Origin of the sequence: Thermopolyspora sp. NPDC052614 (genome assembly GCF_040678635.1) — a bacterium.
GTDB lineage: Bacteria > Actinomycetota > Actinomycetes > Streptosporangiales > Streptosporangiaceae > Thermopolyspora.
In genome coordinates this window covers 1-461,373 of record NZ_JBFATZ010000002.1, presented here as the reverse complement: position 1 = coordinate 461,373, position 461,373 = coordinate 1, and the positions used below count along the sequence as shown (strand labels likewise).

Annotated in this window: 395 protein-coding genes, 1 tRNA gene, 1 other RNA gene and 1 pseudogene (1 of these 398 only partly in view); 166 read left to right on the top strand and 232 right to left on the bottom strand. The window is 71.0% G+C overall.

Features of this window, described 5'->3' with window-relative positions:
- Positions 1-232, bottom strand: the 5' end (the start) of a protein-coding gene (gene thrC, locus AB0K60_RS05540; protein ID WP_364048918.1) for a threonine synthase. It extends 827 nt beyond the left edge of the window; only the first 232 of its 1,059 coding nucleotides appear in the window; the start codon lies at positions 230-232; its stop codon lies beyond the left edge, outside the window.
- 353 nt (positions 233-585) lie between these two features.
- Here thrC and AB0K60_RS05535 point away from each other — a divergent pair, with 353 nt between their 5' ends.
- Positions 586-2,163 (top strand): glycosyltransferase, encoded by a 1,578-nt coding sequence (locus AB0K60_RS05535; RefSeq protein WP_364048916.1) that lies wholly within the window; start codon positions 586-588, stop codon positions 2,161-2,163.
- A 201-nt stretch (positions 2,164-2,364) separates the two neighbouring features.
- Here the strand turns inward: AB0K60_RS05535 and AB0K60_RS05530 are convergent, their stop codons facing one another.
- The 7 genes from AB0K60_RS05530 to AB0K60_RS05500 all read right to left on the bottom strand — a co-directional run bounded on the left by AB0K60_RS05530 (position 2,365) and on the right by AB0K60_RS05500 (position 9,731).
- On the bottom strand, positions 2,365-4,158 hold the full coding sequence (locus tag AB0K60_RS05530; protein ID WP_364048914.1) for a glycosyltransferase: 1,794 nt from the start codon (positions 4,156-4,158) through the stop codon (positions 2,365-2,367).
- Positions 4,155-4,283: a hypothetical protein gene (locus tag AB0K60_RS05525; RefSeq protein WP_364048912.1), complete on the bottom strand. Its 129-nt coding sequence runs from the start codon at positions 4,281-4,283 to the stop codon at positions 4,155-4,157. The genes AB0K60_RS05530 and AB0K60_RS05525 overlap by 4 nt, the downstream gene beginning before the upstream one ends.
- The gene (locus AB0K60_RS05520; protein WP_364048910.1) at positions 4,280-5,428 is read right to left on the bottom strand and encodes a family 2 glycosyl transferase; all 1,149 of its coding nucleotides are present in this window, start codon (positions 5,426-5,428) and stop codon (positions 4,280-4,282) included. Before AB0K60_RS05520 ends, AB0K60_RS05525 begins: the two co-directional genes overlap by 4 nt.
- Positions 5,429-5,763: 335 nt before the next feature.
- On the bottom strand, positions 5,764-7,095 hold the full coding sequence (locus AB0K60_RS05515) for a homoserine dehydrogenase (protein WP_364048908.1): 1,332 nt from the start codon (positions 7,093-7,095) through the stop codon (positions 5,764-5,766).
- Positions 7,092-8,570 (bottom strand): diaminopimelate decarboxylase, encoded by a 1,479-nt coding sequence (gene lysA / locus AB0K60_RS05510; protein ID WP_364048906.1) that lies wholly within the window; start codon positions 8,568-8,570, stop codon positions 7,092-7,094. The genes AB0K60_RS05515 and lysA overlap by 4 nt, the downstream gene beginning before the upstream one ends.
- 167 nt (positions 8,571-8,737) lie before the next feature.
- Positions 8,738-9,316: a hypothetical protein gene (locus AB0K60_RS05505; protein ID WP_364048904.1), complete on the bottom strand. Its 579-nt coding sequence runs from the start codon at positions 9,314-9,316 to the stop codon at positions 8,738-8,740.
- A 67-nt stretch (positions 9,317-9,383) separates the two neighbouring features.
- Positions 9,384-9,731 (bottom strand): hypothetical protein, encoded by a 348-nt coding sequence (locus AB0K60_RS05500; protein ID WP_364048902.1) that lies wholly within the window; start codon positions 9,729-9,731, stop codon positions 9,384-9,386.
- A gap of 373 nt (positions 9,732-10,104) precedes the next feature.
- On the opposite strand from AB0K60_RS05500, the gene AB0K60_RS05495 reads away from it, so the two are divergent.
- A complete protein-coding gene (locus AB0K60_RS05495; RefSeq protein ID WP_364048900.1) occupies positions 10,105-10,620 on the top strand; it encodes a QsdR family transcriptional regulator in 516 nt (171 codons plus the stop codon).
- A gap of 83 nt (positions 10,621-10,703) precedes the next feature.
- Here the strand turns inward: AB0K60_RS05495 and AB0K60_RS05490 are convergent, their stop codons facing one another.
- Positions 10,704-11,471 (bottom strand): alpha/beta hydrolase, encoded by a 768-nt coding sequence (locus tag AB0K60_RS05490; RefSeq protein ID WP_364048898.1) that lies wholly within the window; start codon positions 11,469-11,471, stop codon positions 10,704-10,706.
- Between the two features lie 129 nt (positions 11,472-11,600).
- Positions 11,601-13,142, bottom strand: a complete 1,542-nt coding sequence (locus tag AB0K60_RS05485) for a long-chain fatty acid--CoA ligase (RefSeq protein WP_364048896.1) — start codon at positions 13,140-13,142, stop codon at positions 11,601-11,603.
- 187 nt (positions 13,143-13,329) lie between these two features.
- Between AB0K60_RS05485 and AB0K60_RS05480 the strand changes: the two genes are divergently transcribed.
- Positions 13,330-14,229, top strand: a complete 900-nt coding sequence (locus AB0K60_RS05480) for an alpha/beta hydrolase (RefSeq protein WP_364048894.1) — start codon at positions 13,330-13,332, stop codon at positions 14,227-14,229.
- Between the two features lie 143 nt (positions 14,230-14,372).
- On the opposite strand, the gene treS is transcribed toward AB0K60_RS05480, so the two are convergent.
- Both treS and AB0K60_RS05470 read right to left on the bottom strand, forming a co-directional pair.
- Positions 14,373-16,073, bottom strand: coding sequence for a maltose alpha-D-glucosyltransferase (gene treS / locus AB0K60_RS05475; RefSeq protein ID WP_364048892.1), 1,701 nt, complete (start codon positions 16,071-16,073; stop codon positions 14,373-14,375).
- Positions 16,074-16,341: 268 nt separating this feature from the next.
- A complete protein-coding gene (locus tag AB0K60_RS05470) occupies positions 16,342-17,997 on the bottom strand; it encodes an asparagine synthase C-terminal domain-containing protein (RefSeq protein WP_364048890.1) in 1,656 nt (551 codons plus the stop codon).
- Between the two features lie 131 nt (positions 17,998-18,128).
- Here AB0K60_RS05470 and AB0K60_RS05465 point away from each other — a divergent pair, with 131 nt between their 5' ends.
- Positions 18,129-20,225, top strand: coding sequence for a hypothetical protein (locus AB0K60_RS05465; protein ID WP_364048888.1), 2,097 nt, complete (start codon positions 18,129-18,131; stop codon positions 20,223-20,225).
- A 5-nt stretch (positions 20,226-20,230) separates the two neighbouring features.
- Here the strand turns inward: AB0K60_RS05465 and AB0K60_RS05460 are convergent, their stop codons facing one another.
- Positions 20,231-20,641: a helix-turn-helix transcriptional regulator gene (locus AB0K60_RS05460; protein ID WP_364048887.1), complete on the bottom strand. Its 411-nt coding sequence runs from the start codon at positions 20,639-20,641 to the stop codon at positions 20,231-20,233.
- 67 nt (positions 20,642-20,708) lie between these two features.
- Between AB0K60_RS05460 and AB0K60_RS05455 the strand changes: the two genes are divergently transcribed.
- Entirely contained in the window at positions 20,709-21,410 is a 702-nt protein-coding gene (locus AB0K60_RS05455; protein ID WP_364048885.1) for a DALR anticodon-binding domain-containing protein, read from the top strand.
- Between the two features lie 157 nt (positions 21,411-21,567).
- Here AB0K60_RS05455 and AB0K60_RS05450 read toward each other — a convergent pair whose 3' ends face one another.
- The 5 genes from AB0K60_RS05450 to AB0K60_RS05430 form a co-directional block, all read right to left on the bottom strand.
- Complete coding sequence (locus tag AB0K60_RS05450) at positions 21,568-21,813, bottom strand: hypothetical protein (protein ID WP_364048883.1); 246 nt, start codon at positions 21,811-21,813, stop codon at positions 21,568-21,570.
- The gene (locus AB0K60_RS05445) at positions 21,814-22,146 is read right to left on the bottom strand and encodes a DUF6247 family protein (protein WP_364048881.1); all 333 of its coding nucleotides are present in this window, start codon (positions 22,144-22,146) and stop codon (positions 21,814-21,816) included.
- Between the two features lie 81 nt (positions 22,147-22,227).
- On the bottom strand, positions 22,228-24,489 hold the full coding sequence (locus AB0K60_RS05440; RefSeq protein ID WP_364048879.1) for an FtsX-like permease family protein: 2,262 nt from the start codon (positions 24,487-24,489) through the stop codon (positions 22,228-22,230).
- A gap of 208 nt (positions 24,490-24,697) precedes the next feature.
- Positions 24,698-25,453 (bottom strand): ABC transporter ATP-binding protein, encoded by a 756-nt coding sequence (locus AB0K60_RS05435; protein ID WP_364048877.1) that lies wholly within the window; start codon positions 25,451-25,453, stop codon positions 24,698-24,700.
- A 54-nt stretch (positions 25,454-25,507) separates the two neighbouring features.
- Positions 25,508-26,014: a PadR family transcriptional regulator gene (locus AB0K60_RS05430; RefSeq protein ID WP_364048875.1), complete on the bottom strand. Its 507-nt coding sequence runs from the start codon at positions 26,012-26,014 to the stop codon at positions 25,508-25,510.
- Between the two features lie 132 nt (positions 26,015-26,146).
- Between AB0K60_RS05430 and AB0K60_RS05425 the strand changes: the two genes are divergently transcribed.
- From AB0K60_RS05425 to AB0K60_RS05400, 6 genes are all read left to right on the top strand, one after another.
- Positions 26,147-27,406: an ABC transporter substrate-binding protein gene (locus AB0K60_RS05425; protein ID WP_364048873.1), complete on the top strand. Its 1,260-nt coding sequence runs from the start codon at positions 26,147-26,149 to the stop codon at positions 27,404-27,406.
- 78 nt (positions 27,407-27,484) lie between these two features.
- Positions 27,485-28,819, top strand: coding sequence for an ABC transporter substrate-binding protein (locus AB0K60_RS05420; RefSeq protein WP_364048871.1), 1,335 nt, complete (start codon positions 27,485-27,487; stop codon positions 28,817-28,819).
- Positions 28,820-29,086: 267 nt separating this feature from the next.
- A complete protein-coding gene (locus AB0K60_RS05415; protein ID WP_364049289.1) occupies positions 29,087-30,349 on the top strand; it encodes an ABC transporter permease subunit in 1,263 nt (420 codons plus the stop codon).
- Positions 30,350-30,377: 28 nt separating this feature from the next.
- The gene (locus AB0K60_RS05410) at positions 30,378-31,280 is read left to right on the top strand and encodes a carbohydrate ABC transporter permease (RefSeq protein WP_364048869.1); all 903 of its coding nucleotides are present in this window, start codon (positions 30,378-30,380) and stop codon (positions 31,278-31,280) included.
- Positions 31,281-31,528: 248 nt separating this feature from the next.
- The gene (locus AB0K60_RS05405) at positions 31,529-32,206 is read left to right on the top strand and encodes a uracil-DNA glycosylase (RefSeq protein ID WP_364048867.1); all 678 of its coding nucleotides are present in this window, start codon (positions 31,529-31,531) and stop codon (positions 32,204-32,206) included.
- 34 nt (positions 32,207-32,240) lie between these two features.
- Positions 32,241-32,531 (top strand): MTH1187 family thiamine-binding protein, encoded by a 291-nt coding sequence (locus AB0K60_RS05400; RefSeq protein ID WP_364048865.1) that lies wholly within the window; start codon positions 32,241-32,243, stop codon positions 32,529-32,531.
- A 235-nt stretch (positions 32,532-32,766) separates the two neighbouring features.
- Here the strand turns inward: AB0K60_RS05400 and AB0K60_RS05395 are convergent, their stop codons facing one another.
- The 8 genes from AB0K60_RS05395 to glgX form a co-directional block, all read right to left on the bottom strand.
- The gene (locus AB0K60_RS05395) at positions 32,767-33,744 is read right to left on the bottom strand and encodes a hypothetical protein (RefSeq protein ID WP_364048863.1); all 978 of its coding nucleotides are present in this window, start codon (positions 33,742-33,744) and stop codon (positions 32,767-32,769) included.
- A 38-nt stretch (positions 33,745-33,782) separates the two neighbouring features.
- Positions 33,783-34,553 (bottom strand): SAM-dependent methyltransferase, encoded by a 771-nt coding sequence (locus AB0K60_RS05390; protein WP_364048861.1) that lies wholly within the window; start codon positions 34,551-34,553, stop codon positions 33,783-33,785.
- Positions 34,554-34,721: 168 nt separating this feature from the next.
- Positions 34,722-35,744 (bottom strand): hypothetical protein, encoded by a 1,023-nt coding sequence (locus AB0K60_RS05385; RefSeq protein ID WP_364048860.1) that lies wholly within the window; start codon positions 35,742-35,744, stop codon positions 34,722-34,724.
- A gap of 315 nt (positions 35,745-36,059) precedes the next feature.
- Positions 36,060-37,367: a deoxyribodipyrimidine photo-lyase gene (locus AB0K60_RS05380; protein WP_364048858.1), complete on the bottom strand. Its 1,308-nt coding sequence runs from the start codon at positions 37,365-37,367 to the stop codon at positions 36,060-36,062.
- 354 nt (positions 37,368-37,721) lie between these two features.
- The gene (locus AB0K60_RS05375) at positions 37,722-38,135 is read right to left on the bottom strand and encodes a VOC family protein (protein WP_364048856.1); all 414 of its coding nucleotides are present in this window, start codon (positions 38,133-38,135) and stop codon (positions 37,722-37,724) included.
- Positions 38,136-38,300: 165 nt separating this feature from the next.
- Positions 38,301-40,103: a malto-oligosyltrehalose trehalohydrolase gene (gene treZ, locus AB0K60_RS05370; protein WP_364048854.1), complete on the bottom strand. Its 1,803-nt coding sequence runs from the start codon at positions 40,101-40,103 to the stop codon at positions 38,301-38,303.
- Entirely contained in the window at positions 40,084-42,459 is a 2,376-nt protein-coding gene (treY, locus tag AB0K60_RS05365) for a malto-oligosyltrehalose synthase (protein WP_364048852.1), read from the bottom strand. Before treY ends, treZ begins: the two co-directional genes overlap by 20 nt.
- A 148-nt stretch (positions 42,460-42,607) precedes the next feature.
- A complete protein-coding gene (gene glgX, locus AB0K60_RS05360) occupies positions 42,608-44,713 on the bottom strand; it encodes a glycogen debranching protein GlgX (RefSeq protein WP_364048850.1) in 2,106 nt (701 codons plus the stop codon).
- Positions 44,714-44,929: 216 nt separating this feature from the next.
- Here glgX and AB0K60_RS05355 point away from each other — a divergent pair, with 216 nt between their 5' ends.
- The gene (locus AB0K60_RS05355; protein WP_364048848.1) at positions 44,930-45,859 is read left to right on the top strand and encodes an alpha/beta hydrolase; all 930 of its coding nucleotides are present in this window, start codon (positions 44,930-44,932) and stop codon (positions 45,857-45,859) included.
- 273 nt (positions 45,860-46,132) lie between these two features.
- Here the strand turns inward: AB0K60_RS05355 and AB0K60_RS05350 are convergent, their stop codons facing one another.
- On the bottom strand, positions 46,133-46,429 hold the full coding sequence (locus AB0K60_RS05350) for a hypothetical protein (protein ID WP_364048846.1): 297 nt from the start codon (positions 46,427-46,429) through the stop codon (positions 46,133-46,135).
- A gap of 471 nt (positions 46,430-46,900) precedes the next feature.
- Here AB0K60_RS05350 and AB0K60_RS05345 point away from each other — a divergent pair, with 471 nt between their 5' ends.
- The 5 genes from AB0K60_RS05345 (at position 46,901) to AB0K60_RS05325 (ending at position 49,541) form a co-directional block, all read left to right on the top strand.
- Positions 46,901-47,755, top strand: a complete 855-nt coding sequence (locus AB0K60_RS05345; protein ID WP_364048844.1) for a helix-turn-helix transcriptional regulator — start codon at positions 46,901-46,903, stop codon at positions 47,753-47,755.
- Between the two features lie 49 nt (positions 47,756-47,804).
- The gene (locus AB0K60_RS05340; protein ID WP_364048842.1) at positions 47,805-48,002 is read left to right on the top strand and encodes a DUF397 domain-containing protein; all 198 of its coding nucleotides are present in this window, start codon (positions 47,805-47,807) and stop codon (positions 48,000-48,002) included.
- Positions 48,003-48,218: 216 nt separating this feature from the next.
- Positions 48,219-48,422, top strand: coding sequence for a DUF397 domain-containing protein (locus AB0K60_RS05335; protein WP_364048840.1), 204 nt, complete (start codon positions 48,219-48,221; stop codon positions 48,420-48,422).
- A gap of 244 nt (positions 48,423-48,666) precedes the next feature.
- Positions 48,667-48,915, top strand: coding sequence for an MscL family protein (locus AB0K60_RS05330; protein ID WP_364049288.1), 249 nt, complete (start codon positions 48,667-48,669; stop codon positions 48,913-48,915).
- A 161-nt stretch (positions 48,916-49,076) separates the two neighbouring features.
- Positions 49,077-49,541, top strand: a complete 465-nt coding sequence (locus AB0K60_RS05325; RefSeq protein ID WP_364048838.1) for a hypothetical protein — start codon at positions 49,077-49,079, stop codon at positions 49,539-49,541.
- Positions 49,542-49,861: 320 nt separating this feature from the next.
- Here AB0K60_RS05325 and AB0K60_RS05320 read toward each other — a convergent pair whose 3' ends face one another.
- The 3 genes from AB0K60_RS05320 to AB0K60_RS05310 are packed head-to-tail and all read right to left on the bottom strand — an operon-like array spanning position 49,862 to position 50,539.
- A complete protein-coding gene (locus AB0K60_RS05320) occupies positions 49,862-50,110 on the bottom strand; it encodes a hypothetical protein (protein ID WP_364048836.1) in 249 nt (82 codons plus the stop codon).
- Positions 50,103-50,327 (bottom strand): DUF6158 family protein, encoded by a 225-nt coding sequence (locus tag AB0K60_RS05315; protein ID WP_364048834.1) that lies wholly within the window; start codon positions 50,325-50,327, stop codon positions 50,103-50,105. The genes AB0K60_RS05320 and AB0K60_RS05315 overlap by 8 nt, the downstream gene beginning before the upstream one ends.
- 29 nt (positions 50,328-50,356) lie before the next feature.
- Positions 50,357-50,539, bottom strand: a complete 183-nt coding sequence (locus AB0K60_RS05310) for a hypothetical protein (protein ID WP_364048832.1) — start codon at positions 50,537-50,539, stop codon at positions 50,357-50,359.
- A gap of 254 nt (positions 50,540-50,793) precedes the next feature.
- Between AB0K60_RS05310 and AB0K60_RS05305 the strand changes: the two genes are divergently transcribed.
- Positions 50,794-51,849, top strand: coding sequence for an LLM class flavin-dependent oxidoreductase (locus AB0K60_RS05305; protein ID WP_364048830.1), 1,056 nt, complete (start codon positions 50,794-50,796; stop codon positions 51,847-51,849).
- A gap of 81 nt (positions 51,850-51,930) precedes the next feature.
- Here the strand turns inward: AB0K60_RS05305 and AB0K60_RS05300 are convergent, their stop codons facing one another.
- Both AB0K60_RS05300 and AB0K60_RS05295 read right to left on the bottom strand, forming a co-directional pair.
- The gene (locus tag AB0K60_RS05300; protein ID WP_364048828.1) at positions 51,931-52,080 is read right to left on the bottom strand and encodes a hypothetical protein; all 150 of its coding nucleotides are present in this window, start codon (positions 52,078-52,080) and stop codon (positions 51,931-51,933) included.
- A gap of 103 nt (positions 52,081-52,183) precedes the next feature.
- Positions 52,184-52,615 carry an ATP-binding protein gene (locus AB0K60_RS05295; RefSeq protein ID WP_364048826.1) on the bottom strand — a complete coding sequence of 144 codons (432 nt, stop codon included), beginning with the start codon at positions 52,613-52,615 and terminating at the stop codon, positions 52,184-52,186.
- 225 nt (positions 52,616-52,840) lie between these two features.
- Between AB0K60_RS05295 and AB0K60_RS05290 the strand changes: the two genes are divergently transcribed.
- A complete protein-coding gene (locus AB0K60_RS05290) occupies positions 52,841-53,746 on the top strand; it encodes a helix-turn-helix transcriptional regulator (RefSeq protein WP_364048824.1) in 906 nt (301 codons plus the stop codon).
- A 268-nt stretch (positions 53,747-54,014) separates the two neighbouring features.
- Entirely contained in the window at positions 54,015-54,251 is a 237-nt protein-coding gene (locus AB0K60_RS05285; protein ID WP_364048822.1) for a DUF397 domain-containing protein, read from the top strand.
- A 102-nt stretch (positions 54,252-54,353) separates the two neighbouring features.
- Here AB0K60_RS05285 and AB0K60_RS05280 read toward each other — a convergent pair whose 3' ends face one another.
- The 5 genes from AB0K60_RS05280 to AB0K60_RS05260 form a co-directional block, all read right to left on the bottom strand.
- Positions 54,354-55,313, bottom strand: a complete 960-nt coding sequence (locus AB0K60_RS05280) for an NlpC/P60 family protein (RefSeq protein WP_364048820.1) — start codon at positions 55,311-55,313, stop codon at positions 54,354-54,356.
- 259 nt (positions 55,314-55,572) lie between these two features.
- Positions 55,573-56,667, bottom strand: coding sequence for a PP2C family protein-serine/threonine phosphatase (locus AB0K60_RS05275; RefSeq protein WP_364048818.1), 1,095 nt, complete (start codon positions 56,665-56,667; stop codon positions 55,573-55,575).
- A 350-nt stretch (positions 56,668-57,017) separates the two neighbouring features.
- A complete protein-coding gene (locus AB0K60_RS05270) occupies positions 57,018-57,500 on the bottom strand; it encodes an STAS domain-containing protein (RefSeq protein WP_364048816.1) in 483 nt (160 codons plus the stop codon).
- A gap of 385 nt (positions 57,501-57,885) precedes the next feature.
- A complete protein-coding gene (locus AB0K60_RS05265) occupies positions 57,886-58,950 on the bottom strand; it encodes a glucosyl-3-phosphoglycerate synthase (RefSeq protein WP_364048814.1) in 1,065 nt (354 codons plus the stop codon).
- A 129-nt stretch (positions 58,951-59,079) separates the two neighbouring features.
- The gene (locus AB0K60_RS05260) at positions 59,080-60,402 is read right to left on the bottom strand and encodes a hypothetical protein (protein ID WP_364048812.1); all 1,323 of its coding nucleotides are present in this window, start codon (positions 60,400-60,402) and stop codon (positions 59,080-59,082) included.
- Between the two features lie 695 nt (positions 60,403-61,097).
- On the opposite strand from AB0K60_RS05260, the gene AB0K60_RS05255 reads away from it, so the two are divergent.
- The gene (locus AB0K60_RS05255; protein WP_364048810.1) at positions 61,098-62,066 is read left to right on the top strand and encodes a magnesium transporter CorA family protein; all 969 of its coding nucleotides are present in this window, start codon (positions 61,098-61,100) and stop codon (positions 62,064-62,066) included.
- Between the two features lie 122 nt (positions 62,067-62,188).
- On the opposite strand, the gene AB0K60_RS05250 is transcribed toward AB0K60_RS05255, so the two are convergent.
- The 3 genes from AB0K60_RS05250 to AB0K60_RS05240 all read right to left on the bottom strand — a co-directional run bounded on the left by AB0K60_RS05250 (position 62,189) and on the right by AB0K60_RS05240 (position 64,418).
- Positions 62,189-62,386: a hypothetical protein gene (locus AB0K60_RS05250; protein ID WP_364048808.1), complete on the bottom strand. Its 198-nt coding sequence runs from the start codon at positions 62,384-62,386 to the stop codon at positions 62,189-62,191.
- Positions 62,387-62,901: 515 nt separating this feature from the next.
- On the bottom strand, positions 62,902-63,669 hold the full coding sequence (locus AB0K60_RS05245; RefSeq protein ID WP_364048806.1) for a hypothetical protein: 768 nt from the start codon (positions 63,667-63,669) through the stop codon (positions 62,902-62,904).
- 299 nt (positions 63,670-63,968) lie between these two features.
- Positions 63,969-64,418: a type II toxin-antitoxin system PemK/MazF family toxin gene (locus tag AB0K60_RS05240; RefSeq protein ID WP_364048804.1), complete on the bottom strand. Its 450-nt coding sequence runs from the start codon at positions 64,416-64,418 to the stop codon at positions 63,969-63,971.
- 146 nt (positions 64,419-64,564) lie between these two features.
- Between AB0K60_RS05240 and lpdA the strand changes: the two genes are divergently transcribed.
- On the top strand, positions 64,565-65,965 hold the full coding sequence (gene lpdA / locus AB0K60_RS05235; protein ID WP_364048802.1) for a dihydrolipoyl dehydrogenase: 1,401 nt from the start codon (positions 64,565-64,567) through the stop codon (positions 65,963-65,965).
- A 22-nt stretch (positions 65,966-65,987) separates the two neighbouring features.
- Here lpdA and AB0K60_RS05230 read toward each other — a convergent pair whose 3' ends face one another.
- Positions 65,988-66,653 carry a dienelactone hydrolase family protein gene (locus tag AB0K60_RS05230; protein ID WP_364048801.1) on the bottom strand — a complete coding sequence of 222 codons (666 nt, stop codon included), beginning with the start codon at positions 66,651-66,653 and terminating at the stop codon, positions 65,988-65,990.
- Between the two features lie 45 nt (positions 66,654-66,698).
- The gene (locus tag AB0K60_RS05225) at positions 66,699-67,214 is read right to left on the bottom strand and encodes a nitroreductase family protein (RefSeq protein ID WP_364048799.1); all 516 of its coding nucleotides are present in this window, start codon (positions 67,212-67,214) and stop codon (positions 66,699-66,701) included.
- 370 nt (positions 67,215-67,584) lie between these two features.
- Here AB0K60_RS05225 and AB0K60_RS05220 point away from each other — a divergent pair, with 370 nt between their 5' ends.
- On the top strand, positions 67,585-69,216 hold the full coding sequence (locus AB0K60_RS05220; protein WP_364049286.1) for a CocE/NonD family hydrolase: 1,632 nt from the start codon (positions 67,585-67,587) through the stop codon (positions 69,214-69,216).
- Between the two features lie 71 nt (positions 69,217-69,287).
- Here AB0K60_RS05220 and AB0K60_RS05215 read toward each other — a convergent pair whose 3' ends face one another.
- A complete protein-coding gene (locus AB0K60_RS05215; RefSeq protein WP_364048797.1) occupies positions 69,288-70,172 on the bottom strand; it encodes a MerR family transcriptional regulator in 885 nt (294 codons plus the stop codon).
- 38 nt (positions 70,173-70,210) lie between these two features.
- Here AB0K60_RS05215 and rplK point away from each other — a divergent pair, with 38 nt between their 5' ends.
- Positions 70,211-70,636: a 50S ribosomal protein L11 gene (gene rplK, locus AB0K60_RS05210; protein WP_364048795.1), complete on the top strand. Its 426-nt coding sequence runs from the start codon at positions 70,211-70,213 to the stop codon at positions 70,634-70,636.
- A gap of 18 nt (positions 70,637-70,654) precedes the next feature.
- Here rplK and AB0K60_RS05205 read toward each other — a convergent pair whose 3' ends face one another.
- The 7 genes from AB0K60_RS05205 to AB0K60_RS05175 all read right to left on the bottom strand — a co-directional run bounded on the left by AB0K60_RS05205 (position 70,655) and on the right by AB0K60_RS05175 (position 78,274).
- Positions 70,655-71,395, bottom strand: coding sequence for a cytochrome d ubiquinol oxidase subunit II (locus tag AB0K60_RS05205; RefSeq protein WP_364048793.1), 741 nt, complete (start codon positions 71,393-71,395; stop codon positions 70,655-70,657).
- Positions 71,396-71,405: 10 nt separating this feature from the next.
- Positions 71,406-72,668: a cytochrome ubiquinol oxidase subunit I gene (locus AB0K60_RS05200; RefSeq protein WP_364048791.1), complete on the bottom strand. Its 1,263-nt coding sequence runs from the start codon at positions 72,666-72,668 to the stop codon at positions 71,406-71,408.
- 266 nt (positions 72,669-72,934) lie between these two features.
- A complete protein-coding gene (locus AB0K60_RS05195; protein WP_364048789.1) occupies positions 72,935-73,603 on the bottom strand; it encodes a response regulator transcription factor in 669 nt (222 codons plus the stop codon).
- Positions 73,600-74,700, bottom strand: a complete 1,101-nt coding sequence (locus tag AB0K60_RS05190) for a sensor histidine kinase (RefSeq protein WP_364048787.1) — start codon at positions 74,698-74,700, stop codon at positions 73,600-73,602. The genes AB0K60_RS05195 and AB0K60_RS05190 overlap by 4 nt, the downstream gene beginning before the upstream one ends.
- 138 nt (positions 74,701-74,838) lie before the next feature.
- Positions 74,839-76,047 carry a type II toxin-antitoxin system HipA family toxin gene (locus AB0K60_RS05185; RefSeq protein ID WP_364048785.1) on the bottom strand — a complete coding sequence of 403 codons (1,209 nt, stop codon included), beginning with the start codon at positions 76,045-76,047 and terminating at the stop codon, positions 74,839-74,841.
- Positions 76,031-77,635 carry a DUF262 domain-containing protein gene (locus AB0K60_RS05180; RefSeq protein ID WP_364048783.1) on the bottom strand — a complete coding sequence of 535 codons (1,605 nt, stop codon included), beginning with the start codon at positions 77,633-77,635 and terminating at the stop codon, positions 76,031-76,033. The genes AB0K60_RS05185 and AB0K60_RS05180 overlap by 17 nt, the downstream gene beginning before the upstream one ends.
- A gap of 417 nt (positions 77,636-78,052) precedes the next feature.
- Positions 78,053-78,274 carry a DUF397 domain-containing protein gene (locus AB0K60_RS05175; RefSeq protein ID WP_364048781.1) on the bottom strand — a complete coding sequence of 74 codons (222 nt, stop codon included), beginning with the start codon at positions 78,272-78,274 and terminating at the stop codon, positions 78,053-78,055.
- 168 nt (positions 78,275-78,442) lie between these two features.
- Between AB0K60_RS05175 and AB0K60_RS05170 the strand changes: the two genes are divergently transcribed.
- Positions 78,443-80,344 carry an amidohydrolase family protein gene (locus AB0K60_RS05170; protein ID WP_364048779.1) on the top strand — a complete coding sequence of 634 codons (1,902 nt, stop codon included), beginning with the start codon at positions 78,443-78,445 and terminating at the stop codon, positions 80,342-80,344.
- A 159-nt stretch (positions 80,345-80,503) separates the two neighbouring features.
- Here AB0K60_RS05170 and AB0K60_RS05165 read toward each other — a convergent pair whose 3' ends face one another.
- From AB0K60_RS05165 to AB0K60_RS05150, 4 genes are all read right to left on the bottom strand, one after another.
- Positions 80,504-80,893, bottom strand: a complete 390-nt coding sequence (locus tag AB0K60_RS05165; RefSeq protein ID WP_364048777.1) for a PIN domain-containing protein — start codon at positions 80,891-80,893, stop codon at positions 80,504-80,506.
- Positions 80,890-81,156 (bottom strand): hypothetical protein, encoded by a 267-nt coding sequence (locus AB0K60_RS05160; protein ID WP_364048775.1) that lies wholly within the window; start codon positions 81,154-81,156, stop codon positions 80,890-80,892. The genes AB0K60_RS05165 and AB0K60_RS05160 overlap by 4 nt, the downstream gene beginning before the upstream one ends.
- Before the next feature lie 163 nt (positions 81,157-81,319).
- Positions 81,320-82,213 carry a serine/threonine-protein kinase gene (locus AB0K60_RS05155; protein WP_364048773.1) on the bottom strand — a complete coding sequence of 298 codons (894 nt, stop codon included), beginning with the start codon at positions 82,211-82,213 and terminating at the stop codon, positions 81,320-81,322.
- Positions 82,214-82,251: 38 nt separating this feature from the next.
- Positions 82,252-84,198 carry an N-6 DNA methylase gene (locus tag AB0K60_RS05150; protein WP_364048771.1) on the bottom strand — a complete coding sequence of 649 codons (1,947 nt, stop codon included), beginning with the start codon at positions 84,196-84,198 and terminating at the stop codon, positions 82,252-82,254.
- 222 nt (positions 84,199-84,420) lie between these two features.
- Here AB0K60_RS05150 and AB0K60_RS05145 point away from each other — a divergent pair, with 222 nt between their 5' ends.
- Entirely contained in the window at positions 84,421-85,251 is an 831-nt protein-coding gene (locus AB0K60_RS05145; RefSeq protein WP_364048769.1) for a protein phosphatase 2C domain-containing protein, read from the top strand.
- Positions 85,252-85,640: 389 nt separating this feature from the next.
- Here the strand turns inward: AB0K60_RS05145 and AB0K60_RS05140 are convergent, their stop codons facing one another.
- Positions 85,641-86,084: an ATP-binding protein gene (locus tag AB0K60_RS05140; RefSeq protein ID WP_364048767.1), complete on the bottom strand. Its 444-nt coding sequence runs from the start codon at positions 86,082-86,084 to the stop codon at positions 85,641-85,643.
- A 980-nt stretch (positions 86,085-87,064) separates the two neighbouring features.
- Entirely contained in the window at positions 87,065-87,595 is a 531-nt protein-coding gene (locus AB0K60_RS05135) for a PadR family transcriptional regulator (RefSeq protein WP_364048765.1), read from the bottom strand.
- A 94-nt stretch (positions 87,596-87,689) separates the two neighbouring features.
- Between AB0K60_RS05135 and AB0K60_RS05130 the strand changes: the two genes are divergently transcribed.
- Both AB0K60_RS05130 and AB0K60_RS05125 read left to right on the top strand, forming a co-directional pair.
- A complete protein-coding gene (locus AB0K60_RS05130; RefSeq protein WP_364048763.1) occupies positions 87,690-88,979 on the top strand; it encodes a serine hydrolase domain-containing protein in 1,290 nt (429 codons plus the stop codon).
- Between the two features lie 162 nt (positions 88,980-89,141).
- Positions 89,142-90,311, top strand: coding sequence for an MFS transporter (locus AB0K60_RS05125; RefSeq protein WP_364048761.1), 1,170 nt, complete (start codon positions 89,142-89,144; stop codon positions 90,309-90,311).
- 11 nt (positions 90,312-90,322) lie between these two features.
- Here AB0K60_RS05125 and AB0K60_RS05120 read toward each other — a convergent pair whose 3' ends face one another.
- Positions 90,323-90,571: a hypothetical protein gene (locus AB0K60_RS05120; protein WP_364048759.1), complete on the bottom strand. Its 249-nt coding sequence runs from the start codon at positions 90,569-90,571 to the stop codon at positions 90,323-90,325.
- Positions 90,572-91,001: 430 nt separating this feature from the next.
- Here AB0K60_RS05120 and AB0K60_RS05115 point away from each other — a divergent pair, with 430 nt between their 5' ends.
- Together AB0K60_RS05115 and AB0K60_RS05110 are read left to right on the top strand one after the other, a co-directional pair.
- Positions 91,002-91,919, top strand: a complete 918-nt coding sequence (locus AB0K60_RS05115) for an EamA family transporter (protein WP_364048757.1) — start codon at positions 91,002-91,004, stop codon at positions 91,917-91,919.
- A gap of 211 nt (positions 91,920-92,130) precedes the next feature.
- Entirely contained in the window at positions 92,131-93,909 is a 1,779-nt protein-coding gene (locus AB0K60_RS05110) for a sulfatase-like hydrolase/transferase (RefSeq protein ID WP_364048755.1), read from the top strand.
- Here the strand turns inward: AB0K60_RS05110 and AB0K60_RS05105 are convergent.
- Positions 93,897-96,374: a SpoIIE family protein phosphatase gene (locus AB0K60_RS05105; protein WP_364048753.1), complete on the bottom strand. Its 2,478-nt coding sequence runs from the start codon at positions 96,372-96,374 to the stop codon at positions 93,897-93,899. The two genes, AB0K60_RS05110 and AB0K60_RS05105, sit on opposite strands and share 13 nt — an antisense overlap.
- Before the next feature lie 442 nt (positions 96,375-96,816).
- Between AB0K60_RS05105 and AB0K60_RS05100 the strand changes: the two genes are divergently transcribed.
- Positions 96,817-96,957: a hypothetical protein gene (locus AB0K60_RS05100; protein WP_364048751.1), complete on the top strand. Its 141-nt coding sequence runs from the start codon at positions 96,817-96,819 to the stop codon at positions 96,955-96,957.
- 37 nt (positions 96,958-96,994) lie between these two features.
- Here the strand turns inward: AB0K60_RS05100 and AB0K60_RS05095 are convergent, their stop codons facing one another.
- The 4 genes from AB0K60_RS05095 to AB0K60_RS05080 form a co-directional block, all read right to left on the bottom strand.
- Positions 96,995-97,939 (bottom strand): SDR family NAD(P)-dependent oxidoreductase, encoded by a 945-nt coding sequence (locus AB0K60_RS05095; protein ID WP_364048749.1) that lies wholly within the window; start codon positions 97,937-97,939, stop codon positions 96,995-96,997.
- Positions 97,936-99,036, bottom strand: a complete 1,101-nt coding sequence (locus AB0K60_RS05090; protein WP_364048747.1) for a hypothetical protein — start codon at positions 99,034-99,036, stop codon at positions 97,936-97,938. Before AB0K60_RS05090 ends, AB0K60_RS05095 begins: the two co-directional genes overlap by 4 nt.
- The gene (locus AB0K60_RS05085) at positions 99,036-99,572 is read right to left on the bottom strand and encodes a UGSC family (seleno)protein (RefSeq protein WP_364048745.1); all 537 of its coding nucleotides are present in this window, start codon (positions 99,570-99,572) and stop codon (positions 99,036-99,038) included. The genes AB0K60_RS05090 and AB0K60_RS05085 overlap by 1 nt, the downstream gene beginning before the upstream one ends.
- A gap of 88 nt (positions 99,573-99,660) precedes the next feature.
- Complete coding sequence (locus tag AB0K60_RS05080; protein WP_364048743.1) at positions 99,661-99,891, bottom strand: hypothetical protein; 231 nt, start codon at positions 99,889-99,891, stop codon at positions 99,661-99,663.
- A 323-nt stretch (positions 99,892-100,214) separates the two neighbouring features.
- On the opposite strand from AB0K60_RS05080, the gene AB0K60_RS05075 reads away from it, so the two are divergent.
- Positions 100,215-101,090, top strand: a complete 876-nt coding sequence (locus tag AB0K60_RS05075) for an IclR family transcriptional regulator (protein WP_364048741.1) — start codon at positions 100,215-100,217, stop codon at positions 101,088-101,090.
- Between the two features lie 173 nt (positions 101,091-101,263).
- On the opposite strand, the gene mftF is transcribed toward AB0K60_RS05075, so the two are convergent.
- The 12 genes from mftF to AB0K60_RS05015 form a co-directional block, all read right to left on the bottom strand.
- A complete protein-coding gene (mftF, locus tag AB0K60_RS05070) occupies positions 101,264-102,748 on the bottom strand; it encodes a mycofactocin biosynthesis glycosyltransferase MftF (protein WP_364048739.1) in 1,485 nt (494 codons plus the stop codon).
- 129 nt (positions 102,749-102,877) lie between these two features.
- The gene (locus AB0K60_RS05065) at positions 102,878-103,732 is read right to left on the bottom strand and encodes an SDR family oxidoreductase (protein WP_364048737.1); all 855 of its coding nucleotides are present in this window, start codon (positions 103,730-103,732) and stop codon (positions 102,878-102,880) included.
- 208 nt (positions 103,733-103,940) lie between these two features.
- Positions 103,941-105,230 (bottom strand): hypothetical protein, encoded by a 1,290-nt coding sequence (locus AB0K60_RS05060; RefSeq protein WP_364048735.1) that lies wholly within the window; start codon positions 105,228-105,230, stop codon positions 103,941-103,943.
- Between the two features lie 66 nt (positions 105,231-105,296).
- The gene (locus AB0K60_RS05055; protein WP_364048733.1) at positions 105,297-106,415 is read right to left on the bottom strand and encodes an NDMA-dependent alcohol dehydrogenase; all 1,119 of its coding nucleotides are present in this window, start codon (positions 106,413-106,415) and stop codon (positions 105,297-105,299) included.
- 61 nt (positions 106,416-106,476) lie between these two features.
- Positions 106,477-107,448, bottom strand: a complete 972-nt coding sequence (locus AB0K60_RS05050) for a TIGR03560 family F420-dependent LLM class oxidoreductase (protein WP_364048731.1) — start codon at positions 107,446-107,448, stop codon at positions 106,477-106,479.
- Positions 107,435-108,907, bottom strand: coding sequence for an aldehyde dehydrogenase family protein (locus AB0K60_RS05045; protein WP_364048729.1), 1,473 nt, complete (start codon positions 108,905-108,907; stop codon positions 107,435-107,437). Before AB0K60_RS05045 ends, AB0K60_RS05050 begins: the two co-directional genes overlap by 14 nt.
- 13 nt (positions 108,908-108,920) lie before the next feature.
- Positions 108,921-110,030: an NDMA-dependent alcohol dehydrogenase gene (locus AB0K60_RS05040; RefSeq protein WP_364048727.1), complete on the bottom strand. Its 1,110-nt coding sequence runs from the start codon at positions 110,028-110,030 to the stop codon at positions 108,921-108,923.
- A 165-nt stretch (positions 110,031-110,195) separates the two neighbouring features.
- On the bottom strand, positions 110,196-111,311 hold the full coding sequence (locus tag AB0K60_RS05035; RefSeq protein ID WP_364048725.1) for an oligopeptide/dipeptide ABC transporter ATP-binding protein: 1,116 nt from the start codon (positions 111,309-111,311) through the stop codon (positions 110,196-110,198).
- Complete coding sequence (locus tag AB0K60_RS05030; protein WP_364048723.1) at positions 111,308-112,408, bottom strand: ABC transporter ATP-binding protein; 1,101 nt, start codon at positions 112,406-112,408, stop codon at positions 111,308-111,310. Before AB0K60_RS05030 ends, AB0K60_RS05035 begins: the two co-directional genes overlap by 4 nt.
- Entirely contained in the window at positions 112,405-113,277 is an 873-nt protein-coding gene (locus tag AB0K60_RS05025) for an ABC transporter permease (protein WP_364048721.1), read from the bottom strand. Before AB0K60_RS05025 ends, AB0K60_RS05030 begins: the two co-directional genes overlap by 4 nt.
- A complete protein-coding gene (locus AB0K60_RS05020; RefSeq protein ID WP_364048719.1) occupies positions 113,264-114,241 on the bottom strand; it encodes an ABC transporter permease in 978 nt (325 codons plus the stop codon). Before AB0K60_RS05020 ends, AB0K60_RS05025 begins: the two co-directional genes overlap by 14 nt.
- A gap of 32 nt (positions 114,242-114,273) precedes the next feature.
- Positions 114,274-115,884: an ABC transporter substrate-binding protein gene (locus AB0K60_RS05015; protein ID WP_364048717.1), complete on the bottom strand. Its 1,611-nt coding sequence runs from the start codon at positions 115,882-115,884 to the stop codon at positions 114,274-114,276.
- A gap of 581 nt (positions 115,885-116,465) precedes the next feature.
- Between AB0K60_RS05015 and AB0K60_RS05010 the strand changes: the two genes are divergently transcribed.
- Positions 116,466-117,581: a zinc-binding dehydrogenase gene (locus AB0K60_RS05010; RefSeq protein WP_364048715.1), complete on the top strand. Its 1,116-nt coding sequence runs from the start codon at positions 116,466-116,468 to the stop codon at positions 117,579-117,581.
- 22 nt (positions 117,582-117,603) lie between these two features.
- A complete protein-coding gene (locus AB0K60_RS05005) occupies positions 117,604-118,608 on the top strand; it encodes an amidohydrolase family protein (protein WP_364048713.1) in 1,005 nt (334 codons plus the stop codon).
- Between the two features lie 85 nt (positions 118,609-118,693).
- On the opposite strand, the gene AB0K60_RS05000 is transcribed toward AB0K60_RS05005, so the two are convergent.
- The 5 genes from AB0K60_RS05000 to AB0K60_RS04980 form a co-directional block, all read right to left on the bottom strand.
- Complete coding sequence (locus AB0K60_RS05000; RefSeq protein WP_364048711.1) at positions 118,694-120,871, bottom strand: hypothetical protein; 2,178 nt, start codon at positions 120,869-120,871, stop codon at positions 118,694-118,696.
- Complete coding sequence (locus AB0K60_RS04995) at positions 120,868-122,067, bottom strand: VWA domain-containing protein (protein ID WP_364048709.1); 1,200 nt, start codon at positions 122,065-122,067, stop codon at positions 120,868-120,870. The genes AB0K60_RS05000 and AB0K60_RS04995 overlap by 4 nt, the downstream gene beginning before the upstream one ends.
- A gap of 143 nt (positions 122,068-122,210) precedes the next feature.
- Positions 122,211-124,724: a DUF5682 family protein gene (locus AB0K60_RS04990; RefSeq protein ID WP_364048707.1), complete on the bottom strand. Its 2,514-nt coding sequence runs from the start codon at positions 124,722-124,724 to the stop codon at positions 122,211-122,213.
- Positions 124,682-125,779, bottom strand: a complete 1,098-nt coding sequence (locus AB0K60_RS04985; protein WP_364048705.1) for an AAA family ATPase — start codon at positions 125,777-125,779, stop codon at positions 124,682-124,684. The genes AB0K60_RS04990 and AB0K60_RS04985 overlap by 43 nt, the downstream gene beginning before the upstream one ends.
- Before the next feature lie 45 nt (positions 125,780-125,824).
- Positions 125,825-128,647: a DUF4132 domain-containing protein gene (locus AB0K60_RS04980; protein WP_364049284.1), complete on the bottom strand. Its 2,823-nt coding sequence runs from the start codon at positions 128,645-128,647 to the stop codon at positions 125,825-125,827.
- A 174-nt stretch (positions 128,648-128,821) separates the two neighbouring features.
- On the opposite strand from AB0K60_RS04980, the gene AB0K60_RS04975 reads away from it, so the two are divergent.
- On the top strand, positions 128,822-129,130 hold the full coding sequence (locus AB0K60_RS04975; RefSeq protein ID WP_364048703.1) for a hypothetical protein: 309 nt from the start codon (positions 128,822-128,824) through the stop codon (positions 129,128-129,130).
- 272 nt (positions 129,131-129,402) lie between these two features.
- Here the strand turns inward: AB0K60_RS04975 and AB0K60_RS04970 are convergent, their stop codons facing one another.
- Both AB0K60_RS04970 and AB0K60_RS04965 read right to left on the bottom strand, forming a co-directional pair.
- On the bottom strand, positions 129,403-132,768 hold the full coding sequence (locus AB0K60_RS04970; protein ID WP_364048701.1) for a DUF4132 domain-containing protein: 3,366 nt from the start codon (positions 132,766-132,768) through the stop codon (positions 129,403-129,405).
- Between the two features lie 217 nt (positions 132,769-132,985).
- Positions 132,986-133,603: a DUF6461 domain-containing protein gene (locus tag AB0K60_RS04965; protein WP_364048699.1), complete on the bottom strand. Its 618-nt coding sequence runs from the start codon at positions 133,601-133,603 to the stop codon at positions 132,986-132,988.
- A gap of 317 nt (positions 133,604-133,920) precedes the next feature.
- Between AB0K60_RS04965 and AB0K60_RS04960 the strand changes: the two genes are divergently transcribed.
- Positions 133,921-134,313, top strand: a complete 393-nt coding sequence (locus AB0K60_RS04960; protein ID WP_364048697.1) for a hypothetical protein — start codon at positions 133,921-133,923, stop codon at positions 134,311-134,313.
- A gap of 109 nt (positions 134,314-134,422) precedes the next feature.
- On the opposite strand, the gene AB0K60_RS04955 is transcribed toward AB0K60_RS04960, so the two are convergent.
- From AB0K60_RS04955 to AB0K60_RS04925, 7 genes are all read right to left on the bottom strand, one after another.
- Positions 134,423-134,626: a DUF397 domain-containing protein gene (locus AB0K60_RS04955; RefSeq protein ID WP_364048695.1), complete on the bottom strand. Its 204-nt coding sequence runs from the start codon at positions 134,624-134,626 to the stop codon at positions 134,423-134,425.
- A 308-nt stretch (positions 134,627-134,934) separates the two neighbouring features.
- On the bottom strand, positions 134,935-135,141 hold the full coding sequence (locus AB0K60_RS04950; RefSeq protein WP_364048693.1) for a DUF397 domain-containing protein: 207 nt from the start codon (positions 135,139-135,141) through the stop codon (positions 134,935-134,937).
- On the bottom strand, positions 135,132-135,959 hold the full coding sequence (locus AB0K60_RS04945; protein WP_364048691.1) for a helix-turn-helix transcriptional regulator: 828 nt from the start codon (positions 135,957-135,959) through the stop codon (positions 135,132-135,134). Before AB0K60_RS04945 ends, AB0K60_RS04950 begins: the two co-directional genes overlap by 10 nt.
- Before the next feature lie 442 nt (positions 135,960-136,401).
- Positions 136,402-138,249 (bottom strand): DUF4132 domain-containing protein, encoded by a 1,848-nt coding sequence (locus AB0K60_RS04940; protein ID WP_364048689.1) that lies wholly within the window; start codon positions 138,247-138,249, stop codon positions 136,402-136,404.
- A gap of 228 nt (positions 138,250-138,477) precedes the next feature.
- On the bottom strand, positions 138,478-138,894 hold the full coding sequence (locus AB0K60_RS04935; protein WP_364048687.1) for a VOC family protein: 417 nt from the start codon (positions 138,892-138,894) through the stop codon (positions 138,478-138,480).
- 5 nt (positions 138,895-138,899) lie between these two features.
- Positions 138,900-139,280, bottom strand: a complete 381-nt coding sequence (locus AB0K60_RS04930; RefSeq protein ID WP_364048686.1) for a helix-turn-helix transcriptional regulator — start codon at positions 139,278-139,280, stop codon at positions 138,900-138,902.
- A gap of 134 nt (positions 139,281-139,414) precedes the next feature.
- Positions 139,415-141,526 (bottom strand): DUF4132 domain-containing protein, encoded by a 2,112-nt coding sequence (locus AB0K60_RS04925; RefSeq protein ID WP_364048684.1) that lies wholly within the window; start codon positions 141,524-141,526, stop codon positions 139,415-139,417.
- 276 nt (positions 141,527-141,802) lie between these two features.
- Between AB0K60_RS04925 and AB0K60_RS04920 the strand changes: the two genes are divergently transcribed.
- On the top strand, positions 141,803-142,990 hold the full coding sequence (locus AB0K60_RS04920) for an acyl-CoA dehydrogenase family protein (protein ID WP_364048682.1): 1,188 nt from the start codon (positions 141,803-141,805) through the stop codon (positions 142,988-142,990).
- Positions 142,987-143,658 carry a TetR/AcrR family transcriptional regulator gene (locus AB0K60_RS04915; protein WP_364048680.1) on the top strand — a complete coding sequence of 224 codons (672 nt, stop codon included), beginning with the start codon at positions 142,987-142,989 and terminating at the stop codon, positions 143,656-143,658. The genes AB0K60_RS04920 and AB0K60_RS04915 overlap by 4 nt, the downstream gene beginning before the upstream one ends.
- A 335-nt stretch (positions 143,659-143,993) precedes the next feature.
- Here the strand turns inward: AB0K60_RS04915 and AB0K60_RS04910 are convergent, their stop codons facing one another.
- The 5 genes from AB0K60_RS04910 to AB0K60_RS04890 all read right to left on the bottom strand — a co-directional run bounded on the left by AB0K60_RS04910 (position 143,994) and on the right by AB0K60_RS04890 (position 147,971).
- On the bottom strand, positions 143,994-144,443 hold the full coding sequence (locus AB0K60_RS04910; protein ID WP_364048678.1) for an OB-fold domain-containing protein: 450 nt from the start codon (positions 144,441-144,443) through the stop codon (positions 143,994-143,996).
- Positions 144,440-145,594: a thiolase domain-containing protein gene (locus AB0K60_RS04905; protein ID WP_364048676.1), complete on the bottom strand. Its 1,155-nt coding sequence runs from the start codon at positions 145,592-145,594 to the stop codon at positions 144,440-144,442. The genes AB0K60_RS04910 and AB0K60_RS04905 overlap by 4 nt, the downstream gene beginning before the upstream one ends.
- 78 nt (positions 145,595-145,672) lie before the next feature.
- Positions 145,673-146,383, bottom strand: a complete 711-nt coding sequence (locus tag AB0K60_RS04900) for a 3-oxoacid CoA-transferase subunit B (protein WP_364048674.1) — start codon at positions 146,381-146,383, stop codon at positions 145,673-145,675.
- Positions 146,380-147,102 carry a 3-oxoacid CoA-transferase subunit A gene (locus tag AB0K60_RS04895; RefSeq protein WP_364048672.1) on the bottom strand — a complete coding sequence of 241 codons (723 nt, stop codon included), beginning with the start codon at positions 147,100-147,102 and terminating at the stop codon, positions 146,380-146,382. Before AB0K60_RS04895 ends, AB0K60_RS04900 begins: the two co-directional genes overlap by 4 nt.
- Before the next feature lie 20 nt (positions 147,103-147,122).
- Positions 147,123-147,971 carry a fumarylacetoacetate hydrolase family protein gene (locus tag AB0K60_RS04890; RefSeq protein WP_364048670.1) on the bottom strand — a complete coding sequence of 283 codons (849 nt, stop codon included), beginning with the start codon at positions 147,969-147,971 and terminating at the stop codon, positions 147,123-147,125.
- Positions 147,972-148,106: 135 nt separating this feature from the next.
- Between AB0K60_RS04890 and AB0K60_RS04885 the strand changes: the two genes are divergently transcribed.
- Positions 148,107-148,856, top strand: coding sequence for a GntR family transcriptional regulator (locus AB0K60_RS04885; protein ID WP_364048668.1), 750 nt, complete (start codon positions 148,107-148,109; stop codon positions 148,854-148,856).
- 64 nt (positions 148,857-148,920) lie between these two features.
- Here AB0K60_RS04885 and AB0K60_RS04880 read toward each other — a convergent pair whose 3' ends face one another.
- From AB0K60_RS04880 to AB0K60_RS04865, 4 genes are all read right to left on the bottom strand, one after another.
- On the bottom strand, positions 148,921-150,891 hold the full coding sequence (locus AB0K60_RS04880) for an ABC transporter permease (protein WP_364048666.1): 1,971 nt from the start codon (positions 150,889-150,891) through the stop codon (positions 148,921-148,923).
- A complete protein-coding gene (locus AB0K60_RS04875) occupies positions 150,888-151,700 on the bottom strand; it encodes an ABC transporter ATP-binding protein (RefSeq protein ID WP_364048664.1) in 813 nt (270 codons plus the stop codon). The genes AB0K60_RS04880 and AB0K60_RS04875 overlap by 4 nt, the downstream gene beginning before the upstream one ends.
- A 379-nt stretch (positions 151,701-152,079) precedes the next feature.
- Positions 152,080-152,679 (bottom strand): superoxide dismutase family protein, encoded by a 600-nt coding sequence (locus AB0K60_RS04870; protein WP_364048662.1) that lies wholly within the window; start codon positions 152,677-152,679, stop codon positions 152,080-152,082.
- A 274-nt stretch (positions 152,680-152,953) separates the two neighbouring features.
- On the bottom strand, positions 152,954-153,595 hold the full coding sequence (locus tag AB0K60_RS04865) for a TetR/AcrR family transcriptional regulator C-terminal ligand-binding domain-containing protein (RefSeq protein ID WP_364048660.1): 642 nt from the start codon (positions 153,593-153,595) through the stop codon (positions 152,954-152,956).
- A 136-nt stretch (positions 153,596-153,731) separates the two neighbouring features.
- Here AB0K60_RS04865 and AB0K60_RS04860 point away from each other — a divergent pair, with 136 nt between their 5' ends.
- Positions 153,732-154,796 (top strand): aldo/keto reductase, encoded by a 1,065-nt coding sequence (locus AB0K60_RS04860; RefSeq protein ID WP_364048658.1) that lies wholly within the window; start codon positions 153,732-153,734, stop codon positions 154,794-154,796.
- An 89-nt stretch (positions 154,797-154,885) separates the two neighbouring features.
- On the opposite strand, the gene AB0K60_RS04855 is transcribed toward AB0K60_RS04860, so the two are convergent.
- The gene (locus AB0K60_RS04855) at positions 154,886-155,806 is read right to left on the bottom strand and encodes an aminoglycoside phosphotransferase family protein (RefSeq protein WP_364048656.1); all 921 of its coding nucleotides are present in this window, start codon (positions 155,804-155,806) and stop codon (positions 154,886-154,888) included.
- The gene (locus tag AB0K60_RS04850) at positions 155,803-157,161 is read right to left on the bottom strand and encodes a helix-turn-helix transcriptional regulator (protein ID WP_364048654.1); all 1,359 of its coding nucleotides are present in this window, start codon (positions 157,159-157,161) and stop codon (positions 155,803-155,805) included. Before AB0K60_RS04850 ends, AB0K60_RS04855 begins: the two co-directional genes overlap by 4 nt.
- A 202-nt stretch (positions 157,162-157,363) precedes the next feature.
- On the opposite strand from AB0K60_RS04850, the gene AB0K60_RS04845 reads away from it, so the two are divergent.
- The 10 genes from AB0K60_RS04845 (at position 157,364) to cysK (ending at position 166,706) form a co-directional block, all read left to right on the top strand.
- Positions 157,364-157,891 carry an ATP-binding protein gene (locus AB0K60_RS04845; protein WP_364048652.1) on the top strand — a complete coding sequence of 176 codons (528 nt, stop codon included), beginning with the start codon at positions 157,364-157,366 and terminating at the stop codon, positions 157,889-157,891.
- A gap of 128 nt (positions 157,892-158,019) precedes the next feature.
- Positions 158,020-159,075, top strand: coding sequence for an agmatinase (speB, locus tag AB0K60_RS04840; RefSeq protein ID WP_364048650.1), 1,056 nt, complete (start codon positions 158,020-158,022; stop codon positions 159,073-159,075).
- Between the two features lie 538 nt (positions 159,076-159,613).
- A complete protein-coding gene (locus AB0K60_RS04835; protein WP_364048648.1) occupies positions 159,614-160,090 on the top strand; it encodes a pyridoxamine 5'-phosphate oxidase family protein in 477 nt (158 codons plus the stop codon).
- 273 nt (positions 160,091-160,363) lie between these two features.
- On the top strand, positions 160,364-161,323 hold the full coding sequence (locus tag AB0K60_RS04830) for an ABC transporter substrate-binding protein (protein ID WP_364048646.1): 960 nt from the start codon (positions 160,364-160,366) through the stop codon (positions 161,321-161,323).
- Entirely contained in the window at positions 161,320-162,132 is an 813-nt protein-coding gene (locus AB0K60_RS04825; protein ID WP_364048644.1) for an ABC transporter permease, read from the top strand. Before AB0K60_RS04830 ends, AB0K60_RS04825 begins: the two co-directional genes overlap by 4 nt.
- The gene (locus tag AB0K60_RS04820; protein ID WP_364048642.1) at positions 162,129-162,905 is read left to right on the top strand and encodes an ABC transporter permease; all 777 of its coding nucleotides are present in this window, start codon (positions 162,129-162,131) and stop codon (positions 162,903-162,905) included. The genes AB0K60_RS04825 and AB0K60_RS04820 overlap by 4 nt, the downstream gene beginning before the upstream one ends.
- 19 nt (positions 162,906-162,924) lie before the next feature.
- The gene (locus AB0K60_RS04815; protein ID WP_364048640.1) at positions 162,925-163,701 is read left to right on the top strand and encodes an ABC transporter ATP-binding protein; all 777 of its coding nucleotides are present in this window, start codon (positions 162,925-162,927) and stop codon (positions 163,699-163,701) included.
- 121 nt (positions 163,702-163,822) lie between these two features.
- Positions 163,823-164,590, top strand: a complete 768-nt coding sequence (locus AB0K60_RS04810) for an IclR family transcriptional regulator (protein ID WP_364048638.1) — start codon at positions 163,823-163,825, stop codon at positions 164,588-164,590.
- A 611-nt stretch (positions 164,591-165,201) separates the two neighbouring features.
- On the top strand, positions 165,202-165,780 hold the full coding sequence (epsC, locus tag AB0K60_RS04805; protein ID WP_364048636.1) for a serine O-acetyltransferase EpsC: 579 nt from the start codon (positions 165,202-165,204) through the stop codon (positions 165,778-165,780).
- Positions 165,781-165,782: 2 nt separating this feature from the next.
- Positions 165,783-166,706 (top strand): cysteine synthase A, encoded by a 924-nt coding sequence (cysK, locus tag AB0K60_RS04800; RefSeq protein WP_364048634.1) that lies wholly within the window; start codon positions 165,783-165,785, stop codon positions 166,704-166,706.
- A 16-nt stretch (positions 166,707-166,722) separates the two neighbouring features.
- Here cysK and AB0K60_RS04795 read toward each other — a convergent pair whose 3' ends face one another.
- Positions 166,723-168,144 carry an HEXXH motif domain-containing protein gene (locus AB0K60_RS04795; RefSeq protein WP_364048632.1) on the bottom strand — a complete coding sequence of 474 codons (1,422 nt, stop codon included), beginning with the start codon at positions 168,142-168,144 and terminating at the stop codon, positions 166,723-166,725.
- Positions 168,141-169,331 (bottom strand): FxsB family cyclophane-forming radical SAM/SPASM peptide maturase, encoded by a 1,191-nt coding sequence (locus AB0K60_RS04790; protein ID WP_364048630.1) that lies wholly within the window; start codon positions 169,329-169,331, stop codon positions 168,141-168,143. The genes AB0K60_RS04795 and AB0K60_RS04790 overlap by 4 nt, the downstream gene beginning before the upstream one ends.
- Before the next feature lie 267 nt (positions 169,332-169,598).
- Between AB0K60_RS04790 and fxsA the strand changes: the two genes are divergently transcribed.
- The 4 genes from fxsA to AB0K60_RS04770 all read left to right on the top strand — a co-directional run bounded on the left by fxsA (position 169,599) and on the right by AB0K60_RS04770 (position 176,195).
- On the top strand, positions 169,599-169,826 hold the full coding sequence (gene fxsA / locus AB0K60_RS04785; RefSeq protein ID WP_364048628.1) for an FxSxx-COOH cyclophane-containing RiPP peptide: 228 nt from the start codon (positions 169,599-169,601) through the stop codon (positions 169,824-169,826).
- A 155-nt stretch (positions 169,827-169,981) separates the two neighbouring features.
- Positions 169,982-173,677 carry an FxSxx-COOH system tetratricopeptide repeat protein gene (fxsT, locus tag AB0K60_RS04780; protein WP_364048625.1) on the top strand — a complete coding sequence of 1,232 codons (3,696 nt, stop codon included), beginning with the start codon at positions 169,982-169,984 and terminating at the stop codon, positions 173,675-173,677.
- Between the two features lie 65 nt (positions 173,678-173,742).
- Positions 173,743-174,753, top strand: coding sequence for a hypothetical protein (locus tag AB0K60_RS04775; protein ID WP_364048623.1), 1,011 nt, complete (start codon positions 173,743-173,745; stop codon positions 174,751-174,753).
- Between the two features lie 149 nt (positions 174,754-174,902).
- Positions 174,903-176,195 carry a hypothetical protein gene (locus tag AB0K60_RS04770; RefSeq protein WP_364048622.1) on the top strand — a complete coding sequence of 431 codons (1,293 nt, stop codon included), beginning with the start codon at positions 174,903-174,905 and terminating at the stop codon, positions 176,193-176,195.
- Here the strand turns inward: AB0K60_RS04770 and AB0K60_RS04765 are convergent.
- The 4 genes from AB0K60_RS04765 to AB0K60_RS04750 all read right to left on the bottom strand — a co-directional run bounded on the left by AB0K60_RS04765 (position 176,161) and on the right by AB0K60_RS04750 (position 181,737).
- Entirely contained in the window at positions 176,161-178,482 is a 2,322-nt protein-coding gene (locus AB0K60_RS04765) for a hypothetical protein (protein WP_364048620.1), read from the bottom strand. The two genes, AB0K60_RS04770 and AB0K60_RS04765, sit on opposite strands and share 35 nt — an antisense overlap.
- A 100-nt stretch (positions 178,483-178,582) precedes the next feature.
- On the bottom strand, positions 178,583-179,671 hold the full coding sequence (locus tag AB0K60_RS04760) for a hypothetical protein (protein ID WP_364048618.1): 1,089 nt from the start codon (positions 179,669-179,671) through the stop codon (positions 178,583-178,585).
- Positions 179,668-180,483, bottom strand: a complete 816-nt coding sequence (locus tag AB0K60_RS04755; protein ID WP_364048616.1) for a hypothetical protein — start codon at positions 180,481-180,483, stop codon at positions 179,668-179,670. The genes AB0K60_RS04760 and AB0K60_RS04755 overlap by 4 nt, the downstream gene beginning before the upstream one ends.
- A 243-nt stretch (positions 180,484-180,726) precedes the next feature.
- On the bottom strand, positions 180,727-181,737 hold the full coding sequence (locus AB0K60_RS04750; protein WP_364048614.1) for an ADP-ribosylglycohydrolase family protein: 1,011 nt from the start codon (positions 181,735-181,737) through the stop codon (positions 180,727-180,729).
- Positions 181,738-182,254: 517 nt separating this feature from the next.
- Here AB0K60_RS04750 and AB0K60_RS04745 point away from each other — a divergent pair.
- The 4 genes from AB0K60_RS04745 (at position 182,255) to AB0K60_RS04730 (ending at position 188,604) form a co-directional block, all read left to right on the top strand.
- Complete coding sequence (locus tag AB0K60_RS04745; RefSeq protein WP_364048612.1) at positions 182,255-183,331, top strand: polyprenyl synthetase family protein; 1,077 nt, start codon at positions 182,255-182,257, stop codon at positions 183,329-183,331.
- A gap of 235 nt (positions 183,332-183,566) precedes the next feature.
- Positions 183,567-184,985: a family 2B encapsulin nanocompartment shell protein gene (locus tag AB0K60_RS04740; RefSeq protein ID WP_364048610.1), complete on the top strand. Its 1,419-nt coding sequence runs from the start codon at positions 183,567-183,569 to the stop codon at positions 184,983-184,985.
- The gene (locus AB0K60_RS04735; protein ID WP_364048608.1) at positions 184,985-187,252 is read left to right on the top strand and encodes a germacradienol/geosmin synthase; all 2,268 of its coding nucleotides are present in this window, start codon (positions 184,985-184,987) and stop codon (positions 187,250-187,252) included. Before AB0K60_RS04740 ends, AB0K60_RS04735 begins: the two co-directional genes overlap by 1 nt.
- Positions 187,249-188,604 (top strand): family 2B encapsulin nanocompartment shell protein, encoded by a 1,356-nt coding sequence (locus tag AB0K60_RS04730; RefSeq protein WP_364048606.1) that lies wholly within the window; start codon positions 187,249-187,251, stop codon positions 188,602-188,604. The genes AB0K60_RS04735 and AB0K60_RS04730 overlap by 4 nt, the downstream gene beginning before the upstream one ends.
- Before the next feature lie 188 nt (positions 188,605-188,792).
- Here AB0K60_RS04730 and AB0K60_RS04725 read toward each other — a convergent pair whose 3' ends face one another.
- On the bottom strand, positions 188,793-190,034 hold the full coding sequence (locus AB0K60_RS04725; RefSeq protein WP_364048604.1) for an ROK family transcriptional regulator: 1,242 nt from the start codon (positions 190,032-190,034) through the stop codon (positions 188,793-188,795).
- Between the two features lie 491 nt (positions 190,035-190,525).
- Here AB0K60_RS04725 and AB0K60_RS04720 point away from each other — a divergent pair, with 491 nt between their 5' ends.
- The 4 genes from AB0K60_RS04720 to AB0K60_RS04705 all read left to right on the top strand — a co-directional run bounded on the left by AB0K60_RS04720 (position 190,526) and on the right by AB0K60_RS04705 (position 194,350).
- On the top strand, positions 190,526-191,392 hold the full coding sequence (locus AB0K60_RS04720; RefSeq protein WP_364049282.1) for an ABC transporter permease: 867 nt from the start codon (positions 190,526-190,528) through the stop codon (positions 191,390-191,392).
- Between the two features lie 65 nt (positions 191,393-191,457).
- Positions 191,458-192,528 (top strand): glycine betaine ABC transporter substrate-binding protein, encoded by a 1,071-nt coding sequence (locus AB0K60_RS04715; protein ID WP_364048602.1) that lies wholly within the window; start codon positions 191,458-191,460, stop codon positions 192,526-192,528.
- 79 nt (positions 192,529-192,607) lie between these two features.
- Positions 192,608-193,387 (top strand): ABC transporter ATP-binding protein, encoded by a 780-nt coding sequence (locus AB0K60_RS04710; RefSeq protein ID WP_364048600.1) that lies wholly within the window; start codon positions 192,608-192,610, stop codon positions 193,385-193,387.
- 57 nt (positions 193,388-193,444) lie between these two features.
- On the top strand, positions 193,445-194,350 hold the full coding sequence (locus tag AB0K60_RS04705; protein WP_364048598.1) for a TauD/TfdA family dioxygenase: 906 nt from the start codon (positions 193,445-193,447) through the stop codon (positions 194,348-194,350).
- A 218-nt stretch (positions 194,351-194,568) separates the two neighbouring features.
- On the opposite strand, the gene AB0K60_RS04700 is transcribed toward AB0K60_RS04705, so the two are convergent.
- A complete protein-coding gene (locus tag AB0K60_RS04700) occupies positions 194,569-194,859 on the bottom strand; it encodes an antibiotic biosynthesis monooxygenase (protein ID WP_364048596.1) in 291 nt (96 codons plus the stop codon).
- Between the two features lie 89 nt (positions 194,860-194,948).
- The gene (locus AB0K60_RS04695) at positions 194,949-195,104 is read right to left on the bottom strand and encodes a hypothetical protein (protein ID WP_364048594.1); all 156 of its coding nucleotides are present in this window, start codon (positions 195,102-195,104) and stop codon (positions 194,949-194,951) included.
- A gap of 202 nt (positions 195,105-195,306) precedes the next feature.
- On the opposite strand from AB0K60_RS04695, the gene AB0K60_RS04690 reads away from it, so the two are divergent.
- Positions 195,307-196,344, top strand: a complete 1,038-nt coding sequence (locus AB0K60_RS04690) for a LysR family transcriptional regulator (RefSeq protein WP_364048592.1) — start codon at positions 195,307-195,309, stop codon at positions 196,342-196,344.
- Between the two features lie 201 nt (positions 196,345-196,545).
- A complete protein-coding gene (locus AB0K60_RS04685; RefSeq protein WP_364048590.1) occupies positions 196,546-200,862 on the top strand; it encodes a HAMP domain-containing protein in 4,317 nt (1,438 codons plus the stop codon).
- Positions 200,863-201,081: 219 nt separating this feature from the next.
- Here AB0K60_RS04685 and AB0K60_RS04680 read toward each other — a convergent pair whose 3' ends face one another.
- The gene (locus AB0K60_RS04680; protein WP_364048588.1) at positions 201,082-202,878 is read right to left on the bottom strand and encodes a protein kinase; all 1,797 of its coding nucleotides are present in this window, start codon (positions 202,876-202,878) and stop codon (positions 201,082-201,084) included.
- A 171-nt stretch (positions 202,879-203,049) separates the two neighbouring features.
- Complete coding sequence (locus AB0K60_RS04675; protein WP_364048586.1) at positions 203,050-204,102, bottom strand: zinc-dependent alcohol dehydrogenase family protein; 1,053 nt, start codon at positions 204,100-204,102, stop codon at positions 203,050-203,052.
- 334 nt (positions 204,103-204,436) lie between these two features.
- Between AB0K60_RS04675 and AB0K60_RS04670 the strand changes: the two genes are divergently transcribed.
- From AB0K60_RS04670 to AB0K60_RS04660, 3 genes are all read left to right on the top strand, one after another.
- Positions 204,437-205,114, top strand: a complete 678-nt coding sequence (locus AB0K60_RS04670; RefSeq protein WP_364048584.1) for an HAD-IA family hydrolase — start codon at positions 204,437-204,439, stop codon at positions 205,112-205,114.
- Between the two features lie 198 nt (positions 205,115-205,312).
- Positions 205,313-206,260, top strand: coding sequence for an aldo/keto reductase (locus tag AB0K60_RS04665; RefSeq protein WP_364048582.1), 948 nt, complete (start codon positions 205,313-205,315; stop codon positions 206,258-206,260).
- A 305-nt stretch (positions 206,261-206,565) separates the two neighbouring features.
- On the top strand, positions 206,566-207,222 hold the full coding sequence (locus AB0K60_RS04660) for a maleylpyruvate isomerase N-terminal domain-containing protein (protein ID WP_364048580.1): 657 nt from the start codon (positions 206,566-206,568) through the stop codon (positions 207,220-207,222).
- A 57-nt stretch (positions 207,223-207,279) separates the two neighbouring features.
- Here AB0K60_RS04660 and AB0K60_RS04655 read toward each other — a convergent pair whose 3' ends face one another.
- The 3 genes from AB0K60_RS04655 to AB0K60_RS04645 form a co-directional block, all read right to left on the bottom strand.
- Positions 207,280-207,762 (bottom strand): CoA-binding protein, encoded by a 483-nt coding sequence (locus tag AB0K60_RS04655; protein WP_364048578.1) that lies wholly within the window; start codon positions 207,760-207,762, stop codon positions 207,280-207,282.
- Complete coding sequence (locus AB0K60_RS04650) at positions 207,759-209,096, bottom strand: O-acetylhomoserine aminocarboxypropyltransferase/cysteine synthase family protein (protein WP_364048576.1); 1,338 nt, start codon at positions 209,094-209,096, stop codon at positions 207,759-207,761. Before AB0K60_RS04650 ends, AB0K60_RS04655 begins: the two co-directional genes overlap by 4 nt.
- A 62-nt stretch (positions 209,097-209,158) precedes the next feature.
- Complete coding sequence (locus AB0K60_RS04645) at positions 209,159-210,370, bottom strand: homoserine O-acetyltransferase (protein ID WP_364048574.1); 1,212 nt, start codon at positions 210,368-210,370, stop codon at positions 209,159-209,161.
- An 80-nt stretch (positions 210,371-210,450) separates the two neighbouring features.
- On the opposite strand from AB0K60_RS04645, the gene AB0K60_RS04640 reads away from it, so the two are divergent.
- Positions 210,451-210,999 carry an OsmC family protein gene (locus AB0K60_RS04640; protein WP_364048572.1) on the top strand — a complete coding sequence of 183 codons (549 nt, stop codon included), beginning with the start codon at positions 210,451-210,453 and terminating at the stop codon, positions 210,997-210,999.
- A gap of 18 nt (positions 211,000-211,017) precedes the next feature.
- Complete coding sequence (locus tag AB0K60_RS04635) at positions 211,018-212,262, top strand: NAD(P)-binding domain-containing protein (protein ID WP_364049280.1); 1,245 nt, start codon at positions 211,018-211,020, stop codon at positions 212,260-212,262.
- A gap of 57 nt (positions 212,263-212,319) precedes the next feature.
- Here the strand turns inward: AB0K60_RS04635 and AB0K60_RS04630 are convergent, their stop codons facing one another.
- The 4 genes from AB0K60_RS04630 to AB0K60_RS04615 are packed head-to-tail and all read right to left on the bottom strand — an operon-like array spanning position 212,320 to position 217,264.
- Complete coding sequence (locus AB0K60_RS04630) at positions 212,320-213,858, bottom strand: hypothetical protein (RefSeq protein WP_364048570.1); 1,539 nt, start codon at positions 213,856-213,858, stop codon at positions 212,320-212,322.
- 1 nt (position 213,859) lies between these two features.
- Entirely contained in the window at positions 213,860-214,357 is a 498-nt protein-coding gene (locus AB0K60_RS04625; protein ID WP_364048568.1) for a hypothetical protein, read from the bottom strand.
- A 32-nt stretch (positions 214,358-214,389) separates the two neighbouring features.
- Positions 214,390-214,692, bottom strand: coding sequence for a hypothetical protein (locus tag AB0K60_RS04620; RefSeq protein ID WP_364048566.1), 303 nt, complete (start codon positions 214,690-214,692; stop codon positions 214,390-214,392).
- 1 nt (position 214,693) lies between these two features.
- On the bottom strand, positions 214,694-217,264 hold the full coding sequence (locus AB0K60_RS04615; protein ID WP_364048564.1) for a CHAT domain-containing protein: 2,571 nt from the start codon (positions 217,262-217,264) through the stop codon (positions 214,694-214,696).
- A gap of 167 nt (positions 217,265-217,431) precedes the next feature.
- On the opposite strand from AB0K60_RS04615, the gene AB0K60_RS04610 reads away from it, so the two are divergent.
- Positions 217,432-219,759 (top strand): hypothetical protein, encoded by a 2,328-nt coding sequence (locus AB0K60_RS04610; RefSeq protein ID WP_364048562.1) that lies wholly within the window; start codon positions 217,432-217,434, stop codon positions 219,757-219,759.
- Positions 219,760-219,841: 82 nt separating this feature from the next.
- Here the strand turns inward: AB0K60_RS04610 and AB0K60_RS04605 are convergent.
- A tRNA-Arg gene (locus AB0K60_RS04605) sits at positions 219,842-219,913 on the bottom strand.
- Between the two features lie 128 nt (positions 219,914-220,041).
- On the opposite strand from AB0K60_RS04605, the gene AB0K60_RS04600 reads away from it, so the two are divergent.
- Together AB0K60_RS04600 and AB0K60_RS04595 are read left to right on the top strand one after the other, a co-directional pair.
- Positions 220,042-220,440, top strand: a complete 399-nt coding sequence (locus AB0K60_RS04600) for a response regulator (protein ID WP_364048560.1) — start codon at positions 220,042-220,044, stop codon at positions 220,438-220,440.
- A 177-nt stretch (positions 220,441-220,617) separates the two neighbouring features.
- A complete protein-coding gene (locus AB0K60_RS04595; protein WP_364048558.1) occupies positions 220,618-221,334 on the top strand; it encodes a hypothetical protein in 717 nt (238 codons plus the stop codon).
- 179 nt (positions 221,335-221,513) lie between these two features.
- Here AB0K60_RS04595 and AB0K60_RS04590 read toward each other — a convergent pair whose 3' ends face one another.
- Complete coding sequence (locus tag AB0K60_RS04590; protein WP_364048556.1) at positions 221,514-222,386, bottom strand: NAD(P)-dependent oxidoreductase; 873 nt, start codon at positions 222,384-222,386, stop codon at positions 221,514-221,516.
- Positions 222,387-222,853: 467 nt separating this feature from the next.
- Between AB0K60_RS04590 and AB0K60_RS04585 the strand changes: the two genes are divergently transcribed.
- From AB0K60_RS04585 to AB0K60_RS04565, 5 genes are all read left to right on the top strand, one after another.
- Positions 222,854-224,152, top strand: coding sequence for an extracellular solute-binding protein (locus AB0K60_RS04585; protein ID WP_364048554.1), 1,299 nt, complete (start codon positions 222,854-222,856; stop codon positions 224,150-224,152).
- A gap of 143 nt (positions 224,153-224,295) precedes the next feature.
- A complete protein-coding gene (locus tag AB0K60_RS04580) occupies positions 224,296-225,276 on the top strand; it encodes a sugar ABC transporter permease (RefSeq protein ID WP_364048552.1) in 981 nt (326 codons plus the stop codon).
- Entirely contained in the window at positions 225,276-226,124 is an 849-nt protein-coding gene (locus AB0K60_RS04575) for a carbohydrate ABC transporter permease (protein ID WP_364048550.1), read from the top strand. Before AB0K60_RS04580 ends, AB0K60_RS04575 begins: the two co-directional genes overlap by 1 nt.
- A gap of 169 nt (positions 226,125-226,293) precedes the next feature.
- A complete protein-coding gene (locus tag AB0K60_RS04570; RefSeq protein WP_364048548.1) occupies positions 226,294-227,739 on the top strand; it encodes a GH1 family beta-glucosidase in 1,446 nt (481 codons plus the stop codon).
- 5 nt (positions 227,740-227,744) lie between these two features.
- Complete coding sequence (locus tag AB0K60_RS04565; RefSeq protein ID WP_364048546.1) at positions 227,745-228,740, top strand: LacI family DNA-binding transcriptional regulator; 996 nt, start codon at positions 227,745-227,747, stop codon at positions 228,738-228,740.
- Between the two features lie 78 nt (positions 228,741-228,818).
- Here the strand turns inward: AB0K60_RS04565 and AB0K60_RS04560 are convergent, their stop codons facing one another.
- Genes AB0K60_RS04560 through AB0K60_RS04545 form a run of 4 tightly spaced genes read right to left on the bottom strand, consistent with a single transcriptional unit; the run spans position 228,819 to position 231,983 of the window.
- Positions 228,819-229,754, bottom strand: coding sequence for a hypothetical protein (locus AB0K60_RS04560; protein WP_364048544.1), 936 nt, complete (start codon positions 229,752-229,754; stop codon positions 228,819-228,821).
- Entirely contained in the window at positions 229,751-230,629 is an 879-nt protein-coding gene (locus AB0K60_RS04555) for an alpha/beta fold hydrolase (protein ID WP_364048542.1), read from the bottom strand. Before AB0K60_RS04555 ends, AB0K60_RS04560 begins: the two co-directional genes overlap by 4 nt.
- Positions 230,626-231,129, bottom strand: a complete 504-nt coding sequence (locus AB0K60_RS04550; protein WP_364048540.1) for a cupin domain-containing protein — start codon at positions 231,127-231,129, stop codon at positions 230,626-230,628. Before AB0K60_RS04550 ends, AB0K60_RS04555 begins: the two co-directional genes overlap by 4 nt.
- Positions 231,129-231,983, bottom strand: a complete 855-nt coding sequence (locus tag AB0K60_RS04545; RefSeq protein WP_364048538.1) for an SDR family oxidoreductase — start codon at positions 231,981-231,983, stop codon at positions 231,129-231,131. The genes AB0K60_RS04550 and AB0K60_RS04545 overlap by 1 nt, the downstream gene beginning before the upstream one ends.
- Positions 231,984-231,985: 2 nt before the next feature.
- Here AB0K60_RS04545 and AB0K60_RS04540 point away from each other — a divergent pair, with 2 nt between their 5' ends.
- From AB0K60_RS04540 to AB0K60_RS04530, 3 genes are all read left to right on the top strand, one after another.
- Positions 231,986-232,753 carry an IclR family transcriptional regulator gene (locus AB0K60_RS04540; RefSeq protein WP_364048536.1) on the top strand — a complete coding sequence of 256 codons (768 nt, stop codon included), beginning with the start codon at positions 231,986-231,988 and terminating at the stop codon, positions 232,751-232,753.
- 206 nt (positions 232,754-232,959) lie between these two features.
- Positions 232,960-233,424 (top strand): cupin domain-containing protein, encoded by a 465-nt coding sequence (locus tag AB0K60_RS04535; RefSeq protein ID WP_364048534.1) that lies wholly within the window; start codon positions 232,960-232,962, stop codon positions 233,422-233,424.
- A 2-nt stretch (positions 233,425-233,426) separates the two neighbouring features.
- The gene (locus AB0K60_RS04530; protein ID WP_364048532.1) at positions 233,427-234,995 is read left to right on the top strand and encodes an NAD(P)/FAD-dependent oxidoreductase; all 1,569 of its coding nucleotides are present in this window, start codon (positions 233,427-233,429) and stop codon (positions 234,993-234,995) included.
- 80 nt (positions 234,996-235,075) lie between these two features.
- On the opposite strand, the gene AB0K60_RS04525 is transcribed toward AB0K60_RS04530, so the two are convergent.
- Positions 235,076-235,546, bottom strand: a complete 471-nt coding sequence (locus AB0K60_RS04525; RefSeq protein WP_364048530.1) for a flavodoxin domain-containing protein — start codon at positions 235,544-235,546, stop codon at positions 235,076-235,078.
- Between the two features lie 439 nt (positions 235,547-235,985).
- Between AB0K60_RS04525 and AB0K60_RS04520 the strand changes: the two genes are divergently transcribed.
- The 6 genes from AB0K60_RS04520 to AB0K60_RS04495 all read left to right on the top strand — a co-directional run bounded on the left by AB0K60_RS04520 (position 235,986) and on the right by AB0K60_RS04495 (position 243,818).
- Positions 235,986-236,159: a hypothetical protein gene (locus AB0K60_RS04520; protein ID WP_364048528.1), complete on the top strand. Its 174-nt coding sequence runs from the start codon at positions 235,986-235,988 to the stop codon at positions 236,157-236,159.
- 175 nt (positions 236,160-236,334) lie between these two features.
- The gene (locus AB0K60_RS04515) at positions 236,335-237,828 is read left to right on the top strand and encodes an NAD(P)/FAD-dependent oxidoreductase (RefSeq protein ID WP_364048526.1); all 1,494 of its coding nucleotides are present in this window, start codon (positions 236,335-236,337) and stop codon (positions 237,826-237,828) included.
- A gap of 199 nt (positions 237,829-238,027) precedes the next feature.
- Complete coding sequence (locus tag AB0K60_RS04510) at positions 238,028-238,714, top strand: response regulator transcription factor (RefSeq protein WP_364049278.1); 687 nt, start codon at positions 238,028-238,030, stop codon at positions 238,712-238,714.
- Positions 238,711-242,316 carry a DUF4153 domain-containing protein gene (locus AB0K60_RS04505; RefSeq protein ID WP_364048524.1) on the top strand — a complete coding sequence of 1,202 codons (3,606 nt, stop codon included), beginning with the start codon at positions 238,711-238,713 and terminating at the stop codon, positions 242,314-242,316. The genes AB0K60_RS04510 and AB0K60_RS04505 overlap by 4 nt, the downstream gene beginning before the upstream one ends.
- Positions 242,317-242,436: 120 nt before the next feature.
- Positions 242,437-243,339 (top strand): SURF1 family protein, encoded by a 903-nt coding sequence (locus AB0K60_RS04500; RefSeq protein ID WP_364048520.1) that lies wholly within the window; start codon positions 242,437-242,439, stop codon positions 243,337-243,339.
- Positions 243,340-243,512: 173 nt separating this feature from the next.
- Positions 243,513-243,818 (top strand): DUF3817 domain-containing protein, encoded by a 306-nt coding sequence (locus AB0K60_RS04495; RefSeq protein WP_364048518.1) that lies wholly within the window; start codon positions 243,513-243,515, stop codon positions 243,816-243,818.
- Here AB0K60_RS04495 and AB0K60_RS04490 read toward each other — a convergent pair whose 3' ends face one another.
- Positions 243,819-244,010 (bottom strand): hypothetical protein, encoded by a 192-nt coding sequence (locus AB0K60_RS04490; RefSeq protein WP_364048516.1) that lies wholly within the window; start codon positions 244,008-244,010, stop codon positions 243,819-243,821. It abuts the gene before it with no gap.
- A 224-nt stretch (positions 244,011-244,234) separates the two neighbouring features.
- Complete coding sequence (ggt, locus tag AB0K60_RS04485) at positions 244,235-246,022, bottom strand: gamma-glutamyltransferase (protein ID WP_364048514.1); 1,788 nt, start codon at positions 246,020-246,022, stop codon at positions 244,235-244,237.
- A gap of 329 nt (positions 246,023-246,351) precedes the next feature.
- Between ggt and AB0K60_RS04480 the strand changes: the two are divergent.
- From AB0K60_RS04480 to AB0K60_RS04470, 3 genes and pseudogenes are all read left to right on the top strand, one after another.
- Positions 246,352-246,501: pseudogene (locus AB0K60_RS04480) on the top strand (LuxR C-terminal-related transcriptional regulator); the annotation flags it as partial.
- Between the two features lie 172 nt (positions 246,502-246,673).
- Positions 246,674-246,928 (top strand): hypothetical protein, encoded by a 255-nt coding sequence (locus AB0K60_RS04475; protein WP_364048512.1) that lies wholly within the window; start codon positions 246,674-246,676, stop codon positions 246,926-246,928.
- Positions 246,929-247,366: 438 nt separating this feature from the next.
- Entirely contained in the window at positions 247,367-248,335 is a 969-nt protein-coding gene (locus AB0K60_RS04470; protein WP_364048510.1) for a sulfite exporter TauE/SafE family protein, read from the top strand.
- Positions 248,336-248,547: 212 nt separating this feature from the next.
- On the opposite strand, the gene AB0K60_RS04465 is transcribed toward AB0K60_RS04470, so the two are convergent.
- Entirely contained in the window at positions 248,548-249,390 is an 843-nt protein-coding gene (locus AB0K60_RS04465; RefSeq protein WP_364048508.1) for a patatin-like phospholipase family protein, read from the bottom strand.
- A gap of 290 nt (positions 249,391-249,680) precedes the next feature.
- Here AB0K60_RS04465 and AB0K60_RS04460 point away from each other — a divergent pair, with 290 nt between their 5' ends.
- Entirely contained in the window at positions 249,681-251,054 is a 1,374-nt protein-coding gene (locus tag AB0K60_RS04460; protein WP_364048506.1) for a sel1 repeat family protein, read from the top strand.
- Positions 251,055-251,233: 179 nt separating this feature from the next.
- Here the strand turns inward: AB0K60_RS04460 and ald are convergent, their stop codons facing one another.
- Together ald and AB0K60_RS04450 are read right to left on the bottom strand one after the other, a co-directional pair.
- Positions 251,234-252,349, bottom strand: a complete 1,116-nt coding sequence (gene ald / locus AB0K60_RS04455; RefSeq protein WP_364048504.1) for an alanine dehydrogenase — start codon at positions 252,347-252,349, stop codon at positions 251,234-251,236.
- Between the two features lie 115 nt (positions 252,350-252,464).
- The gene (locus AB0K60_RS04450; RefSeq protein WP_364048502.1) at positions 252,465-253,871 is read right to left on the bottom strand and encodes an aspartate aminotransferase family protein; all 1,407 of its coding nucleotides are present in this window, start codon (positions 253,869-253,871) and stop codon (positions 252,465-252,467) included.
- Between the two features lie 375 nt (positions 253,872-254,246).
- On the opposite strand from AB0K60_RS04450, the gene AB0K60_RS04445 reads away from it, so the two are divergent.
- Entirely contained in the window at positions 254,247-255,599 is a 1,353-nt protein-coding gene (locus tag AB0K60_RS04445) for a M20/M25/M40 family metallo-hydrolase (protein WP_364048500.1), read from the top strand.
- 61 nt (positions 255,600-255,660) lie between these two features.
- Here AB0K60_RS04445 and AB0K60_RS04440 read toward each other — a convergent pair whose 3' ends face one another.
- The gene (locus AB0K60_RS04440) at positions 255,661-256,191 is read right to left on the bottom strand and encodes a cysteine dioxygenase family protein (RefSeq protein WP_364048498.1); all 531 of its coding nucleotides are present in this window, start codon (positions 256,189-256,191) and stop codon (positions 255,661-255,663) included.
- 75 nt (positions 256,192-256,266) lie between these two features.
- On the opposite strand from AB0K60_RS04440, the gene AB0K60_RS04435 reads away from it, so the two are divergent.
- Positions 256,267-257,214, top strand: a complete 948-nt coding sequence (locus AB0K60_RS04435) for a LysR family transcriptional regulator (RefSeq protein WP_364048496.1) — start codon at positions 256,267-256,269, stop codon at positions 257,212-257,214.
- Between the two features lie 51 nt (positions 257,215-257,265).
- Positions 257,266-257,907: a LysE family translocator gene (locus AB0K60_RS04430; RefSeq protein WP_364048494.1), complete on the top strand. Its 642-nt coding sequence runs from the start codon at positions 257,266-257,268 to the stop codon at positions 257,905-257,907.
- Between the two features lie 161 nt (positions 257,908-258,068).
- Here the strand turns inward: AB0K60_RS04430 and AB0K60_RS04425 are convergent, their stop codons facing one another.
- Genes AB0K60_RS04425 through AB0K60_RS04405 form a run of 5 tightly spaced genes read right to left on the bottom strand, consistent with a single transcriptional unit; the run spans position 258,069 to position 264,409 of the window.
- A complete protein-coding gene (locus AB0K60_RS04425; RefSeq protein WP_364048492.1) occupies positions 258,069-259,685 on the bottom strand; it encodes an acyl-CoA synthetase in 1,617 nt (538 codons plus the stop codon).
- 25 nt (positions 259,686-259,710) lie between these two features.
- A complete protein-coding gene (locus AB0K60_RS04420; protein WP_364048490.1) occupies positions 259,711-260,859 on the bottom strand; it encodes a thiolase domain-containing protein in 1,149 nt (382 codons plus the stop codon).
- 2 nt (positions 260,860-260,861) lie between these two features.
- Positions 260,862-261,893 (bottom strand): thiolase domain-containing protein, encoded by a 1,032-nt coding sequence (locus AB0K60_RS04415; RefSeq protein WP_364048488.1) that lies wholly within the window; start codon positions 261,891-261,893, stop codon positions 260,862-260,864.
- Position 261,894: 1 nt separating this feature from the next.
- Complete coding sequence (locus AB0K60_RS04410; protein WP_364048486.1) at positions 261,895-262,881, bottom strand: OB-fold domain-containing protein; 987 nt, start codon at positions 262,879-262,881, stop codon at positions 261,895-261,897.
- Positions 262,865-264,409, bottom strand: a complete 1,545-nt coding sequence (locus tag AB0K60_RS04405; RefSeq protein ID WP_364048484.1) for an acyl-CoA synthetase — start codon at positions 264,407-264,409, stop codon at positions 262,865-262,867. Before AB0K60_RS04405 ends, AB0K60_RS04410 begins: the two co-directional genes overlap by 17 nt.
- Positions 264,410-264,748: 339 nt before the next feature.
- On the opposite strand from AB0K60_RS04405, the gene AB0K60_RS04400 reads away from it, so the two are divergent.
- Positions 264,749-265,564: a crotonase/enoyl-CoA hydratase family protein gene (locus tag AB0K60_RS04400; protein ID WP_364048482.1), complete on the top strand. Its 816-nt coding sequence runs from the start codon at positions 264,749-264,751 to the stop codon at positions 265,562-265,564.
- Positions 265,565-265,588: 24 nt separating this feature from the next.
- On the opposite strand, the gene AB0K60_RS04395 is transcribed toward AB0K60_RS04400, so the two are convergent.
- Positions 265,589-267,595: a SpoIIE family protein phosphatase gene (locus AB0K60_RS04395; RefSeq protein ID WP_364048480.1), complete on the bottom strand. Its 2,007-nt coding sequence runs from the start codon at positions 267,593-267,595 to the stop codon at positions 265,589-265,591.
- A 189-nt stretch (positions 267,596-267,784) separates the two neighbouring features.
- Here AB0K60_RS04395 and AB0K60_RS04390 point away from each other — a divergent pair, with 189 nt between their 5' ends.
- Complete coding sequence (locus AB0K60_RS04390; protein ID WP_364048478.1) at positions 267,785-268,690, top strand: LLM class flavin-dependent oxidoreductase; 906 nt, start codon at positions 267,785-267,787, stop codon at positions 268,688-268,690.
- A gap of 5 nt (positions 268,691-268,695) precedes the next feature.
- Here the strand turns inward: AB0K60_RS04390 and AB0K60_RS04385 are convergent, their stop codons facing one another.
- The 4 genes from AB0K60_RS04385 to AB0K60_RS04370 form a co-directional block, all read right to left on the bottom strand.
- Positions 268,696-269,451, bottom strand: coding sequence for an SDR family oxidoreductase (locus AB0K60_RS04385; RefSeq protein WP_364048476.1), 756 nt, complete (start codon positions 269,449-269,451; stop codon positions 268,696-268,698).
- A 71-nt stretch (positions 269,452-269,522) separates the two neighbouring features.
- Positions 269,523-270,416 (bottom strand): ABC transporter permease, encoded by an 894-nt coding sequence (locus tag AB0K60_RS04380; RefSeq protein WP_364048474.1) that lies wholly within the window; start codon positions 270,414-270,416, stop codon positions 269,523-269,525.
- 8 nt (positions 270,417-270,424) lie between these two features.
- Positions 270,425-271,213, bottom strand: a complete 789-nt coding sequence (locus tag AB0K60_RS04375; RefSeq protein ID WP_364048472.1) for an ABC transporter ATP-binding protein — start codon at positions 271,211-271,213, stop codon at positions 270,425-270,427.
- 65 nt (positions 271,214-271,278) lie between these two features.
- Positions 271,279-272,058: a helix-turn-helix domain-containing protein gene (locus tag AB0K60_RS04370; RefSeq protein ID WP_364048470.1), complete on the bottom strand. Its 780-nt coding sequence runs from the start codon at positions 272,056-272,058 to the stop codon at positions 271,279-271,281.
- A gap of 186 nt (positions 272,059-272,244) precedes the next feature.
- Here AB0K60_RS04370 and AB0K60_RS04365 point away from each other — a divergent pair, with 186 nt between their 5' ends.
- From AB0K60_RS04365 to AB0K60_RS04320, 10 genes are all read left to right on the top strand, one after another.
- Positions 272,245-273,135: a DUF6282 family protein gene (locus AB0K60_RS04365; RefSeq protein WP_364048468.1), complete on the top strand. Its 891-nt coding sequence runs from the start codon at positions 272,245-272,247 to the stop codon at positions 273,133-273,135.
- A 125-nt stretch (positions 273,136-273,260) separates the two neighbouring features.
- Positions 273,261-274,127: a hypothetical protein gene (locus tag AB0K60_RS04360; protein WP_364048466.1), complete on the top strand. Its 867-nt coding sequence runs from the start codon at positions 273,261-273,263 to the stop codon at positions 274,125-274,127.
- 16 nt (positions 274,128-274,143) lie between these two features.
- Positions 274,144-275,235 carry an ABC transporter substrate-binding protein gene (locus AB0K60_RS04355; protein ID WP_364048464.1) on the top strand — a complete coding sequence of 364 codons (1,092 nt, stop codon included), beginning with the start codon at positions 274,144-274,146 and terminating at the stop codon, positions 275,233-275,235.
- A complete protein-coding gene (locus AB0K60_RS04350) occupies positions 275,236-276,321 on the top strand; it encodes an LLM class flavin-dependent oxidoreductase (RefSeq protein ID WP_364048462.1) in 1,086 nt (361 codons plus the stop codon).
- A gap of 27 nt (positions 276,322-276,348) precedes the next feature.
- Entirely contained in the window at positions 276,349-277,545 is a 1,197-nt protein-coding gene (locus AB0K60_RS04345; RefSeq protein WP_364048460.1) for a thiolase family protein, read from the top strand.
- Complete coding sequence (locus AB0K60_RS04340; RefSeq protein ID WP_364048458.1) at positions 277,542-278,204, top strand: 3-oxoacid CoA-transferase subunit A; 663 nt, start codon at positions 277,542-277,544, stop codon at positions 278,202-278,204. The genes AB0K60_RS04345 and AB0K60_RS04340 overlap by 4 nt, the downstream gene beginning before the upstream one ends.
- Before the next feature lie 67 nt (positions 278,205-278,271).
- Complete coding sequence (locus AB0K60_RS04335) at positions 278,272-278,952, top strand: 3-oxoacid CoA-transferase subunit B (RefSeq protein WP_364048456.1); 681 nt, start codon at positions 278,272-278,274, stop codon at positions 278,950-278,952.
- A complete protein-coding gene (locus tag AB0K60_RS04330) occupies positions 278,949-280,409 on the top strand; it encodes an aldehyde dehydrogenase family protein (RefSeq protein ID WP_364048454.1) in 1,461 nt (486 codons plus the stop codon). Before AB0K60_RS04335 ends, AB0K60_RS04330 begins: the two co-directional genes overlap by 4 nt.
- Before the next feature lie 13 nt (positions 280,410-280,422).
- On the top strand, positions 280,423-281,061 hold the full coding sequence (locus AB0K60_RS04325; protein ID WP_364048452.1) for a nuclear transport factor 2 family protein: 639 nt from the start codon (positions 280,423-280,425) through the stop codon (positions 281,059-281,061).
- 58 nt (positions 281,062-281,119) lie between these two features.
- Positions 281,120-282,142 carry a hypothetical protein gene (locus AB0K60_RS04320; RefSeq protein WP_364048450.1) on the top strand — a complete coding sequence of 341 codons (1,023 nt, stop codon included), beginning with the start codon at positions 281,120-281,122 and terminating at the stop codon, positions 282,140-282,142.
- Positions 282,143-282,145: 3 nt separating this feature from the next.
- Here the strand turns inward: AB0K60_RS04320 and AB0K60_RS04315 are convergent, their stop codons facing one another.
- The 5 genes from AB0K60_RS04315 to AB0K60_RS04295 form a co-directional block, all read right to left on the bottom strand.
- The gene (locus tag AB0K60_RS04315) at positions 282,146-283,261 is read right to left on the bottom strand and encodes a nitronate monooxygenase family protein (protein ID WP_364048448.1); all 1,116 of its coding nucleotides are present in this window, start codon (positions 283,259-283,261) and stop codon (positions 282,146-282,148) included.
- Positions 283,262-283,411: 150 nt separating this feature from the next.
- Positions 283,412-284,203, bottom strand: coding sequence for an SDR family NAD(P)-dependent oxidoreductase (locus tag AB0K60_RS04310; RefSeq protein ID WP_364048446.1), 792 nt, complete (start codon positions 284,201-284,203; stop codon positions 283,412-283,414).
- On the bottom strand, positions 284,200-285,555 hold the full coding sequence (locus AB0K60_RS04305) for an FAD-binding oxidoreductase (protein WP_364048444.1): 1,356 nt from the start codon (positions 285,553-285,555) through the stop codon (positions 284,200-284,202). Before AB0K60_RS04305 ends, AB0K60_RS04310 begins: the two co-directional genes overlap by 4 nt.
- Positions 285,556-285,631: 76 nt before the next feature.
- Entirely contained in the window at positions 285,632-286,507 is an 876-nt protein-coding gene (locus AB0K60_RS04300) for a decaprenyl-phosphate phosphoribosyltransferase (RefSeq protein WP_364049276.1), read from the bottom strand.
- A 125-nt stretch (positions 286,508-286,632) separates the two neighbouring features.
- Positions 286,633-287,571: a DUF3068 domain-containing protein gene (locus AB0K60_RS04295; RefSeq protein WP_364048442.1), complete on the bottom strand. Its 939-nt coding sequence runs from the start codon at positions 287,569-287,571 to the stop codon at positions 286,633-286,635.
- Positions 287,572-287,690: 119 nt separating this feature from the next.
- Between AB0K60_RS04295 and AB0K60_RS04290 the strand changes: the two genes are divergently transcribed.
- On the top strand, positions 287,691-288,962 hold the full coding sequence (locus AB0K60_RS04290) for an acyltransferase (RefSeq protein WP_364048440.1): 1,272 nt from the start codon (positions 287,691-287,693) through the stop codon (positions 288,960-288,962).
- Here AB0K60_RS04290 and AB0K60_RS04285 read toward each other — a convergent pair.
- Positions 288,847-290,781, bottom strand: a complete 1,935-nt coding sequence (locus AB0K60_RS04285) for a hypothetical protein (RefSeq protein WP_364048438.1) — start codon at positions 290,779-290,781, stop codon at positions 288,847-288,849. The genes AB0K60_RS04290 and AB0K60_RS04285 overlap by 116 nt on opposite strands.
- A gap of 142 nt (positions 290,782-290,923) precedes the next feature.
- On the opposite strand from AB0K60_RS04285, the gene AB0K60_RS04280 reads away from it, so the two are divergent.
- A complete protein-coding gene (locus AB0K60_RS04280; RefSeq protein WP_364048436.1) occupies positions 290,924-291,673 on the top strand; it encodes a methyltransferase domain-containing protein in 750 nt (249 codons plus the stop codon).
- On the opposite strand, the gene AB0K60_RS04275 is transcribed toward AB0K60_RS04280, so the two are convergent.
- The 7 genes from AB0K60_RS04275 to AB0K60_RS04245 all read right to left on the bottom strand — a co-directional run bounded on the left by AB0K60_RS04275 (position 291,614) and on the right by AB0K60_RS04245 (position 303,770).
- Positions 291,614-292,612 carry a DUF3068 domain-containing protein gene (locus AB0K60_RS04275; protein WP_364048434.1) on the bottom strand — a complete coding sequence of 333 codons (999 nt, stop codon included), beginning with the start codon at positions 292,610-292,612 and terminating at the stop codon, positions 291,614-291,616. The two genes, AB0K60_RS04280 and AB0K60_RS04275, sit on opposite strands and share 60 nt — an antisense overlap.
- Positions 292,609-296,841 carry an alpha-(1->3)-arabinofuranosyltransferase gene (locus tag AB0K60_RS04270; protein ID WP_364048432.1) on the bottom strand — a complete coding sequence of 1,411 codons (4,233 nt, stop codon included), beginning with the start codon at positions 296,839-296,841 and terminating at the stop codon, positions 292,609-292,611. Before AB0K60_RS04270 ends, AB0K60_RS04275 begins: the two co-directional genes overlap by 4 nt.
- Positions 296,842-296,872: 31 nt before the next feature.
- A complete protein-coding gene (locus AB0K60_RS04265; protein ID WP_364049274.1) occupies positions 296,873-298,111 on the bottom strand; it encodes a glycosyltransferase family 4 protein in 1,239 nt (412 codons plus the stop codon).
- A 247-nt stretch (positions 298,112-298,358) separates the two neighbouring features.
- The gene (locus AB0K60_RS04260) at positions 298,359-298,490 is read right to left on the bottom strand and encodes a hypothetical protein (RefSeq protein WP_364049313.1); all 132 of its coding nucleotides are present in this window, start codon (positions 298,488-298,490) and stop codon (positions 298,359-298,361) included.
- A 137-nt stretch (positions 298,491-298,627) separates the two neighbouring features.
- A complete protein-coding gene (locus AB0K60_RS04255) occupies positions 298,628-300,265 on the bottom strand; it encodes a hypothetical protein (RefSeq protein ID WP_364048430.1) in 1,638 nt (545 codons plus the stop codon).
- A gap of 102 nt (positions 300,266-300,367) precedes the next feature.
- Complete coding sequence (locus tag AB0K60_RS04250; protein ID WP_364048428.1) at positions 300,368-302,626, bottom strand: acyl-CoA dehydrogenase; 2,259 nt, start codon at positions 302,624-302,626, stop codon at positions 300,368-300,370.
- A gap of 118 nt (positions 302,627-302,744) precedes the next feature.
- Positions 302,745-303,770 (bottom strand): hypothetical protein, encoded by a 1,026-nt coding sequence (locus AB0K60_RS04245; protein WP_364048426.1) that lies wholly within the window; start codon positions 303,768-303,770, stop codon positions 302,745-302,747.
- Between the two features lie 509 nt (positions 303,771-304,279).
- Between AB0K60_RS04245 and AB0K60_RS04240 the strand changes: the two genes are divergently transcribed.
- Entirely contained in the window at positions 304,280-305,386 is a 1,107-nt protein-coding gene (locus AB0K60_RS04240) for a trypsin-like peptidase domain-containing protein (protein WP_364048424.1), read from the top strand.
- Between the two features lie 6 nt (positions 305,387-305,392).
- On the opposite strand, the gene AB0K60_RS04235 is transcribed toward AB0K60_RS04240, so the two are convergent.
- From AB0K60_RS04235 to ftsE, 7 genes are all read right to left on the bottom strand, one after another.
- On the bottom strand, positions 305,393-305,755 hold the full coding sequence (locus AB0K60_RS04235) for a response regulator transcription factor (protein ID WP_364048422.1): 363 nt from the start codon (positions 305,753-305,755) through the stop codon (positions 305,393-305,395).
- Between the two features lie 466 nt (positions 305,756-306,221).
- Positions 306,222-307,844: a penicillin-binding transpeptidase domain-containing protein gene (locus AB0K60_RS04230; RefSeq protein WP_364048420.1), complete on the bottom strand. Its 1,623-nt coding sequence runs from the start codon at positions 307,842-307,844 to the stop codon at positions 306,222-306,224.
- Between the two features lie 457 nt (positions 307,845-308,301).
- Positions 308,302-308,687, bottom strand: a transfer-messenger RNA (tmRNA) gene (gene ssrA, locus AB0K60_RS04225).
- Between the two features lie 426 nt (positions 308,688-309,113).
- Positions 309,114-311,165, bottom strand: coding sequence for a penicillin-binding transpeptidase domain-containing protein (locus tag AB0K60_RS04220; RefSeq protein WP_364048418.1), 2,052 nt, complete (start codon positions 311,163-311,165; stop codon positions 309,114-309,116).
- 3 nt (positions 311,166-311,168) lie between these two features.
- The gene (smpB, locus tag AB0K60_RS04215; protein ID WP_364048416.1) at positions 311,169-311,651 is read right to left on the bottom strand and encodes an SsrA-binding protein SmpB; all 483 of its coding nucleotides are present in this window, start codon (positions 311,649-311,651) and stop codon (positions 311,169-311,171) included.
- Positions 311,652-311,789: 138 nt separating this feature from the next.
- Positions 311,790-312,698, bottom strand: a complete 909-nt coding sequence (ftsX, locus tag AB0K60_RS04210) for a permease-like cell division protein FtsX (protein WP_364048414.1) — start codon at positions 312,696-312,698, stop codon at positions 311,790-311,792.
- Positions 312,699-312,725: 27 nt separating this feature from the next.
- Positions 312,726-313,415, bottom strand: coding sequence for a cell division ATP-binding protein FtsE (gene ftsE, locus AB0K60_RS04205; protein ID WP_364048412.1), 690 nt, complete (start codon positions 313,413-313,415; stop codon positions 312,726-312,728).
- A 226-nt stretch (positions 313,416-313,641) separates the two neighbouring features.
- Between ftsE and AB0K60_RS04200 the strand changes: the two genes are divergently transcribed.
- Positions 313,642-313,833 (top strand): hypothetical protein, encoded by a 192-nt coding sequence (locus AB0K60_RS04200; RefSeq protein WP_364048410.1) that lies wholly within the window; start codon positions 313,642-313,644, stop codon positions 313,831-313,833.
- Between the two features lie 116 nt (positions 313,834-313,949).
- Here the strand turns inward: AB0K60_RS04200 and prfB are convergent, their stop codons facing one another.
- Complete coding sequence (prfB, locus tag AB0K60_RS04195) at positions 313,950-315,068, bottom strand: peptide chain release factor 2 (RefSeq protein WP_364048408.1); 1,119 nt, start codon at positions 315,066-315,068, stop codon at positions 313,950-313,952.
- Positions 315,069-315,167: 99 nt separating this feature from the next.
- Here prfB and AB0K60_RS04190 point away from each other — a divergent pair, with 99 nt between their 5' ends.
- Entirely contained in the window at positions 315,168-316,277 is a 1,110-nt protein-coding gene (locus tag AB0K60_RS04190) for a hypothetical protein (protein WP_364048406.1), read from the top strand.
- Between the two features lie 41 nt (positions 316,278-316,318).
- Here AB0K60_RS04190 and AB0K60_RS04185 read toward each other — a convergent pair whose 3' ends face one another.
- On the bottom strand, positions 316,319-321,325 hold the full coding sequence (locus AB0K60_RS04185; RefSeq protein WP_364048404.1) for an NAD-glutamate dehydrogenase: 5,007 nt from the start codon (positions 321,323-321,325) through the stop codon (positions 316,319-316,321).
- 403 nt (positions 321,326-321,728) lie between these two features.
- Between AB0K60_RS04185 and AB0K60_RS04180 the strand changes: the two genes are divergently transcribed.
- Positions 321,729-323,213: an FAD-binding oxidoreductase gene (locus tag AB0K60_RS04180; protein WP_364048402.1), complete on the top strand. Its 1,485-nt coding sequence runs from the start codon at positions 321,729-321,731 to the stop codon at positions 323,211-323,213.
- Between the two features lie 4 nt (positions 323,214-323,217).
- Here the strand turns inward: AB0K60_RS04180 and AB0K60_RS04175 are convergent, their stop codons facing one another.
- From AB0K60_RS04175 to AB0K60_RS04135, 9 genes are all read right to left on the bottom strand, one after another.
- On the bottom strand, positions 323,218-325,155 hold the full coding sequence (locus tag AB0K60_RS04175) for an acetoacetate--CoA ligase (RefSeq protein WP_364048400.1): 1,938 nt from the start codon (positions 325,153-325,155) through the stop codon (positions 323,218-323,220).
- 149 nt (positions 325,156-325,304) lie between these two features.
- Positions 325,305-326,072, bottom strand: a complete 768-nt coding sequence (locus AB0K60_RS04170; protein ID WP_364048398.1) for a haloacid dehalogenase-like hydrolase — start codon at positions 326,070-326,072, stop codon at positions 325,305-325,307.
- Positions 326,073-326,109: 37 nt separating this feature from the next.
- Positions 326,110-326,751: an HAD family hydrolase gene (locus AB0K60_RS04165; RefSeq protein ID WP_364048396.1), complete on the bottom strand. Its 642-nt coding sequence runs from the start codon at positions 326,749-326,751 to the stop codon at positions 326,110-326,112.
- Positions 326,752-326,786: 35 nt separating this feature from the next.
- A complete protein-coding gene (locus tag AB0K60_RS04160) occupies positions 326,787-327,293 on the bottom strand; it encodes a hypothetical protein (RefSeq protein ID WP_364048394.1) in 507 nt (168 codons plus the stop codon).
- Between the two features lie 89 nt (positions 327,294-327,382).
- Positions 327,383-328,156, bottom strand: a complete 774-nt coding sequence (locus AB0K60_RS04155; protein WP_364048392.1) for an HAD-IA family hydrolase — start codon at positions 328,154-328,156, stop codon at positions 327,383-327,385.
- A gap of 203 nt (positions 328,157-328,359) precedes the next feature.
- Positions 328,360-329,652 carry a beta-N-acetylhexosaminidase gene (nagZ, locus tag AB0K60_RS04150; RefSeq protein ID WP_364048390.1) on the bottom strand — a complete coding sequence of 431 codons (1,293 nt, stop codon included), beginning with the start codon at positions 329,650-329,652 and terminating at the stop codon, positions 328,360-328,362.
- Positions 329,653-329,703: 51 nt separating this feature from the next.
- A complete protein-coding gene (gene ptsP / locus AB0K60_RS04145) occupies positions 329,704-331,392 on the bottom strand; it encodes a phosphoenolpyruvate--protein phosphotransferase (RefSeq protein WP_364048388.1) in 1,689 nt (562 codons plus the stop codon).
- Between the two features lies 1 nt (position 331,393).
- Positions 331,394-331,651, bottom strand: a complete 258-nt coding sequence (locus AB0K60_RS04140; RefSeq protein WP_364048386.1) for an HPr family phosphocarrier protein — start codon at positions 331,649-331,651, stop codon at positions 331,394-331,396.
- A 167-nt stretch (positions 331,652-331,818) separates the two neighbouring features.
- Positions 331,819-332,853, bottom strand: coding sequence for an SIS domain-containing protein (locus tag AB0K60_RS04135; RefSeq protein WP_364048384.1), 1,035 nt, complete (start codon positions 332,851-332,853; stop codon positions 331,819-331,821).
- Positions 332,854-332,952: 99 nt separating this feature from the next.
- Between AB0K60_RS04135 and AB0K60_RS04130 the strand changes: the two genes are divergently transcribed.
- The gene (locus tag AB0K60_RS04130; RefSeq protein ID WP_364048382.1) at positions 332,953-333,729 is read left to right on the top strand and encodes a GntR family transcriptional regulator; all 777 of its coding nucleotides are present in this window, start codon (positions 332,953-332,955) and stop codon (positions 333,727-333,729) included.
- A 357-nt stretch (positions 333,730-334,086) separates the two neighbouring features.
- The gene (locus AB0K60_RS04125; protein ID WP_364048380.1) at positions 334,087-334,575 is read left to right on the top strand and encodes an Rv3235 family protein; all 489 of its coding nucleotides are present in this window, start codon (positions 334,087-334,089) and stop codon (positions 334,573-334,575) included.
- Between the two features lie 98 nt (positions 334,576-334,673).
- Here the strand turns inward: AB0K60_RS04125 and secA are convergent, their stop codons facing one another.
- Positions 334,674-337,478 (bottom strand): preprotein translocase subunit SecA, encoded by a 2,805-nt coding sequence (secA, locus tag AB0K60_RS04120; protein WP_364048378.1) that lies wholly within the window; start codon positions 337,476-337,478, stop codon positions 334,674-334,676.
- 271 nt (positions 337,479-337,749) lie between these two features.
- On the opposite strand from secA, the gene AB0K60_RS04115 reads away from it, so the two are divergent.
- Positions 337,750-338,052, top strand: a complete 303-nt coding sequence (locus AB0K60_RS04115; protein ID WP_364048376.1) for an HGxxPAAW family protein — start codon at positions 337,750-337,752, stop codon at positions 338,050-338,052.
- A gap of 98 nt (positions 338,053-338,150) precedes the next feature.
- Positions 338,151-339,473, top strand: coding sequence for a crosslink repair DNA glycosylase YcaQ family protein (locus AB0K60_RS04110; protein WP_364048374.1), 1,323 nt, complete (start codon positions 338,151-338,153; stop codon positions 339,471-339,473).
- 24 nt (positions 339,474-339,497) lie between these two features.
- Here the strand turns inward: AB0K60_RS04110 and AB0K60_RS04105 are convergent, their stop codons facing one another.
- From AB0K60_RS04105 to mtrA, 6 genes are all read right to left on the bottom strand, one after another.
- Entirely contained in the window at positions 339,498-340,202 is a 705-nt protein-coding gene (locus AB0K60_RS04105) for a response regulator transcription factor (protein WP_364048372.1), read from the bottom strand.
- Between the two features lie 94 nt (positions 340,203-340,296).
- On the bottom strand, positions 340,297-341,019 hold the full coding sequence (gene raiA, locus AB0K60_RS04100) for a ribosome-associated translation inhibitor RaiA (RefSeq protein ID WP_364048370.1): 723 nt from the start codon (positions 341,017-341,019) through the stop codon (positions 340,297-340,299).
- Between the two features lie 526 nt (positions 341,020-341,545).
- On the bottom strand, positions 341,546-342,244 hold the full coding sequence (locus AB0K60_RS04095) for a phosphoribosyltransferase family protein (RefSeq protein ID WP_364048368.1): 699 nt from the start codon (positions 342,242-342,244) through the stop codon (positions 341,546-341,548).
- A gap of 111 nt (positions 342,245-342,355) precedes the next feature.
- Positions 342,356-344,152 carry an LpqB family beta-propeller domain-containing protein gene (locus tag AB0K60_RS04090; protein WP_364048366.1) on the bottom strand — a complete coding sequence of 599 codons (1,797 nt, stop codon included), beginning with the start codon at positions 344,150-344,152 and terminating at the stop codon, positions 342,356-342,358.
- Entirely contained in the window at positions 344,142-345,920 is a 1,779-nt protein-coding gene (gene mtrB, locus AB0K60_RS04085) for an MtrAB system histidine kinase MtrB (protein ID WP_364048364.1), read from the bottom strand. The genes AB0K60_RS04090 and mtrB overlap by 11 nt, the downstream gene beginning before the upstream one ends.
- 16 nt (positions 345,921-345,936) lie before the next feature.
- Positions 345,937-346,614: an MtrAB system response regulator MtrA gene (gene mtrA, locus AB0K60_RS04080; RefSeq protein ID WP_117410294.1), complete on the bottom strand. Its 678-nt coding sequence runs from the start codon at positions 346,612-346,614 to the stop codon at positions 345,937-345,939.
- 322 nt (positions 346,615-346,936) lie between these two features.
- Between mtrA and AB0K60_RS04075 the strand changes: the two genes are divergently transcribed.
- The 5 genes from AB0K60_RS04075 to AB0K60_RS04055 all read left to right on the top strand — a co-directional run bounded on the left by AB0K60_RS04075 (position 346,937) and on the right by AB0K60_RS04055 (position 352,627).
- Positions 346,937-348,265 (top strand): glycerophosphoryl diester phosphodiesterase membrane domain-containing protein, encoded by a 1,329-nt coding sequence (locus AB0K60_RS04075; RefSeq protein ID WP_364048361.1) that lies wholly within the window; start codon positions 346,937-346,939, stop codon positions 348,263-348,265.
- A 20-nt stretch (positions 348,266-348,285) separates the two neighbouring features.
- Positions 348,286-348,972 (top strand): DUF4129 domain-containing protein, encoded by a 687-nt coding sequence (locus AB0K60_RS04070; RefSeq protein ID WP_364048359.1) that lies wholly within the window; start codon positions 348,286-348,288, stop codon positions 348,970-348,972.
- Positions 348,969-350,243: a DUF4350 domain-containing protein gene (locus AB0K60_RS04065; protein ID WP_364048357.1), complete on the top strand. Its 1,275-nt coding sequence runs from the start codon at positions 348,969-348,971 to the stop codon at positions 350,241-350,243. Before AB0K60_RS04070 ends, AB0K60_RS04065 begins: the two co-directional genes overlap by 4 nt.
- Before the next feature lie 84 nt (positions 350,244-350,327).
- Positions 350,328-351,305, top strand: a complete 978-nt coding sequence (locus AB0K60_RS04060; RefSeq protein WP_364048355.1) for a MoxR family ATPase — start codon at positions 350,328-350,330, stop codon at positions 351,303-351,305.
- Entirely contained in the window at positions 351,305-352,627 is a 1,323-nt protein-coding gene (locus tag AB0K60_RS04055) for a DUF58 domain-containing protein (protein WP_364048353.1), read from the top strand. Before AB0K60_RS04060 ends, AB0K60_RS04055 begins: the two co-directional genes overlap by 1 nt.
- A 17-nt stretch (positions 352,628-352,644) precedes the next feature.
- Here the strand turns inward: AB0K60_RS04055 and AB0K60_RS04050 are convergent, their stop codons facing one another.
- The gene (locus AB0K60_RS04050; RefSeq protein ID WP_364048351.1) at positions 352,645-353,640 is read right to left on the bottom strand and encodes a stage II sporulation protein M; all 996 of its coding nucleotides are present in this window, start codon (positions 353,638-353,640) and stop codon (positions 352,645-352,647) included.
- A gap of 75 nt (positions 353,641-353,715) precedes the next feature.
- Between AB0K60_RS04050 and AB0K60_RS04045 the strand changes: the two genes are divergently transcribed.
- Positions 353,716-354,639, top strand: coding sequence for an RDD family protein (locus AB0K60_RS04045; protein WP_364048349.1), 924 nt, complete (start codon positions 353,716-353,718; stop codon positions 354,637-354,639).
- 144 nt (positions 354,640-354,783) lie between these two features.
- Here the strand turns inward: AB0K60_RS04045 and AB0K60_RS04040 are convergent, their stop codons facing one another.
- Positions 354,784-356,178 carry a hypothetical protein gene (locus AB0K60_RS04040; protein WP_364048347.1) on the bottom strand — a complete coding sequence of 465 codons (1,395 nt, stop codon included), beginning with the start codon at positions 356,176-356,178 and terminating at the stop codon, positions 354,784-354,786.
- Positions 356,179-356,318: 140 nt separating this feature from the next.
- Between AB0K60_RS04040 and AB0K60_RS04035 the strand changes: the two genes are divergently transcribed.
- Complete coding sequence (locus AB0K60_RS04035; RefSeq protein ID WP_364048345.1) at positions 356,319-356,954, top strand: DUF305 domain-containing protein; 636 nt, start codon at positions 356,319-356,321, stop codon at positions 356,952-356,954.
- A gap of 92 nt (positions 356,955-357,046) precedes the next feature.
- On the opposite strand, the gene AB0K60_RS04030 is transcribed toward AB0K60_RS04035, so the two are convergent.
- Together AB0K60_RS04030 and ahcY are read right to left on the bottom strand one after the other, a co-directional pair.
- Entirely contained in the window at positions 357,047-358,306 is a 1,260-nt protein-coding gene (locus tag AB0K60_RS04030; protein WP_364048343.1) for an adenosylhomocysteinase, read from the bottom strand.
- A gap of 60 nt (positions 358,307-358,366) precedes the next feature.
- Entirely contained in the window at positions 358,367-359,797 is a 1,431-nt protein-coding gene (ahcY, locus tag AB0K60_RS04025; RefSeq protein ID WP_364048341.1) for an adenosylhomocysteinase, read from the bottom strand.
- A gap of 130 nt (positions 359,798-359,927) precedes the next feature.
- On the opposite strand from ahcY, the gene AB0K60_RS04020 reads away from it, so the two are divergent.
- Positions 359,928-360,260: a MerR family DNA-binding transcriptional regulator gene (locus AB0K60_RS04020; RefSeq protein WP_364048339.1), complete on the top strand. Its 333-nt coding sequence runs from the start codon at positions 359,928-359,930 to the stop codon at positions 360,258-360,260.
- Positions 360,261-360,298: 38 nt separating this feature from the next.
- Here the strand turns inward: AB0K60_RS04020 and AB0K60_RS04015 are convergent, their stop codons facing one another.
- The 5 genes from AB0K60_RS04015 to AB0K60_RS03995 form a co-directional block, all read right to left on the bottom strand.
- Positions 360,299-361,279 carry a cation diffusion facilitator family transporter gene (locus tag AB0K60_RS04015; RefSeq protein ID WP_364048337.1) on the bottom strand — a complete coding sequence of 327 codons (981 nt, stop codon included), beginning with the start codon at positions 361,277-361,279 and terminating at the stop codon, positions 360,299-360,301.
- A 58-nt stretch (positions 361,280-361,337) separates the two neighbouring features.
- Entirely contained in the window at positions 361,338-362,456 is a 1,119-nt protein-coding gene (locus AB0K60_RS04010) for an SIS domain-containing protein (RefSeq protein ID WP_364048335.1), read from the bottom strand.
- 5 nt (positions 362,457-362,461) lie between these two features.
- On the bottom strand, positions 362,462-362,635 hold the full coding sequence (locus tag AB0K60_RS04005; protein ID WP_364048333.1) for a Trm112 family protein: 174 nt from the start codon (positions 362,633-362,635) through the stop codon (positions 362,462-362,464).
- Positions 362,636-362,643: 8 nt separating this feature from the next.
- Complete coding sequence (locus tag AB0K60_RS04000) at positions 362,644-364,038, bottom strand: phosphomannomutase/phosphoglucomutase (RefSeq protein ID WP_364048331.1); 1,395 nt, start codon at positions 364,036-364,038, stop codon at positions 362,644-362,646.
- Between the two features lie 484 nt (positions 364,039-364,522).
- Positions 364,523-364,891 (bottom strand): DUF3499 domain-containing protein, encoded by a 369-nt coding sequence (locus AB0K60_RS03995; protein ID WP_364048329.1) that lies wholly within the window; start codon positions 364,889-364,891, stop codon positions 364,523-364,525.
- Between the two features lie 209 nt (positions 364,892-365,100).
- On the opposite strand from AB0K60_RS03995, the gene AB0K60_RS03990 reads away from it, so the two are divergent.
- Positions 365,101-365,496 carry a metallopeptidase family protein gene (locus tag AB0K60_RS03990; RefSeq protein ID WP_364048327.1) on the top strand — a complete coding sequence of 132 codons (396 nt, stop codon included), beginning with the start codon at positions 365,101-365,103 and terminating at the stop codon, positions 365,494-365,496.
- A 179-nt stretch (positions 365,497-365,675) separates the two neighbouring features.
- Here the strand turns inward: AB0K60_RS03990 and AB0K60_RS03985 are convergent, their stop codons facing one another.
- The gene (locus AB0K60_RS03985) at positions 365,676-365,936 is read right to left on the bottom strand and encodes a WhiB family transcriptional regulator (RefSeq protein ID WP_364048325.1); all 261 of its coding nucleotides are present in this window, start codon (positions 365,934-365,936) and stop codon (positions 365,676-365,678) included.
- Positions 365,937-366,230: 294 nt separating this feature from the next.
- Positions 366,231-369,215, bottom strand: a complete 2,985-nt coding sequence (locus AB0K60_RS03980) for a hypothetical protein (protein WP_364048323.1) — start codon at positions 369,213-369,215, stop codon at positions 366,231-366,233.
- Positions 369,216-369,671: 456 nt separating this feature from the next.
- Between AB0K60_RS03980 and cofD the strand changes: the two genes are divergently transcribed.
- The 4 genes from cofD to AB0K60_RS03960 all read left to right on the top strand — a co-directional run bounded on the left by cofD (position 369,672) and on the right by AB0K60_RS03960 (position 374,087).
- Complete coding sequence (gene cofD / locus AB0K60_RS03975) at positions 369,672-370,610, top strand: 2-phospho-L-lactate transferase (protein ID WP_364048321.1); 939 nt, start codon at positions 369,672-369,674, stop codon at positions 370,608-370,610.
- A complete protein-coding gene (locus AB0K60_RS03970; protein ID WP_364048319.1) occupies positions 370,607-371,896 on the top strand; it encodes a coenzyme F420-0:L-glutamate ligase in 1,290 nt (429 codons plus the stop codon). The genes cofD and AB0K60_RS03970 overlap by 4 nt, the downstream gene beginning before the upstream one ends.
- Before the next feature lie 187 nt (positions 371,897-372,083).
- Positions 372,084-372,983: a glycosyltransferase family 2 protein gene (locus AB0K60_RS03965; protein WP_364048317.1), complete on the top strand. Its 900-nt coding sequence runs from the start codon at positions 372,084-372,086 to the stop codon at positions 372,981-372,983.
- 3 nt (positions 372,984-372,986) lie between these two features.
- Positions 372,987-374,087, top strand: coding sequence for a glycosyltransferase family 4 protein (locus AB0K60_RS03960; RefSeq protein WP_364048315.1), 1,101 nt, complete (start codon positions 372,987-372,989; stop codon positions 374,085-374,087).
- Here the strand turns inward: AB0K60_RS03960 and AB0K60_RS03955 are convergent.
- On the bottom strand, positions 374,060-375,046 hold the full coding sequence (locus AB0K60_RS03955; RefSeq protein WP_364048313.1) for a lysylphosphatidylglycerol synthase domain-containing protein: 987 nt from the start codon (positions 375,044-375,046) through the stop codon (positions 374,060-374,062). The genes AB0K60_RS03960 and AB0K60_RS03955 overlap by 28 nt on opposite strands.
- 73 nt (positions 375,047-375,119) lie before the next feature.
- Positions 375,120-376,628, bottom strand: a complete 1,509-nt coding sequence (locus AB0K60_RS03950) for a hypothetical protein (RefSeq protein ID WP_364048311.1) — start codon at positions 376,626-376,628, stop codon at positions 375,120-375,122.
- Between the two features lie 279 nt (positions 376,629-376,907).
- Here AB0K60_RS03950 and AB0K60_RS03945 point away from each other — a divergent pair, with 279 nt between their 5' ends.
- From AB0K60_RS03945 to AB0K60_RS03905, 9 genes are all read left to right on the top strand, one after another.
- A complete protein-coding gene (locus tag AB0K60_RS03945; protein ID WP_364049272.1) occupies positions 376,908-377,333 on the top strand; it encodes an ATP-binding protein in 426 nt (141 codons plus the stop codon).
- Entirely contained in the window at positions 377,333-377,593 is a 261-nt protein-coding gene (tgmA, locus tag AB0K60_RS03940) for a putative ATP-grasp-modified RiPP (protein ID WP_364048309.1), read from the top strand. Before AB0K60_RS03945 ends, tgmA begins: the two co-directional genes overlap by 1 nt.
- Before the next feature lie 25 nt (positions 377,594-377,618).
- A complete protein-coding gene (gene tgmB, locus AB0K60_RS03935; RefSeq protein ID WP_364048307.1) occupies positions 377,619-378,551 on the top strand; it encodes an ATP-grasp ribosomal peptide maturase in 933 nt (310 codons plus the stop codon).
- Positions 378,548-379,732 (top strand): ATP-grasp peptide maturase system methyltransferase, encoded by a 1,185-nt coding sequence (tgmC, locus tag AB0K60_RS03930; RefSeq protein WP_364048305.1) that lies wholly within the window; start codon positions 378,548-378,550, stop codon positions 379,730-379,732. Before tgmB ends, tgmC begins: the two co-directional genes overlap by 4 nt.
- Before the next feature lie 108 nt (positions 379,733-379,840).
- Positions 379,841-380,692: a class I SAM-dependent methyltransferase gene (locus AB0K60_RS03925; RefSeq protein ID WP_364048303.1), complete on the top strand. Its 852-nt coding sequence runs from the start codon at positions 379,841-379,843 to the stop codon at positions 380,690-380,692.
- Positions 380,689-381,771 carry a lysylphosphatidylglycerol synthase transmembrane domain-containing protein gene (locus AB0K60_RS03920; RefSeq protein WP_364048301.1) on the top strand — a complete coding sequence of 361 codons (1,083 nt, stop codon included), beginning with the start codon at positions 380,689-380,691 and terminating at the stop codon, positions 381,769-381,771. Before AB0K60_RS03925 ends, AB0K60_RS03920 begins: the two co-directional genes overlap by 4 nt.
- Before the next feature lie 52 nt (positions 381,772-381,823).
- Positions 381,824-382,951, top strand: a complete 1,128-nt coding sequence (locus AB0K60_RS03915) for a glycosyltransferase family 1 protein (protein ID WP_364048299.1) — start codon at positions 381,824-381,826, stop codon at positions 382,949-382,951.
- Between the two features lie 15 nt (positions 382,952-382,966).
- Positions 382,967-384,067, top strand: coding sequence for an NDP-sugar synthase (locus AB0K60_RS03910; protein WP_364048297.1), 1,101 nt, complete (start codon positions 382,967-382,969; stop codon positions 384,065-384,067).
- An 88-nt stretch (positions 384,068-384,155) separates the two neighbouring features.
- A complete protein-coding gene (locus AB0K60_RS03905; protein ID WP_364048295.1) occupies positions 384,156-385,103 on the top strand; it encodes a DNA-3-methyladenine glycosylase 2 family protein in 948 nt (315 codons plus the stop codon).
- A 3-nt stretch (positions 385,104-385,106) separates the two neighbouring features.
- Here the strand turns inward: AB0K60_RS03905 and AB0K60_RS03900 are convergent, their stop codons facing one another.
- Positions 385,107-386,672, bottom strand: a complete 1,566-nt coding sequence (locus tag AB0K60_RS03900) for a multicopper oxidase family protein (protein ID WP_364048293.1) — start codon at positions 386,670-386,672, stop codon at positions 385,107-385,109.
- A gap of 19 nt (positions 386,673-386,691) precedes the next feature.
- The gene (locus tag AB0K60_RS03895; protein ID WP_364048291.1) at positions 386,692-387,162 is read right to left on the bottom strand and encodes a hypothetical protein; all 471 of its coding nucleotides are present in this window, start codon (positions 387,160-387,162) and stop codon (positions 386,692-386,694) included.
- Between the two features lie 154 nt (positions 387,163-387,316).
- Here AB0K60_RS03895 and AB0K60_RS03890 point away from each other — a divergent pair, with 154 nt between their 5' ends.
- Positions 387,317-389,923, top strand: coding sequence for a bifunctional FO biosynthesis protein CofGH (locus AB0K60_RS03890; RefSeq protein ID WP_364048289.1), 2,607 nt, complete (start codon positions 387,317-387,319; stop codon positions 389,921-389,923).
- A gap of 186 nt (positions 389,924-390,109) precedes the next feature.
- Entirely contained in the window at positions 390,110-390,754 is a 645-nt protein-coding gene (locus tag AB0K60_RS03885; RefSeq protein ID WP_364048287.1) for a hypothetical protein, read from the top strand.
- 326 nt (positions 390,755-391,080) lie between these two features.
- On the opposite strand, the gene AB0K60_RS03880 is transcribed toward AB0K60_RS03885, so the two are convergent.
- The 3 genes from AB0K60_RS03880 to AB0K60_RS03870 form a co-directional block, all read right to left on the bottom strand.
- Positions 391,081-391,386 (bottom strand): hypothetical protein, encoded by a 306-nt coding sequence (locus tag AB0K60_RS03880; protein ID WP_364048285.1) that lies wholly within the window; start codon positions 391,384-391,386, stop codon positions 391,081-391,083.
- Entirely contained in the window at positions 391,376-391,585 is a 210-nt protein-coding gene (locus AB0K60_RS03875; protein WP_364048283.1) for a hypothetical protein, read from the bottom strand. Before AB0K60_RS03875 ends, AB0K60_RS03880 begins: the two co-directional genes overlap by 11 nt.
- A gap of 116 nt (positions 391,586-391,701) precedes the next feature.
- The gene (locus AB0K60_RS03870) at positions 391,702-391,947 is read right to left on the bottom strand and encodes a hypothetical protein (protein ID WP_364048281.1); all 246 of its coding nucleotides are present in this window, start codon (positions 391,945-391,947) and stop codon (positions 391,702-391,704) included.
- Between the two features lie 116 nt (positions 391,948-392,063).
- Here AB0K60_RS03870 and AB0K60_RS03865 point away from each other — a divergent pair, with 116 nt between their 5' ends.
- The 6 genes from AB0K60_RS03865 to AB0K60_RS03840 all read left to right on the top strand — a co-directional run bounded on the left by AB0K60_RS03865 (position 392,064) and on the right by AB0K60_RS03840 (position 398,407).
- A complete protein-coding gene (locus AB0K60_RS03865) occupies positions 392,064-392,831 on the top strand; it encodes a helix-turn-helix domain-containing protein (protein WP_364048279.1) in 768 nt (255 codons plus the stop codon).
- 360 nt (positions 392,832-393,191) lie between these two features.
- Positions 393,192-394,589: a glucuronate isomerase gene (gene uxaC / locus AB0K60_RS03860; protein WP_364048277.1), complete on the top strand. Its 1,398-nt coding sequence runs from the start codon at positions 393,192-393,194 to the stop codon at positions 394,587-394,589.
- A gap of 53 nt (positions 394,590-394,642) precedes the next feature.
- Entirely contained in the window at positions 394,643-395,623 is a 981-nt protein-coding gene (locus AB0K60_RS03855) for a LacI family DNA-binding transcriptional regulator (protein ID WP_364048275.1), read from the top strand.
- A gap of 15 nt (positions 395,624-395,638) precedes the next feature.
- The gene (gene manD / locus AB0K60_RS03850) at positions 395,639-396,850 is read left to right on the top strand and encodes a D-mannonate dehydratase ManD (RefSeq protein ID WP_364048273.1); all 1,212 of its coding nucleotides are present in this window, start codon (positions 395,639-395,641) and stop codon (positions 396,848-396,850) included.
- Between the two features lie 30 nt (positions 396,851-396,880).
- Entirely contained in the window at positions 396,881-398,218 is a 1,338-nt protein-coding gene (locus AB0K60_RS03845) for a mannitol dehydrogenase family protein (RefSeq protein ID WP_364048271.1), read from the top strand.
- A gap of 30 nt (positions 398,219-398,248) precedes the next feature.
- On the top strand, positions 398,249-398,407 hold the full coding sequence (locus AB0K60_RS03840; protein ID WP_364048269.1) for a hypothetical protein: 159 nt from the start codon (positions 398,249-398,251) through the stop codon (positions 398,405-398,407).
- Positions 398,408-398,462: 55 nt separating this feature from the next.
- Here the strand turns inward: AB0K60_RS03840 and AB0K60_RS03835 are convergent, their stop codons facing one another.
- Positions 398,463-399,401, bottom strand: a complete 939-nt coding sequence (locus AB0K60_RS03835) for a MarR family winged helix-turn-helix transcriptional regulator (protein WP_364048267.1) — start codon at positions 399,399-399,401, stop codon at positions 398,463-398,465.
- Between the two features lie 82 nt (positions 399,402-399,483).
- Positions 399,484-402,309, bottom strand: coding sequence for a hypothetical protein (locus AB0K60_RS03830; RefSeq protein WP_364049270.1), 2,826 nt, complete (start codon positions 402,307-402,309; stop codon positions 399,484-399,486).
- Between the two features lie 473 nt (positions 402,310-402,782).
- Between AB0K60_RS03830 and AB0K60_RS03825 the strand changes: the two genes are divergently transcribed.
- The 5 genes from AB0K60_RS03825 to AB0K60_RS03805 all read left to right on the top strand — a co-directional run bounded on the left by AB0K60_RS03825 (position 402,783) and on the right by AB0K60_RS03805 (position 410,939).
- The gene (locus tag AB0K60_RS03825; protein WP_364048265.1) at positions 402,783-404,336 is read left to right on the top strand and encodes a hypothetical protein; all 1,554 of its coding nucleotides are present in this window, start codon (positions 402,783-402,785) and stop codon (positions 404,334-404,336) included.
- A 600-nt stretch (positions 404,337-404,936) separates the two neighbouring features.
- A complete protein-coding gene (locus AB0K60_RS03820) occupies positions 404,937-406,559 on the top strand; it encodes an LCP family protein (RefSeq protein WP_364048263.1) in 1,623 nt (540 codons plus the stop codon).
- Between the two features lie 318 nt (positions 406,560-406,877).
- Positions 406,878-408,854 (top strand): acyltransferase family protein, encoded by a 1,977-nt coding sequence (locus AB0K60_RS03815; RefSeq protein WP_364048261.1) that lies wholly within the window; start codon positions 406,878-406,880, stop codon positions 408,852-408,854.
- Between the two features lie 105 nt (positions 408,855-408,959).
- A complete protein-coding gene (locus AB0K60_RS03810; protein ID WP_364048259.1) occupies positions 408,960-410,168 on the top strand; it encodes a glycosyltransferase in 1,209 nt (402 codons plus the stop codon).
- Positions 410,169-410,180: 12 nt separating this feature from the next.
- Positions 410,181-410,939, top strand: a complete 759-nt coding sequence (locus AB0K60_RS03805; RefSeq protein ID WP_364048257.1) for an acetoacetate decarboxylase family protein — start codon at positions 410,181-410,183, stop codon at positions 410,937-410,939.
- Here the strand turns inward: AB0K60_RS03805 and AB0K60_RS03800 are convergent.
- The 6 genes from AB0K60_RS03800 to AB0K60_RS03775 form a co-directional block, all read right to left on the bottom strand.
- On the bottom strand, positions 410,936-411,817 hold the full coding sequence (locus AB0K60_RS03800; RefSeq protein ID WP_364049269.1) for a glycosyltransferase: 882 nt from the start codon (positions 411,815-411,817) through the stop codon (positions 410,936-410,938). The genes AB0K60_RS03805 and AB0K60_RS03800 overlap by 4 nt on opposite strands.
- Before the next feature lie 188 nt (positions 411,818-412,005).
- Positions 412,006-412,773 (bottom strand): CDP-alcohol phosphatidyltransferase family protein, encoded by a 768-nt coding sequence (locus tag AB0K60_RS03795; RefSeq protein ID WP_364048255.1) that lies wholly within the window; start codon positions 412,771-412,773, stop codon positions 412,006-412,008.
- Complete coding sequence (locus tag AB0K60_RS03790) at positions 412,751-413,791, bottom strand: iron-containing alcohol dehydrogenase family protein (protein WP_364049267.1); 1,041 nt, start codon at positions 413,789-413,791, stop codon at positions 412,751-412,753. Before AB0K60_RS03790 ends, AB0K60_RS03795 begins: the two co-directional genes overlap by 23 nt.
- 55 nt (positions 413,792-413,846) lie before the next feature.
- Positions 413,847-414,593 carry a phosphocholine cytidylyltransferase family protein gene (locus AB0K60_RS03785; protein WP_364048253.1) on the bottom strand — a complete coding sequence of 249 codons (747 nt, stop codon included), beginning with the start codon at positions 414,591-414,593 and terminating at the stop codon, positions 413,847-413,849.
- 127 nt (positions 414,594-414,720) lie between these two features.
- Complete coding sequence (locus AB0K60_RS03780; protein WP_364048251.1) at positions 414,721-415,353, bottom strand: DUF5941 domain-containing protein; 633 nt, start codon at positions 415,351-415,353, stop codon at positions 414,721-414,723.
- Positions 415,353-416,999, bottom strand: a complete 1,647-nt coding sequence (locus AB0K60_RS03775; protein ID WP_364048249.1) for a CDP-alcohol phosphatidyltransferase family protein — start codon at positions 416,997-416,999, stop codon at positions 415,353-415,355. Before AB0K60_RS03775 ends, AB0K60_RS03780 begins: the two co-directional genes overlap by 1 nt.
- 325 nt (positions 417,000-417,324) lie before the next feature.
- Here AB0K60_RS03775 and AB0K60_RS03770 point away from each other — a divergent pair, with 325 nt between their 5' ends.
- The gene (locus tag AB0K60_RS03770) at positions 417,325-418,761 is read left to right on the top strand and encodes a bifunctional cytidylyltransferase/SDR family oxidoreductase (RefSeq protein ID WP_364048247.1); all 1,437 of its coding nucleotides are present in this window, start codon (positions 417,325-417,327) and stop codon (positions 418,759-418,761) included.
- Positions 418,762-418,772: 11 nt separating this feature from the next.
- Here the strand turns inward: AB0K60_RS03770 and AB0K60_RS03765 are convergent, their stop codons facing one another.
- The gene (locus AB0K60_RS03765) at positions 418,773-419,789 is read right to left on the bottom strand and encodes a glycosyltransferase family 2 protein (RefSeq protein WP_364048245.1); all 1,017 of its coding nucleotides are present in this window, start codon (positions 419,787-419,789) and stop codon (positions 418,773-418,775) included.
- Between the two features lie 619 nt (positions 419,790-420,408).
- Here AB0K60_RS03765 and AB0K60_RS03760 point away from each other — a divergent pair.
- A complete protein-coding gene (locus AB0K60_RS03760) occupies positions 420,409-421,854 on the top strand; it encodes an LCP family protein (protein WP_364048243.1) in 1,446 nt (481 codons plus the stop codon).
- Here the strand turns inward: AB0K60_RS03760 and AB0K60_RS03755 are convergent, their stop codons facing one another.
- Positions 421,855-422,760: a branched-chain amino acid transaminase gene (locus AB0K60_RS03755; protein WP_364048241.1), complete on the bottom strand. Its 906-nt coding sequence runs from the start codon at positions 422,758-422,760 to the stop codon at positions 421,855-421,857.
- A 108-nt stretch (positions 422,761-422,868) separates the two neighbouring features.
- Between AB0K60_RS03755 and AB0K60_RS03750 the strand changes: the two genes are divergently transcribed.
- Both AB0K60_RS03750 and AB0K60_RS03745 read left to right on the top strand, forming a co-directional pair.
- The gene (locus tag AB0K60_RS03750; protein ID WP_364048239.1) at positions 422,869-424,203 is read left to right on the top strand and encodes a PLP-dependent aminotransferase family protein; all 1,335 of its coding nucleotides are present in this window, start codon (positions 422,869-422,871) and stop codon (positions 424,201-424,203) included.
- Positions 424,204-424,306: 103 nt separating this feature from the next.
- Positions 424,307-424,549, top strand: a complete 243-nt coding sequence (locus AB0K60_RS03745) for a hypothetical protein (RefSeq protein ID WP_364048237.1) — start codon at positions 424,307-424,309, stop codon at positions 424,547-424,549.
- Here AB0K60_RS03745 and AB0K60_RS03740 read toward each other — a convergent pair.
- Together AB0K60_RS03740 and AB0K60_RS03735 are read right to left on the bottom strand one after the other, a co-directional pair.
- A complete protein-coding gene (locus AB0K60_RS03740) occupies positions 424,534-426,009 on the bottom strand; it encodes an ATP-binding protein (protein ID WP_364048235.1) in 1,476 nt (491 codons plus the stop codon). The two genes, AB0K60_RS03745 and AB0K60_RS03740, sit on opposite strands and share 16 nt — an antisense overlap.
- A 152-nt stretch (positions 426,010-426,161) precedes the next feature.
- Positions 426,162-426,368 carry a hypothetical protein gene (locus AB0K60_RS03735; protein WP_364048233.1) on the bottom strand — a complete coding sequence of 69 codons (207 nt, stop codon included), beginning with the start codon at positions 426,366-426,368 and terminating at the stop codon, positions 426,162-426,164.
- 237 nt (positions 426,369-426,605) lie between these two features.
- Between AB0K60_RS03735 and AB0K60_RS03730 the strand changes: the two genes are divergently transcribed.
- The 4 genes from AB0K60_RS03730 (at position 426,606) to AB0K60_RS03715 (ending at position 429,796) form a co-directional block, all read left to right on the top strand.
- A complete protein-coding gene (locus AB0K60_RS03730) occupies positions 426,606-426,992 on the top strand; it encodes a hypothetical protein (protein WP_364048231.1) in 387 nt (128 codons plus the stop codon).
- A 43-nt stretch (positions 426,993-427,035) separates the two neighbouring features.
- Positions 427,036-428,004 carry a helix-turn-helix domain-containing protein gene (locus AB0K60_RS03725; RefSeq protein ID WP_364048229.1) on the top strand — a complete coding sequence of 323 codons (969 nt, stop codon included), beginning with the start codon at positions 427,036-427,038 and terminating at the stop codon, positions 428,002-428,004.
- Between the two features lie 157 nt (positions 428,005-428,161).
- Entirely contained in the window at positions 428,162-428,554 is a 393-nt protein-coding gene (locus AB0K60_RS03720; protein WP_364048227.1) for a VOC family protein, read from the top strand.
- A gap of 363 nt (positions 428,555-428,917) precedes the next feature.
- On the top strand, positions 428,918-429,796 hold the full coding sequence (locus AB0K60_RS03715) for a hypothetical protein (RefSeq protein WP_364048225.1): 879 nt from the start codon (positions 428,918-428,920) through the stop codon (positions 429,794-429,796).
- A 64-nt stretch (positions 429,797-429,860) separates the two neighbouring features.
- On the opposite strand, the gene AB0K60_RS03710 is transcribed toward AB0K60_RS03715, so the two are convergent.
- Positions 429,861-431,024, bottom strand: coding sequence for an acyl-CoA dehydrogenase family protein (locus AB0K60_RS03710; protein ID WP_364048223.1), 1,164 nt, complete (start codon positions 431,022-431,024; stop codon positions 429,861-429,863).
- A gap of 223 nt (positions 431,025-431,247) precedes the next feature.
- Between AB0K60_RS03710 and AB0K60_RS03705 the strand changes: the two genes are divergently transcribed.
- The gene (locus AB0K60_RS03705; RefSeq protein WP_364048221.1) at positions 431,248-432,567 is read left to right on the top strand and encodes a UDP-glucose/GDP-mannose dehydrogenase family protein; all 1,320 of its coding nucleotides are present in this window, start codon (positions 431,248-431,250) and stop codon (positions 432,565-432,567) included.
- A gap of 7 nt (positions 432,568-432,574) precedes the next feature.
- Here AB0K60_RS03705 and AB0K60_RS03700 read toward each other — a convergent pair whose 3' ends face one another.
- The 4 genes from AB0K60_RS03700 to AB0K60_RS03685 all read right to left on the bottom strand — a co-directional run bounded on the left by AB0K60_RS03700 (position 432,575) and on the right by AB0K60_RS03685 (position 436,160).
- Positions 432,575-433,516: a hypothetical protein gene (locus AB0K60_RS03700; protein ID WP_364048219.1), complete on the bottom strand. Its 942-nt coding sequence runs from the start codon at positions 433,514-433,516 to the stop codon at positions 432,575-432,577.
- Between the two features lie 5 nt (positions 433,517-433,521).
- Positions 433,522-434,289: a hypothetical protein gene (locus AB0K60_RS03695; RefSeq protein WP_364048217.1), complete on the bottom strand. Its 768-nt coding sequence runs from the start codon at positions 434,287-434,289 to the stop codon at positions 433,522-433,524.
- 192 nt (positions 434,290-434,481) lie between these two features.
- On the bottom strand, positions 434,482-435,018 hold the full coding sequence (gene purE / locus AB0K60_RS03690) for a 5-(carboxyamino)imidazole ribonucleotide mutase (protein WP_364048215.1): 537 nt from the start codon (positions 435,016-435,018) through the stop codon (positions 434,482-434,484).
- Positions 435,018-436,160: a 5-(carboxyamino)imidazole ribonucleotide synthase gene (locus AB0K60_RS03685; RefSeq protein ID WP_364049265.1), complete on the bottom strand. Its 1,143-nt coding sequence runs from the start codon at positions 436,158-436,160 to the stop codon at positions 435,018-435,020. The genes purE and AB0K60_RS03685 overlap by 1 nt, the downstream gene beginning before the upstream one ends.
- Positions 436,161-436,595: 435 nt before the next feature.
- On the opposite strand from AB0K60_RS03685, the gene AB0K60_RS03680 reads away from it, so the two are divergent.
- Complete coding sequence (locus tag AB0K60_RS03680; protein WP_364048213.1) at positions 436,596-437,186, top strand: GtrA family protein; 591 nt, start codon at positions 436,596-436,598, stop codon at positions 437,184-437,186.
- A gap of 7 nt (positions 437,187-437,193) precedes the next feature.
- On the opposite strand, the gene AB0K60_RS03675 is transcribed toward AB0K60_RS03680, so the two are convergent.
- The 9 genes from AB0K60_RS03675 to AB0K60_RS03635 all read right to left on the bottom strand — a co-directional run bounded on the left by AB0K60_RS03675 (position 437,194) and on the right by AB0K60_RS03635 (position 446,591).
- A complete protein-coding gene (locus AB0K60_RS03675) occupies positions 437,194-438,465 on the bottom strand; it encodes an ATP-binding protein (protein ID WP_364048211.1) in 1,272 nt (423 codons plus the stop codon).
- 9 nt (positions 438,466-438,474) lie between these two features.
- Complete coding sequence (locus tag AB0K60_RS03670; RefSeq protein ID WP_030451323.1) at positions 438,475-439,143, bottom strand: response regulator transcription factor; 669 nt, start codon at positions 439,141-439,143, stop codon at positions 438,475-438,477.
- A 185-nt stretch (positions 439,144-439,328) separates the two neighbouring features.
- The gene (gene bfr, locus AB0K60_RS03665; protein ID WP_364048208.1) at positions 439,329-439,814 is read right to left on the bottom strand and encodes a bacterioferritin; all 486 of its coding nucleotides are present in this window, start codon (positions 439,812-439,814) and stop codon (positions 439,329-439,331) included.
- Positions 439,815-439,925: 111 nt separating this feature from the next.
- A complete protein-coding gene (locus AB0K60_RS03660; protein WP_364048206.1) occupies positions 439,926-440,105 on the bottom strand; it encodes a (2Fe-2S)-binding protein in 180 nt (59 codons plus the stop codon).
- A 189-nt stretch (positions 440,106-440,294) separates the two neighbouring features.
- The gene (locus tag AB0K60_RS03655; protein ID WP_364048204.1) at positions 440,295-441,380 is read right to left on the bottom strand and encodes an S-(hydroxymethyl)mycothiol dehydrogenase; all 1,086 of its coding nucleotides are present in this window, start codon (positions 441,378-441,380) and stop codon (positions 440,295-440,297) included.
- Positions 441,381-441,432: 52 nt separating this feature from the next.
- Positions 441,433-442,485, bottom strand: a complete 1,053-nt coding sequence (locus tag AB0K60_RS03650) for an adenylate/guanylate cyclase domain-containing protein (RefSeq protein WP_364048202.1) — start codon at positions 442,483-442,485, stop codon at positions 441,433-441,435.
- Positions 442,486-442,521: 36 nt separating this feature from the next.
- Positions 442,522-443,034: a PH domain-containing protein gene (locus AB0K60_RS03645; protein WP_364048200.1), complete on the bottom strand. Its 513-nt coding sequence runs from the start codon at positions 443,032-443,034 to the stop codon at positions 442,522-442,524.
- Between the two features lie 52 nt (positions 443,035-443,086).
- Positions 443,087-443,935: a biotin--[acetyl-CoA-carboxylase] ligase gene (locus AB0K60_RS03640; RefSeq protein ID WP_364048198.1), complete on the bottom strand. Its 849-nt coding sequence runs from the start codon at positions 443,933-443,935 to the stop codon at positions 443,087-443,089.
- Between the two features lie 25 nt (positions 443,936-443,960).
- Complete coding sequence (locus AB0K60_RS03635; protein ID WP_364048196.1) at positions 443,961-446,591, bottom strand: phosphoenolpyruvate carboxylase; 2,631 nt, start codon at positions 446,589-446,591, stop codon at positions 443,961-443,963.
- A 144-nt stretch (positions 446,592-446,735) separates the two neighbouring features.
- Between AB0K60_RS03635 and AB0K60_RS03630 the strand changes: the two genes are divergently transcribed.
- The 6 genes from AB0K60_RS03630 (at position 446,736) to AB0K60_RS03605 (ending at position 452,662) form a co-directional block, all read left to right on the top strand.
- Complete coding sequence (locus AB0K60_RS03630) at positions 446,736-448,328, top strand: acyl-CoA carboxylase subunit beta (RefSeq protein ID WP_364048194.1); 1,593 nt, start codon at positions 446,736-446,738, stop codon at positions 448,326-448,328.
- A 121-nt stretch (positions 448,329-448,449) separates the two neighbouring features.
- Positions 448,450-448,674, top strand: a complete 225-nt coding sequence (locus tag AB0K60_RS03625; protein ID WP_364048192.1) for an acyl-CoA carboxylase epsilon subunit — start codon at positions 448,450-448,452, stop codon at positions 448,672-448,674.
- A gap of 100 nt (positions 448,675-448,774) precedes the next feature.
- Complete coding sequence (locus tag AB0K60_RS03620) at positions 448,775-449,719, top strand: NYN domain-containing protein (protein WP_364048190.1); 945 nt, start codon at positions 448,775-448,777, stop codon at positions 449,717-449,719.
- Between the two features lie 180 nt (positions 449,720-449,899).
- On the top strand, positions 449,900-451,405 hold the full coding sequence (locus AB0K60_RS03615; protein ID WP_364049263.1) for an Ada metal-binding domain-containing protein: 1,506 nt from the start codon (positions 449,900-449,902) through the stop codon (positions 451,403-451,405).
- Positions 451,402-451,902 carry a methylated-DNA--[protein]-cysteine S-methyltransferase gene (locus AB0K60_RS03610; protein ID WP_364048188.1) on the top strand — a complete coding sequence of 167 codons (501 nt, stop codon included), beginning with the start codon at positions 451,402-451,404 and terminating at the stop codon, positions 451,900-451,902. The genes AB0K60_RS03615 and AB0K60_RS03610 overlap by 4 nt, the downstream gene beginning before the upstream one ends.
- 184 nt (positions 451,903-452,086) lie before the next feature.
- Positions 452,087-452,662, top strand: a complete 576-nt coding sequence (locus AB0K60_RS03605) for a hypothetical protein (protein WP_364048186.1) — start codon at positions 452,087-452,089, stop codon at positions 452,660-452,662.
- A gap of 66 nt (positions 452,663-452,728) precedes the next feature.
- Here the strand turns inward: AB0K60_RS03605 and AB0K60_RS03600 are convergent, their stop codons facing one another.
- From AB0K60_RS03600 to AB0K60_RS03555, 10 genes are all read right to left on the bottom strand, one after another.
- On the bottom strand, positions 452,729-453,742 hold the full coding sequence (locus AB0K60_RS03600) for a hypothetical protein (RefSeq protein WP_364048184.1): 1,014 nt from the start codon (positions 453,740-453,742) through the stop codon (positions 452,729-452,731).
- Positions 453,743-453,783: 41 nt separating this feature from the next.
- Complete coding sequence (locus AB0K60_RS03595; protein ID WP_364048182.1) at positions 453,784-454,479, bottom strand: hypothetical protein; 696 nt, start codon at positions 454,477-454,479, stop codon at positions 453,784-453,786.
- A gap of 93 nt (positions 454,480-454,572) precedes the next feature.
- Positions 454,573-457,404 (bottom strand): bacterial transcriptional activator domain-containing protein, encoded by a 2,832-nt coding sequence (locus tag AB0K60_RS03590; protein ID WP_364048180.1) that lies wholly within the window; start codon positions 457,402-457,404, stop codon positions 454,573-454,575.
- Positions 457,405-457,486: 82 nt separating this feature from the next.
- Complete coding sequence (locus tag AB0K60_RS03585) at positions 457,487-457,912, bottom strand: pilus assembly protein TadG-related protein (protein ID WP_364048178.1); 426 nt, start codon at positions 457,910-457,912, stop codon at positions 457,487-457,489.
- Positions 457,909-458,292 carry a TadE family protein gene (locus AB0K60_RS03580; RefSeq protein ID WP_364048176.1) on the bottom strand — a complete coding sequence of 128 codons (384 nt, stop codon included), beginning with the start codon at positions 458,290-458,292 and terminating at the stop codon, positions 457,909-457,911. The genes AB0K60_RS03585 and AB0K60_RS03580 overlap by 4 nt, the downstream gene beginning before the upstream one ends.
- Complete coding sequence (locus AB0K60_RS03575) at positions 458,289-458,726, bottom strand: TadE family protein (RefSeq protein WP_364048174.1); 438 nt, start codon at positions 458,724-458,726, stop codon at positions 458,289-458,291. Before AB0K60_RS03575 ends, AB0K60_RS03580 begins: the two co-directional genes overlap by 4 nt.
- A complete protein-coding gene (locus AB0K60_RS03570; RefSeq protein ID WP_364048172.1) occupies positions 458,713-458,958 on the bottom strand; it encodes a hypothetical protein in 246 nt (81 codons plus the stop codon). Before AB0K60_RS03570 ends, AB0K60_RS03575 begins: the two co-directional genes overlap by 14 nt.
- Entirely contained in the window at positions 458,959-459,876 is a 918-nt protein-coding gene (locus AB0K60_RS03565; protein WP_364048170.1) for a type II secretion system protein, read from the bottom strand.
- Positions 459,869-460,747 carry a type II secretion system F family protein gene (locus AB0K60_RS03560; protein WP_364048168.1) on the bottom strand — a complete coding sequence of 293 codons (879 nt, stop codon included), beginning with the start codon at positions 460,745-460,747 and terminating at the stop codon, positions 459,869-459,871. Before AB0K60_RS03560 ends, AB0K60_RS03565 begins: the two co-directional genes overlap by 8 nt.
- Positions 460,744-461,373, bottom strand: a 630-nt coding sequence (locus AB0K60_RS03555) for a CpaF/VirB11 family protein (protein ID WP_364048166.1), incomplete at its 5' end; no start/stop codon positions are given. The genes AB0K60_RS03555 and AB0K60_RS03560, both read right to left, overlap by 4 nt.

Genomic DNA, 461,373 nt, shown 5'->3' with positions numbered 1-461,373 from the left:
CCCCGGCCTCGACGGCCTTGCTGATGGCCATGGTCATGCCGCGGTCCTTGAAACTGCCGGTGGGGTTGAGGCCCTCGATCTTGAGGAACACCTCGCAGCCGGTGAGCTGGGACAGCCGCGGCGCGGGCAGCAGCGGCGTGCCGCCCTCGAGCAGGGTCACCACGGGCGTCTTGGCGGTCACCGGAAGCCGGTCGCGGTACTCCTCGATGACTCCACGCCAGCCCCTGGCCATGGTGCTCCTCCCGTGCGCGGCGAATCGCCGCCATTGCTGTCCAGTGCGGTATTTGTTGCGATGTTCGGACTCCACCGCTCCGCCCGATACGCCATGATCGATCGTATTCGCGGTCGTGGCCGCTCGGGCCTCGGCGGGCCGGCGCCCCCCTCACGCCGCCGTCCCGTCGCTGTGACCCGACTCGCCCCGCCGTTACCTGCGGTGTTGCGCAAAGAGTCTACGACCTACGGGCGACATTCGCAGGATGGGAGGTCCACTAAATGGACATCAGGGACGTATGAGTCGGCCTTCGGGCCGGTTTTCGATGCACTACAGTTCTGGATCTCGGCCGGAGTGTAACGAGGAGCACACGCATGGGTGAGCGGGAGCGGGCGCGACCGAGGATTCGGCACAACGACTACTCCCCGTTGACACCGCCCGAAATCGGGGCCTGGACCCCCGAGCTGACGGTGAGCGTGGTCATCCCCTCGCGGTCGCAGCGGCAGCTCGATCTGACCCTCGCCGCGTTGTCCGCGCAGACGTACCCGGCGTCGCTGACCGAGGTCATCGTCGTCGACGACGGCACCGAGCCGCCGCTGCGGCTGCCGGAGATCAGGCCGGAGAACACCCGGATCGTCCCGTCCGCGCCGGGCGGGTGGGGCATCGCGCACGCCCTCAACACCGGCGCCGCGCAGGCCGAGGGCGACATCATCCAGCGGCTCGACTCGGACATGGTGATCTGCGCCGAGCATCTGGAGGCGCTGCTGCGCTGGCATCACCTCACCGACTACGTGGTGACGATCGGGGGCAAGCACTTCGTCGAGGAGCCCGCGGACGTGACCGCCGAGCAGGTGCGCGACGCGGTCGCCCGGGACGCGCTCGGCGAGTTGTTCGACCTGTCGGCGGCGATTCCGAGCTCGACCGAGGAGACGATCCGCAAGCTTGACGGTCTGAAGGCGGCGAAGAACCCCTATCACAACTGCACCGGTCCGACGCTGTCGCTGCGGCGGTGGCTGTACGCGCGGGTGGGGGGCCTCGACGCGGACGTGCTGCGGGGGTCGGACACCGAGTTCGCGTACCGGCTGGCGATGGCCGGGGTCGTGTTCGTGCCCGATCTGGCGGCCAGGGCCGTGCATCTGGGGCTGCCCGCGCAGCGGGTCAACCGGGAGCGCACGGTCCGGTCCGTCGAGCCGTACCTCGCCCATCGCATTCCGATGCGCCGGGATCTGCGCAAGGAGCGCGGGCGGCGGTGGCTGGTCCCCTATGTCGAGGTGGTGTACGAGGTCGGCGAGTCCACCGAGCCGCAGGTGCGGGCGGCGGCGAACGCGGCGCTCGACGGCTCGCTGCCCGACGTCGTCGTCACGCTGGTCGCGCCGTGGTCCAAGCTGCCCGCCGGACGGCACTCGGTGCTCGACGACCCCGACTTCGAGCTGCGGCTGCTGCGTTCGGGGTTCGCCGACGACGACCGGGTACGGCTCGCCGACGAGCCCGCCGACACGCCTTGGCCCACGCCCTACCGCTACACGGGTCCGGTCGACGTGCCGCTCGGGCGCGACACGCTGGAGCGCATGATCAAGGTGATGACCGCGGACCGGCCGCTCGGCGTCCTCGTCGTCGCCCTGCCGGACGACCGCACCGCCCGCCTGGAGCGCACCGACGCCGTCAACCGCGCCCGGCTGCTCGCCGCGCCCGGCGACGACCTCGACGAGGTGATCGACGCCACCCACGGCGTACGGCATGCCGAAATGACCGACTTCTGGCCGCCCGAGCCCGGTGCCGCCCCGGCCGGGGGCAAGCCCGCCGCGCCCAAGCCGGCGGCGTCCAAGCCCGCCGCGCAGGAGAAGCCGGCCGCTCCGCCCAAGGTTTCCGGCGCTCCCGCGGCCGACGCCGCCCCGAAGAAGAGGTCGCTGCTCACCCGCCTGCGCGGGACCATCCGCGAGCAGCGGCCCTGAGCCCGGCGGCGCGTCATACCGGATCGCTTACCGGATCGCTTACCGGATCGCTTACCGGATCGCCTTACCGGATCGCCTTACCGGATCGCCATCGTCGGCCGATCGGCGCTCTCGTCGAAGACCTCGATCATGCCTCTGACGTCGTCCCGCGTGCTCTCCACGAAGGGCGCCATCTGATCGGCCGGCGCCGGCGATCCGCCTTCAGGTTTTCGGCTTGCGGGTGACGGCGCGCTTGGCGTACGCGGCCAGCGGCAGGCGTTTGACGGCGGAGCGGAAGCCGCCGGACTTGCGCAGGGCACCGAGCTCCTTGCGCAGGGCGCCGATCTCGCGGCGGAACTCGACGGCGTTCTTGCGCCAGCGGGCGGCCTCCTCGCGCCACTTGCCGACCTGGCCCTTGAGGCGTTCGACCTCCTTGGTGAGGCGGGCCACCTCGGCCTCGGCGTCCTGCAGGGCGCGGTAGGTGCTGCGGCGGCCTCTGATCTTGGGGGCGTCGGCGGCGGGGAGGAAGCCGTAGGTCTCGCCGTCCACCCAGATCGTGCCGAAGGTGTCCTCGACGACGTCGACGACGTCCTCGTCCTCCTCCCGGGCGATCTCGGCTCTGGCGAACGCGGCGGTGCGCTCCAGCCGGGCGGACACGATGCCGCGTCCCGCGTCGGACTCCACGCCGTTCGCACCGTTCGCATTGTTCGTGCCGGTCGCGTTGTTCGTGCCGTTCGTGACGTTCGCGCCGGTGCCGCCGGTCCTGCCGAGGGCGCTCTCGACGCGGCCGAGCTCGACCGGGCGTTCCGCCAGCAGGACGGAGATCAGGCCGTAGCCGTCGTCGACGGCCAGGTCCACCAGGCGGGCGATCGTGTCCTCGCCCGGCACCCATCCGGCGGGGACGCGCAGCCGGAAGGGCGCCTTGGTCGGCCCGGCCTCGCGCGCCAGCCGTACCCGGCCTTCGTGCAGGTAGTGGCCGTGGATGAGGGCGAGGTCGAGGCGGGGGTCGGTGAGCGGGGCGCGGCGTTCGGGCGTCAGCGTGTCCCACGGGCCGGTGATGACGACGCCGACGTCGGGCAGCGTGCCGGCGAGGGCGGCGTCCACGGTGGCGCGCACGTCCTCGTACGACGCGCCGTCGGCGTCCACGACCAGCTCCACGTACGGCACCAGCCACTGCCGGCCGGGATGCGAGCGCAGCCACCGGTACTGCGGGATGCGGTCGGCGATGAACGCGTGGCTGACCCGGGTGATCGGCTCCTTGTCGCGCATCCGCATCGTGGGCCCGAGGTGGTAGCCGCGGGCGAGCGGCTCGGGGATGAAGGCCGCGCCCGCCTGCGCGAGCCGGTACCCCATCTCGGTGTCCTGGCCGAGGAACAGCTTGTCGTCCATCGGCCCGGCCACGTCGAGCAGCCGCGCGTTGACCGACGTGGCGCCGCCGATGTGCAGGCTGAACGTGCGGTGCGCCTGCTGCCGCAGGCCGCCGGTGCGCTCCACCAGGTCCACGATCCACTCGTGCGGCTCGCTCGGCTCGAACAGCTTGGTCAGGTCGTCGGCGCCGGCGACCACGTCGGGGGAGGGCAGCTCCGCGGAGGAGAACCGCAGGTAGCCCGTGACGACCAGGTAGGGCGCGAGGTGGTGCCAGCGCATGTGCGCCTCGATGGACTCGCGGTCGAGCACCACGTCGGAGTCGAGCCAGTGGATGACGTCGCCGGTGGAGGCGGCCAGGCCCGCGTTGCGGGCGTTCGCCCGGCCCGGCGTGTCGCACTGGATCAGGCGGGTCCCGGCGGGCCGCAGCTCGGGCAGGGTCAGCCGCGGGTCGCTGCCGTTGTCGACGACGATGACCTCCAGCAGCTCCGCCGGGTAGGTCTGGCCGGCGAGCCCGGCGAGCGTCAGGTCGAGCTTGGCCTGGTTGTTGTAGGCCGGGATGACGACGCTGACCCGCATCGACGGCGTCCACGAGCCGATCCTCGGCGGGGTGAGTGCCGAGTAGTCATTTCCGCGGATGCGCGGTGTCACGGATCTACCTCCAAGGGCACCTCGGCCTCCGGAAACGTCTGCGCCGACGCCGCGCGGGGGTGGGCGAAGCGCCCGATCGCGACCGCGCGGACATCCCGCCGGACCCGCCCGGCACGCTCGGTCATACGGCTTCCATGATTCGGCTTGGCCGGAAACCGCGCCACTGGTTCGCGGCAACTCTCAGAAAGTGGGCCAGCGGCAGCCGCCAGGTGTGCTCGTCGGCGCCGGACCTGCGCAGCATGTAGCCCAGCCCGTGGGTGCGGTAGATGCGCCCGCCCCCGGCGTGGACCGCTTTGAGCAGGGCCGAGTCCACGCCCTTGGGCAGCGGCTGGAAGCCGCCCGCCTCGGCGAGGGTGGAGCGGCCGATCAGGATGGTGCCGCCGGCCACGTGGTCGGACCAGACCTCGCTGCTGTAGTCGGTGCGGCGCACGGTGACGTCGAGCGGGGCCAGGTAGAAGAACTCGGCGGCGGTGCCGACCACGTCCGCGCCCGAGTAGAGGCGGGTCATCAGCAGGTCGGCCAGGTGCTCGGGGCCGTACCAGTCGTCGTCGTCCCACTTGGCGATCAGGTCCGCGTCGGCGTGGGCCGCCGCCTGGGCGAGGACGTCGCCGAACACGGTGGACGCGTCGGCCTCCAGCACGGTGATCGGGTGGGGGAACTCCTGGATGGCGGGCCGTACGAGGTCGGCGGTGAATCCGTGCAGGGCGAGCACGAGCTGGAGCTCGACGTTGCGCTGCCGGGCGATCTGCGCGAGCGCCCCCCGCACGTAGTGCGGCCGCCGTGAGGCCATGATGACCGTCACGGGGGCGTCGGCGACGTGCGAGCGCCAGGCGTGGCGGCGCAGCCGTACGCTGTGCTCCTCACGCCGCAGATCGGCCGTCGACCGCTCCGCACCGGGCTCCTCCGGTACGACCTCGCCCCTGGCGGGCGTGGGCTCCGGCCAGCTTCTCAGCAGGTCGGCCAGACCCGGGTCGGCGCGCTCCGCCCACGGCGGCACGGCCTCGGCGGTGAGCGGCACCCCGGCGGCGGCGAGGGCCGTGATCAGCCCCATCGCCTCCTGGCGTCCCTCCTTGTACGGCCAGCGCACCCGCAGCCCTCGCCACGCCCGCAGTCGCGCGATGTCGTCGGGCCCCAGCGGGTCGGCGAGCGTCTGCTCCCCCACCCGCCAGCCGCCCGCCTCGCGGCGCAGCTCGCCCACGTCCGGGATGGTGGGGGTGCGCTTGTAGCCCTGAGGCGTCAGCGTGGCCGACGTACTGGAGATGACTGTCATGAACTGATCTCGAAGTTTTGTCCCGGGAACGATCGATGCCGAAACGGCGGGAAACCAGTATCTACGAGTCAGCCCTGCCCATGTGGCGATTCAGACTATTTGGACATCCTCCCCGCCGACCACGCGCTTCACCGGCAGTCGCCTCGTCCGCGGCTCCGGGCCTGACGGACCGTGATCCTGCGAACGTACGCTCACGCCGGCGTCCGCGAAGGCGACGTCAATCGGGTGTCCCCTCGCAGAACAGGCGAAGGTAAACGCATCCGGCCGCAAGCCTCGCGGTCCCGAAGAACCCAGATGAACCCAGATGAACCCAGATGAACCCGGATGAACCCGCCTCAGTCGTCGCCCTCGACGCGCATGACGCTGACGACCGCGCGCACGCTGTCCAGCTCCCGCAGCGACTCGATCGTCGCCGACAACGCCGCGTCGCTGGCGCGGTGCGTGACGAGGACGAGTTGCGCGTCGTCGCCGTGCCCCTCCTGACGCACGGTCTGAATGGACACATCATGCTTGGCGAACATCTCGGCGACCCGGGCGAGAACGCCCGGCTTGTCCGCGACGTCCAGCGACACGTGGTACCGCGTGATCGTCTCGCCGATGGAGTGCACGGCCAGGTCGGCGTAGGTGGACTCCTCCGGCCCCCGCGTCCCGGCGAGCCGGTTGCGCCCCACCGCCACGATGTCGCCGAGCACCGCCGACGCGGTCTCGGGGCCGCCCGCCCCCGCGCCGTAGAACATCAGCCGCCCGGCCGACTCGGCCTCCACGAACACCGCGTTGTACGCCCCGCGCACCCCGGCCAGCGGATGCGTACGCGGAATCATCGCCGGATGCACCCGCACCCCGAACGACCGGCCGTCGTCCGACCGCGCGGCGATCGCCAGCAGCTTGATCACGTACCCCATCGCGGCCGCCCCGGCCACGTCGGCCGCGGTGACCTCGGTGATGCCCTCGCGGTGCACGTCGGCGGCGGTCGCCCGGCTGTGGAAGGCGATCCCGGCGAGAATGGCCGCCTTCGCCGCCGCGTCGAACCCCTCCACGTCGGCCGTCGGGTCCGCCTCGGCGTACCCCAGCGACTGCGCCTCCTCCAGCGCGTCCGTGAACGACGCCCCCGAGGAGTCCATCTTGTCGAGGATGAAGTTGGTCGTGCCGTTGACGATGCCGAGCACCCGACGCACGTGATCGCCCGCCAGCGACTCGCGCAGCGGCCGGATCAGCGGGATCGCCCCGGCGACGCTCGCCTCGAAGTACAAATCGACGCCGTGCTGCCGTGCCGCCGCGTGCAGCGTCGCGCCGTCCTCGGCCAGCAGCGCCTTATTCGCCGTCACGACGGACTTGCCGCCGGCCATCGCCTTGAGGATGAGCGCCCGCGCGGGCTCGATCCCCCCGATGACCTCCACGACGATGTCCACGTCGTCGCGCGTGACCAGCCCCTCGGCGTCGGTCGTCAGCAGTTCGGGGGCGATCTCGAAGTCGCGCCTGCGCCCGAGCCGCCGCACCGCGACCCCGGCCAGCTCCAGCGGCGCGCCCACCCGCGCCTCCAGGTCGCGGGCCTGCTCCTGCAGCAGCCGCACCACCTGGGAGCCCACCGTTCCGCACCCGAGCAGCGCGACCCTCAGCGGCCGGCGCTCGGCGGCCGGTTTCCTCTCTGCTGCTTCACCGGGTTTCACAGCTGCCCCCTGAGCAGGTCGTCTTCGGTCTCCCGACGGATGATCACCCGTGACCGCCCGTCGCGGACCGCGACGACGGCGGGCTTGGGCAGGTAGTTGTAGTTGTTGGCGAGCGACCGGCAGTACGCCCCGGTCCCCGCGACCGCGAGCAGGTCGCCCGGCACGAGGTCCTCCGGCAGCCACAGGTCGCGCACGACCATGTCGCCGCTCTCGCAGTGCTTGCCGACCAGCCGCGACAACATCGGCTTGGCGTCGCTCTCCCGCGAGGCGAGGCGGCAGGTGTACTCGGAGCCGTACAGGGCGGTGCGAATGTTGTCGCTCATCCCGCCGTCCACGCTGACGTACGTCCGCAGGCCCTCGACGTCCTTGACCGTGCCGACCTCGTACAGCGTGATCCCCGCGAGCCCGGCGATCCCCCGCCCCGGCTCGACGGTCAGCCGCGGCACCGGCAGGTCGGCCGCTCGGCACGCCCTGGCCACGATCTCCCGAAGGCTCTCGGCGAGGATCTTCACGTCGAGCGTCTCGTCGCCCTCGACGTACGGGATGCCGTACCCGCCGCCGAGGTCCAGCTCCGGCAGCACGATGCCGTGCTCGTCCCTGATCTGCACCAGCAGCGCCGCCACCCGCCGCGCCGCCACCTCGAACCCGGCCGTGTCGGTGATCTGCGACCCGATGTGCGAGTGCAGCCCCACCAGCTCAAGCTGCGGCATCGCCAGCACCCGCCGCACCGCCTCGGCCGCGGCCCCGCTGCTCAGCGAGAACCCGAACTTCTGGTCGTCGTGCGCCGTGGCGATGAACTCGTGCGTGTGCGCCTCGACCCCGGTCGTCACCCGGATCAGCACCTTGGGCCGCCGAACCTCCGCAGCGCCCTTATTGCCCTCAGTGCCCTTATTGCCCCCAGCGCCCTCGGACCCTCGAGAGCGCTTGCCCCGTTCACCGGGCACGTTCCCGTTGTACTGATCGGTCAGATACGCCAGCCGCGTGATCTCCTCGAACGAGTCGATCACGATCCGCCCGACACCGACCTCGACCGCCTTGGCCAGCTCGGCCGCCGACTTGTTGTTCCCGTGCATCGCGATCCGCTCCGGCGGAAACCCGACGCTGAGCGCCACGGCCAGCTCGCCAACGCTGCACACGTCGAGCCCGAGCCCCTCCTGGTCGATCCAGCGAGCGGCCTCCTTGCATAGGAACGCCTTCCCGGCATAGAAGACATCGGAGTCGGAGAACGCGGCCCGATAGTCGTGACACCGCGACCGGAAGTCCTCTTCGTCGATCACGTACAGCGGCGTGCCGTACTCTCGCGCCAGATCCCTGACGTCCACGCCGGCAACGGTGATCGCCCCATCCGTACGGCCCGACGTTCGCGGCCAGATCGACGGGTCAAGCGCGTTCAGGTCGGCCGGAACCTGCGGAGGACGCTCCTCGGGCACCAGGTCGGCATGCCGGTCACCGGCGGGATGGGCGTATCGACTCACCCGCACGAGGTTATCCGACCCGCTGATCCCCCCGCGCCGCATGCCCACCAGGCGAGACACGGCCTTCCCCGGCACCTAGGCCACTGGCGGCCACCGCGGACACGCCCTTCAGCCCTCCTGCACAGGTCGGCCGACGGCGCATCGGCTGCAGGCTCAGCACTTGGAAATCAGTTGATACCCAACCCGGCTATCCGCCGATCCACGCCTTTCACTACCATCAGAAAATCGTCCTGCCTTAGACCACGCTTAAAGTCGGGGTCACGGTCGCTACTGAAAGTGATCTCAACCAGGTACCTGCCATACCTCCCATAGAAGGCCCAGGCGAAACAGCTTGGCTCCCGTTCGTCATACCAGTCCATACAGCCCAACGATGCAGAGTCCGCCCGTAGGCCCTCTGCTGTCAGGTTCACCGGGCGAACAATATCCAAGTAAATAGAGTCATTGAAAACTCTGCCATAGGGCGCCATCTGAAATTCCGCCTTGGCGGATGCCTCATCGGAGAATTTCAGCACACGCTCATCAAACAGATAGTAGTCATGGCGAACTCCCCAGCCTCGCGCCGCAGAGCTTTCCGCACCCCAGTATGGGTCGCGACTAGCCGCTCCCTTCTTTTCTGCGACACGGATGAAAGAGACCTTCGGAAGGTCATCCATTTCTGCCAGCAACTCCACCGGATCGACATCCGCACCCCTCACCTCGGGTGGGCTGTCGAAGATGGCAACTCCGGCCACCGTGCCGACCAGCACGAATACAGTACCAAGGAACACAGATAGGATCTTTATCAGAGTCCATGACCTCCTCTTCATACACGCCTCACCTGCCATGCCCCGCAGCCGCCAAGGCGGTTCCGTTCACGATGACCAGTACCGTAAATTCAATCCAGGATCCAAGCGATCTCCTCACAGGAATCACAGCGATTGCGGCCAACAGCACACCGAGGATGCCTAGTGCCGCCGCGAGAGCCATCCACCCCACTTCCCCATCGGCCGAGACGTTTGGATAGGGTGTCGACCTGGCGAAGTAGATGAATATCCATGCCGTCAGCGCGGCCAAGAGGGACGCATTCACGGCGAATGCGTTGATGATTTTCCTTCTCAAGTGGGCGATGCGCGAATGCGCATCGCCCACTCTGCCAGTAGAGTCCAACTCAGCAGTCCTCACAGCGCACGTGATGCATCGCCCTATCCTGCGGATCTCTGCAAAGAGTAGCTCCCGTCGGGCTACAGTCAATCTCCAGTCAGTACATTTACAGTTCACTGCGGTGTTTCTACTTGCGTCTGCTCGGAAGCCGACTCGGCCGGGGTCTGAGGTCCGCGCCTTTTGCGCAGACGCGGCAGTTCCGACTCGGTCAGGGCGGCGACGGCCACAAGCGAGTGGTCGGCCGAGCGGTCCGACCACGTTAGGGGACGACGCGGGATAGGCTCGGATCATGCCACCCGCTTCGCGTCGTACCGACGCCGCGTCGCCTCGCCGTACCGAATCGGCCTCGCGTCGTGGCGCAGAGACATCTGCGGCTCAGGGACGGCAGGCCGCGGTGTCGCTGGCCCGCAAGCAGTTCATCAGAGGCGTTCGCGTCGAGATGCAGGCCCTCGCGAACGAGCTCGGAGTCAGCCGCATGACTCTGAACCGGTGGGTCGGCAGTCGTGACCGGCTGCTGGGGGAAGTCAACTGGACTCTGGCCAAGCCGACCCTCGACCGTTGCCGGCAGGAGGCCGCGGCCTCCGGGGTCGAGGCGGTGGCACAGACCCTCGAACGGTTCATCGCCACGGTGCTGGCCTCCCCTTTCATGCAGACCTTCCTGCGGCAGGAAGGGGAGATCGCCCTGCGGATTCTGACAACGCGGAGCAGCGAACTGCAGCGTAACTACATCGCGTACGTGACCGACCTGTTGCGGGAGGAGTTGCCCGGGCCGGTCGGGGATCTGCCCATTGAGGATCTCGCGTATCTGGCGGTTCGCATCAGCGAGTCGTTCTGCTACGTGGACATGATCACCGGCGATACGCCGGACGCCACCAAGGTCGGTGCGGCCATCAGGCTTCTTCTGTCCTGACAGAGCGGTTCTGTGCTTAAGACACGTGTGGCGCCCAGCCGGTCGGGCTGGGCGCCACACCATCGTGGACGGCCGTACGGGGATCAGGCCGGGGCTATCGCGTGCGTGTCGAGGAAGTTGAGCATTTCCCGGGCCACGAGTTCGGGCTCCTCGTAGCAGGCGAGGTGGCCCAGGTCGGCGTGCAGCACCAACCGGCCGCCGGGAATCGAGCGTACGTCGTCAATTTGTTTGGCCTGGTTGACCACGAAGTCCTTGCCGCCGACCAGGTAGAAGGCCGGTACTCGCAGGCCGGGGAGCTTGTCGGCCATGCTGGTGAACGCGCCTCCGCCGAGCCAGCCTCGCCACATCTTCTCCGTGACGGTGGGCATGGTGTGCAGCAGGTCGGTCGTCTTCGTGGGGTCGTTGGAGATGCTCGTGATGCCCGCCGTTATCGTCTCGATGTCGCCGTACGCCGCGTTGAATCCTTCGATGACGGGGTCGCCCGCGGAGGTGCCGCCCGCGTTCCAGGGCATGATCCCCAGGACGGCCTCCACCTCGTCGGGGTGGTCGAGGGCGATCCGCATGCTGATGGCGCCGCCGAGCGACAGTCCGGCCACGATGAAGCGGGTGAGTCCGATCTCGCGGCACGCGTCGTAGACGGTTTCCGCGAGAGTGGGGAGATCGCCGTCGGCGTGCGCCCCGACCGAGCCGGCGTGTCCGGGGAGGTCCATGAGGATGGTGCGGTAGCCGTCGAGGAGAGGTGCGATCTCGGCCCAGCAGGCGATCGAGCAGCCGAAGCCCGGAAGCAGGACAATGGTCCGGTCTCCGCTGCCGCGCTCCTCGTGGTGGATCCCGTTGGTGGTGATGGGCATCGTTGGCCCCCTTGCGGGTTGTTACGTATGTGGATCTGTAACGTGTCTCGCACGTTAACCGCACCTGAGGGGCGTGCGCAAGGGTTTGCGCCTTGTCACTCGCGAGTTCCCCATGAATGACGGACCGGATCAGGACAGCTCGCGCTTGAGGATCTTGCCGGTGGACGTCAGCGGCAGGCTCGCGCGGAACTCCACGATCCTCGGGTACTTGTAGGACGCGAACTGCTCTTTTCCCCACGCGAGGAGATCCTCCTCGGTGACGTCCTCGTGACCCGCGGCCTTCACGATGATCGCCTTGATCTCCTGCCCGTGGGACGGGTGCGGGACTCCGATCACCGCGACGAGGGAGACGGCCGGGTGTTCCATGAGCACCTCCTCCAGCTCGCGCGGGTACACGTTGTAACCACCGCGGATGATCAGGTCCTTCAACCTGCCGACGATGTAGTAGAACCCGTCCTCGTCCTTGCGGGCCAGGTCACCGCTGCGGAACCAGCCCTCCTTGATCGCCGCGCTGGTGGCGTCCGGGCGGCCGTAGTAGCCCTTCATGACGTTCGGGCCCTTGATCGCGATCTCGCCGACGGCGTCCGGGCCCTCCGGCACGTCGGACCAGTCGTCGTTGATGAGCTTCATCTCCACACCGGGGATCGGCCTGCCGATCGAACCCGGGCGGGGTGCTTCCCCCAGCACCGCATGGCTCGCCACGGGCGAGGTCTCCGACAGCCCGTAGCCTTCGAGAATCGTCGTCCCGAAGCGATCCTCGAACTCCTTGCGGAGCTCCACCGGCAGCGCGGCGCCGCCCGAGGCGGCCACGCGCAGTTGGCCTTTGAGACGGTCGGCACCCTCGACCTTGTCGAGTGCGCCAAGCAGCGCCCAGTACATCGTCGGAACGCCGGGGAACACCGTCACCTTCTCGTCGATCATCGCGCGCAGCGCGGCCTCCGCGGCGAACTGCCGAAGCATCACCGCTGTGCACCCGTAAGCCGTCGCGGCGTTCTGGACGCACGTCTGCGCCAGGGAGTGGAACAACGGCGCCGCCAGCAGGTAGGTGTCGGGGCGGGTCGGGTCAAGGCCGTACAGGACGCCTGCGGCCTCCGCGTTGGTGCGCAGGTTCCGGTGGGTCAGCTCCGCGCCCTTGGGCTGCCCGGTGGTCCCCGAGGTGTAGATGATGACGGCGGTGTCCTCGTCGTCGAGCGGCGTGGTCCGGCACTCGCTTCGACCGGTCAGGGGCTCACCCTGCCAGGTGGTCGCGCCGTCGGTCTCGGCGGCGCCGATCGTGCCAAGGATGTGGCACCGTTCCGCCTTCTCGAACCCCTGACGCGCGGTGTCGACGAGCGGCGCGCCTTCCGGACCGTCATGGACGATGTACGCGACGGCGTCGGAGTTGTCGAGGTGGTAGGCGATCTCTCGCGCTCGCAGCGTCACGTTGAGCGGGACGACGACCCCGCCGACCTTCAGGATCGCCCAGTAGGCGATCGAGAACTCCGGCACGTTGGGGCAGCTGAGGGCCACCTTCGAGCCGCGTCCTACGCCCGCATGTGAGAGCTCGGCCGCGAGGAGGTCGGCGCGGTGGGCCACCTCGCGAAAGTTCAGCCGCCTCGGTCCGGCGACGATGGCCGGCCGGTCGCCATACCGCGACGCGGCCTCGTCGATCAGGGTTGCCAGGCTCGTCATATCTCTCCCTCGATTCACCTGCTGTTACATTAATTGATGTGTAACATCGCTTCAATCGCAGGGACCGGAGGAGATGATCGATGAGTACGGCCGGCCGGGAGGTGCATCTGGTGGCACGCCGACCTGGCTACGACCGGGGCGTCGACCGCGTCCGCACGATGCCGGTACGGCGCAACCCGGGCGTCGCGTGAGCACGCGGTCGGCGTTGTGGCACGTCAACGGCATTGATCTCGCCGTGACGGTGGCCGGTGAGGGACCACTCGTCGTGCTGGCGCACGGCTTTCCCGACCTCGCCGTCACCTGGCGGCTTCAGATCCCCGCGCTGGTCGAGGCCGGCTACCGCGTGGTGGCCCCGGACATGCGCGGGTACGGCCGAAGCTCCCGCCCGCGAGAACGGTCGGCGTACGCCGCGCACACGGTCGGGCTGGATCTGATCGGCCTGCTCAAACACGAGGGCGTCGAACGGGCGCACTTCGTCGGACACGACTGGGGCGCGGCCTGCGTGTGGCGGCTTGGCCTGGACCACCCGGAGGCGGTCCTGTCGCTGACCGGCCTGAGCGTGCCGTACGCGGTGCCCGCGCCGGCGCCGCCGACGCGGATCCTGCGAGCCCGCTGGGGCGAGCGGTTCTACCAGCTCAGGTTCCAGGAGCCCGGCCCGCCCGAGGCGATGCTGGCGCGCGACGTCGGCCGTACGCTCGCCGCGATCCTCAGCGACCGCTACGACCTGATCGAGAGCGAGGAGGCGGTCGCTCCCCCCGACTGGATGCCTCCGGAGCTCTTCGGCCGACTGGTCGACCGGTTCCGTGAGACCGGCTTCTCCGGCGGGCTCAACTACTACCGCAACATCGACGACAACTGGCGGCATGCCAAGGCGGCATCGAACCAGGTCATCAGATCCCCCTCCCTCTTTGTCACCGGCAGCGCCGACCCCGTCGCGACCTTCATGCGCGTTGACGCCGGCGCGAAGGCATTCGAGGAGCTCAGCACTCTCGTCGTCGACGGTGCGGGGCACTGGGTACACCAACAGGCTCCGGACACGGTGAACCAGGCACTACTGGCCCACCTGCGACGCGCGGACCGGGGGTAAGGCGCGGAGAACGGCGACAAGGTGTGGAGCCTCGCCGCGCCGACTTCGGTCGGTTCGGCGGGGCGGCCTACGCCTGTTTCCGGCACGCCGTATCCCCGGCGTGTCCCCCGGCGTGTCCTCGGCCGATATACCGGGGAGTCGCCTCACGCGGTGCGGTCGGGGTCCTTGAGGGAGAACCAGTAGAAGCCGTGGCCGGGGAGGGTGAGCAGGTACGGGAGGTCGCCGATCGGGGGGAAGGCGACCTGGCCGCGGCATTCGACGGGGCTGATGCCCTTGAAGCGGGACAGGTCGAGTTCGACCGGCTGGGGGTGCTTGGAGAGGTTGTTGACGCAGAGCATGCGATCCTCGCCGTCCTCGCGGAGGAAGGCGAGGACGCTGGGGTTCGGGGACCACAGCTCGATGTAGGCGCCGGTGCCGAAGACCGGGTGTTGCCGGCGGGTCTCCAGCATCATGCGGGTGAAGTTGAGCAGGGACGTCGGGTGCTTCATCTGGGCCTCGACGTTGATGGCCTGGTAGCCGTAGATCGGGTCCATGATGACCGGGAGGTAGAGGCGGCCGGGGTCGCCGTCGGAGAAGCCGCCGTTGCGGTCGGGGGTCCACTGCATGGGGGTGCGGACCGAGTCGCGGTCTTCGAGCCAGATGTTGTCGCCCATGCCGATCTCGTCGCCGTAGTACATGACGGGCGAGCCGGGCAGGGAGAACATCAGCGCCATGAACAGCTCGATCTGGTCGCGGTTGTTCTCGAGTAACGGGGCCAGGCGGCGGCGGATGCCGAGGTAGGCGCGCATCCGCGGGTCCTTGGCGTACTCGGCGTGCATGTAGTCGCGCTCTTCCTCGGTGACCGATTCGAGGGTGAGCTCGTCGTGGTTGCGGAGGAAGATGCCCCACTGGGCGGTGTCCGGCAGCTTGGGGGTGCGGGACATGATCTCGGTGATGGGCATGCGGTCCTCGCGCCGCACGGCCATGAAGATGCGCGGCATCAGCGGGAAGTGGAACGCCATGTGGCACTCGTCGCCGCCGGTCGCGGGGTCGCCGAAGTACTCGACGACGTCCTCGGGCCAGCCGTTCGCCTCGGCGAGCAGGACGCGGTCGGGGTAGAGCCGGTCCACCTCGGCGCGGATGCGCTTGAGGTAGGCGTGGGTCTCGGGGAGGCCGGCGCAGGTGGTGCCCTCGCGTTCGAACAGGTACGGCACCGCGTCCAGCCGGAAGCCGTCGATGCCGAGGTCGAGCCAGAAGCGCAGGACCTCGAGCATCGCCTCCTGGACGGCCGGGTTGTCGTAGTTGAGGTCCGGCTGGTGGTGGAAGAAGCGGTGCCAGTAGTACTGCTTGCGGACCGGGTCGTAGGTCCAGTTGGACTCCTCGACCCCGACGAAGACCACGGGGGCGTCGGCGTACTTGGTCGGGTCGTCGGACCAGACGTAGAAGTCGCCGTACGGGCCGGTCGGGTCGTGGCGGGATGCCTGGAACCAGGGGTGCTGGTCGCTGGTGTGGTTCATCACCAGGTCGGTGATGATCCGCATGCCTCGCGCGTGCGCCTGCTCCACCAGCTTCACGAAGTCCGACAGGTCGCCGAAGTCGGGGAGGATCTTCCCGTAGTCGGAAATGTCGTACCCGCCGTCGCGCAGCGGTGACTCGTACAGCGGAAGCAGCCACAGGCAGTCGACGCCGAGCCACTTCAGGTAGTCGAGCTTCTCGATGAGCCCGCGCAGGTCACCGGTGCCGTCGCCGTTGGAGTCCTTGAAGCCTCGGACGAGCACTTCGTAGAAGACGGCCCGCTTGTACCACTGCGGATCCCGGGAGGTGAAGTCCTCCGACACCGGATCAGGGCAGGCTGAAGCGCACATGAGGTCTCACTCACATGAAGAGAAGGAAGCAGGTGTTTCCGGTATGCGTCCGCCGCCTGGGCTTTCTCTTCGAGCCTCGTTGCCCTGGGCAGAACCCCTGATCGTGTCGCGGTCCCCCGTGCCTGGCGGCGTTGGAGCCGAACATTACCAGTCTTATGGCCGAGCCTGAATCGGTTTCACCTGCACTCCGTCGTCGTTTGCGCTCGGAAAACCGTCGCCGCCGGTGAATACGCACGTAACCGCACCGACGCGTACGGCGATGGTGAGGTCACGACCAGGGCGGAGTCAGATCGCCGAGCGTGTCCGCGTAATCGGTCAGCCACGCGCCGAACAGCGCCAGCCCGCGCAGCCAGAAACGGGAGTTCCAGGAGTTGAACGCGGTGAGCGCGTCGGGTCCCCGGTCGATCACGTCGCGCATCTGGTCCGACAGCAGGCCGTCGATCTCGGCGGTACGGCGCAGCATCCGGTGGTTCCACTCCCGCGCCGCCGGGCCGCCCGAGCGCAGCGGCACCCGCCGGGTCGGCAGCAGCGGGACGTTGGTGGACGGCAGCGACGCCACGCGCGGGTTGGCGGCGCGCAGGATCTCCCGGTAGAACCTGCCGCCCTCCTTGCGGGTCACGGGCACCGACAGGGCCGCGTCGAAGAACTCGGCGTGCAGGAACGGGAAGATCGGCGTAACCTCGGGCCCGGCCAGGTTGACCGGGGAGCGGGCGATGCCGCGGGCCGTGCGGGTGTGCAGGACGCTCAGCGGCAGCTCGGCGCGGTGGCCGCGCAGCATCGAGGTGGCCTGGGCGAACGCCTCCGCCACCCGTTCGTCGATCCAGCCGAGCGCCCGCTCGGACAGCACCGGCAGGTGCGGCTCGCCGGTCGCCAGCGCGCGCAGCAGGGCGGCGCGGCGGGAGGCGCCGCTGCCGGCGTCCACGGCGTCGGCGGTGATGAGGAAGTTCTTCATCAGCGGGCCGCCGGCGAGGCCGTCCACGATGGCCCGGCCGCCCTTGTGGACCTCCCGGGCGAAGGGGGCGTACCACGCGTGGTGGCTGGTGAGGTACTCCAGCCTGCGCGCCGTCCACAGCGCCTCGTCGGGGTAGGCGGCGGCGTCCTGGGGGATGATGCGGTGCCTGATGCCGAGCTCGCGGGTGATGTAGCGGGCGAAGTCGATGTCGTTGTCGAGGCCGTCGTCGGGGCTGGTCGTCCACGACTCGACGTCCATGCGCCGGGCCACGGCCACGCTCGCCAGCAGACGCGAGTCGTACCCGCCGCTCACCGGCACCAGCAGCGGCCGGTCGTCGTACGGCTTGAGCGCCTCGTGCAGCAGCGCCACGACGTCGCGGGCGGTGACGCCGCGGTCGATCGGCTCCTCGCGCACCCAGCGCGGGGCGCGCCGGTCCACGGTGACGCGCTCGCGGGAGCGCGACCAGGTGAGGGCGGTCGCGCCCGGCAGGCGCTTGATTTCGCGGTAGGGGGTGTCGTCCAGCAGGGGGTAGGTGAGCCGCAGGATCGCCGCCCAGGCGTCCCAGTTCACCTCGTACGGCGTACGCGCCAGCGTCAGCAGCGGCTCGATCAGCCCGGCGAAGTAGATCGCCCCGCCCGCCTCCAGGTAGTACACGTCGATCAGGCCGAAGGCCCCCGTGTGCAGCGTCACCTCGTCCTGGCGGTCGATCAGGCCCGGCGTCTCCCAGGTCTCGGCGACCTTCAGCCATGACGCGGCGGCGCCGTCCGGCCGGCGCTCCCCCCAGGCGAACGCCCCCGGCCCGTACGGCTCCAGCGCCGTCGAAGCGAACAGGGCCGCCCCCGGCCTCTCATGCACCGCCTGCGTGGCCGGCCCGGCCTCGCGCAACGCGGCCAGCCGGTCGGCGGTGAAGGGGCCGAGGGCACCGCACACGTACGGCCGAGCGGTGTATGTCGGCCAGGCGCCCTTGCGCACGCGGCTCTCCTTCGCATCGAAGACGACGTGAGTACCCCGCTGAGTGTACGGAATTGACCGAAAAGCGCGGGTTGGAGGCGTGTTCGTCGATATCCTTTCTCGACCTCTAGGGATGAAGCGGGGAGAGTCGGATGTCGGAGTTGGAGGCCACACGCCACGCCTTGGAGGAGGCCGTCGCGCACGCCGCCGAGGCCGCCGAACTGGCCCGCCTGCTGGAGGACTACCGCCGCCGCCTGGAGCAGGCGTCCCAGCGGGAGGCCGAGGCGATGGCCCGGCTGCGCGAGGCCGAGGAGCGCCTCAAGCTGTCCGAACGCCACCTCGGCAAGCTCGCCAAGAGCCTCGCCGAGCAGCGCTACCAGACCGAGGTGGCGCAGTGGAAGCTGGAGTCGGTCCGGGAGAGCCGCTGGCTGCGGCTCGGCGGCGCGATCAACTCCAGCGGCAAGAACCCGGCCCGGCTCGCCCGCGAGCTGCGCAGCGTGCGCGCGCCCGCGCAGCGCCGTCCCGCGCCGAAGCGCTCGGACTTCCCGCCGGAGGTGCCGGAGATCCCGGTCAAGCAGCCGGCCGCGGCCGCCCCCGCGCCGCCGCCGAAGGTGTCGGCGCCGCTCGCCGAGGGCTTTGTGGTGCCGAAGGGCCCGCTGGCGCGGTCGTACATGACCGTGGCCTGCATCGTGGACCGGCAGTCCGAGGCGCTGTTCCGGTACGAGTGGCGGCAGGTGACCAACTTCGGGCCGGAGAACTGGCTCACCATGCTCGACGAGCACCAGCCCAACCTGCTGCTGGTCGAGTCCGTACGGCCCGGCGCCCGGCAGGGCAACGGCGGCCGATGGCTGGAGGCGCTGGCGCTGGAGAACCGTGCCCTGCGCGACCTGGTCGAGGAGTGCAAGCGGCGCGGCATCCGGACGCTGTTCTGGCACTCGGGCGGGCCGCTGTCGGCGTTCGTGCCCGCGGCCATGTACTTCGATCACGTGCTGACGATCAACGAGGCGCGGGCGCGGGAGTGGCGCGCGGCGTTGAAGCACGATCGGGTGGGCGTGCTTCCGTACGCGGTGCAGCCGCGCGTGCACAACCTCGTTCCGGCGGTGGACGGCGGGCGGACCGAGGAGGTCGTCACGCTCGGCACCGTGCCCCTGTCGGCGATGGGCGTCGAGGAGCCCAAGCCCGCCGCCAAGCCCGTCCCCAACCCCGCCGTCGCGGAACAGGACGCGCCCGCCGAGCCTCCGGCCCCCGTCGGCCCGATCTGGCGGCCCCTGCCCGGTCAGGAGCCCACCGACAAGATCAGCTATGACGATCTGCTGACCGCCTACCGCCGCCCGGCCGTGGTCGTGGCCGGTCAGGACGCCGACCCTCGCACGCTCGCCGAGCTCGCCGCCTGCGGCACTCCCGTGGTCGAGCTGCCCGCGGTCAAGGCGGGCCGCAAGCCGGAGCCCGTCGTCGACGAGGTGGCGGCGCTGCTGGCCGACGCCGACCGCCGGGCCGTACAGGCCCACCTGGCCTGGCGGGCGACGGTGAGCGTGACCCCGCTGCTCGACCCGATCCTGGACATGGCGGGCCTGCCGAGCGTGCGCGGCGGCACGACGATCACGGCCATCGCGGCCGTGCGCGACGAGGCCGAGCTCGATCATCTGCTGGCCCAGGTCCGCCGCCAGGCGTACGCGCCGGGTCAGCTCGTCGTCGTCACCGAGGGCGTGGACGTCACGCTCACCGAGAAGGCCGCCTCCGCGGTGATCGACGGCGACGTGGTGGTCCGCGGCTCGGACGGCCCCGTGACCCGGGGCGCCGCCCTCGACCGCGCCCTGCGCCTCGCCGACGGCGACCTGATCGCCGTCCTCGACCCCCGCGACCTCTACGGCGAGCACTACCTGGCCGACCTGGTCCGGCACTTCGCCGCCGTCGAGGCGGAGGTCCTCGGCAAGGCGTCCTTCTACGCCCACATCCCCGAGGCCGGCGCGACCCTGCTGCGGCAGCCCGGCACCGAGCACCGCTTCCTGCCGGAGGTCGCCGGGGCCACGATCCTCGCCCGCCGCCCCGCCCTCACCGAACTCGGCATCGCCGACGTCTCGGAGGAGTGGGACGAATCCCTCATGCGCCAGTGCCGCGCCGAGGGCGTACGGGTCTACTCCGCCGATCGCTACTCCTATGTCTGCCGCCGCGACACGGCCGAGCACCGGCTCTTCCGCGCCTCCCAGCTCCAGGGCTACGTCCCCGCCGAGCCCCTCGCGCTGATCTGAGGCCGTCAGCCGCTCGCCGTACGGCTGTAGTCGGGCACCTCGACGACGACGTTCGTGGACTTGATCACGGCGACCGCCACCACTCCGACCTCGAGCCCGAGTTCGTCGGCGGCCTGACGGCTCATCAGCGACACCACCCGGTACGGCCCGGCGGCGATCTCCACCTGCGCCATGACCGCGTCCTTGATCACCTCGGTCACGATGCCCCGGATGCGGTTACGCGCCGACGACTGCCCGGAGCCGGTGTCGGAAGCGGTCTGAGCACGCGCGAACGCCGCCAGATCGGCGCCTTTCAACACGCGGTGGCCGTGCTCGTCACGCTGGGCGGCGAGCCGCCCGCCGTCCACCCACCTCCGGACGGTATCGGGGCTGACGCCGAGCAACGCGGCCGCCTCGCTGATCCGAAACGTCGTCACGGTCCCTCACCCTACCGCTGACCCGGACTGTGAGAGGTGAGCCCCGAACCCGCCTACGCTTCCTGATGTGGCGACACCCTTCCGGCTTGGCGAGATCCTGGGGGACGTCCCGGCGCCTCAAGGCTCCTGGCGGCAGAACGCGGTCTACGCGTCCCCGGCGGCGCTGCGCGCCCATGCGGCGGCCCCTGAGCTGATCGCACGGGTACGCGCCGTCCCCGGCGTACGGGCGGTGGAGATCGCGCCCAACGGACTGATGCTGATAACCGTCACCACTCCCGGCGAGATCGTCCGAGAGATCATCGACGAGACCGACGGCCATCGCCCGGCACCGGCCACCGGAATATCCGATCGGCCCGACACCGCGGCCAGGTGGCCCGACCTGCCGCGGACGTGGGACAACCCCGGATTCGTCGTGCGATACGCGCATGCGCGGGCGGTAGCCGTACAGCGGTGGGCCCGAGACCTCGGTCTCCCCGCCACGTCCGCCTTCAACCCCGCCCTCCTGACCGCCCCCCACGACCGCGCCGCCCTCCGCGTCCTGGCCGAATGGCCGAGCAGATCCCTCCGCCCCACCCGCGACCCCGCCCCCTACCTAAATCGCCTGGCCACCGCCTACCACGACGCCCACGAGAACGCCCCAGCCATCCCCACAGGGGACGATCCCTTCACCGACCTCCACATCGCCCGCCTCCGACTCGCCCAGGCCGTCCAGACCGTGCTCGCCACGGCCCTGACCGCCCTGGGAGAACCCCCACCGGCCAGAATCTGACCGCCCTCCGAGAGCGTCGCTGCCCGAGGCAAGACCGCCTGCACCCGGTGGACCGTCGATCTCCTCGACCGCGGCCCGCGCACGCAGACACCGCGCCTCGGCCCCTGACCGCGCCTAAACCGAGGGGGTCACCGAGCGATAGGCGGCCGGCGTCGCGTCATGGCCATTCGACGCGTGCCAGATAGACCTCACGCTGGTGGTCCTGTACGACGTAGGTGGCGAGGCCGCGTTCGCCGAAGGCGTGGGTGAGCATGCTCGATCTGGGATTGGCCGGATTGTAGGGTTCCCCACTCCACGGCGCGGTCTCCAGCAAGGTGAACAGCTCCGCGAGGGGCCGAAGCGCTTCGCCGGGCAGAGCCGCGATCTGTTCTTCGGCGACCGGATCGATGATGAGTGTGTACATCTACACGTCAAGACCACGCGCGGCGAGGATCTCGCGCCACGGCCTGCCGCTGGGGACGGGTTCACCGGCCATGACCTGCTCGGCACGGGCGTGCATCATCCGACGGCCCTCGGGGTCCTTCACCGAGTCGCAGGCGGAGATCCACCAGCGGTGCACGAACGCGTTCAGCACCCCGAGGTCGAGACTGACCCTGACCTCGTCGAGTACGGCCTTAAGCCCGGCGTCGAAGGCCTCCCGATCCTGGGGGACCACCAGTGCGGCGCGTATGGCTCGCAGGTTCTTGTCCGGCATCGGCATGTCGGCGGACGCGAAATCCTGCGGTTGCGCGGTCATGCGTAACTCCCTTCCCCATCTGAAGAGTACAGAGGAGAGCCGACATCTTCGCCGGAGAACGGTGGGAATGCATGGCGGCGGTCAGCGGGTGGCGTGGGGAAGTTGGGAGCGGGCCGCGCGGCGGGCGGGGATGAGGGCGACCAGCAGGGCGGCGCCGATGGCGGTGAGGGCGGATAGGGCGAGGGTGGGCAGGGGCGGGGTGCGGCCGATGCCGGAGCCGACGCCGCTGGCGGCGCCCTGCAGGTCGATGAGCCAGGCGGACAGGGAGGCGCCGGCCGCCGTGCCGGTGAGGACGCCGAGGGTGACCAGCAGGCCGGTGGCGGTGACGAGGGTGGCGGTGACCTGGCGGGGGGTGAGGCCCATGGCCTTGAGGACGGCGAGGTCGAAGGCGTGGTCGCGCAGGCCGAGGGCGCTGGCGGTGAGCAGGTTGGCCAGGCCGATCAGGGCGAGGACGGCGACCAGGGCGACGATGATGACGCGGATGATCGCCAGGCGGTCGGCGGGGTTGACCGGCTGGGAGACCTCCAGGCCGACCGCCTGGAGGCGGGCGCGGACGTCGGCGGGGTCGGCGCCGTCGCGCAGCACCAGGCTGTAGAAGGGGATGGGGACGGCGTCCTTGGCGGCGAGGCTGTCGATGCCGAAGGAGAGCACCTCGCCGTCCTGCTCGGGCTCGATGACGCGGCCGACGATCAGGACGATGAGGGGGGTGCCGCCGATGGTGACGCGGACGCGGTCGCCGATGTGGGCGTCCATCAGGTCGAGCAGGCCCTGACCGGCCACGGCCTCGCCGCGCTCGCGGAACAGGCGTCCCTCGACGACGTGGAACGGGTACGGGTCGCTGGAGGTGCCGAGGGCGCGGGCGCGCACCGTGCGGGTCTGGCCGGGGACGAGGGTGTCCACCTCGGCGCCCGGGTAGGCCGCCGCCACGTCGGGGTCGTCGAGCGCCCGTCGCCGTACGTCGTTGGCGGGCACGGAGCCGGGGCGGACGGTGAGCGCGGCGGCCTGGCCGACCCGCTCGGGGTGGTCGCGGAAGTCGTCCAGGGTCGCCCAGCAGCCCAGCCCGATGCTGATCATCATCATGGGTACGGCGAGGCCGAACGTCGTCAGCGCGGCGGGCGCCCGGTGGGTGAAGGCGTCGCGGGCGCCGAGCACCAGGGCGGGCGGGAGCCGTACCAGCAGGGCGAGCCTGGCCAGCCGCGACAGTTTGCCGCGCGGGGGCGCGGCGGGGGCCGCGGGGATGGGCGGGGTCCTGCCGCCGCGCCAGGCGGGCAGCCCGACCGCGACCAGCACCGTGAGCGCGGTGCCCCCGGCGATGGCGGCGAGCGGGCCGAGCGACAGCGGCACCACCACCAGGTCCTGCAGCGCGTACACGGTGACCGCCCAGCCGCCGGCGACGCCGAGCAGCACGCCGGTGAGCCCGAGCGCGCCGTGCTCGATCAGCAGCGTGCGGGTGACCTGGCCGCGGGTGAAGCCGAGCGATTTCAGCGTGGCGATGTCGCGGAGCTGGGTGAGCACCCGGCCGCCGACCGCGTTGGCGATCGCCAGCGCCGCCGCGACCAGCCCCACCGTGCCGAACAGCGCGAGCAGCACGCCGAGCAGCCGGTTGTCCAGCTCCATCGACGCCCGCACCTCGCGCCAGGTGGACACGCGCTGCACCTGGCCGCCGAGCGTGGTGACGGTGCGCTGCACCGTCAGATCGGTCAGCTCGGGGTCGGACAGCCGCAGCCCGGTGACCGACTCGCTGCGCGCGGTCTTGGGCTCGACCGTCAGCAGGGTCTCGCGCAGCGTCCAGGCGAGCCCCGGCGTCCACTCGGGGTAGAAGCCCTGGTCGCCGCTCTCCGCCAGCCCCACGACGATCAGGTTGTGGGTCACGCCGTCGAGTCCGGTGACGGTGAACGCGCTGCCCGGCCGGAGCCCGGCCGCCTTGGCGAACGACCGCTCGACCACGACCCCTTCGGGGTCGCGGGGGTCCAGCCAGCGTCCCTCGTACAGGGTCGGCCGCCCCACCCGGGGCAGCGCGGCGGGCATCTCCTGCAAGGTGACCGGCGTCTTCTTGCCGCTCTGCACCAGGGTGCCCGGCGCGCTCCGGTACGGCCCCGCCACGTCGGTGACCCCGTCGAGGGCGCGCAACACGGCGGGGTCGGGCGGCTGCACGGTGTGGATCCACACGTGCGCCCCGTTGCCCCGGGTGAACAGCCCGCGCCAGGGGTTGGTCCCGTCCTCCAGCAGCGTCGCCCCGGTGATCAGCGCCATGACGATGCCCGCCACCGCGAGCACGGTGAGCGCCGCCTGGCCTCGCCGGGCTCGCAGGTCGGCCCGGATCCATCGCCCGGCGGCCCCCATCAGGACGCCTCCGGACGGGTCGTGGCGCGTACCGGGGGCGGAGCGAGCGGAGGAGCAGGCAGGAAGCGGACGGACAGGAACCGCACCCGCCAGGAGCAGGTCGTCAGGAATCGGGCGGACCGGAAGCGGACCGGTGGGCGCCGGAGGGGCCGGGCCGCGAGCGCGCTCGGTGGGACCACGGGTGCCGCGGTGCCGTACATCGCCGGAATCAGCCCCGCAGCTCGATCACGTCGCCGGTCGTGCCGCCGCGGGGACGGCGGCGGGCGGGCGCCACGTCGGCGTCGTCGACGATCTGGCCGTCGAGGAGGCTGATCACGCGGTCGGCCATGCCGGCGACGCGGGCGTCGTGGGTGACCAGGGCGATCGTCTGGCCCTTGGCGTGCACCCGGCCGAGCAGGCGCAGCACGTCGCGGGTGTTGCGGCTGTCGAGGTTGCCGGTGGGCTCGTCGGCGAGCAGCAGCCGGGGTTGGTTGGCCAGGGCGCGGGCGAGGGCGACGCGTTGCTGCTCGCCGCCGGACAGGTGGCCGGGGGCGGCGTCGGCCCGGTCGGTGAGGTTGAGGGCGTCGAGCAGTTCCTCGCGGCGGGCGCGGGCCTCCTTGGCGGAGGCGCCGGTGAGCAGCGCGGGCAACTCGACGTTGTCGGCCACCGTCATGTTGGCGACCAGGTTGAAGAACTGGAAGACGAAGCCGACCTTTTTGCGGCGCAGCACGGCCCAGGCGCTCTCGGAGAGGGTGTCCACGCGCCTGCCGTCGAGCCAGATCTCCCCGTTGGTGCGGGCGTCGAGGCCGCCGAGCATGTGGATCAGGGTGGATTTGCCGGATCCGGACGGCCCCATGATCGCGACGAACTCGCCCTCCTCGATCTGGAGGTCCACCCCCCGCACCGCGGGCACCGGCACACCGCCGTTCTGGTAGATCTTCTCAAGGTTGACGGTGCGCACCACGGGAGCCAGTGGGGGGGTCATCGGCGTCACCGCTCCTTCCGTTCACCGGCCGGTCGTGCTCCTGGTCCTAACCGGTCATGCCAAATCTTCCTGGCAACGCTCCAGCCAGTCGAGGTCTGCCTGCAAATGCAGCATCGCGCCCTCGATGAGCAGGTGGGCGACTCGGTTGTCCGGATCGGTGCCGTCGGCGAGACGGTTCAGGTCGCGCATGAGGCTCAGATAGTGGCGGCGCTGGCGGTTGATCAGCATCATGCGGTCGGCGATGCCCGTCATCGGGGCCAGGATGAGCTTCATGAAGAACTCGTCGCGGACCCGGGGCCCCTCCGTCGGCGAGTCGACCCACTCCTCCAGGGCCTCGGAGCCCTTGGCGGTCAGATAGTAGACCTTCTTGTTGGGCCGGTTGCTCTGCTCGACGTCCACGGCGCGTACCAGGCCGTCCTTCTCCAGGCGTCCGAGCGTCACGTAGATCTGCCCGATGTTCGGGGAGGGATAGGCCTGGCCGAAGGTCTGTTCAAGCGCCTGTTTCAACTCGTACCCGTGGGCAGGTTCCTTCTTCAGGAGCGCCAGCAGATGGAGCCGCACCCCACCTCCCTCGGGTGTGTCCGCGTTACCGGAGCGTTACGTAATTGTCTGTTGACGCCCACATTAGCGCTATGCATAACATGCATGCACTTACCTAACACGTATGTAACCGTGATTTAGCCCGGAGGACACGTGTCCCGACTGGTTCCCCTCCTGCTGGCGGCGGTGCTGCTGCTGGCCGGTTGCGGGGGGCCGCCGGACGACGCGGACGCGCCCGGCCTCGCCGCGGCGGCCGGCGGCCCGATGACCTTCGTCGTCGGCAAGGACACCACCTCCTACTTCCAGCCCCTGCTCGACCGGTGGAACCGCGCGCACCCGGACGAGTGGGTCAAGATGCTGGAGCTGCCCGAGGCGGCCGACGAGCAGCGCGCCCAGATGGTCGCCAACCTCCAGGCCAGGAACGAGCGCTTCGACATCCTCGCCCTCGACACCATCTGGACCGCGGAGTTCGCCGAGGCGGGCTGGATCACGCCGCTCGACGCCAGCATGTTCCCGCTGGGCGAGTTCTTCCCCGGGGCGGTCAAGACCGCGATGTACAAGGGCAAGCTGTACGCGGTGCCGTACTCGACCAACGCGGGCCTGCTCTACTACCGCAAGGACATCCTCGACAAGGAGGGCCTCAAGCCGCCGACGACCTGGGCGGAGCTGCGCGAGCAGGCGTCCCGGCTCAGCCGCGAGCACCACATCGGCGGCTACGCCGGCCAGTTCCTGCCGTACGAGGGGCTGACCGTCAACTACCTGGAGGCGGTCCAGTCGGCCGGCGGCGAGCTGCTCAACGCCGACGGCACCACGGCCACCGTGGACGCCGCCGCGCAGAAGGCGCTGGACTTCATGGTGACCGGGCTGCGCGAGGGCTGGATCCCGCAGGAGGCGCTCTCCTACAAGGAGGAGGAGTCCCGCCTCGCCTTCCAGCAGGGACGGCTGCTGTTCGCCCGCAACTGGCCCTACGCGTACGGCCCGGCGGAGGACTCCCCCATGAAGGGCAAGTTCGCCGTGGCCCCGATGCCGGGCGCGGACGGGCCGGCGATCAGCACGCTCGGCGGCTACAACCTTGCGGTCAACTCCTCCTCCAAGCGGCAGAAGTCGGCCCTGGAGTTCATCCGCTACTTCACCGGGCCGGACATCCAGCGACTGGTGCTCACCGAGGGCTCGTTCGCCCCGGTGTGGTCCCGGTTCTACGACGACCCGGCCCTGATCAAGGACTTTCCGTATCTGCCCGTGCTCAAGGACACCATCCTGCGGGCCCGGCCCCGCCCGGTGAACGCCAACTACAACCAGATCAGCCTGGTGATCGCCGGCAACGTCTCGGACGCCCTGGCGTTCCGAAGATCGGTTCCGGAGACCATGACGCGGCTGCGGCAGCAGCTCGCCCAGACGGTTCGAACACCCTAGAGGCAGGCGACCCCTGCCTTCCCACCTCACATCAACGCAACAGATCAATGCTCGGGGGCAGAAAGCAGGAGGTAAGTCATGCGCAGACTGCCAGCGGCGGTCGCCATCCTCGCACTCGCGGGCGTCGCGGCCTGTAGCGGCGGCGGCGGCGGAGCCGAGTCGGCCGGAGGCCAGCCGTCAGCGAGCGGCAGCGCCTCGGCGGCGGGCAAGACCCTGGAGGGCGTGACCATCGAGGTCGCGGCCAAGTGGACCGGCGAGGAGCAGGAGAACTTCCAAAAGGTCCTGGACGCCTTCCAGGCCAAGACCGGCGCGAAGGTGACCTATGCCTCCACCGGTGAGGACACCGGCGCCTACCTCGGCCCCCGCATCCAGGGCGGCAACCCGCCGGACATCGCCATCCTGCCGCAGCCGGGCCTGGTCAAGCAGTACGCCGACCAGAACGCGCTCAAGCCGCTGTCGGCGGCCGTCCAGACGCAGATCGACCAGAACTACACGCCGTACTGGAAGGAGCTCGGCTCCGCCAACGGCCAGGTGTACGGCGTGCTGGTGAAGGCCGCGCACAAGTCGATCATCTGGTACCGGCAGAGCGCCTTCGACGAGGCCGGTGCGACCCCGCCGGCGAGCTGGGACGACCTGATCGGCAAGACCGCCCAGACGCTCGCCGACGCCGGCACCCCGCCGTTCTCGCTGTGCGGCGCCTCCGGCTGGACGCTCACCGACCTGTTCGAGAACATCTACCTGTCGACCGCGGGCCCGGAGAACTACGACAAGCTGGCCAAGCACGAGATCAAGTGGACCGACCCGACGGTCAAGACGGCCATGGAGAAGATGGTCCAGATCTTCGGCAAGAACGAGTTCATGCTCAGCGGCTCCTCCGGCGCGCTGCAGACCGACTTCCCCACCTGCGTCACCCAGGTGTACGGCCAGAAGAAGGCCGGCATGGTGATCGAGGCCGACTTCGTGGCCGCCTCGGCCACCCAGTCCGGCGCCAAGATCGGCGAAGAGGCGAAGATCTTCCCGTTCCCGAAGGCCGGTGACACCGCGCCGGTCGTGCTCGGCGGCGACATCGCGGTGGCGATGAAGGACTCCGAGGGCGCGATGGCGCTGCTGGAGTACCTCGCCTCGGCCGAGGGCGGCACGGTGTGGGCCAAGACGCCCGGCTACCTGTCGCCGAACCGCAACGTCTCCCCCGACAACTACCCCAGCGACCTGACCCGCCAGCTCGCGCAGACCATCATCTCCGCCGGTGAGGCGGTCCGGTACGACATGTCCGACCTCGCGCCGAGCGCCTTCGGCGGCACCGACGGCAAGGGCGAGTGGAAGGGCCTGCAGGACCTGCTGCGCAACCCCTCCGACATCGACGGCATTCAGAAGAAGCTCGAAGCCGACGCCGAGAAGGCCTGGGACCAGTAAAGGGGCGAGGCCGTGACCGATCGGTTGAACGGCCCGCGGACGCCGGACGGCGGCGACGAGCCCGTCGCCGCCGGCGTCTCCACCGGACCGAAACGCGAAGAATCCGGCCCCGGCGCCGCCGCCCGGGCCGACCGTGACCAGTCCACCGCCGCCCCCCGGCTCGCCGCGGTCGGGGCGGCGGCCCCCGGGGCCACGCCGCGGACCGCCTCGAACTCTTCGGACGCGCCGGGGAAGGGCGGGCCGGATCGGCTCGGCCCGTCCCCCGCGGTGGCCGTGTGGTTCCTGCTGCCCGCGCTCATCCTGCTCGGCGCCTGGGTGGTCTATCCCATCATCTACTCGATCTGGCGCAGCCTGTTCGACGCGAGCGGCAACTCCTTCGTGGGCCTGGGCAACTACGGGTCGATCTTCACCGACCCCGCGACGCTCACCACGATCCGCAACAACCTGATCTGGGTGGTGGTGGCGCCGTCCCTCGTCACCCTGCTCGGCCTGATCTTCGCGGTGCTCTCCGAGCGCATCCGCTGGGTGACGGCGTTCAAGCTGGTGCTGTTCATGCCGATGGCGGTGTCGTTCCTGGCCTCGGGCGTCATCTTCCGGCTGGTCTACGACGCCGACCCGGACAAGGGCGTGGCCAACGCGGTCATCACCACGGTGCGGGACGTGTTCGCCTCCAACACCGGCTACCCCGGCGCCCGCCCGCGCGAGAACGACGCCTCGCCGGACGCGGCGCAGAACGGCGCGGTGGTGACCAAGCAGCCGGCCCAGCCGGGCCAGACCGTGCTGCTGCCGCTGGTGGGCCTGCGCCCCGACGCGGTGGCCGACGCGGCTCCGGCGACGGCGGCGACGGCGACGCCCGGCTCGCTCACCGGCACCGTCTGGCTGGACTTCACCCAGGGCGGCGGGGGCGCCCCCAACCAGGTCGACGGCACCGAGAAGGGCCTGGAGGGCATCACCGTGGAGGCCGTGTCCGACGGCCAGGTCCGGGCCACCACGACGACCGCCGCCGACGGCACCTTCAGCTTCGCCAACCTCCCGGCGGGCTCCTACACGGTACGGCTGCCGCAGGACAACTTCTCCGCGCCGTTCAACGGGCTCCAGTGGCTCGGCCCGACACTGATCACGCCGGCGATCATCGGGGCGTACATCTGGGTGTACGCCGGATTCGCGATGGTGCTGATCGCGGCGGGCCTGTCGGCGATCCCGCGCGACGCGCTGGAGGCGGCCCGCATCGACGGGGCGACCGAGTGGCAGGTGTTCCGCCGAATCACCGTGCCGCTGCTGTCGCCGGTGCTGCTGGTGGTCTTCGTCACGATGATCATCAATGTGCTCAAGGTGTTCGACCTGGTGTTCGTCATCGCGCCCGGGTCGGTGCAGCCGCAGGCGAACGTGATCGCGCTGGAGATGTGGCGCGTGTCGTTCGGCGGCGGCAACAACCAGGGCCTGGGCAGCGCCCTGGCCATCTTCCTCCTGGTGCTGGTGCTGCCGTTCATGTTCTTCAACATCCGCCGGTTCAGGAGGGATAACCAATGAGCACGTCTCTCCGGATGAGGGAGGCCGCATGACCACCGCCACGCTCACCCGGGCCGGTGGCTCCACGGCCACCGGCGCCCCCCGGCGCGGCTTCGCCGGCCGCCTCGCCGACCGGTTCGGCGGCGGCGTGCTGCAGGTCGGGCTCGTCCTGCTGGCCCTGTTCTGGCTGATTCCGACGCTCGGCCTGCTGGTGGTGTCGCTGCGGAACGAGGAGGCCAACAACGCCAGCGGCTGGTGGCACATCTTCACCGCCCCGGCCGAGCTGACCCTCAGCAACTACAGCAACCTGCTGGCGACCGGGTTCACCTCGTCGTTCTGGAACACCGTGTTCATCACGGTGCCCTCGACGATCCTGGTGATCACGATCGCGGCGCTGGCGGCGTACGCCTTCGCCTGGATCGATTTCCCCGGGCGGGACGCGCTCTTCCTGATCGTGGTGGCGCTGCTGGTGGTGCCGATCCAGATCGCGCTGATCCCGATCGCCCGCCTGTACGGCGCGCTCAACATCTTCGGGTCGATTCCGGGCGTGGTGTTGTTCCACGTCGCGTTCGGCCTGCCGTTCGCCATCTTCCTGCTGCGCAACTTCTTCGTCGGCATTCCGAAGTCGCTGCTGGAGGCGGCGCGCATGGACGGCGCGAGCGAGTGGCGGATCTTCACCACCGTGGTGTTCCCGCTCGCCAAGCCGGCGGTGGCGTCGCTCGGCATCTTCCAGTTCCTCTGGGTGTGGAACGACCTGCTCGTCGCGCTGGTGTTCGCCGACACCGCCAACCAGCCGATGACCAAGGCGCTCCAGTCCCAGATGCGACAGTTCGGGACCAACGTGGACATCCTCGCCCCGGGGTCGTTCCTCTCGGTGATCGTCCCCTTGATCCTGTTCTTCGCCTTCCAGCGCTACTTCGTCCAGGGCCTGCTGGCCGGATCGGTCAAGTGACCCGGGACGGGTAGGCGAAGCCTTCGGTGCCCGCCTCACGGGGGCAGACGGGCACCGGAGGCCTTTCCCCCGCACCACAAGCCCCCGATCTGCGGGCCGCCGTCCTCTCCTGCCCGGGACGGCGGTCCGCGCCTTTCCCGTAGGGGCGGCCGGATCGCGGCCGACCCGCCGAGACGTATGGATCTTGCCGGGGCGGGATGGGGCATAGCGGCCCTTACTGTCGGAGGGCGCGGGTAGAGTGATCCGCCATGTCAGGTCGTCCGTTGAACGAAGTCGTCGAAGCAGGCTGGGCCCAGGCGCTGGAGCCCGTCGCGGATCAGATCAAGGCGCTCGGAGACTTCCTCCGGCAGGAGATCGCCGAGGGCAGGTCCTACCTTCCCGCGGGGGAGAACGTCCTGCGCGCCTTCAAGCAGCCCTTCGACGAGGTGAAGGTGCTCATCGTCGGGCAGGACCCCTACCCGACCCCCGGCCACGCCATCGGCCTGAGCTTCTCGGTCGCGCCCGACGTGCGGCCGCTCCCCGGCAGCCTGGTCAACATCTACAAGGAGTACATGACGGACCTCGGCTATCCGCGCCCGGCCAACGGCGACCTGACCCCGTGGACCGAGCAGGGCGTCCTCCTGCTCAACCGGGTCCTCACCGTACGTCCCGGCAAGCCCGCCTCGCACCGGGGCAAGGGCTGGGAGGCGGTGACCGAGCAGGCGATCCGGGCCCTGGTGGCGCGCGGCAAGCCGATGGTCGCGATCCTGTGGGGCCGCGACGCCCGCAACCTCAAGCCGATGCTGGACCCGGTGCCGTGCGTGGAGTCCGCGCACCCGAGCCCGATGTCGGCCGCGAACGGCTTCTTCGGCTCCCGGCCCTTCAGCCGGGCGAACCAATTGCTGGAGCGGCAGGGCGTCGCCCCCATCGAATGGAAGCTCCCCTAACCTGGGCCCTGAAGCCGCAGACAGGGAGTAACGCATGATCGTCGCCTTTTCCGTGACGCCCCTCGGGGTGGGCGAGGGAGTCGCCGAGCCGGTGGCCCGAGCGGTCAAGGTGGTCCGCGACAGCGGCCTGCCGAACCGCACCGACCCCATGTTCACCACCCTCGAAGGCGACTGGGACGAGGTCATGGACGTCGTCAAACGCGCCGTCGAAGCCGTCGCCGAGGTGGCCCCCCGCGTCAGCCTGGTCCTCAAGGCCGACCTGCGCCAGGGCGTCACCGACGGCATGACCGCCAAACTCGAATCCCTGGAGAGCCACCTCTCCTGACCCGCCACCCCCGCCCGCCCGCTGGCCTGGAGCACGACACGAACCGCCGGTGGCAGGCGGGGCCGTGGCTAATTTGCACCAGGGGTGACGGCGGCCCGGCGCGCGTGGCCGCGGGCGCGCGAGATGAGCCGGAATCTCTCGAGGTCGCTGGAGGGACGTGACGTAGGGGACCGGCTGCGCCTCCCCGCGGCCCTTTCTCCGGCGGGGCGGTCGGCGCTTTGCGGGGGATCCGGGATCAGGAACTAAGGAGCTCTTCCCTGCGGGCGAGCAGGGTGCTGCGCCGGCGGGCGAGGTCGTCGCGGCGGGCGGCGATGTGGTGGAGGGTGGCGTCGGTCCAGCGGGCCACCTCGGACACGGCCTCGGCGGTTCGGTTGATCTTCTGATGACGGACGGCGTCGACGATGATGTTGTCGAAGAAGGCGTCGGCGAACCAGCGGGTGTCGACCTGGGGCAGGCGGGGGTCGGCCTGGATGCCGATGTCGACGAGTTCCCTGCTGAAGGCGTCCAGGGCGCGCTGGGCGTGCCAGGCCGCCTGGTCGGCCTCGCGCAGATGGCCGTGCTCGACCATGTCGGCGAAGCCACCGCCGCCGAGCAGGTCCCAGGTCGACGCGCTGCGGGCGCCGCCGAGGCTGCGCAAGACCTGTGCCACGGCCCCGGCCGCGGCGACGCCGGCGCTGTGGGCCTCCTCGTGCTCGCGCAGGTTGGCGTCGGCGTCGGCGAGCGCACGGGCGATCTCGGCGAGTTCCCGGGCGCGCGGGTCCGCGGAGTCGAGCAGGGCGCGCTCCCTGCGGGCGAGCGCCTCGTCGAACTCCCGCTGAGCGCCGTCGAGTTCGGACAGGCCCTCGATGACGGTCCGCAGATCGGACAACAGCCATTCCAGGCGGGTGCGCTGGCCGTCGAGGCGCAGCCGCACCGCCTCGGCCTCGGCCCGCTCGCGGGCAAGCTTCTCCTCCTTGGTGCCGGTGAGCGAGGCGAGGAACGCGCCGAACCTGTGCTCCAGCCTTGAGACGTCCTTCTCCTCCTTGGCGAGCTCGGCCTCAAGCTCGGTCAGCAGCGAGCGCACCTGTTCGATCTGCGTGTCCAGCGTCGCGCGCTCTCTGGTGAGCCGCTCCAGGCGGCGCACGCGCTCCCGGGCCACGCGTACCTCGTCGTTCGCCGCGCTCGCGGCGTCGGACTGGCCGGTGCCCGCTTCATTGCCGTCGATAGAGGTCATGCATGCATTGACGTGCGGATCAGTGAGATCGTTCCCGATTACGGCTTTCGTGCCACAGAGCTGAAACCGAGTGAGGAGAACCGCGCGATGATGTGGAGCGGGATGAACTGCTCCTGCGGGAGGATCTCGAAGTCTCCGAAGAAGGCCTTGATCTCCTCGACCGTCCGCGCCTTGAAGCCGGGCGCGGCGTCGGAGTAGATCTCGCTCATCCTCTCGACGTCCTCCGCACGCGACGGCCTGCGAACCATGTGCGAGATGCCGAGGTAGCTGCCCGGCGCCATGCGGTCGCGGACCTCGGCGACCAGCTCGCCGGGGTCGTCGAGGAAGTGCAGAATCGCGAACATCAGCACCCCGACCGGCTCGTCCGGGTCGATCAGCCGCGTGGCGAGCGTCTTGCGCCACAGGTCGTCCACGTCGCGCAGGTCCGCCTCGATCATGGCCACGGACGGCGAATTGGCGAGCAGCGCCCTGCCGTGGACGCACACGACCGGATCGTTGTCGATGTAGACGACGCGCGCATGCGGATTGACCTCGTGAGCGACCTCGTGCACATTCTTCTGGGTCGGCAGGCCCGCGCCGATGTCCACGAACTGCCGGATGCCGGCTTCGCCCGCCAGATACCGGACCACGGTCCCGAGGAACTCCCGATGCCGCCGCGCGCCTTCCCGCGACTCGGGGAACGCCTTGACCACCTGCTCGGCGGCGGCACGATCGGCGGCGAAGTTGTCCTTGCCGCCCAGCATGTAGTCGTAGATGCGGGCGACGTTCGGAACGCTGACGTCAATGCCGCCGGGAGCCCGATCGCTCATCTGCACATCCCTTCGGGTGACCTGACGGACCCGATCGTGTCCCAGGCATATCGTGCGTTCAGACCGCGCACTTCGTCAGCGATAGTAGCGTTGCTCACGTTCTCCCCACGGGGAATCCGCTTTTATTGACCACAACGGCATTTCTCGTCACTCACCGCGCGGTTCCCGTCATGCCGCCCGTAAACGCGTACCTCCTACCGATCCCGGGACACGGCGGCCGAACACCGACTCCTCGCAGGCGGGACGCACCCAGTCGTCCGCGTCTCCGTCGAACTCCACCGGTGGTCCGACCTTGAGTCGCTCCGCCTCCGGCCCGTCCCCATCGCGTGACAACCGCACGACCACGAACCGCCGCCCGCCGCCACTTCCTTCCCCGAGACCCGGAGCGGCTTTCCCAAGCCCCGGATCGGCTTCCCCGAGCCCCGGACCGGCCGCACCCCAATCAGCCGGACCCCGGCCAACTCCGCCCGAGCCCCCACGACCTGAGCCCCCATAACCTGAGCCCTCGCAACCTGAGCCCCCATAACCTGAGACCTCGAGGCCCCGGCTCGCATGGATTCTGACGTGGTCGCAGATGGCCCGCACGCCGATGGACGGGTTCGCGGACAGCCAGGACAGGTGCTCGGTGAGCAGGCGTTGGGCGACCATCCGCAGGAACTCGACAGGACGGTGACCGTGGCCGCAGACGGGGCCGTCCAGCGTGATCTCCGGCATGCCGAAGCGGCGGAGACCACGGCTGCTCACCGACAGGGGCGTGCAGGCGGAGGAACGCACGCCCCGGTGAGAGCACGCGGCGTCCTTGGCGACGTCGATCTGCCAGCCGAGCCAGTCGTCGGCCAGGTGGAAGACGCCCGGCTCCTCCTCGCCTCCGGACTCGCCGCTGATCACATGGCCGGTGAGCGGATCGTCGATGACGCCGTCGTACGCCTTCGCCACGGCCCGGGCGGCAGCTCGTGCGACCTGAGCCGACCTCGGCTGGCACGACGGCGACGCCGTACTGGAGACGACGACGTGTGACGGGCCGTGCCGGGTGATCGTGAGGCGCGGCGATCCGAGCGCGACGGCGGCCTGCCGGCGATGCGGGGCGGACATTCGCCACGGGACCACCGAGGGCAGGTCGGCCGGGGTGCGGTTCACGGCGATGACGAAGCGACTGGTCGTTTCCTTGGGGACGGTGAAGGTGAGCTGCATGGGGGACCTCCTTAGGTGAGGGCCTCAGCATGCAGGAAACAGCGTGATCGCCAAGCTACCGAATAGCGTTCTGTGGATAACCCCCTCGCCGTCGCCGCCCGCTTGTGGAAAAACAGGTGTATCCGGCCCGTTGCCCACCGTATGCGTCCTGGTTTTCGCCGAAGTGGCGGCGGGCCGCATGCCCTTCGTGTCCAGGGTGCTGGTGCGATGTCCGCAAACGTTTACCGCGTCGGGGACGGTCCATCGCCGCCGCACGCCAACGCGCCGTCGCGGCGCCCGAAAGGCCGGGCCCGGCGCAGCGATGTGGTCATCGCGCTAGGAGTCCCGCCGGGGAGAGGCGCCGACGCGGGGCGGGGTTTCCGGGAGGGGCAGCGGGGCCGGGTAGGCGCGCAGCGTGCGGGTCTTCCAGGGCTCGTGGATCAGGGTGCGCGGGAGGTGCGCCAGCTCGGGCACGTAGCGGCGGACATACTCGCCGTCGGGGTCGAAGCGCTTGGCCTGCCGGAGCGGGTTGAACGAGCGGCTGGGGCGGGTGTCGTTGCCCGTGCCCGCCACCCACTGCCAGTTGCCGCAGTTGACGGCGACGTCGGCGTCCAGCAGTTGCTCGGCGAAGTGGCGTGCGCCGATTCGCCAGTCCACGTGCAGGCACTTGGTGAGATAGGAGGCGACGATCAGGCGGGCGCGGTTGTGCAGCCACCCCTCCTGAGCGAGCTGCCGCATCGCGGCGTCGACGATCGGCACGCCGGTGCGTCCCTCGCGCCAGGCGCTCACGGCGTTCTCGTCGTCGTTCCAGAGATCGCCCCGCGCGCGGTAGTCACGGTGGCCGATCGCCGGGAACGCCCGGGTGACCTGGTGGTGGAAGTCGCGCCAGCACAACTGCTGCACGAACTCCTCGCTCGCCGCGCCCAGCGACGCGAGTTCCAGCGGCGACAGGCAACCGAGGTGCAGGTAGGGGCTGAGCCGGGAGGTCGTCTCCCCGGCCAGATCCTCCCTGGCCTCGGCGTACCCCTCCAGACAGTGCCGCAGCCACAGCCGCATGCGGCGGCGGCCCTCCGTCTCGCCGCCCACCAGCGGCCCGTACGGCGCCGCCGCGACGGGCAGGGTTCCGGGCTCCAGTCCGTCCGGCAGCCGCACGACGTCGGGCGGGGCGGCGGCCGGGCGCCGGGGCTCGACGGACCAGGCCCGCCAGTAAGGGGTGAAAACGCGGTAGTGATCGCCGCCGGACGGCCGCAGGGCGTCCGGCGGAACCACGGTGACACCCGCGAAGGTGCGGAAATCGATGCGGCGGCGTGCGCATTCGTCGGCGAGCAGCCGTTCCCGGCGCTGGGCGTAGGAGGTGACGTCGGCGCTCACCCACACCGCCTGAGCGCCGACCGCCTCGGCCAGGCGCATCGTCTCGGCCACCGGGTCGCCTCGCCGTACCACCAGGTCGCCGCCCCGGCGGCGCAGCGAGGAGCGCAGATCGCGCAGCGCGTCGGCGAGGAAGCCCGCGCGCCGGTACGGGGTCAGCGCGGGGTCCACGACGAACAGCGGAACCACCCTCCTGCTCCGGGCGCAGGCGGCGGCGAGCGCCGGATGATCGTGGACTCTGAGATCCCGGTTCAGCAGCACGATTGTGGTGTCCATCACCTCTAGCCTGGCAAACGTCGCTTCTCTGAGCCGCCCTCATGAGTAATTGGAGCTCCCAAGAAACCGTCATCGTTTACGCGTCACGACGGGAGCAGGGGTCGGGGGGCTGACCTGCGCGGATCTGCCCAAGTTTGCCCAGTCCGCCCGGAAAATCCCCAGGAGTCAGGAGGTTAAGGCGCGTCGGTTGCCCTCGCTGACGTCAAGCGCCTGATCGCCTACACCTCGATCTCGCGCTTCGGCTTCATCGCCATCGGCGTGGTCGCGATAACGGGCACCCGCGGCAGAGCCACGCCGTACACGGTCGCCCACGGCTTCGCCACCGGGGCGCTCGCCGGGGAATCCCATCGGCGGCTACTCGGCGTAGGGCTGGTCCTCTCCGGCCGCGCTGTAGCCGAGACTCCAGATGTAGCCGTCGGGGTCCGCGAAGGAGCCGCCGTATCCGCCCCACGCAGTGGCTCCGGCGGGCTTGAGCATCGTGGCGCCGGCCTTCTCGGCCTCCGCGATGATCTCGTCGACCCGCGCCTCGTCGCGTACGACGTAGGTGAGGACGAGCCCGCTGAAGCCGCTGCCCTCCGGACTCGTGCCCACCTGGTCGGCCAGTCCTTCACGGCCGTAGAAGCCGACGAGCGAGCCGCCGTCGGACTCGAAGAACACCGAGACGCCGTAGTCGTTCTTGATCTTCCAGCCGAGGCCATCGGTGTAGAACCGCTTGGCCCGGTCCAGGTCCTTGACGCCGAGGAGGATCGAGCTGACATGGGCTTTCATGTCGTTGTTCCTCCATGTTCGAGGGATCATGCACATGAAAGTCACGCTATGGTCGGTTCTGCGTCCGGCGCTTCTTCATTCGTGACCGGTTCGGCCGCCTGGATCGGCGCATGGCGGCGCGGCCGCCGAACGCCCGAAGACGCGGGGCGTTCGGTCGGCAGGTTGCTAGATCTCGACGATGGCGAGAGAGAGCGGCGGAAGGATCAGCCCGCCGTCGTCCGTGGTGACGATGTCGTGGCTGGCCAGCAGGATTCTCGCGGGTGTGTGGAGGTCGTGCCGTGCCGGGCCGGGCTCCCGGTCGAGCGTCGGCTCGCGTCCGGCCGCGGCTTCCGGCGCGAGCCGTACCGTGACGGGCTCTTGGCCGAGGTTGGCGGCGACGCGCAGGCGGCCGCGGTGGACGACGAGGTGGCGGGTGGGCTCGTCGTGGTCGACGCGTACCCGGTCCAGGCGCGGGTCGGTGAGGTCGGGGTGGGCCCGGCGCAGCGCGATCAGGTCGCGGTACCAGGTGAGCAGGGACTTGTGCGGATCGGTGAGGGGCTCGTCCCAGTCGAGCTTGGAGCGCAGGAAGGTCGACTCCGCGCCCGGGTCGGGGGCCCGCTCCGCCCAGTCGTCGTAGCCGAAGCCGATGAACTCGCGGCGTCTGCGATCGGCCTCGCCCTCGCGCAGGTGCGACTCGACGTGGTCGGTGAAGAACAGGAACGGGGTGGTGGCGCCCCATTCCTCCCCCATGAAGAGCATGGGGGTGAACGGCGAGGTGAGCAGCAGCCCGGCCGCGACCCACAGCAGCTCGGCCGGGAGGCGGTCGCCCTCGGCGCGGTTGCCGATCTGGTCATGGTTCTGGACGCAGCAGACGAATCGGTATCCGGGGGTGTTCGCCCGGTCCACCGGCCGGCCGTGGCTGCGGCGGCGGAAGGTCGAGTACGTGCCGTCGTGCAGGAACGCCGAGGTCAGCACCTTGGCGAGCACCGCCATCGAGCCGAAGTCGCAGTAGTAGCCGTGCCGCTCGCCCGACACGGCCGCGTGCAGGGCGTGGTGCACGTCGTCGTTCCACTGGGCGGTCATCCCCAGGCCGCCGGCGCCGCGCGGGGTGATCATGCGCGGGTCGTTGAGGTCGGACTCGGCGATCAGCGTGAGCGGGCGGCCGAGCGCGGCGGCGAGCGCGTCCACCGCGGCGGCGAGCTCCTCCAGGAAGTGCACGGCGCGCTTGTCCCACAGCGCGTGCACCGCGTCCAGCCGCAGCCCGTCGACGTGGTAGTCGCGCAGCCACTGCCGGGCGTTGTCGATGAAGTAGCGCCTGACCTCGTCGGATCCGGGGCCGTCGAGGTTGACCGCCTGGCCCCAGAACGACGCGGCCGACTCGTGGAAGTACGGCCCGAACTCGGCGAGGAAGTTCCCGGACGGGCCGAGGTGGTTGTAGACGACGTCGAGGATGACGCCGATGCCGGCTCGGTGGCAGGCGTCCACGAAGAGCTTGAAGCCGTCCGGCCCGCCGTACTCCTCGTGCACGGCGTAGAGGTCCACGCCGTCGTAGCCCCAGTTGTAGCGGCCGGGCACGGGCGGGACCGGCATCACCTCGACGAAGTCGACGCCCAGTTCGATCAGGTGGTCGAGTTTGCGGGCGGCGGCGGCGAAGGTGCCCTCGGGGGTGAACGTGGCGATGTGCAGCTCGTAGATGATCGCGCCGCGCAGGTCGCGCCCGCGCCACTCCTGGTCGGCCCAGGTGAAGTGGTCGTGGTCGTAGACGCGGCTCGGCCCGAAGATCCCGTACGGCTGCCGCCGGGTGCGCGGGTCGGGCAGCGGCTTGCCGCCGTCGAGCCGGAAGACGTAGTCGGTGCCGTGCCCCGCGCCGGGCACCTCGGCCCGCCACCAGCCGCCGCCGGCGGGCTCCATGCGGTGGCCGGTGCCGTCGATCTCCACCTCGACCTGGGCGGCGGCGGGCGCCCAGACCTCAAACACGTTCGGATTCACGGCTCTCCAAGAGGGCGACGGGAAGGCGGGCGAGGAGGTGGGCGAGGGGGATGCGGCCGGTGTGCTCGCATCCGGTGAGCAGGTCGCGCCAGCGGCCCGGGGGCAGGGTGATCGTGGCGCCGCGCCAGCCGCCGCGCCGTTCCAGGCCCACCGGGAGGCGGGTGACGACGGCGATCGCGGTGTCCCCGCGGGCGAAGGCGAGCGCGTGCTCCCCTGCTCCCCCGCCGCCGTCGATCGCGAGCGGCCGGTACGGCGCGTCATCGGCGAGCCGCCCGCGCAGACGCAGGGCGGTGCGCGTGACCAGCAGTTTTGCCTCGTCCCATCGGGCCAGTACGGCGGTGCCCGGATACCCGGCCCGCGCCCGCCCGGGTCCGGCGGCGTGCCCGCCCTCGACGCCGTCGGTGACCGGGGCGCCGGGAGCGCCCCCGGAGGCCGCCTCCCCGGCCACCGTCCCTGCCGCGACGACGCGATCGAGCAGCGCTCGCCGGTAGGCGAAGTCGATCGGGCGCCGGTTGTCGGGATCGACCAGGGAGAAGTCGGTCACCTCGTTGCCCTGGTACACGTCGGGCACCCCCGGCATGAGGAGCTGGACGACCTTCTGCCCGAGCGAGTTCGCCATCGCGTACGGGTCCACGCGCGCCGTGAACTCGGCGATCGACGCCCCGCACTCGGAGATCGCCCGCCTGGCGAACTCGCGCACGCCCTCCTCGTAGGAGGCGTCCGGGTTCATCCACGAGATCGCCGTCTTCGCCTCGCGGGCGGCCTTGAGCAGGTAGTCGGCGAACCGGTCCACGCTGATCGGCCAGGCCGCCATCAGGTTCTGCCAGCCCAGGTAGTCCAGGTGAGGGTCGAACCGCACCTGGGAGCTCCAGGCGTCCACCGCCTCCTCCCAGGCGTACGGCAGCTCGGACAGCACGGCAAGCCGGGCGCGCACGTCCTCCGAGCGTTTGGTGTCATGCGTGGACAAGGTGGTCATCGTGCGCGGCGACATGCCCGCGCAGTAGGCGTGGAAACGTTCGGGGGAGATCGAGAACTCGTCCGGCTCGCCGCCGACCTCATTGAGGCAGGCCAGCGGGTACCAGCGGTACAGGGCGGTGTCCTCCACGCCCTTGGCCATGACAGGGCCGCAGGTCTGCTGGAACCGGGTGACGAACTCGGGCGGGCCGTACAGGGCCTGCTCGGCGACCTCGGCCACCTCGTGCGGCGGGGCGTGCCCGGCGGCCCGCCACGCCGCGGCCTGGATCACCCGCAGCGCCTCGGGCGACGGCGGCTCCCCCGGCGTCACGTACGCGCGATAGACCGGCATGGCGACCAGCAGCTCGACCAGCGCCGCGCGCAGCCTCGGCTCGCCGAGGGCGGCGATCAGCCGGTCGATCTCGGCGCGGAAGAACAGCTCGACGACGTACTTTTTGGACTCGTAGCGCACCAGGTCGTAGTCCGGCGGCATGCCGGTGTGCTTGACGAAGGTGGCGAGCAGCGGCTCGGTGCCCGATTCGTCGACGAACAGGCGGGTGATCCGGTTGAGGGCGTCGTAGCCGGTGGTGCCGTCGCAGGGCCAGTCGGCCGGGAGCCGCTCGCCGCCGACGAGGATCTTCTCGGCGAGCGTCCAGACGGGGGCGCGCGAGCGCAGGCGGGTGAGGTAGCCGACGGGGTCGGCCAGCCCGTCGGGGTGGTCCACGCGCAGGCCGTCGACGAGGCCCTCCTCGACGAGGGAGAGCACCACCCGGTGGGTCTCCTCGAAGACCTCCGGGTCCTCGACCCGCACGCCGATCAGCGAGGAGACGTCGAAGAAGCGCCGGTAGCCGGGCCCCTGGCGCCACGGCACGAGCCGGTAGTGCTGGGAGTGCACCAGCTCGGGCAGGGGCAGATGGGCGGTTCCGGGCCGGATCGGGAACTCGTGGTCGAAGTAGCGCAGGATCTCGCCGTCGACGGTGAGCTCGCCGGCGCGCAGCACCTCGTCGAGGGGGGCGCCGAGCACCGGCATCGCCACGCCGCCGCCGGACCAGTCGATGTCGAACCATTTCGCGTACGGCGAGGCGGGGCCGTCGCGCAGCACATTCCAGAGCGGCACGTTTCCGGACTCGGGCACCGGGACGGTCATGTGGTTGGGCACGATGTCCACCAGCAGCCGCAGCCCGGCGGCGGCCAGCTCGCGCAGCCCCGCCATGCCGCCGAACTCGGCGCGGATCCGGGAGTGGTCGGTGACGTCGTACCCGTGCAGCGAGCCCGGGACCGCCTGCAGCACCGGCGACAGGTAGGCGTGGGTGACGCCGAGCTCGCGCAGGTAGCCGGTGAGCGCCGCCACGTCGGCGAAACCGAACTCGGGAGTCAGCTGCACCCGGTACGTCGAGTCCATGGGCCGCCCTTCAACGAGGTCCGGGGCCGTGTCTCCCATCTTTACCCCGGCCATGCCTGCCGCCCACCCGTCCGGCGGGTCCGGTGGCGGACATGTGGCGGGGCGGGCCGTACCGGCGAGGACAAATCACCAAAAAACGGATAAGTGACTATATGCGGCGCAGCACGCGGACCGACCGGCCCGCGACCGGCACCGCCTCCCCCGACCGGGACACCTGCTGATCCACCGCTATCGGCACCGCGGTGTCGATTTCCGTTGTCCACAGGTCGCCGAGATTCTTCGGGATGGTGAAGCGGATGACCTCATGATGGGCGTTGAAGAACAGCAGGAAGGAGTCGTCCGTGATCCGCCTCCCCCGCCGGTCCGGCTCGGTGATCGCGTCGCCGTTGAGGAAGACGGCCAGCGACTTGGCGTACCCGTTGTGCCAGTCGGCGTCGGTCATCTCCACCCCGGCCGGGGTGAGCCACGCGATGTCGCTCAGGTCATCGTGAGAGCCGCGGACCGGGCGGCCGTAGAAGAACCGCCTGCGACGGAACACCGGATGCTCGCGCCGCAGCCGCGCCAGCCGCTTGGTGAACGACAGCAGCAGCCAGTTCTCCCGCACGTCGGACCAGTCCACCCAGGAGATCTCGTTGTCCTGGCAGTAGGCGTTGTTGTTGCCGCCCTGGGTGCGGCCCAGCTCGTCGCCGTGGGAGAGCATCGGCACGCCCTGGGAGAGGAACAGCGTCGCCAGGAAGTTGCGCTTCTGCTGCTCGCGCAGGGTCTCGACCGCGCCGCTCGCCGGGCCCTCGACGCCGCAGTTCCACGAGCGGTTGTCGTCGCTGCCGTCGCGGTTGTCCTCGCCGTTGGCCTCGTTGTGCTTGTCGTTGTACGACACCAGATCACGCAGCGTGAAGCCGTCGTGGCAGGTGACGAAGTTGATCGAGGCGGCCGGGCGGCGGCTGTCGTCCTGGTAGAGGTCGCTGGAGCCGGTCAGCCGGGAGGCGAACTCCGGCAGCGCGGCCGGCTCCCCCCGCCACAGGTCGCGGATCGTGTCGCGGTAGCGGCCGTTCCACTCGGTCCACCGGCCGGGGAAGTTGCCCACCTGGTAGCCGCCCGGGCCCACGTCCCACGGCTCGGCGATCAGCTTGACCTGGCTGAGCACCGGGTCCTGCTGCACCAGGTCGAAGAACGCGCTCAACCGGTCCACGTCGTGCAGCTCGCGGGCGAGCGAGGCGGCCAGGTCGAAGCGGAAGCCGTCGACGTGCATCTCGGTGACCCAGTAGCGCAGCGAGTCCATGATGAGCTGCAGCGCGTGCGGGGACCGCATCAGCAGGCTGTTGCCGGTGCCGGTGGTGTCCATGTAGTACCGCTTGTCGCCCTCGACGAGGCGGTAGTAGGCGGTGTTGTCGATGCCGCGCATGCTCAGCGTCGGGCCCAGGTGGTTGCCCTCGGCGGTGTGGTTGTAGACGACGTCGAGGATCACCTCGATGTTCGCCTCGTGCAGGGCCTTCACCATCGCCTTGAACTCCAGCACCTGCTCGCCGCGCCGCCCCGAGGAGGCGTAGCGGTTGTGCGGGGCGAAGAAGCCGATCGTGTTGTAGCCCCAGTAGTTGGTCAGGCCGCGGTCCGCCAGGGCGTGGTCGGTGACGAACTGGTGCACCGGCATGAGTTCGAGCGCGGTGACGCCGAGGCCGGTGAGGTGGTCGATGATCTCGGGGTGGCCGAGGGCGGCGTAGGTGCCGCGGATCCGCTCAGGGATCTTGGGATGCATGATGGTCAGGCCGCGGACGTGCGCCTCGTAGATGACCGTGTCGTGGTACGGCGTGCCCGGGGGGCGGTCGTGGCCCCAGCCGAAGAACGGGTTGATTACGACCGATCGCATCGTGTACGGGGCCGAGTCGGTGTCGTCGCGGCTGTCGGGGTCGCCGAAGCGGTAGCCGTACATGGCCTGGCCCCACGTGACGGTGCCGTCCATCGCCTTGGCGTAGGGGTCGAGCAGGAGTTTGGCGGGGTTGCAGCGCAGGCCCCGCGCCGGGTCGTAGGGGCCGTGGACGCGGTAGCCGTACCGCTGGCCGGGGCCGATGCCCGGCAGGTACCCGTGGAAGACGTGGCCCTCGACCTCGGTGAGCGGCACGCGGCGCTCGACGCCGTCATCGTCGAACAGGCAGAGTTCGACCCCTTCCGCGACCTCGGTGAACAGCGCGAAGTTGGTGCCCGCCCCGTCGTAGGTCGCTCCCAGCGGGTAGGGATCTCCCGGCCATATCTCGATCACTCGGCGCCCTCCGACCGCAGTGTGTCCTCGCCCCATGGTCCTCTTCCGGCACCTCCTGTGCCCAGTGTCACGGCCATGATGGGTTGTGATTGATCACACATGCCCTGACCAGCGGTTTCAGGAGAAGGCCCGCGCTCGACCGCTGCTTGACACACTTGAGAAATGCCCTTTATGTGAGGGTTGTCCGATTGTGTGGTTGTAGCGAATACTGTTCTAGTGGCCGTAGACGACACTCTGCAGTACCGCGTGGTGCACGGATACCGGCGGGCTTTCCGCATGACGGGGGACGGCCCTGCGCTGCTGCTCATCCACGGCATCAGCGACAGCTCCGCCACCTGGGCCCCGATCATCCCGCTGCTCGCCCAGCACCATCTCGTCATCGCCCCCGACCTGCTCGGCCACGGCGAGTCCGACAAGCCGCGCGGCGACTACGCGGTCGGCGCCTACGCCTGCGGCATGCGCGACCTGCTCAGCGTGCTCGACATCGACCGGGTCACGGTCGTCGGGCACTCACTCGGCGGCGGCATCGCCATGCAGTTCGCCTACCAGTTCCCGGAGCGGTGTGAGCGCCTCGTGCTGGTCGGCTCCGCCGGCGTCGGCCGCGAGGTCCACCCACTGCTCCGCCTGATCAGCGCCCCGGGCGCCGAGCCCGGTCTCGCCCTCGCCACCGCCGCGCCCGTGCGCGGCGCCGTACGCGCGATCGCCCCCCTGCTCCGCGCCGGCCTCGGGCTCGGCAAGGACTTCGACTACATCCTCGACCGCTACCAGTGCCTCACCAATCCCACCGCCCGCAAGGCCTTCCTGCGCACCCTGCGCGCCGGGGTGGACCTGCACGGCCAGGTCATCACCATGCTGGACCGCTGCTACCTCACCGCCGGCATGCCCACGCTGATCCTCTGGGGCGCCCAGGACCACGTCATCCCCGTCCAGCACGCCTACACCGCGCACCGGGCCATGCCCGGCAGCGAACTGGAAATCTTCGAGACCGCGGGCCATTTCCCCCATCAGGACGAGCCCGAACGCTTCGCCAAGACCGTCGCCTCCTTCATCACCGCCACCGCCCCCCAGGAGTTCGACTCCGCCAAGTGGCGCGCCTACCTGCGCGCCGGCCGCCCCACCTCCCCCGAACTCTCCAGCGGCTCCTGACCCGGCCGCGCCCGAGGGAACTCCGGCCGACCGCCCCACGTAGAGGCCGGCCGGAGTCCGCATCGGGCCGCCACCCGGACGCTCGCGACGTTCCCCTGCCGCTCAGGGCTCGGCGCGAGCGGGTCCGGGCGGCTACCGCTCATTCCACGGGGACGGTCTCGTACCGCCCTGGGAATGCCTGCGGGTTCGGACGGACGGCGAACGGCGCCGCGACCCTCGCGATCCGAGATCCGGGGCGTCCGGTTCCGCCGGAGCCGGGTGTGGGCCGGGGCCTCACACCTGGCTCCCCGGCTGCTCGGCCACGTTGACCCGCCCGGTGCCGGAGCACGCCGCACAGGGGCTCCGCGCCGGCGCCTCGCCCACGCCGTGGCAGCGCCGGCACTCGGCCAGGGCGTCGAACCGCCGATCCCGGTAGACGCGGCGGGTGAGCCCGCGTTCCACCTGCCAGCCCTGCGTCCAGGCGAAGGAGTCCAGTTCCGCGAAGAGACCGCACTCGTACGCCCAGATCGCTAATCGATTACGCAGCCTCCGCAATGGACCCCATCGGACTCCGAAGGGGATAGGATTCATGGCAAGACCATCCTTTTGGAGTTGGGATGTGTTCGTCTCTGGGCCGGCGCCACCAACGTCGGCCCAGTTTTCGTCAGAATCACGAAAAGATGCCTGACGCCGCTGTCGCGAATAAAAGCGGCAGGATTGAGGGAGCACTGGCCGCGGAACCGGCACAGGTGCCCGCGAAGGCGCGCTGAATCACAGCCGAGACTCTCTGGCCACCACCCCCCTTCAAGATCGTGATCTTGACAAGGCTGCCGTGTGCCCAGGCTGCACCCTTATACGTGTATTGTGCCTTCAGCAAGCGCCGCTGGCAATTGCCATCCTGAAATTGCCAGGAGCATGTGCGTGCGGTATTTTACCGACACCCTTGCCAGTGGCCGTTGCCAGGTGCGATTGCCAGGGCCCTGAACTGGGAAGACTGGTCGAATCGGTCATGGAGTGCGCGCCCGGTTCAGGCGGTTGAGGACGGAGAAGAGGTGGGGGCAGATGGCGACGGTGAACCCGACGCTCCGACGGCGCCAACTCGCCGCCCAGCTTCGCGAGATGCGCCGGGAGAGCGGTCTGAAGATCGAGGAGGTCGCCGAGCGCCTGCTGTGCTCCACGGCGAAGATCAGCCGGATGGAGACGGCGCAGCGCAGGGTCAGCCTTCGAGACGTGCGCGACCTGTGCGAGCTGTACGGGGCCGACGAGGCCAAGACGAATATGCTGATGACATTGGCCCGCGAGGCCCGTCAACCGGGCCTCCGCGACGAGGTGGACATCGGCAACCCGAAGCTTCAGACATATCCGCGCCTTGAGGCGGCGGCCTCCGCCGTGTCGGAATTCCAGAACGGCTTCATCCCCGGTCTGCTGCAGACCGAGGACTACATGCGGGCGCTCATCCGCGGCATGCTTCCCGGCATCTCCCAGGATGTCCTCAACGCCCGGGTGGAGGTACGTCTCGAACGCCAGCAGCGTCTTCTCCGGGGCGAGCTTCCACGATACTGGGCGATATTCGATGAGGCGGCGCTACATCGGCGGGTAGGCGGGCCGAAGGTGATGTTCCGCCAACTGGAGCAGCTCGGCGAACTGTCCGAGCTCTCTCATGTCGTCATCCAGGTCATCCCGTTCGACGTAGGTGCGTACATGGCGCTGGACAACTCCTTCCACCTGGTGGAGATGAAGGACACCATGACCTCCGACGTCGTCTACCTGGAAGGAATAGTGACCGCAGATTACCTTGAGAGACCCGCCGACCTGCAGATATATCGAGAGGCCCTGGAGCGGCTGCGTGCCGCGGCGCTGAACCCCCAGAGCTCCCTCGCACTCATTGAGAAGATCAAGAACACCTACGTGATCTAGCTGGTTCAACGATCACTTGGCATAGAAGTGAAAGAGTAGTCAGACAAAGATGTCGGCAACCCATGTTAATCGCCGCGAGCCGGCCTGGCGTAAGGCCACGGCATCCGGCGGAGGAAACTGCGTCGAGGTGGCGCCTTTCCACGGATCGATTGCCATGCGCGATTCCAAGAATCCCGAAGGCGCGATCCTCGTAATCGATCCAAACGCGTGGGCGAGTTTCGTCACCGCAATCAAGAGGGAAGGCTGAGCGCCTCCTCACGATCATCGTGTGCCGAGCAGGGGCGAGGGAAGGCTCAATGGCCTCCCTCGCCCCTGTTTTATCGATGCCACGACCCGTCACCCAGTCCCCTGCTCTCCCTGAGCCATCAGAAATCCCTGCAGATTCCGGCACCGTAACATATAAGTTAAAATCTTCACGGATACCGATCTCGCTGGGACATCCGAAGTTCAGGGAGCGAGAGTCATGACGAAACCTCCAGCGTCTTCTCGCCTGAAGTGGCGATCCGCAAGCGCAAGCGGCGGGCAGAACTGCCTGCAGGTCGCGGCCGCCCACGACAGGGTCGTAATGCGGGACGGCAAGGCAGGACCTTCGGGACCGATCCTCTCCTTCACCAAAGCCGAGTGGACGGCCTTCATTCGCGATATCAAGGGGGGCCGTTTCCTGTAATTGCTGCGCCCAAAAGCAGCGACCGGATCCGGTCAATCAGCGCCCGGCACAAATGACGGGCGAATACATTCGGCGCGGGTCCGCGCCCCGGCCGGTCACCGCCCGCACCGGGCCACCTCCTCACCCGCCGCCGCATGGGCCGCAGATGTCCGCTGAGCCGGGAGTTTACGCAGGGCACGCCGGCGGCAGGACGTGCGAACGGGTGGTCTCACCAAGTTCTGCTGCGGGGTTCTACTGAGGGGTTCTGCTGCGGGGCAACCTCGTGGAACCGGCGGTCGCGGTCATGGTGGGGGCGACGTTCAGCGGGCCGATCCAGGCTCTGGTGCACAATCTGATCACACCGCTCATCGCGGCGGTCATCGGCGGGCGGCGGCCTGACTCTTCGCAGTACACGTTCGCCGTCAACGGGGCGGAGTTCAACTACGGCGACTTCATCGCAGCCCTTCGCGGCGTGGCCGATCGTCTCACCGTTGGGCGATATGTCGCACGATAAGTAAGTTGTCCTGGGATATGAGGGGCGGGAGGACGACGGACGCGAGCCGTTGATGTGGCCTCCTAGGACAGTAGGGGTGGGGATGTAAGCGCGATGTAAGCGTTTCGCAAGCGACGGTTCCTAGCGTTTGCGGCGGTTCAGAACACTAGGAAGGAATCGATATGAAGCTCCCCACTCGTTTTCTCATGGTCGCCGCCGCGGCGACGCTGCTTTCGCTCTCCGCGGCCTGCGGCTCGGGGGGCGGCGCCGTTGCCGGAGGCGACTCCGGCACCACGATCGCACAGGGCGGGAACTCCGACGGCGGCTCCTCCGGGGGCGGGGGCGACAAGGCCGAAATCTGCCAGAAGGCGACCAAGGCCCTCCAGGACTTCGGCCAGGCCGCGACGGCCTCATCCTCCGGGGACTTCAGCGCGTTCAACGCCGCCGCGAAGAAGCTCGGCACGGAGTTGGAGCAGCTCGCCGGTGAGGCCGACGGCGACCTCAAGACCACGTTGAGCTCGATGGCGACCGCGTGGGGGAGTCTCAAGGTGGACACCTCCGACCTCGCCGGATCGGCCAACAAGATTCTTGAGGCCAGCAAGCAGGCGTCGGAGCAGACCCAGAAGCTCGTCACCGCCTGCGCCTGATCTTCGTCCCGCTTCTCACGCCGACACTTTGGACGCCGCGCCGGTCACCCGACCGGCGCGGCGTCCGCGCGTCCGGCCCCGGTGGGCCCTCCGCAGGCGACAGTGGCGGGCGAGCAGCAGGGTCGGTTCGGCGGTCGATGGCGTCGATCCCGGCGCGGACCTCGGCGGGCGAGGCCGACGCGTCCTGCGTGCCGGGCTCGCGCCCTGAGGTCGTCATCCTCGCGGCATCGAGCGTCATCGTGCGCTCGGGGTCGGGCATGAGGTGAACGCTTCACCCTTGCGGAGCACACGGCCGGTGCGGGAGAAGGCGTCAGGGCCGCTCAGTACTCCAGACCCCAGTCGTGCGGGCCGAGCGCGTACCTGTCGCCCTGGACCACCAGCCAACCGTGCTCGACGAGGTCGTCGAGGCACTCGCGCACCACGTCCTCCGCCAGATCGGTCATCTCCACGATGTCGGAGAGCCGCGGCGACACGTCGTCCACCGCGCAGGAGGCGACCGCCTCGTACACGACGGTCTCGGTGTCGGACATCGCCTGCACGTCGCGCAGGTCATCTCGGCGTTCAGCCACGCTGGCGCGCCCCTTCGCGCAGTCGTTCGGCGTCGATGTGCCGCTGGGGGTAGCGGCGCAGGTACTCGGCCTCCAACTCGCTCATGCGCTCGTTGTGGTTGCGCAGCGCGTCGTCGGAGCCGTGCAGCAGCGTCTCGGTACGCGTCTGGTGGAGTTGCCCGAGTTCGCGAAGAAGATCTTCGTCGTCCAATGCCTTCGGATCGATTCCCATACCCATGCCGATCGCCCTACCCCGGGAGGGGCCCGTCAGACCTCGGTGGGCTTGTCCCACCGCTCGTCGGGGGCGCCGTCGGACGCCTTGGCGTTGGGCGGGTCGGTGTCGGAGGGCGTGTGCTCCTCGGCGAAGTCCGGATCGGCCGTGAGTTCCTCCGGGTCGCGCGGCCGACGGTCGGGTTGCGGCCGACCGTCGTCGGACTTCCGCTCGCTCATGTCGGGTCTCCTTCTTACGCTTACGGCTTCTTACGCTTACGGCTGCTTTCGGCGGAAACACTCCCGGAAGGCGGCCGCGCCGCCGGTCCGAGGTCTCAGGCGTCCCTGCCCGCTGCCGTCGGGTTGAACCCGCAGGCCCCGGCGGCGCTCTCTGGCCCGTTCCGGGACGGGCGACATCGACCTGAATAGGCCCCGGAGTAAGCCCCGGAATAAGCCCCGGAATAAGCCTCCGTATGAGCCCGGTTGTGCGGGTTATGAGTGACGAGATCCGTGGCCTCGCCCGGGGCGATGCAGAGGTGCCCCTGTCCGTCCTTGACCTCGCGACCGTCGGCGTGGGCAGTACGCCGTCGGAGTCCCTGGCCGTCAGCACGGAGCTCGCCAAACGGGCCGAGGAGTGGGGGTATCACCGGTTCTGGGTGGCCGAGCACCACGGCATGCCGGGGGTCGCCAGCTCCTCCCCGGCCGTCCTCATCGCCCATTTGGCCGCCAACACCCGTACGATCCGCGTCGGTTCCGGCGGGGTCATGCTGCCCAACCACGCACCCCTGGTCGTCGCCGAGCAGTTCGGCACTCTGCACGCGCTGCACCCGGGCCGCATCGACCTCGGCCTGGGCCGTGCCCCGGGCACCGACCCGGCCACGGCCCGCGCCCTGCGCCGTGCGGCGGATGTGGATCCCGACGATTTTCCCCAGCAGGTGGCGGAGCTGACCGCGTTCCTGGACGACGAGTTCCCCGAGGGGCATCCCTACCGGCGCATCCACGCCATCCCAGGGGAGGCCAACGCCCGCGGGGTCGGCCGGCCGCCGATCTGGCTGCTCGGCTCCAGCGGCTTCAGCGCACAACTCGCCGGTCTGCTGGGGCTGCCGTTCGCCTTCGCCCACCACTTCAGCGCGGCCAACACGGTGCCCGCCCTGGAGCTGTATCGCTCGTCGTTCCGCCCCTCCGAGGTCCTCGACCGTCCGTACGCCCTGATCGGCGTGGGCGCGGTCGCGGCCGACACCGACGCGGAGGCGCTGCGGCTGGCGCGCACCGGCGCCCTGTCGATGCTGCGCCTGAGGCTCGGCATGCCGGGGCCGGTCCCCACCCCCGAGGAGGCGGAAGCCTACCCCTACTCACCCCTGGAACAGGAGATCGTCGACGGCTGGCTCTCCAATGTGGTGTTCGGCTCGCCCGAGACGGTACGGCGCGGCCTGGACGAGCTACGCGAGCGAACCGGCGCCGACGAGCTGATGCTCACGACCAACATCAACGGCGGGGCGGCCCGCATCCGCTCCTACGAACTCATCGCCCAGGCCTACAAGATGGCCTGACGGGCCCCTTCGAAGCGGCCTATCGGATGGTGCATCAGCGCCTGGGCGCACCCGACTCGGTGCGGGCGTCCAGGCGCGGACTCACGTGGCCGAAATCGGTTGCGTTCCCACCGGGGTGGGGGCGACGGCGTTGCCGCGGACGCGGCGGTCCATCAGGGTGTGGGCCGGCGAGTAGATCACGGCGTTGATCGCGCCCTTGGTGGCGGCCTGTGCGTTGGGTGTGCCCTTCAAGGGCTTCGTCGAAGCCGTTTACTGGGGTGCCGTTTACTGGGGTGCCGTTTACTGGGGTGCCGTTTACTGGGGTGCCGTTTGCTGGGGTGTCGCTTGCCTTCGATCAGCGGACGTCGGAGAAGGCCGCCCAGACGACCTTGCCGCGGTGGATCAACGACCATCCCCACGCGACGCTGAGCGCCTCCACCAGATGCAGCCCGCGACCCGACTCCGCGAACTCATCCTCTTCCGTGATGACCGGGACGTTGTCGCTCGGGTCATGCACCACGCAGACGACGTGAGCGGCATGGTGCAGCAATCGCACCTTGATCGGCCAGGCAGGGGCGAGATGGGGAACCGCGTGCCTGAGCGCGTTGGTCACCAGCTCGCTGACCACGAGTTCGATGTCGAAGGCGAGATCTTCCAAACCCCAGTCACGCAGCGTCTTAAGCGTGAACTCGCGAGCCACCCGTGCGCTCTGTCTGTCGCTGCCGAGGCCGTAGGCCCGCTCGGTCACCGCGGGATCGGGCTCTTCGACGGCAGCCGGAAGCCACATGGGGACACTTCCCCTGATTGACTTCTCCGCGGTCCAACGTACCGGGTAGGCGGTCATTACGGTCCCCGTGGCGCGTCGTAATGGCAGGCTCCGTACGGGAGATTATCTTCGTCTAAGAGCGTGACATATGCAAGGACAGATGCACGTGCATTTGTAATGGCACATTGAGTGACGAACCGGGTTGTGGCAGATTAGGCGTTTGGGTCTGCGGGCGGGAGACAGGACATGACCGCGCACTCGGACGGTGACGAGCCCACTGGCATCCTGCCCTTCTACACGGGCGGGCCCACAGTCCTGCGGATCATCCTGGGCGCCCAACTGCGCCGGCTTCGCCTGCAGAGGGGCATCAGCCTGGAGCGCGCGGGCGCGGCGATCCGCGCCTCACACGCCAAGATGAGCCGTATGGAGCTGGGCCGGGTCGGCTTCAAGCTGCGCGACGTCGCCGACCTGCTCACCCTCTACGGCGTGACCGATCCGGATGAAAGGGAGACGCTGCTCGGCCGGGCGGAGCGGGCCAACAGCCCGGGCTGGTGGCACAAGTACGACGAGATCCTGCCGCAGTGGTTCCGCGTCTACATCGGCCTGGAGGAGGCCGCGTCGATCATCCGCGCCTTCGAGATCCAGTTCGTGCCGGGACTGCTGCAGAGCACCGACTACGCCCGCGCCGTCATCCTGCTGAGGCACGCCACCGCGCCCCAGGAGGAGATCGAGCAGCGCGTGGAACTGCGGCAGGCCCGCCAACGGCGGATCACCTCCTGCGACGGCCCCAAACTGTGGGTGGTCCTCGACGAGGCGGTACTGCGCCGCCATTTCGGGGGCCGCGAGGTCATGCGCGAGCAGATCGGACACCTGCTCGAACTGAGCGAGCACCCCAACATCACCCTGCAGGTGCTCCCCTTCGACCACGGCGGCCACGCCGCCGCCGGAGGTCCCTTCTCGATCCTGCGCTTCAGCGAGGCCGAACTTCCCGACGTGGTCTACCTGGAACAACTGACCAGCGCCCTCTACCTGGACAAACGCCAGGACACCGAGCACTACATGAAGGTCATGGACCGCGTGTGCATGGAGGCGATGTCAGCCGCCACCACCCGTCGCTTCCTCAACATCATGCGCCGCGACCTCTCACCCTGACCGAAACCACCACCGCGGCCTCTCCCGCCGACCGCGTCCGATGGCCGGCGATCGGCGTCGGATGTCGTGCCGCTGCTCTCTGACACGGGGCAACGCCTGTGCGCTACCGACGGGCCCTGGACGCGCGACCCACCCCTTCGGATGACAGATTTTGTGGTTTTTTCTCGCCCTAATCCCCCTCCCGGACACCGTTCGGTGGCGTATCTTGCAAGAGCAAGGACAATCGTAATTACATATGCACGTGCATCCGCGTCCCCGGGGAGAGGCGATGGGCGAGGTATACAACGGCATCCCAGCCAGCCATCTGGAGGATGTCGCGTGGCGTAAGAGCAGTCACAGCAATCCGAGCGGTAACTGCGTCGAGGTGGCGAAGCTTGCGGACGGACGGTTGGCCGTACGCAACTCCCGGCACCCCTACGGGCCCGCTTTGATCTACACGAAGGCCGAGATCGCCGCGTTCATCTCAGGTGCCAAAGACGGCGAGTTCGATGATCTAGCCCTCTGACCATCTGACACAGGGGCCCGTCCGTGGGGGGCGGGCCCCCACCCCTCACCAACGAAGGCCAAACCCTCCCCCGAAGCATCAGGCGACATCCAGCGAGCGGCGTCACCCGCTCGGCCGCACCGCACCACGATAGCGCGCCGCGAAGTACGGCGACTTGGCGAAGTTTGTCTTCTTGACCACATCCCCGGTCTTGGGCGCGTGGATCATCACCCCGTCGCGGAGATAGAGGCCCACATGCGTGGGGTCTCCGCGGCCTCCGCCGAAGAAGACCAGATCCCCCGCTCGGAGCTCGCCCGAGACGATGCGGCGCCCCTGACGGAACTGCCGGCCGGTGTAGTGGCCCAGCCTCACCCCCGCCTTGGCCCAGGCGTAGAGGGTCAAACCCGAACAGTCGAATCCCCGGGTCCGGCTGCCCCGCCCGACCCCCTTGGTAGGCCCGGCGGCGGACCCGCCGCCCCAGGAGAACGGCGTCCCCAGCTGGCCGAGCGCCGCCGTCACGGCGATCTGCCCCGGCAATCGGCCCCGCGCGCCATCGCTCGTGTTTCGGGCGCTCGCACGCCCGTCCGGCCTCGCATCCGGCGTCACGCCAGGAACCCCGTACGCTCCGCCGCCCGCCTCTCCCCCATCCACCTCGCCCTCATCCGCCCCCCTTCCATCGGCTTCCCGCTCATCCACCCCCTTTCCATCGGCTTCCCGCCCATCCACCCCCTTTCCATCGGCTTCCCGCCCATCCGCCTCCGCTTCATATCCGCTCCGACCGGCCGCTCCCTCTGGGCCCCCGCCACGGGCTTCGGGAACGTCCCTGAGCGCCTTGCCGGGCTCGCCAGCTCCGGTCGTCCGCCGGAATGGCCGCCACCCCCATGTGGTGATCCGGCCCTCGCACGTGCCGGTCAGCAGCGCGCCGTTCGCGCCGAAGGTGAATACGTAGGAACAGATCTCCCAGGACCCCGCCGTGGTGGCGGGGGCCGTATACGCAGGGGCCGAGGCCGGATGGGCGAGGGCGAGGGCGGCCCCGGTGACGGCCGGCCCGAGTGCGGTGAGAAGGCCGAGGAAGGCGGGCATCAGACGCCCTCCTCAATCGACGAGGTGAGACGCACCTTGATCACGACGACTCTCCTGATCCGTGGACGACAGGACGAGCCTCAGGATCGGGCGACGGCGTACCTCGCCAATGGGCCGAACCACGTTCTGTGGATAACGCGCGAGGGGCCGCCCCACTGCGGGCAGGCGACGGCCCCGTCATTCAGCAACGTCACGCAGGAACGTCAACTCAGGAGATGCAATGGTCCCGGCCCGGTCGCTTTGCGACGTGACCGCCGGTTCAGCCGCTCTTGGTCTGACCGAGCACGGGATGCTCCCCGGTGTGGCGGTCGGAGTCGGGCCAGTGGAGCAGGAGCATCGCGGCGTCGTCGGCCAGGGGATTGCCGACGTGGCGGAGGAGGTCGGCGCGCAGAGCGTCAAGGGCCACCTGGGGTTCGTGCTCTCGAAGCATGGGCGCGCGTTCCGGCAGCGGGTAGAAGACGCCCCGGCGGTCCCGCGCCTCGATGACGCCGTCGGTGTACAGCAGCACCCGGTCGCCAGGCCCGAACGGGAGGTGGAACGGCTTGGGCACCTCCAACTGCAGGTCGGTCAGGCCCAGCGGAAGCGATTCCTCGGGAGGTTCGGCGAAAGCGCTGGTGCCGTCCCGGTAGAGCATCAACGGCGGCGGGTGGCCGCAGTTGAGGAACGAGATGCCGCCGTCGCCGGTCACCTCGGCGATGATCGCCGAGACGAACCGCTCGCCGTCGGTCAGGTGCCGGGCCAGCACCTGTTCCAGACGCGTCGCCACCCCTTGAAGATCGGCCTGGTCGTACGCCGCCTGCCGGAAGACGCCGACCACGAGGGCGGCCGTCTCCACCGCCTCCAGCCCTTTGCCCTGCACGTCGCCGACGATCACCCGCACCCCGTCCGGCGTGGTGACCACCTCGTACAGGTCGCCGCCGATACGGGCCTCGGCGGCGGCCGACGTGTAGGAGAGCGCCACGTCCAGGTCTCCCGCCCGCCTGGGCACGGGCCGCAGCAGCACGCGCTGGGCCGCCTCGGCGACGAGCTGGACGCTGGCGAGCTGCCGCTCACGCCGGATGCGTCCGGCGCTGGCGAGCATGCTGGCCACGGTGACACCGGCGATGGACAGGATGTTCAGATCGTTCCTGCTGGTCCATTCCATGTTGTTGAACGCGGCGAGCCCGACGCACAGGACCAGGGCGAGCAGCCCGATGAGCGCCGTCCGCCGGACCGTGCACGAGACACTGGCGAAAGCCGGGCCGAGGGACAGCAGGGGAAGATGCCCCACTCCCGGCCCCGTCCAGATGTCGACGAAGGCCACCGCCGCCATGACCGCGAACGGGAGCAGTTCCAGCAATCTCTGTGTCTTCACGCACGCCACCACGCCCGGGGCCGCTCCGGGAAGGGAGCTCGGCCACAGTGGATCTCACAACTCGCCTCTGACGCGTACACGTGCAGTTACTACCACATGTGACGAGATGCCACGGCGTCACTTCCTCCCATGCCTGGAGTCACACCCCGAGACCGACTCGCCTTGCGGCGTCTCACCGGACGGCGCGGTGGGACCCTTAGAGAGTACGTCGTCCGGCACGTGGTCCGATACAGGTCCGGTGCAGGTCCGATCCAGGTCCGGTGCAGGTCCGGTACAGGGTGGAAACGGGACCGGCACGGACCGCGACGCCATTCTCGGCGACGCCCGCCCTGCCTCCCCTCGGGGTGGAGTCACACGCCGGGCTTGCGGACCCCCTCGCCGGTGATCTGGTGGAACCGGCGCCGCAGGCCGGTCACCTGGAGCAGGCGACGCAGGCTGGAGGGCGGGTTGGCGAGGGTGAGGCTGCCGCAGTTCAGGGCGATCCTGTCGGCGGCCTTGACGAGGGCCTCCAGCCCGATCAGGTCGCAGAAGGGCACGCCGGTCAGGTCCACGGTGATGACGGCGCAGCCGTGCCCGCTCACCGACTCGAGCACCTCGAGGAGGGGCTCCGCCGTGACGAGGTCCAACTCGCCGTACACCTCGACGACGGGCGCCCCGTCGGGACCCACGCGGGTGATCGTGCGCAACGAAGTCGTCGACATCACCGTGCCGCGCCGGGACGACCGGCCCAGGGCCCGCAGGGGCGACGTCACGCTCTTGCCGTTGGTGCCATACGAGGAAGACAGGCCCTCGTCCCCGGAGGGGACGGGGAGACTCCCGTAGGTGGACTCCATATGTCACACGCCTTCTTCGTGGCGGAGGGGACCAAGGTTGATACAGACATCCAAACGCCCCCGCCCGTGGATGTCTTCTTGTTTTAGATGAACGCTCCGACAGTTTCGTTTATTCGGCCCTCCCACCAAGATCACGGCCATGGGACCGGCCCGGCGACCACGTGTCCCCCCTCGCCTCCGCCGCCGACTTGGGCGTGAACCGCCCGCAAGGCCAAGCCAGGGCGGCCTTGAGCAGGCATCGGACCCGGCCCGCCCGCGGCGCCCGCAGGGCGGCCCCCGCGGGCACGGCGGCACGCGGCGACATGATCGCCGTGATGAGAATCACATTGTCCGGTCGAACTGTATTCGGACTAACAGCAAGAAAACCGACGAAGGTATTCGCCGGTCAGGCGCGGTCGCCGGCGCCGGGAGCGACGTTCGCAAGATCGGCCAGGACGGCGGCCAGCGGCGGGCGTTCGGCGACGCTGACGTCGCTGACCCTGGCCCGGCCGTGCTGCTCCTTGTCGAACTGCAGCAGGGTGGCGTTGAGCGGCTCAGGCGTGACCACCCGGCCCTGGCGTTCGAGACGGGACCAGGCGGTGAGCATGATCTGCGCGGCCATGCGGCCGAGGGCGGGCGTGGACTGGTGGCTGTGCTCGCGGCTGCCCAGATCCACCTGGGTCATGGCATCGAGCCCCTCGGCGTCGAGCAGGTCGATGAGCAGGCCGAGCTCGACCCCGTACTCGGTGACGAACGGGACGCGCTCCAGCACCTCGCGGCGCGCGGCGTACTCGCCGGCCAGCGGCTGGACGAACCCGGCGAGCTCCGGCCAGTAGAGATTGATCAGCGGGCGCGCGACCAGTTCGGTCACCCGGCCGCCGTCGCCCCGGTGGGCCACCCCGTCGGGGGTGATCAGCGGACGCTCGTACCCGCCTTTGACGAACACCACTCCCGGGTCGGTGAGCAGCGGGCCGACCAGGCCGGTCACGAAATGCGCGGCGAAGTTGCGCAGGTCGGCGTCGATGAACACGATGATGTCGCCCTCGGCCGCGGCGAGTCCCTTCCACAGGGCCTCGCCCTTGCCGGACAGCGGCGGCAGTTCGGGCAGCACCGCGTCCTGGTGTACGACCCGGGCGCCCGCCGCGGCGGCCACCTGGGCGGTGTCGTCGGTGGAACGGGAGTCGACGACGAGGATCTCGTCGACGAGCGGCACGACCTCGACCAGCTCGGCGCGGATGGTGGCGACGATGTCGCCCACGGTGGCCTGCTCGTCACGGGCGGGCAGGACGACGCTGACCGTTGTGTCCCCCTTGGCCGCCACGAGTTCGGCCGCGGTCCAGTCGTCGGCGGACCGGCTGCGGCGCATCCAGTCGCGCACCCGCGACAGGGTCGCCGAGGACGAACCGTCCAGGTCGAGGTGGGGATACACCTGCAGCTCGTCATCCATCATGTCGGCCCCCTGAAATTCCATGAGAAAATCTTTAGCGGCCTGACATGCCCGGATACAACAGTAATAGACGTCCAAGAACGAAATTTATTGTTTCAGAGCGCTTTCGAGCGCGCGACGGCGACTGTGCGCGTCACGACATCCGCGACACGCCTAGCGGGCGCTCAGGACGTCCAGCGTGAGGGCGGCCGACCAGGCGAAATCCGCGCAGCCGTGCCCCTCCCAGGTGAAGGGGTCGAAGTACTCCCGGAACCCCGACTCGGCGGTCACCTGGACGATGCTCTCGGCCACCAGACCGGCCAGGGCCTCCCTCCGCTGGCGCAGGCCGTGCCACACCAGCCAGGCGGTGTTGATCCAGGCGGGCCCGCGCCAGTAGCGCGAGCGCTCGAACGCGGGGCCGCCGGGGGCGTAGCTCGGCGGCAGCCCGGCGTACAGCCCGAACCGCGTGATCGCGGTGTCGATCAGGCGATCGGCCACGTCGGCGGGCAGGTCGGGCAGGATCAGCGGGATCAGTCCGGCCACGCTGTCCACCAGCAGGGCCTTGCCGGTGAGCAGGTCGCGGGCGAGGAACAGGCCGCGCGCCGGATCGAACAGGTGGTCGATCATGGCGCGGGTGACGGCCTCGGCCTGCTCCAGGTGGGGGTACGGGTCGGCGCCGATCTCGGCCGCGATGTCGGCGAGAGCCGCCTCCGCCGCGCCGTACGCGGCGTTGATCAGAGGGTCGGCGACCACGAAGGCGTGCTCGTCGAGCAGCCGGTCGTCACGGTACCCGCCGTCGCGGTAGGCGGCGGCGAGCGCAGTGTAGCGCCGGTAGTCCAGGTCGGTCGGGCGCTCGTCCGCGCCGACGTGGGTGAGGTCGCGGCGCTTGTCCCGCAGCGGTCCGGCCGGCACGGCGGCGAGCGGCTCGTCCCAGGCCGGGCTGTTGTCCATGCCCGACTCCCACGGGTGGACGATCGCCAGCAGGCCGTCGCCGGCGGGGCGACGGCAGGTGCGCAGGTACTCCTGCTGCGCGACGAGGCGGGGATAGATCGCGCGCAGGAAGTCGCGGTCGGGGGCGGCCTGGTGGATCCGCCAGACCGCGAGGGCGTGCACCGGCGGCTGCACGATGCCGGACGTGCTCGCGGCCGGAGCCGCCGGGACCTCGTGCGAGCGCCAGAACCCGGGGCCGGGGAAGTACGCCTCGTCGGGGACCGACGGGCTGAAGACGATATGCGGCACCCGCCCGTCGCGCCACTGCGCCTCGAACAGCGTCAGCAGCTCGCGCCGGGCGCGGTCCGGCACCCAGCTCGCGTTGCCGATGGCGATGAAAGCCGAGTCCCAGCTCCACTGGTGCGGGTAGAGCGTGCGCGACGGGACGGTGTGGGTGCCCGCCCAGTTGGCGGCGAGAACGCGCATGGCCTCGCCGCGCAGCTCTTCGAGGTCGTGGACGAGGGGTAATTGAGGGCGGGGCGCCGGGGTCCGCAGTGGCGCTGTCACAGGACTTCTGCTTTCTTCATGACAAAAGTGACGGGTGTTCAGAGCAGCACTGACACACTTCAATGAGGGAACGTACAGAAGTGTATCCCCGATACTGCGTTAAGCGTGAACACCACCTAGAATCCACGATTCCGCCGTGCTAAACAAGGGTTTCCGGCGGAGTTCGACACGCCAACAACCCGGCGTTTCACCTGGTGAGAAAGGTTACGCCGCGGCCCGCGAGCATGATCGCGGGTGCGAGGACGATCAGTGACGGGCGTTACGGGATAAAAGGCGTTCGCCTATTGCGGAGAGCCGTTGGCGCGCTCGCCCGCGAGCGCGGAATCCGGCGTGGGATAGGCGACGAAGAACCGGTCCAGCCCCGATCAGGAGCCTGGCCCTGCACCACATCCCGGGCCGACCGGCGCGGCGACGCCGTGCGGGAGATGTTCAGGGTGCTGAGACCGGGCGGACGCCTGCTGATCGCCGACTACCGCCCGCCCGCCAATCCCCTGCTCGCATCCGCGACCGCGACTTCACCGCCGTCTCCCGCTACACGGCCCTCTGGAAACGGCCCTCGCCGACGCGGGGGTTGCAGGCCAACGCCGTCGCCGTCGGACAGGTCGGGCGAGTCATGATTCGGGTCGGCGTTGCGGCCCGCGCGCACAACGCGCAGTTCCCGCCGCGGCGCTGCGCGGCCCTACTCTTGACCCATCATGTCCCGCGCCCGCCTTTACCGGAACGGCGTCCTCGAAGCGGAGGGTTTCCCCGTCTCCGAGGTGTCCGAGCACGTCCGTGATCCGTCCGCCACCGTCTGGTTCGACCTGTGCGCGCCGTCCGAGGCCGAGCTGGCGGCGATCGGCGAGGCACTCGGCCTGCACCCGCTCTCCGTTGAGGACGTGCTGCAGGAGCAGCAGCGTCCCAAGCTCGACGTCTACGACAGCCACCTGTTCCTCACCGTGTACGCCCTGACGCTGGACGCGACCGGCACGCTGCGCCACTGCGAGGTGGACGTGTTCCTCACCGCCAACGCCATGGTCACGGTGCGGGAGAACGACCTGCTCGACATCGACGCGGTGACGCACCGCTGGGACGCGGCGCGGGAGCGGGCCGGTCAGGGCGTGGCCTTCCTGCTGCACGGGCTGCTCGACTACGTGGTGGACGGGCATCTCCAGGTGGCCGAGGAACTGGACGACCGCGTCGAGGAGCTGGAGGATCTGCTGTTCGACGACCGGCCGCAGGGCCATCATCTGCAGCGCCGTACCTTCGAGTTGCGCAAGACGATGCTTCGGCTGCGCCGTGTCACCAAACCCATGCGGGATCTGGTGGACGGCCTCGACAGGCGCGAACTCGGGATGATCGGCGCCGACATGGCCCCGTACTTCCGGGATGTATACGACCACGTGCTGCGGGTCAGCGAACTGAACGAGTCCATGCGGGAACTGCTCGGCAACGTCCGCGAGACCTACCTGACCCTGCAGGGCAACCGGATGAACGCCATCATGAAGAAGGTCACGAGCTGGGCGGCGATCATCGCCGTCCCGACCTCGATCACCGGCTTTTTCGGCCAGAACGTGCCCTTCTTCGGCTACGGCCTGCCCAGCGGGCTCTGGATCTCCGTCCTTCTCATGGTGGTCACCTCCGTTTCGCTCTACGTCGTCTTCCGTAAATGGGATTGGCTCTAGCGACGCCGCATCCGCCGACGCGCTCGTGCCCACAGGACGCCCCACGATGGGGCGCACGCCGTGCCGGGCGGGCGATGGCGCCGCGCCCGGCTCCTTCGCGCCCGGATACCTGCTACCTGGCGCTACCTGGCGGCGTTGAACGCCGCCGCCACGCCTCCGGCGATCACCGTCGTGAGCACCACGATGATCACGAGGGCCGATAGGGGACGTCGTCGCTCCGGCCGCGGCTTCATTTCCAGCGCCCGGAACATCGGCGGCGTCGGCGAGGCCGACGGGCGAGGCGTCTTGGCGGGACGTGACCGGTGCGGCGGACGCCGCACCGTCTCTTCCTGTGGCAGCGCCGCCGCGGGTGGGGCGCTACGGGGTGGCGCTGGCCTGGGGACCTCGGGCTTCGGGGTGGTGGGCCTGGGCGCGGGAGGCGGCGGAGCGACCGGTACCGGGCGAGGGGACGGCTGGGGAGGCGGAGGCGACGGGGTCGGGGCCGGCTGACGGCAGACACCGATCTCGACGGTGGCCGCCAGCCCCGCGACAGGCCCCACATCGAGGCAGACCGCCACCCGCAGGCCGATCGGCAGCAGGTCGGTTCCCACCGACGGCGCGGATTCCACCGGCGGCCGACGGAGGTCGATCGACACCTCGGATCGGACCGGCGGCCGGGGGAGGTCGATCGACACCTCGGATCGGACCGACGCCCCGGTGCCGGGCACGGGATCGGCCATGGCGACGCCCACTGCCGCCGGGCACGACAGGGCACACAGACCGGCGCACAGACCGACGATCGCGATCAGCGGAGACCGCGACGCCGGGGGGCGCGGTCCGCACCGGGGAGCCATGATCACCGGCCTCCGGATATCCGCTGCAGCTCCGTGAGCGCCGACGTGAACGCGTCCGGCCCGACGGCCAGTCCGCCGTCGAACACGCTGACGATGTCGAAGACCATGTAGACGCCGATGCCGAGCAGCGCCGCCATGACCACCAGCGGCACCACCGCCGGCCCGCGCGGTCGCGCACCCGCCATGAACGGAAATACCGTGACCACCACTCCGGTCAGGACCGTCATGGCGAGCAGCGCCGCGGGCGGTCGCGCCTTCGCGTCGGCCTCACGCACCCGGCGCGCTTCGGCCACGCCGCGCACCTGTTCCAGGACGGCGCCCTTGGCCTCCTGCTCGTCGGTGTCCTCGGTCTTGAAGGCGGCGACCTGCGTACGCAGCCGGTCGATGCGCGCCCCGCCTTCGGGGTCGAGCTCCCCCTTCACCATCAGCGGCCAGTCCCGGTTCAGCACGAACCGCACGTACTCCCGCAGTTCGGACTGGACCTGGGGGCCGAGGGGCGCGGGCAGCCGGGCGGCCGCCCAGTGCGCCTCCACCACCGCCTGGCCCTCGGTGTAGGTGTTCTGCCGGGCGACGTCGGCGGCCGTCCACGGCACCACGATCGCGATGGCGAAGGAGAGCAGGAACAGCGCCGACAACATCGCGCCGGCGTGCCCGGCGGTCGCGCCCGAGGGCTCGTGGTCTTCGGTGCCGAGGCCGCGCCTGCGGTACACCAGCGCGGCGATCGCCACGACTCCGGCCGCCGCGAGCGCGGCGAGGATGCTTGCCACCATGAGGCCCTCCTGGCTTGCGTTTGACCGGGGTCCCTGCGACTTTGCCGATCACAGTGCGCTCAATGACTATCACACAACGTCACCATTACGCTTACTCGACACAACAAAGTCGTGACCCCAGGCGAACGAGCTCCGCCGGCGGCCTGACGGCCGATCCCTATCGGCCGATGTGCGCGCGTATGCACGTGGCGGTGGCGAACCGCCGGGAGACGGGCGGATGGTCGCAGGGCGTCCCGTCCCCGGGCGATCCCCGGCCTATCCGTCGCCCTCCCGTCGCCCTCCCGTCGCCTACCCGTTGCCTATCCGTCGGCGGCCCAACCGTGCAGGCGCCGCAGGACGGCGGCGACCCGCAGGAACCTCGCGCGGTCCAGGACGGCCCCCTCGCGGCGGATGTCGTCCTCGTCCAGTTCGTAGACGCGGTCCAGTCGCAGGTAGGAGACCCGGCCCTGCCGGTCCCAGGGGCCGGAGCCGAGTTCCAGCCAGTCCTGTGCGTCGCGCGGATCGTCGCCGCCCCGGCTGGACAGCATCAGGCCGAGCAGTCGGCGCCGGTGACGGCCGACGAGCAGCAGCGGCCGGTCCTTGCCGCGATCCGGGTCCTCCTCGTAGGGCACCCAGGCCCAGACGATCTCCCCCGGATCCGCCAGGCCGTCCAGATCGGGCGCGTACTCGATGGTCGCCGCCCGCGCGATCGTGTACACCTGCCGCACCCCGCCCCGCACCGGCCGGGGATCCTCACCAAGGTCACGCATGGTCGGCAAGCCTAGGACCCCCGCGAGGACGGCCACCAGTCCGCCCGGCCCCCGCCCGGCCCCCGCTCGGCCCCCGCCCGGCCACGGTTGCCCGGCGGGCGGACCCGGCGCGAATTCCGCCCCCGGTTCCGCATAGGGTTTGCCCTATGAGTGGACACTTCGACGTCGTGGTGGTAGGCGCTGGACCGGGCGGATACGTCGCCGCGATCAGGGCGGCGCAGCTCGGGTTGAGTACGGCGATCGTCGAGGAGCGCTACTGGGGCGGCGTGTGCCTGAACGTGGGCTGCATCCCCTCCAAGGCTCTGCTGCGCAATGCCGAACTCGCGCACCTGCTCACGCACGAGGCGAAGACGTTCGGCATCCAGGTCGACGGTCAGATCTCCTTCGACTACCAGGCGGCCTTCGAACGCAGCCGCAAGGTCGCCGACGGGCGCGCCAAGGGCGTGCGCTTCCTGATGAAGAAGAACAAGATCACCGAGTACGAGGGGCGGGCGCACTTCGTCGATCCGCACACCCTGCGGGTCACGGGAGCCGACGGGAGCACCCAGAACGTGACGTTCAACTCGGCGATCATCGCGACGGGCGCCGAGACGCGGCTGCTTCCCGGCACGTCGCTGAGCGAGCGGGTCGTGACGTACGAGGAGCAGATCCTCACCGACAAGCTGCCCGGCAGCATCGTGATCGCCGGCGCGGGCGCGATCGGCGTGGAGTTCGGCTACGTGCTCAACAGCTACGGCGTCGACGTGACGATCGTGGAGTTCCTCGACCGCATCGTCCCGCTTGAGGACGCCGAGGTCTCGGCCGAGCTGGCCCGCCGCTACCGGCGGCTCGGCATCGACGTGCTGACCTCCACCAAGGTCGAGTCGATCGACGACTCCGGCGAGAAGGTGAAGGTCACCGTCTCCGGCAAGGACGGCCAGAAGGTGCTTGAGGCCGACAAGGTGATGCAGGCGATCGGCTTCAAGCCGCGCGTCGAGGGCTACGGCCTGGAGAACACCGGCGTACGGCTCACCGACCGGGGCGCGATCGACGTCGACGGCTTCTGCCGTACCAGCGTGCCGCACATCTTCGCGATCGGGGACGTGACCGCCAAGCTGATGCTCGCCCACACGGCCGAGGCGATGGGCGTCATCGCGGCCGAGACGATCGGCGGCGCGGAGACGATGGAGCTCGACTACGTCATGATCCCGCGGGCGACGTACTGCCAGCCGCAGATCGCCAGCTTCGGGTACACCGAGGCGCAGGCCCGCGAGCAGGGCTACGACGTGAAGGTGGCCAAGTTCCCCTTCACCGCGAACGGCAAGGCGCACGGCCTGGGCGACACGGTCGGCTTCGTCAAGATCATCAGCGACGACAAGTACGGCGAGCTGCTCGGCGCGCACATGATCGGCCCGGACGTCACCGAGCTGCTGCCCGAGCTCACCCTGGCGCAGAAGTGGGACCTGACCGTGCACGAGGTGGCCCGCAACGTGCACGCGCACCCGACCCTCAGCGAGGCGATCCAGGAGGCGATCCACGGCCTCGCCGGCCACATGATCAACATGTGAGCCCGTCCCGGGCGGCTCGGGCTCAGTCCGGGCCGCGCCGGGGCAGGTAGTCGCGGAACCAGTGGGCGGCCAGCTCGGCGACGCGTTCCAGCGTGCCCGGCTCCTCGAACAGGTGGCTGGCGCCCGGCACCACGACCACCTCGTGCGGGCCGTTCAGGCGGCCGGCGGCGCTCCGGTTGAGGTCCACCACGACCTCGTCCCGGCCGCCGACGATCAACAGGACGGGCGCGCGGACCCGGGGCAGCGCGTCGGGCGCGAGGTCGGGCCTGCCGCCGCGGGAGACGACGGCGCGGACCAGGTCGGGCCGGGCCGCCGCCGCCGCGAGCGCCCCGGCGGCCCCGGTGCTCGCGCCGAACAGGCCGAGCGGGAGGCCCGCGGTGCGGGGCTGGTTGGCGAGCCGGTCCAGGGCGTCCACCAACCGCCCGGTGAGCAGGCCGATGTCGAAGCGCAGCTCGCCCGTCCAGGCGTCGCGGGCCTCCTCCGCCTCGGTGAGCAGGTCGAGCAGGAGGGTGCCGAACCCCTCCTGGTTGAGCCGGGCCGCGACGGCCTGGTTGCGCGGGCTGTGCCGTGAGCTTCCGCTGCCGTGGGCGAACAGGACCATGCCGCGCGCCTCCGGCGGCAGGGCCAGGTCACCGTGAACCTCGGCGCCTCCCAGGGCGATTCTGATCGTCTCGATGGTCGCCTTCACCCTTGCCTCCTCTCCGGTGCCGCCTCTCCGGTGCCGTCCGCATGCTCACCACTTCCCCCTGTGCACGACGTCGTCGAAGGCCCTGCGGTCCGGCCGCCTGATGGGCTTCAGCGGGCGGTCGGCGGGATAGCCGAGGACCACCAGGTAGGCGCAGATCCGGTTGTCGGGCAGGCCGAGCACCCGGCGCGCCAGCGCCTGGTCGGCGACCGTCGAGTGGCCGCTGCCGATGCCCAGGTCGGCCGCGGCGAGCATCATCGCCATCGTCGCCTGGCCGAGGTCGTAGTTCGCCCGGTCCCTGGTCAGATCGTCCACGGGCTCGCGGGTCACCAGGGCCACCGTGGCGGCCGATCGGGCGACGTGGCCGCCGCCCTGCCACACCTTCGCGAGGTCGGCGAGCTGCGCACGGTCGGTGACGACGACGAACTCCCACGGCTGCCAGTTGCGTGAGGACGGGGCCCGCCGTCCCGCCTCCAGGATGCGGTCGAGATGCTCGGGCGGGATCGGCCGTTCGTCGTACTGCCTGACGTCCCGGCGGGACCGGATGACGTCCCATGTCTCCATGCGCGCGCCGTACCCGACCATTCTCCCGCAAAACCGACATATGGCGCATTGCCGCCTCCTCCCGCTTAATCGTCGACCGTGCGGCGCTCGCGTCGGTCCCGGCCCGGCGCGCGGCCTGTGAGCGGTGGCGGTCGCCGCCGTGGCAGGCGAATGACGGGAGGTTACGCGCGGTTCGGCATACACCCACGTACTGGCCTATTCCGGGGAAATCACGTCTTGTGGGACGCTGTGAGGGCCTGTGGTACATGCGGGTCCGTGCCGGGGGATTTACACACGGCCCGTACGGCACCACGGGTACGTCGTCGGACGGCGGGGTGACCGTCCACGGCGTCGTCAGGGGGCGACGAACTGTGAGGTGAGTGCTTTGAGCATGATCACCTGGCTGATCGCGCGGGGGCTTGGTCTTCCTCCGGCGGTCACCCGCGTGAACGTGCACCGCGATCTGTCGGTGCCGATGCCCGACGGAGTCGACCTGCTCGCCGATCTGCACGTGCCGCGCCGCGTGTCCGGCGCGCCGACCGTGCTGATCCGGACCCCATACGGCAGGCGGGGCCCGTCCGCCCTGCTCCACGCGAGGATGCTGGCCGAGCGCGGCTTTCAGGTCGTGCTGCAGAGCGTGCGCGGCACGGCCGGCAGCGGCGGCACGCTCGACCCGTTCGCGCAGGAGCGGGCGGACGGCCTGGCCACGATCGAGTGGATCGAACGGCAGCCGTGGTTCCACGGCAACCTGCTGCTGTTCGGGGCGAGCTACCTCGGCTACACCCAGTGGGCGGTCGCCGCCGACGCCGGTGAGCGGGTCGCGGCCATGCACGTCACGATGTCCTCGGCGGGGTTCCGGGAGCAGATCTACCCGGGCGGCTCCTTCGCGCTTGAGGCGACGCTGTCGTGGACGGCGATGATGACCCGGCAGACCGGGCGCCCGCTGCGCGACGCGCTGGCGGGGCTGCGTCCGGACCGGCGGCTCGCGGCGGCGCTGCGCCGCCTGCCGCTCGCCGAGGCGGACCTGGTGGCGACCGGACGGCAGGTTCCCTACTTCCAGGAGTGGCTGGAGCACGGCAAACCCGGCGATCCGTACTGGACCGTGGAGCGCGACCACGACGCGCGACTGGCGGAGGTGACCGCGCCGGTGTCGATGGTCGCCGGGTGGCACGACGTCTTCCTGCCGTGGCAGCTCGCGGACTTCCAGGCGCTGGCCGCGGCGGGGCGGGAGCCGTACATCGTGATCGGGCCGTGGACGCACGGCGACCCCAGGGCCGCGGGCGTGGCCGTGCGCGAGGCGATCACCTGGTTCACCGCGCAGGTCAAGGGCGACCGCGACGCGGTGCGGGGCGGGCCGGTGCGCCTGTACGTGCAGCGCACCGGCGAGTGGCGCGACTACGACGCGTGGCCGCCGCCCGGGGCGACGCCGACGCCCTGGTACCTGCATCCGCACGGCGGCCTGTCCACCGAGCCGCCCGACGTCTCGTCGCTGACCCGGTTCCGCTACGACCCCGCCGACCCGACGCCGTCGCTGGGCGGGCCGCTGCTCGGGCCTCGGGCCGGACGGTACGACAACCGCGACCTCGAATCGCGCCCCGACGTGCTGGTCTTCACCGGCGAGCCGCTGCCCGAGCCGATGGACGTGATCGGGCCGGTCCGGGCGGTGCTCCACGTGCGGTCGGGGAACGATCACGCCGACATGTTCGTACGGCTCTGCGACGTGGAGCCGTCGGGACGTTCCATGAACGTGTGCGACGGCATCCAGCGCGTCATCCCCGAGCGTTTCCCCGCCGACGCGGACGGCGTCCGCGCGGTGACCGTGGAGTTGTGGCCCACGGCCTACCGGTTCGCGGCCGGGCATCGCGTCCGGGTGCAGGTCTCCGGGGGCGCCCATCCCCGGTTCGCCCGCAATCCGGGCACGGGCGAGCCGCTGGGCGCGGCGACGCGCCTGGTCACCTCGGCCAGGGAGGTGTTCCACGACCCGGCGCGGCCGTCCGCGGTGATCCTTCCCGTCATGCGCTGACCGACTCCGGGGCGCGAGGTCCCGCGGGCCCCGCGGGCTCCTCGTATCCGCGGAGGGTTCCGCCGGGCCGTTCAGAACGTCGCCGCCCGGGCCGCCTGCTCGATCCACGCGTACGCCTGCCCCGGGCGGGGGTCGTACTCGATATCCCGGACGATCGCGACGAGCCGCCACAGGCGTTCGCCGCGCGAGTCGTGCTCGTCGAACATGCGGACCGCCTGCTCGCGGGTCTGTCCCAGCAGGGCCAGGACGCGTTCGAGGACGGGTCTCGCCTCGGGCGAATCGGGCGGGATGCCCTCCTCGACGGCGGCGAGCCCCACCTCCATGACCGTGTTGATGATCTCGTGGTAGGCCGCCATGTCGCGGAGCCCCGCCCAGAAGCCGTCGCTCTGCTCGCGCAGCCGCCGCCGGAAGTCGTCGTCGGCGAGCAGTTCGGCCAGCTCCAGCCAGGCGTCGAGCTGGGCGGTCGTGGGCTCGGCGGGGAGTTCGGGAAGCATGTGCTCGCGCATCGCCGCCAGCCACTCGTGCCGCGGCCGGATGTCGCCGCCCACGTCGTCGATGAACGTGTCGAGCAGGGCGGCCATCTCGGCGCCGCCGAGTTTGCCGAGTGCGTGCAGTCGGCGCAGGTCCTCCTCGGCGGGGGCGTCCTTGTCGAGGGTGACGCGCAGGACCGCCCTGGTCCGCTGGAGCGCGGTGATCTGCGTCTCGACCGCGCGCAGGTGCAGGGCCAGGACCTCCTTGAGGTCGCGGTGGCCGAGGGAGCGGATGGTGGCGAGGTCGATGCCGATCTCGCGCAGCGTACGGACGAGTTCCAGGTGGACGCGGTGCTCGTCGGTGTAGCGCCGGTAGCCGGAGGAGGTGCGGCTCGGAGCGGGCAGCACGCCGGTGTCGGAGTAGAAACGGATGGTTTTCACCGGTATGCCGGTGAGCTCGGCCAACTCACCGATCGAATAATCCATTTGAGTCTCCAGTTACGGGAGACTTTAGCGTACCGGCCATGGCGAAGAACAAGGTGACCAGGGTTGTCACCCTGCACATCCAGGCCGGTGAAGCGGGCCCGGCGAACGTCGGCAAGGACCTGGGGCCGCTCGGCATCAACCTCATGGAGTTCTGCAAGCGCTACAACGCGCTCACCGCCGACCGGCGCGGGCACGTCGTCCCGGCCGTGGTGACGGTCTATGAGGACCGCTCGTTCGACGTGGCGACCAAGCAGCCGACGACCGCCTCGCTCATCCGCAAGGCCGCCGGTCTGAACGGCGGAAGCCCGAGGCCGGGGCATCAACACGCCGGGACCGTGACCGCGGCGCAGCTCAGGGAGGTGGCCGCGATCAAACTGCCCGACCTCAACACCACCGATCTGGACCAGGCGGTCAAGATCGTCGCGGGTACGGCCCGCTCGATGGGGCTCACCATCGTCGGCTGAGGCACGCCCCGGGCCCGGTCACAGGTAGGAGGGGCCGTCGACGCGGTGCCGGAACGTCCACCACACCCAGGCCTGCGTGGCCACCAGCACCGGGAGGAGGACGAGGATCGCCGGCGCCAGCAGCGGACCGGACGTACCCGCCTCCAGCGGGAGCCGGAACCCGGCGAGCACGCCCACCGCCACGAGCGCCGCCGAGGTCAGCGCGAAGGTCGGCGCCTCCCCCGCGCCGCCGGAGAGCACCGCCGCCCGGCGGTGCGGGGCGCCGTGCAGCCGCAGCGCGGCGAACGCCAGCCCGTGCACGCCGAACAGCGCCGCGGGGACGGCCACCGCCAGCGCCGCCAGCGGCCCCTGGATGCCCAGCAGCACGTGGCTGAGCAGGACCCCCCAGCTCAGCGCCAGTCCCCAGCTCCCGGCGACGATCGCGCCGTCGCACCAGCCCTGCCAGCGGCGGCCCGGCAACCGGCCGCGCAGCCACAGCCCCATGTCGCGGACCACCCACGCCACCAGCAACGCGACGACCGGCACGTGGTTGCCGCTCAGCAGCTCGCCCTCCAGCTTGGGGAAGAGCCCGACGAGCACGCCCCCGGCCGTCACCAGCCACACCTCGTTGCCGAGGAAGAACGGCGCGATGGCGGCGATCACCTCCCGCCGCTCCCCGGGGGTGCGCCCCAGGTAGGGCAGCGCCATGCCGACGCCGATGTCGGCTCCGCCGAGCACCAGATATCCGATCGCGAAGAAGGCCAGCAGGAAGACTTCCACGGTCTGCTCCTCAGAACGTCAGGGCGGGGTCGGGCCGCTCGGGCGTCTCGGCCCGCCGCTCGCCGCCCAGGGTCACGCCGTCCGGCCCGCGCCGGGCGGCCCGGGCCAGCAGCCAGTAATTGATCACGGTGAGTACGGCGAACACGCCGACGAAGGCGGTCAGCGAGAAGAGCATCTGCCCGCCGGTCACCGGCGACATCGCGTCCGCCGTCGTCAGCAGCCCGTACACGGCCCACGGCTGCCGCCCCATCTCGCGGAAGATCCAGCCGCCCAGCATGGCGACGAACGGCAGCGGGATCGACGCGGTCATCGTCCAGTGCCACAACCGGAACCCGCGCACCACCGGCCGGAACAGCATCAGCAGCACGTTCAGCGCCGCCAGCAGGAGCAATACCCCGAACACCACCAACATGGTCATCCCGCCGCCTTGCACCCAGCCCGCCGACGGCAGGTAGTCGCCCGGCCCGTGCAACGCCGTCATCTCGGCCTGCGCCTGGGCCATCCGCCCGGCGTCCCCCGTGAACGCGGCGGCCTTTCCCGGCTGCAGGGTGTCGAACCCGATGCCGCCGAAGGTGCCGGTCAGCACGAGGGCCGGCAGCGACACCCCCACCCCGAGGCGCAGCGACTTGCGGAAGAAGTCCTGCTCGGTGGTACGTCTGCGCAGGTGGTAGGCGCTCACCCCGGCCATGACGAACCCTCCGGCCACCAGCGCCCCGCTCAGAATGTGCGCGAACGCCACCAGCCCCGCCGGATTCGCCACCATCGCCCCGAAGTCGACGACGTGCAGCACGCCGCCCTCACTGCGGTAGCCCACCGGGTTCTGCAGGAAACCGTTGGAGACCATGACCCAGAACGCCGAGGCGTACGCGGTCAGCGTGACGATCCAGATGAGCGACAGGTGCGCCCACCGGTTCAGCCGCTCCCAGCCGAAGATCCACAGCCCGAGGAAGGTGGACTCGACGAAGAACGCGACCACCGTCTCCAGCGCCAGCGCGGACCCGAACGCGTTGCCCGCGAAATCGGTCAGTCCGCTCCACGACAGCCCGAGCTGGAACTCCATGACCAGGCCGGTGACGATGCCCATCGCGTAGTTGATGATGTAGAGCTGTCCCCAGAAGCGGGTCATCCGCATATGTATCGTGCTGCGGCCGAGTGTGGCCCGCGTCTGGATGACGGCCACCAGCGTCGCCAGGCCGAGCGTCAGCGCGACGAACAGGAAGTGCGCACCCGCCGTGAGCGCGAACTGCAGGCGGGCGAGGTCGACGGTGTCCATGTCGAACAGGATTCGGGAATGTCGGTCGCCGCGCGTCGGCCCAGGGAAGGAATGTGGCGTACTTCCCTCGGTCGGCATGTGCCTCCTGGCGTACCGCCCAGGATGTAGACCGGTCGAAGGAGACCCATCCGCAGGCCAGGCCCGCGGCCGTTTCGGCGTCGGGCCCGGGCGTCGCCGAGCCCGGGGGCAGATCGCCGATGTCGATCGTGGGCGGGTGCGTCTGCTCGCCCGCGTACGCTCTTCGCCTACGGTCCCGGCGGACGCCTTCAGGAGGTGAGCCAGCCCGGCGTGATGATCGCCCCCTCGTAGGCGAGGACCACGAGCTGGGCGCGGTCCCGGGCGCGCAGTTTCGTCATGATCCGGCTGACGTGGGTCTTGACGGTCGCCGGGCTGACCACCAGTTTGGCCGCGATCTCGTCGTTGGACAGGCCGCCCGCCACCAGCGCCAGGACCTCCCGCTCCCGTTCGGTGAGGGCGTTGAACTCCGGGCCGGGCTCGGGCCGCTTCACCCGGCCGGCGAACTCGGCGATCAGGCGGCGCGTCACCGAGGGAGAGATGAGCGCGTCGCCTCTCGCCACGACCCGGACCGCGTGGATCAGCTCGTCGGGCTCGGTGTCCTTCACCAGGAAGCCGCCCGCGCCCGCGCGCAGCGCGCCGTACACGTAGTCGTCCAGGTCAAAGGTGGTCAGAATGATCACCTTGACGGCGTCGAGCCGGGAATCGCCGATGATCCGCCGGGTGGCCTCCAGGCCGTCGAGCTCCGGCATGCGGATGTCCATCAACACCACGTCGGGCAGCGTCTCGCGGGCCTTCGCGACCGCCTCGACGCCGTTGGCGGCCTCGGCCACCACCTCGATGTCGTCCTCGTCGTTGAGAATGGAGCGGAATCCGGCCCGGACGAGCGTCTGGTCGTCGGCGAGCAGCACGCGGATCATGAAACTCCGTTCAGCGGTAGTTCGGCGGCGACCCGAAACCCGCCCCCGGGCCGTGGCCCGGCCTCCAGCCTGCCGCCGAGCGCCTCGGCCCGCTCGCGCATGCCGCGCAGCCCGAAGCCGCTGCCCTCGGTGAACGCGGCCCCCGGCCCGTCATCTTCCACCTCGATCAGGATATTTCCAGCTTTGTTGGCAATGGTGAGCGTCGCCGCATCAGTGCCGGAATGCCGGGAGACGTTCGTCAACGCCTCCCGGATGATCCTGGTCGCGGCCAAATCCACCTCGACGGGCACCCGATCCAGGTCCCCCAACACCTCGGTCCGCACCGCCAGCCCAGACGCCTCCACCAGCGCGTCCACCCGCGCCAGGCTGTCCGCGGGCGCAGTGGGCGCGTCCTCATCCACCTGCCGCAAAACCCCCAGCGTGGTACGCAGCTCGCGCAACGTCTCCTTGCTGGTCTCCTTGATCGCCCGCAACGCCGCCTCGGCGTCCTCCGGCCGCTTCTTCAGCCCGTGCAGCGCCGCCGACGCCTGCACATTGATCATGGACACGTTGTGCCCGAGCACATCGTGCAGTTCCCTGGCGATGCGCAGCCGCTCCTCCCCTGCCCGCCGCCGCGCCTCCGCCTCCCTCCCCTGCTCGGCCTCCCGCACCCGCCGCTCGGCCTCCTGCAGATAGGCGCGCCGGTTACGGCTCACGCTCCCACCCGCGATCGCCGCCACCACCCACCCGGCGATCATCGCGAACGCGCTGTCATCCACATGCCTGACGTCGCCGGTCTCCCCCAGCCCCATCGCCAGCACCGCCGTCGCCCCCGTGACGATCGCCGCCGCCAGATGCCCCCGATCGGCGGCCGTGAACAGCGCCACGAACGGCAAAAAGATGATCGGCCCGTCGAGCGACGACAACGGATAGTAGGCGAGCGTCGCCCCCGTCGCCACCACCAGCGCCACCACCGGCCACCGCTCCCGCAGCAGTACCCCCATCATGGCGACGACCGGCAACACCACATCGAGGGCATCGACCCGCACGTCGGCCCGAATCAGCCACATCACGACCATCGCCACCGCCGTGACCCCCACGACGGCAAGCGACACCATCGTTCCCCTCGACACCCTCCACATACGCCGCATCGTGTCCGTATTGTCCACATATCCCGAGCGTTCGGGCCATACACCCACAGTGGTATCCGAGCCACCGGCACGTACAACCCGACGGTGAACGGCCAGGGACACCTGTCAGCGGCGGATCCTGATCAACGGCAGAGACCCGAGACGCTTGTCCATATGGGACCTCACAAAGGACGGCACGGGCAGCTCGCGCTTAACCTGTGGCCAGGTATCGACCAGCGCCGCGACGGTCTCCTTGACCACCCTCGCGACCTGGTCCGTGTCCAGTTCCGCCCGGCGTGCGAGGTTACGGAAGTTGTCGAGCGTGACCAGTTTCGCGATTTTCCCGCCGTTGACCGGGAAGGCCAGTTCCTCCGCCCGGAACTCGTCATAGGACGAGACGGAGACGAAGTCATAGGCAGGTGAAAGCCGGGCGGAACGGCCGTCGACGTACCGCAGCGTCCAGTTTTTGAGATGCGCGTCGAGGTTGCCCATCACCACGATCGCGGTCAGTCTCCGCAGGTACTCTTCGATGTCCTGAGGACATACGGCCTTGATGAACCTGGCCAGCCCGGTGTACGTCGCCCTCTCGTACTTCGTGTCTACGGAGACCTCCCGTACCTGGGCGAAATCCTCCTGATGGACGCGCCCCTCCGGGGATCGGTCGAAACGGCGGACGGCGAAGGCCATCTCCTCGGCGGAGATCAATCCCTCGGGCAGACCCGAGAGATCGGCTCCGGGCAGGAGCCTGATATCGGGCACCTCGATACCGACGAGTTTGGCCCAGCTCAGCATCACGTATTCGTTGACCGGTACCTCGGGGAATCGGCGGTCGGGGAGCTTCACGATCCAGTCCCCGCCCTGTCCCGACATGGGGAGGACGAGCCCCTTCCCTTCCCAGCGCATGGAGAACTTCGCCTGCACACCGGCGAGCGAAAACCGCACCTTCCCAATGCTCTCGCGTTCTGTCCCTTTAGCCAGTTCCGGAATTCCGGTGACGTCGGACTCCGGGACCACTCGAACGGCGCCGGGCAGGTCCTCGCCGATGAACAGGAGGACCTGGAAGTCGTGCGGATTCGAGCGGCCCAGTTGCCTCCCGATGAGGCTTCGCAGCCCGCTGCCAGGCTCGGGGAGCAGGTTGGCGAACCACTGCGGAACCGAACCGCTCGCGGTCCTCCGCTTCTCCGGATTCACCTCGAAGCCCTGTCCGAGGACAGGATGCTCGGGGTCGAAATCCTCGTAGTCGAACCAGGTGTTGCCGTCGAGATAACCGAGCGTGCCCACTCGGCGATTCCCGAGGAAGACCCCGGCGGTCGCCCTGTTAGTCAAACTCGCCATCCTCATCGAATAGAGCGGTCACATCCGGTCCGTCACGAAACCCAAACAGCGCGTGACTCTGAACATGATCGGCGATGACCTGAGTGGTGATCGCGGCACGCCTCTCCAGAAACTGGGACCACTGTGAGGTCAGCAGCAGGCTCATCGCCTTCTCGTCAATGCAGTGACTGCTCAGCACCCGCTCGTCGTATTCGAACTGAATCAATATCAAATACAGGGCGGTGGACTCTCCTAGTGGATGGACCATGCGATTGGCGATGCCTCCACCAAGACCACTGTATTCATCCAGGATCGGAGCCAGAGGGGTCCCGGCTTCGAGTAGTCGAACGGGATCGATCGGCTCGGCGATCTGATTGGGCGACAGAAGCCGGGGATTTCGAGACAGCAACCCCAGAATATTGAGCTTCGCCTGCGCATTGCCGAGATGGGTCTGAGAGAGGTCGGGCGCCCACGGAGTCGGCGGGGGCAGAAGTTGCAGAAGCCGCTGAGCACTTCCGATCGCGTCGGTATGGACGACGCTCGCCGCCCGCCGCAGAGCGATCGTGTCATCCTGCGGTCCGAAGCCGAGAACCGCGCTTCGCCAGATCCACCTGCGAAGGAGCTCGGCGACTCGGCCCTTCGGCGGGCCGAATATCGCCATAAACCTGCTGAGCACCGGGAGACATGGCGTGACGTGAGGGACCAATGTGATGTGCGGTATGTGCGCTTCGTCACGGAGGAAATCGATGACATGCCCGAGTGCCGATTCGGTGGTGGCCAACGAACGACGCCGCTCCTCATGGCCCTTGAACTCCTCGCGAAAATCGCGGTCCACCTGCGGATCCCGGATCGCTTGGAGGCTACGCGTCACGACCTGCTCGGATACCGGGCCGTACCCGAACGTCCCGATCTCGTCAGCGAGCGCGCGCAAGTCGCTTGGCTTCTGGTCGTCCGGCCGCACACGCAGCGCGCGAAACACCTCCACGCCCGTCAGCGGTTTCCCAGAGGTGTTTATCCGATTGAAGACCTCATGCACTATCTTGACGTCATCCCCCGTAATGACGATCATGGGGATCGCGTAGTCGCGGATGGCGGCCACCACTCGATCGGCCGCCGCAATGTGCGCCTCACTCAGATAGGGCCGAGAGCGCAACCATGAGTTCAGCCCGGCAGTATCGAGAACAAGCCTCATGGGCAGGTGCTCGCCCTCGGGATGGACCCGACGCGGCAGCGAAATGAATTCGCCAAGCGCTAAGTCAAAATATATCCGGAAACGCGGATCAACTGTCTCCTCTGTCGCTGTCAACGCGCCGATGAGGCTGATGGTGCGCTGCTGACCGTCGACCATCCAGTACGCGTTGCCCACGGAGGGTGCCTCGATGACGAGATGCCCGATCACGACTCTCCCGGCAGCAGCCGGACGTTGCCAAAACACCAGGCTCCCAATCGGGTAGCCACGCACGATGCTGTCGAACAGTCGGATGACATCGTTGCGATCCCACTGGTAGGGGCGCTGGAAGGGAGGAATCCGAAGCCTCCCTGTTTTCGCGAGCCGCACCAGTTCCTGGGGTTGGATGCTGTCGATGCCCTGCCGGACCGTTCCCGCCATGTCAGCGCCTCCCCCTCCCGTCCACCTCTGCCTTGTGCAGATGCCCTCCGGACATACGGCAACCCTCTCAGGCGGCCATGCTAGTGGTTGCCTAAACGCCGCCTCCTCGCCCGCAACCTGGACGCGCGACAGATTCGGTCTGCCCTCCTCCTGGATGCCTTGCACAGGTCCCTTCTCCGAGGAACGGGGTGGCCGCATCGGCGCACCTGCACGCCGACAGCGGTCATCGTGACCATGTGATGCCGATCCGAGACATGGCGACACCGCCCTGCGGATGCCATCGGCTCCCGGCCACGGCTTCATTGACAAGCCGGACCATGTCGACGACGCCACCGCAGCGAGCTGCGACGGCTGGATCACCTCGACGACGACGGAGTTGGCGCAGGAGCCTCGCGGCTTTCGGCGGTGGGGGTCTGTCTACGCGTGAAAGTCGAACTCGTTGTTGCGGACGCCGGCCAGGAAGGCGTCCCATTCGGCACGGGTGTAGACGATCACGGGCCCGTCAGGGTGGTGACTGTGGCGCACGGCGACACGGCCCGTCCCGTCCAGCACGGGACCGGCTTCGACGCAGTTGCTGCCGCCGCTGGGGCTGAAGCTGCTGATGTGCCAGGCCACTGGGGGCATGTCGGTCCTAGACATCGTGTCCGCCTCGGTCGGGGCCGGTTACAGTCCATCCGCAATCGCACGGATGAGGTCCACGGATTCCGCCGAATCCAGCGAATCTCGACGAATGCGGTCAAATCTCAGAATAAGCTGCTCGACCCCGTCGGCCTCAACATAGATGCCTCCTACCGGGGTATCGCGGTCGTGTTCGGGGGGATCGCCGGGCTGTTGCGCGGCAGGTACGGCGACGCCAAGCGGCTGGACGAGTCGGATCCTCGTTGGAAGTTGTTCGCGCTGGATGTGCTGTCGGCCGCCCCGGTGTTCACCCGGCGGTTCAAGGCGACGGCGACGCAGGTCAAGCCCGCGCGAGCGTTCGTCGCCGAGTTGCTCGGGAGCGGGCATCCCCGGCTGGACGACGCGGTTCTCCTCACCAGCGAGCTCGCCGGGAACGTCGTACGGCACGCCGTGGAGCGGGAGTTCGACGTCTCGGTGTCGCTCGCCGACGGCGGCGTGCTGGTGGTGCGGGACTGCGGGTCGTTGAAGATTCCGCGGCCGCGGAACGCGGCCGACGACGAGGTGGGCGGCAGGGGGCTGGATCTGGTGAACGCGCTGGGGCGGCTCGGTGGGGCTTTCATCGGGACGAGGTCGGGAGCACGGTGGTGTGGTTTCAGTTGGGGTAGGCGTGCCGTGCGGCTTGTGAGCGACTCAAGGCGGCGGGTTGAGTGCGTCACAAGCAGGTCGTGCGAGAAATACGGCATCGCTACTCGCAATCGAGGGGGAAAGATGTCCCAGAACGACCTGATCATCACCGGTGGCCACGTCATCACCATGGACCCGGCGGTTCCCGACGGGCCAGCGAGCGTGGTGGTGCGTGCCGGTCGCATCGTGGATGTCGTGCCGGCGGATCGGGAGATTCCGCAGGCGGCGGAGGTCGTCGATGCCACCGGCTCGGTCGTCCTGCCCGGTCTCGTCGACACTCACCGCCACACCTGGCAGTCCGCGACGCGGCACTTCGGGCTCGATTTGAACCTGATGGACTACCTTCAGGCCGCGTTCCTGCAGCTCGGCCCGGCGATGCGCCCGGCTGACGTGCACGCCGCCACGCTCCTCGGCGCGCTCGGCGCGATCGACTCGGGCATCACGACCCTCGTCGACTGGGCGCACATTCAGAACACGCCCGAGCACTCGGACGCGGCGGTCGCCGCGCTCCGCGAGAGCGGGATGCGTGGAGTCTTCGCCTACGGATGGCCGCAGGTCGATCCGCTGCGCTGGGTCATGGACAGCGAAGCCGAACTGCCGGGTGACATCCGGCGGGTTCGGGCGGAGCTGGCCGATGACAACGCGCGGGTGACGATGGCGCTGGCGGCACGCGGCCCCGAGATGTGCCGGATGTCCGCCGTCAAGCGGGATCTGGACCTCGCCCGGGAACTCGGCCTGCGTACCACCATGCACCTGAGCAATGAGGGCGGTGTCCGCGCCCTGCACGAGATCGGCGTGCTCGACGAGACCGTCACCCTCGTGCACGCCTGTGGCTGCGGCGACGACGAATTGAAGCTCGCCGCCGACCTGGGCGTGACGGCCAGCGTTTCGCCCCTGATCGAGATGACCATGTCCGGTCTGGGAACCCCGGCGACCGGACGTCTCAAGGCGGCCGGTGTGGTGACCGGCCTGAGCGTCGACACCGAGATCGCCACCTCCGGCGACCTGTTCACGCAGATGCGCGCGGCCCTCGCCCAGCACCGCCAGGCCGGGCATCCTGAGCCGCTGTCCGCGCGTGACCTGCTCGCCATGGCGACCATCGGCGGTGCCGCCGTGGCCGGCTTGAACGACCGGACCGGCAGCATCACCCCGGGCAAGAGCGCCGACCTCATCGTCGTGGCGGCCGACACGGTCGCCACCGCCCCGGTCGTCGAGCCCACCGCCGCCACGGTCCTGGCCGCCCACCCGGGCCTGGTCCGCACCGTCATGGTCGAGGGCCGTCTCCTCAAGCACGACGGCGTCCTCCTCGCCCCGGTACGGCAGGCCCTCGACGCCGCCGCCGACACCCTGGCGTACCTGCGCCAGGCCACCCAGGGCGTCTTCCCCGCCGCGACCGCGACGTCCTGAACCCGCGGATGTCGCGCGGCGGCCGACCCCCGAGCGCAGCCGACCCGGCCGAGCCGTTCCCACAAGGTGAACCGGCCCGGCGGGCGGCTGTTCCGGCCGGCCTCCGTCGCGTGGTTCCCGGAACGGCCGTCAGGGCTCGGGTGATCGAGTTCTGCGTCGTCACACGTCGATGATCTGTAGCTTCGGATCGACCTTGGCGATGTCCTGCCGGTCACTCGTGACGACCGCGTGCCCTCGGTCGCGGGCGCACACCGCGACGTGGAGGTCGACCACATCGCAGTGGCCCGAGCGTCCTGCGAGCAAGCCGATCCTCAGAGCGGACGACTGTTCCAGGTCGACGATCTCGACGTGCTCGGTATCGGAGAGCAGGTAGCGGGCCAACTGCGCCTGTCGAGGGGTGCCTCGCCAGCATTGCGCCAGGACGCTGACGGGCAGCGCGACCGGGATGCCCCGCCGTTCCGCCCGATCAAGGATGTGTCGCATGCGTGGATCCCCGCGCTCCAACGCGATCAGCGCCCCGCTGTCCAGCGTCAGCCCACGCTTGGTCACGCGGCCGCGTCCGGCGTAGCCGTGGTGTCCGGGCCGAAGATCGCGTCGAGTTCGGCATCGACCTCCTGCTTGACCTCGTCGCTCACGGGCCCGAACTCGGCGTCGAGTTGATCGAGGAGGGTACGCAGGCCGGTTGGGTCATAGCAGAGGGTGATCGCCTCTGCGACGAGGGCGGACAGGCTTGGCGCACGCCCGGCGGCCACGGCGCGCTCAGCCAGGGCGTGCACCTGATCAGGCAGGCTGATCGAGATTTTCACCGTCACCCATTCATGGTAGTACTCCGGTAGCACCGAACCCGCTCAGCATGTCGCCTGCGATCGCCATCACATTGGTGATTTCCCTGACACGGACTGCTGTGGAGACCAGGTTCAAGCGGCGGGCGGATGGGCCGAGACCGGCCAGCGGAGGACGATCAGCGATGGACGGTCAGCAGAGGACGCGGCCTACCATGCGGGCGTACATGCGGCCGGGGCTGGGGACCGTTGGCGGGTGGAGGAAGCCGGGGAGCATGGGGAGGTCGACGGCGAAGGGCTGGAGGCGCTCGTAGAGGGCGTTGGCGTCCGGGGGGCGGGCCTCGGGTTTCTTCTCGAGGAGCTCGTCGATGAGGCGGGCGAGTTCGGCGGGGACGCCGGGGACGGACGGGGGGCGTTCCTTGACCTGCTTCTCGAAGACGGCGTACTCGGTGGGGCCGGTGAACAGCTGCTTGCCGGTGAGCATCTCGTGCAGGACGCAGCCGAGGGAGTACAGGTCGCTCTGGGCGCCGGCCTGGCCGCGTTGGATCTGCTCGGGCGACATGTACGCGGGGGTGCCGAGGAGCTGGCCGGTGCGGGTGAACTGGGCGACGTCGGCGTCGCGGAGGAGGGCGAGGCCGAAGTCGAGGACCTTGACGCTGCCGTCGGGGCAGAGCATCAGGTTGGTGGGCTTGAGGTCGCGGTGGCAGATGGACAGGGCGTGGGCGGCGGACAGGACGGCGCAGGCCTGGGCGGCGATGGCGGCGGCCCAGGGGACGGGGAGGGGGCCGTGTTCGCTGACCAGGTCGGCGACGGTGACGCCCTCGATGAACTGCATGACCTGGAACAGGCGTTGCTCGTGGGCGCCGAAGTCGTACAGGACGGGGGCTCCGGGGTGTTCGAGGCGGGCGAGGATGCGGGCCTCGCGGATGAAGCGGCGCTCCAGCTCCTCGTCGGGGCCGCCGGGCAGGCGCAGGAACTTCACCGCCACCTTGCGGTCGAGGTGCTTGTCGTGGCCGCCGTAGACGGCGCCCATGCCGCCCTGGCCTAGGGGGAAGTCGTCTAGCTCATACCGGTCGCCGATGACCATCCGCCCCTCCCCGTGACCTCTCGGGAAAAGTTACACCTTTAGCCACGTGGTCGCAGGTGGCCGACGGACAGCCCGTCGAAGCCGAGCCGGATCAACCGTTCGCCGAGTGCCGCCGTCTCGCGCAACGTGTCCTCCAACAGCACAAGTTCCCGGAAGGCGCGGCCGTACGCCTGCTGATCGGCGAGCGGCAGGCGGGGAATGCGCGCGCGGCGGGCGTCGAGGCGGCTGGAGCCGGAGTGGCCGCGGGGCGGGTGGGCGTTGCTCGCGAAGCGCAGGAAGCCGGCGAGGAAGTGCGGGTCGAGGCGCTTGGTGTTCACCCGGTAGAGGTTGAGCTGGGGGCCGAGTACGGCGCCGCCCTCGGTGATGACCCGGGCGGTGACCTCGCCGGTGGCGTAGCCGGTGACGACGTCGTCGGGTTCGAGGGTGACCAGGCCGTCCTCGGGGGCGGTGCGGCCCGACGGCGGCGTGCCGTACGCGACGTCCTCGGCGGTCAGCACGGGCAGTTCGCCGTCGTCGGTGGCGAGTTTCAGCGGCGCGTGGTGGATGGTGAGCAGCCCGGCCTTGGCGAGCTCGCCCACGGTGGTCGCGGGCAGGGGCGCGGGGGCGTCGGCGAGCACGTCCACCTCGGGCACGCCGTGCGGCAGCGCGGAGGTCACCTCGCGGAACCGGTCGCGGACGGCGGAGAACGCGGCGGCGAGGTCCGCGCCGCCGTACGCGGGCCGGTGCCGGCCGGGGCTGAGGTCCACCTCGTCGTCGAGCAGGTCGATGATCCGTACGGCCCGGCAGCCCGGCGGCGCTTCGGCGTCGGGGTCGTCGCGGCAGGCGGCCCAGGCGCGTTCGACGACGGCGAGGTCCTCGGACGCGTCGGCGATGAGGATCTGGGACGGCGGGCGCTCGCCGACGTCGGGGCGGCGCAGCAGCCACAGGTCGGGGCCGCCGGGCAGCAGGGTGGCGACCATGCGCAGGGTGCCCGCGCGCAGCAGGTTGGCCCGGATGCGGCGGCCGGCGCGGCGGCCGGCCGCGGCGCCGGGCATCAGGATGGCGACCAGGCCGCCGGGCCGGACGTGCGCCAGGCAGTGCTGCACCCAGGCGAGCTCGGACTCGCCGCGCGGGGGCAGGCCGTACTCCCATCGGGGGTCGCCGGTCAGCTCCTCGTAGCCCCAGGCGCGCTCGTTGAAGGGCGGGTCGCAGACGACCGCGTCGGCGCGTTCGCCGCCGAAGCCGTCCTGGCGCAGCGAGTCGCCGGCGGCGACCCTGCCGGACGCGCCGCCCAGCAGCAGCCGCGCGGCGGCGATCCGGGCGACGGCCGTGCCGACCTCCTGGCCGACCAGGCGCAGGCGACCGGGGGCGCGGCGGTGGGCGGCGAGCAGCAGGGTGCCGACGCCGCAGGCCGGGTCGAAGACGGTGCCGCCGTCCGGCGTGACCAGCCGGGCCAGCAGGTCGGCGAGCTCAGGGCGGGTGACGAACAGGCGGCGCGAGTGGGTTTCGACGTAGCGTTCGCACAGGTACTCGAAGGCCTCGGCCGGGCCCTTCTCCCTCGCCAGCTCCGCGATCGACCGGATCAGCGCGGGGTCGCCGATGGGCCGGCCCGGCTCGCCCGGCAGGTCGCCGGTGGCGGCCTCGACCGCGGCGGGCAGGCGGTCGGCGAGGTCGGCTCGGGGCTCCAGGTCGCGCCAGGCGGCGGGGTCGCGGCGGAGGAAGAGCAGGAACGTGCCCGCCCAGGCGACCGTCTCCCCCAGGCGCAGATCGTCGTCGAGGCCGCGCAGCCCCTGCCAGACCCGGTCGGCGAGGGACACGTCGTACACCTTGCCGTTGCGGCGCAGCCACTCCTCGACCTCGTCGAGGGAGAACAGTGGGCTGGAGGACGTGCCGCCGACTGGCTGGGGGAAGTCGACGTAGCGGCGGCGCCAGTTGCTCACCGCCGCCCGTCCGACGCCGGCGAGACGGGCGATGTCGCCCGCGTTCACGGTAGCGTCGTCCTTCATCGTCGATCTCCTCTGCCAGTCGCGCCGTACGCGCCGTTCGCAGGGCCCTCGCCCCCGCTTGTACGGTGGGCGGGCCGGGGCGCGGGGCGATGGCCGTGCGGGTCACGCCGCATGGGCGTGCCGCGTCCGCCGACCCTGTCCGCAGCCAGACTAGTTCACAGAAGTTTAATGGTCTACAGCGGACTACTTGTGAAGTGCCTCAACCGATGATTTACTGCCCTCATGGCAGAGACAGCGCGATTCGCCCTTCGTTACGCCGCCGGCTCTGACGTGGGTCGCCGACGCGAACAGAACGAGGACTCGGCGTACGCCAGCTCGCGCTTGCTCGCCGTCGCCGATGGTATGGGCGGGCACGGCCACGGGGAAGTGGCGAGTTCCGTCGCCATCGCGGCGATGGCCGCGCTCGACGACACCCTTCCCGACCACGGGCCGGAGGGCATCGACCTCGTCGCCGCCGTCGAGGCGGCGGTCAAGGAGGCCAACGTACGGCTGCGCGAGATGACCGGGCGCGACCCGTCGCTGAAGGGCATGGGCACAACGCTCACCGCCATGCTCTGGGACGGTACCCGGTTCGCGCTGGCCCACGTGGGAGATTCTCGCGCTTATCTGCTTCGGGGGAATGTTCTTTACCAGATCACGCAGGACCACACGCTGGTGCAGTCCCTGGTGGACGAGGGCCGCCTCACCCCCGAGCAGGCGGCCGTGCACGCCCGGCGGTCGATGCTGCTGCGGGCGCTGGAGAGCAGCGGGAACGTCGAGCCCGACCTGTCGCTGCGGGAGGCCAAGGCCGGGGACCGGTACCTGCTGTGCTCCGACGGGCTGACCGGCGTGGTCGGGCCGGAGGCGCTGTACGAGGCGATGACCACCATCTCCGATCTGAAGGAGTTGGTGTGGCGCCTCATCGAGATGGCGAACGACGCGGGCGGGCCGGACAACATCACGTGTGTGGTGGCGGACGTGGTGCAGGTGGGCGATCTGCGCGAGGACGACGACACCACCGAGATCAGGCTCAACGTCGGGGCGTCGTCGGAACTCTCGCATCATCTGGAGTAGACGCTCCTGTTCGTCGGTCGCCGGGAGGCGCTGGCGTGTGCGGCGGCGAGGGCCGGAACGGCGGAGGGCTTATTCAGGGGGGCCTTATTCGGGGAGCGCCGCCTGCCATCGGGGCTCACACCTTCACGCGGCGGCAGGGATGTCCGTCGAAGACATTCCGCCCGTTCTCCGCGTCGCGTCGGCGAAATGGTTCTGGTATGCCAGGGAATCGCCCACGATATACCGCTTGAGGCGGGTTGCCGCGAACCACCGACGCCACATGATCTGGGCAAACGCCGCATTCTCCGAGAACCGCTGGCGCCATGCCGCCTGAGCGGGCGTTGCGTCGCCGCGAACCACCCACGCCATTTGGCCCGGGCGAGCGCCGCAGTCACCGGAAATCCCTGACGCTATGCCGCCTGGGCGGCCGTCGCGGCGGAGAGGTGGAAGTACACGTTCTTGCCCCAAGCCGTCGGCTCCCAGCCCCAGTAGTCGGCCAGCGCCGCCACGATCGCCAGGCCGCGCCCGGATTCGCCGTCCATCGTCAGGCACTTGCACTCGACGTCGTGCCCGGCCGGGTCGTGCACCTCGACGCGGAGGTGGTCCCCGCAGCAGATGATCGCCAGCCAAACCGGCTCGCCGGGGACGCTCGCGTGGATCACCGCGTTGGCGACCAGCTCGCTGGTGAGCAGGATCGCGGTGTCGACGTCGATCGCGGTGCCCCACTCGGCGACGACCGCGGACACGTGCCGGCGGGCGATCGCCACCGAGCGGAGGTCCGGGTCGAGGCGGAACGTGTGCGACAACGCGGTGCGGCGGGGGGTGGGGCGCGGTGTGTCCGGAATCGCCGTCACCGTGCACCACCCAGCCGTGTCGCCAGGGTCGCCAGGGTCGCCAGGAGCGTCGGCGGGAGAGGCGGGAGAGGCGGCACGGGCATCGGCGCGAGTGCCGGTACGGCCGCCGGCAGGGCCGTCGATGCGGGCATCGCCGCCGCGGGCGTCACCACCACGGGCGATGGCGCAGGTGTCGAGACGGGCGTCGACACGGACATCGATACGGGGCTCGATACGGGATTCGACGCAGGCGTCGAGACGGGCGGCGGTGCGGGCTCCGGCATGGGTGTCGCGACGGCCGCGGGCGCTCCTGACTCCGCGTCTGACCGCACCGCCGAAAGCGACGGATTCGTACGAGGCCGGGACAAGGCCAGCGGGCCGCCCGTCAATGTGATCGCCCATCTCGCGAACCTCCAGTCACATGGGCCGCCCCGCCTGGCCCACATGAGCGGGGCCGGGCGTTCCTGACAGGCCGCACCCTTCTATTTGACTAAAAGTCAGGTCAATAGTCAAACGATTGTCAGGGCTTTTCGGTTCACGGGCTTCGAGTAATCTCGGCGATATTTTTTCCGAGCCTGTGTCCGAGGTCACCCCTGGCTTCCCACGGGCAACAAGGACCTCCGCCGACCCCACTCGTCTCGCTCCGAAACCTTTTGCTCCTCGTTCTCCTCGAGTATGTTCACGTCCCGCTTTTCGCCATCGCGTGACGACTCAATCACCGACAACAATCAACTTTCCGCACATATTTCCCAGAATCCGATTCCGAGGCCGAGGTCTTCGAGAACGAATCGGACGCGGATCCGGGGCGCGCAGGGGTGTACGCGACCCCCTTACACGAGGTTGTCAGGAGCGGAGTCAAGACTCTTGCCGGGTCGCGGCGACCGGCTGCCGCGACGCCGGCACGGAGCCGGACGTCGCAAGGCGGCTGATCCGCAGAGCCCCAGCCGCACGCCATCGACCGGATGCCACGCACCGGATCGATCCGTTCTGACCCGTTCGGCTCAGCCGACCTGGAGCAGATCGCGGAGGCGGTCCAGGAGTTTCTCGTCGGCGTCCAGAATCGCCTCGACGTTGTCGAACAGGGCCTCGGCGATCGGCGACAGCCCGGCCTTGGCCGCACGCCCCCGGGCGATCTCCGCCCGTTCGGCGAGGACGGCCTCACGCGCCGCGCCGATTCGTTCCAGCACCTGGTCACGCGGCAGCAGGTGCAGCCAGGCGGCGGCGAGCGCCATCTCGCTGCGGGTGGAGTGCGGCGGCCTGGCGAGCGCGTTCAGCAGCAGCCGGTGCAGTTCCCGCCCGCCCGCCTCCGTGGTGGCGTAGACGCGCCTGAGGCGGTCGCCCGTGCGCTCCTCGGCCTCGGTGCGGATGAGGCCGTCCTGCTCCAGCTTGTTGAGGGCGTAGTAGATCGAGCCGGGCTGCACCGGCGTCCAGCGGTCGAGCCGGCCCTCGTTGATGAGCTGCAGGATCTCGTATCCGTGCATGGGCCGCTCTTCCAGCAGGCCGAGCACGAGCAGGCGCGCGGCGGACGACAAGGACTCCCCCTCCCGGCCGATATTCAAGCTTGACTATAGCAGCCACCACCATCTTCAATGTTGGTTATTCCACGTTGACTATCGGAGGTGAAGCATGCAGCCGCCCTGGCGCGGCCCCGCCGCGCGCATGCACGAACTAATGGCCGCCTACGCACGGCTCGGCCGATTCAGCGGAGCCGTTCTGGTCGCCCGCGACGAGGAGGTGCTGTTCCGCAAGGGGTATGAGCCCGCGAGCGTCGAGTACGGCGTGCCCAACACCCCGCGCACCCTCTTCGCGATCGGGTCCCAGACCAAGGCGCTCACCGCGATGGCGATTCTGCTCCTCGAGGACGACGGCGCGTTGCGCGTGGACGACCCGCTCGGCGCGTACCTGTCCGACCATCCGGAGGGCGACCGGATCACGCTGCACCACCTGCTGACCAACACCTCCGGCATCCCGGACTACATCAGCACCCCCTGGTTCGCCCGGCTCGCCGGCTCGGCCGCCGCCGAGGACGAGGTGATCGGGCGTTTCCGGGACCTGCCGCTGGAGGCGCAGCCGGGCGAGCGGATGATCTACAGCAACTCCGGCTGGATCCTGCTCGGCAGGGTGATCGAGAAGGTGTCGGGCCTGTCCTACCGCGACTTCCTCAAGCGGCGGGTCTTCGCTCCGCTCGGCATGACGAGCAGCCTGATGCCATCGCGGGACCAGGTGGTACGCGGCATCGCCACCGGTTATCTGCGCGCCGACGGCCGGGTGAGCCGCGCGCCGTACGTCGACGTCTTCTGGCTCGGCGCAGCGGGCGGGGTGTACTCGACGGTGGAGGACATGCACCGCTGGGCGTGGGGGACGCACGCGGGCCGCCTGCTGCCGCGCCGGGCGATGGAGCGCATGCTCACCCCGCACGTCCGGTTCGAGATGGGCGGCTACGGATACGGTTGCGTGCTCGGCGAGGACCGGATGGAGGTCTCCGGGGGCATGTTCGGCTTCGTCGGCCAGACCGTGCGGTACGCCGACGGCCTGATCGTCGTGGTGTTGTCGAACTACGAGAACGCGCCGTACGGCGAGATCGGCGACGCGCTGGCCGCCATCGCCCGGGGCGAGCCCTACGCGCTTCCCGAGGAGCGCGCCTTCGTGCCGATCGACCACGCGCGCGTCGAGCCGTGGCTGGGCCGCTATCGGCTCACCTTCGCGGGCCGGACCTCGGTGCTCGCCCTTACCCTGCAGGACGGCCGCCTGTACGCCGAGGTCCAGGGCCTGAAGAAGGCCGAGGTGCGGGCCCTGTCGGAGACCCGGCTGTTCACCAGGATGAAGGGCGAGGTGGAGCTGGCGCTCGACCCGGCCATGCCCGAAGAGCTGTCGATCACCTGGGCGGGGCACGCGCTGACCGCCCGCCGCCTGTAACCCGTCTCACCTGTCGAGACAGATCCGTCCGATCAGCGGCCCGTGCCGGACCCCGCCGAGATCGCCCCCGGGCGATACGTCAGGCTATAGAGCTGAACGTGTTGGTTAGGGGTGGATGTGGCGGTTGGAGGTGTGCGTCCGCCGGGCTCCCGTATCTCCGGGATGTTCGGAGGACGTCGAGGTGTACTGCTGGCCCACGCGCTGCTCATCCAGGCGCTGACGTTCATCGTGCGCCCCACCATGTCCTACCGTGCGCTCGAACTGAACGTCCCCACGGCCTGGCTGGGGGTCCTGTCGGCCAGCTTCGCCTTCGCGCCGCTCGTGCTCGCCCTGCCCGTCGGCCAGGCGGTCGACCGGTTCGGGGAGTGGCGGGTGGCGGCGGCCGGGGCCACGCTCGTGACCCTGTCCGGGGTCGGCTTCCTGGTGCTCGGCGGCAGCGTCGGCGGGCTCGCGGCGGCGGGCGCGGTGTTCGGGGTCGGGCACCTCGGATGCGTGGTCGGGCAGCAGGCGCTGGTGGCGAACACCACCGACCGGCGGGGATACGCCACCGCCTTCGGGCACTACACCTTCGCGGCCTCGCTGGGCCAGGTGGGCGGGCCCATGCTCATCGCGGCCTTCGGCGGGGAACGCGCCATTCCCGACACCCGGCCCATCTTCCTGTGGAGCATCGCGCTCGCCGCCGTCCTGGTCGGGTTGTCCCTGCTGCTGCCGCGCGCCGACCGGTCGGCCGAGCGGCGGGAGCCCGGCGCCGGCGGGCTGCGGTCGATCGTGCGCGCGCCCGGGATCGCATCCGCGCTGATCACCAGTTGCGTGGTGCTGGCGGCGGTGGACATCGTCCTGGTCTACCTGCCCGCCCTCGGCACCGAACGCGGTCTCGCCTCGGGCACGATCGGGGGGTTGCTGGCCGTACGGGGGGTGGCGTCGATGGGGTCGCGGCTGTTCCTCGGCCGCCTCGCCGAAGCGGCCGGTCGGCGTCGGCTCCTGGTGGCCAGTACGGCGGCCGCCGCGCTGGCCCTGCTCGCGGCCCCGCTGCCGCTTCCGGTGTGGGCGCTGGGCTGCCTGATGTTCGTCATCGGCTTCGGCCTGGGCGTCGGCCAGCCGCTCACCATGGCCTGGCTCGCCGAGGCCGCCCCGCCGGGGCTGCGCGGGCGGGCCATGTCGCTGCGCATGGTCGGCAACCGCACAGGCCAATTGCTCATCCCCAGTACGGCGGGCCTCGTCGCGGCCGGTCTCGGGGCGGGCGGGGTGCTGTGGCTGACGGCGTTCGGCCTGGGCTGGGCCGGTCTCGCCGCCCGGCGGCTGCCGGCCGATCCCGCGGCGCCGTCGTCGTGACCCGGCGGGGCTCAGGCCCCCAGGTCGCGCACCACGTTGTCGAGCCGGTGCGCCACCTCGTCGAGTCGCTGGTCGGTGAGGGCGCCCCGGCCGAGCAGGGCGTCGAGGTCCGCGCGGCGCGCCACGACCAGGCCGCGGTGCGCGTCATCGATCTCGGCGTCCGGCAGGACGACGCAGTCCCCGCGGACGAACACCAGCGTGGCGTCCGGATTCGGCGATTCCAAGAACCTGCGTACGCACTCGCGATCGACGAGATGCATGATGCCTCCTCGCATCCCGGACTCGTCCGTCTCAACGGCTCGGAACCGTCACGAGTCCTCCTACCGGCCCCTACCCGGACAGGAGGCGTCCAGTGCGGTTCTGTGCACGAAGGGCGGGTGCCGCATCCGGTCGTCCGCGTTCGCGCCCGGCCTGGCGCGAACGCATTGGACATCGTGAATTGTTCACTTTTGGCCCTTGTGATGGTGAGGGGTGTGAATCATTGTTCGTACCGAATGTACCAGATAGTGAAGTTCGCCCGGTGTGTAGCGGCGGGGTCACCTCGGTGAGCGGCGCGGGCGGGCGATGGCACGGGAAAGGGTCGATCATGTGTGCTTGCCGCCCAGGGGCGGGCCGGTCGCGCGCGATGGTTCCCGGCGGGGTTCGCCGTACGGGCGGGGCCGAGGGGCGTCGGGTACGCGGGGGTGAGCCGTGAGCCGCCGAGGGTGGGTGCTGTTCGCGCTGATGAGCGTGATCTGGGGCATCCCCTACCTGATGATCAAGGTTGCCGTCGAGGAGGTGTCGGCGCCGGTGCTGGTGTTCGCCCGGACCGCGGTGGGCGCGGCGATCCTGATGCCGCTGGCCGTGCGCGCGGGCGGGCTGGGCGTGCTGCGACGGCACTGGAAGCCGCTGGTGCTGTTCGCCGTCATCGAGATGATGGTGCCGTGGCTGCTGCTGACCGACGCCGAACGCCACCTGTCCAGTTCCATGGCCGGGCTGCTCGTCGCCGCCGTGCCGATCATCGCGGTGGTCGTCGGGAAGATCGCCGGTGACCGGGAGCGGCTGGGTCCGCTGCGGTGGATCGGGCTGCTCGTCGGCTTCGCCGGGGTCGCGCTGCTGGCCGCGCCGCATCTCACCGGCGGAGGCTTCTGGCCGATCGTCGAGTTGTTCATCGTCGCCCTCGGCTACGCCACCGCCCCGCTGCTGGCGGCCCGCAAACTCGCGAACGTGCCGAGCATGCCGATGACCGCCGCCTGTCTCTCCCTCGCCGCGCTCGTCTACGCGCCTGCGGCGATCCTGACCTGGCCCGCCGCGATGCCTTCCGGCCAGGCGCTGGCGGCGATCGGCGGCCTGGCCGTGATCTGCACCGTCCTGGCGTTCCTGGTGTTCTTCGAGCTCATCCGCGAGGTGGGCCCGGCGCGGGCGACCGTGTTCACCTACGTCAACCCGGCCGTCGCGGTCGTCGCGGGCGTCGTCTTCCTCGGCGAACCGCTCACCCCGGCGATCGTGGCCGCGTTCGCGCTCATCCTGGGCGGTTCCGTGCTGGCGACCTCCCGCGGCTCGGCCACCGCCCGGGGCACCGCGAGGCGCAAGGACACTCCCATGACCGCCGATCGGCAGCCGACCTGACGCTCGATGGCCGGGCCGGGCTGGGCCGGGCGAGCGCGCACGACGCCATGGGGGCGAGACTTTCGCGTGTGCGAGGGGTGAAGCGGAGGCGTCCGCAAGGTGGCGCGGCGGCCTCTCAGAATGGACACAAGGTTACTATTCGGCCAAAAATCTCCTCCGCTTAATGATCAATCGCTAGGCTCCGGGCGACTTCCCGATCAAAGCGGAGACCATGAACGTCCATCCCCCCACCCGCCGTGCCTTTCTGGCCGGGACCGGCGGACTCGTCACCGCGCCCCTCGCCGCACCCATCGCCGAGTCGCTCACCGGAGCGGCGGCGGAGGCGCGGGCCGCCGCGCTGCCCGCCAGGCCCAACTTCGTGCTCATCCTGTCCGACGACCTCGGGTGGTCGGAGGTGGGCTGCTACGGGCAGAAACTCATCCGCACGCCGAACATCGACCGGCTCGCCGCGCAGGGGCTGCGGTTCACCAACGCCTACTCGGGCGCACCGCTGTGCGCGCCGTCGCGGGCGACGCTGCTGACGGGCCTGCACTCGGGGCACGCGACGGTGCGCGAGAACCCCGAGGGCGGGCAGCAGCACTCGCTGACCTCGGCGGACGTCACGTTCGGGTCGCTGCTGAAGCTGGTGGGCTACCGTACGGCGTGCATCGGCAAGTGGGGGTTCGGGCCGGAGGTCCCCCACCAGGCCTCCCATCCCAACGCGCGCGGCTTCGGGGAGTTCTTCGGCTTCATCGACCACCAGCACGCCCACCAGTACTGGCCGCAGTACCTGTGGCACAACGGCACCACGGTGACGCTGAACCGCACCCGGTACGCCCCCGCCCTCTTCCTGGAGCACGCCAAGCGGTTCATCCGGCGGTCGGCGGCCTCGGGCGAGCCGTTCCTGCTCTACTACCCGAACACGCTGCCGCACTCGCCCAGCGAAGTGCCGGGCGACGCGGGCATCTACCGGAACCGGCCGTGGACGCGGGCCAACCGCAGGCACGCCGCCCAGGTCACCCTGCTCGACACGCAGGTCGGCGAGCTGGTCCGCACGCTCCGCGAGGCGGGCGTGGCCGATTCGACGGTGTTGATCTTCACCGCCGACAACGGGCCGCACCGGGAGAAGGGCGTCGACCCCGAGCTGTTCGACTCCAACGGACCGCTGCGCGCCGACAAGCGGGACGTGTACGAGGGCGGCATCCGCATTCCGATGATCGTCTGGTCTCCGTCGCAGCTCGGGCGCGGACGGGTGATCGACGAGCCCGTCGCGTTCTGGGACATGCTCCCCACCCTCGCGGACCTGGCCGGCGTGCCCGTCCCCGCGCACCTCGACGGGCGCTCCATGCGCGGGCTGCTCACCGGCGGCGTCCACGAGGGCCACGACTACCTGTTCTGGAACCGTCCCCGCAAGGCGCAGGCGCTGCGGCGGGGCGACTGGAAGGCGGTGCGGTTCCACCCGGGCATCGCGGGGGCGGGGCCGCGTGGGCGGTTCGAGCTGTACAACCTCGGCTCCGACCTCGGCGAGCAGCATGACCTGGCGGCCGAGCGTCCGGACCTCGTCGCCGAGTTGAACGCCCTGATGGACGCATCGGTCGGCCCCGATCCCCGGCTGCCGTACGGCATGCACGTCAGCGGCGGCACGACCGCGGTCGCCGGGCGTCCGCACGAGGTCGTGGTCCATCTGCGCAACGGCTCCGGCGAGGCCTGGACGGGGCTGCGCTTCCGGATCCAGGGCCCGTCGGGCTGGCGGATCAGCGGCGGCGACGCGGACGCGTCCCTCGCCCCAGGCGAGTCCGTCGAGGTCGCCTTCGTCGTCGTCCCGCCGCCCCGGGGTCCGTTCTCGGGCCGGTCATCAGCACCGTCACCAGGCCCGTCATCAGGCCCGGCATCGGGCCCGTCATCAGATACCGCGCCGTTGCTGGCCACCGCGGTCTTCCGGGCCGGTGGCCGCCGGGTGCGCTTTCAGGCCCGCCGGACGCTCACCGTACGACCCGGTCAGAAGGTCTGATCCAGCGAATCCAAGGCGTCGGCGGGCGGAAAGGTCTGCTCCACCCAGATGGACTTGCCGGTGGACGTGTAGCGGGTGCCCCAGCGGTGGGACAGGGCGGCCACGAGTTGCAGGCCGCGGCCGCCCTCGTCGTAGTCCGAGGCCCGGCGGATGCGCGGCGTGGTGAGGCTGGCGTCGGAGACCTCGCAGGTCAGCACGTTGCCGCGGATCATGCGAAGGTCGATCGGGCCCTTGGCGTGCCGCACCACGTTGCCGACCAGCTCGCTGACGAGCAGCTCGGTGGTCATGATGAGCGAGTCCAGACGCCACTCGGCGAGCTTGCCGCGGACGTGGTCGCGGGCGAGAGCGGCGGCGATCGCGTCCTCGGGCAGCCGCCACACCGCGATGTCCTCCGGCCGGGTGACGTGCGTGCAGGCGATCAGCAGGGCCGCGTCGTCGGTGCTGTCCCGCTTGAGAAGCAAAAGATCCTCGGCGAGCGCGTCGCAGTCGATGCCCGCGGACGACGCCGTGCCGTCGCCGTCGGCATCGCCTCCAGGCGGGCGGTCCGCCCGCATCTGGACCACTCGTTCGGTGAGCATGTGGGCCAGGCCCGCCATGCCCTCCTCGAAGTCCCGGTCCGCGCACTCGATCAGGCCGTCGGTGTAGAGCACGAGCAGGCTGTGCTCCGGCAGGTGGGTGCTGACCGTGGCGAAGGGCGGGTCCGCCGCGCCGAGCGGCGGACCGGGATCGACGCTCGGGAAGCACACGGTGCCGCCGGGCAGCACGACCGCCGGCGGCGGGTGGCCGGCCAGGGAGAGGACGCAACTGCGGTCGATCGGGTCGTACACGATGTACAGGCACGTGGCGTAGAAGTCGTCGCTGATCTCGCTGACGATGTCGTTGAGGTGGCCGAGGATCTCGTCGGGCGGCAGTTCGAGGTCGGCGAGCGTCCGCACGGCCGTGCGCAGCCGTCCCATCGCCGCCGCCTCGGCCACCCCGTGGCCCACCACGTCGCCGACCACCAGGGCGACCCGTTCGGCGGACAACGCGATGACGTCGTACCAGTCGCCGCCGACCTCCATCTCCTTCTCGGCCGGCACGTAGCGGGCGGCGACGGTGACCCCGGGCAATTCGGGCAGGTCGCGGGGCAGCAGGTCCTGCTGGAGCTCCTGGGCGCGCCGATGCGCGTCGTCGTAGAGCCGGGCCCGCTCCAGCGCCTGCGCGACCAGACCGGCGAGCGTGAGGAGCAGGTCGCGTTCCTCTCGGGGAAAGGCGTGCGGCTCGTCGAAGGCGATGATGGCGGCGCCCAGCGGGTGGCCGGACGCGATGAGGGGAAGAAACGCCCAGGCCTCCTTGCGGCTGATCTGCGGGATGTACGCGAGCTCCGGGTACTCCGCGATGAACTCCTCGGCCGATTCGACGAAGGTCGGCTCCCGCCGGGTGATCGGTTCGAGAAGATTCTGTACTCCCGCCCCGGTGTACTCGCGTGCCATATAGGCGGAAAACTCAGCCGGGTAGCCGACCGAACCGATCAGGCGGCCCTCCCCGTCATCAACCTCCCAGATCTGCAGTCCGCCGGCGCCGAACGGCGGCAGCAGGTGGCGGGCGGCGGTCTCGACGACGTCCTGCATCGTGAGCGCCTCGCTCAGGGCGATGGTCAAATCCGCCAGCCTGGCGGTGCGCTCGGCGGCGGCCCGCTCGGCCGCGGACCGTTCGGCCTCCCTCCTGCGCCGGTCGTTGATGTCGGTGAGATGGATGGTCAGGCCGCTGGGGGCGGGCGCCGCGACCAGGCGGTACCAGCGGCGATCGGAGGGCCAGCGCACCTCGATGTCGGCGGTCATGCCCTCGGCGACGGCCGTCCGCAGACGGGCCTCCAGGTCGTGCAGGCCGGTCGGCACGAGGTCCCACAGGCGGCTGCCCAGCGGGTTCCGGTCCGCGCCGAGCAGGTGCTCGGCCTTGGCGTTGGCGAACGTGATCTTCCAGTCGTGGTCGATCGCGATGAAGCCGTCGCCCATGTAGCGCAGGACGCTCCTGATCGACTCATGGGCCGCCTGGACGGTGCGCATCTCGTGGATCGCGCCGACGACGGAGACGGGCTCACCGTTGTCGCCGAGCACGACGTGGCCGCTGACCCTCACCCAGATCTCGCCGCCGGCGGGCCGGCGCACCCGGTACTCCACCCCGAACAGGCCCCGCTCGTGGACGGCCCGGCCCATCTCCGCCAGCACCCAGGGCAGGTCGTCGGGGTGGGCGACGGCCGCCCAGCCCTCGGGGCGGGGGTCGAAGCGGGCGGGGTCCACGCCGAGGATCTCCAGGGACCTGCCGTCGCAGGCGAGCATGTTGGCGCGGATGTTCCACTCCCAGCATCCGGTACGGGCCCGCGCCATCGCCCGCCGGAACAGCCTCGCCGCCGTGGTCTCCGCGCCGTCATAGGAGTACCAGGTGCGAGGGTGGCGGGCGGGGGTGTCTTCGGAGGGTCGGGCCATGCTCGCGGGTTCACCACCGGCGTCGGGGGCGTGGGGTTGATCGTCGGGCGCCACGGGCTCGCTCCGGGGGAAAATCCCGCCGCCGGGCGGAGGCTCGCTTCCGGGAGCGGGCTCGCCGCAGGGCGGGGGCTCGCCCTGGGCGTGCAGCGCGCCGCTCGAGGCCCACCCGTGGGCGCCCCGGGGGCATGCCTGGCGCCGAGCGCGAGAATCGCTCACCTCCGCTTCAGTTCCCCGCCGGAGCCGCCACGCACATCGAGCACACCAAGAAAAGGGACATAATAGATAAAACCACCAGGAACCCCTGGTGACTCCGGCCCTCCGCCCCACCCCGTTCCGAGGGCCCGACGCCCCGTCGCCGGGGGACCGACCCGTGCCCCGCCCGCGCCGGGCGACGCCCTGGCCGCCCTCACGACCAGGAACGATCTACGGAAGTCGGTTACGCATGAACGAGCACGTCCACGTACGGGTCCACGACGGCGTCGCCGTCAACGACGCCGGGGAACTGGTCGAGACGCTGCGCTGCGGCTGCGGGGCCGCCTGGACCAAGGTCTACCGCGTCGAGGAGGGCGAACCCGAGCGTTGAGTCGCCGACGGCGGCCCCACCCCCGAGGGGGCCGCCGTCAGGTCCGCGCGGCCTGCTCGTCCACCTGCCCGTTCACCGGCCCGTTCACCGGTTCTGGACGGCGCAGCGGGAACGGGGTCATGCCGCCCCCGTCGAGCGGCAACGCCTGGCCGGTGACGTAGCCGCTGTCCTCCGAGGCGAGGTACGCGACCGCCGCCGCCACGTCCTGCGGGAGGCCCACCCGGCCGACCGGGATCGCCCCCGCGCGACGCCGGAGCGTCTCCGCCACGTCGAGATCCGGCGACGGGTCGAGGATGGCCCGGCTGGTGGCCACGAGACCGGGGCACACGGCGTTCACCGTGATCCCCCACGGCGCCACGTCCATCGCCAGCGCCCGGGTCAGGCCGATCACCCCGGCCTTCGACGCCGAGTACGCCGTCGAGAACGGCGCCGCCGTCAGCCCGGCCATCGACGCGATGTTCACGATGCGCCCGAACCGCCGCGCCCGCATGTACGGCACGGCCGCCCGGCACATCAGATACGTCCCGCGCAGGTTGACCCCGAGCACCAGGTCGAACGCCTCAAGCGGCACGTCCTCGATGTCGGCGCGGTCGGCCCCCTGCGGCGCGGCGGCGTTGTTGACCAGCACGTCGATCGAGCCGAACCGGTCCACCGTGGCGTCGACCATCGCCTGCGCGCTCGCCGGGTCGGAGACGTCGCCGAGCACGGCGGCCACCCGGTGCCCGTCGGCGGCCAGCGCGTCGACGAGGTCGGTCAGCCCGTCCTTGTGCTCGACGCCGAGCAACCGGTGCCGGGCGTTCGGCACCCCGCCCGGCTCCTTGTCGGCGACCATCACCGCCAGGCCGGCGCGGGCCAGCCGCCGGGCGATGCCCTGCCCCATGCCGTCGGGCTTGCCGCACCCGGTGACCAGGGCGACCCGTCCTTGCTCGGCCTCCGGGACGGGCGTACCCGCCCCGGAGGAACCGATCGGTCCGCCGCTCACTTGGCCTGCCCCTCACGCGGCGGGTCGATCCGGGCCGAGATCCCCGACCAACTGGAGAAGATCCGCACCACCATGGAGATGCCCGCGTTGCGCGCACCCGCCACGATGATGGGCAGGTTCTTCGGCGAGTCGTCGGCGAAGTAGCGGGCGAAGCCCTCGGTGTCGCCGCCGTCGCGCCGCACGTTGTTGTGCAGGCCGCTCTTGCCGGCCTTGGCCAGCTCGGCCAGCGGCTTGCCGCACCGCTCAAGCAGCCAGCCGCGTACGTCGTCCTTGCTCATGCCCGCCTTGGCGAGCATCTGGGCGTGCTCGGGGCAGAACACCACGCCCGCGGCGGCGTGCCGGAAGATCCAGCTTCCGGCGCGGGAGATCGTGTCGGCGAAGTCGCCCAGCAGCAGCTCGGGGTTGTCGGTGTGCCGGTTGTCGACGAACTCGCTGGTCCGCAGCAGGGTGGTGGACACCGCGTCGACGCCCGCGGCCACCCCGCCGTCCACCGACAGCGGCTCCCAGGGGCTCTCCTCCTCGTTCTCGGCGATGCACATCGACCACCGGCCGGGCACGCCCTGGGTGGCCTGCTCCAGCACGTGCGGCACCACGCCGAGGGCGTTGCGGACGATCAGGCCGATCGTCCGGGCGACGGTGGCGTTGGCGCGGAAGCCGGGGCCGAAGACGCCGCCGGTGCTGTTGAAGCCGAGGCGGTTCCGGATCGGGCCGTTGATCACGATCAGCGGCGCGGGGCCGCTCGTGCTCTGCCAGCCGCCGCCCACGGTGGACCGCTCGGCCATGAGCGCGTCCCACGCGGCGAGCACGACCGGGAAGTACTCGGGCTTGCAGCCGGCCATCACCGCGTTGATGGCGGCGAGTTCGACGGTCACCTCCCGCTTGAGGTGGTCGAGGCGGCCGATGACCTCGTCGGCCGGGCGGGTGGTGGTGGCCAGGAACTCGTCCACCCGCTCGCGGGTCGCCGGGATCACGGGCAGGCCGTCGGTCCACCCCTTGTCGTACATGTACTCGTAGGACTTCTGGGCGGCCTCAAGGCCGTCCATGGGCTCGATGGTCCGCTCGCCGGCGGCCGCCGACGCCACGTCGTGCAGGGTCATCAGACTCCCTCGCTCACCCGGTTCGCCACGATGGCGACCAGGTCGGCGGCGCGCTGGGCGATCTGCTCGGCGTTGAGGACCGCGACCGGGTGCGGCGTCAGCAGCAGGTCGAAGTCCTTGTCGCCGTGCACCTCGGCCATCGCCCGCGCCGTCACCTCGAAGGCGTCGCTGACGATCACCGCCGTGGGGATGCCCTCGCGCTCGAAGGCGATGCCGTCGGCGGCGGCGGAGGCGCTGCAGGAGCCGCAGTCGCCGACGCCGGTGACGACCACGTCGCTGACCGCGGCGATCTCCTTCAGCATCGGCTCGTCCACCGGGAAGGCGACGTGCGGCTTGGTGCGCTGGATCGTCACCACCGCGCCGTACCGCGACTCGAGCAGCTTGCCGACCTCGGCCAGCAGCTCCGCGGCGTTCTGCTTGGTGTTGTTCAGCAGGCCCACCCGGGCGCCCGCCAGGGTCGGCACCCGCCGGGCGGCCGTGGCCACGCTCGCGGCCCCCGTCGACATCCCGGTCGGGTCAAGGATGCGGTCGAACATCCCTCACACACCTCTTCTCATCTTCTCCGGCCCCGCGCGCCGGAACGTACGTGGAACGCCCTGTGATGTCCTGGAACGTCCTGGAATTTCACAGCGCGTCGCTCGGGTAGGCCAGCCGGATGTCCTCGGCGGGCACCCCGAGGATCGGCTCCAGCATGCTCACCATCACCTTCTTGGGGACCAGGCAGTCGGCGCAGCTCTCGGGGTCAGCGGTGATCCGCACGTCGAACCCGGAGTCGCCCTCCTCGACGCTCAGGTGGTAGCCGTCGACGGCCAGGGTGGACCGCATCTGCTCCAGGCGTGCTTCGTCGCGCATCATCGCCTCGCTCGTGAAGTGGGCCGACGGTCCCGCGGGACGGTCGGCGGGGGGAGGCCGGTAGAGTGGCCAGGGCCCGTTGTGACCCTGCTCACGGCAATGTAAATCCGGAGAATCGGCAAGGGAATCGGGGCTTTCGTGACACGGAAGAAGTCTGAACATTTCTGAGAACGGCCTAGTCGGTCGACGCTAAGGGAAGCCTCACTTCCGCGATACGGAAGGCAATTTCAGCCCGTTTGCCCTGCTACCGAAAGAGTGTCCGTTTGTGTAGCCTGGTTAACGCTCATGTAACTTAGGTCACGAACTTCGGGCAGGCAGGTGAGTCGATGACCGCTCTGGCAGATACGGCTCCGGAACCCAGTCGCCTGACATCGGCCCAGCGTGTGCTCTCCATTCTCGGCGTTTTCGACACCGAGAACCTGGCGTTGTCCCTGAGCGAGATCAGCCGGCGTACCGGCCTGACGCTCAGCACCACCCACCGCCTCGTCAACGAACTGCGGTGCTGGGGCGCGCTCTCCCGGCACAGCGACGGCAAGTACAGCATCGGCCTGCGCATCCTCGAACTGGGCACCCTGGCCCCCCAGGGCGGCCAGCTCCGCGAGATCGCGCTTCCGTTCCTGCACGACCTGCAGCACGCCACCCACTCCAACATCCACCTCGGCGTGCCGGACGGGCACGATGTGATCTACGTCGAGTCGCTGCGCGCCCGCGACACCGTCCCGGTGCCGAGCAGGCTCGGCGGGCGCTGGCCCATGCACGCGACCGGCACCGGCCTGGTGCTGCTCGCCTACTCCTCCCAGGAGTTCCAGGAAGAGGTGCTCGCCTCCAAGCTGCGCCGGTACACCGCCAACACGCTCACCGACCCCGACGCGCTGCGGCACTTCCTCGCCGAGGTGCGCAAGTCGGGCGTCGCCATCGTGGAGGGCCAGCTCACCCACGACGTGATGGCCGTCGCCGTACCGATCCGCGGCCCCCGGGACCGGGTCGTCGCCGCCGTCGGCATCACCGTGCCGAGCGGCTCGACCTCGCCGCACTCCCTGGTGCCGGCGCTCGCCGCGACCTCCCGCAGCATCTCACGCGCCCTCGGCGCGCCGTCGGCCGTCGCCGACGGCGGCACCCCGCGCCCGACGGCGCATTGGACGGCGCGCGAGGTCAAGTACTCGACCGCGATCCGGCGTCGCGCGCCCCGGCTGACCGGCTGAGCGTTCCGGCGTCACGGGCGGGCCGGGTGGTCCGCCCGGTTTGAGCGGTACGGCGGTGCGGCGTGGCCGCCCTGCGGAGCGGTGCCGTGCCCGAGTTCGCGGCCCGAGTTCGCGGCCCGAGTTCGCGGCCCGAGTTCGCGGCCCGAGTTCGCCGCCCGAGGTCGCGCGGCGGGTCACCGCCCTTCGCCGGGTCGGCGCGTCCCCGGCCGCAGGTCGGGCAGGAGGCATCGGATCGAGCGTCCCTTGATCGCGCCCGCCCACAGGCCGGCGCCGTACGCCAGGTCGTCGAGCCTTCTGGCGACCATGAAGCGCACCGGGTCGAGGTCGGGGGCGAGCTTGCCGTACTCCACCAGGCCGTCCGCGATCGCCGCCAGCAGGACCGCGCGCCGTACGCGCCGGGAGAACAGGCATCCGGCCAGGCTCAGCGGCCACCAGTGCCGCAGCAGCAGGCCGCTCCCCTGGCCGATCGCGCCCGCCAGGCCGAGCCCGGTCAGGGCCGCCGCCAGCCGCTGCGGGCTCTCGCTGCGCGGCACCTTGCGGGCCAGCCGCGCCGACACCACCGCGAGCACCGCCGCCGACAGCGGCAGCGACCAGCGCCGCTGCGCGAGCAGCATCCCCAGTACGGCGAAGCTCCACGGCGCCAGCGCCGCCGGGGCCACCGCCGGGCCGTGCCGCCGCGCCAGATCGTGCGCCCCCGAGCCGTAGAACGCCTTGCGGGCGAACCAGGCGGACAAGCGCGTGCGGTGATCGTGCCGGACCGTGGCGGCGGGCTCGTACCGCACCCGATGGCCCCGCTCCACCAGCCGCCACACCAGGTCGACGTCCTCGCCGACCCGCATGCCCTCGGCGTACCCGTCGCCGAGCGCGTCCACCCGTCCGACCAGGCAGGCGCTGGGCACCCAGCCCACGAGCGACCGGGGATGCACCGGCGCGGGGATCGGCCCGAGGTCGAGCGAGGAGCGGGCCGCCTCGTACCGGCTGATCCAGTTCGCCGTGGCCGTCTCGTCGAGGCCGAGGACCCGGGGGGCGACGGCGGCCACCCGCGGATCGTGGAAGTGCCGCAGCAGCAGGGCCAGCGCCTCGGGGTCGGCCACCACGTCGGAGTCGACGAACGCCACGTACGGCGTGCGCACCCGGGCCAGCCCGGCGTTGCGCGCCCCCGCGGGTCCCAGGTTGCGCGGCAGCGGCACCAGCTCGGCGTTGTGGCGCGCCGCCACCCGGGCGACGGCCTCGGGGTCGGCCGACTCGTCGTCCACCACGATCGCGTGGACCTTTCCCCGCAGCGCGTGGAGCAGCCGGTCCAGCTCGCACGGCCGGTCCCGCACCGGCACCACGACCGTCACCTCGGACAGGTCCACCGGCGGCAGCTCGGCCAGGACGGGATCGGCCAGGCCCATCCCCAGCAGCCGATCGGCCAGTTGCTCGGCCGCCGCGCCGTCGACCCGCAGCCGCCTGCCGCGCAGCAGCGAGCGGGCCTTGTCGCTCAGGTGGGCGACCCGCGGCGGAGCGCCGCCGACCAGGGTGCGCCCCCGGTCGAAGACGCGCACCCGGCGCCCCAGCTCGATCACGAAGTTCCGGGGCAGGCGGTCGCTCCCCGCTGATCCCGTCGCGGCCGGAGCAGGGGCCGTACGGGGGGAAGGTTCGGGGGACGCGGCCACGTCTGCTCCTCTCACCGGCCAAATCCGGGCACGATGCGCGCTGCCACGACATTACCGTCAAATCACCGGTGCGCTGGGGAGCGCCCGGTCCGCCCGCCCACCAAGGCCGAATGACCGGCTCCCGAGGGGTCACTCGCCCATCGGGACCGAGGTGATCGGCTCGCCGACGGGGAACATGTGCGCCGGGCCGCCCTCGACGGCGAGGATGTGGCCCGACACCCAGCGGGCGCGGTCGCTGAGCAGGTACAGCGCCGCGTAGGCGATGTCCCAGGAGGTGCCCTCGGTCTTGAGCGCGGTGCCCTGGGCGCGCTTCTCCCGCATCTCCTGCGGCATGTCGCCCTTGGCCGCGAACGCGCCGTAGATCGCGCCGACCTCGATGCAGTTCACGCGGATGCCCTGGGGGCCGAGGGTGGTCGCCGCGCCCTCGGTCATGTTCTCCATGCCCGCCTTGGCGACGCAGTAGATCATGCCGGGGCCGCGCCGCCGTACCCCGACCGACGAGATGTTCACGATCGCGCTGCCGCGCGGCAGCACCGGGACGGTGTGCCTGGTCATCGACCACGCCGACCTGAGGTTGATGGTCATCAGCCGGTCGTAGTGCTCCGGGGTGGTGTCGAACAGGCCGCTGCGGTCGCCGGCCGCGACGTTGTTGACGAGCGCGTCGGGGGTGCCGAGCCGGTCCACGACCTCGGCGACGGCGCAGGCGCAGGCCCGGTCGTCGGTCACGTCGGCGATGACGGAGATCGCCTCGCCGCCGGACCCGGTGACGTGGTCGACGGTGCGCTGGGCGGCGTCCTTGTCGATGTCGATCACGGCGATCCGCGCGCCGTGCCGGGCCAGCACGCGGGAGATCGCGTAGCCGACGCCGGGGTACGCGGTGCTCTGGCCGCCTCCGGTGATGATCGCGGTACGGCCCTCCATCCACTTCGGGCTCGCGTCGGCGAAGGGGTCGATCATTGGGTCGGACATCAGGTCGTCGGGCACTCGCGCTCCAATCCTGGCGGGTGAACCGGTCCCGGCGGGCGGGCCGGCGTGGACGGTTCCCCGGCCCGGCGATGGGAGGGGCCGGGCCGGGGATGGCGGCGCGCGGAGGGGGGGAAGACGCGCCGCTTCGGCCGGCCGACGGTCGGGCGGACGGCTTTGAGGTACGCGGGCGAACGCGTGCCGCCGGGCCGTACCGCCGCCGAGCCCGTCAGCCGGAGACGCGGGTGAGCCGGGACTTCATCTCGGTGCGCTCGATCGAGCCCGGCGGGACGAGCGTGACCGCGGCCCGCACGGTCAGCCGAGCCCGGATCATGTCCTCGATCTGGCGCCGGAGCGCCTCCTGGTCGCCGGGCTCGTCGCCCAGCTCCACCTCGACGTTGAGCGGGGGCTCCACCCGCGGGCCGGGGCTGGGCAGCACGACCTGCACCACGCCGTTGGTGCGCGGGGCGAGGGTCTGCACCAGGTCGCGGATCGCGGTCGGGAACACGTTCACCCCGAGCACGATCAGCATGTCGTCGGTACGGCCGACGCACCGGATGAGCGGCGCCCCGTCCTTGGCGAGCCCGGTGACCAGCACCCGGTCCCGGGTGCGGAACCGGACCAGCGGGCAGCACTCGCGGTCCACCGAGGTGTAGACGAGCTCGCCGGTGGCGCCCGGCTCGGGGTCGATCGGCTCCCCGCTCTCGGGGTCGATCAGCTCCACGAGCACGTGCCGCCCGCCGGTGAAGCGCATGCCGCCCGCGCCCGGCGGCTCACCGAAGATCACCGGGGCCATGTCGGCGTTGCCGAGGCCCTCGGTCACCCGCGCGCCCCACTCCGCCTCGATGTGCGCCCGGAACGCGGGCTCTCCGCCGCCGGGCTCGCCGCCCACGAAGATCTTCTTGATGCCGAACTCCTTGGGGTCGCGCCCCAGCTTGCGCACGTACTCGGCGAGGTAGCGCACGTACGAGGGCGTGGCGTGCAGCGCGGTGACGCCGAGGGACTCCAGCGCCAGCACCGCCTTCTCCGAGGCCCCGGTGCCGATCGGGATCATCGTGCAGCCGATGCGCTCCAGCGCGTCGCGGATCGGCAGGCCGCCGACGAAGAGCGTCAGACCGGCTCCGTGCAGCACGACGTCCTCGCGCCGGGCGCCCATCGTCATGAACGCCCGGGCCACCATCTCGGTCCACGCCTCGGCGTCGCGGCGGGTCACGCCGATCCAGCTCGGCTTGCCGGTGGTGCCCGTGGAGGCGTGGACGCGGATCACCTCGACCATGTCCACGCCCGCGTGCCTGCCGAGCGGCGGGCACGCGGCCTGCGAGTCGCGCAGCATCTGCTTGTCGGTGAACGGCAGTTTGCGCATGTCGTCCAAGGACACCAGCGTCGTCGGATCGACCCCGTGCTCGGCGAACAGGTCGGCGTAGAACGGAGACCGCGCGGGCAGCCCGGCGAGCTGCGTGCGGAGCATCGCGGTGACGGCGTCTCGGTCCTCAGCCGCGACGAAGCCGGGTGTGGTCACGTAATGTCCTTCCGGGGGGAGTGGGGTCGCCAGGTGCTCGGGCCGGGAGAGCCCACGGTGGGGACGTCAGTCCTCGTGGATGATGACGCCGCGGATGTTCTTGCCGTCGTTGAGGTCGCGGTAGGCGTCGTTCACCTCGTCCAGCGCGTACCTGCGGGTGATCAGCTCGTTGAGCTTGAGGTCGCCCGAGCGGTAGAGCCCGAGCAGCTTGGGCACGTCGTACAGCGGGTTGCAGTCGCCGAACAGCGCGCCGCGGACCTGCCGCTGGTAGCTGATCAGGAAGCCGGCGTGCACGTGCACGGCCTTCTCGGTGGACTTGCCGACCGCGGTGATGGTGACCTTGCCGCCCTTGCCGGTCATCAGGACCGCGGCCTGGACCATCTCCTCGGTGACCACGCCGGGAGTGAGGATCACGTGGTCGGCGAGCTGGCCCCAGGTGGTCTCCACGACGAAGTCGTGCGCCTCGGCGGCGGTGGCGAAGGTGTGCGTGGCGCCGAAGACCTTGGCCATGTCGCGCTTGAACTCGACCGGGTCGACCACGACGACGTTCTTCGCGCCCGCGTACCGCGCGCCCTGGACGGCGTTGCTGCCGACGCCGCCGGAGCCGAAGATGACGACGGTGTCGCCGGCGCGGACGCCGGCCGCGTACACGGCCGAGCCCCAGCCGGTCGGCACGCCGCAGCCGACCAGCGCGCCGATCTCGAACGGGATGTCGTCGGGCAGCGGGATGACCGCCCACTCCGACACCACCGCGTACTGCGAGAACGTGCCAAGCGAGCAGAAGCCGCCGAGGTCCTCGCCGTCCTTGTGGAAGCGGAAGGTGCCGTCGAGGAACATGCCCGAGCCGGCGTTGAGGCCCTTGACGCACATGTTCTGGTGGCCGGTCGAGCAGGGGCGGCAGGCGCCGCACGCCGGGATGTAGGAGCAGACGACGCGGTCGCCCGGCTTGACCCGGCGCACGTCCGGGCCGACCGACTCCACGATGCCGGAGCCCTCGTGGCCGCCGACCATCGGGAAGCGGACCAGGGCGTCGCCCTTGGTGATGTGGTCGTCGGAGTGGCACAGGCCGGAGGCGTGGAACTTCACGCGCACCTCGTGCGCCTTCGGCTCGTCGAGCTGAAGCTCGGTGATCTCCCAGCCGATGTGGGGACCGCGGGCAATGGCGGCCCGGGTGGTGATGCTCATCGGATTCCCCGTTCCTGTCGCGGGCGTGCTGGTGATGTCGGCGATGTGCTCATCGGCGAGTTCACGGTCCCGCGACCTTCATCGCCGTGACGTGGGGCAGGACCTCGGCGCCGATCAGGGCGACGTGGTCCAGATCGTGGATGTCGTAGACGGCCAGGTAGACGGTGTCGATGCCGAGCTCGGCGAGCTCGCCGACGCGTTCGACGAGCCGTCCGGGCTCGCCGATGACCGAGTGCGCCCGGATGAACTCCGAGCCGATGACCTCGGCGCGGCGCTCGGTCTCGGCCGCGGTCGTGCCGACGGCGACCGGGATGAACGAGGAGCGGCGCGGGTCGGCCGGGTCCCGGCCGATCGCCTCGCAGGCCCGGCTGAAGGTGTCCAGTTGCTCGCGCAGGTTGCCGCCGAGGGCGGTGTTGTACTCGGTGGCGTACCTGGCCGCGATCGCCGGGGTGCGTTTCGGGCCGGTGCCGCCGACCAGGATCGGCGGGTGCGGCGACTGCACCGGGCGGGGCGGGGAGGGGTTGCGCTCGATCTGGTAGTGGACGCCGTCGAAGGAGAAGCCGTCCCCGTCCCCTGGCTGGGTGCGCCACAGGCCGGTGATGACGGCGAGCTGCTCCTCCAGCCGGTCGAACCGCTCCTTCGTGGGCGGGAACGGGATGCCGAAGGCCTTGTGCTCGCGCTCGTACCAGCCGGTGCCGAGGCCGAGCTCGACGCGTCCGCCGCTCATCTGGTCGATGGAGGCGACGATCGTGGCGAGCAGGCCCGGGTAGCGGTAGGTGGCCGCGCCCATGAGGGCGCCGAGCCGTACGCGCTTGGTGTCCCGGGCGAGCGCGCCGAGCGTCGTCCAGCAGTCGGTCGGCTGGTACGACGGGTCGTCGGGCACGACGCCGAACAGGTGGTCGGAGCGGAAGAACGCGTCGAATCCGGCGTCCTCGGCGGCGAGCGCCAGCGCCAGGAAGTCGGCGTACGTGCCGCCGTGCCGGGGCTCGATGTGCAGGCGCAGCCGTACGCCCTGGCGGTCAGCGGGTGCCACGGAGCGACACCGCCTTCACGTGGGTGAAGTTCAGCACCGCGTCGGCGCTCATGGTCCGGCCGAAGCCGCTGCGCTTGTAGCCGCCGAACGGCGCGCCGATCACGCCCGCGCCGAGCGCGGCGTTGACGTGCACCTGGCCGGCCTGCAGCCCGCGCGACATGCGCACGGCGCGGCCGACGTCGGGCGTCCACACCGAGGCGACCAGGCCGTAGTCGGTGCCGTTGGCGACCGCGAGGGCCTCCTCCTCGGAGTCGACCGGGATCACCGAGAGCACCGGCCCGAAGATCTCCTCCTGGGCGATGCGCATGCCGGGGCCGACGTTGTCGAACAGGGTGGGCTCGACGAAGAAGCCGCGCTCGAACTCCTCGCCCCGCGGCACGCCGCCGCCGGTGACGAGCTCGGCGCCCTCCTCCTGGCCGAGCTTGATGTAGCCGAGCACGCGGTCGTGCTGCTTGGCGTTGATCAGCGGGCCCATGCGGACCGGCTTGTGCCAGGGGCCGACGGTGACCTTCTTCATCTCCTCGGCGAGGCGCCGCACCACCTCGGCGTGGATCGAGCGCTCGACGACGACGCGCGAGCCGGCGGCGCAGACCTGGCCGGTGTTGAGCGTGATGCCGGCCGTGATCGCCGGGATCGCCGCGTCGAGGTCGGCGTCGGCGAAGATGACCTGCGGCGACTTGCCGCCGAGCTCCAGGTGGAGCGGGGTGAGGTTGCGCGCGCAGGCCGCCATGATCAGCTCGCCGGTCTGCGGGGAGCCGGTGAAGCTCATCCGGCGCACGCCCGGGTGGGCGGGGATGGCCGCGCCGGCCTCGTTGCCGTAGCCGGTGACGACGTTGACCACGCCCGCCGGGATGCCGGCCTCCATCGCCAGCTTCGCCAGCGCCAGCGGGGTCAGCGGCGCGTCCTCGGCCGGCTTGATCACGATCGTGTTGCCCGCCGCGATCGCCGCGGCGACGTCGTTGGCGAACATCGGGCCGGGGGCGTTCCACGGGATGATGCTCCCCACCACCCCGTACGGCTCGCGCAGCGTCAGCCCGATCACGTCCGGGCTCATCGTCGGCATGGTGTGCCCGAGGACCTTGTCGGCCTGCCCGGCGATGAAGTGCAGCATCCGCGGGATCGGCGACGGCCCCCAGTGCGGGCGGCCGACCTCCTGCGACTCCAGTTTGTCGAGTTCGGCCTCGTGCCGCTGGATGAGGTCGGCCCATTTGGCGACGAGGATGCCGCGGGCGGTGGCGTTCGTGTCCCGCCAGGCGGGGAAGGCGGCCTCGGCGGCGCGTACGGCGTTGTCGACGTCGGCGGCGGTGCCGCGCGGCACCCGGGCGAGCACCTCGCGCGTCGCCGGGTTGATCACCTCGATCGTCTCGCCGCTGACCGCCGGGACCCACTCACCGCCGATCAGGTGCGCGTTGTCGATGATGAGGGAGTTGGTCGCCGACTCGGAGAGCGCGGTAGTCATGGGGTGGTGCTCCTCAGTGCTCGTGGACGATCACGCCGCGGATGTTCTTGCCGTCCAACATGTCCTGGTAGCCCTGGTTGACCTCTTCCAGCTGGTAGCGGCGGGTGATGAGCTCGTCGAGCTTGAGGTCGCCGGAGCGGTAGAGGCCCAGCAGGCGCGGCACGTCGTACAGCGGGTTGCAGGCGCCGAAGATCGCGCCCTGCACGCGCCGCTGGTAGCCGATGAGCATGCCGGGGTGCACGTTGATCGAGCCGTTGCCGACCGCGGTGATGGTGACCTGGCCGGCCTTGCCGACGACCTCGATCGCCTTCTGGATCACCTCGTCGTGCAGGATGCCGACGGTGATGATGGCGTGGTCGGCGAGCTCGCCCCAGGTGGTCTCGCGGACGAACTCGTACGCCTCGTCGGCGGTGGCGAAGGTGTGCGTGGCGCCGAAGACCTTGGCCATGTCGCGCTTGAACTCGACCGGGTCGACCACGACGACGTTCTTCGCGCCCGCGTACCGCGCGCCCTGGACCGCGTTGCTGCCGACGCCGCCCGCGCCGTACACGACCACGGTCTGCCCGGCCCGGACGCCCGCGGCGTAGACCGCCGAGCCCCAGCCGGTCGGCACGCCGCAGCCCACCAGGGAGGCGACGTCGAACGGGATGTCGTCGGGGATCTTGATGACGGAGAACTCGGACACGACCGCGTGCTGGGAGAAGGTGCCGAGCACGCAGAGCCCGCCGAGGTCCTCGCCGTCCTTGTGGAAGCGGAACGTGCCATCGGGGAATTCGCCGGTCGAAGCGTTCTTGCCCGCGTCGCAGAGGTTCTGCCGGGCGGTCGAGCAATAGCGGCACGAGCCACACGCGGGAATGAACGAGCACACGATGTGGTCGCCCACCGCGACGCGGGTCACCGAGGGTCCTACGGCCTCGACGATCCCGGCGCCCTCGTGGCCGCCGACGACCGGCATCCGCATTTTGGCGTCGCCTTTTTGAATGTGGTCGTCGGAATGGCACAGCCCGGCGGCCATGAACTTGACCCGGACCTCATTGGCCTGGGGTTCGTCCAGTTCAACGTCGGTGATCTCCCATGGCTTTCCGGGTTCACGGCAAATTGCCGCGCGCGTGGTCATGCTCATTTGAGCCTCGTTTCGTGATTCGTACGGCCGGGACGGCGGCCGCGCCGGAGAAAGATCCGAGGCGATGCCTCATGGCGGTTGGCAGCGATGGTTTCACTATGCCTGTCGGCTCCCCGGCGAGCGATATGACTTTCGCGTCGCGGAAAGCGGATGCCATGCGTCGCCTCAATCGAGTTCGGCGTTCTTCGGGGTCCCGGCCTCGTGCCGGGCGGACATCTGTACGGGCGGCTGTTCGGCGGGCTGGGCGAGCGGGAAATGGCAGGCCACTTGGTGGCCGGGGAACAGCTCGCGCATCGGCGGCGCCTCCTGCTCGCAGCGCGCCTGCGCCAGCGGGCACCGGGTGCGGAAACGGCAGCCGGACGGCGGGTTGATCGGGGAGGGCGGCTCGCCGGTGGGGGCGGCGGGCCGGCGCACCTGCCCGGTCGCCGGGTCGAGGCCCGGGATCGAGTTGAGCAGCGCCGAGGTGTAGGGGTGCAGCGGCCGCCGGTACAGCTCCTCGGACGGGCCGACCTCCACGAGCTGGCCCAGGTGCATGACCGCCACCCGGTCGCTGACCTGCTTCACCAGCGCCAGGTCGTGCGAGATGAACAGGTACGACAGGCCGAGCTCGGTGCGCAGCCGTTCGAACAGGTTGAGCACCTGCGCCTGGATCAGCACGTCCAGCGAGGCCACCGCCTCGTCGCAGACGATCAGCGCCGGGTTGAGGGCGATCGCGCGGGCGATCGCGATCCGCTGGCACTGGCCGCCGGACAGCTCGTGCGGGCGGCGTTTGCCGAACACGCCCGGGTCCATGCCGACCAGGTCGAGCAGCTCGCAGACCCGTTCCCGGCGTTTGGCCGCCGACCGCATGCCGTAGCCGAGCAGCGGCTCCTCGACGAGCTCCATCACCTTCCAGCGGGGGTCGAGCGAGCCGAACGGGTCCTGGTACACCATCTGCATCTGGCGGCGCGCCTCGGTGAGGGCCCGCCGTCCCAGCTTCATCAGGTCGGTGCCGAGGAAGCGCACCTCGCCGGACTTGGGGCGGGGGGCCTGGATGACCGAGCGGGCCAGGGTGGACTTGCCCGATCCGGTCTCCCCCACCACGCCGAGGGTCTCGCCGGCCTGCATGGTGAACGAGACGTCCGACACCGCGTGCACCTTGGCGCCCTTGACGCCGCCGGGGCCGCGCACGGCGAACTCCTGCACCACGTTGCGCACGTCGAGCAGAAGCCGGTCGCCGACGGGACGTTCCGCGCCGGATCGGCCGGCCGTCGTCCGGGTCGTGGTGCGCGTCGTTGTCATCGTTGTGCTCCGTCCTTGAGCTGCCGGGCGTGCGCGCCGACGCGTGCGTTCTGCTCACCCGCCGGATGCCAGCAGGCCCACCAGTGGCCCGGCTCGTGCTCGTCGAAGACCGGCGGTTCCAGGCACGTCTCGGTGGCGGAGTCGCAGCGGGGCCGGAACGGGCAGCCCTTGGGCAGCGCGGCCGGGTCCGGCGGCTGGCCGGGGATCACCGGCAGCAGCGCGTGCGACTCCCGCTCCAGCAGCGGGATCGCGCCGAGCAGCGCCCGCGTGTACGGCATGCGCACGTTGGCGAACAGCTTCTCGGCCGAGGCGTACTCCACGGCGCGCCCGGCGTACATGACCACGACGTTTTGCGCGTAGCTGGCCGCCAGCCCCAGGTCGTGGCTGATCATGATGATCGCGGTGCCGAGCCGTTCCTGCAGCTCGACGAGCAGCTCCATGATCTGCGCCTGGGTGGTGACGTCGAGCGCGGTGGTGGCCTCGTCGGCGATGAGCAGCCGCGGCTCCCCCGCCAGCGCGATGGCGATCACCACGCGCTGGCGCATGCCGCCGGAGAGCTGGTGCGGGTACTCGAAGAAGCGCCGCTCGGCCGCGGGCAGGTGGACCAGCTTGAGCAGCTCCACCGCCCGCTCGGCGGCCTCCTTCTTGCTCATGTCCGAGTGCGCGCGGACGGCCTCGGTGATCTGCGTGCCGATCCGCATCGTCGGGTTGAGCGACCGGGACGGGTCCTGGAAGACCATCGCGATCTTCGCGCCGCGCCAGCTTCGCATCTCCTTCTCGGGCATGCCGATCAGCTCGGTGCCCTCGAACCTCGCCGAGCCGCTCACCTGCGCCGACGGCGGCAGCAGCCCCATGAGCGTGCGGGCGCTGACGCTCTTGCCGGAGCCGGACTCGCCGATGATGGCGAGGATCTCGCCGGCGTTGAGCGTGTAGGACAGCCCGTTCACCGCGTTCACCCGGCGTCCGCCGCGGGAGAAACGCACCCGCAGGTCGCGTACCTCCAGCAGGGCCGAGCCCGGGGCGGGGCGGGCGGCGGATGCGGGCCGGCCGTAGGAGAGCAGCTCCTCGGCTCCCCGGGCAGTGCGTTCGCCGCTCATCTCACACTCCACTGGGTGCGCAGGGCCTCGCCGAGGAGGTTGAAGGCGAGGACGCTGATGAACAGGGCCGCGCTCGGCCAGATCACGAGGTCGGGCGTGGCCGACAGGCTCGCCTGCCCCTCGGAGATCATGTTGCCCCAGCTCGGGTTGGGGGCCGGGATGCCGAGGCCGAGGAAGCTCAGCGCGCCCTCGATGACGATCACGATGCCCATGCCGAGCATGGCGAAGGTGATCAGTTGCGGGGCGATGTTCGGCGCGATGTGCCGCAGCAGCATGCGCCACCACGGCGTGCCCGCCAGCTGCGCCGCCGTCATGAACGGCAGCTCGCGCAGGCTCAGCGTGGCCGCCCGGGAGACCCGGGCGACGGCCGGGATGCTGAAGAACGCCAGCGCCAGGATCGTGTTGGTGAGGCTGGGGCCGAGGCTCTGCGCCACCGCGAGGGTGAGCACCAGCGACGGGAACGCGATGAGCACGTCGAGCAGTCGCATGATCACCGTGTCCACGGCCCCGCCGATGTACGCCGACAGCGCGCCCAGCAGCCCGCCGAGGGCGAGGCCGATGACGTTCACCGAGATGGTGACGATCAGCGACGCCCGCCCGCCGTGCAGGATCCGGGAGAGGATGTCGTTGCCGTTGGGGTCGGTGCCGAGCAGGTGGCCGGGCGAGAACGACGGGAGGCTCGACTCCAGCACGTTCCCGCCGACCGGCGCGGGGATCGGCAGCACCAGCGGGCCGATGAAGCAGGCGACCATCACGAACACGACCATCCCGGCCGGGATGTAGAGGCCCAGCCTGCGCGCCCAGGCCCGGCGGGCCCGGGGCGCGGCGTCGAGTTCGACCAGGGCCGAGGAGGCGTCAATTGCTGCCATAGCGGATCCTCGGGTCGAGTACGGCGTAGAGCAGGTCCGTGATCAGGTTCGCCACCACGGTGACCACGGCGAACACGATGACGCAGGCCTGCACGACCAGGACGTCACGGGTGTTGATCGCCTGCAGCATGAGCTGGCCGAGGCCGGGGATCGCGAAGATCGACTCGACGATGACCGTGGACCCGATCAGCGTGCTGAGGTTGAGCCCGACGACGGTGATCAGGCCGAACGACGAGTTGCGGAACGCGTGCCGCAGCAGCACCTGCCACGGGCCGATGCCCTTGGCCTGGGCCGTCACGATGTAGTCCTGCCCCTGCAACTGGTCGACCAGGTCGCCCCGCAGGAAGCGGGTGTAGAAGCAGAACAGCGGGAACGCGATCGCCGCCGCCGGCAGCACCATCGAGCGCAGGTTCTCCACCGGGTTCTCGGCGAACGGGACGTACCCGATCGCCGGGAACATGGCGAACTGCACCGCGAACACCAGCACCAGCACCAGCGCGAGCACGTAGTTCGCGACGGACAGGCCGGTGACGCTGACGAACATGCTGATCCGGTCGAACAGCCGGTTCGGCTTGTACGCGGCGAGCAGGGCCACCGGCACCGCCAGCGCCAGCGAGGCGACCAGGGCGAGCCCGACCAGCTCGGCGCTGACGATCAGCCGCTCGCCGAGCTGGCCGGCCACCGGCTGCCCGCTGACGTACGAACGGCCGAGGTCGCCGCGCACGGCGGCGCCGAGCCAGTCGAGATACCGGATGTACGCGGGCCGGTTGAGGCCCATCTCCTCCTCCAGCGCGCGGATCTGCTCCGGGGTCGCCTCCGCGCCCAGGAGCTGCTGAGCCGCGCTGCCGGGGATGAGATTGAGCACCCAGAACGTCAGGATGCTCACCCCGAGTGTGATCGGAATGGCCATGAGCAGCCGCTTGCCCACCAGCCGGAGGCTGGGTGAGGCAAGCAGGCCGGCCATGACATTCCGGTTACGCCGCTCTACGGCGAGCGTCACTGACTCCTCCAGACCTTGTCCCACAGCACCGCCGAGTTGACGACCAAGGGCGGGATCTTGGTGGTGAGGCCGGGTCCGTACACGCCCTTCACCGCCACGTTCGCCGGGGCGAACGCCAGGCCGAACGGCGCGTACGCCTTGTCGCTGATGTACTTGCCGAGCTCGTTGTAGATCTGCTCACGCTCGGTCGCGTCGATGGAGGACGCGCCCTTGCTCATCAGCTCGTCGACCTTGGGGTCCTTCACGCCGCTGAACGGCGAGGTGGACTGGAAGCGGAAGGCGACGCCCACGCCGGCGGCCGGGTCCCACGCGCCCGCGGTCTGCAGCATGGCCTGCCACTTGCCGGAGTTGAACTGCTCGACCAGCGTGGAGAGCTGGTGGTCGGTGATGGTGACCTGGATGCCGGCCTGCTGCCACTGGGTCTGCAGCGCCGTCATCACCTGCTTGGCCACGTACGAGGACAGGGTGCCGAGCTCGACCTTGAGGCCGCCGAGCTCCTGCACGAGCTGCTTGGCCTTCGCCAGGTCGTAGGTGCGGTAGCCGGGCACGGTCTGGTTGTAGAAGAGGCCGCCGGGCGCGGTGAACGACTGGCTCACCGGGTAGGCCTCCTTGAACAGGCCCTTCGCGATCGCGTCGAAGTCGGTCGCGTAGTAGATCGCCTGCCGCGCCTTCTCGTTGTCGAATGGTGCGGTCTTGGTGTTGAGCTGGACGACGTACGGCGACGTCGGCGGCTGGAGCGTGACGACGAGCCGGTCGTTGTTCTGGGCCTGCTCCAGCAGCGGCACGGTGCTCATGCCCTCGTACGCCTGGGCCTGGCCGGCCAGCAGCGCCTGGAAGGCGGCCTGGTCACCGCCGATCGCCTTGAAAGTGATCTTGTCGAGGTAGGGCAGCCCCGGCTTGAAGTAGTCGGGGTTGCGCTGCAGCACCAGCTCCGAGCTCATCTTGTTGCTGACGACCTTGAACGGGCCGGCGCCGACCGGGGTGACCCGGAACTTGTCCTCGCCGAGCTGCTTGAGCGCGGTCGGGGAGGCGATCCAGTTGACGTTCGAGACCGGGAAGCCGTTGATGACGGCGGCGTTCGGCTGGGTGAACTTGATCACGACGGTGTCCGTGCCCTCGATCGTGATCGGGTCCTTCTCCACCAGCGGCCAGCGCGGCGCGCAGGAGCAGTTGGACTTCAGGTCGCGCTCGAAGTTGAACTTCACGGCCTCGGCGTCGAGCGCGGTGCCGTCGGTGAACTTGATGCCCTCGCGGATCTTGATCTTCAGGGTCTTGCCGCCGTCGAGCAGCTCGTAGCTCTCGGCCTGGTTGGGCTCGACCTTGGCGTTGGAGCCGTCGTCGTTGGCGGTGAGCGCGAACAGACCGCCGTAGATGGAGCTCATCTGGGGGAGGTTCGCGCCGCCGGTGGTGTTGGTCGCCGGGTCGAGCCCGGTCGGCCATGCGCCGCTGAAGCCGGCGTCCTCCAGCACGGTGATCTCGCCACCGCGCCGAGGCGACTCCACCGCCGCCGACGAACCGCCCGTGGACGCACTCTGGGTGCTGCTGCATGCGGCAACGCCCAGCAGCGCCGCCAGAAGGACAGCTATTCGCTGTGTCTTCGTTCTCACTCGTGTCCTCCTGCTTTAGTTATCGCGACACAGTGACCGTTATGTAGTCGCGAAGCGCTCCAGGCGAAGGTCGAACACCTTGGGTCGAACCCCTCGAACGTGGACCCCCGACCACTCCGGAGTGTGGCCTGGCTCACTGATGAGCCAAGAGTGACCGTGTGCTCTCCGCCCGGCAAAGCAGGCTTCTGTGAGACGGAAGACAAGGTTCGGATCGCGTATACGCGAAGATCGCGGCAGCAGGATGCCGCGCGCAATACCGGGACAAATGACGTATCCAGGCTGCGACTATTCGACAGTGGGTACGCCCGTCATTAGCGAGTTATCCCATGACATGACGGTTGATTAGCGTCTGTCGGGTCGCAGCGAGGGCGGGCCGCCGATGTTCCCATGGTGGACCGCCGGGGCGAGCGATTGGTTTCCGCGACGTGAAATCCACGTCGCTTTCACCCGACCCCCTCGACATTCTGACTGCGAGGCACAACGCGGATCGGCGCGACGCGGGGCGGCGCGACCGGCCATCGAGGCGTCGCGACGCGCCGGGCCGCACCGACCGATCCACCAGAAGAGAGGCCGGCCTTCTTATGGCAGACACGGTACGCGCGGCTGTTCAGGTAGCTCCCCGGAAGATCGAGATACGCGAGTTCCCACGCCCGAAGATCGGGCCGGACGACGGGCTACTGCGCGTCGAGGCCAACGGCATCTGCGGCAGCGACGTGGAGATCTACAAGGGACACCTCGGGTCGGCGTCGAAGGGCGACCCCAAGCCGTTCGTGCCGGGCCACGAGCCGATGGGCATCATCGAGGAGGTCGGCGAGCGGGCGGCGGCCCGGTGGGGGGTCAAGCCCGGCGACCGGGTGGCCGTGGAGATCATCGTGCCCTGCCACTCCTGCCGCAAGTGCCTGACCGGCCAGTACCAGTCCTGCCCGAACCGCACGGGCAGCCACGGCGTGACCCCGGTCGACGTGGCGCCGTCGCTGTGGGGCGGCTTCGCCGAGTACATGTACCTGTCCCCGAACTCGATCCTGCACCCGATCGACAAGACCCTCCCGGCCGAGATCGCCGCGATGTTCAACCCGCTCGGCGCCGGCGTGCGCTGGGCCCTGCACTACGGCGGCGTACGGCTCGGCGACACCGTGCTCATCCTCGGCTCGGGACAGCGCGGCCTCGCCGCGGTCATCGCCTGCCGCGCCGCCGGCGCCGGAAAGATCATCGTGACCGGCCTGGCGGCGGACGCGCACAAGCTCGCCCTCGCTCGCGAGTTCGGCGCCGACCACACGATCGTCGTGGACGGGGACGACGCCCAGGACACGGTCGAGACCGTACGCGAGCTCACCGACGGCGAGATGGCCGACACCGTGCTGGAGCTGACCCCGATGGCCGCCGGGCCGATCACCGACGCGCTGCTCGCCGCCCGGCACGGCGGCACCGTGGTGCTCGCCGGCCTCAAGGGCGGCCGGGAGATCCCCCTCAAGACCGACGTGATCATCAACCGGGCGCTCACGGTGAAGGGCGCGTTCGGCGTGGACAACCGGGCCAACCGCGAGGCGATCGGCATCATCGAGTCGCGCCGCTACCCGCTGGAGAAGCTGCACACCCACTCGTTCACCCTCGACGAGACCGCCCTGGCGATCGAGACCCTCGGCGGCGAGGTCCCCGGCGAGGCCCCGATCCACGTCTCGGTCCACCCCAACTCCTGATCCCCGCCCGGGAGGTTCCCCCATGCTTGTCGACGCCCACGCCCACCTGCTCCCCCGCGACTACCCGGCCGACGCCCCCGAGTGCTTCCCCCGCATGGAGCCGATCGACGGCGAGACCGCGCGCCTGCTGGTGTTCGGCGCCACCCGGTTCCGCGCCCGCGACGTGTTCTTCGAGGCCGAGCGCCGCATCGAGGCGATGGACGCCTCCGGCGTCACCGCCGAGGTGCTCACCCCGATGCCGCCGCTGCTGCGCTACGACCTGCCCGCCGCCGACGGGCTCGCGCTGGCCCGCTGGGTCAACGAGTTCACCGCCGAGCTGTGCGCCGCGAACCCCGAGCGGCTCATCGGCTTCGGCATGGTGCCGCTGCAGGACCCCGACGCCGCCGCGGCCGAACTGAAGGCGATCCGCGAGGCGGGCCTGCACGGCGTCGAGATCGCCTCCGGGGTGCTCGGCGCGTCCATCGGCGACGAGCGCTTCCTGCCGTTCTTCCAGGAGGCCGAGCGCCTCGACCTGCCGATCTTCGTGCACGCGATGCCGTCCCCGACCGAGCGGCTGCCCATGAACACGATGGGCACGTACGTCGTCGGCGTCGAAGGCATGTTCGCGGCGGGCTCCCTGATCGCGGGCGGCACCGCGGAGAAATGCCCCAACCTGCGGGTCTCGTTCAGCCACGCGGCGGGCGGCCTGCCGCTGCTGCTGCCGCGCGCCCAGTACTTCTGGGGCGGCACCTGGAACGAGGAGCCGCCGATCCCCGAGCGGGCCGTCGCCCACACCGACGGACCGTCCCCGATGGAGTACGCCCGCCGCTTCTACTACGACTCGATGGTGTTCGACCGACGGGCCATCCGCTACCTGATCGACCTGCTCGGCCACGACCGGCTGCTGGTCGGCTCGGACTTCCCGGCGATGGACCGCGAGGACCCGGCCGGCCGCACCCTGCGCTCCCTCGACCTGCCCGAGGACGTGCTGACCGACATCACCTGGCACAACGCCTACCGCTGGCTGGGCATCGACCCGCCCAAGTGAGATCGCCTGGGGGAGCGGACAGTCCCCTTGACGAGGCGCGCTCCCCCATCGAGGGGCTGGCGCTCCCCTCACTCCTCCCGGCGAGTCAGCGGAGCTCGGCCGCAGTGACCAGGTGAAGGCAGGCGTCTACCCAGGTGCGTGTCATGCGCTTGGGGTCGTCGCCATGCAGTGCGGTCCCGAGTTCGGCGAGCAGGTGCGCGGCTGTGCGCAGGCCGAGGGCGCGCAGGTCGCGCACCGCCTCATCAAGCCGGGTCCGCGGGCCCGGGGTGACGTGGCGCAGGCCCCGATGGGCAAGGTCGGCGCAGGCGGCGAAGGCTCGGTCGAGGGCGGCGTCGAGCGGGTCGGCCTGCTGCGCGGCACCGATGTCCAGCGACCCGCTGCCGTCGCCGGGGGCCAGGTCGGGGACGACGACCACGCCATCCGACATGATCGCCAACGGGTCCAGGACGAGGCCGCCGCGCGCCCGGCGTACGGACGCGCTGAGGTACAGCGGGCCGGCGCGATGACCTGCGAGGGTCTCGGCGAGGCGGTCGAGAGCGCCTGGGCAGTAGGGGTTGTACGCGGCGCTGAGCAGGGCCGTCGTGCCGGCGGCGTCCGTGATCGTCGCCTCCAGGCGCTGGCCGCCCGGGTCGTAGCCGATCGCGGCGACCTCGGCGGCCTCGATCACGCGGACGAGTTCGGCCCGCACGCGCGGCCGGATCGAGCGCGGCGGCATCGCGGCCACTTCCCGGTCCAGCGCCGCCAGGTCCCGTACCAGCAGGGAGCCCGGCAGGTCCGCCCACGCCGAGCCGACCGGGGTCACGCTCGTCTTCGACAACCTGCCCTGGCCCATCCGTACGACCCGCCCCGCCGTGCGCGACGCGTTCTCGGTAACGACGTTGGCGGTGGCGAGTGCAGCCAGGGTCGAGCCGGACAACCTGCGACCGGCGAGATCATGCCCGGTGGGCGCCTCGCCCTCGCCCACCTCCCAGCGCCGCCTCAGCACCAGCACGATCCCCGCCGAGGGCTGGGCGAAGTAGATCTCGGCGGTCCGCTCGCCGTCGGCCCCGCCGATCCGGCAGCCGAGCGCGGTGAGCCGTACCTGACGCAGCGGCGTCTCCGCCCGCTCGCCGGCCCCCAGCACCTGCGAGCGCGGGGTGCCCTCCGGATGCAGGGCGGCGCGGTGCCGGGCATGGGTCTCGACGACCAGCGCGGCGAGCCGTTCGGGCGCGTAGGCGGCGGCGCGCTCGCGGTAGGCGGTGAGCTGGGCGGCGAGGTCCTCCAGCGCGTCGGCCGGCCAGTGCAGACCGGCGGCGCTCAACTCTCGGCGCGTCCGCCCCAGCGAGGTGACCAGCACCGGCCCGGCGTGCGCCGCGCCATCGAGCAGCACCTGGTCGATCAGGCCGAGCGCGCCTTCCAGCCCCGACCTCCCCGACCTCCCCGCGCCCCGCCCCGCCTTCGCGCGCGCTCCGCCGGTTGCCTCCCCTGCGGCTTCCCCGGCGACTTCCCCGTCCACGTCAACGCCCATGCCGACGCCCGCATCGACGCCCACATCGACGCCGACATCGACGCCGACATCGCCCCCCACATCGACCCCCACATCGACGCGGACGTCAAGGCCCCGCAGCCCTCGCTCGTCGGCCACACGGCACGCCCACACCGCGAGGATGATGACCTCGCCGCGCCGTACCGCACCGACGTCGGTGTGCACGTACCCCAACTCCCCCGGCACCAGGAACCGGACGGTGCAGGCGGGCAGTTCCACCAGCACCGACGGGTCGTCGGCGGTGGGCCGGCGGATCCGCGCCGAGTACCCCGCCCGCCGGGTCCGCCGCGCCGCATCGACCGCCCGCCGCCCCAGCACCCGAACCAGCAGGGTGTCGTCGAAGTCGCCGGGTGACCAGTCCTCCCACGCCCCGCGCCCGTCATCCGGGCGGGCCGCGATCCCCACCTCATCGTTCGGATTGGGCGGAACGGCGGATTCGTCCTGGGCCGCGGCCGGGGCGGCGGCGGCTTGGCGCTGGTAGGCGAGGGCCAGCGCGATGCGGTGGCGGCACGCGCCGACGGCGGCGCACGTACAGCGGGCGCTCTCGAAGCCGCCCTCCCGGGGGAAGACCGCCTGTACGCCGTCGGGGAAGCGGCCGTGGAGGGTGCCGTCGGCGTCGAGGGTCAACTCGGGGACGATCCCGGCGTCAAGCTCTTTGGCGGCACGCTTCACCAACCCCCGGTTGGCGAGCGCGGCGAGCGCGGCGGGGGTCAGGGCGAGCAGATCGGCGCGGGTCATCGGCCGATCCTCTCGGCGACGAAGGCGGCGAGCTCCCCGGGGGGCATCGCGCCGACGTGCGCTCCGGCGTCGGCGAGACGCTGTGCGAGGTCGCGGTCGTAGTCGGGGTTGGCGTCCTCGTCGAGCGCGGCCAGGCCGAGCACCCGCGTGCCCTGCCGTACGAGCTCGCGGACGGTGCGGACGAGCAGGTGGGAGTCGCCGCCTTCGTAGAAGTCGCTGATCACGGCGAAGATCGTGCGACGTGGATTCTCGATGAGTGTGGCGCCGTACGTGACCGCGCGGGCGATGTCGGTGCCGCCGCCGAGCTGCACCTTGAGGAGCAGTTCCACCGGGTCGGTGACGTCGGAGGTCAGGTCCACCACCTCGGTGTCGAACGCGACCAGGTGGGTCTTGAGCCCCGGAAGGCCCCACAGGCAGGCGGCGGTGACGGCGGAGTGGATGACCGAGTTCGTCATCGAGCCGGACTGGTCCACCAGCAGGATGAGCTGCCACCGTTCCAGGTGCCGTCGGGTGCGCGACAGGAACTTGGGATGCTCGATGTAGACGCGTTTCTCCTCCGGCCGGTAGTGCGCGAGGTTCGCCCGGATCGTGCCGTGGAAGTCGAAGTCCCTCGCGCTCTTCAACCGGCTCGGCCGCCGCGACCGCGTACCGTGGAACGCCTGCCTTACCTCCACCGCGAGCCGCCGCATGAGCTCGCGCACCACGTGCTCGACGATGCGCCGCGCGAGGGCCAGCACCTCGTCGTTCATCAAATGCTTGGTCCGCAGGACGGCGCGCAGCAGCGTCTCGTTCGGCTCGACGCGCGCCAGCACGGTGGGATCGGTGACGACCTCGTGGATGCCGTAACGCTCGACCGCGTCCCGCTCCAGCCGCTCGATCGTCTCCTTGGGAAACAGCCGGTGCACATCGTCCAGCCAGTCCACGGTGGTGAGCACCGACGGGCCGCTTCCCCCCTGCCGGTCGCCGCCGCGCCGATGATCGCCTCCTTTGCCGCCCGCGCCGCCGCGCTGGTGATCGTCTCCCCCACCGCCCGCGCCACCGCGCCGCACTCCGCGCCGCTGCCGATCGGGGTCACGTCCGTACAGCCACTCCAGGGCGCGGTCCCGACGCGCGGCCTCCCCGCTGAGCGCCCCGGTGTACCGCTCTGCGGCCTCCCCCAGGATGAGCCGCCAGCGCTCCAGCCCCGGATCCGGCATCCCGTCAACGCCAGGCGATACCGCCGACGCGGAGGGATCCTGCCCCGAATCCGGCACCCCGTCGGCATCGGTAAATGCCGCCGACGCGGAGGCGGCGGCTAAATCCGGCGAATTCTCGCCAAGACGGCCGAATCGGCTCTCGGTCACGCCGGTTCCTTCCGTGGAATGAGCCCTTCGGCCGCCAGCAGCCGGTTCACCTTCTCCTCCAGCTCCATCGCCTCGGCGATCAGCAGCGGATCGGCGGAGGTCCGCAGCAGCCCACGCGCCGTGCCGGTCAGGCCCCGATGCTCCAGCAGCCGCTGGGCGATCGCCTCGCGCTCACGCGGCGGAAAGAACTCGAACGCCTGCCGCAGCGCCGGAAGCGCGACCAGGAAGTCGCTCTCCGGCCACCCACTGATCAATTCATCGAGAACGCGCAGAACATGACCCCCGCCACCCGCGCCGGAAGACCCGGCGGCCCCGCTCGAACTCACGTCGACGGGAGCGGGCTCGCTACGGCCGGACTCGTCGTCACCGCCAGGGGTCACGGCCGGGTCAGCGGCGGTCACCGCCCGATCGGCGGGAGTCACCGCCGAGTCGGCGGGGGTTCCGACGGCAAGCACCTCGTCGCGGGCCAAGGCGAACAGTCCGGCGAGCCAGTCGCCGAGGGTCTCGGGCCTCGCCACCCCGAGTACGGCTCGCGCCGGATCGGCCGCCACCCCGAGCGACCAGGTCAGGCCGAAGGCGCCGCCGCGCAGATCGGGCGGGGCGGCGGTGTCCGCGCTGATCCGCCCGACCACGGCGAGCACGGCGTCGCGGTTGAGTCCCAGCGGGGCGGCGGCGTGCAGCACCGCGTCCCGGACCGCCGCGAGGGCGTGCAGCCTGCCGAGGTCGGCCGGGGCGGGACCGCCGCGTACGCCCTCCACCAGCCACATCACCCGGGTGACGCATCCGTCGACGACGGTGCCGAACAGCGGGCTGCGTGCGGTGCCGAGCAGCCGATCGTGCCGCCACAGCCCGAGCACGGTGCCGAGCACGCGCCCGAGCGCCCCCACCTCCACCGCCCGCGCGATCCCGGCCGCGATGGCCTCAGCGATGCGGTCCACCTGATCCGCCCGGCCGCACAGGGCGGCGTCGAAGAGCACGCCGGCGAGCAGCCCAACGTCGCCACCTGCCCCGACCGCCCGCTGCTCCAGCACGGCCGACGCGGCCTCGGCGAGCGTCGGGCCGTACGCGCCCGCTTCGATCAACGCCGGCAGCCGGTCGGCGTGCCCGGACAATGTCCACCGTTCCTCGACCACCGGATCCGCCCCGGTCTCCGGCCCGCTCTCCCGTACGAACCCGGGAACACCCAGCACCCGCAGCCGGTGCAGGGCGCGGCTGCGCGCCAGGCCGCGCTCGTCCGCCAGGCGCAACGTGACCGCGCCCTCCCGGTCGAGCCCCAGCCGCTCCAGCTCCGCGGTCGCGTCGTGCACCAGCGGAGGCGCGGGCGTCCCCGGCCGCAGCCGCCCCACCCGGTCGCCGCTCAGCGCGGCGACCATCTCCACCACCACCGGATGCGTGCCCTCCGCGAGGGTCCCCCGCGCCGTCCACGGCAGCGGCCGTTCGAGATCGTCGGTGATCAGCGCGGCGACGAGCCCGTCCAGCAGATCGGTACGGCTCGGCCAACGATGCCCCCGCAGCCGCGCCAGCCCGTCGGTGAGCGCCCGCGCCGCGATGAGATCGGCCGTCGAGACCCGCTGACGCCGCTCCCGCAGCCGCCGCACGACGGTCTCGGTGAGCCCCGCCGCGGCCTCCTCCGCGCCGCCCTCCCACAACCGCTGGTAGTACTCCGGCGAGGGCATCCCGGACTGGTAGCCGGTGAACGCGTCCAGCCGCCGGAACGAGTACGGCACCAGATAACTGCCCGCGACCGCGCCCCCCGGCGGCAGCGGCACCTCCGGCCAGGCCTCCTCACCCGGGGAGACCACCTTCCCGGCGAAGGCGCGCAAAGCGGGCCGGTGAAACCCTCCCGTCACGACCACCACAGGGCGGCCCTTCGCGTGGGCGGTGGCGGCTCGGACCCAGCGGGCCATGTACTCCTCGCGTGCGACGTCGTCCGGGTCCGCCGCCGACTCGCCCCGTACCAGGTCGAAGTAGGTGGCGAGCCGTTCCTCCAAGTCTTCAAGATCATCGGTGGGGTCGTCGGGGGCGGCGAGGTCGGCCTCGAACAGGTGGTCCCAGAGCGTGTCGGCGTTGTCGACGGCGAAGGCGCGGCAGAGACGGGCCGTCACCTCGGCGTAGCGCTCCTCGGCGTCGGCGTAGCGGTTGCGGCGTAGGGCGAAGGCCGGGTGCCAGGCGGGCAGGTCGATGAACCGCACCTGCGCCCCGGTCTCCCGGCCGGTGGTGATCGCCACCCACTCCGGGGAGTAGTCGCAGAACGGCGTCCAGGAGGCGTGCACCCGCTCGCCGTCCCGGTAGTGGCTGAAGATCGCGATGGGCGGCTCGTGCCCGAGCAGCAGCTCGTCGATCCGGTCGTTGAAGTCGGCGGGCCCCTCCACCAGCACGTAGGCGGGCCGTACCCGCTCGATGACCCGCCGGACGAGCCGGGCGCACGCGGGGCTGTGGTGCCGGACCCCGACGAACGTGACGGCCATCAGCCGGGCAGGCGGTGCCGGGCCGCGTACAGGGCCTTCCACTGCGCGCCCTTGCGACGCGGCGCCTGCTGCTCCAGGTAGCGCCGCAGCCGGGCGAGATCGTCGGGATTGTCCTTGGCCGCCGTTCCGGCCAGGCATTCGACGATGTCGGCGGCGGTGCCCGGCTCGCCGCGCAGGAACCAGCCCCGTACGCCGATCGCGTGCGCCACCGACACCGCCTCGGCGGTGCTCATCACCGCGGACGGCCGCTCCATGCTCTGCCCGTCCGCCGCCATGCCGGTGCGCAGTTCCCGGAACGTCGTCACCAGCACCTCCAGCACGTCCCGCCGTAGCGGCGCCTCGACCCCGGATCGCCGCAGCAGCGCGGCGGCCTCCGCCTCCACCAGGTCGAGTTCGGTGGCGAAGTCGGCGATCGGGAACACGGTCTCGAAGTTGAACCGCCGCTTGAGCGCGGCGCTCATCTCGTTGACCCCCCGGTCCCGCGTGTTCGCCGTGGCGATGACGTTGAAGCCCTCCCGCGCGAACACCATGCTCTCGGGCCCGCTCAGCTCGGGCACGGCCAGCACTCGGTCCGACAGCGGCGACAGCAGCGAGTCCTGAACCTCCAGCGGACAGCGCGTGATCTCCTCGAACCGCACGATCTTGCCTTCGGCCATGCCGCGCAGCAGCGGCGCGGGCACCAGCGACCGCGTGGACGGCCCCTCGGAGACCAGCAGCGCGTAGTTCCACGAGTATTTGATCTGGTCCTCGGTCGTCGCCGCGCCGCCCTGAATGGTGAGCGTCGAATCCCCGCTCACCGCCGCCGCGATCAGCTCCGACAGCAGCGACTTGGCCGTCCCCGGCTCCCCGACCAGCATCAGCCCCCGGCTCGTCGCCAGCGACACCAGCGCCCGATCGATCAACGCGGCGTCACCGACGAACTTCCGCCGGATTCCCAGGGCGTCGTCCCCGACGATGAACCGCCGCGCCGCCGCCATGCTGAGCGCCCAGCCCGGCGGCCGGGGCGCGCTGTCGCTCTCGCGCAGCCGTTCCAGCTCGTCGGCGAAGCGCGCCTCGGCGGGCGGTCGTTGCGCCCGTGCGATCGTGTCGGCCGTCATCGTCGTGATCTCTTCTCCTGAACCGGAACGTTCGCGGGCACCGCACTACGCCTCGGGCTCGATGATCTTCGTGAGTTCGGCGAGGAGTTCCGAGGCGGTCACCGGATCCAGTTCGCCGAACGTCCACGGGGTGTCGCGGCCCGGCCGGTAGCCGTCCGGGCGGTCGCCGATCCAGACATAGGTGATCGTTTCCCTCTCGGTGGGGTCGGGGTCGCCGACCCCGTGGCCGAACAGGCCGAGCACCACGTGGCGGCCCGGTGCGACCTCGCGGGCGATGTAGAAGCGCAGACCGGCGTCGTGCGGCTCATCCCACTCCCAGCCGCGGCGGGCGAGCCCCCGCAGCGCGCCCACGGTCACCAAGGTGTCCTCGAATCGCCGCAGCCTCCCGCTCGCCCGCTCCTGTTCGGTGAGGGCGTAGACGGGACGGCTCAACTGCGGGAACGGCTGGATGATCTCGTAGTCGGCGAACACCTGGGACCAGGCGCCGAGCGACCCGCCCAGTTCGACCGGATGCGCGACCCGCACCAGCGCGGACCCTGGCAACGTCAGCGTCTCGTCCTCGACGTCGGCGAACGTGCGGTCCTCGGCGACCCGGAACGCCGTGACCGTGCCGCCGTCCTCGGCCAGCCACACCAGCCGCCGTACGATGTGCCAGACCAGCGGATGATTCACCAGATACGCGGTGAACTCGGCCACCGGCCACGAACGCCGGGTCACCATCGCCGTCTCCAGCCGCGTGAGCTGGTCGGAGGCCACCGTGCGCACGTCCTTCTTCAACGCGGCGAACCGCTTGTACGCCGCCGGCGCCAGCTCCGGATCATCCTTCGCGCCCGGCTTGGGCAGGCTCGCCCGCGGTTTGCCGCCCTCCTCCACCACGTACGGCTTCAGCCCTTCGTCGAAGCCGACGAGGAAGCGGCGCGGCCCGTAATCCAGGACCATGCCGCCCCCGGCGTCCAGCCCGAAATCGGGCACCAGCCGGTCGGCGAGCTGCTCGGTGGTGAGCCCCAGCTCCGCCGCCACCTCGGCGACCTTCTCCTGAGCCCGCGTCTTCAGCCCTTTGAACTGCGCCTTCTGCGCGATGCCGTACAGGTGCATCAGCGCGACGTCGGTGCCGATCGCGGCGAGCACGTCCAGCCCGGCGACCGCCTTGGCGTGCCCGTTCTGTCCCGGCCAGGCCCGGATGACCGGCGTCAGCCGCCGTACGGTGTCGTCGTCGCCGAACAGGCTCAGCTGGTGCAGCACCCAGCCGTCCCGCGTCGGCGTCCCGTCCGCCCGCCACTTGTCGAACAGCGCCCAGGAGAACTCCGTCAGCGAGCCGGGGTCGCACAGCTCCCGCACCACCTCGACCCCCGCGTACACCTCATCCGGTTTCGACAGGGCGAGCACGGTGATCAGGTGACCGACCGCCGCCGTCGGCAGGGCGTGCGCACGGTCACGCAGCAGCACCTGGGGCAGCGTCTCCGGCTCGGCCCACGCGCCCACCACCGGCATCTTGGCCGGTAGATGCTCCAGCGGGTCGGCCCGCAGCATCTCCTCGATCGCACGCGCGGCCTTCTCGCCGTGCGCCCGCGCCGCGTTCGCGACCTCGTCGACGCCGGCCTTGGCGGCCACCCGCCGCAGCGCCGCCTCGGCGTCCGACCGCCGACCGCCCGGCTTGCCGAGCGCGGCCGGCACCAGATACGGCACGGCGTCCACGCCATGCCGCTCGAACCAGGCCAAGGCGTGACCCCGGGCGTCGCCCTTCAGCCGTACCAGCCACTCGGCCGCCACCGACGCGGCCTCCGCGGCCAGGAACGGCAACAGCAGGCCGCCGTGCGCGGAACTCGCCTTGACCGCCCGCACCACCGCCGGCAGCGCGTCCGCTTCGAAGCGTGCCACGATGGGCCACATCGGCGCGGCGTCGCGGTGGAATATCGCCGAGTCGGGTTCCCAGCCCGCGATGAGCGGCCGCACCTGCTCCAGGGGCGCGCCGGCGAACAGCTGCGGCTCCAGGTAGGGGTTGAATCTCCCCTCCCGCCGGAGCGTGAGGGACCTTTCCCAGTAGTCGCTGGAGTACCGGTCCAGTTCCTCGCGCCGCAGCTCCGCCCATCGCTCCCGTTCCCCGGTCTCCCAGACCATGACGCGCTCGGCGGGCGGTGTGAGACCCCGGATGACGACCGGCTTGACGACGTCCCGGTCCCGTGTCCAGGGCGGCGCGGTCAGCAACGGCGGCAGCGCCTCGGCGGACGCTTCCGGTAGCCGCTCGGCGTTCGCCCGGTGCGCGGCCTCGATCGCCGCGCGGGACTCCTGGTCCAGTCCGGGCGGCATGGCCCGTACGAGCTCCGGGTGGATGCGCAGGTGGGCGCCGAGCAACGCGGCCACGCGCCCGTCCGGTTTCGACGTCTGCGCCACCGCCCGTGCCAGCAGCCGCAGCACGCGCACCGGGAACCGCCGCATCGCGGTCAGCAGCGTGGACTCGACAAGGTTCTCACCAGCCCGGTCGAGCAGGGCCTGGAACGCCTCGTCGGATGGCAGCAGGGCGAGCGCGTCCAGCAACGGCCGCCGGTGCTCGGCCTCGGGGTGCCGCTCCAGTCCCAGCAGCAGCAGCGGAACCGCCGCCGTGCCGAGCCCGTCGATCACCGTGCCGAGAAGCGTGGGCCACTCCCAGGCCCAGGGGACCAGCCGCCCGCCGAGCAATTCGACGTGACGAGGCGTCCCCAGGGCGAACATCAGCATCATGGAGCCCGCGCCGTCGTACTCCGCGCAGCACTCGTCCACCCAGTCGGTACGGCCCGGCACCAGATAGGAGACGACGGTCCGATGCAGCGGGGTGCGGCGATGCCCCGCCAGGCGCTCCACGACCTCCTGGTGATCCCGCTCGTCCGCCACGGCCAGCAACGCCCGGAGCGACCGCAGCTCGCCATAAGCCCAGAGAGGATAATTTCGTGCGTCTGGTGGGGCGGATATGACACCCTGCCGCGTATCTGATAGCTCCAGGGAATAGTCCGTTTTGATGGCGAGGGCGGCAATTTCGGCGAAGCCACAGGCGGTGAAGGCGAGGCCATGCTCATGGAGCCAGCCACCCCAGAGCTCCTCGACGGGACCCTCCGTGCGGAAATCCCCGAACGCGGCCAGCGCGACCACCGCCGCGCCCAGCGGATCCGCCTCACCGCGCAACCAGGCGAGCCCCCGCTCCGCCAATCGCGGATCGGTCACCGGACCGTTGAGCACGTCCTCGGCCCGCTGCCGAACTTCCGGGGGAAGTCCACCCCGCCCGGGGGCACGCACCTGTTCGGCGATCGGCCCGCCTCGCCGTACATGCGCCGACTTCCGCCACTGGTGCGGAATGACCAGGGTGTCCTCATCGGGTAGGCCTTGCGGTCCCGCAGCAGGAAGATCCATAACGCCACAATCTAGGGGGAAGCAACTTCAATTTCGCTGTTTTCTGACTATTGGAGTTACTTGCGCAGTTCAGCGCGACGACTTTCCACACGCCCGCGTGGCCCGTACGTCCTGCCCGGCGGCCCACGACCGGCCCGCGTCGCGCCATCGACTCGTACCGAAGCGACCCTCCCGACACCCGGCGAAGAGATTTGCCCAATGGACGTCCTCGGTTCCCGATGCCCCTACCGGGCCGACAGCGGTCAGTCGGCAGGTGCGATCGCCTCGGTCAGTTCGATGAGAAGCTCCGAGGCGGTCACCGGATCCAGTTCACCGAACGTCCACGGGGTGTCGCGGTCCGGCCGGTGGCCGTCCGGGCGGTCGCCGTTCCAGACACAAGTGATCGTCGCCTCGGAGTCCGCGTCCTCGTCGTGGATCCGGATGCCCTGATCCCAGCCAAGCACCACAAAACGACCCGGCACGACCTCCCGGGCGATGGAGAAGCACAGACCGGCGTCGCGCGGCTCGCCCCACTCCCAGCCGCGCAGCACGAGCCCCCGCAGCGCGCCCAGGCTTACCCGGGTCTTCTCGAAGCGTCGCAGCGCACCGCTTGCCCGCTCCTCCTCAGCGAGGACGTGTACGGCCCGTCCGAGCTGCGGGAACGGCTGCATGATCTCGTAGTCGGCGAACACCTGCGACCAGCCGGTTAGCGCCTCCCCCAGCGTCACCGGATGAGCGATGCCGACCCGCGCCGACTCCGGCAGCGTCAGCACTTCATCCTCGACATCCGCATACGTACGATCCTCGGCCACCCGGAACGCGGTGGAAACGCCGTCATGCTCGGCCGTCCACACCAGCCGGCGGGTGATGTGCCACAACAGCGGATGAGCGACGAAAAACTCCGCGAACTCAGACGTGCTCCACCGCCGCCCCGAAACCATCGCCGCCTCCAGCCGCCGGACCTGGTCGGCCGCCGCAGTCCGCACATCCTTCTTCAATGTGGCAAACCGCTTGTACGCCTCCGGCGCGAGCTCCGGATCGTCCTTGACGCCCGGCTTGGGCAGACTCGCCCGCCGCTTGCCGTCTTCATCGGCCACGTACGGTGTGAGCTGCTCGTCGAACCCCACCACGAACCGGCGCGGCCCATAGTCGAGAACCATGCCGCCCCCGGCGTCCAGCCCGAAATCGGGCACCAGCCGGTCGGCCAGTTGCTCGGAGGTGAGCCCCAGCCCCTCCGCCACCTCGGCGACCTTCTCCTGAGCCCGCGTCTTCAGCCCCTTGAACTGCGCCTTCTGGGCGATGCCGTACAGATGCATCAGCGCCACATCCGTGCCGATCGCGGCCAACGCATCCAGTCCGGCAACCGCCTTGCTGTGCCCGCTCTCCCCCGGCCAGGCATGGATGACCGGCGTCAGCCGCCGTACGGTCTCGTCGTCGCCAAGCCACCCAAGCTGCTGCAGCGCCCAGCCATCCTGCGGCGGCATCCCATCCGCCCGCCACGCCTCGAACACCGCCCAGGAGAACTCCGCCAGCGAGCCCGGATCGCACAACTCCCGCACCACCTCGACCCCCGCGTACACCTCACCCGGTTTCGACATCGTGAGCATCGTGAGCACGTGTCCGACCGCCGCCGTCGGCAGCGCGCACCCGTCGCCGCGCAGCCGTACCTGCGGCAGCATCCACGGTTCCGCCCACGGCGCGGGGTCGGGCACCTTGGCCGGGAGCACGTCCACTGGGTCCATCGCCAGGATCGGCTCGATCGCCGCTGCGGCCTTGTCGCCGTGCACACGCGCGGCTTCCACGACCTCGGCCAGACCGATGTCGGCGGCGACGAGCCGCAGTGCTTGCGTGGCGGCCCGCCGCGACGCGCCGGGCTTGCCGAGCGCGGCCGGCACCAGGTACGGCACGGTTTCCACGCCATGCCGTTCCAACCAGGCGAGCACGAGTTTGCGCGTCCGCTTCATCCGCATCAGCGGCTCGACCATCAGCGCCGCCACCCGGGCGTCGAGAAACGGGACCAGCAACCCGCCGTCGATGACGAGGTTGGCCATGCGCAGCACCAGCGGCAGCGCCTCCAGTTCGAACCGCGCGGCGACGGGCCATAACCAGTCGCCGTCGTATGCCCAGTTCCTCCCCCTCGGCTGCCAGTCGTCGAGCAGCGGACGCACCCGGTCGAGAGGCCCGCCGATGACGAGGCTCTGCCGCTGCGACTCGTACAGAGTCACTCCCGCCTGCACGTCTTCGAGAAGCTTGTCCCAGTCCTCCTGGGTCCTGCCGCCCGAGTACCGGTACGCGCCCTTCGCCCACCGCTCCCGCTCGCCCGGCGCCCACCGGACCACCTGCCCCGCCGGCGGCGTCAAACCGGCGATGACGACCGGTTTGCCGACCTTGCGGCGGCGGGTCCACGGCGGCGCGGTCAGCAGCGGCGGCAGCGCCTCGACCGACGCGTCCGGAAGCCGCGCGGCGTCCGCCCGCTGAATCGTCTCGATCGCCGTACGGGACTCTTCCGGCAGACCGGGCAGCACGACTCGGGTGAGCTCCGGATGGGCACGCACCTGGGCGCCGAGCAACTCGGCCACAAGCGCCGCCCACCTCGACTTCTCTGCCCCAGACGCGCCAGAGGCCCCGGTTCCCTCCGACCCACCCGCCGCCTGGGCGAGCAACCGCAGCCCACGCTCCGGGAAGCGCCGCATCGCGGTCAGCAGCGGACCCCGCACCAAGGTCTCATCGGCAAGGTCCAGCAGAACCCGAAATGCCTCATCGGATGGCACCAGGGCAAGCGCGTCCAGCAGACCCCGTCGCCGCTCGGGGTGCAAATGGTATTCAGCAAGGCCGACGGCCAGCAGCGGAGCCACCGCCACCCCCAGCCCGTCCATCAGCGTGGCGATCTCCTCCGGCGTACTCGGAGTCAGCCGACCGTCGAGCAACTCGACGTGCCGGGCCGTTCCCAGGGCGTAGATCAGCAGAGACGACACACGGCCAAGGTAGGCGTACTCCGCGCAGCACTCGTCCACCCAGTCGGTACGGCCCGGCACCAGATAAGAGACCACGACCCGCCCCACCGCCGTGCCGCGATGCTCCGCCAGGCGCTCCACAACCTCCTGATACGCCTGCTCGTCGGCCGCCGCGATCAACGCCCGCATCGACCGCAGCACGCCGACGTCCCAGGAAGGGCTCCCGTGCTTCAGATCGAACGGCTCCGCGTACCTGACACCGTCCCTCATCGATTGGTCCAGGGAGTAGTCCGTCACAGCGGCAAGGCCGACAAGCTCGACAAACGCACCCGCCGCGAAGGCAAGACCATGCTCGGCAACCCAGCCGGGCCACATCCCGTCCACCGCCCGACCGGCCAGCGCGACCACCGCCGCACCCAGCGGACTCGCCTCACCACGCAACTGCGCCCGCCCACACTCACCTAGGCTCGGGTCGGTGACCGGGCTGCCGAGGACGCGCTCGACCGTCTCGCGCAACTCCGCGGAGAACTCCGCACCACCGTACGCGGGATCCTGCGCCTGCCCGGCGCCAGAGCGCCCGCCACGCCGCACATGCACCTGCCTGTGCCAGTGATCGGGCATGACCAGGGTGTCCTCATCGGGCAGCGCAGGCGTGCCCGCAGTCGCGAGATCCATACCGCCACACCGTAGGGGAGATCAACGACACACTGAGGCGTTCCCTGACAACACCAGCAATCTCCCAGCCGAGACCCGGGGAGTCGATATTCGCCTGAATGTGTAGATAAGGCCATCTTGGGTCTTATGCGACCCTCGCGAACAAGACACCGGACCGGCGACTGGAAGGCACTTCGGTTAAGCGCAACTCAGCCTGCGAACACTCCTATCGGGTCGATCAGGCCTTGAAGTGGTAGCAGGTGTGGATCCCACTGAACCACTCATCGTCGATTTGGCGTCCGACCAGGCGACCAGCTAGGACGAAGGCGGAACTCAAACTTTCTTCGACGGTGACCTCACCGCCGGGAGGCCGATCATCAGGGTCGGCCAGTTCGAACCGCAGTCCTGCCATCAGGTGATCGAGAGCGTGAGGATCAACGCCCTCGCGCTCCCTGGGGAAACAGGGGTCGAAGCGGGTCAGGATCCGGCCGTCAGTCGCGTAGGTAAGTAGGTAGTTGCCGCTGATGTCCCAGATGATGTCCAGCACCTGTCCGTCGTCACGAGACAGCCCGGCGAGGATCTCGTCATCCAGAAGACGCCATCCGGCGGGCAGGACCCAGACCCAGTCATCCACGGTGCCGATCCACATACGCTGTTCGAGAAGCCCGACATTGGGACTACGCAGCCACTGCTCAAGGGTCTGTTCGACCGCGCTGTCCATCCGCGCCCCAAGCCGCCGTGCGACCGCCTCTTCGCCGAGGCCACGGCACCACAGGGCGTGGAAGGACGAGTCATTCCACTCCAAGTCGAAAAAGTGGCCGCAGACCAAGCGGTAAAGGTATTCGGCATCCGGCATGTCGGCCTCTCGTAGTAGGAGCCGTCCGGGCGCGTAAACCCGGACGGCCTTCGCACATCAGTAAATCATGGCCCAGAACTTACTGGTATTGACTACCCGGTACACGCATAGAATGCCTGAAGGTCACGGCCAGAGTTCCAGTTATCGGTACCGTCGACGACCATAAAAGAGTAGTCCATGTCGTAAATCCATCTGCTGCCAAAGCGGGAACCGCTACCAAAATCTAGGATGACCGGCCGGACCGACCTTTTAGAGGAGCTGGACAAAGCGGACGAGGGATCTGGCGACGGCAACAGCGAGCAGCCCGAGGAGATGTCATGAGCAGTCGCGCGCAGATGGCCGAGCAACTCTCTATGAGCCCAAGCTCGCCCACGAAGACGTTCGTCCTTGAGGCGCATCCCCAGGCCGATCCCTTGGCGCTTCTGGAGTCCCTGGCGGAAGGAGACCGGCTCGTTCCGACGAACGACGCCTATCTGTTCAGGCTCGAGATCGCCGAGGGAGGCTTCTGGGTGGACCAGCTCGACGGCCGGTTCTGGAGTTTCCACACTGACATGCCGACCGGACCGGCCGCCGCCTATCTCAACAAGCGGGTCAGCGCCAGGAGAGACCTGGACTGGCTGTGGCTCCCGTCAGAGCACCTGCGTGAGCCCTGGCCAGGGGCCCGGGCCATGCGACCTCCCACAACCTCGCGATCGGACTATCCCGCCTGATCGGCTGGGACAACATCTCCGCCGCCATCGGCCACTACCGCGCCATCCCGGCCACGGCCTTCCCTACTCGGTTTCACCGGATGAGAACGCTTCGGCCCTACAGTGGAGGTCAGGACAGGGAGTCGAAACAACCGGCCTTCAGACCGCTGACGAACGCCCGCCACTCGCCGGGAGTGATGAGGAGTTTGGGGCCATCGGGGTTTTTGCTGTCTCGGAGGGCAACGACCCCGGGCAGGTGGGCGACCTCGACGCACTGACCACCATTACCTGAAGAGCGCGATGATTTCCGCCATACGGCGGCATCTAGGTCCATTCGCGTCTCGCTTCCTCAATCATTTGGAGGCATACGTGTTCAGGATAAGCCCACAGTCTGAGCGCCTCATAGCGCTTCCAGATGGCGGTCACGATGTCAAGGTCACGGCGTGATCTACGCTTGGGCTGGCCAGGCATTCCGGATCGACGGCCTGCACGGAGATCGTGGGACGTGCGGCGACCTCCAGCAGATGACCGAAGCTCTCGCGTCGCCTCTGGCCCGCCTAAGCTGGAGGAGGCAAACACATATGCCACGGCTCGATCAACTCAAGCCGTGGCATATGCCTGTCGCAGCCGACACGGTGGAGGTCAGGGCAGGGAGTCGAAACAACCGGCCTTCAGACCGCTGACGAACGCCCGCCACTCGCCGAGAGTGATGAGGAGTTTGGGGCCATCGGGGTTTTTGCTGTCACGGAGGGCAACGACCCCGGGTAGGTTGGCGGCGACCTCCACACACATGCCGCCGTTACCCGAAGAGCGCGATGATTTCCGCCAGACTGCGGCATCTAGGTCCATTCGCGTCTCGCTTCCTCGATCATTTTGAGGGATACGCGTTCAGGATAAGCCCAAAGACGTATCGTCTCATAGCGGCGCCAAACGGAACCTACGATGTCGTAGTCCATAGTGGTTTGCCCGAGAGTCGGAGAGTCGGAATGCACCACATCCGGCTGCCCGTCGGGGAGTTCGGCGATGTAGATCGATCCCACCATGCCGGTGAGACATTCCGGGTCGACGAGCTGCAGCGAGATGGCAGGGCGTGCCGCAGCTTCTTGAAGATGGCTGAGCTGCTCGCGCATCACCTCCGGTCCGCCGACACAGCGACGCAGCACGTTCGCGTCGAACATCACGTAAACCAGGGGCGGATTGTCCCGGTCGAGGATCCGCTGCCGCCGCATGCGGGCTTCGACGCACTCTTCTACCTCGGGGTCACTGATCCCGGGCTCAGCTCGGAAGATATGCCGGGCGTACGCCTCGGTCTGCAGAAGCCCGGGGAAGAGCAGAGGATCCCACGAACGTAGGACCAGGGCAGTTGGCTCAACCTCGTCAACCCAGCTCTGGAACCACTTCGGGTTGCCTGGCCGGGCAATGATCCGTTGATGCAGGCGAACGAAGGAGACACGGTTGTCTGTGCCGAAGAACTGATCCAGCTTCTCGGCGTCGGAGCGTGACGGAGTGCGGGTGGCTTTCTCCAGCCGACTCACCTGTGTCTGGGTACAGCCAAGCCGGGCGGCAATGGCCGCCTGCGACAGCTCTGCGGCTTCCCGCAGCCGACGCATCTCCGCACCGAAGCGCACCCGAGGCGAACCTGGGTCCAGCGAAGGTACCTCGTTCACGATTTTCCCTCCCCGATTCCCCGTTGCCGCCGTTCCTTTCCACCTTCCATCACCCCCGCTCGGCGACCATAGTAATCAACATACCCTCTTCGCCACCCGAAGAATAAAAATCACCACCTTACTTTGGCGACGATTCCGACATACCACTCAGTTGCCATTCTCACACTCAATCAAAAGCACCCATATCACCGCCATGACCATTCACTCCGTGAACCGTCATGCCGCGGTCTAGGTTGGGGCTCTTCATGTGCCAGATACCGCTTATGAGGTAATACCATCGTCCGAATGGGCATCAGATGAGGCCAGAACGAGCCTCAGGCATCTTTCCTCTCCGGGCCGCCGGAGGACGCCATGCCGTCAAGCCATCGTCGGTCAACTGCAGGCGGTCACGGGTCTGGGTAGCCCGGGCGCAAGGTGCTCACAGTTACGCGCTTGCTGTGATTTAGCTGTTGGAGGCGGTCAGTTCGGTCAGGTCCGCGAGGACCTCCGAGGCGATCACCGGGTCCAGTTCCCCGAAGGTGCGGTCGGTGCCGTGGCTGGGCCAGTAGTCGGCGGGGCGGTCGCCGAGCCGGACGTACATGAGCGTCTGCTCGGGCTTCAGGTCGACTGCCCCGATCGCGATGCCCGGGTCCAGGTCGATCACCACGTGGCGGTCGGCCGCGACCTGGCGGGAGATCCATCCCTGCACGCCCGCGTCCTGTGGTGTCCCCCGCTCCCAGCCGCGTCGCTCCAGCCCGAGGACCCGGCCCACGGGCACCTTGAGCCCTTCGAACCGCTCCAGGCGGCCGCTTGCCCGCTCCTTTTCGTCAAGTGCGTGTACGGCCCGCCCGAGCTGCGGGAACGGCTGCATGATCTCGTAGTCGGCGAACAACCGCGACCAAGCCGCCAGCCTCTCCCCCAGCGTTACCGGATGGGCGATGCCGATACGCGCCGACTCCGGCAGCGTCAGCACATCGTCCTCGACATCCGCGTACGTACGATCCTCGGCCACCCGAAACGCGGTGGAAACGCCGTCATGCTCGGCCGTCCACACCAGCCGGCGGGTGATGTGCCACAACAGCGGATGAGCGACGAAAAACTCCGCGAACTCGGACGTGCTCCACCGCCGCCCGGACACCATCGCCGCCTCCAGCCGCCGGATCTGGTCGGCCGCCGCGGTCCGCACATCCTTCTTCAACGTGGCGAACCGCTTGTACGCCTCCGGCGCGAGCTCCGGATCGTCTTTGACGCCCGGCTCGGGCAGACTTGCCCGCCGTTTGCCGTCCTCGTCGGCGACGTACGGCTTGAGCTGCTCGTCGAATCCCACCACGAACCGGCGCGGCCCGTAGTCCAGGACCATGCCGCCCCCGGCGTCCAGCCCGAAATCGGGCACCAGCCGGTCGGCCAACTGCTCGGGGGTCAGCCCCAGCCCGCCCACCACCCCGGCGTTCCTCGACGTCCCCCCGGCCACCGGCGCGACCAGCCGCAGCGCCCGCACCGGGAAACGCCGCATCGCCCGCTGCAGGGCGGGCTGGACGAACCGCTCGGCCACCCGGTCCAGCAGGACCCGGAACGCCTCGTCGCCTGGCAGCTCCGCGAGCACGTCGAGCACCGCCCGCCGCGCGTCGCCCCCGACGCGCCCCTGCCCCAGGGCCCTGACCAGCTCGGGTACGGCCGCCGCCCCGACCCCTTCGGCCAGCGTGGCCAGGACGCCCGGCGAGCAGGTGCCCGCCCCCAGCGTCAACCGCCCGTCCAGCAGTTCCACGTGACGCGCGGAGCCGAGCGCGCACCACAACATCCAGTCGAGCCCGCGCTCGACGGGATCCGCGCAGCACTCCTCCACCCAGTCCAGCCGGCCCGGCACCAGGTAGGAGACGACCATCCGCTGCTCCGGCGTACGGCGGCAGCCCGCCAGCCGCTCCACGATCTCCTGGTACTCCCCCTCACCGGCCGTGGCCACCCCGACCCGGAACGGCCGCGCCGTCTCCTCGCGCATCCACCAGGGCACGTAGTAGGTGGACGCCGAGGCCTGGACGACCCCGGCCAGCCTCCCCCGGTCCCCCATGGCCAACCCGATCGCGGCCAACTCCGCGTACGCGCACACGGCGAAGCCGAGCCCGTGCTCGGCGGCCCAGCCGCTCACCATCCGCTCCCCGGCCTCATGCCGGTGATAGGGGGCCCCGGCGATCTTCGCCACCACCGCCGCCCCCAGCGGATTCGCCTCTCCCCGCAGGTGGGCCAGCCCCCGTTCGGCGATCGCCCCGCCGATGCGGGCACCCCGCCGCGACGCGGATGCAGGCGCCTCCGCCACGCGTCCGGAATGATCAGGGTGTCCTCGTCGGGCATGTCAGCCGCGCCCGAACCCGTCAGGGAATCCATGCCGCCACACCGTAGGGGAGATCAACGACACTTTGGTCGTTTTCTCCCAACGGCTCGGCTCCTCCTGCGCGACCGCAGCCCCTCGATCATCGGGATCTGCGGCGACGCCGAACCAGGTTCGTCCGGCGTCCTCCGTAGCAGGCCGCGATCGAGCGTACGGTTACTGCTTACGCGGCTGGTTGAACCGCAGCATGTTGCCGGCGGGGTCGCGGAAGGCGCAGTCGCGGACGCCGTACGGCTGATCCATGGGCTCCTGCAGCACCTCGGCGCCTGCCGCGCTGATGCGCTCGAAGGTGGCGTCGCAGTCGTCGGTCTGGAAGATGACCGCGCGCAGCAGGCCCTTCGCCAGCAGTTCCGCCATCGCCTCCCGGTCGGCGGGCGAGGCGTTCGGGTCCGCGAGTGGCGGTTCGAGGACGATGTCCACATCGGGCTGCGACGGCGCGCCGACGGTCACCCAGCGCATGCCCTCGAATCCGACGTCGTTGCGCACCTCCAACCCGAGCACGTCCCGGTAGAACGGAATCGCCTTGTCATGGTCGTCGACGGCGATGAAGCACGTTGAGAGCTTGATGTCCATGCATGTCACGCTACGGGCGGGCGCGCGGGATTCGCTTCTCCATTCCTGACCGGTCGCGTATAGATCTTGGCGAAGCAGGGCGGGATGGCCGCGCCCTCGTCGTGGCTGCGTGCCCGGTACGCGCTCGGGCTCTCCCCGACCAGCTCGGTGAAGCGCGAACTGAACGATCCCAGCGACGTACAGCCGACCTCGAAGCAGACCTCCGTCACCGACAGGTCGCCCCGCCGCAGCAGCGCCTTGGCCCGCTCGATCCGGCGTGTCATCAGATAGCTGTGCGGCGTCTCCCCGAACGCCGCCCGGAAGCTGCGCGAGAAATGCCCGGGCGACATGAGGGCCACCCGCGCCAGCGCCGGCACGTCGAGCGGCTTCGCGTAGTCGCGATCCATCACGTCACGTGCTCGGCGCAGCCGTACAAGGTCCTCCAACGTCACCCGACCAGCCTCCCACAGCCCTCCGACACTCTCGACGCCACCACCGGAGCCGGGCGGCGCACGGCGATGCATCTACGCCCGTGCCGAACTCAAGCCCGAGACACCAGCCTGCGGGTGATGTGCCGGAGCAGAGGATGACCGGCAAGGTAGGTCTCGAACTCGGGCACGGTCCACCGGCGCTGCTCCAGCATGGCGGACTCCAGCCGCCGGATCTGGTCGGCCGCGGCGGCGCGCACGTCTTTCTTCAACGCGGCGAAGCGCTTGTACGCCTCCGCCGCCGGCTCCGGATCGTCCTTCGCCCCCGGTTTCGGCAGGCTCGCCCGCCGTTTGCCGTCCTCGTCAGCCACGTACGGCTTGAGCTGCTCGTCGAAGCCGACCACGAAACGGCGCGGCCCGTAGTCGAGGACCATGCCGCCGCCCGCGTCCAGCCCGAAGTCGGGCACCAGCCGGTCGGCGAACTGCTCGGGGGTCAGTCCCAGCTTGCGCGCCACCTGCTCGACCTTCTGCTGGGCGCGCGCCCTCAGCCCCTTGTACGGCGCCTTCTGCGCGAGGCCGTACAGGTGCATGAGCGCCACGTCGGTGCCGATGGCGGCGAGCACGTCCAGGCCGATGACCGCCCTGGCGTGCCCGTCCTGCCCCGGCCAGGCCCGGATCACCGGCGCGAGCCGCCGCACGGTGTCGTCGTCGCCGAACAGGCCGAGCTGGCGCAGCGCCCAGACGTCCTTCGCCGGTGTGCCGTACGCCCGCCACGCCTCGAACACCGCCCAGGAGAACTCGGCCAGCGAGCCCGGGTCGCACAACTCCCGCACCGCGTCGACGCCCGGATGGACCTGGCCCGGTTTCGACAGGGCGAGCATGGTGAGCAGGTGACCGGCCGCCGCGACCGGCAGGGCGTGCGCGCGGTCGCGCAGCGCCACCTGCGGGAGCAGCACCGGATCGACCCACGAGCCGATCACCGGCTTCTTCGCCGGGAGGTTCTCCAGCGGGTCGGGCCGCAGCGTCTCGGCGGGCGCGTCCGGGAGCCGGGCGGCGTTCGCCGCGCGAATCGACTCGATGGCCGCGCGGGCCGCGTCCGGCAGGGTGGGCAGTGCGGCCTCGGTCAGCTCCGGATGGGTGCGTACATGGGCCCCTAGCAGCTCTGTCACCAGCGCGTACTTTTTGGACCCCGCGTCTTTGGACCCCGCGTCGGCGGCTTGGGCGAGGAGCCGCAACGCGCGCATCGGGAAGCGCCGGGTCGCGGCCAGCAGCGGCGGCTGGGCGAAGCGCTCGCCGATCTGATCCAGCAGGATCCGGAACGCGTCGTCGGATGGCATCACGGCGAGCGCGTTGAGCAGGTTCCGGCGGTCCTCGCTCCCGATGTGGGCCTGCTCCAGGGCCGTGGCCAGCAGCGGTACGGCCGCCACGCCGACCCCCTCCAGCAGGGTGGCCAGAGCCTCCGGCGTGCAGTCCGACCACTGGGGGATCAGCCGTCCGCCGAGCAGCTCGAGGTGCCGGGCCGAACCCAACGCGCAGAACAGCATCGTCGACAAGTAGGCGTCGAGGTTGGCGCAGCACTCGTCCACCCAGTCCAGGCGGGTCGGCACCAGGTAGGAGACGACGAGCCGCTGCAGGGAGGTACGCCGATGCTCCGCCAGGCGCTCCACCGCCTCCTGGTAGTCCCGCTCCGCCCCCTCCGCCAGCAGCGCCCGAAGCGAGCGTGCCAGGTTCTCCGCCCACCAGAGCTGGTTGTACGACTCGTCAGGCGCCGCGTACACGACACCGTGCTGCAGGCGCGGGGCGTCCGGCGAAGGAAGGTCGAAGCGGATGGTGATGGCCGCGAGCTCGGCGAACGCGCAGGCGGCGAAGGCGAGGCCATCCAGGGCCGGCCAGCCGCGCACCATCCCCTCCGCGGCCTCGCGCCCGCCATCACACGCGAACGCGGCCATCGCGACCACCGCCGCGCCCAGCGGGCTCGCCTCGCCGCGCAACCGCGCCAGCCCGAGCCGGGCGAGCTCCGGATCGGACACCGGCCCCTTGAGCACGTCCTCGATCTGGGCCCGGAGGGTCGCGGGGAGCGCGTCCACGCCGAACCCGCGCTCGTGTCTCACGCTCACGGGCAGGCCACCGCGCCGCGGATGCATCCGCCGCCGCCACTCGTTGGGGATGATCAGGATGTCCTCATCCGGCGGGCCCGACCGACCCGGATTCTTGGGGGCTTCCATGCCGGGACAGCGTACGGGAGAGCACTGACGATTTCCGTACGGCGCCGCCGCGTCGAACGGACTCCCCTGGTCCTCTCCGCTCGCCGAGGCAGGCGGGCACCGCCGCCCAGCAGGTCGCGGACACGACCACTTCGGCCGACCGAACGACCCGGCGTGATCTCGCAGGGCGCGCTTTCGCGCGAGACCACTCCTTGACGTACGGCACACGACGGTTAATGTACCGACCGAACGGTACATTTCTGGCGATGCCGTGCGATGGCGCGAAGAAGGTGTGGGATGAGCGAGTCCTTCTATACGGACGATCACGAGGAACTGCGCAAGGTGGTGCGCACCTACGTGGAGCGCGAGGTGACGCCGAACCTAGCGCGGTGGGAGCGGCAGCGGCTGGTCGATCGGGAGGCGTGGCTCGCGGCGGGCAGGCAGGGGCTGCTCGGGGCCCGAATCCCGGAGGAGTACGGAGGGGCCGGGCTCGACGACTACCGGGTGCGGTGCGTGATCTCCGAGGAGATGGCGAAGGTCGGGGCGACGTCGCCGGCGCTGGGGTTCGCGCTCAACGACGACATCGTGCTGCCGTACCTGCTGCGGCTCGGCACCGAGGAGCAGAAGCGGCGGTGGCTGCCGGGGTTCTGCACCGGCGAGACGATCGCGGCGATCGCGATGACCGAGCCGGGGGCGGGCAGCGACCTGCGCGGCATGCGGGCGACGGCGACCCGGGACGGCGACGAGTGGGTCATCAACGGGGCCAAGACCTTCATCACCAACGGCATCCAGGCGGATCTGGTGATCGTGGCCGCGCAGACGCAGGTGGACGGCGCGCCGGCCGGGCTGAGCCTGTTCGTGGTGGAGAGCGGGACGCCGGGGTTCACCCGGGGGCGCAAGCTGGACAAGATCGGCCAGCACGCGCAGGACACCGCCGAGTTGTTCTTCGACGACGTGCGGGTGCCCGCCGAAAACCTGCTCGGCACCGAGGGCGCGGGCATGCGCCACCTGGTGAGCAACCTGCCGTCGGAGCGGCTCTCCATCGCCTGGTACGGCCTGGCCATGGCCGAGGCGGCGCTGGAGTGGACGCTCGCCTACACGCGGGAGCGCACCGCGTTCGGCAAGCCGATCCTGGACTTCCAGGCCACCCGGTTCCGCCTCGCCGAGCTGGTCACCGAGGTGGAGGTGACCCGCAGCCACCTGGAGAAGCTCGTCCACCGCTACAACGCGGGCGAGCTCGACGTGGTTGACGCGGCCAAGGCCAAGTGGTGGGCCACCGAGACGCAGAAGAAGGTCATCGACTCCTGCTTGCAGCTCTTCGGCGGCTACGGCTACATGATGGAGTACCCGATCGCGCGGGCCTTCATCGACTCCCGCGTGCAGACCATCTACGGAGGCACCACCGAGATCATGAAGGAGATCATCGGCCGCTCCCTCGCCGGCCCCGAGCGTGGCCGACCGGCCGCGGAGTCCGCCGGCTCATGAGCGCCGAGCCGCGAGAGGCCCACCTGGCGGGCGTCGCCTCGCCGCGCCCCCGCCGGCGCGGCCGTCCCCCGCTCAACCCGGACGGCGAGGCGAACGGCCCGGCGGAGACCACGCCGCAACGCCTGCTGCGCGTCTCCGCCGAGTTGTTCGCCGAGCGCGGCTTCGACGCCACCGGCGTACAGGAGCTCTCCGACGCCTCCGGCCTCGCCCGGGGCGCGCTCTACTACCACATGAAGAGCAAGCAGGACCTGCTCCACTCCATCGCCGCGGGCCTGCTCGACGAGGTCAACGAGCGCGCCCGGCGCCTGGCCGCGCAGGACGCCCCCGTCGTCGACCGCATGCGCCTGCTCGCCCGCGACCTGCTCCGCGACCTCGCCACGAGACGCGCGGCCTGGACCGTCGTCCAGCGCGACTGGCGCGCGCTGGACCCGCCGCGCCGCCAGGAGGTGGCTGACCTGCGCGACGAGTACGAGGCCATCTGGCAGCGCCTGTTCGACGAGGGCGCCGACCAGGGCGTGCTCGAACCCGTGGACCCGATCCTGCGGCGCGGCATCATGGGCCTGTTCAACAGCAGCTACCTGTGGATCGACGACCGGGGCGAGGTCCCCACCGACGAGATCGCCGACCGCCTGCTGCGGCTCCTCCTGCACGGACTCGCCCGCGAATGACCGTACGCGGGGGTGCGGGCGGCCCAGGGGCACAGCCGGAGAAGCCACCGCGGGCCGCCCGCAGGCGTGATCGGGTCCTGTGCTCGAATAGGTGGGTGACGCGCAGGGGAGGGCTGACCGGTTCCCGGACGGCGTGGCTGATCCGGGCCTCGGCCTCGTCTTCGGACAAGCGATCGGGCAGGCGATCCACTCCCCGCTCGGTCGCCTCGGTTTGGGCCGTCAGGCCCCGACACCGGCTCGCGGACGGCTCGGCTGATCCGGGCCGCGGCCTCGGTCTTCGGATAAGCGATCGGGCAGGCGATCCACTCCCCGCTCGGTCGCCTCAGCTCGGGCCGTCAGACGCCGGAGCCCTCCCCCAGCGCGTCAACCGGCCCCGAAACCGGCTCGAATACGGCGCCGCCGACGGGACCGTCCCCCGCTGGCTCTGCGGCACGCAGCCGCAGCCGCATGCCGACCTCCAGCCGGTCGAAGGGCACGCCGTCCACGTTCGCCATGATCGTCGGGCCGCCGTCGAGGCTGACGTACGCCAGCACGTACGGCACGGCGTCCGCGAACGCCGGATCCCCGCGATGCACGATCGAGAACGAGTACAGCGTCCCCTCGCCCGAGAGCGTCTTCGTGCCCACCTCCGCCGACATGCACACCGGGCACCGGTCGCGCGGCGGCCAGACGTGCCCGTCGCACGCGTCACACCAGGTCGTCACGAGTTCGCCCCGCGACAGCCCCTCCCAGAACGCCCGCGACTCCGGCGTCACGTCCACCGCGACCTTCGGCAACCTGCTCACTTCACATCCCCCCGGCACAGAATCGCCGTCGACGCCGAGGCCCGGCTCCCCAGCGAGAAGCCCGACCCGTGTACGAGCGCGAACTCGCAGTCGGGCACCTGCAGCTCCGGATGGGCCTCGCCCCGCAGCTGCCGTACCGCCTCGATGGACCGGATCATGCCGCCACGCCGATCCGGATGGTTGTTGGCGAGCCCGCCGCCGTCGGTGTTGAACGGCAGCCGCCCGTGCGGCGCCTGCAACGCCCCGTCCTGCACGAACTTGGCGCCCTCGCCCTTGGCGCAGAACCCGAGGTCCTCAAGCGCGGTCAGCACCGTGATCGTGAACGAGTCGTAGATCGACACGTAGTCGATGTCCGCCGGGGTCAGCCCCGCCTGCTCGAACGCCTGCGGCCCCGACCGGGACGCCCCGGTGACCGTGAGGTCGAGGTTGCCGTTGTTCCAGTGCCGCACGGTCTCGGCCTGCGCGAGGATCCCCGGGCACGGCTTGCCGAGGCTCGCGGCGATCTCCTCGGAGACCACGACGATCGCGCCGCCGCCGTCGGTGGTGACGCAGCAGTCCAGCCGGTGCAGCGGCTCGGCGATCGGCGGCGAGTCGATGACCTCCTCGACCGTCACCCGGTCGCGCAGCAGGGCGTGGGGGTTGAAGGACGCGTGGTAGGCGGCGGCCACCTTGATCTGCGCCAGGTCCTCGCGCCGCGTGCCGTACTCGTACATGTGCCGCCGCGCCACCAGCGCGTACTGTGCGATCAGCGTCGAGCCGTGCGCGGCCTCGAACGGCAGCGTCGGCGACGGCGGCGCGCCGCGCACGCCGATCCCCTGCCGGGGCAGCCCCGCGTGGATGATCAGCGCGACCTTGCACCTGCCCGCCTGGATGGCCCGCGCCGCCGCGCCGAGCGACGACACGTAGGTGGCCCCGCCGAGGTCGGTGCCGTCGATGTGCCGCAGGTTGCCCAGCCCGAGCAGTTCGGCGAGCGACAGCGGCCCGCCCGGGACGACCGAGGTGATCAGCGCGTCCACGTCGGAGGGCGCGAGCCCGGCGTCGGCGAGCGCGCCGGCGGCGATCTCCAGGTAGACGGACTCGAGCGACCGATCCGGGATGTTGCGTCGCGGGTGTTCGAAGGCGCCGGCGATCCGGGCCATGACCCTGCCCATGTGACTCCTCACTCGTTGGTACGAAGCGGACCGTGCGCCTCAGTTGTGCGCCTCAGTTGCGCGCCTCAGTTGTGCGCCTCAGTCGTCGGCGAAGCGCACCGGCGCGCCGGTGTTGCGGATCACGGTCTCCCGGGAGATGCCGGGGGCCAGCTCCAGCGCGGTGAACCCGCCCTCGCCCGGCACGAACACGCCGAGGTTGGTGACGACGCGCCGCACCACGCGGGGGCCGGTGAGCGGCAGCGTGCAGGCGGGCACGAGCTTGGGGTTGCCCGTGCGGTCGCAGTGCGCCATCAGCACCCACACGCTCCTGGCCCCGAGCACCAGGTCCATCGCCCCGCCGACCCCGGGCGTACGGCCCGGCGCGGTCCAGTTGGCGATGTCCCCGTCGGCCGAGACCTCCATCGCGCCGAGCACCGCCAGGTCGAGGTGCCCGCCGCGGATCATGGCGAAGGAGTCCGACGAGTCGAAGATGGACCCGCCGGGGACGATCGTGACCGGGCGCTTGCCCGCGTCGGTCAGGTCCGGGTCGATCTCGTCCTCCGGCGCGCCGCCCATGCCGAGGATGCCGTTCTCCGAGTGCAGGAAGATCTCGCGGGCGGGGTCGAGGTGGTCGGCGACGAGCTGCGGGATGCCCATGCCCAGGTTCACGTACGAGCCGTCGGGAATGTCCTTGGCGGCCCGCGCCGCGATCTCCTCGCGCCTCCAGCCCCCGTCGGGGGTGTCGAGGCGGTCGGCCGACCCGTTCGCCGACGGGGGCGCGGCGGTCACTTCGGCTGCGGCGTTGCTCATCGACCGGCTCCTTCCTGCGACTGTACGACGTAGTCGACGTAGATGCCCGGCAGGTGGATGTCGTCGGGGGCCAGCTCGCCGACCTCGACCAGGTGCCGGCTCTCCACGAACGTCGTCGCCGCCGCCATCGCGGCCACCGGGTTGAAGTTGCGCGCGGACAGGCGGAAGGCGACGTTGCCGAGCCGGTCCGCCCGGTCGGCCTTCACCAGGGCGAAGTCCACGTGCAGCGCGTACTCCAGCACGGCCGGCCGCCCGTCGAACACCCGCACGTCCTTCGGCGGCATGTACGCAAGCGGCCGCCCGGACTCGTCGTACCGCGCGGGATAGGCCCCGAGGGCGAGGTCGGTGCCCGCCGAGGTCGGGGTGTAGAAGGCGGGAATGCCGGCCCCGGCCGCCCGCAGCCGCTCGGCGAGCGTGCCCTGCGGGACGAGCTCCACCTCGATCTCCCCGGCGACGAGCCGCCGGTGGAACTCCTTGTTCGACGGGAAGGAGCCGGTGAACTTCCGGATCCGCCCCTCCTGGGCGAGCCGCCCGACGCCCTGCGGGTCGATGCCGGCGTTGTTGGCCACGATGTGCAGGTCGCGGCGGTCCAGCTCGCACAGGGCGTTGCACAAATCCATGGGTACGCCGGTGACGCCGAAGCCGCCGATCGCGATCGACGATCCCGAGGGGATCATTTCCATCAGTTCGAGGGCGGACCCTCGTATTTTGTCGATCAAAGCGCGTCCGCCGCCCGTGGTCAGGCCTGTGCGGCGACGGTGTTGCGCAGCAGACCGACGCCGTCGATCTCGACCTCGACCACGTCGCCCACGTTCAGCAGGGCGGGCGGGTCCATGAACCTGCCGACGCCACCCGGGGTGCCGGCCGCGATCACGTCGCCGGGCTCAAGCGGGGTGAAGGTCGTCACGTACGCGATCAGCTCGGCGACCGAGAAGAGCATGTCCTTGATGGGGGCCGACTGGCGCACCTCGCCGTTGACCCGGGTGACCAGCGTGGAGTTGCCGAGGTCGGCCACCTCGTCGGCGGTGACGATGTAGGGGCCGAAGGAGCCGGAGCGGTAGAAGTTCTTGCCGGGGATCCACTGGCCGCTGTGCCGCTGCCACTCGCGGGCGGTGGCGTCGTTGAAGCAGGAGTAGCCGAAGACGTACTCGGCGGCCTCGCTCTCGGAAACGTTCCAGGCCCGCTTGCCGATGATGACGGCCAGCTCGCCCTCGTAGTCGAACTCCTCGATCGCCGGTCCCTTGACGATGGGCACGTCGTGGCCCACGGTGCTGTCGATGTAGCGGGAGAAGATGGTCGGGTGCTCGGGGCGGGACGCCGACAGGCTCACCTCCTTGCGGTGCGTGGGGAAGTTGACGCCCGCGCACAGCAGCTTGGCCGGCTGCACCGGCGGCAGCAGCGTGACCTCGTCCAGCCCGATCGTGGCGTCGATGCCCTGCAGGGCGGCGGCGTCGGGCAGCCTGGCGGCGATCAGCTCCCGGACGCTTGCCGCGGTCACGCCGGGGACGTCGGTGTGGTCGATGATCCGGTCGCCCACGACGAAGCCGTAGGAGGGGCGGCCACCGCGTTCATAGCCGGCGATCTTCACGATGCTCCTTAGCGCCCCCGGGCCGGACAGGCCACGCCCGGGGCTGACGTGAGTGGTTCAGACGGGTTTCACTAGACCACATCAGTCTTAAGTCTTCAAGAGATTTTCAAAAATCAGCGTTGCTATCATTATTCCATGGTGCGGATCAACGGGGCGGAGACGCTGGGCGTCGACGTCTACGAGCAGCTCAGGTCGGACATCCTCGACGGCCGCTTCCTGCCCGGCGAGCGCCTGCAGCCCGCCCGGCTGTCCGCCGAGTACGGCGTGAGCGCCGGGGTGATCCGCGAGGCCCTCACCCGGCTCTCCGAGCAGCGGCTCACCGTCGTCGAGCCCAACCGCGGGCACCGCGTCGTCACGATCAGCGTCAAGCAGATCCGCGACCTGGTCGAGCTGCGGCAGATCAACGAGGGCGCGGCCCTGCGCCTGTCCATGGAACGCGGCGACGCCGCCTGGGAGGGCGGCATCCTCGCCGCCCACCACCGCCTCAAGGCGGCCGGTCCCGCCCACGCCTCCCCCGACTCGTGGGCGATCGCGCACCGCGACTACCACATGTCCCTCTTCGCCGCCTGCGGCAACGACCGTCTCCTCGCACTGTGCGAGGAGCTGTTCGCCGCGTCCGAGCTGTACCGGCGCTGGTCGTCCGGCCCGGTCGACGCCACCACGCCCGCCGAGCGGCACATCCGCGGGGTCGAGGTGGAAACCGAGCACGCCGGAATCCTCGAAGCCGTCCTGGCCAGGGACATCGACCGCGCTCTCGCCCGCTACCACGACCACCTCGAGCACACGGCCCGGAACGCCAGCGTCGCCGTCGAGAACGTCGCCCGCCGCAGCGCCGCCGCCGAGAAGTCCTCCGCCGTCGGCCGTCGCGCGGCCAAAAGGTCCTGACCGGCGCCCTCCACACGGTGGCGCCCCGCTCACCGGCGACGCGGAGCGAGGCGGTGTGCCGTGGTCAGTCCGGGCGTGGGGCCGGGTTGAGCGTGACCGAACGCAGGAGCGGGCGCGACAGCGCGCTCGCGCCCAGGATCCCGGCGACGCCCACGACGATCGTGGTCAGCAGGATGACGATGCCGCTCACGTCGATCAGCGCGTGCACGAACGGCAGGGCGCAGAACACGCCGACCAGGATCGAGCCGCCGCCCATCACCGCGAGAGGGATGAGGGTCTCGGTCCGGCGGGCCCGGTCCAGGACCTCCAGCGGGGTTCCGGCCAGGCGGAGCAGGGCGTACGTCTGGCGGCGGTCGATCACCGACGAGGCGGCCGTGATCCCGGCGCTCGCGATCGCCACCAGGAAGGAGACGCCGAGCACGATCACCGTTCCGGTGCGGAGGTCGGCCAGCAGGATCACCCCTTGCCGGTTCTGGTCGGCCGGGGCGACGGCGATCCGGCCGGGGGACAGGCCCGCGAGAGCCGTACGGGCGGTGTCCACCTGCGCCTGTGACGCCCGCGCGGGCAGGGCGACCAGGAGATCGCGTTCCCGCTTGCCCTTCTGTTGGCCGCCGAGTTCGACGGTGGCCTCGACGACGCCCGCCTCGGCGAGCCGTCGCTTCGCCTGACCCGCGAACGCGTCCGCCCGAGCGGCGGGAACCTGGACCGTCAGGTCCGTCGTGGAGGGCGTGCCCAGCACGTCGGCCGACGGGCTCAGCAGGCCGATGAATCCGGCGACGAACCCGGTCAGCGCCACCCCGGCGACGGTACGCCAGGCCGAGCGCGGGTCGTCGACGAGCCGCCGGCCCGCCAGCAGCGCCGCGGGGTTCCGCGCCGAGGACGCCGTGATCCTGCCGATCACCGCCACCACCCACGGGCCGACGAGATTGACGCACAGGAACGCCAGGGCGAGCACCACGGCGACCACCGCGGCCGACTTCGACCTGGTGAACACCAACGGCACGACGGCCAGGACCGCCAGCAGCACGATCACCCGGATGAGACGCAGCCCCGGCGGCGACTGCCGCTTCGCCACGCCGAGCGGGCTCACCACGACCCGCCGCAGGCCGACCGCCGCCGACACCCCGACCAGCAGCGGCACGGCCAGCAGCACGCCGAGCACCGGAAGGAACCCCGGCCACAGGTCGGCGGCGTACCACGGGCCACCGGCCATCTCGATGCGGGACAGCAGCGGCACGGCCGCGCCGTACAGGACCAGGCCCAGCACGGCCCCGGCGAAGGCGGCGATCATCGCCTCGGCGACCGTCATCCACGCCACCTGGCCCGGCGTCGCCCCCACCAGCCGCAACGCGGCCAGCCGCTGATCCCGCCGCGCCACCGTCAGCCGGGCCGCCGCGCCCCCGAACACCAGCAGCGGCACGACCATCAGCACGGCGGCGATCAGCGCCAGGATCCGGTACGCGACCAGCACGTCGCCGGTCTCCCCCGTGAAGCCGGAGATCTTCGTCGGGCCGCTGGAGCCCTGGTAGGGGCTCGCGGGGGCGGTCATCACCGGATCGGTGGGGGCACGCCCCACGACGGCGACCGGTTCGCCCGGATAGACGAGACCGGCGTCGCCGATCATGCCGGTCACCCGGCCGGGGAAGCGCTCGGCGAGTTGCGCGGGCGGCAGTTCCCGCAGCAGCGCGGCGAGCGCGGGCGACACCCACAGCTCACCCGGCCTCGGCATCCGGTCCAGGCCTGGCGGGTGCGCGGCGGTCTCCCGCAGCGGCGCAATGTCCACGACCGTGATGATCGAGTCACGTACGTAGTCCTCGTGCGTGGCCTGGATCGCGATCGGCTCCCCGTCCGCCGCGACCGGATGACGCCACGCGTCCCGGTCGGCTCGGGCCGCGAAGGCGAGGTTCGCGGTGAGCGCGAACAGCAGCAGCGCCGTCGAGACCGCCACGGCGGCGACCGTCAGACCGGTCCCCAGCAGGCCCTGGCGTCCCCCGCCGCGCAGCAGCCGCCAGCTCAGCTCCGTCAGGCCCTTCACCGGATCCCTCCGGGCAGCACCCGCGTGGCCGAGCGCTCGGTCGCCTCGCCGAGGTCGTACGGGGTCCCGGGGCCGGGAAGCCCATGGGCCGGAGAGAGGCCGCCGGTGGGGGCGGGAGCCGTACCGGGGGTGAGGATCAGGCCGTCGCGGACCTCGACGACGCGGTCGCACCAGCGGGCCACCTGCGGGTCGTGGGTGACGACGACCAGGGAGGCGCCGTTGTGCTTGGCCGCCTCGACCAGGATGCGCATGGTCTCGTGGCCGGTGGCCTGGTCGAGCGCGCCGGTGGGCTCATCCGCGAAGATCACGGCGGGGCGGGTGACGAGCGCGCGGGCGATCGCGACCCGCTGAGCCTGCCCGCCGGACAGCTCGCCCGGCCGCCGCCCCTCCATGCCGGCGAGGCCGAGCGGCCCGAACCACGCCCGTGCCTCCCGTACGGCCTTGCCCCGCGAGGTGCCGCCGAGCATCAGCGGGAGCGCGACGTTCTCCTCGGCGGGCAACTCCGGCAGAAGCTGGCCGAACTGGAACACGAAACCGAACCGGGTGCGGCGCAGGGTGCTGCGCCGGCGCTCCCCTATCGCGTCGATGCGCTGACCGAGCAGGTACACCTCACCGGCGTCGGGTTTCATGATCCCGGCCAGGCAGTGGAGCAGAGTGGACTTCCCCGACCCGCTCGGCCCCATGATCGCCAAAGCCTCGGTCCGGCCGATCTCGATGTCCACGCCCGCCAGGGCGGTGGTGATTCCGAACCGCTTGACCAGCCCGTATCCGGTCAGCACGCTGTCGCCCACACCCGCAAGGTCACTCATGGTGACAACCTTGCCCCCACCCGCCTCCCGCACGGATCGGCCGAGTGGGCGAACGTGCCCGGCCGCGCATCGGCCGAAAGTCCGACCGGCCATCGACGCCGGTCGTACGTCACGCACTGGGCGACGCCCGGCCGGGCGTACCTGCTCGTCGCGGTGGCGGGAAGGTTCGCCGTGGCGGTTGGCGATCAGATCGTGGCCGGGGTCCCGGCGCGCGCAGCCGCCATCGAAGGCGTACGCGCGAGGAGATCGGTGCGACCTTCCGGCTCCGGTCTGCCACGGGCCATTGGCACACAGGTAACAAGGCGGGGCCGGGCCCCTTCGAGGAGGAGCCCGGCCCTGGTAACGCGGGTGGCCGTCGGTGTGGCCATCAGCGCGGCCGTCAGTTCTGCTGCTTCAGTACGGCGCAGGCGATGCGGCTGCCGGAGTCTCCGGCCTTGAGGGTCTCGGCGTCCGGGCCGCTCTTCCCATTCGACTTGTAACGTTCGGGGATGTTGCCGTGGTTGTCGGGCTTCTCGTGCACCATGAGCGAGCTGCCCTCTCCGCCGAGAAGTTCATCGACCCCGACCCGGTCGGTCACGTAGGAGACGTCGGCGCTGCCGTCCTTGCCGACCAGCAGGTCGGGCAGGTCGCCCTTGTGCTGTGGATGGTCGCCCGAGCCCAGGTGCGGACCCGAGTCGGAGAAGGGGCTGCCCGTCTGCGGATCCGTCGATGAGGCGTCGCAGACTCCCTTGTCGTGCACGTGCAGTCCGTGGAAGCCGGGTGGCAGGTCCTTCGTCTTCACGCTCACCCTGGATTTCCCGTCCCCCGCGTCCTGGACGTCGACGGTGCCGACGGTCCGCCCCTCGGCGTCCTTCAGCTCGGCGCTCATCTTCGAGTCGGGTGACGGCGAGGGCGACGACGGCGCGGCGCGTGCCACACCGGTGCCGCCCGCCACGATGAGCGAGGCCAGGGTCAGGGAGACGTGTGCGTACCGGAGCATTGAGGTTCCCCTTTCCGCATTCCGCCTGCTCGCCACCGCACGGCGGCGAGCCGACGCCGGGTACAGCCAGGGTAGGTACGCGTCTCGGCCTCGTGGTCCAAGCCACCATCAAGTCTCAGTGCGCACTGTCCCGGGGCCCGGCAGAAAACAAACCGGGCATCGGCAGTACCTTTGATGAGGGAACATGGCCTGATAAGCGGAATTGGCCCGTCGACGGCCCCGGCTCACTCACCCGGCGCACCATCCGGACCCGCTGTTCATCTCATCGGACGCCTCACTCGCCGCCGCCCGCGGCCAACCCTCGCGCCGGCCCGCGGACGTACGCGCCGGCGCGAGCGGCCGCGAGGGCCGCTTCAGCGGCGCGGTCGGCGACGGCCTCGTCGAGGGGATCGCCAGTGGCCAGCAGCCGGTAGTAGAGCGGGGCGGAGACGGCCTTGACCACTTCGTGGGGGTCGGTGCCCTCGGGGAGTTCGCCCTTATCCACGGCCTCCTGCACGCAGGGGGCCCATTCGGCGATACGGGTGCCGTAGAAGCGGTGCAGGGCCTCGGCCGTGCGGGCATCGCAGGTCGCGGCGGCGATCAGCGCCCTGAACAGGGCACCCTGCCGAGGGTCGGTCAGCGTGCGCTGGACCAGGCGGGCATGCGCCTTCAGGTCGCCGAGCAGTGAGCCGGTCCGCGCGCGAGGCAAAGACTGCTCGGCCATGTCCGTCAGCAGGTCGGCCACGAGGCCGGGCACGGTCCCCCAGCGCCGGTAGACCGTGGTCTTGCCGACGTCCGCGCGCCGGGCGACGTCGGCGAGATCCAGATGGTCGAAGCCGCGCTCCGCCAACGCGTCACCGGCCGCTTGGAGCACGGCGGCGCGCACACGGGCCGTACGCCCCCCGGGACGGACGCTTCCCGGCTCCACCTCGGCCATAACGGGTCTCCAGTTCCTTTAACGGTCGAATCCTGCTAACCTCACTCATGTTAACGGGACCACAGGACCGTTAATGCTCGGCTGTGGCAACACGGCCACATCGATCGCCAAACGACGCACCCGGGAGGATCAACTGATGGAATATCGGCGTTTGGGCGAGTCGGGCCTCCACGTTCCCGTGCTCAGCTTCGGCACCGGCACCTTCGCGGGACGAGGCCCCCTGTTCGGCGCGTGGGGCACGACCGACGCCCGGGAGGCCCGCCGCCTCGTCGACATCTGCCTGGAGGCGGGCGTCACCATGTTCGACACCGCCGACGTCTACTCCGAGGGCGAGTCCGAACGCGTCCTCGGCGAGGCGATCAAGGGCAGACGCGACCAGGTCATCATCTCCACCAAGACCGGCCTGCCGATGGGCGACGGCCCCTCCGACGCGGGCACCTCCCGCGCCCGCCTGCTCAGGGCGTGCGAGGACGCGTTGCGCCGCCTCGGCACCGACCACATCGACCTGCTCCAACTGCACGCCTTCGACGCCGGCACCCCCGTCGAGGAGGTGCTCGCCACCCTCGACGACCTCGTACGCGCCGGAAAGGTCCGCTACACCGGCGTCTCCAACTTCTCCGGCTGGCAGCTGATGAAGTCCCTCGCCGCCGCCGACCGCCACGGCCGCCCCCGCTACATCGCCCACCAGGTCTACTACTCCCTCATCGGCCGCGACTACGAGTGGGAGCTCATGCCACTCGCCCGCGACCAGGGCATCGGCGCGCTCGTCTGGTCCCCCCTCGGCTGGGGCCGCCTCACCGGCAAGGTACGGCGCGGCCACCCGCTGCCACCCCGGAGCCGCCTCCACCAGACCGCCGACTACGGCCCCCCGGCCAACGACGACCACCTGTACCGAATCGTCGACGCCCTCGACGAGATCGCCAAGGAGACCGGAAAGACCATCCCTCAGATCGCCATCAACTGGCTGCTGCGCCGCCCGACCGTCTCCTCGGTCATCATCGGCGCCCGCGACGAGGACCAGCTACGCCAGAACCTCGCCTCCGTCGGCTGGTCCCTCACCCCTGACCAGATCGCCAGACTCGACCATGCCAGCGCCCTCACGCCGCCCTACCCGTACTTCCCCTACCAGCGCCAGGACGGCTTCGCCCGCCTAAACCCCTTCATCCGTGACATCACCCGGCCGCACGCCGTACAGAGCTGAGCCGGTGATCTCGTTTGGGCACGGCCCGGCCGATCGTCGTACGACGGCGACCACCGCCTTTGACTCTGCCTGTGGATACCTCAGATTCCTCAGGCCCCGCCGCGCCGGTACGGCTGCCACCTCGCGGTCATGTCCCCAGCCCGGAAGGTACGCATGCGATGCTCCCACTGCGGCCGGAGGCTTGGGTTGCTGCGCAGAATGGGCAATACGCTGGTCACGAGTTTGAGTTCGCGTAGACGCCGCAGTACCGGAAAACCGTCCCAGCCGGTGACGTCGAACCCATAGCGCTTGGCGAACGACTCGTGCTCATCGTCTGGGTAGTCCATCCGCAACCTGCCGACCGCGATCGGGGTCAGGTCCCATTCGCGTGGGCCGATGGTGGTGCTGTCGAAGTCGCACAGGACGGGTCCGCCTGGGCCGGCGATGACATTGCCCAGGAACGCGTCACCGTGAATGACTCCCGGGGCGAGTGTGTAGTCGAGCGCCGCGAGCCGCTGCTCGATCTGGTCGCTCTCATACAGCAGGAAGGCGTGATCGTCAGGAGAAAGATCCTCCGGCTCGGCGAGCCGCTGACGGATTTCCGTGAGGGGTCGCCAGGGCGGAATGTCCGGTGGCGGATCCGGAAGGGCATGCAGGAGTTCGAGCAATGCCGCCAGATCGGTGCCGGTGGGGCGGGGCGCCGCCTCAGGCACGTACTCCCACACTGTGGCCAGTTGGCCGTCCGCGCGCAGCGGTTGATCACAGCCCTCCGCCAGTCGCACCGCAGGGAAGTCCCGTTCCGCAAGCCAGTGCGCGATCTTCACTACGGTCCCCACCCGCGCCCGCGCGGCGGTTGAACCGGCGATGCGGACGACCACAGGAGCGTGGCGAAGACGGAAGACCGCATTGTTGGTGAATTTGATCAATTCAGCGCCATCGGGGTCGAGACCGACCTGCGCGCAGAAGGCGGTCAGCAGGTGATGAAGCCGACGGCTGTTGAGACCGCTCGCGCGATCGGAGGTGGCCGTCATGCGGCACGCACCGTCGAGATACGGTGCGCGAGATCCCGGCAGTCGGCGTTGTCTGAGCGCTCTACGGCCGCTGCCCGCAGAGGCGCCAGACGCTCGACGACTCGAACCGAATGGAGCTGGACCGCCGACGTGACGGCTTGATGCCCTTCCTTAAGCCCGCTGTGCAGGTCGCCTGCTTTGAGCCTCACCGTCGCCAGTGTCGTCTGTTCGAACACGCGAGATCGCGCCATCCCGGGATCGCGGCCCTGAATCGCGCTGGTGAGGCGACCCACCGCGGCCTCCAGGTGATCACCGCCGAGAGCGGCGAAGACCATGCCGCTCATCGCGTCGAGGTCGGCGACGCCGAAGAAGCTCAGCCAGGGAGCAACCCGTTGACCGGATGCGCGGGCGAACTCGTCCCGTGCCCGGGTAAGCGACTTCAGCGCGAGGCCCGCGTCACCGAGGAGGGCGTACGCCCACGCCTCGTTCGCGCAGAGCATCGCCACCGTGCGCTCACAGCTGGCGTCCTGCGCACAGATTTGGCCGAGTTGAAAGAATCGCAACGCTTCAAGTGGACGCCCGCAGTGCAGTTGGACCCGGCCCATCCGGTACAGCACGTTGGCCGCCAGGGACGGTTCCCCAGCGTGTTTGGCCTGCTCAAGCGCTCGGGCCAGGTGAGCTCGGGCCGCGCCGTACATGCCCACGTCGAAGCTGGTCCAGCCCGCGAGACTGTGCTGATCGGCCAGCGCGCGATGCAGCAGCCGAGCGACCTGTTCCGAGCACTCGGCGGACAGGAGGCGCTGGGACCGGGCCAGCTGCGCCAGCACCGCGTCCCGGCACAAACCTCCTCCGTACCGGTAGTCCAGGTTGCGCAGCGTTCCGGTTGTCACCTCGATGTGCTCAACGTCGCTTCGACCGACCCGAGATGGCAGAGGTGTTTCGGGACAGACCACAGGGTTCGCCCAGTCATCTGGGCGGACGACCGTCGCGCCGATGGTCACCTGCGCCGCGTGCGCCAGCAGGCGCTGTGCCTGCTGCTCCTCGTCGAAGCCGTTCCATTGGTCAGGCACCGCCGAGGCGGCCTGGCGTTCCGAGCACGGGTCGTAGGCCAAACCCATGTAGCCACGGGGGATGCCCAAGCCCTCGGCGATCCGCCCGAGCACCTCGTACGCCATCGCCTGCCGGCCGTTGAGGATTTCGGAGATCTCCGATTGGGATTGCGCGGTGAGCGCTGCGATACGTCGTTGGGTGACCCCGACCCGTTGCAGAAGCCGATAGACGGCGGCCATGTCCCGGATGGCCAATGCCTGGCGCATCTGCGGGCCTTCCCAGACGGCGGGGTCGATGCGCTGCTCGTTCGCACGGCTGACGTTCATGCCGACCTTCCCACGACCGAGGTCTTTGTACAGGCACGGTAACCGGCGGTCCGATGTCCGCGAAGTGATATAGGTCGAGCTGATCGGCCGTACCGATCGGGCTCGAACGCGAACAGTATATGATTCGCGACTCTACGTGTTGCCATGCTCGTTCCCAGGATGTGAGTGAAGCAGGACCGCCTCTCTTCTCCTAGGAGCGACGATGCTCTTCGGGCAAACCCCGCCACCCACCATCCATGGCGACCCCGGATCCACACGTCCGCGTATAGCCGCCTGGTCGCTTCCGGTTCACGACGCCGTCCGCCGCGCTCGCCGGTTGCTCCGCGACCAGATATCTCACCCGGCCCTCGACGCAGAGTCGATCAGTGACCTGGATGTGGTGATCACCGAGCTGACCAGCAACGCGGTCCGCCATGCTCCGGGGCCGTATGAGCTGCGCATTCTTCACATCGGCGGCGTACCGTGGAGGATCGAGGTCGCCGATGCCGGCACCGGCGCGGAACTGATCGAGTCCCTGATGCGACGTCCGCTCGTCGTGCCGGACCAAGTCGAGGCGCTGGAGGTCGGCGGCCGGGGTTTGCTCATCGTCGCGAAGTTGACATCAGGACGATGTGGGGCGCGGCAGGCACGGCTGTGCGGCACCGGGCAAAACGGCACGGTGGTGTGGTTCGATCTGCCGACAATGCGATACCGGGGCTCCGCGTCATCGGCGGATCCAGCCCACTGGTGAGGCGTCGAACGGTCGCGCGGTCTCGCGGGCGCGCCTGGGCTCCCTCGCACTCACGGCGGGCCCGGGTACCTGACCGTGGGGCGTCGACGAGAATACGAGGGCACCCGTCGCTCCGCGGACTATCGGACGTGACGGTCGGACTCGGGGCGTATGACCTGATGAAAGGCGACATGATGACCGGTGATCGGCCCACTCTTCCGCCCGGCATGCGGGCCCAGCTTGAGACGTCCTCGTACATGGGGGTGCCGACGTTTGGGCTGCGGCCGTACGTGACCGAGCCGGAGCAGCTTGACGAGTGGCGGCCCGATGTGGCGGTGGTGGGGGCTCCGTGGGATGACAACACGACCAATCGGCCGGGGGCCAGGTTCGGGCCGCGGGCGTTGCGGGCCGACGCGTACGATCCGGGCACCTATCACCTTGACCTGGAGATCGAGATCTTCGACTACCTGGTGGCCGTTGACTACGGGGACGCGATCGTTTCGCCGGGGATGTGGGAGCCGTCGCGTGAGGCGATTTACCAGCGGGTGTTCGACGTGGCCAGCCGGGGCATCGTGCCCGTCGTGATCGGAGGCGATCACTCGATCACGTGGCCGAGTGTGGCGGCGGTCGCCGCGCATCATGGGCACGGCCGGATCGGGGTGATTCACTTCGACGCGCACGCCGACACCGCGGACATCCTGTACGGCAACCTGGCCAGCCACGGCACGCCCATGCGGCGGCTGATCGAGTCGGGCGCGGTCCTCGGCAAGGACTTCATCCAGGTCGGGCTGCGGGGCTACTGGCCGCCGGCCGACGTGCAGGAGTGGATGCGCGAGCAGGGCATGCGGCACCACCTGATGCAGGAGATCTGGGAGCGCGGCATCAAGGAGGTCATGGACGACGTCATCGCCGAGGCGAGCGACGGCAAGGACGGCATCTACCTCTCCGTCGACATCGACGTGCTCGACCCGGGCTTCGCGCCCGGCACGGGGACGCCGGAGCCCGGTGGTCTCGCCCCGGTGGACCTGCTCAGGGCCGTACGCCGCATCGCGTTGGAGACCAACCTGGTGGCGCTCGACGTCGTCGAGGTGTCCCCGCCGTACGACCACGCCGACCTGACCGTCAACAACGCCCACCGGGTGGTTTGGGAGACCCTCGCCGGCCTGGCCTGCAAGAAACGCGCCCAGGCGGAGCGGCAGTCATGAAAGACATCGAGATCACTGGCGACGTACCGCTCCATGGGTAACGGTCCTTGACGATGCGGCAGGGTTGGTTCTCGCCCGATCGCTTGAGGTGACCTTCGCTTCGTCGCTCTTCGTGAGGGGTGTCGAACCGTGCGGTTGGTGCCGGCACAGGCGGAGGCACTGCTTGGCCGCAGTGAGCGACAGCGGGCCGCCGAATGTGATGTAGGTGGACCGCTGGTAGGTGACGCACCACCGATCGACAGGCGGCCGGGGCCGGAACGGCACGCCGAAACCGCCCGCGCGGGGCCTCCGGCCCCTTCCCAGGACGCGTCCGGCCCGTGGCCCGTCGACGGGCCACGGCCGCATCCGGAATGACCATCGACGCGACGTCGCGCACGCCGACGCGGTGTGTCGGGTCCTTCGGCACTGTTCGGACACGATCAAGCGGCGGCACATTGGTCTGGGTTACTGCGGCGGCGTGGGCAAGACCGCTCCCGGGACGGACGACAGGCACCGGGCACTTCGGGCGTCCGTTCCGGCGGACGTGGAGGAGGTCGAGGTGCGAGCTTCGCGGGCATCGGCGGATCACGGGGCGGGCCGGAACGCCGAGTGGCAGGTGCGAACGCGTCCGCCCGTCGAACTGGCCCCGCAGGACGCCCTCGCGCTGTTGGCCTCGGCGACGTTCGGGCGCGTGGTGTTCACCTACCGGGCGCTGCCGACGGTCTGCCTCGTCGATCACGTGGTGGACGACGGCCTGATCGTCATCCGCTCCCGGTCAACGTCGAGGATCGCCGCCGCCATCGCGGATCAACTGCCGTATCCGACGGTGGTCGCGTACGAGGCCGACGAGGTCGACGCGACCTCACGGCTGGGCTGGCAGGTCATCGCCACGGGCGTCGTCCGCGCCGTCACGGACCCCGAGCAGGTCGCCCGCCTCAAGCGTCTGCCGCGTTCGTGGGCGGATCCGACCATGAACAGCTTTCTGACCCTCCAGCCGGAGATCATTACCGGGCTTCTCCTGAGTTTGTCGGTCTGAACGACTTCTCGCCTCTCCACATTCCGCCTCACCCGTCCCGATGAGCCGCGGCTCGGGCGGGCCGTACGGCCGGAAGCATGGGCCCGCGGCGGACCGGCATCCGATCCGCCGCCCGTCGATTTCGGCGGGGATTCGATCCGAGCGGGCGACTTTCATCCAGTGGAAGTGGTCTCTAGGGTCCACGGCGCGATCGGGCCGAACATGTCGGCACTTCGTTACGACTAGGTTGACGTCTCTTTTGTGAGATGTTTCATGAAATTCGGAGGGTGCACCATGCGCCGAACACTCACCGCGCTGGTCGCGGCGGCGGTGCTGGGTCTGGCCGGTTGCGCGTCACCGGCGGCCGACAACAGCGCGCAGCAGTCTTCGGCCGCGCGCAAAGTGACGGTTGGAGTCATTCCGATCGTCGATGTGGCGCCGATCTATCTCGGCAAGCAGAAAGGCTTCTTCTCCAAACGCGGAATCGACCTGGAACTCGTGGCCGCCCAGGGAGGCGCCGCGGTCATTCCGGGTGTGGTCTCCGGACAGTTCCAGTTCGGGTTCTCCAACATCACCTCGTTGGTGACCGCCGCGAGCAAGGGCCTGCCGGTCAAGATCACAAATGCGGGGAACTCGTCGACCGGCAAGGACGGCGCCGACTTCGGCGCCGTCGTGGTGAAGGAGGACAGCCCGATCCGGACCGCCAAGGACCTGGAGGGCAAGACCGTCTCGGTGAACACGTTGAAGAACATCGGCGACACCACGGTGCGCGCGTCGGTGCGCAAGGCCGGCGGCGACCCCGACAAGGTCCGGTTCACCGAGTTGGCGTTCCCGGACATGGCCGCCGCCCTGACCGCCGGCGAGGTTGACGCCGCGTGGGTGGTGGAGCCGTTCCTGTCCGGGGCCAAGGCACAGGGCGCCCGGGTGGTGGCGTGGAACTTCGTCGACACCGCCCCCAACCTGCCGATCGCCGCCTACTTCACCACCTCGACGCTGGCGAAGGACAACCCGGAACTGGCGAAGGGGTTCACCGAGGCGATGAACGAGTCGCTGGCCTACGCCCAGGCCCATCCGGACGAGGCCAGGGCGATCCTGACCTCTTACACGAAGATCACCGCCGAGCAGGCCGGGGCGCTGACGCTGCCGCAGTGGCCGTCCACCATCGACACCGCGGCCTTGGAGGTGCTCGTCGACCTCGCCGTGTCCGACGGCATCGTGGAGACCAAGCCCGACCTCACGACGCTGCTGCCATGACCGTCACCGCGCCGCGCCCCACTGCGGAAGCCCGCGCCGGGTTTCCGCAGTGGGCGCAGTACGCGACGGGCGTCGTCCTGCTGCTGGCCCTGTTCGAGATCGTGCCCCGGCTCGGCCTCGTGGCGGAGCGGTACCTGCCGCCGCTGCACCAGGTCGTCGCCGCGCTGATCGAGGAGGCGAGCCGACCGCTGTTCTGGTTCTCCCTGTATGAGACGCTGCGCGGCTGGGCCATCGGGCTGGCCATCGCGGCCTTCGCGGCCATCACCGTCGGCGTGGTGATCGGTATGACGCCGTTCCTGCGCGCGGCCACCCACTCGACGATCGAGTTCCTGCGTCCCATCCCGTCGGTGGCGCTGATCCCCCTCGCGGTGCTGCTGTTCGGCGCCGATCTGCGCTCCAAACTGCTGCTCATCGTCTACGCGTCGTTCTGGCAGATTCTCATTCAGGTCCTGTATGGGGTCCAGGACGTGGACCCGGTCGCCCGGGACACCGCCCGGTCCTACCGGTTCAGCCGCTGGGGCCGCGTCCGGTATGTCGTCTGGCCGACCGCCCTGCCGTACGTGATGACCGGCTTGCGACTGGCTTCGGCGGTCGCGCTGGTGCTCGCCGTGACCGGCGAGCTGATCATCGGCGCGCCCGGGCTGGGCCAGCAGATCGCCCTCGCGCAGTCGGGCGACGCCGTGCCCACCCTGTACGCCCTGGTGGTCGTCACCGGTTTCGTCGGCCTGGCGGTCAACACGCTGGCCCGATGGGTCGAGCGCCGCGTGCTGTCCTGGCACCCGTCGGTACGCGGGGAGGCGGTCGCGTGATCGGCCTGTTGCGGCGCGTGGCCGTCACCCTGGCGCTCCCGGTGCTGCTGATCGCCGCCTGGTGGTGGCTCTCGGAGGGGAGCACGAACACCTTCCTGCCTCCGTTGCGGCGTATCCTCGCCGCCTTCGCCGACGTGTGGACTCTGGAGAGGATCGCCGTCGACGTGCTGCCGAGCCTGGTCCGCCTGGCCGTGGGCTACCTACTCGCCGCCGTCGTGGCGATCGGCGCCGGGGTGCTGATCGGCCGGTCGCGGCTGGTGCGCGGCATCGCCGAGCCCGGCCTGGAGTTCGCCCGTGCGATCCCGCCGCCGGTACTGGTGCCGATCCTGATGCTCTTCGCCGGCATCGGGGACACGATGAAGATCATCGTGATCGCGTTCGGAGCCTTCTGGCCGATCCTCCTCAACACCGTCGAGGGCGTGCGCGCCGTCGATCCGGTCCTGCTCGACACCGCGCGTTCCTACCGCTTCGGCGGGTTCGGCAGACTGCGTAACCTGATTCTGCCCGCTGCGGGCCCGCAGATTGTCACCGGCCTCCGGCAGGCCCTGTCGATCGCCATCATCCTGATGGTGATCAGCGAGATGTTCGCCGCCAGGGAGGGCCTCGGGTTCGCGATCATCCAGTTCCAGCGAACCTTCGCCATCCCCGAGATGTGGTCGGGCACCATCCTGCTCGGCCTGCTCGGTTTCGCCCTGGCCAAGCTGTTCCAGATCATCGAACGCCGGGTCCTGTTCTGGTACTTCGGCATGCGCGCCGCGGCGCGTGACACCTGATGGGAGAGGCGCACCTCCGATGCTCGAAGTCGAACGACTGCACAAGGTCTACGACGGGCACGGCCGGTCGGTGGAGGCCCTGCGCGACCTGACCTTCCGCGTCGACGCCGGCGAGCTGGTCTGCCTGGTCGGCCCCTCCGGCTGCGGCAAGACCACCCTGCTCAAATGCGTGTCCGGGCTGCTCGCGCCGACGTCGGGCACCGTCACGCTGGAGGGCAGGCCGGTCACCGGGCCGCCGACGGGCATGGCGGTGGTGCTGCAGGAGTACGGCCGCAGCCTGTTCCCTTGGCTGCGCGTCGCCGCTAACGTCGAATTGCCGCTGAAGGAGAAGAAGCTGCCCAAGTCGCGGCGGCGCGATCTCGTGGCGCAGGCCCTCGACGCGGTCGGGCTCGCCGACGCCGCCGCGGCGTACCCGTGGCAGCTCTCCGGCGGCATGCAGCAACGCGTCGCGATCGCCCGCGCCATCGCCTACGAGCCGCACATCATGCTCATGGACGAGCCGTTCGCCGCCGTCGACGCCCAGACCCGCGCCGACCTCGAGGACCTGATCCGCCGGATCTGGGCCGAATTCTCGATGACCATCCTGTTCGTCACGCACGACATCGACGAGGCCGTGTACCTCGGTCGGCGGGTCGTGGTCCTGTCCAGTTCGCCCACCGTCGTCCAGGAGGATCTGGAGATCGACCTGCCCGCCGATCGCGACCAACTCACCACCCGCGCCCTGCCGCGCTTCACCGAGCTACGCGGCCACGTCTACGAGCAGATCCAGAAGGCCAAGGCGACGACGGACGTCTGACGATTCGCGCCTGCCGCGGCGGAGGCGGGTTTCCGCCCGGCAGGCGACTAGAGCACAGCCCTCCCCGCCTGTACGCTGTTGCCTCCCTATGCGGTGGCAGCGGCGTTGTAGGGAGGCCCCCATGGCAGGACGTACCAGCCAGCCCGGCCGGTCGGTGACCTCACGCGTCCTCACGATTCTGGACGCCTTCGACATCAACTACCCGCGCCTGTCGCTCACCGAGATCTCCCGCCGTTCCGGGCTTCCCCTGACCACCGCCCACCGTCTGGTCAACGAGCTTGTAGCGTGGCGGGGCCTGCAACGATGCGAGGACGGCGCCTACGAGGTCGGGATCCGGCTGTGGGAGGTCGGGCTGCTCGGTCCGCTGCACGTCCGGCTGCGGGAGACCGCCCTGCCGTTCCTGCAGTCCCTCTATGAGGCGACCCGGGAGAACGTGCACCTCGCCGTGCGCGACGGCGAGGACGCCCTCTACGTCGAGAAGCTCTCCGGCCACCGGTCCGTGCCGATCACCTCCCGCATCGGCGGCCGACTGCCCCTGCACGCCACCGGAGTCGGCAAGGCCCTGCTCGCGCACGAGACCCCCGACTTCCTTCGCGACTACCTCGCCCGCCCCCTCCCCCGGCCGACCTGCTACACCATCGTCGAACCCGGCCGGTTGCGCGCCGACCTGGAACGCGTCGTACGACGCGGCTACGCCGTCACCCGCGAGGAGATGACCTTGGGCACCTGCTCGGTGGCCGCCCCCATCCTCGACGACGACGGACGGCCCGTCGCCGCGGTCGGCGCCGTCGTGCACACCGTCCGCGTCGAGCCGGCCAAACTCGCCCCACCCATCCGGCTCGCCGCCGAAGCCATCGCCGCCCGGCTGCGTGACGGCTCCCGGTCCTAGTCCGCAGGGCCTGATCGGCGACGCCGGGAATGCCCTGACCCGGTGATCTGGGGATTCTCGTGCGATCGGTCCAACGGATCACGGGGCATGCAGGAGACGCTCGCCGCCGAGCACCGGGCCCTGCCGCCGGACGCGAGGAACTCACCCTGCCCGCCCTGCCGGCCGACCTGCACGCCGCCGTCGGACGCCGACCAGGGGCTAGGCAAGGGGCTGCGTAGGGGGGCTGACCGCCGCCGATGAGGAGACGGCCTCGCGCCGCGACCGGTGCCAGGGCCTCGTTCGATACGACCGCCAGAGCCGAAGGTCATTTCCGCCGCGGTCCAAAGTCCTGCGATGGGATGACGTGCGGCGGTGGTGCGGGCAGGCTCGGCGTCCTTACGTTGGTCCGGTGGCAGATACGCGTTCGCCGCGGCGTCTCGCCGGATCCCGGTTCGCGACGCCCATGACCGGGTTCCACGTCCGGCGCGTTTTCGATGAAGGGTGTCCCGGCCGCTGAACTGGCGTTCCATCTGCCGTGTGCCGGGCGGCTCCTCCCCTCTCCGTTCACCTGCAACGGACCTGTCGGCCGACGCCGGCCTTCCCCTGTCTACCTCGCCCATCGAGGGAAACCCATGCTCGCAGACCTTCGTGCCGCCTGCCGTCGTGACCCCGCCCTCTACGGCACCCGCGTAGCGGAAGCCGTGCTCTACCCGGGGGTGTGGGCAGTGTGGTCACACCGCCTCGCCCACCTGCTGCACCGGCGTGGCGTGCCGTTCGTGCCGCGCCTGATCTCGCAAATCGCCCGTACGGTGACCGGCATCGAGATCCACCCCGGAGCCCGCGTCGGACGGCGGCTGTTCATCGATCACGGGTCCGGGGTCGTGATCGGCGAGACGGCCGTCATCGGGGACGACGTCACCCTCTACCACCAGGTCACGTTGGGCGGGCGGGGCCACCGCGCCGACGCCAAGGGCACCCCGCGTCACCCGGTCGTCGGAAACCGGGTGACGATCGGCGTGGGGGCCTCCGTTCTCGGGCGGGTGTACGTCGGCGACGACGCGACGATCGGCGCCCACGCCCTCGTCCTTTCCGACGTTCCCGCCGGGGCTCGCGTGTCCGCGCCGCCCTCCCTGATCACGCCCCTCACCCCGTCCGCCGTACCCGCGCCGGCCGCCACCCCGAACGGCGCGCGCACCCCCCTCAGGAGCTGACCATGCCCGCGATTCACCCGAACGTCCTGTCCCTGATCGGCCACACCCCCCTCGTACGGCTGTCGCGTTTCGGCGCGGGCCTGCCCGGCCGCCTGGTGGCCAAGCTGGAGTCGGCTAACCCGGGCGGCAGCGTCAAGGACCGCATCGCCCTGGCGATGATCGAGGCGGCCGAGGAGTCGGGCCGCCTCGCCCCGGGCGCGCACATCGTGGAGCCCACCAGCGGCAACACCGGCATCGGGCTCGCCATGGTCGCCGCCGCGAAGGGCTATCGCCTGACGCTCACCATGCCCGAGAGCATGAGCGTGGAACGCCGCGCCCTGCTCGCCGCGTACGGCGCGCACCTGGTCCTCACCCCGGCGGCGGAGGGCATGACCGGAGCGGTGGCGGAGGCGGCCCGCCTGGCGGAGGCGAACGGCTGGTTCATGCCCCAGCAGTTCGCCAACCCGGCCAATCCGGACGTGCACCTGCGTACCACCGCCCAGGAGATCTGGGAGGACACCGAGGGCCGGGCGGACATCCTCGTGGCCGGCGTCGGCACCGGCGGCACGATCACCGGCGTCGGGCGCTTCCTGAAGGGCAAGAAGCCGGAGGCGCGGGTGATCGCCGTCGAGCCCGCCGAGTCGCCGGTGTTGTCCGGCGGGCAGCCGGGACCGCACGGCATCCAGGGCATAGGGGCCGGCTTCATCCCCGAGGTGCTGGACACCGCGATCTGCGACGAGGTGATCACGGTGGACGTGGAGAACGCCAGGGCCACCGCGCGCAAGCTCGCCCGCACCGAGGGCATTCTCGCGGGCGTGTCGGGCGGGGCGGCCCTGTGCGCCGCCGAGGCCGTCGCCCGCCGCGACGCCAGCCGGGAGAAACTCGTCGTCGTGATCCTCCCGGACACCGGCGAACGCTACCTGAGCACCCCGCTGTACGAGTCGTGAGCCCCGGGGACGGCCGTCAACCCTCATCCGAGCGGGGAGCGGAGGAAGCCGGACGGAAGCCAAGGCCCTCGCTCGCATCCGCGTCCGCGCCGTGCGCGCGAAGCCACCGCGTCCGGTGCCGGGCGGACAGCGCCGCCGCCGCGGCCTCGGCCGCCGCGGCGACCGGGATCCGCGCCAGCGACGTGAGACTCGCCCGCATGCCGCGCAGGAAGCGTTCGCCGAGCGCGGTGAACCGCCGGGTGCGCAGCAGGACCTCGGTGGTCTCCAGGGCCGCCCGGCGCCAGCGGGCGAGTTCGGTCTGCGCGTACAGCGCCGCCTCCGGCTCGGTCTCGACCTCGCACCGCCGCGCCCAGAACCGTGCGATCCCCAGGTGGGCGTACGCGCCCTGGAACAGTCCTGCGAGCGGGCGCGGGTCGTCCCGCCAGGGCGCGTAGAACCGCTCGTCCGTCGGCTCGGCGATGAGCGGGAACAGCGTCATGAGCGCGGAGAGCTTGCCATGCTGCATCTCGTGCATGAGCGTCCGGGCCGCGGCGAGCGGCGACGGCGGCAGGGAGAGCGCGACGCAGCCGATGCTCAGCGAGGAGGAGGCGCTGACGATCCGGGGGGACACGAGGGGGACGAGCATCCGGGTGCCGGCCCGCAGCTCGTCCGCCGCGTACGCGAGCGGGCCGGTGAGCAGCCGGTCGCCCGCGCCGATGACGCGGCGCCAGCGATCCACCCGGTCCGCCGGGAGACGCGGCGCGCATCGGCCGCGCGTGGGGAACGCGGGGAACCGGTAGGGATCCACGTCGTCGAGCACGAGCTCGGCGGCCCGGTCGGCGGCGCCGACGGCGATCCGGCACAGGCCCAGCCAGTCGTCGTCCTCGACGCGCGGCGACCGTGGAACCGGCACCGTTCGGTCGCCGAGGACGACGACGGTTGTCGCGGGCGTCACCCGGACGACCGCCTCTTGTCCCGGGTACGCGCCGGGGAACCTGGCCAGGCCGAGCGAGGGCAGCATCACGCCGTCGCGCGTCGCCCGCACGGTGATCGTCGATGGGATCCGGCCGCGGGCGGCGACGGCGGCGGCGATCGCGGCCAGCCGGGCGGGGTCGGCCTCGGGGTCGCCCCGGACCAGCCTGCGCAGGGTGATCAGCGCCCAGGCGCCGACGGCCGGATAGGAGATCACCTCGTCGAGCGCGGCGGGGGCGGCCCGCGCCAGTTCGCCGAGCAGCGCGTACGCGCGTCCGGTCACCTCGGCGTCGGCGTGCCCCGCGCGTGCCGTGGCCACGACGTCGCGGAGCACGAGCAGCCGCCTGCTCCGTTCGCCGGCGGCGAGCGCGTGGACCGCCCGCGCGCCTCCGCCTCCGGCGGCGAGCAGGTCGAACAGCTCGCCCGGCAGGGTGTGCGGCTCGGGGGCGGGCGATGCCATCGGCGTCGCCGGTGTCGTCGGCGTCATCCGCGCGGCCGTAGCACGTCGGCGGCGACGCGGGCGCGCACATGCGTGATCAGCTTGTAGAGGTCCGGGCAGTACACCGTGGGATTGGCGAAGCCGTCCCCGGCCCGGTACCGGTGGGCGTAGTGGCCGGCGCCGCACACCCGGTGCAGCCCGCACCCGCGGCAGGTGGGCCCGAGCGCTGCCACGCCGATCTGCCGGGCGACGAACGGAGCCGCGAACAGGGCCGCGTCGAAGGGGGTCGTCTCGACGTGGAAGCCCGTCCAGGGCGCCCCCGGGTACGCCACCTTCAGGGCGTCGCCCTGCCCGATCGAGCCGTCCGTCTCGATCACCAGGTACCGGATCGGGGCGAGCCCGATCCCCTCCACGGTGGAGACTCCGCCGCACAGCAGGTTGATGATCTCCTCGAAGAGGCGGATCCCCGTCTCCTTGGCCGCCGCGTCGTACCAGCGGTCGAACACGGCGATCAGCCAGTCCCCGTACGGGGTGTCCGGCGAGCCGGGGAGCCGGCGCGGCGGCGGGGAGTTCCAGTTGCCGTGCGGCAGCAGGAAGTCCACCGCGGGCGGCTGGAACCGCAGCAGGGCCTCGTAGGTGCGCACGGGGTCGTTGCGCAGGTCGATGGTGCACAGCAGGCCCGCGAAGAGCCGCCGGTGCGGGCCTGCGGAGAGCCGGTGGACGGCCGCCGCCACCCGTTCGAAGGTGCCGCGGCCGCCGGGCGTGCGCCGATGCCGGTCGTGCGCGTCCCGGTCGCCGTCGAGGCTGACGCCGATCCGCACGCCCAGTTCGGCGAACAGGCGTACCCGCTCGTCGTCCAGCCTCAGGCCGTTGGTCTGCACCGAGACCCTTACCTCGGCGGCGGTGCCGACCTGCTCGCGGATCGTGCGCACGGCGTACGCGGTGAGGCCGGGGGTGGCGAGCAGCGGCTCGCCGCCGTGCAGCACGACGTTGACCCGCGGCAGCCGGTGCGCCCGGACGTGCTCCGCCACGCGTCGCGCCGTCTGCTCGACCACGGCGCGGGACATCGTCCTGGGCTGAGCGCGCCAGCTCTGATCGGCGCCCCGGTAGAAGTAGCAGTAGTCACACGCCAGATCGCATCGGCCGTGGATCTTGAGAATGAAACTGCGAAATGGGCGCGGAGTCCAGCCGTCCGCCAGCAGGGCGTCGACGTCCAGAGTGTGCGGCCATTCCATGGCCCTTTCATGTCGCGCGTGCGCCATGTTACGTCGCTCCCGTGAGGCGGCATACGTCTCGTTTCCCGGTTTACCCTTCCCCTGCGGTTCGGCGACCAATCAGCACCCGGCATGTCCACTTTGGGGTAGTAAGAGTAGTTCAACGCATTAACTAACCGTCAAGAGAAAAATTCGTACCCTTGTCGCCGCCCCTCTATTGCGTACGCCTTCGGGATATCATGATGGCGCTCTCGCCTACGCACGGACGCCCGCAGGGAGACCTAGTCGATGGAACCTGGAGAAGAAGCCGGGGCGACCGGTCTGCCCACCTCCGACACGCTCGTCTCCGACCTCGTGGACCTCACGCGCATCGATCTCGATGCCGTGGCCGCGTGCCCGGAGTCGGTGCTCGCCGTGGCGCTTCGACGTATCCGGCGGGAACTGACCGAAGGACCCGACGCATTTTCCAACGACTACGAGGAGGCCATCGGCCAGGACTCCGACGGCGACGGGTGATCGCTTCAGGAGACGGGTCTCGATTGCGTACGGTATGTTGCTCGCCGTAGCGAGTTGAGCACCTATACTAAGTTTCGGTCGGCGAGTCTTACGGCAGGTTCTTCAGCGGTTCCCGCCATTTTCGGTACGCGCCGTTATGCAGAATTGGAGTGGTCATGAATACCGGCACTCCGCGAGCCGCCCGTGTCCTCACGTTCTGCTCGACGAGCGACAATATCGGCCGCACCACCGCGTTGATCAACGTGGCCCTTGTCCTGGCGGAGTCCGGTCAGAAGGTGCTGATCGTCGACGCGCATCCGTCGGCGATCCGGGCGCGCGACTACCTCCGCCCGTACCTGCCCGCCGACGACCCCACCGACAACCCTGCCCACAACCCTGACCACAACCCCGCCGGCGTCGTCCGCCTCCGCTACGGCCCGGCCGACTCGCCCGGCCGGGTGGACCTCCTGCACATCGACGACATCACCCGCGACATCACCCGGCTGACCGATCTCATCACGGTCGAGCAGGGCGACGCCTCGGCGGACCACGACTTCGTGCTGATCGACGCGCCCAACGGCGCAGCCGCTCCGGCGCCGCCCGTCTCCGGCCTCACCGATGTCGTCGTCGCCTGTTTCCCGCTGAACGCCCGCGCGATCGAGGGCGCGGCGGCGATGGCCGACCACATCCGGCGGGACGCCACGCGCCCGGTGACCGTCGTCGCGCTCGGCATCAAGGCCGACGAGGCCGCGCGCAAGGCCCTGGGGCTGGTCAGGTCGATCGCGGAGGAACGGTTCGCCCGGTTCGCCGTGGACGGAAAGCCCCACTACGCCGAGATCCCCTACCACCCGCAGTACGCCTTCACCGAGACGCTGGCCGTCGCGACCGAACCGCACGGCGAGACTGGCGGTCTGCGCCCCGCCTACGAACGGCTCGCGCGCCGGCTCAGCGACGGCAAACTCGGGCCGCTTCGCCGGGTGACCGTGTGTTACGTGCCGCGGTTCCGGGTGTGGGCCGAGTGGGCCGCCGGGCAGCTGGGGCGTCTCGGCGTCCGGGTCCGCACCATACGGTGGGACCGATACAGCGGCGAGAGCCCCGCCCCCGGCTCGGCCACGATCGTCTTCTCCCCCGCCGGCCTGGATGCGGAGTCCGCGAGCCGCCTGCGCGGCATGGCCACCGCGGACCTGCGCCTCGCCGTCGTGGACGACCTGCCGGTGCCGGACGAGCTCTCCGGCATCCCGCGGATCACCCTGCACGGCCTGACCGAGCCGGAGGCCGTCACCGCCCTCCGCCGTGACCTGGCCATCGGCGGGCCGTCCATCGGCGGGGTGTCCGCCAGGGGCGTCCCCATCGGCCCGAGATTCCCCGGCAATCCGCCGGAGGTCGGGCGCCTCAGGCACCGCGCACGCTTCGTGGGCCGCGACGACTTCCTCGAAGAGGTGCGCGACGCCCTGCACGCCGTGGACGGGTCCGGCCACCGCCCGTGCCTCATCTCCGGCGAGCCCGGCATGGGCAAGAGCATGCTGGCCATGGAGTACGCCGCGCGGTTCGCCCCGGCGTACGACATCGTGTGGTGGCTGCCGGGAGAAGGCGAGCAGGGCATCCGCGAGGGTCTGGCCCGCCTCGCGCACGCGCTGCGCATACCGACCGGCGCCGACGCCAGCCAGGCGGCGCTCCGCCACCTGTCGAGCGACGACGCCAAGCGATGGCTGCTCGTCTACGACAACGTCGAGAAGATCGCGAATCTGCCCGACCTCCTTCCGGAGGTCGGGACCGACCGCCATGTGATCGTCGTGTCGCGGACCGCCGACGTGCTCCCCGCCGCCCGCGAGCTGCCGCTGACCCCGTTCACCCGCACCGAGGCCACGGCGGTGCTGGCGGCCAAGGACGCCCGGTTCCTGTCCCGGTACGCCGAGCAGGTGGCCGACCGGGTGCGCCACATACCGCTCCTGGTCGACCTCGCCGGAGCCTGGGTGACGGCCTTCGCGTTCAGGCTGGAGCAGGGGAACACGGCCCCCCAGGACGCGCTGGCGAACGCGGTCGCGCGTTTCACCGACGAGTTCGACCGGATTCGCGGCGAGCTGCAGAACCGGTACGGCGTCGCCCCCCTCGCCCGCGTCATGCTGGAGCTCGCGCTGGAAACCCTGCCCGCGGACATCGGCGGCGAGGCCCTGCGACGCGAGAACATCGGCGGCGAGGCGACGATCTGGCTGCTCGAGGCGTGCGCGTTGCTCTCCCCGCTCGGCGTCTCCCGACGCCTGCTCAAATCCCGCGCCACGCTCGCCGAACTGCCCTTGGCCCGGCAAGGGCTGCGGGACCCGCTCATGGTGGACGTGATGCTGCGAAGCCTGCAGCGGTATGGCCTGGCCAGGGTGGAGTTCGACGGGAAGCGGCAGCCCGTCCTCCTGCACCGGCTCCTCGCCGAACTGCTCCGGGAGCGGATGGGGGACCGCCTCGGCCCCCGGGTGGAGGAGCTGCGCGGCGTGCTGGCGGCGTACGCCCCGGCCGATCCCGACGACGCCCAGGACGAGAAGTCGCGGCGTATGTACGCCGAGCTGGACCTGCACCTGGACGCGCTCGAACCGTGGCGGGACGAGCGGCGGACGGTGCGCCAGTGGGTGATCAACCAGATGGACTGGCTGCTCGGCCGCGGCGAAAAAATCGCCCGGGAACGCGCCAGGACGATCGGCCTGCGCGCCGAGGAGAGCTGGGCGGCGGCGCAGTACGACAGGGAACTGTACCTCCGGCTGCTCAACCTGCTCGGGCGGGCGTTCCGGGAACTGGGCGATTACCAGGACACCGAGCGCTACAGCCGCAACGCCCTCCGCTCCCAGCGGGAGGTCCTCGGCAAGAACCACCCCCGGACCCTGCTCACCGCCGGAGCGTACGCCGCCGCGCTCCGGGGCCTGGGCAGGTTCGAGGAGGCACGCGCCGAGGATCGCGCCGTGCTGCGGGCGCTCGGCGAGCTCCTCGGCCCGAACCACCCCAACACCGGGGAGGCGATGCACAACCTCGCGATCTCCGAAGCGCTGATGGGCGATGTGCCACGCGCGCTTGAGCTCGCCAAGCGCCGGTTCGCGCTGCGGGTCGCCGCCGCCGGCGAGAACGATCCGGCGGCCTGGCGTACCGCCACCATGATCGCCCGCTTCCACCGGGATCTCGGCGATAACGACGAGTCCTACGAGCTGCTCAAACAGGCGCTGAACCATCAGGGGTCCAGCGGTCTGCGGACCGGGGACGGGCCCGGGATGGAGGTGCTGCGGGCGGAGAGCGGCCTGGCCATCACCGAACGGCGGCTGGGGCGGCCGTACCAGGCCCGGGAGCGGGACGAACGCACCCTGCGGGACCTGCACGCCCATCACGGCGACCGGTTCCTGCTCAGCATCGCCTGCGCCGCGAGCCTCGCCGCCGACCTGCACGCCCTCGGCAAGCACGACGAGGCCGTCTCCCAGGCCGTGGAATGCCTGGGACTGCTCAAGGACACCCTGGGCGACACCCACCCTTACACCCACATTTGCCAGGTCAACCTGGCCGTCTACCTCCGCGCCTCCGGCGACCTCCCCGAGGCCCTTCGCCGCGGCGAGGAGAGCCTGGAGGCGCTCTCCATCGACCTCGGCTGGTCGCATCCCTGGACGCTCGCCTCCGCCGTCAACCTCGCCAACACCCTGGTGGCGGCGGGCGAGCCTGAGCGAGCCGCCGACCTGGAGCGGCAGGCGCACGCCGGCTACCGCGGCTCGGCGATGCCGAACCATCCGAACCTGAACCTCATCGCGCGCAACCTCGAGGACACCACGGAGCGGATGGCCGGCCGGCGCGAAGGTCCCGCCTCGTCGGCGCGGTCGGACATCGACCTTGAGATACCCGGACTGTGAGCGGGGGGCACGGCTCGCATGACTCGACGATCGACTCCACCGGCGCGGGAAAGGAACCGACGACCGTGAACACGTCCACCGACGACCGGCGGCGAGCGCCGTACCTGGTGCGGGAACCCCACGTCCACGCCGGGTACGACGGATTGATCCGCTACTGCGGCGCGTCGCTGAGCGCGCCGCACGGGCCGCAGTACATCGCCCACTACGGGACCGGCGTCTTCGATTTCTCCGTCGACACCTTCGACCACGACGAGTGCGCGACGCTGCTGCGCATGCCGCCGAAGGAGACCCGCGACCGATATCGGCACGCCGCGCGTCAGTTCATCGTGTGCGTGGAGGACTTCGACCTCTCCCTTCGAGCCCTCAACACCGGCGAGGTGATCCGCACGGTGGTGCAGTCCGTCGGCTCCGGAGCGCTCTACTGCGGCCGGATCCGGTCGGGCGAGTACGTCGTCGGGGCCGCCCTCCCGCCCTTGCGCGCCGAGGCGATGGACCTGCGCATGAACCACCTGGCGAACGAGATTCGCGAGAACGAGTTCCGGCTCGGCAGCGAGCACCCGGGAGGCGATATCCCGCCGTCCCCGGCGGATCCCGGGGACGTGAACCCGCCGTCGGCCCCGCGTACCTGGTCCGACAGCGGTCTGCGCGAGCAGCTGCAGACGCGTTTGTTCAACGACTGGGCCTACAGCGTCGGCCCGGACGATCTTCATTATGCGGCGCTCTACCGGAATTGGTCGCCGGTACACGTCGGCGACGTTTTCGACGATCCGCAACTCGGCCGCTGGTTCACCGATATCGCCATAACCTCACGTAGAACGCTATATCAAGACATCGCCTCCCGGCTGCGTAGTGATATGTCCCGTCTTCGCCACGCACTGCGACTGATTATCGACGGACCCATAGACCGGCTCGTTCTCGACGTGCAGGCCGGCGCGCTGTACGTGCACTGGCTTCAGCCGGGGTCGGGCGATTTCCTGGTCGGCGTGACCCTGATGCAGGACAAGGTGTGGTACGCCGAGGCCCGTCTTCGGCGGCTCGTCGAACGAGTGCGCCATACTTTGTCACACGTTGAATGAAATGAGCCGTACGATCTCCCGACCCCGTGAGCTTCGCTTATTCGCCCACGCAGGACATCGCCCAGAATAATTCTCTCGGTCTTCGCTCAAGTCGTGACCGCCGCCCGCGACGCGTCTAGCATTGTCATCGACACAATTTCGCGCCGCCGATGGCTCACAGGCGCATGCCGCCGGGAGGCGACAAGGGCATGAGCGTGCTCACCTGGATCGGGAAAACCGCCATCGGGCGGCTGACGGCGTCGCTGATGGTGGCCGCCGCGGGCCTCGCGGTCGCGACGGGCGTGGATTCGGGGGACATCGGCGCCTCCTCGCCGTACATGTGGGGCGTCAGCGTGCTGCTGGCGCTGGGCCTCTACGGCAGCGCCTCCGGCATCCCCAGGAGCGCGGTCACGGACTTACGCCTGGTGCTCGCCGCGGTCACCGTGGGCGTGCTGCTGAAGACGGCACTGATCGCCGGCGTCATGTACCTCGTCTCGGGCGATCGGGCCGCCGTGCTGCTGGGCGTGGCCGTGGCGCAGATCGACCCCCTGTCCGTCGCGGCGATCAGGGGCCGGTCGCGGATGTCCCCCCGGGCCAAGTCGCTGCTGCTCGCCTGGGCCTCGTTCGATGATCCCGTCACGGCGCTGCTCACGGTCTATCTGATGATGTTCGCCCTGGACGGCGACGTGGCGCCGGGAGGCGGCATCGACTCCTGGGCCCTCGGCCTGCTGATGAACCTGCTCTTCGCCGCGGTGGCCTGGGTGGTCTGGACCCTCGTACGCCGGGGCCGAAACAGACCCGCGACCCGGGAACCCTCACCCACGGTGCAGATCGTGGCCGCGGCCGTCCTCGTGGGGCTGATGTTCTTCGCCGCGTGGCAGTTCCTCATGCTGGGCATCGCCCTCATCGGGCTCTTCTTCCGGCCCGGCCTGGACGCCTGGATGGAGAAGGCCATCGACGCCGCCTACTTCCTGGCCACGTTCGCCCTGGGCATGCTGCTGGCCGGAGGGGTCGATCTCAAACTCGGCGTCGTCCTGGGAGCGGCCGCCTTCGCGGCCCAGATCGTCGCCGCCCTGCTCATCGCCCGGCGCCTGCCGACGCGCGACCGGGTCCATCTCGCCCTGGCGCAGCAGAACGGCATCACCGCGGTCATCCTCGCGCTGCTCCTGGCGCCACGACTGCCCTACGCGGTCAGCGTCGTGGCACCGGCGATCCTCACCGTCAACGTGCTCAACATCGTGTCGAACGCCGTCTGGGACCGCTGGGAATCGGCCAGGACGCGGTTCCGGCCGACGTTCGCAGAGGCCCTCGAAAACGTCGAAACCGTCGAAAGCGGTGAAGCCGGTGAAACGGGTGAGACCCATCGGCAGCCGGCCGAGCCCGACCGCCCGCACCGCCCTCCCTCGAGGAAAGGGACGTGGAGCCCGGTCAGCTCACCCGCAGACATGACAACGTGGACTTGAACACGCGGTCGCCGAGCCGGCTGAGCGCGTCCTCGGCCTCGGCCCGGCGAAACGATCGGGATCGTTGTTCGAGCGGCTCCGATTCCCGGCCCGCGATACCGAACGCCGCCAGGCTCTCCAGCCGGAACACCGGCAGCATCTCCGCCGTGATCTCATAGGTGCGGCACATGACCTGCAATGACCGCTCCTGCGCGGGGCTGGGATACCGTACGCCCTCACCCGACGCGCCCTCACCCGACGTGCTGGCACTCGACTGGGCGTCGCGAAGCCATTCGCCCACGCCGTCGCGGAACGCCTCCAGCAGTTTCTCCAGCAGTACGGCGACCCCGACGGCCTGAAACTGCTCCGCGGTGAACCCCAGCCTGCGCGGATGGACCTCCGACCGCCCGCGCGCCGCGGCCTTCGGGTCGAAGGCGTCCCGGAACAGGGTGGGCACGCCGCTCATCAGGCCGACCGCGTCGAACGCGCGGTCGAAGTGGCGCTGAATCTCCTCCGGTAACCGCCGGGACGCGCCCGCCGCCCACTCACCGCGCGCCGCGCCCTCCCCCTGCCCGGACATCAGCCGCAGCATCTCGCTCAGCCGGGCGGATGACGCGGAGTCGAACCGCTCCACCCTGCCGTCGATGCGCTGCAGATACTCCAGCATGTTCGTCTGCTGGTAGGCGATGCCCTGCAGGCGGTCCTGCAAAAGCGCGAGGGCGTCGTCCCGCCCGGCGTTCTCCAACCGGGCCACCGCGTCCTGAATCGCGTTGCGGAGCATGGTACGGAACCGGCGTTCGTCGTAGACGATCGGCTTGGTGCCGACGACGTTCGCCAACGGTTCCCGGAAGGCGGCGGCGAGGTATCCGTTGACGACGGCGAGCACGATGACGGGCGAGTTCCCGGCGTCGGCCCGCACCGCGTCGACGAGATCCTTCAGGTGGTCGACCTGGCGGTTCAGGAGGATCGAGTCGCTGCTGATCACCGCTATGGTGGCGCCCGACCGCCCGACCGGTATCCAGAAGTCGGCCTCCGTGGCAGGGCCGCCCCGCCGGTTGGCGAAACGTTCCGCGCTCGTCTGATAACGCCACGGTCCCGTCTCCAGCACCTCCTCGATCGTGGCGCGGACGTGCTCCCGGGTCGCGGTCTGAAACGCCTCGCGGACCGCGGTGCGGATCGCCACGTCGTCGATCGGGCGCTCGGGCCCGGGGCGGCGCGCCGCGACCTGCCAGGCGTGGTGGCACAGCTTCAGCACGCGACGAGGCACGCCGCCGGCCAGCGTGCGGATGTACTCGACCGATTCCGGGGTGAACGGCGTGACGTCGGGCACGGCGGGGGTCGGCGGGACGGGTGCACTCTTCCCGGCGTCGCTCCCGGTCATGGGGACGGACGCCGGGCCGCGCAGGTAGTGGCTGACGAGCTGCCAGGTCTCGACGTTCGTCAGCGAGGTCGGCCGGATCGGCCGGATACGCTCGTGCAGGCTCTCCGGGAACTCGGCCAGGGCGTCGGGAAGCACGCAGAACACCAGCAGGCCGCCGACGCTGACGTAGACGCTCACCAGCCTTTCGAAGCCCTGCATGAAGGCGATCCGCTGGTCCTGGGGCCAGTCGAGCGACTTCTCCACCGAGTCGATGATGAGCGCGAACCGCCTGCCCGCTTGGCCGTACAGGAAGGCGAACACCGCCAGCGCGTCGAATACCGCGGTCACGCCGGCGATGGGCTGGTCGATGCCGCGTTCGACCAGGATGTCGTCCGGCGGATGGCCCATCAGCCACTCCCAGACCGCGTCCTGGAACTCGGGGAATTGGAGCATCGCGAGCGCGGCGGAGAATTTTCCATGGTCGGTGATGCCTTTGAGACGCCGTTCGAGATCCCGGCGGATCGCCGCCTCGGAAAGCGTGTACGCCTCGATCACCGCCTGCGGGTCGAGGTTGTGGCCCCGTAACCCCGCGGCCACGTCCTTGTCGGTCCGTTCCAGGCTGTCCGCGGTCACGTCGGAGTAGTAGTCGATCAGAATCTCGTAGAACTCGGCCTTCTGGTTGTTCAGATCGCTGACGAGGCGGTCGCTGTAGAGCGTGCCGAAGTCGAGGACCGGTTCGTCGATCAGCCACATCACGGGCACCGACCGAGCATCCCTGAGCATTTTCGCCACGCTGTAGGCGATGTGGCTCTTGCCGCTGCCATAGTCGCCCACCAGCGCCAAGGCCCGGCCGCTCACCCGTCTCACGGACCCGTCGGCGCGCTTCTCCGGCCCGTCGGCATGATGATCGCCGAGATAGCCCCGTACCTGTTCGCGAATGATCCGCACGGCCTCGGTCTCCACGGTATGACCGACGGGCTGACGTGCGCCCGGGAAATCATCGAAGCCGGTCAGTCGCGCGGTGGGACTGAACGGAAACGGGTTGTCCTCAGGGTTCACTGTCGCGATCCCTTCCGCGTCGAAGCGGCCGACGTCTGAGTCCGTCGCGCCTCTGCTTCTCGAATCTTTGGTAATCATCAGGGCCGATCTCGTCCCGGTTGTCCCCAATCGCGGCTTTCGAGAGGCTATAGAAGACGATCTGGAGCCAGCGCACCGTTCTATTTTCAATGTCCTTGGAGGCGTTGGCGATGACCGCGGGGGCTACGCGGACGTGGTCGGGACGCTGATGGGCGTGTCCCGTCCGGGCGCCGATGAAACGGTCACAATCCCCATTCTTCAACTTCCCGATGGACAGGTGGGTCACCAGTTGCCGGTCCTGATCGGAGGGTGCCACCTCCATCATGTCCTTGAGGCCGGTTCCGACGGTCTCGGCGAAGAAGACGATTCGGGGGGCGCTGAAGGTCAGATGCGCACGCAGGTAGTCCCGATGTACTCGCTCGCTCCCCAACGGTATGAAGGGCAAGATGATCAGCGCGAAGGAGTTCCTGTCGCGCAGCACCTCGGCGAACTCCTCGTACATGTCGGTCAGCTTGGATCCGTGCCGGTCCAGCATGTTCTGGATCCGCTCGTCATGGGGCTCCATGTCGCTCTGCACACTTCGTGCAACCTTCTTGAAGATGGCCTGATTTATGGCGCTGAGGGGGCAAAGTCGCCCATTATCATCGTAAGCAACCTTTCGCGATTCGCGGCTAAGATCCACCACGGATATTCCCGGCACACGTGGCTTGATACTCCACAGGCCCCCGGGTGCGGGCGTCGCGTCCTGGCCGGATTGGCTCCGCCATTCGGCGAGTTTGTCGCGCATGTGGTCGACGCAACGATGGATCAACGTCGTCTTTCCGCTGCCCTCCACTCCGTTGACCACGACCAGGTGCCCTTTTTCCAGGATGTCGATCACCCCGGGACCGTCCTCGACGAAGTGCTGGAAGGCTGCGGCGGTGTCGTCGACATCCGCGTAAAGGAGTTCGTGGCCGTGAAAACGCCACGGGCAGAGCGGCTCGCTCTCGCGGTAGAGCACCTGTTCACTCCCCGGGCGGAGAGCGGTCCTGATCGGTATGCCGAACGCGTTGAACATCACGCCAGGACCTCCGGCGCGGAGCGGCCGATCGCCTCCCGCGATGGCTTCCGGCCGCGACGAGGCCACCCCAGGACGCCGAACCGGTGATCGCGGATCAGCGCCTCGACGGAGACGGCGGTCTCGGCCAGCAGGCGCCTCTGCTCGACGCCATGCCCGCTCCGCTGCTGGAAGTCCGGGTCGCCGGGATACTCCGTGTTCAGGTCCTCTCCCAGCGGGAGGTCGGCCAGCAGGCGCTCGATGCGTTTTCTATAACGCCGGAAATCCAGAAACCTGCGGAGTTCCGCCGTGAGTTCGGAACGCTTCGCCGCCACCGATGCGTGTGCGACACGCGGGTTGGCCGCCCATTGATCGACGTAGTCCTGAGCCTGCTGCAGGAAGCCGTTGAGCGCCTGCCGCAGCGCCTCCGCCTCGGCCACGCGCCGGCTGCGATTCGACTCCACCCGTTGGGCCAGGAGCGTGAGCGCCGCGCCGGCGGCGAGCGACGCGAGCGTATTCAGCAATGAGATCAACCAGTTCTGCTCTTCGGCCGGGGCGAGCTGCGGGACCGTGGCCATGAGCGCCCGGCACGCGCGCCGGAAATCGGCCGGCGACTTCGCCCGCCACTCCTCGATCGTGTATGTCCTGCCGTCCACGAGCAGGCCGTCGGCGCTGCCGGGGACCCGCTTGGCCAGGTTCAGATCGAACGCGGCCTCGGCCAGCCGCGCCCGGCGATCCGTGGCCAGACAGTAAACCGCCTGAACATCCCCCTCATCGGGATCGGCCGCTGCGGGTGCCGCCATGCCGCATATCGCCAGGCACAGCAGAACAATCACGTTCCCCACCCGGATCCCCACGTGTCACCACCCCTGTCGGATCCCCGAGAAAGGTAACCCCGGGCCGATCACTCTAAGCCGCGCCCCGTGAATGTGGTATCGCTCCGTGATGTTCCGAATATCGGATGGTCCATATCTGGCTTAACCGAGTTGTACATTCGGCGTTGTACGTTCGGCGTTGTACGTTCGGCGCTGGACATTCGGCGGGAACGCAGGGAGGCGTCCCCGCCGAACTCACGGTGGTCAGATGTCCCAGGCGGCCGCCAATCGCAGCAGGCGTTCGCGGTATTCGATGGGCTTTGTCCATTCGTCCGGCCACGCGTCCGCGCCGTGGTAAGCCCCCGCGAAGGCGCCGGCCAGGGCGGCGATGGAGTCGGAGTCGCCGGAGGAGCAGGCGGCGCGGCGGACCACGGCCGGCGGGTCGCCGGGGAGGAGCAGGAAGCAGTACAGGCCGGTGGCGAGGGCCTCCTCGGCGATCCAGCCCTCGCCGGTCGCCAGGCAGGGATCGGCTTCGAGGTCGGGCGCCGCCAGCGCGGCCTCCAGACGGTCCAGTACGGCGAGGCAGTCGTCCCAGCCCCGCGCGATGTAGGCGGCGCGGTCGGGGTCCTGCGCGTGCTCGGCCAGGTCCCCCAGCCAGTCGGCGTGGTACGTGGTGCACGACGCGGCGGCGTGGGCGCGCAGGGCGGGCAGCAGATCGGGCAGGTCGATGCCCTGGGCGAGCAGCAGGACGGCGTGCGCGGTCAGGTCGCTCGCGGCCAGCGCCGTGGGGTGCCCGTGGGTGAGGGCGGCCTGCAACTGCGCGGCCGCCGAGCGATGCCGCTGGTCGAGGCCGGGGACGAGGGCGACGGGCGCGACCCGCATGTTCGCGCCGCACCCCTTGGAGCCGATCTGGGAGGCCGCCTGCCAGGGGCCGCCCTCGCTGAGCTTTTCGCAGGCGCGCAGGCAGGTCATGCCGGGGGCGCGGTCGTTCTCCGGCGATCGCCACCATTCGACGAAGCGGTCGCGGACCGGCGGCACCATCCCGTCCGCCGTGAGCGGGCCGGACGCGAGCGCCTCGATCAGCCCTTCGCCCAGGGCGAGGGTCATCTGCGTGTCGTCGGTGACGTAGGCCCGTCCCGAGGAGACCGGCAGGTCCATCGTGCGCCAGTGGCCGTACTTCGCGGTGATCTGCTGCACGCCGAGGAATTCCGTGGGATATCCCATGGCGTCGCCGATGGCCAGGCCCAGCGACGTTCCCGCCGCCGCTCGTTTCACGTTTCTTCCTCACCTTCCGACCATCGGCGGCCGGTGAGAATTCCGTCGTCCGTACGACCGCTCACCCGTCGCCTATTTCCGATTCAGCCGAACCGGCTTGCCTGGTGAGTGATCGTACGCCTTCGGCCCCGCAGGCCGACACCGCGTGCCCGCCCGACGACGAGGCCCGGCACGGCTCCTCGGCACGGCTGCTTGGCACCACTCCTTGGCACCACTCCTTGGCACGGCCTGCGGCCAAACGGCCGGCCTCGGTGGGCTGCCGGCCTCCGCGGCGGCGTCCCGTCCGGATCGGCGCGTCGCCCGCGCGAAACGCGTACCGAGGAAGATTCGGAGGGATTAATCATGATCTCGGACCGGTGAGCCGACGACGCAATCCCGTCGGCGAATGTTTCCGCGCCACCTTTTGATCAAATCCCCCATCAACGACAATTCGCCAACAAACAGAACGGCTATTCAAATTCTCGTATTGGTTGAGTATCTTTTCGGGTGCGGAACGTCACACCGAGGGGAGGCTGGAATGACGGCTGAGGTGGTCGGGACTCCATTCGCCGAGATCACCGATCGGGTGCGGGGGCGGGTGGACGAACGGCTGGGCCGTTTCCTCGACGCTCATCCCCTTCCCGTCGCCGACCTCGACGTGGCCGAGGGGCATCGGCTGCTCAGGGAGTTCGTCGTGGACGGCGGCAAGCGCATCAGGCCCACGCTCTGCTACTGGGGCTGGCGCGGCGCCGGCGGCGACGGCGAGCATGACGAGGCGGCGATCACCGCGGGCGCGGCCCTGGAGCTCTACCACGCCGGTCTGCTCATTCACGACGACATCATGGACGGCAGCGACCTGCGCCGCGGCCGTCCGACGATCCACCGCAGCCTGGCGCGCTCACCCGACAGGACCTCCGGAAGGACCTTCGGCGACAGCGCGGCCATCCTCCTCGGAGTGCTGGCGCAGGCGTGGGCCGACGAGCTGATGGGCGAGATCGAGACGGACCGGGTGCGCCTGCGCGAGATCAGGGAGCTGTTCTACCGCATGCGCATCGAGGTGATCTCCGGGCAGTACCTGGACATCCTGTCGCACAAGACCGGCCACCAGGGCGTCGAGGAGGCCATGGCGGTGACCCGCTTCAAGACCGCCAAGTACACCGTCGAACGCCCGCTGCAGATCGGCGCCGCGCTCGCCGGAGCCGAGCCCACGCTGCTGGACGCGTACTCCCGGTTCGGCCTGCCGCTGGGCGAGGCGTTCCAGCTCCGCGACGACATCCTCGGCGTCTTCGGCGACACCGCCGTGACCGGCAAGCCGGTCGTGGACGACCTGCGCGAGGGCAAGCACACCGTGTTGATCGCGCGGACGTTCGCCCTGGCCGACGCCGCCCAGCGCGAACTGCTGCACACCTGGTACGGCAACAGCGCGCTTGACGAGCAGGTCGCTGCGGAACTCCGGCAGATCATCCTGGACACCGGCGCGCTCGCCCACGTCGAGGCGCTCATCGAGCGCCGGGCCGGGCAGGCGCTCGACGCGTTACGCGACTGCCCGATCGCCCCGCAGGCGCGCCAAGCCCTGACGCTGCTCGCCGGCCACCTGACCGACCGCGTGCGCTGAAGTGCCCTGAATGCCTGTAATGCCCTGAATGCGCTGAACGCCCTAAAGCGCGCTGAAGTGCCCTTGGGGTGCCCTGATGTGCCGTGAAGTTCCCTCAAGTGTGCTGAAACCCGTATCCGCGCGAGAGCCGCAGCCGTCGCGCCACTGATCCACCCACTGATCCACCTACGCCCCCTTATCCACCCATGCCCGCATAAACCCGGCTACGGCCGATAACAGACGGATGGTGTCCGCCATGACCGAAACCACGTTGCCCGCCTCCCCCAACGGCGCGCCGAACGACTCCCAGGAGGGCAGGCTCAGCCTCGGCACCAGGGCCGCGCGCAACCTGGCCACGACGACCAAGACCCCGCCGCAGATGCAGGAGATCACCTCGCGGCACCTGCTGCGGGTGCTGCCCTGGATCGAGGCCATCGGCGGCGTCTACCGGGTGAACCGGCGGCTCACCTACCAGATGGGCGACGGCCGGGTGACCTTCGTCTCCACCGGCGCCGAGGTGCGGGTGATCGCCGCCGAGCTGTGCGAGCTGCCCGCGCTGCGCGGCTACGGCGACGCCGACGTGCTCACGAACCTCGCCGACCTGTTCGTCCAGCGCGAGTACGGCGCGGGCCAGGTGATCGTCGAGGCGGGCGCGCCGCTGGACGAGCTGATCCTGCTCGCGCACGGCAAGGTGGACAAGCTGGCCGAGGGCGCGTACGGCAACCAGGTGGTGCTCGGCGTGCTCGCGGACGGCGACTACGTGGGCGAGCAGGTGCTGACGGGCGCGGGCGGGCAGTGGGGCTTCACCGTGAAGGCGGTCACCGCCTGCACCGTGCTCGCCCTCTCGCGCGAGGCGTACGAGCAGCTGCTCGACCAGGCGGAGAGCCTGCAGGCGCACGTCCTGGAGTACCAGACCAACCCCGACCACGCGACGAACGCCTACGGCGAGGCGGAGATCGCGCTGGCCGCCGGGCACCAGGGCGAGGCCGTCCTGCCGGGCACGTTCGTCGACTACGAGCTCGAACCCCGCGAGTACGAGCTGAGCGTCGCCCAGACGATCCTGCGCGTCCACACCCGCGTCGCCGACCTCTACAACGAGCCCATGAACCAGACCCAGCAGCAGTTGCGCCTCACCATCGAGGCCCTGCGCGAACGCCAGGAGCACGAGCTCGTCAACAACCGCGAGTTCGGCCTGCTCTACAACGCCGACCTCTCCCAGCGCATCCACACCCGCACCGGCCCGCCCACCCCCGACGACCTCGACGAGCTGCTCGCCACGGTGTGGAAGCGCCCCGGCGTCATCCTCGCCCACCCCAAGGCCATCGCCGCGTTCGCCCGCCAGTGCAACCACGCCGGCGTCTACCCGGAGAGCGTGGAGTTCAACGGGCAGAAGGCGCCCGCGTGGCGGGGCGTGCCGATCCTGCCCTGCAACAAGATCCCGATCACCGACGGCGGTCTCAGCTCGATGATGGTGATGCGGCTCGGCGCGGAGGAGCAGGGGGTCGTGGGGCTGCGCCGTACCGGGCTGGTGGACGAGTACGAGCCGGGCCTGTCGGTGCGGTTCATGGGCATCGACGATAAGGCGATCATCTCCTACCTGGTGACCACCTACTACTCGGCCGCCGTCCTGGTGCCGGACGCCCTCGGCATCCTGGAAAGCGTCGAGGTCCTGTGATGGCCGACTACCGGCTGCCGGACTTCTACCTGCCGTACCCGCCGCGGCTCAACCCCCACCTGGAGACCGCCCGCGCCCACTCCCGGGCGTGGGCGGCCGAGATGGGCATGCTCGACGACCCGGACATCTGGGACGAGCAGCGGCTGGACGCGATGGACTACGGCCTCATGTGCGCCTACACGCACCCCGACTGCACGTCCGACGAACTCGACCTGATCACCGACTGGTACGTCTGGGTGTTCTTCTTCGACGACCACTTCCTGGAGACCTTCAAGCGCAGCCCGGACATCACGGGCGCCCAGGACTACCTGGACCGGCTCGACGCCTTCATGGCCGACGATCCGCCCGAGCCCGGCAACCCGGTGGAGCGCGGGCTCGCCGACCTGTGGGCGCGCACCGTCCCCGCCATGTCGGACGCGTGGCGGCGGCGGTTCGGGCACGTGACGCGGGACCTGACGCAGGAGTCGATGTGGGAGCTGTTCCACATCGAGAGCGGCGCGGTCTCCAACCCGATCGAGTACATCGAGGAGCGCCGCAAGGTCGGCGGCGCCCCCTGGTCGGCGGCCCTGGTCGAGCACGCGGCCGGGGCGGAGCTGCCCGCCCGGCTCGCCGGGACCCGCCCGATCCGGGTGCTGACCGAGACGTTCGCCGACGCCGTGCACCTGCGCAACGACCTGTTCTCCTACGAGCGCGAGGTGGGCCAGGAGGGCGAGCTGTCGAACTGCGTGCTGGTCTGCGAGCGCTTCTTCGGCTGCGACACCGGCCGGGCGGTGGAGATCACCAACGATCTGCTCACCTCGCGCCTGCACCTGTTCGAGTACACGACGCTCAGCGAGCTCCCGGCGCTCTTCGCCGAGGAGGGCGTCGCGCCGCACGAGCAGGAACGCGTGCTGCGATACGTCAAGGGGCTGCAGGACTGGCAGGCCGGCGGCCACGCCTGGCACACCGCGTCCAGCCGCTACACCAAGACCCGCGGCTCCGCGGGCGCGTTCGGCCTCAACGTCTCGCGCGCCCATCTGACCGGTCCCGGCGGCCTGCGCAACCACGCCCACGTCCCCTACACGCCGGTCTCGGTACGGCCGCCGCAGCCGTACATGCCCTTTCAGGTGCGGGACAACCCGCACCTGGACCGGGCCCGCGTCGCCGTCGTGGAGTGGTGCGCCGCGATGGGCTTCTTCGACCCGGTGCACGGCCTGCCCGCGACCCCCGTGTGGACGCGGCGGCAGCTCGTCGTCATGGACCTGGCCCTGTGCGCGTCGGGCATCGCGCCCGACGCCACCGCCGACGAGCTCATCCGCGGGACGAACTGGCTGGCCTGGGGCACCTACGGCGACGACTACTACCCCCGGGTCTATGGCACGGCACGCGACCTGACCGGGGCGAAGCTCGCCAACCGGCGCCTGAAGACGTTCATGCCGCTCGACCTGTCGTCCTATCCGGATCTGCCGCGCGACGCGATCGAACGCGGCCTGGCCGACCTGTGGCCGCGTACCGCAGGGCCGCTGCCGATGGAGGCGCGCAGGGCGTTCCGCGCCGCGGTCGAGGACATGATCGACAGTTGGACCTGGGAGCTGACGGGTCTCGCGCACCACCGGGTACCCGACCCGGTCGACTACATCGAGATGCGCCGCAGGACCTTCGGCTCCGACATGACGATGGCGCTGGCCCGGCTGGCCCCAGGCCGGTGCATCCCCGCCGAGGTGCGGCGGAGCCGGGAATTCCTCGGCATCACCAACGCCGCGCAGGACTACGGATGCCTGGTGAACGACCTGTTCTCCTACAAGAAGGAGATCGAGTACGAGGGCGAGTTCCACAACTCCGTCCTGGTCATGCAGAACTTCTTCGACTGCGGCCCCGATGAGGCGATCGCGATCGTCGACGCGCTGATGACGTCCCGGATGCGGCAGTTCGAGCAGATCACGGCCACCGACCTGCCCGCCCTGCTGGACCGCGTCGCGGCCGGCGACGACGTCCGCGAGTCCGTCGCCGCGTACGTGACCGACCTGGAGAACTGGATGGCCGCGGTGCTGCGCTGGCACCAGCGGACCCGCCGCTACGTCGAGGAGGAGCTGTCCCATCCTCCGGCGGCCCGCTGGACCCAGGGCCCCACCGGCCTCGGCACCGCCACCGCCCGTCTCCTGGCGACGGCGTTCGCGCTCGGGCCGGGAGCGTCGCCCGCCACGCCGTCATCCGTCGTGCTTCCCGCGGGGCCGCGCCCACCGAAACCTGAGCCGTCCGTCGAATCCGCGTCCTTGGAGGTGGCATGAGCCCTGCTCCCGCCGAGGGCGCCCGGCTGAGCCTGAGCACGGCCGCCGCCCGGCGGCTCGCGACCACGACCAAGACCGCGCCGCAGATGCGGGAGATCACCCCGCGCCATCTGCTGCGGGCGCTGCCCTGGGTCGAGGTGAACGGCACCTACCGGGTGAACCGGCGCCTGACCCTGACGCCGGGCGACGGGCGGGTGAGTTTCGTCTCCACCGGCGCCCAGGTCAGGGTCATCCCCGCCGAACTGCGCGAACTGCCGTCGCTGCGCGGGTTCGGCGACGACCGGGTCCTGGACGCCCTGGCGAGCCGCTTCGTCCAGCAGAACCTCGCCCCGGACCAGCGGATACCGCCCGCCCAGGTGGTCCTGATCGCCCACGGCAAGGTCGCCCGGACGGGCGGCAGGGAGTACGGCGGCGAGGGCCTCGTCCGGGTCCTCGCCGACGGCGACCACCTCGGCGACCTCACCGACCCCGGCGAGACGTCCGCCCGCACCCTCACCTCGGCCATCGTCCTGCTGCTCCCCCGCGCCGCCCTCGACGAGCTCCGCACCCGGTTCGACGCTCTGCGGCGGCATCTGACCGGCCTCTCCGCACGGCCTCCGGTCAAGCGTCCGGTCAACAGGTACGGCGAGGCGGAGATCGCGCTGGCCGCCGGGCACCAGGGCGAGGCCGTCCTGCCGGGCACGTTCGTCGACTACGAGCTCGAACCCCGCGAGTACGAGCTGAGCGTCGCCCAGACGATCCTGCGCGTCCACACCCGCGTCGCCGACCTCTACAACGAGCCCATGAACCAGACCCAGCAGCAGCTGCGCCTCACCATCGAGGCCCTACGCGAACGCCAGGAACACGAGCTCGTCAACAACCGCGAATTCGGCCTGCTGCACAACGCCGACCTCTCCCAGCGCATCCACACCCGCACCGGCCCGCCCACCCCCGACGACCTCGACGAACTGCTCTCCCGCCGCCGCAGCTCCCACTACTTCCTCGCACATCCCCGGGCCATCGCCGCCTTCGGCCGCCAATGCACCCAGCGACGGCTGTACCCGGGCACCACCGAGATCGACGGCACCCGGGTGATGGCGTGGCGCGGCGTGCCGATCCTGCCCTGCGACAAGATCCCCATCACCGCCGACGGCCGCAGCTCGATCATCGTGATGCGCACCGGCACGGAGAAGCAGGGCGTCGTCGGGCTACGCCGTACCGGGCTGGACGATGAGCATGAACCCGGCGTTTCGGTCCGATTCGCCGGTATCAACGACAAGGCGATCATCTCTTACCTGGTGACCACGTACCACTCGGCGGCCGTGCTCGTCCCCGACGCCCTCGGCGTCCTGGAGAACGTCGAGGTCTGCTGAACTCCGCCTTCTCGTGCGGGGCGAGCGGAAGGCCGAGTTCCATGGCGATTCGGAGGGCGATGTCGTACGGGTCGGGGCGCTCGTGCCCGTACCAAAGAACGAGGTGGCGCAGCGAGGTCTGCTGGTCGTCTCGCGTGTCGATCCGTGCGCCCTTCGCATCAGCGTCCGGATCAGGGTCCCGGTGTCTTTCAGGAGCGGCACGTCGTGCCGGTGAGTTCCTGGGACGGAGGGCGGTAGGAGCGCATCTCGGCGAGCGCCTCGACGGGGTTCTCCAGGAGCCGGGAGAAGGCGAGTTCGGCGGCTCCGACGAGGGTGGCGTCGTCGCCGAGGGCCGAGACGTCGAGCCGTGCCTGGCGGGAGATCGGCAGGACGTTGGCGGCGATGCGCTCGCGGACGTGGGCCTCGGCGCGTGGGTACACCTCGCGGAGCATGCCGCCGAAGACGACCAGGCCGGGATTGAACAGGTTGATCAGGTTCGCGACGCCGATGCCGAGCCAGTCGCCGATGCGGTGGAAGGCGGCGCGGGCCGCCGCGTCGCCGCGGTCGGCGGCCTTCACGACCTCGTACCAGCCGTCGCGGCCCTCCAGTTCGCCTGAGCGCCCCGCGGAGTCGATCAGGGCCTGCTCGCCGACCTCCGCCTCCAGGCAGCCCCGCGATCCGCAGCCGCACGGGCGTCCGTTGTACGGGTTCACCATCATGTGCCCGAGTTCGCACCCGTACCCGCCGTCGCCGTCGAGCAGTTTGCCCCCGACGATGATCCCGCCGCCGACGCCGACGTCGCCGTGCAGGTAGATGAGGTTCTGGAAGCCGATGCCCGCGCCGCGTTGGTGCTCGGCCACCGCGCCCAGGTGGGCCTCGTTGCCGACCAGCACCGGCAGCCCGAGCCGTAACCCCAGCTCGGTGCCGAACGCCTGGTCCACCCAGCCCAGATTGGGCCCGAAACGCACCATGCCGTCGCCGGGACGGATCATCCCGCAGTAGGCCGCGCCCACGCCGGCGCACACCGCGCCGGGACCCGCCTTGCCGCGCAGCTCGCGCCCGAACCTCGCGAGCACGTCCACCACGTCGTCGAGGTCGGCCCCCGCGCGCCGCCGTACCGCCTCACGGCGGTCGAGGATCTCGCCGCCGAGCCCGACCCGGGCGGCGACCAGCAGGTCCACGCGGACGTCGAAGGCGAGCACGTACACCCGCGGGTCCGGCCGCACCACCAGCGACGGCCGCCCCGCCCGGCCGGTGTCCTTGGGCCGCTCCTCCCGCACCAGGCCCGCCGAGGTCAGCTCGGCCGTCAACGCCATGATCGTGCTGCGGTTGAGCCCCATGCGGTCGGCGAGCTCCGAGCGGGAGATCGCGCCGCCCAGATGCACATGACGCAGCAGGGTCCCGAGGTTGTGCTGCCGGACCTCTTCCTGCGACCGCCCCACGTTCAGCATCCGGCCGTCCCACCTGAATCGGTCGTCGGGAACGATCTCGGAGCAGGGACGCCGAAGCCCGCCATTCGCAACGCAACAGACCCCGCCACATCACGAGGGTACCAATCAGGTTCTGGCCGCCACTTCCCTTGAACCGCCCTACACGTGTACGTTTCACACTTCCGCCTCGCAGGGCAGGCACGAGCGGAAGACGGTGTCCCGCCGGTGGTGAAAATTCGCTGGTCGATACGGCGAACCGGGGCGCGTCAGGGCCGAATGGCGGATTAGGGCGGATTCACCCTGACGCTAGCCGATCAGGAGCGCCGACGGGGGCAGGAGGCCCGGGGACGGTACGCCCCGTACGCAGCCGGGCGACCGCCCGCGGCCCCGCGTCGAGATCCGCACGGGCGATGGGCGACACCGGGGACAGAGGCGGCCCCGAGAGCTTTCCGGGGATAATCCCGTCTTATATAGTAGGAAATACAGGTAATCCGCCGAAGGAGCCCTCCTTGGTGTACACACAGCCCGACACCGCCGTTCGGCGGACGGGACAGCCGATCGCGGCGGGCGGCCCACGCACGGCCGGTACGCCGGGCCGGCGGGGGACGCGCCGGATCGTGGTGCGGGTGGCGGCGGTCGCGGTGCTGCTGGCGCTCTGGCAGCTCGCCGCCGTCACCACGCGGAACCCGTCCTTCATCCCGTCGCCCAAGGCCGTGTGGGACCAGCTCGTGCTCACCTCGACCATCCACGACGGCATCCGGGGCTACAGCGGGTACTACCTCGCCGAGCACCTCGGGATCAGCCTGCGGCGCATCCTCATCGGCTCGGTGCTGGGCACCGCGGCCGGACTCGTGCTGGGCGTCGTCATGGGCATGGTGCCGTGGATCCGTGTGGTGGCCGAGCCGGTGGTCACCTTTGTCCGCGCGCTGCCTCCGCTGGCGTACTTCAGTCTGCTGATCATCTGGTTCGGCATCGACGAGACGCCGAAGTTGTGGCTGCTCACCGTCGCCGCCCTGCCGCCGGTCGCGGTGGCCACCGCCGCCGCCGTGTACGGCGCGCCCGCAGGACTGGTGGAGGCGGCCCGCGCGCTGGGCGCCTCTCGGTGGGAGGTCATCAAGGACGTCGTCTTCCCCAGCGCCCTTCCGGAGATCTTCACCGGCGTACGGCTGGCCGTCGGGCTGGCGTACTCCTCGGTGGTGGCCGCCGAGACCATCAACGGCGTGCCGGGAATCGGCGGGATGGTCCGCGACGCCCAGCGCTACCTGCAGACCGACGTGGTCGTGCTCGGCCTGTTCGCCATCGGCCTGTCCGGCCTGCTGATCGACGCCGCCCTGCGCATCGCCGAGAACCGCCTCATCCCCTGGCGTGGCCGCACCTGAGCAGGTCCCCGGCACACCCGCACGACCCGCACACCCCTGCGACCCGGCACGAAAGGAACCCAGCCATGTCACGACGATCACGTTTGCGCCACCCGTTATCGGTGATCCTGGCCGTCGCCACGGCCGCCGTCCTCACGGCGTGCGGGAACGGCACCGCCAGCGGCGGCGGCGGCGGTGGTGCGGGCGGCGGCGCGCAGGCCAAGACCATTCGCCTGGCCTACCAGGCGTTCCCCAGCGGGGACCTGATCGTCAAGAACAAGGGCTGGCTGGAGGAGGCGCTGCCGGATTACAAGATCACGTGGACCAAGTTCGACTCCGGGGCCAGCATCAACACCGCGTTCGTGGCGGGGAGCGTCGACATCGCCGCGATCGGCTCCAGTCCCGTGGCCCGCGGGCTCTCCGCGCCGTTGAACATCCCGTACCAGGTGGCGTTCGTGCTGGACGTCGCGGGCGACAACGAGGCGCTGGTCGCGCGGAACGGTTCGGGCGTCACCTCGGTCGAGGGGCTGCGCGGCAAGAAGATCGCCACGCCGTTCGCGTCCACGGCCCATTACAGCCTGCTCGCCGTGCTGGACCGGGCGGGCGTCAAGGAGTCCGAGGTCACCCTCGTGGACCTGGAGCCTCAGGACATCGTCGCGGCCTGGGCGCGCGGGGACATCGACGCCACGTACACCTGGCTGCCGACCCTGGACGAGGTCAGGAAGACCGGCAAGGTGCTGGTGACCAGCCGTGAGGTCGCCACGGCCGGCAAGCCGACGCTGGATCTCGGCGTGGTGTCCACCGCGTTCGTCCAGGCGCACCCCGAGGCCGTGGACGCCTGGCGCAAGGTCGAGGCCAGGGCGCTCAACCTGATCGCGGAGGACCTCGACGCCGCCGCCGAGGCGGTGGGCAAGGAGTTGAACCTCAGCCCGGCCGACGCCAAGAGGCAACTCAGCCAGGGCGTGTTCCTCAAGCCGGCCGACCTCGCCGGCGAGGAGTGGCTGGGCACGCCGGGCAAGCCGGGCGGCCTGGCGCAGAACCTGGTCAGCGCCGCGCGGTTCCTCAAGGACCAGCAGAAGATCGACGCCGTGCCCGACCTGGCCGCCGTACAGAACGCGATCTACAACAAGGGGCTGCCCGGTGCCCTCGAGTCCTGACGCCACCGCACGGTCGGACCGGCACTTGGACGGGCGGTCGGCCGGGTCGTCGGATCCGGGATCAGGCCGGGACACCGGTGTGACGGCCGCCGTGGACGTGCGTGACGTCGAGCACGTCTACGGCACGGGCCGGGGCGCCGTGACCGCGCTCGGGCCGATCTCCCTCACCGTCGAGGCGGGGTCGTTCCTGGTGCTCGTCGGGGCCTCGGGCTGCGGCAAGAGCACCCTGCTGCGGCTGATCGCCGGGTTTGAGCGGCCCACCGCGGGCACCGTCCGGATCGGCGGCCGGGAGCCGGTGCCGGGCAGGGGCGCCGCGGTGGTCTTCCAGCAGCCCCGGCTGTTCCCGTGGAAGACGGTGGGCGGCAACGTGGACCTAGCCCTGCGGTACGCCAGAGTCCCGAGGCCCGAGCGGGCCCGACGGATCCCGGAGCTGCTGGAACGGGTGGGCCTGCACGACGTCGCCGAGCGGCGGACCTGGCAGATCTCCGGTGGTCAGCAGCAACGCGTGGCCATCGCCAGGGCGCTGGCGGGCGAGGAGGGGTTGCTGCTGCTCGACGAGCCGTTCGCCGCGCTGGACGCGCTCACCCGCGAGCGGCTCCAGGAGGACCTGCGGCACGTGATCGCGACGAGCGGCCGTACCTGCGTCTTCGTCACCCACAGCGTCGACGAGGCGGTGTTCCTGGGCAGCCGGGTCGTCGTGCTCACCCGGCGCCCGGGCCGAATCGCGCTCGACCTCGACGTCGGCCTGCCGCGCACGGGCGTGGAACCCGACCGGCTGCGCGCCCTGCCCGAGTACGCCGCCCTGCGCGCCACGGTCGGTCAGGCGGTCCGCTCCGCGGCCGAAGACATTTCCGACTGAACCTCCAGAGACATGTCCGTGCCCACATCACCATCAGAACCCAAGGAGAGAAGCGAAATGTCCAGTGATTCCGGTTTCGACATCCGCAAGATCGGCGGAAGGGTCGGCGCCGAGGTCGTCGGCGTCGACCTGCGCGACGTGTCCGACGGCGTCTTCGCCGAGATCAAGGCCGCGCTGCTGGAGCACAAGGTGCTCGGCTTCCGCGGCCAGGACCTGACGGATGACGACCAGATCGGCTTCGCCTCCCGGTTCGGCCCGCTGACCGGCGCGCATCCCACCGTGCCGTCGGTCGAGGGCAGGCCGGAGATCCTCTCCGTGGACGGGGAGGAGGGCATCCGGTCCAACCACTGGCACACCGACGTCACCTTCATCCGCACTCCCCCGAAGATCACCACACTGCGTGCGCTCGTGATCCCCCCGTACGGCGGAAACACGCTGGTCGCCAACGCCGCCACCGCGTACCGGGACCTGCCCAGGGAACTGCGCGAGTTCGCCGACCGGCTCTGGGCCGTGCACACCAACGACAACGACTACATCCGCCCGGCCAGGACCCAGAGGGGGGACGAGTACCACCAGGTCTTCACCTCGCGGAAGTGGAAGACCGCGCACCCGGTGGTGCGGGTGCACCCCGACAGAGGGGAGCGCGGCCTGTTCATCAACGGGTTCGCCCAGAGCATCGTGGGGCTGAACTCACGGGAGAGCCAGGCCATCCTGCAGATCTTCCAGTCGTACGTGGTCCGTCCCGAGAACATCCTCCGCTGGAGCTGGTCGCCGGGCGACCTGCTGATCTTCGACAACCAGATCACCCAGCACTACGCACCCGACGACTACGGCGACCTCCCGCGCAAGCTCCACCGCGTGACGGTGGCCGGTGACGTCCCCGTCGGCGTGGACGGTCAGAAGAGCTACCTCATCGAGGGCGACGACGCCGCCCACTTCACCCCGACCGCGGGCGCGGCCTGACCGCCCGGAATCGTCCCGGTTCCCGGTGACGCCGCACCACCGGGGACCGGGTCACCGGCAGGCGGCGCTCGCCCAGTGATTCATGGCGGGGACGCTCACCGTCCCTGCCGACACTTTCGGCGCGCGTTTCGGGGTCCCGCGTGCCGAGCCGGTCGTACCGCTGATTGAGATCCGGAGAACGACGCGTCATCGCCGGGCGGACGGACCACGGCCAAGCGTCAGCGCTCGTCCACGAGTTCGGCCTGCTCGGAGGTGACGTCGCGGGTGAGTGCGAAAGCGGCGGCGGTTTCCGGAAGGGCGGGAGCGCCCTCAGTCGCCGCGTGGGCGCTGGCCGCCGAGTCCCAGCGCCACACGTCCACCCATCTGTCGTCGCCGAGCCGTGCGAGTCGCGTCTCGGTGAGCCCGGGAAACGCCGCCCTGACCGCGTCGATCAGCTCGGCGCGGCGGGTGAGCAGGCGTTCGGTGTCGGCGGGGTCGGCGGTGAAGCGGACAATACGGATGACGGACATGGACGAACTCCAATCACGATCATGTCGTCGGATCGTCGGTGGGACTGAGCGACGGAGCCGGGCGGCTCTCCGGGGTCCGGCGTGTCGGGTCACGCGGTCATGCCGTGGCCGCGCGACTCGTCGACGATCGGGTCACGGGGCCGGTCGTCGTTCTCCTGCTGCCGTACTCGCCGTACCTTCGAATGGATCCGGCCGCAGGCAACCGTGCCGGGCGTCCGGCCCTCGGTAGCCCCTGCAACCAGCATCCGGAGAACCATCCATAAGCACAACTGCAGGTCACTCATATGTCCCATGCCTTATGTGCATGGCCATGCCGGCCGATGCCAGCGGCTTGACAAGTAGAGAAAAGCCTCATGGCAGGTGGGCGCCATCAAATTGGACCACCGTCGGATCGCATACGGACATGCTCAAAATCGCCGATTTCCTCGATTCCCATAAACTCGGTGCATGCTTGATCCCTGGACCTTGCGAGTGATGGTCGAGGTGGAGGAGCGGGGCTCGTTCTCGGCGGCGGCCGAGGCGCTGTCCATGACCCAGCCCGCGGTGTCACGCCAGATCGGCGGCCTGGAGCGGCGACTGGGCGTGAGCCTGTTCCGCCGGGTCCCCCGCGGGGTCACGCCGACCGCGGCCGGGCGGATCGCGGTCGACCAGGCACGGGACATCCTCGCCCGGCTGCGGGCGCTCGAGGCACGGCTGGGCACGTTCACCAGCCTGGAGTCCGGGCACCTGCGCCTGTCCGCCCACTCCAGCGCGAACACGTCCTTCATGCCGGAGGTGATTCATCGCTTCGCCCGCGTCCACCCCGGCGTCAGCGTGACCCTCACGCAACCCGACCCCGAGGGTCCGCTCGCCGCGCTGCGGAACGGCCGCGTCGACCTCGCGTTGATCACGGCGTGGAGCCTGTACGCCGACCTGGCCGCCGCCCGGCACGCCGTGGCGCCCGAGCCCTTGGACCCGGCGGATCTCGACGGGCTCGACCTGATCCCGCTCCTGGACGAGGAGTTCCACGTGGCCCTGCCCGCCGGGCACCCGCTGGCGCGCCACGCCCGGGTACGGCTGTGCGACCTGCGCGAGGAGGTGTGGGTCGAGGGCGGCCACCCCGACTGCCTCGGACCGATCCCGCAACTGGCCAACGCCCTGGGCGGCAACCCGCGCATCGGCTTCTTCTGCGAGGACTGGAACGGCAAGCAGGCCCTGGTCGCGGGAGGCTCTGGCATCATGCTCGTCCCCACCCTGGCGCGGACGCCCACGCATCCCGGTGTGGTGCTGCGGCCGACCAGTCCTTCGCTTCCCCGCCGCCGCCTGTACGCCGCCACCCCGTCGCCGCCCTTCCGCCTCCCGGCGGTGACGGCGATGCTGACCGTGCTCACCGAGGCCGCCCGCGAGCAGCGGATCGGAACGCTTGCCGACCGGTCGAGCCCGCATGCCGCCACCGCCTCGTCCGCGCCGGACGATCATGTCCGGCGACGTGACCCCGCTCGATGAACCCAATCTGCCGCGCCGTCCTCCAGCCGATGGTGAACCGCCTGCTTGGACCCCCCTGAGCTGGGGAAGTAGGGCTCGTCGACCTCCCCGTACGGCGGAGGCCCCTTGAGTCGGTCGAAGATCCCGTGGGGTGACGTCCAGGGACTTTGCCCCCGGTGACCGTTGGCGTTTGCGATATCGGAAGTTGAGACAGCGGCAGGCATGAGCGACAAGGTTACGAGTGGTTCGCGTCCCGAGGGGCGCGGCTGGACGGCACACGGCGACGGCGGCATCGACGAGCCGGAGTTGCGGCGGCTGCTCGCGGGTCTGACGGCGGTGCGGGACGGCGACTTCGGCACCCGGCTCCCGGACGACGCCGACGGCGTCCTCGGGGAGATCGCCTCGGTCTTCAACGGCATGGTGGACCAGTTGTCCCAGTTCACCTCGGAGGTGACCCGGGTGGCCCGCGAGGTCGGCACCGAGGGACGGCTCGGCGGCCAGGCCGAGGTGCCGGGCGTGTCCGGCACGTGGAAGGACCTGACCGAGTCGGTGAACGCCATGGCGGGCAACCTCACCGACCAGGTGCGCTCGATCGCCGAGGTGACGACGGCGGTGGCGCGCGGCGATTTGTCCCAGAAGATCACTGTTGACGCCCGCGGCGAGATCCTGGAGCTGAAGACCACCGTGAACACGATGGTCGATCAGTTGTCCAGCTTCGCCGCCGAGGTGACCCGGGTGGCCCGCGAGGTCGGCACCGAGGGGCGGCTCGGCGGCCAGGCGGACGTCAAGGGCGTGGCGGGCACCTGGCGCGACCTCACCGACTCGGTGAACTACATGGCCGGGAACCTCACCTCCCAAGTGCGCAACATCTCCCAGGTGGCCACGGCGGTGGCGCGCGGTGACCTGTCGCAGAAGATCACCGTGTCGGCGAAGGGCGAGATCCTGGAGCTGAAGGAGACCATCAACACGATGGTGGACCAGCTCTCCGCGTTCGCCGACGAGGTCACCCGCGTCGCCCGCGAGGTCGGCACCGACGGACGGCTCGGCGGCCAGGCGGACGTCAAGGGCGTCTCCGGCACCTGGAAGGCGCTGACCGAGTCGGTGAACGTCATGGCCGACAACCTCACCGCCCAGGTGCGCTCCATCGCCGAGGTGACGACGGCGGTCGCGAAAGGCGATTTGTCGCAGAAGATCCGGGTGGACGCCCGGGGCGAGATCCTGGAGTTGAAGGAGACCATCAACACAATGGTGGACCAGCTCTCCGCGTTCGCCGACGAGGTCACCCGCGTCGCCCGCGAGGTCGGCACCGAGGGCAACCTCGGCGGCCAGGCGACCGTGCGCGGCGTCTCCGGCACCTGGAAGGGCCTGACCGACAACGTCAACGTCATGGCCTCCAACCTGACCGGCCAGGTGCGCTCGATCGCCCAGGTGGCCACCGCCGTGGCGCGCGGCGACCTGTCACAGCGGATCACCGTCGAGGCGAAGGGCGAGGTCGCCGCGCTCGCCCAGACCATCAACACGATGGTGGACACGCTGAGCGCCTTCGCCGACGAGGTGACCCGCGTCGCCCGCGAGGTCGGCACCGAGGGCCAGCTCGGCGGCCAGGCCCGCGTACGGAACGTGGCCGGCACCTGGAAGGACCTCACCGACAACGTCAACTCGATGGCCGACAACCTGACCAACCAGGTGCGGTCGATCGCCCAGGTCACCACCGCCGTCGCGAAGGGCGACCTCACCCGCAAGATCGACGTGGACGCCCGGGGCGAGATCCTGGAGCTGAAGACCACCATCAACACGATGGTCGAGCAGCTGTCCAGCTTCGCCGCCGAGGTCACCCGCGTCGCCCGCGAGGTCGGCTCGGAGGGACGGCTCGGCGGCCAGGCCGAGGTCGAGGGCGTCTCCGGCACCTGGAAGCGGCTCACCGAGAACGTCAACGAGCTGGCCGGCAACCTCACCCGCCAGGTCCGCGCCATCGCCGAGGTGACCAGCGCGGTCGCCCAGGGCGACCTGACCCGCTCGATCGCGATCGAGGCCAAGGGCGAGCTCGCCGAGCTGAAGGACAACATCAACTCGATGGTGGGGTCCCTGCGCGAGACCACCCGCGCCAACCAGGAGCAGGACTGGCTCAAGAGCAACCTGGCCCGCATCTCCGGCCTCATGCAGGGCCACCGCGATATCGACGTCGTCGCCGACCTGGTGATGAACGAGCTCGCCCCGCTCGTGTCGGCGCAGTTCGGCGCGTTCTTCCTCAACGACGACCTCGGGCTCAGGCTGATCAGCGCGTACGGCTACCCGGCCGGGGACTCCCGCGACCGCTTCCAGATGGGCGAGGGACTCGTCGGCCAGGCCGCCCGCGCGCAGCGCACGATCTCCCTCGACCGGGTGCCGCCCGGCTACGTCAAGGTCACCTCGGGGCTCGGCGACACCACGCCCGTCTCGCTGATCGTGCTGCCGATCATCGTGGAGGACCAGGTCCTCGGCGTGATCGAGCTCGCCTCGATCACCCCGTTCACGCCCGTCCACCGGTCCTTCCTGGAGCAGGTGATGGAGACGATCGGCGTCAACCTCAGCACGATCGTCGCCAACGCCCGTACCGACGAGCTGCTGCAGGAGTCCCAGCGCCTCGCCGCCGAGCTGCGGGCCCGCTCCGAGGAGCTGCAGACGCGGCAGGAGGAGCTGCAACGCTCCAACGCCGAGCTGGAGGAGAAGGCGGCGCTGCTCGCCGCGCAGAACCGCGACATCGAGGCGAAGAACCTGGAGATCGAGCAGGCGCGCCAGGAGCTGGAGGACCGCGCCCGGCAGCTCGCGCTCGCCTCCCGGTACAAGAGCGAGTTCCTCGCCAACATGAGCCACGAGCTGCGTACCCCGCTCAACTCGCTGCTCATCCTCGCCCAGCTGCTGGCGCAGAACCACACCAGGAACCTGACGCCCAAGCAGGTGGAGTACGCCGAGATCATCCACTCGGCGGGCTCGGACCTGCTGCAGCTCATCAACGACATCCTCGACCTGTCGAAGGTCGAGGCCGGGAAGATGGACCTCAACCCCGAGTGGGTGCCGCTGCACCGCCTCCTCGAGTACGTCGAGGCGACCTTCCAGCCGATGACCACGCAAAAGAGCCTCGACTTCCGCGTCACCACCGCGCCCGGGGTGCCGAACGAGTTGCTCACCGACGACTCGCGGCTGCGGCAGGTGCTGCGCAACCTGCTGTCGAACGCGGTGAAGTTCACCGAGACCGGCGGCGTGGAACTGCGCATCGAGCCCGCGCCGGAGGCCGAGGTGCCCCCGCCGGTGCGGCGGCACGGCCCGGCGCTCGCGCTGCGCGTCATCGACAGCGGCATCGGCATCTCCGAGCGGCACCTTGAGGCGATCTTCGAGGCGTTCCAGCAGGCCGACGGCACCACCAACCGCAAGTACGGCGGCACCGGCCTCGGCCTGTCGATCAGCCGGGAGATCGCCCACCTGCTCGGCGGCGCCATCGCCGTGGAGAGCACGCCCGGGCAGGGCAGCGTCTTCACGCTGTACCTGCCGATCGCCCGGCCCGACCTCACCCCGCCGACCCGCGACGTCCTCGCCCTCGGCGGCGAGAGCGGCGAGGGCGGCAAGAGCGGCGTGGGCATCGAGAGCGGCGAGGCCGTACCGGACGAGACCGAGGGCCCGGCCGCGCAGCCGCCGCCGGAGGAACAGCCCGATGCGACGCGGCGGCTGCTCGTCATCGAGGAGCGCGCGCACGGCCTGCTGTCGCTCGTCGCCGAGAGCGTCATCGCCGACCTGGCGGGCCGCGACGTGGGGACGCTCCCGGCGGTGGAGATCCTCACCGCCAGCGGGGTGCAGGAGGCGACGTGCACGCTGGCCGCCCAGCCCTGCCACTGCATCGTGCTCGACCTCGACATGTCCGGCCGGGCCGGGTTCGAGCTGCTTGAGGCGATGGACGCCGACGCCGCGCTGGGCGGGGTGCCGGTGCTCGCCTACAGCAACTGGCGGATGAGCCCCGTCGAGGAGCAGGCGCTGCAGTCGGACGCGCACCCGGTGGAGATGCTGTCGAGCCTGGACGAACTGCGCGAGCGCATCGCGCTGCACCTCACCGCCGAGCAGCCGGGCGACGTGGTGCCGCTGGTGCGCCGGCAGCAGGTGACCGAGCCGACCACGCGGGAGGTGAGCGAATCGCTCACCGGGCGGACCATGCTCGTCGTCGACGACGACATGCGCAACCTGTTCGCGCTCACCAGCATCCTGGAAATCCACGGCATGCAGGTGCTGCACGCCGAGAACGGCCGCAAGGGCATCGAGACGCTCGTCGTGCACCCCGAGGTCGATCTGGTGGTGATGGACGTGATGATGCCGGAGATGGACGGCTACGAGGCCATGGAGGCGATCCGCGCGATGCCCCGGTACGCCGAGCTGCCGATCATCGCGGTCACCGCGAAGGCGATGCCGGGCGACCAGGAGAAGAGCCTCGCCTCCGGGGCGAGCGACTACGTCACCAAACCCGTCGACTCCGACCGTCTCCTCACGCTCATCGAGCGGTACCTGACGCGGTGACGCCGGGATCCGCCCCGCCGTACCCGCAACCCACCGGCAAGGAGCACCACCGGGCAGGCAACGCACGCGTCCGACGCCGTCGTCAACCGGCCGGCGGTCACCATCGACCGCCTGCGCGAGGAGATCGACCGCTCGCCCACGGCCTGTCCGACACGACGACGCCTGCCTTATCACCGTCCGGCTCCGCCGCCGCCCGGCGCGCGCCTGGCCGCCGCGCGGTCAGCGCCGGGCCGAGCCCGCCATCCTGGTGCTGCCGTCGGCGTTAAGAACCAGGACGGTGGCCCGGTCGCCCTTGAGCCCGGTCAGCACGAGGATTCCGCCGAAGCAGCCAGCGTATCCGGCGCGGCCACTGACACCGCTGAGCCGCATGGAGATCTGCTTGTCCGTACGGGAGATCCGGGTGATGGTCGCCGTGCAGCGGTATCCGGCACCCCAGCCCATCGAGGACGAGCGCTTGCCCTCTGCGGCGGCCTTCGGAAGCTGGATGATCACCGGGCCGACGGTGCCGGTGGCCAGACGGCGCAGGCTGCCCGTCCAGGTGCCGGCGAAGTTGGGGGCGGGCTTCGACTTCTTCTTGGTCCGGGTGGGCGACGGGGACGGGCTCGGGGTCTTGTCCGGGGTTCCGCTCGCGGTTTCGCTCGGGGTCTTGTCCGAGGTTTCGCTCGCGGTCCCGTTCTGGGTCCCATTCGAGGTCTCTGCCGAGATCGACGACGACCCCAGGGGTGTGGACGGCGCGGCGATCAGAGGGCTTCGCGCCGTCGAGTCCTCTCCCCTGCCAGGCGAGGTGAGTATCAGGACGCCGACGGTCATCCCGGTGACCGCGAGCGCCGCCCCGACCGCCACCAGGGCCTTGCCCCGGTCACGGAGCAGGGGAGTCACCGACGGCAGCGTCGCGCCGGGCGGCAGCTTCGTGCCGGGCGGCGGCGTCGGAGCGACGGGCTCTTCGACCTCGACGACCGGCTCCTCCGGTACCGCAACCGGCTCCTCCGGTACCGTCCAGCCCGCGACCGGCTCCTCCGGTACGGTCCAGCCCGTGGGCGGCTCCGCTCCGGCGGAAACCGGGGGCTGCGGCGCGACCGGTTCGGCGACGGCCGGTTCGGCGGCGGGCTGGTCCGGCGGAAGGGGCTCGGCCGGCCCGGGTTCCTCGATCGCCGGGACCGGCGGGCCGGGGGCGGGTCGCGGCGCCTTTGGCACGTTCCCGGCCGGTGCCGCGCTGCCGCGAAGGGCGTGCAGCACCTCGTCCGCCGTGGGGCGCTTGTCGGGGTCCTTGGCCAGGCAGGCCACGGCGAGATCGCGCAGGAGCCCGGTGAGTCCCTCCAGGTCGGGCTCGCCGTTCATGATCCGCCATAGCACGGCGGGATAGCTGTCGGCGTCGAAGGTGATCCGGCCGGTCGCCGCGTACGCCACGGTCGCCGCCCAGCCGAACATGTCCGACGCGGGCCCCGCCCGGCCTCCGGAGATCAGCTCCGGTGCCATGTAGGCGGGGGTGCCGACGATGACCCTGCTGGTCGTGACCGACTCGTCGATCAGGCGGGCGATGCCGAAGTCGATGACCCGCAGCCCGTCCGGGCCCATCAGCACGTTCTGCGGCTTGAAGTCACGGTGGACCACGCCGACGTGGTGGATGGCGGCCAGCGCCGTGGCGGTGCCGACCGCGATCCGGTCCAGCGCCCCGCCGGACCGGGGGCCGTGCTCGGCGATGTACGCCTCAAGCGAGGCGCCGTCGACGTACTCGCTCACGATGTACGGCCGGTCGCCGTCGAAGTCGGCGTCCAGGACCTGGGCGGTGCAGAACGGCGCGACCCTGCGCATGGCCTCGATCTCGGCGTGGAACCGCCGCCGCGCCGACCCGTCGGCGGGCATGTGGGCGGTGAGCAGTTTCACCGCCACCTCGGTCCCCGACGGATCCACGGCGAGGTAGACCACTCCTTGGCCGCCACTACCGATCCTCCCCTTCAGCCGGTAGTCGCCGATCTCTCGGGGATCTCCGGAATCGAGTGGGCTGATTCGCGGCATGGCGGCTCCCTCTCGCGACGAACGATCTATCCATACCACAGCGCCTCACGAAGCGGGCGGGCGCGAATCCGGCCCCGGGCGCATGGTCCCGGGGCCGACTTCGGCTTCGCGGATGGATGAGGCCGGACACGAGCCGACTCCGCCGTGGCGCGCCGGGCGAGAGATCCGCGGTCAGGCCGAGGCGGGCTCCTTGGACAGGACGACCTTGAGCGCCCCCGTGTCCTTCGCGTTGGCGAACGTCTCGTACGCGGCGTCCATGTCCGCCAGGGCGAAGTGGTGGGTGAGGAACGCGGAGGGGTCGAGGCGGCCCGCCGCGACCATCGCCAGCAGGGTCGGGGTGGAGTAGGTGTCCACCAGACCCGTGGTGATGGTCAGATTACGGATCCACAGGTCCTCCAGGTGCAGAACGGCGGGCCTGCCGTGCACGCCGATGTTCGCGACCCGGCCGCCCGGGCGGACCAGGCGGGTGCACAGCTCGAAGGTCTCGGGGATGCCGACCGCCTCGATGGCCGTGTCGGCGCCCAGGCCGCCGGTCAGCTCGGCGACCGCGGCGGCGGGATCGTCGCCCGCTCCGACGACCACGTCGGCGCCGAACCGCTTGGCGGCCTCCAGGCGGGGCGCGGCCGGGTCCACGACGACGATGTGGCTCGGGGTGAACAGCCGGGCCGACATGACCGCGGCCAGGCCGATGGGACCCGCTCCGACGATCACCACGGTGCCGCCGGGCCGTACGTCGCCGTTGAGGACGCCGACCTCGTACGACGTGGGCAGGATGTCGGCGAGCATGAGCGCGGACTCGTCCGCGACGCCGTCCGGGATCGTGTAGGTGGAGGTGTCGGCGAACGGGACGCGCACGTACTCGGCCTGCGTACCGTCGATGCGGTGGCCCAGGATCCATCCGCCGCCGCCCAGGCACTGCCCGAACATCCCCGTCCTGCAGTACCGGCACCGGCCGCACGCGGACACGCAGGAGACGAGCACACGGTCCCCCGGCCGAACCGTGCGCACGGCTCCACCGGTCCGCACCACGGTGCCCACCGCCTCGTGGCCCAGGATCCGCCCGGGCTGCACCGCCGGCACGTCCCCCTTGAGGATGTGCAGGTCGGTGCCGCAGATCGTCACCGCGGTCACCTCGACGATCGCGTCGGTGTCCTCCGCGATCGCCGGATCCGCGACCTCCTCCCAGGACCGCTCGCCGGGACCCCGGTAAACCATCGCCTTCATCGCGTCGTCCTCCCCTTCTCGTCCGTTGTCGGGTCCGCTTCGGGGCGAACCTCTCCCACCCTCCCGTCATCCGAACGTCCCTGTTAGTGGCGAAAGACCTCCTGACCTGCGGACCATCGTCGCCACGTCGGCCAGGCGGAGTGGCCGCCCGATTTTCGTCCGCGTACCCGGACATGAGATCCTCGGAGAGGTCGCCGGTCCCGGCGGCGACGTCGCCGAATTTCGTGGAGGATCTCGTCGCGGCCGACCATCGTTCCCGTCTCGATGCGTACGCACAGGCCATCGAGGCTGTCCGTGATGATCACACGTGCCTGAGGGCGGTCATGGAGTCGTGATGTCAGAACCAGTCGATCCGCCGGTGCTGCGCATCCCCTGCCGTGGGGTGCTCTTCGACTGCGACGGCGTCCTGGTCGACTCGATCGCGAGCGCCGAGCGGGTGTGGACGCGGTGGGCGGTCGAGTACGGCCTGGAACCGGCCGATGTGCTCGCCGTCATGCACGGACGGCGGTCGGCCGACACCATCGCCTCGTTCATCGAGGATCCCCGCGAGCGCGCCGTCTCGGTGGAGAAGATCGAGCGGTACGAGATCGACGACGCCGCCGGGGTGGTCGCGATCCCCGGCGCCGGGGCGTTGATGCGCGGCCTGCCCGCGGACCTGTGGGCGGTGGTGACCTCCGCGTCGGCGCGGCTGGCGCGGGCGCGTCTCGGGGCCGCCGGTCTGCCGGAGCCGCCGACGCTGATCACCGCGGACGACATCACGGCGGGCAAGCCGGAGCCGGAGGGGTACCTGGCCGCCGCGGACGCGCTCGGGCTGCCGCCGCACGAGACCGTGGTGTTCGAGGACAGCGCCGCCGGGGTGAAGGCGGGGCACGCCGCCGGGGCCGCGTGCGTCGTCGGCGTCGGCGTACGCGCCCTGGACACCGAGGCCGCCGTCGTCGTCCCCGACCTGCGGGACGTGCGGTGGGAGGCGGGCGCGCTGCACGTCCCCGGCGCCCGGCTGCTGCGTTCCTGACGGCCGTCGCACGGCCGCTGCTCTTCGGACGGCCGCCGTGTTCGGCAGGGCCGTACCGGGTTCGGTCGGCTCTCGGGGGAGGCCGCCCGATCGCCGTGCGAACGCGGTGACTAGGCTCGCCTTGATTGGCGAAACCGAACTTTCCGGCAGAAAAGAGGCCGGGAGACCCGCGCATCACCGCGATGAGGGACGGGCGACATGAGCGACATGACATATCGGCGGCTGGGCGATTCCGGGCTTGTGGTATCGACGCTCGGTCTGGGCGCGAACAACTTCGGCAGGCGTATCGACGTGGAGGCGACCCGCGCGGTGGTGGACGCGGCCCTCGATGTCGGCATCAATTTGATCGACACCGCCGACAGCTACGGCGAGTCCGAGGACTACCTCGGCGAGGTGCTTGCCGGGCGGCGTGACCAGGTGGTGCTGGCGACGAAGTTCGGCAGCGACCTCGGCGGGGCGAACGGCCCCGACTGGGGTGCGCGCGGCTCCCGGCGGTACATCCGCAAGGCGGTCGAGCGCTCGCTGCGCCGCCTGCGTACCGACTGGATTGATCTGTACCAGTTGCACCGGCCCGACCCGTCGACGCCGCTGGAGGAAACCCTCTCGGCGCTGTCGGACCTGGTACGCGAGGGCAAGGTCCGCTACATCGGCTCGTCCAACTTCGCCGCCTGGCAGGTGACCGACGCCGAGTGGATCGCGCGCAGCGCGGGCCATGAGCGTTTCATCAGCGCGCAGAACGAGTACAGCCTCCTGGACCGCAGCGCCGACCAGGAGCTCATCCCGGCCCTTGAGCACCACGGCATCGGCCTGCTGCCGTACTTCCCGCTGGCGAACGGCCTGCTGACGGGCAAGTACCGCCGTGGCGAGCAGGTGCCGCAGGGCGCGCGGCTGGCCGCCCGGCCGGAGTACCTCACCGACGCCCGCTTCGACATGGTGGAGAAGTTGGAGGACTTCGCCCGGCGGCAGGGCGTGACCCTGCTCGACGTCGCCATCGGCGGGCTGCTCGCCCAGCCCACGGTCGCGTCCGTGATCGCCGGCGCCACCCGCCCCGAGCAGATCAAGGCGAACGCGGCCGCGGCGGCGTGGGTCCCGGATGAGGCCGCCCTCGCCGAACTCGACGAGATCACCGCCCCCGACCGGGGCTGACCACGTCGGACGATGACGGCGGCGATGCCCCTGTGATGCCCCTGTGATGCCGCGGTGATACTCGCCGACACGGCGAACATCGGCACTTCGCTCCGGGCCATCGCCGCCCGAACGGCATTTCCGGCGGACTCCGCGCCGAAATTCACCGCCGGGGAGCGGGCCGTGCGCCCGCCCTCGTTCGAGGGCCACTCCCTCCCCGTCCCACCGGCGTCGCGGCACGGCCTGCGTTTGTCGCCCCCACGTTTGGCGCCCCCCGTTTGGCCCCCCGTTTGGCGCCGTCGCGGGAGCGCATTAGCCTGCCGTCAATGCGGCTCTTCTCACGCTCCTGGTCGGCGTTGCGGACGGCGGTCGCCGACCTTCCGGACGAGGCGTTCGCGCGGCCGTCCGGCTGCGCCGGCTGGCTCGTACGCGACCTGGTGTGCCATTTGATCATCGACGCCCAGGACGTCTTGATCACCCTCGCAACCCCGGCCGAGACGGAGCCGACCCGCGACGCGGTGACCTACTGGGAGGTCACCGCGACGTCCCCGACCGGCGACGACCCGCTCGACGCGCTGACCGTGCGACTCGCCGCCGCCTACCAGGAGCCCTGGCTCCTGAAGTTCCACCTCGACGACCTCGGCTCCGCCGCCGGCCGCGCCGCCGAACTCGCCGACCCGGACCTCCGGGTCGGCACCCGCGACCAGGTCCTCACCGTGGCCGACTACCTCTCCGCGTACGTCCTGGAATGGACGCTGCACCACCTCGACCTGATCGCGCACCTGCCGGACGCGCCACGGCCGCCCGCCGAGGGCCTCGCCCGGTCCCGCGAGATGCTTGAGACGATCGCGGGGGCCGCGTTCCCCTCGTCCTTCTCCAACGAGGACGCGCTGCTGATCGGCACCGGACGCCGCCCCATGACCGACGCCGAGCGCGCCGAACTGGGCGAACTGGCCGCGAAACTCCCGCTCATCCTCGGCTGATCGACGCGCGACCCCTCACCTACCGGGCCGGGGGCGGGGTTGCCTCCGGCCGGGTGACTATTGAAGCCCGCCGCGCATGGACGTGATCCGCCGGGTGTTGAAGCCGAGCCAGTGCATCCGGCCCAGGTACCGCGCGTGCTCGACCTTGAGGCAGCGGTCCATCACCACAGGCACGCCGCCGTCCTCGGCGATCCGCGCGCCCTCCTCGTTGATCACCCCGTACTGGCACCAGAGGGCGCCGGCGCGGATCTCCACGGCCTCCCGCGCGATGGCAGGCAGCGCGTCCGGCGCGCGGAAGACGTCCACGAGATCCACCGGCACGGGCACGTCGAGCAGGCTCGGGTAGCTGGTCTCCCCCAGGATCTCCGTCTCGCGGGGATTCACGGGGATCACGCGGTATCCGTGCCGTTTGAGGTAGTAGCCGACGAAGTGGCTGGCCCGCAGCTCGTTGCCCGACAGCCCGACGATCGCGATCGTCCTGGCGGAGTGGATCACGCGCTGGATCGTCAGCGGGTCCTGGTAGCGCTCAAGGTCGATCATGCCGTCCCCGCCTTCTCTCCGATCGCCGCGGCGACCCGGGCGAATCCCTGCTCCAGATCCCAGATGAGGTCCTCGACGGACTCGATGCCAACCGACAGCCGCACCGTCCCCGGGCCGACGCCGGCCGCGCGCAGCTCCTCGTCGCTCAACTGGCGGTGGGTCGTGCTGGCGGGGTGGATGACCAGGCTCTTCACGTCTCCGACGTTCGCCAGGTGGGACCAGAGCGTCAGGCCGCCGATGAGGCTCTGCCCGCCGGCCCGGCCGCCCGCGCAGTCGAAGGAGAAGACGGCGCCGGCGCCGCGCGGCAGGTACTTCTCCACGAGCGGGCGGTATTTGCTGTCCGGCAGGCCGGGGTAGGTCACGTTCGAGGCCAGTTCGTGCGATCGGAGGAACTCCGCGACCGCCAGCGCGGTCTGGACGTGGCGCTCCATGCGCAGCGACAGCGTCTCCAGCCCCTGCAGCAGCAGGAAGGCGTTGAACGGCGAGAGCGCCCCGCCCAGGTCGCGCAGCGTCTCGGCCCGCAGCTTCATCAGGTAGCCGTATTCGCCGAACGTCTCGTGGAACCGCAGCCCGTGGTAGGCGGGCGACGGGTCCGCGACCACGGGGAAGCGCCCGTTGGACCAGTCGAACGTCCCGGAGTCGACGACGACGCCGCCGAGGCTCGTGCCGTGGCCGCCGATGAACTTGGTCGCCGAGTGGATCACGATGTCGGCGCCCCACTCGATCGGGCGGCACAGGTACGGCGTGGCGAACGTGTTGTCCACGATCAGCGGCAGCTCGTGTTCGTGCGCGATGGCCGCCACCGTCTCGATTTCCAGCACGTTCCCGGCGGGGTTGCCGATCGTCTCGCCGTAGAACGCCTTCGTGTCCGTGCGTACGGCCTTGCGCCACGCGTCCGGATCATCGGGATCGACCCAGGTGAGCTCCACGCTCATCTTGCGCAGCAGGTGCTTGAGCTGGTTCACCGTACCGCCGTACAGCGCCGAGGAGGCGACGACGTGGTCGCCCGGCTGCAGCAGGGTGAACAGCGCCGCCGCCTGCGCGGCGATCCCGCTGGCGAACGCGACCGCACCGCTGCCGCCTTCGAGGTTCGCCACCCGCTCCTCGAACACCGCGACGGTCGGGTTCATGATGCGCGAGTAGGTGTTCCCGTACTCCTGCAGGTTGAAGTACGCCGCCGCGGACTCCGGATCCTCGAAGACGTAGCTGGTGGTCTGGAAAATGGGCACGGCACGGGCGCCCGTGTTCGGGTCGGGCCGTTGCCCGGCGTGCAGTTGCCGGGTCTCGAACCCGAACTCGCGGGCCTGCTCGGCATGGGGGAACCGTTCGGTCACAGAAGTCCTCTTCCTCGGGTCCTCTTCGTCGGGTCCTCTTCGTCGGGTTCTCTTTTTCGGCGTCACGCGGCCCGGCCCTCGGCCAGGAACCGTCGGATGATGGGCGTCTGCCGCGCCTCCTCCAGCAGGAAGCAGTCGTGACCGTACGGCGCGTCGATCACCTGGAACTCGACCGGCTTGCCGAGTGCGCGCAGCGCCCGCTCGATCTCCTCCGACGCGGCGGGCGGATACAGCCAGTCGGAGCTGAAGGCGATGAGCAGCGTCCGCGCTCGGACGCCTTCGAGCGCCCGCTCGAGCGATCCGCCGCCGTGCTGCCGCGCGAGATCGAAGTACGTCAGCGCACGGGAGGTGTAGAGGTAGGTGTTGGCGTCGAAGCGTTTGACGAACGAGGCGGCCTGGTGGCGCAGGTAGCTCTCCACCTCGAACTCCGGCTCGGTGACCGTGTAGCGGATGTCGTCGGCGAACTGCAGCCGCCGCCCGAACTTCTCGTCGAGCGCGGGCGCGGACAGGTAGGTGATGTGGCCGACCATCCGCGCCACGCCCATGCCGTCGTCGGGCGTACGGCCGGTGCCGTAGTAGCGTCCGCCCTGCCACGCCGGATCCCGCATGATCGACTCGCGCGCGATCGCGTTCCAGGCCACGCCCTGCGGATGGAGCGCGTGCGTGCTGGCGATCACCACGATCGCGTCGACCTGGTTGGGGTACATGACCGCCCATTCCAGCGCCTGCATCCCGCCGAGCGACCCCCCGGCCACCGCGGCGAGCCGCTCGATGCCCAGAACGTCGAGGAACGCCCGCTGCGTCCGCACCATGTCCGCGACCGTGACCACGGGAAAGTCCGGCCCGTACGGCCGGCCCGTCGCCGGGTCGATCGACGACGGCCCCGTCGTCCCGCGGCAGCCGCCGAGCAGGTTCGTGGACACGACGAAGAACCGATCGGTGTCGAACGCCTTGCCGGGGCCTATCATGCCGTCCCACCAGCCGAGCCCCTTGCCGCCCGCGCCGTCGCGGTCCTCGGCCCCGAACCCGTCGCGGGTGCCCGCCTCGGGCGACGCCTTGGCCACCCCGGCGGCATGGGCGTCGCCGCTGAGCGCGTGACACACGAGGATCACGTTGTCGCGCCGGGGCGACAGGGTGCCGTAGGTCTCGTAGGCCACGCGGACCGGGTGCAACTCGCGTCCGCAATCGAGGCGTACCGGCTCCGGCAGGTCGAGATACCGGGTTTCCACAGTGCCGACCGAGCCGGCCGCGAACTTCGTGGCTGGCTGAGACATGAGGGTCATGGTAGCCCCCGAAGTGGGATTATGGTCAAATACCTACTGGGAATATCGGTAATTCGATCGAGGGGTGGGCCATGACCACGGTCTCCAACGGAGTGAACGTTCAGGCGCTGCTGGACGCCCGCGAGGTGCTGAAGAACGCGCCCGAGGCCGCGCAGTTCGTGTGGCGGGCGACCTCCAAGTGGCAGCACGGCGTGCACAGCACCTCCACCGTCAAAGAGTTCTACGGCCTCGGCGAGGAGCGGGCCCACCGCACCGAGGCGGTGTTCGACGCCGACCACCCCGAGGTCTTCGCCGCCGAGGACAACGGCATCACGCCGATCGAGTACCTCCTCGTCGGCCTGGCGGCCTGCCTGACGGCCGGCGTGGCCTCCGTCGCCCAGAACCGCGGCATCCAGCTCCGCTCGGTCGAGGCGACGCTCGAGGGCAAGCACGACATCCGCGGCATCCTCGGCGTCGACCCCGACGTCCGCAACGGCTTCACCGACATCAAGGTGACCTTCACCATCGACGCCGACGCCTCCAAGGCGGACATCGAGGCCCTGGTGGCCCAGTCGCAGAAGCGCTCGGCCGTGTTCGACGCCCTCACGAACCCGACGAACGTCACCGTCGAAGTCGCCTGAGCCTGAGAGGGCCGAGCCATCATCGAGCGTGTCACCACGGTCGTCGTCGGGGCCGGCCACACCGGCCTCGCGGCCAGTCACTTCCTCACCGAACGGTCGATCGACCACGTCGTGCTCGAACGCGGCGAGGTGGCGAACTCCTGGCGCCGCGAACGCTGGGACTCCCTGCGCCTGCTCACCCCCAACTGGCAGAGCCGCCTGCCGGGCTTCCACTACGAGGGCCCGGACCCCGACGGCTACATGACCATGGACGAGATCGCCGAGTTCATCGAGCGCTACGCCGCCCACTGTCGCGCCCCCGTCCGCACCGGCACGAACGTCACCTCGGTACGGCGTACCGACGACGGCTACCACGTGACCACGAGCCGCGGCGAGATCCGCTGCCGGACGGTCGTCATCGCCGGCGGCGCCTGCAACCGCCCGGTCGTGCCGGGGCTCAGCGAAGGAGTGCCGCCGCACATCGAGCAGGTGACGCCGTTCGACTACCGCGAGCCCGGCCGGCTTCCCGACGGCGGCGTCCTGGTCGTGGGCGCGTCGGCGACGGGCGTGCAGCTCGCCGCCGAGCTGCGTCGTACGGGGCGGCAGGTGATTCTTTCGGTCGGCGAACACGTGCGGCTCCCCCGCACCTACCGCGGCCGTGACGTGCTGTGGTGGATGGACGCCTCCGGCGTCTGGGACCAGCGCTACGACGAGGTCGACGACCTCACCCGGGCCCGCCGCCTGCCCTCCCCTCAGCTCGTGGGCACCCCCGAGCGCACCACGCTCGACCTCAACGCCCTCACCGACATGGGCGTCGAGCCGGTGGGCCGCTGGGCCGCCCTCCGCGACGGCCGCGCCCTGTTCTCCGGCGGGCTGCGCAACGTGTTCTCCCTCGCGGACCTCAAGATGAACCGCCTGCTGGACACCTTCGACGAATGGTCTCGGACAACCGGCCACGACGCCGAGGTCGACGCGCCGGAACGCTACGAGCCGACCCGCGTCCCCGAGTCGGCACGTCTGCAGCTCGACCTGCGCGGCGGCGAGATCCGCACGATCGTGTGGGCGACGGGCTTCCGCCCCGACTACACCTGGCTCGACGTGCCCGTCGTCGACGAGAAGGGCCGCCTGCGCCACGACGGCGGCGTCGTCGTCGACAGCCCCGGCCTGTACGCGCTGGGCCTGCCCGTGCTGCGCCGCCGCAGATCCACGTTCATCAACGGCATCGAGGCCGACGCCCACGAGGTGATCGACCACCTCGCGGGACACCTGCGCGACGGACGATGACGTCGGCCACGCGGATCACCCCGGTCTCCCGCATCCCGCGGCGGGCCGGCGGGTGACTCATCGCATGGCCGTGACGAGATAGACGTCGCTGTCACCGGCATGGCTGAGCAGTTCCTGCAGGCGCCAGGCCGGGACCGCGATCACAAGCCCGGTGGGTACGGTGCCTCCGAGCAGGTCGAGAACCATGACGTCGGTGAAGATCAGTGGCGTCGCGGGGCGGCCGCGTTCGGCGGACGGCGGCACCAGGCGCAGCGTCGCCATCGTTCCCCGGGCGCCCCCGTCCGCGAAGAGCCTGCCGTTTCGGGGTCGGAGGGTGACGACGGCCTTTCCGTCGGTCACGCCGTAAGGCAGTCGGGGGCCGAGTACAGCGGGGTCCACCGGCGCGCCCTCCGCCACGTGCCGCAACGTGTACCGCCCCGCCACCGCCGCTGCGGATGGACCGCTCACGTCGGCGGCCGTGAGCACCTGGAACGGGCGCAGCGCGTGCACGGCCTTCCAGCCGGAGGGGGAGGTGAACGATCGGACCGCCAGGCTTCCCCCCGCCATCACGATGCCCAGCGTGACCGCCGCGGCCACCAGCCACGGAGCGAGCCGTAGCGGCCGGACGCGGCGTCCGCCCGCCTCGGGGGCGGCGTGCGTTTCCGCTGGGGAGGGGGGATCGTGGTCCTCGTCCGGCGGGGAGGCGCTCGCCGCCTTGGTGCGCACGTCCTGCTCCGAGCCGGGGAAACCAAGGCTGGCGACATGCTCGCTGTCAACCGCTCCGACGATCCAGAGCTTGTCCAGTTGCCGCCACTGCTCCGCCTCGGCGTGGTACTCGGCGGGCCGCCGCAGGCCCATCGTGTCCAGGAGCGTCCAGCGATACACGTCGAAGGCGGCGCGGAACAACTCGCCGTACGGCTCGGCCGCGCGTACCGCACCGCGGTAGCCCCACCAGGCGATCAGCAGGCCGGCCCAGCAGCACAGCAGTGCTCCGTACCACGGAAGCAGCGCGGCGGCGAGCGCTCCGCCGAGCAGGGAGAAGGCCAGGCCGAGCCCGCTGACCGTGATCATGAGGTCGAGGTCGCCGGCCGCGGACGCGAACGTCTGCTGGAAGCTCTCGGGGAGTGTCGGGTAAAGGCGTGGCCACGCGGTCACGCCGTCGATGGCGTACCTGTCGCGGCTGTGGTCCTCGGCGCCGCGCAGGATGTTGCCGAGCGCGGTCGGCATCAGTCGGGATTCGTCGGCGGGGTAGAGATGCGACCGGTGATCGCCGGGGGTGCTCGCGTCCTCCGTGGCCGCGAAACGAAGCCTGCAGCGCTCGGCCAGGCGTCGGCCGTACGGCAAGGCGTCCCAGTAGCCCTCGTAGATCCTGATCAGCCCGACGCGCTGCACGGCGATGAGCCGACTGAGCAGGAGCGCGAACGCGAGCACAAGTCCGGTGAGGGTGACCTGGACCTGGACGCCGAGCCCCGACCACCAACCGGCCGCCTCAGACCACCCCGCCCCCGCCGCGCCCACGGCCCCAAGGGCGCCCAGAAAGAGCAGGACCGGCAGGAACGTCGTGGTGAGCAGCCGCCGATCGACCACTCCGGACGCCGCTTCGACCAGTCCGCCCATGTCACCCGTTCCAGTAGGGGACGAAGTCGTGGTCTCCGTACTGGCACTTGTAGCGGCCGGCCTGGCTGAAGCGGCGGAAGGTGTTGGTCTTGCCGCACTCCGCGCACCGGATGCGACTGCTCCCCACCTCGGTCCGCCTGCCGTACGGCTGGGCGTCTCCCAACTGCGGCCCGGAGACGAGGCCGGAGGAGGCGGCATCGACGATCTCGGCCTTGATCGCCTCGGCGGTGACCACCCCGACGATCCCTCCTTCCCGGACGATCACCAGGCCCGGCGTGCCCGACACCAGTGCGTGCAGCAGGTCCGCCGAGTCGAGCACGTCCGTGACCGGGGTGTCCGCCTCGACGACATGAGCCGGTCCCGCCTGGCCCGCGCGGACGAGCCCGGCCGGCGCACCGTCGTCATCGACCAGGACCGTGATCCCCGTTTCCGGGTCCCGCGTTTCCGCCACGGTGAAATCGCCCGTCATCAGCTCCGAGATGGGCCGTCGCCGTTCCACTCGACCTCCTGTCCGCGATCAGAGCCACGCGATCAGAGCCAATCGCCGATCAACTCGAAGGGGGCCCAGTGGTACGGGTCGGCGAATGCCGGAACGCTGAGATCCGGCTCACCGCCGGCGTCCATGACAAGCCTCGCCCGGAGCATGCCCACCTCCGCGATCCCCCGCTGCTCCTCGGTCAGCTCGGAGCACGTGGTCAGGGCTCCGAACAGTTCGGCCGCCGCGGGGAAGTCGCCGGCGGCCAGACGCAGCCGCGCCTCTTCCAGCCGTATGGCGGCCAGGGCCCGCGGGTCACCGGCCAGCCGTGCGCGGGCACCGCGCGCGTACGCGAGCACGTCAGCGATCGTGCGGTCGCGGCCACAGCTGGGCCCGGCGCAGGGCCTCGGCCTTGGACGCACCGCCCCGCAGCTCCGCGTAGAACTTGCCGAACAACATGCTGGTCGACAGTTCGTCCACCCGCCACAGGGCGACCAGCGCCGAGGGGGCGCCGGCGTACAGCAACGCCCGGGTCAGGCCGATCAACTCGTCCCCCGGCCGGCGTTCGCTCACGCCCGTCTCGCAGGCCGCGAGCGTCACCAGATCCACGTCGAGCCGCAGCCCGAGGATGTCCTCCGCGGTCAGCCTGCCGTCGGCGAGTTCGATACCGGAACGCATCGGCTCCTCGGGGTCGAACAGGCCATGGGTCGCGAAGTGGATGATGTCCGGTACGCCTCCCGGATCGGTGAGCCTGCCGAGCAACGCCTCCCGGGACGCCTGGGCCGCCGCCAGCACCTCCTGGCCGCCGAACTCCTCCGACACCGCCAGCGCCTGCTCCCGCGCGAAGGCCAGCGGACGTTCCGACGGCGGATCGGCGACGATGAGCGCGGTCCGGCGGCGCAGCTTGCGCTTGGCCTGGCAGTAACGCAGCACGGAGGCGGACGGCACGAGGACGATCGGATTCCGGTCGATCAGCGGTTCGCCGCCGACGGGTACGGCGTGCAGCGGCAGCAGGTGAAGCGCGTCGTGCGGCACCAGGTAGACGACGTCTCCCGGCTCGGCCCAGGCGATCACCGGCGAGAGCAGCCGGACCAGCCGTTCGTCGGCGAGGTGCCCGGCGAGACCGGCGCGCTCACGCGACAACGTCGCGCGAGCCTCGGCGGCCAGTTCCCGAAGCTCGGCGCGGGTCACCTCCACCTTGACGACCTGCGGTTCGGGAGCCTCCGCCGTCACGCCGAAAACGTATGTCTCGTGGTCGGTCACGTAGTACTCGGCCAGCACCAGTCGGGTCGGCGGGCTGCCGAGGGCGGTCTCCCCGGGCCGCCCGTCCGCGCCGGTTCCGGCCGCCGGGACGATCGGCGCGTCGGTCAATTCGGCCTCCTCGTGCGGTCGGCTCCGTCCGGCGGGAGCCAGCAGAGCGGCGATGCCGTTCCAGCCGAGACGCTCCCCACGGCGCATCGACACGTATTCCGGAGCCTCCTCGCCAAGCCGGTCCTCAAGGCGGCGCAGCCGGGACAGCGTCTCCTGATGTGCCGCCGGCAACTCCGCGTCCGTGGATCCGCCGCCGCGCAGGGCCGCCTCCAGCTCGCGGAGCCGGTGACGTGTCTCGGTCTCCTCGGCGAGGATCGCCTCCGGCGGCCCGAGCGGCCCGGGAAGGTGGGTCAGCGCGAGCCTGCGTACGAACTCCTGACCTCGTGCGGCGTCCGCCCACTCCAGCGCGCCCGTCCGGTCGTGCAGGTGGAGTGACAGCCGGACCAGCATGTCCAGGGCGTCGAGGCGGGATTCGCTGAAATAGGCGACGGCGTCCGCCTCGTCCAGCAGGGCCCGGCGGGCGTCCCCTATCGCCTCGGCCGCGGTGAGATAGAGGAGGCGCGCCTGTTCGTAGTCCTCCTCCAGCATGCTGAGCTCCGCCAGCAGGACACGTGCCTCGTAGACCGTGTGGGGCTCCGCGAGCGCCTCGGCCTCTTCCAACGCCTCCCGGAGACGACGGCGCGCGAGGGAGAAGTCGCCCTCGTCGCGCGCCAGCAGCCCAAGGTCGCTGAGGGTGGCGACGACCGCGCGCCGGTAACCGGCCCTCCGCTGGATCTCCAGCGCCCGCTCGTGCAACCGGCGGGCCTCTGCGTGCCGTCCGGCGAGCTGGAGGAGGGAGGCCATGGCGCCGAGGTCATCGCACACGCCGAGTTCCGCGCCGATCTCCTGATTGATCGTCAGGGAGTGGGTGAAACGCTCCATGGCCTCGGCGTACCTGCCCTGAGCGTCCAGCGCCCGACCCACGTTGTGCGTCGCGGCGGCCTCGCTCTCCCTGTCCCCCGCGACGCGATAGGCCTCGGCCGCTTCCCCGGCCAACCGCCCGGCCGACTCCGGGTCGTTGAGCAGTTCATGGATCAGGCCAAGGGTCATCAGCACGTGCCCGAGCGGCTGGGGTCCGGCGTGTCGAGCCATCGGCTCGATCTCCTCCAGCAGTCCGCGCGCCTCGGTGATCCGGCCCCGGTCCTTGACCGCGACGGCGAGGTTGACGGCCACGCGGACGATGTCCTCCTTTGAACCGGCCCGCCGAAGTCCGTCCAGCGCGTCGCGGTGAGACTCCTCCGCGGCCGCGAGGAGACCGAGGTCCCGTTGCACCAGCCCGAGGGTGTCCAGGGTGAGCGCGTACTGCTCCACGGCCGTGCCGTCGCCGTCGAGCAGGTGGCAGGCCTCGGTCACCGCCCGGAGGGCCTCCTGCCCGCGGCCCGCTTTCAGCAGCGCCAGTCCGAGTCGCTGCCGCAGAGCGGACCTGATCTTCGGGTCCGCGTCCCTGTCGTCGGCCAGTCGGCATGCCCGCCGGTATTCGCGCGCCGCGTCGTCCGGCCGCCCGGCCGCCAGGCGCCTGCGGGCACGGGAGACATGGGTCGTCCACGGTTCACCGCCCCGGACACGCAACCGCCTTGGCATGGTCCTCCGCGCTGGTTAGCTCGCCGCCCACCCAGATCAGCCGCCGCCACGCCGAACCTATCCTCGCCGGATGGTTCTGCAAAGGCGCGATGCGTACTCGTGATTGGGGGCGCACTATGAGTTAACCGGCCACACGCACGGGAGCGTCCACATCGGTGGGAGGAATCGTGTTCGACGGAAACCACGCCTCTGTGCGCGCCCTGCGCCGGCTGCTCTCCCACCGGCGAGTCATGCTCAGGTACGGCCCGGTCATCCGCCCGCCCGGGCGGGCCGATCGGCTGTCCTCGTGGGTACGACGCATCGCCTGCGTGCTCCCGGCCGTACTGGGCGGCTGGGCGGCGTCGCGGGCCGATGGGTCCGCCGCCTGGATACCTGCAGCGGCCGGGCTCCTGGTCAGTGTGCATGTGACGGTCCGGCTGACGACCCGGCGTGGCCTGATCCGCCGCCGGATCCGGCTTCGGTACTGGGGCGAACTCATCGTCCTCGCCGCCGGGATGTTGCTAGCCCTCTCCCCCGCCGGCGCCTGGATCGCCGACGCGTGGGCCACAGCGACCTGGGCGACCGCGTACGGCGGGATGCTGCTCGCGCTCGCCGTCCTCGCGCTGTCGGTCGTGGTCGGCGTCTACCGCACTTTCATGGAGCTTGTTGGGACACGCCTCCCCGCAGCGCTCCGGGTTCCGCTCGCGGGAGCCTCGGTACTGGCGAACGTACTGCTGCGCTCTGCCTGGACGCCGTTCCTGCTGGCCTACGTAACGCATCCCGACCCGCGGCTCGCCATGCCCGCGTTCACCTTGTCGATCGTGGAAACGATCAAGACGATCGACCAGGCCGCCATCAAAACGCCGGAGGAACAGCGGGTGGATCTGCGGGTCTTCCACACCTCCGGCTCCAGCGGCGTGGACCCCGTGGCCGAGGTCATGAGATCCACGCTCGCCGTCCTGGAGCATCAGGAGGTCCCTCCCATCTCCAGGCTCGCGGAGATCCTGGACCACGAAACGGCCGCCCTGCGCGTGTCCGTATACCTAGGCGAATGGCTCTATGACGGCGTCCTGTCCCATCCCCGCAGGCCCGATCGCACGCTGCTCGCCATGCTGCGCCTGGATGCGAGGCTCACAGTCGGTTCCGCCTCCGCCGACGCGGCCCTGCGCCGCGTCGAACTGGCCGAGTTCGCCCTGGACCTCGTCGATACGCAGGTGCTGTCGCGAGTTCCGCAGCGACACGCCGCATGTCTGACCCGGTATCTGGCGATTCAGCGCGCCGCCTGTCTCTGGCTGCGGGCGGAGATCTACCAGTACCTCGGGTGGGAGGACGAGGTGCTGTCCGCCTGGCGGGAGTGCGCCCGGCGATACGCCGAGCTCGGCTTCCCCCGAATGGCCGCCCAGGCGAGGCACACCGCGTGGAGCCGCCTGCTCTCCAGGCATGGGCTCGACTCCGTGACCCTGGACCACGAACTCCTCGCGCCGGATGACAGCCCTTATCTCCGCAGAGAATCCATGCTGGGCATGGCCCTCATCATGCGGATGCGCGGCGATACGGACGCCGCACACCGGCTGGCGGAGGACTCCGCGTCCGTTCCTCTCGGCGGGCTCCGGGAGTGGTTCGCCTGGGGCAGGGAGCAGGCCGCGACCGTCAACCCCAATCCGTTCGCGCTGGTCATGGGTGCTCGTGGACACCAGAACCTGCACAAGCGGATGCGCTCGTGGATATCGCGGCGTACGTTCGCACCCTTCCCGGCGTGGGGGAACCCCATCCGCGACCTCGTCCTCCGCGCCGACCAGATGGCGGCGAAGGGGAAGGCCGACGAAGCCGCCGCGCTGTTCGCCGAAGCCGCACTCCGTGCCCGTGCCGCAGGGCAGCTCATTTGGGAGATGAACGCGCTCACCGGGCTGTCGCAGCTGGCCAGGACCATCGGCAGCAAAGAACTGGCCCGGCACAGCCTGCTGGAGGCGATGCGATCGGCGGAGGACCTGCGGGGGCGTGCCCTGAGCCCTGAACTGCGCATCAGCGCCGGCGGAGCGCTCAGCGGCCTGTACGACCTGGCGGTGTGGCTGTTCGCCGCGCCCTCGACGCCCGATCTGGAGTCGGCCGGAGACGAGGAGCGCGGCGGAACCGGACCGGCGAGCCCACCGATCACCGCCTGGTACTTCGCCGAACTGGCCCGATCCCGAGTCTTCCTCGAACTCCTCGGCGAGCAACTGCCGACACCCGCCGGCTCCGCGACCGCCAGAGAGAGCGACGCCTACCAGAACTACCTCCGCCTTCGCGATCAGCTGTCATCGTCACCCGACGCAGGCCCGGCGGCGGCGCTGGCCCTGCGAAGGGCACGCGAGGAGTGGCATCAGGCATGTGAAGAACTCGCCGCAGCGGACGGCACCGCGGCCGAATACGCCAACCTGCGACTGGGCCGCCCCATCGAGTACGAGGAGTTACGCCGCCTGCTCGCCTCCGATATGCCGCCTGCGTATGAGACCGGCCCCGCCCGTGGACACACGTAACGCCCTGCCACGTCCCATTCTGGCCATAGGCAGAGCACGCCAAATCGGGACAAGCATCAGCTTGCCCCGATCTCAGGTGATGTGCCCCCTGCAGGATTCGAACCTGCGCACCCGGCTCCGGAGGCCGGTGCTCTATCCCCTGAGCTAAGGGGGCTCGTGCGGATTCAACCTTAGCAGCAGCCGAGGGGTACTCGGGACGGCATGTGGCGCGTGGTCAACTGTGGGACACGCTTCGAGGGAAAGGTGGGCGGAGGTGGGGGTTTTGGGGTTAGCCTCGCGGCCGTGAGTGAGGTTCTCGGGCGTGTACTGGTGGTCGACGACGATGAGGTCATCCGGCAGCTCATTGCGGTGAATCTGAGTCTTGAGGGGTTTCAGGTGGAGACCGCCACCGATGGGCAGGACTGCCTTGATCGAGTGGGAGAGGTTCGGCCGGATGTGATCACCCTGGATGTGATGATGCCGCGGCTGGACGGGTGGATGACGGCCACGCGGCTGCGAGGGGATGAGGCCACCCGGCACATCAAGGTGGTGCTGATCACGGCCCGCGCCCAGGAGGAGGACCGGAAGCGGGGGCTGGGGATCGGGGTGGACGCCTATTTGACCAAGCCCTTCGATCCGGCGGAGCTGATTGAGGTGGTACGGGGGCTGGCGGAGCAGGCGAAGGCGCCGCAGGGCGGCTGAGGGCTGGGGGTGGCGACGGCGGCGTCCGGGGTCGGGCGTGGGAGTGCTTGAGAGTGGGGGGTCTTCGGGATCGGGATCTGACCGGCTAGCTGGACAAAGAGTGCAAAAGGACCTTACGGCCTTCTTAGGCGGTCAAAGGCACTCTTGCTAGTGGTAGCTCCTATCGGAGGAAGAGTGATGAGCCCCGCCCAAGACGACTTCAGCAAGACGGAGATTCTGGAAGCGGAGCCTCCCCGGCGACGCTTCTCCCGGCCCCTGGTCCTCGCCGCCCTCACCGTGGCGGTCATGACGGCGGGTGTGGGCGTGGCCGCGGCCACGACGCTGTCGCCCTCGCCCGGGTCGCCGACCCCGAGCGCGACGGCGACCGCGACGGGAAGTCCGACTCCGAGCGACAGTCCGTCCGCCAAGTCCGGCGAGGACAGGCGGTTCGGGCGCGGCGGTTTGTGGGGTCGCGGATGGCCTCGGATATTCGGCGGCGGCATCCACGGCGAGTTCGTGGTGCCCGGCGAGCAGGAGGGCCAGTGGGTCACGGTGGCCACCCAGCTCGGCGAGGTGACGGCGGTCGACCAGGACTCGATCGCCGTCAAGAGCGCGGACGGCTACACCCGGGAGTACGTGGTCAACGGCGAGACCCGCGTCAACAGCAGTGAAGGCATCGGCGCGGTGAAGGTCGGTCACCGGGTCGCGGTCTCGGCCACGGTCAGCGGCAGCACGGCGACCGCTCGGAGCGTCCTCGACGTCGATTTGCGCGGCGAGTCCCGCTGGCCCGGCAGGCGCTGGGGGGACCGCGGTGACCGCTTCGACCGTCGCGGGCCGAGCGAGGAGCCCGGCAAGGGCAGCCCCGGCGAGGAGCCCAGCGCCACCCCGACGCCGTCGACGACGTCCACGGCCTGACCGAGCGAATCGCCCCACATCGGCCTCCGGATCCCGCGCTCTTGTTGTCGCGGGTCCGGGGGCCGATGTGTGCTCGGCCTTGAGCGGCCGACATCCTTCGGCAAGGCGGTGGGACCGCATCGGCGTACCTCACGGCCACGGCCTCCCAAACGAGCCGGTACGCGGTGAACCGGCCCGCTCTACTCCTCGGGCTTGAGGGTCAGTCCCGCCGATCTGGCCTGCTCCACCAGCAACGCGGCGAAGTCCTCCTCGCCGTGTCCGACGGCGACGGCCGCCTGGATGAGTTGGTAGGTGGCCGCGGCGAGCGGGACGGGGACCTCCAGTGAGCGGGCGGCGGAGATGCCGAGGTCGAAGTCCTTGCGCAGCAGTTCGGTGGTGAAGGCGGGGGTGAGGTCCAGGTTCACCATCGGCGGCGTCTTGTAGCGGGTGAACGTGGAGCCGAGGACCGAGTCGTTGATGAAGGCGAGGAAGGTCGAGCGTGTCACGCCCGCCTTCTCCGCCATCACGGTGACCTCGGCGAGGGACTGGGTGAGGACGCCGAGGAGCACGTTGTGGCAGAGCTTGACCACGCGGGCGCTCTCGCCCTCCCCCACGTACGTCGCGGCCCGGCCGAGGGCGCCGAGCAGGTCGGCGACCTCGTCGTACGCCTCGCGCGGGCCGGAGACGACGAGGGTGGCGTTGCCGGCGGCGACGGCGCCGGGGTTGCCGCTGACGGGGGCGGCGAGCAGGGCCGTGCCAGCGGCCGCGGCGCGCTGGCGGACCTGTTCGGAGGCGTCGGGGGCGATGGTCGAGGTGTCGATGAGGACGCGGCAGCCGCCTGCGGCGAGGAGGGCGTCGGCGACCTCGGCGAACTGCGGGGAGTCCGGTAGCGAGGTGAAGACGACGTCCGTGCCGGCCAGGTCGGCGATCGTGTCGACGACCGTGGCGCCGGAGATCGCCTCGGCCTTGGCCCGGGTGCGGTTGTAGACCTTCACCTCGTGGCCGGCCTCGATCAGCCGCGTGACCAGCGCGGCTCCCATTCTGCCGACGCCGATCCATCCGATGCTCGTCATCGGCCACCTCCCGATTCGATATTCACAACGTTCACGGCGTGCGGGGCGGCACGCGTGCCGTCCGGGCGCCGCCGCGCCCGGGGAGCGGGCCGGGCGGGGTGACGTCCGCGCCGTCCTCTGGCCGTGTGCCCTGCCGTCGTGCCCGCTACCCGGGTTTATGCGATCAACTTCGGCGAGTCTGTCGTTAGACGTCGGTTCACGTCAACGATGTGGCTTTCGTGCTGGTGGGGCGGTATCACGGCGGCGGGCCGCGGGGCGGGCGGACAAGCGGTTGGGCGACTTGGGCGACTTGGCCGCCGCCGATCGAGATCAGATTTGAGAGCGCTCTCTCCTCTCACGATCACACGATCGGGAATGTGACAACAATTGTTACCTACATATCACTTGACCGTCACGCAGGATGAGATGACCCTGATGCGAGAGCGCTCTCTCCAAGATCGAATAATCGCGAACCCAGGGAGGGTTCCATGGGTAGGTCGCATTCCCGGTTGCTCGTCCCGATCATGTCCGCCGCCATGCTCATGCTGGCCGCCTGCGGCGGCGGGTCGGGGGGTTCCGGGTCGGGCACGCAGGGCTCCGCCGCTCCCGGAGAGAAGATCAAGCTCACGGTCGGGCTGTTCGGCGACTTCGGCTTCAAGCCGCTGTATGAGGAGTTCAAGAAGACGCACCCCAACGTCGAGATCGAGGAGCGCCAGGCGGCCTTCGCCGACCACCACACCAACCTCGCCGCGCGCATCGCCACGGGCGCGGGCGCGGCCGACGTGGAGGCGATCGAGGTCGGGTACATCAGCTCCTTCACCGCGCAGCCGGACAAGTTCGTCAACCTCAAGGACTACGGCGCGGCCGACCGGCAGAAGGACTACCTCGACTGGAAGTGGCAGCAGGGCCTGTCCAAGGACGGCCAGACGATCGTCGGGCTCGGCACCGACGTCGGCGGGCTGGCCATGTGCTACCGCACCGACCTGTTCAAGGAGGCGGGGCTGCCCACCGACCGCGAGGAGGTGGCGAAGCTGTGGCCGACCTGGGAGCAGTACATCGAGACCGGCAAGAAGTTCACCGAGAAGGCGCCGAGGGGCGCGAAGTTCTTCGACGGGCCCGGTGAGATCATGCGGGCGATCGTCGGGCAGGCGTCGGTCGGCGTGTACGACGCGCAGGACAACATCGTCGTCGGCACGAACCCCGAGGTGAAGCGCGCCTGGGACCTGAGCGTGCAGATGATCCAGGACGGCCTGTCGGCCAAGATCGGTGCCTTCACGCCCGAGTGGAACACCGGCTTCGCCAAGGGCTCGTTCGCTACCGTGATCTGCCCGGCGTGGATGACCGCGTACATCCAGGACCAGGCGAAGAACGCGGCCGGCAAGTGGGACATCGCGGCCGTCCCCGGCGGCTCCGGCAACAGCGGCGGCACGCACCTGACGGTGCCGAAGCAGGGCAAGCACCCCAAGGAGGCCGCCGAGCTGGTGATGTTCCTGACCACGCCGGAGAACCAGGCCAAGGTGTTCAAGGCGATCGGCAACTTCCCGTCCATCCCGGCCCTGTACGACCAGCCGGACATTCAGAACTTCAAGAAGGACTTCTTCAACAACGCGCCGGTCGGCAAGATCTTCTCGGACGCCGCGCGCAACCTCAAGCCGCAGCACCTCGGCCCCAAGGAGGGCGACGTGCGCACGGCGATCGGCAACGGCCTCACCCGCATCGAGCAGGGCAAGCAGACGCCCGAGCAGTCCTGGGAGCAGGTGCTGAAGGACGTCGCGAAGATCAAGTAGGCGGTCAGCGCGCCACCTGACGCGGAGGTCACCCGGAACCGCCCACCCGGACCCCCACCGGACCCCACCGGAACCCCCGCCGTCGCCGTTCGCGGGCCCGCCGGCCGGCCGCCACGCGGGCCCGCGCAGCCGAAAGGAAACCCATGTCCGCTCCCCCGAAGGCGGGGGCCAGACCGCAGGCCGCACCGGTGCGGCCGCCCTCGCCCAAACCCTCGCGCCGGCACCTGCTCGACATCAAATACTCCCCCTACGTCTACATCTCTCCGTTCTTCCTGCTCTTCTTCGCCTTTGGGCTGTTCCCCCTGGCGTACACGGCCTGGGTGTCGCTGTACGACTGGAACCTGCTGTCGCCGGAGCAGACGTTCGTCGGGCTGGACAACTTCACCGAGTTGCTCGCCGACGAGTACTTCTGGAACGCGGCGTTCAACACCCTGTCGATCGGGGTGCTGTCGGCGGTGCCGCAACTGCTGTTCGCGCTGTGGCTCGCCCATCTGCTCAACCGGCCGCTGCGGGCGCAGACCCTCTTCCGGGTCACGCTGCTGCTGCCCAACATCACCAGCGTCGTCGCCGTCGTGGTGATCTTCAGTCAGCTGTTCGGCCGGGAGTTCGGTCTGATCAACACGACGCTTGAGGCGTTCGGGCTCGGCCGGATCGACTGGCAGGCGGGCACCGCGACGAGCCACGCCGCGATCGCCACCATGATCATGTGGCGGTGGACCGGCTACAACGCGCTGATCTATCTCGCCGCCATGCAGGCCGTACCGCGTGATCTGTACGAGGCGGCGCGGATCGACGGCGCGTCCACGTTCCGGCAGTTGCGCAGCATCACGGTCCCGATGATCCGGCCGACGATCATCTTCACCGTCATCGTGTCCACGATCGGCTCCATGCAGATCATCGCCGAGCCGATGCTGTTCGGCGCACAGGTGAGCGCGGGCGCGATGGCCACCGGCGGCCCGGACCGCCAGTTCCAGACCCTCGCCCTGTACCTGTACGAGCAGGGCTTTCGAAGCTTCGAGTTCGGCTACGCCTCGGCCGCGGCCTGGCTGATGTTCCTGCTGGTCGTGCTCGTGGTCGGGGTCAACTTCCTGATCGTACGGCGGATGCGGGGTGGGCTCGACTGATGAGCACCATGATCACGGATGTGCGCAGGCGGTTCGCCGCGGCCCGGCCGCTGACGTACCTGACGCTGCTGGCGGTGGCGTTCTTCTCCGCGTTCCCCATCTACTGGAGCGTGGTCGTCGCCTCGCACGACAACTCGGCGCTGGCGCAGGTGCCGCCGCCGCTGCTGCCGGGCGGCAACTTCTTCGCCAACGTCGCGCGGGTGTTCGACACCGCGCCGTTCCAGCTCGCGCTGCTCAACTCGGTGCTGGTGGCCGGGTCGATCACGCTGTCGGTGATGCTGTTCTCGACGCTGGCCGGGTTCGCGTTCGCCAAGCTGCGCTTCCGCGGACGCAACGCGCTGCTCGTGCTCACCGTCGCGACGATGATGGTGCCGACCCAGCTCGGGATCATTCCGCTCTACATGCTGATGATCAAGCTGGAGTGGACCGGGACGATGTACGCGGTCATCATGCCCTCGCTGGTGAGCGCGTTCGGCGTGTTCTTCATGACGCAGTACCTGTCGCGGGCCTTGCCGACCGAGCTGATCGAGGCCGGGCGGGTGGACGGCGCGACCACCTGGGGGATCTTCTGGCGGGTGGTGCTGCCGATCGCGCGGCCGGCCGCCGCCGTGCTCGGGATGCTCACGTTCATGACGGCCTGGAACGACTACTTCTGGCCGCTGGTGGTGCTGACGCCGGAGAACCCGACGGTGCAGGTCGCGCTGTCGCAACTGGCCAGCGGGTACGTCCAGGACTTCACGCTGGGCCTGACCGGGACGGCGATCGCGACGCTGCCGCTGGTGCTCGTGTTCGTGCTGCTCGGGCGGCAGATCATCGGCGGGATCATGCAGGGCGCGGTCAAGGGGTGAGGCCGGTACCGCTCGGCGGGCCCGGTGGTTCCCCGGGCGTTCCCGTGAGTCTGCAGGACCCGCATGGCCTCCGCGTGGAGCGGGGGGCAGGGGCATGAGCGTGTGGCGTCCGGTGTGGCCCTGTGCGCGGGCGCGGATCGCGCCGGGGATGGGACCCCGGATCGGACGGATGACCGGATACGGAAGGAGAACGATCATCGACACGGATATTCGGGGGCGGTCGGGGCTGCTCGCCCAGGCCGACCTGCACGGACAAGAGGCCATTTTTCCTGACAACTTCGTGTGGGGCGCGGCGACGGCCGCCTACCAGATCGAGGGCGCCGCCGCCGAGGACGGCCGGGGCCCGTCGATCTGGGACACCTTCTCCCGCACCCCGGGCAAGGTCGCCGGCGGCGAGACCGGGGACGTGGCGTGCGACCACTACCACCGGTACGCCGACGACGTGGCGCTCATGCGCGACCTGGGCCTGCGGGCCTACCGCTTCTCCATCGCCTGGCCCCGCGTGCAGCCGGACGGCCAGGGCGCGATCAACGCCAGAGGGCTGGACTTCTACGACCGGCTCGTCGACGAGCTGCTCCGCGCCGATATAACCCCATATGTCACCCTCTACCACTGGGACCTCCCCCAGCCGCTGGAGGACCTCGGCGGCTGGCCGAACCGCGACACCGCGTACCGCTTCATCGACTACACGCGGGCCGTGCACGCCCGCCTCGGCGACCGGGTACGCACCTGGACGACGCTGAACGAGCCCTGGGTGGCCGCCTTCCTCGGCTACGCCTCCGGCCTGTACGCGCCGGGCCGTACCGACCCGGCCGACGCCTTCCGCGCCGCCCACCACCTGCTGCTCGCCCACGGCCTCGCCACCGCCGAGCTGCGCGCCGCCGGAGTCGAGGAGATCGCCCTCACCCTCAACCTCGCCCCGATCATCACCCCGCCCGACGCCGCCGGCGAGGCGGACGTGGCGGCGGCGCGGCTGGTGGACGGCCTGATGAACCGCCAGTTCCTCGACCCCGCCCTGCGCGGCCACTACCCCGAGGACGTGCTGGAGATCGTGGACCGCCACGCCGGGCTCGGCCACATCCGCGACGGCGACCTGCGACTCATCAGCCCCCGGGTGGACCTGCTCGGCATCAACTACTACAGCCCCACCGTGGTCTCGGCCCACCCCGGCGAGCCGGTGAACCCGGCCTTCCCCGGCACCGAGGGCATCCGCTTCGAGCCCGCCACCGGCCCGACGACGTCGATGGGCTGGCGCATCGACCCGTCGGGCCTCGGCGCCCTGCTGATCCGCCTGTCCCGCGAGTATCCGCAGGTCGGCCTGCTCGTCACGGAGAACGGCGCGGCCTTCGACGACGTCGTCGAGGGCGACCGCGTCCCCGACCCGGACCGCCTGGCCTACCTCGACGGCCACCTGCGGGCCGCGCACGCCGCGATCCGCGCGGGCGCCGATCTCCGCGGATATCTCGTATGGTCACTGCTGGACAACTTCGAGTGGTCCGAGGGCTACCGTCCCAGATTCGGCATCGTGTACATCGACTACGAGACCCAGCGACGGCTCCCCAAGGACAGCGCGTTGTGGTATCGCGAAGTCATCAGGCGAAACGGAGTGCGGTGACCAGGATGAGACGACCCACGCTGGAGGCGGTCGCGGCGCGCGCCGGGGTCTCCCGGGCGACCGTGTCCAGGGTGGTGAACGGCCTGCCCACGGTCACCCCGGAGATCCGGGACAACGTGATGCGGGCGATCGAGGAGCTGGGCTACATCCCCAACTCGGCCGCCCGCAGCCTCGTCACCCGGCGTACGGACTCGATCGCCCTGGTCGCCTCCGAGCCCCCGTCCCGGGTGTTCTCCGACGATCCCCTGTTCTCGATGGTGATCCGCACGGTGAGCGTGGAGCTGGAGGCGGCCGACAAGCAGGTCGTGCTCATGCTCGCCAGCTCCCCGCGCAGCCACGCCCGCATCGAGCGCTACATCGCCGGCGGCCACGTGGACGGCGTCATGCTCGTCTCCATGCACAGCGCCGACCCGCTCCCGGCCGCCATCGTGCGCGTCGGCGTCCCCGTCGTCTCGTACGGCAGGCCGGCCGTCAACGTGGACATGCCCTTCGCCGACAACGACAACGTCGGCGGCGCCCGCCGGGCCGTCGAGCACCTGCTCGCCACCGGCCGCCGCCGCATCGCCACGATCGCGGGACCGCAGGACATGATCGGCGGCCAGGACCGGCTCACCGGCTACCGCGACGCCCTGCGCGGCTCCTCCCGCCGCTCGATCGTCGCCGTCGGCGACTTCACCCGTGAGTCCGGCGCGCTCGCCATGCGCCAACTCCTGGAGGACGACCCGGACCTCGACGCCGTCTTCGCCGCCAACGACCTGATGGCGATCGGCGCCCTGCAGGCCCTGCGCCAGGCCGGCCGCCGCGTCCCCGACGACGTCGCCGTGGTCGGCTTCGACGACATCGAGGCCGCCAAGTTCACCGATCCCCCGCTCACCACCGTCCGCCATCCGGTCGTCGACCAGGCGACCGCGATGGTGCGGCTGCTGCTCACTCCCCCGGCCGAGCGCACCACCGACCACGTGATCCTGCCGACCGACCTGATCGTGCGCGAATCGGCGTGAGCGGAACGCGGACGCACACCCCGCGCATGGCAGGACCCGTCAGAGCCGGATCACCCGGGCGAGCAGCGTGCCGCGGCGTCAGGCGACGTCGAAGGTGGCGCCGATGCCCATGCCGGTGATCCACTCGGGGACGGGCTCGTAGCTGGTCCACACCAGGGGGGTCGCGGTGGCGGCGAGGGCGATGAGCCAGGTTCTGATCTCGTGGCCGCCGCGGCCGGCGTTCTCCTCGACGCCCGCGTCGCCCAGGGCGGTGATCGGCGCGAGGTCGGGGGTGGCGAGTTGCTTGAGGAACCAGGTGTCCCAGGTGGCGTTGACGGGGGCGTTGGGGTTGCCGCCCATGGCGCGGACGCGGGGCTCGCGTTCCTCGGCGACGGCGCGGACGTCCTTGCGGCCGTGGATGACCGATTCGCGGCGGCGGCCGACGACGGTCGGGTCGCGGGGGTCGTTGGAAGGCAGCCAGTGGGACAGGCCGCCGCTGCCGATGAGGAGGACGCGGGCGGGGTGGGCGGCGGCGCGGATCGTGGCGCCGAGGGCGGCGCCGAGGTTGAGGCAGCGGTCGAGGGCGGGGAGCGGCGGGGCGGCGGTGTTGACGACCAGGGGGACGAGGGGGACGTCGGCGCCGTTCATGAGCATGTCGTAGGACTGGACGATGCCGTGGTCGACGGTGAGCGAGTACGACAGCGAGACGTCGAAGCCGGCGTCGGCGAGGCCGTCGCGGATCGGCCAGGCGAGGTCGGAGGCGACGGGCAGCGGGCCGGCGCGGGTGCCGAAGTCGCCGAAGGCGACGGCCTCCTCGACGCCGAGCACGAACGGCGGCATGGCGTCGTAGAAGTTCGCGTGGAAGTGGTCGGGGCCGATGACGACGACGGCGTCGGGGCGCAGGCGGGCGACGGCGTCGGCGACGCGGGCGGCGTCGGCCAGGAATCTACCGCCGGGGCCGGACGGGTCCGGCGGGGGCGTCATGGTGGCGAACGGGGCGTGGGAGATGCCGACGGCGCCGATGATCTCGCTCATGCCGGGTCCTTGCCGAGGAGGAGGAAGTCGTGGTGGACGCGCAGGTATTCGTCGGGTTTCTCCCACTGCGGCCAGTGGCCCGCGTCGGCGATCACGTGCAGGCGGGCGTCGGGCAGCCACTCCAGGAGCATCGCGGCCTCGTCGAGCCCGCCGGTGGGGTCGTGCTCGGTCCACAGCAGCAGGGTGGGGGCGGTGATCCGGCCGACCCAGGCGGGGTCCCAGGCGAAGTCCTTGCGCACCTCGGGATCCTGCAGCACCAGCGTGTTGGCGATCGCCCGGACGAAGCCGGGGCGGCTGTAGACGGCGCGCCGCAGGTTCACCAGCTCGTCGGTGACCATCTCCTTGTGGTGGAACAGGAACTCCACCCGGCGGCGTACGGTGGCGTCGTCGGGGGTGCGGACGGCGGCCATCGTGCTCTCCCGGAGCCGGGCCATCACCTCGGGCTTGTTGGCGATGTTGCCGGGGGTGTTGAGCACGAGGCGGTCCACGCGGTCGGGGTGGTGGGCGGCCGTCCAGGCGGTCACCCAGCCGCCGAGGGACTCGCCCGACAGGTGCGCGGCGTCGACGTCGAGGGCGTCCATCAGGCCGATGAGGTGGGCGGTGAGCACGTCGATCGTGTACGGCGTGTCCGGCAGGTCCGACCAGCCGTGGCCGACCATGTCGTACGCGGTGACGCGGAAGCTCTCGGCGAGGGCGGCGATGTCGCGGGCGTAGGCCTCCAGGTGCCCGCCGGTGCCGTGCAGCAGGATCAGGTCGGGACCCGACCCGGCCCGCAGCACGCGGGTGCGGACGCCGCCGACGTCCACGTGGCGCAGCTCGTGGTCCACGTCGCCGAGCTCGCCCCAGATGCTGATGTGCTCGGGCAGGTCACTCATCGCGGGTCCTCCTCGAAGCGCTCGCGGGCCTCCTTGACGGTCGCCAGGCCGGCGCTCTGCCTGCGGCCGACGCCGAGCAGGCCGAGCAGGCGGGAGTTCTCGATCGTGAGGAACTCGACCGGGCGCTCGGTGGAGTCGTTGTAGTGGCGGTGCCAGGTCCACGGCGGGGTGTAGATGAAGTCGCCGGTGGACCAGGTCTCGGTGTCGTCCTCGATCTCGCTGTGGCCCTCGCCCGAGATGACGTAGTGGACGGTCTCGTGGTGGTGGCGCTGCATGTCGGAGCTGAGGCCGGGCGGGATGGTCTGGCGGAAGATCTCGAAGGTGGTGGTGGGCAGCCTGCCGGCGATGAGCAGGCGGGTGGGATTGTGGACCTGGTCGGCGGGGAGTTCCTCCAGCTCGTCGGCGTGGACGACGACCGGGCGGGCGGGGCCGGGCCGTACGGTGGCCGAGATCGCGCCGAGGAAGTCGGCCATGCTGAAGTCGGGTCCCGACTGTGCCATCAGATCGTCTCCGTTCTTCCGCCGTCGACGGTGAGCACCGTCCCGTTGACGAAGCTCGCGGCCGGTGAGGCCAGGAAGGCCACGGCCGCGGCGACCTCCTCGGGCCGGGCGGCCCGGCCGACGGGGATGGTCGCGGTGTCCTCGGCGTCGAGGGTCGCGTAGTCGACGCCGCTGGCCGTGGCCCGGTTGTTCAAGATCTGCGCGCGGCGCTCGGTGGCGGTGGCTCCGGGGGCGACGCAGTTGACGGTGACGCCCTCGGCGGCGAACTCGCGGGCGAGCAGCTTCGCCGCGGCGTGCACCGCCGAGCGCAGGACCACGGACGTGGCCAGGTCGGGCTGCGGCTGCCGCACCGCGTTGGAGGTGATGAAGACGACCCGGCCGAAGCCGCGTGACGCCATCGCGGGGAGCGCGAGCCGGGCGAGCCGCAGCGGGCCGAGCAGGAGCAGGTCGAACGCCTCCTGCCAGCGTTTGTCGTCGACGTCGAGGATGCGGCCCGGCGGGGGGCCGCCCGCGTTGAGCACGAGGATGTCGAGCGTGCCGCCGCGGCTCTCGACCTCGCGCATGGCCGCCTCGGCGGCGTGCGGGTCGGACACGTCGTTGACGAGCGCGTCCACGACGCCGCCGGTCCGCGCGCGCAGGCGGGACGCGGCGGCCTCCAGCACGTCGGGGCGGCGGCCGGTGATGACGACGCGGTGACCCGCCCGGGCGAGGTGCTCGGCGATCGCGTATCCGATTCCGGTGGCGCCGCCACCGACGAGAGCGGTTCCAGCGGTGATGGCGGCCTCCCGAAGTACGGAGTCTTGGTCGCCGTCGGCGACGGGGTTAGCCTCACTCGTATGACCCCCCGGAGCCAACCGTGAGTCCCGCTGAGCGGGACTCGAGTCCCGAAGGGCTCGGCGGGCTCGATCGCGCCGCGGCGATTCTGGGCGCCTTCGACGCCACGCACCGTGAGCTGACGTTGTCGGCCCTGGTCGCCCGGTGCGGGCTGCCGCGGTCGACCACGCACCGCATCGCCGACCGAATGATCAGACTCGGCTGGCTGGACAAGCCGCGGGACCGCTACCGGATCGGCAACCGGCTGTTCGAGATCTCCAGCCTCGCCCCGATCCGGCACGAACTGCGCGAGGCCGTGCTGCCGTTCCTGCAGGATCTGCACAACGCGGCGAAGACGACGGTGCAGCTCGGGGTGCTCGACGGCACCCAGATCCTGATCGTCGAGAAGATCACCGGGCATCGGCCGATGCCGATGTTGTCCCAGGTGGGCGGGATGATTCCGGCGTACTGCTCGGCGCTGGGGCGGGCGATCCTCGCCTACTCCGATAGCGCGACCATCGGGGCGGTCCTCTCCGCGGGCATGCCGGCGCGCACGCCGCGGACGCTGACCAGCACGGTGGCGATCATGCGCGAGCTGACCGCGATTCCGCCGCGTGGGTGGGCGATCGACCGCGAGGAGGGGAACATCGGGGTGAGCTGCGTGGCGGCCCCGATCTTCGGGCCGCTCGGCGACGTGGTCGCGGCGCTCTCCGTCACCGGACCGACCGCGCTGGTGCGGGTGGATCGCATCGGCCCGGCCGTACGGCTCGCCGCCTCGGCGGCGTCCCGGGCGTACTCGACCCGGCGCTGACCTCGCCGCATCCGCCCGAATTCCACCCGAATCCCATCCGAATTCCGCCCGGATCCCCCCGGATTCCACCGTCTCCGCCGCGTCCCGTCGGCCGATGCGAGTCCCGGTGAGCGGGACGGTCGCTTGCGCATCACCTGACGGAACTACACGCTGTGATCTCCGACACACCTGGACCGGACTAAGTGGCGAACTTGAAGGAGGCGGCCGTGTCCCTCGGCGGTGGCTACATGCTCTCCTCGCGCGGTGGTCGAGCGATCTCGGCGATCGGGCTCGGGATCACGATGAAAACCGACGGCACATCCACCCACGACGCCTACTCGCTGTTCGAGTACGCCGTCCCTCCGCACGTCGACGGCCCCCCTCCGCACGTGCACACCCGCGAGGACGAGTCGTTCATCTGCCTGGCCGGGCGACTCGACGTCCACCTGGGCGGCGAGGACTTCACGCTCAACTTCGGCGACTACCTGTTCCTGCCGCGGGACGTGGTGCACACCTTCCGCAACCCGTACGACGACGAGGCGAGGATCATCTCGGTGGTCTCGCCGGCCGGCCTTGAGCGCTACTACCAGGCGCTCGCGGAGCTGCCGCCGGGCCCGCGGGACATCTCGCTGATGAAGAAGATCATGGCCGAGTACGGTCTCATACTGCAGCTTCCGCCCGAGGTCGGGTAGCCGTGCGAATCGCGATCATCGGCGCGGGCGTCGCCGGTCTCGCCACGGCCAAGGTGCTCAAGCAGGCCGGGCACGACGTCCACGTGTTCGACAAGGCCCCGGACGTCGGCGGCGTCTGGAGCCGCACGCGCCGCTACCCGGGCCTCACCACACAGAGCCCGAAGGCGCAGTACTCGCTGTCGGACTTCCCCATGCCGAAGTCCTATCCGGAGTGGCCGACCGGCGAGCAGATCCAGGAATACCTCGCCGCGTACGCCACCGAGTTCGGCCTCGATCCCGCCATACGGCTCGGCACCGAGGTGACGGCCGCCCGGCCCGGCCCCGACGGCCGGTGGACGGTCGCGTTCCGCGACGCCGCGGGCGGTCCGGAGGAGGCCGAGACGTTCGACCGTCTCGTCGTCGCCAACGGCGTCTTCTGCGAGCCCGCCGTACCGGACTATCCGGGCCTGGCGGGGTTCGAGGCGGCGGGCGGGCGGCTGTGCGCGGGCACCGACTTCCACGACGCCGAGGAGGCGCGCGGCAAGCACGTGCTGGTGGTCGGCTACGGCAAGTCGGCCTGCGACGTCACGGTGCCGATCAGCCGGGTCGCGGCGAGCACCGACGTGATCGCCCGGCAGCTGCTGTGGAAGGTTCCACGGAGGATCGGCGGCTTCCTCAACTTCAAGATGCTGCTGCTGACCCGGATGGGCGAGGCGCTGTTCCGCTACATCCGGCTGCGCGGCTTCGAGAGATTCCTGCACGGGCCGGGCAACGGCATCCGCCGACGGATGATCAACTCGATCGGGTCGGTCTCCGTGCGGCAGTTCGGCCTCAAGAAGCTCGACCTGGTGCCGCCGGGGCACATGGAGGACATCGTTCGCGGCGCGATCGGGCTCGCGACCGAGGGTTTCTACGAGGGGGTCGCCGACGGATCCATCACCGTGCGCCGCGATCGCACCGTCGCCCGGCTGCTCGCCGAGGATGGCCGGCCGTACGCCGAACTGAGCGACGGCACCCGGCTCTCCGCCGACCTGGTCGTCTGCGCGACCGGGTTCACGCAGGGCGTGCCGTTCCTCGGCGAGGACGTCCAGAGGCGGCTGTTCGACGAGCGCGGGAACTTCATGCTCTACCGGCAGATCCTGCCGCTCGACGTTCCCGGGCTGTACTTCAACGGCTACAACTCCTCGTTCTTCAGCCCGTTGAACGCGGAGATGGCGGCGGCCTGGATCGCCGCCGATCTCGCCGGCGCGGTGGCGCTGCCCGACGTGGAGTCGATGCGCGGGGCGGTCGTGGCGCAACTGGCGTTCATGGACGGTGCCACGAACCGGCATCACTGCCGGGGCACGAAGATCATCCCGTTCTCGCTGCACAACGTGGACGAGGTGCTGGGCGACCTCGGCCTGAACATCGCAGGGCGGGTCAGGGCGTCGCACTGGCTCAACCCCGTCGATCCGGCGGCGTACCGGGGGGTCGTCCCGGCGCTGCTCGAACGGCTGGCGCGCGACGGGGCGCTTCCGACCGGTACGGCGGGCGCCGACGGGACCGGCGGGCGGTTCACGCGGGAGCGGGTCGAACCCAACATCGCCGGCTGAGCCGTGGCCCGGCGGGATCCCCGCCCCCGCCGGGCGAGCCCCGCCACCCGCGTGCCGGACGCGTCCTGATAGTGGGGGCCTTACGGCGCGGGCCGGGTGGCCAGGTGGGTGAGCCGCTGGGCCCAGGCCCGGATGGAGGTCCAGTCCCGCAGGTCGCGGCGCCTGCGGCGGCCCGGCGGGTCCACGCCGCCGAAGACGGCGACGGTGGTCGGGGCGAGCCAGGGGAACCTGGCGAGGGCGCGGTCGATCTGCAGGCGGGCGCGGTGCCAGCTCAGGCCGTCCTCGGTACGCGGGCCCACCGCGTACAGCGCGATCGGAGGCAGGTGGTCGCGGTGGTATTTGAGGAAGCGGCGGGCCTCGCGGTGCCAGCGGCCGTTGTAGAGCGGCGCGCCCAGGACCACGAGGTCGAAGATCCTGAGCGGCCCGCGCACGTCGCGGGCGGGCAGGCACTCGACGTGGACGCCTTCGGCGCGCAGGGTCTCCGCGATGTCCTCGGCGACCTGCTGGGTCGAGCCGTTTCGGGTCGCGAACGCCACCAGGACGGTCGACATCGCACTCACCTTCGTCCTCCGGGTCTCGTCGTGTGCGCGGTGGCCGCGGGGCCACACCGACGCCGCCGACGACCAGGATCGAGCGGGTCGGAACGTGGCGTCCAAGGCGAAGCCGGTGAAGCCGAAGGGAAGGATCTGCGCCACCCGGATGACCGCGGCGAACCCGACGCCATTTGCGAGCATATCCCCCGCAGCGCGTAGTCGGGGGGCGGACCGGGGCGGCGGCCGTCATGGCGGGTCTCCCTGCTCCCCAGGTGGTTTCGGCTCCTCTGGCGGTTTCGGCTCCCCCGGCGGTTTCGGTCCGGTGGGTGGCGTCGAAGGGCGCGCAGGCGGAAGAATGGGGATGACGGGCCGGAGCCTGGGTAATCCTAAGCGCAATCAAGGTCAAACTGGCATAAACCTTGTCAATTGATCATCGGATGTCGCTAGAGTCATGCCCATGTCTGACCCACAGATCGACCCCGCGGGGAACACGCAGCAGTTCAAGGCCTTCGCGCAGCGCCAGCAGCAGCAGGAGGAGGTCGCCGAGGGCCGTCCCGGTTACCTGATCCCCGCGATCGTGATCGGCGTGCTCGTCGTGGCGGCCGTCGTCGTTTATCTGATCGTCCGCTGACCGGGGGAACGTCCCACACGTCACGGGGAACCTTCCGCGCGTAGACGGGGGAACCATCCCGCGCGAAGGCACACGCCGAAGGCGAATCGCCGCCCTCGGCGTTTTCGCGTACCCTTTGGGCCCACTGGGGTTCACCAGCGAGGAGGCCGGCGAGGGAGCCGACGAGGAGGCTACGGTGGCGGAGCCTGGCGGCGGCGGTGCGGGCCCGGTCCCCGAGCACGCGGGCATCGTGATCATCGGATCCGGTTTCGCCGGCCTCGGCATGGCGATCAGGCTGAAGGACGCCGGCTACCACGACTTCGTCGTACTGGAGAAGGCCGGGCGGCTCGGCGGCACGTGGCGGGACAACAGCTATCCGGGCTGCTCGTGCGACGTGCCCTCGTATCTGTACTCCTTCTCCTTCGCCCTGCATCCCGGCTGGACGCAGGTGTTCTCGCCGCAGCGGGAGATCTGGGACTACCTGGAGTGGTGCGCCGACCGGTACGGCGTGCGGCGGCACATCCGGTTCGGGCGTGAGGTGGCCGAACTGGAGTACGACGACGCGAGGCGGCGGTGGCGGGTCGTGCTCGCGGGCGGCCAGGTGGTGACGGCGAACGCGGTGGTCGCCGGTTTCGGCGCGCTTCACGTCCCCTCATATCCGGATATTCCGGGGCGGGAGCGGTTCACCGGCCCGGCCTTCCACTCCGCGCGGTGGGATCACTCCCAGGACCTGACCGGCAAGCGGGTCGCCGTGATCGGCACCGGGGCGTCGGCGATCCAGTTCATCCCGGAGATCGCCGCACGGGCCGGGCGCCTCACCGTCTTCCAACGCACCGCGCCCTGGGTCCAGCCCAGGCCGGACCGGGCCACCTCGCCGAGGCTGCGCCGCCTGCTGCGGACGGTGCCGCTCGCGAACCGGGCCCTGCGCATCGCGATCTACTGGGGGCTTGAGCTGCGCGGGCTGGGCTTCACCGTGCATCCGCGCCTGATGCGACGCCAGGCCGAGACGGCCCTGCGGTACCTGGAACGCCAGGTGCCCGACCCGCGGCTGCGCGCCCGGCTCACCCCCGGCTACGGCATCGGCTGCAAGCGCATCCTGCTGTCGAGCGTCTACTATCCGGCGCTCCAGCGCGACAACGTCGAGCTGGTCACCGACCGCGTCACCGAGATCCGGGAGCGCTCGATCCTCGACGCGGGCGGGCGCGAGCACGAGGTGGACGTCATCGTGTACGGCACCGGCTTCAAGGTGACCGAGTCGCTCGCGGAGCTGCGGATCACCGGGCGGGGCGGGCGGAAGATCCAGGACGCCTGGCGCGACCGGGTGGAGGCGTATCTCGGCACCACGGTGGCGGGCTTCCCCAACCTGTTCTTCCTGTCCGGCCCGAACACCGGGCTCGGCCACACCTCGGTCGTCTTCATGATGGAGGCGCAGACGCACTACATCCTGGAATGCCTGCGCCTGCTGTCCCGGACCGGGGCGCGGGCGCTGGACGTGCGGCCCGGCGCGCAGCGGGAGTTCAACCGCCGCCTGCGCCGCAGGCTGGACCGCCGCGTCTGGTCCACGGGCGGCTGCCGGAGCTGGTACCTCGACGGCAAGGGCGGCAATCCCACCATCTGGCCCGGCACGACCGCCGAGTTCTGGGCGCGTACGCGCAGGGTGCGGCGGCGGGCGTACGAGCTGATCCGCTGAGCCCCGGCGGACGCCGAGCGCCGACAACGGGAGGGCCGCGCGGACCATCTCACTCCGTGTGCCTTCCAGAAAGATCTCTCAGGACACGCCCCGCTCTACGGGCGGCGGACCGTGTGGCCAGGATCCGCACGATTTCTTCACAAGTTGGCCGGATCCTTCTGCACGACCTCGGCCTAGGCTCACGGGCGTGGCAAACCCACTGCAAAGGCGCATCCTTGTCGTCGAGGACGACGCCACCATCGCGCTGGCCGTACAGAACCGGCTGATCGCGGAGGGGTTCGAGGTGCGGGTCGCGGCCGACGGGGAGCGTGCGCTCGCGGCCTACTCCCGGTCGGAACCCGACCTCGTCGTGCTCGACCGGCTGCTACCGGGGGTGGACGGGGTGGAGGTGTGCCGCCGCATGCAGGCGGCCCGCCCGGTCCCCGTCCTCATGCTGACCGCGCTCGGCGAGGAGACCGACCTGCTGGTCGGCCTCGGCGTCGGCGCGGACGACTACATGACCAAGCCGTTCAGCATGCGCGAGCTGGTCGCCCGCATCCACGCGCTGCTGCGCCGGGTGGACCGGGCCGCGCAGCTCGTCAACGAGGACACGGTGCTGCGAATCGGCGATCTGGAGATCGACCGCGGCGAACGCCGGGTCTTCATCCGGGGCGAGGAGGCGACGCTGACGCGCACCGAGTTCGACCTGCTGTGCAGGCTCGCCGAGCGTCCCGGGCAGGTCTACGAGCGGGAGCGGCTGCTCGCCGACATCTGGGGCTTCTCCGAGGCGGCGGCGACCCGCACGGTGGACAGCCACATCAGGGCGCTGCGCCGCAAACTCGGCCCGGACGTGGTCCGCACGGTGCACGGCGTCGGCTACGCCCTGGTCCGCAGGGTGGGTGCATGAGGCCGCTGGACTTCCTCGGGCGGATCAAGGCCAAGCTCGGCATCGTCATCCTGCTCGCCGTCGCGGTGGCGATCCTCGTCAACGAGTACGGCCGCTACCTCGGCGTACCGGGCTTGGCGCGGATGGCCGTGGCCGGGCTGATCAGCCTGGCGATGGCACAGCTCCTCGGGCGGGGCATGACCCGGCCGCTGCGGCAGATGGCCGCCGCCGCGCAGACCATCGCCAAGGGCCGGTACGACCTGCGGGTCTCGGCCACCTCGCGGGACGAGGTGGGTGAGCTCGCGCGGGCGTTCAACGCGATGGCGGCCGACCTCGGCGAGGTGGACCGCCAGCGCCGCGAACTGGTCGCCAACGTCAGCCACGAGCTGCGCACCCCCATCACCGGGCTGCAGGCCGTGCTGGAGAACGTCGTCGACGGGGTGTCGCCGCCCGACCGGGCGACCCTCGGCACCGCCCTCGCACAGACCGAGCGCCTCGGCCGCCTGGTCACCCAACTGCTTGATCTGTCGCGGCTCGACTCGGGGGCGCGGCTGATCGAGCCGGAGGTGTTCGACCTCGCCTCGCTGTGCCGCCAGGCGGTCCGGGAGTCGCGGCTGGCCAGAGACGACGTGAGCGTCGAGTACTCGGTGCCGGTGAACGTCACCCTGTTCGCCGACCCCGCGCTGCTCGCCCAGGTCCTCGCCAACCTCCTCGACAACGCCGTACGGCACAGCCCACCCGGCGGCGTCGTGCTGCTGCAGGCGAGGGTGACCGAACAGACCGTCCAGATCACCATCACCGACCAGGGCCCCGGGATCCCGCCCGCCGAGCGGATCCGCGTGTTCGAGCGCTTCTCCCGCCTCGACGCCGGCCGTACGGCCGACGCGGGCGGCGCGGGGCTCGGCCTCGCCATCGCCAAGGAGATCGTCGAGATGCACGGCGGCTCCCTCCAGGCGTCCGATCCCGCTGCCGGGCGCGACACCGGCTGCCGCATGGTCATCGACTTACCCAGGAGTCTCATCGTGACCGACCAGTCCGAGCCCGCCCTGCCGCCTCCCGCCATGGATCCGGCCGGGCCGCGAGCACACGCACAGCCTTCCATCCCCGAAGCGAGGCCCGACGAGGGTTCGGCCGTGCCACGTGGAGACGGAGCACGGGAACCGGCGGCGATTGAGGGCACCGGCGGCAGGACCGACGACGGCGGCCCCGCGGCAACCCACCCGGAGGCCCGTACCACCGATGCCACGAACGCGCAGGGTGCCGACGGTCAGGCCGAAGCGGGTCACAGCAGGAGTGCACACACCACCGAAGACACGACTGTGACCGACAGCCCGACCACGCCGACGCACATCGGGCGTCCGGAGGGGACGGCGTCCGCGGCCAGTGGCATGGCATCCGGGGCCGGAGGGGATGCCCAAGGCCGGGTCGGCGAGGGCCCCCAAGGCGACACCCCTCGCGGTGAGATCGTGGCCAGTGGCGCGTCCGGTTCCGGACGAACCCCCGCAGAGCGGAACCTGAGCACCGTGGACACGCTGGCCTCGGGCCTTTCCGTGGCCGCAGTCCTGGAGTATCCGTCCTCGCAGGCCACCGCCCCGCCACCGCCGTACGGCCCGCCTCCCCCGACCGCGACCAACGCGGGAGCCGCCATGCTCACCACACGCACCGTGCTGGGCGGCGTGCTCGGTGCGGTCGTGGGGTTCTTCGGGGGAATCGTCCTGGCGCTGGTCACGGCGGCGACCTTCGAGAGCGGCGGAATCGCTCTGGCCACGCTGCTGTTCACCACGGTCGCGGGAATGATGCTCGGCGCGGCTCTCGGGCAGCGCAGCGGCACCCAAGCCGACGCGCCGGGGCAGCCACAGGGCGGCCCCGCCCAGGGGATCGCCGGATCGCGGGCTGAAGCCGGGGAACCGAGGACGACGGGCGCGACCGGTGATCTCAACGCGACCGGGGCCGCCGGAGCCTGGGACAGGGCCGCGACGCTGGACGGTACCCGCGCGGGAGCGGCCGGAGCAGGTGCGGAGAGCCCCGTCGGCGCCGGCTCCACCGGCGTCTGGTCCGTCGGCGCCGGAACGTTCGCCCAGAGCCCCGGAGGTTCGGGTGTGCCGCGGCCGGGGGCGGCGACCGGGGCCGGAGGCGTGGGGGTCAGGCGCACGAGCCCGCAGGAGTACGTGCCTCCGCCGCTGTTCCCACGGCCCGTCCTGCCGAAGGCGCCCATGTGGATGCTGCCCGCCGCGTGCGCGGTGGGCGTGGTGGCCGCGATCGCGCTGCCGTACAACGCCCCGGGCCTGGGGTTCGTCGTCGTGGCGGTGCTGATGGGGCTCGCGGCGCTGCCCGCCGCGCGGCACCGCGTCACGCCGTGGACGATCGCGTTCGGCCTGGTCGCGTACGCGCTGGTGGCGTTCGCGCTGTTCCGGGACGCCGAGTGGCTGGTCGGCCCGCTGCTGGCGGCGGCGTTCGGGCTGGCCGCGCTGGCGGTCTCCGGCGGCGGGCGCGGCTGGCTGGGGGCGATCCGGGGCGGCATGTCGGTGCCGCTGGCGATGTTCCAGCTCCCGTGGTTCCTGTCCGAGCCGGTCAAGCGCCTGGCGCCGCGCCTCCGGATGGGCCCGCTGCTCGCGGGGACCGCCCTGACGGTCGTGCTCGTCGCGATCTTCGCGGTGCTGTTCAGCTCGGCGGACGCCGTGTTCTCCTCGCTGGTCGACGACCTTTTCCAGACGCCGGTCTGGGCCGAGTCGCTGCCGATACGGATCCTCGCCTTCGTCGTCTTCGCGGCGCTGGTGAGCGCCTCCATCCTGGTCGCGCTGCGCCCGGTGGCCGAGCCGGTGCTGCCGGACATGCGGCTGCGGGCGAGCCGTACGCTGTGGATGATGCCGCTGACCGCGCTGAACCTGCTGTTCGCGGCGTTCGTGACCGTGCAGATCACGGTGCTGTTCGGCGGGAACGAGCGGGTGCTGAGCACGGCGAACCTCAGCTACGCCGAGTACGCCCGCTCCGGCTTCTTCGAGCTGGTCACGGTGAGCGTGTTCGTGCTGGCGATCGTGGCGGCGGCGAGCGGCGGCCTCGCGCTCGGCCGGGGCCGGGACCGCTGGTGGCTGGCCGGCCTGCTCGGCGTGCTGTGCGTCCTCACCCTGGTCATCCTCGCCTCGGCGCTGCACCGGCTGAACCTCTACACCGACGCCTACGGCCTGTCCCGGCTGCGCGCCAGCGTCATCGCCACAAGCTGGTGGCTGGCCGCGGTGTTCGTGCTGGTCATCGTCGCCGGTGCGGTACGGCTCACGCGTGGCCGGGCGACCTGGCTGCCCCGCGCGCTGATCCTGCTGACCGGGCTGTCCCTGGTGGCGTTCGCCGCCTGGAACCCCGACCTGCGGGTGGCGGAGACCCAGCACCGGATCCGCGGCGTGGAACGCCTTGACTACGGCTACCTGCGCGACCTGGGGGCCGAGGCCGTACCCGCCCTGGACCGCCTGCCGGAGCCCGCCCGCAGTTGCGTCCTCACGGACGTCTACCACGGCAGACTCCTGGGCCTGCCCGAGGCGTCGTGGGCCGGCTGGAACCTCGCCCGTGCGCGGGCCCGCGAGATCATCGAGCGCCGCCCCATCATCCCCCAGCAGAACTGTCCCTACTGACGTCCCGTCGAGAAGAAACGCCCGGCGGGCCTTCTCCAGGTGGCTCCAGGTGGCTCCAGGTGGCGGCACGACGGTGGGCCTTTGGCCGGGACCGGCGGTGGAGGCGGATAGCGTGGAGGCATGCTTCGGACCCTGTTCGCGCCCAGGCTGCTGGGCCTCCATCTGCTGTTGATCGGGGTGCTGGTCTCCTTCACCCTGCTCGGGCGATGGCAGCTCGGGGTCTTCGAGGAGTCGGGGCGGCCGCGGTCCGCCGACGACCCGGCCCCGGTCGCCGTGACCACGCTGGCGCCGCTCGGTCCGTCGATGGCGGCGGACGCCGTCGCGCGGCGGGTGACGGCCCGGGGCACCTTCGACGCGGCGCGGCAACTGCTCGTCGCCGACCGTACGCCGAACGCCGCCGGGCCGGGCGGGCGTGCGGCGAGCGGGCAGGGGTACTGGCTGCTCACGCCGCTGCGGCTGGACGACGGGACCCTCGTCGCGGTGGTCCGCGGCTGGGTGGCCTCGGCCGGGGACCCGGCCACGGCCGTGCCGACGGGGACGGTCACGGTCACCGGGCGGCTGCAGCCGCCGGAGTCGACCGACAGCGTGCAACGCGGCGGGCGCCTGCCCGAGGGCAAGGTGGCGACGGTGTCCACGGCCGAACTGATCAACATCTGGACGGGGGAACGGCTGCGCAACGGCTTCGTGATCGCGACCGCGCCGATCGGCGGCGGCACGCCCGCGCCACGCATCATCGTCACCTCCCCGCCGACCGTGGGCGGGGCGTTCACCTGGCGCAATCTGGCGTACGCCGCGCAGTGGTGGATCTTCGCCGGGTTCGCGGTGTTTGTCTGGTACCGCTATGTGCGCGATGCCGTACAGGGGAGGCGGGGCGCGACCTCTCCGGAGGAAGCGGCCGACGCCGCCACCGGAGCAGCGCTCACCGGGGCATCGGCGGCCGGACCTGACGCGAAGGACGACGCCGGGCCGGATCCGGTCCGCACCGGGAAGGACGGCGAGCGCGCGGCGGTGCCGGGCGAATAGCAGCCGGGATCGGCGCGGTCCGGCCTGCGCGGGGAGTGTGCTCTACCGGTTGTAGTGCGGTCGGCGGAGCGACCACCGCGGCGGGCGGATATGGTGTGTGTCGATCCCCGAACCAGTCGTCCGCGCGTAGCCGACGCCGGACGCGTGATCTCCGAACAAGGTAGTGATCAGCCGTGGAATCCGCGCTCAAGCCGTTTCGCATCATGGCCTACGTCGTCGGCGTCATGCTGCTCGCCCTGGTGGGGGCGATGGTGCTGAAGTACGGCTTCGGCGAGGGCGGCGCCGTGTCGGTGGTCGGGCCCATCCACGGCTTCCTGTACGCCGTCTACCTGCTGACCGCGCTGAACCTCGGGCTCAAGGCCCGCTGGTCGTGGGTGTACCTGCTGGGCGTGCTGCTCGCGGGGACGATTCCGCTGCTGTCGTTCGTGGCCGAACGCAAGGTCACCCAGCGGGTACACCGCCAGACCGCGACCGCGTGATCAGCGGCCGATCTGCCGCCGCCGGATGCGCCTCAGACGCGCCCGCTGCGACTCATCCAGCATGAAGTAGGCCGCGACCGGCGCGCCGAGCGCGACGATCACGATCAGCCACGCGACCAGCGACGGCAGCAGCATGAGTGCGAGCAGGGACGCGATACCCGCGCCCACGTAGTACTTCCCCAGTGGCGACATGTCGGGCCTTTCGTTTCGGGGGGTGGATCCCCGTCTGCCATTCTGGCGCGTGCGGGCCGGATCCGCCGCACCGCAGGTGCCCGGCTCGCCTGTTTCCGCACGGATCGCCACCGGTTCAACGCACGCGCCGTCCGCGGAAGTTCCACGGACCGCGGCCCTTGCGCTGCCCACCACGGCCCACCACGGCCCATCACGGCCCCCCTGCGCTTGGCAGACGGGCGATGTCAGGGCCTGACGACCAGAGCGCTCCCTCCGCCCCTGCGGGTGGGCTCCGCGACGGCCTGGATCCGGCCCCGGCCGAGGAACTCCAGGGCGGTGGCCGCGCCGAGTTCGCCGGTGGGCGGCCCGGGGGCGACGGTGAAGGTGTGGCCGAGGGCGGTCAGGGCGGGTCCGTGGGCGTCGATGAAGGCCGGCTCGGCCTGGGTGGCGGCGGCGTTGCGCTGGCTGGCGCGGGGGGCGGCGAGCGCCTCCGGGAGCCGCATGCCCAGCTCGTAGCGGTTCACGAGGATCTGCAGCACGGTGGTGATGATCGAGGCGCCGCCCGGGGAGCCGACGGCGAGCAGCGGGCGTCCGTCCTTGACGACGATGGTGGGGGCCATGGACGAGCGGGGACGCTTGCCGGGGCCGGGGAGGTTGGGGTCGTTCTCGGCGGGGCCGAAGGTGAAGTCGGTCAGCTCGTTGTTGAGCAGGAAGCCGCGGCCGGGGACGACGATGCCGCTGCCGCCGGTCTGCTCGATCGTGATGTTGTACGCGACCACGTTGCCCCACTTGTCGGCCACGACGAGGTGGGTGGTCTCCGGGCCCTCCGGCTGCTCGGACACGCCCTTGGGCTGGGGGCCGGCAGCGGGCGCGCCGGGGCACGGGTCGTACGAGCCGTCGGGGACGCCGGCGGCGGCCGGGTGGGCCATGGCGCGATCCCCGATCAGGCAGGCGCGCTCCTTGGCGAAGCCGTCCGACAGCAGCTCGCGCAGCGGCACCCGTACCTGGTCCGGGTCGCCGACGTAGGCGTTGCGGTCGGCGAACGCCAGCCGGGACGCCTCCAGGTATTCGTGCAGGCCCACCGTGGGCAGCGCCTCAAGGATGTTGAGCGCCTCGCCGACCGTGGAGCCGCCCGAGGACGGCGGGGCCATGCCGTAGACGTCCATGCCCCGGTAGGACACGCGGGTGGCCGGGCGCTCGACGGCCCGGTAGGCGCGCAGGTCCGAGCGCTCCATGAGGCCGGGCCGTACGGTGCGGGTGGAGCCGGGCGTGACCGGGGGCCGCTTGACGGTGGCGACGATCTCCTCGCCCAGCCGACCGTCGTAGAGCCAGCGCGCGCCGCGCAGGCCCAGGTCGCGGTAGGTGCGGGCGAGGTCGGGGTTGCGGAAGACGGTGCCGACGGCCGGGGGCGCGCCGCCGGGCAGGAACAGGGCGGCGGTAGAGGTGAAGTCCTTGAAGCGGTCGGCGTTCTGCGCGGTCTGGTCGTGGAAGGTCTGGTCCACGGTGAAGCCCTTGGACGCGACCTCGATCGCGGGCCGCAGCGCCTCCCGCAGCGAGATCGTGCCGAAGCGGCGCAGCGCCAGGTCCCACTGCGCCACGCTTCCCGGCACGCCGACCGACAGGCCGCTGGTGACCGCCTGGTCGAACGGGATCGGCGCGCCGTTCTCCTGCAGCGAGGTGGAGGTCATCGCCCGCGGGGCCGTCTCCCGGCCGTCGATCGTGTGCACCTTGCGGTGGCGGGCGTCGTAGTAGACGAGGAAGCCGCCCCCGGCGAGCCCGGCCGAGTACGGCTCGGTCACCCCGAGCGTGGCCGCCGCCGCGACGGCCGCGTCCACGGCGTTGCCGCCCTGTTCGAGCACCGTGAGCGCCGCCTTGCTGGCGTCGAGGTCCACCGTGGACACGGCTCCGCCGTACCCCTCGGCGACCGGCCGCTTGACGGGCTCGCCCCATCGCGGCGTCTCGGCGACGGCGGGCGGGGTGACGAGTGCCACGGCGACGGCCAAACCGATCGGGACGACAGTGAGCCGTTTCAACGCGCACCTCCAACGACAGGTCAGACCAGCATGACTCATAAGGTCAGAAATCCGCCCGTGGGTTGTCCGCATCAGGCCACCGCTGTGGGCGAATTCGTACCGGCATACCGTTGATGCGCGCGGGTTCCTCCGTGGCCGCGGCCCTTGAGGGCACGGCCGCGTACTCCCTGGGGTGCAGAGCGCTGTGCTACGACGGGACGAGGCGTCGTCCCAGCAGGTGCCGGTACGTTGCATACGTGCGCACCTCGCCCCGCTGGCTCGACCCGCTGCTGCCCGTCATCCTGGGAGCGGTCGCGCTGGGCGGTTCGCGGCTGGCGCAGATCGCGCCCAACGACGAGATCGCCGCGAAGCTGTTCATGTCCCCCGCCACGGCCAAAACCCACGTCAGCCGCGCCATGATGAAACCCGGCGTCCGCGAACGGGCCCGGCTCGTCGTCATCGCGTACGAGTCCGGCCTGGTCAAAGCCCGGTGGATGTGACGCCCGCGATCGGGTCCATGGGCCATGTACGCCCAGCGTCGTAGCGAACCGGCGCGTCGGCACCACTCGGGCCGTAGCGGCGAAAGGTCCCCAGAGCCGATGGCACGCGGCGGCTCGGGAGAGGATCGTGAGAGGCACGACGACCTGGCGTCCTCACGACAGGAGAAACGACATGCCTTTCGCGCACATGGGCGGACCCGGATTCTTTTGGCCCATCATCCCGCTGCTCTGGATGCTCTTCTGGGGCGCTCTGATCTTCCTCTTCGTACGGGCGCGCCGGCGGGGCTGGAATCCGTGGGGCGACACGCGGCCGACGTCGCCGATCGCGAACGCCGAGACGATCCTCGCCGAGCGCTTCGCGCGGGGCGAGATGACCGACGACGAGTACTACCAGCGCCTCTCCGTGCTCAAGGAGGGCCGCTCCTGACGCCCTCCCCGGCCTGACGGACCCGTTGGGATCTCTCAGTCGACGGAGTCGATGTGACCGGTGGCTGGTTCGTGTCGGTTTCCGCGCGGATCACGCTCGGCCGTCCCGACAGGCGCGCACGGCAGATCGCCCGCGCTGGAACCGGCCGCCAGTCCATCCACTCCAAGATCGCCCCTGACATCGGACCGGCCGGGAAGCCGGGCGATCGGACGCCGGACCGCCGGATCGGCCGATGACGCCGACGGTCAGGTGCTCTCGCCTCGAAGGCGATCCCTGCACCGCCGAATGCCCCGTCGCCACCTCTGGCCGCCGTTCGGTAACGCAACTGTCACTGGTAGCACGCGACAAGTCACATTACGGTGCAACAAAGTCACTTTGCGGCAACGAGGTTCGCATGCCCCCTTCGACCGGGCCCGGCATCGCCCCCACGGGCTGAGCGTGGATTCCGTCGCTTTGTTCTTCGGCGGGCTGGCCGCCGGCCTGGTGGCGGGGTCCGGCACGTGCACCCTCGCCCAAGGGGGGCTGCTGGTCGCGCTCGTGCGGTCGCCGGGATGCGCGCCGACCCGTCCCTCCGCCTCCGGTCCGCGCCTGGTGGTGGCGTTCGCCGCCGGACGGTTCGTCTCGCATGTGATCGCGGGCGCCCTGCTCGGGGTGCTCGGCGGCGCGGTGCGGCTCGGCCCTGCGCTCAGAGCAGTGCTGTTGATCGCCGCCGGGGTGATCGTCGTGGTGCTCGCCCTCCGCCTCCTCCGTGGGGCGCGCTCGGGCCATCCGGCCGGATGCGACGAGCCCACCTGCCCGGACGCCACGGCGGGGCAGGGCCGGGCGCCGGGGACGACACGGGCGCTCGTGGTGGGGGCGGCGACGGTTCTGGTGCCGTGCGGGGTGACGCTGAGCATCGAGGTCGTGGCCGTCTCCAGCGGCTCGGCGGCGGGCGGCGCGCTGGCGATGGCGGGGCTCGTCATCGGCAGCACGCCCGCCTTCGCCGTGCTCGGCCTGCTGCTGCGGCGGGCCGCCGCGACGCGGTTCGCCGCCGTCGCCGCGGCGGCGGCGATCGTGGCCGGGCTATGGACGGCCGCCTCCGGGCTGCGCCTCGCCGGATGGCTGCCCGACGGCGCCTCGACGGCGGCTTCGGCGGCCACGGTCGCGGTACGCCCCGACGGCGTCCAGGCCGTCACGATCTGGGCCACCGCCGAGGGTTACCGGCCCGGCGTCGTCGTCCTCCGCGCGAACACGCCCACCGAGATCGCCTTCCGAGTCGCCGACGGCGCGTCCTGCACCCGTGCCCTGACCTTCGAGGGCACCGACACCGCCCTCCCCGCCACCGTCGAACTCCCCCCGCGCCCGCCCGGACGGTTGCGCTACGTGTGCGGGATGGGGATGTACCTCGGCTTCATCGAGTTCCGGTGACTTCCGCCGCCCAGCCAAGCTGGAAATTTCACACGCGGGCTGGATTTGCCGCCTTATGCCGACCCCCCTAGGAAGGCCCAGAGGCGTTTCGCGGCTTTGACGTCCCGGTCACGCCGGCGGAAGTGAGAGCTGGGCGAGCAGATTTCGCGGAGAGGTCCGCGCGTACGCGGACCCAGCGGGGTTCGCGCCGACCGCGACCACACGCTCCGCCGTCAGGCACGGCTCCACTCGATCGTCAGGGTGCGTCCCTGCGCCCTCCCCGCCTCCGCCGCAGGGGTGCGGGTGCCCGGATCGAGCGGGTTTGCGCCTGCCGCCGCCAGCGATGCCGCATCCGGTTCGATGACCGCCACCTCGGCACCGCCCGCGCGCAGCTCCTCGACGGCCTGGGCCAGCGGCTTCTCGACGCCGAGCAGTTCGTTGCCGCCGAGCGGCGCGATCACCAGCACGCGTGCGGCGCCCGCGGCGTAGTCGGCGTTGGTGGCGGAGCGGATGCCGCCGTCGATGTACCGCCGGCCGTCGATCGTCGCGGGCGGCCACACCCCCGGTACGGCACAGCTCGCGGTGACGGCGTCCACCAGGCTCACGCCCGAGTCGTTGCCGAACACCACCGGCTCCCCGGTCTCGGCGTCCACCGCGACGATACGCAGCGCGCGGGCGGGCCAGTCGTGCGACGGCAGCCGCGATTCGATCACCGCACGCCGTTCGGGCTCGGGCACGGTCGTGGCGTCAAGGGCGAACCGGCCCACCGCGCGCCGTACATCCGCCGGGTCGGTGAGGCCCTCCAGCAGGGCGGCCAGTTGCGCGCCGAAGTTCACCAAGTCCACGTCGGCCTTGATCTCGGCGGCCTGCAACTCGGGTACGGTCTGCCGGGCGTACAGCTCCTCCAGGCTCAGCCCGCTGCCCAGCTGGGCCGCGACGGTCGAGCCGGCCGAGGTTCCGATGATCACCTCGGCCGCCGTGACGTCCCGGCCCGCGTCGGCCAGTCCGGTCAGCAGCCCGGTGATCCACGCGATTCCGGCGACACCGCCGCCGCCCAGCACCAACGTGTCGGTCATGACCCACCTCCGCGCGAAGCACACCCTTTGGTGGGCACTCTAGGGTTGGTCGGCGCTCAAGGAGCGGTCGGGGGGCGAGACCGCATCGGTTCTCGATTACCGTGCGCGACGACACGGTCACATGTCACCCTGACTCCATGAGGTTCTGGAGGGGAGAGCCCGAAGCCGCAGCCCACCCGGCCGTGCCGGTCCCCCGTGCTCCAGAGCCGGAGGCGTCCTACGCCCCACCGCCATCGCTCGCCCCACCGCCGCCGCTCGCCACAGCGCGACCCATCGCGGAACGGCCCGTCATGGGGCGGTCCACCGCGGAGCGGCCCGCCCCGGACCTGCTCGGCGCGGAACCGCCCGACCCGGAACTGCTCGGCGCGGCGCAGGCCGGTGACCCGCTCGCCGCCCACCAACTGGGGCGGCTGTGCGCCCGGCAAGGCGACCGCACGGCGGCGCGCCGGTGGTGGGAGCGGGCGGCGCGGGCCGGCAACGTGGACAGCGCGTACAACCTCGGCGTCTGGCACGAGAAGCACGGCAGCCTGGAGGAGTGCCTGCGCTGGTACGAGCTCGCGGCCGGGGCGGGCGACGCCGAGGCGGCGATGAACCTCGGCACGCTGCTGCTGGAGCGCAAGGGCGACGCGGCGACGGCCGCCCGCTGGTTCGAGCGCGCCGCGCGGGCGGGTTCGCGGCATGCCGCGCGCAGGCTAGCGCTGCTGCACGAGGACGCCGGGGCGCTGAAGGAGGCCTTCGACTGGTACGGCGTGGCCGCGCTCGACGGCGACCTGAGATCGGCGCACGACCTGGGCTTCCTCGCCTACTCGGCGGGCGCGCACGAGCAGGCGCGGCACTGGTGGGAGTTCGCCGCGCGGGGCGGGCACATCGAGGCGTCCTACCACCTGGGCCTGCTGCTGCAGGCGGTCGGCGAGCACGACGCCGCCGAGGCCACGTACCGGCTGGCCGCCGCCGGCGAGCATCCGGGCGCGGCCTCCCGCCTGGGCGGCCTCGCCCTCGCCCGGGGCGACCTGCGCGCCGCGCGCGACTGGCTGGAGCGCGCCGCCCGCACCGGGCGGGTCGCCGACGAGCGCCTGGCCGGCTTCGTCTGCGTCGAGCTGCAGGATCCCGGGGCGGCGGCCCACTGGTTCGGGCGGGCGGCGGCGCGCGGCGACCCGGAGTCGGCCTACCACCTCGGGCTGCTGCTGATCGCCGAGCGGGGCGACCTGCACGGCGGGCGGCACTGGTTCCGTCAGGCGGCGCTGAAGGGCCACCACCGGGCCGCGATCGAGCTGGGCACGCTGCTGACCGTGCTCGGGCGGCCGGGCGAGGCCGAGCGGTGGCTGTCCGAGCCGCCTCCGCCGGTCCGCATCCCGGCGGTCGAGCCCGAACCCGCCGCCCGCGCGGAGCTCGCCGCCGCGGCGGCCGGGCGTCGCGGCGGCGTCCCGCTGGACGCCGCCGACCTGATCGAGATCCTCGGCACCTGGGAGCAGGTGACCCGCGGGCTCGACGCGGTGACCCGTTCGGCCGCCGACGACGACCTGTGCGTCACCGCGGTCGAACGCCTCACCACGCTGAGCCTGCCCCTGCTCCGGCCGGGATCGGCGCCTTGGCCGACCCCCGCCGAGGTCCGCCAGGCCCTGACGCTCGCCCGCCACCTCCGCGCCCGGCTCAACCTCGGCTGAGCTAACAGAGATCCGCGCTCCCCCACGGGCGCAAGGCGGGCCCCGGCCCGCCACCACGACGGCGGACGAACCGGGACGAGCCGCGACGGTCAGGCCGCCAGACCCTGACGCTCGCCCGCCACCTGCGCGCCCGGCTCAACCTCGGCTGAGCTTGGGCGGACCGGGACGAGCCGCGACGGTCAGGCGGCCAGGACCCTGTCGGCCGGGACGTACGGCAGGCGGTGGGCCTCGGCGACCGGCTCGCTGGTGAGGGCGCCGTCGTGGGTGCTGAGGCCGAGGGCCAGGGCGGAATCGGCGCGCAGGGCCTCGCGCCAGCCGAGGCCGGCCAGCTTGACCGCGTACGGCAGGGTGGCGTTGGTCAGCGCGTACGTGGAGGTGTGCGCGACCGAGCCGGGCATGTTCGCCACGCAGTAGAAGATCGAGTTGTGCACCGGGTAGGTGGGCTCGGCGTGCGTGGTGGGCCGGGAGTCGGCGAAGCAGCCGCCCTGGTCGATGGCGATGTCGACGAGCACCGAGCCCGGCTTCATGCGCGCCACCAGATCGTTGGAGACCAGCGTGGGCGCCTTGGCCCCGGGGATGAGCACGGCGCCGATCACGAGGTCGGCCCCGAGCACCTCCTGCTCGATGGCGTACCGGGTGGAGACGACCGTCTTGATCCGTCCCTGGTAGATCGCGTCGATCTGGCGCAGCCGGTCGATGTTCAGGTCGAGGACGGTGACGTCCGCGCCCATGCCGGCGGCGATCTGCGCCGCGTTGAGCCCGGAGACGCCGCCGCCGATCACCACGACCTTCGCCGGGGCCACCCCCGGCACCCCGCCGGGCAGCACGCCGCGCCCGCCGCTGGAGCGCATCAGGTGGAAGGCCCCCACCTGGGGCGCGAGCCGTCCGGCCACCTCGGACATCGGGGCGAGCAGCGGCAGCGTGCGGCCGACCTGCACGGTCTCGTACGCGATGGCGGTGACCTTCTTCTCCAGCAGCGCCTCGGTGCAGGCCCGGGAGGCCGCCAGGTGCAGGTAGGTGAACAGCACCTGCCCCGGGCGCATGCGCCCGTACTCCTCGGCGACCGGCTCCTTCACCTTGAGGATCATCTCGGACTCGGCCCACACCGCGTCCGCCCCGTCGAGGATCTTGGCGCCTGCGGCGAGAAAGTCCTCGTCGGTGATGTGCGAGCCGAGGCCCGCGCCGCGTTGAACGTTGACCTCGTGGCCGTGGCGCACGAGTTCGTGCACGCCCGCCGGAGTCGCGGCGACGCGGTATTCGTGGTTCTTCACCTCGGCGGGCACGCCGATCTTCATCAGATACCTCCAAGGAAACCCCCGCTCTTTCAGGCGAGGGAGCGATCTCGACCGGCCGGGCGGCACGCGACGCCGCCCGGCCGTACTACTGACGGACCGTTGACGGTCACAACGATCAGATGCGTTCCCAGGCCTGGGTGAGCACCGAGCGCAGGATGGATTCGATCTCGTCGAACTCGCGCGGGCCGCAGATCAGCGGCGGCGCGAGCTGGACCACGGGGTCGCCGCGGTCGTCCGCCCGGCAGTACAGCCCGGCGTCGTAGAGCGCCTTGGAGAGGAAGCCCCGCAGCAGCCGCTCGGACTCCTCCTCGTTGAACGTCTGCTTGGTGGACTTGTCCTTCACCAGCTCGATGCCGTAGAAGTAGCCGGCGCCGCGCACGTCGCCGACGATCGGCAGGTCGAGCAGTTTCTCCAGGGTCGCGCGGAAGACCGGCTCGTTCGCGGTGACGTGGCCGAGCAGGTCTTCGCGCTCGAAGATGTCGAGGTTGGCGAGCGCGACCGCCGCCGACACCGGGTGCCCGCCGAAGGTGTAGCCGTGGGCGAACATCTCGGTGCCGGTACGGAACGGCTCGAACAGCCGCGAGCTCGTGATCATCGCGCCGATCGGGGAGTAGCCGCTGGTCAGCCCCTTGGCGCAGGTGATGATGTCGGGCACGTAGTCGAACTTCTCGCCGCCGAACATGGTGCCGAGGCGGCCGAAGGCGCAGATGACCTCGTCCGACACGAGCAGCACGTCGTAGGCGTCGCAGATCTCCCGCAGCCGCTGGAAGTATCCGGGCGGCGGCGGGAAGCAGCCCCCGGCGTTCTGCACCGGCTCGACGAACACGGCGGCGACCGTGTCCGGCCCCTCCATCTCGATCGCCTTGGCCACCTGGTCGGCGGCCCAGCGGCCGAACGCCTCGGGGTCCTTGTCGAACCCCGCCATCCCGGTGATCTCCTCGGCCCGGTAGATGTTGGTGTTCGGCACCTTGATCGCGCCGGGCACGAGCGGCTCGAAGACCTGCTTGAGCGCCGGGACGCCGGTGATGGACAGCGCCCCCTGCGGGGTGCCGTGGTACGCGATCGAGCGGCTGACCACCTTGGTCTTCAGCGGCTTGCCCTTGATCTTGAAGTACTGCTTGGCGAGTTTCCACGCCGACTCCACGGCCTCACCGCCGCCGGTGGTGAAGAACACGTGGTCGAGGTCGCCCGGCGTCAGCTCGGCGAGCCGGTGCGCCAGCTCGGCGGCCTTCGGGTGCGCGTACGACCACAGCGGGAAGAACGCCAGCTCCTTGGCCTGCTTCGCGGCGGCCTCGGCCAGCTCGGTCCGGCCGTGGCCGACCTGGACGACGAACAGCCCGGACAGGCCGTCGAGGTAGCGTTTGCCGTGCACGTCGTAGATGTACGCGCCCTCGCCACGCGCGATCATCGGCACCTCGCCGCCGGCGTACGAGCCCTGCCGGGTGAAGTGCATCCACAGGTTGTCCCGAGCCGCCCGCAGGATCGTTCCAGTGTCGTAACCGATGCTGTCAGGGTTTGTCATGGCAATCTTTCCCATCGGCCGCGGAGGCGGCCATCCTGTGGCTTCTGCCTGTCACGACGCCATGGCGTCGCGGCGGACCGGCGGCGGCGTCCGCACCCGTCTCGTCGCGCCGGCGGCGCTCCTCGACCAGGCCGCACACCGCCCGCCCGCGCGGCAACCTCTCCCGCACAGTGTGCCTTCCCGACGCCATTATGCCAATGATTGCGTCGCGATCCACCGGAAGAAGTTCGGATTCCGCGATACACGGTCGTAACGACAACGAAATCCGTCAGGAGATTCCGGGACACCTCGGGCGGCGGACGGCGCATCCGCTCATGTGCTCCAACGCTTATGTGCTCCAATAAGAGAACCCGAACGCGAGATACGGAGTGGACGTTGACTGCCGAGCAGATCGAGAACGCCGTCGCCGCGGGCATGCCCCAGGCGGTGGAGGACCTCAAGCGCCTGGTCGCCATCCCGTCGGTCGCCTTCCCCGGGCATCCGGCCGAGCCCGTCCTCGCGGCGGCCGAGGCCGTGGAGGAGCTGCTGCGCTCGGCCGGCCTGCCGCACGTGCGGCGCTTCCCGATCGAGGGTAGCTTCCCCGCCGTGTACGGCGAGGCCCCCGCCCCGCCCGGCGCCCCCACCGTCCTGCTGTACGCGCACTACGACGTGCAGCCGGCGGGCGACCCGGCGCTGTGGCGGACCCCGCCGTTCGAGCCCACCCTGATCGACGGCGGCCTGCACGGCCGGGGCGCGGCCGACGACAAGTCCGGCGTCATCGCGCACGTGGCCGCGCTGCGCGCCTTCCAGGGCCGGTTCCCGGTCGGCGTCAAGGTGCTGATCGAGGGCCAGGAGGAGTACGCCGGGGGGCACCTGGAGGCGTTCATCGAGGCCAACCCCGAGCTCGCCCGCGCGGACGCGTTCGTCGTCGCCGACACCGGCAACCCCAGGGTCGGCGATCCGGCGGTCACGACCTCCCTGCGCGGTTTCGGCGCGTTCACCATCGAGGTGCGCACCCTGAAAGAGGCGGTGCACAGCGGCCAGTTCGGCGGCGCCGCCCCCGACGCCCTCGCGGCGCTGCTGCGCATGCTCGCCTCGCTGCACGACGACAACGGCGACATCCGCGTGCCCGGCCTGCCGCGCGGCGCCTTCCTCGGCGCCGGCCCGTCGGAGGAGGAGTTCCGCGCCACCGCCGGCGTCCTCGACGGCGTCTCCCTCGTCGGCTCCGGCAGCATCGCCGATCGCCTCTGGTCCTCGTACGCGATCACCGTCACCGGCATCGACGCCCCGAGCGTCGCCAACGCGGTCAACGCCGTGCAGCCGGTCGCACGGGCCCGGGTCACCGTACGGGTGCCCCCGGCGGGCGACCCCAAGAAGGCCATCGACGACGTCATCGACCACCTGCGCCGCGTCACCCCGTGGGGCGCGAAGGCCTCCGTCGACGACGTCGTCCTCGGCTCAGGCTTCCTGGCCATCCCCGGCGGCTCCGCCCGCACCGCGCTCAACCACGCGATGGAGCGCGCCTACGGCCGCCCCCCGCGCGACATCGGCGCGGGCGGCGGCATCCCCCTGGTCGCCACCCTCACCCGGCTGTTCCCCGCCGCCGAGGTCCTGCTGTTCGGCGCCGAGGACGACGGGGCCGCGATCCACGCCCCCAACGAGCGCGTCAACCTGGAGGAACTGCGCCGCACCGCCACCAGCGAGGCCCTCTTCCTCGCCGAGTACGGCACGGCGGCCTCCGGCCGGTAGCGGAACGCGCGCCCAGGCCATCGGCGGCCGGGCTCGGCCACGACCAGGATCCGGCGCCGCGTCAGCCGAGCACGGGCAGATCGTAGACGCGGCGGACGCTGGTGCTCAGCCGGCCGATGTCGGCGCCGTAGATGTGCAGGGAGATGGACGTCTCCTCGCCGATGTTCTCCATGCGGTGGATGTCGCCGGGCGGGGCGAAGCCGCTGACCTCGCCGACGCGGTTCGTGGTCGAGCCCGCGACCACGAGATGATCGCCCTCCATCCGGTAAATGGTCTCGTGCTCGACCCCCTGCACGATGCCGAAGGCGCACCAGGCGATGTGGTCGTGGATGGGGGTCACCTGGCCGGGGCGCCACACCACGCCGAGGATCGTGAACGGGGCCTCCGGCTCGACGTGCAGCAGGTGCGGCACGTACCGGTCGGGGTCCCCGGCCCGCTCGGCCTCGGTGAGAATGTCCGGTCCCGGCAGGTTCGCGCGCAGTGCGTCGGCGACCCGCCAGGCGGTGCGCCCGGGTGGTCCGCCCTCCGCGACGACCGCCGTGACGGCGTCGACGAGGGTGGCGAGTCCGGGTCTGGTGACGAGTGTGCTCATGCCTCCAGGCTGAGCCCGCCACCTTTCATCAGTCCAATGCCGACTTTCGCTCAATCCAATAGATACGATCGATACATGCTTGATGTCGTGCGGCTACGCGTCCTGGTGGCCGTCGCCAGGCACGGTTCGGTCACCGCCGCCGCCCGCGCCCTGCACTACTCGCAGCCCTCGGTCAGCCACCACCTGGCCCGCCTGGAGAGCGAGACGGGCGCCCAACTCCTCCAGCGGGCGGGCCGAGGCGTCCGCCTCACCGCGGCCGGCCGCCTGCTCGCCGAACGCGCCACCGAGATCATCGCCCGCCTCGACGCCGCCGAGGAGGAACTCGCCGCCCACGTCGGCCTCCGCTCCGGCCGCGTCCGCCTCGCCGCCTTCCCCTCCGCCCTGGGCACGTTCGTCCCCTCCGCCGCCGCCCGCCTCGCCCGCGACCACCCCGGCCTCGACCTGAGCCTCACCGAGGCCGAACCCCCTGAGGCCCTGCGCATGCTCCGCGCCGGCTACATCGACGTCGCCGTCGCATTCCGGTACGGCCCGCCCCTCGGTGGCGTCCCGGAGGAAGAGGGCGTCCGCGTAACCACCCTGCTCGACGAACCCGCCTACCTGGTCACCAGGACACCCCACCACCCCACCGACCAGGGCTTCGGGGACGCGGTCCGCCCACTCCCCTTGCCGGGCCGTACCGACCTGGCCGCGCACGCCGACGCGAAGTGGATCGCCGGATGCGACCGCTGCCGCAGCCACCTCCTCGACCTGTGCGCCGAGAAGGGCTTCCAGCCACGCATCGCCTACACCACCGACGACTACGTGGCCGTGCAGGCGATGGTCGCCGCCGGGCTGGGCGTCGCCCTGCTCCCCGGCCTCGCCCTGATCGCGCACCGCCGCCCCGGCCTGTACGCCGCCGAGGTCCCGGGCTCGACCAGGCACGTCTACGCCGCCACCTACGGCGAGCCTCCCGACCCGCCGCCCGCCGCCGCCCTGATCAGCGCTCTGGTGGCCGCCATCCCCGACCTCCCCGCGACCGTCTGACCGGCGAAAATGCGAATGCGGCCCGCAGCGCCCACGGCCTACGATCCCCGCATGCCCGAAATATCCACCCTCGCCGTCTTCGCCGTGGCGACGCTCGCCGTCATGGCGATCCCCGGCCCCGCCGTCATCTACATCGTCACGCGCAGCGTGGCCCAGGGCCGATCGGCGGGGCTGCTCTCCGTCCTCGGCATCCACGCCGGTTCCGTCGCGCACGTCATCGCCGCCGCCCTCGGCGTCAGCGCCGTACTCGCCGCCTCCGCCACCGCCTTCACCATCGTCAAGTACCTCGGCGCGGCCTACCTGATCTGGCTCGGCGTACGCAAACTGCTCAGCCGCCCCCACGCCCCGGAGACCGGCGAACTCCCCCACGCCTCCAACCGCCGCGTCTTCACCGAGGGCGTCATCGTCAACGTCCTCAACCCCAAGGTCGCCATCTTCTTCCTGGCCTTCCTCCCCCAGTTCATCGACCCCACCCTCGGCCCGGTCGCCCCCCAGATCCTCATCCTCGGCCTGATCTGGGTCCTGCTCGGCATGGCCAGCGACGGCACCTACGCCCTCCTCGCCTCCGCCCTCGCCGACCGCCTACGCCGCACCCGCCGCACCGCCCGCCGCCTCGACATCGCCGGCGGCCTCGTCTACATCGGCCTCGGCACCCTGGTCGCCTTCACCGGCGACAACGCAAAGAAGGCGTAAGAGCGGCCGGAACGCCGGCCCGTCAACCCCGGCGTAGGGCTGCTCACCTAACCCGACAAGGGCCGTGCCACCGCGCTGGTTCAGGCCATGTTCGTCCTGCAGACCATCCAGCTGCAGACCATCCAGGGCGACCGCCACTCAGGGTGCGAAGCCTCAGTGATTCAGGTCTCGGCGGCCTGGGAGGTCGGCTGGTCGTGGCGGGCGGCCTGGGCGGTTTGAGCGGCCCAGCGGTAGTCGGCCTTGCCCGAGGGGGAGCGGACCAGTTCGTCGACGAAGGCGTAGGTGCGGGGGACCTTGTAGCCGGAGAGGCGGGAGCGGCAGTGGGCGTCGAGGTCGGCCTGGGTGGGGGTGGTGCCGGGGGTGGGCTGGACGACGGCGGCTACGCGGCTGCCCCAGCGGGCGTCGGGGATGCCGGTGACGACGGCGTCGAAGACGGATGGGTGGCCCTTGAGGACGGCTTCTACCTCCTCGGGGAAGACCTTTTCGCCGCCGGTGTTGATGCACTGGGAGCCGCGGCCGAAGACGGTGATGGTGCCGTCCTCCTCGACCTGGGCGAGGTCGCCGGTGAGGAGCCAGTGGACGCCGTCGGGGTCGGTGACGAAGGTGCGGGCGGTCTTGTCCGGGTCCTTGTAGTAGGCGTACGCGATGTGGCCGCTCTTGGCGATGGTGCCGATCTCGCCGGAGCCTGGCGCTACCGGGCGGAGCTTTTCGTTGAGTACGGCGAGGCGTACGGCGGGGGTGGGCTGGTATTTGAGGCCGGATTCGGGAGAGGAGCCGGGGAGGGCGGAGGCGGTGTAGCCGGACTCGGTGGAGCCGAAGCTGTCGATGATCATCGTGTTGGGGAGCAGGCTCTGCAGGCGGTCGCGGACGGTGCCGCTGAGGATCGCGCCGGTGGAGCTCAGCACGAAGAGCGAGGAGAGGTCGTGGCCGCCCTTGGCGATCTCGTCGGCCAGCGGGCGGGCCATCGCGTCGCCGGTGATGGTGGCGGTGAAGACGCGTTCGCGTTCGATGACGCGTAGGACCTCGACGGGGTCGAAGCGGCGCACGTACACCATGGTCGCGCCCATCCACCAGCCGACGAACGTGCCCATCTGCGCCGCGCCGTGCATGAGCGGCGCCACCGCCATCATGATCAAGGGGCCGTTGGCGCGGGCGGTCTCGATGACCTGCTCGGGGCGGGTGTGCGGCTCGCCGCCGACGTTGCCGCCGCCGAAGCCCATGAACAGGTCCTCGGTACGCCACATGACGCCCTTGGGCATGCCGGTCGTGCCGCCGGTGTAGATGATGTAGACCTCCTGGCCGGAGCGCGGCTCGAAGCCGCGGGTCTCGGGCTGTCCGGCCAGCGCCTCCTCGTACGGCACCGCCCCCGCGACCGCCGACTCGCCCCCCACCGCGATCAGATGGCGCAGCGCCGGGCAGCCCGGCGCGACGGCCGCGACCCGGTCGTCGAACTCCACGTCGTACAGCAGCGCCACGATGTCGGAGTCGTCATACAGGTACGCCAGCTCGGCCTCGACGTACCGGTAGTTGACATTGATCGGCACCGCGCGGATCTTCAGCGCCGCCAGCAGCCCGGCCACGTACTCGACGCCGTTGTAGAGCTGGATGCCGACGTGCTGCCCGGCCGTGACGCCGGCGTCCAGCAGGTGGTGGGCGAGCCGGTTGGCGTGCGCGTCCAGCTCGGCGAAGGTGAGGCGGCGGTCGCCGCACACCACGGCCACGCGCTCCCCGATCGCGTCGGCCAGTCCCTCGAACAGATCCGCGTGGTTGAATTCCATGGGGAACGCTCCTTAAAGATCGTTTCTAGGGTTTCTCGCTCCCGACGATCCACATGGCGAAGAACTGGGCGCCTCCGCCGTACGCGTGGCCGAGCGCCCGCCGCGCGCCGTCCACCTGGTGCTCGCCCGCCATGCCGCGCACCTGCAGCGCGGCCTCGGCGAAGCGGATGAGGCCCGAGGCCCCGATGGGGTTGGAGCTGAGCACGCCGCCGGAGGCGTTCCACGGGATGTCGCCGTCGAGGGCCGTGCATCCGGCCTCGGTGAGCTTCCAGCCCTCGCCTTCGGCGGCGAAGCCGAGGTTTTCCAGCCACATCGGCTCGTACCAGGAGAACGGCACGTACACCTCGGCGACGTCGAGGTCCCGGCGCGGGTCGGCGATCCCGGCCTGCCGGTAGACGTCGGCGGCGCAGTCCTTGCCCGCCTGCGGGCTCACCGTGTCGCGTCCGGCGCGCACCATCGGCTCCGAGCGCATCGCGGTGCCGTGCACCCAGGCGGGCCTGCCGGTGACCTTGTGCTCGGCGGCGAGCACGATCGCGCACGCGCCGTCGGAGGACGGGCAGGTCTCCAGGTAGCGGATCGGTTCCCACAGCATCGGCGTGGATTCGACGAGTTCGCGGGTGATGCCGGGGATGCGCAGGTGGGCGTAGGGGTTCTTCAGCGCGTTGCGGCGGTCCTTGACGGCGACGAGCGCGCCGATGTGCGGGGGCGCGCCGCTGCGGCGAATGTACTCGCGGATGTGCGGGGCGAAGTAGCCGCCCGCGCCGACGACCAGCGAGGAGGAGAACGGCAGGTGCGTGGTGAGGGCCCAGGTGGCGTTCGACTCCGACTGCTTCTCGAAGCCGACGACGAGCACCCGCTCGTGCACGCCGCCCTGGATGAGCGACGCGCCGACCAGGGCGGTGGAGCCGCCGACCGAGCCGGCCGTGTGCACCCGCGTGATCGGCTTCCCGGCGGCGCCGAGCGCGTCGGCCAGGTACGCCTCGGGCATCATGACGCCCTCGAACAGGTCGGGGGCCTTGCCGATGACGACGGCGTCGATGTCGGCGAAGGCGAGCCCGGCGTCCTCCAGGGCCCGCAGCGCCGCCTCACGCACCAGCCCGGCGATCGACACGTCCCGCCGTTTGGTCATGTAGTGGGTCTGGCCGACGCCGATGACCGCGCACCTGTTCCCCATGATCAGCCCTCCAGTACGGTCACGAGGTTGTGCTGCAGGCAGGGGCCGGAGGCGGCGTGGCCGAGCGCGCGTACGGCCGCGCCGGACATGACGCGCCGGGCCGCCTCGCCGATGCGGATGAGTCCGGCGGCCATGATCGGATTGGCGGCGAGCGGGCCGCCGGAGGGGTTGACGAGCGTGCCGTCGGGGATGCCGAGCGCCTCGCGGAGGATGGGCTCCTCGTGGCTGTAGCGGACGTGCAGCTCGGCGACGTCGATCGCGCCCTTGCCGGCCCCCGCGGCTCGTGCGGCTTCGGCCGCGGAGGCCGGTCGGGCGAGGTTTCGCATGCCCAGGTAATGCGGGTCTATGCGGTGGGCGATGCCGGTGATCCAGGCGGGGCGGTCGCACAGCTCGCGGGCGCGGTCCCCGGCGGCGAGCACGATCGCGGCGGCGCCGTCGGTGACGGGGGCGACGTCGGAGGGACGCAGCGGCTCGACCTGGTAGCCCTCGTCGGCGGGCGGGTCGGGCAGGTCGAGGGCGTCGGGGTTGGCGCGGCCTGCGGCGCGGCTGCGCCGTACCACCTCGCGCATGATCTTCTCGTCGCCGCCGGCGTCGAGCCAGGCGCGGGCCTGGAGGGCGGCGTAGGAGATCTCGTCGAGGCCGAGGGGCGCCAGGTAGTAGGGGTCGAGCTGGAGGGTCATCAACTCGTACGGGTCGGTCTGGGTGGATTTGCCGAAGCCGTAGACGAGGGCGGTGTCGATGTCGCCGTGCTGGAGGCGCACCCACGCCTCGTACAGGGCCCACGCGCCGTCCATCTCCACGTGGCTCTCGCTGATCGGCGGCCACGCGCCGAGCGCGTCGAGCGCCGAGACGAACGAGAACGGCGCGCCGGCGAGGTAGTCGCAGCTTCCCGAGCAGGTGAAGCCGAACCGGCGCAGCCCGGTGGTCTCCTGGACCGCGCGGATGACCGGCAGCAGCATCTCCGGCTCGCTCAGCCCTTCGTCGACGCCGCTGTGCCGGGTCTGTGCGAACGCGACGACCGCGACCTCCCGCATGTCACGCACCTCCCCGGCCCGCGTCGAGATCGACGTCGGGCTCGCCGGTCGGCTCGAACCAGCGGACGTTCGTCATCGCCATCGTGCGTTCCTCCGGGGGCAGCCAGACGGCGCGTACGCGCATGCCCTGCCGTACCTGGTCGGCGGGGACGCCGCCGACGAGCGCGATCATCTCGGTGTCGGCGCCGTCGAGCAGGATGTACGCCGAGACGAACGGCACCTGCGGCGCGCGGGGGTCGGGCAGGTTGTTGATGGCGAAGGTGGTGACGGTGCCGGTGTCGGCGACGCGTACCTCCTCGTCGATGCCGGAGCCGCAGGCGGGGCAGGAGGTCCGGTACGGCAGGTAGACCTTGTCGCACTCGGGGCAGCGTCCGCCGAGGAAGACGCCGTCGCGGACGCCTTCCAGGAAGCGGGTCAGGGACCGGCCGGGCCGCAGGCGGTAGTCGGTGCGGATCGGCGCGACGATCCGCGTCACCTCCGGGACGAAGCAGGAGATGTCGGTGATGTGGCCGGTGCGTTCGGGCCGCCAGCGCGGGCGCACCCGCAGGCCCGGCCGCATCGCCTTGACGTTGCCGGCGTCCACGGCGTGCACGAGGTCGGTGTCCGCGCCGTCCATTCTGATCAGCGCCCAGGCGAACGGCCGGTCCAGCGGGTGCCCCGGGCGCGGGGCGTGCACCCAGGACCAGGTGGTGACCGTGCCCGCCGGGCCCACCTCGACGTAGTCGCCGGTGACGGGCTCGCCGGTGTCCGGGTCGTACTCCAGCGGCGGCACCAGCACCCGCCCGGCCGCGGTGCGCACGCCGACGAGGCGGCCGTCGCGCAGCTCGGTGAGGAACCGGCCGATCACCGGGCCGGTGGTGCGGGTGTAGCCGCCGGGGAACTCCAGCGTGTGCCCGGCGACGAGCGTGTCCCCGGACTGCTCGGCGGCATGTACGGCGGGGGGTGCAAGGGGGGGTACGGCGGTGGGCCGCTCAGATGGCACGGTCATGGCCCTCCCAGTAGGGTGCGCGCAGCTTGCGTTTGAGCAGCTTTCCGTTGGGCTCGCGGGGCATGGTCTCGATGAAGTCGATGGACTTGGGCCACTTCATCCGGGCGAGCCGCCCGTCCAGCGAGGCGAGGATCTCGCGTTCCAGCTCGGGTCCGGGGGCGACGCCGGGCGCGGGCTCGACCACGGCCTTGATCTGCTCGCCCCAGTCCTCGTCCGGGATGCCGAAGACGGCCACGTCCGCGACCTTGGGATGGACCATGATCTCGTTCTCGATCTCGGCGGGGTAGATGTTCGCCCCGCCCGAGATGATCATGTCGGCCTTGCGGTCGCAGAGGTACAGGAAGCCCTCCGCGTCGAGGTAGCCGATGTCGCCGACGGTGAAGAAGTCGCGCAGCCGGTTGGCCGCCGTCTTGTCCGGGTCGCCCTTGTACTCGAAGGTCAGCCCGGCCATCTTCATGTAGATCGTGCCGGGGGTGCCGGTCGGCACCGGCTCGCCGTCGTCGTCCACGATCAGCAGCTCGGTGATCGGCCACGCCTTGCCGACGGTGCCGGGGTGCTTGCGCCAGTCCTCCGGGGTGGCGAGGGTCCCGCCGCCCTCGGTCGCCGCGTAGTACTCGTAGATCACATCGCCCCACCAGTCGAGCATCGCCCGCTTGACCGGGATCGGGCACGGCGCGGCGGCGTGGATCATCCAGCGCAGCGAGGACAGATCGTAGCGGCGTTTGACCTCCTCGGGCAGCGCGAGCAGGCGCTTGAAGTGGGTGGGCACCATGTGCGAGTTCGTCACCCGGTGGCGCTCGCACAGGCGCAGCGTCTCCTCGGGGTCGAAGCGGTCCATGTAGACGAGGGTGTGGCCGTAGTGCAGGGCCGAACCGCCGAACTGGGTGACGGCGGTGTGGTAGCTCGGCGAGGTGACCAGGTGCGTGTTCGACCGGCCGGGGGTCATGCCGAACAGGGCGAGCAGCATGGTCGCCAGCTCGGCGGCGTCGTCGGGGTCGAGCCCGGTGAGGGCGCGCCGCACGCCCTTGGGGCGGCCGGTGGTGCCGGAGGTGTAGTGCATGGTCTGGCCCGCGGTGCGGTCGGCGGGCGGCTCGGCGGAGCGGCCGTCGGTCAGCTCGGCCACCGGCCGGAAGCCGGGGATCGTGCCGAACGAGAAGCGCCGCTCCGGCGCGATCACCTCGGCGGCCCTGGCGCCCTCGGCGGCGAAGCGCTCGTGCGCGAAGAACGCCTTGGCCTCGCTGTCCTGGAGGATGTACGCGATCTCCGGCCCGGTGAGGTGCCAGTTGACCGGGGTGTAGTACCAGCCCGCCTGCGTCGCGGCCAGGTAGAGGGTGAGCCCGTCGACGCCGTTGGGGACCAGTCCGCACAGGCCGTCGCCGGGCCGCAGGCCGAGGTCGCGCAGGCCGTGCACGAGGCGGTTGGCGCGGGCGAGCAGCTCTCCCGCGGTGTACTCGGTGCCGTCCGGGTCCACCGCCGCGATCCAGGCGGGGTCCGCCTGCGCGAGTCTCCAGAAGCCGAGCGAGCCCATCGGAACTCCCTTGTCCGCTTCGCCGACATTCCCCGGATCGCCGAAGTGAAGCACGTTATCGGTAGTTCGGCAAGACCTGGCGAAACAGGGGTAAACAAACGAGAATCTGTTCTCGTATGCAGCGGCAGCGTAACCCGGACGGGCTTGCCTAACAAGCGCTTGATAGCGACGATGCGCAGGCATGGCCGGTACGCCGGACCCGCGTCCGGCACCCGCCCGCCGACTGGTACGCGTTCTATCCGGGGCTATCCGGGGCCGGGCCATCCGGGGCCGGGCTATCCGGGCACCGGGGGCCATCCGGCGACCGGGAGCCGCCGAAAGAGTGAGCGGAGAGATCTCGTGGAGCTTCTGCCGATCAGCACCCCGCACTGCAGGATCGAGCGGGACGGTCACGTCGTCGTGGTGACCATGGACCGCCCGGAGGCGAGGAACGCCCTGTCCATGGACATGCTGGTCGGGCTCGCCGACGCGTGGGCCTACATCTCCGCCGAGCCCGAGGTCCGGGTCGGCATCCTCACCGGCGCCTCCGGCACGTTCTGCGCCGGCGCCGACCTCAAGGCGATGGGCACGCCGTCGGACGATCCCCGGGTACGGCAGCGCGCGAGCGAGATCCCCGACTTCCACTGGAAGGGCCTGCTGCGCGGGGACGACGCCCTGCCCACCAAGCCGATCATCTCCGCCGTGGAGGGCTACGCCGTGGCCGGCGGCACCGAGCTGCTCGTCGGCACCGACCTGCGGGTGGTCGCCGAGTCGGCGACGCTCGGGCTGTTCGAGGCCCGCCGCGCGCTGTTCCCGATGGGCGGCAGCGCGATCCGGCTCCCCCGCCAGATCCCCTACGCCCACGCCATGGACCTGCTGCTCACCGGCCGGGCCGTCACCGCGCGTGAGGCCCTCGCGATGGGTCTGGTCAACAAGGTCGTCCCGGACGGCGAGGCGCTCGCCGCCGCCCGCGAGCTCGCCGATCGGATCGCCGAGTGCGGGCCGCTGGCCGTACAGGCGATCCTGCGGGCCTACCGGGAGACGATCGGCCTGCCCGAGGCCGAGGCGCTGAAGGTCTCCGACGCCATCGGCTGGCCGGTGATCGGCTCGGAGGACGCCAAGGAGGGGGCCCGCGCCTTCCGCGAGAAGCGCCCGCCCTCCTACAACGGCACGTAGCCGCCCGCCGACCCCGGCGGCGGCTCAGCGGTCCGGGTACAGGAGCTGCTCGGTCCAGATGCACTTGCCGTCGGCGGTGTAGCGGGTGCCCCAGCGGTGCGCGAGGGCGGCGACCAGTTGCAGTCCCCTGCCCCCCTCGTCGGTGACGGCGGGACGGCGGATGCGCGGAGTGGTGAGGCTGCCGTCCGACACCTCGCAGGTGAGCACCCGGCCGCGCAGCAACCGCAGCCGGATCGGCCCCCGAGCGTGCCGGACCACGTTGCCGACCAGCTCGCTGACGAGCAGCTCCGTGGTCATGGTCAGTTCCTCCAGGCCCCAGGCGGCCAACCGGGCGCGGACGCGGTGGCGGGCCAGGCCCGCTGCGGTGGGCTCCTCCGGCAGGTCCCAGGTGGCGACGTGGTCGCCGTCGAGCACGCCGGGGCGGACGACCAGCAGGGCGATGTCGTCGGTGGTCGGCTGCCGGGCCGGGAGCAGCGTGGACGTCAGGGTGTCGCAGAGGACCTCCAGATCGGGATATCTGGGGCCGTCCGGCGGGTGGCCGGGCTCGGGCGGGTGGGCCCGCGGGGCGACGGCGGCGGCGAGGGCGTCCGCCAGCTCGGCCATGCCCTGGTCGCTCTCCAGGGTGGCGGACTCGACCAGGCCGTCGGTGTAGAGGACGAGCAGGCTGCCCTCCGGCAGCGTCATCGTGACGGTGTCGAAGGGCGGGACGGCGGCGCCCAGCGGCGGATCGGGGGTGCCCTCGGCGAAGCGCACGGCGCCGTCCGGGGTCACCACGGCGGGCGGCGGATGCCCCGCGCGGGCGAACACGCACTCGCGGCCGACCGGGTCGTACACCATGTACAGGCAGGTCACGAAGAACTCGTCGCCGAAGTCGTTGACCAGGTCGTTGAGGTGGGCGAGCAGCTCGTCGGGCGACAGTTCGAGGTCGGCCAGGGTGCGCACCGCCGTACGGACCCGCCCCATCGTGACCGCCTCGGGCACGCCGTGGCCCATCACGTCGCCGATGACCAGCGCGACCCGCTCGGCCGACAGCGGGATCACGTCGTACCAGTCGCCGCCGACCTCCATCTCCTTGGCGGCGGGCAGGTAACGGGCGGCGGCCACGGCGGCGGGGAGCCGGGGCAGCCTGCGGGGCAGCAGCCCGCGTTGCAGCTGCCGGGCGCGGTCGTGCTCGGCGTCGAACAGGCGGGCCCGCTCCAGCGCCTGGGCGAGCAGGCCGCTGACCGCGATGAGCAGCCCGCGTTCCTCGGCGCTGAACCGGTGCGGCTTCTCGAAGGAGAGCATGCAACTGCCGATCGCCTGGCCCGAGGCGATCAGCGGGAGGAACGCCCACGCCTGCCGGTGCCCCCGCTCGGGGACGCCGGTCAGCATCGGGTAGAGCTCCTCGAACCGCTCCTTGTTCTCGATGAACGTCGCGACGCGGTCGCGTACGGCCTGGACGAGCGGCACCTCGTCCGACAGGGTCATGCGGGGCAGCGTCCCGAAGAACCGGTCCGAGTAGCCCACGACATGGGCGATGTGCAGGTGCTCGCCCTCCGGGAACGCCACGATCAGGCCGGTCGCCCCGAAGGCGGGCAGCACCCGATCCCTCGTCACCTCGATCACATCCCGCGCCGTGAGGGCGTCGGCCAGCGCGATCGTCAGCTCCTCGACCCTGGCCGAGCGCTGAGCGGTCGCCCACTCGGCCGCCGCGCGCGGCTCGGCGACGCCGGTGAGGTAGATCGTCAGGCCGTCGGGCAGCGGGGCGAGCCGGACGCGATGCCAGTCCTGGTCGTACGGGCACTTGACCACCCGCTCGGCGGGAACTCCCTCGGCCGCCACCCTGCGCAGGTCGTTCTCCAGCGCGGGATCGCAGGCGAACCACGGGATGTCCCACAGCGGCCGCCCCACCGGCTCGCGCGGCGCGCCGATGATGCGCTCGGCCGCCGCGTTGATGTAGGTGATCCGCCAATCGGCGTCGACCACGACGAAGCCGTCGCCCATCTCCCGCAGCGCGCGCCCGGCCGACTCCTCGACGACCCGAATGATCACCACCTCGTCCCCGCCGCCGGCACATCGGTCGATGTCAGTGTCGCGTCCGAAAGGGCCAGACAACGAAATAGGAGTGCATAGCCTCACTAAGGATTGCCGCGAAGGTCAGCGGTCCCCCGGCCGCGGGGTGATGTCACCATGGATCTTGCCGTCCGGGCCCGGCGGCGACGCCAACGATCGGGAGTGAGCATGGACCTGGGGGTCAAAGTCGACAACCTGCCCGCCGAGGCGATGATGGAGCTGGCGCCCCGGGTCGAGGCCGCGGGGCTGGACGAGTTCTGGCTGATCGAGGATCTCGGGCTGGCGGGCGGCTTCACCCAGGTGGCCGCGGCGCTCGAACGCACCCGCCGCGTCCGGGTCGGGCTCGGCATCGCCCCGGCCGCCGTACGCAACGTGGCCTACCTGGCGATGGAGGTCGCCACGTTGGCCCGCCTGCACCCCGGCCGGTTCCTCATGGGCGTGGGCCACGGCATGCCCGAGTGGCTGTCGCAGGTGGGCGCGCATCCGGCGAGCCTGATGGCGGCCCTGGAGGAGGTCACGGTCGCCCTGCGCCGCCTCCTCGACGGCGAACAGGTCGCCTTCCACGGCTCCCACGTGCACCTGGACCGGGTACGGCTCGCCCACCCGCCGGCCGTCCCGCCCCCGGTGAGCCTCGGCGTACGCGGCCCCAAGGGCCTCGACCTGGCCCGCCGCATCGCGAACGGCACCATCCTCGCGGAAGGCTCCGCCCTCGACTACATCGGCGACATCGCCTCCGCCGCCAAGGGCCTGGACCACCGCCTCACCGTCTTCACCTGGCTCTCCGTCGACTCCGACGGCGACACCGCCCGGGCCCGCCTCCGCGACACGATCGCCGAGGCCCTCGTCCACCCGGCCATGTCCGTCCAGCTCCGCTCCTGGTACAAGGCCGACCTCACCGACGCCGCCATCGACGCCCTCGCCGTCGCCGGCACCCCGCAGGACTGCGCCGCGGCCCTGCGCCGCCTCGCCGACGCGGGCGCCGACGCCGTCATCCTGCAGCCCGTCCGCGGCGCGGAAAGCGCCCAGATCGCCTCCCTGGCCGAGGACATCCGCCCGCTACTGGACGCTGGGTAGCGCGATCACGCGTCGGCGCGGGGCGCGTCGAGGTGGGTGAAGAGGTTGATGCCGCCGTCGACGTTGATCACCTCGCCGGTGACGAAGGGGGCCTTGGTGAGCGCCAGGACCATCGCCGCGACGTCGGACGGTTGCCCGAGCCGGCCCAGCGGCGTCATCGCCGCGGTGCGCGCCGCCCGCGCGGCGAGGCTGCCCGCGGTCAGCCGGGTCCGCAGCGGCCCCGGGGCGATCGCGTTCACCCGGATGTTCGGACCCACGGCCTTGGCCAGCAGCCTGGTCAGGTGGTCGACCGCGGCCTTGCTGACGGAGTAGGGGATCGAGCTGCCGAGGGGGCGCGAGCCGCCCACCGAGGTGATGTTGATGATCTGCCCGCCGGGTTTCATGACCTTCACGGCGGCGACGGAGACCTGCCACGTCCCGACGACGTTGACGCCGAGGATCCGATGCCAGTCGTCAGGGGTGATCGCGTCCAGGTCGGCGTGCGGAACGGGCCGCGACACCCCGGCGTTGTTCACCAGCAGGTCGAGCCGGCCGTGCCGCGCCACGGCCGTCTCCACCAGGCGTACGGCGTCGGAGGGATCGGCGATGTCGGCCTGGACGTAGCTCGCCCCCGGGAGCTCGGCCGCGAGCCGCTCACCGGCGTCGACCGAGGTGGCCGAGTTCACCACGACGGTGAAGCCGTCGGCCGCGAGCCCGCGGGCGATCCCTTCGCCGATCCCGGAGCTCGAGCCCGTCACGATGGCGACCCGTGGCGCGCTCACCGGGCGCCCGCCTCGGCGACGGGCGCCTTCGGCGCGTTCACGATCGCCCTTCCGCGTACCCATGTCATGGCTCAGACCTCGCCGGCGGCGTCGGTGGGGGTGGTGGTCCAGAAGACCAGCCACTTGCCGAGCTGCACGACGACCGCGTGCAGTGCGATGCCGAGGACCGACAGCACGACGATCACCGCGAAGGTCCTGGCCACGTCCAGGGTGAAGTTGGTCGCCTGGATCAGGTAGCCCAGACCTTCGGAGCTGCCCACGAACTCCGCGACTACGGCGCCGGTCACGGACAGGATGACGGCGACCTCCAGTCCCGCGAAGATGTGCGGAAGCGCCGACGGGATCTGCAGGTACCGCATGACCTGCATGCGGGACGCGCCGAAGGACCGGAGCATCTCGACCTGCTCGTAGGCGGCGGACCGGAATCCCAGGATGGCGTTGATGAGCAGGGGGAAGAACGCGATCAGGGCCACGGTCAGCACCTTCGAGCTGATCCCGATGCCGAACCAGACGATCAGCAGCGGCGCCATGGCGACCTTCGGGATGGTCTGGGTCAGGATGAGCAGCGGGAAGAGCACGCGCTCCACCGTCCGGAACTGGGTGATGAGCACCGCGGAGGTCAGTGCCGCGCCGACCGCGATGCCGAACCCGATCATTACCTCCTTCAGGGTGACGATCGAGTTGGTTATCAGGCTGCCGTCCCGGAAGCCTTCGACCAGGGAGGCGGCGACGGCCGTGGGCGCGGGGACGAGGACGGTGGAGATGTCGAACAGCTCCACGACGACCTGCCAGACCACCAACAGCCCGATGAACACCAGCACGCTGTAGGTGATCTCCGGTACTCGGCGGCGTCGGCGTCGGACCGGGGCGTCCGAGCTCGTGGGCGCCCCCACCGGCGCGGTCTCGCCGTCCGTGACGGCGAGTGCCTCTCGGTCGGCCGCGTGGCGCTTGGTGTTGGTGGACATCAGGTCTCCTAGTGGGCGCTGTGCTCGGAGTCGAGCAGCTTGCGGATCTTCAGGACGATCTCCCCGAACTCGGGCGTGTTGATGTTCTCCAGCCGCCGCGGCCGAGGGAGCCCGACCTCGACCACGTCCGCCAACCGGCCGGGTCGCGGCGTCATCACCACGACGCGGTCGGCGAGGAGCACCGCCTCGGGGATGCTGTGCGTCACGAACAGCACGGTCTTGCGGTCCTGGTCCCAGATCCTCAGCAGGTCCAGTCCCATCTGGTCGCGGGTCATCGCGTCGAGGGCGCCGAACGGCTCGTCCATGAGCAGGATGCGCGGGTCGTGCATGAGGGCGCGGCCGATCCCGACCCGCTGCTGCATCCCGCCGGACAGCTCGTTGGGGTACCGGTCGCCGAACTCCTCCAGGCCGAGCATCACCAGCAGCTCCTCGGCCTTGGCGTGGGTCGCGGCGTCCCGGCGCTGGTGCAGGTCCGGCGAGGTCAGCAGGTTCTTCCGTACGGTGCGCCAGGGCAGCAGCAGCGGCTGCTGGAAGACCATCCCGAGCCGGTTGCGGTGGGTGTCCTCCGACTGCCCGAAGGTGACCTGTCCGGAGGTCTGGCGGGACAGGCCCATGATGATCCGCAGCAGCGTGCTCTTGCCGCAGCCGCTGGGGCCGACGATGGAGATGAACTCACCTGCGTGGACGCTGAGGGAGACGTCGTCGAGAGCCCGGACGGTCCCGCCGGACTTCGTCGGGTAGAGCATGGACACCGAGTCCAAGCGGATCACGCAGTCGGTGTCGGTACTGGTCGGCATGTCTGTCATTCCTCACCTGGTTCGAGCGCAGGCTGCCCGCGCCTCGGTTGTCGTGCCGGCGGCGATCAGGCGGTCCCCGCGGGCCAGGTGCCGCCCATCTCCTTGGTCAGTCGCTTGCATACGGTTTTCACCGCCGTGGCCTCTCGGGAGTCCAGCGCCTCCGGCAGCATCCGCTCGGTGCCGACGGCCGCGATCGTGGCGCAGATCCCGGTCGCCGCGAACACCGGCGCCGCGACGATGCAGATGCCGCGGTGGTTGACGTGGCTGGTGATGCCGGCCTGTCGGATCGCCTCGATACGACCGCGCGTCTCGGTGCGCTGGGGTTCGGGGAGGCTGCCGGTGAGTCGGTCGGCGTGGAACTGGTCGGGGAGGAAGGCCAGGAAGACCTTGGCCTGCGAGGAGTCCAGGGCGAGCTGCGAGCCCACGCGTACCGTCACCAGGGTGGGATGCTCGGCCTCCTCCACCAGCGAGACCACCGGGCCGGAGGTGCCCCACAACGACAGCACGACGCTGACCTTGATGTCGAGCACGAGCTCGCGCATGTAGGCCGGCGCCATCTGCATGATGCGCTGCTGTCCCAGCGCGAAGCTGCCGAGCTGCAGGATCGACCGTCCGGGACGGACGAGTGCGGAGTCCTCCACGCGTTCGAGCAGGCCGGAGCTGATCATCGAGCTGAAGTAGCGGTGCACCGTGGTGCGGTTCAGGCCGAGCCGGCGGGTGGTCTCCGCGACGGAGAGCTCCGGAGTCTCCGGACCGAACAGTCCCAGGATCTGCGCGGTCCTGCTCACCGCTTGGATGTCCTGCTCGCGGCCGGTCTCCGGCTTGTCCACCTGGTCCTCCGTCATAGGCCCTCACTGTCCACTCAGAGTGCGATTAGTTCGTAGTACGGACAGAGGGTAAGCGTGACCTACGTCTCACTGCAAGATTCTCCTGGGGATTTCGATGCAGCGTTCGCCGAAAGCGCCCTATTGACAGACCGGATAGCGAACTCTCAGTCTGTGATGCGAACACCCCCGACGCCTGGAGACTTCGTGACTGACACACCCGCCATCATCAAGCTGCTGGACGGCTGCGTTGACCTGCACTGCCATTCCGGGCCGAACCCGTTCCCTCGACGCATCGACCACGCCGAGGCCGGCAAGGACGGCGAGCGGCTCAACATGCGGGGCGTGCTGGTGAAGTCCCACCACCACAACACCGTCATGGACCTGCTCGCGATGAGCGACCGGCTGGCGAAGATCAAAACCCCGGTCTTCGGCGGCATCACCCTGAACAGCATGGTCGGCGGCATCAACCCGCAGGCGGTGGCCATGTCACTGCGCATGGGGGGCAGGGCCGTGTGGTTCCCGACGTTCTCGGCCGGCCGGCACATCGACTGCCATCCGGAGGGCGTCGGCTTCCCCACGGCGAGCGTTGAGGTGCCGTCGTCCCGGGTGGATGTTCACGGGGAGGACGGTGAGCTCATCCCCGAGGTCTACGAGGTGCTCGACCTGGTGAAGGAGACCGGCGCGATGGTGACCGGCGGTCACATGGAGATCGAGTCGATCACCCGGCTCTTCGCCGCGGGTAAGGAGAGGGGGGTCACCCGGATGTTGCTCAACCATCCCGACTACGTCATCGGCGCGGACGTGGCCAAGTGCCGTGAGCTCGTCGGCTACGGAGCGTTCATCGAGCACGAGACCGGCTTCTACGACCCCGAGGGGACCAAGAAGTGGGACCCGAGGCTCCTCCTGGACTGGATCGAGAAGATCGGCCCGGAGCACACCGTGATCTCCTCCGACCTCGGTCAGAAGGATCGGCCGCTGCCGGTGGACTCCTACATCCGCGTCGCGACCGCGCTGCTGGACCTCGGCCTGGACGAGAGGTCGCTGCGGCAGGTCTTCTGCGACAACCCGGCCTTCCTGCTCGGCCTGGACGACTGAACCGGTATGTGAACCGGCATTGTGCCGCCGATTCGAAAGACATCTGAAAAAAGCGATCGACTCTCTCGGCCAACCAGCGAGCCTGCCGCACAGGCAGACCCCCCTACGACTGATTGGGACAGACGATGACCACCCTGGCCACTCCGCCCGATGTGGAGTTCTCCGACCTCGGTAAGGGCGATCCCGACGAGACGCCCCCTGGCGGATCGTCGACGTGGTACTTCCGCGGACACAACTTCGTGCTCGCCTACACGACGCTGGTCGCCGGCGACGTGCTGGAACGGAATGATCAGCCGGACGAGTACGTCGTGATCCTCCCCTACGACGAGTGCGACGTCGAGGTCCGTGCGTCGGGGGAGGTCGAGCAGGTCTCGGGCAAGGCGGTGGTGATGGTCCCGCCGGGCGGCAGCGCGATCGCCGGCGTCGCCGACTGCACCGTCGTGCGGTTGTTCAGCTCTCGGTCCACCGACCTGCTGGACAAGGCGCGCAACCGGGAGTCGTACGCGGAGCCGCACCCGAACGTCAAGCCGTTCGAGCCGTGGCCGCAACCGCCGGAGGGTTATCGCATCCGGCCCTACCGACTGGCCGACCTGCAGGTGACGCAGGACGCCATCCGGCCGGGCCAGATCGTGCGGTGCACCACCTTCATGGTCAACTTCCTGGCGCCCAGGATCGGTCCGCGTGACCCCAACACCCTCTCGCCGCACGACCACGACGACTTCGAGCAGTGCTCGCTCGCCGTGGAGGGGGAGTACATCCACCACCTGCGGACCCCGTGGTCCCGGCGTCGCAGCGAGTGGCGCGAGGACCGGCACCTGCGGTGCGGCAGTCCTTCGGTGGCCGTGATCCCTCCGCCCATGATCCACACCAGCGAGGCCGTGGGCGCGGGGACCAACCAGCTGATCGACATCTTCTGTCCGCCGCGTCTGGACTTCTCCCTGACGCCGGGCCGGGTGCTCAACGAAGACACCTACCCACTCCCCAACCAGTAAGAGGGAAGGTTTCACCATGAAGACCAGACGAGCGGTGAAGGTCATCGGCAGTGCGTTCGCCATCCTGTGCGTGACCGCGACGCTGAGTGCGTGCGGTTCCGAGAGCGAATCCGCCGGCCCGGCCAAGTCCGGCGGGCTGACGCCGGTGACGTTCGCGATGGCGTCCCCGAGCTGGAACGCCGGCTACGCGGTCATGGCCGTCGTGGAAGCCGAGGGCTTCTACAAGGAGGAGGGCCTGAAGGTCACGACCAACCTCTTCCCGTCGGCCACCCAGGCGGCCCAGCAGGTCGCCGCCGGCGGGGCCGACCTCGGCCTCATGACGGTCGAGCCCGTGGCCATCGGGCACGGCAAGAACCTGGACCTGACCTACTTCAGCTCGTACTGGGCGAAGTGGATCTACAGCCTGCAGGTGCCGGACGGCTCGGACGTCAAGAGCATCGCCGACCTGAAGGGCAAGAAGATCGGCGTCTCCGCGGTCGCGAGCTCCGGCGCGACGTTCGCCCGGACCGCGTTGAAGCTCAACGGGATGAGCGAGAACGCCGCCAGCCTGGTGCCGATCGGCGCCGGCGCCCAGCAGATCAACGCCATCAAGACCGGCCAGGTCGATGCGCTGGCGCTCTGGGACATCCAGTACCAGCTCGTCAAGAACGCCGGCGTCACCCTGACGCCGCTTCCGGTCGAGGCGACGGCGGACGCGTGGGGCGGCGGCTTCGCGACGACCCGGAAGAACCTTGAGGCCAAGAAGGACATCCTCCAGCGGTTCGGTCGTGCGGTGGCGAAGGCGTTCGTCTTCGCCAAGGCCAACCCCGAGGCCGCGATCCGCGACCTGTGGAAGCTCTACCCGGAGACCCGCGGGTCCGACCCGGAGGAGAAGGCGCTGGCCGACGGGGTCAAGGTCCTCCAGGTCCGCCTGGACGGGCAGGGCTTCGACGACAAGACCCTGGGCCGGATCGACGACGCCGCGGCCACCCGTGCGCTCGACTTCATGGCCTCGGCCGGACTGATCACGAAGTTCCCGGCGAAGGAGATCTACACCGACGCGATGTTCAAGGCGTTCAACGACTTCTCCTACGACGATGTCATCAAGCAAGCACAGAAGGCCGGCTGAATGCGGCTGGGGGTCGCGCTCGATTTGAGCTCCCGGGAGCCGGTCCGCCCGCAGGTGGATCGCGCGGTCACGTTGCTCGCCCACGCGGAGCGGTACGGTTTCGACTCCGCGTGGGTGGGTGAGAGCTATCACGCGGCCGCGCAGCCGTTCCACCTCCCGTCCGCCCTGATGGTCCTGGCACATCTGGCCGGACGGACGTCCCTGGCGCTGGGCTCGGCGGTGCTGCTCCTGCGCGCGTACAGCCCGGAGAAGCTGGCCTACGAGGCCGCGCTGCTCGACCAGCTGTGCGGCGGGAGGCTCACCCTCGGGCTCGGGCTCGGCGGCTCGGAGGTCGCGGGGCGGGCCGGGCTGCCCGCGTCGGGTCCGGCCGGCGCGGCCTTCGACGCCACGCTGAAGCTGCTGCGCGACGCCTGGTCCGCCGACGCGGGCACCGACGCGCCGGTGGCGATCCCACCCCCGGTACGGCGCGGCGGGCCGCGGATCCTGGTGGGCGGCAAGGTGGCCGCCTCGGCCCGTCGCGCCGCGACGCTCGCCGACGGGTTCTACGGCGCGACGAACTACTGCGACGACCTGTTGATCAAGCAGTCGGCCGCCTACTGGGCGTATCGCGACGGACGGCCGGGCGCGACGGAGGGAGTGGTCGCCACCACCAGGTTCTGCGTCGTCCACGAGAACGCCGCCACCGCCCGCGAGCTCGCCGCGCGCCACCTGAAGGCCGCGACCGACTACTACACCGAACGGGGCTTGTGGATGGGTGCGGACGGCCCCGCCCAGCCCGAGTTCCCCATGGTGGGCACGCCCGACGAGATCGACGCGACGATCACTCGATACGTCTTGGCGGGGGTCACGTCCGTCCAACTGCGGGTCGCCCCGTTCGGCATGCCGCCGGAGGTCGCCCGCCACACGCTCGACCTCGTCGGGCGGCACGTCCTGCCGCACTGGCACGACACGACGGCTTCGGACGCGATCACCTACACGACCGACCTCTTCGACGCCACCAACGACTCCTCCCACGACGACATCCGCGGGGACATCCGCAGGGACATCGGCAAGGACATCCGCAAGCAAGCGAAGGACGCCTCCTGAGATGGGGCAGGAAGTGGAGACGCTCCGATGAGCAGCTCATACGTGTACGCGTCGGTCCGGACCCCGTTCGGCCGGTTCAACGGAGCCTTGGCCGACACGAGGACCGACGATCTGGCCGCGATCGCGTTGAAGGGACTTCTCGACCGCACGCCGGGCCTGGATCCCGGCCTGGTCGACGACGTGTTCTGGGGCAACGCCAACGGCGCCGGCGAGGACAATCGCAACGTCGGCCGGATGGCCGTACTGCTGGCGGGCATGCCCGTTACGGTGACCGCCACCACGGTGAACCGGCTCTGCGGCTCGTCGCTGGACGCCGCCATGATGGCCTCACGCATGATCGAGGTCGGCGACGCGGAGATCACGATCGCCGGAGGCGTGGAGTCGATGACGCGGGCGCCGTGGGTCCTGCCGAAGCCGTCGCGCCGGTTCCCGGCGGGCGACGTCACCGCCGTCTCCACGACGCTGGGCTGGCGCCTGGTGAACAAGCGGATGCCCGCCGAGTGGACGGTCTCGCTGGGCGAGTGCAACGAGCAGTTGCAGGAGAAGTTCTCGATCTCGCGCGAGCGGCAGGACGAGTTCGGCGCCCGCTCGCACCGCCTCGCGGCGGAGGCGTGGGCCAAGGGCTTCTACGACGACCTCGTGGTGCCCGTCCCCGGCACCGACCTGGTCCAGGACGAGAGCATCCGTCCCGACACCTCGCTGGAGAAGCTGGCGGCGCTGAAGCCGGCGTTCCGGCCCAACGGGACGATCACCGCAGGCAACTGCTCACCGTTGAACGACGGCGCGAGCGCGGTCCTGCTGGGCTCGGCGAGCGCGGCCGCGACCATCGGTCGTGACCCGATCGCGCGGATCGCCGGTCGCGGCTGGATGGCGCTGGAGCCGCAGCAGTTCGGCTACGCCCCGGTCGAGGCCGCCAACGGCGCGCTCAAGCGGGCGGGCATCACCTGGGACGACATCGGCGCCGTCGAGCTGAACGAGGCGTTCGCCGTCCAGTCGATCGCCTGCATCGACGCCTGGCTCAGGCTCGGGCTGCGGGACGCCGAACTCGTCAACGCCAAGGGCGGGGCGATCGCCATCGGGCACCCGCTGGGCGCCTCGGGCGGGCGCATTCTCGGGACCCTCGCGGCGCGGCTCGTGGAGTCCGGCGAACGCTGGGGCGTGGCGGCCATCTGCATCGGTGTGGGCCAAGGGCTGGCGGTCGTGCTGGAGAACGTCGCGTCATGACGCTGCTGTGCACCTGTGTCGACGAGGCGGTCAGCGGCATCGCCGACGGCTCGACGGTGCTGGTCGGCGGCTTCGGCACGGCCGGCGTGCCGTTCGAGCTGATCGACGCGTTGATCCGGCAGGGCGCGCGGGACCTCACCGTCGTGTCGAACAACGCGGGCAACGGGGACACCGGGATCGCGGCGCTGCTCGCGGCCGGGCGGGTGCGGAAGATCGTGTGCTCGTTCCCCCGGCAGACGGACTCCTGGGTCTTCGACGAGCTGTACCGCAGCGGGAAGATCGAGCTCGAGCTCGTGCCGCAGGGGAACCTGGCCGAGCGCATGCGCGCCGCCGGAGCCGGGATCGGCGCCTTCTACACCCGCACCGGGGTCGGGACCCTCCTCGCGGAGGGAAAGGAGACCCGCGAGATCAACGGCCGGACGTACGTCCTCGAGCTGCCCATCGCCGCCGACGTGGCGCTCATCAGCGCCCACACCGCCGACACCCTCGGCAACCTCGTCTACCGCAAGACGGCACGCAACTTCAATCCCGTCATGGCGACGGCCGCGACGACCACCATCGCGCAGGTGCGGCACGTCGTCGAGCCGGGAGCGCTGGATCCCGAGGCCGTGGTCACCCCGGGCATCTACGTCGACCGGATCGTGCAGGTGTCGTTATGAGCCAGGTTTTTGCCATGAGCCAGGTTTTTGCCATGAGCCAGGTGACTGTCATGAGCCAGGTGTTGTCATGAGCATGGTGTCCGAGAGCATCGTCGAGCACACCGACCGCGGCCCGCTCGGACGGGACGAGATGGCCCGGGTGCTCGCGCGCGACATTCCCCCCGGGGCGTACGTCAACCTCGGCATAGGTCAGCCCACGACCGTCGGCGACCACCTCCCCCCGGAGTCGGAGGTCATCCTGCACACCGAGAACGGCATGCTCGGCATGGGTCCGGCGGCGACGGGCGACGCGATCGACCCCGACCTGATCAACGCCGGCAAGTTCCCGGTGACCGAGCTGCCCGGTGCCGCGTACTTCCACCACGCCGACTCGTTCGCCATGATGCGCGGCGGCCACCTCGATCTGTGCGTTCTCGGCGCCTACCAGGTCTCGGCGTCGGGGGATCTCGCCAACTGGCATACCGGCGAGCCCGACGCGATCCCGGCGGTCGGCGGGGCGATGGACCTCGCCGTGGGCGCCAAGCAGGTCTTCGTGCTGATGTCGCTGTTCACCAGGACCGGCGAGCCGAAACTCGTCAAGGAATGCACCTATCCGCTCACCGCGCTGCGGTGCGTGGACCGGGTCTATACCGACGTCGCCACGTTCGAGATCACCGGAGGGGAGGTCCTCGTCCGGGAGACGTGGGGGATCTCGTTCCGCGAGCTCCGCTCGCGCCTCGACGTCCCGCTCACCGTGGCGACACCATGACCACGCTCATCAGGAGGCTGGAGAGCGACATGTTTACCAGGCACCAGTTCTATATCGGGGGCACGTGGGTCGATCCGGCCACGCCGCGGACGATGGGCGTCCTCGACCCCGCGACCGAGGAGACGTTCGCGGAGATCAGCCTCGGTACGGCCGAGGACGTCGACCGCGCGGTGGCGGCGGCGCGCGCGGCCTTCGCCACGTACTCGCAGGTCAGCGTGGAGCAACGGCTGGAGTACCTCAAGCGGATCAGCTCCGGCTTCCGGGCTCGGCTGCCCGAGATCGCCCGGACGATGACGCGCGAGATGGGGGCGCCGATCACGTTCTCGACGCAACGCCAGGCCACGGTGGCGCTGTTCCACTTCGAGGAGGCGGCCCGCGTGCTCGCGGACTACCGCTTCGAGGAGACGATGGGCGCCGGGATCGTACGGCGCGAGCCGATCGGCGTCTGCGGTCTCATCACACCGTGGAACTGGCCGCTGAACCAGGTCGCGTCGAAGGTGGCCCCGGCCCTCGCCACCGGATGCACCGTGGTGCTCAAGCCAAGCGAGATCGCGCCGCTCAGCGCCATGGTGCTCGCCGAGGTCATCGACGACGCCGGCCTGCCGCCCGGCGTGTTCAACCTCGTCAACGGCGACGGTCCCACGGTCGGTGAGGCCATCGCGGCGCACCCCGACATCGACATGGTCTCGCTGACCGGCTCGACCGGCGCCGGCATCAGGGTCTCCAAGCTCGCGGCCGACACGGTGAAGCGCGTCGCCCTCGAACTCGGCGGCAAGTCGGCCAACATCATCCTGCCCGACGCGGACCTGGAGTCCGCGGTCGTCGCCGGGGTGCACGCGTGCTACACCAACGGCGGCCAGAACTGCCAGTCGCCCACGCGGATGCTCGTGCACCGCTCGCAGCGCGACCACGCGTACGCCGCCGCGCGACGTGCGGTCGAACAGGTCCGTCTCGGGGATCCGTTCGATCCGGCGACCACGATGGGGCCCGTGGTGAGCCAGGCTCAGCTGGATAAGATCACCACGCTCGTGCAGTCGGGAATCGACGAGGGCGCGACGCTCGTGGTCGGCGGCCCGGGGCGCCCCGACGGGCTCGACAAGGGCTTCTACGTCCGCCCGACCGTATTCGGCGACGTCACGCCGCAGATGCGGATCGCACGCGAGGAGATCTTCGGCCCGGTGCTCTCGATCATGCACTACGAGACCGAGGACGAGGCCGTCGAGATCGCCAACGACACGCCGTACGGACTGGCGGGCTTCGTGCAGTCGAAGGACCCCGACCACGCCCGCAGAATCGCCAACCGCATCCGCGCGGGCCGCGTCTACCTCAACGGCGCTCCGTTCGACCGCAGCCTGCCGTTCGGCGGCTACAAGCAGTCCGGCAACGGCCGGGAATTCGGACGGTTCGGCTTCGAGGAGTACCTCGAAGTCAAGGCCGTGCTCGGCTATCCGCAGTGAACAAAAGGACGCCATGGTGAACCTTGACCACAGCGAGGACAACAGCGAGCGACTGGCGGCCCTCCTGGACCGCGAGGAGCTCTTCGACCTGGTGAGGCGGGAACGCTTCGCCCGCGACCAGCGACTGTTCGACGTGATGCGCGACTGCTTCCACGACGACGCCTACGTCCGGACCACGTGGTACGAGGGACGCGGCGGCGAGGCCTACGTCGAGGCGACGAAGAAGTGGATGGAGCGAACCGGGAACAGCAAGCACTGGGTCTTCCCCGCCTACGCGCGCGTCGAGGGCGACCGGGCGACCGTCGAGAGCCCGGCGAAGATCTTCAACCGGACCACGGTGAAGGGAGTGGAGGTCGACTTCCACGCCTACTGCCGGTTCTTCTCCCGTGCCGTCCGGGACGAAGGACGGTGGAAACTGCTGAGCTTCGAGCTCCTGATGGAGCGCGACGAGCTACGCCCCGTCCACGCGGGCGAGGCGCTCCCGGTGGACGCGGCCCAAATCGCCGGGTTTCGCCCGTCCTACCGATTCCTCACCTGGATCCAGTCGACGCGCGGCGTCACGGTGAGCCAGGACCTGCTCGGCGACGACCGGCCGGCCGAACTCGACGCGTTCCACAAAGGCGAGACCGCCTGGCTCACCGGCACGGGATAGCGGTCGCGCCGCGGATCATGTAAATAATCTCCGTGGATGCGACCGGTCGGAGGGACGCATGAACCACGGACGGGCAAGTCGCTCCGCCGCCGTCATCGCGACCTTCGGCTTGGCCGTGGTCGGCGTATCCGCGCTGGCGCTGAGTCAGCTCTTCGGTCCAGGCGGAGCGACGACCGTGGTGACCGCGGACTCGACGATGGAACCTTCGGTGGGGCCGAAGCCACGTGTCTCCGATACGCCTCCGGGCAGCGCGGAGCCGGTGCTGGACAAGATCCTGACAATCCAGGATTCCCGTCATGTGCCGATGCCGCTCGACCCTTACCTGACCCCCATGGAGGGCATCAGGCTCATCGACCAGGCGCGGGACGTCGCGGTCGCACGGTGCATGAGGTCGCTCGGCTTCAAGGATTGGACCCCGGACACGATCCGCACATGGCGTGCCGAGGATTATCGGGAACACGACCTCTTCGAATACTTGGATCCGGAGGATTCCACACGATCGGGCTATCCCCGCGCCGCCGAGACGGCAGGAAGGTCGGAAACCGCCGAGTCAGCGCCCCGACACGAACCAACGGTTGAAGAAAGACAAGCATACGAGGGCTCTGTGGCGCGGACGGCGAGCGGCCGGTCCGTCCCGCAGGGCGGGTGCGCGGTGGTCGGGGACGCGGAGATTCGTAAGGATACGAGGGATCTACCCGCCGACCCCCGCAGCCTGGCGGTCTCGTCCCGTTCAAGCGCCTTGGGCGACAGCCGGGTGCGTGCCGCGATCGGGGCATGGCGCTCCTGCATGCAGCGGTCGGGCGTCACCGGCTACGACCATCCTGTTCCAGCGATGAACGATCCCCGATGGCAGTCGCGGGCGGCGGATGAACCCGCCTCGGCCGACGAGAAACGCGTGGCCGGCGCGGACGCCACGTGCCGTACGGAGACCAATCTCGTCGGCATCTACAAGACGGTCCGGTCCGCCTACGAGCAGCGGCTTCTGGAGCGGCACAAAGACAAGATCGAAGAGAGCAGGGAGATCTTCGACGTTTGGGTGGACAACGCTCGGCGGGTCATCGCGACCGGCGTCGAGGACTGAGCTCTAGTCGCCGGTGAGGCGGGTGAGACGGTCCATTGTTTCGATGTACTCCTCGACCATGGCGAAGATGACGTCGCGGGCGGGTTTGATCTGGTTCATCGTGCCGATGATCTGGCCGGCGGGGAAGGTGGTGAGTTCGGCGGACTCGCTGCGGCCGATGCGGCGCAGGGCGTCGGAGACGAGCATGAACTGCAGGGGCATGGGGAGGGTGCCGGGAGAGTCGGCGGATTCCCAGGCGTCGGTCCATGCGGTCTTGAGGAGGCGGGCGGGTTTGCCGGTCCAGGAGCGGGAGCGGACGGTATCGCGGGAGGTGGCGGCGAGGATGCGGTCGCGGGCGACGTTGGGGGTGTCGGCCTCTTCGACGGTGAGCCAGATGGAGCCGGTCCAGACGCCCTCGGCGCCGAGGGCCATGCCGGCGGCCATCTGACGGCCGGAGCCGATGCCTCCGGCGGCGAGTACGGGGACGTCCACGGCGTCGACGACCTGGGGGATGAGGACCATCGTGGAGATCTCGCCGGTGTGGCCGCCGGCCTCGGTGCCTTGGGCGACCACGACGTCGACGCCGACCTCGACCTGTTTGACGGCGTGGCGGGGGGTGGAGGCGAGGGCGGCGACCTTGACGCCGTGGACGTGGGCCTGTTCGACGATGTCGCGTGGGGGCGGGCCGAGGGCGTTGGCGAGCAGGGCGATCGGGTGGTTGAGCGCGGTCTCGACCTGGGGGCGGCCGGTGGCGTCGGTCCAGCCGAGCAGGAGGCGGCCGGGTTCGGCGTCGCTGGACAGCGGGGGGACGCCGTGCTTGGCCAGCAGGTCCTCGACGAATTTGCGGTGGCCTTCGGGGATCATCGCCTGGAGCTTGGCGAGCAGGTCGGCCGGGGAGTCCACGCCGAGGTCGGCTCCGGCGTACGAGGCGGGCATGACCACGTCGACGCCGTACGGCTTGCCGTCGACGTGTTCGTCGATCCACTTGAGCTCCATTTCGAGCTCTTCGGGGGTGAAGTAGAGGGCGCCGAGCACGCCCATGCCGCCCGCGCGGCTGACCGCGGCGACCACGTCCCGGCAGTGGCTGAACGCGAAGATCGGCAGCTCGATCCCGAACATCTCGGTGACACGTGTCCGCATGGCCCGACTGTACGACCGCGTCCGACAAAACTGCAACGTGTTCTAACTGGCCATATCCGGCCGATCACCGGATGGCCTTACCTACTGACAAGTAACACCGCCGGAGCGGTTGGTTGGAACACGTTCTAATTGGCTGGCGATTACGCTGCGTCACCGTTTCAGGCGGCGCCAGACGGTCTGCGGGAGCGCCCGCAGGGCGAGGGAGGCGAGGCGGAGCGCGGGCGGCGCCCAGACCACCCGCCTGCCCTCGCGCAGGCCCTCCACGACCGCCTTGGCGACGGCGTCCGGGGTGGTGGGCATCGGCCCGGTCGGTAGGTGGGCGGTCATCCGGCCGATCACGAAACCCGGCCTGACGATCATGACACGGGCGCCGGAATCGTGCAGCGAATCGCCCAATCCCTGGGCGAAGCCGTCGAGCCCGGCCTTCGCCGCCCCGTAGACGAAGTTGGCGCGGCGCACCCGTACGCCCGCCATCGACGACAGCACGATCAGCGTCCCGTGCCGCTGCTCGCGCAGGCGGCGGGCGGCGAAGAGGCCGGCCGACACGTGCCCGGCCAGGTTCACGGTGATCGACTCGGCCGCGGCGACCGGGTCCGCCTCGTAACGGGCCTGGTCGCCGAGCACGCCGAAGGCCGCGATGACCACGTCCAGGTCTCCGGCGAACTCCACGGCCGCGTCGATCACCGGGCCGTGGGTCTCGGGCCGCGTGGCGTCGAAGTCGAGCGGGAGTACGTCGGCGCCGAGCTTCCGCAGTCGTGCGACGGCGTCCTCGCGTCGGTTCGGGGCGGCGGGGTTCGCTCCGGCGTCGGCGCCTTCGGGGCGGGACGCCAGGACGACCTTGCGGGTGCCCGCGCGGACCAGGCGCTCCACGATGGCGAGGCCGATCTCGCTGCGCCCGCCGAGCAGCAGCACCGAGTCCACGGTCCCCAGGGCGTTTCTCACAGGTCGAGTCTCCTCGCGAGGTCGGAGCGGAAGAGGCCGTGCGGGTCCACCTTGTTCCGGATATTTCGCCATTCGTTCAGGCGGGGGTACATCGCCGGGAGCAACTCGGCCCGCATCCGGGAGTCCTTGGCCAGGTAGATCCGGCCGCCGGCCGCGGCGATCCACTCGTCGAGCTCGCGCAGCAGGGCGGCGAGGCCGGGGACGCCCGCCGGGATGTCCAGGGCCAGCGTCCAGCCCGGCATCGGGAACGACAGCGGGCCCGGCGTGCCCGCGCCGAAGCGCTTGAGCACGGTCAGGAACGACACCACGCCGTCGGCCGACAGCCGGGACACCACGCGCCGCAACGTGTCCTCCGCGCCGAACGGCACGGCGAACTGGTACTGCACGAAGCCGCGCGGCCCGTAGATCCGGTTCCAGTCGCGGACGAAGTCGAGGGGGTGGAAGAACGGGGCGATCGGCTGGATGAGCCCGTGGCGGCGGCGCGGGGCCTTGCCGTACCACACCTGGTTGAAGGCGCGGACGGTGAGCCGGTTGAGCAGACCGCCCGGCACGTACGGCGGAGCCGCCAGCCAGGCGGCCGGCGCGAAGTCCAGCCCGCGGCCCCCGCGCGGCAGATCCTCCCGGCGGGCGTGATCTGCGCGCGTGAGCACCCCTCGGCCCAGGCGCGCCCCGGTCGCGAGCAGGTCGATCCAGGCCACCGTGTACCGGTAGCGGTGGTCGGTGGCGGTCATCACCTCAAGCGTGTGGTCCAGGTCGCGGGTGCGCTCGATGTCGACGCGCATCCGGGAGGTCTCGATCGGCACGAGCCCGAACGTCGCCTCCGCGATCAGCCCGGTGAGCCCCATGCCGCCCACCGTGGCCCAGAACAGCTCGTCGCCTGGCGTCAGCACCCGCGCCCGGCCGTCGGCGGTGACGAGGGTGAGCGAGCGCAGGTGGGCGCCGAACGAGGAGTCCACGTGGTGGTTCTTGCCGTGCACGTCGGCGGCGATCGCGCCGCCCACCGTAACGTGCCTGGTCCCCGGGCTGACGGGGACGAACCAGCCGCGCGGCACGAGTGCGCGCATCAGCTCGTCGAGGCTCACGCCCGCCGTCGCGGTGACCTCCCCCGCCGCCTCGTCCAGCGACCAGCGCCGCTCGAGCGCCGTGCAGTCCACGACGACGCCGCCCGCGTTCTGCGCCGCGTCGCCGTACGAACGGCCGAGGCCCCGGGCGATCAGCCCGCGCGGCGGGGCCGCCGCGACGAGCGCGGACAAATCGGCGGCGTCGCGCGGGGAGACCAGGAGGGCGCGGGTGGGCGCGGTGCGGCCCCACCCGGTGAGCCGGGCGTCCCTCGGGCGGAGTCGTGTCTCCATTCCGTCCTCCTCCCGCCGTCGTGCCCTCATTCGCGCCACCGAGAGACTAGCCCTCCGTGCGGGTCACCAACGAAGATCACAAGTAGATCCCCGCCACCAGCAGGGCGACGAGGAGGGCCATGTAGATCTGGAGGGGGCGGTCGCGCAGGGCCAGTTCCTCCGGCTCCTCGCCGAGTCCGCGATCGACCAGCAGGTTGTGCCGCAGGACCACCAGGACGAAGGGGATGATGCTGACGCCGTAGAAGGCGTCGCCCTGGACCTGCAGCGCCCACATGCAATAGGTGACGATCATCGCGCCGGAGGCCATGGCGCGGACGTGGGCCAGATAGCTCGGCGTGTACGTCACCAGGGTCGCCCGCGTCGCCCCCGAGCCCCGGTCGCGGATCTCCGCCTCGCGCTTGCCGACGACAATCTGGAGGGATCCGAGCGAGACGACGACGAGGAACCAACTCGTCACCGGCACGTCCACCGCGACCGCCCCGGCGTACGCGCGGATGACGTGGCAGCCCGCCACGGCCACCAGATCGACGATCACCTCGTGTTTGAGCAGGTACGTGTACGCGAGGGTGAGCGCCAGGTATCCGGCGACCACCGCGGGCAGCCGCCAGTCCCCCGTCGCGGCGGCGAGCGCGGGAGCGGCGGCCATGAGCGCGACCGCGACCGCCCGCGCGGCGCGCACCGGCACGATCCCGGCCGCGATCGGACGCAGCCGCTTGCGCGGGTGCTCCCGATCCGCCTCGGCGTCGGCCGCGTCGTTGAGCAGGTAGCCGCCGCTCGCGGCCAGGCAGAAGGCGGCGAAGGCCACCAGCGTGTCCCGCAGCCCGTCCGGCGTCGTGAGCACCCCGGCGGCGGCCGGCGCGGCGAACACCAGGAGGTTCTTCAGCCACTGCCGGGGGCGAAGCGCGCGGATCAGCCCGCGCGGCCGACGCGCCGTATCCGGCGCGGTCGCCACATCTCGCCCGGACGATGCGACGGGATCCAGGCCGGTCGGCGCCCCCGCCGACTCGGTGCTCGCCGTACCCGGCGCGGTCGTCTCACCCCTGGCAGACGACTGCGGAAGGCCGGTACGGCGAGCCGTCACGAGTCGGCTGCGTGCCGTGCCGACCGCCCGCCCCGCAGCGCGAACAGCACCCCGGCGGCGAGCAGCACCACGCCGACGACGAGCAGCACGAGCGGAATGGTGGTCTTCAGCAGGGTGATCTGGTTCCTGGCGTTGGTCGCCGTCCGCACCCACTCGTCCACCGCCTCGGGCGTGTACGTGGCCGTGGCCACCAGCGCGGGCTTGCGCTCGACGCCGTCCTGGGTCTTGAGCACCTCGTGCCGCTGCTGCTCCTGCTTGACCGGGACGCCGCTGGTCGGCTCCACCCAGAAGGTGATCTTGCCGTCGTACCAGCGGTCCACCTTCACGTCGCCGGTCTTGTCCTTGACGCCGACGACCGAGGCGGGCGCGGTGATCGTCTGGGTCTTGGTGGGCGGGATGACCTGCTCATACTTGTGCACCGGCAGACCCTCGACGACGTCCTCGCCGACGAAGCGGGCGTCGAACGCCTTGGCCGTGACGGAGTTGAAGACCTTGTAGGTCTTCTTCTCGGCGTTGAACGGGAACAGGAAGATCTGCCCGTCCAGCGCCACCGGCTCCTTGTCGACGTTGACCCCGCAGCAGTTCAGCCCCTCCCCGGTGTACTTGTTGAAGGCGCTGCGGAACTGCGACATCGAGATGCCCTGCTTGTTGTTGGTGACGTCGTTCACCGCGGTGAACTGGTCCCAGACGACCCGGTCGCCGCTGGCCTGCTCCACGTCCCCCTTGACGGTGACCGTGATGTCCAGGGTGCCGTCGAGCACCTTGAGGTCCCCGACGTTGAAATATCGCGCGTTGTCCGCCCGGAGCGTGGTGACGCTGTACTGGTCCGCGGGCGCGGCGATCAACCTGTCGGCGACCTGGAATCGCAGCAGTGGGGCCAAGGCGATCAGGAACGCCCCGGCTCCTACGAGCACGAACCCGATGACGCGGCCCATCGCTCCTCCTGGAGGGGTAGGGGTTTGCGGTGGCGAACTGTCTCGAGCACCCTGAAACAAGATTTCATTTCGGGATATGTTAGTACGGAGAGTGACGGCCGTCACGAGGGACATGGAAATTGACCGAAACAGGTTCTACATTAGCCGCGCGCTCTCGCCCCCTCCCCGACGGGGGCCATCTCGACGCGCTCGACGGCGTGCGGGCGATCGCCGCGTTCGCCGTGCTGACCTTCCATGTCGCCATCGAATCCGCCGCCGCCCTGCGGGACGGCTTCTTCAGCTCGCTGCTCGCCCGCGGCGACATCGCCGTGCCGATCTTCTTCGCGCTGTCGGGGCTGCTGCTCTACCGCCCGTACGCCAGGGCCGCGCTGACCGGCGAGCCCCGCCCGGACACCCGCCGCTACCTGATCAAGCGGGCGCTGCGCATCCTGCCCGCGTACTGGCTGGTCGTGGCGGTCGCCCTGACGCTGTGGTCGCGCGAGCACCTCGGCGACCCCGCCACCTGGCTGCAACTGCTGTTCCTCGCCCAGACGTACGAGCTGGACCCGTGGTGGGTCGGCCTCGGCCCCAAGGGCCTGGCGCAGATGTGGAGCCTGTGCGTGGAGGCCGCGTTCTACCTGCTGCTTCCGCTGCTCGCCGCCGGTCTGGCGGCGTTCGCCCGGCGCGGCGGCGACGATCCGGGACGCCGCGCCAGGCGCCTGCTGCTCGGCCTGGCCGCGCTCGCGGCGGTCTCGCCGCTGTGGACGATCCTCGGCCACTACCCCGTCTACCTGCCGAACCTCAACAGCTGGCTGCCGCGCTCCCTGGTCTTCTTCGCCCTCGGCATGGCGCTCGCCGTGGTGACCGTGTGGGCACACGCCGACCCCGACCCGGCGAACCCGGCCCGCCGCCTGGTCCGCTCGGTCAACTCCTCGCCGGGCACGCTGTGGTCGGTCGCGGCGCTGGCGTACGTGGTCGCCGCCTCCCCGGTGACCGGGCCCCGGTTCACCGGCGTGGAGGGGGTGTGGGCGGGGCTGTTCGAGCTGGTCCTCTACACGATCACGGCCGCCGGCCTGCTGGCCCCGGCCGCGCTGCTGTCGCGCCCCGGCGCGCTGGTGGGCCGGCTGCTCGGCAACCGGGCGATGCGATTCCTCGGCCGGATCTCCTACGGCGTGTTCCTGTGGCAGTTCGTGGCCCTGTACGCCTGGTACCAGTTCACCGGACAGCGCCCGTTCACCGGCAACTTCCCGATCAACCTCGTGGCCGTGGCCACGATCACGATCGTGCTCGCCGTACTCACCCATCGGTACGTCGAGGAGCCGGCTCGCCGCCTCGCCCGTCCGGCCCGCCGGGCTCCCGCCCGGCCTGCGGCGGCGGCTGCGGAATCGCCGCCCCGTACGCGAACCCCCTGAGGCACACGCCCGCCGAGGGGTCGTCGACGCGCATGAGCAGGCCCTTGCCCGTCGCCGGGATCGGGAAGTGCACCAGCCCGTCCCGCGTCGGCCTGAGCTCGACCTGCTGGACCCGACCGGCCACCTCGAACGTGACCGACGTGGCCCGGGCGGCGGAGTAGGCGAGCCCGGCCACCATGTCGGGACGGGCGACGAACCGCGGCTCGGGCCAGTAGACGGCCCCGTCGATCGTGGAGAGGCACCACTCCCCCGGCGGGGGCACCCGGGCGAACCCGGCGTCCACGGCGGCGGGGACGAGCCGCCCCGCGTCGTCGAACACCTTCGCCGCCTCCGACGGCGGCGGCACCCGCATCCGGGCCCGCAGCGCCGGGTCGGCGAGCGGGGCGAGCACCCGGTGGCTGAGCCGCCGCTCGCCGTTCCACGGCAGCACCAGCCAGTCCGGCACCGCCCGCGAGAAGATCACGGTGTCGGCGGGCGCGGCGGCGAGCGACCGGCGTACGGCGTCGAGGTAGGACCGTTGGCGATCCCCCTGCAGCGTGTCGCGGAACCCCTCGGCCGACACCACCGACATGGTCAGGAAGGCACCGATCGCCAGCACGGCCGCCCCCGCGCGCAGGGGCGCTCGCGGCGGGGTCCGGCGGTACGGCTCGGCCTCGTCTCGCAGCCCGGTTAGGGCGAGCGCCAGGCACACCGCGAACACCACCGCCGCGTCGGCCACGTACCGCGCCTCGGCGCCCAGCGTCCCGAAGCTGGCCCCCCGCGCGACCACCGTGGGCGCGGCGTCGGCGAACACCAGGTAGAGCGCGACGATCAGCCAGGCCCGCGCCGCCCGCCGACGCCACCACAGCGTCGCGAGCACCAGCGCCGCGAGCGCCGCCCACGCGCCCGCCACCAGCGCCGCGGGCGGGTCGGACATGCCCCCGGTGGGCGGCCCGGCGGCCCACCGCAGCGGCCCGCCCACGATCCCGGCGGGGAACGTACGGCCCAGCAGCCCGCCGACCAGTTCCGCGCTCACGTCCGGCCTGGGCACCGAGGCGCCCTCCCCCTGGGCGGAGGGCAGCCGGAACAGGTACAGCGCCGCGTACCCGGCGATCAGCAGCGCGTGGCCGCCCCAGAGCCGCGGGTGCCCGCGGGCCTCCGCCAGCATCGCGCGGACCCACCCGATGCGCCGCCACTCGGGCCGCAGGAACGCCGTCGTCACCGCGAACAGTACGAACGGGATGAACACTCCCTTGGTGCTGAACGCCATCCCGAACACGGCCCACCAGATCCCCGCGCGCCCGGTTGCCTCGCCCCTGGCGTACCGGACCTGGGCCGCAAGCGCCCCGGCCAGGGCGAGCTGCAGCGGGACGCCGTTGAGCGCCGCCGACCACCAGCTGAACGGCGGGAGGGTGAGCGGCGTGAACGCGTACACCGCGAGCGGGATCAGGATGACCCACCGGTCCCCGAACAGCGACCGCAGCAGGCGCAGCAGGAGCACCGCCGCCAGCGCCTGCGTCGCGAGCGTGACGCCGGCGACCAGCGGCCAGTGGTAGGCCGCGATCCTGGACTCCACCCAGGTCAGCGTCAGCGCGCCGGGCATCAGGTGGCCCTTGTGGATGCGGAAGAGGAAGTCGAAGGTGAGCTCGTGCTCGTACGCGTCGCCGACGAACAGCAGGTCGTCCTCGACGAAGTACGCGGCGCTGAGGATCGGCAGCCGCAGCCCGAGCGAGGCGGCGATCAGCGCGAGCCCGGCGAGCAGCACCGGGTTCGGACGCCTGATGAGGCGGCGCGGGGAGGCGGTGCGATCAGGCTGGCCGAGCTCGGCGGTGGCGGCCACCGGTCCCTCCTCTCCCGGGTGTGCTACCCATGAGTAACGAAACGATAGGAGCGCCGCGAAACAGGCGCAACAAGGGTGTTACGCTCCCCTGCACGCCCCGCGCACGCCCTCCTCCGGGCCTGGCACGCGAACAGGAGCAGCCGTGCAGATCCCCGACGCGACCGGGCCGTTCCGCGCCACCCTCGGCCGCTCGGTCCGCCTGCTGTCGGCCTTCCGCAAGGAGCAGACCGACCCGGACTTCTTCTACGGCCTGCTCGCCCGCGACACCGTCGCCCAGCTCGCCACGTACGCGGATCTGCCCGGCGCGCTCGTGTGCGACGTCGGCGGCGGCCCCGGCTACTTCACCGACGTGCTGCGGGAGCGCGGCGCGCGGACGATCTGCGTGGACTGCGACGCCGGGGAGATGATGGCGCGCGACGGCGCGGCCCCCGAGGGCGCGGTGCTCGGCAGCGCGCTCGAACTGCCGCTGCGCGACGCCGCCGTGGACGTCTGCTTCTCCTCCAACGTGCTGGAACACGTGCCCGACCCGTGGCGCATGGCCGAGGAGATGGTCCGCGTCACCCGCCCGGGCGGGATCGTCTACCTGTCGTTCACGAACTGGCTGTCGCCGTGGGGCGGGCACGAGACCTCGCCCTGGCACTACCTGGGCGGCCATCGGGCCGCCGCCCGCTACACGCGCCGGTACGGCCGCCGCCCCAAGAACGTGTACGGCGAGAGCCTCTACCCGGTGTCGGTCGCCGCCGCGCTGCGCTGGGCGCGCCGCAGCGCCGGGACCGAGCTGATCGACGCCCGGCCCCGCTACCACCCGCGCTGGGCGACGGCGGTGGTCCACCTACCCGGCCTGCGCGAGATCGTGACCTGGAACCTGCTGCTGGTCCTGCGCCGCCGCTGACGAGCGCGTCCGGCGCCGCGTCCGCCGTTCCGCCCACCAGGCGAACGCGGCGACGAGCAGCGCCAGGGCCAGGCACACCACCGGCAGCACGTCCCGGACGAGGATGACCCAGGTGCGAAAGCCGCGCGCCTCGGCCACCTGGATCTGTTCGTCGAGCGGGTCGGTGACGAGGTCGGCCCGGAGGGCGACCAGGCGGTCCACCTGGTCGGCGGTGCGCAGGGTGTCGGTGCGCTGCTCGCGCACCCGCACCGGCAGGCCGCTCTCCGGCTCCACCCACAACGTCCGCTTAATCCGGATATATCGGGACACGTCCACGAAGGCGGGGGTGCCCTTGGCGTGCGGCAGGCCGAGCGCCTCGGGGGTGAACACGTCGGGCAGGTCCTCCGCCTTCGCCGGGCCGGCCGCGTAGGAGTAGCGGTAGACCGGCAGGCCCTCGATGGTCTCCTCGCCCTCGAACCGCAGCGGCACCTGGCGGCGCAGCACCGGATCGTAGATCGGGTACTCGCGCGGCTCGGCGGCGAACGGCAGCCGGAAGGCCAGGCCGCTCTGCCGGGCGCGCGGATCGTCGTCCACGTACGGCTCGCAGCAGTCAACGATCATCCCGGTACGCCGGTCGAAGGCCGTCCGCCGCTCGTGATAGTCGATGCGCTGCCCGAACGCCGTCTCCAGGGTGGCGAACTCCACCCACACGGCCGTGCGCTCGTCGCCCGCCGCCGCGTCGCCGTACAGGCTGATCGTGGCCGTCACCGGCACGCGGTCGCGCACCCGCAGCGTCGCGGTGTCCAGGTAGCTCGCGGCGGACGCGACCAGATGCTGGGTGCGCCGCTGCTCAAGCGGCAGGATCAGCGCGTTTCCGTACACGTAGGACCGCAGCAGCACGGCCATGGTGACCAGGAACGCCACCGCGACCAGCAGCCCCGTCCGCGCCGTCCGCGTCACCGCGCCGCCTCGGCGAGGGCGTCCGACGACACGCCCGAGCCCGCCGACTCGGCCCGGTCCGCGACGCGCGGCGCGGACGGCGAGGGCCGGTCGGCGGCCACGGCGACGACCAGCCGCGCCACCACCAGCAGGCACAGCACCTGCGGCACCGCGTCGGCCGCCAGATCGGCCGCCAGATCGGCCACAGCGCCGTCCGCCGCGCCGACGGCGGCGCCGATCGCCGCCGCGAGCCCGGCGAGGCCGAGCAGCACCGCGGGCGTCCACTCCGACAGCAGCGCGCGGGCGGCGCGGTGCAGCCGGCTGTCGTCCGGCGCGTGCTGGGCGGTGGCCACGCGCCGCAGCCACAGGAAGACGACCGCGGCGCCGGTGGTGATCGCCGCCCCGGCCGCTCCGCCGATCCACAGCCCGAGCAGCGGCGCGGCGGGCCACACCCACCGGGCGCGCACCCACGCCGCGTGCACCCGGCGGAGGCCGCGCCGCAGCCGCGACGGCACGAGGACGAGCACGACGACGGCGAGGGCGAGCCCGAACCCGCCGAGCAGCGCGGTCCGGTAGGAGGGGTCGGGCGCGTACCGCAGCACGACGGTCCCGGAGGCCCCGGCGGGCAGCATCCACGCCTGCCGCCACCCGTCCAGCCGCACCGGGGTGAGCCGCGTCCCGCCCAGGCGGGCCTCCCAGCCGACGTTGAAGTTCTCGTTGACGACCAGGTACGAGCGCGCGGTGGCCGACACGTGGAGCCGCCGCTCCTCGGGGGCCCAGGATTCGACGGACGCCGGGACCGCCCGCGCGCTCGCCGCCGTCGTCGTCGCGTCGTCCCGCCGCAGCACCACCGACTTGACGCGGAACGGGTCGGTGGGGGCGACGGTCACCCGGGCCGGGCCGGCGGCGAGCCGTACGGGACCGCAGGCGGCGTAGGCGAGCGGGCGGCCGTTGAGCACGTCGTCGAGCCTGCCGCCGGTGATCCGGGTCTGCACCGCGTGCCCGTCGACGACGAGCGTCGGCCCGAACCCGCACGGCAGGCGGACCGGGAAGCCGGTCAGGGACCGCACCGGGTCCACGCCGGGAATGGTGATCTCGGCGACCTCGACGGCGCGGGACGCGGCGGCGGCGAACTCGATCCGGAGCTTGCGCGCCCGCGTCTCGGGGAACGTGATCCACCCGTCGCCGCCGACCCACGCCTGCACGGCGTGGGTGTCGGTGCGGACGGTCACCTTGACCGGCGGATTGCCCAGGTGGGAGTCCGGGAACAGCACCCGGATCCCGGAGATCCGCTGCTTTCTCCCCAGATCGACGTCGAGGGCGGGCCGCCGGTCGTGGGGCAGGGCGTACCAGATCGTGCGCGGGTCGCCGTCCATCGCCGCCCGGCCCAGCACCGCCGGATGGTCGGTGGCCGTGGACGACGCGGTGACCTGCGGATACACCTTCGGCAGCGTGGTCAGCTCGGCCGCGAAACCGGGGTCGGTGAGCACCGCGCGGCCGGTCACGGTGCGCGTCTCGTCCCGCGCCGCCTCGAACATGCGGTCGAAACCGTACCCGTCCTCGCCGAGGATCTCCAGCGTCTGCGAGCAGGTCCACGCCGCCGAGCCGCGCATGCACGCCGGGGCGCTCCCCTGCTCGGTGAGGACCACGGCCCCCGGCGACGACCCCGACGGGCCGGGCACGTCGATCGTCCGCCCCGGACGCACCCCCGGGATCGTCACCTCGGTGATGCCGACCCGGTCGCCGAAGGCGTTCCCGGGCTCGTGGGCGAGTTTGGTGACGCGGATGCGCAGCCGGCGCGTCGGCCCGTCGGGCAGCTCCACCGGCTGCGGGTCGGCGGTCGGCCGCACCGCCGCCCGGCGGGTCCCGGCGTCGGTCTCCACGGCGACCTCCGCCACCGGCGGCCCGATCACGCCCTGCTCGAAGGCGACCATGATCCGCGGCACCCGCAGCGGCGCGGTGAACCGCACCTCCAGCCACTCGCCGAGCGCGCCGTTCCACCCGTCGGAGCGCCAGCTCGTGCGCGGGTCCCCGTCGAAGGCCGCGTACGGCTGCCGCCCCGGGTCGCGCCGCGCCGCCGACGCCGTGACGCCGGCGTCGGAGGAGGAGGCGGCGATGCCGGCCACGCCGAGATGGCGGGCCGTGGCCGCGAACCCCGCCCACGCCGGATCGAGCAGGTCGGTGACCTTCTCCCGCTCGCTCTCCTCGTCGGTGAGGGTCCCGCTCGTGCTTCGGCGTACGTCGCCGAACACCAGGTGACGCCGCCGCAGCGTGTCGGTGACCACGGTGTCGGCGTCGGGGATCGCCGAGGCGCCCGGCTCGTCGCCGAGCAGCACGGGCGCGTCGCCATCGAGCAGCCCGTTCTCCGCCATGGCGAGCACCCCCTCGGGCGCGCCGGTCGCCCGCACCGTCGGGTCGGCGGGCACCACGGAGGCGAGCGGCGCCGGATCGGGCACCTCGTACACCTCCAGCGCCCGGTACGGCTGGTCGAACCAGCCCGACGCGATCCCGCTGGACGCATCGCCGACGAGCGGCCCGAACTCGGCGACGCGCCGCAGCCCGGTCGAGTCGTCGAGCGCCTGGTGCACCCGCGCCGGCCACGCCGTGCCGATCGTGTCGCGGGCCAGGTCGTTGCGCACCAGCAGGTACTTCACCCCGATGCGGCGCAGCGTCAGCGTCAGCCCCTCCGAGCCGATCCCGTTGCCGAACCGCTCGTCGATCGTCTGCAGCAGCCGGGCGAGCCCGGCCGACCCCCACGGCACGTTGGAGTGGTTGGCCCAGCGCACGGTCAGCAGCATCTGCATCGGCTCGTCCAGCGGCCGCCCCCACTGGTACTCGCCGCGCTTGGACCCCGGAATCGCCAGCACCATCCCCTGGCCGGTCTCCCTGTTCAGCCAGTTCGCCGCGTCCCGCCAGTACGACGGCAGGTCGGCGAACGACCCCGGCGGCGTCACCCCGGCCGTCGCGACCGGCACCGCCGACAGCACGGCCACCCCCGCGCTCAGCGCCGCCACCCGCAGCCGGACCCCGCTCGGCCGCGCCATCGGCAGCGCCGCCAGCCCCAGCGCGAGCGGCAGCCGGATCAGCGCGTCGAACTTGTGCAGGTTCCGGAAGGGCGCGAGCGGCCCGTCGAACGCCGCCCGCACCTGCTCGGCCCACGGGAACGCGAGCGCGTCGGCGTGCCCGGCCGTCACGATCACCACACCGACCAGCGCGCTCACCGTCAGGAACGTGCGCTCGGGCGTGCCGCGCCGCACCAGCCCCGCCACCCCGAGCGCCGCCACGGCGGCGGTGACCGCGATCAGCCACGGCCGGGTGGCCTGCTCGTACGCGGCCGGCAGCCACGCCCTGCCGTCCACCGGCAGGAAGGACAGCCAGCCCGACGTGCCGCGCAGGGCGTTGAACAGCGAGGTCACGCTCGTGGTCGCATCGGCCGTCTCGATGAACGGCAGGAAGGAGAAGATGTACCGGCCGAGCAGCAGCAGCGGCACCAGCCACCACATCGACACGGCGGCCACGCACGCGAGCCACCAGGCGAGCAGCGCCCACGTGCGCCGCCCGCGCGAGCGGGTGAGCAGGTAGAGGCCGGGGACCACGAGCACGGCCAGCTCGGCGGCGGCGTTGATCCCCCCGGCGAACAGGAACGCCACCGCGGACAGGGCGGCGGCGCGGCGCGGGCTGATCGCCTCCCGCGTGCCGTACACCAGCGGCAGCAGGACCCACGGCAGCACCGCGCTCGGCTGGAACTCCGAGGAGTTGACGCCGATCAGCGCCAGCGCGTGCGGGGCGAGCGCGTACCCGAGACCGGCGAGGATGCGGCAGTTCGGCGAGCCGATCCGCAGCGCGCGGGCGAGTCGTTCGACGCCGAGGAACGCGGCGCACAGCACGAGCGTCATCCACAGCCGTTGGATCGTCCACGGCGGCATGTCGAGCCCGCGCAGCACCGCGTAGAACGGTCCCATCGGGAACAGGTAGCCGTAAGCCTGATTCTGGAGGTGCCCGAAATAGGCGTCATCCCACAGGTGCGCGGCCCGGCCGAGGAAGCCCAGCGGGTTCACCGCCATGTCGACCTTGGTCTCGGAGATCACGTTGCCGGGCGCGGTGTGGAAGGCGATCGCGCCGAGGAGCAGGCACCCCGCCAGCAGGCGGAGCCGGTGCCGGAGGTCGCCGGGGCGGTCCTCCCCGGTCCGGCCGGCCGCCAGGGGACGGAACCAGGCGGCCAGGGAGGGGGCGATGGTCGCGAAGGTCACGGCGCGCTCTCTGCGGGGGTCAGGAGCATTCTCAGGTGATTTCGGTCTCGCGGGGGGCGAGGTGGAACCGTGCTGGCCGACGATATCCGCTCTTATCCAGCTCAGCGGCTATCAGCGCGGTCATCCTAGCGCCGGTGCGGCCCCAGGTGAACTCCCCCGCCCACGCTCGGCATGCCTGTTGTATCTCGGCCCGCCGTACGGGGTCGTCGAGCTCCTTCAGGGCGCGGGCGACGACGTCGGCCAGGCGCTCGCCGTCGCGGACGAGCCAGCCGGTCTCGCCGTGCCGTACCGAGTCGCGCAGCCCCGCCACGTCGTAGGCGACGGTGGGGACGCCGAGCGCGGCGGCCTCGATGACGGTGAGGCCCCAGCCCTCGAACTCCGAGGCGGTCACGTTGAGCCGGGCCGCGCCGAGCACCGCGTTCTTGTCCGCCTCGGCGAGGAAGCCGTGCAGCCGTACCCGGTCGGCCACGCCCAGCTCCCGCGCCCGCGCGGCGAGCCGCCGCCGCTCCGGGCCGCGCCCGATGACGTGCACGCGCAGCCCCGGCCACGTGCCGGCGAGCTCGTCGGCCAGCTCCACGACGCGCTCGACCCGCTTGTGGCCGACGAGCCGGCCGAGGTAGGCGATCGCCGGGTCGCCCGCGGGCTCGCCGTAGCCGTGCCCCACCGGCCGGACGGCGGGGCTGCCGTTGGGGATGACCAGGATGGGCGCCTTCCACCGCAGCCGCTCGCGCAGCTCCTGGCGGGACGACTCCGACACGGTCACGGTGGTGCGGCGCCGGTACAGCAGCCGGGCCACCGGTCCTTCGATGAAGCAGCCGAGCCTGGCGATCCAGGGCGGGAAGAACGCGTGGAACTGCCGGTCGTGCACGTGGTGCACGAGCGAGATCACGGGGGTACGGCGGCGCACGACCAGCGGGGCGAAGAACGGGATGCCGTTCATGCAGTCGATCACGATGTCGAAGCGGCGGCGACGCAGCAGCAACCACAGCGGGACCAGCAGGTAGACCAGGTAGCGGTTGCCCATGCGGCGCAGCTCGACGCCGTCGCGGCGTTCGGCGCGGCGCTGGCCGGGCTCGCGGCTGGTGGCGAAGGTGACCGAGGCGCCCTGGGCGATGAGGTGGCGGCAGACCTGCCAGGCGTACTGCTCGGCGCCGCCGGCCGCCGACTGGAGGGGCTCGCGGAAGTTCAGCAGGGCGACCCGGACGCCCGCGAGGACCGGCTCGGGCGCGGGGTGGTGGGGCGGCGGGCTCACGGGGCTCGGCCGGCCCAGAGGGCTCGGCGGGTCCAGAGGGCTGGGCGAGCTCGGCGGGTCAGGAGGGCCGGGGAGGCGCAGCCCTCCTTCCGCGTATGGTGGGGCCACGTCGTCTCCTTCTCCCCTGCTGCCATCGGACAATGACCCCCGGGACCCCCCGGCCCTTTCGGGCCCGCTTCGGGCATGGCTCACGCCAGGCTCCGTGCTCACTGCTCTCTTCGGTGCGCGAACGGCGATCACCGGACTCGGATCAACCGCTCACCGATCACCTGGAGCCGTAGTTGTACAGCGGCCGGTTCGGCGGCTCCGGACTGGGCGCGGCGACGTTGACGACCGCCACCGAGGCGCCGACCGCCATCACCGCCCCGACGATCAGCGCCGCCAGGACTCGCACCAACGGGCTTCTCCCTTCTAGTGCGTACGCCTAGATCCACCGACAGTAGAACGCGATACACCACAAAAGGTAGGTGATTCATGAAACCGCATAAATGGACTTACCGTCCAGTATGCCAGGAGATTTTACGTTACCCCACGTCACAGCCGCAGCAGCAGGAGCTCCGGCCCCGCGTACACGATCACGGCCCCCGCGAGCCGAGACCGAAACGTGTTCTCGTTCGGTCCGCTGATCAGCACGTACCGCACGCCCCGCGACCGCAGCCCGGCCGTGAGCGCCCCCGTCCCCGAGACGAGCGCGCCGATCTCCCGCGCCCGCGCGTCCTCCCTGCCGACGCGCAGCACGCCCCCGCCCGGCAGCCCCACCATCAGCTCGTCGTTCCACACCACCCGCCGCGCGAACATCTTGACCGCCGGATCCAGCGTCACCCGCCCGCCGTTCCACCCGAACGCCCGATGCGCCCCCCACGGCAGCGACACCAGCGCCCCGGGCGCGGGATCCCCGTCCACCACCGCCCGGACCCGCCCCCACTCCGCCGGATACTCCACCGCGGCCAGCCGCCCCCAGGCCCCCCACGCCGGCCCGGGCAGCACCAGCAGCGGCGCGAGAAGCGCCACCACGCCGGTCACCCACCCCGCCGCCGCGCCCCCGCCCCGCGCGGCGTCCTCGCGACCGGGTACGCGCACGAGCCGGGCGACGAGCGCGCCGAAGCCGACGGCCTGGAGCAGGACGAGGGGCGCGATATACGCCTGACCGTCACGCAGCGGACCGAACCCCGGCCACCACCCGATCAGCGCCTTCAGCACCCCCGGCAGATGCGCACCGAGCAACGCGACGCCCAGCCCCGCGACCGCCGCGACGAGCAGCCCGGCCCACCACGGGTACCCGCCGCGGCCCCCGGCGGAGCGCGACGAACCGGACCGGGAACGCCGCAGCCACAGGTACCCGGCGACGGCCGCCAGGCAGACCGCCAGGCGCGCCGTCGCGGGCAGCCACACCTCCTGGGCGGGGACCCCGGCCTCGGCGCTCCAGACCCCGCCGAGCGCGAGCAGGCTGCCGAGCGTGCCGTACGGCCCGTCGGCGCGGGCGGCGAAGGCGTCCACCCCGGCCGGGTCGGTCACCGCGCCCGACAGCACGGCGGGCACCGCCCACGGCAGGGAGAACACCGCCGGCAGGCCGACCGCGGCCACCAGCCCGCGCGCACGCGGGCCCGGCCGGGTGGCGGCGACCGCGAGCACGGCGGGCGCGGACACCAGCATCGCCTGGAAGCCGCCGACCGCGGCGGGCAGCAGGGCGACCGCGAGGCGGCCGGCGCCGCCCTTCGCGGCCGCCCGCACCGCCCAGGGCAGCCCCGCGAAGCCGAGCAGCAACGCCCACTGCCCCAGCAGCAGCCGCTGCGCGAGGTAGGCGTTCCAGACATAGAAGATCGCCGCCGCCAGCCGGGGCACCGGCCGCCCTCCCGGCACCAGCGCCGCCGCCCCGGCGGCCCCCAGCGCGAAGATCCCCAGCAGGATCGCCTTCTGCACCACCTGCGCGGGCAGCGCCCACGCGAGGACGGCCACGACCAGATCGCTCGGCACCGCCCGGGGAAACCCCCCGCCGGGCCAGACGATCGGCGGATCCGGCACGAACACCATGTCGTACCGCAGCACGAACCCCGGGCCAAGGCCCGGCCCGAGCGCCACGACCCCCAGCGCGAGACCCACCAGCGCGGGCATCGCGGCCAGGAGCCCGCCGCGGCGGGACCACACCTGCGCGACCCCGCCGCCAAGCGCCACGATCCTCCCCAACGCCACCGCTATGCGCCGGTCACGATACCGACATCTCACCAGATGACGGCATATGACAGCACAGCATCCGGGCCGGGGTCGTTCAGCCGGTCACTTGCCGGGCTCGGGGTCGCGGGGCAGGCCCAGCATGCGCTCGCCGATGATGTTGAGCTGGACCTCGGTGGTGCCGCCGTAGATGGTCATGGCGCGGCTGGCGAGGATCGCCCGGTTCCAGTAGCCCGCGTCGCCGAGCTTCATGTCGGCGGCGACGGTCGCGGCCGGGCCGAGGAGATTCACCGCGCACTCGGCCACGCGCTGGGCGTGCGAGGTGGACAGCAGCTTGCGGACCGAGGCGTCGGCGCCGGGCTCCGCGCCGGCGAGTTGCTTGAGGGTGACGCGCAGGCTGAGCGCGGCCATCGAGTGCGCCTCGCAGACGACGGCGGCGAGGTCGAGACGCTCGGCAGGGGTGAGGTCGCGGCCCAGGCGGGAGCACAGGCCGAGCAGGTCGGGGACGCTCGCGCCGGAGGTTCCCGAGCCGCCGGACAGCGACACCCGCTCGTTCGACAGCGTGTTGCGGGCGACCCGCCAGCCCGCGTTCACCTCGCCGACGACCATCTCGTCCGGGACGAAGACGTCGTCGAGGAAGACCTCGTTGAACAGGTTCTCCCCGGTCATCTCGGTGAGCGGGCGGACGGTGACGCCCGGCGACTTCATGTTCACCAGGAAGTACGTGATGCCGTCGTGCTTGGGCTTGGCCGGATCGGTGCGGGCGATGCAGATGCCCCACTCGGCGTGGTGGGCGAGCGAGGTCCACACCTTCTGGCCGTTGAGGCGCCAGCCGCCCTCCACCCGCTCGGCCTTCATCTGCAGCGAGGCCAGGTCGGAGCCCGCGCCGGGCTCGGAGAAGAGCTGGCACCAGATCAGCTCGCCGCTGAGCGTGGGCGGCAGGAAGCGCTCCTGCTGCTCCGGCGTGCCGTACGAGACGAGCGAGGGCACCACCCAGGCGCCGATGATCATCTGCGGCAGCCGTACCTTCGCGGCCTTGAGCTCCTGGAGGATGAGGACCTGCTCCAGCGGCTTGGCGCCGCGCCCCCACGGCCGCGGCAGGTGGGGCATGACGAATCCGGCGGCGGCGAGGGCGCGCTTTTGCTCCTTGCCCTCCAGCCGGGCGATCTCGTCGATCTCCGCGCGGATCGAGGCGCGCAGCGGCTCGGCGTCCTCGGGAAGGTCGAGCCGCATCTCGCGGGTGACGCCGGAGAGCGCGAGGCCCGCCACCGCGTCGGCCCACTCGGCCGAGGAGCCGAGCAGGGCGCGCAGGGTGAGGGCGCGGCGGTAGTAGAGGTGGACGTCGTGCTCGTAGGTGTAGCCGATGCCGCCGAAGGTCTGGATGGCGTCCTTGGCGCACAGCACGGCGGCGTCGGGGGCCGTCACCCCGGCGACCGCGACCGCGAATGCGCGCTCGTCGGCCCCCCCATCGACCCGCTCGTCGGCTCGCTCGCCGCCGAGACCGCCCTCGGCCGCCGCGTCGAGGGCGCGGGCGGCGTCCCAGACGGTCGCGCGGGCCTGCTCCAACGCCACGAGCATGCGCGCGATCTTGTGTTTGATGCCCTGGAACTGGCCGATCGGCCGCCCGAACTGCACGCGCACCTTGGCGTACTCGGCGGCGGCGGTGACGCACCAGGCGGCCAGGCCCGCCGCCTCCGCGCCGAACAGCACGGCGGCGAGATCGCGCACCCGGGCGCGCCCCAGCCCGTCCAGGACGCGCTGCGCCGGGACGGCGAGGCCGTCCACCTCCACCTTCGCGACGCCCCGGGTCACGTCGAGGCTCTTGATCGGGGTGACGGTGGCTCGCGCGGCGTCGATCGCCACCCACTCCTCGTCCTCGCCCACCCGGACCGGCAGGACGATCACGTCGGCGAGCGCGCCGCCGAGCACGGGCTCGGCCGCGCCGCTGATGGTGAGCACGCCGTCGTCGTCCCGGCTCCCGGTGATCGAGCCGGTGAGTGCGACGGCGCCGGTGAGGGTGCCGTCGGCGAGGCCGGGCAGCAGCTCGGCGTGCGCCTTGCCGTCCGAGGCGAGCACGGCCGCGCCCGCCAGCACCGTCGGCAGGTACGGCCCCGGGGCCACACGCTCGCCCAGGGCCTCCAGCGCCACGGCCACCTCAAGCAGTCCGTAGCCGGATCCGCCGTGCTCCTCGGGGATGTGCAGGCCCAGCAGCCCCTGACCGGCCAGGGCCGACCAGAAGCCGGGACGCTCCTCGTTCTCGGCCCCCACCGCCGCGCGGACCACCGTCGACGGAATCTCCCGTGCCGCCCAGCCGCTCACGGACTCCCGCAGCGCCTCGTGCTCCTCGCTCAGCCCTATCGCCATGACGCTCCTCCCACCACAACGACCGGTTAGAACTATATTCTAGAAGTGCTTTCGGTGGGAGGGGCCGACACAGATCGACTCCGGCACGGCCCACGGCGGGAGGAGACGCCGGAGACGATCAGGGAGCGCGCTGGATCGACGTGACGAGGGTGTTGAGGTCGCGATACTGGCTCTTGTGGGAGCCGGCGACCGTGGCGAACAGGACGCCGGGCTTCTTCTTGCCGGTGTCGGCGACCACGACGACCGCCTGGGAGGTGCGCGTCTTGCCCTGCACCTGGTAGCTCACGCGGTAACCGAGCACCCAGCCCTTGCCGCCGGCGAGCGGCTGGGAGGCGGTCCAGGTGACCTTGGTGGGCGTCGGCTGGAAGCGCAGGGTCCAGCGGGCCGTCTTCGCCGCGAGGTCGCGGTACTCGGTGAGGGTGTTCAGCCCGGCGGGAGCCGCGCCGGGCAGCGGTCCGGAGGCGATCATCGTGCGCGGCGACGACCCCTTGCCGACGCGCTGCGCGGCGGTGAACGGCGCGAAGGTGGCCTTGGTCCACGGGGCGCCGAGGCGGGCATAGGTGAATCCGGACTTGTCGTCCACCACCAAGCCGATGACCGTGGCCGCCTTGCCGGACAGCGTGGTCAGCGTCTGCGCCCGCGGAACCGGAGGCAGTCGCACGGCCGTCGGCGCGGGGGTCGCCGTGTTCGGGGCCGCGGTGCCGCCGGTCCCCGTGGGCTGGGCTCGGGCGGCGTTGGCCGTGTCCTTCGGGCCCTCCTCCGCGAAGACCGTGAAGACCAGCACGACGGCGGCGATCGTGGCGATGAGCGCGGCGACGGTGTAGACGGCGCGCAGCGGGATGTCTCCGATGCGGAGAAGCAGCCCATTCAACGGCTTGCGCGGCTTCGACGCCGTCTCGGCGAGGAACGTCGGCGGCGTCGTCGCGCTCGGTCGCAGTTGGTCGGGCGGAAACGGACGCTGCGGCTGCGCCGGGAACGGTCCAACGCCCTGACGCCGCCGCACGTTGACGGTCGTGTCGGGGTCCTCCGCGCCGGACCCGGCGTAAAGGCCGGGAGGGCCTGGGGGACCTGGGGGGCCGGAGGAGCCGGGGGGCGTCGGCGTGGACGGCTCGGCGGCGGGCCGGGATCTCGGGTCGTCGGACACACCCGGAGATACGCGCGGGACCACCCCGGGGATCGGCCCGTACGAAGGTTTGGACGTCGGCGGCACGACCCGGAACTGTTGCGGCGCGTCGGCGCCGCCCTTCTGGTCCTCGGGTCGCTGGACGCCGGGCTTCGGCGCATCGGGCTGCGGCGGCACGTCACCCGGCCGGATCTTGGGAAGCGGTGTCGTCGGGGCGTCGTAGGAGGGAATGAAAACGGAGGGCCGCCCGGGTTCCGGGCGACCAGCCTTGTTTCCGCCGCCTTCCGCCATGTGGGCAGGCTACGTCACGAAGGTCCCTTCGTGGAGCGGGTGCCATCACACTTCGGCCACGGATGCACGCATTGCCGCAGGTCAGTAGCCGTCTGAACGAACAAAAGTGAACTTATCCACTATGGCCGCACCTCCCGCAGGAAGCGACGCGTTCGCAAGCGGGAGCGGGAGCGACGCCGCCACCGCTACGCCTTTCGCGAGGGCGGCATCTTCCCTCTGCTGCCGGGAATCAGCTTGATATGTGGACACATCGGTTCATCCCCGCCGGAGCGCTGGCCCTCGTGCTCATCTCCGGTTGCGGAGCGGCAGGCAGTCCGGCCACGAGCGCGCCGGGCCCCACGTCGCCCTCCGCCACCCCCACCGCCACAGGGACGGCCACCGCCACCGGCAGCCCCATCCCCGTGCCCGGGGCCGCGGCGGCGCTGGAGAACGCCTACGTCGAAGTGATCAACCGCGTCCTCCGCTCGATCGTGCAGATCAACACCTCGGACGGCCTCGGCTCGGGCGTCGTATACGACAATGACGGTCATATCGTGACAAACGCCCACGTTGTAGGCAATTCAAAGACGTTCCAGGTCACGCTGGCCACCGGAGGGTCGCCGCGGACCGCCCGGCTCGTGGCGTCGTTCCCGCTCGGCGACCTCGCCGTCATCAAGGTCGACAACGCCTCCGGGCTCGCCCCCGCCACCTTCGGCGACTCCAGCAAGTCCAAGGTCGGCCAGATCGTGCTCGCGATGGGCAACCCGCTCGGCTTCTCCGGCAGCGTGACCAACGGCATCATCTCCGCCACCGGCCGTACCATCACCGAGCCGCAGGAGCAGGGCTCCCCCGGCGCCACCATCACCAACGCGATCCAGACCTCGGCCGCGATCAACCCCGGCAACAGCGGCGGCGCCCTGGTGAACCTGGCCGGCGAGGTCATCGGCATCCCCACGCTGGCGGCCACCGACCCGCAACTCGGCGGCGGCGCCGCCGAGGGCATCGGCTTCGCCATCCCCAGCAACACGGCCAAGGACGTCGCCGACCAGATCATCAAGAACGGCCAGGTCGTCAACACCCGCCGCGCCGCCCTCGGCGTCCGGGTGAACACGGTCGTGGGCCGCGACAATCAGCCCGCCGGCGTCGGCGTCTTCGAGGCGGTCCCCGGAGGCCCCGCCGCCAAGGCCGGAATCAGGGCCGGCGACATCATCACCGCCGTCAACGGCACCCCCACCCCCACCAGCCAGGCCCTCTTGGAGGTCCTCGCCACCCTCAAACCGGGCGACAGGGTGAAGGTGGACGTCCGGCGCCCCGACGGCTCGGCCACCTCGGTGAACGTGACCCTCGACGAGCTCAAGGAGGGATGACGCGCCTCACACGCGGCGGCGGCCGAGGGCGCGTACCCGCGCGACCAGCTCGGCGACGGCGAAGGGCTTGGCGATGCAGTCGTCGGCGCCTTGGGAGAGGGCCTCGATGCGTGCCATCACGTCGCCCGCCTTGGTGAGCATGAGCAGGCGGCTGCGAGAGCGCTCTCGGGCGATCCAGCCGAAGATCTCCTCCTCGCCCGCCGACGGCGGATCCCCGTCGAGCACGATCACGTCGAAGCCGTCCTTGGCCAGCCGCCGCAACGCCTCGTCGCCGTCGTGAACGACCTCAACGGCGATGTCGCTCCCTCGTAACGAGACGGCGATCCGGTTCGCGAGGGACCCTTCGTCCTCGACGACAAGCACACGCATCGCCGCATTCCTCCGGTGGTAACAGGCACGTCCGCGCCTTCTTCCACAATGACCGATCTGACATCAGGTGCCCATAAGCGGACTCCTCGGCAGCAGACACGAGCCCCACCGGCCAGCCCTTCACCCACTGACCAGGTCCGCCACACGTCCCATCAGCGTCATCGGGGAGCACCCGAAAACCGCTACATCCACCGTCCGGGCAGGTCGGGATCCCGACGGGACGAGCGCCCTCGTCCTCCGATCACCGCCCCGATCGGCCATGCACTGAACGCCACCTCCTCGTGGGCGCCGCGCCTACGGCGCCCACGAGGGAAAGGCGCGCACGGCGTTAGATATCGCATTCATATGTTTTTATGGCTGACAATCGCGACCCGCGTTCTGCCCGCGACCGCCCGAGGACGCCGCTCGATGCGCAGGCGCTCGGGTGGTCGCCTGGAGGGCGGCCGGGGACCGTTGAAGCCCCCATCTAAAGCCCCCTGAGGAACTTGGCCGCGAGCGGGGCCGCCGCATCGCCGCCGGCCCCGCCGTTGCGGACGAACACGGCGAAGGCGATGGAGCCTCGGTAGCCGATGAACCAGGCGTGGGACCGCTGCCCCGCCACCTCGGCGGTGCCGGTCTTGCCCGCGGTGTCCGGCGGCAGCCCCGCCTGGGCGGCCGTACCCTCGGTCACCACGGCCCGCATCATGCCGCGCAGGCTCGCGGCGACGTTCTCGTCGAGGGACACCGCGGGCGGCGAGTCGGCGGGCGGTTCCGCGCTCAGCACCGCCGGTCTCCAGACGCCGCTCGCGACCGCCGCGGCGACCTCCGCCATGCACAGCGGGCTGGCCTGCACGGAGTTCTGCCCGATCGCGTCGGAGCCCAGCTCGTCCAGGCTCTGGTACGGCCGGATGCGGCAGTAGCTGAGCCCGGGCTTCTCCCGGAACCCGAACCGGTCCGCGGCCTCGGCCCGCAGCCGGTCGTCGCGCAGCCGGTCGTGGGCCTGCTGGACGAAGGTGGTGTTGCACGACAGCGCGAACGCCCGGGCGAAGCTCACCGTGCCGCGATCGGCGCCGTCGGCGTTGGAGAAGGTGCGCCCGCCGGGAATCGTGTATTTGCCGGGGCACGCCACCGGCGACTCCGGGGTGAGCCCGCTGCGCAGCAGCGCGGCGGCGGTCACCACCTTGAACGTCGAGCCGGGCGGGAACAGCCCGATGAACGCCTGCCTGCCGCCCAGCGTGTCCGCCACGGCCCGCACCTGGCCGGTTTCGACGTCCACGGCCACGATCGCAGCGGGTTCCGCGACGCCGTCAAGCGCCCGCGCGGCGGCCGTCTGCACCCGCCCGGAGATGGTGGTCCGCTTCCCGGGTGCAGGCGCGACGCGGGAGGTGACCAGCACCCGGCCGGAGGGCACCTCCTCGATGGACAGTTCGACGCTCCGGGTGCCCAGTCCGGTGAAGTAGTCGCCCGCCCTGCTGTCGGCGGGGAACGGCTTGCCCTCCATGGTGAGCGTGGCCGCGCGGACGACCTGCTTCTCCACCAGCCGCAGGCTCCCCCCGTCCTTGAGCGAGGGGTGCATCGTCTCCGGAGACCACAGCACCTTCCACCCGCCGTCGCGCAGGGCGAGACGCAGCACCGAGGAGAACGCCCAGGGACGGCCCAGCCCGGCGACCTGGCGTACCCCCGAAAAGGACATCTCCGCCATCCCCTCGCCCTGGTGGCGCAGGCCGCCGGCGCTGAGGGACAGCGACGTGACCCGCAGATCGGCGTCGAAATCGCGATGCCGGTCGGCGAAGTCGGCCGGGGGGTCGGCGACCAGGGTGGCCATGGCGGGAAGGTCGCCGATCTGCCATGCGGCGAGGAACCGTGTCGCCGTGACCTCGGGACCCTCGACTTGTGCCACCGTCGCGGTGGAATCGGGCGCGGGCGTGGTGAACGCAGGATCGGGCTCCGGCGCGGACGCGGACGGGCCGGCCTCCCGCAGGGTGGGAGCAGGTTCGAGCTCCGCCGTGGAGGTCGTGCCGGGAGCCAGGGCGACCACCACTCCGTACACGCCGAACGCCACGATCGCGGCCACCGCGCCGATCAGCACGACGAGCCGCGGATTCCGCATCCCAGTCCACTCCACAGCGGTAGGCGTTCGGCAGACAGAGCCACGAAGGCGATCATGCTCATCCTCACCGCCGACCGCTAACGATCGAGACTCGGGCGGGCCGCAATCCAATGTCGAATGAATCGCCTGTTCGTCCCGGGAAACTCGGTGTTTTAGGACCGTCCGCCGCAGCAACGCCGCCCACCGAGGCCCGCCAGCCACATGGAGAAGTGCCCTCGCGAAGCGAGGAACTCACCGGGAGGCGTGAGGGGCGGAGTCCCCCTCATAAACAACGCCGCCCGCCAAGCCCGCCGGGCCAATTGGAGAAGGGCCCTCGCGAAGCGAGGACCTTACCGGGGAGCGTGAGGGGGACGGAGTCCCCTTCACATCGAGGGTCCGGGGGTCGCCCCCCGGGCAGAACGACGAGAAGGCCCACGGGAGCGAGCCTACGGCTCGCGACCATGGGCCTCCCACCTTCGAGTGGAGGTGGCGGGAATCGAACCCGCGTCCTTCGCCATCGGGTCAAGGCTTCTCCGGGCGCAGCCTGCTGTGCTTTTCTCAGCCCCGGCGATCACGCAGGCTAGTCGCCGACGGGCTCAGCCACTGTGAGGTTTCCCGATCAGCCCCGTGGCCGGGCCGAACGGTTGAGCCTCCTAGCGATGCCAGCACCGGGCCGGAGGCGATCCCGGGCTGACAGTGGGTCTACTCGCTTAGGCAGCGAGAGCCAGCTCGCGCTGGCTGCCCACGGTGGCCTTGGAATTGGCACTTATTGGTTGTGCGGTCACAGGATTAACGAGGTTATGTCCGCCGTCCTCGGCCCGCTTCCCTCAACACGAACTGACAAAGTCGAAACCGGTCACCCCCTGTGCAGTTGTCAACGCCGGTCCTCTCGGACCAGCACGACCCTACACCTAGCAACACGGGGCACGCCAAGTCAATTCCCGTACGGGCCAGGCCGGCGGGCCGATGCCGTACGAAGGGAGGCGGGCGGGGACCATGCGGTGCTCGGCGGCGGCAGGCCGTTGCGCCGATCGCAAACGCCGTGGGATGGTCCGCCGCTGGCGAGAGCCCCGGGAACGTCCGAACCCCCGGGAACCGGCGCGTGCTGGTCCCCGGGGGCGACCGGCAGGGTCGAGCCGGTCCGGACGGCAGGGCTTCCCCCGAGATGAAGCCCTGGTCTCATCACGGCGACTGAGTCCGCAACCCCCCAAGCGGTGCTCAGTCACCTGGTAAGACGCCAAACGAGGCGGCGATGGTTGCTCGGCCGCCCGGATTTTTCCGGCGGCCGGGTCAGGCCGCCGAGCGGGCGGCGGAGAAGAACGTTCCGGCCACCGAGGCGACGGCGGCGGGGTCGCCCTTCTTGGCCAGGACGGCGACGGCCAGGTCGCCCTGCCAGCCGATGAACCAGGACAACTGGGTGTTCTGCTTCTTGTCGGTGTCGGTGACCTCGGAGGCGATGCCGTACACGGGGTCGCGGCCCGCGGCGGCGGCGCGGGCGGAGCCGGACTTGACGCCCTCGCGCATCATCGCCCGCAGCTTGGCCACCATCGCGGGGTCGAGCGTGACGGGGGCGGTGGCGACCGGGTTGGGGACCTCGGCGGTCGGATCGGGCGACGCCGGCGAGGTGACGAGCTTGGGGGGATGCCAGGTGCCGTCCGCGATCGCGGCGGCGACCAGGGCCATGGACAGTGGGCTCACCTTGACGCTCTGCCCGACGATGGTCTTCGCCTTCTCCGCGTCGCTGGTCGCGGCGGGGATCCAGCCGCTGAACGACCGGAGCGGGAGCGACCAGCCCGCGCCGATGCCGAAGTCGGCGGCGGCGTGGGTGAGGGCGCCGCCGTCGACCAGGCGGGCCATGGACGCCAGGGCGGTGACGCAGCCCTGCGCGAAGTCCTGCTGGAAGGTCGGGGTGGTGCCGACGCCCACGGAGCGCTGCTGGAAGCGGGCGCCGCCGACCGAGCGGTCTCCCGTGCAGGGCACTTTGTGGGTGGGGCTCACCCCGGCCTTCAGCATGCCCGCGGCGGCGACGGAGGAGAACACGGTCCCGGCCGGGTAGCGGCCGGCGAGGGCGTCGCGCTCCTGGTGCATGTCCTCGGTGGCGACGGCGCGGATCTCGCCGGTGGCGGTGTCCACGGCGACCAGGGAGACCGGCCCCGCGCCGCTCACCGACAGCTCGGCGGCCGACTGGATGGCGCGGTCGATGGTGGTGCGCACCGGGGTGTTGGCCCGCCCGGGCCAGGAGTTCAGCTCGGTGACCTCCTCGCCGGTGTTGATGTCCACGGTGACGACGCGCGTCTCGGTGGAGCCGGTGAGCTGGTCCTGGTAGGCCTTCTGCAGGCCGCTGCGGCCGAGGGTGTCGCCGGCCCGCTGCGGGCCGCCGAGCTGCTGCTCGGTCTCGGGAGTGACCACGTTGACCTGGCCGACGATCTGCTCGGGCGGCGCGGGGGCCACCTGCTGCTGATCGGTGAAGATGCTGACGCCCGGGATCTTCAGCTTGTCGCGGAGCTGGGCGTACTTGGCCCGGCCGAACGTGGCCAGGTGCACCAGCTCCTTGGGCGGGGAGGAGCGGATGCGGCTCAGCAGCCGGTCCTGCGGAAATCCGGTGATTTTGGCGAGCTCCTCGCAGACCTTCGCCGGATCCTTGAGCCGGGCCGGGTAGACCCCGGCCACGTACACGGTCTGCTCCTCCTGCAGGGAGTCGCCCTTGCGGTCGAGGATGGGCTGGCGACCGTTCGGGTTGGTGCGTACGGCGAAGCGCTCCCCCGGCCGCAGCTTCGGATGGAGCACGCTCGGCGACCAGCGGACCTTCCAGACGTTGCCCACCAGGTGCAGCGGCAGCACGCCGTCGTACTCCCACAGCGGATTGTTCTCCCCCAGGTCCACCTGGGCGTGGTACTGCGCCTGCGCGTTGTCCCCGTTCATTTGCAGGCCCTTGAGCGAGAAGCGGAACGAGGCCGCGTCGAGTTGCAGCCCCACGTCGGCGAGCGCCCGCCGCACGACGGCCGGGTCGCCGTCGGTGCGTTCGGCCGCCCGGGCGAAGCCCTCCTCCTCGCCGGACTGCCAGCCGACCAGGAACTCCTGTACGGCCTCGTGCGGGGTCGTCTCCGCGAAGCAGGCGGTGAGGGCGGGGGTCAGCAGCGCGAGCGCCAGCGCGGCCCGCAGCGCCCGTCCTCCCGGCCCGGCCCGCCCGGCGTCACGCCCGCTCCCGCGCCCGAAACCGCGTCTGGATTCGGGCCTTGATTCGGGCCTGGATTCGGGCCTTGATTCGGGCCCAGGATCACGCCCGGATTCGCGCCCGGATCGCCGCTCGCCACGACCCGGCCGCCCCGCCTCGTCGGCCACCGGTCATGCCCCCCGACGGCGGCGCAGGGCGTGGGACATCGCGCGGGCCATCTCGCGGTTGGCCTGCTTCTCGGCGAGGTCACGCCGCTTGTCGTACAGCTTCTTGCCTCGGGCGAGCCCGATCTCGACCTTGGCCCGGCCGTCCTTGAAGTAGAGCGACAGCGGGATGAGCGTGAGCCCGCGCTCGTTCGTCTTGCCGATCAGCTTGTCGATCTCCAGCCTGTGCAGCAGCAGCTTGCGCTCCCGCTTGGCCGCGTGGTTCGTCCAGGTGCCCTGGCTGTACTCGGGGATGTGGACGTTCTGCAGCCACACCTCGCCGTCCCGGACCACGGCGAAGCCGTCGGTGAGGTTGGCCCGGCCGGCACGCAAGGACTTCACCTCGGTTCCGGTCAGCACCAGCCCGGCCTCGTAAGTGTCCTCGATCACGTACTCGTGCCGGGCACGCTTGTTCTGGGCGATGAGCTTGCGCCCCATCTCACGAGCCATGCCACTAAGCCTACCGACGTCTCCAGGGGGCTGCCGCGCGCTTGGCGCGGGCGGCGGCGTGCCCGCCGCGGAGGCGGGGCCACTGGCATGGCCTGTCTCCTCGCGACGGGCACGAGCGTCTCGTCGGGACGGGTGCCGTCACACCTTGAGGTAGCGACGGAGCGTGACGAAGGAGGCGATGATACAGATCAGTACGCCGACCACCATCGTGAGCATGATGACGGCCGCGACGTCGCTCCAGGTCATCCTGCTGGCCAACTGGAAGTACTGCTGCATGCCGTCGAATAGGACGATCTTCGCCGCGATGAGCATGACGGCCGAGATCACCCCGCCGACGAGCCCGGCGATCATGCCCTCCAGGACGAACGGCGCCTGGATGTACAGGTTGGAGGCGCCGACCAGGCGCATGATGCCCGTCTCACGCCGCCTGTTGTAGGCCGACAGCCGCACGGTGTTACCGATCAGCAGGATGGCCGCGAACACCTGGATCAGCGCGACGATCAGCGCCGAGGATCGCAGGGTGCCGAGGAAACCGAAGAAGTTGTCCACCAGCTGCCGCTGGTCGATGATGTTCGCCACGCCATCGGCGGTGCGGAGGGTCTCCAGGACGTTGCCGTACTCCTCGGGATTCTTCAGCTTGACCCGGAACGATTCCGGCATGTCCTCGACTCGCACCGCCGACAGCAACGCGGCGTTGTTGGCGTAGGTCTGCTTGAAGATCTCGTACGCCTGGGCCTGGTTCTCGAACTCGACCCGCTCGACCTCGGTCATGCCCTTGATCTGCTGTTCGAGCTGGGCCTTCTGCGCCTGGGTGACCGCGCCCTTGTTCTTGCAGTTCTCGAAGGGACTGTTCTTCCCGCAGAGGAAGACCGAGATCTCGACCTTGTCCGACCAGTAGTTCTTCGCCGAGGAGACCTGTGTGTTGATCATCAACCCGATGCCGAGCAGCGCCATACCGATCGCTACGGTCACGATGAGCGCGATGGTCATCGTGAGGTTTCGTCGGAGGCCGATCCAGACCTCGGAGAAGATGAAGTTTGCCCGCACTTGGGACTCCCCTGAATCTTGAGCCGATCAGTACGCCTGGCCGTACACACCACGCGACTGGTCTCGGACGATTTTGCCGTCCTCAAGCTCCACCACGCGCTTGCGCATGGAGTCGACGATGGCAGCGTCGTGGGTGGCCATGACCACCGTGGTGCCGGTTCGGTTGATGCGGTCGAGCACCTTCATGATGCCGATGCTCGTCGCGGGATCGATGTTTCCCGTCGGCTCGTCGGCCAGCAGGATCATCGGACGGTTGACGAATGCGCGGGCCATGGCGACCCGCTGTTGCTCACCGCCGGACAGCTCGTCCGGCATGCGGTGGGCCTTGCCCTCCAGGCCGACGAGCTCGACGACCTCGGGCACGACCTTGCGGATGAAGCGGCGAGGCTTGCCGATGACCTCCAGCGCGAACGCGACGTTCTCGTAGACGTTCTTGTTCGGCAGCAGTCGGAAGTCCTGGAAGACGCAACCGATGCGGCGACGCAGGTGCGGCACCTTGAAGTTCGACAGGCGGGACAGGTCCTTGCCTGCGACATGGATGGAACCGCCGTTCGGCCGCTCCTCCTTCAGGATCAGCCGGAGGAAGGTCGACTTCCCCGACCCCGAAGGACCGACCAGGAACACGAACTCCCCTTTGTCCACGTCCACGGATACGTGGTCGAGGGCGGGGCGGTTCTGGTTGGTGTAGACCTTGGTGACATTATCGAAATGGATCACGGGCGCATCACGGCATGCCAGTCTAGGGGGTAGGACGGTGACAGGACCGGGTATTCCCATCACTCACCAGCCAGGACGTAGATCATTACCATTGATCTACGTTCCGGTTGGCCATCGCTCAGTCTAGGGGGAACACTGGCATGGAAGGTCCATAACGGAAACAAAACAATTCCGGTCTCGCAGAGGACGGGGCAAAGCGACTACCGTGAAGAGCGGGAGCACATACATGAGCTGCGAACACCTCATCTGCGCACAGTGCGCCGGACCCGTCGTGGAGGGCCGGTGCCCGGTCTGCCGCGCGGGCCGGGAGAAGGTTCACCACCACGGCATGCAGGGGTTCTCCCCGCTGATCATCGCGGTCGCCGTGCTGCTGTTCTTCGCGCTGCTCGCGCTCAGGCACCTCAACGGCGGGGTGTGACGCCCCGTGACCCCGTGACATCCCGTTGAGCCCTCGGGCTTTCCGGGAGCCCTTCTGGGCCCTTTCTGGGCCCGTTCTGGGCGCTTGGCGGCCTCTCTGGGCGCTCCTGGGGCCCTTTAGTCGTCGTTGCCGGCCTCCCGGCGGCGCATCCAGCGGATCTCGCCCTCGATGAAGGCGTCCAGGTCGCCGTCGAGCACGTCCGCCGGGTTGCCGGCCTCGACGTTCGTCCGCAGGTCCTTCACGATCTGGTACGGATGCAGCACGTAGTTGCGGATCTGCGTGCCCCACGAGGTCGTGGTCTCGCCGCGCAGCTCCGACATCTTCTCGGCCTCCTCCTGGCGCTTGCGCTCCAGCAGCTTGGCCTGCAGCACCGCCATCGCGGTCGCCTTGTTCTGCAACTGCGACCGCTCGTTCTGGCAGGAGACGACGATGCCGGTCGGCAGGTGGGTGATGCGGACGGCCGAGTCGGTGGTGTTCACGCCCTGGCCGCCGGGCCCGGAGGACCGGTAGACGTCGATGCGCAGGTCCTCCTCGTTGATGTCGATGTGGTCGGTCTGTTCGACCACCGGCACCACGTCCACCCCGGCGAAGGAGGTCTGGCGGCGGCCCTGGTTGTCGAACGGGCTGATCCGCACCAGCCGGTGGGTGCCGTGCTCGCCGCGCAGCGTGCCGTACGCGTAGGGGGCCTTGACCGCGAACGTCGCCGACTTAATGCCCGCCTCCTCGGCGTAGGAGGTCTCGTAGACCTCCGTCGGGTAGCCCTTGCGCTCGGCCCACCGCAGGTACATGCGCAGCAGCATCTGCGCCCAGTCGGCCGCGTCGACGCCGCCGGCCTGCGAGTTGATCGTCACCAGCGCCTCGCGGGCGTCGTACTCGCCCGACAGCAGCGTGCGGACCTCCAGGGCGTTGATGTCGGCGCGCAGCGCCGCCAGCTCCCGGTCGGCCTCCGCTCGGGCGTCCTCGTCGTCCTCCTCGGCGGCCAGCTCGTAGAGCACGCGCAGGTCGTCGAGGCGGCCGCTCAGGCCCTCGACCCGGTTGAGCTCCGCCTGCAGGTGGGAGAGTCTGCTGGTGACCTTCTGCGCCTGCTCCGGGTCGTTCCACAGGTCGGGCGCGGCGGACTGCTCCTCCAGCTCGGCGATCTGCTTGCGCATCGCGTCGAGGTCGAGGACGTCCTGAATGGTCTTCAGCGTGCTCGCGAGCTCGTTGATCTGTTCAGCCGGGTCGAAGAATGCCACATCAGTAAAGCGTACGCGAACCGCCGCCCGCTCGGTCCCGGCGACCGGCGCGGGCGTTTCGCTGACTACGATTGGGCGACCGGCGCGTATCGACGGTCGATGGTCGACGGGAGGGCGGGTGTGGAGAGGCTGCTGCGCGTGGCGCTCGCCGTCCTGCTGGCCGCCGTGCCCGTGACGCTCGCCGCGTGCTCGGCGGGCGGCGGGCGGCAGGTCGCCGCGTCCGGTTCCCCTTCGGCGGGCGCGTCCGGCGGCGCGGGGGCCGAGAGCTCCAGGGACTCCGGGGGTCCCGGGGGTTCGGACGGCGCGGCGGACGAGCCGGCGGTGACGCTGCGGGAGGCTACGCGCGCGCTCGCGGCGTTCCTCGCCGCCGACGACGTGGCACGGGCCACCGGTGAGGAACGGCTCGCGCTCGAGCTGACCCGCGACGGGCAGTACGCCGTCACCCCGGGGATCTACCGCTCGGCGGGCCTGTCGCCGCCGCGCTACACCTGGGGCACGCCGACGCTGCTGGTGCCCCGGCTGAAGAGCTTCCCGCACTGGTTCGCCGCCCTGGTCGAGCGGCGCGAGGCCGGAAGCCGGCATGGCGGCCGTACGGCGGTGCTCGTGCTGGTCCGCGACAGCGAGGACGCGCGCTGGCGGCTCGGCTTCTCCTCGCTGCTGGACAAGGGGCGCGAGCCGCCGACGGTCGCCCTCGACGACGAGGGGTACGCCACCGCCCTGGCCACCCGCGACGAGAGCATCATGATCAGCCCGCATCTGATGGGCGCGCTGCACGCCACCGTCGCCGAGGAGGGCACCGGCGGCTTCGCGGCCGGGCTGATCGCCCCCGGCCCGCACACCACCGGCCATTACACGCAGATCGCCGCCACCCGCGAGTCGGCCAAGGAACGCGACTGCATGAACTACGACTCGATCTTCGCCGCGACCACGTTCCCGGTCTACGCGCTGCGCCGCGAGGACGGCGGCGCCCTGATCTTCTACTCGCTCAACCGCACCACGACCTGGCATCCGGTGCTCAAGTGCGGCGAGGGCCGGCGGCTGGAGATCCCCAAGGGCGCCCGCTGGCTGCTGTCCGACCCGGTGATCCTCGCCGAGCGCCGCATCGTCGAGACCCAGCAGTACGTCAGCGTCGTGCCCGCCAAGAACGCCGGCACCCCGGCCGACGTGATCGGCTACGACGGCGTGATCACCAAGGCCACCGCCCGCTGAGCCGGGCCCCCGCTCGCACGGGGACCCGGCCCGCGAGACGATCAGCGGTCGCCGTACGGCAGGCCGCTCGCCGCGACCAGCGTGCGGATCGCGCGCAGCGCCACCGAGAGCGTCGCCAGATCGAAGTTGTCGCTCTCCCAGATCTCCGACAGCGTCTGCCTCGCCCGCGCCACGGCCGAGGAGTTCGCCTCGGTCCACCGCGCGAGCCGCTCCTCCGGCGACAGCCCGCTCACGTGCCCGTCGGCGTGCCGGGCCGTGCCGGGGTCGGGGCTGTGCGCCAGCACGTGCCGGGTGAGCGCCGCGTGCGCGGCGTACAGGTCGTCGCGCAGCGCGGCCCGCGCCATCGAGTTCCACCGGCTGTCGCGCGGCAGCGCGATCACCCGATCGCGCAGCCGGGCGAGCTGCAGCCGGTCGGCCAGGTCGAAGTAGACCTCGGCGACCTCGCGCACCGGCCGCCCGGTGGTGTCGGCGATCTCCACCAGGTCGAAGGTGGAGTACGCCGGGACCATCGCCGCCACCCGCTCGGCCAGCTCGGGCGGCACGCCCCGGCGGACGAACGCCTCGTGCCGCTCCTCGTAGGCCGCCAGGTCCCGCCCGGCCAGCAGCTTGGGCAGGTGCGGCAGCAGGTCGTTCGCCCCGGCGACGAAGCGCTCGACGGTCGCGCCGAGGTTGAGCGGCGGGCGGCGGTTGCCGAGCAGCCAGCGGGCCCCGCGCTCGGCGAGCTTGCGCCCCTCCAGCAGCATCGCGATCTGGGTGGCGGTGTCCACCACGCCGTCCAGCGCCTCGACCGCCGCCCAGAAGCTCGGCAGGTCGAAGACCTCCCGCGACACCAGGTACGCCCGCACCATGTCCGGCACCGACGCCCCGGTCTCCTCGGCGAAGCGGAACATGAACGAGGTCCCGCTGTGGTTGACCAGGTCGTTGGTGACGCAGGTGGTGATGATCTCGCGGCGCAGCGGGTGGGTGCGCATGTGGTCGCGGTAGCGCTCGCGCAGCGCCGACGGGAAGTAGGAGACCAGCCACGGCTCCAGGTAGGGGTCGTCGGGCAGGTCCGAGGCGAGCAGCTCGTGATCCACCATGATCTTGGTGTACGCGAGCAGCACGGCGAACTCCGGCTGGGTGAGCCCGAGCCCGCGCTGGCGGCGCTCGGCGAGCGTCTTCTCCGACGGCAGGAACTCCAGCTCCCGGTCAACCCACCCGTCCCGCTCCAGCTTGCGCAGGTAGCGGGTGTGCACGTGCAGCATCTCGGACGCCTGGGCGCGGGCGGCGGCGAGCACGACGTTCTGCGCGTGGTTGTCGCGCAGCACCAGGCGGGCCACCTCGTCGGTCATGCCGAGGAACAGGCGGTCGCGCTCGTCGTCGGTGAGGCCGCCGTACCGTACCACCCGGTCCAGCAGGATCTTGATGTTCACCTCGTGGTCGGAGGTGTCCACGCCGGCCGAGTTGTCGATGAAGTCGGTGTTGACCAGGCCCCCGCCGAGCGCGAACTCGATCCGGGCGAGCTGGGTGAGGCCGAGGTTCCCGCCCTCGCCGATCACCCGGCAGCGCAGCTCGGAGGCGTTCACGCGTACGCCGTCGTTGGCCTTGTCGCCCACGTCGGCGTGGTTCTCCGCCGTGGCCTTCACGTAGGTGCCGATGCCGCCGTTCCACAGCAGATCGACCGGGGCGCGCAGGATGGCGCGGATCAGCTCGTTCGGCGGCAGCGCCGCGACGTTGTCGGGGAGGCCGAGCGCGGCGCGCATCTGCGGCGTGATCGAGATCGACTTGGCGGCGCGCGGCCACACCCCGCCGCCGGGCGAGATCAGCATGGGGTCGTAGTCGGCCCAGGACGAGCGGGGCAGCGTGAACAGCCGGGAGCGCTCGGCGTAGGAGGTCGCCGCGTCCGGGTCGGGGTCGATGAAGATGTGCCGGTGGTCGAAGGCAGCGACGAGCCGGATGTGCCGGGACAGCAGCATGCCGTTGCCGAACACGTCGCCCGACATGTCGCCGATGCCGACCACGGTGACGTCCGTCGCCTGCACGTCGTGGCCGAGGCTCCGGAAGTGGTACTTCACCGACTCCCAGGCGCCGCGGGCGGTGATGCCCATCGCCTTGTGGTCGTAGCCGACCGAGCCGCCGGAGGCGAAGGCGTCGCCGAGCCAGAAGCCGTACTCCTTGGCCACCGCGTTGGCGATGTCGGAGAACGTCGCGGTGCCCTTGTCGGCGGCGACCACCAGGTAGGTGTCGTCGCCGTCGTGGCGCACGGTGTCCGCGGGCGGCACGACCTCGTTGTCCACCAGGTTGTCGGTGAGGTCGAGCAGGCCGGAGATGAACTGCCGGTAGCAGGCGACGCCCTCGGCCATCAGCTCCTCGCGACCGCCCTCGGGCGGGCGCTTGACCACGAACCCGCCCTTGGACCCGGTAGGCACGATCACGGTGTTCTTCACCGTCTGCGCCTTCACCAGGCCGAGGATCTCGGTGCGGAAGTCCTCCATGCGGTCCGACCAGCGCAGCCCGCCCCGGGCGACCTTGCCGAAGCGCAGGTGCACGCCCTCGACCCGGGGCGAGTACACGAAGATCTCGAACTTGGGCCGGGGCGGCGGCAGCACGCTGATCGCCCCGGGGTCGAACTTCAGCGCCAGGTACGGCTTGCGCTTGCCGTCCGCCCCCCGCTGGAAGAAGTTGGTGCGCAGGGTGGCCTGGATCATCTCCAGGTAGGCACGCAGGATGCGGTCCTCGTCCAGCGAGGCCACCTCGTCGAGCGCGCCGAGGATCTCCTCGCACAGCGCGTCGCACAGCTCCTGGCGCGCGCCGTCCCGCTCCGGGTTGAGCCGGGCCTCGAACAGCCGCGCCAGCAGCCGGGCCAGGCGCGTGTTCCCGAGCAGCACCCGCTCGATGTAGTCCTGGCTGAACGCGATGCCCGCCTGCCGCAGGTACTTGGCGTACGCGCGCAGCACCTCGGCCTGCTCCCAGGTCAGCCCGGCGGCCGGGACCAGCGCGTTGAAGCCGTCGATCTCGACGCGGCCGTACCACGAGGCGGCGAAGGCGTCCTGGAACACCTCGCGGAACCGAACCGGCTGCACGTCCTGGCTGCGGGGGCAGCGCAGGCCGAAGTCGTAGATCCAGGAGTCCTTGGTGGCGGCGTCGCCGTCCCGGTCCACCTGGTAGGGCCGCTCGTCGACCACCTCGACGCCCATGCGCTGCAGCAGCGGCAGCACCTTCGACAGCGAGATCGGCGGGCCGATGCGGTAGAGCTTGAGCCGCAGCTCGCCCGCGTAGTGGTCGTCCGGCTCGTACATCTCGGTGGCGATCTCGTCGCCGGACCGGGCGAGCTCCTCCAGCACCTGCAGGTCCGCGACGGCCGCGTCCGGGGGGAAGTCCGCCTTGTACGCCTCGGGGAAGGCGGCGCCGTACCGGCGGACGAGCTCGGGGGCGTGCTCCTGCGGGCACAGCTCGCCGATGGCGACCGCCAGGTCGTCCTCCCAGGTGCGGGTGACGGCGGCGAGGCGGCGCTCCAGCTCCTCGATGTCGAGGCCGGCGTCGCTGAGCGGGCGGCCGCGCTCGCCGCGGATCACCAGGTGCACGCGGGCGAGCGGGGACTCGCCGATCATCGTGCTGTAGTCGACCGAGGTGCCGCCGAGGGCGTCGAGCAGGATCTCCTGCAGGCGGAGCCGTACCTTGGTGGAGAAGCGGTCGCGGGGCAGGTAGACCAGGCAGGAGATGTAGCGGCCGTAGTCGTCGCGGCGGAGGAAGAGCCGCACCTGCTTGCGCTCGCGCAGTTGCAGCACGCCGAGCGCGATCGGGAGCAGCTCCTCCACGGGGATCTGGAACAGCTCGGCGCGGGGGTAGGACTCCAGGATCTCCACGAGATCCTGGCCGTCGTGGCTGGTGAAGGGGATGCCCGCGCGGCGCAGCACCTCGTCGAGCTTGGTGCGCAGCACCGGGATGCGGGCGATCGACTCGCTGTAGGCGACGTGCGTGAGCAGGCCGAGGAAGCGCCGCTCGCCGACCACCTCGCCGTCGGGGCCGAACAGCTTCACCCCGATGTAGTCCAGGTACGCCGGGCGGTGCACGGTCGCCTTGCTGTTGGCCTTGGTGATGATGAGCAGGCGCTTCTCGCGGGCCTTGGCGCGCAGCTCGGGCGGCATCGCGGCGAAGCTCTCCGAGCCGGGGCGGTCGGCGCGCAGGATGCCGAGGCCGGTGCCGGTGAGCGCCTTGAGCGTGTCGCCGTCCTCGCCGCGCTCCAGCCGGTACTCGCGGTAGCCGAGGAAGGTGAAGTGGTCGTCGGCGAGCCAGCGCAGCAGCTCCTCGGTCTCCTCGATCACCCGCGCGCCGCCGGGCACCGGCGGCGGGTCCCGGCGCAGCTCGTCGGCGGTGCGGACGGCGAGGGCGCGCATCTTGCGGTGGTCCTCGACCGCGTACCGCACGTCCTCCAGCACCCGCTGCAGGTCGGCTTCGAGCTGCTTGAGCACGGTGGGGACGGCCTGGCGGTCGATCTCGATGTGCATCCACGACTCGGTGAGCACCAGACCGGTGACGTGCTCGTCCTCGGGGCCGAGCAGGCGGCCGGTCAGGTCGCGGCGGACCCGGATCTGGGGGTGGACGAGCAGGTGCACGCCGATCTGGTGGCGGTCGAGCTCCATCGTGACCGAGTCGACCAGGAACGGCATGTCGTCGGTGACGATCTGGATCACCGAGCGGCCGGGATCCCAGCCGTCCGCCTCGCGGGAGGGGGTGTAGGCGTGCACGAGCGCGCGGCCCTGGGGGCGGTGGGCGGCCAGCCTGCGGTGGGCCAGCGGGGGGCCGCACACCTCGGCGGGCTCGCGGCCGACCAGATCCTCGGGGGCGACATGCCGGTAGTACCGGGTGAGCAGGGCCAGCGCCTCGTCCCGATCCGCGATCACGTCCGCGCCGACGCTTAACCGGTCGCCGTCGGCGCCCGCCGGGCCCCCCGAGCCGTCGGCGTCGCCGTGCGGTGCCCGCCCGCCCGCGCCGCCGATGCCCGGCCCGTGCGCGCACAGGTCGGCCGCGGCCGCGAGTAGTTTCTCTTTCGCCTCGTCGAGCGGCATGTCGCTCTCACTCCTTTGTGAGCGTTTGCCCAAAATGTCCGGAGAATTCATGACGGGTCAGCGCTCCCCTGGCTCACGGCGCGGGAGGGGTCACGTCGGCCGATCCGTCGCGATGGCCCGGATCGTGCCGGGAGCGGGCGACGGGCCCAGCATCCCACACCCCATCACCCCGGCACCTCCAGCGGCACGCGCCGCCTACGGTTCACTCGGTCACCGTTGACCGAAAATGAGCGGACCACTTCCCCGATACCACCTGAAAAGTGCACGTACGTCAACGTGACGCCCCGGCAGGTAACAGTTACGCAACGGCGCGTTGCGCCATTTGCCAAGGTAAGATCGCGAACCCGAGTCCCCGAGCACGCGTCTCATTGTGCGGAAACGACGCCTGCCGCGGGAGAGATACATGCAGACCGATATGGATCGCCGAAGCGCGTTGCGCACGGTCGCGTTGTCGGTGTCGGCGGCCGTCGGCGGCGCCCCGGCGTTCATCGCGTCGAGCGCGCACGCCGCCGCGCCCCGGGCCGCCGACTGGAACGCCTTGGAGCGCGGCCTCGACGGCCGGCTCATCCGCCCGGGCGACGCGGCCTACGAGTCCGCGCGCACGCTGTTCAACCCCGACTTCGACCGCATCCGCCCCGACGGCGTGGCGTACTGCGCGAACCCCGGGGACGTCGCCGAGTGCCTGGCCTTCGCCCGCCGCCACGGCGTCCCCATCGCCTCCCGCTCCGGCGGGCACTCCTACGCGGGCTGGTCCGCAGGCCCCGGGCTGGTCATCGACGTCTCGGCGATGAACGGCGTCTCGTACGCCGGGGGCCGGGCCCGGGTCGGGGCCGGGGCGCGGCTGATCGACGTGTACGACCGGCTCATCGCCAAGGGGGTGAGCATCCCCGCCGGCACCTGCCCGACCGTGGGCGTGGCCGGGCTGACGCTCGGCGGCGGCATCGGCGTCGTCTCCCGCAAGTACGGCCTCACCTGCGACGTGCTGGAATCGGTGCGGATCGTCACGGCGGACGGGCGGCTGCGCACCTGCGACGCCAACCACGACCCGGACCTGTTCTGGGCGTCCCGGGGCGGCGGGGGCGGCAACTTCGGAGTCGCCGTCTCCTTCGACTTCCGCGCCCACCGCACCCGCGACGTGACCGTGTTCTTCCTGAGCTGGCGGATGGGCATGGCGGCGAAGGCGATCCAGGCGTGGCAGGGGTGGGCGTCCGGGGCGCCGGACGAGCTGTGGTCCAGCCTGCAACTGGCCCAGGAGCCCACGGCGAACCTGCGCCTGGTCGGCGTGTACCTCGGTGCGCGCGCCGAGTGCCTGCGCCTGCTGCAGGGCCTGACCGACCGGATCGGCGACCCGTCGACCGAGTCGGTGCGGGTCGTCTCCTACCGCCAGGCCATGATGATCATGGGCGGCGTCGCGGGCCGGACGATCGCCGAGTGCCACCGGCCCGGCAACCTGCCCGGCCAGAACCCGAAGGGCAAGATCGGACGGGACCGGTTCAGCGCCAAGTCGCACCTGGCGTACCGGCCGCTGTCCGCCGACGGCGCGCGGGCCTTAGCGGCCCAGGTGACCGCCCGGGGCAACCACGCCGTGCTGCTGGACGCGCTGCGCGGCGCGGTCGGCCGGGTCCGGCCCGACGCGACCGCGTTCCCGCACCGCGCCGCGCTGTTCAGCGTCCAGTACATCGCCCACGGCACCGGCCGCGGCCAGTGGCTGCGCGCCGCGCACGCCGCCATGCGCCCGCACTTCGGCGACCACGCGTACGTCAACTACCTCGACCCCGAGCTGCGCGACTGGCGAAGCGCCTACTACGGCGCGAACGCCGCCCGCCTCGCCCGCGTCAAGGCCGCCTACGACCCCTCGCGGCTGTTCCGTCAGCCCCAGGGGGTCTGAAACGTCACGGCGTGAAGTACTCCAGGACCTCCGGATTGGCGAGGGCGTCGCGGTTGGCGGCCTGCTCCGGCGGGGTGCCGAGGAGGATCTTGCGGACCGGGATCTCCAGCTTCTTCCCGCTGAGCGTGCGCGGGATGCCGGGGACCTCGCGGATCTCGTCGGGCACGTGCCGGGGCGACAGCGCGGTGCGCAGCTCCGCCTTGAGCCTGCCGATCAGGTCGTCGGTGAGGGTCGCGCCCTCGGCGAGGGTGACGAACAGCAGCAGGCGCCCCTCCTGGCCGAGCCGCCCGGTGTCGATCACGAGGCTGTCGGCGATCTCCTCGAAGCGCTCCACGACCCGGTAGAACTCGCTGGTGCCCATCCGCACGCCGCCGCGGTTGAGCGTCGAGTCGGAGCGGCCGTAGATGACGCAGCCGCCGTCGGGCAGCATCTTGACCCAGTCGCCGTGCCGCCACACGCCCGGGTACTCGGCGAAGTAGCTGTCCCGGTAGCGCGCGCCGTCCGGGTCGTTCCAGAACATCACCGGCATCGACGGCATCGGCACGGTCAGCACCAGCTCGCCCACCTCGCCGACCACCGAGCGCCCGTCGGGGTCGAACGACTCGACCTTCGCGCCCAGCGCCCGGCACGGGATCACCCCGGCGCGCACCGGCAGCAGCGGCACCGCGCCGACGAACCCGGTGCACACGTCGGTGCCGCCGGAGAACGAGCCGAGCTGCGGGTCGGAGCCGACGTTGGAGTACACCCACGCGAAGCCCTCGGGCGGCAGCGGCGACCCGGTCGAGCCGATGCCCCGCAGCCGCTCCAGGCCGGTCGGCTTCAGCCCGGCCTTCATCGAGGCCACCAGGTACGGCGCGCCGGTCCCGAAGTAGGTGACGCCCTCCTGCGCGGCCACCCGCCACAGCGTGTCCACCGGGGACGCGCTGCCGTCGTACAGCAGCACGGTGCAGCCGACGAGCAGGCCGCCGATGAGGAAGTTCCACATCATCCAGCCGGTGGTGGTGTACCAGAAGAACACATCCTCCGGGCCGAGGTCCTGGTGGAAGCTGAGGGCCTTCAGGTGCTCCAGCACGATGCCGCCGTGGCCGTGCACGATCGGCTTGGGCAGGCCGGTGGTGCCCGAGGAGTACACGATCCACAGCGGGTGGCCGAACGGCACCGGCTCGAAGGCGAGCTCGCCCGGCTCGGCGCGCAGGCCGGACCAGGTGGTCGTCTCGCCCTCCGGGAGGCCCGGCGCGCCCAGGCGCGGGATCCAGACGGTGGCGCGCAGGCCCGGCAGGTGGGCGGCGATGTCCTTGACGACCGCGGTGCGGTCGTAGTCCTTGCCGTTGTAGCGGTAGCCGTCGACGGCGATGAGCACCTTCGGCTCGATCTGGCTGAACCGGTCGATCACGCTCGGGGCGCCGAAGTCGGGCGAGCAGGAGGACCAGATCGCGCCCAGGCTCGCCGTGGCGAGGAAGGCGATCAGGGCCTCGGGGATGTTGGGCACGTAGGCGGCGACGCGGTCGCCGCGGCCGACGCCGAGCCGGACGAGGCCGGCGCGGACCCGGGCGACCTCGTCGCGCAGCTCGGCGTAGGTGTACGTCTGCCGATTGCCCGACTCATCCCGAAATATCACGGCAAGGTGGTCGGGGTCGCGGGGGCGCAGCGCGTTCGCCGCGTAGTTCAGCGTCGAGCCCTCGAACCACCTCGCGCCGGGCATCGTCCCGGTGATCACCGGCCCGTCGGCGCGCTCGCCCACCACCTGGAAGTGGTCCCAGACCGCCGTCCAGAACTCGGCGGGCGCGTCCACCGACCACTGCCACAGCTCCTGGTAGCTCTGTCCGGGCCTGCCCAGCCACTCCATGAAGCGCGTGACCTTGGCCTCGCGTATCACCTCCGCCGTGGGCTCCCACAGCAGCGTGCCTTCCTCCACCGTCTCCCGGACCGTGTCCTCACCCATGCAAACGACCTCGTCCTCACCGCGGGCCCCGATCGCGGCCCGACCGCGTCACCATCCTCTCCGGACGGATCCAGGATGTCATCATGCCCTCCCCCACAACGGGGCCGCCGGTCATGGCGTCCGCCCACATAAGGGGGGCGCGTGAAGGGTCAGCGCGTCGCGCTGCCCGCCGGAGTGGTGAGGCGGGCCACGGCGGCCACGACCTCCGACGGGTTGGACAGATCGGGCAGGACGAGGTCGGCCCCCGCCTCGGCGAGCTCGGCCGCGGTCGCGCGGCCCGACGCCACCGCGATCATCGCGGCGCCGCCGATGCGGGCCGCCTGGACGTCGCGGGCCGAGTCGCCGATCAGGACGGTGGTCGCCGACGTGAACGGCGAGCCGTACCGGGCGGCGGCCCTGGTCTGGGCGACCTGCAGCAGCGTCGCCTTGGGGTAGACCTCCTCGCCGTAGCCGCCGATCTCGAAGTCGATGTGCCGGTCGAGGCCGAACGCCTTGAGCTTCAGCACGGCGTTGCTCCGGATCGTGCCGGTGAGCACCGACTGGACCACGCCGTCGAGCCGCGCCACCGCGGCGAGCGCGTCCTTGGCCCCGGGCATCTGCCGCCCCTGTACGGCGAGCCGGTCCCGCCGGTCGGCGAAGGCGGCGGCGAGCGCCTCGATGAACCTCGGCAGATGGTCGTCCTCGGCCACGACGCCGTTGAGCGCGAGCGTCTCGAAGATCACCTCCGAGTCGGGCCTGCCCAGCGCGGGCGCGAGCTTCACCAGCGGCCGTCCGGTCACCCGGCGGAACGCCTCCGCGTACGCGTCGCGGATGACGATCGTGACGTCGACCAGCGTGAGGTCGATGTTCCAGAGCACAAGGCGGTTGATGGGGGGCCTCCTCGGGGGGTTAGGGGCTGGAGCACAGCGTACGGCCATCCCCGGCCCCGCGGCACTCCCGGCGCCGCGACCCGCCTCAGATCATCTCGATCGCCTGGGCGAGGCTGTCCACGACGGGGAAGCCCGACGCCTCCAGCTCCGACCGCCGGGTCATGCCGCCGGTGTAGAGGATGGCCCGCGCCCCGACGTGCTCGGCCGCGTGGGCGTCGTCGAGGCTGTCGCCGATCACGACCACGTGCTCGGGATCCACGCCGAGCGCCGCCACGTGGGCGACCATGTGCTCGGCCTTGTGACCGCCCGGCGTGCCCGCCCGCAGGCCGTCGATGCGCTTGAAGTGGCGGTCGATGCCCAGCTCGCCGGTCTTCGACACCAGCCGGTCGTGCGTCCACATCGACAGCAGCGACTGCGTGCTGCCGGACTCGCCCCAGCTCGTCAGGATCTCCACCGCGCCGTCGGACAGGCCGCAGGTGAGCATCAGACGGTGGTAGTGGTCGTGGAAGGTTCGGTCGAGCTCCTCCCACTCCCCCTCGTTCAGCGGACGGCCGAGCAGCCGCTCGTAGGCCACCCAGATCGGACGCGTGTAGACCTCGCGGAAGCCGTCGGGGTCGAGCGGGCACAGGCCGTACGGCTTGAACACCTCGTTCGTGGCGTCGACGACGGCGTCGATGTCGTGGAAGAGCGTTCCGTTCCAATCCCAGACGATGTGTTTACGTCTCATATCCCCACCAGCGTACGGCCGGGCATGCCGGACGCTCACGCCAATAAATCGGGGATCTCCTGTGTGGCGTACCACATCAGCTCGTGCGCCTCCGCGCCGTCCACGGTGAACCGGGCGTCGTCGTCGCCCTCGTCGGCGGCGGGCAGCGCCGCGATCGCGGCGTCGATGTCCGGGGCCGCGGAGGGGTCGTCCACGTGCACGGCGGCCACCTTCGCCAGCGGCACCGCGGTCTCGATCCGGATCCGGGCCCGTTCCTCCAGGTCGGAGCCCATGCGCACGTTCCGGTCCGGCACCTCGGCGGCGACGACGACGCGCCGACCGGCGACGTCCGCGCCCGCCGCCCGGTCGTCCATGATCATGCGCAGGGAGGCGCGGGCGGCCTCGGTCAGGGCGACGTACTCCAGCTCCTCGGTGTCCCCGGAGACATACCATTCGATCAGCGCGGGTGTCACCGCGTAGCCGGTCAGCGGGGCCGGGCCCAGCTCCCCCTCGGCCAGCACGCGGGCGAGGGCGGGGAGCGTGCACGGCAGGTAGACGCGCATTCTTCCTCGATTGCGATATGTCAATTGCGATATCGAGGCCGCCTAGGTGGGTGGCGGCCCGTCGGTCCGGTCTCCTCCGAAAGCGAGGATCATACCGGAGGGAACGTGAGGCGGAGCAGTCTTTCCAGCTCGGTGAGGGTCACGGCGGGGTCGGTGTGGTGGATGCCGTGGATGCCGAGCCGCCGCGCGGCCGTGATGTTGGCCTCGATGTCGTCGATGAAGACGCACTGGTCCGCCTCCAGGCCGATCACGCCGAGCGCGTGCCGGAAGATGCGCGGCTCGGGCTTGCGCATGCCGACCTCGCCGGAGATGACGATGCCGTCGAACAGCTCGTCCCAGCCGTCGCGGGGGTACTCCGCGCCCCAGGAGTTGGACACCAGGCAGGTGCGCATCCCCGCCGCCCGTACGGCCCGCAACATGTCGTACATGGGCTCCACCGGGCGGAAGGCGGCGAACATCCGCGTCAGGATGCCCTCGGCGACCGGGATCCCGCCGTCCAGGGTGCGCAGCCGCTCGGCGAGGGCGCGCTCGAACTCGGCGACCTCGACCTCGCCGCGTTCGAGCGCGTGGATGAGGTTCTCCCTGGTGGCGGCGGTTTCGGTGTCGTGGCCTGAGTCGTGGCCTGAGTCGTGGCCTGAGTCGTGGCCTGAGTCGTGGCCTGAGTCGTGGTCGGCGTCGTTGCCTGCGGCGGGGCCGGTGTCGTGCTCGGCGGCGGACTCGGCGTAGGCGCCGTTGACCATCTCGGTCATCACGGCGCGGTAGTGCGGGACGTCGATCCGGTCGGCGGCGAGCCACGCCCCGATCGCCTCCGACAGCCTCGTCGTGAGCACGCCGCCCCAGTCGATCAGCACACCCTTGATCACGGACCCTCCAGGCAGAATGACGTTCTAGTCTCTAAGCCTATTGAACCTTCTTCACCATCGAGTTGGCCGGTCACCAGGGCTACACGAGGACTCCGCCACAGCGGGTCGGGTCGGCGAAGAGGCTGAGTGGCCATCGCCGCGGCAGACCGCCACATGGCCTACCCGACCCTCTGGGCAGGTTGAAAAAGGTTCGTTGTCCGTTCTCAGCCGATGGAGCGGGCGACCTTCAGGTGCTCGGGCGACTTGATGATCTTCTCGGCCTTCGCCGCGTCGGCGGGCTTGGCGGTGAACAGGCCGCGGTCCTCCTTCAGCTTGAGCACCCGGGCGACCGACTGGTCCAGCCGCTTGGCGGAGATCCGCCCGGACTTCACGGCGGCGAGCACCGCGGCGTGGGCGCGGGCGAAGTTCGGCGGCATGAGCAGGATGTCCGCCCCCGCGAGGATGGCCCGCACCGCCACCTCGCCGTCGCCGTACTTCTCCCGCACCCCCTGCATCTGCAGCGAGTCGGTGAACACGACGCCCTTGAAGCCGAGCCGCTCACGCAGCAGGCCGGTCAGGATCGGCTTGGACAGCGTCGCCGGGTCGCCCGACCGGTCCAGCTTCGGCATCATCACATGGGCGGACATGATCGCGTCCACCTTGCGCGCGATCGCCTCCCGGAACGGCGGCGCGTCGAGCCTGTCCCACTGCTTCGGCGAGTGCCTGATCACCGGCAGCCCGGTGTGGCTGTCCACGGTCGTGTCGCCGTGCCCGGGGAAGTGCTTGGCCGTCGCGGCCACCCCCGCGTCGTGGAAGCCGTCCACCGCCGCGCCGACCATTTTGGCGACCTTGGTCGGATTCGCGCCGTACGCCCGGGGGCCGATGATCGGATTGCGGGGATTGACGTTGACGTCGGCCACCGGCGCGAAGTCGAGGTTGATGCCCAGCGCCCGCAGCTCCGCGCCGGTCACCCGCGCGGCGGCCCGCGCCCAGCGGGTCTCGCCGGTGTCGCCGATCGTCTTGGCCTGCGGCAGCTTGGTCACCAGCGAGCCCAGCCGCGCCACCCGGCCGTTCTCCTGGTCGATGCCGATCAGCAGCGGGACGTCGCCGGCCGCCCGCTGCAGGCCGTTGGTGAGCCGGACGATCTGGGCGACGCTCTCGATGTTGCCCGACCAGGGGAACAGGATCGCCCCGCCCAGCCGGTACTTGCGGATCACCTCGGCCGGAGTCTTCACCCCGAACTGCGCCATGTTCTCCTTGTGCGCGGTGTCGGCGTGCGCGCCGTACAGGACGGGCATGAACAGCTGCCCGACCTTCTCCTCCACGCTCATCCGGGCGAGCCGGTCCACCGGCGCCGTCTCGGCCGAGGCGGCCTGGGTCACGGGCACGTCCGGCGACGCGGACGGGCTCGCCGAGCGGGGGCCCGCCTCCTTCGCGGGGCGGGCGGACGCACCGCCGCAGCCCGCCAGCAGGGACGTCATCATGAGAAAGACCGCGATCCTGGTGCCTCGAACCATGACCTCCACGCTATCGGCGACGGCGCTCCGAGAAGCTCAGCCCCCGGAAACTCATCCATCCCCCAGAGCGGGCAACATCGCCCGCGCCGCGGCCCTGGCCTCGGCGGCGGTCCGCGCGGCGCGCGCCGCCTCCGCCGCCGCGCGGCACCGGTCGAACGTGTGCCCGGCCAGCGCCGCCCGCACCTCGGACAGCGCCGTGGGCGTCATCGACAGCGACGACACGCCGAGACCCGCCAGCACGCAGGCGAGCGCGGGATCCGCCGCCGCCTCGCCGCAGACGCCGCACTCCAGGCCCGCCCGCTCGCCCGCGTCGGCCACGAGGGCGACCAGGTCGAGCAGCGCGGGATGCCACGGATCCTGCACCGCGTGCAGCGCGCCGAGCTGGCGGTCGGCGGCGAAGGCGTACTGGGCCAGGTCGTTGGTGCCGATCGAGAAGAAGTCGACCACGGTGGCGAGGTCGCGGGCGCGCACCGCGGCGGCCGGGACCTCGATCATCACTCCGGCCGAGGTCAGGCCCGTCGTACGGCAGGCCCGGACGAACCACTCCGCCCCCTCCACGGTGGCGACCATCGGGGCCATGACCTGGAGCCGGGCCGGCAGGCCCGACGCGGCCCGCGCGAGCGCGTCGAGCTGGTTCTCCAGGATGCGGGGGTGGGCCTCGTGCAGCCGCAGGCCGCGCCGCCCCAGCGCGGGGTTCGGCTCCTCCTCCGGGGGAGGCAGGAACGCCAGCGGCTTGTCGGCCCCGGCGTCGAGCGTGCGCACCACCACCCGGCCCTCGGGGAACGCCTCCAGGACCGGCCGGTAGGCGTCCCGCTGCTCGTCAGGCCCCGGCTCGGACCGCCGGTCCATGAACAGGAACTCGGTCCGGTACAGCCCCACGCCCTCCGCGCCGCAGCCGAGCGCGGCCTCGACGTCGCGCGGCGTGCCGATGTTCGCCAGCAGCTCCACCGCGCGGCCGTCCGCCGTCCTGCCGGGTCCCCGCACGCGCGACGGCCGCGCCGTCCGCGGCCCGGCCCGCGCCCTGGCCCGGGCGACCTCCCGCTCCGGCGGCGCCACCCGCACCTCGCCCGCGGTGCCGTCCACCAGCACCGGCGTGCCCTCCGGCAAGCGCGTCGCCCCGGAACACGCCACCACCGCGGGCACCCCCATGGCCCGCGCAAGGATCGCCGTGTGGCTGGTCGGCCCGCCCTCCTCGATCACGAACGCGGCCACCTCCCCGGGCGGCAGCACGGCCGCGTCCGCGGGCGCGATGTCCCGGGCCACCAGCACGTACGGCACGCCGGTCCGCCGCGCCGGGTCGTCCGTCCCCTCGTCCGCGGCGAGGACGTCGAGCAGGAGGATGGCGCGGTCGCGGACGTCGTCGAGGTCGGCGGCGCGCTCGGCGAAGTAGCCGCCCGCCCGGGTGATGGCCTCGCGGAAGACGGCGAAGGAGTCGTAGACGGCCCGGGCGGCGGACAGGCCGTCGCCGATCAGCTCGTGCACGGAGGCCGACAGGTCGGGGTCGCGGGCCATCATCGCCTGGGCGCTGAGGATCTCGTGCGCCACGCCGCCGGCCTTCGCGCCGCGCTCCTCCAGGTCGGCCGCGACCTGTTCGAGGGCGGCGGCGGCCCTGGCCCGCTCGGCGTCGGCGTCCCCGCCGTGCCGCGCGCCGCGCTGCGGGACGGGCGCCCGCTTCACCAGGCGGCGCACCGGCCCGTAGCCGACACCGGGGCTCACTCCGGCTCCGGCGAGCCGGTCCATCTCAGGGGGCCGCGGCGATCGCGGCGAGTTGGTCGAGGAGTTCCTCGGCGCCCTCGCCCTCGGCGCGGATGATGATGGTGTCGCCCTGGCGCACGTCCAAGGCGAGGATCGACAGGATGCTCTTGGCGTTCACCGGCTCACCGCCTCGCTTGGCGACGGTCACCTCGATCGGCGCCTTCGCCGCGGTCTGCACGAACGTCGCCGCCGGGCGCGCGTGCAACCCGATCTCCGACTCGATCGTGACCTTCCGTTCCGGCAATGTTCCCATCCTTCCCCGTTTCGGCCGGACTTCATCCTCCCATGATTCTCATGGCTCGCGCCGCGCCCCCGGGGTCTCTCGGGGTCTCTCGGGGTCTCTCGGGGGTCTCTCGGGGGTCTCTGCCGCCGGGCACGGTCGAGCGCCGGTACGGGGTCGGCCGATGCGCGTCAGTCCGTCTGGGTGATCTTGTTCAGGCCGCGCGGGGAGTCCGGGTCGATGCCCAGCCTGCGGGCCAGGGCCTCGGTGAGCAGCTGGCCGGGCACGATCAGCCCCATCGGCGCCACCCACTCGGGCAGGTCGGGGCCGTTGAGGCAGGCCGTGGACGCCTCCGCGAGCGCGCCGCCGCCGCCCACGCCGTACGCCGCCGCGCCCGCCCCCCGCACGCGTCCCGCGAGCGCGACCGTGCCGGGCAGCGTCGGCCCGGATCCGGCCGCCACCAGGATCGCCGGGGTGTCCCGGTCCACCACGGCGATCGGGCCGTGCAGCAGATCGGCGTAGGACAGGCCCATGGCGTGCAGGTAACACGCCTCCTTGAGCTTGAGGGCGAGCTCAAGCGCGGTCGAGAACGCCATGCCCCGCCCGGACACGACCACCCCGGCCACCCCGGCGAGGCCGTCGACGACGGCGTCGAGGTCGCCGGGCGCGTCGATCAGCGCCTCCACCGCGTCCGGCACCCGATCCAGGTCCCCGGCGTCCACCTCCGCGCCGAGCCCGAGCCCGAGCACGGCGAGGGCGGCGAGCTGGGTGGTGTACGTCTTGGTCGCCGGGACCGCCTTCTCCTCGCCCGCCTCGGTGCACAGCGCGAGGTCGGCGACCTCGGCGAGCGGGCTCGACGGCCCGCCGTTGGTGATCGCGACGGTTCCGGCCCCGCAGTCCTTCGCCCACGCCAGCGTCTCGACGATCTCCTCGGTGCGGCCCGACTGCGACAACGCCACGGCGAGCACCCCGTCGAGGTCCATGCGGCGCCGGTAGGTGGTCGCGATCGACGGCGCGGCCAGGCCCGCCGGACGCCCGGCGTACGCCTCGACCAGATACCGGCCGTACACCGCCGCGTTGTCGGACGTCCCCCGGGCGATGAACAGCAACTGCCGGGCCCGCCCGCCCAGCGCGCGGACCTCGTCCACCCGCGGCCGCAGGGCGCCCAGCGTGGCGCGCAGCGCGTCCGGCTGCTCGGCGATCTCGCTTCGCATTCTGCTCGTCATCGCAGGCCCCATCCCCTCGACGGCCACCGGTCCAGTCCGGACTAGACCAGTATGTACCATACGCTCAGCACCCCAGAGGGGACACGAAAGGGGGGCCGCGTGGCCCGAATCGACCCCGCCAGCCCGGTGCCGAAGTACTTTCAGCTCCGGGAGATCCTGCTCGACCTGATCGAGGGCAACGAGCTGCCCATCGGCTCGGCCATCCCGTCCGAGCGGGAGCTGTGCACCCGCTACGGCCTTTCCCGCATGACGGTACGGCAGGCCGTCGACCACCTGGTCTCCGAGGGACGGCTGCACCGGGTGCCGGGCAAGGGCACCTTCGTGGCCCGGCCGAAGATCGAGATGACGCTGCACCTGACCTCGTTCACCGAGGACGTGCGGGCCCGCGGCATGGAACCGGGCGCCCGCGACCTGGACCGGCGGGTGGTCGCCGCCAGCACCCACCTGGCCCGGCAGCTCGCCATCCGGCCCGGCGACCAGGTGTACTTCATCGAGCGGCTCCGCACGGCCGACGGCGAGCCGCTGTGCATCGAGCGGGCGCACATCCCCGTCGCGCTCGCGCCCGGCCTGGACGCCCACGACCTGACCGACCGCTCGCTGTACGCCCTGCTGGAGAGCGTCTACGGCATCGTCTTCGACGCGGGCGAGCTGACCATCGACGCGGGCATCGCCGACCCGGGCGACGCGGACCTGCTCAGGCTCCCGCGCGGCGGCGCCGTCCTCCTCCTGCAGCACCGCTCCTTCGCCGGGGGCGTCTGCGCCGAACTGGGCGTGTCCACCTACCGCGCCGACCGCTACCAGCTTCGCACGGCCCTGGAATCCCCGATCCGCCCCCGTACCCCCGGCAGGCCCCGCCGCCAGACCCTGCCAAGCTGACGGATCCGCACCGCGTCGAGTAGGCGTCGAGAAGGCGCCCGAGAAGGCGCCCGAGAAGGCGTCCGAGAAGGCGTCCGAGTAGGCGTCGAGAAGGCGCCCGAGAAGGCCGAGGGGTCGAGTAGACCGATAGGGACGTCCGCATCGCGTCCGGGCCTCGGCCGGAATACCGGCCATCCCGTTTTCGGACCAGGAACGGCCGGGCGGCCATTGCGGACACACCATGATGAACCCTGTCGCCACCCGAAAAGGCCGGGACGGGCGCGGCACAATCGCCGCGCCCGCCGTATCAATCGCCTCGACCTCAAACTCAGTAATGCGTTCCTGTCGGCAACAGCCGGACGACAACGGAGTCCCCCCATGTCTCGATATCTGCGCCCCGTCGCCCTTCCCCGCCTCGTCCCCACCCCACGCGCCGATCCTCCGTACGACGACGAGCGCACCGATGCCACGGCCGACGACCCGGCGGGCCCGCCCGCGACCTTCGGCGCGCTGGCCCTCGCCCCGGAGCCGGACCCGCTCGTCCTCGACCCGCCGGCCCCGCTGCCCGAGCCGCGCCGCCTGCGCGCCCTCGGCCAGGCCGTCGCCGAGGTCCTCGCGGGCATACGGCCCGCCGCCTCGGTGGCGGACCGATTCACCGACCGCGCGCACGCCGAACTCGTCCGGGCCGGGACGATGCTACGGACCCGCCTTCCGCCGAAAGCGGGCCTGCCGCACGTGCACCGGCCGCACGACGGCGCCGTCGAGATGTGCGTGCTGGTGAACTGCGGCGACCGCAACCACGTCCTCGCGCTACGGCTGGAGCGACGCGGCGTGCAGTGGCTGTGCACGGAGTTCGAGACGGCCTGACTGCGAGGGCCCGCGATAAGGGCCCAAAAGCACGACGGCCTCCCCGCGCGGGGAGCGACCGCGCGGAGAGGCCGAGGCCCGGAGCAACCCGGGAAGGCTCAGGAGACGCTCGCGGCGTTCTTGGGATCGCCGTGGCAGCGCTTGAACTTCTTGCCCGAACCGCAGGGGCAGGGGGCGTTGCGCTCGACGTTGCCGTAGGCGGCGCGCTCCTCCGCGGTGGTGCGCACGCGGACCTGCTCGACGTCGCCGCTCTCGCCGGGCGCCGTGTAGATCATCTCGGCCGGGCGGGTCGGACGGCGCAGCGCCTGCGCGATGATCGCGTTCGTCTCGGAGAGGACGTCGTCGGCGCCCTCCTCCTCGACGATCGGGTTCGTCTGAACCTCGATTTCGAGGTTGAACAGGTAGGCGAGCGCATCCTCCTTGATGGCGTCCAGCATCGCGGAGAACATGTCGAAGCCCTCCCGCTGGTACTCGACCAGCGGGTCCTTCTGCGCGTACGCCCGAAGCCCTATGCCCTCCTGCAGGTAGTCCATCTCGTAGAGGTGCTCGCGCCACTTGCGGTCGAGCACCTGCAGGATGACGCGCCGCTCCAGCTCGCGCATGACCTCGGAGCCGAGCTCCTCCTCGCGCTGGTCGTACGCGGCGAGCGCGTCGGCCTTGACCCGGTCGCCGATCAGCTCGGGCGTGAGCGACTCGCGGTCGCCGGCCTCCTCGATCAGCTCCTCGGCGGTCACCGAGATCGGGTAGAGGTGCTTGAACGCCTTCCACAGCGTGTCGAGGTCCCACTCCTCGGCGAAGCCTTCGGCGGTCGCGGACCTGACGTAGCCGTCGATCACATCGACGATGAACTCGCGCACCTGCTCGTGCAGGTCGGCGCCCTCCAGCACGCGGCGGCGCTCGGCGTAGATCACCTTGCGCTGGCGGTTCATGACCTCGTCGTACTTCAGCACGTTCTTGCGGGCCTCGAAGTGCTGCTGCTCGACCTGGTGCTGGGCGGAGGCGATCGCCTTGGTGACGATGCCGGACTCGATCGGCACGTCGTCGGGGATGTTCAGCCGCGTCATCAGCACCGAGATCCGCGGCGAGTTGAACAGCCGCATCAGGTCGTCCTCGAGCGAGAGGTAGAACCGCGACTCGCCGGGGTCGCCCTGACGGCCGGACCGGCCGCGGAGCTGGTTGTCGATGCGCCGCGACTCGTGCCGCTCGGTGCCGAGCACGTACAGCCCGCCGAGCTGGACGACCTCCTCATGCTCGGCCTTCACCGCCTCCTTGGCCGCCTCCAGCGCCTCCGGCCAGGCCTTCTCGTACTCCTCGGGGGTCTCGGTGGGGCTCAGCCCGCGCCGCTGCAGCTCCAGGTCGGCGCGGAACTCGGGGTTGCCGCCGAGCATGATGTCGGTGCCTCGACCGGCCATGTTGGTGGCGACGGTGACGGCGTGCTTGCGGCCCGCCTCGGCGACGATCGCGGCCTCACGCGCGTGGTTCTTGGCGTTCAGCACCTCGTGCGGGATGCCGCGCCGCCGCAGCGCCTTCGACAGCTTCTCGGACTTCTCCACCGAGGTGGTGCCGACCAGGACCGGCTGGCCCTTCTCGTACCGCTCCTTGATGTCCTCGACGACGGCGTCGAACTTGGCGTCCTCGGTCTTGTAGACCACGTCCGCCAGGTCCCTGCGGATCATCGGCTTGTTGGTCGGGATCGGGACGACGCCGAGCTTGTACGTCTGGTGGAACTCGTTGGCCTCGGTGGCCGCCGTGCCGGTCATGCCGGCGAGCTTGGTGTAGAGGCGGAAGTAGTTCTGCAGGGTGATCGTGGCGAGGGTCTGGTTCTCGTCCTTGATCTTCACGCCCTCTTTGGCCTCGATGGCCTGGTGCATGCCCTCGTTGTAGCGGCGGCCGTGCAGCACGCGGCCGGTGAACTCGTCGACGATCAGGACCTCGCCCTCGGGGGTGACGATGTAGTCCTTGTCGCGTTTGAACAGCTCCTTGGCCTTCAGCGCGTTGTTGAGGAAGCCGACCAGGTGGGTGTGCTCGGGCTTGTAGAGGTTGTCGATGCCGAGCCAGTCCTCCACCTTCTCGACGCCGGACTCCAGGATGCCGACCGTGCGCTTCTTCTCGTCGACGACGTAGTCGCCGGTGCTCTCCTCGCCGTTCTTGCCCTCGACGCCGCGGCGCAGCCGGGGGACGATCTTGGCGAACTCGGTGTACCACTTCCCGGACTGCTCGCCCGGCCCGGAGATGATCAGCGGCGTCCTCGCCTCGTCGATGAGGATCGAGTCGACCTCGTCGACGATCGCGAAGAAGTGGCCGCGCTGCACGCACTCCTCGATGGACCAGGCCATGTTGTCGCGCAGGTAGTCGAAGCCGAACTCGTTGTTGGTGCCGTAGGTGATGTCGGCGTTGTACGCCTTGCGCCGCTCGTCCGGCGGCATCTGGGCGAGGATCACGCCGACCTCGAGCCCGAGGAAGCGGTGCACGCGGCCCATGGTCTCGGCGTCGCGCTTGGCGAGGTAGTCGTTGACCGTGACGATGTGCACGCCCTTGCCGGCGATGGCGTTGAGGTACGCCGGCAGGGTGGCGGTGAGCGTCTTGCCCTCACCGGTGCGCATCTCGGCGATGTTCCCCAGGTGCAGCGCGGCGCCGCCCATGAGCTGGACGTCGAAGTGCCGCTGCCCGAGCACCCGGCGGGCCGCCTCGCGGACGGTCGCGAACGCCTCGGGGAGCAGGTCGTCGAGCGACTCGCCCTCCTTGTAGCGCTCCCTGTACTCGTCGGTCAGGGCGCGCAGCTCGGCGTCGGAGAGCGCGGTGAAATCGTCCTCGATGGAGTTGACCTGCTCGGCGATGCGCTTGAGCTTACGCAGAGTCTTGCCTTCACCGGCCCGAAGAATCTTGTCGAGAATGGCTGGCACTTTTTCTAGGCTCCTCGCAGGTCTACCATGCCGGAACGGGCGATGGTCTTGAGGACAGTCGAACTACCCCGTAGCCATCGTAGGCCGTTCCACCACCGGACACAGCCACCGTGAAAGACGTCCGTCAAGGCCGCGTTGTTCCCGCAGGCGCGTCACCTGCGATTCTTGGACGGAATACGGCCCTGGTCATGGGGTAGGTGCGGACATACCATCCGTCCGTGGGCGAATCTCCGCTTACGGCGCAAGGTAGAACGGCACACTAGGAGGCGCCATGCCTGAGACCGCGCGCCCGGACGAGCATGAGGGCCACGCGTTCGTCGCCAGTGGCAGCCACGCCGGACGGCCGAAATCCTGGCTCGCCATCACCGTGATCCTCGCCGGTTTCATCCTCGGCGGCGTGGCGCTGTGCCTCGGCCCCCTCTGGGGGCTGTTCTGGGCCGGGGTGGCGGTCGCCGCCCTCGGCGGCATCCTCGCGCTGGTGTTCGATGTCTTCTCCGACGTCATCGTCGATTCCCGGCGGACGATGCCGGCCGCGGAGCACCACTCCCCCTTCGAGCGACACCCCAGGTCATAACCTCCGCTCCGCCCCGCCCCGCGTCCTCCCGGCCCCGCGATCGGCGCGAAGCTAACCGGCATACGGGTTTTGTCGGTGGCGACCGGTAGCATCGGCGCATGGTTTCCCTCATCGAGCCGGAATCGCCGGCGACCCCCGCCGCGACGACCGCGCTGACGACCGGGCCGACGACCGCGCTGACGACCGGGCCGACGATCGAGCTGTCGGCCGACGAGGCGCGCCGGCTCATCCTGCGGGCGCAGGGTCTGCTCGGCGCGGACGGGCGGCGCGGCGGCGTTCCCGCGACGCTGCGCCGGCTCGCCGCCGTGCAGCTCGACACGATCTCGGTGCTCGCCCGCTCACACGAGCTGGTGCCGTACGCGCGGTTGGGGGCCGTCGGGCGCGAGGCGGTCGAGCGGGCCTACTGGCACGAGCCCGCCCGCGCCTTCGAATACTGGTGCCACGCGGCGTGCGTCCTGCCCATCGAGCACTGGCCGCTGTTCGCCTTCCGCCGCCGCGCCTACCGCGACCGCCGGTTCCGCTGGCACGAGGTGCCGCCGACCGTCGGCACGGTGCTCGACCGGGTCCGCGCCGAGGGTCCGGTCACCACCACCGACCTCGGCGGGGCGAAGAACGGCGGCCCGTGGTGGGACTGGTCCGATGTCAAGATCAGCGTCGAGTACCTGCTCGACATCGGCGAGGTCGTCTGCACCCGCCGGGTCGGCTGGCGCCGCGTCTACGACCTGGCCGAGCGGGTCGTGCCGCCCGAGCTGCTCGAGCCCGACCTCTCCGACGCCGAGTGCGTCACGCGCCTGACCGGCATCGCGGGGCGGGCGCTCGGCGTCGCCACCCGCGCCGACCTCGTCGACTTCCTGCGGGTACGCGGCAAGCACGCGGCGATGCTCGACAACGCCCTCGCCGACGGATCGGCCGGTCTCGTCCCGGTACGCGTCGCGGGCTGGCCCGCCGCACGGGGCGCCCAGGGCGGCGCGGCCGGGAACGGCGCGGGGGCCGCCAACGCCTTCGCCGACCCGGCCGCGCTCGCGACCGAGCCGCGCGGCAGGCACCGCACCACGCTGCTGTCGCCGTTCGACTCCCTGATCTGGGACCGCGCCCGCACCGAGCGGGTGTTCGGCTTCACCCACCGCCTGGAGGCGTACGTCCCCAAGCACAAGCGGGTGCACGGCTACTTCACCATGCCGGTGCTCGCCGGCGGCCGCCTGATCGCCCGGGTGGACCCCGCCCGCGACGGCGGCACGCTCGTGGCGCGTCAGGTCGGCTTCGAGTCCCCGACCGTACGCGCCGCGCACGTCGAGGCGGTGCGCGAGGCGCTGTGGGCGGCGGCGTCCTGGGTCGGCTGCGACGACGTGCGCGTGGAGCGGGTCACCTCCGCCGGGCACGACGAGCCCCTGCGCGTCGCCTTGGCGCTCGGGCGGGGATAGGGGACCGCGCGACGCGGCCGAGGGTCAGGTGATCTCCAGCAGGCGCTCGCGCACGGCATAGACCACGGCCTCCATGCGCGAGTGCAGCTGCAGCTTCTCCAGGATGTTGCGGACGTGGTTCTTCACCGTGTTCTCGGAGATGAACAACTCCTTGGCGATCTCGCGGTTGTTCATGCCCTTGGCGACCAACCGCAGGACCTCCATCTCGCGGTCGGTGAGCCGGGGGACGGGCAGTTGCGGGGGCCGCTCGGCCTCCTTGCGGCTCATGCTCGCGAACTCATTGATCAGCTTGGCCGCCATCGCCGGATTGATCAGCGACTGGCCCTCGTGCACGCCGCGCACCGCGTCGGGCACCTCGTCGATCTGCACGTCCTTGAGCAGGTAGCCGGTCGCGCCCGCCTTGATCGCCTCGAAGAGGTCCTCCTCCTCGTCGCTCACCGTGAGCATGATGATCCGCGTGCTCGGCACCGACTCCTTGATGCCGCGGGTCGCCTCGATGCCGCTGCGCCGCGGCATGCGCACGTCCATGAGCACGACGTCGGGCAGGAGGCGGCCCGCCAGTTCGACCGCCTCCTCCCCGTCACTCGCCTCGCCGACCACTTCGATGTCCGGCTCCGCGGTCAGCGCCAGCTCCAGGCTGCGGCGGATCAGCGCGTGATCGTCCACGATCAGCACTCGGATCGGCTCGCCGCCTTCGGCCGCGTTGGCCGCCTCGTCGGGTCGGGTCACGCCTCCTCCTAGAGGGCCGTACAAAGCCGTAGGGAACGCCATCATTACATGGCTTCCCGCGATCGGAGCAGTCGAGAGGCTGTGGTGGCGCGGGTCAGCCCTCGACGAGACGAAGCACCCCGTAGTTGTACCCGCGACGGCGGTAGACCACGCTCGGCAGGCCGTTCTCCTTGTCGCGGAACAGGTAGAAGTCGTGGCCGACGAGCTCCATCTCCAGCAGCGCCTGGTCGATGGTCATCGGGTCGGCCTTGTGAGTCTTCTCACGGACCACGAGCGGTCCGTCGCCCTCCATCTCGATGGGCACGATCGGCTCGCCCTCGTCGGCCGCGGCGGCCCGCTCGGTCTCGTCGCGCCCGGCCGTGCGGGGCTCGGTGGAGGTGTCGGCGTAGGCGTCCTCGTACGACTCTTCGATTGTGGGCTTGAACGGTGGCTCTCCGGTCTCCTTGCGCAGCTCGTCCAGCGCGTTCAGCGCAGCGGTGATCTCGGCAACCGACGGGGGGCACTGGTTGCCGTAGTGCACCTTGCGGCGGTCGCTGATCCGGCGCAGCCGGTTCTCCAGCTTGTCAAGGGCGAGGTCGAGAGCGGCGAAGCGGTCCACGGCCGAGGCCTCGGCCCGGATCGCCGGCCCGCGGGAGTGGATCGTGAGCTCGACCCGTTCCCGCTGGTCGCTGAGGCGCGGGTTGCGCTCCTTGGACACTTCCACATCCACCCGGATCAGCTTGCTGTCAAGCCGCTCGATCCTGGCCAGCTTCATCGACACGTGGTCGCGGAAGCGGTCGCTCACACCTGTGTGCCGGCCCTTGACGATGATGTCCACCAGGGCAGCCCCCCTTCGTCTGACGACTTGGTGTGCTTACAGGGCGGCACCCGTCCGGCCGACCTGGTCTTCGTCCCCACATCCGCCTGCTGAGGGGTTCGCGGCTCTGCCGCCACTACTGCCCTTCTCTTCGTACGGAGGACATCCGGACCTCCGGGAAGGCAGGACTTACCTCTAAGCCGCACCGTGATCGGTCGACGAAGAGTCGCCTTACGTGGGCCGTTTCGCCTGCGGCTGGCATCGGCTAGCCAGGCCGTGCCCATGAGGGGTGACGGCCCGGCGCAACCACGGACCCGAACGGGTGCCATGCTCGAACGCTAGCCGGTGCCGGGCGGAATGTCAGCCGCATGGTTCAGCGGATGATCACTTTGCGTTAACCTGCGGAGGGCGGCAACCGTCCGGATACACCCGATATGTGGTGCCATACCCCCGATGCGAAGGCCGCTTGCGGTCGTGAGCAGGGGCATCCGCCCTACGGGGTAAGGGCTGTATACCGCAAGGGATAGGGCCGATTTTTGTCCCCTTTTTACGCCGGGTAACCGTCGCCGGAGATTTTTCGTCGGCGTGTCGCGGCCACCGTGACCGCGAGCGGCGCCCGCGCGCCGGCCTCCGCCAGGGCGCGCGCGGCCTCGGCGAGCGTCGCGCCCGTGGTGATCACATCGTCCACGAGCACGCAGACGCCCCGCGGAACCGGGCCCACGGTCCCGAACGCGCCGTGCAGGTTCGCGGCCCGCCGCGCCGCGCTCAGCCCCGCCTGGTCGGCCACCCGCCGCCGCTGCGCCAGCACCGGCGCGAACGCGACCGGCAGGCCCCGCTGCGCCAGCCGCCGGGCCGCGAGGGCCGCCATCGCCCGGATCGGGTCGTGGCCGCGCGCCCGCCGGGCGGACCGGGCGCTCGGCACCGGAACCAGCGCCACGCCCTCCATCGCCCGGCCGCCGATCTCCCGCCCGATCGCCGCCTCCGCCACCGCGCAGAGGCAGGCGGCGAGCGGCGCGGCCAGGTCCGCCCGCCCCCGCTCCTTGTACGACAGGATCATGCGTCGCGCCACGCCGTCGTAGGCGGCGGCCGACCAGCAGCCCGGCAGCCCCGCCGGGGCCGGGCTCGGCGTCCGGCGCGCGGGCCGCCCGCGCAGCTCCGCCGTACAGGCCGGGCACAGCACCGCGCCCGCCGCGTCGCACCCGGCGCACCGCGGCGGAAGGACCAGATCGAGCAGGGCCCCCAGCACGCACCCACTCTGCCCGGCCGCACCGACGGTTTTGGCGGCCCACGGGTCGGGGGCACGGGTCGGCGGCGCAGATCGGCGGCACGGGTCGGCGGCAGGGATCAGCCGCGCGGATCAGCTCAGCGGGAAGACCGGGGTCACCGCGCCCCCCTCGACCAGGGTGGTCCACTCCTTCTTCTTGGCCGGATCCCACAGCAGGATCTCGCCGTCCTCGTCGGCCCCGGCGAGCAGCCTGCCGTCCGGGGTGGCGGTGATCGAGCGGATGCGCGCGTCGGCCTTCAGGCCGGAGGAGGTGATCTGGGTGCCGTCGGTGACGTCCCAGGCGGTCAGCTCCCGGTTCTGCTTGGTGTCCTTGGTGAGCACCAGCAGCGTGTGCGCGTCCTGCCAGGCCAGGTCGACGACCTCGGAGCCCTGGTCGGTGGCGTCGAGCGTGTGCCAGCCGCCGATGCGCTCGTTCTCGCGGTCGATCGCGCCGACGGCCACCTGCTGGCCGAGGTCGTCGCTGACCACCGCCGCGACGCGCACGCCGTCACGGGCGATCTTCAGCGCGCCCACGTCCGCCTTCTCCAGCTCGGGTGCGCTCACCTGGCGCTGCGGTCCGCCGTTGGAGCGCCACACCCGCGACCGCTGCGGGCCCGCCGACTCGACGGCCCACACGTCGCCGTACCGGTCCCAGGAGGGCGCGGTCAGGCCGCCGCCGCGGATCCAGCGCTGCCACTGGCCGCCCTCGGCGAGCGGGGCCACCCACACCCCGTCGCCGCCCAGCGCGGCCACCTTCTTGTGCAGCTCGCCGGAGATCGCGGGCCGGGTCAGGCCGCGGGGCTTGCCCCCCGCCACGCCCGGCACCGCCGGGTTGTCGTCGGTCCAGGTGAGGCGGTGCAGCCTGCCGTCCTGCATGAAGTACGCCTCGGGCTGCTTGGGCAGCACGCTGGGGTCGAACGCGCCGTACTCCTCCGGCTCGACGCGCAGCCCGCCGCCCGGCCACGGCTCGCCGTTCACCAGCACCTCGATGTCCCGGCCGGAGGCGAGGCCGCGCAGGGTCCAGGCGAGCTGCGCCTCCATGGCCCGCTGCAGCGTCTGCGACGTACGGACCGCGAGGATCTCGGAGGTGAAGTCGACGACGAGCGTGCCGTGGTCGGCGACCGTGACCCGATTGAGCCGGGTGCCCGTGGGGAAGGCGTTGCGCACCGCGCCGCGCAGCGCGGACGTCGGTCCCCGCAGCAGCCGCTCGACCAGGGAGTCGGTGAGCGACTTGCGCGGGTTCACCGGCAGTTGCACGCGGTCGACGACGAGCCCGCTCAGCTGCTGGTCGGGGTAGTACAGGTCGAGCGGCCGGTAGATGCGCAGGAAGTCGTCCTTGGACAGCAGCAGCCCCGGCGGCGCGGACGAGATCCGCCAGCCGACGTCGGTCTTGACCAGGACGAAGGGCTTGTTCCCCAGGCCCCCGCCGCCGGGACGGTAGCGGCCGTCGTCGTCGATCGTGGCCACCACGGTGGCGTCCAGCGCGAGCTGGGTCACGTCGGGGTCCTCGGTCGCGGACACGATCCGCACCTGCTTCTCCTGGTCGTACACGGTGACGCCGGCCCACGGGTTCCAGGTGCGCAGGGCGTCGCCGGTCAGGTACAGGCGGGCGACGGCGCGGGAGTCGTCGTCGCTCGCCATCGCGGCCTGGAAGCCCTTGAGGATCTCGATCGGCTGGCCGCCCTGCTTCGGCGCGGAGGCGATCTTCCGGTAGTACGGCCGGCTCAGCGAGTCGCCGGAGCCCGCCTCCTTGCCCGGGACCGGGTTGCCGCCCATCGGCACCAGCGAGCAGGCGGACTGGATCAGCGCCAGCGCCACGAGCAGCGCCGCAAGCGGCGCGGCGCGGCCTCGGCGGCGCCGCGGCGCGGGTGTCCTGACGTCAGTCGGCATCGAAGACGCCCTCGCCTCCGCTCGCCACGGACGACGACATCACCGGGGTGGTGCCGCGCCAGGTACGGCGCATCTCCACCTCCGGCGGCACCAGCGGCAGCGGCGAGCCGCGCAGCTCGGCACCGGCGACCCGGGGCAGCGAGAGCCGGAACTGCGAGCCCTCCCCGGGCATGCCCCACGCCTGCAGCCAGCCGCCGTGCAGCATCGCGTCCTCGCGGGAGATCGCCAGGCCGAGCCCGGTGCCGCCGATCGTGCGGGCCCGGGAGGGGTCGGCGCGCCAGAAGCGGTCGAAGACCAGGTTCTCCTCGCCCGGCTTCAGCCCGACGCCGTGGTCGCGTACGGCCACGGCGACCGCGTCCCGGTCCGCGCCGAGGGTGACGATGATGTCCTTGCCCTCGCCGTGCTCGATCGCGTTGAACAGCAGGTTGCGCAGGATGCGCTCGACCCGGCGGCTGTCCGCCTCGGCCATGCACGGCTCGCTGGGCAGCCGCAGCTCCAGCCGGGTCGAGTTGCGCTCGGCGAGCGCCTCGGAGTCGCCGACGGCGCGCAGCACGACGTCGCGCATGTCCACCGGCTCGATGTCGAGGGTGGCCGCGCCCGCGTCGTGGCGGCTGATCTCCAGCAGGTCGTTGAGCATGGACTCGAAGCGTTCGAGCTGGTTCTGCATGAGCTCGGCCGACCGGGCCGCGGCCGGGTCGAAGTCCTCGCGGCTCTCGTACAGCAGGTCGGCCGCCATGCGCACGGTGGTGAGAGGGGTGCGCAGCTCGTGCGAGACGTCGGAGACGAACTGGCGCTGCACCTGCGACAGCTCCTCCAGTTGGTGGATCTTGAGGGCGAGCGTGGAGGCCATCTCGTTGAAGGAGGTGCCAAGGCGGGCCAGGTCGTCCTCGCCGCGGACCTTGAGCCGCTCCTCCAGCTTGCCGGCGGCGAGGCGCTCGGCGGCCTGGCGGGCGAGCCGTACCGGGATGACGACCTGGCGGGTGACGAGCGAGGCGATCGCCGCCAGCAGCAGGACCAGGCCCGCGCCGACCACCACGAGCGTCTGCCGGACCAGGGCGAGGGTGTCCTCCTCGTCGGTGAGCGGGAAGAAGTGGTAGATCTCGTACGTCGAGCCGGGCATGCCCTCGACCCGGCTGCCGATGACGAGCCCGGGCACCGGCACCGAGGTGTGCTCGTAGTACAGGGGCGTGGTGAGCTGCAGCGGCGGGTCGCCCGGGGTCAGCTTCCGCACCGCCTTGAGCATGCGGGTGGGCAGGCTGCGCGGGTCGATGTTGCCGGTGACGTAGTCCTTGCCGACGTCGGACTCGCTGATGATGATCACGTTGTAGCGCTCGTCGCCCCGGTTGGCCAGGGCGTTCGCCGCCGCCTCGACGGGGTCGATCGGCACCGGCGCGGGGGGCGAGTCGCCCTGCCCCGCGGAGAACGCCTTCGCCGCCTCGCCGGGCTGCGCCATCAGATGCCCGATCGCGGTGGACACGTTGGCCTGCGACTCGGCCAGCGCCGCCCGAGTGCGGCCGTCGATCAGCGTCTTGGTGATCGACTGCATGAGGAAGACCCCGAGCACGGCCACGACGACGACCGAGATCACCAGCGTGCTGGTGACCACCCGCAGTTGCAGCGAGCGCCGCCAGAGCCGGCGTACCCGGCCCGCGGCGCGGCGTGCCCGCCGGCGGACGCCTCGGATGATCTGCCGCAGGGTCCGGCGGCGCGTCTTCTTGCCGTTCCTGCTCCGGCTCGGGGCCCTGCGTGGCGGTGGCGACGGGGGCATCGGGGGAACCCGCGGATCAGGCGGGGCCGGCCTTGTAGCCGACGCCGCGAACCGTCACGACGATCTCCGGACGCTCCGGGTCCTTCTCGATCTTCGCCCGGAGCCGCTGCACGTGCACGTTGACCAGCCGGGTGTCGGCCGCGTGCCGGTAGCCCCACACCTGCTCGAGCAGCACCTCGCGGGTGAACACCTGGCGCGGCTTGCGGGCGAGCGCCACCAGCAGGTCGAACTCGAGCGGGGTGAGGTTGATGGTCTCCTCGCCGCGCTTGACCGAGTGCCCGGCCACGTCGATGGTGATGTCGCCGATCTGCAGGATCTCGGGCGTCGGCTCGTCGGTACGGCGCAGCCGCGCCCGCACCCGCGCCACGAGCTCCTTCGGCTTGAACGGCTTGACGATGTAGTCGTCGGCCCCCGACTCCAGCCCGAGGACCACGTCGATGGTGTCGCTCTTGGCGGTGAGCATGACGATCGGCACGCCCGACTCGGCGCGGATGCGCCGGCACACGTCGATGCCGTCCGCACCGGGCAACATCAGGTCGAGGAGCACCAGATCCGGACGGGTGTCACGAAACGCGTCGAGCGCTTTGTCCCCGTCTGACACGAACGATGGCTCGAAGCCCTCTCCGCGCAACACGATGCCGAGCATCTCGGCCAGAGCCGCGTCGTCGTCGACGACCAGCACGCGTCCTTTCATGACCCCTCATTTGTCGTACGCAGACTGCGGATTTGCGCGATACCGCACGAATCTAGAAGGTTACAGGTCCGGCTCGCATGGGCGATACACGATGGAACAAGGAACCGCCACCCCCAAACCCCCAGTGCAAGCCGCGAGTCATGGAAGAATCAGCTCCCAGTAGATCGTCGCTCGCATCGCCTCCCGCGATGGGCAAGGCCCGCCGCGACCGCGAAATCTCTTGCGGTCTCTTCCAAGTCTGCCTGGAATCCGGCTCATCGCGCGAGTGTCTATACTCCACGAGACTCTCCGCCGAGACCTTCGGCATGCCAGGATTGGCATTATGTCTGACGGTCACGGTTCCTCAAACGACGAGCCAACACCCCGCCCGCCGCAGCCGGACACGGGCGGATCGTCGCCGTGGACCGCACCGGGGGGCGAGCCGTCCGACCCGCCGCGCGAACCCCCTGCCGAACAGGGGCACGGCGGGCCGGGCCACGGCGCCCCGGGTTACGGCGGTCCGGACCCCGGGTCCTACGGCGCGCCCCCGGGCGGATACGAGCCTCCGGGCGGCTACGGGCCCCCGGGTGGATACGGTCCTCCGGGCGGATACGGGCCTCCCGGCGCGTACGGCGCCCCGGGTCCCTACGGGTACAACGCCCCGCAGGCGCTGCGGCCGGGCATCATCCCGCTGCGCCCGCTGTCGCTGAGCGACATCCTGGACGGCACGATCAAGCTGATGCGCTCCAACCCCAAGGCGACGCTCGGGCTGTCGGCGCTGGTCGCCGCCATCTCGACGCTGCCGGTGTCGATCGCCCAGGGGCTCACGATCGACAGCGCGATCGGCGACGTCCTCTCCGGCACCCCGTCGACCGACGTCACCGCGCAGCTCGGCAGCGTGTCCGGCACCGTGATCTCCGCGGTGGTGCAGTTCTTCGCCGTCACCATCCTGACCGGGGTGCTGACCCGGGTGCTCGGCCGCGCCGTGTTCGGCGGGCGGATCTCGATCGGCGAGGCGTGGACGCTCACCAAGGCCCAGGTTCCCGCGCTGCTCGGGCTCGCGCTGCTGTCCACCCTGATCATGATCGCCCCGCTGGTGCCGCTCGCCCTCATGGTCGCCGGGCTGTTCTCCGCCGAGGCGTTCCAGGCCGCCGGTCTCGTGATCCTCGTCGGGATCCTCGCCTACGTCGTCTACGTGGTGTTCTTCGGCGTGCGCCTCGCGCTCGCCGCGCCCGCCGTGGTACTGGAGCGCCGCGGGGTCATCGCCGGGATCTCCAGGTCGTGGCGGCTGACCGGGCCGGACTTCTGGCGGGTGCTCGGCATCCTGGTGCTCACCTACCTGATCGTTTTCATCATCGGCTTCGTGATCGCTCTTCCGTTCTCCATCATCGCGTTCGCGTTCGCGTTCGCCTCCGGCGGCAGCGGCGGAGCCGTGGCCGTGGCGCTCGTCACCGCGCTCGGCAGCACCGTCTCCGCGATGATCACTTATCCGGTGCAGGCGGGCGTGAACGGGCTGCTCTACACCGACCGGCGGATGCGCGCCGAGGCCTTCGACCTGGTGCTGCAGACGGCGGCGGTGGACCAGCAGCGGCTCGGCTGGGTGCCCGCGACGGCCGACGACCTGTGGGATCCGGCCAACGCGGCCGGTCCGCAGCAGTACGGCGGAGCCTGACGGAGCCCACGATCAAGGCCATGTGGTGGGGCATGTGGGTCACCTGGGGCATGTGGGGGACGATCACGGCGGACCCGGTGGGCGTCGAGCGCGAGGAGGCGGCCAGGCGCGCCGTCACCGAGCTGCTCGACCCCGGGTACCAGCAGGAGTCGCTGCCCGACCGCTTCCTGCGGATCGTGTACCAGTTCATCGGCGACCTGACCGACGCGGTGGCGAGCGGCGACGGCGGCGTGTTCGCGCTCGTCGCCCTGTTCGTGATCATCGGTGGGCTGCTCGCGCTGCTGCTGTGGCACGCCCGCCGGGCCACGCGGCGCTCCGCCGCGACGCAGGTCGGCGTCCTCGCCGGTCAGGAGCTCAGCGCGGCCGAGCACCGGGAGGCCGCCGAGCGGTTCGCCGCGTCCGGCGAATGGGCGCACGCCATCCGCGAGCGGCTCCGCGCCATCGCCAGGGACCTGCAGGAACGCGCGATCCTCGACGCGTCGCCGGGCCGTACCGCGGACGAGCTCGCCACCGCCGCCGGGCGTGAGCTGCCCGCCCTCGCCGCCGAGCTCACCGCCGCCGCGCGGGTGTTCGACGACGTGACCTACGGCGACCGGCCGGGCACGGCCGACGGGTACGCCCGGCTCGCCCGCCTCGACGAGCAGGTGGCCGCGGCGCGACCGGCCGCCGGAGCGACCCCGCTGCCATCCGAGGTGACCCCGAGGTGACGACCCCGACGCTCACCCCGGACACCCCCGGCACCCCTAATACCTCCGGCACCCCCAACACCCCCGGCACGCGCGACCCCCGCACCGCCCCAGACGTCTCCACCTCCATCTCGCCCACCGGACGCAGCCTGTGGCGCAGCGCGCGCGGCATCGTCGCGATCGCCCTGATCCTCCTGCTCGGCGCGACGATCACCGTCCTGCTCTCCGGCGACGGCGAGAGCCGCCCCCTGGACCCACGCGACACCGGCCTCGACGGCTCGGCCGCGCTCGCCGCGCTCCTCGAAGAGGAGGGGGTGCGGGTGCACCGGGTCACGTCGGGCGACGAGGCCGCCACGCTCGCCCGCCCCGGCACCCTGCTGCTGATCACCGCGTCCGGGCTGGACGAGGACATGGCCAAGCGGCTCGCCGCCCTGGCGTCCGACCGGATGATCGTCGGCATCAAGCCCGGCATGAGCGCCCTGGCGCCCGGCGTGAAGCCCGAGGACGCGGCCCGGACCCGGTCGCGCGAGCCGGACTGCCCGCTGCGGCAGGCCGTCCTCGCGGGCAGCGCGTTCACCGGCGGCGTCGTGTTCACCGCGCCGAACGGGGCGTCGGGCTGCTACCGCGCCGACGGCAAGCCGTCCCTGGTCCGATACGAGACGGGCGGCCGCACGATCACCGTGGTCGGCAGCGGCGAGTTCATGACCAACCTGCGCCTGGACGAGGACGGCAACGCCGCCCTGGCGATGAACCTGGCCGGTCAGCGCGACATCCTGGTGTGGCTCACCGACCCCGCCCCCGGCGACCCCGGGTACGCCGAGGACGGCGTCGCCGGGCCGGGCGGCGCGAGCCTGTACGACCTCATGCCGGACGGCGTCGGCTGGGCCGCCGTGCAACTGTGCGTCGCGGTGCTGCTCGCGGCGGTGTGGCAGGGCAGGCGGCTCGGCCCGGTCGTCGCCGAACGCCTGCCGGTGGTCGTCCGCGCCGCCGAGACCGTCGAGGGCCGGGGCCGCCTCTACCGCGCCCGCCGCGCCCGCGACCGCGCCTCGGCGGCCCTGCGCGCGGCCTGCCTAGACCGGGTCACGCCGCGGCTCGGCCTGTCCCGCACCGCGGGCCCCGACGAGATCATCGCGTCGCTGGCGGCCCGTACCGGCGAGGACGCCCTGGAACTGCGCTCCCTCCTGTACGGCCCGGCCCCCACCGACGACGCCGCCCTGGTCGCCCTGGCCGGGCGCCTCGACGCGCTGGAGGCACAGATACGGGAGAATTCCCCCACCGGCGGCTCCACCTGATCAAATGACCCTGATGACCAGACGAGTGAGGGACGACGCCGTCCTGAGGCCCCCGCGCCGCGTCCCGTCCCGGGAAGGACGCCCATGACCGACACACCGATCAGCACCACCGCCGACGCCGAGGCCGCGCGCGAGGCGCTGGCGGCGCTGCGCGCCGAGGTGGCCAAGGCCGTCGTCGGCCAGGACGCGGTCGTCACCGGCCTGGTGATCGCGCTGCTGTGCCGGGGCCACGTGCTGCTTGAGGGCGTCCCCGGCGTCGCCAAGACGCTGCTGGTGCGCGCCCTGTCGGCGACGCTGTCCCTGGACTTCAAACGGGTGCAGTTCACCCCGGACCTGATGCCCGGCGACGTGACCGGCTCGCTGGTCTACGACGCCAAGACCGCCGAGTTCGAGTTCCGCGAGGGCCCGGTCTTCACCAACCTGCTGCTCGCCGACGAGATCAACCGTACCCCGCCGAAGACCCAGGCGGCCCTGCTGGAGGCGATGGAGGAGCGCCAGGTGAGCGTGGAGGGCGCCGCGCGCCCGCTGCCGGACCCGTTCGTCGTGGCCGCCACCCAGAACCCGATCGAGTACGAGGGCACCTACCAGCTCCCCGAGGCGCAGCTTGACCGTTTCCTGCTGAAGCTCACCGTGCCGCTGCCGCCGCGCGAGCAGGAGATCGCGGTGCTCGAACGGCACGCCCTCGGCTTCGACCCGCGCGACCTGTCGCACATCAAGCCGGTGGCCACCGCCACCGACCTCGCCGCGGCCCGGGAGGCGGTGAACCGCACGCACGTCGCCCCCGAGGTGCTCGGCTACATCGTGGACGTGGCCCGGGCCACCCGCCAGTCCCCGTCGCTGCAGCTCGGCGTCTCGCCGCGCGGCGCGACCGCCCTGCTCGCGGCGTCCCGCGCCTGGGCCTGGCTGTCCGGCCGCGAGTACGTCACCCCGGACGACGTCAAGGCGCTGGCCCGCCCCGCGCTGCGGCACCGGGTGCAGCTTCGGCCCGAGGCCGAGCTGGAGGGCGCGACCCCGGACGGCGTGCTCGACGGCATCCTCGCCTCCGTCCCCGTCCCCCGCTGATGGCGCTCACCGGCCGCGCCGCCCTGCTGGCGGCCCTCGGCGCGCTGGTCGTGCTGGTCGCCCCGCGCCCCGCCACGGCCCTGCTCGGCGTGTGCCTGCTGCTCGCCGCGCTGATCATGGTGGACCTGATCGTGGCCGGCGGGGTGCGCCCGCTGCGGTTCCGCCGCGACGGCGACCGCCTGGTACGCCTCGGCAACGCGACGCCCGCCGGCCTGACCGTGGAGAACCCCGGCCCCCGCCGCGTCCGAGCGGTCATCCGGGACGCCTGGGAGCCCTCGGCGCAGCCGTCCCCCCGCCTGCACCGCGTGGAGATCCCCGCGGGCGAACGCCGCCGCCTGGTCACCACGCTCACCCCGCTGCGCCGGGGCGACCGGGAGGCCGTCACGGTGACGGTGCGCTCCTTCGGCCCGCTCGGCCTGGCGGCCCGCCAGGGCACCCACCGCGTGCCGTGGACGGTGCGCGTGCTGCCCCCCTTCCACAGCCGCCGCCACCTGCCCTCCCGGCTGGCCCGCCTGCGCGAGCTGGAGGGCGGCCACGCGGCGCTCGTGCGCGGCCAGGGCACCGAGTTCGACTCGCTGCGCGAGTACGTCGTCGGCGACGACGTACGGTCGATCGACTGGCGGGCGACCGCGCGCCGCGCCGACGTCGTGGTCCGCACCTGGCGGCCCGAGCGGGACCGGCGCGTCCTGATCGTGCTGGACACCGGCCGCACCTCGGCCGGCCGCGTCGGCGTCGCCCCGACCCCCGGCGTCGCCGCGGGCTGGCCGCGCCTGGACTGGTCGATGGACGCCGCCCTGCTGCTGGCGGCGCTCGCGGCCCGCGCCGGCGACCGCGTCGACTTCCTCGCCTACGACCGCGCCGTACGCGCCTGGGTGTCCGGCGCCTCCCGCACCGAGCTGCTGTCGTCGCTGGTGAACGTGATGGCCCCGATCGAGCCCGAGCTGGTCGAGTCCGACTCCGCCGGGATGGCCGCCGCCGTGCTCTCCCGCGCCAAGCGCCGCTGCCTGGTCGTCCTGCTCACCGACCTCAACGGCGCCGCCCTGGAGGAGGGCCTGCTCCCCGTCCTGCCCCGGCTCGCCGGCCGTCACCTGGTGCTGGTCGCCGCCGTCTCCGATCCCCGGGTCGCCGCCATGGCCGCCACCCGCGACAGCGCCGAGTCGGTCTACGACGCCGCGGCCGCCGAACACCTCGCCACCGAGCGCCGCGCGGTCACCGCCCGCCTCCGCCGCCACGGCGTGGAGGTCGTCGACGCCCTCCCCGAGGACATCGCCCCCGCCCTGGCCGACGCCTACCTGGCGCTCAAGGCCGCGGGACGCCTCTGAACGGCTACCCCGAACGGCTACCCCACCGTGGGGGCGAGGTCGGGGGCGCGCTCGATGTCGCCGGTCTCCCCCTCCCGTGCGGCCCGCCGCCCGAAGTAGGCCACGTACGCCAGGAAGGCGACCTCGGCCACGACGCCGATGCCGATGCGGGCCCAGGTGGGCAGCGGCGAGGGCGTGACCAGGCCCTCGATCAGGCCGGAGATCAGCAGGACGACGACGAGCCCGAGGGCGACGCTCATCACCGCCCGCCCCTGCTCGGCGAGCACGTCCGTCCGCCGCCGGGGGCCGGGGGCGACGGCCAGCCAGCCCAGCCGCATGCCGGCGCCGGCGGCGAGCAGGACGGCGGTGAGTTCGAGCAGGCCGTGCGGGGTGATGAGGCCGAAGAAGATGTCGCCCTTGCCGTGGGCGAACATCAGGCCGCCGCTGACGCCGACGTTCGCGGCGTTCTGCCACAGGATGTAGGGGATCGGGAGGCCGAGCACGATCGCGCTCACGATCACCTGCGCCGAGACCCAGGAGTTGTTCACCCACACCTCGCCGGAGAACGACGCGGCCGGATTCTCGGAGTAGTAGTTCGCGAAGTCGTGCTCGACGAGCTGCTTGATCTCCTCGGGACTCGCGATCGCCGCCTGCACCTCGGGATTGCGCGCCACCCAGACGCCGAGCACGACCGCCGCCAGCGTGAACGCCGCCGCCGCGCCCGCCCACCACCAGCGCGCCCGGTAGGCCACGACCGGGAACGAGACAGTGAAGAACCGGACGAACTCCCGCCAGGCGGGCGTGTGCGCGCCCGTCACCGCCGAGCGTGCCCGCGCGACGAGGGCCGACAGGTGCCCGACCAGGGGAGAGTACGGCGCGCCCGAGCGCACGATCGACAGGTGCGTGGCGACCCGCTGGTAGAGGTCGACGAGCTCGTCCACCTCGACCCCGTCCAGCGAGCGGCGTCGCCGTACCAGGTCCTCCAGCCGGTCCCAGGCCGGTCGATGCGCGGCCACGAAGGCGTCGATGTCCACGCGACGAGCCTACCGACCGCCGCCCGCTTCGCGGAGAAGCGCGCGGGGGCCGCGGATGGAGGCGACAATTGACGCATGTCCGATGTCGTGACCGGCGAGGCGGTCGTCGTCGAGGTCCGGGTCGCCCAGTTGCCGTCGCGCGCGCTGGCGTTGCTGATCGACCTGGCGGCGCAGACGGCGCTGCTCATCGGGGTGAACTACCTGCTGGCCAACGCCGCCCAGATCGCCGACCCGGCGCTCGACACCGCCCTGCAGATCCTCATGACGGTGATCATCTTCGTGGGCTACCCGGTGCTCTTCGAGACGCTGACCCGGGGGCGCAGCCTCGGCAAACTCGCGCTCGGGCTGCGGGTGGTGGCCGACGACGGCGGCCCCGAGCGGTTCCGCCAGGCGCTGTTCCGGGGGCTGGCGAGCGTGCCGGAGATCTGGCTCTTCGGCGGCGCCCCGGCTCTGATCAGTTCGCTGTGGTCGCGGCGGGGCAAGCGGCTCGGCGACCTGTTCGCGGGCACGATCGTGATCTCCACGCGGGCGCCGCGCACCCCTCCGCCGCCGCCGATGCCGCCCGAGCTGGCCGAATGGGCGGGCGGCCTGGAGCTTTCCCAGTTGCCGGACGAGGTGGCGAACACGGCCCGGCAGTACCTGTTCCGCATGCATCAGCTCTCGCCCGCCGTACGGCAGGACATGGGGGCGCGGGTCGCCGGTCAGGTGGCCGCCTATGTGAGCCCTCCCCCGCCGCCCAACGTCCCGCACGCCGCCTACCTGGCGGCCGTCCTCGCCGAGCGCCGCCGCCGTGCGGAGATCCGGCTGGCGGCCCGCAACGGCACGCCCGCGTACCCGTTCGCGTCGCCGCCGGGATCAAGGCCGCCCCTTGGGACGCCCCAGAAGACGCCCCAAGAGACGCCGCAGCGGACGCCGGAGCCGGTGCCGCCGCGGCCGGTGTCGGCCCCGCCGTCCGGAGAGGCGGGCCCGACACCCGGCGGATTCGTTCCGCCTTCTTGAATTTGCCTTCTTGAGTTTTCGAGGAGTAAGCCCGCCGAGACCGGGCAGGAAGACGTTCCAGTGGGCACTGGGGCACGCCTGCGAACGAGGGGCGGTGCGTCCGGTGCGGTGGGAGGCCGCATCGGACGCGCCGCCCCGTGTTCGTCAATGCCCGTGCTCGGAGTACGTGGGCTGGGTCTGCACGTTCAGGATGTCCAGACGGATCCGGTCGGCCTTCTGGACTCGCCGGTCGTTCACCTTGATGACGTCGAGTCCCATGTTGAAGTCGCTGCCGTAGACGAACCCGTTGTAGTAGTACGCCGACCACAGCCCGCCGCCGCCTCCGCCGGAGTAGGGGCCGCGCTCGAAGAAGCCGATCTCGGTGGGGTGGGAGGAGTCGCTGAAGTCCCACACCGACAGGCCGCCCTGGTACCAGGCCTGGACCATGATGTCGCGGCCCTTGACCGGGATGAGCGAGCCGTTGTGGGCCACGCAGTTCTCGCTGTCGGCCTGGTACCGCGGGATCTTGTAGTAGCTCTTGAAGACGAGCTGCCCGCGCCGGGTGATGTCGAAGATCGCGTTCGCGCCGTGATTCGGGCCGACGGCCTCGTTGCAGGTGGGCGCGCCGCCGCCGCCGAGCTCGTCGGTGAAGACGACCTTCGTGGCGTCCTGGTTGAAGGTCGCCGAGTGCCAGAAGGCGAAGTTCGGGTCGGTGACCCGTGCCGTCACCCTGGGCCGCTCGGGGTCGCGGATGTCGAACAGCACGCCGTCGCCCATGCACGCGCCGGCGGCGATGTTCTTCTCCGGGTACACGGTGATGTCGTGGCAGCCGCTGGTCGGGATCAGCAGGCCGGGCTGGGTCTCGTTGCCGCCGTCGGGGAAAACGACCGGGGTCGCCACCACGGACGCGGCCGTCGGGTTGCGCAGCGGCACCTTGACGATCGAGATCTTGTCATGCGGCGGCTGGCAGTCGGGGAAGTTGGCCGCCGGACTGTAGGAGGAGACGTAGAGGTAGACGTTGCGCTTGTGCTTGTCCGGCAGGAGCGTGTGCGTGTGCGAGCCGCAGGCGGTCTCGACCGACTTGATGTACCTGGGGTTGCGCACGTCCTGGATGTCGAAGATCCGGATGCCCTCCCAGGACTCCTTGACCGACGCGCTCTGGGCGGTGCTGGCGCAGGAGTCGTCGTTGCGTGAGGAGTCGACGGAGGCGAACAGCAGGTTGCCGTAGACCGAGAGGTCCATCTGCGCTCCCGGGCAGACGACCGAGCTGACGACCTGCGGGTTCCTGGGGTTCCTGATGTCATAGATGGAGAATCCGCCGTAGTTGCCGACGAAGGCGTAGTGGCCTTGGAAGGCGATGTCGGTGTTGATCGTGGCGGCGATCGGGGCGGGTTTCGGCACGTTCGCCACCTGGGCCACGTTCGGGCTGGTGACCACGGTGTCGGGCGGCGGGATGTCCGCCGCCTGGGACGGGACGGCCGTCAGCGCCAGTGTCAGCGCTGCGACGGACGCCGTGGCTAGGAGCCGGCCTAACCGGCCGGTCCTGTGGGGGGTGAACACTAGGGATGCCTCCTTGCTCACATGCCGCGAAACAGGACGATCCGCACAAGGCTCATCTTGATGAAAAGATCAACCAAATGTCATAGTGGCATGAAAAATTCATGTTTCATATCCCTTATCACCCTTTCCTAGGAGGTCGGGTGCACCACCCCGTCCGCCCCGCGATCCTCCTCGCGGCCCCGGCGCTCCTGGCGACCCTGGCCGGCTGCGGCGGCGAGCCCGCCACTCCCGCCGCGGTGTCCACCGCACCCGTCATCGTCCCCGGACGCCCCGGGGAGCAGGCCAGGACGTTCGCCCCGGGCGAGACGGTCACCCCCGTCCCGGCGCCCTCCGCGAACGCCGCCGACGTGCGGTTCGTCCAGGACATGATCCTCCACCACCGCCAGGCGATCGACATGAGCCTGCTCGCCCCGTCCCGCGCCGCGTCGGACGCGGTCAAACGCCTGGCGTCGCGCATCAACGACGCCCAGGAGCTGGAGGTCGGCATGATGACCCGCTGGCTGCGGGAGCAGGGCCAGCGCGTCCCCGGCCATCACGCCGATCACCGAGGGATGCCGGGCATGGCCACGCCGGAGCAGCTCGCCCGCCTGCGCGCGGCCACCGGCGCCGACTTCGACCGCCTCTTCATCGACCTGATGATCAACCATCATCTCGGGGCGCTCACCATGGCGAACCAGGTCCTCACCACCGGCTCGCACACCACCATCCAGCAGTTCGCCACCGACATCACCGTCGAGCAGGCCGCCGAGATCCGCCGCATGCGGCAACTGCGCTGAAGCCCACATGCTCTTTGAGGCCCACTTGCTTTAAGGTCCACCGCGTCGAGGCTCGCGTCGCGGGCGGGCCGTACACGCTCGGGAACCCACGCTCAGGAACCCAGGTGCCAGGAGCGGAGGTAGTCCTCCTGGGCGGCGGTGAGGGTGTCGATGTCGACGCCGGTCGCGGCGAGCTTGAGGCGGGCGACCTCGGCGTCGATGTCCGAGGGCACGTCGTAGACGGCGGGGGGCAGCGCCGCGCGTTCCCGGGCGAGCCAGGCCACGGCGAGGGCCTGGGCGGAGAAGGACATGTCCATGACCGCCGCGGGATGGCCTTCGGCGGCGGTGAGGTTGACCAGGCGGCCCTCGGCGAGCAGCAGGAGGCGGCGGCCGTCGGGCAGGACGTACTCGTCGGTGTTGGGGCGCACGCCCGGGTTGAGCTCCACGGCCATCTCGCCCAGGGCGCGCACGTCGATCTCGACGTCGAAGTGGCCGGCGTTGGCGAGGATCGCGCCGTCCTTCATCACGGCCAGGTGCTCGGCCCGGATGACGTCGCGGTTGCCGGTCACGGTGACGAACACGTCGCCGCGCTCGGCGGCCTGCGCCATCGGCCGCACCTCGTACCCCTGCAGGCTGGCGTCGAGCGCCTTCACCGGGTCGATCTCGGTGACGATCACCCGCGCGCCGAGCCCCCGGGCCCGCTCGGCCACGCCCCGGCCGCAGAAGCCGAACCCGGCCACCACCACCGTGCGGCCCGCCAGCAGCGCGTTCGTCGCCCGCATGATGCCGTCGAGGGTGGACTGCCCGGTCCCGTACCGGTTGTCGAACATGCGCTTGGTACGCGTGTCGTTGACCGCCACCATCGGGAACCGCAACGCCCCCTCGGCGGCCATGCGGCGCAGCCGGATGATCCCGGTGGTGGTCTCCTCGCAGCCGCCGGACACGCCGTCGAGCAGCTCGGTCCGCTCGGTGTGCAGGGTGTTGACCAGGTCGCAGCCGTCGTCGAGCACGAGGTCGGGCCCGATGTCGAGCGCCCGGTGGATGTGGCGGTAGTAGGTGTCCCGGTCCACCCCCGCCCTCGCGTGCACGGTGAGCCCGTACCCGGCGAGGGCGGCGGCGACGTCGTCCTGGGTGGACAGCGGGTTGGAGGCGGCGAGCGCGATCTCGGCCCCGCCCGCCCGCAGCGCCCCCATCAGCACGGCGGTCTCGGCCGTGACGTGCAGGCAGGCGGCGACGCGCAGGCCGGCGAGCGGGCGCTCAGCGGCGAACCGCTCGCCGATCGCCCGCAGCACCGGCATGAACCGGGCGGCCCAGTCGATGCGCCGCTCCCCGGCCTCCGCCGTGCCCGTCAGGTGGCCCGTTGTGTGGCCCATAGGGTTGCTCATGGGTGGCCCGTGGGGTGGCTCATGGCCGGACCGCCGCGTGCATGACCGTCAGTACCGGTAGTGGTCCGGCTTGTACGGGCCCTCGACGTGCACGCCGATGTACTCGGCCTGCTTCTTGGTGAGGGTGGTGAGCTTGACGCCGAGCGCGTCCAGGTGCAGCCGGGCGACCTTCTCGTCCAGATGCTTGGGCAGCGTGTAGACGCCGAGCGGGTACTCGTCGGTCTTGGTGAACAGCTCGATCTGCGCGATCACCTGGTTGGTGAACGAGTTCGACATCACGAACGAGGGGTGGCCGGTGGCGCAGCCCAGGTTCATCAGGCGGCCCTCGGCGAGCACGATGATCGAGTGCCCGTCGGGGAAGACCCACTCGTCCACCTGCGGCTTGATGTTGTTCTTCACGATGCCCGGGACGCGGGCGAGCCCGGCCATGTCGATCTCGTTGTCGAAGTGGCCGATGTTGGACACGATCGCCTGGTGCTTCATCTGGGCCATGTGCTCGGCCGTGATGATGTTGTAGTTGCCGGTGGCGGTCACGAAGATGTCGGCGATGCCGACGACGTCCTCCAGGGTGGTGACCTGGAAGCCGTCCATGGCCGCCTGCAGCGCGCAGATCGGGTCGATCTCGGTGACGATGACGCGGGCGCCCTGGCCGCGCAGCGCGTCGGCGCAGCCCTTGCCCACGTCGCCGTAGCCGCAGACCACGGCCACCTTGCCGCCGATGAGCACGTCGGTGGCGCGGTTGAGGCCGTCGATGACGCTGTGGCGGCAGCCGTACTTGTTGTCGAACTTCGACTTGGTGACCGAGTCGTTGACGTTGATCGCCGGGAAGAGCAGGGTGCCGTTCTTCGACATCTCGTAGAGGCGATGCACGCCGGTGGTGGTCTCCTCGGTGACGCCCTTGACGCCGGCGGCGGTCCGCGTCCAGCGGCCCGGCTCCTCGGCGATCGTACGGCGCAGCGTCTCCAGGATGATCCCCCACTCCTCGGGGTCGTCCTCGGTCGCGGTGGGCACGACGCCGGCCTTCTCGAACTCGGCGCCCTTGTGCACGAGCAGGGTGGCGTCGCCGCCGTCGTCGAGCAACATGTTCGGCCCGGTGCCGTCCGGCCAGCGCAGCGCGTGGTCGGTGCACCACCAGTACTCCTCCAGCGTCTCGCCCTTCCAGGCGAACACCGGCACGCCCTTGGGCTCGTCCACCGTGCCGTCGGGGCCGACCACGACGGCCGCGGCGGCGTGGTCCTGGGTGGAGAAGATGTTGCAGCTCACCCAGCGGACGTCGGCGCCGAGCGCGACCAGGGTCTCGATGAGCACGGCCGTCTGCACGGTCATGTGCAGCGACCCCATGATCTTGGCGCCGCGCAGCGGCTGGGCCGCGGCGTACTCCTTGCGCACGGCCATGAGGCCCGGCATCTCGTGCTCGGCCAGCCGGATCTCCTTGCGGCCGAACTCCGCAAGGGACAGGTCGGCGACCTTGAAGTCCATCCCGTACTTCCTCTCCACCGTTGTCGACTCGTTGACTGCTACTCGCGCTACCGAGCGAGTCTAGGAGCCGGAGACCACCGGACGCACGCCACAACGGCCGAACCTCACACAGAAATGTGAGAATTGGCCCATGCGTATCACCGAGGCGGCCAAGAAGCTTGGCATGTCCCCCAGGATGCTCCGCTACCGGGAGGCCCTCGGCCTGCTGCCGCCGGTGCGGGAGAAGGGGTCGCACCGGCGGTTCGGCCCCGAGGAGCTCGCCGCCGTCACCCAGGCCACCGAGCTGGAGCGGCGGTTCGACATCTCCCCCGCCGAGCTCGCCTTCGGCCTGCGGGTGCTCAGCGAGCCCGCGGTCATGCAGGCCGTACGCGACCTGGGGCTGCGCATCGGCCGGATCCAGGCGCCGCGGCGCGCCCTCGACTTCGAGAAGGAGAAGGCCCTGCGCCTGCTCGGCCGCCGCTAGCGACCCGCACCGGCGCACGGCCGGCGCGGCCGGCCCGATCAGCGGTGCTGGTCGGCGTGCTGGTCGACGCGCTCGTCGGCGTGCTGGTCGGTTGGGGCGGCGGCCTTCTTCTCCCGGTAGAGGTCGGGTTCGAGGTAGATGACGCGGGCGATCGGCACGGCCTCGCGGACGCGGCGCTCGGCGTCGTCGATCGCCGTGGCGATCTCGGCGGCGGTGTCCTCGTGGTCGATGGCGATCTTGGCCGCGACGAGCAGCTCCTCCGGGCCGAGGTGCAGGGTGCGGAGGTGGATGACCCGCTCGACCACGGGGGCGGCGGTGAGCGCGGCGACGATCCGCTGCTCGTCCTCGGGGTTGGCGCCCTCGCCGATCAGCAGCGACTTGGTCTCCATGGCGAGGACCACCGCGATGACCGCGAGCAGCAGGCCGATCATGATGGTGCCGACGCCGTCCCAGACGCCGTTGCCGGTGATGACGGCCAGTGTGACGCCGAACAGGGCGAAGACCAGGCCGAGCAGCGCGCCGAGGTCCTCAAGCAGCACCACGGGCAGCTCGGGGGCCTTGGCGCGGCGCACGAACGACACCCACGTCTGGTCACCCCGGAGGTGGCTCGCCTCCCGGATCGCGGTGCGGAAGGAGAACCCCTCGGCGGCGATCGCGAAGATCAGCACGCCGAACGCCCAGGCGGGGGTCTCCACCGGGTGCGGGTCGGAGAGCTTGTGGATGCCCTCGTACAGGGAGAACATCGCGCCGATGGTGAACAGCACGACCGCGACCACGAACGCGTAGAAGTAGCGCTCACGGCCGTACCCGAACGGGTGCGAGGGGGTGCGCTGCCGCTCGGCGCGCTTGCCGCCGAGCAGCAGCAGCGCCTGGTTGCCCGAGTCCGCCACCGAGTGCACCGACTCGGCGACCATCGAGGACGACCCGGTGAACAGGAACGCCACGAACTTCGCCGCGGCGATGGCGAGGTTCGCCGCCAGCGCCGCAATGATCGCCTTTGTACCGCCGCCCGCACTCACCGTTGTCTCCACTCGTCATTCGTTACCCTGCGCGGACGCGAATCCGCACTCGGGGATCTTATTGGGTGACTCTCGCCTCAAGCTCCCCGATAGCCGACATAGGGGCTGGGTCGATGCCATATCCCAACGCGAGATAGACGCTACCGTAATCGCCCAAACCGACGAGCGTGGCCAGGCGTTCCAGCGGATGGGCCCCCTCGGCGCGGAGCTCGCTGACCGGCACGCCGCGGTCCTGCGCGAGCCGTACCGAGACCTCGCGGCGGCGGGCCACCCGCGGGTCCTCCTCGGCGTCGCGCAGCACGAACAGGCGCAGGGTACGGCCGGGGCCGTCGGCGAAGATGTCCTTGGCGGCCAGCGGGCCGTCGAACGCGGCGACCTGGTTGTGGCCCGCCTCGGGGATCTCGCCGTGGATCGCGGGGTAGCGGGCGTTCTCGTTGAGGCCGCCGACGAACCGGGACGCCGCCACCGCGGCCAGCGGGGAGGTGCCCCAGATCATCGGCACGGTGTCGGCGAGCTCCATCGCCAGCGTCTTGCCCGGGTTGATGAACGACTCGCTCGCCGGGCGGCAGCGGTGCGCGATGTCCTCCAGCCTGAGCGCGGCGGCCTCGTAGACGTCGTCCTCGCCGCGCATGAGACCGAGGGCGGAGGCCGCGACCATCAGCGGCACGGCCAGCTCCCACGGCGTCGCGGCCGGGCCGCCCCCCTGCGGGGTGACGGGCACGAACCGTCCCGCGGCCTGCCGGGCGATCGCCTCAAGCGGGGAGCCCGCCCGGCCGACCGCGAGCAGGTTGCAGCCGCGCCGTACCGCCTCGGCCGCCGCCGCCACCGTCTCCTCGCCGGCCCCGGTCGGGGAGACCGCCATGACCAGATCGGCCGCGCCCACCCAGCCGGGCAGGCGGTGGGACCGCACGGTCATGATCGGCAGCGGCGCGCCGTACCCGCAGATCGCCGCGAGCATGTCGCCGGCGATGCCGGAGCCGCCGACGCCCGCCACCACGATCGCCCGGGGCCGGCCGTCGCGGGCCAGCGCGGCGACCCCGGACTCGACGGCCGTCCGATGGGCGACGCGGACGCGCGCGGCCGACGAGGCGACCGCGCGCAGCATGCCGGTGCTGTCGGTGTTGTCCAGGTACGCCTGGTCGTCGAGCCTGTCGGGATCGAAGTCGAGTGCGGGCACGGCCGCTACGGCTTGCGGGCTTCGTCGACGAGCAGGACCGGGATCTGGTCCCGCACCGGGTAGACCAGCCCGCACGTCGCGGAGGTGCAGGCCAGCTCGTCGGAGTCCGGCTCGGCGCGCAGCGGGGCCTTGCACGCCGGGCAGGCCAGGATGTCGAGCAACCAGTCGTCGATCTTCACTGTCTCTCTCAGCTCCTCACGATGGCGAGTACCGCGTCGCGGATGGCGGCCATGCTCTCCTCGTCGCCCGCCTCGGCGTTGAGGCGCAGCAGCGGCTCGGTGTTGGACGGCCGCAGGTTGAACCACCAGCCGTCGCCGGTCACGGTCAGCCCGTCGAGGTCGTCGAGCCGCACGTCCTCGCGGTCGGCGTAGGCGGCGCGGACCTTGGCGAGCACGGCCACCTGGTCGTCGACGAGGCTGTTGATCTCACCCGAAGCGGCGTACCGGGTGTAGTCGCGCAGCAGCTCCGACAGCGTCCGCTCCTGCGTGCCGAGCGCGGCGAGCACGTGCAGGGCGGCGAGCATGCCGGAGTCGGCGAACCAGAAGTCGCGGAAGTAGTAGTGGGCCGAGTGCTCGCCGCCGAACACCGCGCCGGTGCGGGCCATCTCGGCCTTGATGAACGAGTGCCCCACCCGGGTGCGCACGGGCACGCCGCCGTGCTCGGAGATGATCTCGGGCACGGCCATCGAGGTGATCAGGTTGTGGATGACCGGCGCGCCCGGCTGCTTGGCCAGCTCGCGGGCCGCGACCAGCGCGGTGATCGTGGAGGGGGACACCGACTCGCCCCGCTCGTCCACCACCCAGCAGCGGTCGGCGTCGCCGTCGAAGGCGAGGCCGATGTCGGCACCGGCCTCCAGCACGGCCTTGCGCAGGTCGAGGAGGTTCTCCGGCTCGATCGGGTTCGCCTCGTGGTTGGGGAAGGTGCCGTCGAGCTCGAAGTAGAGCGCGGTCAGTTCGATCGGCAGGTCGCCCCCGCCCAGCACGGCGGGCACGGTATGGCCGGCCATGCCGTTCCCGGCGTCGACGACCACCCGCAGCGGCCGGATGCCGCCGAGGTCGACGAGGCCGCGCAGGTGGGCGGCGTACCCGTCGAGCAGGTCACGCCGCTCGACGCGCCCCGCCCGTGCTCCCGTGTTCCCCGCGTCCCCTGGGTTGCCCGCAGGTAACGGTGCGCTGGAGCCGAGCAGTTGCGCGGCCCGGGCCCGGATGTCGGCCAGGCCGGTCTCGACGCCGATCGGCACCGCGCCCGCGCGGCACATCTTCATGCCGTTGTACTTCGCCGGGTTGTGACTGGCGGTGAACATCACGCCGGGCAGGCCGAGGCTGCCGCTGGCGTAGTAGAGCAGGTCGGTCGAGCCGAGCCCGGCGTCCACGACGTCCACGCCCCGGCCGGTCGCGCCCCGCGCGAACGCCGCCGAGAGCGGCTCGGACGAGGCGCGCATGTCGCGGGCCATCACCACCGTGTCGGCCGCGCACACCTCAGCGAAGGCCGCGCCGACCGCCTCGGCGGTGCGTTCGTCCAGCTCGTCCGGCACGATCCCGCGAATGTCGTACGCCTTAAAAATCTTGGCGAGGTCGCCCACTTGGTCCGCCCCTAATCCAGTCCGTCGCTTCGAGCCTAGTGGCCTGGCACGTCCATATGGCCCATCCGGTGCACTCGTCAAACCACCCCGCCGAGGCCACTCCCACCCTTATCGAACCACCCCATCGGCTACCCGGCCGTTACACAATGATCTCCCCGGATTTCCCCCGCCGCATCGGCGAGTCGGCTCGGCGGTGAGGCGTCCCCGCCGGGCATTTCGCCGGTCGTCGTGTCGCCCGTCGGGTGATCGCGATGCCGATTCCGGCCCGGCGTCCGGCGGCTCGGCGACACGTCACACGGCCTGTGGGCAGCGCGGCACACAGGCGGGCATCGGGCCCGGCGCGAACCGGCGCGCGCCGGGCACCTGGCGGCACGTGACAACGCCGAATCCGCGCACGGCGCAGGATCGCCGGCTCACGCACGCCGAGGGCCCGGCCGGGTCGCGGCCTTGGCGGGGCCACGGTCCCGGGCCGGGCAACCGGCCGTCATTTCTCGTGTTTCGGCTGCGAGGAGCGCAGCACGCGCAGGTGCCCCCGCCGTCCCACCTCGACGCCCTGACCGACCGGCTCGGCGCCGGTGGAGGGGGTGGGCTTCGCGGCTTCGCGGACCGCGTTGGCGAGCGCCTCCAGGTCGTCTGTGCTGGGCTGACCCGCCTCCGATGGCAGGCGCACCACCTCCCAGCCTCGGGGGGCGGTGAGCCTCTCGGCGTGCTCCGCGCACAGGTCGTAACAGTGGGGCTCCACGTACGTGGCGAGCGGGCCGAGGACGGCGGTGGAGTCCGCGTACACGTACGTGAGTGTGAAGACGGCAGGCTGCCTGCAGGCGGTACGGGAACAGCTGCGGACGGGGCTCACGGAGGGACCGTATCCGGTCTGCGTTCACTTTGCCACCACCCCGCCGCTCTTAACTAGCGTGTCGCCACAATCCGGACACTCATCGCGACGTCAGCACCGGCGGCGCCGGCTGGCCCTACCCTTGGAGGGTGAGTTCGTCATCGGGTGGGGAGGGACGCTCCATGGGCCCCGGTCGTCGGCCTCGGCGCCGGGATCGGCATGGCCGGGGCATGCGCGGTCCCCTCGCGCCGTCGCACGTGCCGATCGCGCGGTCCCGCAGCGAGCGCTTCGACGATCTGGTCCTCGACGCGGTCGACCGGCTCAAGCCCCGGTGGGGCAAGCAGCTGTCCGCGGTGGAGTTCGCGGTCGAGGAGGTGCCGCCGGCGGAGGACCTGGTCGACGGTCCTGCGCGCCTGGCCTCGGATCCGATCCCGTTCGGGCGCGCCGAACCGGCCGCCAGCGGCGACCCGGCCGCCGTCATCATCTACCGCCGCCCCCTAGAGGCGCGCGCCCGCGATCGGGAGCAGCTCGGCGCGATCGTGCACGACGTGGTGGTGGAACAGGTGGCCGACCTTCTCGGCCTCTCTCCGGAGACCATCGACCCGGGTTACGACGAGCGCCACTGAACTTCCGGGTGAGCTCGCACTGCCGGGCCGCCTACGTCGAGGGGGCATCCGAGGGGGGCGGAACGTACGCGGCGTGCCCGGGCCGTGGGCAACGGTCGGTCAGGTGCGTCGGCGGCGACATGGTCATGGGCGACATGGTCATGCCCGGTTGGTCGCGGCCGTACGCGGTTGCGCTCAGGTCAGCTCGCCTCGCGCTTGATGCGCCGGCGTTCGCGCTCGGAGAGCCCTCCCCAGATGCCGAACCGTTCGTCGTGTTCGAGGGCGTACTCAAGGCATTCCGCGCGTACCTCGCAGGCACGGCAGACCTTCTTGGCCTCCCGAGTCGATCCGCCCTTCTCGGGGAAGAACGCCTCAGGATCGGTTTGCGCGCAAAGCGCGCGCTCCTGCCACCCAAGCTCCTCTTCACCGCCGAGCGTCTGTGCGATGACCTGTTCGGTCACTGCACACCTCCCTGTCGCCCGCTCGTCTGCCCGCCTCGCCGATGGATAAGCCAGGCCCCCCATTGGACACGCCGCTCCCCATACCCACCTCTGGGACCGGCGTAAACAACAATGTTGTAATTACACGCGTGTCTCACCTGTGACGTCAAGCGGCATGACGCCATCCGGGGAAAGACACGCTCTCCCCGGTCCGGTCGGGCCTGTGTCAGCGCTATCGGCGGTCGGAACCGTACCAGCAGGGGCCGGACGCCGCGCCGCGTCCTACCTGATCACTATGGACATCTTTCTCGATCATTACCTCGGCGGAGCCTGATCGGGCGCGTAAATCGCGGTCGGATCGATTGGCTCGTCGTGGTTTCGGCGTTCATGAGGGTGTGCGGTGGTGTTCTGCTCTCCTTGGTGGGAATTTTGGCCGGGGAAGTCCCCGACGTGGAACGTCTGCGTCTTGTCCGCGCCGAGCCGCTCCTCTCGCCCCTGCCCGGCGACGTGACCTTGAACCGCGCCCGGTTCCGGCCCACGGTACGGCGGCGCCTGCGGATGGCCCAGCGGGCTGCCGTAGCCCTGGGGAATGCCCCCGTGCCGCTGCCGCTCCTCGGGGCGAGGCTCCGGCGGCGACGGCGGAATCGGCTGCGGTTGCGGCCCGGTCGGGTACTGCGGGGACGGCTGCGGGCCCGAGGAGTAGGAGGTGTACTCCGGCAAGGGCCTGCTGGTGTCGAGCGGGTCGTCCAGGGGCGGCCGCTGCGGGCCGGTCGAGTAGGTCGGCGCCGACGGATCGGACAAACCGACCGCAGGCGGCTGCTGGGGGCCCGTCACGTACGACGGCGACAACGGGTCCGACAAACTCGGCACCGGCGACTGCTGCGGCCCGGTCACATACGACGGCGACAACGGATCCGACAGACCCGACACCGACGACTGCTGCGGCCCGGTCGAATACGACGACCCCGACGAATCGCCCAAACCACCCGCAGGCGACTGCTGCGGCCCCGTCACATACGACGGCGACAACGGATCCGACAGACCCGACACCGACGACTGCTGCGGCCCGGTCGAATACGACGACCCCGACGAATCAGCCAAACCACCCGCAGGCGACTGCTGCGGCCCCGTCACATACGACGGCGACAACGGATCCGACAAACTCGGCACCGGCGACTGCTGCGGCCTGGGCGAGTACTCGGAGCCGTGAGTCTGCTGCTCCTGGCCGTGGTGTCCGGTGCTCCACTGGTTCTGCGCCGGAGAGTCGTGTTCCGGTCGGCCCTGGCCTGGGCCGAGGTGACCCGACAGGCCCGGAGCGCCGTGATCGTGGCCGCCGTGCTCCTGCGGCCGCTGTCCCTGGCCGACCGACTCTTGGCCGAACGGATTCTGGCCGGGCGGGTTCTCGCCCAGGTGGTCGTGTCCCTGGGGCCGACCGCCCGGAGGCTGCGCCGCCGGTTCCCGGCCGTGGCCCGGCGTCCGGTTCTGATTCTGCTGGTAGCTCTGAGCCTGCTGGTACGCCAGCAGGATCTGCTGCTGCCGGGGGTCGCCCAGATCGCCGTACGGCTGGATGGCCGGTGGGGCCTCGGACGCGCCCGCGCCCGATTCGACGGGCGGCGAGGGCGGCGACGGCTGGGACGGCTCGTAAGGGGCGGCGGGCCACCCACGATCGTCCTGACGCCCGAAGGCGGGCGTGTCGTAGGCGCGCTCGCCGCCGGGGCCGTCGTAGGGGCGCTCCTGGCGGGGCGGGTGTGCCGCCGGGGAGGAGTACGCGCCGGGCTGCCCGTGCTCGCCGGGCTGAGAGGAGCCGTGCCGACCCTGGCCGCCGTCCAGCGGGCGAGGCGGCACGTAGGGCTCGCCGATCGCGGGGATCGGCGACGGGGGAAGGTTGGGGTAGGTCTCCGTCGGCGTGTACTCGCCGGAGTCATAGCCACGGTACGAAGCCCCGGACGTGCCGGATGTACCGGACATGCCGGACGACGCCGGGGAGTGACGCCCGTCCTGGCCCGAGCCGGGCGATCCGGGCGCGTCGCCCGTACCCCCGGTGAACCCCTGCTCGCCGAGCCCGGCGACGGCGTTCGCGCCGTCCCGGTGGCCCTCTCCCAGCAGGTCGTGCCCGCCGCCCGGCGGCTCGTACCGGCCCGCCGACAGGTGATCGCCGAGCTCCGAGGGACCGTAAACCGTCGTCGGCTGCCCGTAGTCGTCGCCCCGCGGCGGGTAGGCGGGCGCGGGCGGCCGGGGGACGTCGCGGGTCCAGGTGGGATCGTCGGCTCCGAGGGCGTCGCCGTCCGGGCGCGACTCGGCCCGGGCCATGCCGTGCCGTGCCTGCCGGGGAGGCTCCTGCTGGACGGTGCCGGGGTCGCCGCCGTACTCCGGCGCCGGGGGCTCCGCCATGGTCGCCTGCCGTTCGTGTGGCAGGCCGAGGACGGGCTCGTGGGAAGGCCGCTCGGGCGCGGGCCGGTCGTGCCGATCCTGGCCGGGCTCCTCCGGGGCCCGCGTCGACGGCCCGGGCTCAAGCGCCGGACGGGGTACGACGTGTCCCGGCTCGCCAGGACCCGCGTAGCCTCCCGCTCCGGCCGGACCGTTCGGACCACCCGGACCGTTCGGACCACCCGGACCGTTCGGACCACCCGGACCGTTCGGCCCCGCAGGATGCCCGGGAACGCCGGGGGCGCCGACAGGGCCGGGAACGCCGTGCGACTCGGCCCTCGGCCCGCCGGGACCCGGCTGTGGGGGGCCCGGCTCCGGATAACCGCCTTGCGGGTAGCCGGGCAGCGGCTGGCCCGCCTGGGGCTGGCCCGCCTGGAACTGGCCGGGGTACGGCAGGTTGGGTCCGGGCATCCTGCCGGAGGCACGCCCAACACCGCCCGGCCAGGGCGTGCTGTTGTACACACGCATCGCGTACAGCAGGGCGATGACCATCAGCCCCAGCTGGGGCACGGCGATCAGCAGCGCTTCGACCGTGATCCGGAAGCCGAATCCGGCGAACAGCAGCCCGCCCAGGCTGACCAGGCCGAACAGCAGGGCGACGCCCAACGTGACCACCGCGCCGAGCGTGATCTCACGGCCCCGACGCGGAATCTCCCCGAACCGGGTGACCAGCAGGACCGCGCCGAGCGCCACGGCCGCCAGCAGCGGGTTGGTCAGATCGCCGAGCGTCGCGGCGGCGCGCTCGCTGAAGGAGAGTCCCGGGGGCGAGCCGACCAGCAGCCGCCCGACCCGGACAAGCACGATGACTGCGGCAGAAGCGATCATGGCCAGGGCGGCGGGCTCGCGCAGACGGCCCTCCTCGACGTCGATCACGACGCCTCCTCACAACATTGGCCGCCGACGTACGCCCCACCCCATGTCTGCGCGCTGCCCGGCCTGATCTGCTCGTTCACGTTCCAACCCCCTGCGGCCACATGGCCTCGGGGCAGTTTCGCACATCAGCGACATTGGTGTTGTGGGACTTCAGAATCCTCATTAGTCACAAAACTGTTCCATCTGCCACCGACAATTCCAGCTCAGCCCCCACAAACCGCCCGACGACCGACACATCGCCCAGCCGCTATCGGGCGAATGTCGCATGATCACGGGACGAATGTCGCATCACCGCGGAAACCAAAGCTCGACGGCCCGATGAACCCCGAGCCGCGGATCAGGTCCCCCGAGCCCGCGGCACGGGCGGCCCACCCGGCCCCAGGCCGCTCGCCGTGCGGTCGTCTCGCCCCGGGGACGGATGTCGGGCGGCGGAAGGGCGGATGTCAGACTGACCGCATGCGGATTGTGTCCCTCGCCGGCGGCATCGGAGGCGCGCGGTTCCTGCGCGGTCTCAAGGCCGCGGCGCCCGACGCCGAGATCACCGTCATCGGGAACACCGGTGACGACATCACCCTGTTCGGCCTGCGCGTCTGCCCCGACCTCGACACCGTCATGTACACGCTGGGCGGCGGCATCAACGAGGAGCAGGGCTGGGGCCGCGCGGACGAGACGTTCACCGTCAAGTCCGAGCTGGCCGCCTACGGCGTGGAGCCGCAGTGGTTCGGCCTGGGCGACCGCGACTTCGCCACCCACATCGTGCGCACCCAGATGCTCTCGGCGGGCTACCCGCTCTCGCAGGTCACCGAGGCGCTGTGCGACCGCTGGAACCCCGGCGTACGGCTGATCCCGATGACCGACGAGCGCGCCGAGACCCACGTGGTGATCGAGGACGACAAGGGCCGCCGCGCCATCCACTTCCAGGAGTGGTGGGTACGGCTGCGCGCCTCCGTGCCGGCCGGGCAGATCGTGCTGGTCGGCGCGGACGAGGCCAAGCCCGCCCCGGGCGTGCTCGACGCGATCGCCGAGGCCGACGCGGTGATCCTGCCCCCGTCGAACCCGGTGGTGAGCATCGGGACGATCCTCCAGATCCCCGGCATCCGCCAGGCACTGGAGCCGAAGACCGTGGTCGGCGTCTCCCCCATCATCGGCGGCGCGCCCGTCCGGGGCATGGCCGACGCCTGCCTCACCGCGATCGGCGTCCCCACCACGGCCCAGGCCGTCCTTGAGCTGTACGGCAGGCCGCTCATCGACGGCTGGCTGGTCGCCGAGGAGGACGCGGACGTGGCCCTGGACGGCGTGCGCGTCGTCGCCCGCCCGCTGCTCATGAGCGACCCGGACGCCACCGCCGACATCGCCCGCGCCGCCCTGCGCCTCGCCGAGGAGGCCGCCCGATGACCGGCCGCGCGTACCAGGTCCACGGCGTCACGGGACTGCCCGAGGTCCGCCCGGGCGACGACCTCGCCGAGCTGATCGCGCGGGCCGCCTCCGAGCTGCGGCCGGGCGACGTCGTCGTGGTCACCTCCAAGATTGTGAGCAAGGCGGAGGGCCGGATTCAGCCGGGCGCGAGCCGTACCGAGGCGATCGAGCAGGAGACCGTGCGGGTGGTGGCCCGGCGCGGCGAGACGGTGATCGCGCAGACCCGGCACGGCCTGGTGATGGCCGCCGCCGGGGTGGACGCCTCCAACACCGAGGCGGGCACGGTGCTGCTGCTGCCGCAGGACCCGGACGCCTCGGCCCGCCGCATCCGCCACGGCCTGCGCGAACGCCTGGGCGTCGAGGTCGGCGTGATCGTCTCCGACACCTTCGGGCGGCCCTGGCGCGAGGGGCTGACCGACGTGGCCATCGGCGCGGCGGGCGTGCGGCCCGTGGCGGACCTGCGGGGCCGGTCCGACGCCTACGGCAACCCGCTGTCCGCGACCGTGACCGCGCTCGCCGACGAGATCGCGGCGGCGGCCGAGCTGGTCAAGGGCAAGCTCTCCGGCGTCCCGGTGGCCGTCGTGCGCGGCCTGGCGGACCTGGTCACCGCCGAGGACGGGCCGGGGGCGCGGGCCCTGGTCCGCCCCGCCGACCAGGACATGTTCCGGTACGGCGCGGCCGATGTGGTCTTCGCCCGCCGTACGATCCGGGAGTTCTCCGACGAACCGGTGGATCCGCGGGCGGTGCGCCGCGCGGTCGCCGCCGCGATCGCCGCCCCGGCGCCCCACCACACCACCCCGTGGCGTTTCGTCCTGCTGGAGTCGCCGCGGGCCCGCACCGAGCTGCTGGACGCGATGCGCGACGCCTGGGCCGCCGACCTGCGCGGCGACGGCTTCTCCGCGGAGTCGATCGCCCGCCGCCTGCGGCGCGGCGACGTCCTGCGCAACGCCCCCTACCTGGCCGTCCCGTGCCTGGTCATGGACGGCTCGCACGCCTACCCGGACGCGCGCCGGGCGGCGGCCGAGCGCGAGATGTTCGTCGTGGCGGCCGGGGCCGGGGTGGAGAACTTCCTCGTCCAGCTCGCCGTGGAGAACCTGGGCTCGGCGTGGGTGTCCTCGACGATGTTCTGCCGGGACGTGGTGCGCAAGGTCCTCGACCTCCCCGCCGACTGGGACCCGATGGGCGCGGTCGCGATCGGCCACCCCGCCGCCCCGCCCCGGCAACGCCCGCCGCGCGACCCCGACGACTTCCTCGTCACCCGCTGATCGGCCCGCGGGAAGGTCACGGGACGGCCGCGTACGGCGTCGGGAAGCATTCGGTGTGGTCACAGATGGCAAAGATGTGCGCCCCCGTGCTGACGGGGCGGAGTAGCCTTGCTCGACAGCCCTCCGACAGACGCCGACGCCCGCCTGCTTTGCCTGACCCTTGCCCGACGCAGTGAGACTTGGATCCATGGAAGACGACGACAAGCCGTACGTGACGATAGTCCTTCCCTGTTACAACGAGCAAGATCACGTACTGGAGGAGGTCGAGCGCATCTGCGCGGCGATGGACTCCAGCGGCTACACCTACGAGCTGCTCGCCATCGACGACCACTCCACGGACGAGACCCTGAACCGGCTGCGCGAGGCGGCTCCGCAGTACCCGAACATGCGGGTCGTGGCCTTCCACCGCAACGGCGGCTCGGGCACCGTACGGCGCATCGGCACGCAGGACGCCCGCGGCGAGATCGTCGTGTGGACGGACGCGGACATGACCTACCCGAACGAGCGCATCCCCGAGCTGGTGCAGATCCTGGAGAAGGACTCCTCGATCGACCAGGTCGTGGGCGCGCGCACCAGCGAGCAGGGCTCGCACAAGCTGCTGCGGGTCCCGGCCAAGTGGTTCATCCGCAAGGTGGCCGAGCGGCTGGCCGGGCAGGAGATCCCCGACCTCAACTCGGGGCTGCGCGCGTTCCGCCGGTCGGTGGCGCTGCCGTACCTGCGGCTGCTGCCCCCCGGGTTCTCCTGCGTCACGACGATCACGCTGGCGTTCCTGTCGAACCAGCACGACGTGTACTACCTGCCGATCGAGTACAGCAAGCGGGCCGGGAAGTCGAAGTTCAACTTCGTCTCCGACGCCTACCGCTACATCCTGCAGGTGCTGCGGATGGTGATGTACTTCAACCCGCTCAAGGTGCTCATGCCGCCCGCGCTGCTGCTGATCGGCATCGGGCTGGCCAAGGGCGTGGTGGACATGTTCCTGCATCCGTTCTACTTCCCGGCGAACACCGTCATGGTCTTCCTCACCGGGATGCTGATCGGGTCGCTGGCGCTGCTCGCCGACCTCATCGTGCGCTCGCGCGGGGACTAGCCGGTGAAGATCGTCCTGGTCGGACCGACATATCCCTATAAGGGCGGCGGCGCGCACCACACGACCGAGCTGGCGCACCGGCTCGCCGCCCACGGCCACGACGTGGTGATCGAGTCGTGGCGGGCGCAGTACCCGGCGTTCCTCTACCCCGGGCAGCAGACGATCGACGCCCCGGAGGGCGAGCCCTTCGCCAACGTACGGCGTGAGCTCGACTGGCGGCGTCCCGACGGCTGGCTGCGGGCGGGCCGCCGCCTGCGCGCCGCCGACCTGGTCGTGCTCACCGTGCTCAGCCCGGTGCAGGTCCCGGCGTACCTCGGCATCCTGTCCGGCCTGGGCGCGACCCGCCGCCCGGCGACCGCGACCCGGGTGACGGCCCTGTGCCACAACGTGCTGCCGCACGAGCGCAAGCCGTACGATCGGCCGCTGATGAAGGCGCTGCTGCGCCGCGTCCACGCGGTCCTCACCCACAGCGAGCAGCAGTCCGCGCTCGCCGGCGAGCTGACGCCCGCCCCGCGCCGCGTCGCCGTCATGCCGCCGCACCTGCCCGTCAAACGCCCCGGCGACGCCGCGAACGAGCCGGACGGCGTACGCGAACGGCTGCTGTTCTTCGGCCTCGTCCGCCCCTACAAGGGCCTGGACCTGCTGCTGCGCGCCCTCGCCGCCGGCCCGCCACAGGTGTCGCTCACGGTCGCCGGCGAGTTCTGGGGCGGCCTCGACGAGACCCGCGCCCTCATCGCCGAACTCGGCCTGACCGATCGCGTCGAGCTGCGCCCCGGCTACGTGCCCGCGCAGGACGTGCCCGGCCTGTTCGAGCGCGCCGACGCCCTGGTCCTCCCCTACCGCTCGGCCACGGCGAGCCAGAACGTCTGGCTCGGCCACGAGCACGGCGTCCCGGTCATCGCCACCCGCGTGGGCGCGCTCGCCGACCACATCACCGACGGCGTGGACGGCCTGCTCGTCGAACCCGGCTCGGTGGAGGCGCTCACCGACGCCCTCAACCGCTTCTACGCCCCCGGCGAGCCGGAACGCCTGCGCGCGGGCGTCAAGGCCGTGGACCCCGACCCCTACTGGTCGGCCTACGTGGAGACGCTGCTCGCCCCCTGAGCCGGGACCGGGGCGGGCACGGTCCGCGCCAGCAGGAACCCCAGCCCCGCCCACAGCACGTCGCCCAAGGTGAACACGAGCCGCGACACGATCGCGATCACCAGCGCGCGGGGCGTGTCCACCACCGGCGCGAGCGCCAGCACCATCGCCCCCTCCCGCACCCCCAGCCCGGCCGGCACCACCACGGTGAGAATCCCGGTCGCCCACGCCAGCGCGTACGCCCCGGCCGCCACGACAAACAGGTACGGCAGGCCGTACCCGGCCGTCTCCGGCACCACATCGGCGAGCAGCACCCACAGCTGCACCCCGTAGCAGACCCAGCCGAGCAGCGACCAGACCCCGGCGACGACCATCGCCGCCCCCGGCACCACCCGATCGAGTGGCTCCTTACGCGCGACCCGCAGCACCAGGTTCAGCCCGAACGTCAGCACCCGGGGATGCAGCCCGACCACGATGACCGGGACCAACGCCAGCAGATACCACGCCCGCCGCGCGACCTCCCCCGAGGCCAGCGGCAACGTCACCGCCGCGACCGCGAGCGCGCACCCGAGCGAGGTCGCCAGCCCAAGCACGGTCGCGCTGAACGTACGCCGAGGCGGACTCCCATGCTCCCGCGCCAACTCGATCATCGCCGCGAACGCCCACACCGCCCCCGGCACATACTTGCCGAGCTGCCCCACATAAAGCACCCGCGCCGCCACCCGCAACGGCAACCGCGACCCCAGCCCCGCCAGGATCACCTGCCAGGCCACCAGCAGAAACCCCATCCCACCCAGCACGGCCACGAGCGCCCCGGCGACCGACCCCCACGACAGCAGCCCAAGCGCCGCCACCGTCTCACCCCACCGCCGCGCCACCCCATACCCGAGAAACCCCAGCGCGACCACCGCGAGCCCCACCCGCAGCAGCGAACTCGACCGCAGCCGACTCGCCAGGCGGGCCATCACGGAACGCAGCATCCGCCCAGGCTAGGCGCTGAAGCCTACTCGCCGGTAGCCCACCGGGTCACGCCGCTCCTGCGGCACCTCCCTTTCACAGGGCGCCCTCGCCCCACCGTGGCAGCGCTAGACGAAGCGGGGATCGGCAAAACATTTCGGTGGAGCGCTGGATGGTTCGAGCCAGCCTGGAATCACGATATTTGGATTCACAAAGCGCACCATGGATCCTTGATACGGTCTCAACCAACCCGTAAATTCGCTGCTCGGATGGTATCCCGAGTACAGGAGTCAGGGCCTCTTGAGCGCCTTCCAGTTCATCCATGTGTACCCGCGCCAGCGCCAACTCCGCACGCGCCCCGGCTTCCGTGGCAAAAGACTTGACATCGTCGGCTACGCTGTCATGCAATTTCAAGGCCGCCTGCGCTTCGGACTCCGCCCGCCTCTCCTCACCGGGAATCAGAACCAAGGCCCCCGCGGCCATGTAATGCTGGCGGTAGGGCTGGAAGAAGAATTCGCCTCCAAACATGTCAAGGTCTCCAGGCGTCACTTCTCCACGCCGCTCATTCGCAAGCGCGATCGCATATCGAGCCTTAGCGGGGATGGCCAGCTTCGCCTGCGCACGCGCTTCCGCACAGAGTAGCCAGATGGCAACTGAACTTTTGTTCTGGCCACAAGCCTCGATGCCTAGTTCGGCGTAACGGACGGCATCATGAAGCCAACCAGCCCGGTACGCGATCCCTGATTGAAGAGCCCTGGCCCATGCGCGGAGTTCGCGATGACCTGCGTTGCCCGCGCAGATGTAGGCGGTACGGGCTTGCGTCATCGCGGCGCGGGAATCACCGAGATCGTGGGAAGCCTTGGCCAACATGCCGCATATCGCGCCCGTCAGCAGGTACATCTCGCGGGACTCGACTGGTCTCTGATGACCCTCCAGCAATCGGAAGGCCGTCTCCTGTAAATCGATCAGGTCGGCCAGAAGGATAGGGAGGGGTTGCCGGGTGTAGGCGCAAGCCAGGCGTATCACGGCGTCACGTATGTCATGGAGTGTCTCTGGGCCCACGTTGCTGGTCTCGACCATGGCCGCGAAACCCCGAGCGCGTCGTGCTGCCATGGCTACCTGCCTGTCCAGAGGTTCAGCCACCTCGGATGGGCCGACCGGGTATGAAGGGTGCGTCTGACCGCAGACGTCCTGCCGGTCCCCAACGGTGTCCGATCGGGCCGAGCTCGTGTCACAGCGAAGCAGCGCAGCACGTTCGTGCGAGTCGAGCCTGTCCAGCGCGTCCGGGGCGAGCAGGCGAAGCGGAGTGGTGCCATAGACGCCGGCCAGCGTGATGATCTGGGTGGCGCGTGGGGTTCGGGAACCGGCCGAGGGAAACATCTCCAGCCGGGACAGCAACGGCTGGTCGATCGCGGAGTCGGGGGCGATGGCCAGGTATCGGTCGACGACCTCGGGTTGGCTGAGACCGTGGGCCATTCGGTAGGCCGCCAGGTACGAGCAGCGGCATAGATGCCGAATCTCCACGGCGATCTCGTCGATGCCGCGGCCCTGTTTCAACATCTGCGTCCGCAGCCGGGTCACGTCACGTTTGTTCCATCCGCCCATCACGGATCTCCCTCGCCGACCGGGTGTACACCCACACGCAGCGTGACCTTTCAGCACCCGATCGGCAACAGCACAAATTGGACATCGGGTCGGCACCTGACATAGGCCGCTCTCCCCGCCGCACGTTTGCCCACGTCATAGGCCATCCACGGTGCATAGAAACCATGCCACGAACACCGGTGACGCAACGTGTCGGTCACGCTTCAATGAGTTACATGCCGCGCACGATCCGTAGCCCACGGATCGGACGATTCCGCCGACGAACATGGAACCCCGTTGATGATCGAGCCCCCAGAGAGTCGCCGCCAGGTGAACTGGGACGTCCCCCGTGACCGGGAGATCGTCTCCAAGATGCGCAGCCTCGTCAGGGACACTCTCAGGTCCTGGGGTCTGTCGCATATGGCAGACGATGTGGTGCTGAGCGCGAGCGAACTAATCGGCAACGCCATTCTCCATGGCGAGTTCCCCGTACGGCTTTCGCTGCGGATCGAGAACGACATGCTTAACCTCGCGGTCGACGACCACGGCAGCGGCCGGCCGCACCTTCTCGACGCCACGATCGACGCCACCCACGGACGCGGATTGGCGATCGTGGCGATGCTCTCCGACCAGTGGGGCCTTCACACCGACCCTTACACGACCGCCAAAACCGTATGGTGCGCGTTCCGCCTTGAACCGCAGAAGAACCAGAAAGAGGAGAAGTGATGTCCGACCCCACCGTCGTCCCCTGGGGACTGACGCGCATGCGGCCGCTCGGGCCGCCCGTTGAGGCCGCCTACACCGAGGTCCGTCTGGACCCGTCGACCCAGAGGGGGGTGTACATCGGCCACGACGGTCGACCGATCGAAGCCGGCAAGCACGGCACGAGCAAGGAGCAGAAGCGGTCGCAGCACACCGGCGGCGGTGACGGAAACAGTCCCACACCGCCCGACGACACCGAGATCATCGAGTATGTGCCCGACTGAAGGTGAGGCCGCAGGGGCGGTTCTCGTGCTCACGCGCGTCGACGACCCGACCGCCGACATGGTGATCGCGGAGCTGAATCGGCGGGATATCCCGGTGGTTCGCCTTGATCCCGGAGTGGATTTTCCGGGCCAGGCGAGTACGTCGGCCTATTTCGGCACAACGGGAATGATCGGCGAAATCGCCACCGGGTCACGGCGTCTGGATCTGCAGCGGGTGCGGGCCGTCTATTATCGGCGGCCCACCCCGTACGGTCCGGAAAAGGGCGGGCTCGATTCAGCGGCCGAATTCGCCGCGAGGGAGGCCCGTTTCGGGCTGGGCGGGATCCTCGCCGGGATCAACTGCCCGTACGTCAATCATCCGTGGCAGATAGCCCGTGCCGAGGTCAAGCCGCTTCAACTCCTCGCCGCCGTCCGTGCGGGATTCACCGTTCCTGCCACTCTGATCACGAATCGGCCCGACAAGGCCAGAGCGTTCGCCGACTCGTACGAACGCGTCGTGTACAAGCCACTCCGGTCGATCGTCCACGTCAACGACCGGCAGCAGAGGTCCACGATCTGGACCGGCACCGTCGACTCAAGCGAGATGGACGAGTCCATCAAGGCGACCGCTCACCTGTTTCAGGTGCAAGTGGACAAGGTCGCCGACCTGCGCATCACCGCCGTCGGAAGTCGGCTGTTTTGCGTACGGATCGACTCGCCATCGCTGGACTGGCGGGAAGACTACGATGCGATCGTCTATAGTGTCGTCGATCCACCGCATGGACTCGAACTTGCCTGTGATTTCTATCTGAAGCACTTCGGGCTGCGGTTCGGATGCTTCGACTTCGCCCTCGGCAAGGAGGGAGAGCCCATCTTCCTGGAATGCAATCCCAACGGGCAGTGGGCGTGGCTGGAGGACGCCACCGGGGTGCCGATCGCCTCCGCGATCGCGGATCTGCTGGAAGGATCTCGCCTGTGACCGGAATTCGGGCCAACGAGTCCTTGGCCGCTCGACTGCGTGAAGGGCTTGCCGAGCGACTCGTCGAATCCGGCGCGATCCGGGCTCCCGAGTGGCGGCGGGCGGTGGAGGCCGTGCCGCGCGAGAAGTTCCTTGGCGAGCGCGTCTATCTGTCCCGGGATGAGGGAGGCTTCACTTACTGGGAGGCGATGACGCCGGAAGGCTGTGGAAACGAGGGGTGGCTGCGTCTCGCGTACAGCGACGAGACACTTGTTACGCAGATCCAGGAGATCGGGCGAGCGGACCGGCACGGCAGAATCAGTGGCGAGCCGACCTCGTCCTCCACGTTGCCCGGGCTGGTCGTGTCCATGTTGGAGGATCTGCGGGTCGAGGATGGGCAGCGGGTTCTAGAGATCGGCACCGGGAGCGGGTACTCCACGGCGCTCCTGTGTCACCGTCTCGGCGACGACGCCCTGGTCACCTCGATCGACGTCGATCCTGACATCGCGGCCAAAGCCGCCGTAGCGCTGCACGCGGCCGGATACCGCCCACGGCTCCTCGCGGGGGACGCGCTCACCGGGTACCTCGGCGAAGGCCCTTACGATCGGCTGATCGCGACCTGCTCGGTCCGCCACGTTCCGCAAGCCTGGATCGAGCGGGTACGGCCCGGCGGGGTCGTTCTCGCCACCCTGTCGGGCTGGCTGTACGGCTCCGGCCTCGCCCGCCTCACCGTGACCGGCGCGGGGACCGCGCACGGCAACTTCCTGCCCGGCACGGTGTCGTTCATGACCGCCCGTGCCCACCACGCTCCCCACCTGCCGCAACCGCCGCGCGACGGGGATCGACGCCCCGCCCGTTTCGGGGCCGACACGCTCAACGAGTGGATGCCGCGGTGGATCGCCCAGCTCGCCGTGCCGACCGCGTCGAGATTCACCGTCTTCGACGACGCCGGGCCGGTCACCTGCATCACGGACGGCGAGTCCTCTGCCTGGCTGTCCGGATCCGGCGAGGCGGGCTGGAGCGTGACGCAGGGCGGAAGGCATCGGCTGTGGGACCGGATCGAGGCGGCCGTGCAGGCCTGGCGTGATTCGGGATCTCCGTCTCAGGACCGTTTCGTCCTTACCGTCGCCGAAAGGCGGCAGGTGGTGAGTTGTCCCGAGCATCCCGCGCTCACCTGGGCCCTGCCGATCATCCGCTCCTGAACGTCGGGCGTCGGGTTGTCCGCACTCCGTGCGACCGTCTTCCCGGCGACCGGCGGCCCGGGCGATGGGGACTACGGCCGGGGTGCTGGACGGGTACTGTTGGGCGGCGTGGGTAGGGACCGAAGCGCGCAGCTTGAGTACTCCGAGTTTCAGAGTGCGATGCTGGATGAGGCGAAGCGGCGGCGCAAGGCGGCGAAGATCATCGCTGTGCTCGGGCATTTTCTCGGGCGGGGGGACGGCGATGGCAAGGGCGTGCTGGATGGGCTGACCGTGGCCGATATCGGGTGTTCGGCCGGGTTCATCGCCGATGAGCTGGTCAACGCGGGGGCCGCGCGTACGTTCGGGGTGGACATCGACGTGCCGGGGCTGCGGAAGGCGGCGGATCGGTTCGGGGAGCGGGTGGTGTTCGTGTGCGGGGACGGCACGGCGCTGCCGTTTCCCGACGGGTCGGTGGATGTGCTGGTGTTCAACCACATTTATGAGCACGTGGTCGATCCGGACGCCGTGGTGGCGGAGATGCATCGGGTGCTCGCCGAGGACGGGGTGCTGTATCTCGGGCTGGGGAACCGGCTCGGGGTGATGGAGCCGCATTACAAGCTGCCGTTTTTGTCCTATTTGCCGCCGTCGCTCGCGGACCGGTATGTGCGGATGTTCGGGCGGGCGGATCGGTACTACGAGCGGTTCCGTACGCGGCGCGGGCTGCGGCGCATGCTGAAGGACTTCCACGTGTGGGACTACACCTTCCCGGTGCTCGTCACCCCGGCCAGGTTCGCCGGGTCGGAGCTGTTCCCCGGCGTGGTCGGGCGGCTGGCGGGCGCGGTGCTGGCCCGTTTGCCCCGGTTCGCGCTGCGGGCGCTGCTGCCGGTCGTGCCCACGTATCTGTGGGTCGCGACGAAGACGCCCCGCCGTCCCGCCGGGCCGGTGCTTCCGCGCCCACCCGAGCCGGTCCGTACGCCGTGACCCCGGGCGAGCCCGCGGCAGGCGAGGCGAGCCGCCACGCGGAGGCCGTCGATGCCGACGACGGCGCGCGGGGGGCGACGGCCACGGTGAGCGGGCGCAAGAGCGTGCTTCGCCGGATGGCACGGTTCGGCTTCCTGGCCGTCGCGCTGGGGTTCGGGGCCTGGGCGGTGGCCGGGCAGTGGCGGGCGGTCGCCGATGGGCTGGGCAGGCTGTCGTGGGGGCTGCTCGCCGGGTCGCTGGTGGCGGTGCTGGGGGCGCTCGGCGCGGGCATGATGATGTGGCGGGCGCTGCTGGCGGATCTCGGGTCGCCGCTGCGGGCGGTGGACGCGGCGAAGGTGTTCTTCGTCGGGCAGCTCGGCAAGTACATTCCGGGCTCGTTGTGGCCGGTGCTGGCGCAGATGGAGATGGGGCGGGACCTCGGGGTGCCGCGCCCGCGCAGCGCAGCCGCCTTTTTCCTGACTTATCCGGTTTATCTGGCGACGGGGGTGCTGGTGGCGGCGGCCACGCTGCCGGTGTTCGCGGGCGGCTCGGTGGCCCGCTACGCGTGGCTGCTGGCGCTGCTGCCGCTGCTGGTCGCCGGGCTGCATCCCAAGGTGGTCAACGGGGTGCTCGGGCTGGGGCTGCGGCTGATCCGCCGCCCGCCGCTGGAGCGGCCGCTGTCGCGGCGCGGGGTGCTGGCCTCGGCGGGCTGGGCGCTGGCCGGCTGGGTCGCGTACGGCGTGCATCTGGCGTTGCTGGCGTGGGGCCTCGGCGCCACCGGGGCCGAGGCGGCGGCGCTGTCGACCGGGGCGTTCGCGCTCGCCTGGTGCCTGGGCTTCATCGTGGTGCTGGCCCCGGCGGGGGCCGGGGTGCGGGAGGTCGCCATGATCGCGGCGCTCGCCCCGGTGCTGGACCAGGGGCCGGCGATCGCGGCGGCGCTCTGCTCACGACTGCTGGTGTCGGCCGGTGACCTGGTGTGCGCGGGACTGGCGGGAATCGCCGCAAAGGTGACGATGCGGTGGACCCCTTCCACCGAACCTGACCACCTTCATGACGCTTCGCGAAACTCACGTGATTGCACTCACGGTTCCGGGCAGTAGCGGAATACAGTGATGCCGAGGGCAGATCTGGATTGAGGGGAGACGATCCATCTTGACGCCCCGTGTGCTCGTCGACGCCGCCGCGGTCCCCGCGGATCGCGGCGCACTGATCAGATACGTCGACGGGCTCGTGGCCGCGCTGGACCGCGCGGGCGCCGACCTCGTCGTCGTGTGCCAGCGTTCCGACGGGGAGCGCTACGGCCGGCTCGCCCCGTCCGCGAACATCGTCACCGGCCCGCCCGCGATCACCAACCGGGCGGCGCGGCTGGTGTGGGAGCAGACCAGCATCCCGGTCCTCGCCCGGCAGGCGGGCGCCCGGGTGATCCACGCCCCCTACTACTCCATGCCGCTGCGCGCGGGCCTGCCGACCGTGGTGACCGTGCACGACGTCACCTGGTTCACCGAGCAGGACCAGCACGGCACGGGCAAGGCGTCGTTCTTCCGCTCCGCCACCCGGACCGCGGTACGGCACGCCACCCGCGTGATCGTGCCGTCGAAGGCGACCAGGGATCAGCTCGTCCGCGTCCTGTCGGCCGACCCCACCCGCATCGACGTCGCCTACCACGGCGTGGACCCGGCCCTGTTCCACCGGCCGAGCGAGGCGGAGGTCAAGCGGGTGTCCGGGCGGCTGGGGCTGCACGGCCGGCCGTACGTGGCCTATCTGGGCCTGGCCGAGCCGCGCAAGAACGTGCCGAACCTCGTCCGCGGCTTCGCCGAGGCGGTCCGCGGCCTGCGGCGGCGGCCGGCGCTGGTGCTGGCGGGCGGGTTCGACTGGGACGACGAGGTCGAGGCCGCGGTGCGCGCGCTGCCGCCCGACTGCCGGGTTGTGCGGCCCGGCTACCTGCCGTTCGCGGACCTGCCGGGGTTCCTCGGCGGGGCGCTGGTGGTGGCCTTCCCGTCCAAGGGCGAGGGCTTCGGGCTGCCGGTGCTGGAGGCGATGGCGTGCGGCGCGCCCGTGCTGACCACGCACCGCACCTCGCTGCCCGAGGTCGGCGGCGACGCGGTCGCCTACACCGAGCCCGACGCGGAGCACATCGGCGAGGGGCTGCGCGCCCTGCTCACCTCCGCCGAGCGCCGGGAGGAGCTCGCGGAGGCCGGGCCGGCGCGGGCGCGGGAGTTCACCTGGGAGGCGTCCGCCGAGGCCCACCTCGTGTCCTACCAACGGGCGGCCGAACAGTGAGCTAGCCTCACCGGCATGATGGAGACTTCCCCGGACGACGGACATCTGCAGGCCATCCTCCTGGTGGGGGGCAAGGGCACCCGGCTGCGTCCGCTGACGCTCGGCACACCGAAACCGCTGCTGCCCACGGCGGGCGTGCCGTTTCTTGCGCATCAGCTCGCGCGGGCGAAGTCGTTCGGAGTGCGGCGCATCGTGTTCGCGACGTCGTACCGGGCGTCGATGTTCACCGAGGCGTTCGGGGACGGGTCGGCGTTCGGGCTCGACCTGGTGTACATGACCGAACAGACGCCGCTCGGCACGGGCGGCGCGATCCGCAACGCGGCACAGGCGCTCACCTGCGGGCCGGACGATCCCGTGCTGGTGCTCAACGGCGACATCCTCTCCGGGCACGACATCCACGCGCAGGTCGCGCTGCACATGTCCCGGCGGGCGGCGGTGACGCTGCACCTCACCGAGGTGGAGGACCCCTCGCGCTTCGGCTGCGTGCCCACGGACGCCGACGGGCGGGTCACCGCGTTCCTGGAGAAGACCCCGCAGCCGGTGACGAACCGGATCAACGCGGGCTGCTACGTCTTCCAGCGGTCGGTGATCGACACGATCCCCGAGGGGCGGGTCGTCTCCGTCGAGCGCGAGACCTTCCCCGGCCTGATCGACGCCGGGGCGCTCGTGCTCGGGTACGTCGACGCCACCTACTGGCTGGACGTGGGCACGCCCACCGCGTACATCCAGGGCTCGCGCGACCTGGTCCTCGGCCGGCTCGAGTCGCCGGCGCTGCCCGGCCCGTGCGGCGAGTGCCTCACGCTGACCGGCGCGGTGGTCTCGCCCGAGGCCAAGGTGTCGGGCGGCTCGGTCGTGGGCGGCGGCGCGATCGTCGAGGCCGGGGCGACCGTGATCGGCAGCGTCCTGCTCGACGGCTGCGTGGTCGGCCCCGGCGCGACCGTCATCGACTCGGTCGTCGGGCCGGGCGCGCGGATCGCGGGCGGGGCCGTCCTGTCCGGGGTCGTCGTCGGCGACGAGGCCGTGGTCGGGCCGGGCAACGAGTTGCTCGCGGGCGCCCGGCTGTGGCCCGGCGTCGTGCTGCCCGAGGTCGCGGTCCGGTTCTCCAGCGACGTGTGACGCCGCCGTGTCCCGATCCGTTCGTCCGGCGTACGGTGGCTTCGCGTACGGTGGCCAGGCGTACGGTGGCTTGGCGTACGGTGGCCCGGTGACGACGCCGAGGGAACGACGATGGCGTCCGGACGGGCCGATCGACGTGGCGCTGACGTTGTCGCCGCATCGGCGCGGCGCGGGCGACCCCGCCTGGCGGGCCGAGCACGGCGGGGTGTGGCGGACGTGCCGGACGCCCGAGGGCCCGGGGACGATTCTCGTCACCGTCGAGGCGCGGGAGCGCGCGGTGCTGGGGCGGGCGTGGGGTCCGGGGGCGCAGTGGCTGCTGCAGACGCTTCCACAGGCGCTGGGGGCCGACGACGATCGCGGCGCGTTCGCCGGGATCGCCGAGCGCGCCGCCGGGGCGGGGGGCGGGGTCGTGCTGGACGCCTGGCGGCGGCTTCCCGGGCTGCGGATCGGGCGGACGTCGCGGGTCTTCGAGGCGCTGGTGCCCGCGGTGCTGGAGCAGAAGGTGGTGGGGCGGGAGGCGTGGCGGGCGTGGCGGTGGCTCATGCGCAGGTACGGCGAGCCCGCGCCCGGCCCGGCCCCGGAGGGCATGCGCGTCTTCCCTGAGCCCGAAATATGGCGAAAAATCCCGTCTTGGGATTGGCATCGGGCGGGGGCGGAGGCCGTACGGGCCCGGACGATCGTCAACGCGGCCCGGCACGCCGACAAGCTGGAGGCGACCGCCCGGCCGGGGGCCGTGGCGAGCGCGGAGGCCGACCGGCTGCTCCGCGCCCTGCCGGGCATCGGCGCGTGGACCTCAGCCGAGATCCGCCAGCGCGCCCACGGCGACGCCGACGCCGTGTCCGTGGGCGACTACCACATCCCCGGCATCGTCGGCTGGGCCCTCACCGGCGAGAAGACCGACGACGCGGGCATGCTCCGACTGCTCGCCCCCTACGCGGGCCACCGGTACCGCGTGACCCGCCTCCTGGAGCTCACCGGCCACCGCCCCCCGCCGCGCGGCCCCCGCATGCCCGCCCGCGACCACCGCCGCTTCTGACGCTCATTCCGGCACGTTTCCGGCCGTGCCGCCGACGGTGTACGAGGTGGTGATCCCCTCGTACATCAGGTGCGTGGTCAGCCCCTGTGAGGCGTGCGGCAGGTTGTGGCAGTGGTCCATCCAGACGCCGGGGTTGTCGGCGACGAAGGCGATCTCGTACGTCTCGCCCGCGGCGACGTCCAGCGAGTCCACCCACCAGGGGCTGCCGGTGGCGGGCACGCCGTCGCGGCTGAGCACCACCGCGTGGTGGCCGTGCAGGTGCATCGGGTGGGCCTCGCCGCTGTTGTTGGCGATCCGCATCCGCACCACGTCCCCCTCGGCGACGTGGAACATCGGCACGTCCGGGTACAGGTAACCGTTGATCGTCCACCACAGGCCGGGCACGCCGTCGAGGAAGCCGGGCCGACGCCCGATGTCGTACACGAACCGGCGATCCGGCGTGCCGGGGTCGAAGCCGATCGGGGCCCGCGTGCCGTACGTGAGCAGGTCGAGCGTGGCCTTCGGCCGGGCGACCGGGGGCGCGTCGTACGACGCGGAGCCGAGCACCACGCCGGTCGGGCCGCCGAGGTGCACCCGGACCGGCGAGCCGTCCTCGGGCATGGTCACCTCGATGTCGGCGCGTCCTCCGGCGGTCACCAGCACGGCCTTGTCCGGCACGGGCGCGGCCCCGTCGATCTCCGTGCCGTCGACGGCGGCGAGCCGGTACGGCGTGCCGCCCACCCAGACCGGCATGACGCCGTACTCGGTGTTGATCACGCGTACCCGGGCGCGCGAGCCGGGCCACGCCTCGATCTTGACGTCGCCCTCGTGCCCGTTGATCGTGCGGACGCCGCCGTACAGGTGGACCAGCGTCGCGACGTCGGTCGCCTTGCGGGCCGTCCTGCCCGCTTTCGCGGGCTTCGGCCTGACCACCAGCGCCCCGAGCAGGCCGCGGCGCACCTGCTCGTGCGACATCTGGTGGGAGTGGTACCAGAAGGTGCCCGCCTGGTCGGCGACGAACCGGTAGGTGAACTCCTCGCCGACGCCGACCGCGTCCTGGGTCACGCCGGCGACCCCGTCCGCCGCGTTCGGCACGTCGACGCCGTGCCAGTGCAGCGTGACGCCGCCGGGCACCGACTCGTTGACCAGCCGCACCTGGACCAGTTGCCCCTCGGTCGCCTCGATGGTCGGGCCGGGCGAGCCGCCGTTGAGGGTGAACCCGTCGAAGGAACGGCCCGATGGCAGCGTGAACCGCTGCTTGCGGGCGACCATGGTGATCGAGACGTCGGCCCGGCGGTCCGGGTCGGCGACCAGCTCCTTCACATCGCGCGCGGCCCCCGCGCGCCCCCCGCGCCCGGCGTTGCCGCCGTGGCCGCTCTGCGACGACGCGGCCCCCGCCGCGTGCGCCGCGTGTCCGGCGGAGCCGCCCGGTCCGCCCCCGTAGTCCGCGTACCCCATGTCCATGACCGAGTAGGTCTCCGGCAGCAGGCTGTCCTGCCAGAGCCAGCCAAGCGGCCCTAGGACGGCCAGGGTGGCGGCGCAGGCGGCGGCGAGGCGGATCCGGCCGCCGCCCGGACGATTCCGAGACATGACAAGAACCTTCAGACCGTCAGATGCGGGTCGCCTGCCGCGGCTCCGGCACTGCCGACGCCGGGGCCTTCGGGGCGCCGACGCGGCGTGCCGCGTAGAGCGCGGTGGCGAACAGGAGCAGCGCGTTGAGGCCGTGCACGAGGCCGACCAGCGGGATGCTGTGGCCGAGGATGCCGAAGGTGATCTGCGCGGCGACGAGCAGGACGACCGCGCCGGCCGCCTTGACGACGCCGGGGGCCTTCACCCAGAACGAGGAGATGAGCAGAAGCAGCGCGAAGGACGGGATCACGAACATCCCGTTCATGGCGTGCACGATGAAGGCGATGAACTCCGGGAACGGCGGCTCGCCGTTCTCGGCGAGCGTCTTGTCGACGACGCCGCCCCCGTCGACCCACAGGCCGAGCCCGGCGTCGCCCCAGACCACCATCGCCGCCTGGATGGCCACCTCGACGGCCACCAGGTAGGCCAGGACCTTGTAGACGTGTCTCATGACGTACTCCCTTTGCGAAGACCGACCGCCGGGAAACCCGCGGTTGCATGCGTCACGGTAGGGAGCGCCACTTGTCAGGCATCCAAGAGTGACTTGGAGACGACTGAAAAACCCCGGATGAATGCCACTAATCGGGCGGACGTAGTCTGCGAACATGACTCAGGTCCCCCCGAGCGCAAGCGCCATGCGCCGGGCGCTGGCCCGCGCCCGCGACGGAAAGCAGCTCAACCTCGACGAAGCCGTCGTGCTTCTGCAGGCACGAGGCGACGACCTCGACGCCCTGATGGAGCACGCGTCCCGGGTGCGCGACTCCGGTCTTGAGGCGGCCGGACGGCCGGGCGTCATCACCTACAGCGGCAGCGTGTTCATCCCGCTGACCAGACTGTGCCGGGACCGGTGCGGCTACTGCACGTTCGCGACCGCGCCGAACAAGCTGCCCGCGGCGTACCTGTCCCCCGACGAGGTGCTGGACATCGCCCGGCGGGGCGCGGCGCTGGGCGTCAAGGAGGCGCTGTTCACCCTCGGCGACCGCCCCGAGGACCGCTGGCACCAGGCCCGCGAGTGGCTGGACGCGCACGGCTACGACGACACCCTGTCGTACGTGCGGGCCATGGCCATCCGCGTGCTTGAGGAGACCGGCCTGCTCCCCCACCTCAACCCCGGCGTGCTGTCCTGGCGGGACCTGCAGCGGCTCAAGCCGGTCGCGCCGTCCATGGGCATGATGCTGGAGACCACCTCGCGGCGGCTGTTCGAGGAGAAGGGGCAGCCGCATTACGGCTCCCCCGACAAGGATCCCGCGGTACGGCTGCGCGTGCTGGAGGACGCCGGCCGCAGCAACGTGCCGTTCACCACCGGCATCCTCATCGGCATCGGCGAGACCCTGGAGGAACGCGCCGACTCGATCTTCGCGATCCGCCGCGTGTCCCGCGAGTACGGCGGCATCCAGGAGATCATCGTGCAGAACTTCCGCGCCAAGCCGGACACGGCGATGCGCGGCATGCCGGACGCCGAGGTGACCGACCTCGCCGCCACCATCGCGGTGACCCGGCTCGTGCTCGGCCCGCGGATGCGTGTGCAGGCCCCGCCGAACCTGGTGGACGACGAGTTCGCGCTCATGCTGCGCGCCGGCATCGACGACTGGGGCGGCGTGTCGCCGATCACCATCGACCACGTCAACCCCGAGCGGCCGTGGCCGCAGCTCGACGAGCTGCGGGCGCGCACCGCCGAGCTCGGCTTCGAGCTGCGCGAGCGGCTGTGCGTCTACCCCGAGTACGTGCGGGCGGGCGAGCCGTGGCTGGATCCGCGGGTCAGCGCGCACGTGGCCGCGCTCGCCGACCCGGCGACCGGGCTGGCCCGCGAGGACGCCGAGGTCGTCGGGCGGCCGTGGCAGGAGCCCGACGGCGGGTTCGCGGCGGCGGGCCGTACGGACCTGCACGTCGAGGTCGACACCGTGGGCCGCACCGGCGACCGGCGCGACGACTTCGACCACGTGTACGGCGACTGGGACGCGCTGCGGGAACGGCTCGCCGCCTCCGGCTCGGCGGCCCCCGCCGTGCTGACCGGCGAGCTGGGCGCGGCGCTGCGGCAGGCCCGCGAGAACCCGGCCGCCCTCACCGAGGAGCAGGCGCTGACGCTGCTCGGCACGGCGGGCGACCAGAACGGCGCGGGCGCGGACGACGCGGCCCTGGACGAGCTGGCCCGCATCGCCGACGACCTGCGGCGCGAGGTGTCCGGCGACGACGTCACGTACGTGGTCAACCGGAACATCAACTTCACCAACGTCTGCTACACCGGCTGCCGGTTCTGCGCGTTCGCGCAGCGACGCACCGACGCCGACGCGTACACGCTGTCGCTGGAGCAGGTGGCCGCGCGGGCCGTCGAGGGCTGGGAGGCCGGGGCGACCGAGGTGTGCATGCAGGGCGGCATCCACCCGGACCTGCCGGGCACGGCGTACTTCGACATCGCCAAGGCGGTGAAGGACGCCTGCCCCGACATGCACGTCCACGCCTTCTCCCCGATGGAGGTGGTCAACGGGGCGAGCCGTACGAACCTGTCCATCAAGGACTGGCTGACCGCCGCCCGCGAGGCCGGCGTGGACTCGCTGCCCGGCACGGCGGCGGAGATCCTCGACGACGACGTGCGCTGGGTCCTCACCAAGGGCAAGCTCCCGACCCGCGAGTGGATCGAGGTCATCACCACCGCGCACCGCCTCGGCATCCCCACGACCGCCACGATGATGTACGGCCACGTGGACACCCCCGCGCACTGGGTACGCCACATCCGCCTGATCCGCGGCATCCAGGAGGAGACCGGCGGCTTCTCCGAGTTCGTCCTGCTGCCGTTCGTGCACACCAACGCGCCCATCTACCTGGCGGGCGTCGCCCGCCCGGGCCCCACCGCCCGCGAGAACCGCGCCATCCACGCGCTCGCCCGCATCCTGCTGCACAGCGCCATCGACAACATCCAGTGCTCCTGGGTGAAGCTCGGCGACGACCTGTGCCGCTCGGTGCTCCAGGGCGGCGTCAACGACCTCGGCGGCACCCTGATGGAGGAGACGATCAGCCGCATGGCCGGCTCCGACAACGGCTCCTACAAGACCATCAGCGACATCGCCGCCATGGTCGCCCCCACCGGCCGCCCCCTCCGCCAGCGCACCACCTCCTACGGCACCCCCTCCGAGGAACGCCGTGCCGCGGCCCTGGCGAGCGACGGCGTCTGCCAGAGCGTCCGCCGCCCCACCCTGCCGCTGCTCTCCGGCTGACGGCCTGGGCGACAGGACGCCGGTCACCGTACGCGGGCGGCATCGGGACATACACCCCGATGCCGCCCGTACCGCTTTCAAGAGTTGTTCGCGCAACAATTTGTGATCTTTAATGACGAGTTGTCCTGTCGGCGCGATCTCATGCGGTAGAAGATCACTCGGACCTACTAGCCCCCTGAGGTTGCAATGAGAAAGCTCCTACGAGTCTTCGCGGTGCAGGTGTTCGCCGCGGCATTCGTCCTCTCGGCCGTCGCCGCGCCCGCGCACGCCGACCCGCTCCCCACCGACCCCGTGCTCGCGGCGGAGTGGCAGGAAGCGTGGGATACCCACAAGTTCTACGAGAACGTTCCTCCGGCTCCCGGCTCCGGCATGAGCCGGGCCAGCACCAGCATCTCGATCGTGATCAACGCACCCGCCCACAAGGTGTTCGACAAGTACTCCGACTTCAGAAACCACATCGGCCGGGCCGCGTTCCTCACCCGCCTCGCCTACCACAAGGACGTCACCAAGAAGGGCGTCCGCTACCTCAACCTCACCGCCGTCGAGGACGTGCCGTTCGAGGGCCAGATCGTCTCCCTCCACACGCACGCCCAGCAGCGCCTCCACCGCTCGCAGCTCTTCTATGAGACCGACAGCTGGTCCGCGCCCGGCATCTTCACCCACCAGAAGATCGTCTTCAAGAAGCTCACCCCCACCCAGACCGAGGTGACCGAACACCTCACCTTCGACGCCCCCGACGATCTGATCGACGTTTCCGTCACCAGCGGCGTCGCCTCCCACCAGCAGACCCAGACCGCCCTCAAGCAGGCCATCGAGAGCGGCGCCATCTAATCGCCCAGCGTGGGGGATCGCGCACCCTGCACGATCCCCCACCCGTGGCCCCCAGGTCTCGTCCCGTCAAGCACTGACCTTCAGTTGACGTTACGCGCCCCAAGCCCTGCCCGGTCGGCTCACTCCCGGGCACGATCTCTTCGGGCTGCACGATTGTCAGGTAGCCGTCGCGGGTCAGGCTCACCAAGATTCACTCCGCGACCCTGCGTACCGGCCTGCACTCCTCGCCGTCCTCAGCGAGACGGCACGCCCGCGACCTTGGATGATGCAGCCAGCGGCGGAATCGTCTTGAGCGCCACCCTCAGCCGCTCCACAGCAACTCCGCCTCACCTCTCCCGGACGACCTGATTGTCCTCGGCGGCCGCGCCACCGCCCGCCCCATCACGCCACAGCCGGGCGACCACACCGAGATACCGGTACTCCGGGCCGGTAAGCCGGTTGTCCAGAATCACCAGACGGATGATCCCCGGCGTCCCCTCCGGCATGGCCGACAACGCGGCGCACAACTGCCGCTCAGCGACGTCGAACATATCGGTCACCCCGGCAACGCCGTGTCCGTCGCCGTCATCGGCGTCGTAGGCGAACAGCGGTCGGCAGTAGGTCCGCTGTGGAAGCCCCTCCTTATTCTCCATCGCGCGTGACCTCCTTCCCGCCCAACGGCGCGTACCGACCGGGCAGGCAGGAGGAGGTCTCGGCCTCCCTCATCCGTGCCTGCAGGCCGACCACCGTGTCCGCCTCGATGTCGAGCCCTTCCGGCATGGGCCATGCCGGAACCGCGTAGAACTTTCGCGCCCACACCCGATACATCACCAGCCAGCACGGCTCGATCATGTCGAGCCCGGCCGCGGCCGCCCGCCGCCCCTCGTCCCACCGAACGCGGACCCACGGCGTCCGCGCCGTTCCCGGACGATGCCGCCCTGTACTGTGTCTGCCTCCACCAGCCGTTCTCATCGCCGCCGCCGAAGGACGAAGGCGGCGAGGAACGTCATTCCGACGAACATCGTCGCGGTGGACAGATGGGCCACCAGCGGCGGGTGACCGATCACCCGACTTCCCAAGAACCGGACCGATGCCGGAAATTGCTCAGATATACGAATGGCAGTAAGTGCCGAGAATCTGCCCGCCGGGCTTCGCCAGATCATCCAGTCCGGTAAATCTGTTTGAAGATCTTTTGGAGATCGCCGCAGTGCCATGGACAAAAGAGTGGCTGGCAGGTCAGGCCGTTCCCACCACGTTTCCGGGACGGCAAGGACGTTTACCGCTACCTTCGAATTCCGTCCTCAACGTCCCGTGATGCGAGGCCCCGGCTGTGACCAACAACCCTCTACGCCATGCCATGACCCGTGCGAGACTTACCGAAGAGGACCTCGCCGAACGGTGCGGGGTGGACGTGAAGACGGTGTCCCGCTGGCTGACCAATGAAGGACGAATGCCGCATCCACGCCATCGGTGGGCCGCCGCAGATGCGCTGGGAGTTGACGAATCCGTGCTGTGGCCAGATGCGATCAAGAACACGGTCAAAACCGGCCCTGACCGAGAGGTCGTGTCGGTCTACCCTTACCGGTCCGCCTGCCCCAAAAGCGTTTGGCGTTCCCTGATCACCGCCGCCAAGGCGAGCATCACCCTGGCCGGTTACACCAACTACTTCCTCTGGCTGGAACATCCCAACCTCGCCAAGGTGCTGAAGCGCAAGGCCGAGCAGGGGTGCCGCATCCGATTCCTGATCGGCGACCCCGACAGCGACGTGACACGCCGGCGGGAGGAAATCGAAGCGGTACCCCTGACCGTGTCGACCCGAATCAGGATCACGCTCGCCGAACTTGACCAACTCAAAGACGTACCGGGGATCGAGGCACGGTTCGGCGAGGAACACATCGCGTTGTCGGTCTTCCAATTCGACGACGAGATGCTCATCACGCCACATCTGGCAAGGCTTGTCGGCCACGATTCCCCGATGCTGCACTTGAAGCGACACCAGGACGACGGCCTGTACGACCGCTTCGCGTATCACGTCAACGAACTGTGGTCGGGCGGCCGGGACATCTGGACGGGCGTCGGCACTCATCCAGGGCGTTGAGACGAAAGGTTGCGATGGCCCCGAGAAATGCGGCCATTATGAAAGGCGTGATCTATGGGAAGGGCGGCCACCGCCTCGGCCGGTGAACCCCGGCCTGTGGATGCCGGGTGACGAGTCCATCGACGATCGGCCAGTATCTTCGCTCACGCAATCTCGATGTCGGTCCGCTACGGCCCAGGCCCGTGGCCGGAGGAGGCCCACCGGCTCCCCGACGATCCCCCGCCGCCCGGCGACGACGAGCTTTTCATGCCAAGCGTCGTGCGCCACGCGCGCCCTGTCCGTCTCGCTCGCGGTCTCGGGTTGACGGGTGCTGGCGGGCGCGGTCAGACTTGCGTCTGCAAACCTTTGCAGAGGGGTGCGATGGGAGACTATCTGTTCCCGGCCGAGCCCGGGGTGCGCGCGATCGCGCGGGAGCTGTACGGCCACACGCGGGGGATGCCGATCGTCAGTCCGCACGGTCACGTGGATCCGGCGATGCTCGCCGGCGACGAGCCGTTTCCCGATCCGGCGCGGCTGCTGATCGTGCCCGACCACTATGTGACGCGGCTGCTGGTGAGCCAGGGGGTCGCGCCGGAGCGGCTGGGGGTCGCGCGGCTGGATGGTGGGCCCGTTGAGGAGGATGGGCGGGCGATTTGGCGGGTTCTCGCGGAGAACTGGCATTTGTTTCGGGGGACGCCGTCGCGGCTGTGGCTGGAGTTGACGTTTCGGGAGGTGTTCGGCCTCGGCGATGTACGGCTCGGTCCCGAGACGGCCGATGACGTCTATGACGCGATCGCGGGGCGGCTCGCGGAGCCGGGGTTCCGGCCGCGGGCGCTGTTCGAGCGGTTCGGGATCGAGACGCTGGCCACCACCGAGTCGCCGTTGGATCCGCTGGAGCATCACGACCGGCTGGCCGCGGACGGCTGGGGGAAGCGGGTGATCACCACCTTTCGGCCGGATGACGTGGTGGACATGGACAACCCCCGGTGGGCGGACGCCGTACGGAGGCTGGGAGAGCTCACCGGTGAGGACACCGAGGACTACGACGGGTATCTGAACGCGTTGCGGGCGCGGCGCGAGTACTTCAAGGCGCGCGGGGCGACCGCCACCGATCATGGGCATCCGACGGCGGGTACGGCGGAGTTGGATCGCGAGGACGCGGCCCGGATGTTCAAGCGGCGGCTGAACGGCACGGTCGTGGACGGCGACGCCGAGTTGTTCCGGGGGCACATGCTGGTGGAATTCGCCCGGATGTCGGTCGAGGACGGGCTGGTGCTGCAACTGCATCCGGGGCCGTACCGCGATCACGACGCCTGGCTGCGCGGTGGGTTCGGCGCCAACGTGGGCGGCGACATCCCGACGGCGACCGAGTACACGCGGGCGCTCAAGCCGCTGCTCGACCGGTTCGGGCACGAGCCGGGGTTCCGGATGGTGGTGTTCACGCTGGACGAGTCGGCGTTCACGCGGGAGCTGGCGCCGCTCGCGGGCGTGTATCCGGCGATGTACCTGGGCGCGCCGTGGTGGTTCCTGGACAGCCCGGAGGGGTTGCGGCGGTTCCGGGAGACGGTGACCGAGACGGCCGGGTTCTACAACACCGCCGGGTTCGCCGACGACACCCGGGCGTTCTGCTCGATTCCGGTGCGCCACCAGGTGGCGCGGCGGATCGACGCGGCGTTCCTGGCCCGGCTGGTCGCAGAGGACCGGCTGCCGCTCGACGAGGCCGCGCAGACGGCCGCCGATTTGGCCTACCGCCTGCCCAAGCACGTCTATAAGCTGTGAAAAGGTTTGCAGACCTTGCAGCAACAGCGCGTGCACCAGAGGAGGGTCGCACCATGGCGGTGACGATCCAGGACGTGGCCCGGGCCGCCGGCGTCTCGGTGTCCACCGTGTCGCGTGCGCTCTCCGCGCCGGAGATGGTCCGGCCCGAGACGCGCGTGCGGGTGCGGGCGGTGGCCGAGACCCTCGGCTACCAGCCGAACCCGGCCGCGCGGGGCCTGATCACCGGCAGGACCACGAACCTCGGCGTGATCGTGCCCGATCTCACCAACCCGTTCTTTCCCAGTCTGCTCAAGGGGGTGCAGGCGCGGGCGCGTGAGGCCGGTCACGCCGTGTTCCTCGCCGACTGCCAGGAGGACGGCGCGGAGGAGGCGTCGCTGGTCACCGCGATGGCCAAGCAGGTGGACGGCGTGATCCTGTGCTCGTCGCGGATGACCGGGCCGATGCTGGAGAAGGTGCTGGGCCTGGTCCCGATGGTGTTCCTCAACCGCTCGGTGCCCGGCCGCCCATCGGTGATCATGGACGGCGCGGGCGGCATGCGGCAGGCCATCGACCATCTGGCCGCGCTCGGTCACCGGCACATGGCCTACCTGAACGGCCCTCGCGACTCGTGGAGCAACCGGGAGCGCGGCAAGGGGTTGCGGCGCGCCGACCGGCACGGCATGAAGGTGACGCGGTTCGGGCCGTTCGCGCCCCGGTTCGAGTCCGGGCAGCAGGCCGCCGATCTGGTGCTCGCCTCCGGGGCGACGGCGGTGGTCGCCTACAACGACGTGATGGCGCTGGGCGTGCTCGCCCGGCTCGCCGAGCGGGGCGTGCCGGTGCCCGCCGCGGTGAGCGTGGTCGGCTTCGACGACATCACCTTCGCCGCGATGGCCACGCCCGCGCTCACCACAGTGGACCTGCACGGCGAGCGGGCCGGGCGGGCCGCCGTCGATACGCTGCTCGGGGTGCTGGCGGTGCGCGAGGGCGAGCCGCGGCAGATCCTGGACTCGGCGCTGATCGTACGGGCCTCCACCGGCCCGGCCCCCGGCACGTGAACCACCAGGAGAATCATGAAGATCGCAGACGCCCGTGTCATCGTCACCTGCCCCGGACGCAACTTCGTCACGCTCAAGATCACCACGGAGAGCGGGCTGACCGGCGTCGGCGACGCCACGCTCAACGGCCGAGAGCTGGCCGTGGCGAGCTACCTCACCGACCACGTGTGCGGGCTGCTCATCGGGCGCGACGCGTCCCGGATCAACGACATCTGGCAGTACCTGTACAAGGGGGCCTACTGGCGGCGCGGGCCGGTGACGATGTCCGCGATCGCCGCCGTGGACACCGCGCTGTGGGACATCAAGGGCAAGGCCGCCGGAATGCCCGTTTATCAGCTTCTCGGCGGCAAGGCGCGCGCCGGGGTCATGGTGTACGGCCACGCCAACGGCGCGACCGTCGACGACGCCGTGGCCGAGGTGGGCCGGTACCTGGACGCCGGCTACAAGGCGGTGCGGGTGCAGTGCGGGGTGCCGGGCTTGGAGCACGTGTACGGCGTGAGCGATGATCGTGACTTCTACGAGCCGGCGACGGCCGGGGTCGCCCCCGAGGAGGCGGTGTGGGCCTCGGAGAAGTACCTCGACTTCGCGCCGGGGCTGTTCGCGGCGGTGCGGGAGGCCCACGGGTTCGGGTTCCACCTGCTGCACGACGCCCACCACCGGCTCACGCCGATCGAGGCGGCGCGGCTGGGGAAGGCGGCCGAGCCGTACCGGCTGTTCTGGCTGGAGGACCCGATCAGCGAGGAGCTGCAGGAGGGGTTCCGGACGATCCGGCAGCACACCACGACGCCGATCGCCGTCGGCGAGGTCTACAACTCGATCTGGGACTGTCAGCAGCTCATCACCGAGCAGCTCATCGACTACATCCGCACCACGGTCGTGCACGCGGGCGGCATCACCCACCTGCGGCGCATCTTCGACCTGGCCGCGCTCTACCACGTGCGCACCGGCTCGCACGGCGCGACCGATTTGTCCCCGGTGTGCATGGCCGCCGCCCTGCACCTGGACATCTCGGTGCCGAACTTCGGCATCCAGGAGTACATGCGGCACACGCCGGAGACGGACGAGGTGTTCCCGCACTCCTACCGGTTCGAGGACGGCATGCTGCTGCCCGGCGACGAGCCCGGCCTCGGCGTGGACATCGACGAGGAGCTGGCGGCGAGGTACCCCTACCGGCAGGCGTACCTGCCGGTCAACCGCCTGGAGGACGGCACGGTGCACGACTGGTGAGCGCCTGCCACGCACACGTGAGGGAGTGTCATGACCGGTGAGCCGCCGCCGCTCGGCCTCGGCACGCTGAGCCGCCTGCCCGCCTCGGCCCGGCCCCTGGTGGACCCCGCCGACCTGGAGGTGGGCGTGCTGCACCTCGGGCTCGGCGTGTTCCACCGGGCCCACCAGGTCGTCTACACCGAGGAGGCGATGGCGGTCACCGGCGACCGCCGGTGGGGCATCTGCGCGGCCGGCATGCGGTCGCGGGCGACCGTGGACGCGGTCGCCGCGCAGGACGGGCTGTTCAGCGTGCTGGTCCGCGACGGGGATCCCGCGGGGGCCCCGGTGACGGTGGAGCTGCGGGTGTACGGCGCGCTGCGTGAGACGCGGTTCGGCGCGGAGGTGATCGAGCGCGTCGCCGACCCGCGAATCAAGGTGGTCACGATCACCGTGACCGAGAAGGGCTACCTGCCCGGCCAGGACACGATCGCCTGGCTGGTCGCGGGTCTTGAGCGGCGGTCGGCGACCGGCGGGGGACCGCTGACCGTGCTCTCCTGCGACAACATGCCGCACAACGGCCAGGTCGTGCGGGACGCGGTGCTGGCGTCGGCCGGGCATCTGCGCGACTGGATCGACGCGAACGTGGCGTTTCCCAGCTCGATGGTGGACCGGCTGGTGCCGACGCCCCGGCCGGAGGACCTGGCCGAGGTGGCGGCGGCGCTCGGGGTGAGCGACCGGGCGGCGGTGGCGACCGAGCCGTTCCGCCAGTGGGTGATCGAGGACCGTTTCGCCGCCGAGCGCCCGGCCTGGGAGAAGGCGGGGGCGTTGATCGTGCCGGACGTGGCCCCGTACGAGCTGATGAAGCTGCGGCTGCTCAACGGGAGCCACTCGCTCATCGCGTACCTCGGCATGCTGCACGGCTGCGAGACCATCGCCGAGACCGTGGCCAGGGACGACGTCGCGCAGGCCGTGCGGGCGCTGATGGATCAGGACATCACGCCCACGCTCCCCGTGCCCGAGGGCTTCGACGTCGAGGCCTACAAGCGGCAATTGCTGCAGCGCTTCGCCAACCCGGCACTGCGCCACCAGACCGCCAAGGTCGCCGCCGACGGCTCGCTGAAGCTCCCGCTCCGCCTGGTCACGGTGATGCGGGAACGGCTCGCCGCCGGGGCGACCCCGTCGTACGCCGCCTTGGGCATCGCCGCCTGGATGCGCTGGGTCAGCGTCGCCCCCACGCTCGACGACCCGATCGCCCCGGCGCTGACATCGGCCGCGGCCACGGCCCGCTACCCCGGCGGCCTGGTCGCCGCGCTCCTGCCCCTGATCGCCACCGACCTCCCTCCAGCCGCCGCCGAACTGGTGACCGAACAACTCGCCACCCTGTGGTGACCACACTGTGGTTTGGGCATCGCCGCCTGGATGCGCTGGGTGAGCGTCGCCCCCACGCTCGACGACCCGATCGCCCCGGCGCTGACATCGGCCGCGGCCACGGCCCGCGACCCCGGCGGCCTGATCGCCACCGACCTCCCTCCAGCCGCCGCCGAACTGGTGACCGAACAACTCGCCACCCCGTGGTGACCACGCTGTGGTGAGGCGGGTCCCGATGATCGGGGTGGTGGTCAGGCGGGCCGAGTCAGGCGGGCTGAGGCGGGGGGTGCTCTGCTTGTGATCCTTCGGCGTCCGGCTCGGCGTCGAGAGGCTTTTCGAACCAGTGGTGGGCATAGGGCTCGTCGTTGAAGGCGGGCACCTCGCGGTATCCGGCGGACCGGTACAGGGCGATGGCGGAGGTGAGGGCGCGGTTGGTCTCCAGCCGCACCGTCCCCGCGCCCGAGTCGGCGGCTCGCGCCTCCAGTTCCTCCAGCAGGCGGCGGCCCAGACCGAGGCCGCGTACGGTCTCGGCGACCCACATGCGCTTGATCTCGGCCGGGGCGTCGCGGTGGAACTTGAGCGCCCCGCAGCCCACCGGCTCCTCACCCAGGCGGGCGACGAGCAGCAGGCCGCGCGGGAGCGTGAGTTCGGCGTCGGCCGCCGGGTTGCTGCGGCCGGGGTCGAAGCCGTTCTCGAAGCGGCGGTTCAGTTCGGCGAAGTACGCCGCCATGCAGTGGCGGGCGTGGGGGTGACGGGGGTCGATCGGCGAGATCTCGATCATCGAGGCGAGCAGCAGGCGTTCGACCTCGGCCATCGCGGCGGCGAGCCGTTCCCGCTGGGCCGGGGTGAGGGGGTTCAGGATCGAGGCGGCCAGGTCGTCGGAGCGGCGGTCCAGTTCGGCGCGTTCGGCGAGGCCGGCCGGGGTGAGGCGGGCCGTGCGGATGCGACCGTCGGTGTCGCTGGGGGCCACCGTGACCAGTCCTTCGGCCTCCAGCGCCCGGAGCAGGCGGCTGAGGTAGCCGGAGTCGAGGCCCAGTCGCCCGCGCAGGGAGCGCACGTCTGCGCCGTCGGGGCCGATCTCCCACAACACTCGCGATTGGCCGAGCGGGCGGCCCCGGGACAGGTATGCCTCCTCCAGCGCGCCGACCCGCTGCGTGACCGTGCGGTTGAAGCTTCGCACGCGCTCGATAAGCAGTTCGTGCACTCTCTGACTTTAGTCAGAGAAGTGTAGATGTGTCAGCCATCAAGGGGGTGCCCCTCAACGGCAACGGCTCGACCTGGCGGCGCTAGGCGGGCACGGTCATCCAGACGTCGATGGCGAGGGTCCAGGTGCCGTCGGGGGGTGTGACGAGGGATCGTTCGTCCTGGCGGGTGCGCGATGAGAGGGCCAGGGCGGGTGTGCCGTACGGGGCGAGTTGGGATTGCTCGGCGGCGAGCAGCACCGGGGTGCGTCCGGCGGTGCGGACGCGGGCGGTGAGGCGGGCGACGGCTGCGGGGGGCGCGAGATCGGTGCCGGGAGTTACGGCGATCCGGGCGGTCGGGAGGCCGCAGGTGCCGCGTACGACCTGGGTGAAGCGGTCGCCGGTGACCCGTTCGACGATCAGGACCGAGGCGTCGCGGGGCATCGCGCCGCACAGCCTCGCCACCGCCGCGGCCTCGCCGCGGTTCACCGGTGTGAACGCGGTTCCGATCGAGGTCACCGCGCCGGGGATCAGGAGCGACAGCGCGCCCACGGCGAGCAGGGCGTTCTGCCGGAGGCGGCCGTGGCCGGCGCGGCGCACCCGGTCCCGCAGCCAGCGCAGGCCCAGCACGGCGAGCAGGATCAGGCCGGGGATGATGATCGCCACCAGTCGCCGGGAGGCGAACGGATGGTCCGGCGTGATGCCCGGCCGCCACAACGTCGTCACCGTCGTCCACTCGATGATCGCCAGCGGCAGCAGCCACACGAACTCGCGCCCCCGTGCCAGGCGATACGTCAGCACGGCCGCCGCGAGCGTGGCGAACACCACCACCGGGACGCCGACGTACCAGATCACCCAGTACAGCGAGTCCTCGTAGTACAGGCGGGTGGAATCGGGCGGCAGCCCGTTGGCGAGCTGCGTCTTGGCGATGAAGTCCGCCGTGAGCATGTCCTCGTCAGTGGTGGGCAGACGCCGCACGGTCTGCACCCAGGGCCGTATCGCGAAGACCGCCACAGCGGCCACCACCACCCCCGCCGCGACCGCGGGCAACCATCGCGCGACACGCGCCGACGGCCGCCGCACCAGCAGCGCCACCCGGCGTCCCAGTCGCGGGGCGAGCGCGGTCCCGAGCACGGTCAGCACCACGACGGCCGCGCAGATCGCCAGCAACGGCACCAGCGAGTCCGACAGATCGGCCAGGTACGGCCGCGCCAGCAGATAGGCGGCGAGAAAGCCGATCCCTCCCCCCGCCAGCAGACCGCCCAGCAACGGCCGGCCGAGCCGCCCGTCCGAAGTATCCGAAGTATCGGAAGTATCCGAAGTATCGGAGGCCGCGACGCCTGCTGTCCGTGGGGCAGCGGTCTTGGATCCGCCCCGACGTCGCCGACTGCGATAGCGGTGCAGGGCGATCAGCATGCCCGCGTAGGCGAGCACGGGCAGCACGTCGCGCAGGGCGTCGATTCTGACCAGGAGCGCCAGCCCGAAGACGAGCCCGGCGAGAGCGGCGACGACGGCCGCGTCACCCGCCTGGACCGCCCGCGTCACCGCCAGGGCACGCATGAGTCCTGCCCCGCGCCTTTCGGCGGCGCGCCCTTCGTCCTCTTCCGCCGCCGCCTCTTCCGCCACCCTCCTTTCCGCCGTTGTCCTTTCCGCCACCGTCCTTTCCGCCGCTGTCTTTTCCGCCACCGCCCCTACGACGGCCCGACCCGCCCGGGTAGCCCCTTCGGCAGGGCGGCCGACCCGGGCGAGCCACCGCCGCACGGTCGGAACCGGCCCGGGATCGTCCTCGGGCAGCGGCGCGGGGGCCACGGGCAGGTACCCGACGCCGAGCAGGCCCGCCCGCAGCCGGTACCGGGCGTCCAGCAGCAGACTGATCGCGCCGAACAACAGGATCAGCGAGCAGGTCTCGCTGAACGGCGCCCGCGAGGTGTACAGAAGCGGCAGGCTCACCGCGAGCACCACGGCCGCGAGCACGGCCCATCGAGCACCCACGAGCCGCGCGACCGTCCCCCCGAAGGTGAGAACCGCCAACGCCCCGAGGAGCGAAGGCATCAACATCAACCCGGGCAGGCCGCCCATCCAATGCCCGAACGCGAGGATGATCGGAGTTCCGGGCATGAACTGCGGCTGAATCCCGAAGCCCGGCCCCTGGACCGCCGAGTCCCGCAGGTCGCCCCGACCTGAACCCCCCTGACCCGAACCGCCTCGGCCCGCACCGTCCGTATCGGCACCCGGCGCACCCGAGCCACCCCGATCCGAACCACCCTGGCCTGAACCACCCGGATCCGAGCCACCTCGGCCCGCACCGTCCGTATCGGCACTCGGCGCACCCGAGCCACCCCGATCCGAACCACCCTGGCCTGAACCACCCGGATCCGAGCCACCTCGGCCCGCACCGTCCGTACCGGCACCCGGCGCACCAGAATCGCCCCGATCCGAACCACCCTGGCCCGCGCCGTCCCCACTCGCGCTCGGCCCGCCCGCATCACCCGCATCCAGGTCGTCGTCCCAGACAGTGCCATCGGGGCGCACACCGTAAAAGCCGACGCTGTCGAAGCGCAGGGCCGGGTCGGGGCCTCCGAAGGCGGCGGAGTCGGTGGGGATTGGGAGGGTTCCGTTCGTGGCCAGCCAGATCGCGTACTGGGCGTACGTGGCCGGGTCCCGGCGCACGATGAGTTGCTCGCTGTGCAACATGCCGTTGAAGATTCCGGCGGCGAGGGCGATCCCGAGCAGCGCGGCAGTCTGTCTGGCCGTCGCCTCGACGGTTTCGGGCATGCGGCGCAAGCCGTACCGGCCCAGCAGGAACGCCAGGCCGACGCCGAGCAGGATCATCTGCACCGGGCCGAACCAGCCGAGCAGCAGCAGCGGCACTCCGGCGAGCAGCCAGCCGCTGAGGGCGAGCGCGGGAACGGCGGAGGCCACGGCGAGCACCTGGCCCGCCGAAGGCCACCCCACACTTTGACCCCATGTCGCCTTCATCTGGCGGCGAGCTTAGTGGCCCAGACCACCACATCCGACGATCGGGCGGAAAACGAGTGACCAGCCGGCCTCATGCGGGCGGCACAGCACGGGCGATCACAGCCCTCACGTGCGACGCAATCGGGACGAATCAGGTAGCGTGCCGGAAATCCGGGGCACGCGCGGCCCATGGGCGAGGGGCGCGAGCGCTTCCGGTAAGCGGCCAGAGTGGTCGGGCAGGTCGTCGGGACGGTCGGGCAGGCCGTCGGCACGGTCGTCGGGACGGTCGGGCAGGCCGTCGGGATGGTCGGCCCGGCGGCGCGTGGGGCGCGATGGATTCGCGAGTTTCGGTCCACACTCACCTCCTACGGTGTGTAATCAGACCGTCACGCTATCGGCCTGTACCGACAAAACCGAGGGCCGACGAAACCGAGGGAGGGAGCAGGGTGGACGGGGCTCGCGAGGAGACGACGAGCGCGCCGGAGGCGGTGACGTCCGAGCGGCCCGGGGTTGCGGTGCGTTCGGGCCCGGCCGTCGTGCCGCGTCACGCGCGGGTGAGGGCCTGGGCGGGGCGGCATCGGTGGTTTCTCGTGGTCTTCGGGGTGGCGGCGGCGCTGCGGGTGACGGCGGCGCTCGGGTTCCGGCCGGTGCTGTGGTTTCCGGACTCGTACACCTATGTGGTGACGGCGCTGCGACCGAGCCCGGATCTGGTGCGGCCCGCCGGGTACTCGATGTTCCTGCGGGTGTTGGAGCCGTTTCACAGTTTCGCGGTGGTGGCGTTCGCGCAGCATCTGTTCGGGCTCGCGATGGGTGTGGTCGTTTACGTGGTCGCCGGGCGGTTCGCGCCGCGGTGGATGGCCGTCGTGGCGGCGTCGCCGGTGCTGCTGGATGCCTACCAGATCCAGTTGGAGCGTCTGCTCGTCTCGGACACGCTGTTCGCGCTGCTCGTCGTCGCGGCGACGGGGATCGCCATGCGCCGGGACCCGGGGCCGCGCGCGGGCGTGGCGGTGGGCCTGCTGCTCGCCGGGGCGACGCTCACCCGGAGCATCGGGCTGCCGCTGATCGTCGTTGTCGGGGTGTGGTTCCTGTCGCGGGCGCGCGGGCGGCGGTGGCGGCGGGTGGGGCCCGCCGTGGCGCTCGCGGTCGCGGTGCTGCTGCCGGTCGGCGGCTACGCGGCCTGGTTCTGGGGGACGCACCACCGGTTCGGGCTGGTCGGGGCGAACGGGGTGTTCCTGTACGCCCGGACGATGTCGTTCGCGGACTGCGCGGTCATGCGTCCGCCGGGTGATCTGGCGGTGTTGTGCGATCCGCGTCCGCCGTCCGCGCGGCCGCCGTCGCAGGAGTACATCTGGGATGACGACTCGCCGCTGGTCAGACTGCCGGGCATCACGTTCCTCGCGCGCACCGACGCGCTGGCGGGACGGTTCGCCGTGCTGGCCATCCGTAGTCAGCCGCTGGACTACCTCGCGTCCGTGGCCGCGGAACTGGTCCGCTCGTTCACCTGGGGGCGGCCCGTGTACCCGACCCAGGAGATCTACGACCTGTACGAGTTCCCGGCCGCCTCGCCCCCGCCGCCGAGCCGTGGCCCGGCGACCTTGGGGGTCCGACTGGCAGAGCAGTACGAGCGGGGGCCGATCACGACCTCGATCGTCGAGCCGTACGCGGGGATCCTGCGCGGCTACCAGGACGTCGCCCGCCTGCCGGGCACGGTGCTGGTCGCCGTCCTGCTGGTACCGCCGCTGGCCGCGGCGACGCGGCGACTGCGACGGCTCCGGCCGGATCGGGCCGCCGGTCCCCGGCAGGGGAACCGACGCCCGAGCGGGGAGGTGCGCCGGTATGGTCCGGCGGAGTGGGTTTTGCCGTGGACGACGGCGGTTGTGCTGCTCGTGGTTCCGGCGGCGACGGCCGAATTCGACTATCGATACGTCCTTCCGGCCGTTCCGCTGGCGTTTCTGGCCGGCGCGACCGCGCTTCGGCGACATTCCGATCAGGGCGGCTAGCTGGGAGTTTCCTGGCAATCACGGAGGAGTAATCCCGAACCCGCCACGCCAAATGTCCGGATCTCGGTATGCTGACCGCCAGATCATCCAGCGGAGCCAAACGGGATCGGTCACACGGAGCCTGCCGATCACGTGTCCCCGAGCCGTCTCGGTGGCCTAAACCTCAGGGGCAGAATGAGCGAGCATCGACACGTCGCCCTTCAGGATCACGCTTCCAGGGCCGGTGGGGCACCCCCCGCTTCAGGCCGCAGGGCCGCTCGCCGCGCACGGGGCGGGGAGGCCCCCTCCCAGGGCGGCGACGCCAACCGCGGGCCGCAGGCCGGTCCGCGGTCGGGCACGCACGCGGCTCCGCAGGGCGGACCCCCGGGGTCGTACCCGGGGATGCAGCCGGGGACACAGGCAGGGACACAGGCAGGGACACAGGCAGGGACACAGGCAGGGACACAGGCAGGGACACAGGCAGGGACACAGGCAGGGACACAGGCAGGGACACAGCCGGGGCCGCACGCCTTTGGCCCGCATTCCGGCCCTCACCCGGTGCACGGGCGCCCGGGCGGCGTGCCGCACGCCGGTGGCCCCCACGCCTCGGCCGTTCAAACGATGCCTTCCCGGCATTCTCGCGCGGCGGGCACGCAGACCCTCGACCCGTACCGGGAGGGGCCGCTCGGCGAGCCGGACGGTGGTGACGAGCCACCCCGAGGGCGCCGCCGCTCGCAGGCGAGGGGCGGCGGCGGCAAACGCATGCGGGTGCTCGCGTACATCAGCGTGGTGCTCACCGCGGTCATGGTGATGGTCACCCTCGCGGCGTACAAGGTCTATCGGGACGCCCTCGGCGGCATCAACCGCAGGGACATCGCCACGGCGCTGGGCAAGAACCGCCCGGCGAACACCACGGGCGCGCTGAACGTCCTGCTCGTCGGCTCCGACACGCGGGCCGGCAAGGAGAACCACAAATACGGCCAGAAGACCGTCGGCGAGCGCACCGACACGATCATCCTCATGCACATCTCCCCGAACCGGGACAAGGCGCTGCTCGTCAGCCTGCCGCGCGACTCGATGGTGCAGCACCCCGAGTGCGTCAACCCGACCACCAAGGCCCGCATCGCCCCTCGGCTGGAGATGATCAACGCCGCGTTCAACGACGGCGGCATCGTGTGCACGATCAAGACGATCGAGGCGAACACCAAGATCCGCATCGACCACTACATCAAGGTGGACTTCGCGGGCTTCAAGAACATCGTGAACGCCTTGGGCGGCATCGAGATCTGCCTCCCGCACGCGGTCGACGACAAGAAGGCCAAGCTCAAGCTCCCCGCCGGCAAGCAGATCGTGATGGGCGAGGAGGCCCTCGGCTACGTACGGCTGCGCTCGGGCATCGGCGACGGCAGCGACATCAGCCGGATCAAGCGCCAGCAGGTCTTCCTCAACCAGGTGGTGAAGAAGGCGACCAGCAGCGACCTGCTCACCAACTTCGGCAAGCTGAACGCGTTCGTCACGGCCGCCGCCCACTCCGTCGAGATGGACTCCGACCTCAACACCGAGGTCCTGATCGAGATCGCGCAGAGCGGGCGCAAGCTCGTCTCCGGCGGTATCAAGTTCATCACCATTCCCTGGGAGCCGTGGCCGGCGAACAAGGACCGCGTGCAGTGGAAGCAGCCCGACGCGGACAACCTGTTCAACGCCATCCGCAGTGACGTGGACCTGCCCACCGCGACGCCCAAGGCGAGCAGCTCGGCGTCCAAGGCCCCGACCAAGGTGGCGATCAAGCCGGGTCAGGTGCGGATCCAGGTGCTGAACGGCACGAGCGTCCCGGGCAAGGCCAAGGAGGCCGCCGAGGCGCTGGCCGCGCAGGGCTTCAAGGTCGTCGAGGTCGGCAACGCGCTGCAGGCCGACGGCACCGAGTACCTCAAGACCAAGGTGCTGTACCCGGAGCGGGCCGCGAACGGCGCGGACTACGCCACTCCGGTGATCGGCAAGCTGCTCACCAAGGGCGTCACGGCCGAGGCCGGGCGGGTGCGTCCGAACGGCGCGGTCACGCCCTTCACGCCCTCGACGTCGACCACGACCGCCGCCACCGGCGCCGCGACGGGCACGGGGGCGACCGACAAGGGGCCGCTGATCCAGCTCATCATCGGCAAGGACTGGGACGGCGTGAAGATTCCGGTCAAGATCCCCGACAGCGCCAGGGTCGTGGACTCCAAGACCAACGTCTGCTCGGCGTGATCGACAAGGCGGACCCCAGCCGGCACGGTATCCGGCCCGATGCCTGTCAGCGCAGGTCAGGCCAGGGTTTACGGGCAATGCGAGGTGCGGTCCGGTTGGGGTCCGGTCCGGGTCTGGTGGGGGTCTGGTGGGAGTTCGGTTGAGGTTCACGGAAAATTCGAATCAGATTCGGTGTTCAGTGGCGAGGACGACAGAGATGCGGTGGCGCGTTATCGTGGGTGATCTGGCGGGCACGCTCACCGCTTCGAATCATTTGACGCGTGGGGGCGTTCTCGCTGACGTCTCCGTTCTCCGAGCAGATAGCTGAGCGTTTCCCCAGTGAGCGACACCCGATCGTCCTTCCACGCACCGGTCCCGCGCGCCGACGACGGGGATTCTCCCGATACCGACCAGGATGCGCCGACCAGCCAGATGGATCGGGTGCCCGCCTGGCCGGATCCCCCGGATCAGACCGAGCGCCCCGGAGCGAGGCCGCCGGCGCCCAAGATGCCGATGCCGCCCGTGCCGCCCATCCCCCATGTAGACGCTCCCAAGGACGACGGCTGGTCGTTCTGGGAGCGTCCCAAGCGCTCGCCGGAGGCCCCGGAGCCGCGGGCGTCCGGTCCGACGCCGCCGCCCGGTGCGCCCCGCGCCGCCGCGCCGCATTCGTCCGGACAGCCCTCCGGCGACCCGTACGCGTCACGTCCGTCCACGCCCCTGCCCCGCCGCAAGCCGTCCGGCACCGGCCGGGCGGACGCGCCGCCCGCCGGCTCCGGCGGCGGATGGCCTTCCGCCGGGCCGTACGGGGACGCGGCGTCCCACGGCCGGGGCGGCCACGGGGACGCGCTGGGCGCCGCCCGCTCCGGCGCGTCACGCCACTCCGGCGGCCCGTACGGCGACGTGCCCCCCTACACCGACCCCGGCGCGGACGACGCGCTGGGGGCCGCGCCGACGTCCACGTTCCCCGCGATCGACGCGGATCCGGGCGTGCCGCACCCCGTCGGCCCGGGCTTCGGCGGCGGGTTCGGCTCCCCGCGCCCCACGTCGCCCGAGCCGCGCTCCGGCCCGGATCGGCACCCCTATCCGGCCCCGTACGCGCCCGACCCGGCGGCCTCGTACGCGCCCCTCGACGCCGAGGCCCTGTACGCGCCCGAGCCCGCGACCCTGTACGCCACCCGTGAGAGCGTCCGGCGCGAGGACCCCGCGCACGAGCCCGCCCGGACGGACGGCCAGGCGCACCCGGCGACGCCCCCCGCCCCGCAACCCCCGGCCACGGACGCCGCCCCGGCGACGCCCCCCGCCGCCCCACCGGCCAAGCGCAGGCGCGACCCGTACCTCGACAACGTCAAGTTCCTCCTGATCGCTCTCGTGATCATGGGCCACTCGCTCGTGCCCACGCTCGACGCGGACTCGGCGAGGTCGGCGTACCTGTTCATCTACGTGTTCCACATGCCGCTGTTCGTGATCATCAGCGGTTACCTGAGCCGGACCTTCTGGAACTCCAACGCCAAGACCAACAAGCTGGTCGACACCTTCCTGGTGCCCTACGTGATCGTCGAGGTCCTCTTCGCCGTGCTGCGGTACGCGCTCGGCCAGAAGTGGAGCCTCACGATCATCGACCCGGCGTGGCTCAACTGGTACCTGGTGGCGCTGCTGCTGTGGCGGCTCAGCACACCGGTGTGGAAACGCATGCGCTTCCCGATCACCCTGTCGATCATCGTTTACCTGCTGGCGGGCCTGTCCGACCTGCCGGGCGACTTCAGCATGGACCGGTTCTTCGGCCTCATGCCGTTCTTCGTGATCGGCTTGATGCTCCGCGAGGAGCACCTGGAGATGCTCAACCGCACCTGGATCAAGGTGGCCGCCGGGTTCGTGCTCGCGGGCGCGGTGGTGGTGGCGATCCTGGTGGCGCCGCACGTCAAGCTCGGCCCGATCTACTACAAGAGCGGCTACGCCGAGTTGCACATGACGTGGTGGACGGGCATGGGCGTGCGCGTCGGCCTGCTGATCGCCGCGCTGCTGATGTCGGCGGCGATCCTGGCGCTGGTGCCACGCGGGCGCACGTGGTTCTCCGACCTCGGCACCCGCACCCTGTACGCGTACATCCTGCACGGCGTGGTGGTGCTGACCGCCAAGGAGCTGGGCTGGCTGAGTTTCCCCTGGCTGTTCGGCCCGCTCGGCGTGGCGGCGATCGCGACCAGTGCCTTCGCGCTCGCCATCATCCTGTGCCTGCCGGAGACGCGTCGCCTGTTCAGCTGGATGCTCGAACCCCGGCTGAGCTGGCTTTACCGCACCAGCAGCGCCCGGAGCAAGTAGCCCGGCGGGCGCGGCGAAGGTGCCGGGCCAGAAGTTCAGCGGCGGTTTCGCCGACGTTCACCGGCCGCATTCGGCGGTGACGGAGGCGGCACCCAGCATGGCGACATGAGGGTGTGTGTCGGGACAGTCGTCCATCATCCCGAGGATGCCCGGATCATGCATCGGCAGATCCGGGCATTGCTAGCAGCGGGCCATGAGGTCACCTATATCGCCCCATTCACCGACTGCAACGTGACGCCGCCGCCGGAGATCCGGGCGATCGACGTGCCGAGGGCCGTCGGCAGGCGGCGCGGGCGGGCGCTGCGGGCCGCGTGGAGCGCGCTACGGCGGGGCGTTCGGGACGCGGACGTGCTCCTCGTGCACGACCTGGAGCTGCTGCTCGTGCTGCCCCCGGAGCGCCGCCGCCCGCCGACCGTGTGGGACGTGCACGAGGACGCGGCGGGCGCCTTGGACGATCGCCCGGACCTGCCGGGGTTCGCCCGCCGCCCGCTGCACGCCCTCACCCGGTGGCTGGAGGACCAGGCCGAGCGCCGCCTGCGCCTGATCCTCGCCGAGGAGTCCCTGAGCGAGCGCTTCCCCGGCGGCCACCCGGTCGTCCCGGACACCACGTACGTCCCGCCGGTGCCGCCCGCGCCGCCGAAGGACCGGCGCGTGGTGTACGTGGGCCGCCTGTCGCACACGCGGGGCGCGGCCGACATGATCGAGCTGGCCCGGCGGCTCGCCCCGCACGGCATCCGGCTCGACCTGATCGGCCCCGCCGACCCGCCGACCCGGGCGCTGCTGCGCGACGCGCAGCGGACCGGCCTGCTCGACTGGTACGGCCACGTCCCCAACCGGCACGCCCTGCGCATGGCCGAGGGCGCGCTGGCGGGCCTGTCGCTGCTTCACGACGCCCCGCACCACCGGCGGTCGCTCCCGGCCAAGGTGATCGAGTACATGGCCCACGGCGTCCCCGTGGTGACCACCCCGCTGCCGATGGCCGCCTCGCTCGTCGGCCGCGTCGACTGCGGGGTGATCGTGCCGTTCGGGGACGTGGCGGCGGCGGCGCGAGCCGTACTCCGGCTGAAGGACGACCCCGAGCGGCGCGCGGCGATGGGCGCCCGCGGGTACGCCGAGGCGCTGCACCACTTCCACTGGCCCGACCACGCGACGGAGTTCGTCGGATACCTGGAGCGACTGGCGGCCACGCCCGCCACCGTCTCCGCACACCACGGCAAGACCCGCCTGAACGCCGATCACGGGGACGGCCCCGCCGGGACGCCCGCCGCGGGGCCGCACCTGCCCACCCCGATGACACACAGCCGCCCGGCGTGATCTCCTGGTCATATGGCTAGGCACATCATCCAGGGGCGCGAGCTCGTCATGCCCGTGGAAATCCGGGACGCCACCGTCTGCGGCGCGACCTACCTGGTGCGGGCCGACGCCGCGCGCGCCGTGCTCGCCTACTCCGGCATGGACGTCACCGAGGTGCTCCCCGGCAAGGCGATCTGCGTCCTCGGCTTCGTCCGCTACCACGACGGCGACCTCGGCGCGTACAACGAGTTCTGCGTCGCGTTCCTGGTCCGCCCGCCCGAGGGCGGCAGGCCGCCGGCGCGCAGCCCGCTCGCGGGCCCCCGCGACCTGCGCCAGGTGGGCGCGGGCGCGTTCGTGCACTGGCTGCCGGTGGATCAGGGCTTCACGTTGGAGGCGGGCCGGGCGATCTGGGGCTTTCCCAAGGAGCTGGCCGACGTCGATCTGCGGCTCGACTCGCCGTACAAAAGGTGCATCCTGCGCCGCGACGGGCGTCTGGTGCTGGACATGCTCATCCGGCCCGGCATCCCGCTTCCGCCGCCCGCCGTGCTTCCCCCGGTGACGCTCCCGCGCGTGGACGCGTTCACCCATCTGGACGACGTGACCCGCCGCACCCGGTGGACCGTCGGGGCCTCGGGGGTACGCCTGCGCCCGGGCGGCGCGCTGATCAGGCTCGGCAACCATCCGATCGCGAAGGAGCTGAGCGAACTCGGCCTCCCGAAGACCGCCCTGCTATCGGGTACGGCGAGGCACGTGCGCATGTCCATCGAGGACGCGGCCCCGGCGGCGCGCTAGACGATCGGGGGCCGCCCAAGCCGGAGCATGCGCCAGGCGGTACGCCAGGCCATGGGGCGGCGCTCGCCGGCGGGCTGGCGCAGCCCCTCGCCGAAGCCCTTGAACCAGGCCTTCAACGCGGTCAGGGAATGCTCGCGGATCAAGGTGAGCACGATCCAGTCGAGCAGGTAGAGGGCCGCGAGCGGCCAGGGCAGGTTGCGGCGGGCCAGCCAGACCCGGTTGCGCGCGTTGAGCCGGTGGAAGTCGGCGTGCCGCGTCGGCGGCACCTGCGGGTGGTACATCACCGTCTGCGCGTCGTACTCGATGCGGTAGCCCTCGCCGAGCAGCCGCCAGGCCAGGTCGGTCTCCTCGTGCGCGTAGAAGAACTGCTCGGGCAGGCCGCCGACCTGCAGGAAGGCCGAGCGCCGCACCGCGCTGGCGCCGCCGAGGAACGTGGTGACCGGCGAGGAGCGGGCGGGGTCGCCGGCGCGCAGCCGGGGCACGTGCCGCCGCTGGCCGGCCCCGCCCTCGGGGTCCATCACCCGCAGCGAGATCACCGCGAGGTCGGGCTCGCTGGCGAACCGCTCGCGGATGTGCGCGGCGACCTTCTGGTTGGCGTACCAGCCGTCGTCGTCGAGGAAGAGCACCACGTCGCCGGAGCACTCCTGCACCCCGCGGTTGCGGCCCTCCGGGATGCCGACGTTGTACGGCAGGCGGATGGTCTTGACCGTCGCGGCGGACCCCTCCGGGGGCGTGGCCTTGATCTCCGGCACGTCCGCCCCGTTGCCGACGATCACGACCTCGACGTCACCATCGGACTGATTGAGGGCGGACTCGACCGCCCGGTCCAGCTCCGCGACCCGGTTGCCCATGGTGAGAATGACACATGAGATCTTCAACGCGTCATCGCCCTGACGCATGGAAGGCACATGCTTTCATGATCACCATGTTCTGTGTGAGGCTGCATCTCGGGGTGTACGGTCTTTGCTGGGCAACAAGGGTATCGGAACCACGGGCGAACCCCGGCCAAACGGCGGGTGTCCAAACGGTTCGACGTTCGATGACCGCCCAGGGTTCCGATACTGGATCACGTTAGCCGCCGCGACGCCAGAATGCTCACCAGGTGCAGAACAAGTTGTACGACGGCGACGATCGCGCAGGCCACGACGAGCCACCGGGTCACGATCAGGTCGCCCCGCAGCATGTCGACCACCGCCGCGACGAGCGCGATCAGGCTCAGCTCGACGGCCTGAACGAGCCGGTGGAAGCGCAGGACCGCCGCCGCCCGGCGGGCCCGCGCAAGACCCGCCGAGCGGAACTGCCCCGCCGCCGCCTCGGTGGCCGCGACCAGCCCGGAGCGGGCCCGCGCCACGTCCACCAGGTCGGTCTCCGCCTTGATCAGGATCGCGCCGAGCGCCGCGGCGAACCCCAGCACGGTGTACCAGTCCGGCCACACCTGTGAGGCGCGGAACCCCAACCCGATGAGGATCGCCGCCTCGGCGAAGTAGTGCCCCACCCGGTCCAGGTACACCCCGGTGATCGAGGTGCGTCCGGTGTACCGCGCGAGCTCCCCGTCGGAGCAGTCGAGCAGCAGGTACACCTGCACCAGCACGGCCGCGGCGAGCGCCGCCCACAACCCCGGCAGCGCGAGCACCGCGCCCGCCAGCACCCCGGTCACGATCATCAGCCCGGTGACCTGGTTGGGGCTGATCGGCGTGCGCGCCAAGGCGTACGTCACGTAGATCGACAACTTGCGCATGTACAGCAGGCCGGCCCAGTGCTCGCCGTTGCGCCGGTCGATCGTCGACGGCGGCTGGGCGAGGTGCCGGAACTCAGCCAGCGACGGCATCGACATAGTCCCTCACCCGGTCGCGTACCTCGGCCTCCGACAGCCGCAGGTGCTCAAGAATCGTGTACCGGCCCGGACGCGTGGACGGGGCGAGCATCACGGCCTCGGTGAACTGCTCGGCGGTGAGGCCGACGTCCGCCGGGGTCACCGGCAGCTCGTGGCGGCGCAGGCACTCGGTCACCAGCGTCAGCCGCCGCGCGTCCTCGCGCAGAAAGAAGCAGAAGGCCGTCCCGATCCCGGCGAGTTCGCCGTGGTTGGACGTGCCAGGAAACAACTGATCCACGGCATGCAGGATCTCATGATCTCCGCCGCTCGACGGACGGGACGACCCGGCGACCACCATCGACATGCCGGACAGCACCAGCGACTCGGCGAGCACGGTGAGGAACGCGTCGGACTCGATCGAGTCCTCCCGGCCGAGCACCGCCTCGGCGCTGGTGCGGGCCATCGACACCGCCAGGCCGTCGATCGGCTCGCCGCGCTCGACGTTGCCGAGCTGCCAGTCCTCGATCGCGGACAGGTTGCTGATCACGTCGCCGACGCCGGAGCGGACCAGCGACGGCGGCGCGTTGTGCACAAAGTCGAGGTCCACCAGGATCGCCAGCGGCATCGGCACGCCGAACGAGCCCTTGCCGCCCTCGTGCTCCAGCGACGAGACCGGCGAGCAGATGCCGTCGTGGGACAAATTCGTCGCCACCGCCACCATCGGGATGCCCGCCAGCGACGCCGCGTACTTGGTCACGTCGATCGTCTTGCCGCCGCCGATGCCGACCACGGCCTCGTAGGCGCCCTTGCGCAGGCCGGCGCCGAGGGACACGGCCGCGTCCACCGAGCCGTCGGGCGTGTGGAACACCTCGGCGTCGCACAGCGTCGGCGCGATCATGCGGGTGATGTGGTCGCCCTGGCCGGAGCCGACGGCGACGGCGACCCGCCCCGAGGTGGCCACCCGGCTGTCGGCGAGCAGCGCCCCGAGGTCGGCGACGGCGCCGCGCCGTACCTGCACGGTCAGCGGCGCGGTCAGCATGCGGGCTAGTAACGGCATGGCGACCCCCCGGCCGGGCGGCGGCATGCGAGATTCATCACACCGACTCCTCGTAGCGGCCCGCGATCCGCCGGGCCTTGGCGAGGTCGTCGTGGTTGTCCACCTCGACCCAGTCGACCTTGCCGATCGGCGCGATCGCGATCTTCTCGCCGCGGGCGACCATCTCGGCGTAGCCGTCCTCGTAGTACAGCTGCGGGTCCCGCTCGAACGTCGCCCGCAGCGCGTCGGCGAGCCGCTCGGCCGCGCCGGGCCGGATCAGCGTGGCGCCGATGTACTCGCCGTACGCCGCCGCCGGATCCATCAGCTTGGTGATCTCGCGAAGGTGCCCCTCCTCGGACAGGGTGACCTTCATCTCCTCCTCGCCCAATACCTTGACGTCGTCCACCGCGAGCAGGACGTCGGTGGTCTCCGGCGCCGCGAGCAGCGTCTTCTCCACCGACACCGGATGCACGGTGTCGCCGTTCACCAGCAGCGCGCCCTGCCGGAAATGGTCGCGTGCGCACCACAGCGAGTAGGCGTTGTTCCACTCCTCGGCCTTGTCGTTGTGCACGAGGGTGAGCCGCACGCCGTGCCGCCGTTCCAGCGCGTCTTTGCGGTCGTGTACGGCCTGCGCCGCGTAGCCGACGATCACCACGACGTCCCGCAGATCCACGGCGGCAAGATTGCGCAAGGCGATGTCGAGGATCGTCGTCTCGCCGTCGACCGGCACGAGCGCCTTCGGCAGCGTGTCGGTGTACGGCCGAAGCCGGCGTCCGGCCCCGGCGGCCAGCACCATTCCGAGCAAGGTGCACTCCTGATCATCCGAGCGGTTCCTGTGTAGGCCCAAAGGTTAGTTGCCCGCGAGTGGTGATCGTGTAAGCGGGAGTTCACGAGTCCGTCGCCAAGGTAACGAGTGCGCCAAGGTAAGGGCATCACTCGTCGGCGCCCGCGAGTCCGGTCCGCGTACCGGAGCCGGGGGCGGCCATCCAGCAGGTGACGCTCTCCCATATGAACAGCCCCCACAGGTAGACGGCGAGCACGCCGTACCAGAACGGGACCGCGCCCACCAGCGCCACGAGCCCGACCAGCAGCGTGCGCCCCTCCCAGCCGAGCCCGGCGTTGGCGAGCCACGACGGCGGGTAGACCCGCTGCCGCATGCGCTGCACCAGGTCGTAGTGGTGGAACAGCACGGCCCCGAGCAGCGCGAACAGCAGCGGCGCGGGCACCGACCTGGCGAAGCCGACCGCGACGACGAAGCCGTACTCGACCAGCCGCAGGATCGGCGGCACCAGCCAGTCGAGCCTGCCGTCGTGCGGGTGGGAGCTGCCCGGGCCGATCAGCAGCAGCGCCACGACCGGGGTGAACATCGCCAGCGCGGGCGAGGCGGCCACGCCCACCGCCAGCAGCACCGCGCTGACGAACGCCCCGGCGACGGCGGGCGGAAGCGGTGGAAGCTGCCCGGCCACGACGGCTCCCATCGCCTTGGCGAGGCCGCCGTCGTCGCGGTACAGGATCACCGGGCTGCGGGGCACGGGCACCGGGTGGACGGTCAGGTGCTCGGGCATCACGCCTCCGCTCGGCGCAGGGACCGCGCGACGCGGCCGGCCAGCATGTACAGCGTCGCCACGCCGCCCCAGGCGAGCAGGGCGAGGAAGGTGACGCGGGCGTCGAACAGGGCGGCGGTGACGCAGATCAGCGCGGTCCGCTCGCCGATCGGCAGCACGATCACCCGCCTGGCCCACAGCGCTCGCGGGGCCGGGGTCGCGCGGGGCGCGGCGGGGTCCGGGGTCTCGTCGTCGAAGGTGCCCGGGTCGTACGGCAGCGTCAGCGACGTGGCCGGGTGGCGACGGGCGGCGACGGTACGGCCCGCCGCCGCGAGCGACCCGGCGTAGGCGTGGTCGATCGCGTGCCGCAGCCCCAGCAGCAGCATCGCGGCGATCGCCAGCGGCCACACGTCCACGGAGGACCCCAAGGACCCCAAGAACCCCGAGGATCTCGCGGACCCGGCGTATCCGGCGGCGAGCGCCGCGTACACGGCGAACTCCTTGCCCCGGTCGCAGACGGTGTCCAGCCAGGCCCCGAGCGGGGAGTATCGCCGGGTGTAGCGGGCGAGCTGCCCGTCCACGCAGTCGAGCACGAACGACAGGTAGAACGCCGCCGCGCCGACGAGCAGGCCGACGCGGTCGCCCGCGGAGAACCAGACGGCGGCGATGGCGGCGAATCCGACCGAGATGCCGGTCACCGAGTTCGGCACCAGCCCGACCTTGGCGGCGGCCCGCACCAGGTGGGGCGACCAGGAGCTGACCGCGTACGTGGTGAACAGGCCGTCGCCGTCCTTGACGGCCGCCGCCAGCCGGGCGGCCGACTCGTCCACCTCGGCGAGCGCGGCCAGCTCGGCGTCGGCGGCGGCCTGGTCGGCGACGCGGCGGGCGCGCAGCGGCCCCAGCCCGGCCGCCCGCACCGGGACGCCGGCCCGGATCAGCCCGGTGAGCAGCAGTTCGGCGGCCTGGTCGCCGGTCACCGGGCCCAGCCGCCCGTCCTCGACCAGGCCGGCGAGCTCGTCGGCCACGTCGGCGAAGGACGCCAGGTCGGCCATGCCCACCTGGAAGGCGCCGCCGAAGGTGGCGTTGGCGGCGGTGACCTCGTGAAAGGCGTTGCCGGACGCGGCCGCCTCGCCGTCCTCGACGCGGACCGGCGCGCGCAGCGGCCCGGCCCCGGCGGCGGGGCCGACCAGGGCGGCGGTGCCGTACGACGGATGCTCGATCAGCCGGGCCAGCGCCTCGGTGTGCGCCACCAGGTCGGCCGGGAGCACGACGAGCGGCCCCACCTCGGCGCGGGCGACGGCGGCCACCGCGCGCAGGTCGTCGGCGAGCCCCGGGCTGGCGATCACGTGCGGTTTGAGCGGCCCGCGGGCGGTCGCGGCTCCCGCGATGACGCCGGCGTCCACGAGCGTTCCGGCGTCCACGAGCGTGTCGGTGCGGGTGTCGGCGTGCGTTCCGGGGGCGCGGGCGGAGCGCGCCGTCGCGCCGTCGCCGCGGGCGATCAGGTGCAGGCGGCGGATGGAGAGCGTGCCGAGCTGGCCCGCCAGGCGTCCGAGCAGGGTGCCCTCGGGGCAGGTCAGCCCGGCCGCGGGGGTGGTCGCGAGCATCACGGCCACCGGGTGCGGCACACCGTCCCGGTCCGTCCGGGGCTCGGTGGTGGGATCGGGCAAGTGGCTCAGACTCCCAGCACTTCGATGATGGAAGTACTCACGTTGACGTGCTCCCCGGCGCTCAACGCCGGGGATTCTTCCTGCTTTGGCGACCCGCGCCCACCGAAGTGGTCCCCCACGGGTCTCCGCAGGCTTTCGAGCCTCGCGGCTCCGTTCCCGCCCGTCCGGCGGTACCTGACCCGGTCACGTTACCAGCAGTCGTCTTTTCGTAACAGTGAAACGCGTGTCCTTACCCGGTCAGGAGAACACTCCGCTATGGCGAGCGTCGCCGGGGCCGAATCGAAGAGGGGTTATTGTCATCGCGTGTCGGAGAAAGCGGGGCACCGTGCGAAACGACGGGCGTCGTAATCCGCCTGCCGGCGGCCGTTCGCCCGCCCGGCCCGTCGTGGCCGTGGTGCTCGCCGGCGGGGTGGGGCAGCGCATGGGCGCGGGCATGCCCAAGCAGCTGCTGAAGGTCGCCGGGCGGACGATTCTGGAGCACAGCGTCGCGGTGTTCGAGTCCGTCGCGGAGATCGACGAGATCGTGGTGCTGATGGCCCCCGGGCATGTCGCCGACGCGCGGGAGCTCGTCGCGCGCAACGGATTCCGCAAGGTCACGGCGATCGTCGAGGGCGGGGCGAGCCGTACCGAGTCCACGTGGCGGGCGCTCGCCGCGATCGGCGAGCGGGAGTGCGACGTGCTGCTGCACGACGCGGTACGGCCGCTGGTGGATCCGGCCATCGTGCGGGAGTGCGTGGCGGCGCTGGCCACGTGCGAGGCGCTTGAGGTGGCGATCGCGAGCTCGGACACGATCGTGCGGGTGGACGCGGGGCCGGACGGCGAGATCGTGCGGGACGTGCCGGACCGGTCGTCGCTGCGGCGCACGCAGACGCCGCAGGGCTTCCGGCTGTCGGTGATCCGGGAGGCGTACCGGCGGGCGTTCGCCGACCCGGGCTTCGCGGACCGGCCGGCCACCGACGACTGCGGGGTGGTGCTGCGCTACCTGCCGGAGGTGCCGATCCGCGTGGTGCCCGGCAGCGAGCACAACCTGAAGATCACCCACCCGCTGGACATGGCGATCGCCGAGCGCCTGTTCCGGCTCGCCGGACGCGCCGCCCCGCCGCTCGCCGGGCCGGACGCCGTGCGCGACGCCTTCGCGGGGCGCACGGTCGCGGTGTTCGGGGAGGGGTTCGGGCTCGCCGGGGCGCTGCGGAGGTACGGCGCGGCGGTGCACCGGTTCCGCCGAGGCGACGGGATGCGGGTGGAGGACGCCCGCGCGGTCGAGGAGGCGCTGGCCGTGGCCGCCAAGGAGTCCGGCCGCGTCGACCACGTGGTGCACGCGGTTGAGGTGCCGGAGGTGGGACGGCTCGCCGACGCCTCGCCGGAGGCGGTCGCCGAGGTGCTGGGCGCGGGCACGCTGGGACCGGCGAACGTGGCCAGGGCGGCGCTGCCGTACCTGCGCGAAAGCCGGGGTCACCTGCTGTTTCACGCCACCGCCGGAGCGCCGCACGGTCTGGGTGCCACGGTGCGGGCCGCCGTCGTCGCGCTGACCGAGGCGCTGGCCGAGGAGTGGGCCGAGTACGGCATTCGCGTCAACTGCCTCGATTCCGGACGCGTCGCCGATCCGGCCCGGCCGTGGCCCGGCTTCGCGCCCGCCATGCCGCCGTCGTCATCGCCGTTGTCATCGCCGCCGCCGTCGCCGGAGGCGATCGCCGAGACCGCGCTCGCCGTACTCGCGTCCGGCCTCACCGGCGAGATCATCGACGTCGGCCCGGCCGGCTGACGGCGAGGCCGTCAGCCCCGGACGGGATCGGCGCCCGGCCCCAAGCGGGCGGCGGCGGCCTTGCTCAGCCCCGGCGGGCTGGTGATGAACCCGGTGCCCCAGGACATGTGCATGGTGATGTACGCCACCGGCAGCCAGAGCCGGGCCTTCAGCGGCATGCCCGAGCCGGTGAGCGCCGAGCCGGCGAGGATCAGGGCGAGGTACCCGACCGGAAGGATCAGCGCGGGCCAGAAGAACGGCGCGGCGAGGAGCCCCACGAGCACGCCCAGCACGGCGGCCGGCGGGGCGAGGTAGCGCAAATTGATCGTGCCCGGGTGGGTGCGGCCGACGACCCGCCGCCATCGGCCGTAGTGGAAGTACTGCTTGGCCAGGGCCTTGACGTTGGGCCGGGGCCGGTAGGAGACGCGCATGCGCGGCTGGAACCACACCAGCCCGCCGGTCTGGCGGATGCGGTGGTTCATCTCCCAGTCCTGGGCGCGCAGGAAGTGCTCGTCGTAGCCGCCGACCCGGTCCAGCGCGGACCGGCGGAAGACGCCCAGGTAGACGGTGTCCGCGGGCCCGGCGACGCCGCCGGTGTGGAACCGCGCGCCGCCGACGCCGATCTTGGAGGTCATGGCGCGGGCCACGGCCTGCTCGAACGGCGTGACGCCCTCGGCGGCCATGATGCCGCCCACGTTGTCGGCCCCGGTCTCCTCCAGCGTCTCGACGGCCACCTTGAGATAGTCCGGCGGAAGCATGGCATGGCCGTCGACGCGGGCCACGATCGTGTGGCTGGAGGCGCCGATCGCGGCGTTGAGCGCGTTGGGGGTGCGGCCCGTCGGATTGGGGACCACGCGCACCCGGGGATCCTCGGCGGCGATCGCGTCGGCGACCTCCTGGGTGCGGTCGTGCGAGGGGCCCACGGCGAGCACGACCTCGATCGGTCCCTCGTACTGCTGGGAGAGCACCTGGCGCACCGCCTCACGCAGGTGGCGCTCCTCGTTCAGGACCGGCATGACGACGGATACGGGCGGCCAGAAACGCGTCATCTGGGCAACTTGTGGCGAGTCGGGGAACTGCTTCATGGCTGCGATCACGCTACTGTACGAGCGGGTGGGGATAGCAACCGAAGCGGCTCTTCCGTGTCGGAATCCGGGTCGGTCGCAGCCCCATGATCGTCCCACGAAGGCGGAGGGGGGCACCGTGACGCGCGACGACGATTTCGGTGCCCGCTCGGGCGGCGCCGGAGGACGCAGGAGGGGCCGGGACGGCTCCGGCGGTCGGCGGCAATATCCGCGCGACCCGAGCCAACCACGTGGTCCCGTGCCTCCGGGCCGGCAGGGCGTGCCCGGCGCTCCGGCGGGCCCGCAAGGAGGCCCGCACGACCCGAGAGGACCGCATGGTCCCGTTCCTCCCGGTCGGCAGGGCGCGCCCGGCGCTCCCGCAGGCCCGCAAGGAGGCCCGCACGACCCGAGAGGACCGCATGGTCCCATTCCTCCCGGTCGGCAGGGCGCGCCCGGCGCTCCCGCAGGCCCGGGAGGCCCGAGCGATCCGGACGACCGTACGGCGCGGGTCCGCCGCCCGGCCCCGCCCGCTCCCGGATCGGCCGCCCCGGGCGACACCCTGGACGAATCGGGTGTACGCGTCGGCGGGGACGCCTACGGCGGCGTGCGCCTGACCCCGCCGAGATCGCGCCGCGCCACGCGGAAGGGGCGGGACGCCCGCGCCCGCCGGCGTTCGCTGCTCGTCTCCGGCGCGTTGTCCGTCCTGGTGCTGCTGGGCTCGGGCGCGGTCTGGGCGCTGCCGAACTACGCGGCCGGGCGGGTCGGCTCGGTGGACGCGGGCACGGTCGAGGCCGAGCCGCGCGGCGCGCTGAACATCCTGCTGGTCGGCGTGGACAAACGCGACAACCTGTCCCGCCGCAAGCAGAACGAGCTGCACCTGGGCCGCGAGGTCGGCCAGCGCACCGACACGATGATGCTGATCCACCTGTCCGAGGACCACGAGAAGATCACCGTGGTGAGCATCCCCCGCGACAGCTGGGTGAACATCCCGGGCAAGGGCACCCACAAGATCAACTCCGCGTACCAGTTCGGCGGGCCCAGGCTGACGGTGCGAACCGTACAGGAGGCCACCGGCCTGCCGATCAACCACTACGTCGAGGTCAACGTGCTCGGCTTCATCGAGGTGGTGGACGCCATCGGCGGCATCTCGGTGTGCACCCCGGTCCCGATCAACGACGTCAAGACCAAGTTCACCCTGCCCGCGGGCACCCACGAGCTCGACGGCGTCAGGGCCCTGTTCTACGCGCGCACCCGCGCGACCGCCCGCTCCGACCTCGACCGCATCGACCGCCAGCAGCAGGTCATCTCCGCCCTGCTCGACCGGGCGCTCAGCGGCGGCACCCTCGCCAACCCGGTACGGCTCACCGGCCTGATCAACTCCACCCTGCAGACGATCACCGTGGACAGCAAGCTCAGCGGCAACCTGCTGGGCCTCGCCGAGCAGCTCAGGGACGTCTCCACCGACGACGTCGCGTTCACCACCGTGCCCCTGGCCAACGTCGACTTCAAGACCCCCACCGGCGAGTCCGCCGTCCAATGGGACGAGGTCGCCGCCAAGGACCTGTTCCGCCGCATCAAGGCCGACGAGCCCCTGGTCAAGCCCACCAAGAAGGCCACCCCCAAGCCCGGTGCCGGCGGCTCCGCCACGCCGAGCCCCACCGCCGAGCCCCTGACGATCCCGCCGTCCCGCATCGCCGTACGGGTCTTCAACGGCACCGGCATCACCGGCCGCGGCGCCCGCACCCGCGAGGACCTGATCAAGGCGGGGTTCATGGTCCCGTCCCCGCCCGGAAACACCGCCACCACCGACTATCAGAAGACCGTCATCCGGTACGCCCCGGGCCGCGAGGACTCGGCCCGCACGGTCGCCGCCGCCCTCCCCGGCGCCGAGCTGCGCCAGGCGGACGTCGAGGGCATCGAGGTCATCGTCGGCCGCCAGTACCCGGGCGCCCGCAAGGTCACCGTCGCCGTCCCCACCGCCGCGGCCACTGCCGGCGCCTCCCCGTCCCCGTCGGCCCGCACGGCCACGCAGAACATCTGCAAGAAATGATCAGCCGACCGGGGTGAGCCAGTCGCGGTAACGGGCGTCGCGGCCGTGCGCGGCGTCCTCGTACGCGTTCCTGATCACCCTGGTCACCGGGCCCTCCGCGCGGCCGATCACGCGATGGTCGACGGAGGCGACCCAGACGACGCCGACGGCGGTGCCGCACAGGAACATCTCGTCGGCCGTGTAGAGCTCGCCGCGCATGATGTCCTGCCGCCGTACGGGGATGCCGAGGTCGGCGGCGAGCCGTTCGACGGTGTCCTGGGTGATGCCGGCGAGCGCCCCGGCGGCGGTCGGCGGGGTGACGAGGGCGCCGCCGACCACGAGGAACAGGTTGGCGGCGGTGCACTCGCTGACGTTTCCGGCGGCGTTGAGCAGCACGGCCTCGTCGAAGCCGGCCTCCAGGGCCTCGGCCTTGGCCAGCACGGAGTTCAGGTACGGGCCGGTGGCCTTGGCGATCGTGGGGACGACGGCGGGGTCGTTGCGGCGCCACGAGCTGGTCATCAGGCGGACGCCCTCGGCGAGGTAGGCGCCCCACTCCCAGGTGGCGATCGACACGCTGACCGGGCAGTCCCGGGCGGATATCCCCATCTCGCCGTAGCCGCGGTGGACGAGGTGCCGGATGTAGCAGGAGGTCTGGCCGTTGGCGGCGACCGTCCGCACGGTGGCCTCGCGCAGCGTCTCGTAGGAGTACGGCACGTCCAAGCCGATGATCTTCGCGCTGGCGTAGAGGCGGTCGAGGTGCGCGTCGAGCCGGAAGATGGCGGGGCCGTCGGGGGTGAGATGCGCCTTGGTGCCCTCCAGTACGGCCGTGCCGTAGTGCAGGGCGTGCGACAGCACGTGCACGCGGGCCTCGTGCCAGGGCACCAGGGCGCCGTCCATCCAGATCTTCTCGGCCTCGACGAGTTTCACCCGCGCCTCCAAGTGGCTTGTTCTCAGCTTCGATTCTGTGCCACTGACTGATGATTGGCCATGATATCCCGCGCCATGTCGGCCAGACAAGGGAGCGAGAATAGGCGCGTGGAGAGCGAGGATCTGGACGGCTTCGCCGTACTGGTGCGGGAGCGGCTGCGGCTGCGCGGCGGCGGGCGGTCAACCGGCCGGCGGCTGGCGGAGGCGCTGAGCGACCTGGCGAGAGCGGGCGCGCTGGCCCCCGGGGCGCGGCTGCCGTCGGAGCGCGAGCTCGCCCAGATGGTCGGCGTCAGCCGGGGCACCGCAGCAGCGGCCCTCAACGCGCTGTGCGAGGAGGGCCTGGCCGAGCGCCGCCACGGCAGCGGCACCTACCTGCGCCAGGCCGCCGCCCCGACCGGCTCGCCGTCCTTCTCCGGCCTGCTGCGCGCCGACGCCGTGCTGGCCGATCTGTCCATCTCGACCGTGCCCGACCCCTCCCACCTCGTGCTGCCCCCCATCGAGGTCGCCGAGTTGCTGCGCACCCCCAGCGGCCACGGCTACGACGCGATGGGCGACCCGAGGCTGCGGGCCCTGCTCGGCGGCGAGGTCCTGATCACCAGTGGCGGCCAGCACGGCATCGACCTCGCCGCCCGCGTCCTCCTGCGCCCCGGCGACCGCGTCCTGGTCGAGGACGCCACGTACGGGGGCGCCCTGACGGTCTTCAACCGCGTGGGGGCGCACGCCGTACCGGCCGACCTGACCGACCCCCGCGCCACCCGCGCCGCGATCGACCTGCACCGTCCCGCGCTCGTCTACGTCGTCAGCGTCGGCAACCCCACCGGCGACGTCCCCGACCTGCGCCACGTCGCCGAACTCGCCCGCGCCGCCGACCTGGTCCTCGTCGAGGACCGCAGCCTCGCCGACCTGGTCTTCGACGCCGATCCCCCCGAGCCCCTGGCGAACCTCCACCCGTACGGCACCGTCACCGTCAACACCCTGTCCAAATCCCTGTGGGGCGGCCTGCGCGTCGGCTGGCTCACGGCCCCCGAGCCCCTCCTCGCCCGCCTCGCCGAGGCCAAACAGGACAACGACCTCGCCACCAGCACCGTCGCCCAGCGCCTCGCCGCCGAACTCCTCCAGCTCAACCCCGTCGCCCGCTGGCGCGCCGAACTCGCCGCCCGCCGCGACCACTTCACCGCCGCCCTCGCCGCCGCCCTCCCCGACTGGACCTGGACCCCGCCCCGCGGCGGCCTCTCCCTCTGGACCCGCCTCCCCGGCGTCGACACCGACCGCTTCGCCACCCTCACCCGAGCCCACGGCGTCGCCGTCGCCCCCGGCTCCCTCTTCTCCCCCACCGGCCACCACCGCGACCGCCTCCGCCTCAGCTACGCCCTCCCCCCACCCCTCCTCGACCAGGCCGTCAAGGGCCTCACCGAGGCCTGGCACGCCCACCATCGCCGCTAGAAGCCCTACCAGCGCGAGAAGCGGGCACTCCAGGCGGCCGTACCGGTAGAGCCGACTCAGCCGAAGGCAGTGTCATCTCCACGTGGTCATCTTCCGCGTGAACATGGACGTCTTCAGCTTCGATCTCAGCTTCACCGCTCCTTCCGGAGAGGAGATCATCGACAGGCTGTACGAGACGGGGTGGGACGACGCCACCGTTTCCTTCGACCCTGTCAACGGTGGACACGGCATCGCCTCCTTCGACCGCGAGGCCGCGTCGGCGGCCGAGGCCATCGCGTCAGCCATCGCCCAGGGCACGATTGCCGGAGTCGAGGTGCTCGGAGTCTCGTGTCAGGAGTCTCCATAGAGGCGGTCGAGGCCCACGAGAAGAAGCCCGTCGTCGGCCGCGGCCCGCAAATCTTCGGTGAACCCGGCTCCGCCGTAGCAGGCCAACTTCGTCCCGCTGGTGTCATAGCCCTTCTCGGCGAGCAGGTCGCGGGCCCGGCTCAGCCGCTCGGCGTGGCGGCTGCTCATGACCTCGCCCCATTTGGCCTCGCCCAGGGAGAGGACCCGGCGGGGCCGCCCGGGTTCCTGTGCCGCGAGGACCACCACGTCGATCTCGATTTTGGTACGACGCGCCGGGTCGTTGACCACACCCGAGCCGACGTCGGCGGGAAAATCGCCGTACAGGCTCGCGTCGGCGTCACGGGCGAACTCGCGGCACAGGGCCTCGAAGTGCGGGCCGACGACCTGCGACAGGAAGCCGGGGAGCGCGGAGCGCCAGACCTGCTCCGCCCGGTAGCGCTCCAGTTCGGCCCAGCGCCGCCTCATGATCGCCTCATAGAAGGTGATCAGCGGCTCGACGATCCGGTACGTGAAGCGCCCGGGCCGGAAGAGGTCCGGCTCCCGTGCGATGAGGGCGCAGTCTTCCAACACGTTGAGCGGGTGGGTGATCTGGTCGGACTTCCGGCCGACGTAGTTCGCGATGCCGCCATTGGTGGTGTTCCCGCTGGCGATGGCCGCCAGGACGGAGTGGTAGAGGGCGGGGTCCCGGATGTCCGATTCCTCGGCCAGGAGGTAGCGCGCCTCGCGGAAGAGCGGCTTCTGCGGATTGAGGACGGTCCTGATCACCCACGAGTCGAAGTCCGCGAGGTCCTCGGGCGCGTCACCTTGGGTGAACTCGTACCGATAGGCAGGGGTTCCGCCCACGATCGCGTGAACCAGGATCGCCAGCCGGGGGTCGGAGATCCCCCAGAACGTCGCCGCGTCCCGGTAGCGAAACGGATGGATCACGAGTTCGAGGCCCGCTCGCCCCCTAAGCGGCGCCTGTCCCGCCAGGAGGTTTCCCATCACGGACATGGCCGAGCCGCACAGCAGCAACCGCACGCCGCTCTGCCTTCCACTGCCGCCCGGGCCCAGCTCCCGCTGGAGGATGGACGGCAGGCTGGGCGTCACGCGGGACAGGAACGGAAACTCGTCGATGACCACGGGAACCGGCCGTCCCTGAAAGCTTCGGAAGAGCTGGGTGATCGCGTCGTTCCAGTCCCGGAAGGGGTATTCGGCGACCTCACGGGTATGGCGCGTGAGCGCCTCCGCGAAGAGCCTGAGCGACTCCGCCTCGGTGGCCTCCGTGGCGGCGAAGTACATGCCGCCCGTCTCCTCGGCCAACGCCTGCAACAGGAAGCTCTTGCCCTGCCTGCGACGACCGCTGACGACGCCGAGAAGGGCGCCACCCGCCGGGCCGACCGAAGGCGTCCCGGCGGCGAACGATTCCAGCCCTTGCCACTCCCGAACCCGATCGAAGATCCGTTCCGGCTTTCGAATCACCGCTCCCCCGCAGGCTCGTCCTTACAGAACCATACTTCCCGGAAGTATAGTTCTGTGAACAGTAGATAACTCAAACGAGTGGACGGTAACGAGGCAGTACGGGTAAGTCCGCAGTCCAGACGGGCATGCCAACAGCTCATCGACCGGCGGCGCTAGTCGTCGTTGAGGCGTGGCTGGACCATGCGGAACTCGGACGGCGCGCCCGGGCCGCCGGGGCGGGCGGAGTACTCGGGGACTCCCACGCGGGTGAACAGCAGGGTGGCCAGGTCGTCCGGCTTGCCGAGCAGCGCGGGGACCTCCGTGTCGATGAAGGTCATCCCGGAGATTCCGGCGCCCAGCGCGTACGCGGCCAGATGCATCGCCGACGTCCAGCATGCCGTGATCGTGGGGCTCGACCGAGGGATACAAGAAGGTTCCTCTCCTCTCGGCGGTGGGTGGGGACAGATCGTGTCATCTGGCGTGGAGGGATCGCCCGCGATCGCCGTTATGTTCCTCGAAAACGGCTCGATCAGGCGCCATGGCGCAGTTACGCTTCTCCAACCGCATGCCGCCACCGACGCGTTTCCCTCAGGGAACGGCAAGGAGCGAGGAGACGTATGGCGATGCCCAAGAAGGGCTCACGGCTGTTCACTCTGGATGGCGTGGTCTACCGCTGGCGCGTTCGCCCCAACCCCACGCACAGCCCCGGCGGCAGGTTGGAGATGACCTTCCTGGTGGAACGCGCGGAGGACCCGCGCGCCGTGCTGCTGGTCAATCTGCCTTATGCCTGGCGCGATGAGCACATGGGGGAACAGATCGTCGCCGTTCGACCGGCCCTCGTGCGCGCCTGCCTGCGCAGGGCTCTCGCGGCAGGATGGGAACCGGATAAATCGGGCGCATCGTTCACCCTGCACATCAAGCAGGTAGAACTTTCCGGCATTATGGGCGAGACGCTGGCTTCGTCCACGCCTGTGCGTTGGCAGCGGAGCGGCGCGCAGGTGTGAGCGCCCCGTGACGGGCCGTGGGGACGTCGGAGGACTGACGAAAGTGGGTGTCCTGGTCCGCACCCGTGATCTTCCCGCCGCGCACAGGCGCGAGGAGTGGCTGAACGTGATCTGCGACGTGCTGGGCCCCCTCGACACGAAGATCGGCGTTGACGGCCCGCCCGACGGGGAGATCGCCGCCGACCGGCTCGGGCCGGTGGGCGTCGGCAGGGTGAAGACCTCGACGCCGCACAGCGTGCACCGCACCCCGCGGCTGATCCGCAGTTCCGATCCGGAACTGTACCGGGTGCTGCTGGTCATGTCGGGCAGCCCCATCGTGGTGCAGGACGGCCGGTCCACGCGGCTCAACGCGGGCGAGTTCGCGATCTATGACTTCGCCCGGCCGTACGACCTGGTGTACGACGCCGCGGTGCACCTGGCGGTGTTCAGTCTCCCGCGCGAGACGCTGGCCCTGCCGAAAGACGCCGCCGCGAACCTCACCGCCGTGCCCATCGGCGCCGACGACGGCACCGGAGCCCTCGCCGCGCCGCTGCTCCGCCGCGTCGCCCTCGACCTGGAGACGTACCGGCCCGCCACCGCCGCCCGCCTCTCCACCGTGGTGACGGACCTGGTGACCACGGCCGTCGCCGAACGCGCCGAGCGGTACGAGGCGGTCCCTGCCGAGTCACGCTCGCGCACACTGCTGCTGAGCATCCACGCCTTCATCGACCGGCACCTCGGCGACCCCACGCTGTCCCCCGCCGACATCGCCGCCGCGCACCATGTCTCCCTGCGCCAACTGCATCGCCTGTTCGAGACGGAGAAGACGACGGTGGCCGCCTGGATCCGGCAGCGCCGCCTGGAACGCTGCCGCAGGGATCTCGCCGACCCGGCCCTCCACGCCACCCCGGTCGGCGTCATCGCCGCCCGCTGGGGCCTGCCCGACTCGGCCCACTTCAGCCGGATATTCCGGCAGGCGTACGGCATGCCGCCCGCCGAGTACCGCCGTACCCGCCTGATGCCGCAGGTCTGAGCCGGACCGAAAGCCCGGCGCCGCGGAAGGCCCGGCGGAAATCCTGGCACGGAACGTCAAACGGGCGGCACCACAAGCCAAGCCCATAGGCGTCGCGCATCGGCACACTCACACTGCCCGCACCGTGCGGGCAATCCAGAACCGGGAGGATCCGAAAATGGCGCACACCTTGTTCGTCAACCTGCCCGTCGCCGACCTCGACCGTTCGAAGAAGTTCTTCACCGAGCTCGGCTTCTCCTTCTTCGGCATGACGGACGACATGGCCTCGGTCATCATCAGCGAACGCACCCAGGTCATGCTCCTCGCCCGGCCGACCTTCGCCACGTACGCCAAGACCGAGGTCGCCGATCCCAACACCACCACCCAGGTGATCCTCGTCATCGGCCTGGACAACCCGGCCGAGGTGGACGAATTCGTCGACAAGGCCCTCGCCGCCGGAGCGTCCGCCGTCGGCGAGCCGATCACCGCCGGCGGACGCTACCAGCGGGGCTTCGCCGACCCTGACGGCCACCAGTGGTCCGCCCTCTGCCTGGTCAACCCCGCCGGCTGAGGCCGCGCGCCCGCCATCTCATCGGTACGCGCTCATGCCGCGGACGACGCGGACGCCAACGCGCGCAGGTGCCGTGCGTCGTCCCGGCCGCGCTCCTGCTCCGGCAATGCCTGGAGTACCTGGTTGATGATGTGACGCCTCGCGGTCGTCATGACGCCCGTTTCGACGGACGCCACCGCGTGCGTGAGCCCTTCGCCGATGTCACGGCGTCTCCTCGGCCAGCTCACGAAACGTTGCCCCGCGGACGCCCGGCGTGACGTGACGGTTCGCGCGGACATTGCGTACTGAGGTCTCGCTTCGGATTCTCCCGCCGCTCGGTGAATTCGTTTCTCTGATGTGGAATTCAAATGCAAGAATCTCGCCGTGAAGATCTTGGTCAGGACGACGGTGGCAGGGATCAGCGTCGGGGCGTTCGTGGCTCTCTCGCTGGTTGTTTGGAAGTTGGCGATATCGCAAGCAGACGATGAGGTCAAAATTTTGTACCACGTGATGGTGGACGTGCGGTGGCGGCAGGCGTTGGTGGCGCCTGGGGTGCTGGTGGTCGGGTTGCTGATCGGTGGGTTGCTGCGCCTGCCGTTGTGGCCGGTCGTGGGACTTGTCGCGCCGATCACCGTGATCGTTCTCTTCTGGGCCGAGCCCTGGTTCGTCAAAGAGGTCGCCGAGGGCGAGACCGTTCTGCATTTCTTCTTCCTCGTCACGGTCGCGTACGTGGTGACGGCGTGGCTGTGTGCGCCCGGTCACAAGGTTTCGGGTGTCGTTGTCGCCGTAGGGATGGTTGTCGCGGCCGTGGCGATGCCGCTGGTGAATCACGTCGAGGGTGAATGGCTTCTGGTCCAGCGGTTGAAGGATTCGGGGGTGCCGCTGATCGCGCCGCAGCATCCTGATTTCCGTCTCGCCGGGCTGGCGGAATCGTACCTGCCAAAGATGCTGGCTTTGGAATACAAGTCGACGAGAAAGGACGGGCCCTCGCTCGAGGTTTACGTCAAGCCGGGGGAGGCCGTCACCTCCGGGACCGCCTGCGCCGCCTGGCGGGAAGGAGAGACCGATGTGGTCATCTCATGCCGTAGGACGGACTCTGATGTGTGGGTGGCGCACCTGGAGGGGGGTGACGTCCTGGTGTCCGCCAGATCGGGTGACGCGGTGGTACAGATGGCGAGTTGGGACATGACCAGGGCCGAGCTTGTCGCCGTGCTCCGCACGTTTCGCTCGGTGGCGGCCGAGCGGCTGGTCGCGCTCGTGTGATCCGCGGCCGGTCTTCGGACCGCGACAGCCGACAGCGGCCGCCCTCGCTTGATCGTGAGGCCTCCTACTTGAGGAGCTGGCGGGCCATGACCATGCGCTGGATCTGGTTGGTGCCCTCGTAGATTTGGGTGATCTTGGCGTCCCGCATCATGCGTTCCACCGGGTAGTCGCTGGTGTAGCCGTAGCCGCCGAGGAGTTGGACGGCGTCGGTGGTGATCTCCATGGCGGCGTCGGAGGCGGCGCACTTGGCGGCGCTGGAGAAGAAGGTGAGGTCGTCGGCGCGTTCGCCGTGCATGGCGCGTTCGGACTTGGCGGCGGCGGCGTAGGTGAGCTGGCGGGCGGCCTCCAGCTTCATCGCCATGTCGGCGAGCATGAACTGCAGGCCCTGGAACTCGGCGATGGGCTTGCCGAACTGCTTGCGCTCCTTGACGTAGCCGAGGGCGTAGTCGAGGGCGCCCTGGGCGATGCCGAGGGCCTGGGCGGCGATGGTGATGCGGGTGTGGTCGAGGGTGGCCAGGGCGGTCTTGAAGCCGGTGCCGGGCTCGCCGATCATGCGGGAGGCGGGGATGCGGCAGTCGTCGAAGTAGAGCTCGCAGGTGGGGGAGCCCTTGATGCCGAGCTTCTTTTCCTTGGCGCCGACGGAGAAGCCGGGGTCGCTCTTTTCCACGACGAAGGCCGAGATGCCGCGAGCGCCGATGCCGGGCTCGGTGACGGCCATGACGGTGTAGTACTCCGACACGCCCGCGCCGGTGATCCAGCGCTTGGTGCCGTTGAGCACGTAGTGGTCGCCGTCGCGTACGGCGGTGGTGCGCATGGACGCGGCGTCGGAGCCGGCCTCGGGCTCGGAGAGCGCGTAGGAGAACATGGCCTCGCCGCGGGCGACCGGCGGCAGGTAGCGCCGCTTGAGCTCCTCGGACGCCGACAGCAGCAGGGGGACGGTGCCGAGCTTGTTCACGGCGGGGATCAGCGACGAGGAGGCGCAGGCGCGGGCCACCTCCTCGATGACGATCACCGCGGCGAGGGCGTCGCCGCCCGCTCCGCCGTACTCCTCGGGGATGTGGATGGCGTGCATGTCCGCCTCCACCAGGGCCTGGTGGACGTCCCAGGGGAACTCCCCGCTCTGGTCGATCTCAGCGGCGCGGGGGGCGATCTTGTCTTCGGCGAGGGCGCGGATCGCCTGCCGAAGCATGGTGTGCTCGTCGAGGGGGGCGTAGAGAGGGAAGCTCATAGCCAGATAGTAGGACGTCCAACAAATGACACGGCAAGGGCCCCCGAATCGGCTTCGGGTCGTGGGTACGGCGGCGGGCGGTTCGCAGGGTGACGGCCCGTTCGGGTGGGCCGGTAGCATGCCCCGGCGACCTGCGCGCGAAGATGGGACCAAGTCACGATCACCGGTAAGGGTGGTCAACCCCGCGCGAGGAGAACGCGAGGAGTACAGGGAAGGAGCGCTCGTGCCCTACCGCCTCACAGTGCTGGGAACGGGATATCTCGGCGCCACGCACGCGGCGTGCATGGCGGAGCTGGGATTTGAGGTGCTCGGCCTGGACATCGACGCCGCCAAGATCGCCCAGCTCCAGGCGGGCGAGCTCCCGATCTACGAGCCCGGCCTGGAGGAGCTGCTCAAACGCAACCTCGACGCGGGACGGCTGCGCTTCACCACCTCCTTCGAGGAGGCGGCCGAGTTCGGCGACGTGCACTTCGTCTGCGTCGGCACCCCGCAGAAGCAGGGCGAGTACGCCGCCGACGTCTCCTACCTCGACGCCGTGATCGACTCCCTGGCGCCGCACCTCACCCGGGAGTGCCTGGTGGTGGGCAAGAGCACGGTGCCGGTGGGCACCGCCGCCCGCCTCGCCGAGAGGCTCGTACGGCTCGCGCCGGCCGGCGACCAGGTGGAGCTCGTCTGGAACCCCGAGTTCCTGCGCGAGGGCTTCGCCGTCGACGACACCCTGCGCCCCGACCGCATCGTGATCGGCGTCGCCTCCGAGCAGGCCGAGAAGATCATGCGCGAGGTCTACGAGCCGATGCTGTCGGAGGGCGTGCCCCTGGTCGTCACCGACTACCCCACCGCCGAGCTGGTGAAGTCGGCCGCGAACGCCTTCCTCGCCACCAAGATCTCATTCATCAACGCGATGGCCGAGGTCTGCGAGGCCGCGCACGCCGACGTCAGGCAACTGTCGGCCGCGCTCGCCTATGACGAGCGCATCGGCGGCAGGTTCCTCAACCCCGGCCTCGGCTTCGGCGGCGGCTGCCTGCCCAAGGACATCCGCGCCTTCATGGCCCGCGCCGGCGAACTCGGCGCCGACCAGGCCCTGTCCTTCCTGCGCGAGGTCGACGCGATCAACATGCGCCGCCGCGCCCGCATGGTCGACCTCGCCCGCGAACTCGCCGGCGGCTCCTTCCACGACTGCGTCGTCGGCGTCCTCGGCGCCGCCTTCAAGCCGAACTCCGACGACATCCGCGACTCCCCCGCCCTCGACGTCGCCGTCACCATCCGCCGGCAGGGCGGCAGCGTACGCGTGTACGACCCGGTCGCCCTGGAGAACGCCCGCCGCGCCCACCCCGAACTCGACTACGCCGACTCCGCCGAGGGCGCGGCCCGCGACGCCCACGTGGTGCTCCTGCTCACCGAATGGCGCGAGTTCGTCGAACTCGACCCCGAGAGACTCGGCCGGGTCGTCGCCGCCCGCAACATCGTCGACGGCCGCAACGCCCTCGACGCCGAGATCTGGCGGGCCACCGGCTGGCACTACCGCGCCCTCGGCCGCCCCTGACCGGGTCTCATGAGCACACCGGAGCCGGTTCGTCGGAGGGGCGGGGGAAGTCCATCCGGATGGAGTTGTCATCGGGCAAGGTGATCACCCGACGCTTGGGGTCCTCTCCGTAGCAGACGGGGATCATGAAATATCGGTTGTTGGTGTGAATGAGCAACCGCAGTCCCTCATACCGGAAGCGGTAGCGCGCCGTCTGGCCTGGACGCTGCGCAAGCACGGTCTCTGCGACGCCGGTGCCCTCGATGTGCAGGCGCTCGGGCGCGTACACGACCACGCTCGGAAGTCGGCGCAGGTCCATTTGGTATACCGCTTCAACTGTCTCTTTTTGCATGTATATGGCCCCTGCCCAACACAGGGAGAGGGCCAGCATGGCCACCAAGGCCAACGTCCAAAAGGTGTACAGCGACGGTGCTTCGGCCTTGGGAACGTGGTGGCCGCCCAGGGCCTGCAGGCGCACGGCGAGCGCCAATGATAGAGCCCCGATGAATATGCTGAGGGGAACGACCGGAAAATTAATATGGATATGCATGAGGCCCGCGCTGCCCAAGAACCCGACCAGGCACCCCACCACTCCCAGTGCCCTCGCTCCCCATGCCGCGCGGCGGGCGAGCTTGGGATGTGCGGCCAGCTTTGAGATGAGCAGCGCGTAGCCGGGTCCCAGAATCACGACCGGGATCAGCGCCCAGAGCAGCGGCCGGAAGGTTATATCAGGACCATAAAACATGTAATCCTGAAGGGAAAGGTCGAGAACATCGGAGGTAAGGCCGAATACGTTGTATTTCCCGCTCACCCGGATGTAACCGAAGTAAACGATCAGCGCGGTGATGATCGTCATCGGCGCGATGATCGGAAGCAGCAACTGCCAGGTCGCCAAACCATGGTTCCTCGACGGGCCACCGCGATTCGCTTCGCCGTCCTGGCCGCCCGCCGTTCTCGTCTCCTCGGCCATAGGCGTCAGGTCCGATCCGGCTCAACCGGATGGTCGCCGGGCTGCTCATCCCCCGGCGGAGGCTCATCAGGCGGGGGTCCGGTGTCCGTCTGCTCGGGTGGCGACACCTCCCCGGTCGGCTCTGGACCTGGCGAGGTGGTATCGGGTCCGGTGTCGGTCGGACTCGGCGGAGGCGCTTCGGTACCGGCCGGTGATCGCTCCGGGCTTCGCGGTCGCTCCTCCCGTTCCGGTGCCTCGCAAGACACCTCGGAACCTTCCGGTCTCACAATGGCGCACTTGCTGGCGTACTGTTCGGCCCTCTTCGGATCGACTTTGGCGAGCTTGTCGAGAGCGGTACGCACGCCATCGGAGTTCCCTTCGGCCGCATAACCGATCACCTGCCCGCTGAACAGGAGCGTCAACATTTGCGGGCGCACGGATCTCGGCAGGTATCCCTGCAAATCCTCGGCCTCACCCAGATCTTTCAGTCCTTCACGGGTCCGACCCAGGTTGATTTTCGCGACACCGCCGCACAGTCTGCAGACCGCCACCGTCTCCGGTTCGGTCTGTCCCGCGATTCGGTCCATCGAGACGGCCAGTGACCGGTACTCACCGGATCGCAATTTCCTATCGCATACCTTGTACGCCTCGAACGCAGGATCCGGAAGGTTCGCACCACCGTCTTTCGGCCACAGCTGCTCCTGGGGAGCCGCCACCCTCGCCTCAGGAGGGATGTCGGTCTGTGTGCTCTGTTCGCCATCGCCACACTCCACGACCAGCGCCAGTACGGCCACCGTCGCAACCAGGAACCGGCCCAATCTCTCCACAAGCACCCCCGAGCCCAACACGGACAGCGGAGTACATACCCCCTGAAGTAACTCGGACACGGTGGGTGACGACGGCGCGTCGCGGGCCGCACGAGGCGCTCAGGCGCCGCCGGTGACCACGGCCATGCCTGAGCCCGGCCGGGCCCTACGAGAGCGCGTTCAGCCGAGGGGCTCGCCCGTCGCCGCGCCAAGCGCTGCGGCCTCGCCGCGCAGTCGCTCGCCCTTGGCGTGGGCCTGGACCTTCAGGCTTTCCTGGAACTCCAGCATCTTGGCGCGTAGGGCCGCGTCGGAGGCGGCGAGGATGCGTACGGCGAGCAGGCCCGCGTTGCGGGCGTTGCCGACGGCGACGGTGGCGACCGGGACGCCCGCGGGCATCTGCACGATCGACAGCAGGGAGTCGAGGCCGTCGAGGTACTTCAGCGGCACCGGGACGCCGATCACCGGGAGGGGGGTGACCGAGGCGAGCATGCCGGGGAGGTGGGCGGCGCCGCCGGCGCCCGCGATGATGACCTGAAGGCCGCGGTCGGCGGCGCGGGAGCCGTACTCGATCATCTCCGTGGGCATGCGGTGGGCGGAGACGACGTCGGCCTCGAAGGGCACGCCGAACTCGGCGACGGCCTCGGCGGCCTGGCGCATGACCGGCCAGTCGGAGTCGCTGCCCATGACGATGCCGACGCGTGCCGTGGCGGTGGTCATCAGACGTACTCCCCGGTGGACAGGTGGACGGCGGCGTGGCGGGCGCGGGCGCGGACCTCGTCGAGGTCGTCGCCGAACGCGGTGACGTGGCCGATCTTGCGGCCGGGGCGGACCTGCTTGCCGTAGAAGTGGACCTTCACGCCGGGGTCGTGGGCCATCACGTGCTCGTAGCGGGAGAAGACGTCCGGGTCGGGGCCGCCGAGGACGTTCGCCATCACCACCACGGGGGCGGTCATCGCGGGCGAGCCGAGCGGCAGGTCGAGGACGGCGCGCAGGTGCTGCTCGAACTGGGAGGTGCGGGAGCCGTCGATCGTCCAGTGGCCGCTGTTGTGCGGGCGCATGGCCAGCTCGTTGACGACGACCTTGCCGCCCGGGAGCTGGAACATCTCGACGGCGAGCAGGCCGGTCACGTCGAGTTCCTTGGCGATGGTGAGCGCGATGCTTTGGGCGACCGCCGCGTCCTCGGGGTCGAGGCCGGGGGCGGGCGCGAGCACCTCGACGCAGATGCCGTCGCGCTGCACGGTCTCCACGACCGGGTAGCCGACCCCCTGCCCGTGCGGGGAGCGGGCGACGAGCACCGCCACCTCGCGCTCGAACGGCACGAACGCCTCGGCGAGCACCGGCGTCCCGGTGGCGAGCACCTCGCGGGCCTCCGCCGCGTCGGCGCACACCCACACGCCGCGGCCGTCGTAGCCGCCGCGCACCGCCTTGAGCACGACCGGCCAGCCGTGCTCCTCGGCGAACGCCTCGACCGCGGCCATCGGGTCCTGCGGGCCCACCGGGGCCCAGGCGGGGCAGGGCACGCCGAGCTCGGTGAGCCGCCGCCGCATCGCCAGCTTGTCCTGCGCGTGCACGAGCGCGTCCGCGCCGGGGCGTACGGCGAGGCCCGAGGCGGCGAGGGCGCGGATGTGCTCGGTGGGCACGTGCTCGTGGTCGAACGTGATCGCGTCACACCCCTTGGCGAATGCCCGCAAATCGGAAATGTCGCGGTAATCGCCGAGGCGTACGTCGGCCACGACCCGGGCGGCGCTCTCGTCGCGAGCGCCCGCCAGCACGCGCAGCTCGACCCCGAGCGCGATCGCGGCCTGCTGGGTCATGCGCGCGAGCTGCCCGGCCCCGACCACGCCGACCACGGGCCCCAGAGGGGGGACGCCGACGCCGGACACCGTGTCTCCGCTGGTGGTTCGACCTGTCACGAGATCTCAGCCTACCCAAGCGCGCCGATCCGGATTTCCCTGCCCATATGTGGGCCCGTACGTGGACCAGTATGTGAGCCCGGATGTGAGCCCGGATATGGGCCGGATGTGGGTCCGTACGTGAGCCAGTATGTGGGCCGTACGTGGGCCGGATGTGGGGCACGATCGGGTAGCTCTTCCGGCGGTCGCGCCCGCGAGGGCCGCAGCCGCAGCATAATAGGCAACCCGCCCATATCTCCGATGCGGGCGAGATCAGCAACATCCCGGCCAAGGTTCTTTGGAGCCGCCCCGCCAGGACCGTCCCCGGGCACCGGTAGCCTGGGATGACCGGCTCCGACGCGAGCGCCCCGGCCACCCGGTCAGGAAAGGATCCCGTAGACCGTGCTACAACTCCGACGCCTGTACGAGCGATTCGCCGTACTCGTGCATGAGATGGCCAAGTTCGGCACGGTCGGGGCAGCGATGTTCGTCATCGACTGGGGGTGCACGAACTTCTTCCGGTACGTCCTGGAGGTGGGGCCGCTGACCTCGAAGGGCGTCGCCACGGTCATCGCCGCGACCCTCTCCTATGTCGCCAACCGCTACTGGACCTGGCGCAACCGCGAGAACTCCGGCCTGGCGCGCGAGTATGTCCTGTTCTTCGTGCTCAATGGCATCGGTTTGCTGATCTCGCTGCTGGTCATCGGCTTCGTGGAGTACACGCTCAAGCTCCAGACCGTCCTGGCCTACCAGACCTCGATCGTCATCGGCACCGGTCTCGGCACGCTGTTCCGCTTCTGGTCGTACAAGAAGTGGGTCTTCCTCCCGCCGGACCTGCCGCCGGTCGATCCGCACACCGGCCTCCCGGAGGCCGAGGCCGAGGCGGACCCCGGGCCCGCGCCCCGCACCGCCGTCTCCCACCCCGCCTCACACCCCGTCTCCCAGCCGGTGTCCCAGCCGGTCTCCCAGTCGGCCTCGAACCCGGCCGACTGACGATCCGTCAGGCGGGCCCGCTCACCACGCGGTAACGCTCCTGGTCCCCGACCGGCCGCAGGAAGACCGCGAAGGCCGCCGGGCACCGGCGTACCAGCTCAAGGCGGCCGCCGTCGGCGACGGCGAGGGCGCGGGCGAGCGTGAGGCCGAGGCCGGTGCCGCCCCCGCCGCTCACGTTGCGCTCGAAGACGCGCGCCGCCAGCTCCTCGGGTACGCCGGGCCCCTCGTCGGCCACCTCGATCACGATGGAACGTTCCCCGCTCGTGGTGGTGATGGTGACCGTCCCGTCGCCGTGCTCCAGCGAGTTCTCCAGGAGCGTGGAGATCACCTGGCTGAGGCCGCCCTCGGTGGCGAGCGCGCTCAGGCCGCGCTCCCCGGCCAGCGCCAGCCGCCGCCCGGCCCGGCGGAAGGCCGGCTCCCACTCGGTGAGCTGCTGGTCCAGCACCGAGTCCACCTCCAGCGGCCCGGCCTGGGCGTACCGCTGCCGACGCGCCGCCGCGAGCAGCTCGTCGATCACCGCGGTGAGGCGCTCGACCTGCACGATCGCCGCCTCGCCCTCCTCGCGTACGACGGCGGGCTCGTCGGCGGCGGCGACGATCTCCTCCAGGCGCATGGTGAGCCCGGTCAGCGGCGTGCGGAGCTGGTGGGAGGCGTCGGTGGCGAACTCCCGCTCCCGGCCGAGCAGCTCGGAGATGCGCGTGGCGCTGCGGTCGAGCACCTCCGCCACCCGGTCCAGCTCCTGGATGCCGTAGCGGTGGCGGCTGGGCCGGGCGTCGCCCGAGCCCAGCTTCTCGGCGATCGCGCCGAGGTCCTGCAAGGGCAGCACGAGCCGGCGCGACTGCACGATCGCCAGCCCGACCGCGACGGCGAGGGCCGCGAACGCGAGCGCCACGATGAACAGCAGCCGCGCGCGCACGTCGGACTCGATCTGGTGGGCGTCCCTGCTCACGCGGACGTAGACGCCGCTCTCGGACTGCACCTCCTCGGTGATCTGCCGGTCCTCGGGCGGCGCCGTGCCCGCGATGATCGGGGCGCTGCCGGAGATGAAGATCTGGATGTACCGATCCGGATAGTCCCGTTCCAGGTACTCCGGTGTGATCGGTTGCTCCTCCATGCGGGCGTACTCGACCGCGCCGAGCAGCCGCGTGGCCTCGCCCCGCAACTCCTGGACGGCCTCGTCATAAATGAGACGGCTGACGACCACCCCCAGGGGCACACCGAGCAGCAGCACCGCGATGGCCGCGACGACCAGCGTGGAGGAGAGCAGACGCCGCCGCACCCGCCCCCCCTACTCACGCTCGAACCGGAAACCGACTCCCCGGACGGTCGTGATGTATCGCGGCTTCGCCGCGTCGTCGCCCAGCTTCCTCCGCAGCCAGGAGATGTGCATGTCGAGCGTCTTGGTCGAGCCCCACCAGTTGGTATCCCACACCTCCCGCATGATCTGCTCGCGGGTGACGACCTTGCCGGCGTCGCGCACGAGCACGCGCAGCAGGTCGAACTCCTTGGTGGTGAGGTGCAGCTCCTTGTCGCCCATCCAGGCGCGCCGGGAGTCGGCGTCGATGCGCACCCCCTGCACCACCGGTGTCTCGGATGTGCCTCGCCGCAGCAGGGCCCGGACGCGGGCCAGAAGCTCGGCGAGACGGAACGGTTTGGTCACATAGTCGTCGGCCCCGGCGTCGAGTCCGACCACGGTGTCCACCTCGTCGACCCGTGCCGTCAGAATGAGCACGGGTGTGCCGTGTCCCTCGGCGCGGATCCGGCGGGCCACTTCGAGCCCGTCCATCTCCGGGAGACCGAGGTCAAGAACGATGAGATCGACGCCACCGGACAGAGCCCTCTCCAGGGCCTGCGGGCCGTCGGGGCTCACCTCCACCTGATAGCCCTCCCGGCGCAACGCGCGCGCCAACGGCTCAGAGATCGAGGTGTCGTCCTCGGCGAGAAGTACGCAGGTCATGAAGCGATCGTATGACCTTAGGCGATCGTTTCCCGGCTACAGCGCGCGGTTTGACTCGCCGTTGACCCATCAATTGACCTGGGCAAACACTGACAAATAAGAGCCACATGGGGTGTATCGCCGCGGCCGCTCCGGCTCCGGGAGCGGGCCGCGACGGGGCAAGGCCCGGGGGTTCGGTCGTCGGCTCAGTCATCCGCCGAACGGGGCTCGGCGTACCGCTGGAGGTACAGCGGCTCGCCGAGGCGCTCGATCAGCTGCAGCTCGGTCTCCAGATAGTCGATGTGCTTCTCCTCGTCCTCGAGGATGTCCTCGAAGATGCGGGCGGAGGTGATGTCGCCCGTCTCGCGCATCAACCGGATGCCGGGCCGCAGCCGCTCGACCACGCTCAGCTCGATGTCAAGATCGGCTCGGATCTGCTCGGGTACGGTCTGACCGATGTGCAGCGTGCCGAGCCGCTGGTAGTTCGGCAGGCCCTCAAGGAACAGGATGCGGTCGGTCAGCCGCTCGGCGTGCCGCATCTCGTCGATCGACTCGGCCCTGGTGTAGGACGCGAGCTTGGTGAATCCCCAGTTCTCCTGCATCTTGGCGTGCAGAAAATATTGGTTGATCGCGGTCAATTCGGACGTGAGTTGCTCGTTGAGCAACGCGATGATCTCTGGGTCGCCCTGCATTGCGATGCCTCTTCTCCCCGTGGTCCTGCGCGGGGACGCCGTGGGCGCACGCCGCGCGGCACCGCCACGGCGGCGCCGGAACGCTCTCTCCCCACACCCCCGAACGGGTCCCTAGGTGGTCACCACCAATTCACTCGACGACTTCAGGATCGCACATATTTTCCGCACACAGATCGCGCAGTCCCCACCCGCCCCGGTGGTGTCGCGGATCTGCTTGGCCCTCGTCGCGCCCGCCGCGATGCAGTCGCGGATCTCGCTCTCGGTGACGGCTCGGCAGACGCAGACGTACATGGTGCGGTCGGGGCCTTTCGCAACAGGAGAAGTGTCGAGGGGAGAGGCACAGGCCTTTAGGTAAGGCACACCTAAGATAGCGCAGCAAGGTTAGGCTTGCCTATGCGGGTCGGGTGATTTTTTGGGATAAACCCGACATCCTGAGCCTCTGCCCCTCGTGGTACCCCTCCGTCGTGCCCCTTGTCGCCCCTACAGCTCGACCACCGAGCGCAGCACCTCGCCGCGGTGCATCTTGGCGAACGCCTCCTCCACCTGGTCCAGGCCGATCGTCTCGCTGACGAAGCCGTCCAGGTTGAGCCTGCCCTGCAGGTACAGGTCGATCAGCATCGGGAAGTCACGCGACGGCAGGCAGTCGCCGTACCAGGACGACTTCAGCGAGCCGCCCCGGCCGAACACGTCGAGCAGCGGCAGCTCCAGCGTCATCTCCGGCGTGGGCACGCCCACCAGCACCACGGTCCCGGCCAGGTCGCGGGCGTAGAACGCCTGCTTGTACGTCTCGGGCCGACCGACCGCCTCGATGACCACGTCGGCGCCGTTGCCGCCGGTGAGCTCGCGGATCGCCTCCACCGGGTCGGTCTCCCGCGAGTTGATCGTGTGCGTCGCGCCGAAGCCCTTGGCCCACTCCAGCTTGCGGTCGTCCACGTCCACCGCGATGATCTTCGCCGCGCCCGCCAGCGAGGAGCCCAGGATCGCCGCGTCGCCCACGCCGCCGCAGCCGATCACCGCCACCGAGTCGCCACGGGTCACGCCGCCGGTGTTGATCGCCGCGCCGAGGCCCGCCATCACGCCGCACCCGAGCAGGCCCGCCACCGCCGGACGCGCCGCCGGATCGACCTTGGTGCACTGCCCGGCCGCCACCAGCGTCTTCTCCACGAACGCGCCGATGCCGAGCGCCGGGCTCAGCACGGTGCCGTCGGCGAGGGTCATCTTCTGGCTCGCGTTGTGCGTGGCGAAGCAGTACCAGGGCCGCCCGCGCAGGCACGCGCGGCAGTTGCCGCACACCGCGCGCCAGTTGAGGATCACGTAGTCACCCGGCTCGACCGAGGTCACCCCGGGGCCGACCGCCTCGACCGTGCCGGCCGCCTCGTGGCCGAGCAGGAACGGGAAGTCGTCGTTGATGCCGCCCTCGCGGTAGTGCAGGTCCGTGTGACAGACCCCGCACGCCTGGACGTTCACCACCGCCTCGCCCGGTCCCGGGTCGGGGACGTGAACCTGCTCCAGGCTCACGGCCTCGCCCTTGCCCTTGGCGATCACACCTTGCACGTCGTACGGCATTGCTGCACCTCACTTGTCCTCGCCGGTCCTCTCCGGACCGGATGGGTCCGGATCACCGTGCTCCCTCGCCGGCCTGTGCCACCGGTTTCCCGGCGGGCTTCCCCACATGCTCCTCGTCGGGCGTTCGCGCCCGCAGGACATACGGCTGGATCACGCCGAACCCCCGGGCCGGCCTGCGTCTGATCTTGCTGATCTCCAGGCCCGGCACGCCGGTCAGCCCGTCCGCCATGCCGGAGTCTATGATGATCGTCCCCGGCCGGGCGATGGCCGTGAGCCGAGCCGCCAGATTCACCGTCGGACCGAACACGTCGCCCATCGTGGGCAGGATCGGGCCGTACGCCAGGCCCACCCGTACGTCCGGCCCGTCGGCGTTCGCGCGCGCGGCGTCGGCCAGGTCGAGCGCGATGCCCGCCGCCGTGGCCGGGTCCCCCGCGGTGAACAGCACCTCGTCGCCCAGCGCCTTGACCAGCCGCCCGCCCCGGGCGGCCACCACGTCCGAGGCGCGGGACTCGAAGCCCTCCACCAGCTCGGCGAGCGCCGAGGAGTCCAGGTCACGCGAGTACCGCGTGAACGCGACCAGGTCGGCGAAACCGACCGCCAGCGTGATCCGGGCCGAGGATGGGTCGGCGACGAGCTCGGCCGAGGCGGACAGGCGGGTGGCGACGGCGGCGAGCTGCACCCGCCAGACGTGCACCAGCAGGCGCTCGAAGTCCGGCAACAGCAGCCCGGCCGTCTCCAGCAGGCGGCCGAGCTCCCCGTCGCCCGCGTCCGCCAGCGAGTCCAGCACGATCTCGGCCTGCCACTGCGCGAGCCGGGCCGTGGTCTGGCCGAGCGCCCGCGCCATGCGTACCACGATCTTCTCGTCGAGCAGGCCCGCATCGAGCAGCACTCCGATGCGGCGCAGCGCGTCCACGTCGGCGTCGCTGAAGGCGACCGCGTCGTCGGCGGGCGCGGCGAAGCCCAGGGCACGCCAGATCCGTGCGGCCAGCTCCGATGGGACTCCCGCGGCCTCGGCGACCTGGAGCCGGGTATAGCGGGCAGGCGGGCCGAGGAACAACCGCTCGATGTCCTCCGTCGTCGGCCGCTTCGCCGGAACTTCGCTCATTGTCTCGCTAAATCATTTGTCGCTGGTAGATGTGAGTCACCGTCCGTCTATCTCACCATCTGACGCGTCCTCGACGAGGCGGAACAGCTCGGCGCGCACCGTCTGGATGCTCGGGATGTCCGCCAGCTTGATCTCGCCGGCGTCGGAGGCCGACTCCACCACCAGGGTGCCGCACCCGAGGATGCGCTCCAGCAGCCGCTGGTCGGAGCTCACGCTGTTGACCTTCGCCAGCGGGATGTCGTCGTCGGACTTGTTCAGGATGCCGGTGCTGATGTTGAACCGGTGCGTGGTCAGCGTGTACGACGTCGTCACCCACCGCAGGTACGGCACGAGCGCCCACCAGATCAGCAGGATCACGGCGACCACCGCGACCCCGATCCGGACGTACGACGTGTACGGCTCGCCGCCCGGAATGAAGAGAAACGCCGCCACGCAGGCCGCGAGAAGCACGATGACCGCGAGAACCGGCAGAATCAGCCGCTTCCAGTGAGGGTGGAACGAGAGAACGACCCGCTCCCCCTCCGTCAGGTGATGGTCGGGGAGTCCCATGCGGCACATCGTGGCATGTCCGGACCGTTCGCGTCTGCCCCAATCCCGCCGCTCAGGAGGCGGGCCGTACGTGCACGACCTCCCCGGCGCTCACCGCGCGCTCCTCGCCGTCGTCGTCGCGGACCAGCAGCCGCCCGGACGCGTCCACCCCGGTGGCCGTCCCGGTCAGCCGCCGACCGCCCGGCAGTTCCACCCTCACCCGGCGGCCGATCGTGGCGCAGGCGGCGAGGTAGGCGGCCCGCAGCCCCGCCGCCTCGGCGTCGCCGCCCGCCGCCGTCCAGTCCCGGTAGTGCCGCTCGATCTCCCGCAGCACCGCGCGCAGCAGCGGGTCGCGGTCGGTGCACGCCGCCTTCTCCACGGCCAGCGACGTGGCCGTCTCGACCGGTAGCTCGTCCTCGCGCAGGCCGACGTTGAGGCCGACGCCCACCACGATGGCCGCGCCGCCGTTCCCCTCGACCCGCCCCTCGACCCGTTCCGCTAGGACCCCGGCCAGCTTCCGCTCGCCGACCAGCAGGTCGTTGGGCCACTTCAGCCGCACGTCCACCTCGGCGATCCGCCGTACGGCGGTGGCGGCGGCGACGCCGGTCAGCAGCGGCAGCCAGCCCTGCGCGGCGGCGGGCGCCGACGGCCGCAGCAGCACCGAGAACATCAGCGCCGAGCGCGGCGGCGCCGCCCAGCTTCGCCCCAGCCGCCCGCGCCCGGCCGACTGGAACTCGGCGACCAGCACGCTCCCCTCGGCCGCCCCCGCCCGCGCGGCCTGCGCCAGATCGGCGTTGGTCGATCCCGTCGTCCGCACGACGGCGATCGACGTCCAGAGCGACCCGGGCCGCACCAGCGCCCGCGACAGCGCGGCCTGCGACAACGGCGGCCGTCCGAGATCGGTGTAAGGCGACTCGTCCACCCGCCCATCCTCTCGCGCCGACGCGTCACCCGGTGTTCTGCAGCCCGGCCGCCACGCCGTTCACCGACAGCAGCAGCAGCGTGGACAGCCGGTCCCGCTCGTGGTCGGTGAGCTCGGCGTCGGCGCGCAGGGTCGACAGGGCGCGCAGTTGCAGGTGAGAGAGGGCGTCCACGTAGGGGTCGCGGAGCTGGACCGCGCGGGACAGCACCCGCCGGTTCTCCAGCAGCCGCGTGTGCCCGGTCACCTCGAGCACCAGCCTGCGGGTGAGGTCGTACTCGGCGAGCACCTGCGCGGCGAAGTCCTCCCGGCCGCCGAGCGCGAGGTACCGCTCGGCGATCGCCCGGTCGGTCTTCGCCAGCGACATCTCGGCGTTGTCGAGCATCGAGTTGAACAGCGGCCACTCGGCGTATGCGGCGCGCAGCTCCTCCAGCTCGTCCACGGCGGCCAGGCCGCTGCCGAGGCCGTACCAGCCGGGCAGGTTGACGCGGGTCTGCGCCCAGGCGAACACCCACGGGATCGCCCGCAGGTCGTCCAGGGAGCGCGGCGCGCCGAGGCCGCGCCGGGGCGGCCGGGAGCCGAGCCGCAGCGACCCGATCTCCTCAAGCGGGCTCACCAGGGCGAACCACTCGGGGAACCCGGGCGCCTCGGTGAGCGCGCGGTAGGCGCGTTCGGATGCGTAGGCGACCCGGTCGGCCAGGGCGCGGAACCGCCCGGCGGCCTTGCGGGCGCGGTCCTCGACCGAGGGGGTGGAGGCGAGCATGACCGCGTTGGTGACCTGCTCGATGTGCCGCCGCGCGATCGCCAGGTGCCCATACCTGGCGAAGATCACCTCGCCCTGCTCGGTGACCTTGAACCGCCCGGCCACCGATCCGGGGGCCTGGGCGAGCACCGCACGGTTCGCCGGGCCGCCGCCGCGGCCGAGCGCGCCGCCGCGGCCGTGGAAGAGCGTGAGCCGTACGTCGTTGGCGACCGCCCACTCGGCCAGCTCGGCCTGCGCGTCGTGCAGCTTCAGCGTTGCGGCGGCCGGGCCGACCTCCTTGGCCGAGTCGGAGTAGCCGAGCATGACCTCAAGCCGCCGGCCGTTGGCCTCCAGCCTCCGCCGTACGGCCGGCAGTTCGAGCATGCCGGTCAGCACGTGCGGCGCGTTGTCGAGGTCCCGTCCCGACTCGAACAGCGGCACCACGTCGAGCACCGGGGCCCGCTCGCCGAGGGCGTGCTCGGCGAGCTCGTACACGGCGGCGACGTCCTCGGCCGAGGTGGTGAACGACACCACGTAGCGGCTGCACGCGGCCACGCCGAAGCGCTCCTGGATCCAGCCGATCGTGCGGATGGTGGCGAGCACCTCCTCGGTGCGCTCGGACGGCGTGCCGCGCCGGATCTCCGCCAGCGCCGCCGCGTGCACCTGGGAGTGCTGGCGCACCTCCAGCTCGGCCAGGTGGAACCCGAACGTCTCCACCTGCCAGATCAGATGCTGCAACTCGCCGTACGCCTGCCGCACCGCCCCGGCGGCGGCCAGCGACGACTGGCACAGCCGCAGGTCGGCCAGGAGCGCCTCGGGCGAGCGGTAGGCGAGGTCGAGGTCGCGCCGCCGGGTCGCGGCGATGCGCGAGGCGATGAACAGCAGCCACTGCCGGTGCGGCTCGCGGGGCGAGCGGGTGGCGAGCTCCGACACCATGTCGGGATGGTCGGCCTCGGCCTGGGCGAGCGCGGCGCGCAGCTCCGCCGACGGCGGCGTGTACCCGGCGGACGCGGTGAGCCCGCGCCCGATGCGGGTGGCGGCGTTCTCCAGCGCGATCAGCACGTGCTCGGCCTGGATGAGCAGCGCCTCGCGGGTCTTCTTCGCGGTGACGTTGGGGTTGCCGTCCCGGTCGCCGCCGATCCAGCTGCCGTACCGGATGAACGGCCGGGCGAGCGGCGCGCGGGCGCCGGTGCCGTCGGCGAGCGCGTCGTCGAGCGAGCGGTAGATCAGCGGCACCACGCGGAAGAGCGTCTCGTCGAACATCGACATCGCGGTGCGGACCTCGTCGAGCGGGTCGAGCGGGGTCGATCGGAGCTGGGCCGTACGCCACAGCAGGTCGATCTCCTCCAGCAGCCGCCGCCGGGCCTCGCGGCGCTCGCTCGCCCCCGCGCCCGGCGCGTTGTACGCGTCGAGCTGCGCGCCGATCCGCTGGATCGCGGTGACGACCGCGCGGCGGCGGGCCTCGGTGGGGTGCGCGGTGAGCACCGGATGGTAGACGAGGTTGTCGACCAGCTCCTGCAGCCGCTCCGGGCCGAGGTCGTGGCGCACCTCGCGCACGGCCTGGGCGAGCGACTCGGGCTGTACGGCCTCGCCGGTGTCGCGCTGCCGCAGAATCCGGATGCGGTAGTGCTCCTCGGCCAGGTTGGCGAGGTGGAAGTAGCACGTGAACGCGCGGGCGATCTGCACCGCGCGGTCCAGCGGCCACGCGGCCACCATCGCCGTGATGTCGTCGAGGCTCTCGGGCGAATCGCCGCGGCGCGCGGCGATCACCGCCTTGCGCAGCCGCTCGACGTCGTCGAGTAGATCCGGTCCGCCGCTCTCGGCGAGGACCTGTCCCAGTAGCTCACCGAGCAGCCGCACGTCGGCCCGAAGCTCGTCGGGCATCTCGGCGACCGCGCTCTGCCTGCCTACGGCCATGCTCGAAGGGTAGCGAGTCGCCTCAAAGGAGCAGAGACCGGTCTCGCAAAGTGGACTAGACCACTGGTCAGCGTAGATTTCCGGCAAACCGACCCGTCCGGCCCACCGCAGGGCCGCGCGGCCCCGGCGATTACGCTGTGCCTCATGACCGCTGAGCCCGTCCCGGAACCGATCGACATCCACACGACCGCGGGCAAACTCGCCGACCTGCGACGGCGGCGGGAGGAGGCGCTGCACGCCGGCTCGGCCCGCGCGGTGGAGAAACAGCACGCCAAGGGCAAGATGACCGCGCGGGAGCGGATCGAGGCGTTCCTCGACCCGGGGTCGTTCGTCGAGTTCGACGAGTTCGCCCGGCATCGGGCGCACGCCTTCGGCATCGACGCGAACCGGCCGTACGGGGACGGGGTGATCACCGGGCACGGCACGGTGAACGGGCGTCCGGTGGCGGTGTTCAGCCAGGACTTCACGGTCTTCGGCGGCTCGCTCGGCGAGGTGTACGGCGAGAAGATCGTCAAGGTGATGGACTACGCGCTCAAGGTCGGCTGCCCGGTCGTCGGGATGAACGACGGCGGCGGGGCGCGCATCCAGGAGGGCGTGGTCGCGCTCGGGCTGTTCGCGGAGATCTTCAAGCGGAACGTGCACGCCTCCGGGGTGATCCCGCAGATCTCGCTGATCATGGGCCCGGCCGCGGGCGGCGCGGTCTACTCTCCCGCTTTGACCGATTTTATTTTGATGGTGCGAGAGAAATCGCACATGTTCATCACCGGGCCGGACGTGATCAAGACGGTGACCGGCGAGGAGGTCACCTTCGAGGAGCTCGGCGGCGCGCGCACCCACGGCTCCCGGTCCGGCGTCGCGCACGTCGAGGCCGAGGACGAGGCCGACTGCCTGGAGTTCGCCCGCGAGCTGCTCGGCTACCTGCCCTCCAACAACCTCGACGAGCCGCCGGTCTACGACGCCCCCGCCGACCTGGAGATCACCGACGAGGACCGCGAGCTCGACACGCTCATCCCGGACTCGGCGAACCAGCCGTACGACATGCACGAGGCCATCCGGCACGTGCTCGACGACGGCGAGTTCCTGGAGATCCACGCCGGCTTCGCGCCCAACATCATCGTCGGCTTCGGCCGGGTCGAGGGCCGCTCGGTCGGCGTCGTGGCCAACCAGCCCATGAGCCTCGCCGGTACGCTCGACATCGACGCCTCCGAGAAGGCCGCCCGGTTCGTCCGCACCTGCGACGCGTTCACCATCCCGGTGCTCACCTTCGTCGACGTGCCCGGCTTCCTGCCCGGCACCGACCAGGAGTGGAACGGCATCATCCGGCGCGGGGCCAAGCTACTGTACGCGTACGCGGAGGCCACCGTGCCGCTGGTCACCGTCATCACCCGCAAGGCGTACGGCGGGGCGTACGACGTCATGGGCTCCAAGCACCTGGGGGCCGACGTCAACCTCGCCTGGCCGACGGCGCAGATCGCGGTGATGGGCGCGCAGGGCGCGGTCAACATCCTCTACCGGCGCGAGCTGGCCGTCGCGCAGGACCCGGACGCCGAGCGGGCCCGGCGGGTGCGGGAGTACGAGGACGCCCTCGCCAATCCGTACCTGGCGGCCGAGCGCGGCTACGTCGACGCCGTGATCCTGCCGTCGGAGACGCGGGTGGAGGTCGTCAAGGCGCTGCGGGCGCTGCGCAACAAGCGCAGGACGCTGCCCCCGAAGAAGCACGGCAACATCCCGCTTTGACACCTCGGCCCTTACTCCCTACGGTGTTTGTCACCGAGCGCTCTTGGCCGGTCGCGCATGGTCAATGGCGTTCCGGACGGCTGGCGGTCCGCCGGGAGGCGGGCCGGGAGAGGAGGGCCAGGTGGCCGAAGGCGACGAGATCGTCGAGGGTCCGCCCCGCCTGCGGGTGATCCGGGGCGACGCCACGCCCGAGGAGCTCGCCGCGCTCGTCGTCGCGCTCGCGGCGAGGGCCGCGCCCGCGCCGCCGGAACCCGTGCGCGCCCGGGACAACTGGAGAAGGCCCCTGTTGCGCGCCCCGCTGACGCACGGCGCGGGAGCCTGGAGGGCCAGCGCTCTCCCCCACTAGATGCCCGGAAGTGGGTGTCAAGTAGTCCAAGAGTTGGGACTATCTAAAAAGGGGGCGCAGCAAGCCGACCGCATACGGAAGACGAGGCCTGGAGGAGAGCATGGCCACCCCGGACCTCACGGCCCATCCGGTAGCCGCGAAATACGCGATTCTCGTGGACGTGGGCTACCTCTATGCCGCAGCCGGCGAGGTCCTGCTCGGGGCCAAGGAGCGCAAAGAGTATCGGGTGGCGGCCGACGAACTCATCCAGGCGCTGAAGAAGCACGCGATGGAACGCATCCCCGGCGAGCTGCTGCGCGTCTACTGGTACGACGCCGCCCGCGACCGCGTGCCCACCGTCGACCAGCGCGTCATCGCCCAGCTTCCCTGGGTCAAGGTACGGCTCGGCAACCTCAACGCCCGCGGCCAGCAGAAGGGCGTCGACGCCCAGATCCGCAGCGACCTGGAGGCCCTCGCCCGGCACCACGCCGTCACCGACACCGTGCTCATCGCCGGCGACGAGGACATGGTGCCCGCGGTCGAGGCCGCCCAGGCGTACGGGGTGCGCGTGCATCTGTGGGGCGTGGAGCCCCCCTTCGGCACCAACCAGGCCGAGCGCCTGGTGTGGGAGTCCGACACCGTGGAGATCCTCGGCGCCGACTTCCTGCGCAACTACTTCAGCCGCGCCCCGCAGCCGGTGGCCCCCGCGCCGTCGCCGCCCTCCCCCGCCCAGGTGTTCGCGGGCCGTACCCCGATCGTCAAACCCCCGGCCAAGGCCCCGATCGGCCAGGTCACCAAGCTCGGCCCGAGCCGCCCGCGCGTCGAGGAGGTCGGCGAGCACGTCGCGCAGAAGTGGATCCTCACCCGGGGCCGCGACAACATCCGCGACCTGCTGCCCGGCCCGATCCTGCCCACCGTCATCGACACCGAGCTGCTGATCGAGGCGGAGAAGGAGCTGGGGCATTCGCTGCGCCCCTACCCGGAGGCGCGGGTGTGGCTGCGCGACGGCTTCTGGGCGCGCGTCTACCGCGAGTTCGACCTCGGCGTGGGCGTCTCCTCCAAGTGACCGCCCGCCCGTGCCGGGGCCGGACGGCGAGGTCCGATTCCCGCCAGCGCCGTGGGCTGAACTGCGGATAGCGTCGAAGACGTGTCCATCACAACCACCGCCACAACCACCGCCACAAGCAGGGCCACAACCAGGGCCGCAATCACGACCACGGCCTCGGCGCACGGCGCGGAAGGACCGGTGCCGACGCTGGACTTCGACTCGTGCTACCGGGCGCTGACCGCGCGGGACGCGCGGTTCGACGGGCGCTTCTACACGGCGGTGACGACGACCGGCGTCTACTGCCGTCCGATCTGCCCGGCGCGCACGCCGGGGCGGCAGAACGTGCGCTTCTACCGGCACGCGGCGGCGGCCGAGGCGGCCGGATTCCGGCCGTGCCGGCGTTGCCGCCCCGAGCTGAGCCCCGGCGACCCCGGCTGGGACGTCCGCGCCGACCTGGTCGCGCGGGCGCTGCGGCTGATCGACGACGGCGTGGTCGACGAGTACGGCGTGGCCGGGCTGGCGTCGCGGCTGCACGTCACCGAGCGCCACCTGCACCGGCTGTTCACGGCCGAGCTGGGGACCGGGCCGCTGTCGGTGGCGAGGACGCGCCGGCTGCTGCTCGCCAAGCAGTTGCTCACCGAGACGGCGCTGCCGATCGGCGATGTGGCGTTCGCGGCCGGGTTCGGCAGCCTGCGGCAGTTCAACGCCACCATGAAGGAGGCGTACGGCTTCGCGCCCACCGAGCTGCGCGGCGCTCGCGCCGGGGGCCGCGTCACCAGGCGTGCCGTTCCCGGCCACTCCGCCGATCCCGGCACGGACGTCGGCGCAGGTCCCGGTACGGGTTCTGGTTCGGGCTCCGGCGCGGGCACGGACCACGGCGTCGGGGTGGAGCCAGCCAGGTTCACGCTCCGGCTGCACTACCGGCCGCCGTACGACGCGCAGACGCTGCTGGGCTTCCTGGCCGCACGCGCCATACCCGGCCTGGAGAAGGCGGATATTTCCGGATACAGCCGGTTGGTCCCCGGGGGAACGATCACGCTCGCCCCGGCGAACGGCCACATCGCCCTGCACGTCGCCACCGCCGACGCCCGCCTGCTCGCGCGGATCGTGTCGCGCTGCCGCCGCCTGCTCGACCTGGACGCCGCGCCGGACGCGATCGCGTCGGTGCTCCGGACCACCTCGCTCGCCCCGCTGGTCGAACGGCGGCCGGGCCTGCGCGTCCCGGGCGCGTTCGACGGATTCGAACTCGCCGTGCGGGCCGTCGTGGGCCAGCAGGTCTCCGTGGCGGGCGCGCGCACGCTGCTCGGCCGGATCGTGGCCCGCGCGGGCGAGCCGTCCGGCGATGGCCACCTGTTCCCGACGCCCGAGCGGCTCGCCGAGGCCGACCTCGACGGCCTCGGGCTCACCACGCGGCGGATCGCCACCCTGCGCGCCCTCGCCCGGATGGCGGCGGACGGCGAGATCGACCTCGACGGCGCCCAGGATCCGGCCGAGGTGGCCGCGAGCCTGCTCGCCGTACCGGGGATCGGGCCGTGGACGACCGGCTACATCGCGCTGCGGGCGCTGCGCGACCCCGACGCGTGGCCGAGCGGCGATCTCGGCCTGCGGCGGGCGATGCGGCGGCTCGCGATTCCCGACGACGACATCGAGCGGTGGCGCCCCTGGCGGGCGTACGCCGCCCTGCACCTGTGGAGCGCATCGTGATCCTCACCCAGACCCTGACCACCCCGATCGGGCCGCTGTCCCTGCTCGTCCGCGAGAACACGCTGGTCGCGGCCGGTTTCACCGCCGACCCGACGGAGCTGTACGACCGCCTGGCGCCGGACCTGCGTGCCCTGCCGCTGGAGCGCGTCGACGACGTGGGCAAGGCGGCGCAGGCCGTACGGGACTACCTGGACGGCAACCTGACCGCGCTGGACGCGATCCCGGCCGAGCAGCCGGGCAGTGAGCGCCGCAGGAAGCTGCACGCCGCGCTGCGGGCCGTGCCGCCGGGCATCGCCGTCACGTACGCGGAACTCGCCGAGCGCGCGGGCATGCCCCGCACGGCGGCCCGCGCGGCCGGAGGCGCCTGCGCGCGGAACCTGATCGCCCCGTTCGTGCCCTGCCATCGGGTGGTGCCGTCCACCGGCGGCGTCGGCTCCTACTACTACGGGCCGCAGGTCAAGCGGTGGCTGCTGCGCCACGAGGGCGCCCTGACCTGACCACGAACGCGAGAGTAACTCACAATCTCGCGTCCTAGTGTATCAGCGGGCGGGGTGTGTGGCTCTGTCAGACGGCGGGTGTTCCCGGCCGTCGCATGAAAGGGGACGGACATGGCCACGCTGAGACCTGACAGGACATGGCGATCTCCCCGGCGGGCGGACCGAGCATGCGGAGGTCGGTCCGATGCCTGACGAATGGAGCGACGAGGAACTCCTCGCCCGGCTCGCCGACCTCCTGGCGGGCGCCGACGCCGTTCCGCCCGCCCTCGTGGACGCCGCCAAGGCGGCCTACGTCTGGCACGACCTCATCGACCCCGACCTCGCCGACGGCGCCTTCCCATCGGACTCCGCCTCCGAGATCTCCGGTGAGGAGTTCGAGCACCGTCTCGCCACACCCGTCTGGGACACCGGAATCGTCGAACTGCCCCTCGACGCCGGCCTCGCCCGGCTGACCTTCGACTCCGCCCTCGCCGACCGGGAGGCTCCGCTGACCCGGACGTCGGCCGCCTCCCGGGCGCTGACCCTCATCGCCACCGAGCTGACGATCGAGCTGGAGATCAGCAAGGACGTCCTGTACGGCCAGTTGATCCCCGCCGAGCCCGGGGAGGTGCGCATGGGCACCGTCTCCGGCGAGGCCATGACGGCGATCATCGACGAGATCGGCCAGTTCACGCTGCGGGGGATGCCCGGCGAGCCGTTCCGGCTGCACTGCCGTACCCACTCGGGCGTGACCGTGTGCACCACCTGGATCTGCCCCTGACGGGCCGCACGCCGTGATCGCCCGCAGCCTGCCGCGGAACCCCGCAGTGAAGCGGCCGCTCGCCGGTCAGGAGGTGGAGTCGCGGACGGTGCTCTGCACCTCGCCCACCGGAACGTCGATGGTCGTGGCGGCGCGGATGGGGGTGAAGCCGGGCCCGCCGATCGGCTGGGTGGAGGTGACGGCCACCCGCCAGACGGTGGTGACGGTCAGCTCGTAGACGCCGCGGGGGCGGTCGAGCGAGGCGCGCAGGTAGCGGACGCCGCAGGTGAAGGGGGCGTCCTTGACGTAGGGACGCCCGGCGGCGCCGCACTGGTTCTTCACCTCGGCGCGGTCGGCGGTGGTGCCGGGATCGATCTCGATGCCGGTACGCGTGGCCGTCACCGTGGCGCTCATGACGCCTGGCAGGGTCGCGGTGACCGAGCGGGTCGCCTGGGTGCTGCCGGGGAGCCAGACGAAGGTGGGCAGGTTCACATAGCTCTTGGCCTCGGGGCTCAGCTTCAGGCGCGGCTCGGGCACGGTCAGGGCGGCGCGGGCGATCTCGGCGAGTTCGCGGACGGTGATGCCGCCCGCCGGGGTGGTGCCCGTCGGGACGAACACGAACGCCTCAAGCCCGGACCAGCAGGCCTGGCCGGCGGGGTCGGCGGCGTTGTAGGCGGGCTTCCACCACCGGCCGTCGTCGTCGAGGCGGTCCCGGAACTGCTGGAGGAACCGCTCGAAGTCCTCGTCGGTGGCATCGGGGTTGAAGTGGCGCCAAATGGCGCGCAGGCCCTCCTGCTGCTTGAGCATCTCGGCCGGCTTCAGGTCCGGCTCGTACCAGCAGGGACGCTTGAGCCGGTGGCCGTCGGTCTTGCCGCCGCGTACGTGGCCGGTCAGCTTGATCGTCGAGTTGGCGAGCCGGACGCCGACCTCGCGCCCGCGCTGGAACGCCTCGCCGGACGCGCCCGAGGCGGCGGGCGGCCGGGGGTCGGCGGCGTGCGCGGTCGCCGGCAGGGCGGAGGCGAGCACCGGGATCACGGCGGCCATCGCGATCGCGGGGCGCCACGCGGCCCGAGGGGCACGCCAGGCCGTCGATGAGGGCATCCTCCGCCTTATTGTCCGCCTCCTCATCCACACGCCTGCTCTCATCGCACGCACTCCTTCGCACGTTCGTCGGGATGCTCGGCATAGCGCAAGTTGGCGACCCGCCAGGTGCCGTCGTCGCCGCGCCGTACCCCGGCGGCCTGGAAATGCACGGCCTGGGTGCCCTTGGTCCAGGCGGGCTGGACGGCGGTGGCGCGGCCGGTGGCGGCGTCGGTCACCCGTACGCCGGACCTGTCCACGCACGCGTCCACCTCGGCCCCTCGGCCCACCACGGCCGCCACCCGCAGTGCGTAGACGCGAACGGTGCCTTTGGCGGCATTGGCGCGTTCCATGAACGATCGCACCCACTCGTAGGCGCTTCGGGTCGCCATCCCCTCCACGGTCGTGCCGTACGAGACGTCCCGGCCGCCGGTCGCGATCGCGCCCCAGACGTGGGTGTAGTAGTCGGCGTATGCCTTGATCATGGCCTGCTGCTCGGGCGCCAGCCCGGACGGCCACTCGATCACGACCGTCATCCCGGGAGCGGCGCTCACCTTCTCCACCCGCGGACCCGAGGACGAGCTGCCCTCGGCCTCCCCGCCGGCCGTACGCGGCGCCGCCGAGGCGTTCCCGGCGGAGGGATTCCCGGCGGAGGCGTTCCCGGCCGGGGCGTCCCCCGGGACGAACGTCTCTTCTTCGCCCGCCGCGCATCCACAGGCCAGCAGCGCCAACGCCGTGGCGGCGGCCACCCATCGCATGGCACGAACGGTAGGCAGGCTCCGGCGCGGGCGGCCATCGTTATGCGGAGATCGGCATGACAGCGGCTGATCGCTCATTTCGTCGCGTCCCCTTCATGCGGACGGGAGGGAATGGGAGGGCAGGGCGTGCAGGCGCCACGTGGGCAGCAGGTCGTCGATGAGCGCCTCCGTCTCCGGCGCCATGCCCCCGCCGTACGGGTGGGAGGCCGCCCGCCGCTGCAGCGCGTCGGCCACCGCGCGCAGGCGGGCCGTGTCCCCGGTCGCGTGCACGGCCCGCAGCAGCGCCCGCCACAGCCCCTCGTCGTCGGCGGCGAGCAGCAGCCCCGCCCGGATCGCGGCCACCGCGGCGTCCGGGTCGCCCTGGGCCAGGCGCATCTCGCACAGGCGCAGGGCCGCGTCGGCGACGGCGGCGGTCACGTCGTACTCCAGGTCGTCGGCGGCCAACCACGCGTACCGGCCCTCCGGGCGGTCGCCGAGCAGCGGCCCGCGCACCAGGCCGAGCGCCCGTTCCAGCCGCTTGGCCTGGGCGGGGCCGTCGCCGCGCGCCCGGCGGGTGAGCGCGGCGAACATCTGCCAGTCGGTCTGGACCTCCGGGCCGAGTCGCAGCCTGCCGGTCGCGTCGGCGTACAGGTGGGGGCGGCCGACGCTGTCGAGGCCCAGCCAGCGGGCGACCCGGGCGATGGTGGCGTCGCGCACCTCGGCCTGCACGCCGCGCGGCCACAGGATGCCGCCGAGCACGACCGGGTGCACGCCGCCCGGGTGCGTGGCGAGGTAGACGAGCATCTCGTGGGCGAGGTCGGCGCGGCCCTCCTCCAGCGGGGCGACCGGCGTGACCTCGATGGGTCCGAGGATGCGCACCTCGATCGCGGGCGGCCCGGCGGGCGGCGGAACGTCCGACGGCAGCGGGTCGCCGCGCCGTTGCCATGCCGTGCGGAACAGGTCGATGACGGCGTCGTGGTGCCTGCGGGGCAGCAGGTGCGCGGTCGCCTCCAGCCCGAGGGTGTCCACCCGGACCCTGCGGTCCTCGCCGATCTCCCAGGTCCAGGTCGCGTACGGCACCGCCCCCGCCACCACGTACCCGGCGGCGGAGCGGACCCCGGCGCGGGCGAGCACGGCCAGGCGGCGCGCCTCGTCCGCGTCCGGCCGCAGCGCCGACAGCAGGTAGTGCGGCGGCCAGGCCGGGTCGGCGGCGCTGCTCGCGATCCGGCCGGTGAGCACGTCGTCCGGCCCCGGCGGACGCGCCGCCCGCGCCTCCAGCTCCGGCAGCACCTCGGCGAGCGTGTCCACGCACCGCACCCGGTCGGGCGCGATCATGGTGAGGTCCTCGCCGAAGCCCACCAGGGTGATGCGCATGCCGTCGGACCACCGGTTGGTGGCGAGCTCGACGGCGAGAGCGGCCAGCGCCTCGGTGGTGTGCGCCCCGATGATCGAGATCAGCCCGTACGCCGCCTCCAGGTCCACCATCAGCCGCCCGGTGCCGTCGGTGCCGAGCGAGACCAGCCCCGGGTACGGCGCGGCGACGTCGGCGAGCGCCTGCTCATCGACGCGCCTGCCCTCGTGCGCGGCCAGCCGCCACACCCGGCCGTCGTCGTGCGCCGTCCACGGCTCGGGGGCGTCCGCCTCGGGCGGGTGGATCCACAGATCGACGCCGTGCTCCGACAGGTGGGCGGCGTAGATCGTGGGCGGGGTCCGGCCCTCGTCGGCGAGCCGCCTGCCGAGCAGCCGCAGCCCGAGGTCGAGCATACGGCTGCCGGGGGCGTCCGAGCCCAGGCGCAACGCCACCTCGGCGTCGGCGGCGTCGCCCTGCGGGCGGGGAATCCGGTGGCCGAAGGCCCGCTGCCACAACTGCTCCCTGCGCCGCCGCCCCAGCGCGGCGAGCACCCCGGCCGCGACGAGGGAGCCGGTCGCAAGGTAGTCGAGCAGGTCGGGCCACGGTTCTCGTACGCCGCTTCCCACATAACCGCCGTCGGCGTCGCCGGAGCCCTCGGGGGCTTTCGCGTCCCCGCCTCCGGTGGCGCGGGCGTCCCCGGCACGCTCGTCGGATCCAACGCCTCCCGCGTCCCCGTGCCCCTCCGAGTGCCCCTCGAAGTACTCGGTGCGGTCGTCGGCCTCGGCCGGTTTGCCGGGATGCTCGTCCAGCGTCCGGGGCCGGTCCTGATTCTCCGGTACGACATGCACGTTGACGGCGTCGTCCGGCATGTCGAGCACCCAGCCCGGCCGGATCAGGTCCGCCATGCGCAGCCGCGACCCGTCCGGCTGCTCCTTGTGCTGGTTGAGCCGGTAGATCTCGTGGTAGCGCCGCCCGTCCCCGAGGCACTTCTCGGCGATCTCCCACAGGCTCTCGTGGTGGCGGCCGTGCGGGGGCTGCACCACGTACACCTTCTTGACCTTGCGCACGTCGAGCGACGGCCGCGCCGCCTCCTGCGCGCCGGTCGTCTTCTCCTGGCCGATCTCGGCGGTGGCCGCGACCGCGGGCCGGGGCGGCGCGGAAGACCCCGACCCGATGATCGGAGCGGCCATCGCCGAGACCGTGAACAGCAACAGGATGGCCGAGACCAGCCTGTTCGCCAGCGCCTGGGTGCCGCCCGCGAACGGGACACGGGCGGGCATGCCGACCCTGCGGATCCCCGCGTACACCTCGACGATCACGCACAGGGCGAGCTGCAGCCAGGCGAGCCACACCACGAGCACCAGGATCGCGACGATCGTCTCCGATCCGAGGCGCTGGGTGAGCAGATCGACGTTGAGCAACTCCCCCGTCAGCGGCGGCCCGGCGTACCGCAGCAGGGCGAGCGGGACGCCGCCGAGCAGGGCGGCCAGCAGGATCAGCGCCCCCAGCCCGGCCAGCACGTCCCCGACCGTGCGCCCGGCCCGGATCCGCACCGGCCGCCGGTCGGCCCGTGCGGACCTGTATGGCGCGGCCATGCCCTCTCCTCCCCGTACTCTCAGACTCGTCGCCGGACGCCCCCTCGGCCACCCGACCAACCGGATCGGTCTGGCCGCCCCGTCATGGCGCGTCGTCCCCGTCGTCGGGACCGGCGGTGGCCCCGGCCTCCATCTCGTCGCCGTCGAAGCCCAGCGCGGACAGGAAGAACGCCTTCCACGGCACGCTGACCACGACCGTCACCTCGTCGTCGCCGGCCTCGCAGCGGGGCATGCGCGCCCCGTCCACCGCCTGGGCGTCGATGATCTCCTGGGCGCGGCGGCACACCGCCTCCTGATCGGGCCGCAGCACGATCCGCCCGCCGGCCCGCAACCGGTCGATGTCGATCTCGTCGGCCGCGGCCCGCGCGCCCTGCTCGGCGATGTCCGCCGCCCGCAGCCGCGCGTTGATCGCGGCCCCGCCGTCCACGAGCAGCCCGGCCAGCAGGAAGACCACCACCGAGAAGATGACCACGAATACCGACATCGACCCCCGCTCGGCCGCCGTCATTCGACCCTCCGCAGCCGTTCGAGCGGCACCACCGCGCTGCCCGTCATCTCGCGGGTCGCGCCGAACCCGAGGAAGGCCAGGTCGAGCTCGCAGGTCACGTTCGCCACCACGCTGCCGCCCTCCTCCCAGCGGGCGTCGTCCAGTTCGACCCGCGGCTCGCAGTCGGCGCCGAGCGCCGCCTCGGCGGCCTCCCGCGCCGCGGTCCGCGCCGCCTCGAACGTGCGCTGCACGGAGGCGGCCCGCGCCGCGTCCCTGGCCGCGCCGTTGACCTCCCCCTGCGCCTCGACCACGCGCCCGGCCCCCACCAGGAACAGCAGGAAGATGAGGAAGACCGGCGCGAGCATCACGGTCTCCACCGCCATCGACCCCCGCTCGCTCACTGGCACCCCTCGGATCCGTCGTCCGGCCGGAAGCACTCGACGGGCCCGCCGAAGCGGGAGGTGATGGTGAAGCTCAGCTCGGGAAGCAGCGGGATCACCTGTACGGCCGCGCCCGTCACCTCGACGCCGCGCTGATCGCCCTTCTCCCAGGTACGCACGGTCACGTCGCCGAGCAGGCGAGGACCCACGGCCCGCACGATCTGCTCCGCCTTGGCCCGGGCGTCGTCCTCCCAGCCGCTCTCCCCGCCCGCCCTGGCGATCCGCGCCCCTTCCCGCGCGGCGGCGTCGGCGACCTGCCGTCCGTGGAACCACAGCGCCACCTGGACGATGAGCAGCACGACGGCGAGCACGATCGGCATGATCATGGCGAGCTCGATGACCGACGCCCCCTTGTCGGCGGCCGTACGGGTGGAGGGGCGGTCATCGACCGGCATCGGCGCCGCCGCCGTTGCCGCCGCCCCCGTTGAACGCGTCCTCGATCTCGCCCTGTTTGTCCTCGACCAGGCTCCGGATGAGGGTGGCGAGGCCGAGCGCGACCCCGGCGATGATGGCGGTGATCACCACCCACTCGACCGCGGAGGCGCCCTTGGTGGGGGCGGTGCGCGCCCGGTGCAGCCGGACGCTCAGCAGGATCAGCAGGTAGGACAGCCACGGAGGGGCGAACATCTAGACTCCCAACATCTTCATAGCGGCCGGAAAACTCAGGAAAACCACGAAGCCGGCGCACAGCAGCAGCTGCGCGACGAGCATCGACTGGGACCGCTCCCCCGCCTGTCCCTCGATCTCGGCGAGTTCGCGGCGGCGCAGCGTGGCCGCGCGGGCGGTGAGGGAGGCGCGCACCTTCGCCCCGTCGTCGGCGACCAGGCCGAGCGCGGCCGACAGGTCCCGCAGCTCATCGACGTTGATCTCGTCGCCGAGCCGGCCGAGCGCCTGCCAGGGGGTGATGCCGACGATCCGGGCGTTGCCGAGCGCCTCGCGGATGCGGGCCATCGCCCAGTTGCCGTCGTCGCTCACCGCGACGGCCATCATCAGCGCCTCGGGCACGCCGCGTCCCCCGGCCAGGTTCATCGCCACCAGGTCGAGGAAGGCGCCCACGGCGTGCCGGAAGTCGCGCCTGCGTACGGCGGCGTCCTTGCGTACCTGCAGGTCGGGCAGGAAGAAGAAGACCGCGGCCGCGAGCACGGCGCTCCACAGCGGCACGTGCGGCGAGAAGCCCCAGCCCATCAGGAACACCCAGGCCACCAGCACCGGGAAGATCAGCAGCCCGGACAGCGCGAGCAGCGCCTTGGTGGCGAGGAAGCCCTCGAAGGACCTGCCGAGCAGCAGCAGGTCGGCCCGGATCGACCGGACCTCCCAGCCGCGCGTGGCGTAGAACCGCGCCAGGCGCTCGCCGAGCCCCTGCCGTAACGCGCTGACCTTCTCGTCCGGCGTGACGATCCGCATGCGCGGCGTCTCGCCGCCCTCGCGCGCCGCGTCCAGCGCCACGAGCCGGGCCACCAGCCCGGGACGGGCCGGGAACAGGGCCCGGATCAGCAGGAACACCCCGAGCCCCGCCAGGGCCCCGAACAACGCCGCCTCAGTCATCGCCGCTCCTCGCCGCCGACGCCGCCAGCAGGCGGGCCGGCTTGTCGAACCGGGCGAGCCGCCGCATCCACGCGAAGCCCGCGCCGAACAGGGCGGCCACCACCACGAGCACGGCCTGGCCGAGCAGGCTGTCGTACTCGCTCACGTAGGACTGGTTGAACAGGATCAGCAGGGCGGCGAACAGCAGCGCCACCACGACGACGATCTGCACGCTGCGCCGGGTGGAGCGGCGCTCGGCCTCCACGCGGCGGCGCATGTCGAGCTCCTCGCGCGCGGACACGGCGAGCGCGCCGAGCACGTCGCGCAGGCCGGGGCCGCGCAGGCGGGCGTTGAGGATGAGCGCGGCCACCACCAGGTCGGCGGAGGAGTCGTCGAGCTCGTCGGCGAACTCGCGCAGCGCGTCCGGCAGCGGCATGCGGGTGTGCAGCCGGTCCACCAGCGCCCGCAGGTGCGGCCGGAGCGTGGGCGCGGCGGCCCGCACCGACGAGGGGATCGCCTGCTCAAGCCCGGCCGCGCCCGCGATGGTGTCGCGCAGCGACTCGGTCCAGGCGGCGAGGGCCTCCAGGTTGCGCATGGCGAGGCGTTCCTCGGCCGCGCCGCCGGTCAGGCCGCGCCAGGCGAGCACGAGGAGCACCGCGCCCGCCGTCATCACCGGCCAGCCCGTGATGATCAGGACCAGCGCGCCGGTGATGATCGCCACGCCCGTCCGGGTGGACAGGGCGCGCAGCAGTTCGCGGCGGTCTCTTCGCGGTCCCGGTTTGCCGATTTTGCGGGGCAGGCCGTACAGGGCGAGGCCGAAGAGGAACAGGCCGCCGCCGATGGCCGCGCCGGCGAGCATGACGAACGGGTCGAGCAGCTCGATGGGGATCACGACCACACCTCCATCGCCGGGTCGTAGCCGCAGACCGCCAGTTCCTCGACGCAGGAGATCGGGGCGTGCGGCACGGCCGAGCCGTCCGGGCCGGGGGCGAAGATCTCGCTGGACAGCACCCGGCCGTCCACGCCGGTGACCTCGCGGATGCTGGAGACGAAACGCCGGAGCGTGCCGCCGCGCGCGTAGTCGTTGCGTTTCTCGATGAACACCACGAAGTCGATCGCGCCCGCGATCAGCATGTGCGTCGCCTCGATCGGCAACCGCTCCTCCGCCTGCAACGCGTAGGTCGCGATCCGGTTGAACACCTCCATCGAGGAATTGGCGTGAATCGTCGACAGCGACCCGTCGTTGCCCTGCGTCATCGCGTTCAGCATCGTGACGATCTCATCGCCCAGCACCTCGCCCACGATCACCCGCGAGGGGTTCATCCGCAGCGACCGCCGCACCAGCTCCGCCATCGTGATCTCCCCCTGCCCCTCGGAGTTGGGCAGGCGGTACTCGAACGCCACCACGTTGGGATGCAGCTCGGGGAACTGATCCAGCCCCAGCTCCAGCGCCCGCTCCACCGTGATCAGCCGCTCGTTCGGCGGGATCTCGTTGGCCAGCGCCCGCAGCAGCGTGGT

What these genes read in the sequence shown, in the direction of transcription:
- AB0K60_RS04520 (WP_364048528.1), top strand. Translation starts at nt 235,986, where the DNA reads ATGTCTGACCCACAGATCGACCCCGCGGGGAACACGCAGCAGTTCAAG.
- AB0K60_RS04090 (WP_364048366.1), bottom strand. Translation starts at nt 344,152, where the DNA reads ATGCCGACTGACGTCAGGACACCCGCGCCGCGGCGCCGCCGAGGCCGC.
- AB0K60_RS04695 (WP_364048594.1), bottom strand. Translation starts at nt 195,104, where the DNA reads ATGCTGGTTGCAGGGGCTACCGAGGGCCGGACGCCCGGCACGGTTGCC.
- AB0K60_RS04655 (WP_364048578.1), bottom strand. Translation starts at nt 207,762, where the DNA reads ATGATCGACCTTGAGCGCTACCAGGACCCGCTGACGATCCAGCGCGTG.
- AB0K60_RS04360 (WP_364048466.1), top strand. Translation starts at nt 273,261, where the DNA reads ATGACCACCCTGGCCACTCCGCCCGATGTGGAGTTCTCCGACCTCGGT.
- AB0K60_RS04985 (WP_364048705.1), bottom strand. Translation starts at nt 125,779, where the DNA reads ATGACGGCCGACACGATCGCACGGGCGCAACGACCGCCCGCCGAGGCG.
- AB0K60_RS03595 (WP_364048182.1), bottom strand. Translation starts at nt 454,479, where the DNA reads ATGCGATGGGTGGCCGCCGCCACGGCGTTGGCGCTGCTGGCCTGTGGA.
- AB0K60_RS05305 (WP_364048830.1), top strand. Translation starts at nt 50,794, where the DNA reads ATGAGTGACGAGATCCGTGGCCTCGCCCGGGGCGATGCAGAGGTGCCC.
- AB0K60_RS05045 (WP_364048729.1), bottom strand. Translation starts at nt 108,907, where the DNA reads ATGACTACCGCGCTCTCCGAGTCGGCGACCAACTCCCTCATCATCGAC.
- AB0K60_RS05485 (WP_364048896.1), bottom strand. Translation starts at nt 13,142, where the DNA reads ATGACGAGCCTGGCAACCCTGATCGACGAGGCCGCGTCGCGGTATGGC.
- AB0K60_RS05385 (WP_364048860.1), bottom strand. Translation starts at nt 35,744, where the DNA reads ATGCAGCTCACCTTCACCGTCCCCAAGGAAACGACCAGTCGCTTCGTC.
- AB0K60_RS04115 (WP_364048376.1), top strand. Translation starts at nt 337,750, where the DNA reads ATGCCTGAGACCGCGCGCCCGGACGAGCATGAGGGCCACGCGTTCGTC.
- AB0K60_RS04020 (WP_364048339.1), top strand. Translation starts at nt 359,928, where the DNA reads ATGCGTATCACCGAGGCGGCCAAGAAGCTTGGCATGTCCCCCAGGATG.
- AB0K60_RS05490 (WP_364048898.1), bottom strand. Translation starts at nt 11,471, where the DNA reads ATGCCCATCACCACCAACGGGATCCACCACGAGGAGCGCGGCAGCGGA.
- AB0K60_RS03845 (WP_364048271.1), top strand. Translation starts at nt 396,881, where the DNA reads ATGACCGGTGAGCCGCCGCCGCTCGGCCTCGGCACGCTGAGCCGCCTG.
- AB0K60_RS04920 (WP_364048682.1), top strand. Translation starts at nt 141,803, where the DNA reads ATGAGCGAGTCCTTCTATACGGACGATCACGAGGAACTGCGCAAGGTG.
- AB0K60_RS03655 (WP_364048204.1), bottom strand. Translation starts at nt 441,380, where the DNA reads ATGCCGTACGACGTGCAAGGTGTGATCGCCAAGGGCAAGGGCGAGGCC.
- AB0K60_RS04235 (WP_364048422.1), bottom strand. Translation starts at nt 305,755, where the DNA reads ATGCGTGTGCTTGTCGTCGAGGACGAAGGGTCCCTCGCGAACCGGATC.
- AB0K60_RS04730 (WP_364048606.1), top strand. Translation starts at nt 187,249, where the DNA reads ATGAGCCCTGCTCCCGCCGAGGGCGCCCGGCTGAGCCTGAGCACGGCC.
- AB0K60_RS04845 (WP_364048652.1), top strand. Translation starts at nt 157,364, where the DNA reads ATGCTCTTCGGGCAAACCCCGCCACCCACCATCCATGGCGACCCCGGA.
- AB0K60_RS05195 (WP_364048789.1), bottom strand. Translation starts at nt 73,603, where the DNA reads ATGATCCGCGTGCTGCTCGCCGACGACCAGACGCTCGTCCGGGCCGGA.
- AB0K60_RS04045 (WP_364048349.1), top strand. Translation starts at nt 353,716, where the DNA reads ATGTCCGATGTCGTGACCGGCGAGGCGGTCGTCGTCGAGGTCCGGGTC.
- AB0K60_RS05080 (WP_364048743.1), bottom strand. Translation starts at nt 99,891, where the DNA reads ATGATGCGCGACGAAGCACGCCTGGAGCAGATGCGGTCCACCCTGGCC.
- AB0K60_RS05110 (WP_364048755.1), top strand. Translation starts at nt 92,131, where the DNA reads ATGAACGTCCATCCCCCCACCCGCCGTGCCTTTCTGGCCGGGACCGGC.
- AB0K60_RS03735 (WP_364048233.1), bottom strand. Translation starts at nt 426,368, where the DNA reads ATGCATCTGGCCGCGTACGCGCTGGGCGCCGGAATCTCCGGGATGACC.
- AB0K60_RS04870 (WP_364048662.1), bottom strand. Translation starts at nt 152,679, where the DNA reads ATGCTCCGGTACGCACACGTCTCCCTGACCCTGGCCTCGCTCATCGTG.
- AB0K60_RS04475 (WP_364048512.1), top strand. Translation starts at nt 246,674, where the DNA reads ATGCCTTTCGCGCACATGGGCGGACCCGGATTCTTTTGGCCCATCATC.
- AB0K60_RS04355 (WP_364048464.1), top strand. Translation starts at nt 274,144, where the DNA reads ATGAAGACCAGACGAGCGGTGAAGGTCATCGGCAGTGCGTTCGCCATC.
- treY (WP_364048852.1), bottom strand. Translation starts at nt 42,459, where the DNA reads ATGGACTCGACGTACCGGGTGCAGCTGACTCCCGAGTTCGGTTTCGCC.
- AB0K60_RS03765 (WP_364048245.1), bottom strand. Translation starts at nt 419,789, where the DNA reads ATGACGCGTTTCTGGCCGCCCGTATCCGTCGTCATGCCGGTCCTGAAC.
- AB0K60_RS05350 (WP_364048846.1), bottom strand. Translation starts at nt 46,429, where the DNA reads ATGAATCCTATCCCCTTCGGAGTCCGATGGGGTCCATTGCGGAGGCTG.
- AB0K60_RS04700 (WP_364048596.1), bottom strand. Translation starts at nt 194,859, where the DNA reads ATGTCCGTCATCCGTATTGTCCGCTTCACCGCCGACCCCGCCGACACC.
- AB0K60_RS04965 (WP_364048699.1), bottom strand. Translation starts at nt 133,603, where the DNA reads ATGCCGGATGCCGAATACCTTTACCGCTTGGTCTGCGGCCACTTTTTC.
- AB0K60_RS04305 (WP_364048444.1), bottom strand. Translation starts at nt 285,555, where the DNA reads ATGGAGACACGACTCCGCCCGAGGGACGCCCGGCTCACCGGGTGGGGC.
- AB0K60_RS03730 (WP_364048231.1), top strand. Translation starts at nt 426,606, where the DNA reads ATGGCGATGCCCAAGAAGGGCTCACGGCTGTTCACTCTGGATGGCGTG.
- AB0K60_RS05255 (WP_364048810.1), top strand. Translation starts at nt 61,098, where the DNA reads ATGTCCCGCGCCCGCCTTTACCGGAACGGCGTCCTCGAAGCGGAGGGT.
- AB0K60_RS05525 (WP_364048912.1), bottom strand. Translation starts at nt 4,283, where the DNA reads ATGACCGAGCGTGCCGGGCGGGTCCGGCGGGATGTCCGCGCGGTCGCG.
- AB0K60_RS04180 (WP_364048402.1), top strand. Translation starts at nt 321,729, where the DNA reads ATGCAGACCGATATGGATCGCCGAAGCGCGTTGCGCACGGTCGCGTTG.
- AB0K60_RS05450 (WP_364048883.1), bottom strand. Translation starts at nt 21,813, where the DNA reads ATGTACACACTCATCATCGATCCGGTCGCCGAAGAACAGATCGCGGCT.
- mtrB (WP_364048364.1), bottom strand. Translation starts at nt 345,920, where the DNA reads ATGCCCCCGTCGCCACCGCCACGCAGGGCCCCGAGCCGGAGCAGGAAC.
- AB0K60_RS04615 (WP_364048564.1), bottom strand. Translation starts at nt 217,264, where the DNA reads ATGCCAAGGCGGTTGCGTGTCCGGGGCGGTGAACCGTGGACGACCCAT.
- AB0K60_RS03970 (WP_364048319.1), top strand. Translation starts at nt 370,607, where the DNA reads ATGACCGGCCGCGCGTACCAGGTCCACGGCGTCACGGGACTGCCCGAG.
- AB0K60_RS05400 (WP_364048865.1), top strand. Translation starts at nt 32,241, where the DNA reads ATGATCGTCGCCTTTTCCGTGACGCCCCTCGGGGTGGGCGAGGGAGTC.
- AB0K60_RS04315 (WP_364048448.1), bottom strand. Translation starts at nt 283,261, where the DNA reads ATGCGGACACGTGTCACCGAGATGTTCGGGATCGAGCTGCCGATCTTC.
- AB0K60_RS04060 (WP_364048355.1), top strand. Translation starts at nt 350,328, where the DNA reads ATGACCGACACACCGATCAGCACCACCGCCGACGCCGAGGCCGCGCGC.
- AB0K60_RS04250 (WP_364048428.1), bottom strand. Translation starts at nt 302,626, where the DNA reads ATGGCGATAGGGCTGAGCGAGGAGCACGAGGCGCTGCGGGAGTCCGTG.
- AB0K60_RS03990 (WP_364048327.1), top strand. Translation starts at nt 365,101, where the DNA reads ATGCGCGGTCCCCTCGCGCCGTCGCACGTGCCGATCGCGCGGTCCCGC.
- AB0K60_RS04335 (WP_364048456.1), top strand. Translation starts at nt 278,272, where the DNA reads ATGAGCATGGTGTCCGAGAGCATCGTCGAGCACACCGACCGCGGCCCG.
- AB0K60_RS05435 (WP_364048877.1), bottom strand. Translation starts at nt 25,453, where the DNA reads ATGACCCCCCCACTGGCTCCCGTGGTGCGCACCGTCAACCTTGAGAAG.
- AB0K60_RS05345 (WP_364048844.1), top strand. Translation starts at nt 46,901, where the DNA reads ATGGCGACGGTGAACCCGACGCTCCGACGGCGCCAACTCGCCGCCCAG.
- AB0K60_RS04815 (WP_364048640.1), top strand. Translation starts at nt 162,925, where the DNA reads ATGCTCGAAGTCGAACGACTGCACAAGGTCTACGACGGGCACGGCCGG.
- AB0K60_RS04810 (WP_364048638.1), top strand. Translation starts at nt 163,823, where the DNA reads ATGGCAGGACGTACCAGCCAGCCCGGCCGGTCGGTGACCTCACGCGTC.
- AB0K60_RS04595 (WP_364048558.1), top strand. Translation starts at nt 220,618, where the DNA reads ATGAGCCCCGCCCAAGACGACTTCAGCAAGACGGAGATTCTGGAAGCG.
- AB0K60_RS03780 (WP_364048251.1), bottom strand. Translation starts at nt 415,353, where the DNA reads ATGCCCGAGCACCTGACCGTCCACCCGGTGCCCGTGCCCCGCAGCCCG.
- AB0K60_RS03600 (WP_364048184.1), bottom strand. Translation starts at nt 453,742, where the DNA reads ATGCCCTCATCGACGGCCTGGCGTGCCCCTCGGGCCGCGTGGCGCCCC.
- AB0K60_RS03805 (WP_364048257.1), top strand. Translation starts at nt 410,181, where the DNA reads ATGGCTAGGCACATCATCCAGGGGCGCGAGCTCGTCATGCCCGTGGAA.
- bfr (WP_364048208.1), bottom strand. Translation starts at nt 439,814, where the DNA reads ATGCAGGGCGACCCAGAGATCATCGCGTTGCTCAACGAGCAACTCACG.
- AB0K60_RS05220 (WP_364049286.1), top strand. Translation starts at nt 67,585, where the DNA reads ATGATCACCTGGCTGATCGCGCGGGGGCTTGGTCTTCCTCCGGCGGTC.
- AB0K60_RS04135 (WP_364048384.1), bottom strand. Translation starts at nt 332,853, where the DNA reads ATGACGAGCAGAATGCGAAGCGAGATCGCCGAGCAGCCGGACGCGCTG.
- AB0K60_RS04375 (WP_364048472.1), bottom strand. Translation starts at nt 271,213, where the DNA reads ATGCCGACCAGTACCGACACCGACTGCGTGATCCGCTTGGACTCGGTG.
- AB0K60_RS05535 (WP_364048916.1), top strand. Translation starts at nt 586, where the DNA reads ATGGGTGAGCGGGAGCGGGCGCGACCGAGGATTCGGCACAACGACTAC.
- fxsT (WP_364048625.1), top strand. Translation starts at nt 169,982, where the DNA reads ATGAATACCGGCACTCCGCGAGCCGCCCGTGTCCTCACGTTCTGCTCG.
- AB0K60_RS03820 (WP_364048263.1), top strand. Translation starts at nt 404,937, where the DNA reads ATGCCTTCCCGGCATTCTCGCGCGGCGGGCACGCAGACCCTCGACCCG.
- AB0K60_RS03885 (WP_364048287.1), top strand. Translation starts at nt 390,110, where the DNA reads ATGAGAAAGCTCCTACGAGTCTTCGCGGTGCAGGTGTTCGCCGCGGCA.
- AB0K60_RS03900 (WP_364048293.1), bottom strand. Translation starts at nt 386,672, where the DNA reads ATGTCTCGGAATCGTCCGGGCGGCGGCCGGATCCGCCTCGCCGCCGCC.
- AB0K60_RS04525 (WP_364048530.1), bottom strand. Translation starts at nt 235,546, where the DNA reads ATGTCGACCGTCCTGGTGGCGTTCGCGACCCGAAACGGCTCGACCCAG.
- AB0K60_RS04185 (WP_364048404.1), bottom strand. Translation starts at nt 321,325, where the DNA reads ATGCCGCTCGACGAGGCGAAAGAGAAACTACTCGCGGCCGCGGCCGAC.
- AB0K60_RS04555 (WP_364048542.1), bottom strand. Translation starts at nt 230,629, where the DNA reads ATGAGTGACCTGCCCGAGCACATCAGCATCTGGGGCGAGCTCGGCGAC.
- AB0K60_RS04200 (WP_364048410.1), top strand. Translation starts at nt 313,642, where the DNA reads ATGAGCTGCGAACACCTCATCTGCGCACAGTGCGCCGGACCCGTCGTG.
- AB0K60_RS04430 (WP_364048494.1), top strand. Translation starts at nt 257,266, where the DNA reads ATGCCCGAAATATCCACCCTCGCCGTCTTCGCCGTGGCGACGCTCGCC.
- AB0K60_RS04170 (WP_364048398.1), bottom strand. Translation starts at nt 326,072, where the DNA reads ATGGCCGTACGCTGTGCTCCAGCCCCTAACCCCCCGAGGAGGCCCCCC.
- epsC (WP_364048636.1), top strand. Translation starts at nt 165,202, where the DNA reads ATGCTCGCAGACCTTCGTGCCGCCTGCCGTCGTGACCCCGCCCTCTAC.
- AB0K60_RS04380 (WP_364048474.1), bottom strand. Translation starts at nt 270,416, where the DNA reads ATGTCCACCAACACCAAGCGCCACGCGGCCGACCGAGAGGCACTCGCC.
- AB0K60_RS04560 (WP_364048544.1), bottom strand. Translation starts at nt 229,754, where the DNA reads ATGAGCGAGATCATCGGCGCCGTCGGCATCTCCCACGCCCCGTTCGCC.
- AB0K60_RS03950 (WP_364048311.1), bottom strand. Translation starts at nt 376,628, where the DNA reads ATGGGCGGATGGAACAAACGTGACGTGACCCGGCTGCGGACGCAGATG.
- rplK (WP_364048795.1), top strand. Translation starts at nt 70,211, where the DNA reads ATGGCGAAGAACAAGGTGACCAGGGTTGTCACCCTGCACATCCAGGCC.
- AB0K60_RS04770 (WP_364048622.1), top strand. Translation starts at nt 174,903, where the DNA reads ATGGCTCACAGGCGCATGCCGCCGGGAGGCGACAAGGGCATGAGCGTG.
- AB0K60_RS03670 (WP_030451323.1), bottom strand. Translation starts at nt 439,143, where the DNA reads ATGACCTGCGTACTTCTCGCCGAGGACGACACCTCGATCTCTGAGCCG.
- treS (WP_364048892.1), bottom strand. Translation starts at nt 16,073, where the DNA reads ATGTGCGCTTCAGCCTGCCCTGATCCGGTGTCGGAGGACTTCACCTCC.
- AB0K60_RS03855 (WP_364048275.1), top strand. Translation starts at nt 394,643, where the DNA reads ATGGCGGTGACGATCCAGGACGTGGCCCGGGCCGCCGGCGTCTCGGTG.
- AB0K60_RS05125 (WP_364048761.1), top strand. Translation starts at nt 89,142, where the DNA reads ATGTTCGGAGGACGTCGAGGTGTACTGCTGGCCCACGCGCTGCTCATC.
- AB0K60_RS04790 (WP_364048630.1), bottom strand. Translation starts at nt 169,331, where the DNA reads ATGGAATGGCCGCACACTCTGGACGTCGACGCCCTGCTGGCGGACGGC.
- AB0K60_RS05100 (WP_364048751.1), top strand. Translation starts at nt 96,817, where the DNA reads ATGAACGAGCACGTCCACGTACGGGTCCACGACGGCGTCGCCGTCAAC.
- AB0K60_RS05445 (WP_364048881.1), bottom strand. Translation starts at nt 22,146, where the DNA reads ATGACCGCGCAACCGCAGGATTTCGCGTCCGCCGACATGCCGATGCCG.
- AB0K60_RS05155 (WP_364048773.1), bottom strand. Translation starts at nt 82,213, where the DNA reads ATGGTCATCGGCGACCGGTATGAGCTAGACGACTTCCCCCTAGGCCAG.
- AB0K60_RS04175 (WP_364048400.1), bottom strand. Translation starts at nt 325,155, where the DNA reads ATGGGTGAGGACACGGTCCGGGAGACGGTGGAGGAAGGCACGCTGCTG.
- AB0K60_RS04885 (WP_364048668.1), top strand. Translation starts at nt 148,107, where the DNA reads ATGGTGCGGATCAACGGGGCGGAGACGCTGGGCGTCGACGTCTACGAG.
- AB0K60_RS03745 (WP_364048237.1), top strand. Translation starts at nt 424,307, where the DNA reads ATGGACGTCTTCAGCTTCGATCTCAGCTTCACCGCTCCTTCCGGAGAG.
- AB0K60_RS05340 (WP_364048842.1), top strand. Translation starts at nt 47,805, where the DNA reads ATGTCGGCAACCCATGTTAATCGCCGCGAGCCGGCCTGGCGTAAGGCC.
- AB0K60_RS05325 (WP_364048838.1), top strand. Translation starts at nt 49,077, where the DNA reads ATGAAGCTCCCCACTCGTTTTCTCATGGTCGCCGCCGCGGCGACGCTG.
- AB0K60_RS05190 (WP_364048787.1), bottom strand. Translation starts at nt 74,700, where the DNA reads ATGGTGTCGCTTGCCGTCGTGGGGGTCACGGCGGTGGCGATGGTCGTG.
- purE (WP_364048215.1), bottom strand. Translation starts at nt 435,018, where the DNA reads ATGACCACCGCCACGGCACGCGTCGGCATCGTCATGGGCAGCGACTCC.
- AB0K60_RS04630 (WP_364048570.1), bottom strand. Translation starts at nt 213,858, where the DNA reads ATGGGCGGACTGGTCGAAGCGGCGTCCGGAGTGGTCGATCGGCGGCTG.
- cysK (WP_364048634.1), top strand. Translation starts at nt 165,783, where the DNA reads ATGCCCGCGATTCACCCGAACGTCCTGTCCCTGATCGGCCACACCCCC.
- AB0K60_RS04665 (WP_364048582.1), top strand. Translation starts at nt 205,313, where the DNA reads ATGAGCGACATGACATATCGGCGGCTGGGCGATTCCGGGCTTGTGGTA.
- AB0K60_RS05315 (WP_364048834.1), bottom strand. Translation starts at nt 50,327, where the DNA reads ATGGGTATGGGAATCGATCCGAAGGCATTGGACGACGAAGATCTTCTT.
- AB0K60_RS03570 (WP_364048172.1), bottom strand. Translation starts at nt 458,958, where the DNA reads ATGTTCGCCCCTCCGTGGCTGTCCTACCTGCTGATCCTGCTGAGCGTC.
- AB0K60_RS05145 (WP_364048769.1), top strand. Translation starts at nt 84,421, where the DNA reads ATGGCAGAGACAGCGCGATTCGCCCTTCGTTACGCCGCCGGCTCTGAC.
- AB0K60_RS04735 (WP_364048608.1), top strand. Translation starts at nt 184,985, where the DNA reads ATGGCCGACTACCGGCTGCCGGACTTCTACCTGCCGTACCCGCCGCGG.
- AB0K60_RS04420 (WP_364048490.1), bottom strand. Translation starts at nt 260,859, where the DNA reads ATGGGGAACAGGTGCGCGGTCATCGGCGTCGGCCAGACCCACTACATG.
- AB0K60_RS04950 (WP_364048693.1), bottom strand. Translation starts at nt 135,141, where the DNA reads ATGGACCTAGATGCCGCAGTCTGGCGGAAATCATCGCGCTCTTCGGGT.
- AB0K60_RS03700 (WP_364048219.1), bottom strand. Translation starts at nt 433,516, where the DNA reads ATGGCCGAGGAGACGAGAACGGCGGGCGGCCAGGACGGCGAAGCGAAT.
- AB0K60_RS04905 (WP_364048676.1), bottom strand. Translation starts at nt 145,594, where the DNA reads ATGGGCAGGGTCATGGCCCGGATCGCCGGCGCCTTCGAACACCCGCGA.
- AB0K60_RS05410 (WP_364048869.1), top strand. Translation starts at nt 30,378, where the DNA reads ATGACCACCGCCACGCTCACCCGGGCCGGTGGCTCCACGGCCACCGGC.
- AB0K60_RS04960 (WP_364048697.1), top strand. Translation starts at nt 133,921, where the DNA reads ATGAGCAGTCGCGCGCAGATGGCCGAGCAACTCTCTATGAGCCCAAGC.
- AB0K60_RS04240 (WP_364048424.1), top strand. Translation starts at nt 304,280, where the DNA reads ATGTGGACACATCGGTTCATCCCCGCCGGAGCGCTGGCCCTCGTGCTC.
- AB0K60_RS04160 (WP_364048394.1), bottom strand. Translation starts at nt 327,293, where the DNA reads ATGCGCGTCTACCTGCCGTGCACGCTCCCCGCCCTCGCCCGCGTGCTG.
- AB0K60_RS05035 (WP_364048725.1), bottom strand. Translation starts at nt 111,311, where the DNA reads ATGACAACGACGCGCACCACGACCCGGACGACGGCCGGCCGATCCGGC.
- uxaC (WP_364048277.1), top strand. Translation starts at nt 393,192, where the DNA reads ATGGGAGACTATCTGTTCCCGGCCGAGCCCGGGGTGCGCGCGATCGCG.
- AB0K60_RS04055 (WP_364048353.1), top strand. Translation starts at nt 351,305, where the DNA reads ATGGCGCTCACCGGCCGCGCCGCCCTGCTGGCGGCCCTCGGCGCGCTG.
- AB0K60_RS04715 (WP_364048602.1), top strand. Translation starts at nt 191,458, where the DNA reads ATGTCACGACGATCACGTTTGCGCCACCCGTTATCGGTGATCCTGGCC.
- AB0K60_RS04955 (WP_364048695.1), bottom strand. Translation starts at nt 134,626, where the DNA reads ATGGACCTAGATGCCGCCGTATGGCGGAAATCATCGCGCTCTTCAGGT.
- AB0K60_RS05055 (WP_364048733.1), bottom strand. Translation starts at nt 106,415, where the DNA reads ATGAGCATCACCACCCGGGCCGCCATTGCCCGCGGTCCCCACATCGGC.
- AB0K60_RS05225 (WP_364048799.1), bottom strand. Translation starts at nt 67,214, where the DNA reads ATGGAGACATGGGACGTCATCCGGTCCCGCCGGGACGTCAGGCAGTAC.
- AB0K60_RS04585 (WP_364048554.1), top strand. Translation starts at nt 222,854, where the DNA reads ATGGGTAGGTCGCATTCCCGGTTGCTCGTCCCGATCATGTCCGCCGCC.
- AB0K60_RS04425 (WP_364048492.1), bottom strand. Translation starts at nt 259,685, where the DNA reads ATGGAATTCAACCACGCGGATCTGTTCGAGGGACTGGCCGACGCGATC.
- AB0K60_RS04925 (WP_364048684.1), bottom strand. Translation starts at nt 141,526, where the DNA reads ATGGAAGCCCCCAAGAATCCGGGTCGGTCGGGCCCGCCGGATGAGGAC.
- AB0K60_RS05390 (WP_364048861.1), bottom strand. Translation starts at nt 34,553, where the DNA reads ATGAGCGATCGGGCTCCCGGCGGCATTGACGTCAGCGTTCCGAACGTC.
- AB0K60_RS05375 (WP_364048856.1), bottom strand. Translation starts at nt 38,135, where the DNA reads ATGAAAGCCCATGTCAGCTCGATCCTCCTCGGCGTCAAGGACCTGGAC.
- AB0K60_RS04390 (WP_364048478.1), top strand. Translation starts at nt 267,785, where the DNA reads ATGGACCTGGGGGTCAAAGTCGACAACCTGCCCGCCGAGGCGATGATG.
- AB0K60_RS03870 (WP_364048281.1), bottom strand. Translation starts at nt 391,947, where the DNA reads ATGGCACTGCGGCGATCTCCAAAAGATCTTCAAACAGATTTACCGGAC.
- AB0K60_RS04685 (WP_364048590.1), top strand. Translation starts at nt 196,546, where the DNA reads ATGAGCGACAAGGTTACGAGTGGTTCGCGTCCCGAGGGGCGCGGCTGG.
- AB0K60_RS05270 (WP_364048816.1), bottom strand. Translation starts at nt 57,500, where the DNA reads ATGGAGTCCACCTACGGGAGTCTCCCCGTCCCCTCCGGGGACGAGGGC.
- AB0K60_RS04795 (WP_364048632.1), bottom strand. Translation starts at nt 168,144, where the DNA reads ATGACGCCGACGACACCGGCGACGCCGATGGCATCGCCCGCCCCCGAG.
- AB0K60_RS05005 (WP_364048713.1), top strand. Translation starts at nt 117,604, where the DNA reads ATGCTTGTCGACGCCCACGCCCACCTGCTCCCCCGCGACTACCCGGCC.
- AB0K60_RS04415 (WP_364048488.1), bottom strand. Translation starts at nt 261,893, where the DNA reads ATGCGGGAGGTCGCGGTCGTCGCGTTCGCACAGACCCGGCACAGCGGC.
- AB0K60_RS04500 (WP_364048520.1), top strand. Translation starts at nt 242,437, where the DNA reads ATGCTTCGGACCCTGTTCGCGCCCAGGCTGCTGGGCCTCCATCTGCTG.
- AB0K60_RS05380 (WP_364048858.1), bottom strand. Translation starts at nt 37,367, where the DNA reads ATGGACACCACAATCGTGCTGCTGAACCGGGATCTCAGAGTCCACGAT.
- AB0K60_RS04070 (WP_364048359.1), top strand. Translation starts at nt 348,286, where the DNA reads ATGTGGTGGGGCATGTGGGTCACCTGGGGCATGTGGGGGACGATCACG.
- AB0K60_RS03720 (WP_364048227.1), top strand. Translation starts at nt 428,162, where the DNA reads ATGGCGCACACCTTGTTCGTCAACCTGCCCGTCGCCGACCTCGACCGT.
- AB0K60_RS04570 (WP_364048548.1), top strand. Translation starts at nt 226,294, where the DNA reads ATGACCGGATACGGAAGGAGAACGATCATCGACACGGATATTCGGGGG.
- AB0K60_RS03590 (WP_364048180.1), bottom strand. Translation starts at nt 457,404, where the DNA reads ATGGCCGCGCCATACAGGTCCGCACGGGCCGACCGGCGGCCGGTGCGG.
- AB0K60_RS04505 (WP_364048524.1), top strand. Translation starts at nt 238,711, where the DNA reads ATGAGGCCGCTGGACTTCCTCGGGCGGATCAAGGCCAAGCTCGGCATC.
- AB0K60_RS04230 (WP_364048420.1), bottom strand. Translation starts at nt 307,844, where the DNA reads ATGCGGAATCCGCGGCTCGTCGTGCTGATCGGCGCGGTGGCCGCGATC.
- AB0K60_RS05175 (WP_364048781.1), bottom strand. Translation starts at nt 78,274, where the DNA reads ATGTCTAGGACCGACATGCCCCCAGTGGCCTGGCACATCAGCAGCTTC.
- AB0K60_RS03660 (WP_364048206.1), bottom strand. Translation starts at nt 440,105, where the DNA reads ATGTACGTCTGCGTCTGCCGAGCCGTCACCGAGAGCGAGATCCGCGAC.
- AB0K60_RS04645 (WP_364048574.1), bottom strand. Translation starts at nt 210,370, where the DNA reads ATGTCTCAGCCAGCCACGAAGTTCGCGGCCGGCTCGGTCGGCACTGTG.
- AB0K60_RS05290 (WP_364048824.1), top strand. Translation starts at nt 52,841, where the DNA reads ATGACCGCGCACTCGGACGGTGACGAGCCCACTGGCATCCTGCCCTTC.
- AB0K60_RS03910 (WP_364048297.1), top strand. Translation starts at nt 382,967, where the DNA reads ATGATGGAGACTTCCCCGGACGACGGACATCTGCAGGCCATCCTCCTG.
- AB0K60_RS05440 (WP_364048879.1), bottom strand. Translation starts at nt 24,489, where the DNA reads ATGGGGGCCGCCGGGCGATGGATCCGGGCCGACCTGCGAGCCCGGCGA.
- AB0K60_RS03605 (WP_364048186.1), top strand. Translation starts at nt 452,087, where the DNA reads ATGCCTGACGAATGGAGCGACGAGGAACTCCTCGCCCGGCTCGCCGAC.
- AB0K60_RS05120 (WP_364048759.1), bottom strand. Translation starts at nt 90,571, where the DNA reads ATGCATCTCGTCGATCGCGAGTGCGTACGCAGGTTCTTGGAATCGCCG.
- AB0K60_RS05215 (WP_364048797.1), bottom strand. Translation starts at nt 70,172, where the DNA reads ATGGATTATTCGATCGGTGAGTTGGCCGAGCTCACCGGCATACCGGTG.
- AB0K60_RS03965 (WP_364048317.1), top strand. Translation starts at nt 372,084, where the DNA reads ATGGAAGACGACGACAAGCCGTACGTGACGATAGTCCTTCCCTGTTAC.
- AB0K60_RS05280 (WP_364048820.1), bottom strand. Translation starts at nt 55,313, where the DNA reads ATGCCCGCCTTCCTCGGCCTTCTCACCGCACTCGGGCCGGCCGTCACC.
- AB0K60_RS05150 (WP_364048771.1), bottom strand. Translation starts at nt 84,198, where the DNA reads ATGAAGGACGACGCTACCGTGAACGCGGGCGACATCGCCCGTCTCGCC.
- AB0K60_RS05010 (WP_364048715.1), top strand. Translation starts at nt 116,466, where the DNA reads ATGGCAGACACGGTACGCGCGGCTGTTCAGGTAGCTCCCCGGAAGATC.
- AB0K60_RS03840 (WP_364048269.1), top strand. Translation starts at nt 398,249, where the DNA reads ATGCGCTGGGTGAGCGTCGCCCCCACGCTCGACGACCCGATCGCCCCG.
- AB0K60_RS03955 (WP_364048313.1), bottom strand. Translation starts at nt 375,046, where the DNA reads ATGCTGCGTTCCGTGATGGCCCGCCTGGCGAGTCGGCTGCGGTCGAGT.
- AB0K60_RS05395 (WP_364048863.1), bottom strand. Translation starts at nt 33,744, where the DNA reads ATGACCTCTATCGACGGCAATGAAGCGGGCACCGGCCAGTCCGACGCC.
- mtrA (WP_117410294.1), bottom strand. Translation starts at nt 346,614, where the DNA reads ATGAAAGGACGCGTGCTGGTCGTCGACGACGACGCGGCTCTGGCCGAG.
- AB0K60_RS04125 (WP_364048380.1), top strand. Translation starts at nt 334,087, where the DNA reads ATGTCTCGATATCTGCGCCCCGTCGCCCTTCCCCGCCTCGTCCCCACC.
- smpB (WP_364048416.1), bottom strand. Translation starts at nt 311,651, where the DNA reads ATGGCTCGTGAGATGGGGCGCAAGCTCATCGCCCAGAACAAGCGTGCC.
- AB0K60_RS04450 (WP_364048502.1), bottom strand. Translation starts at nt 253,871, where the DNA reads ATGACAAACCCTGACAGCATCGGTTACGACACTGGAACGATCCTGCGG.
- AB0K60_RS04440 (WP_364048498.1), bottom strand. Translation starts at nt 256,191, where the DNA reads ATGAGCACACTCGTCACCAGACCCGGACTCGCCACCCTCGTCGACGCC.
- fxsA (WP_364048628.1), top strand. Translation starts at nt 169,599, where the DNA reads ATGGAACCTGGAGAAGAAGCCGGGGCGACCGGTCTGCCCACCTCCGAC.
- ptsP (WP_364048388.1), bottom strand. Translation starts at nt 331,392, where the DNA reads ATGGACCGGCTCGCCGGAGCCGGAGTGAGCCCCGGTGTCGGCTACGGG.
- AB0K60_RS05405 (WP_364048867.1), top strand. Translation starts at nt 31,529, where the DNA reads ATGTCAGGTCGTCCGTTGAACGAAGTCGTCGAAGCAGGCTGGGCCCAG.
- AB0K60_RS05085 (WP_364048745.1), bottom strand. Translation starts at nt 99,572, where the DNA reads ATGTTCGACCGCATCCTTGACCCGACCGGGATGTCGACGGGGGCCGCG.
- AB0K60_RS04860 (WP_364048658.1), top strand. Translation starts at nt 153,732, where the DNA reads ATGGAATATCGGCGTTTGGGCGAGTCGGGCCTCCACGTTCCCGTGCTC.
- AB0K60_RS05310 (WP_364048832.1), bottom strand. Translation starts at nt 50,539, where the DNA reads ATGAGCGAGCGGAAGTCCGACGACGGTCGGCCGCAACCCGACCGTCGG.
- AB0K60_RS04975 (WP_364048703.1), top strand. Translation starts at nt 128,822, where the DNA reads ATGCTCATGGAGCCAGCCACCCCAGAGCTCCTCGACGGGACCCTCCGT.
- AB0K60_RS04830 (WP_364048646.1), top strand. Translation starts at nt 160,364, where the DNA reads ATGCGCCGAACACTCACCGCGCTGGTCGCGGCGGCGGTGCTGGGTCTG.
- AB0K60_RS03565 (WP_364048170.1), bottom strand. Translation starts at nt 459,876, where the DNA reads ATGACTGAGGCGGCGTTGTTCGGGGCCCTGGCGGGGCTCGGGGTGTTC.
- AB0K60_RS04660 (WP_364048580.1), top strand. Translation starts at nt 206,566, where the DNA reads ATGCGGCTCTTCTCACGCTCCTGGTCGGCGTTGCGGACGGCGGTCGCC.
- AB0K60_RS04295 (WP_364048442.1), bottom strand. Translation starts at nt 287,571, where the DNA reads ATGGGCCGCGTCATCGGGTTCGTGCTCGTAGGAGCCGGGGCGTTCCTG.
- nagZ (WP_364048390.1), bottom strand. Translation starts at nt 329,652, where the DNA reads ATGGTTCGAGGCACCAGGATCGCGGTCTTTCTCATGATGACGTCCCTG.
- AB0K60_RS04490 (WP_364048516.1), bottom strand. Translation starts at nt 244,010, where the DNA reads ATGTCGCCACTGGGGAAGTACTACGTGGGCGCGGGTATCGCGTCCCTG.
- AB0K60_RS03790 (WP_364049267.1), bottom strand. Translation starts at nt 413,791, where the DNA reads ATGCTGACCGCGCCGCTGACCGTGCAGGTACGGCGCGGCGCCGTCGCC.
- AB0K60_RS04590 (WP_364048556.1), bottom strand. Translation starts at nt 222,386, where the DNA reads ATGACGAGCATCGGATGGATCGGCGTCGGCAGAATGGGAGCCGCGCTG.
- AB0K60_RS04405 (WP_364048484.1), bottom strand. Translation starts at nt 264,409, where the DNA reads ATGGGCTCGCTCGGCTTCTGGAGACTCGCGCAGGCGGACCCCGCCTGG.
- AB0K60_RS04565 (WP_364048546.1), top strand. Translation starts at nt 227,745, where the DNA reads ATGAGACGACCCACGCTGGAGGCGGTCGCGGCGCGCGCCGGGGTCTCC.
- cofD (WP_364048321.1), top strand. Translation starts at nt 369,672, where the DNA reads ATGCGGATTGTGTCCCTCGCCGGCGGCATCGGAGGCGCGCGGTTCCTG.
- AB0K60_RS03710 (WP_364048223.1), bottom strand. Translation starts at nt 431,024, where the DNA reads ATGAGCTTCCCTCTCTACGCCCCCCTCGACGAGCACACCATGCTTCGG.
- AB0K60_RS04915 (WP_364048680.1), top strand. Translation starts at nt 142,987, where the DNA reads ATGAGCGCCGAGCCGCGAGAGGCCCACCTGGCGGGCGTCGCCTCGCCG.
- AB0K60_RS04465 (WP_364048508.1), bottom strand. Translation starts at nt 249,390, where the DNA reads ATGACCGACACGTTGGTGCTGGGCGGCGGCGGTGTCGCCGGAATCGCG.
- ahcY (WP_364048341.1), bottom strand. Translation starts at nt 359,797, where the DNA reads ATGGACTTCAAGGTCGCCGACCTGTCCCTTGCGGAGTTCGGCCGCAAG.
- AB0K60_RS04350 (WP_364048462.1), top strand. Translation starts at nt 275,236, where the DNA reads ATGCGGCTGGGGGTCGCGCTCGATTTGAGCTCCCGGGAGCCGGTCCGC.
- AB0K60_RS04995 (WP_364048709.1), bottom strand. Translation starts at nt 122,067, where the DNA reads ATGCCGGATCCGGGGCTGGAGCGCTGGCGGCTCATCCTGGGGGAGGCC.
- AB0K60_RS04575 (WP_364048550.1), top strand. Translation starts at nt 225,276, where the DNA reads ATGAGCACCATGATCACGGATGTGCGCAGGCGGTTCGCCGCGGCCCGG.
- AB0K60_RS04370 (WP_364048470.1), bottom strand. Translation starts at nt 272,058, where the DNA reads ATGACGGAGGACCAGGTGGACAAGCCGGAGACCGGCCGCGAGCAGGAC.
- AB0K60_RS03585 (WP_364048178.1), bottom strand. Translation starts at nt 457,912, where the DNA reads ATGACGGCGGCCGAGCGGGGGTCGATGTCGGTATTCGTGGTCATCTTC.
- AB0K60_RS03635 (WP_364048196.1), bottom strand. Translation starts at nt 446,591, where the DNA reads ATGGCCGTAGGCAGGCAGAGCGCGGTCGCCGAGATGCCCGACGAGCTT.
- manD (WP_364048273.1), top strand. Translation starts at nt 395,639, where the DNA reads ATGAAGATCGCAGACGCCCGTGTCATCGTCACCTGCCCCGGACGCAAC.
- AB0K60_RS03645 (WP_364048200.1), bottom strand. Translation starts at nt 443,034, where the DNA reads ATGGGACTCCCCGACCATCACCTGACGGAGGGGGAGCGGGTCGTTCTC.
- AB0K60_RS05520 (WP_364048910.1), bottom strand. Translation starts at nt 5,428, where the DNA reads ATGACAGTCATCTCCAGTACGTCGGCCACGCTGACGCCTCAGGGCTAC.
- AB0K60_RS04340 (WP_364048458.1), top strand. Translation starts at nt 277,542, where the DNA reads ATGACGCTGCTGTGCACCTGTGTCGACGAGGCGGTCAGCGGCATCGCC.
- AB0K60_RS04460 (WP_364048506.1), top strand. Translation starts at nt 249,681, where the DNA reads ATGGGGCGGTCCACCGCGGAGCGGCCCGCCCCGGACCTGCTCGGCGCG.
- AB0K60_RS04855 (WP_364048656.1), bottom strand. Translation starts at nt 155,806, where the DNA reads ATGACGGCCACCTCCGATCGCGCGAGCGGTCTCAACAGCCGTCGGCTT.
- AB0K60_RS04110 (WP_364048374.1), top strand. Translation starts at nt 338,151, where the DNA reads ATGGTTTCCCTCATCGAGCCGGAATCGCCGGCGACCCCCGCCGCGACG.
- AB0K60_RS04690 (WP_364048592.1), top strand. Translation starts at nt 195,307, where the DNA reads ATGCTTGATCCCTGGACCTTGCGAGTGATGGTCGAGGTGGAGGAGCGG.
- AB0K60_RS05240 (WP_364048804.1), bottom strand. Translation starts at nt 64,418, where the DNA reads ATGCGTGACCTTGGTGAGGATCCCCGGCCGGTGCGGGGCGGGGTGCGG.
- AB0K60_RS03895 (WP_364048291.1), bottom strand. Translation starts at nt 387,162, where the DNA reads ATGAGACACGTCTACAAGGTCCTGGCCTACCTGGTGGCCGTCGAGGTG.
- AB0K60_RS05295 (WP_364048826.1), bottom strand. Translation starts at nt 52,615, where the DNA reads ATGTGGCTTCCGGCTGCCGTCGAAGAGCCCGATCCCGCGGTGACCGAG.
- AB0K60_RS05200 (WP_364048791.1), bottom strand. Translation starts at nt 72,668, where the DNA reads ATGGACACCGTCGACCTCGCCCGCCTGCAGTTCGCGCTCACGGCGGGT.
- AB0K60_RS05130 (WP_364048763.1), top strand. Translation starts at nt 87,690, where the DNA reads ATGCAGCCGCCCTGGCGCGGCCCCGCCGCGCGCATGCACGAACTAATG.
- AB0K60_RS03630 (WP_364048194.1), top strand. Translation starts at nt 446,736, where the DNA reads ATGACCGCTGAGCCCGTCCCGGAACCGATCGACATCCACACGACCGCG.
- AB0K60_RS04825 (WP_364048644.1), top strand. Translation starts at nt 161,320, where the DNA reads ATGACCGTCACCGCGCCGCGCCCCACTGCGGAAGCCCGCGCCGGGTTT.
- AB0K60_RS04875 (WP_364048664.1), bottom strand. Translation starts at nt 151,700, where the DNA reads ATGAGTGACCTTGCGGGTGTGGGCGACAGCGTGCTGACCGGATACGGG.
- AB0K60_RS04330 (WP_364048454.1), top strand. Translation starts at nt 278,949, where the DNA reads ATGACCACGCTCATCAGGAGGCTGGAGAGCGACATGTTTACCAGGCAC.
- AB0K60_RS04970 (WP_364048701.1), bottom strand. Translation starts at nt 132,768, where the DNA reads ATGGATCTCGCGACTGCGGGCACGCCTGCGCTGCCCGATGAGGACACC.
- AB0K60_RS04435 (WP_364048496.1), top strand. Translation starts at nt 256,267, where the DNA reads ATGCTTGATGTCGTGCGGCTACGCGTCCTGGTGGCCGTCGCCAGGCAC.
- AB0K60_RS04075 (WP_364048361.1), top strand. Translation starts at nt 346,937, where the DNA reads ATGTCTGACGGTCACGGTTCCTCAAACGACGAGCCAACACCCCGCCCG.
- AB0K60_RS04670 (WP_364048584.1), top strand. Translation starts at nt 204,437, where the DNA reads ATGTCAGAACCAGTCGATCCGCCGGTGCTGCGCATCCCCTGCCGTGGG.
- AB0K60_RS05000 (WP_364048711.1), bottom strand. Translation starts at nt 120,871, where the DNA reads ATGACCCGCGCCGATCTGCTCGCCCTGACCCCCGCCGCGCTCGCCGCG.
- AB0K60_RS03650 (WP_364048202.1), bottom strand. Translation starts at nt 442,485, where the DNA reads ATGAGCGAAGTTCCGGCGAAGCGGCCGACGACGGAGGACATCGAGCGG.
- AB0K60_RS05030 (WP_364048723.1), bottom strand. Translation starts at nt 112,408, where the DNA reads ATGAGCGGCGAACGCACTGCCCGGGGAGCCGAGGAGCTGCTCTCCTAC.
- AB0K60_RS05420 (WP_364048871.1), top strand. Translation starts at nt 27,485, where the DNA reads ATGCGCAGACTGCCAGCGGCGGTCGCCATCCTCGCACTCGCGGGCGTC.
- ald (WP_364048504.1), bottom strand. Translation starts at nt 252,349, where the DNA reads ATGAAGATCGGCGTGCCCGCCGAGGTGAAGAACCACGAATACCGCGTC.
- AB0K60_RS03795 (WP_364048255.1), bottom strand. Translation starts at nt 412,773, where the DNA reads ATGTCGATGCCGTCGCTGGCTGAGTTCCGGCACCTCGCCCAGCCGCCG.
- AB0K60_RS05335 (WP_364048840.1), top strand. Translation starts at nt 48,219, where the DNA reads ATGACGAAACCTCCAGCGTCTTCTCGCCTGAAGTGGCGATCCGCAAGC.
- AB0K60_RS05105 (WP_364048753.1), bottom strand. Translation starts at nt 96,374, where the DNA reads ATGGCCCGACCCTCCGAAGACACCCCCGCCCGCCACCCTCGCACCTGG.
- AB0K60_RS04410 (WP_364048486.1), bottom strand. Translation starts at nt 262,881, where the DNA reads ATGACCGTGCCATCTGAGCGGCCCACCGCCGTACCCCCCCTTGCACCC.
- tgmA (WP_364048309.1), top strand. Translation starts at nt 377,333, where the DNA reads ATGTCCGACCCCACCGTCGTCCCCTGGGGACTGACGCGCATGCGGCCG.
- AB0K60_RS04320 (WP_364048450.1), top strand. Translation starts at nt 281,120, where the DNA reads ATGAACCACGGACGGGCAAGTCGCTCCGCCGCCGTCATCGCGACCTTC.
- AB0K60_RS04675 (WP_364048586.1), bottom strand. Translation starts at nt 204,102, where the DNA reads ATGAAGGCGATGGTTTACCGGGGTCCCGGCGAGCGGTCCTGGGAGGAG.
- AB0K60_RS03810 (WP_364048259.1), top strand. Translation starts at nt 408,960, where the DNA reads ATGAGGGTGTGTGTCGGGACAGTCGTCCATCATCCCGAGGATGCCCGG.
- AB0K60_RS05245 (WP_364048806.1), bottom strand. Translation starts at nt 63,669, where the DNA reads ATGGTGGCAAGCATCCTCGCCGCGCTCGCGGCGGCCGGAGTCGTGGCG.
- AB0K60_RS04900 (WP_364048674.1), bottom strand. Translation starts at nt 146,383, where the DNA reads ATGAGCAACGCCGCAGCCGAAGTGACCGCCGCGCCCCCGTCGGCGAAC.
- AB0K60_RS03945 (WP_364049272.1), top strand. Translation starts at nt 376,908, where the DNA reads ATGATCGAGCCCCCAGAGAGTCGCCGCCAGGTGAACTGGGACGTCCCC.
- AB0K60_RS04640 (WP_364048572.1), top strand. Translation starts at nt 210,451, where the DNA reads ATGACCACGGTCTCCAACGGAGTGAACGTTCAGGCGCTGCTGGACGCC.
- AB0K60_RS03875 (WP_364048283.1), bottom strand. Translation starts at nt 391,585, where the DNA reads ATGATCGAGCCGTGCTGGCTGGTGATGTATCGGGTGTGGGCGCGAAAG.
- AB0K60_RS05020 (WP_364048719.1), bottom strand. Translation starts at nt 114,241, where the DNA reads ATGGCCGGCCTGCTTGCCTCACCCAGCCTCCGGCTGGTGGGCAAGCGG.
- AB0K60_RS04930 (WP_364048686.1), bottom strand. Translation starts at nt 139,280, where the DNA reads ATGGATCGCGACTACGCGAAGCCGCTCGACGTGCCGGCGCTGGCGCGG.
- AB0K60_RS05075 (WP_364048741.1), top strand. Translation starts at nt 100,215, where the DNA reads ATGACCGCTCTGGCAGATACGGCTCCGGAACCCAGTCGCCTGACATCG.
- AB0K60_RS04165 (WP_364048396.1), bottom strand. Translation starts at nt 326,751, where the DNA reads ATGAGACGTAAACACATCGTCTGGGATTGGAACGGAACGCTCTTCCAC.
- AB0K60_RS04030 (WP_364048343.1), bottom strand. Translation starts at nt 358,306, where the DNA reads ATGGGCCACACAACGGGCCACCTGACGGGCACGGCGGAGGCCGGGGAG.
- AB0K60_RS03620 (WP_364048190.1), top strand. Translation starts at nt 448,775, where the DNA reads ATGGCCACCCCGGACCTCACGGCCCATCCGGTAGCCGCGAAATACGCG.
- AB0K60_RS05185 (WP_364048785.1), bottom strand. Translation starts at nt 76,047, where the DNA reads ATGGCGAGTTTGACTAACAGGGCGACCGCCGGGGTCTTCCTCGGGAAT.
- AB0K60_RS04725 (WP_364048604.1), bottom strand. Translation starts at nt 190,034, where the DNA reads ATGCTGAACGTGGGGCGGTCGCAGGAAGAGGTCCGGCAGCACAACCTC.
- AB0K60_RS05025 (WP_364048721.1), bottom strand. Translation starts at nt 113,277, where the DNA reads ATGGCAGCAATTGACGCCTCCTCGGCCCTGGTCGAACTCGACGCCGCG.
- AB0K60_RS03575 (WP_364048174.1), bottom strand. Translation starts at nt 458,726, where the DNA reads ATGCCGGTCGATGACCGCCCCTCCACCCGTACGGCCGCCGACAAGGGG.
- AB0K60_RS04850 (WP_364048654.1), bottom strand. Translation starts at nt 157,161, where the DNA reads ATGAACGTCAGCCGTGCGAACGAGCAGCGCATCGACCCCGCCGTCTGG.
- AB0K60_RS05090 (WP_364048747.1), bottom strand. Translation starts at nt 99,036, where the DNA reads ATGACCCTGCACGACGTGGCGTCGGCGGCCGCCGGCGAGCGGACCATC.
- AB0K60_RS05285 (WP_364048822.1), top strand. Translation starts at nt 54,015, where the DNA reads ATGGGCGAGGTATACAACGGCATCCCAGCCAGCCATCTGGAGGATGTC.
- AB0K60_RS04190 (WP_364048406.1), top strand. Translation starts at nt 315,168, where the DNA reads ATGGTCGACGGGAGGGCGGGTGTGGAGAGGCTGCTGCGCGTGGCGCTC.
- lpdA (WP_364048802.1), top strand. Translation starts at nt 64,565, where the DNA reads ATGAGTGGACACTTCGACGTCGTGGTGGTAGGCGCTGGACCGGGCGGA.
- AB0K60_RS04580 (WP_364048552.1), top strand. Translation starts at nt 224,296, where the DNA reads ATGTCCGCTCCCCCGAAGGCGGGGGCCAGACCGCAGGCCGCACCGGTG.
- AB0K60_RS04935 (WP_364048687.1), bottom strand. Translation starts at nt 138,894, where the DNA reads ATGGACATCAAGCTCTCAACGTGCTTCATCGCCGTCGACGACCATGAC.
- AB0K60_RS04345 (WP_364048460.1), top strand. Translation starts at nt 276,349, where the DNA reads ATGAGCAGCTCATACGTGTACGCGTCGGTCCGGACCCCGTTCGGCCGG.
- AB0K60_RS05040 (WP_364048727.1), bottom strand. Translation starts at nt 110,030, where the DNA reads ATGAGCATGACCACGCGCGCGGCAATTTGCCGTGAACCCGGAAAGCCA.
- AB0K60_RS04680 (WP_364048588.1), bottom strand. Translation starts at nt 202,878, where the DNA reads ATGCCGCGAATCAGCCCACTCGATTCCGGAGATCCCCGAGAGATCGGC.
- AB0K60_RS05265 (WP_364048814.1), bottom strand. Translation starts at nt 58,950, where the DNA reads ATGGAATTTCAGGGGGCCGACATGATGGATGACGAGCTGCAGGTGTAT.
- AB0K60_RS04740 (WP_364048610.1), top strand. Translation starts at nt 183,567, where the DNA reads ATGACCGAAACCACGTTGCCCGCCTCCCCCAACGGCGCGCCGAACGAC.
- AB0K60_RS05465 (WP_364048888.1), top strand. Translation starts at nt 18,129, where the DNA reads ATGTCGGAGTTGGAGGCCACACGCCACGCCTTGGAGGAGGCCGTCGCG.
- AB0K60_RS05180 (WP_364048783.1), bottom strand. Translation starts at nt 77,635, where the DNA reads ATGGCGGGAACGGTCCGGCAGGGCATCGACAGCATCCAACCCCAGGAA.
- AB0K60_RS04745 (WP_364048612.1), top strand. Translation starts at nt 182,255, where the DNA reads ATGACGGCTGAGGTGGTCGGGACTCCATTCGCCGAGATCACCGATCGG.
- AB0K60_RS03880 (WP_364048285.1), bottom strand. Translation starts at nt 391,386, where the DNA reads ATGGAGAATAAGGAGGGGCTTCCACAGCGGACCTACTGCCGACCGCTG.
- AB0K60_RS03890 (WP_364048289.1), top strand. Translation starts at nt 387,317, where the DNA reads ATGACTCAGGTCCCCCCGAGCGCAAGCGCCATGCGCCGGGCGCTGGCC.
- AB0K60_RS04705 (WP_364048598.1), top strand. Translation starts at nt 193,445, where the DNA reads ATGTCCAGTGATTCCGGTTTCGACATCCGCAAGATCGGCGGAAGGGTC.
- AB0K60_RS04865 (WP_364048660.1), bottom strand. Translation starts at nt 153,595, where the DNA reads ATGGCCGAGGTGGAGCCGGGAAGCGTCCGTCCCGGGGGGCGTACGGCC.
- AB0K60_RS04325 (WP_364048452.1), top strand. Translation starts at nt 280,423, where the DNA reads ATGGTGAACCTTGACCACAGCGAGGACAACAGCGAGCGACTGGCGGCC.
- AB0K60_RS04550 (WP_364048540.1), bottom strand. Translation starts at nt 231,129, where the DNA reads ATGGCACAGTCGGGACCCGACTTCAGCATGGCCGACTTCCTCGGCGCG.